Source organism: Streptomyces nidicola (genome assembly GCF_050106155.1).
GTDB lineage: Bacteria > Actinomycetota > Actinomycetes > Streptomycetales > Streptomycetaceae > Streptomyces.
In genome coordinates this window covers 2,714,142-3,175,514 of the sequence record NZ_JBNBPI010000001.1, presented here as the reverse complement: position 1 = coordinate 3,175,514, position 461,373 = coordinate 2,714,142, and the positions used below count along the sequence as shown (strand labels likewise).

General features: G+C 69.9%; 395 protein-coding genes, 1 tRNA gene, 3 rRNA genes, 8 pseudogenes and 1 riboswitch (2 of these 408 running past the window's edge). Of the genes and pseudogenes, 256 read left to right on the top strand and 151 right to left on the bottom strand.

Going from position 1 to position 461,373, the window contains the following annotated elements; genetic code table 11:
* From lepB (ACOKM3_RS14375) to ACOKM3_RS14345, 7 genes and pseudogenes are all read left to right on the top strand, one after another.
* Positions 1-245, top strand: partial view of a signal peptidase I gene (gene lepB / locus ACOKM3_RS14375; RefSeq protein ID WP_426900531.1) — the final stretch only. Its footprint begins 730 nt before the window's first position; the window shows 245 of its 975 coding nt (coding positions 731-975); its start codon lies beyond the left edge, outside the window; its stop codon occupies positions 243-245.
* A 93-nt stretch (positions 246-338) separates the two neighbouring features.
* On the top strand, positions 339-1,076 hold the full coding sequence (gene lepB, locus ACOKM3_RS14370) for a signal peptidase I (RefSeq protein ID WP_426900529.1): 738 nt from the start codon (positions 339-341) through the stop codon (positions 1,074-1,076).
* Positions 1,069-1,581 (top strand): NUDIX hydrolase, encoded by a 513-nt coding sequence (locus ACOKM3_RS14365; RefSeq protein WP_426900527.1) that lies wholly within the window; start codon positions 1,069-1,071, stop codon positions 1,579-1,581. Before lepB (ACOKM3_RS14370) ends, ACOKM3_RS14365 begins: the two co-directional genes overlap by 8 nt.
* 55 nt (positions 1,582-1,636) lie before the next feature.
* A complete protein-coding gene (locus tag ACOKM3_RS14360) occupies positions 1,637-1,945 on the top strand; it encodes a DUF2469 domain-containing protein (protein ID WP_008737534.1) in 309 nt (102 codons plus the stop codon).
* 115 nt (positions 1,946-2,060) lie between these two features.
* Complete coding sequence (locus ACOKM3_RS14355) at positions 2,061-2,438, top strand: YraN family protein (protein WP_266714634.1); 378 nt, start codon at positions 2,061-2,063, stop codon at positions 2,436-2,438.
* A pseudogene (locus ACOKM3_RS14350) lies at positions 2,438-2,689 on the top strand (magnesium chelatase domain-containing protein); the annotation flags it as partial. The gene ACOKM3_RS14355 and the pseudogene ACOKM3_RS14350, both read left to right, overlap by 1 nt.
* A gap of 39 nt (positions 2,690-2,728) precedes the next feature.
* Positions 2,729-4,267: a recombinase family protein gene (locus tag ACOKM3_RS14345; protein WP_426900525.1), complete on the top strand. Its 1,539-nt coding sequence runs from the start codon at positions 2,729-2,731 to the stop codon at positions 4,265-4,267.
* 97 nt (positions 4,268-4,364) lie between these two features.
* Here the strand turns inward: ACOKM3_RS14345 and ACOKM3_RS14340 are convergent, their stop codons facing one another.
* Positions 4,365-4,877 (bottom strand): helix-turn-helix domain-containing protein, encoded by a 513-nt coding sequence (locus tag ACOKM3_RS14340; RefSeq protein ID WP_426900523.1) that lies wholly within the window; start codon positions 4,875-4,877, stop codon positions 4,365-4,367.
* A 121-nt stretch (positions 4,878-4,998) separates the two neighbouring features.
* Here ACOKM3_RS14340 and ACOKM3_RS14335 point away from each other — a divergent pair, with 121 nt between their 5' ends.
* The 8 genes and pseudogenes from ACOKM3_RS14335 to ACOKM3_RS14300 all read left to right on the top strand — a co-directional run bounded on the left by ACOKM3_RS14335 (position 4,999) and on the right by ACOKM3_RS14300 (position 10,309).
* A complete protein-coding gene (locus tag ACOKM3_RS14335) occupies positions 4,999-5,223 on the top strand; it encodes a helix-turn-helix domain-containing protein (RefSeq protein WP_426900521.1) in 225 nt (74 codons plus the stop codon).
* Complete coding sequence (locus tag ACOKM3_RS14330; protein ID WP_426900519.1) at positions 5,220-5,390, top strand: hypothetical protein; 171 nt, start codon at positions 5,220-5,222, stop codon at positions 5,388-5,390. The genes ACOKM3_RS14335 and ACOKM3_RS14330 overlap by 4 nt, the downstream gene beginning before the upstream one ends.
* A gap of 275 nt (positions 5,391-5,665) precedes the next feature.
* The gene (locus ACOKM3_RS14325) at positions 5,666-6,751 is read left to right on the top strand and encodes a hypothetical protein (protein ID WP_426900517.1); all 1,086 of its coding nucleotides are present in this window, start codon (positions 5,666-5,668) and stop codon (positions 6,749-6,751) included.
* 95 nt (positions 6,752-6,846) lie between these two features.
* A pseudogene (gene dnaB, locus ACOKM3_RS14320) lies at positions 6,847-8,163 on the top strand (replicative DNA helicase); the annotation flags it as partial.
* A 65-nt stretch (positions 8,164-8,228) separates the two neighbouring features.
* Positions 8,229-8,660 (top strand): DUF4326 domain-containing protein, encoded by a 432-nt coding sequence (locus ACOKM3_RS14315; RefSeq protein ID WP_426900515.1) that lies wholly within the window; start codon positions 8,229-8,231, stop codon positions 8,658-8,660.
* Positions 8,661-8,722: 62 nt separating this feature from the next.
* The gene (locus tag ACOKM3_RS14310; RefSeq protein WP_426900513.1) at positions 8,723-9,073 is read left to right on the top strand and encodes a hypothetical protein; all 351 of its coding nucleotides are present in this window, start codon (positions 8,723-8,725) and stop codon (positions 9,071-9,073) included.
* 140 nt (positions 9,074-9,213) lie between these two features.
* Positions 9,214-9,936 carry a hypothetical protein gene (locus ACOKM3_RS14305; RefSeq protein WP_426900512.1) on the top strand — a complete coding sequence of 241 codons (723 nt, stop codon included), beginning with the start codon at positions 9,214-9,216 and terminating at the stop codon, positions 9,934-9,936.
* 190 nt (positions 9,937-10,126) lie between these two features.
* Complete coding sequence (locus ACOKM3_RS14300; RefSeq protein ID WP_426900510.1) at positions 10,127-10,309, top strand: hypothetical protein; 183 nt, start codon at positions 10,127-10,129, stop codon at positions 10,307-10,309.
* 317 nt (positions 10,310-10,626) lie between these two features.
* Here ACOKM3_RS14300 and ACOKM3_RS14295 read toward each other — a convergent pair whose 3' ends face one another.
* The gene (locus tag ACOKM3_RS14295) at positions 10,627-11,415 is read right to left on the bottom strand and encodes a ribonuclease HI (protein WP_426900508.1); all 789 of its coding nucleotides are present in this window, start codon (positions 11,413-11,415) and stop codon (positions 10,627-10,629) included.
* Positions 11,416-12,164: 749 nt separating this feature from the next.
* Entirely contained in the window at positions 12,165-13,289 is a 1,125-nt protein-coding gene (locus ACOKM3_RS14290; protein ID WP_426900506.1) for a tyrosine-type recombinase/integrase, read from the bottom strand.
* 141 nt (positions 13,290-13,430) lie between these two features.
* Between ACOKM3_RS14290 and ACOKM3_RS14285 the strand changes: the two genes are divergently transcribed.
* From ACOKM3_RS14285 to ACOKM3_RS14265, 5 genes are all read left to right on the top strand, one after another.
* A complete protein-coding gene (locus tag ACOKM3_RS14285) occupies positions 13,431-13,643 on the top strand; it encodes a helix-turn-helix domain-containing protein (RefSeq protein WP_426900504.1) in 213 nt (70 codons plus the stop codon).
* Positions 13,640-14,338: a BRO-N domain-containing protein gene (locus ACOKM3_RS14280; RefSeq protein WP_426900502.1), complete on the top strand. Its 699-nt coding sequence runs from the start codon at positions 13,640-13,642 to the stop codon at positions 14,336-14,338. Before ACOKM3_RS14285 ends, ACOKM3_RS14280 begins: the two co-directional genes overlap by 4 nt.
* Positions 14,335-14,760, top strand: a complete 426-nt coding sequence (locus ACOKM3_RS14275) for a hypothetical protein (protein ID WP_426900500.1) — start codon at positions 14,335-14,337, stop codon at positions 14,758-14,760. Before ACOKM3_RS14280 ends, ACOKM3_RS14275 begins: the two co-directional genes overlap by 4 nt.
* Positions 14,761-15,028: 268 nt before the next feature.
* Positions 15,029-16,027, top strand: coding sequence for a hypothetical protein (locus ACOKM3_RS14270; RefSeq protein ID WP_426900498.1), 999 nt, complete (start codon positions 15,029-15,031; stop codon positions 16,025-16,027).
* A gap of 16 nt (positions 16,028-16,043) precedes the next feature.
* Positions 16,044-16,283, top strand: coding sequence for a hypothetical protein (locus ACOKM3_RS14265; RefSeq protein ID WP_426900496.1), 240 nt, complete (start codon positions 16,044-16,046; stop codon positions 16,281-16,283).
* On the opposite strand, the gene ACOKM3_RS14260 is transcribed toward ACOKM3_RS14265, so the two are convergent.
* From ACOKM3_RS14260 to ACOKM3_RS14250, 3 genes are all read right to left on the bottom strand, one after another.
* On the bottom strand, positions 16,252-16,485 hold the full coding sequence (locus tag ACOKM3_RS14260; RefSeq protein ID WP_426900494.1) for a hypothetical protein: 234 nt from the start codon (positions 16,483-16,485) through the stop codon (positions 16,252-16,254). The genes ACOKM3_RS14265 and ACOKM3_RS14260 overlap by 32 nt on opposite strands.
* A complete protein-coding gene (locus ACOKM3_RS14255) occupies positions 16,482-16,724 on the bottom strand; it encodes a helix-turn-helix domain-containing protein (RefSeq protein ID WP_426900492.1) in 243 nt (80 codons plus the stop codon). Before ACOKM3_RS14255 ends, ACOKM3_RS14260 begins: the two co-directional genes overlap by 4 nt.
* A 338-nt stretch (positions 16,725-17,062) precedes the next feature.
* Positions 17,063-17,899, bottom strand: a complete 837-nt coding sequence (locus ACOKM3_RS14250; protein WP_426900490.1) for a hypothetical protein — start codon at positions 17,897-17,899, stop codon at positions 17,063-17,065.
* A 1,244-nt stretch (positions 17,900-19,143) separates the two neighbouring features.
* Between ACOKM3_RS14250 and ACOKM3_RS14245 the strand changes: the two genes are divergently transcribed.
* The 5 genes from ACOKM3_RS14245 (at position 19,144) to ACOKM3_RS14225 (ending at position 23,811) form a co-directional block, all read left to right on the top strand.
* Entirely contained in the window at positions 19,144-19,617 is a 474-nt protein-coding gene (locus tag ACOKM3_RS14245; protein ID WP_426900488.1) for a hypothetical protein, read from the top strand.
* A gap of 104 nt (positions 19,618-19,721) precedes the next feature.
* Positions 19,722-22,493, top strand: a complete 2,772-nt coding sequence (locus ACOKM3_RS14240; RefSeq protein ID WP_426900486.1) for a tetratricopeptide repeat protein — start codon at positions 19,722-19,724, stop codon at positions 22,491-22,493.
* Positions 22,483-23,289, top strand: a complete 807-nt coding sequence (locus tag ACOKM3_RS14235) for an ATP-dependent DNA ligase (protein WP_426900484.1) — start codon at positions 22,483-22,485, stop codon at positions 23,287-23,289. The genes ACOKM3_RS14240 and ACOKM3_RS14235 overlap by 11 nt, the downstream gene beginning before the upstream one ends.
* A 43-nt stretch (positions 23,290-23,332) precedes the next feature.
* A complete protein-coding gene (locus ACOKM3_RS14230; RefSeq protein WP_426900482.1) occupies positions 23,333-23,545 on the top strand; it encodes a hypothetical protein in 213 nt (70 codons plus the stop codon).
* Entirely contained in the window at positions 23,542-23,811 is a 270-nt protein-coding gene (locus ACOKM3_RS14225) for a hypothetical protein (RefSeq protein WP_426900480.1), read from the top strand. The genes ACOKM3_RS14230 and ACOKM3_RS14225 overlap by 4 nt, the downstream gene beginning before the upstream one ends.
* 7 nt (positions 23,812-23,818) lie before the next feature.
* Here ACOKM3_RS14225 and ACOKM3_RS14220 read toward each other — a convergent pair whose 3' ends face one another.
* From ACOKM3_RS14220 to ACOKM3_RS14110, 23 genes are all read right to left on the bottom strand, one after another.
* A complete protein-coding gene (locus ACOKM3_RS14220; protein ID WP_426900478.1) occupies positions 23,819-24,004 on the bottom strand; it encodes a hypothetical protein in 186 nt (61 codons plus the stop codon).
* Positions 24,005-24,247: 243 nt separating this feature from the next.
* Positions 24,248-24,997: a DUF3800 domain-containing protein gene (locus ACOKM3_RS14215; protein WP_426900476.1), complete on the bottom strand. Its 750-nt coding sequence runs from the start codon at positions 24,995-24,997 to the stop codon at positions 24,248-24,250.
* A 664-nt stretch (positions 24,998-25,661) separates the two neighbouring features.
* Positions 25,662-26,009 (bottom strand): hypothetical protein, encoded by a 348-nt coding sequence (locus ACOKM3_RS14210; RefSeq protein ID WP_426900474.1) that lies wholly within the window; start codon positions 26,007-26,009, stop codon positions 25,662-25,664.
* The gene (locus tag ACOKM3_RS14205) at positions 26,002-26,229 is read right to left on the bottom strand and encodes a hypothetical protein (RefSeq protein ID WP_426900472.1); all 228 of its coding nucleotides are present in this window, start codon (positions 26,227-26,229) and stop codon (positions 26,002-26,004) included. The genes ACOKM3_RS14210 and ACOKM3_RS14205 overlap by 8 nt, the downstream gene beginning before the upstream one ends.
* The gene (locus tag ACOKM3_RS14200) at positions 26,226-26,576 is read right to left on the bottom strand and encodes a hypothetical protein (RefSeq protein WP_426900470.1); all 351 of its coding nucleotides are present in this window, start codon (positions 26,574-26,576) and stop codon (positions 26,226-26,228) included. The genes ACOKM3_RS14205 and ACOKM3_RS14200 overlap by 4 nt, the downstream gene beginning before the upstream one ends.
* A gap of 799 nt (positions 26,577-27,375) precedes the next feature.
* Positions 27,376-27,861, bottom strand: a complete 486-nt coding sequence (locus ACOKM3_RS14195) for a hypothetical protein (protein ID WP_426900468.1) — start codon at positions 27,859-27,861, stop codon at positions 27,376-27,378.
* Positions 27,858-28,082 carry a hypothetical protein gene (locus tag ACOKM3_RS14190; RefSeq protein WP_426900466.1) on the bottom strand — a complete coding sequence of 75 codons (225 nt, stop codon included), beginning with the start codon at positions 28,080-28,082 and terminating at the stop codon, positions 27,858-27,860. Before ACOKM3_RS14190 ends, ACOKM3_RS14195 begins: the two co-directional genes overlap by 4 nt.
* Positions 28,083-28,159: 77 nt before the next feature.
* Positions 28,160-29,164, bottom strand: a complete 1,005-nt coding sequence (locus ACOKM3_RS14185; protein WP_426900464.1) for a hypothetical protein — start codon at positions 29,162-29,164, stop codon at positions 28,160-28,162.
* A 69-nt stretch (positions 29,165-29,233) separates the two neighbouring features.
* Entirely contained in the window at positions 29,234-29,626 is a 393-nt protein-coding gene (locus tag ACOKM3_RS14180; protein WP_426900462.1) for a hypothetical protein, read from the bottom strand.
* Positions 29,627-29,835: 209 nt separating this feature from the next.
* Positions 29,836-32,172: a hypothetical protein gene (locus ACOKM3_RS14175; protein WP_426900460.1), complete on the bottom strand. Its 2,337-nt coding sequence runs from the start codon at positions 32,170-32,172 to the stop codon at positions 29,836-29,838.
* A 132-nt stretch (positions 32,173-32,304) separates the two neighbouring features.
* Entirely contained in the window at positions 32,305-32,634 is a 330-nt protein-coding gene (locus tag ACOKM3_RS14170) for a hypothetical protein (RefSeq protein WP_426900459.1), read from the bottom strand.
* A complete protein-coding gene (locus ACOKM3_RS14165) occupies positions 32,631-33,830 on the bottom strand; it encodes a DUF2637 domain-containing protein (protein WP_426900457.1) in 1,200 nt (399 codons plus the stop codon). Before ACOKM3_RS14165 ends, ACOKM3_RS14170 begins: the two co-directional genes overlap by 4 nt.
* Positions 33,827-33,991, bottom strand: coding sequence for a hypothetical protein (locus tag ACOKM3_RS14160; protein ID WP_426900455.1), 165 nt, complete (start codon positions 33,989-33,991; stop codon positions 33,827-33,829). Before ACOKM3_RS14160 ends, ACOKM3_RS14165 begins: the two co-directional genes overlap by 4 nt.
* A complete protein-coding gene (locus ACOKM3_RS14155) occupies positions 33,991-34,362 on the bottom strand; it encodes a hypothetical protein (protein ID WP_426900454.1) in 372 nt (123 codons plus the stop codon). The genes ACOKM3_RS14160 and ACOKM3_RS14155 overlap by 1 nt, the downstream gene beginning before the upstream one ends.
* A complete protein-coding gene (locus ACOKM3_RS14150) occupies positions 34,359-34,631 on the bottom strand; it encodes a hypothetical protein (protein WP_426900452.1) in 273 nt (90 codons plus the stop codon). Before ACOKM3_RS14150 ends, ACOKM3_RS14155 begins: the two co-directional genes overlap by 4 nt.
* Complete coding sequence (locus ACOKM3_RS14145) at positions 34,628-34,804, bottom strand: hypothetical protein (RefSeq protein WP_426900450.1); 177 nt, start codon at positions 34,802-34,804, stop codon at positions 34,628-34,630. The genes ACOKM3_RS14150 and ACOKM3_RS14145 overlap by 4 nt, the downstream gene beginning before the upstream one ends.
* 78 nt (positions 34,805-34,882) lie before the next feature.
* The gene (locus tag ACOKM3_RS14140; protein ID WP_426900448.1) at positions 34,883-35,113 is read right to left on the bottom strand and encodes a hypothetical protein; all 231 of its coding nucleotides are present in this window, start codon (positions 35,111-35,113) and stop codon (positions 34,883-34,885) included.
* A gap of 9 nt (positions 35,114-35,122) precedes the next feature.
* The gene (locus tag ACOKM3_RS14135; RefSeq protein WP_426900446.1) at positions 35,123-35,320 is read right to left on the bottom strand and encodes a hypothetical protein; all 198 of its coding nucleotides are present in this window, start codon (positions 35,318-35,320) and stop codon (positions 35,123-35,125) included.
* A 75-nt stretch (positions 35,321-35,395) separates the two neighbouring features.
* A complete protein-coding gene (locus tag ACOKM3_RS14130) occupies positions 35,396-35,602 on the bottom strand; it encodes a hypothetical protein (RefSeq protein WP_426900444.1) in 207 nt (68 codons plus the stop codon).
* Positions 35,599-35,766 carry a hypothetical protein gene (locus ACOKM3_RS14125; RefSeq protein ID WP_426900442.1) on the bottom strand — a complete coding sequence of 56 codons (168 nt, stop codon included), beginning with the start codon at positions 35,764-35,766 and terminating at the stop codon, positions 35,599-35,601. Before ACOKM3_RS14125 ends, ACOKM3_RS14130 begins: the two co-directional genes overlap by 4 nt.
* Complete coding sequence (locus ACOKM3_RS14120) at positions 35,763-36,131, bottom strand: hypothetical protein (RefSeq protein ID WP_426900440.1); 369 nt, start codon at positions 36,129-36,131, stop codon at positions 35,763-35,765. The genes ACOKM3_RS14125 and ACOKM3_RS14120 overlap by 4 nt, the downstream gene beginning before the upstream one ends.
* 138 nt (positions 36,132-36,269) lie before the next feature.
* Positions 36,270-36,476: a hypothetical protein gene (locus ACOKM3_RS14115; protein WP_426900438.1), complete on the bottom strand. Its 207-nt coding sequence runs from the start codon at positions 36,474-36,476 to the stop codon at positions 36,270-36,272.
* Positions 36,477-36,512: 36 nt separating this feature from the next.
* The gene (locus tag ACOKM3_RS14110) at positions 36,513-36,695 is read right to left on the bottom strand and encodes a hypothetical protein (protein ID WP_426900436.1); all 183 of its coding nucleotides are present in this window, start codon (positions 36,693-36,695) and stop codon (positions 36,513-36,515) included.
* A 432-nt stretch (positions 36,696-37,127) separates the two neighbouring features.
* On the opposite strand from ACOKM3_RS14110, the gene ACOKM3_RS14105 reads away from it, so the two are divergent.
* From ACOKM3_RS14105 to ACOKM3_RS14070, 8 genes and pseudogenes are all read left to right on the top strand, one after another.
* Positions 37,128-37,400 (top strand): hypothetical protein, encoded by a 273-nt coding sequence (locus tag ACOKM3_RS14105; RefSeq protein WP_426900434.1) that lies wholly within the window; start codon positions 37,128-37,130, stop codon positions 37,398-37,400.
* A 113-nt stretch (positions 37,401-37,513) separates the two neighbouring features.
* On the top strand, positions 37,514-38,992 hold the full coding sequence (locus ACOKM3_RS14100) for a peptide deformylase (RefSeq protein ID WP_426900432.1): 1,479 nt from the start codon (positions 37,514-37,516) through the stop codon (positions 38,990-38,992).
* A 63-nt stretch (positions 38,993-39,055) separates the two neighbouring features.
* Positions 39,056-39,679 carry a GIY-YIG nuclease family protein gene (locus tag ACOKM3_RS14095; RefSeq protein ID WP_426900430.1) on the top strand — a complete coding sequence of 208 codons (624 nt, stop codon included), beginning with the start codon at positions 39,056-39,058 and terminating at the stop codon, positions 39,677-39,679.
* 392 nt (positions 39,680-40,071) lie between these two features.
* Positions 40,072-41,808: an ATP-binding protein gene (locus ACOKM3_RS14090; RefSeq protein ID WP_426900428.1), complete on the top strand. Its 1,737-nt coding sequence runs from the start codon at positions 40,072-40,074 to the stop codon at positions 41,806-41,808.
* A 162-nt stretch (positions 41,809-41,970) separates the two neighbouring features.
* Positions 41,971-43,362, top strand: a pseudogene (locus ACOKM3_RS14085) (YifB family Mg chelatase-like AAA ATPase); the annotation flags it as partial.
* A gap of 85 nt (positions 43,363-43,447) precedes the next feature.
* Positions 43,448-44,614, top strand: coding sequence for a DNA-processing protein DprA (dprA, locus tag ACOKM3_RS14080; RefSeq protein WP_426900426.1), 1,167 nt, complete (start codon positions 43,448-43,450; stop codon positions 44,612-44,614).
* 351 nt (positions 44,615-44,965) lie between these two features.
* Positions 44,966-45,808, top strand: coding sequence for an RNA polymerase sigma factor WhiG (gene whiG / locus ACOKM3_RS14075; protein WP_267069066.1), 843 nt, complete (start codon positions 44,966-44,968; stop codon positions 45,806-45,808).
* A 140-nt stretch (positions 45,809-45,948) separates the two neighbouring features.
* On the top strand, positions 45,949-46,506 hold the full coding sequence (locus ACOKM3_RS14070; RefSeq protein WP_266718911.1) for a TetR/AcrR family transcriptional regulator: 558 nt from the start codon (positions 45,949-45,951) through the stop codon (positions 46,504-46,506).
* Positions 46,507-46,556: 50 nt separating this feature from the next.
* Here ACOKM3_RS14070 and ACOKM3_RS14065 read toward each other — a convergent pair whose 3' ends face one another.
* The gene (locus tag ACOKM3_RS14065) at positions 46,557-47,102 is read right to left on the bottom strand and encodes a M23 family metallopeptidase (protein WP_426900424.1); all 546 of its coding nucleotides are present in this window, start codon (positions 47,100-47,102) and stop codon (positions 46,557-46,559) included.
* Between the two features lie 289 nt (positions 47,103-47,391).
* Between ACOKM3_RS14065 and rpsB the strand changes: the two genes are divergently transcribed.
* The 6 genes from rpsB to ACOKM3_RS14035 all read left to right on the top strand — a co-directional run bounded on the left by rpsB (position 47,392) and on the right by ACOKM3_RS14035 (position 53,052).
* Complete coding sequence (gene rpsB / locus ACOKM3_RS14060; protein ID WP_426900422.1) at positions 47,392-48,303, top strand: 30S ribosomal protein S2; 912 nt, start codon at positions 47,392-47,394, stop codon at positions 48,301-48,303.
* A 121-nt stretch (positions 48,304-48,424) separates the two neighbouring features.
* The gene (gene tsf, locus ACOKM3_RS14055; RefSeq protein ID WP_426900420.1) at positions 48,425-49,261 is read left to right on the top strand and encodes a translation elongation factor Ts; all 837 of its coding nucleotides are present in this window, start codon (positions 48,425-48,427) and stop codon (positions 49,259-49,261) included.
* A gap of 171 nt (positions 49,262-49,432) precedes the next feature.
* Positions 49,433-50,203, top strand: a complete 771-nt coding sequence (pyrH, locus tag ACOKM3_RS14050) for a UMP kinase (RefSeq protein WP_426900418.1) — start codon at positions 49,433-49,435, stop codon at positions 50,201-50,203.
* A gap of 156 nt (positions 50,204-50,359) precedes the next feature.
* Positions 50,360-50,917 (top strand): ribosome recycling factor, encoded by a 558-nt coding sequence (gene frr, locus ACOKM3_RS14045; RefSeq protein WP_266714650.1) that lies wholly within the window; start codon positions 50,360-50,362, stop codon positions 50,915-50,917.
* A 32-nt stretch (positions 50,918-50,949) separates the two neighbouring features.
* Complete coding sequence (locus ACOKM3_RS14040) at positions 50,950-52,221, top strand: phosphatidate cytidylyltransferase (protein WP_426900415.1); 1,272 nt, start codon at positions 50,950-50,952, stop codon at positions 52,219-52,221.
* Between the two features lie 174 nt (positions 52,222-52,395).
* Positions 52,396-53,052, top strand: a complete 657-nt coding sequence (locus ACOKM3_RS14035; RefSeq protein WP_426900413.1) for a YceI family protein — start codon at positions 52,396-52,398, stop codon at positions 53,050-53,052.
* A 33-nt stretch (positions 53,053-53,085) separates the two neighbouring features.
* On the opposite strand, the pseudogene ACOKM3_RS14030 reads toward ACOKM3_RS14035, so the two are convergent.
* Positions 53,086-53,184, bottom strand: a pseudogene (locus ACOKM3_RS14030) (threonine/serine dehydratase); the annotation flags it as partial.
* 51 nt (positions 53,185-53,235) lie between these two features.
* Positions 53,236-53,613: a VOC family protein gene (locus ACOKM3_RS14025; RefSeq protein ID WP_426900411.1), complete on the bottom strand. Its 378-nt coding sequence runs from the start codon at positions 53,611-53,613 to the stop codon at positions 53,236-53,238.
* 266 nt (positions 53,614-53,879) lie between these two features.
* Between ACOKM3_RS14025 and ACOKM3_RS14020 the strand changes: the two genes are divergently transcribed.
* The gene (locus ACOKM3_RS14020) at positions 53,880-54,095 is read left to right on the top strand and encodes a DUF6243 family protein (protein ID WP_426900409.1); all 216 of its coding nucleotides are present in this window, start codon (positions 53,880-53,882) and stop codon (positions 54,093-54,095) included.
* A gap of 591 nt (positions 54,096-54,686) precedes the next feature.
* Here the strand turns inward: ACOKM3_RS14020 and ACOKM3_RS14015 are convergent.
* A pseudogene (locus ACOKM3_RS14015) lies at positions 54,687-55,052 on the bottom strand (tyrosine-type recombinase/integrase); the annotation flags it as partial.
* Between ACOKM3_RS14015 and ACOKM3_RS14010 the strand changes: the two are divergent.
* The 10 genes and pseudogenes from ACOKM3_RS14010 to ACOKM3_RS13965 form a co-directional block, all read left to right on the top strand.
* Positions 55,051-55,224: pseudogene (locus ACOKM3_RS14010) on the top strand (NUDIX hydrolase); the annotation flags it as partial. The pseudogenes ACOKM3_RS14015 and ACOKM3_RS14010 sit on opposite strands and share 2 nt — an antisense overlap.
* A 463-nt stretch (positions 55,225-55,687) precedes the next feature.
* A complete protein-coding gene (locus ACOKM3_RS14005) occupies positions 55,688-55,912 on the top strand; it encodes a hypothetical protein (RefSeq protein WP_426900405.1) in 225 nt (74 codons plus the stop codon).
* A gap of 895 nt (positions 55,913-56,807) precedes the next feature.
* Complete coding sequence (locus ACOKM3_RS14000) at positions 56,808-57,437, top strand: hypothetical protein (protein WP_426900403.1); 630 nt, start codon at positions 56,808-56,810, stop codon at positions 57,435-57,437.
* A 24-nt stretch (positions 57,438-57,461) separates the two neighbouring features.
* A complete protein-coding gene (locus ACOKM3_RS13995; protein WP_426900401.1) occupies positions 57,462-57,764 on the top strand; it encodes a hypothetical protein in 303 nt (100 codons plus the stop codon).
* Complete coding sequence (locus ACOKM3_RS13990) at positions 57,761-59,062, top strand: hypothetical protein (RefSeq protein WP_426900399.1); 1,302 nt, start codon at positions 57,761-57,763, stop codon at positions 59,060-59,062. The genes ACOKM3_RS13995 and ACOKM3_RS13990 overlap by 4 nt, the downstream gene beginning before the upstream one ends.
* The gene (locus ACOKM3_RS13985; protein ID WP_426900397.1) at positions 59,062-59,754 is read left to right on the top strand and encodes a hypothetical protein; all 693 of its coding nucleotides are present in this window, start codon (positions 59,062-59,064) and stop codon (positions 59,752-59,754) included. The genes ACOKM3_RS13990 and ACOKM3_RS13985 overlap by 1 nt, the downstream gene beginning before the upstream one ends.
* A 213-nt stretch (positions 59,755-59,967) precedes the next feature.
* Positions 59,968-61,074 (top strand): dual-specificity RNA methyltransferase RlmN, encoded by a 1,107-nt coding sequence (gene rlmN, locus ACOKM3_RS13980; RefSeq protein WP_426900395.1) that lies wholly within the window; start codon positions 59,968-59,970, stop codon positions 61,072-61,074.
* Between the two features lie 233 nt (positions 61,075-61,307).
* Positions 61,308-62,414 carry a thiamine ABC transporter substrate-binding protein gene (locus ACOKM3_RS13975; protein WP_426900393.1) on the top strand — a complete coding sequence of 369 codons (1,107 nt, stop codon included), beginning with the start codon at positions 61,308-61,310 and terminating at the stop codon, positions 62,412-62,414.
* Complete coding sequence (locus ACOKM3_RS13970; protein WP_426900391.1) at positions 62,390-64,078, top strand: ABC transporter permease; 1,689 nt, start codon at positions 62,390-62,392, stop codon at positions 64,076-64,078. Before ACOKM3_RS13975 ends, ACOKM3_RS13970 begins: the two co-directional genes overlap by 25 nt.
* A 6-nt stretch (positions 64,079-64,084) precedes the next feature.
* The gene (locus tag ACOKM3_RS13965; protein ID WP_426900389.1) at positions 64,085-65,116 is read left to right on the top strand and encodes an ABC transporter ATP-binding protein; all 1,032 of its coding nucleotides are present in this window, start codon (positions 64,085-64,087) and stop codon (positions 65,114-65,116) included.
* A gap of 753 nt (positions 65,117-65,869) precedes the next feature.
* Here ACOKM3_RS13965 and ACOKM3_RS13960 read toward each other — a convergent pair.
* From ACOKM3_RS13960 to ACOKM3_RS13930, 7 genes are all read right to left on the bottom strand, one after another.
* Entirely contained in the window at positions 65,870-66,538 is a 669-nt protein-coding gene (locus ACOKM3_RS13960; RefSeq protein WP_426900387.1) for an LAETG motif-containing sortase-dependent surface protein, read from the bottom strand.
* 136 nt (positions 66,539-66,674) lie between these two features.
* The gene (locus tag ACOKM3_RS13955) at positions 66,675-67,844 is read right to left on the bottom strand and encodes an LOG family protein (protein ID WP_426900385.1); all 1,170 of its coding nucleotides are present in this window, start codon (positions 67,842-67,844) and stop codon (positions 66,675-66,677) included.
* Positions 67,845-67,882: 38 nt separating this feature from the next.
* Positions 67,883-68,296: a VOC family protein gene (locus ACOKM3_RS13950; protein WP_426900383.1), complete on the bottom strand. Its 414-nt coding sequence runs from the start codon at positions 68,294-68,296 to the stop codon at positions 67,883-67,885.
* A 77-nt stretch (positions 68,297-68,373) separates the two neighbouring features.
* Entirely contained in the window at positions 68,374-69,543 is a 1,170-nt protein-coding gene (locus ACOKM3_RS13945; RefSeq protein ID WP_426900381.1) for a hypothetical protein, read from the bottom strand.
* On the bottom strand, positions 69,525-70,277 hold the full coding sequence (locus ACOKM3_RS13940) for an ABC transporter ATP-binding protein (protein WP_426900379.1): 753 nt from the start codon (positions 70,275-70,277) through the stop codon (positions 69,525-69,527). The genes ACOKM3_RS13945 and ACOKM3_RS13940 overlap by 19 nt, the downstream gene beginning before the upstream one ends.
* A gap of 228 nt (positions 70,278-70,505) precedes the next feature.
* Positions 70,506-71,885, bottom strand: a complete 1,380-nt coding sequence (locus tag ACOKM3_RS13935; RefSeq protein WP_426900377.1) for an aspartate aminotransferase family protein — start codon at positions 71,883-71,885, stop codon at positions 70,506-70,508.
* Entirely contained in the window at positions 71,870-72,385 is a 516-nt protein-coding gene (locus ACOKM3_RS13930) for an Lrp/AsnC family transcriptional regulator (RefSeq protein WP_266714722.1), read from the bottom strand. Before ACOKM3_RS13930 ends, ACOKM3_RS13935 begins: the two co-directional genes overlap by 16 nt.
* Positions 72,386-72,551: 166 nt before the next feature.
* Between ACOKM3_RS13930 and ACOKM3_RS13925 the strand changes: the two genes are divergently transcribed.
* The 4 genes from ACOKM3_RS13925 to ACOKM3_RS13910 all read left to right on the top strand — a co-directional run bounded on the left by ACOKM3_RS13925 (position 72,552) and on the right by ACOKM3_RS13910 (position 76,467).
* Complete coding sequence (locus tag ACOKM3_RS13925; RefSeq protein ID WP_426900375.1) at positions 72,552-73,994, top strand: gamma-aminobutyraldehyde dehydrogenase; 1,443 nt, start codon at positions 72,552-72,554, stop codon at positions 73,992-73,994.
* A gap of 11 nt (positions 73,995-74,005) precedes the next feature.
* Positions 74,006-74,494: a DUF1990 family protein gene (locus ACOKM3_RS13920; RefSeq protein WP_426900374.1), complete on the top strand. Its 489-nt coding sequence runs from the start codon at positions 74,006-74,008 to the stop codon at positions 74,492-74,494.
* A 130-nt stretch (positions 74,495-74,624) separates the two neighbouring features.
* Positions 74,625-75,827, top strand: a complete 1,203-nt coding sequence (locus ACOKM3_RS13915) for a polyamine ABC transporter substrate-binding protein (protein WP_426900372.1) — start codon at positions 74,625-74,627, stop codon at positions 75,825-75,827.
* A 64-nt stretch (positions 75,828-75,891) separates the two neighbouring features.
* Positions 75,892-76,467 carry an HXXEE domain-containing protein gene (locus ACOKM3_RS13910; protein ID WP_426900370.1) on the top strand — a complete coding sequence of 192 codons (576 nt, stop codon included), beginning with the start codon at positions 75,892-75,894 and terminating at the stop codon, positions 76,465-76,467.
* On the opposite strand, the gene ACOKM3_RS13905 is transcribed toward ACOKM3_RS13910, so the two are convergent.
* The gene (locus ACOKM3_RS13905; protein ID WP_426900369.1) at positions 76,418-77,101 is read right to left on the bottom strand and encodes a glycerophosphodiester phosphodiesterase; all 684 of its coding nucleotides are present in this window, start codon (positions 77,099-77,101) and stop codon (positions 76,418-76,420) included. The genes ACOKM3_RS13910 and ACOKM3_RS13905 overlap by 50 nt on opposite strands.
* 98 nt (positions 77,102-77,199) lie before the next feature.
* Positions 77,200-78,255: an adenosine deaminase gene (locus ACOKM3_RS13900; protein WP_426900367.1), complete on the bottom strand. Its 1,056-nt coding sequence runs from the start codon at positions 78,253-78,255 to the stop codon at positions 77,200-77,202.
* Positions 78,256-78,353: 98 nt separating this feature from the next.
* Here ACOKM3_RS13900 and ACOKM3_RS13895 point away from each other — a divergent pair, with 98 nt between their 5' ends.
* Positions 78,354-78,770: a DUF4190 domain-containing protein gene (locus ACOKM3_RS13895; RefSeq protein WP_426900365.1), complete on the top strand. Its 417-nt coding sequence runs from the start codon at positions 78,354-78,356 to the stop codon at positions 78,768-78,770.
* Between the two features lie 48 nt (positions 78,771-78,818).
* Here ACOKM3_RS13895 and ACOKM3_RS13890 read toward each other — a convergent pair whose 3' ends face one another.
* The gene (locus ACOKM3_RS13890; RefSeq protein WP_426900363.1) at positions 78,819-79,397 is read right to left on the bottom strand and encodes an NADAR family protein; all 579 of its coding nucleotides are present in this window, start codon (positions 79,395-79,397) and stop codon (positions 78,819-78,821) included.
* 199 nt (positions 79,398-79,596) lie between these two features.
* On the opposite strand from ACOKM3_RS13890, the gene ACOKM3_RS13885 reads away from it, so the two are divergent.
* Genes ACOKM3_RS13885 through ACOKM3_RS13860 form a run of 6 tightly spaced genes read left to right on the top strand, consistent with a single transcriptional unit; the run spans position 79,597 to position 86,881 of the window.
* Positions 79,597-81,147 (top strand): gamma-aminobutyraldehyde dehydrogenase, encoded by a 1,551-nt coding sequence (locus ACOKM3_RS13885; RefSeq protein ID WP_426900361.1) that lies wholly within the window; start codon positions 79,597-79,599, stop codon positions 81,145-81,147.
* A gap of 58 nt (positions 81,148-81,205) precedes the next feature.
* Entirely contained in the window at positions 81,206-82,468 is a 1,263-nt protein-coding gene (locus ACOKM3_RS13880; protein ID WP_426900359.1) for a polyamine ABC transporter substrate-binding protein, read from the top strand.
* A gap of 52 nt (positions 82,469-82,520) precedes the next feature.
* Positions 82,521-83,693 (top strand): ABC transporter ATP-binding protein, encoded by a 1,173-nt coding sequence (locus ACOKM3_RS13875; RefSeq protein ID WP_426900358.1) that lies wholly within the window; start codon positions 82,521-82,523, stop codon positions 83,691-83,693.
* Positions 83,690-84,622 carry an ABC transporter permease gene (locus ACOKM3_RS13870; protein ID WP_426900356.1) on the top strand — a complete coding sequence of 311 codons (933 nt, stop codon included), beginning with the start codon at positions 83,690-83,692 and terminating at the stop codon, positions 84,620-84,622. The genes ACOKM3_RS13875 and ACOKM3_RS13870 overlap by 4 nt, the downstream gene beginning before the upstream one ends.
* A gap of 11 nt (positions 84,623-84,633) precedes the next feature.
* Positions 84,634-85,422, top strand: coding sequence for an ABC transporter permease (locus ACOKM3_RS13865; RefSeq protein ID WP_426906789.1), 789 nt, complete (start codon positions 84,634-84,636; stop codon positions 85,420-85,422).
* A 40-nt stretch (positions 85,423-85,462) separates the two neighbouring features.
* On the top strand, positions 85,463-86,881 hold the full coding sequence (locus tag ACOKM3_RS13860) for an NAD(P)/FAD-dependent oxidoreductase (protein WP_426900354.1): 1,419 nt from the start codon (positions 85,463-85,465) through the stop codon (positions 86,879-86,881).
* Positions 86,882-86,893: 12 nt separating this feature from the next.
* Here ACOKM3_RS13860 and ACOKM3_RS13855 read toward each other — a convergent pair whose 3' ends face one another.
* Entirely contained in the window at positions 86,894-87,205 is a 312-nt protein-coding gene (locus tag ACOKM3_RS13855) for a nuclear transport factor 2 family protein (RefSeq protein ID WP_426900352.1), read from the bottom strand.
* A 237-nt stretch (positions 87,206-87,442) separates the two neighbouring features.
* Here ACOKM3_RS13855 and ACOKM3_RS13850 point away from each other — a divergent pair, with 237 nt between their 5' ends.
* A complete protein-coding gene (locus ACOKM3_RS13850) occupies positions 87,443-87,901 on the top strand; it encodes a bifunctional DNA primase/polymerase (RefSeq protein ID WP_426900350.1) in 459 nt (152 codons plus the stop codon).
* Between the two features lie 92 nt (positions 87,902-87,993).
* A pseudogene (locus tag ACOKM3_RS13845) lies at positions 87,994-89,841 on the top strand (chitinase).
* On the opposite strand, the gene ACOKM3_RS13840 reads toward ACOKM3_RS13845, so the two are convergent.
* Both ACOKM3_RS13840 and gabT read right to left on the bottom strand, forming a co-directional pair.
* Positions 89,795-90,226, bottom strand: coding sequence for a phosphatase PAP2 family protein (locus ACOKM3_RS13840; protein ID WP_426900348.1), 432 nt, complete (start codon positions 90,224-90,226; stop codon positions 89,795-89,797). The pseudogene ACOKM3_RS13845 and the gene ACOKM3_RS13840 sit on opposite strands and share 47 nt — an antisense overlap.
* A gap of 558 nt (positions 90,227-90,784) precedes the next feature.
* Positions 90,785-92,119 carry a 4-aminobutyrate--2-oxoglutarate transaminase gene (gene gabT / locus ACOKM3_RS13835; RefSeq protein WP_426900346.1) on the bottom strand — a complete coding sequence of 445 codons (1,335 nt, stop codon included), beginning with the start codon at positions 92,117-92,119 and terminating at the stop codon, positions 90,785-90,787.
* Positions 92,120-92,438: 319 nt separating this feature from the next.
* Between gabT and ACOKM3_RS13830 the strand changes: the two genes are divergently transcribed.
* The 18 genes from ACOKM3_RS13830 to ACOKM3_RS13745 all read left to right on the top strand — a co-directional run bounded on the left by ACOKM3_RS13830 (position 92,439) and on the right by ACOKM3_RS13745 (position 116,614).
* Positions 92,439-94,799, top strand: coding sequence for an ATP/GTP-binding protein (locus ACOKM3_RS13830; protein WP_426900345.1), 2,361 nt, complete (start codon positions 92,439-92,441; stop codon positions 94,797-94,799).
* A 177-nt stretch (positions 94,800-94,976) separates the two neighbouring features.
* Positions 94,977-96,632, top strand: a complete 1,656-nt coding sequence (locus tag ACOKM3_RS13825) for a PucR family transcriptional regulator (RefSeq protein WP_426900343.1) — start codon at positions 94,977-94,979, stop codon at positions 96,630-96,632.
* A 221-nt stretch (positions 96,633-96,853) separates the two neighbouring features.
* Positions 96,854-98,296, top strand: coding sequence for an aldehyde dehydrogenase family protein (locus ACOKM3_RS13820; protein WP_327661321.1), 1,443 nt, complete (start codon positions 96,854-96,856; stop codon positions 98,294-98,296).
* 183 nt (positions 98,297-98,479) lie between these two features.
* Complete coding sequence (locus ACOKM3_RS13815; RefSeq protein WP_426900340.1) at positions 98,480-99,298, top strand: GH12 family glycosyl hydrolase domain-containing protein; 819 nt, start codon at positions 98,480-98,482, stop codon at positions 99,296-99,298.
* A 92-nt stretch (positions 99,299-99,390) separates the two neighbouring features.
* Positions 99,391-101,328: an acyl-CoA dehydrogenase family protein gene (locus ACOKM3_RS13810; RefSeq protein WP_426900338.1), complete on the top strand. Its 1,938-nt coding sequence runs from the start codon at positions 99,391-99,393 to the stop codon at positions 101,326-101,328.
* Between the two features lie 76 nt (positions 101,329-101,404).
* Positions 101,405-102,673 carry a 1-deoxy-D-xylulose-5-phosphate reductoisomerase gene (dxr, locus tag ACOKM3_RS13805; protein WP_426900336.1) on the top strand — a complete coding sequence of 423 codons (1,269 nt, stop codon included), beginning with the start codon at positions 101,405-101,407 and terminating at the stop codon, positions 102,671-102,673.
* 8 nt (positions 102,674-102,681) lie between these two features.
* A complete protein-coding gene (locus ACOKM3_RS13800) occupies positions 102,682-103,971 on the top strand; it encodes a M50 family metallopeptidase (protein ID WP_426906788.1) in 1,290 nt (429 codons plus the stop codon).
* A 172-nt stretch (positions 103,972-104,143) separates the two neighbouring features.
* Positions 104,144-105,301 carry a flavodoxin-dependent (E)-4-hydroxy-3-methylbut-2-enyl-diphosphate synthase gene (gene ispG / locus ACOKM3_RS13795; protein WP_426900335.1) on the top strand — a complete coding sequence of 386 codons (1,158 nt, stop codon included), beginning with the start codon at positions 104,144-104,146 and terminating at the stop codon, positions 105,299-105,301.
* Positions 105,302-105,576: 275 nt separating this feature from the next.
* Positions 105,577-106,425, top strand: coding sequence for a GNAT family N-acetyltransferase (locus tag ACOKM3_RS13790; RefSeq protein ID WP_426900333.1), 849 nt, complete (start codon positions 105,577-105,579; stop codon positions 106,423-106,425).
* Positions 106,426-106,556: 131 nt separating this feature from the next.
* Positions 106,557-107,285 (top strand): DUF1684 domain-containing protein, encoded by a 729-nt coding sequence (locus tag ACOKM3_RS13785; protein ID WP_426900331.1) that lies wholly within the window; start codon positions 106,557-106,559, stop codon positions 107,283-107,285.
* Positions 107,286-107,319: 34 nt separating this feature from the next.
* Positions 107,320-108,837: an ABC transporter substrate-binding protein gene (locus tag ACOKM3_RS13780; protein WP_426900329.1), complete on the top strand. Its 1,518-nt coding sequence runs from the start codon at positions 107,320-107,322 to the stop codon at positions 108,835-108,837.
* A 10-nt stretch (positions 108,838-108,847) separates the two neighbouring features.
* On the top strand, positions 108,848-109,816 hold the full coding sequence (locus ACOKM3_RS13775) for an ABC transporter permease (RefSeq protein ID WP_426900327.1): 969 nt from the start codon (positions 108,848-108,850) through the stop codon (positions 109,814-109,816).
* Entirely contained in the window at positions 109,813-110,640 is an 828-nt protein-coding gene (locus tag ACOKM3_RS13770; RefSeq protein WP_426900325.1) for an ABC transporter permease, read from the top strand. Before ACOKM3_RS13775 ends, ACOKM3_RS13770 begins: the two co-directional genes overlap by 4 nt.
* Positions 110,637-111,461 carry an ATP-binding cassette domain-containing protein gene (locus ACOKM3_RS13765; RefSeq protein WP_426900324.1) on the top strand — a complete coding sequence of 275 codons (825 nt, stop codon included), beginning with the start codon at positions 110,637-110,639 and terminating at the stop codon, positions 111,459-111,461. The genes ACOKM3_RS13770 and ACOKM3_RS13765 overlap by 4 nt, the downstream gene beginning before the upstream one ends.
* Positions 111,458-112,243, top strand: coding sequence for an ABC transporter ATP-binding protein (locus ACOKM3_RS13760; RefSeq protein ID WP_426900322.1), 786 nt, complete (start codon positions 111,458-111,460; stop codon positions 112,241-112,243). Before ACOKM3_RS13765 ends, ACOKM3_RS13760 begins: the two co-directional genes overlap by 4 nt.
* Before the next feature lie 840 nt (positions 112,244-113,083).
* Positions 113,084-113,647, top strand: a complete 564-nt coding sequence (locus ACOKM3_RS13755; protein WP_426900320.1) for a GNAT family N-acetyltransferase — start codon at positions 113,084-113,086, stop codon at positions 113,645-113,647.
* A gap of 74 nt (positions 113,648-113,721) precedes the next feature.
* Positions 113,722-115,422: a proline--tRNA ligase gene (locus ACOKM3_RS13750; RefSeq protein WP_426900319.1), complete on the top strand. Its 1,701-nt coding sequence runs from the start codon at positions 113,722-113,724 to the stop codon at positions 115,420-115,422.
* 694 nt (positions 115,423-116,116) lie between these two features.
* A complete protein-coding gene (locus tag ACOKM3_RS13745) occupies positions 116,117-116,614 on the top strand; it encodes a GNAT family N-acetyltransferase (RefSeq protein WP_426900317.1) in 498 nt (165 codons plus the stop codon).
* A gap of 501 nt (positions 116,615-117,115) precedes the next feature.
* Here ACOKM3_RS13745 and ACOKM3_RS13740 read toward each other — a convergent pair.
* The 3 genes from ACOKM3_RS13740 to ACOKM3_RS13730 are packed head-to-tail and all read right to left on the bottom strand — an operon-like array spanning position 117,116 to position 119,044.
* Entirely contained in the window at positions 117,116-118,018 is a 903-nt protein-coding gene (locus tag ACOKM3_RS13740) for an aminoglycoside phosphotransferase family protein (RefSeq protein WP_426906787.1), read from the bottom strand.
* Between the two features lie 42 nt (positions 118,019-118,060).
* Positions 118,061-118,531 carry a ferritin-like domain-containing protein gene (locus tag ACOKM3_RS13735; protein WP_426900315.1) on the bottom strand — a complete coding sequence of 157 codons (471 nt, stop codon included), beginning with the start codon at positions 118,529-118,531 and terminating at the stop codon, positions 118,061-118,063.
* 9 nt (positions 118,532-118,540) lie between these two features.
* Positions 118,541-119,044: a hypothetical protein gene (locus tag ACOKM3_RS13730; RefSeq protein WP_426900314.1), complete on the bottom strand. Its 504-nt coding sequence runs from the start codon at positions 119,042-119,044 to the stop codon at positions 118,541-118,543.
* A 238-nt stretch (positions 119,045-119,282) separates the two neighbouring features.
* Here ACOKM3_RS13730 and rimP point away from each other — a divergent pair, with 238 nt between their 5' ends.
* The 10 genes from rimP to ACOKM3_RS13680 all read left to right on the top strand — a co-directional run bounded on the left by rimP (position 119,283) and on the right by ACOKM3_RS13680 (position 132,161).
* Positions 119,283-119,795, top strand: a complete 513-nt coding sequence (rimP, locus tag ACOKM3_RS13725; protein WP_426900312.1) for a ribosome maturation factor RimP — start codon at positions 119,283-119,285, stop codon at positions 119,793-119,795.
* A 2-nt stretch (positions 119,796-119,797) separates the two neighbouring features.
* Positions 119,798-120,808 (top strand): transcription termination factor NusA, encoded by a 1,011-nt coding sequence (gene nusA / locus ACOKM3_RS13720; RefSeq protein WP_426900310.1) that lies wholly within the window; start codon positions 119,798-119,800, stop codon positions 120,806-120,808.
* Positions 120,809-120,909: 101 nt separating this feature from the next.
* A complete protein-coding gene (locus ACOKM3_RS13715; protein ID WP_426900308.1) occupies positions 120,910-121,188 on the top strand; it encodes a YlxR family protein in 279 nt (92 codons plus the stop codon).
* Positions 121,189-121,334: 146 nt separating this feature from the next.
* On the top strand, positions 121,335-124,433 hold the full coding sequence (gene infB / locus ACOKM3_RS13710) for a translation initiation factor IF-2 (protein WP_426900306.1): 3,099 nt from the start codon (positions 121,335-121,337) through the stop codon (positions 124,431-124,433).
* A gap of 136 nt (positions 124,434-124,569) precedes the next feature.
* Positions 124,570-124,863, top strand: a complete 294-nt coding sequence (locus ACOKM3_RS13705) for a DUF503 domain-containing protein (protein ID WP_426900304.1) — start codon at positions 124,570-124,572, stop codon at positions 124,861-124,863.
* Positions 124,864-124,911: 48 nt separating this feature from the next.
* A complete protein-coding gene (gene rbfA / locus ACOKM3_RS13700; protein ID WP_426900303.1) occupies positions 124,912-125,382 on the top strand; it encodes a 30S ribosome-binding factor RbfA in 471 nt (156 codons plus the stop codon).
* 2 nt (positions 125,383-125,384) lie between these two features.
* The gene (gene truB, locus ACOKM3_RS13695; RefSeq protein WP_426900301.1) at positions 125,385-126,290 is read left to right on the top strand and encodes a tRNA pseudouridine(55) synthase TruB; all 906 of its coding nucleotides are present in this window, start codon (positions 125,385-125,387) and stop codon (positions 126,288-126,290) included.
* Positions 126,291-126,528: 238 nt separating this feature from the next.
* Positions 126,529-130,512, top strand: a complete 3,984-nt coding sequence (locus tag ACOKM3_RS13690; RefSeq protein WP_426900299.1) for a serine protease — start codon at positions 126,529-126,531, stop codon at positions 130,510-130,512.
* A 120-nt stretch (positions 130,513-130,632) separates the two neighbouring features.
* Positions 130,633-131,583 carry a bifunctional riboflavin kinase/FAD synthetase gene (locus tag ACOKM3_RS13685; RefSeq protein WP_426900298.1) on the top strand — a complete coding sequence of 317 codons (951 nt, stop codon included), beginning with the start codon at positions 130,633-130,635 and terminating at the stop codon, positions 131,581-131,583.
* Positions 131,584-131,690: 107 nt separating this feature from the next.
* On the top strand, positions 131,691-132,161 hold the full coding sequence (locus tag ACOKM3_RS13680; RefSeq protein ID WP_426900296.1) for a carboxymuconolactone decarboxylase family protein: 471 nt from the start codon (positions 131,691-131,693) through the stop codon (positions 132,159-132,161).
* A 77-nt stretch (positions 132,162-132,238) separates the two neighbouring features.
* Here ACOKM3_RS13680 and ACOKM3_RS13675 read toward each other — a convergent pair whose 3' ends face one another.
* The 6 genes from ACOKM3_RS13675 to ACOKM3_RS13650 all read right to left on the bottom strand — a co-directional run bounded on the left by ACOKM3_RS13675 (position 132,239) and on the right by ACOKM3_RS13650 (position 141,461).
* On the bottom strand, positions 132,239-133,255 hold the full coding sequence (locus ACOKM3_RS13675) for an ABC transporter ATP-binding protein (RefSeq protein ID WP_426900294.1): 1,017 nt from the start codon (positions 133,253-133,255) through the stop codon (positions 132,239-132,241).
* Positions 133,252-134,247, bottom strand: a complete 996-nt coding sequence (locus tag ACOKM3_RS13670; RefSeq protein WP_426900292.1) for an ABC transporter ATP-binding protein — start codon at positions 134,245-134,247, stop codon at positions 133,252-133,254. The genes ACOKM3_RS13675 and ACOKM3_RS13670 overlap by 4 nt, the downstream gene beginning before the upstream one ends.
* Positions 134,244-135,191, bottom strand: a complete 948-nt coding sequence (locus ACOKM3_RS13665; protein WP_426900291.1) for an ABC transporter permease — start codon at positions 135,189-135,191, stop codon at positions 134,244-134,246. The genes ACOKM3_RS13670 and ACOKM3_RS13665 overlap by 4 nt, the downstream gene beginning before the upstream one ends.
* Positions 135,188-136,273 (bottom strand): ABC transporter permease, encoded by a 1,086-nt coding sequence (locus ACOKM3_RS13660; RefSeq protein ID WP_426900289.1) that lies wholly within the window; start codon positions 136,271-136,273, stop codon positions 135,188-135,190. Before ACOKM3_RS13660 ends, ACOKM3_RS13665 begins: the two co-directional genes overlap by 4 nt.
* A gap of 38 nt (positions 136,274-136,311) precedes the next feature.
* Entirely contained in the window at positions 136,312-138,201 is a 1,890-nt protein-coding gene (locus ACOKM3_RS13655; RefSeq protein ID WP_426900287.1) for an ABC transporter substrate-binding protein, read from the bottom strand.
* 335 nt (positions 138,202-138,536) lie between these two features.
* Positions 138,537-141,461 (bottom strand): SCO5717 family growth-regulating ATPase, encoded by a 2,925-nt coding sequence (locus ACOKM3_RS13650; protein ID WP_426900285.1) that lies wholly within the window; start codon positions 141,459-141,461, stop codon positions 138,537-138,539.
* Between the two features lie 300 nt (positions 141,462-141,761).
* Here ACOKM3_RS13650 and ACOKM3_RS13645 point away from each other — a divergent pair, with 300 nt between their 5' ends.
* The 3 genes from ACOKM3_RS13645 to ACOKM3_RS13635 all read left to right on the top strand — a co-directional run bounded on the left by ACOKM3_RS13645 (position 141,762) and on the right by ACOKM3_RS13635 (position 147,158).
* Positions 141,762-143,963, top strand: coding sequence for a protein kinase domain-containing protein (locus ACOKM3_RS13645; RefSeq protein ID WP_426900283.1), 2,202 nt, complete (start codon positions 141,762-141,764; stop codon positions 143,961-143,963).
* Positions 143,964-144,052: 89 nt separating this feature from the next.
* Entirely contained in the window at positions 144,053-146,149 is a 2,097-nt protein-coding gene (locus ACOKM3_RS13640) for a protein kinase domain-containing protein (RefSeq protein WP_426900281.1), read from the top strand.
* A 79-nt stretch (positions 146,150-146,228) separates the two neighbouring features.
* Positions 146,229-147,158, top strand: a complete 930-nt coding sequence (locus ACOKM3_RS13635; protein WP_426900279.1) for a protein kinase family protein — start codon at positions 146,229-146,231, stop codon at positions 147,156-147,158.
* Here ACOKM3_RS13635 and ACOKM3_RS13630 read toward each other — a convergent pair.
* Positions 147,155-147,454: a DUF397 domain-containing protein gene (locus ACOKM3_RS13630; RefSeq protein WP_426900277.1), complete on the bottom strand. Its 300-nt coding sequence runs from the start codon at positions 147,452-147,454 to the stop codon at positions 147,155-147,157. The genes ACOKM3_RS13635 and ACOKM3_RS13630 overlap by 4 nt on opposite strands.
* A 397-nt stretch (positions 147,455-147,851) precedes the next feature.
* Entirely contained in the window at positions 147,852-148,691 is an 840-nt protein-coding gene (locus ACOKM3_RS13625; RefSeq protein WP_426900275.1) for an immunity 49 family protein, read from the bottom strand.
* Between the two features lie 325 nt (positions 148,692-149,016).
* On the opposite strand from ACOKM3_RS13625, the gene ACOKM3_RS13620 reads away from it, so the two are divergent.
* Positions 149,017-149,922, top strand: coding sequence for a hypothetical protein (locus ACOKM3_RS13620; RefSeq protein ID WP_426900273.1), 906 nt, complete (start codon positions 149,017-149,019; stop codon positions 149,920-149,922).
* Between the two features lie 72 nt (positions 149,923-149,994).
* Here the strand turns inward: ACOKM3_RS13620 and ACOKM3_RS13615 are convergent, their stop codons facing one another.
* The 6 genes from ACOKM3_RS13615 to eccB form a co-directional block, all read right to left on the bottom strand.
* The gene (locus ACOKM3_RS13615; protein WP_426900271.1) at positions 149,995-151,374 is read right to left on the bottom strand and encodes a S8 family serine peptidase; all 1,380 of its coding nucleotides are present in this window, start codon (positions 151,372-151,374) and stop codon (positions 149,995-149,997) included.
* A 211-nt stretch (positions 151,375-151,585) separates the two neighbouring features.
* Positions 151,586-152,956: a S8 family serine peptidase gene (locus tag ACOKM3_RS13610; protein ID WP_426900269.1), complete on the bottom strand. Its 1,371-nt coding sequence runs from the start codon at positions 152,954-152,956 to the stop codon at positions 151,586-151,588.
* Positions 152,957-153,043: 87 nt separating this feature from the next.
* A complete protein-coding gene (locus tag ACOKM3_RS13605; protein ID WP_426900267.1) occupies positions 153,044-154,633 on the bottom strand; it encodes a WXG100 family type VII secretion target in 1,590 nt (529 codons plus the stop codon).
* 13 nt (positions 154,634-154,646) lie between these two features.
* Positions 154,647-154,991: a hypothetical protein gene (locus ACOKM3_RS13600; RefSeq protein WP_426900266.1), complete on the bottom strand. Its 345-nt coding sequence runs from the start codon at positions 154,989-154,991 to the stop codon at positions 154,647-154,649.
* 129 nt (positions 154,992-155,120) lie between these two features.
* Positions 155,121-156,353, bottom strand: a complete 1,233-nt coding sequence (mycP, locus tag ACOKM3_RS13595) for a type VII secretion-associated serine protease mycosin (protein WP_426900264.1) — start codon at positions 156,351-156,353, stop codon at positions 155,121-155,123.
* Between the two features lie 54 nt (positions 156,354-156,407).
* Positions 156,408-157,910, bottom strand: a complete 1,503-nt coding sequence (gene eccB, locus ACOKM3_RS13590; RefSeq protein WP_426900262.1) for a type VII secretion protein EccB — start codon at positions 157,908-157,910, stop codon at positions 156,408-156,410.
* Between the two features lie 257 nt (positions 157,911-158,167).
* On the opposite strand from eccB, the gene eccE reads away from it, so the two are divergent.
* From eccE to ACOKM3_RS13575, 3 genes are all read left to right on the top strand, one after another.
* Positions 158,168-159,571: a type VII secretion protein EccE gene (gene eccE, locus ACOKM3_RS13585; RefSeq protein WP_426900260.1), complete on the top strand. Its 1,404-nt coding sequence runs from the start codon at positions 158,168-158,170 to the stop codon at positions 159,569-159,571.
* Entirely contained in the window at positions 159,571-161,265 is a 1,695-nt protein-coding gene (locus ACOKM3_RS13580; protein WP_426900258.1) for a hypothetical protein, read from the top strand. The genes eccE and ACOKM3_RS13580 overlap by 1 nt, the downstream gene beginning before the upstream one ends.
* 389 nt (positions 161,266-161,654) lie before the next feature.
* Positions 161,655-164,252 carry an AAA family ATPase gene (locus ACOKM3_RS13575; RefSeq protein WP_426900256.1) on the top strand — a complete coding sequence of 866 codons (2,598 nt, stop codon included), beginning with the start codon at positions 161,655-161,657 and terminating at the stop codon, positions 164,250-164,252.
* Positions 164,253-164,335: 83 nt separating this feature from the next.
* Here the strand turns inward: ACOKM3_RS13575 and ACOKM3_RS13570 are convergent, their stop codons facing one another.
* A complete protein-coding gene (locus ACOKM3_RS13570) occupies positions 164,336-165,079 on the bottom strand; it encodes a sporulation protein (protein ID WP_426900254.1) in 744 nt (247 codons plus the stop codon).
* A gap of 148 nt (positions 165,080-165,227) precedes the next feature.
* Positions 165,228-165,848 carry a hypothetical protein gene (locus ACOKM3_RS13565; protein ID WP_426900252.1) on the bottom strand — a complete coding sequence of 207 codons (621 nt, stop codon included), beginning with the start codon at positions 165,846-165,848 and terminating at the stop codon, positions 165,228-165,230.
* A 320-nt stretch (positions 165,849-166,168) separates the two neighbouring features.
* On the opposite strand from ACOKM3_RS13565, the gene ACOKM3_RS13560 reads away from it, so the two are divergent.
* The 4 genes from ACOKM3_RS13560 to ACOKM3_RS13545 all read left to right on the top strand — a co-directional run bounded on the left by ACOKM3_RS13560 (position 166,169) and on the right by ACOKM3_RS13545 (position 168,920).
* On the top strand, positions 166,169-166,507 hold the full coding sequence (locus ACOKM3_RS13560) for a WXG100 family type VII secretion target (protein WP_426900250.1): 339 nt from the start codon (positions 166,169-166,171) through the stop codon (positions 166,505-166,507).
* Positions 166,508-166,609: 102 nt separating this feature from the next.
* The gene (locus ACOKM3_RS13555) at positions 166,610-167,881 is read left to right on the top strand and encodes a WXG100-like domain-containing protein (RefSeq protein WP_461856544.1); all 1,272 of its coding nucleotides are present in this window, start codon (positions 166,610-166,612) and stop codon (positions 167,879-167,881) included.
* 50 nt (positions 167,882-167,931) lie between these two features.
* Positions 167,932-168,282: a hypothetical protein gene (locus ACOKM3_RS13550; RefSeq protein ID WP_426900246.1), complete on the top strand. Its 351-nt coding sequence runs from the start codon at positions 167,932-167,934 to the stop codon at positions 168,280-168,282.
* Positions 168,283-168,284: 2 nt separating this feature from the next.
* Positions 168,285-168,920, top strand: a complete 636-nt coding sequence (locus tag ACOKM3_RS13545) for a hypothetical protein (protein ID WP_426900244.1) — start codon at positions 168,285-168,287, stop codon at positions 168,918-168,920.
* 76 nt (positions 168,921-168,996) lie between these two features.
* Here ACOKM3_RS13545 and ACOKM3_RS13540 read toward each other — a convergent pair whose 3' ends face one another.
* Entirely contained in the window at positions 168,997-169,605 is a 609-nt protein-coding gene (locus ACOKM3_RS13540) for a hypothetical protein (RefSeq protein WP_426900242.1), read from the bottom strand.
* Positions 169,606-169,859: 254 nt separating this feature from the next.
* Between ACOKM3_RS13540 and ACOKM3_RS13535 the strand changes: the two genes are divergently transcribed.
* Complete coding sequence (locus ACOKM3_RS13535; protein WP_426900240.1) at positions 169,860-170,213, top strand: hypothetical protein; 354 nt, start codon at positions 169,860-169,862, stop codon at positions 170,211-170,213.
* 15 nt (positions 170,214-170,228) lie between these two features.
* Positions 170,229-170,873, top strand: coding sequence for a hypothetical protein (locus ACOKM3_RS13530; protein WP_426900238.1), 645 nt, complete (start codon positions 170,229-170,231; stop codon positions 170,871-170,873).
* An 85-nt stretch (positions 170,874-170,958) separates the two neighbouring features.
* Here ACOKM3_RS13530 and ACOKM3_RS13525 read toward each other — a convergent pair whose 3' ends face one another.
* Positions 170,959-171,582, bottom strand: coding sequence for a hypothetical protein (locus ACOKM3_RS13525; RefSeq protein WP_426900237.1), 624 nt, complete (start codon positions 171,580-171,582; stop codon positions 170,959-170,961).
* 290 nt (positions 171,583-171,872) lie between these two features.
* On the opposite strand from ACOKM3_RS13525, the gene ACOKM3_RS13520 reads away from it, so the two are divergent.
* The 5 genes from ACOKM3_RS13520 (at position 171,873) to ACOKM3_RS13500 (ending at position 175,350) form a co-directional block, all read left to right on the top strand.
* Positions 171,873-172,226 carry a WXG100 family type VII secretion target gene (locus ACOKM3_RS13520; protein WP_426900235.1) on the top strand — a complete coding sequence of 118 codons (354 nt, stop codon included), beginning with the start codon at positions 171,873-171,875 and terminating at the stop codon, positions 172,224-172,226.
* Positions 172,227-172,365: 139 nt separating this feature from the next.
* Positions 172,366-173,517 (top strand): WXG100-like domain-containing protein, encoded by a 1,152-nt coding sequence (locus ACOKM3_RS13515; RefSeq protein ID WP_426900233.1) that lies wholly within the window; start codon positions 172,366-172,368, stop codon positions 173,515-173,517.
* Positions 173,518-173,846: 329 nt separating this feature from the next.
* On the top strand, positions 173,847-174,173 hold the full coding sequence (locus tag ACOKM3_RS13510) for a WXG100 family type VII secretion target (protein ID WP_426900231.1): 327 nt from the start codon (positions 173,847-173,849) through the stop codon (positions 174,171-174,173).
* A 106-nt stretch (positions 174,174-174,279) separates the two neighbouring features.
* Positions 174,280-174,570, top strand: coding sequence for a WXG100 family type VII secretion target (locus tag ACOKM3_RS13505; RefSeq protein WP_425828831.1), 291 nt, complete (start codon positions 174,280-174,282; stop codon positions 174,568-174,570).
* 357 nt (positions 174,571-174,927) lie between these two features.
* Positions 174,928-175,350, top strand: a complete 423-nt coding sequence (locus ACOKM3_RS13500; protein WP_426900229.1) for a hypothetical protein — start codon at positions 174,928-174,930, stop codon at positions 175,348-175,350.
* A 51-nt stretch (positions 175,351-175,401) separates the two neighbouring features.
* Here ACOKM3_RS13500 and ACOKM3_RS13495 read toward each other — a convergent pair whose 3' ends face one another.
* The 4 genes from ACOKM3_RS13495 to ACOKM3_RS13480 form a co-directional block, all read right to left on the bottom strand.
* Positions 175,402-175,686 (bottom strand): hypothetical protein, encoded by a 285-nt coding sequence (locus ACOKM3_RS13495; RefSeq protein ID WP_426900227.1) that lies wholly within the window; start codon positions 175,684-175,686, stop codon positions 175,402-175,404.
* Positions 175,687-175,689: 3 nt separating this feature from the next.
* Positions 175,690-176,811 carry a WXG100-like domain-containing protein gene (locus tag ACOKM3_RS13490; protein WP_426900225.1) on the bottom strand — a complete coding sequence of 374 codons (1,122 nt, stop codon included), beginning with the start codon at positions 176,809-176,811 and terminating at the stop codon, positions 175,690-175,692.
* Positions 176,812-176,884: 73 nt separating this feature from the next.
* The gene (locus ACOKM3_RS13485; RefSeq protein ID WP_426900223.1) at positions 176,885-177,268 is read right to left on the bottom strand and encodes a hypothetical protein; all 384 of its coding nucleotides are present in this window, start codon (positions 177,266-177,268) and stop codon (positions 176,885-176,887) included.
* 266 nt (positions 177,269-177,534) lie between these two features.
* Positions 177,535-177,891, bottom strand: a complete 357-nt coding sequence (locus ACOKM3_RS13480; protein WP_426900221.1) for a hypothetical protein — start codon at positions 177,889-177,891, stop codon at positions 177,535-177,537.
* A 68-nt stretch (positions 177,892-177,959) separates the two neighbouring features.
* Here ACOKM3_RS13480 and ACOKM3_RS13475 point away from each other — a divergent pair, with 68 nt between their 5' ends.
* The 7 genes from ACOKM3_RS13475 (at position 177,960) to ACOKM3_RS13445 (ending at position 183,581) form a co-directional block, all read left to right on the top strand.
* Positions 177,960-178,622, top strand: a complete 663-nt coding sequence (locus ACOKM3_RS13475) for a hypothetical protein (RefSeq protein WP_426900219.1) — start codon at positions 177,960-177,962, stop codon at positions 178,620-178,622.
* Positions 178,623-178,803: 181 nt separating this feature from the next.
* Positions 178,804-179,136, top strand: a complete 333-nt coding sequence (locus ACOKM3_RS13470; RefSeq protein WP_426900217.1) for a type VII secretion target — start codon at positions 178,804-178,806, stop codon at positions 179,134-179,136.
* Positions 179,137-179,138: 2 nt separating this feature from the next.
* A complete protein-coding gene (locus ACOKM3_RS13465) occupies positions 179,139-180,389 on the top strand; it encodes an amidase domain-containing protein (protein ID WP_426900215.1) in 1,251 nt (416 codons plus the stop codon).
* Positions 180,390-180,600: 211 nt separating this feature from the next.
* Entirely contained in the window at positions 180,601-181,335 is a 735-nt protein-coding gene (locus ACOKM3_RS13460; RefSeq protein WP_426900213.1) for a WXG100-like domain-containing protein, read from the top strand.
* Positions 181,332-181,985, top strand: coding sequence for a NucA/NucB deoxyribonuclease domain-containing protein (locus ACOKM3_RS13455; RefSeq protein ID WP_426900211.1), 654 nt, complete (start codon positions 181,332-181,334; stop codon positions 181,983-181,985). Before ACOKM3_RS13460 ends, ACOKM3_RS13455 begins: the two co-directional genes overlap by 4 nt.
* A 78-nt stretch (positions 181,986-182,063) precedes the next feature.
* Positions 182,064-182,873, top strand: a complete 810-nt coding sequence (locus ACOKM3_RS13450; protein WP_426900209.1) for a hypothetical protein — start codon at positions 182,064-182,066, stop codon at positions 182,871-182,873.
* 51 nt (positions 182,874-182,924) lie between these two features.
* The gene (locus ACOKM3_RS13445) at positions 182,925-183,581 is read left to right on the top strand and encodes an SMI1/KNR4 family protein (RefSeq protein ID WP_426900207.1); all 657 of its coding nucleotides are present in this window, start codon (positions 182,925-182,927) and stop codon (positions 183,579-183,581) included.
* 67 nt (positions 183,582-183,648) lie between these two features.
* Here ACOKM3_RS13445 and ACOKM3_RS13440 read toward each other — a convergent pair whose 3' ends face one another.
* Positions 183,649-184,290, bottom strand: coding sequence for a hypothetical protein (locus ACOKM3_RS13440; protein ID WP_426900205.1), 642 nt, complete (start codon positions 184,288-184,290; stop codon positions 183,649-183,651).
* A gap of 943 nt (positions 184,291-185,233) precedes the next feature.
* Here ACOKM3_RS13440 and ACOKM3_RS13435 point away from each other — a divergent pair.
* From ACOKM3_RS13435 to ACOKM3_RS13405, 7 genes are all read left to right on the top strand, one after another.
* Positions 185,234-185,524 carry a WXG100 family type VII secretion target gene (locus tag ACOKM3_RS13435; protein WP_426900203.1) on the top strand — a complete coding sequence of 97 codons (291 nt, stop codon included), beginning with the start codon at positions 185,234-185,236 and terminating at the stop codon, positions 185,522-185,524.
* 237 nt (positions 185,525-185,761) lie between these two features.
* Positions 185,762-186,814 carry a hypothetical protein gene (locus tag ACOKM3_RS13430; protein ID WP_426900202.1) on the top strand — a complete coding sequence of 351 codons (1,053 nt, stop codon included), beginning with the start codon at positions 185,762-185,764 and terminating at the stop codon, positions 186,812-186,814.
* A 115-nt stretch (positions 186,815-186,929) separates the two neighbouring features.
* Positions 186,930-187,619: a hypothetical protein gene (locus ACOKM3_RS13425; RefSeq protein ID WP_426900200.1), complete on the top strand. Its 690-nt coding sequence runs from the start codon at positions 186,930-186,932 to the stop codon at positions 187,617-187,619.
* 57 nt (positions 187,620-187,676) lie between these two features.
* On the top strand, positions 187,677-188,339 hold the full coding sequence (locus tag ACOKM3_RS13420) for a hypothetical protein (protein ID WP_426900199.1): 663 nt from the start codon (positions 187,677-187,679) through the stop codon (positions 188,337-188,339).
* A gap of 1,518 nt (positions 188,340-189,857) precedes the next feature.
* On the top strand, positions 189,858-190,250 hold the full coding sequence (locus ACOKM3_RS13415; RefSeq protein ID WP_426900197.1) for a hypothetical protein: 393 nt from the start codon (positions 189,858-189,860) through the stop codon (positions 190,248-190,250).
* A 68-nt stretch (positions 190,251-190,318) separates the two neighbouring features.
* Positions 190,319-191,719 (top strand): WXG100 family type VII secretion target, encoded by a 1,401-nt coding sequence (locus tag ACOKM3_RS13410; RefSeq protein ID WP_426900195.1) that lies wholly within the window; start codon positions 190,319-190,321, stop codon positions 191,717-191,719.
* Between the two features lie 91 nt (positions 191,720-191,810).
* Positions 191,811-193,160 (top strand): S8 family serine peptidase, encoded by a 1,350-nt coding sequence (locus ACOKM3_RS13405; RefSeq protein WP_426900193.1) that lies wholly within the window; start codon positions 191,811-191,813, stop codon positions 193,158-193,160.
* A gap of 301 nt (positions 193,161-193,461) precedes the next feature.
* Here the strand turns inward: ACOKM3_RS13405 and ACOKM3_RS13400 are convergent, their stop codons facing one another.
* The 3 genes from ACOKM3_RS13400 to ACOKM3_RS13390 all read right to left on the bottom strand — a co-directional run bounded on the left by ACOKM3_RS13400 (position 193,462) and on the right by ACOKM3_RS13390 (position 199,706).
* Positions 193,462-194,991 (bottom strand): outer membrane protein assembly factor BamB family protein, encoded by a 1,530-nt coding sequence (locus ACOKM3_RS13400; protein ID WP_426900191.1) that lies wholly within the window; start codon positions 194,989-194,991, stop codon positions 193,462-193,464.
* Complete coding sequence (locus ACOKM3_RS13395; RefSeq protein WP_426900189.1) at positions 194,988-196,349, bottom strand: hypothetical protein; 1,362 nt, start codon at positions 196,347-196,349, stop codon at positions 194,988-194,990. Before ACOKM3_RS13395 ends, ACOKM3_RS13400 begins: the two co-directional genes overlap by 4 nt.
* A 558-nt stretch (positions 196,350-196,907) precedes the next feature.
* A complete protein-coding gene (locus ACOKM3_RS13390; protein ID WP_426900187.1) occupies positions 196,908-199,706 on the bottom strand; it encodes an SUKH-4 family immunity protein in 2,799 nt (932 codons plus the stop codon).
* A 103-nt stretch (positions 199,707-199,809) separates the two neighbouring features.
* Here ACOKM3_RS13390 and ACOKM3_RS13385 point away from each other — a divergent pair, with 103 nt between their 5' ends.
* From ACOKM3_RS13385 to ACOKM3_RS13350, 8 genes are all read left to right on the top strand, one after another.
* Positions 199,810-204,606, top strand: a complete 4,797-nt coding sequence (locus tag ACOKM3_RS13385) for a toxin glutamine deamidase domain-containing protein (protein WP_426900185.1) — start codon at positions 199,810-199,812, stop codon at positions 204,604-204,606.
* Positions 204,607-204,705: 99 nt separating this feature from the next.
* The gene (locus ACOKM3_RS13380) at positions 204,706-206,913 is read left to right on the top strand and encodes an SUKH-4 family immunity protein (protein ID WP_426900183.1); all 2,208 of its coding nucleotides are present in this window, start codon (positions 204,706-204,708) and stop codon (positions 206,911-206,913) included.
* A 64-nt stretch (positions 206,914-206,977) separates the two neighbouring features.
* On the top strand, positions 206,978-207,550 hold the full coding sequence (locus ACOKM3_RS13375) for a hypothetical protein (RefSeq protein WP_426900181.1): 573 nt from the start codon (positions 206,978-206,980) through the stop codon (positions 207,548-207,550).
* A gap of 391 nt (positions 207,551-207,941) precedes the next feature.
* Complete coding sequence (locus ACOKM3_RS13370; RefSeq protein ID WP_426900179.1) at positions 207,942-210,218, top strand: SUKH-4 family immunity protein; 2,277 nt, start codon at positions 207,942-207,944, stop codon at positions 210,216-210,218.
* A 281-nt stretch (positions 210,219-210,499) separates the two neighbouring features.
* A complete protein-coding gene (locus ACOKM3_RS13365) occupies positions 210,500-210,907 on the top strand; it encodes a hypothetical protein (protein ID WP_426900177.1) in 408 nt (135 codons plus the stop codon).
* A complete protein-coding gene (locus ACOKM3_RS13360; RefSeq protein WP_426900175.1) occupies positions 210,904-212,007 on the top strand; it encodes an SUKH-4 family immunity protein in 1,104 nt (367 codons plus the stop codon). Before ACOKM3_RS13365 ends, ACOKM3_RS13360 begins: the two co-directional genes overlap by 4 nt.
* A 268-nt stretch (positions 212,008-212,275) precedes the next feature.
* The gene (locus ACOKM3_RS13355) at positions 212,276-212,767 is read left to right on the top strand and encodes a hypothetical protein (RefSeq protein WP_426900174.1); all 492 of its coding nucleotides are present in this window, start codon (positions 212,276-212,278) and stop codon (positions 212,765-212,767) included.
* Positions 212,768-212,981: 214 nt separating this feature from the next.
* Positions 212,982-213,353, top strand: coding sequence for a hypothetical protein (locus ACOKM3_RS13350; protein ID WP_426900172.1), 372 nt, complete (start codon positions 212,982-212,984; stop codon positions 213,351-213,353).
* Positions 213,354-213,395: 42 nt separating this feature from the next.
* Here ACOKM3_RS13350 and ACOKM3_RS13345 read toward each other — a convergent pair whose 3' ends face one another.
* From ACOKM3_RS13345 to eccCa, 4 genes are all read right to left on the bottom strand, one after another.
* The gene (locus ACOKM3_RS13345; protein WP_426900170.1) at positions 213,396-213,872 is read right to left on the bottom strand and encodes a hypothetical protein; all 477 of its coding nucleotides are present in this window, start codon (positions 213,870-213,872) and stop codon (positions 213,396-213,398) included.
* 53 nt (positions 213,873-213,925) lie between these two features.
* Positions 213,926-214,948: an SUKH-4 family immunity protein gene (locus tag ACOKM3_RS13340; RefSeq protein ID WP_426900168.1), complete on the bottom strand. Its 1,023-nt coding sequence runs from the start codon at positions 214,946-214,948 to the stop codon at positions 213,926-213,928.
* Positions 214,949-215,098: 150 nt separating this feature from the next.
* Positions 215,099-215,371, bottom strand: a complete 273-nt coding sequence (locus ACOKM3_RS13335) for a hypothetical protein (RefSeq protein WP_426900166.1) — start codon at positions 215,369-215,371, stop codon at positions 215,099-215,101.
* A gap of 102 nt (positions 215,372-215,473) precedes the next feature.
* Entirely contained in the window at positions 215,474-219,415 is a 3,942-nt protein-coding gene (gene eccCa, locus ACOKM3_RS13330) for a type VII secretion protein EccCa (RefSeq protein ID WP_426900165.1), read from the bottom strand.
* Positions 219,416-219,699: 284 nt separating this feature from the next.
* Between eccCa and eccD the strand changes: the two genes are divergently transcribed.
* The 6 genes from eccD to ACOKM3_RS13300 all read left to right on the top strand — a co-directional run bounded on the left by eccD (position 219,700) and on the right by ACOKM3_RS13300 (position 226,788).
* Complete coding sequence (gene eccD / locus ACOKM3_RS13325; protein ID WP_426900163.1) at positions 219,700-221,169, top strand: type VII secretion integral membrane protein EccD; 1,470 nt, start codon at positions 219,700-219,702, stop codon at positions 221,167-221,169.
* Between the two features lie 202 nt (positions 221,170-221,371).
* Positions 221,372-221,659, top strand: a complete 288-nt coding sequence (gene rpsO, locus ACOKM3_RS13320) for a 30S ribosomal protein S15 (RefSeq protein WP_266714890.1) — start codon at positions 221,372-221,374, stop codon at positions 221,657-221,659.
* A gap of 293 nt (positions 221,660-221,952) precedes the next feature.
* Positions 221,953-224,169: a polyribonucleotide nucleotidyltransferase gene (locus tag ACOKM3_RS13315; RefSeq protein ID WP_426900161.1), complete on the top strand. Its 2,217-nt coding sequence runs from the start codon at positions 221,953-221,955 to the stop codon at positions 224,167-224,169.
* Complete coding sequence (locus ACOKM3_RS13310; RefSeq protein ID WP_426900159.1) at positions 224,166-225,542, top strand: M16 family metallopeptidase; 1,377 nt, start codon at positions 224,166-224,168, stop codon at positions 225,540-225,542. Before ACOKM3_RS13315 ends, ACOKM3_RS13310 begins: the two co-directional genes overlap by 4 nt.
* A gap of 28 nt (positions 225,543-225,570) precedes the next feature.
* A complete protein-coding gene (gene dapB, locus ACOKM3_RS13305) occupies positions 225,571-226,326 on the top strand; it encodes a 4-hydroxy-tetrahydrodipicolinate reductase (RefSeq protein ID WP_327661220.1) in 756 nt (251 codons plus the stop codon).
* 9 nt (positions 226,327-226,335) lie between these two features.
* Positions 226,336-226,788 (top strand): hypothetical protein, encoded by a 453-nt coding sequence (locus tag ACOKM3_RS13300; protein WP_426900157.1) that lies wholly within the window; start codon positions 226,336-226,338, stop codon positions 226,786-226,788.
* 18 nt (positions 226,789-226,806) lie between these two features.
* Here ACOKM3_RS13300 and ACOKM3_RS13295 read toward each other — a convergent pair whose 3' ends face one another.
* Together ACOKM3_RS13295 and ACOKM3_RS13290 are read right to left on the bottom strand one after the other, a co-directional pair.
* Positions 226,807-227,361 carry a hypothetical protein gene (locus ACOKM3_RS13295; RefSeq protein ID WP_426900155.1) on the bottom strand — a complete coding sequence of 185 codons (555 nt, stop codon included), beginning with the start codon at positions 227,359-227,361 and terminating at the stop codon, positions 226,807-226,809.
* 116 nt (positions 227,362-227,477) lie between these two features.
* Complete coding sequence (locus ACOKM3_RS13290) at positions 227,478-227,717, bottom strand: hypothetical protein (RefSeq protein WP_426900153.1); 240 nt, start codon at positions 227,715-227,717, stop codon at positions 227,478-227,480.
* Between the two features lie 220 nt (positions 227,718-227,937).
* Here ACOKM3_RS13290 and thyX point away from each other — a divergent pair, with 220 nt between their 5' ends.
* From thyX to ACOKM3_RS13250, 8 genes are all read left to right on the top strand, one after another.
* On the top strand, positions 227,938-228,678 hold the full coding sequence (gene thyX, locus ACOKM3_RS13285; protein ID WP_399228509.1) for an FAD-dependent thymidylate synthase: 741 nt from the start codon (positions 227,938-227,940) through the stop codon (positions 228,676-228,678).
* Between the two features lie 219 nt (positions 228,679-228,897).
* Positions 228,898-229,797 carry a 4-hydroxy-tetrahydrodipicolinate synthase gene (gene dapA, locus ACOKM3_RS13280; protein ID WP_426900151.1) on the top strand — a complete coding sequence of 300 codons (900 nt, stop codon included), beginning with the start codon at positions 228,898-228,900 and terminating at the stop codon, positions 229,795-229,797.
* A 148-nt stretch (positions 229,798-229,945) separates the two neighbouring features.
* A complete protein-coding gene (locus ACOKM3_RS13275) occupies positions 229,946-231,631 on the top strand; it encodes a ribonuclease J (protein WP_426900149.1) in 1,686 nt (561 codons plus the stop codon).
* A gap of 511 nt (positions 231,632-232,142) precedes the next feature.
* Positions 232,143-233,668 (top strand): 16S ribosomal RNA (locus ACOKM3_RS13270).
* 308 nt (positions 233,669-233,976) lie between these two features.
* Positions 233,977-237,099, top strand: a 23S ribosomal RNA gene (locus ACOKM3_RS13265).
* An 89-nt stretch (positions 237,100-237,188) separates the two neighbouring features.
* Positions 237,189-237,305, top strand: a 5S ribosomal RNA gene (gene rrf, locus ACOKM3_RS13260).
* Together the 16S, 23S and 5S rRNA genes form the textbook arrangement of a ribosomal RNA operon.
* A gap of 118 nt (positions 237,306-237,423) precedes the next feature.
* Positions 237,424-238,089 carry a DegT/DnrJ/EryC1/StrS family aminotransferase gene (locus ACOKM3_RS13255; RefSeq protein ID WP_327675678.1) on the top strand — a complete coding sequence of 222 codons (666 nt, stop codon included), beginning with the start codon at positions 237,424-237,426 and terminating at the stop codon, positions 238,087-238,089.
* An 85-nt stretch (positions 238,090-238,174) separates the two neighbouring features.
* Positions 238,175-238,247 (top strand) — tRNA-Thr (locus ACOKM3_RS13250).
* Between the two features lie 64 nt (positions 238,248-238,311).
* Here ACOKM3_RS13250 and ACOKM3_RS13245 read toward each other — a convergent pair.
* Positions 238,312-240,933 (bottom strand): SpoIIE family protein phosphatase, encoded by a 2,622-nt coding sequence (locus ACOKM3_RS13245; protein WP_426900147.1) that lies wholly within the window; start codon positions 240,931-240,933, stop codon positions 238,312-238,314.
* A gap of 379 nt (positions 240,934-241,312) precedes the next feature.
* On the opposite strand from ACOKM3_RS13245, the gene ACOKM3_RS13240 reads away from it, so the two are divergent.
* The 10 genes from ACOKM3_RS13240 to ACOKM3_RS13195 all read left to right on the top strand — a co-directional run bounded on the left by ACOKM3_RS13240 (position 241,313) and on the right by ACOKM3_RS13195 (position 256,209).
* On the top strand, positions 241,313-246,880 hold the full coding sequence (locus ACOKM3_RS13240) for a HAMP domain-containing protein (RefSeq protein WP_426900145.1): 5,568 nt from the start codon (positions 241,313-241,315) through the stop codon (positions 246,878-246,880).
* A gap of 274 nt (positions 246,881-247,154) precedes the next feature.
* Entirely contained in the window at positions 247,155-247,835 is a 681-nt protein-coding gene (locus tag ACOKM3_RS13235) for a response regulator (RefSeq protein WP_356378009.1), read from the top strand.
* Between the two features lie 157 nt (positions 247,836-247,992).
* Positions 247,993-250,755 (top strand): DNA translocase FtsK, encoded by a 2,763-nt coding sequence (locus tag ACOKM3_RS13230; RefSeq protein ID WP_426900144.1) that lies wholly within the window; start codon positions 247,993-247,995, stop codon positions 250,753-250,755.
* Between the two features lie 217 nt (positions 250,756-250,972).
* Positions 250,973-251,827, top strand: coding sequence for a helix-turn-helix domain-containing protein (locus tag ACOKM3_RS13225; RefSeq protein ID WP_426900143.1), 855 nt, complete (start codon positions 250,973-250,975; stop codon positions 251,825-251,827).
* Between the two features lie 65 nt (positions 251,828-251,892).
* A complete protein-coding gene (gene rimO, locus ACOKM3_RS13220) occupies positions 251,893-253,353 on the top strand; it encodes a 30S ribosomal protein S12 methylthiotransferase RimO (protein WP_426900142.1) in 1,461 nt (486 codons plus the stop codon).
* A complete protein-coding gene (gene pgsA / locus ACOKM3_RS13215; protein WP_426900141.1) occupies positions 253,350-254,030 on the top strand; it encodes a CDP-diacylglycerol--glycerol-3-phosphate 3-phosphatidyltransferase in 681 nt (226 codons plus the stop codon). The genes rimO and pgsA overlap by 4 nt, the downstream gene beginning before the upstream one ends.
* A complete protein-coding gene (locus tag ACOKM3_RS13210) occupies positions 254,027-254,596 on the top strand; it encodes a CinA family protein (protein ID WP_426900139.1) in 570 nt (189 codons plus the stop codon). Before pgsA ends, ACOKM3_RS13210 begins: the two co-directional genes overlap by 4 nt.
* A gap of 109 nt (positions 254,597-254,705) precedes the next feature.
* The gene (locus tag ACOKM3_RS13205) at positions 254,706-255,086 is read left to right on the top strand and encodes a helix-turn-helix domain-containing protein (RefSeq protein ID WP_188336490.1); all 381 of its coding nucleotides are present in this window, start codon (positions 254,706-254,708) and stop codon (positions 255,084-255,086) included.
* A gap of 197 nt (positions 255,087-255,283) precedes the next feature.
* Positions 255,284-255,757: a Dps family protein gene (locus ACOKM3_RS13200; RefSeq protein WP_426900137.1), complete on the top strand. Its 474-nt coding sequence runs from the start codon at positions 255,284-255,286 to the stop codon at positions 255,755-255,757.
* 116 nt (positions 255,758-255,873) lie between these two features.
* The gene (locus tag ACOKM3_RS13195; protein WP_426900135.1) at positions 255,874-256,209 is read left to right on the top strand and encodes a hypothetical protein; all 336 of its coding nucleotides are present in this window, start codon (positions 255,874-255,876) and stop codon (positions 256,207-256,209) included.
* Here ACOKM3_RS13195 and ACOKM3_RS13190 read toward each other — a convergent pair.
* The 3 genes from ACOKM3_RS13190 to ACOKM3_RS13180 all read right to left on the bottom strand — a co-directional run bounded on the left by ACOKM3_RS13190 (position 256,157) and on the right by ACOKM3_RS13180 (position 262,853).
* Entirely contained in the window at positions 256,157-256,933 is a 777-nt protein-coding gene (locus ACOKM3_RS13190; protein ID WP_426900133.1) for an SDR family NAD(P)-dependent oxidoreductase, read from the bottom strand. The genes ACOKM3_RS13195 and ACOKM3_RS13190 overlap by 53 nt on opposite strands.
* 88 nt (positions 256,934-257,021) lie before the next feature.
* Positions 257,022-257,828, bottom strand: a complete 807-nt coding sequence (locus ACOKM3_RS13185) for an Fpg/Nei family DNA glycosylase (RefSeq protein ID WP_426900131.1) — start codon at positions 257,826-257,828, stop codon at positions 257,022-257,024.
* 192 nt (positions 257,829-258,020) lie between these two features.
* Positions 258,021-262,853 carry an ATP-dependent helicase gene (locus ACOKM3_RS13180; RefSeq protein WP_426900129.1) on the bottom strand — a complete coding sequence of 1,611 codons (4,833 nt, stop codon included), beginning with the start codon at positions 262,851-262,853 and terminating at the stop codon, positions 258,021-258,023.
* A gap of 109 nt (positions 262,854-262,962) precedes the next feature.
* Here ACOKM3_RS13180 and ACOKM3_RS13175 point away from each other — a divergent pair, with 109 nt between their 5' ends.
* The 3 genes from ACOKM3_RS13175 to ACOKM3_RS13165 are packed head-to-tail and all read left to right on the top strand — an operon-like array spanning position 262,963 to position 264,919.
* Entirely contained in the window at positions 262,963-263,967 is a 1,005-nt protein-coding gene (locus ACOKM3_RS13175; protein ID WP_426900127.1) for an AraC family ligand binding domain-containing protein, read from the top strand.
* The gene (locus ACOKM3_RS13170) at positions 263,862-264,614 is read left to right on the top strand and encodes an AzlC family ABC transporter permease (protein WP_426906786.1); all 753 of its coding nucleotides are present in this window, start codon (positions 263,862-263,864) and stop codon (positions 264,612-264,614) included. Before ACOKM3_RS13175 ends, ACOKM3_RS13170 begins: the two co-directional genes overlap by 106 nt.
* A complete protein-coding gene (locus tag ACOKM3_RS13165) occupies positions 264,611-264,919 on the top strand; it encodes an AzlD domain-containing protein (protein WP_426900125.1) in 309 nt (102 codons plus the stop codon). Before ACOKM3_RS13170 ends, ACOKM3_RS13165 begins: the two co-directional genes overlap by 4 nt.
* On the opposite strand, the gene ACOKM3_RS13160 is transcribed toward ACOKM3_RS13165, so the two are convergent.
* Both ACOKM3_RS13160 and ACOKM3_RS13155 read right to left on the bottom strand, forming a co-directional pair.
* Entirely contained in the window at positions 264,909-266,198 is a 1,290-nt protein-coding gene (locus tag ACOKM3_RS13160) for an MFS transporter (RefSeq protein WP_426900123.1), read from the bottom strand. The genes ACOKM3_RS13165 and ACOKM3_RS13160 overlap by 11 nt on opposite strands.
* A complete protein-coding gene (locus tag ACOKM3_RS13155; protein WP_426900121.1) occupies positions 266,198-267,616 on the bottom strand; it encodes an alkyl sulfatase dimerization domain-containing protein in 1,419 nt (472 codons plus the stop codon). The genes ACOKM3_RS13160 and ACOKM3_RS13155 overlap by 1 nt, the downstream gene beginning before the upstream one ends.
* Positions 267,617-267,773: 157 nt before the next feature.
* Here ACOKM3_RS13155 and ACOKM3_RS13150 point away from each other — a divergent pair, with 157 nt between their 5' ends.
* Complete coding sequence (locus tag ACOKM3_RS13150; RefSeq protein ID WP_426900119.1) at positions 267,774-268,952, top strand: PucR family transcriptional regulator; 1,179 nt, start codon at positions 267,774-267,776, stop codon at positions 268,950-268,952.
* Between the two features lie 46 nt (positions 268,953-268,998).
* Here ACOKM3_RS13150 and ACOKM3_RS13145 read toward each other — a convergent pair whose 3' ends face one another.
* Positions 268,999-269,949 (bottom strand): hypothetical protein, encoded by a 951-nt coding sequence (locus tag ACOKM3_RS13145; protein ID WP_426900118.1) that lies wholly within the window; start codon positions 269,947-269,949, stop codon positions 268,999-269,001.
* Between the two features lie 79 nt (positions 269,950-270,028).
* Between ACOKM3_RS13145 and ACOKM3_RS13140 the strand changes: the two genes are divergently transcribed.
* Positions 270,029-270,223 (top strand): DUF3046 domain-containing protein, encoded by a 195-nt coding sequence (locus tag ACOKM3_RS13140; RefSeq protein ID WP_327661199.1) that lies wholly within the window; start codon positions 270,029-270,031, stop codon positions 270,221-270,223.
* Positions 270,224-270,310: 87 nt separating this feature from the next.
* On the top strand, positions 270,311-271,513 hold the full coding sequence (locus tag ACOKM3_RS13135; protein ID WP_426906785.1) for an AI-2E family transporter: 1,203 nt from the start codon (positions 270,311-270,313) through the stop codon (positions 271,511-271,513).
* Positions 271,514-271,519: 6 nt separating this feature from the next.
* Here ACOKM3_RS13135 and ACOKM3_RS13130 read toward each other — a convergent pair whose 3' ends face one another.
* Positions 271,520-272,437 carry an aminoglycoside phosphotransferase family protein gene (locus tag ACOKM3_RS13130; protein WP_426900116.1) on the bottom strand — a complete coding sequence of 306 codons (918 nt, stop codon included), beginning with the start codon at positions 272,435-272,437 and terminating at the stop codon, positions 271,520-271,522.
* A 243-nt stretch (positions 272,438-272,680) separates the two neighbouring features.
* Between ACOKM3_RS13130 and recA the strand changes: the two genes are divergently transcribed.
* Positions 272,681-273,802 carry a recombinase RecA gene (gene recA / locus ACOKM3_RS13125; RefSeq protein WP_426900114.1) on the top strand — a complete coding sequence of 374 codons (1,122 nt, stop codon included), beginning with the start codon at positions 272,681-272,683 and terminating at the stop codon, positions 273,800-273,802.
* 6 nt (positions 273,803-273,808) lie between these two features.
* A complete protein-coding gene (recX, locus tag ACOKM3_RS13120; RefSeq protein ID WP_426900112.1) occupies positions 273,809-274,591 on the top strand; it encodes a recombination regulator RecX in 783 nt (260 codons plus the stop codon).
* A gap of 150 nt (positions 274,592-274,741) precedes the next feature.
* Here the strand turns inward: recX and ACOKM3_RS13115 are convergent, their stop codons facing one another.
* From ACOKM3_RS13115 to ACOKM3_RS13080, 8 genes are all read right to left on the bottom strand, one after another.
* Entirely contained in the window at positions 274,742-275,140 is a 399-nt protein-coding gene (locus ACOKM3_RS13115; RefSeq protein WP_426900110.1) for a rhodanese-like domain-containing protein, read from the bottom strand.
* On the bottom strand, positions 275,137-275,703 hold the full coding sequence (locus ACOKM3_RS13110) for a cupin domain-containing protein (RefSeq protein WP_426900108.1): 567 nt from the start codon (positions 275,701-275,703) through the stop codon (positions 275,137-275,139). The genes ACOKM3_RS13115 and ACOKM3_RS13110 overlap by 4 nt, the downstream gene beginning before the upstream one ends.
* 80 nt (positions 275,704-275,783) lie before the next feature.
* Positions 275,784-275,873 carry a putative leader peptide gene (locus ACOKM3_RS13105; protein WP_323187227.1) on the bottom strand — a complete coding sequence of 30 codons (90 nt, stop codon included), beginning with the start codon at positions 275,871-275,873 and terminating at the stop codon, positions 275,784-275,786.
* A gap of 59 nt (positions 275,874-275,932) precedes the next feature.
* Positions 275,933-277,618 carry an FAD-dependent monooxygenase gene (locus ACOKM3_RS13100; RefSeq protein ID WP_426900106.1) on the bottom strand — a complete coding sequence of 562 codons (1,686 nt, stop codon included), beginning with the start codon at positions 277,616-277,618 and terminating at the stop codon, positions 275,933-275,935.
* 212 nt (positions 277,619-277,830) lie between these two features.
* Positions 277,831-278,826: an amino acid ABC transporter permease gene (locus ACOKM3_RS13095; protein ID WP_426900104.1), complete on the bottom strand. Its 996-nt coding sequence runs from the start codon at positions 278,824-278,826 to the stop codon at positions 277,831-277,833.
* Positions 278,823-279,470, bottom strand: coding sequence for an amino acid ABC transporter permease (locus ACOKM3_RS13090; protein WP_426900102.1), 648 nt, complete (start codon positions 279,468-279,470; stop codon positions 278,823-278,825). The genes ACOKM3_RS13095 and ACOKM3_RS13090 overlap by 4 nt, the downstream gene beginning before the upstream one ends.
* A 154-nt stretch (positions 279,471-279,624) precedes the next feature.
* Positions 279,625-280,545 (bottom strand): glutamate ABC transporter substrate-binding protein, encoded by a 921-nt coding sequence (locus ACOKM3_RS13085; RefSeq protein ID WP_426900100.1) that lies wholly within the window; start codon positions 280,543-280,545, stop codon positions 279,625-279,627.
* Between the two features lie 94 nt (positions 280,546-280,639).
* On the bottom strand, positions 280,640-281,419 hold the full coding sequence (locus ACOKM3_RS13080; protein ID WP_426900098.1) for an amino acid ABC transporter ATP-binding protein: 780 nt from the start codon (positions 281,417-281,419) through the stop codon (positions 280,640-280,642).
* A 247-nt stretch (positions 281,420-281,666) separates the two neighbouring features.
* Here ACOKM3_RS13080 and ACOKM3_RS13075 point away from each other — a divergent pair, with 247 nt between their 5' ends.
* Positions 281,667-282,353, top strand: a complete 687-nt coding sequence (locus tag ACOKM3_RS13075) for a response regulator transcription factor (protein ID WP_426900096.1) — start codon at positions 281,667-281,669, stop codon at positions 282,351-282,353.
* A 21-nt stretch (positions 282,354-282,374) separates the two neighbouring features.
* Positions 282,375-283,889 carry a sensor histidine kinase gene (locus ACOKM3_RS13070; RefSeq protein ID WP_426900094.1) on the top strand — a complete coding sequence of 505 codons (1,515 nt, stop codon included), beginning with the start codon at positions 282,375-282,377 and terminating at the stop codon, positions 283,887-283,889.
* Here ACOKM3_RS13070 and ACOKM3_RS13065 read toward each other — a convergent pair.
* Positions 283,868-284,863, bottom strand: a complete 996-nt coding sequence (locus ACOKM3_RS13065; RefSeq protein ID WP_426900092.1) for a TAXI family TRAP transporter solute-binding subunit — start codon at positions 284,861-284,863, stop codon at positions 283,868-283,870. The genes ACOKM3_RS13070 and ACOKM3_RS13065 overlap by 22 nt on opposite strands.
* A gap of 145 nt (positions 284,864-285,008) precedes the next feature.
* On the opposite strand from ACOKM3_RS13065, the gene miaB reads away from it, so the two are divergent.
* Entirely contained in the window at positions 285,009-286,541 is a 1,533-nt protein-coding gene (gene miaB, locus ACOKM3_RS13060) for a tRNA (N6-isopentenyl adenosine(37)-C2)-methylthiotransferase MiaB (protein ID WP_426900090.1), read from the top strand.
* Between the two features lie 90 nt (positions 286,542-286,631).
* Complete coding sequence (locus tag ACOKM3_RS13055; RefSeq protein ID WP_426900088.1) at positions 286,632-287,348, top strand: class III extradiol dioxygenase subunit B-like domain-containing protein; 717 nt, start codon at positions 286,632-286,634, stop codon at positions 287,346-287,348.
* Positions 287,349-287,427: 79 nt separating this feature from the next.
* Here the strand turns inward: ACOKM3_RS13055 and ACOKM3_RS13050 are convergent, their stop codons facing one another.
* Both ACOKM3_RS13050 and ACOKM3_RS13045 read right to left on the bottom strand, forming a co-directional pair.
* Positions 287,428-287,712: an antitoxin gene (locus tag ACOKM3_RS13050; protein ID WP_426900086.1), complete on the bottom strand. Its 285-nt coding sequence runs from the start codon at positions 287,710-287,712 to the stop codon at positions 287,428-287,430.
* A gap of 33 nt (positions 287,713-287,745) precedes the next feature.
* Positions 287,746-288,024, bottom strand: a complete 279-nt coding sequence (locus ACOKM3_RS13045) for a hypothetical protein (RefSeq protein ID WP_426900084.1) — start codon at positions 288,022-288,024, stop codon at positions 287,746-287,748.
* A 182-nt stretch (positions 288,025-288,206) separates the two neighbouring features.
* Here ACOKM3_RS13045 and miaA point away from each other — a divergent pair, with 182 nt between their 5' ends.
* The 6 genes from miaA to hflX all read left to right on the top strand — a co-directional run bounded on the left by miaA (position 288,207) and on the right by hflX (position 296,137).
* Positions 288,207-289,145 (top strand): tRNA (adenosine(37)-N6)-dimethylallyltransferase MiaA, encoded by a 939-nt coding sequence (gene miaA, locus ACOKM3_RS13040; protein WP_426900082.1) that lies wholly within the window; start codon positions 288,207-288,209, stop codon positions 289,143-289,145.
* A 107-nt stretch (positions 289,146-289,252) separates the two neighbouring features.
* A complete protein-coding gene (locus ACOKM3_RS13035) occupies positions 289,253-289,720 on the top strand; it encodes a hypothetical protein (RefSeq protein WP_426906784.1) in 468 nt (155 codons plus the stop codon).
* Between the two features lie 67 nt (positions 289,721-289,787).
* The gene (gene dapF, locus ACOKM3_RS13030) at positions 289,788-290,657 is read left to right on the top strand and encodes a diaminopimelate epimerase (RefSeq protein WP_426900080.1); all 870 of its coding nucleotides are present in this window, start codon (positions 289,788-289,790) and stop codon (positions 290,655-290,657) included.
* A 139-nt stretch (positions 290,658-290,796) separates the two neighbouring features.
* A complete protein-coding gene (locus tag ACOKM3_RS13025; protein WP_426900078.1) occupies positions 290,797-292,920 on the top strand; it encodes a RelA/SpoT family protein in 2,124 nt (707 codons plus the stop codon).
* Between the two features lie 78 nt (positions 292,921-292,998).
* Entirely contained in the window at positions 292,999-294,453 is a 1,455-nt protein-coding gene (locus tag ACOKM3_RS13020; RefSeq protein WP_426900076.1) for a M1 family metallopeptidase, read from the top strand.
* A 175-nt stretch (positions 294,454-294,628) separates the two neighbouring features.
* Entirely contained in the window at positions 294,629-296,137 is a 1,509-nt protein-coding gene (gene hflX / locus ACOKM3_RS13015; RefSeq protein ID WP_426900074.1) for a GTPase HflX, read from the top strand.
* A gap of 96 nt (positions 296,138-296,233) precedes the next feature.
* Here hflX and ACOKM3_RS13010 read toward each other — a convergent pair whose 3' ends face one another.
* Complete coding sequence (locus ACOKM3_RS13010; protein WP_426900072.1) at positions 296,234-297,457, bottom strand: trypsin-like serine peptidase; 1,224 nt, start codon at positions 297,455-297,457, stop codon at positions 296,234-296,236.
* 461 nt (positions 297,458-297,918) lie between these two features.
* Here ACOKM3_RS13010 and ACOKM3_RS13005 point away from each other — a divergent pair, with 461 nt between their 5' ends.
* The 5 genes from ACOKM3_RS13005 to ACOKM3_RS12985 all read left to right on the top strand — a co-directional run bounded on the left by ACOKM3_RS13005 (position 297,919) and on the right by ACOKM3_RS12985 (position 306,453).
* Positions 297,919-299,334 (top strand): diaminobutyrate--2-oxoglutarate transaminase family protein, encoded by a 1,416-nt coding sequence (locus ACOKM3_RS13005; RefSeq protein ID WP_426906783.1) that lies wholly within the window; start codon positions 297,919-297,921, stop codon positions 299,332-299,334.
* Positions 299,335-299,433: 99 nt separating this feature from the next.
* Entirely contained in the window at positions 299,434-301,395 is a 1,962-nt protein-coding gene (locus ACOKM3_RS13000) for an IucA/IucC family protein (protein WP_426900070.1), read from the top strand.
* A gap of 13 nt (positions 301,396-301,408) precedes the next feature.
* Positions 301,409-302,281: a GNAT family N-acetyltransferase gene (locus ACOKM3_RS12995; protein ID WP_426900068.1), complete on the top strand. Its 873-nt coding sequence runs from the start codon at positions 301,409-301,411 to the stop codon at positions 302,279-302,281.
* Between the two features lie 40 nt (positions 302,282-302,321).
* On the top strand, positions 302,322-304,379 hold the full coding sequence (locus tag ACOKM3_RS12990) for an IucA/IucC family protein (RefSeq protein ID WP_426900066.1): 2,058 nt from the start codon (positions 302,322-302,324) through the stop codon (positions 304,377-304,379).
* A 40-nt stretch (positions 304,380-304,419) separates the two neighbouring features.
* Complete coding sequence (locus ACOKM3_RS12985) at positions 304,420-306,453, top strand: ATP-dependent DNA helicase (RefSeq protein WP_426900064.1); 2,034 nt, start codon at positions 304,420-304,422, stop codon at positions 306,451-306,453.
* 80 nt (positions 306,454-306,533) lie between these two features.
* Here ACOKM3_RS12985 and lexA read toward each other — a convergent pair whose 3' ends face one another.
* Positions 306,534-307,319 carry a transcriptional repressor LexA gene (gene lexA / locus ACOKM3_RS12980; protein WP_426900062.1) on the bottom strand — a complete coding sequence of 262 codons (786 nt, stop codon included), beginning with the start codon at positions 307,317-307,319 and terminating at the stop codon, positions 306,534-306,536.
* Between the two features lie 529 nt (positions 307,320-307,848).
* On the opposite strand from lexA, the gene nrdR reads away from it, so the two are divergent.
* Both nrdR and ACOKM3_RS12970 read left to right on the top strand, forming a co-directional pair.
* On the top strand, positions 307,849-308,394 hold the full coding sequence (gene nrdR / locus ACOKM3_RS12975) for a transcriptional regulator NrdR (RefSeq protein ID WP_426906782.1): 546 nt from the start codon (positions 307,849-307,851) through the stop codon (positions 308,392-308,394).
* Between the two features lie 139 nt (positions 308,395-308,533).
* A complete protein-coding gene (locus ACOKM3_RS12970; RefSeq protein ID WP_426900060.1) occupies positions 308,534-311,428 on the top strand; it encodes a vitamin B12-dependent ribonucleotide reductase in 2,895 nt (964 codons plus the stop codon).
* A gap of 116 nt (positions 311,429-311,544) precedes the next feature.
* On the opposite strand, the gene ACOKM3_RS12965 is transcribed toward ACOKM3_RS12970, so the two are convergent.
* Entirely contained in the window at positions 311,545-312,084 is a 540-nt protein-coding gene (locus ACOKM3_RS12965) for a TerD family protein (RefSeq protein ID WP_426900058.1), read from the bottom strand.
* 147 nt (positions 312,085-312,231) lie between these two features.
* Here ACOKM3_RS12965 and ACOKM3_RS12960 point away from each other — a divergent pair, with 147 nt between their 5' ends.
* From ACOKM3_RS12960 to ACOKM3_RS12950, 3 genes are all read left to right on the top strand, one after another.
* Complete coding sequence (locus ACOKM3_RS12960) at positions 312,232-312,837, top strand: YdbC family protein (RefSeq protein WP_426900056.1); 606 nt, start codon at positions 312,232-312,234, stop codon at positions 312,835-312,837.
* A gap of 110 nt (positions 312,838-312,947) precedes the next feature.
* A complete protein-coding gene (locus tag ACOKM3_RS12955) occupies positions 312,948-313,607 on the top strand; it encodes a histidine phosphatase family protein (protein ID WP_426900055.1) in 660 nt (219 codons plus the stop codon).
* 12 nt (positions 313,608-313,619) lie between these two features.
* Positions 313,620-314,522 carry an ADP-ribosylglycohydrolase family protein gene (locus ACOKM3_RS12950; RefSeq protein WP_426900053.1) on the top strand — a complete coding sequence of 301 codons (903 nt, stop codon included), beginning with the start codon at positions 313,620-313,622 and terminating at the stop codon, positions 314,520-314,522.
* A 29-nt stretch (positions 314,523-314,551) separates the two neighbouring features.
* Here ACOKM3_RS12950 and ACOKM3_RS12945 read toward each other — a convergent pair whose 3' ends face one another.
* Positions 314,552-316,108: an MFS transporter gene (locus tag ACOKM3_RS12945; RefSeq protein WP_426900051.1), complete on the bottom strand. Its 1,557-nt coding sequence runs from the start codon at positions 316,106-316,108 to the stop codon at positions 314,552-314,554.
* A 256-nt stretch (positions 316,109-316,364) separates the two neighbouring features.
* Here ACOKM3_RS12945 and ACOKM3_RS12940 point away from each other — a divergent pair, with 256 nt between their 5' ends.
* The 3 genes from ACOKM3_RS12940 to ACOKM3_RS12930 all read left to right on the top strand — a co-directional run bounded on the left by ACOKM3_RS12940 (position 316,365) and on the right by ACOKM3_RS12930 (position 318,449).
* Complete coding sequence (locus ACOKM3_RS12940; protein ID WP_426906781.1) at positions 316,365-316,991, top strand: TetR/AcrR family transcriptional regulator; 627 nt, start codon at positions 316,365-316,367, stop codon at positions 316,989-316,991.
* Positions 316,992-317,043: 52 nt separating this feature from the next.
* On the top strand, positions 317,044-317,745 hold the full coding sequence (locus ACOKM3_RS12935) for a ribonuclease HII (RefSeq protein ID WP_426900049.1): 702 nt from the start codon (positions 317,044-317,046) through the stop codon (positions 317,743-317,745).
* A gap of 68 nt (positions 317,746-317,813) precedes the next feature.
* Entirely contained in the window at positions 317,814-318,449 is a 636-nt protein-coding gene (locus ACOKM3_RS12930; RefSeq protein ID WP_426900047.1) for a hypothetical protein, read from the top strand.
* An 81-nt stretch (positions 318,450-318,530) separates the two neighbouring features.
* Here the strand turns inward: ACOKM3_RS12930 and ACOKM3_RS12925 are convergent, their stop codons facing one another.
* Both ACOKM3_RS12925 and ACOKM3_RS12920 read right to left on the bottom strand, forming a co-directional pair.
* Positions 318,531-319,169: a hypothetical protein gene (locus ACOKM3_RS12925; protein ID WP_426900046.1), complete on the bottom strand. Its 639-nt coding sequence runs from the start codon at positions 319,167-319,169 to the stop codon at positions 318,531-318,533.
* Positions 319,170-319,392: 223 nt separating this feature from the next.
* Positions 319,393-321,555: a RecQ family ATP-dependent DNA helicase gene (locus ACOKM3_RS12920; RefSeq protein ID WP_426900044.1), complete on the bottom strand. Its 2,163-nt coding sequence runs from the start codon at positions 321,553-321,555 to the stop codon at positions 319,393-319,395.
* A 132-nt stretch (positions 321,556-321,687) separates the two neighbouring features.
* Here ACOKM3_RS12920 and ACOKM3_RS12915 point away from each other — a divergent pair, with 132 nt between their 5' ends.
* From ACOKM3_RS12915 to ACOKM3_RS12885, 7 genes are all read left to right on the top strand, one after another.
* Complete coding sequence (locus tag ACOKM3_RS12915) at positions 321,688-323,145, top strand: DUF4192 domain-containing protein (protein WP_426900042.1); 1,458 nt, start codon at positions 321,688-321,690, stop codon at positions 323,143-323,145.
* A 263-nt stretch (positions 323,146-323,408) separates the two neighbouring features.
* Entirely contained in the window at positions 323,409-325,496 is a 2,088-nt protein-coding gene (locus ACOKM3_RS12910; RefSeq protein WP_426906780.1) for a glycogen debranching N-terminal domain-containing protein, read from the top strand.
* A gap of 107 nt (positions 325,497-325,603) precedes the next feature.
* Positions 325,604-326,365 carry an NUDIX hydrolase gene (locus ACOKM3_RS12905; RefSeq protein WP_426900040.1) on the top strand — a complete coding sequence of 254 codons (762 nt, stop codon included), beginning with the start codon at positions 325,604-325,606 and terminating at the stop codon, positions 326,363-326,365.
* A 234-nt stretch (positions 326,366-326,599) separates the two neighbouring features.
* Positions 326,600-328,615 carry an ABC transporter ATP-binding protein gene (locus ACOKM3_RS12900; RefSeq protein ID WP_426900038.1) on the top strand — a complete coding sequence of 672 codons (2,016 nt, stop codon included), beginning with the start codon at positions 326,600-326,602 and terminating at the stop codon, positions 328,613-328,615.
* 163 nt (positions 328,616-328,778) lie between these two features.
* The gene (locus tag ACOKM3_RS12895) at positions 328,779-329,663 is read left to right on the top strand and encodes a FadR/GntR family transcriptional regulator (protein WP_426900036.1); all 885 of its coding nucleotides are present in this window, start codon (positions 328,779-328,781) and stop codon (positions 329,661-329,663) included.
* Between the two features lie 473 nt (positions 329,664-330,136).
* On the top strand, positions 330,137-331,684 hold the full coding sequence (locus tag ACOKM3_RS12890) for an RNA polymerase sigma factor (protein ID WP_426900034.1): 1,548 nt from the start codon (positions 330,137-330,139) through the stop codon (positions 331,682-331,684).
* A 162-nt stretch (positions 331,685-331,846) separates the two neighbouring features.
* Positions 331,847-332,680 carry a S1 family peptidase gene (locus ACOKM3_RS12885; RefSeq protein ID WP_426900032.1) on the top strand — a complete coding sequence of 278 codons (834 nt, stop codon included), beginning with the start codon at positions 331,847-331,849 and terminating at the stop codon, positions 332,678-332,680.
* Positions 332,681-332,782: 102 nt separating this feature from the next.
* Here the strand turns inward: ACOKM3_RS12885 and ACOKM3_RS12880 are convergent, their stop codons facing one another.
* Entirely contained in the window at positions 332,783-333,013 is a 231-nt protein-coding gene (locus ACOKM3_RS12880; RefSeq protein WP_266714963.1) for a DUF7455 domain-containing protein, read from the bottom strand.
* A gap of 440 nt (positions 333,014-333,453) precedes the next feature.
* Here ACOKM3_RS12880 and ACOKM3_RS12875 point away from each other — a divergent pair, with 440 nt between their 5' ends.
* The 6 genes from ACOKM3_RS12875 (at position 333,454) to ACOKM3_RS12850 (ending at position 340,358) form a co-directional block, all read left to right on the top strand.
* Positions 333,454-335,577: a DNA gyrase/topoisomerase IV subunit B gene (locus ACOKM3_RS12875; RefSeq protein ID WP_426900030.1), complete on the top strand. Its 2,124-nt coding sequence runs from the start codon at positions 333,454-333,456 to the stop codon at positions 335,575-335,577.
* Between the two features lie 182 nt (positions 335,578-335,759).
* Complete coding sequence (locus tag ACOKM3_RS12870) at positions 335,760-336,266, top strand: DUF1453 domain-containing protein (protein WP_426900028.1); 507 nt, start codon at positions 335,760-335,762, stop codon at positions 336,264-336,266.
* On the top strand, positions 336,263-337,420 hold the full coding sequence (locus tag ACOKM3_RS12865) for a sensor histidine kinase (RefSeq protein WP_426900026.1): 1,158 nt from the start codon (positions 336,263-336,265) through the stop codon (positions 337,418-337,420). Before ACOKM3_RS12870 ends, ACOKM3_RS12865 begins: the two co-directional genes overlap by 4 nt.
* A complete protein-coding gene (locus ACOKM3_RS12860) occupies positions 337,417-338,124 on the top strand; it encodes a response regulator (RefSeq protein WP_426900024.1) in 708 nt (235 codons plus the stop codon). The genes ACOKM3_RS12865 and ACOKM3_RS12860 overlap by 4 nt, the downstream gene beginning before the upstream one ends.
* A gap of 93 nt (positions 338,125-338,217) precedes the next feature.
* Positions 338,218-338,751, top strand: coding sequence for a DUF485 domain-containing protein (locus tag ACOKM3_RS12855; protein ID WP_426900022.1), 534 nt, complete (start codon positions 338,218-338,220; stop codon positions 338,749-338,751).
* Positions 338,748-340,358: a solute symporter family protein gene (locus ACOKM3_RS12850; RefSeq protein ID WP_426900020.1), complete on the top strand. Its 1,611-nt coding sequence runs from the start codon at positions 338,748-338,750 to the stop codon at positions 340,356-340,358. Before ACOKM3_RS12855 ends, ACOKM3_RS12850 begins: the two co-directional genes overlap by 4 nt.
* A 59-nt stretch (positions 340,359-340,417) precedes the next feature.
* On the opposite strand, the gene ACOKM3_RS12845 is transcribed toward ACOKM3_RS12850, so the two are convergent.
* The 4 genes from ACOKM3_RS12845 to ACOKM3_RS12830 all read right to left on the bottom strand — a co-directional run bounded on the left by ACOKM3_RS12845 (position 340,418) and on the right by ACOKM3_RS12830 (position 345,266).
* Positions 340,418-341,095 carry a response regulator gene (locus ACOKM3_RS12845; protein WP_266714969.1) on the bottom strand — a complete coding sequence of 226 codons (678 nt, stop codon included), beginning with the start codon at positions 341,093-341,095 and terminating at the stop codon, positions 340,418-340,420.
* Positions 341,092-342,744, bottom strand: coding sequence for a sensor histidine kinase (locus ACOKM3_RS12840; RefSeq protein ID WP_426900018.1), 1,653 nt, complete (start codon positions 342,742-342,744; stop codon positions 341,092-341,094). Before ACOKM3_RS12840 ends, ACOKM3_RS12845 begins: the two co-directional genes overlap by 4 nt.
* Positions 342,745-342,830: 86 nt before the next feature.
* A complete protein-coding gene (locus ACOKM3_RS12835; protein ID WP_426900016.1) occupies positions 342,831-343,787 on the bottom strand; it encodes a sucrase ferredoxin in 957 nt (318 codons plus the stop codon).
* Between the two features lie 210 nt (positions 343,788-343,997).
* The gene (locus ACOKM3_RS12830) at positions 343,998-345,266 is read right to left on the bottom strand and encodes a citrate synthase family protein (RefSeq protein WP_426900014.1); all 1,269 of its coding nucleotides are present in this window, start codon (positions 345,264-345,266) and stop codon (positions 343,998-344,000) included.
* A 97-nt stretch (positions 345,267-345,363) separates the two neighbouring features.
* Here ACOKM3_RS12830 and ACOKM3_RS12825 point away from each other — a divergent pair, with 97 nt between their 5' ends.
* Entirely contained in the window at positions 345,364-346,533 is a 1,170-nt protein-coding gene (locus ACOKM3_RS12825; protein ID WP_426900012.1) for a citrate synthase/methylcitrate synthase, read from the top strand.
* A gap of 308 nt (positions 346,534-346,841) precedes the next feature.
* Here ACOKM3_RS12825 and ACOKM3_RS12820 read toward each other — a convergent pair whose 3' ends face one another.
* Together ACOKM3_RS12820 and ACOKM3_RS12815 are read right to left on the bottom strand one after the other, a co-directional pair.
* Positions 346,842-347,078, bottom strand: a complete 237-nt coding sequence (locus ACOKM3_RS12820) for a hypothetical protein (protein WP_426900010.1) — start codon at positions 347,076-347,078, stop codon at positions 346,842-346,844.
* A 143-nt stretch (positions 347,079-347,221) separates the two neighbouring features.
* On the bottom strand, positions 347,222-347,743 hold the full coding sequence (locus ACOKM3_RS12815; protein WP_426900008.1) for a DUF6082 family protein: 522 nt from the start codon (positions 347,741-347,743) through the stop codon (positions 347,222-347,224).
* 341 nt (positions 347,744-348,084) lie between these two features.
* Here ACOKM3_RS12815 and ACOKM3_RS12810 point away from each other — a divergent pair, with 341 nt between their 5' ends.
* Positions 348,085-349,254 (top strand): CobW family GTP-binding protein, encoded by a 1,170-nt coding sequence (locus ACOKM3_RS12810; RefSeq protein ID WP_426900006.1) that lies wholly within the window; start codon positions 348,085-348,087, stop codon positions 349,252-349,254.
* Here the strand turns inward: ACOKM3_RS12810 and ACOKM3_RS12805 are convergent.
* The gene (locus ACOKM3_RS12805) at positions 349,251-351,707 is read right to left on the bottom strand and encodes a DNA gyrase/topoisomerase IV subunit A (RefSeq protein ID WP_426900004.1); all 2,457 of its coding nucleotides are present in this window, start codon (positions 351,705-351,707) and stop codon (positions 349,251-349,253) included. The genes ACOKM3_RS12810 and ACOKM3_RS12805 overlap by 4 nt on opposite strands.
* A gap of 320 nt (positions 351,708-352,027) precedes the next feature.
* On the opposite strand from ACOKM3_RS12805, the gene ACOKM3_RS12800 reads away from it, so the two are divergent.
* The 4 genes from ACOKM3_RS12800 to ACOKM3_RS12785 all read left to right on the top strand — a co-directional run bounded on the left by ACOKM3_RS12800 (position 352,028) and on the right by ACOKM3_RS12785 (position 356,881).
* Positions 352,028-353,371 carry a M16 family metallopeptidase gene (locus tag ACOKM3_RS12800; RefSeq protein WP_327666094.1) on the top strand — a complete coding sequence of 448 codons (1,344 nt, stop codon included), beginning with the start codon at positions 352,028-352,030 and terminating at the stop codon, positions 353,369-353,371.
* Between the two features lie 17 nt (positions 353,372-353,388).
* Entirely contained in the window at positions 353,389-354,756 is a 1,368-nt protein-coding gene (locus ACOKM3_RS12795; RefSeq protein ID WP_426906779.1) for a M16 family metallopeptidase, read from the top strand.
* Between the two features lie 240 nt (positions 354,757-354,996).
* A riboswitch (cyclic di-AMP (ydaO/yuaA leader) is annotated at positions 354,997-355,160 on the top strand.
* Positions 355,161-355,172: 12 nt separating this feature from the next.
* Positions 355,173-355,973, top strand: coding sequence for a M23 family metallopeptidase (locus tag ACOKM3_RS12790; protein ID WP_426900002.1), 801 nt, complete (start codon positions 355,173-355,175; stop codon positions 355,971-355,973).
* Between the two features lie 221 nt (positions 355,974-356,194).
* On the top strand, positions 356,195-356,881 hold the full coding sequence (locus tag ACOKM3_RS12785) for a GntR family transcriptional regulator (RefSeq protein ID WP_266714979.1): 687 nt from the start codon (positions 356,195-356,197) through the stop codon (positions 356,879-356,881).
* Between the two features lie 214 nt (positions 356,882-357,095).
* Here the strand turns inward: ACOKM3_RS12785 and ACOKM3_RS12780 are convergent, their stop codons facing one another.
* On the bottom strand, positions 357,096-357,377 hold the full coding sequence (locus tag ACOKM3_RS12780) for an HPr family phosphocarrier protein (protein WP_030021209.1): 282 nt from the start codon (positions 357,375-357,377) through the stop codon (positions 357,096-357,098).
* Between the two features lie 188 nt (positions 357,378-357,565).
* Here ACOKM3_RS12780 and ACOKM3_RS12775 point away from each other — a divergent pair, with 188 nt between their 5' ends.
* The 4 genes from ACOKM3_RS12775 (at position 357,566) to ACOKM3_RS12760 (ending at position 363,006) form a co-directional block, all read left to right on the top strand.
* Positions 357,566-360,436, top strand: a complete 2,871-nt coding sequence (locus ACOKM3_RS12775) for a bifunctional acetate--CoA ligase family protein/GNAT family N-acetyltransferase (protein WP_426900000.1) — start codon at positions 357,566-357,568, stop codon at positions 360,434-360,436.
* Positions 360,437-360,515: 79 nt separating this feature from the next.
* A complete protein-coding gene (locus tag ACOKM3_RS12770) occupies positions 360,516-361,106 on the top strand; it encodes a DUF5998 family protein (RefSeq protein WP_389274413.1) in 591 nt (196 codons plus the stop codon).
* Positions 361,103-362,290, top strand: a complete 1,188-nt coding sequence (locus ACOKM3_RS12765) for an alkaline phosphatase family protein (RefSeq protein WP_426899998.1) — start codon at positions 361,103-361,105, stop codon at positions 362,288-362,290. The genes ACOKM3_RS12770 and ACOKM3_RS12765 overlap by 4 nt, the downstream gene beginning before the upstream one ends.
* 65 nt (positions 362,291-362,355) lie before the next feature.
* Entirely contained in the window at positions 362,356-363,006 is a 651-nt protein-coding gene (locus ACOKM3_RS12760; RefSeq protein ID WP_426899996.1) for a thymidine kinase, read from the top strand.
* A gap of 29 nt (positions 363,007-363,035) precedes the next feature.
* Here ACOKM3_RS12760 and ACOKM3_RS12755 read toward each other — a convergent pair whose 3' ends face one another.
* A complete protein-coding gene (locus ACOKM3_RS12755; RefSeq protein WP_426899995.1) occupies positions 363,036-363,812 on the bottom strand; it encodes a VOC family protein in 777 nt (258 codons plus the stop codon).
* A gap of 275 nt (positions 363,813-364,087) precedes the next feature.
* Between ACOKM3_RS12755 and ACOKM3_RS12750 the strand changes: the two genes are divergently transcribed.
* Complete coding sequence (locus ACOKM3_RS12750; RefSeq protein WP_426899994.1) at positions 364,088-364,945, top strand: sulfurtransferase; 858 nt, start codon at positions 364,088-364,090, stop codon at positions 364,943-364,945.
* A 103-nt stretch (positions 364,946-365,048) separates the two neighbouring features.
* On the opposite strand, the gene sepH is transcribed toward ACOKM3_RS12750, so the two are convergent.
* Positions 365,049-366,140 (bottom strand): septation protein SepH, encoded by a 1,092-nt coding sequence (sepH, locus tag ACOKM3_RS12745; protein WP_426899992.1) that lies wholly within the window; start codon positions 366,138-366,140, stop codon positions 365,049-365,051.
* 518 nt (positions 366,141-366,658) lie between these two features.
* On the opposite strand from sepH, the gene ACOKM3_RS12740 reads away from it, so the two are divergent.
* Positions 366,659-368,005 (top strand): hypothetical protein, encoded by a 1,347-nt coding sequence (locus tag ACOKM3_RS12740; RefSeq protein WP_426899990.1) that lies wholly within the window; start codon positions 366,659-366,661, stop codon positions 368,003-368,005.
* A gap of 30 nt (positions 368,006-368,035) precedes the next feature.
* Here ACOKM3_RS12740 and ACOKM3_RS12735 read toward each other — a convergent pair whose 3' ends face one another.
* Both ACOKM3_RS12735 and ACOKM3_RS12730 read right to left on the bottom strand, forming a co-directional pair.
* Complete coding sequence (locus ACOKM3_RS12735) at positions 368,036-369,394, bottom strand: D-arabinono-1,4-lactone oxidase (RefSeq protein ID WP_426899988.1); 1,359 nt, start codon at positions 369,392-369,394, stop codon at positions 368,036-368,038.
* Positions 369,315-370,598, bottom strand: coding sequence for an MFS transporter (locus ACOKM3_RS12730; RefSeq protein ID WP_426899986.1), 1,284 nt, complete (start codon positions 370,596-370,598; stop codon positions 369,315-369,317). Before ACOKM3_RS12730 ends, ACOKM3_RS12735 begins: the two co-directional genes overlap by 80 nt.
* 105 nt (positions 370,599-370,703) lie before the next feature.
* Here ACOKM3_RS12730 and ACOKM3_RS12725 point away from each other — a divergent pair, with 105 nt between their 5' ends.
* Together ACOKM3_RS12725 and ACOKM3_RS12720 are read left to right on the top strand one after the other, a co-directional pair.
* Positions 370,704-371,843, top strand: coding sequence for a ferrochelatase (locus tag ACOKM3_RS12725; protein WP_426899984.1), 1,140 nt, complete (start codon positions 370,704-370,706; stop codon positions 371,841-371,843).
* 85 nt (positions 371,844-371,928) lie between these two features.
* Complete coding sequence (locus ACOKM3_RS12720) at positions 371,929-372,705, top strand: inositol monophosphatase family protein (protein WP_426906778.1); 777 nt, start codon at positions 371,929-371,931, stop codon at positions 372,703-372,705.
* Between the two features lie 121 nt (positions 372,706-372,826).
* Here the strand turns inward: ACOKM3_RS12720 and ACOKM3_RS12715 are convergent, their stop codons facing one another.
* Entirely contained in the window at positions 372,827-373,000 is a 174-nt protein-coding gene (locus ACOKM3_RS12715; RefSeq protein WP_356378267.1) for a hypothetical protein, read from the bottom strand.
* A gap of 340 nt (positions 373,001-373,340) precedes the next feature.
* On the opposite strand from ACOKM3_RS12715, the gene ACOKM3_RS12710 reads away from it, so the two are divergent.
* The 4 genes from ACOKM3_RS12710 to ACOKM3_RS12695 all read left to right on the top strand — a co-directional run bounded on the left by ACOKM3_RS12710 (position 373,341) and on the right by ACOKM3_RS12695 (position 376,916).
* Positions 373,341-373,994 (top strand): response regulator transcription factor, encoded by a 654-nt coding sequence (locus ACOKM3_RS12710; RefSeq protein WP_266714992.1) that lies wholly within the window; start codon positions 373,341-373,343, stop codon positions 373,992-373,994.
* Between the two features lie 7 nt (positions 373,995-374,001).
* Positions 374,002-375,243, top strand: coding sequence for a sensor histidine kinase (locus tag ACOKM3_RS12705; protein ID WP_426899982.1), 1,242 nt, complete (start codon positions 374,002-374,004; stop codon positions 375,241-375,243).
* Between the two features lie 427 nt (positions 375,244-375,670).
* On the top strand, positions 375,671-375,967 hold the full coding sequence (locus tag ACOKM3_RS12700; protein ID WP_018535993.1) for a DUF4193 domain-containing protein: 297 nt from the start codon (positions 375,671-375,673) through the stop codon (positions 375,965-375,967).
* A gap of 13 nt (positions 375,968-375,980) precedes the next feature.
* Positions 375,981-376,916, top strand: coding sequence for a hypothetical protein (locus tag ACOKM3_RS12695; RefSeq protein WP_426899980.1), 936 nt, complete (start codon positions 375,981-375,983; stop codon positions 376,914-376,916).
* A gap of 30 nt (positions 376,917-376,946) precedes the next feature.
* Here the strand turns inward: ACOKM3_RS12695 and ACOKM3_RS12690 are convergent, their stop codons facing one another.
* A complete protein-coding gene (locus ACOKM3_RS12690) occupies positions 376,947-377,396 on the bottom strand; it encodes a DUF3093 domain-containing protein (RefSeq protein WP_426899978.1) in 450 nt (149 codons plus the stop codon).
* A gap of 58 nt (positions 377,397-377,454) precedes the next feature.
* Between ACOKM3_RS12690 and ACOKM3_RS12685 the strand changes: the two genes are divergently transcribed.
* From ACOKM3_RS12685 to ACOKM3_RS12655, 7 genes are all read left to right on the top strand, one after another.
* Entirely contained in the window at positions 377,455-378,039 is a 585-nt protein-coding gene (locus tag ACOKM3_RS12685) for a PaaI family thioesterase (RefSeq protein ID WP_266714996.1), read from the top strand.
* The gene (gene dut, locus ACOKM3_RS12680) at positions 378,036-378,599 is read left to right on the top strand and encodes a dUTP diphosphatase (protein ID WP_426899976.1); all 564 of its coding nucleotides are present in this window, start codon (positions 378,036-378,038) and stop codon (positions 378,597-378,599) included. The genes ACOKM3_RS12685 and dut overlap by 4 nt, the downstream gene beginning before the upstream one ends.
* A gap of 1 nt (position 378,600) precedes the next feature.
* Complete coding sequence (locus tag ACOKM3_RS12675; RefSeq protein WP_426899974.1) at positions 378,601-379,365, top strand: DUF3710 domain-containing protein; 765 nt, start codon at positions 378,601-378,603, stop codon at positions 379,363-379,365.
* A 178-nt stretch (positions 379,366-379,543) separates the two neighbouring features.
* Positions 379,544-382,159, top strand: a complete 2,616-nt coding sequence (locus tag ACOKM3_RS12670) for an ATP-binding protein (RefSeq protein ID WP_426899972.1) — start codon at positions 379,544-379,546, stop codon at positions 382,157-382,159.
* Entirely contained in the window at positions 382,156-382,839 is a 684-nt protein-coding gene (locus tag ACOKM3_RS12665) for a response regulator (RefSeq protein ID WP_267068905.1), read from the top strand. Before ACOKM3_RS12670 ends, ACOKM3_RS12665 begins: the two co-directional genes overlap by 4 nt.
* Positions 382,840-382,903: 64 nt before the next feature.
* Positions 382,904-383,314 carry an OB-fold nucleic acid binding domain-containing protein gene (locus tag ACOKM3_RS12660; RefSeq protein WP_426899970.1) on the top strand — a complete coding sequence of 137 codons (411 nt, stop codon included), beginning with the start codon at positions 382,904-382,906 and terminating at the stop codon, positions 383,312-383,314.
* A 3-nt stretch (positions 383,315-383,317) separates the two neighbouring features.
* A complete protein-coding gene (locus tag ACOKM3_RS12655) occupies positions 383,318-384,088 on the top strand; it encodes a DUF3159 domain-containing protein (protein WP_426899968.1) in 771 nt (256 codons plus the stop codon).
* 108 nt (positions 384,089-384,196) lie between these two features.
* Here ACOKM3_RS12655 and ACOKM3_RS12650 read toward each other — a convergent pair whose 3' ends face one another.
* A complete protein-coding gene (locus ACOKM3_RS12650; RefSeq protein ID WP_266715002.1) occupies positions 384,197-384,868 on the bottom strand; it encodes a potassium channel family protein in 672 nt (223 codons plus the stop codon).
* A complete protein-coding gene (locus ACOKM3_RS12645) occupies positions 384,868-385,536 on the bottom strand; it encodes a potassium channel family protein (RefSeq protein WP_306318136.1) in 669 nt (222 codons plus the stop codon). The genes ACOKM3_RS12650 and ACOKM3_RS12645 overlap by 1 nt, the downstream gene beginning before the upstream one ends.
* 281 nt (positions 385,537-385,817) lie before the next feature.
* Here ACOKM3_RS12645 and ACOKM3_RS12640 point away from each other — a divergent pair, with 281 nt between their 5' ends.
* Entirely contained in the window at positions 385,818-387,863 is a 2,046-nt protein-coding gene (locus ACOKM3_RS12640) for an APC family permease (protein ID WP_426899966.1), read from the top strand.
* Positions 387,864-387,985: 122 nt separating this feature from the next.
* The gene (locus ACOKM3_RS12635) at positions 387,986-389,317 is read left to right on the top strand and encodes a class I SAM-dependent RNA methyltransferase (protein ID WP_426899964.1); all 1,332 of its coding nucleotides are present in this window, start codon (positions 387,986-387,988) and stop codon (positions 389,315-389,317) included.
* 13 nt (positions 389,318-389,330) lie between these two features.
* Here the strand turns inward: ACOKM3_RS12635 and ACOKM3_RS12630 are convergent, their stop codons facing one another.
* On the bottom strand, positions 389,331-390,362 hold the full coding sequence (locus ACOKM3_RS12630) for a helix-turn-helix transcriptional regulator (RefSeq protein WP_426899962.1): 1,032 nt from the start codon (positions 390,360-390,362) through the stop codon (positions 389,331-389,333).
* A 391-nt stretch (positions 390,363-390,753) separates the two neighbouring features.
* Here ACOKM3_RS12630 and ACOKM3_RS12625 point away from each other — a divergent pair, with 391 nt between their 5' ends.
* A complete protein-coding gene (locus tag ACOKM3_RS12625; RefSeq protein WP_426899960.1) occupies positions 390,754-391,995 on the top strand; it encodes an ATP-grasp domain-containing protein in 1,242 nt (413 codons plus the stop codon).
* Positions 391,996-392,047: 52 nt separating this feature from the next.
* A complete protein-coding gene (locus ACOKM3_RS12620; protein ID WP_426899958.1) occupies positions 392,048-394,111 on the top strand; it encodes a hypothetical protein in 2,064 nt (687 codons plus the stop codon).
* Here the strand turns inward: ACOKM3_RS12620 and ACOKM3_RS12615 are convergent.
* Positions 394,074-395,102: a LacI family DNA-binding transcriptional regulator gene (locus tag ACOKM3_RS12615; protein WP_426899956.1), complete on the bottom strand. Its 1,029-nt coding sequence runs from the start codon at positions 395,100-395,102 to the stop codon at positions 394,074-394,076. The two genes, ACOKM3_RS12620 and ACOKM3_RS12615, sit on opposite strands and share 38 nt — an antisense overlap.
* On the bottom strand, positions 395,099-397,501 hold the full coding sequence (locus ACOKM3_RS12610) for a glycoside hydrolase family 2 protein (protein WP_426899954.1): 2,403 nt from the start codon (positions 397,499-397,501) through the stop codon (positions 395,099-395,101). Before ACOKM3_RS12610 ends, ACOKM3_RS12615 begins: the two co-directional genes overlap by 4 nt.
* A gap of 225 nt (positions 397,502-397,726) precedes the next feature.
* Between ACOKM3_RS12610 and ACOKM3_RS12605 the strand changes: the two genes are divergently transcribed.
* From ACOKM3_RS12605 to ACOKM3_RS12590, 4 genes are all read left to right on the top strand, one after another.
* Positions 397,727-399,049 carry an ABC transporter substrate-binding protein gene (locus ACOKM3_RS12605; protein WP_426906777.1) on the top strand — a complete coding sequence of 441 codons (1,323 nt, stop codon included), beginning with the start codon at positions 397,727-397,729 and terminating at the stop codon, positions 399,047-399,049.
* A gap of 99 nt (positions 399,050-399,148) precedes the next feature.
* Positions 399,149-400,063: a carbohydrate ABC transporter permease gene (locus ACOKM3_RS12600; protein WP_426899952.1), complete on the top strand. Its 915-nt coding sequence runs from the start codon at positions 399,149-399,151 to the stop codon at positions 400,061-400,063.
* Positions 400,060-400,929: a carbohydrate ABC transporter permease gene (locus tag ACOKM3_RS12595; protein WP_426899950.1), complete on the top strand. Its 870-nt coding sequence runs from the start codon at positions 400,060-400,062 to the stop codon at positions 400,927-400,929. Before ACOKM3_RS12600 ends, ACOKM3_RS12595 begins: the two co-directional genes overlap by 4 nt.
* A complete protein-coding gene (locus ACOKM3_RS12590; protein ID WP_426899948.1) occupies positions 400,926-401,990 on the top strand; it encodes a LacI family DNA-binding transcriptional regulator in 1,065 nt (354 codons plus the stop codon). Before ACOKM3_RS12595 ends, ACOKM3_RS12590 begins: the two co-directional genes overlap by 4 nt.
* Here the strand turns inward: ACOKM3_RS12590 and ACOKM3_RS12585 are convergent.
* From ACOKM3_RS12585 to ACOKM3_RS12550, 8 genes are all read right to left on the bottom strand, one after another.
* On the bottom strand, positions 401,980-402,984 hold the full coding sequence (locus ACOKM3_RS12585) for a glycosyl hydrolase (protein ID WP_426899946.1): 1,005 nt from the start codon (positions 402,982-402,984) through the stop codon (positions 401,980-401,982). The genes ACOKM3_RS12590 and ACOKM3_RS12585 overlap by 11 nt on opposite strands.
* 139 nt (positions 402,985-403,123) lie before the next feature.
* Positions 403,124-403,549 carry a DUF3237 domain-containing protein gene (locus ACOKM3_RS12580; RefSeq protein ID WP_426899944.1) on the bottom strand — a complete coding sequence of 142 codons (426 nt, stop codon included), beginning with the start codon at positions 403,547-403,549 and terminating at the stop codon, positions 403,124-403,126.
* A gap of 12 nt (positions 403,550-403,561) precedes the next feature.
* Positions 403,562-404,389 (bottom strand): ABC transporter ATP-binding protein, encoded by an 828-nt coding sequence (locus tag ACOKM3_RS12575; protein WP_426899942.1) that lies wholly within the window; start codon positions 404,387-404,389, stop codon positions 403,562-403,564.
* Entirely contained in the window at positions 404,373-405,347 is a 975-nt protein-coding gene (locus ACOKM3_RS12570; RefSeq protein ID WP_426899940.1) for an ABC transporter ATP-binding protein, read from the bottom strand. Before ACOKM3_RS12570 ends, ACOKM3_RS12575 begins: the two co-directional genes overlap by 17 nt.
* The gene (locus ACOKM3_RS12565; protein ID WP_426899938.1) at positions 405,344-406,213 is read right to left on the bottom strand and encodes an ABC transporter permease; all 870 of its coding nucleotides are present in this window, start codon (positions 406,211-406,213) and stop codon (positions 405,344-405,346) included. The genes ACOKM3_RS12570 and ACOKM3_RS12565 overlap by 4 nt, the downstream gene beginning before the upstream one ends.
* Positions 406,210-407,160, bottom strand: a complete 951-nt coding sequence (locus ACOKM3_RS12560) for an ABC transporter permease (RefSeq protein ID WP_426899936.1) — start codon at positions 407,158-407,160, stop codon at positions 406,210-406,212. Before ACOKM3_RS12560 ends, ACOKM3_RS12565 begins: the two co-directional genes overlap by 4 nt.
* Positions 407,157-408,821, bottom strand: a complete 1,665-nt coding sequence (locus ACOKM3_RS12555) for an ABC transporter substrate-binding protein (RefSeq protein ID WP_426899934.1) — start codon at positions 408,819-408,821, stop codon at positions 407,157-407,159. Before ACOKM3_RS12555 ends, ACOKM3_RS12560 begins: the two co-directional genes overlap by 4 nt.
* Complete coding sequence (locus ACOKM3_RS12550; protein ID WP_426899932.1) at positions 408,797-410,551, bottom strand: CocE/NonD family hydrolase; 1,755 nt, start codon at positions 410,549-410,551, stop codon at positions 408,797-408,799. Before ACOKM3_RS12550 ends, ACOKM3_RS12555 begins: the two co-directional genes overlap by 25 nt.
* A gap of 111 nt (positions 410,552-410,662) precedes the next feature.
* On the opposite strand from ACOKM3_RS12550, the gene ACOKM3_RS12545 reads away from it, so the two are divergent.
* On the top strand, positions 410,663-411,238 hold the full coding sequence (locus tag ACOKM3_RS12545) for a TetR/AcrR family transcriptional regulator (protein ID WP_426899930.1): 576 nt from the start codon (positions 410,663-410,665) through the stop codon (positions 411,236-411,238).
* A gap of 117 nt (positions 411,239-411,355) precedes the next feature.
* Positions 411,356-412,834: an amidase gene (locus tag ACOKM3_RS12540; protein ID WP_426899928.1), complete on the top strand. Its 1,479-nt coding sequence runs from the start codon at positions 411,356-411,358 to the stop codon at positions 412,832-412,834.
* 23 nt (positions 412,835-412,857) lie between these two features.
* Here the strand turns inward: ACOKM3_RS12540 and ACOKM3_RS12535 are convergent, their stop codons facing one another.
* From ACOKM3_RS12535 to ACOKM3_RS12515, 5 genes are all read right to left on the bottom strand, one after another.
* Positions 412,858-414,414 (bottom strand): AbgT family transporter, encoded by a 1,557-nt coding sequence (locus tag ACOKM3_RS12535; RefSeq protein WP_426899926.1) that lies wholly within the window; start codon positions 414,412-414,414, stop codon positions 412,858-412,860.
* Between the two features lie 14 nt (positions 414,415-414,428).
* Entirely contained in the window at positions 414,429-415,385 is a 957-nt protein-coding gene (locus ACOKM3_RS12530; protein ID WP_426899925.1) for a CE1 family esterase, read from the bottom strand.
* 42 nt (positions 415,386-415,427) lie between these two features.
* Complete coding sequence (locus tag ACOKM3_RS12525) at positions 415,428-416,204, bottom strand: creatininase family protein (protein ID WP_426899923.1); 777 nt, start codon at positions 416,202-416,204, stop codon at positions 415,428-415,430.
* Positions 416,201-416,899 carry a FadR/GntR family transcriptional regulator gene (locus ACOKM3_RS12520; RefSeq protein WP_426899921.1) on the bottom strand — a complete coding sequence of 233 codons (699 nt, stop codon included), beginning with the start codon at positions 416,897-416,899 and terminating at the stop codon, positions 416,201-416,203. The genes ACOKM3_RS12525 and ACOKM3_RS12520 overlap by 4 nt, the downstream gene beginning before the upstream one ends.
* Positions 416,900-417,004: 105 nt before the next feature.
* Positions 417,005-417,853, bottom strand: coding sequence for a LysR substrate-binding domain-containing protein (locus ACOKM3_RS12515; protein WP_426899919.1), 849 nt, complete (start codon positions 417,851-417,853; stop codon positions 417,005-417,007).
* A gap of 74 nt (positions 417,854-417,927) precedes the next feature.
* Between ACOKM3_RS12515 and ACOKM3_RS12510 the strand changes: the two genes are divergently transcribed.
* The 6 genes from ACOKM3_RS12510 to ACOKM3_RS12485 all read left to right on the top strand — a co-directional run bounded on the left by ACOKM3_RS12510 (position 417,928) and on the right by ACOKM3_RS12485 (position 422,547).
* On the top strand, positions 417,928-418,707 hold the full coding sequence (locus ACOKM3_RS12510) for a class I SAM-dependent methyltransferase (RefSeq protein WP_426899917.1): 780 nt from the start codon (positions 417,928-417,930) through the stop codon (positions 418,705-418,707).
* Positions 418,708-418,751: 44 nt separating this feature from the next.
* Positions 418,752-419,510 carry an ABC transporter ATP-binding protein gene (locus tag ACOKM3_RS12505; RefSeq protein ID WP_426906775.1) on the top strand — a complete coding sequence of 253 codons (759 nt, stop codon included), beginning with the start codon at positions 418,752-418,754 and terminating at the stop codon, positions 419,508-419,510.
* 106 nt (positions 419,511-419,616) lie between these two features.
* Entirely contained in the window at positions 419,617-419,997 is a 381-nt protein-coding gene (locus ACOKM3_RS12500) for a cell division protein SepF (RefSeq protein ID WP_266718951.1), read from the top strand.
* 257 nt (positions 419,998-420,254) lie between these two features.
* The gene (locus tag ACOKM3_RS12495; RefSeq protein WP_426899915.1) at positions 420,255-421,421 is read left to right on the top strand and encodes an AAA family ATPase; all 1,167 of its coding nucleotides are present in this window, start codon (positions 420,255-420,257) and stop codon (positions 421,419-421,421) included.
* On the top strand, positions 421,418-421,834 hold the full coding sequence (locus ACOKM3_RS12490) for a nucleotide pyrophosphohydrolase (RefSeq protein WP_426899913.1): 417 nt from the start codon (positions 421,418-421,420) through the stop codon (positions 421,832-421,834). Before ACOKM3_RS12495 ends, ACOKM3_RS12490 begins: the two co-directional genes overlap by 4 nt.
* Positions 421,835-422,043: 209 nt before the next feature.
* Positions 422,044-422,547 carry a DUF6099 family protein gene (locus ACOKM3_RS12485; protein WP_426899911.1) on the top strand — a complete coding sequence of 168 codons (504 nt, stop codon included), beginning with the start codon at positions 422,044-422,046 and terminating at the stop codon, positions 422,545-422,547.
* 109 nt (positions 422,548-422,656) lie between these two features.
* Here the strand turns inward: ACOKM3_RS12485 and ACOKM3_RS12480 are convergent, their stop codons facing one another.
* Positions 422,657-422,866 carry a hypothetical protein gene (locus tag ACOKM3_RS12480; protein ID WP_426899909.1) on the bottom strand — a complete coding sequence of 70 codons (210 nt, stop codon included), beginning with the start codon at positions 422,864-422,866 and terminating at the stop codon, positions 422,657-422,659.
* A 217-nt stretch (positions 422,867-423,083) separates the two neighbouring features.
* Positions 423,084-424,007, bottom strand: a complete 924-nt coding sequence (locus tag ACOKM3_RS12475) for an LLM class F420-dependent oxidoreductase (RefSeq protein ID WP_327672127.1) — start codon at positions 424,005-424,007, stop codon at positions 423,084-423,086.
* A 105-nt stretch (positions 424,008-424,112) separates the two neighbouring features.
* Here ACOKM3_RS12475 and ACOKM3_RS12470 point away from each other — a divergent pair, with 105 nt between their 5' ends.
* From ACOKM3_RS12470 to ACOKM3_RS12440, 7 genes are all read left to right on the top strand, one after another.
* Positions 424,113-425,651, top strand: a complete 1,539-nt coding sequence (locus tag ACOKM3_RS12470) for a 3' terminal RNA ribose 2'-O-methyltransferase Hen1 (protein ID WP_426899907.1) — start codon at positions 424,113-424,115, stop codon at positions 425,649-425,651.
* Positions 425,648-428,206, top strand: a complete 2,559-nt coding sequence (locus tag ACOKM3_RS12465; protein WP_426899905.1) for a polynucleotide kinase-phosphatase — start codon at positions 425,648-425,650, stop codon at positions 428,204-428,206. The genes ACOKM3_RS12470 and ACOKM3_RS12465 overlap by 4 nt, the downstream gene beginning before the upstream one ends.
* Before the next feature lie 106 nt (positions 428,207-428,312).
* On the top strand, positions 428,313-429,551 hold the full coding sequence (locus ACOKM3_RS12460; protein WP_426899903.1) for an arginine deiminase: 1,239 nt from the start codon (positions 428,313-428,315) through the stop codon (positions 429,549-429,551).
* Between the two features lie 16 nt (positions 429,552-429,567).
* Positions 429,568-431,052, top strand: coding sequence for an APC family permease (locus tag ACOKM3_RS12455; protein WP_426899902.1), 1,485 nt, complete (start codon positions 429,568-429,570; stop codon positions 431,050-431,052).
* Positions 431,053-431,121: 69 nt separating this feature from the next.
* On the top strand, positions 431,122-432,732 hold the full coding sequence (locus tag ACOKM3_RS12450; protein ID WP_426899900.1) for an amidohydrolase: 1,611 nt from the start codon (positions 431,122-431,124) through the stop codon (positions 432,730-432,732).
* 73 nt (positions 432,733-432,805) lie between these two features.
* Positions 432,806-433,801, top strand: a complete 996-nt coding sequence (gene argF / locus ACOKM3_RS12445) for an ornithine carbamoyltransferase (RefSeq protein WP_426899898.1) — start codon at positions 432,806-432,808, stop codon at positions 433,799-433,801.
* A gap of 119 nt (positions 433,802-433,920) precedes the next feature.
* Positions 433,921-435,399 (top strand): amino acid permease, encoded by a 1,479-nt coding sequence (locus ACOKM3_RS12440; protein ID WP_426899896.1) that lies wholly within the window; start codon positions 433,921-433,923, stop codon positions 435,397-435,399.
* Here ACOKM3_RS12440 and ACOKM3_RS12435 read toward each other — a convergent pair.
* The gene (locus ACOKM3_RS12435; protein ID WP_426899894.1) at positions 435,359-435,817 is read right to left on the bottom strand and encodes an ATP-binding protein; all 459 of its coding nucleotides are present in this window, start codon (positions 435,815-435,817) and stop codon (positions 435,359-435,361) included. The two genes, ACOKM3_RS12440 and ACOKM3_RS12435, sit on opposite strands and share 41 nt — an antisense overlap.
* A 287-nt stretch (positions 435,818-436,104) precedes the next feature.
* Between ACOKM3_RS12435 and ACOKM3_RS12430 the strand changes: the two genes are divergently transcribed.
* On the top strand, positions 436,105-436,935 hold the full coding sequence (locus tag ACOKM3_RS12430) for an enoyl-CoA hydratase family protein (RefSeq protein ID WP_426899892.1): 831 nt from the start codon (positions 436,105-436,107) through the stop codon (positions 436,933-436,935).
* A 7-nt stretch (positions 436,936-436,942) separates the two neighbouring features.
* A complete protein-coding gene (locus ACOKM3_RS12425) occupies positions 436,943-439,231 on the top strand; it encodes a bifunctional salicylyl-CoA 5-hydroxylase/oxidoreductase (RefSeq protein ID WP_426899890.1) in 2,289 nt (762 codons plus the stop codon).
* Between the two features lie 79 nt (positions 439,232-439,310).
* On the opposite strand, the pseudogene ACOKM3_RS12420 reads toward ACOKM3_RS12425, so the two are convergent.
* The 8 genes and pseudogenes from ACOKM3_RS12420 to ACOKM3_RS12385 all read right to left on the bottom strand — a co-directional run.
* Positions 439,311-440,501 (bottom strand): annotated as a pseudogene (locus tag ACOKM3_RS12420) (sulfate adenylyltransferase subunit 1); the annotation flags it as partial.
* A 2-nt stretch (positions 440,502-440,503) separates the two neighbouring features.
* A complete protein-coding gene (gene cysD / locus ACOKM3_RS12415; protein ID WP_426899888.1) occupies positions 440,504-441,412 on the bottom strand; it encodes a sulfate adenylyltransferase subunit CysD in 909 nt (302 codons plus the stop codon).
* Positions 441,409-441,969, bottom strand: a complete 561-nt coding sequence (gene cysC, locus ACOKM3_RS12410; protein ID WP_426899886.1) for an adenylyl-sulfate kinase — start codon at positions 441,967-441,969, stop codon at positions 441,409-441,411. Before cysC ends, cysD begins: the two co-directional genes overlap by 4 nt.
* Positions 441,966-443,189, bottom strand: a complete 1,224-nt coding sequence (locus tag ACOKM3_RS12405; RefSeq protein WP_426899884.1) for a glycosyltransferase family 4 protein — start codon at positions 443,187-443,189, stop codon at positions 441,966-441,968. The genes cysC and ACOKM3_RS12405 overlap by 4 nt, the downstream gene beginning before the upstream one ends.
* Entirely contained in the window at positions 443,186-443,611 is a 426-nt protein-coding gene (locus ACOKM3_RS12400; protein WP_426899882.1) for a hypothetical protein, read from the bottom strand. Before ACOKM3_RS12400 ends, ACOKM3_RS12405 begins: the two co-directional genes overlap by 4 nt.
* Positions 443,608-444,489, bottom strand: coding sequence for a sulfotransferase family protein (locus tag ACOKM3_RS12395; RefSeq protein WP_426899880.1), 882 nt, complete (start codon positions 444,487-444,489; stop codon positions 443,608-443,610). The genes ACOKM3_RS12400 and ACOKM3_RS12395 overlap by 4 nt, the downstream gene beginning before the upstream one ends.
* 82 nt (positions 444,490-444,571) lie before the next feature.
* Entirely contained in the window at positions 444,572-445,390 is an 819-nt protein-coding gene (locus tag ACOKM3_RS12390) for a PaaX family transcriptional regulator (RefSeq protein ID WP_426899879.1), read from the bottom strand.
* A gap of 4 nt (positions 445,391-445,394) precedes the next feature.
* The gene (locus tag ACOKM3_RS12385) at positions 445,395-447,026 is read right to left on the bottom strand and encodes an AMP-binding protein (protein WP_426899877.1); all 1,632 of its coding nucleotides are present in this window, start codon (positions 447,024-447,026) and stop codon (positions 445,395-445,397) included.
* A 205-nt stretch (positions 447,027-447,231) separates the two neighbouring features.
* On the opposite strand from ACOKM3_RS12385, the gene ACOKM3_RS12380 reads away from it, so the two are divergent.
* From ACOKM3_RS12380 to ACOKM3_RS12370, 3 genes are read left to right on the top strand one after another with little or no spacing between them, the layout of a single operon-like run.
* Positions 447,232-448,362: an acyl-CoA dehydrogenase family protein gene (locus ACOKM3_RS12380; protein ID WP_426899876.1), complete on the top strand. Its 1,131-nt coding sequence runs from the start codon at positions 447,232-447,234 to the stop codon at positions 448,360-448,362.
* Positions 448,359-448,763 (top strand): RidA family protein, encoded by a 405-nt coding sequence (locus ACOKM3_RS12375; protein ID WP_426899874.1) that lies wholly within the window; start codon positions 448,359-448,361, stop codon positions 448,761-448,763. The genes ACOKM3_RS12380 and ACOKM3_RS12375 overlap by 4 nt, the downstream gene beginning before the upstream one ends.
* 26 nt (positions 448,764-448,789) lie before the next feature.
* Positions 448,790-449,671, top strand: a complete 882-nt coding sequence (locus tag ACOKM3_RS12370; protein WP_426899872.1) for an alpha/beta fold hydrolase — start codon at positions 448,790-448,792, stop codon at positions 449,669-449,671.
* 62 nt (positions 449,672-449,733) lie between these two features.
* On the opposite strand, the gene ACOKM3_RS12365 is transcribed toward ACOKM3_RS12370, so the two are convergent.
* Complete coding sequence (locus ACOKM3_RS12365; RefSeq protein WP_426899871.1) at positions 449,734-451,263, bottom strand: UDP-N-acetylglucosamine 1-carboxyvinyltransferase; 1,530 nt, start codon at positions 451,261-451,263, stop codon at positions 449,734-449,736.
* Between the two features lie 405 nt (positions 451,264-451,668).
* On the opposite strand from ACOKM3_RS12365, the gene acnA reads away from it, so the two are divergent.
* From acnA to ACOKM3_RS12345, 4 genes are all read left to right on the top strand, one after another.
* Positions 451,669-454,383 (top strand): aconitate hydratase AcnA, encoded by a 2,715-nt coding sequence (gene acnA / locus ACOKM3_RS12360; protein WP_426899869.1) that lies wholly within the window; start codon positions 451,669-451,671, stop codon positions 454,381-454,383.
* 110 nt (positions 454,384-454,493) lie between these two features.
* Positions 454,494-457,727 carry an NACHT domain-containing protein gene (locus tag ACOKM3_RS12355; protein WP_426899867.1) on the top strand — a complete coding sequence of 1,078 codons (3,234 nt, stop codon included), beginning with the start codon at positions 454,494-454,496 and terminating at the stop codon, positions 457,725-457,727.
* Between the two features lie 107 nt (positions 457,728-457,834).
* On the top strand, positions 457,835-459,994 hold the full coding sequence (locus tag ACOKM3_RS12350) for an ATP-binding protein (RefSeq protein ID WP_426899865.1): 2,160 nt from the start codon (positions 457,835-457,837) through the stop codon (positions 459,992-459,994).
* On the top strand, positions 459,994-461,373 hold the 5' portion of the coding sequence (locus tag ACOKM3_RS12345) for an ABC transporter substrate-binding protein (RefSeq protein ID WP_426899863.1). It continues 147 nt past the right edge of the window; only the first 1,380 of its 1,527 coding nucleotides appear in the window; it begins with the start codon at positions 459,994-459,996; its stop codon lies off the right edge, out of view. Before ACOKM3_RS12350 ends, ACOKM3_RS12345 begins: the two co-directional genes overlap by 1 nt.

Genomic DNA, 461,373 nt, shown 5'->3' with positions numbered 1-461,373 from the left:
GCTTCGTCCCCGTGGACAACGTCGTGGGCCGCGCCATCGTCGTAGCCTGGCCGCCCACGCACTGGTCGACGCTGCCGGTGCCGGACACCTTCGACCAGTCGGGCATCAACGCCGTGGCGAACGTGGCTCCGGGCGCGCTCGGGCTCGCGGGTGCGGCGCCGCTGGTGCTGTGGCGCAGGCGCAAGATCAATCAGCGCGTTACCGAGGGGAACACCAGGGTTTCTGCGGCTGGTGGCGCCCGGTAGGGTGCCGTCCCAGATCGCCGATCTTCCGTGGTCCGCACCGTTCCGGGGCTGGTTCGACGAGATCGACTTCTCCGAACCGCGGGAGCAACTGGGATGAGCAGGACGCGTCGTACGAATGAGGGTCACGGCAAGGTCGGCAGCGCGCTGTCCGGCATAGCCGTGGCCCTCGGCTGTGTGTTGTTCCTGGGTGGGTTCGTCTGGGGCGCCATCCTGTACCAGCCGTACACCGTGCCCACCGACTCCATGGACCCGACGATCAAGGCGGGCGACCGGGTGCTCGCGGAGCGGATCGACGGCAGCGAGGTCAAGCGCGGCGATGTCGTCGTCTTCCAGGAGTCGTCCTGGGGAAACGTTCCGATGGTCAAGCGCGTGGTCGGTGTCGGCGGCGACAAGATCTCCTGCTGCACGGAGAACAAGCTGACCGTGAACGGCAAGCAGATCGACGAGCCCTACCTCCCGAAGGGCGAGAGCGCCTCGCTCACCGGCATCAAGACCACGACCGTCCCGAAGGGCCGGCTCTTCCTGCTCGGTGACCACCGCTCGGACTCCCTGGACTCCAGCGCGCACATCGGCGACAGCGAGAACGGCTCGGTGGAGCGCGGCGCCGTGCAGGGCCGGGTGGACGCCCTGGCGTGGCCCATGGCGTCGATGCAGAAGCCCACCGGGTTCGAGGCGCTGCCGGGCGGCCTCTCGCAGCCGGGGCCGGTGAAGACGGTGCTGGCGGCCATCGTGGCGGGCGCGGTGCTGGTGCTCGGCGGAGCGGCGTACGGGCCGATCGCGAAGCGCTCACGGCGCTCGCGCGGCGTGTCCCCGGAGCCGGCCCGTGTCTGAACCCGGCCGCGAACTGCGCAGGGTCGCCCGTGTCGTGCTGCTCGACCCGGAGGGGCGCATCCTGCTCCTGCACGGGCACGAGCCGGGCGACACGGCGGACGACTGGTGGTTCACGCCGGGCGGTGGCCTGGAGGGCGACGAGACGCGTGAAGAGGCCGCCCTGCGGGAACTGGCAGAGGAGACCGGCATCACCGACGTCGAACTGGGGCCTGTGCTGTGGCAGCGGATCTGCTCCTTCCCCTTCGACGGTCGGCGCTGGGATCAGGACGAGTGGTACTTCCTGGCCCGTACGAGGACTGCCTCGGCGGAGCTTGGAGAGCTCAAGGGGACGGGCCTGACCGACCTGGAGCGCCGCAGTGTCGCGGGAGCACGCTGGTGGACGTGCCGGGAACTGGCCGAGGCGCATGAGACGGTGTATCCGACCAGACTCGCCGGGCTGCTGAAGCGGCTGCTCGACGAAGGTCCCCCGAGCCGGCCCGAGATCCTCGACACGGAAATCGTCTAGAGGCGCACGAGGCTGGCGCACAATAGGGGGACGCACGGCTGAAGGGGAACATGCCATGAGCGCCGAGGACCTCGAGAAGTACGAGACCGAGATGGAGCTGAAGCTCTACCGGGAGTACCGCGACGTCGTCGGTCTGTTCAAATACGTGATCGAGACCGAACGGCGCTTCTACCTCACCAATGACTACGAGATGCAGGTGCACTCGGTCCAGGGCGAGGTGTTTTTCGAGGTGTCGATGGCGGATGCCTGGGTCTGGGACATGTACAGGCCCGCTCGATTCGTGAAGCAGGTCCGGGTGCTCACGTTCAAGGACGTGAACATCGAGGAGCTGAACAAGACCGATCTGGAGCTTCCCGGCAGCTGATCCGGCCGTGGGGTGCGCGGTGGGTGACGGAGTTTTCCACAACCCGTAAGTAGTTCACCAAGATCCACTTCTTTCCGGCCCCGGCGTCAGCGTGGGTGCCGGAGGTGGTGCCGACGTGAACGCACGGGGAGCACTGGGGAAGTACGGCGAGGATCTGGCCGCGAGGCGGCTGACCGAGGCCGGGATGACGGTGCTCGCGCGCAACTGGCGCGCGGGCAGGTCAGGCGAGATCGACATCGTGGCGCGGGACGGCGACGCGATCGTCGTGTGCGAGGTCAAGACCCGCAGCGGACAGAGCGGCGAGGCCGGGGCCTTCGAGCACCCGATGGCCGCGATCACACCGGTCAAGGCGGCGCGGCTGCGCGATCTCGCCGAGCGCTGGGTGCAGGAGCACGGGGGAGCGCCGCCCGGCGGCGTCCGCATCGATCTCATCGGCGTGCTGCTGCCGGAGCGCGGAGCGCCCTGCGTCGAGCATGCGCGAGGGGTGTCCTGATGGGCTTCGCGCGTACGTGTTCCGTGGCCCTCGTGGGAGTCGAGGGCGTCGTCGTCGAGGTGCAGGCGGACCTGGAGCCGGGCATCGCCGCGTTCACGCTGGTGGGGCTGCCGGACAAGAGCCTCACGGAGAGCCGCGACCGGGTCAGGGCGGCGGTGGTCAACTCCGGGGGCGACTGGCCGCAGAAGAAACTCACGGTGGGGCTGAGCCCGGCGTCCGTGCCCAAGGGTGGTTCGGGCTTCGATCTGGCAAACCCGGTTTGCGCACACTTTTAAAGCTACGCTGACCGCATGCCCAGTGAGCAGCACGCATGCTACGCCGTCATCTACTGCCGCATCTCCCGAGACCGGGAAGGTCGAGCGACGGGTACAGCGAGGCAGGAGCGCCAGTGCCGCGACCTCGCCGAGAAGCGCGGCTACGAGGTCGTGAAGGTCTTCGTCGACGACGACACATCCGCCACCACCGGCAAGGCGAGGCCGGGGTACGAGGAGATGCTCACCTGCCTCCGCGACGGGCGTGCAACCGTCGCGCTGGCGCTCGCGCCGACCCGCTTCTACCGGTCCCTCCGGGACGGCCTGAGCTTCTTCCAGCTCATCACCGAAAAGCGGCTCCACGTCGAGACCGTGAAGCAGGGCCGATACGACCTCAGCACCGCGGACGGGCGGCGGGATGCGCTCCGGGCCGCCGTGGATGCCCAGTACGAAGCCGAGTTGATCGGTGAGCGCGTGAGGGACGCGAAGGCGGACAACGCGGCGGCAGGCGAGTACCGGGGCGGCCCGCGGCCCTTCGGGTACGAGGCGGACGGCGTCACGATCCGCGAGAGCGAGGCCCAGTGGATTCGGGCGGCGGCCGAAAGGGTCCTCGCGGGGGACTCGTTGCGCTCGATCGCGCGAGACTGGAAAGAGGCCGGCATCCGCACCGCGGCCCGCGCCAGGCGCCTCCCGGACGGGACGCGCAGCGAACCCGTGGACAAGCCGTGGACGGGCGAGGAACTGCGCGACATGCTGCTCCGGGCCCGGAATGCGGGCCTGGTCGAGCAGATCGACCGAGGGGCGTCCGGCCCTCGGCGGGGCGCGAAGGCCCGGAAGGTGCTGGGCCCCGCACAGTGGCCCGCGATCGTCCCCGAGGACGAGTGGAGGCAGGTGCGCGCCGTGCTTCAAGACCCCCGCAGGAAGACCACCACGAACAACGCCCGGAAGTGGCTGGGGTCCGGCCTGTTTCGCTGTGGCGCGGACGGCTGTGACCAGACTGCGCGAGTGACCTCCACGACTCGCGGGACGGGCGAGAAGAAGCGCCGGACCATGGCGTACCGCTGCCGGTCGGGGAAGCACGTCACGCGCATCGCTGAACCGCTGGACGCGATGGTCGAGGCGGCGGCCGTGGCTCGTCTCGCGCGACCGGACGCGGCGCAGCTCCTGCTACCGGCTGTGGACCACCAGGAGCGGCAAGAGGCGGAGGCCCGCGTGTGGGAGCTGCGTGAGCGTCTCGACACGTTCGCCGCCGACTACGCGGACGGCCTGATCAGTCGATCGCAGATGCTGGCGGGCACGGAGCGTACGCGCGCGCATCTCGCGGACGCGGAGGACCGGTTGGAGGCCCTGTCGTCGGTGTCGGTACTGGCCTCGTTGCCGCTCGGTACGGACCAGGTCGAGACGAAATGGGACGGCCTCGACCTGTCGCGGAAGCGAGCCATCGTGGACGCGCTCATGACGGTGACCCTTCTCCCGGCGAAGCGAGGCCGGCCGAAGGGGTACGACGCGTCGCAGGAGGCGGGCACGTACTTCGATCCGGAGTCGGTGCGGATTGACTGGAAGCATTCGGCGCACTAGACGCCCCGTGGAACGACGAACGCCCGGCGGGTGGGGTTCTCCCCCCCTCCGTCGGGCGTTCTCGCGCTCAGGGCCGCTTTGTGGATCACGGGCATGGCTACTCGCCGCGGAGGCGGCGGGCCATTTCTTCCATCTGTTCGGCGAGGGCCTGGTTCTGACGCTTCACCTCCTCGTCGGGGAGCAGGTAGCCGCGCTCAGGATTCACTCGGCGCTGCAAGTCCTGCACTGATACCTCGTGCCGATACGCCTGCTCGTCCATGCCCGGGAGCGGCTGCCTGCCACGCACCCAGTCCCGTACGTCGTTGGCGGGCTCGGTGCGGGTGGGCGTCACCGCGTAGGGACTGTTGTCCGTCGGGAGGAGCAGGCTCAGCGGTGAGCAGTCCAGGGCGAGCGCGAAGCCGAGGAGTTCAGCCACAGAGATGTTCTCGCGGCGCCCGTTCTCGATCTTGACGAGGACGGCGCGGTTCATGGGGACGCCGAGGTCGGCAACGCGGTCGGCGAGCTGCTGTGCGGTCAAGTCCCGCCGTTTGCGGACCTCGCGTAGGCGGCGGGCCACGGTGCCCGTCGGCGAGGCTGTCGCGACATCAGGGGGCGTCTGATCACGGTCCATGAGGTCACCGTAATGGGATGTTGCGTCTCACGAAACACGAGGGTACGTTGAATCTCATCAAGGGGACGTCAGGGATCTTTTAGGGGATCTCTGGTTCCCCATGCCTAGATCAGGAGATGCCATGTCACCCATGCGTGCGGCACGGCAAGCCGCCGGACTGACTGTGCGGGACATCCGCGACCTCACCGGGATCACGCTCGGGCAACTGTCCCGCTTTGAGCAGGGCACGGAGCGACTGAGTACCGATCGCCTGCTCGCCTACGCGAGGGCCGTCGGGATGACCGGCTTGGTCCGTGAGCTGGAACCGGTCGTGAAGGCCTACAGGGGCACGGGGGTTGCGGCGTGAGCCTCCCTCCCGGCCAGTTGGCCGCGATTCGCGCACACGCGCAGAAGCTCGCCGACGACGCGCCGCCACTCACCGAGGAAGCGCAGCGCACGATCCGCCGGGCCTTCGCCGAGCCTCGGAAGCAGGCGGCCAAGCCGCGCCCTGCTTCCCGCCCTGCGGCTGCGTAGCCCGCGCATGAAGCGGGCCCCCGCCAGAGGTGAGGGCCCTACCGCCGACCGGCGCCCTACATCCCGTCAAGAACCTGGGCGCCGATCCTCCGAAGAGGAATCGACTTGCACCACACAGTACCGCGGCCACCACTCCGCGAGTCACCCCGAACTATCCCTGACGAGACACACGCCGCTGGTGTTAGGCCGGGCGCCATGTACCCCACTGGGGTACCTAGCAATGGAGTCAGTATGCCCGACTTCACCGCCAACGAGGCGCCGAAGGGCGGTGCCCTGTGAGGAAGCGCGCTTCCAAGCCCGCGCGGTTCGAGATGGTGGACCGCGAAGCGATCAGGGACATCCCCTCGATCCTCTCGACCGGCGTCCTTAACCACCTGATCGCGGCCCGCGACGGCGACGACGTCACGGTGGCCGGCCTCGTGTCCCGGTATGCCGAGGGGGAACGCGTCCTCGAAAAGGCGATGCGCGTCCTCGTCGACGACGGCAGGGTCGTGAAGTTCAAGATCCAGCACGCCCAAACCGCCACCGTGTACGACCGGAAGACCGGCAAGGAGACCTCGAAGCGCGGCGGCTCTTGGCGCACGGAGTTCAGTGTCGATGCGCACGGCTCCCGGTTCACGCGCGAGGACGTCGCCGCCATGTACGACGAGATCCTCACCGAAGGCAACGTGAGGGCTGTCCGGATCGAACCCGAGTACCTGGACCCGAGGAAGAACGGCTTGCGACCGACCCCCCAAAAGTGCGGTGTCGGTCCGACCAGCAATGATGCCGCAAATCCGCATGTGGGACCGGAACCGCGGTTTGCGGGGGCCGGTCGACCGGGGGCCGGTAACCGCGGGGCTCTTAATAGGAAGGAAACTGTTTCTCGAGACTCTTCTCTCCCGGGCTCCACGGATGATCCTGCGGCCGAGGCCCTGGCCCAGACCGAGGAGGAGGAAGCGGCGGCAACGACAACGACGGAGCCGAACACCGAGGTCGCCGCATTCGTAGCTGTCCTTCCCGGCGCGATCCGCCTCACCCGAGGCCAGCGCGACAAGCTCGCGGCCCTCGCAACCGCCCGGCTCGCCGAGGGCTGGACCACCGCCCAGCTTGCCGAGGTCTGCGCCTGGCGCACCTCCGAGGGCCCGCAGGCCCCGTACGCCGTCTACAGCGCCCGCCTCGCCGACCTCCCGGCCCCGCCCGCGACGCCTGCGCCCCGGCGAAAGTGCGTGAACCACCCGCGCGCCGCCGCCGAGATCGGTGACCTGTGCGTCACGTGCCACACCGAGAAGCAGGCCGCAACGGACTCCGTCGACGTCGACCACGACCTCATCGCCGCGTTCCGTAAGCAGCGCCGAAACCGCGTCCGCGTCGGCGCCTAACCCTCCGAAACAAGCCGCGGCGGCCCGCATCCGCCAAGACACCGGGCCGCCGCTCAACCTCCGAAAGAGGCACCACCATCATGGCTGACGCCCCCACCTTCGATCGAATTCCCCCGCAGGACCTCGACGCCGAACAGTCCGTACTCGGCGGCATGCTCCTGTCCAAGGACGCCATCGCCGACGTGGCCAGCATCGGGCTCAAGGGCCGCCACTTCTACAAGCCCGCCCACGAGACCGTGTTCCGCGCGATCCTCGACGTTCACGAGTCCGGGGACCCCGCCGACCCCATCACCGTGGCCGCCCGCCTCACTAAGACCGGCGAGATCAACCGCGTCGGTGGCCCCGGCTACCTTCACGAACTCGTGCAGACCGTTCCGACCGCTGCGAACGCCGAGTACTACGCCGAGATCGTCCGCGGCAAGGCGCTGTGGCGGGCCCTCGTCGAGATCGGAACCCAGATCACGCAAGCTGGGTACGCGCAGGAGGGCGACATCGACGAGGCTCGCGATCACGCTGAGGCGCTCCTTCACGGCCTCGGACGGTCCGCGACTGCCGAGGCCCCGTACAAGTCGCTCGGCGACCTCATCGAGATCGCCCTCGACGACCTCGAATCCGACGTCGAGGGGGTCCCCACCGGCCTGCGTGACCTCGACAGCCTCACCGGCGGACTCCAGGGCGGGCAGCTCATCGTCATCGGGGCCCGCCCCGCCGTCGGCAAGTCCGCCTTCGCTCAAGGGCTAGTCCTCCACCCGTCGATCAAGCACGACACTCCTACCGGGTTCTTCTCCCTCGAAATGGGCGACGTGGAACTCGGGCAGCGTGCACTCGCCAGCCAGGCCAAGGTGCCGCTTCACCACATGAGGAACAAGCAGGTCACCGAAGACGACTGGGCGAAGCTCGCCCGAAAGGTGCCGGAGCTGAGCGAGGCGCCCGCCTACTTCGACACCAACCCGAACGTGTCCGCCGCACAGATCTGCTCCAACGCGCGCCGCATGCACCGCGAGAAGGGAATCCGGCTGGTCGTCGTCGACTACCTCCAGCTCGCGGGCAGCGACGGCGACGGCCGCTCCGACAGGAGCCGCCAGCAAGAGGTCTCGGACATGTCCCGCCGCTTCAAGCTCCTCGCCAAGGAACTCGACATCCCCGTCATCCTGCTGTCACAGCTCAACCGCGGTCCCGAGCAGCGGCAGGACAAGAAGCCGCAGGTTGCCGACCTCCGAGAGTCCGGCGCCATCGAGCAGGACGCCGACGTCGTGATGCTGCTGCACCGCGAGGACGTCTACGAGAAGGAGACCCCGCGCGCCGGGGAGATCGACGTCATCGTCGGCAAGCACCGCAACGGGGCAACCGCCACGATCACCGCCGCCTTCCAGGGCTATCTCTCGCGCGTCGTCGACATGGCGCAGACCTGACCCCCACCCGCCGCGGGCGCCTCACGCCGGGGCGCCCGCCCCAAGCCGCCGAAGGAGCACCGCCCATGACCGTCCCCGCTCGCATCCAGCGCCGCCGCACGAAGGGCTGGCGCCTCCCCGTCAACGCGGTGATCGTCAGCCGCCCGTCACGATGGGGCAACCTCTGCAAGGTCGCCCTCATGGAGGAGATGGGCTACGACGACCCGCACGCCGCAGCGGCAGACAACTTCCGTCTCTGGCTCGCGGGTTCACGATCAGACGCCCCGAACGACGAAGCCGACCAGCGCCGCGAACGCATCCTCACCGACCTCCACCTACTCCGCGGCAAAGACCTCGCCTGCACCTGCCCGCCCGGACGGGCCTGCCACGGCGACTACCTGATCTACCGGGCCAACATGCCGGCCGCCGAACTCGACGCGTGGATCGCCACCGTCCGCGAACGCGTCAATCGGCAGCGCATCGCAGCACACGACAAGCCCCTCTACGCGCCCGCCTGACGGACAATCCCCATACAACCGGCCCTCCAGGTACGGAAGTTCCAGCGCCGAAGGAGCAGCACATGCCCACCGCCATCACCCAAGAAGCCCTCGACGCCGTCCTCGACGCCCACCCCAAGCTCAACGACAACGGATACGGCGCCGCCCGCGGCTACGACTACGACACCGAAGCCGGACACCAGCGCCTCCGCGGCCTCCTAGGCGAAGTGCAACAGTGCGCCGACTGGCTGCACGCGCAGCCCTGGCAGAGCCGACTCACGTCACGCTCGATCACCAGCTACGGCGCAAAGCACGCCGTGGAACGCGCAGGAGCCGACTACGTGTGCAACGGTGCCCTCATCGCCGCCGCCCTCATCCTCGACATGCCCATCAAACTCGAAGGCCTCAACCCGAGGATCGGCATCGCCGGGTAACCGCCCGCAGCCCACCGCGCCCCCGCTGGTTCCGACCGGTGGGGGCTTCTTCTTGGCGAGGCGGAACGGGCGGAAGCCCCCCACAACTCCCGCCCACCCGGCCAGAATCGACCACGACCACCGACCCGAAGGAGCCCCGCTTGCCTACCGACGCCCAGATCCTCGAAGCCGCACACGCCGCCGCCAAGGCCGCCGAACACCTCGCCAACGCCTGGACCGCGGCCGAGACCGGCAACGGGGGCGAAGCACTCAAGCTCGCCGACGAGGCACAAGCCGAGTTGCGCAAGGCCCTCCGCCGCCTCCCCAAGGGCAGGGAAGCCCTGGGGGCCCGAGCCGTCACCGCACTGCCCGTATCGACGGGAGAGTCACCGCGACACAGGACCGAACGCGAGCTGCTGAAGGTCGCAATCCAGCACCCCGGGCTGATGTCCCCGCACTTCCGCACCCTCACCCCCGACGAGTTCACGCACCAGGGGTACGCCCGCCTCCGGGCCGCGATCACCGCGGAGCGATCCGAAGATGCCGAGGACGCCCCCACGTGGGTATCCGCGTGTGACGAGGCCGCCGACGGCGACACCCGCGCCCTGTACGCCGAACTCGCCGCAGAGGAAATCCGCCGGCGCCCTGGGGTAGATCGGCAGTTCGCGGACGAGCAGCTCGTAACCGTTCGGGGGAGGGCCCTGGAGACGGCGGTGAAGGAAGTGCAGGACGGACTGACCAGCGACCCCAGCGAGGAGGCGCAACGGAACCTCTGGAGCATGCAGCAGTACCGCATGGCGCTGCGCGAGCAGGGGGCGGCTGCTCTCGGGGAACACCCGGAAGCCCTGGTCTGCTTGCACGACCAACTCGGATCGCCTGCCTGACCGGCCGCACCACGGCGCCCGCCCCGCAGCAACCAGGGCGGGCGCTCGCGCGTTCCAGGGTGGTGCACCCGACGCAGCCGCGGGGAATGTTCGAGATGGCCGGGGCGTCAGCGGGACCAACGGGAAGCGGCCCCGGCCGCCACCAAGCACCCCAATGCGACGCGACGCGACCGCGATCGTTGTACCGGGCATGAGCGCCAGCACCACTACCCGCACCGTCACCATCGACGAACTCACCGAGATCCTCGAAGACGCCATCCGGCAGGGCATCCCGCACCACGACCCGCAAGAGGCTCACACGGCCGCAGTCGAGGCAGCCAAAGAGATCGTCGCCGCAGCCATCGTCCGCTCGGCGCTAACCGCCGCCACCTGACGCGAACCGGCCTCACGCGCGACGCACGGGCCCTACCGTCGAAAGCAGAGCCCCCGGCCTTCATCCCCCCCCCCCACGGCCCGGGGGCTCTCTCGCGCCCGGAGCGGGGGCGGGTAGCCGAGAGGTAGAAGCGCCGGTAGACGCTGCGGGTAGTCGGGGAGGGGCGCCGAGCGACCCAAAGCGTGATCCAGAACCCGCCTACGGCCGCCTCACGGCCCCACAGGGGCCCGGACGGGCAAATCACCCACGCGCGGGCCTGAACGTCGCCACAGGGCCCGCTACGGCCGCCAATTGGCGATCAAGGGACCCTAGAAGGGTCAACAGTCAGCGTGTACCCAGCCCTCGGTCTGGCTCACGATCGATGTCCCGGCGGGGAAGGACTGCTTGCAGCGCGGACAGTACCCACCACGCCGAGCGGTGATCATGGTGCCTGTCGCCCGGTACGAACCCTGCTCCTTCGCCGCCTTCTTCGCGACGCTCTCCTTCTTCTTCGCCAGCCCCAGGGCGCGTCCCCGCGCGGAGGGAGACGGCTCCTGCCCCTGAGCCTTCTTCTTGGGTTTGGCCTTGGGCGGCTTCGTGCCGTGCGAGACGACGCGCTCAGGACCAGAGGAGATGCGGCCACAGCCGCAGGCGAATATCCCGTCATCGCTCAAGACTTCGCGGCCACAGTCGGGGCAGGGCATGCGCCGTGTCTGCTCGTTCGCCTCCTTCGCCGCCAGATTCGCCGCCTCATCGGCCGCCTCGGTGAGCGGCAGCTGAGGGTTTCTCTGGTCGGGATACACATGCTCGACGGCGACGCTGCGCCCCTCGGCCAGGGCCCATATCTCTTCGAGCAGGTCGAGGTTCTTCTTGGCCTTGTTCGACTTGGTCACCGCTCCGCGCACGTAGGTGGAGCGAGTGCGGATCAGGATCGGCCCCGTCGTATCCCGGAGCAGTTCGCGGACTGCAACCAGTTCGGCGCGCGGGACGGTGTCCCATCCCGGGGTGCCGGTCACTGGCACCCCGGGGCGGAAGTCGGCATCAGCCAGTACATAAGCCCAGGCAGCATGTCCGGGGTTACTGGGGGCGGAAGATCCGGCAACGGCGGCAATGGTGATCTCAGGCATGAGCGGCACCCTAGACACGGGGTCCGCAGCCCGTGCGGGCCGGGGGAGCGCGCCTGTGCGACGAGCCGCACTGTAGGGCCCGCCACCGACAACGCGACGGGCCCGAACGGAACGTGCCAACAAACGTGACAACACATAAGACGTGACAACACGGCCGCCCCACCCGGTGCTGACCTGCGGTTTCCTGGCGCGGTTGTCACGTTCCCGCAGGAACGCAGCCCCGACTGCGGACTTGTGGCGCGACCTGCGGTTTTGCACCTCAGAGCCCTCGCGCCGACGCGGACGCCCCCGGAATGCTGGAACAGCCCCCGACAACACGCGACGGAGCACCTAGGACGCAGGCAAGGGCAGTTGGCCGGCCTCCGCGCCCGCGGACACCTCGACCTCGAACGGGAGCTGCACCGGCTCCTCCTCCACGAGCGACACCGTCTCCAAGCTCCCGAGACACGACACCTTCGCAGGAGCCCACAACGGCTTCTCCGCCGGGGAATCGTGCCTGCTCAACCGGCCCCGGCCGATCGCATCCGGCAGAGGGCGAGCAGCTATCGAGCGGCCACAGCGAGGGCACGGACGGCGCGGGAACCGGTGACGACGAGGCGAGCGCATGCCCAGAGCATGCCCACGCCCACGGGGGAACCGTCCACAAACGTTGGAACCCATAAGACGCTGGAAACGTGAACCCACAAGGAATGTGAAACGGCGCCTGCTCCGGAGGCCGGGGCGGGCGCCGTGGTGCCGTGGGCGGCCGGTTAGGTGGCCTGCTCCTGGGCGGTCTGCCCGAACCCGTCCGGAAGACCCTTCACGGCGGCGTGGCACGCGTTGTCGTCGAACTCGTCGGCGATCCGGATGTACCGCAGGACCTCCGCGGAGCCGGGCGCCCACCCGCCTTGGGTGCAGATCTGCCGAAGGTCGGCGCCCCCAGCGCGGGCCGAGGTGGCGAAGCTGGCCCGGAGGGTGTGACCGGTCCACCCGGGGTGCTCGGCACGCTCCCCGATGCGGCCGACGATGTCCGACGCGGCCTCGGGCGTCACACGGCCTCGGGGGCAGTCGTGCCGGTCGACCGCGGGAAAGGCCGGCGCGGTCAGACCGCCCGCCCGGTCGGGGCGCTCACGCTGAAGGCGACGGCGGAACTCGCCCCACGCGCGGGCCGCGCACAGTTCGAGCTGCGGGGCGCGCGGAACAGCGATGTCCCGGGCCGAGTACTTCGTCTTAGCGGTCTTCACAGAGACCCGCAGCCCGCGCGGCGCGGGGACGATGTCGGCGACGAGGAGCCCGGCCAACTCGGAGGAGCGGGCCGCGATGTGGAAGCCGACGAGGAGTAGGGCGCGGTCTCGCCATCCGGCGAGGGTGTCGGGGCACGCGAGGTAGGCGACGGCCAACTCCTCGGCGGTGGCGTACTCGGCCTGCCCCCGGCCGCGGCGTTCCTCCTTCTCGATCTGCCTGTGAGTGGCCTCCAGGGTCGAATACCCGGGCGCGGTGTCGTCGCGCGTGAGCGGGCATCCCGTGTCGCGGAGGTAGTTGATGGCGCCGGACATGTGCGTACGGGCGGCGGACAAGGCGTAGCCGGTGCCGTTGGCCTTCCCACGCTCCAGGAGCCACCCGGCGTACAGGGACAGCACCCCGCCGTCGGCGTAGTCGGCGGGGAGCCCGGCACTCACGCAGAAGCGTTCCCAGACGACGGCGGACTTGGCGTAGGTGCGCTGAGTGTTGGCGGGGGCCGCGGCGCGTCGGATGGCGTGTCCGGCCGCGCGGGCGTCGGTGATGCGGCGGGCGGTCTCGGGGCCGTACTTGTCGACGAGGGGCGCGGGGAGGGGAGTGCCGTCCGCGGCGAGCAGCTCGACGGCGTTTGAGGTGGCAGCGAGAGGGGTTCCCATGCCCCAAATCTTAACTCCGGATACCTAGGGTTATCCGGAGTTGATGTTGATTTTAGTAGCGATTCGTCGTTGCTCTTCGCGTCGCCGTACGATCGCTCCCGCTGGTTGTGGGCCGGTCGCCTCCACAGAGAGGGGCCCGCCATGCAGGCATCGGCCACCCCAACCCGCTGGATCACAGCGAGCGAACTTGCCGCCCTCGCCGGGCTGCATCACCAGACCGTCACAAAGTGGGCCCGCGAGGGCCGCATCCCCGGTCATCACGTCGGCCGACGGTGGCGCTTCGAGCACCCGGACGTGCTCCTGTTCCTCTCCGACGAGGTCCCCACATCCGCTGCCTCGGGCGGCGGCCGGTGAGCGTCGTCGAGGTCTTCGAGTGTCCCGTCTGCCCCGAGGCCGGGGCGAGGATTCGTAGCCTGCTCATCAAAGGGGAGCCCTGGTTCGTCGCAGTCGACGCCTGCCGCGCGCTCGGCATCGGCAACACCGGCATGGCGATCCGCCGACTGGACGCCGATGCTGTCAGTTCGGCTGACACCATCGACCGACTCGGCCGCGCTCGCCGCGTCCGGATCGTCGACGAGGCGGGCCTGTACGCACTCGCCTTCCAGTCGCGGAAGCCGGAGGCGCAGGCGTTCACGCGCTGGGTCACGCGCGAGGTGCTGCCGCAGATTCGCCGTACGGGCGCGTACGTGGTGCCGGGCCGGACGTCGTGGTCGGGCTTGCGTGACGTCGAGTCCGGCGCGTCGGTGCCGTGGGAACAGGCGGAGGGCATCGCGCGCGCCAACGGGCTTCCGCTCGGTCACGGGACGCTGCGGGAGCTGCTGACGACCGCAGGGTTCCTCACGTTGACCGGGCGCCCACACAAGACGCACGAGTACCTGTTCCGGCTGATGCCGAGCGGCACGCGCACGGAGGTGTGGGCCGCGACGTTGGAGACGGTGCTCCTGATCGCCCACAACGAGATCCAGCGGCGCCTCGCCCTCGCGGGTGTCGAGCAGCTCGAACTGCCGGTGGACGGCCGCCGCCTGGTGCTCGTAGAGGAGTCCGCGTGACCGCCCTCGTAGGCGGCAGCTCGCTCGTTCCGCGCGGTGAGGCCGTGCGCCGCCTGGTGTCGCTCATGTCGTCCGGGAGCGTCTGTGTGTGGACCGTGGCCCCGGCCGCGAAGCGCATCGTCGTCGGGGCGGGACACCTCTTCGTCGACCGGTCCTGGTGCGGGTTCGTTGACCTGCCCGGCGAGTTCAGCGTGCACGTCACTGCGGCGCACGAGGGCCACGTACGAGCCGGACTTGTCGGGGCTGCCCGTCACCACGGCCGCGCACCTTCCCGGTCCTATCGCCGAGGCCGTCGAAGGCCGCCTGTCGATGCGGCCCTCGGTCTCGACGCCACGTTGGCCACTGTGCAGAGGGCGGCCCTGAAGCACGGCGTACGAGCCGCCGTCGGCGAGCTGGCCGCTGCACGCGGCGTCGGCGAGTGAGGTACCCCGCGGACGCGGCGGCGAGGGCGCGGCGCTGGCGTGAGGATCGGCGGGCGGTTGTGCTGGAGCTGCGGGCGCAAGAGTCGCCGGTGTCGTATCGCAAGATCGCTGCTGCGCTCGGGGTGTCTCTGTGGACAGTGCAGGACATCGAGGCCGGCTACTCGGGGTCGGGTAAGAACCGGCCGCGAGTTGGCGGGTCAGTCGAGGGGATGGAGTAGTTCGGTGAACTGGTAGACGAATCTGGTGGCGTTGGCGATGCTGATCGGTCGTGAGCGATCCATCAATGAGAGAGCCGGAACGTTCGGCTGGTGCCCTCGGTTTCCTTCGGTCGACCGGCTTCCGGATCACGGCTGTCGTCGTCTTGATTGCCGTGCTTCTGGTGATCGTTGCGTTCGACGGGGTCACAGGAACGGACAAGTCGTCTCCAGCCCTCGCTGTCGGCGGCATCCTGGTGACCCTGCTCGCGATCCTCCTCACGCCCAGGCGAGGCGATGAAGAACGGCGTGTGACGCAAAGCCGTGAGCGTGTGCGTGCCGCGGAGCAAGGGGTAGAAGATGCCCTGCGGGTCCCGTCTCGGGTCGGCTCGGTGGCTGCTCTGGTTCGGGAGTGGGCATCCGAATCGAACGAGGGCTCCAGCGGTGCCCAGGGTGACGGTGAGCTGCTCGACCGCGTTGCCGCTGCCCGTTGGGCACACCTTCGGCGGCGACTGGCAGAGCTGGAGGCTGGGGCGGGAGAGGCTGCCCAGGCGGACGACGAGCCTGGTGAGTCTGACCCTAGTCTTTCCCTCTCTTCGCGGCTTGCGTTGCCCGAGCTCTGGGCGCTCACGCACAGCCGTTTGGATCTCTATCACGAGATCGCCACGGGACAGGCGTCGCGGTCGTTTCGTAATGCTCAAGTCGCCATGGTGCTCGGCTTCGTTCTGCTCGTCGCCTTCGTGGTCGTGGCCCTCCAGGCCAGTACGACTGCTGGTGCGGTTGTCGCAGGTGGGCTGGGGGCGGTCGCGGCGGGGCTGGCCGGGTATGTGAGCCGCACGTTCGTGCGCTCGCAGGAAGCGGCGGCGGGGCATCTGCGCGCATACTTCGATCAACCGTTGGAGTTCTCGCGCTACCTCGCGGCCGAGCGTCTCGTCGCCGACTCAAACCTCACTGAGGAGCAGCGCGCCGAGGTCGTGACGGAACTCGCGAAGGCCATGATCGCCGGGCCTGGTGGTCCGAACGCGGACGCCGGGAACGGCTCGAACGGTGATACGGGGAACACGCGACTGTAGGTCTTAAGATCCGGCCGTGGCGATCGAACTTCCGGATGACCTGATCAAGCTTCAGCGCGCAGCCGACGACGAGGGCAAGAAGCTGGAGCACCTCGACGACGGCGAGCGCGAGAAGCAGCGCGAGGTGTGGTTCGAGGCGGCGGCGCGTGCTCAGGCCGCGGTCACCGCGTACGCCGAGGGGCAGGGCCTCAGCCGGTTCGACGTCGAGAAGCAGCTCCGGCAGGTCACCCGACACCCGCAGTCGTCGCAGGAGTAGGCGGCCACTCGCGCAGCGGCCACTCCCGCCCGTCGTCCCACTCGGTGAGGTGGAGGCGCGTTCCCGCGTACTCCTCGTGCTGCGCCTGGAGCCCGTCGAACTTCCGGTCGGCGGTGTCGGGGTCGTCCCACCAGCCGTCCAGGATCCGCGCCCCGTCGCGCTCCAGGGCGACGTGATAGCGGCCGGGCGGGGAGTAGGTCACAGGTCGCCACCGCAGTGCGGGCACTGGCGACGCCGCCTCCAGCCGCGCGTACGGATGTCGACGCCGCGGGCCCTCATCAACTTGAGCTGCAAGGAGATCGTGGAGGGGGAGACGCCGACCGCGTCGGCCAGCTCGCGCACGGACGGTTCGCCGTCGAGCTTCAGCATCAGCTCGCGGTGGGCGTGCTCGATGCTGGCCTGCCGCATGTGGGCGGGCTGCGAGTGGATAGTGCGGGACATGGTGTCACCCCCGGTCTCGGCGATCACTTCCCATTTATTAGGCCACGTGTTCGATTTTCTGAGCAACGTAACCCCTCACCCTCGCCTGTAGGCCTGTGGCTGAGTGCCGCAGTTGTCCGCCGAGTGCTTCGGTTGGCCACTTCGGCACTCAGGCGCCGGCATCCCGCGGGCCGGCGGCCAGAGGGGTGAGGAGGCTCTCATGTGAATCCACTCGGCCTCGCTGCTCGAAGCGGAACTGTGAGCAGGTAGGCGCGAAGGCAGCGCCGAGCCGAGGCCGGAGGAGCCGACCGTATCGGTATGGCCCTCTGGACGGGCCAGTTCAGCTCGAAGGGGGTACTTCAGCACACCCTCCGGCGCTGCCGGAGGGTGTGCTGCCGCAGGATGAGCTCCTTGTGGCACCTCTCCGCTGCATCCTGGCCGAGGCCTTCATCGGTCACCTGGTAGCGATCGGGCTCATGGACGTCGGGGCGGGTCGGCTGACTGAAGCTCATAAGGAACCGCTGGGCCTCGGCCTTCGGGTCCCACCCTGCAGGTTTCTCGGAGCTCGCGCGGGTAGCGAAGTCCGCTCGCGCGTACTGGATCAGTCCGAAGTCGAGCAGCCGGTTACAGGCGTCCTCGTAGGAGTCCCGGCGAAGCCGGAAATTGCCCAGGCGGGCGTTCGCGTACAGATAGACCCCGGACTCGTCGTGCCGGTTGGGGAAGGTTTGGGACAGCCACTGCAAGATCATCCACGTAGCTACTTCGGATGGCTGCAGGACCTGGACCCAGCCCTGAAAGAAGAACTCTGCGGGCACGGTGAAAGTGGAGTGCCACCTGGCGGGCGGGACGGTATAGAGAGCGGGCGTCGGAGCGTCACCACGCCCTGCCTCCTGCATGAGTAGGAACGCCGCATAATCGCGGCCGCCGCCCTTCGCCTTCCCGGGTACCTCGACCAGGGCCTGATCACCGTCGATGCCGAGACTCTCCAGTGTCCTCAGCGCCCCGTGAATCTGCTGCCGACGCAGCGTGTGCAGGTCGCGGTCCCCGCGGGTGGCTGGCATGTAGTTGTTGCTTGGCTCGTCGTAGGCGCCATCGATCGCGATGAAGTCGATCCAGGAGTCCGAGCCCCTGAGCGGCGGACTGCCCCTGCGGGACCACTCTCTCCCCACGCCGAGACGGCACTGCGCCTCGAACACGGCCAGTAGGTAGAACCGCAGCGCGACCCCACGAGGGCGGAGCAACTGCGTGAGCGGGGGCGCGGAGTCCCTTGGCTCGGACATCAGCAACTCCCTGCGCAGCGTGATCTGCGTCGGTCGGTGCTGCCCTGCGGCCCACACTCGCTTAAGGACGCGGCTCGCGCCATACACGGAGTCGCTCTGCCTCAGCCGCTCCAAGCGGCGGACCCGACGTTCGACAACCTCGAGTTCCCCGGACATATCCGATCCGATCAAGGGTTTGATCCAAGCGTTTTATCCCGCATATAAGAAGCTACTCCTTTACGCATCTCAGTGCGGTTCAAAACGTTGATCAACTCTCGGAGGACCCTCTTCTGAAGGCCCGAAGATTGAGCTAGGAGCCGCCCGGCAGGGGGTTCAGCGGTACGCCGTTCGTCGAAAACGCGAACGGCCCCGGGGGCAACCGGGGCCGCTACACAGCGAGAGATTGGTCTACATCAATGTCCACGATACGACGAGGTCCAACCTCCGGAAACACCCCGCCCGACCCGGAAAGGCTTCCGCAGCGGTGGGCGATCATCCTAATCGCCTCCGCCGGTGCGGCGGGCCTGACGTTCCTCGTAGCGGGCCCGCTCCTGGCACTCGGCGCGTTCGCTACAGCCGTGGGCCTTCTCCATACCGTCATCGCGTAGATCAGCCCGGCTGCTGCCGCTGCCCTGCGGCAGCAGTCTGCTGATCAATGGCATCGACTTTCGTGAGTCGGTCAAGCGCGAAGTGCTCGCGCGCCTCGACGGCGGCCAGCTATGACGCTCAGCTTGGCCAATTGCGGCACTCGGTCACAAGGCCGCCCGTTGCAGCCCGACGCGCGCGGGCCCGAGCTCCACCGCAGGCTGAACGCGTGGAGTACCCGGTCAAAGTTGCCCTCGCCGAAGCCGTCGCCGAGCTGCCCACCGGCCCCGGCTGGTGGTACGAGCCCAAGTTCGACGGTTCTCCAGACACCTGAAGCAGGCCCAGACCCGCAACAGAAAACTGCGCTGTGCCGGTGTGGTGACGCATCTCTGTCGCCGCCTGGACATGGACAAGCGGCTCGACCTGGTGCCGGCTGCCGCCGTGCCTCGCTCCCGCACTTCGGCCGAGGGCGCTTCCTTGGCGGAATCAAGGACAACTGCGGCACGTATCTGATGAGGTGACGTGCTGGGGCACCGGTGTCGGTGATCTCCCAGACCGATCTCTCGGGGGAAAGGGCGAGGATGTTGTCGGAGGCAATGGCCGCGCTGGCCGCGGCGGGAGGCACTGCCGTGGTGCAGGCCGCAGGCACTGACGCCTGGACAGGGTTTCGCCAGCGGACGGCCCTGTGGTTCAGTCGGGGAATCCCGCAACGCGAGAACGCCGAACTGGAGCGCCTCGACCGAACCGCAGATGGCCTGGAGTCCGCCGGGCCAGCCGAGCTGGAGCAGGTACGCATCCGCCAGCAGGCGGCGTGGCAGGCCCGCATCGAGGTCTTCCTGGAGAGCCTCGATGGCACCGAGCGTGACCAGGCCGCCGAGCAGCTGAACGCCCTGCTTGAACAGTGCATCCCCCAAGGCGGAGTGTCAGCTGGCCAGGGCGGGCAAGCCGTCGGCGGGAACGTTGACATCCGGGCCGACCACGGGGCCGTGGCCGCCTGGAGCATCAGGGACGTGACCCTGGGGACCGGGAGTGACGAAAACCCTCCGCCGCCGGGAGCTCCCCAGGGCTGAGCGACCCCGGCGCTTCACCTACCGCGAGCCCCGACGAGTCCCGGTCGATCCAGGCCAGGGACGGCGGCATCGCCGTCGGCACGATCCATCAGCTCAACCAGCACGTGCACCAGCCGCGGCCCGTCCCGGTCGACCGCCCGCGGCCGATCGAGGAGTGGACCGCGCAACAACTCGGCGTCCACCCCGCCATCCACGGCACCACCACGCCGGAGCCCGACAACGGAGCCTTTGTGCTCCCGGCCTACCTCGAACGCGACCACGACCATCAACTGCGCGACCGCCTGAATACGGCCTCCTCCGGCCGGCGGGCGGCGTTGGTGGTGGTGCGCGGTCTGTCGTGCACGGGCAAGACCCGCACCGCCTACGAGGCCGTCCGCGCCTGCCTGGCCGACTGGCAGCTGGTCTTCCCCAAGAACGCCAGCCGGCTCCTCGCCCTGCTCGACGCCGGCGCCCTCCCCCAGCGCACCGTGCTGTGGCTCAACGAGACCCAGGACTTCCTTAGCGGCCCCACGGGGGAGGAGGCAGCCGCCGCGCTGCGCAGCCGCCTGGACGAGCCCGGGCCGCTGGTGGTCTTGGGCACGCTGTGGCCCGAATACCACCGCATCCTGACTATGGTGCCGCAGCCCGGCCAGGTCGACGCCCACCGCGGAGCCCGCGCCCTGCTCGCCCAGGCCCAACCCGTCGACGTCCCCGCATCCTTCCCCGACCAGGCATTGAAGGGACCCCGGGCCCAACACGACCGCTCGTTGGCCGCAGCCCTACGCACCGACAGCGGGGGAAAGGTCACCCAGATCCTCGCGGCCGGCCCCCAACTGGCCGATCACTTCAACCAGGCGACCCCGCCCCACGGCCCCTATGGCCACGCCGTCATCACCGCGGCCATGGACGCCCGCCGCCTCGGTCACACCTCCCCCCTGCCCGCCGCACTCCTCAAGGCCGCAGCCCCCGACTACCTGACCCCGCAACAGCGCGCCGAGGCGCCCGTCGACTGGTTCACCCACGCCCTCGACTACGCGCGAGAGAAGATCAGGGACGTGGCCGCGGCCCTGGAACCCGTTGCCAACCCCGAAGGCATGGGCGCCCTCCCCGGCCTCTACCGCCTCAACGACTACCTCGACCAGCACGCCCGCACCACCCGCCACTACACCGTCCCCCCGGAAACCTTCTGGACCGCGATCCACGACCACACGGCAAGCACCGCGGAACTCACCCAGCTAGCAGGCCAGGCCAAAGATCGCCTCCGATACCGCATCGCCGTGCGCTTGTACCGGCGGGCCGCCGACGCTGGCAACCCGGACGCCCTAAGGGAGCTGTCGTATCAGCGGGAGCGGGCTGGGGATGCCGCGGGCGCTAAGCGCCTGTACCAGCAGGCCGCCGACGCCGGCGACCGGCACGCCCTGGCGTGGTTCGCAGCGGTGCGGTGGGAGGCTGGGGATGACGCGGGCGCGGAACGACTCGCCCAACGGGCCGCCGACGCCGGCAACCCGGACGCCCTGAACCGGCTCGCAGAGATGCGGGAGCAGGCTGGGGATGCCGCGGGCGCGGAACGACTCGCCCAATGGGCCGCCGACGCCGGCAACCCGTTCGTCCTGGACCTGCTCGCAAAGATGCGGGAGCAGGCTGGGGATGCCGCGGGCGCGGAACGACTCGCCCAACAGGCTACCGACTCCGGACACCCGACGACCCTGCAGCGGCTCGCAGAGATGCGGGAGTGGGCCGGGGATGCCGCGGGCGCGGAACGACTCGCCCAACGGGCCGCCGACAGCGGATGGCCGAGCGCCCTGGACTGGCTCGCAAGCAAGTGGGAGCAGGCTGGGGATGCCGCGGGCGCGGAACGACTCGCCCAACGGGCCGCCGACAGCGGACACCCGAGCCCCTTGCACTTGCTCGCAATGAAGTGGGAGCGGGCTGGGGATGCCGCGGGCGCTGAGCGCCTGTACCAGCAGGCGGCCGACGCCGGACACATGGACGCCCTGCAGCGGCTCGCAGAGATGCGGGAGTGGGCCGGGGATGCCGCGGGCGCGGAACGACTCGCCCAACGGGCCGCCGACAGCGGATGGCCGAGCGCCCTGCAGCGGCTCGCGGCGATGCGGGAGGAGGCCGGGGATGACGCGGGCGCGGAGCGCCTGTACCAGCAGGCCGTCGACGCCGGAGACTCGGTAGCCCTGAGCGTACTGGCGTGGCGGCGGGAGCGGGCTGGGGATGCCGCGGGTGCGGAACGACTCGCCCAACGGGCCGCTGACACCGGATTCCCCTACAGCCCCTACATGCTCGCAAAGACGCGGTGGGAGGCCGGGGATGCCGCGGGCGCTGAGCGCCTGTTCCAGCAGGCCGCCGACGCCGGATACATGGACGCCCTGACGTGGCTCGCAGAGATGCGAGAGGAGGCCGGGGATACCGCGGGCGCGGAACAACTCGCTATACGGGCCGCCGACGCTGGCGACCGGGACACCCTGACGTGGCTCGCAGAGATGCGAGAGGAGGCCGGGGATACCGCGGGCGCGGAACAACTCGTCCTACGGGCCGCCGACGCTGGACACAGGGACGCCCTGGCGTGGCTGTCGTTGCAGCGGGAGTGGGCTGGGGATGCCGCGGGCGCGGAACGACTCGCTCAACGGGCCGCCAGTACCGGAGACTTGGGCAGCATCCTGGACCTGCTCGCAAAGATGCGGGAGCGGGCCGGGGAGCACGAGGACGCTGAGCGCCTATACCAGCGGGCCGCCGACGCCGGCTACTCGTACGCTCTGAACCGGCTCGCAGAGATGCGGGAGCGGGCCGGGGATACTGCGGGCGCGGTACTCCTACGGCTATTCGGGCTGGAGACAGACGGTTCACCGGCTCAGCCTTGGACTGAGAACGTAAACGATGTCTCATGAGACACACCAAAGTCTGGTGAACGACGGCGACCGGGCCGTGCTGTGGCGCCGCGAGACCGTGCGCATCCAGACCCGCGCAGGCCGCGATGCCACCGGGCAATGGATCGACATCGCGACTCCCGCGATGGCCTTGCCGCCCGACACCGTGCTCGACGGCGAGATCGTCGTGTGGCGGGACGGCGCGATCGACTTCGGTGCTGTTCGCTCCCGCGCCTCGGCCCGCGGCCGTCGTCTGGCTGATCTGACCAGCCGGTATCCGGCGTCGTATGCCGTGTGGGACTGTCTTGCCGTGGCTGGCCAGGACCTGCGCGGGCGCCCGTGGGTGGACAGGCGCGCGGCCCTGCTCGACGTCCTCGCCGACGTGGGCCCGCCGATTCAGGCAGTCCCGGCGACGGACGACGTCGAGGTCGCCGTCGTCTGGTTCGAGCAGCTCCAAGCACAGGGCATCGAGGGCGTGGTCGCCAAGCGCGCGTCGAGCCCGTACAGGGCGGCCCGGATCTGGAAGAAGGTCCGGCACAGCGAGACCGTGGACGCTGAGGTGATCGGCTACGTGGGCCCGCCGTCTCGGCCGCGCCGGGCGGCCGTGCGGCTCCCGGACGGGCGCCGTGCGCTGTCCAGGCCGTTCACCGCGCCGATCGCCGCCGCCGTGGCGAGGTGGATAGCCGAGGCCGGGCCCGGCCCACGGGCAAGCACCGACGACGGCGAGGAGTACGTGAGCCTCCCGGGCGGGCCTCTGGTCGAGGTCGCCGCGGAAACCACGAGGCACGCGACGGTGACGGTGATGCGGGTCCGCTGAGGGCCGACCTGCGCCCCGTCGAGCGGCGGCGCACCCTGGAGGTATGGCGAGCGCTCCGATAGTCGTGCACCCGCCGCTTGGTACGGGCGGCCGGCGGGTCACGGCGCGCGGGGAGATCCTCGGTCTGGCTCACTCCGATCACGACGTCGTGGAGTTCCTGCGGCGGGCCGGGCTGGAGGACGCGGAACGGCTGCTCGATGACCCGTCGTGGGTGAAGTGGCGGGGCGGACGCGCGCACCACTACGAGGCGGCATGATGGGCACGCCAGCGGCCGGATACGTCTACGTGTGGAAGCCCTCGCTGTTCCTCGTCTCGTCAGACGAGGTGCTGCGGGACGACCGCTGGCTTCGCATCAAGAGGCTCACGATCCGACGACACGGCGTGGTGATCAAGTTCTCGGACGGTGTGAAGGTCGAGGCAGCCCAGGGGGACCGCTGGTATACGCGCAGGCCTGCGCAATGGATCGCGCCGAACCACACGGGGACGATGCCTGGGATGCCGCCGGGGGCGGGCCGCCCGTAAGGCTGGGTTACTCGCGGGACGGCACCCTCGCCGAGAGGTTCCCGAGCAGGTAGCGCGCCAGCTCTGCGTCCGGCGTGCGTCCGTCGCGGACGTCGGCGAGCAGTCCCATCAGCTCGTGCGCGTCGTCGAGGGCGAGCACGGGGAGCAGTACGGCCGGCGGGCCTTCGGCTGTGGCGTCGTCATCAAGGTTCACGCCTCGACAACGCAATTCGGGCTCGTGCGTCACACTGCCTAGGCGCCGCCAACGAGTGAAATCACCAATCGTGATTGACCGGGATGCACGATCTAGGGGCGTACGGGGTAGTGTCGATGTAGACGCAGCAGGGTTGCGGAGCCCCTTGGAGGGTTGCCGGGATCAGGTCGGAACCAGGCAACTGGATCCTCCGCCGAAAGGCGGCAGTGGCCCCCGGAGCCCCCCAAGGGGCTTTGCTGTGCTTTAGGGCACCCGCATCTTGCGCCACCAGCACCTGCCTGTCATGAACGTCTTGTCGCCCATGACCTTGACCCCGTAGCCGAGTAGAGAGCCTCCACGTCGATACAGCTGGTGCTTACAGAGCAGGAGGTTCTCGGCGCACCGTTCATCGTCCATGGCGCCGCGCAGGGCCGCGTTGAGCAAGCCGGCATGGATATCGGCGAGTTGGATTCCGTCCCAGTCCGTTCCGGTCCAAGTGGGTGGCCACTTGATGTGCTCCCATGGGACGCCCCAGGTCTCAACGAACCCCTGACGGACGAAGTTCAGGTACGCCTCGGTATCTGAGTGGTTCATGCCCTTCACAGAGCCGAGTCGCACCACTGCGAACCTCGGCCCGCCGTCCCATGCCTTCGCAGCGTGCGCGACCCGTTCTAGTAGGAGCCGGGTTGTGTAGTTGTAGAAGCGGACGCCATCGGACATCCCGGCGAAGTTCCGGGCGGACCTCTTTGGGACGACAACGTGGATGACTTTGGCCGAGGGCATCAGCGCGAGCGACCGGGCGGCCCGCAGTCTTCGGTCTGCATGCTTGGCCTTGAAGTGATCAACCCAGTGGAGTGGGGTGTTCGTGTCTGGCCGACTGGTGTGGATGAGTGCCCGAAGGCCCCCAGCCGTCGTGCGCACGTTCCAGTCGTCCTCACTGGGCACCATGAGTGCGGTCATGGCGAAGAAGTCCGACGCGTTGGGTCCGACGCCCCGGTCCCCGGTCTCGTCCACATAGACGCTAAGTCGAGGTAGGGCGCCCATGCCTTGGGGGGTGGGCGAAGCTGAGGTCACGACCGGAACCGCCCATCGAATGCGGGCGCGTGCGCGCTACTGTTGCAAGGCACCACGGGAGGCAGGATCTCCTCTGGTCTTGCCCCTGCCGGAGTCCAGTCTGGCGGGGGCATTTTGCGGTTGTTGACCGTCCGTCAGACCCCAGCGGCACGTCCGGTAACGCAACGTTACACCCGATAGTCGACATACCTCGTCCCTCTTTTGGCCTCACCGGCAGCTCCATCGCCTTCATGCGGCGAGCAACCCGGACTCTGTCCAGATCCGTCCGCAGCCCTCGCGGTGCGCGACCGGGGCGCGGCCTTCGCTGCCGTGCATGGTGATCTCCCCGCCACACGAGTGCCGTTGGGTAATCACCCGCTGCTGCGCCGCGATGCAGAGGGTGTGCTCGACGGGCTCGTCGGCGCCGCTCGGTGTGCGGCCATCGCTTCGGGGCGACCAAGTCGGTTTGGGCGAGCGCGGCCTGACGTTGGCGGTCCTGGTGCACGCGGTGTGCGCGGCCTCGACGGGCGCATCGTGCCGAGGATCAGATGTTTGCCACCGGCCCGAAACGCAGAAAGGCCCCGCACCCGAGTTGGGTGCGGGGCCTCAGTTCCTGCATGCCCGCTCAGGGGCATTGGTCGACGTCGCGGCGCTCCGAGCACGTGATCGGCGTACGGCAGTCGGCACAGGCCCGCCACGCGCGCTCCGAGGGGCATGGCGCGAGCGTGGCCGCGGGCTCGTGGGGGCGGCGCTGCCGCCATACCGCCTCGCTGCCGGGGGCGAGGGCCATGTCCCGGCCGTGCTCGCCCTGGACGATGATGCGGACCCGGTCGAAGTCGAGCGCGCACCAGTCGACGACGGGACGGGGCTCGCCCCAGTAGTCCACGCGGTCGCCGATGGCGAGGGCGTCGAATTGGGTCCTCACCGTGCACGACGGGTCGAACGGCTTCTTCGCGTAAGGGGATTCAGGCACCTGCGTTCCTCTCGTACTCCTCGACGTCGCCGCCCGGGTCGTCGGGGTCCCAGCCGGACGCGTCCGCGCCGGACTGCTCGACCTCGAACGTCATGGCCTGCTGCTCGCGGCGCTCCTCGGCGCGCGCGGCGAGGTAGGTCTTGAACTCCTCGACGACCGCGCGGTCCCCGTCGGTCATCTGGTGGTGCGGGTTGCTGCCGCACGGCGGGCCGACGCTCATCGGGCGGTCTCCTCGTCGTCGAGCTGCGCGCCCATCGGTGACGTCGCGTTGTGCATGCGCTGCACGGCGTCGGTGAGCGCGGAGGCCGCGGCGAGGGCGTCGTCGCGTGCGGCGACGAGCTGCGCGAGCTTCCAGTCGGGGTCTCCGCCGCCGTCGATGCGGAGTCGGCCGGCCTCGTGGGTGTGCACCACGGGCCGCATCGTCTGGCGGAGCGCCTGGTCGAGCATCCCGACCATGCGCGACAGGCTCCCGAGCGCGTCGTAGGCGTCGGACGGGAACTCCCAACCTTCGCCGATCGGGCGGGAGTAGTGGTTGAACACGCGGACGCTGTCGGCTGCGTCAGCCATGCGCTTCGCCGGGGCGGTCATTGGGTCGTCTCCTCGGTCGAGGGGTGAAGGTGAGAGCAGTAGATGCAGTGGTCTCCGGCCCGTGTCGGGATCATCCGGCCCGAGCAGCGCGCGCATTCGCCGCGCTCGTCGACGGGGTGCCCTAACCGGCAGGCGGGGCAGGTGTGGCCGGGGCCAGGGGCATGGGCCTCGAAGCCGGAAGCCCAGCCGAGGCCGCTGATGTAGTCCTCGAACTCGACGCCCTCGGGGAGGTCGTCAGGCTCCAGTGCTACGGCGAGACAGGGCGCGCGGTCGCAGGTAACGGCAGTGCGAATCAATGGGGGCTCTCCTCGACGGTGGGTCAGGGGCAGGTGAGTACAAGTGAGTTCAGGTACAGCCCCTGTTGCGGCCCCTGCACGGGCAGTTCACGCACTGCGCGCAGTCCTCGTTCCACTTCAGGTGGCGGTGCGCCTTCCGGTCGTGGGCGTGGTTCCAGCACCGCGGGCACTCGCCGCTGGGCGGCCGGTTCGGGTCGGGCATGGCTCCTCCGTTTCACGCGGTTGAGGGTTTCGGCCGGCGTCCGGGAGCAGGCGGTGGGCCCGGACGCGGCAGGGACGAGGTCAAGGCAGGTGCACGAGGAGAACTCGGCGGGCCAGCGCTCGCGTATTCGGCAGGGACCGCGGGCACGAGGGCGACGACGGCACGGTGATGGTGCCGCCGCTCGGCCCTGTCACGCGGTGGTGCCCGGATCTGGAGCGTCGGACCGTGCAGCCTGCGCGCTCCAACCGCTTCAGCAGGGCCCGAACGTCGCTGCGGCTGCTCATGAGTTGCCCGACTTCCACGCGATGCCGCGGATCGTCTTGCGGGTGACCGAGGCGCCGCGCAGGTCCGTCACGTTCGTGACCCGCTTGGGGCCCTGCTTGGCGCGGAACTTGGACACCAGGGCGACCGACGCCCCGGCGGCCACGATGCAGACCGCCGCTGTCGGTGTCGCCGACTGCATGGCGGCGCCCACGCCCTCGCCGATCATCCACACACCGCCGCCGACGGGCAGCGAGGCGAGCGCGATCCCCTTGGCGACCGCGGGCATCGGCTCGGACGGCCGCGCGACCGGCGCCGGTTCACAGTGCGGGTCGAACTGTGTGGACTGGTACTCGCGCAGGCGGCGCGCGTCCTCAGCGTGCCGGGCGAGCAGCGCCTCGACGGCGGGTGTCGCGGACGGCTTCGCGGCGGGGACGGGTACGCGGTCGTCGGCGTAGGCGGACTCGATCAGGCGGCGGGCTTCACTGGTGTCGCTGCTGCTCACTTGGAGACTCCGTTCACGATGCCGGACGCGGCCTGGGTGGTGCTGGTGAGGGCGCCTTGCAGAAGGTCGATGAGGTCGCTGCCCCATGGGGTTGCGGCGAGAGCGACCCAGAACAGGGAGACGGCCGCGAAATGGACGAGCTTGAATGCGGCCGACCTCCAGATCCAGAGGGCGACGAACGCCGCGGTGAGGAGGAACACGGCGGTACTGGTGAGGGTCATGGCGGGGGTTCCTTCGAGCTGGTGCGGGCATGGGGGAGGGCCGCCCCGGGAGTGGGGGCGGCCCTCGGAGGAGGCGTTCAGTCCCGGCGCTGGGCGCTGCGGGTGTTGTCGACGTCCTGGATGGAGCCGTTGTTTCGCCCGTGGACGTGGACGTTTGACCCCGAGCCCGTACGGCCGGGCGTCATGGACTCGCGTGCCTCGCGAACCGTGGTGGCGACCATCGCCGTCACCGCGGCCTGCTCCTTGGCGGACAGTCCGGTGACGGACACGTGCGAGGTCCCGCCGCCGGACACGGACTGCGTGACGTTCGTGATGCCGGATCCCTGCACGTTTTGCAGGCCGGTCGTCACCTTGGACGGGCGCGGGAAGTGGTCCGGGGCCGCCTTGCGGTACTCGCGCAGCGGCGGCGTCTTGGGGGCGGCCTTTGCCTGCACCGCGGCATCGCGCGCGGCCCCGGACTGGCGCTCCGGCGGCGCGGCAGGCACGCCGCCCGCCTGCATCGTCCACGCGGTCCGCACTCCGGCGGCGACTGGACGGTACGCCTGGTTCTTGGCGGCCTTCACGGCCTTTCGGCCAGCCTCGCGGGTGGGCGCCTTGATGCGGGTCTCGACCTGCCGTTTTAGCGGCTTTGTCACCTTGGCGCGTACCTGCGCCTTGACCCGCTTCCTCGCCTCGCTCTTGGCACGCTTGCCGAGGTACTTCCCGGCCTCGGTGAGTTCCTTCACGTGGTCGATCGGGGGCGGGGCCTCCTCGCCGAAGCCGCGGTCGACGAGCTGTTGCCCGTCCGGGTCCGTCTGCCCGGCGCGGTGGCGGCAATAGTGCTCCCAGTCGAGGGCCGCGATCCGGGCCTCGACCCAGACGGCGCCGCAGGGGCATTCGATCTCGGGCATGAAGTCGGCGCCGACCTGGAAGGCGATGCGCATGCCCGTGTCTCCGCCGCAGACTGGGCAGGCGAGCACGGTTAAGACGGGCGGCCGGTCGGGGTTCTGTTCGTCCTCGACGAGGAGGCGGAAGCGGCGCTCGCACTGGACGTTGAGGGCTCCGGTGTCGGGGGACAGCCCTCGCCATTCGCTGAGAGGCATTGCAGCTCCTTCGGGCATGGGAAAGGGCCGCCCCGAGCGGTACGGGACGGCCCTTCGGTGGTGTGGCGGTCAGGCGCGAATGCCGCCCGGAACGGTCGGATCGAAACGGCCGGCGCGCATCGCCTCGATGTAGAGGAGCACTGTCGAGAACGTGGCCGCGCCGTACGTGATGAGCCAGGACGGGGACGGGTCTTCGTCGGCGGGCTTGTCAGGGAACGTGCTCACGATCAACTGGTAAAGGTCGGCGTGCCTTTGCTTGGCGTCGCCCGCTTCCTTCGGGTGGGCGTCGGCCCATGCCGTGATGAGATCGAAGGCGAACTCGTTGGCGCAGGTGAGCCCGTACACGTTCCATCCCTCGATGCTGTCGCCGGGGTTGTAGCCGACGGCTTCGCGGACCCCGTCAAGGCATTCGTTGTAGAGGTGGTCGAGGCGGTCGTGGAACTTGTCCAGCTTGGTGGGCACGGTTCTCCTCGCGGTGATCGTTTTGAGTTGGTTTGTCGTTGTGGTCGGCGATGCGGGCCGATGCGTATGCGCAGGTCAGGCGATGCGGGGTTGATGCGGGACGGGGCCCGGGTGATGCGGGAAACTCGCATCACCCGGCAGTGCTCCCACATGGCGCTCGCATCGCCTGACCTGCGGTTCCGCATCGCTCCGCATCACCTCCGCATCGGCTATTCCGGGGCAAACCCCGCAGCTTCGCGGACGTCGGCGAGACGGTAGCCACGCCCTCGAACGGAACCGGTGGAGCCGTTGCCCTCGACGCGGGACAGCGTGCGGCCGGTGCCGTCGAGGGCTTCGCTCACTGCCTCCCCAAGGCGGCGCCCGCCGACACGACCGAGGTTGGCGGTGTTGCCCTCCTCGACGTTCAGTGCCGCGTACGACCACTGGTCGGGGTCGAGGACAGCGAGGACGTTGAGGATCTCGGCGGTGTGCAGGTGCTCGGGGTTCCCGTACTTGGCGAACGCGTCAAGGATCAGCGCGAGGATGCCGTCGACCGCGGGCTCGTCCGCGCCGTTCGCGGGGCTGGGACGGCCGAAGCCTCCCTCACCGCCCGCCACCGACGTAAGGCCGGTCGTCTGGGTAAGAAGCTCCTCGATCTCGTCCTTGAACTGGCCCGGCGCGCGCCCCAGTTCGGAGCGGAGTTCGTATCCGGCCTGGATGATCGGCTCGGCCCCGTCGTACTTGTCGTCCTCGATGAAGCACGAGCGGATGATGTCGCCGTCGTGTCCGTCGATGTCGACGATCGCGCCGCCCTTGATGCTTTTCGGGATCTCGTGCGCGACCATGCCCGCGCCGGTGGCTCCTTCCTTCAGGATCGCGTTCGTCTGCGTCGGCGACGTGGTGCGTGTCGCCACGCGGGCCCCGGTGTTGGACTTGAAGCCGCGGGGCACCGTGTTCGCGTCCGGGTCCTGAGTCGAGACCAGGATCGAGATGTTGAGCGCGGCCACGAACCCGGCGAGTGCATCGAGCAGGTCACCGATCCGCTTACCGGCCTTCATCATCTTGGGCTTTGCCGGGTCGTCGGACTCGGGGTCGACAACCAGGATGTTGGAGGCCGCGTACTGCTTGTACTCGTCGATGATGACGACCTCCAGCGGGAACTCATCGAGGTCACGCTCGGAGGCCTTGGCCTTCTTGCGGTCGGTGAGGATGTCCTCGCGGCGCTGCCCCTCCGCGTAGAGGATTTCCAGGAACTCGATCAGGCGCAGCGGGTCGCGGCCGAAGAACGTCGAGCAGACGGGCGCGTACCCGGCGTGCTCGCCCGGCTTCGCCCCGGCGATGAGGCGGATGTTGACGTGCGGGTCCAGGGCGAGGCCGCAGATCAGGTTCCGCAGCAACATGCCCTTGCCCGTACGGGAGGCACCGCCGAGGAGCGCGAGGACGTGCCCGAGCTTGAGGTAGACGGGCTCACCGCGCCGGTTGTAGCCGACGAGGATGCCCCGGCCGAACGCGTCGGTCTGCACCGGCTTGTTGACGAGCGGGGACACGAACAGCTTCCCGAACGGGTCGATCGTCGACACCCACAGCGTGAACTCGTCACCGCGGCCGGTGTCGGAGTCGATGACGTCGACCTGGTAGACCGGGACGCCGAACGCGGACGCGAGGTCATCGAGCTTGGCGCGCACCGTCTTGACGTTCGGGCCTCCCTTGAGGCGCACCGGCATGACCCACGCGTTGCTGTCGAGCGCCGGGGGAAGCCGTAGTTCGATCTGCTGCTCGCCCTTGAGGATGCCGGCCTCGCGGAACGCCTTGTCGAGTACATCGGCGTTCGGCGTGATGCCGTCGCCGAGCTTGCCGTCGCCGGTCGGGTTGTAGGTCTCGCCCGCGTCGGTCTTGCGTCCGATCAGGGCGAGGCCGCCGAGGGTGAGCGCGGTCGCGGCCAGGCCGCCCGGCATGCCGGATGTGATCAGGCCCGCGGACTCGATGCCCGCGACGGGTGCGAGGACGCTCGCGGCGCGGGCTACGCGCTTCTTGCGGCCCTTGCCGCGCACCTTGTCGTACGCGGTCTGCATGATCTGCTGTTCTTGCCACGCCTTCTTGGCCGCGGCTTCGGCCTGCGCGCGGGTCTCCTTGCGCTGGAACGTCTTCTTGGCCTGCTTGGAGGCGGCTTCGTGGGCAGCGAGGCTTTTCTCGAACTCCTTCTTCGCGGCGATGACCGCGGCGCCGTCCGTGCCACGCACCCATGTGTGGACGCGGGCGATGCCGCGCCCGATCTGCCGGTGGTGACCGTGCTCGGTCTTCTGGCGGCGCGCCCAGCGGCGGAACGAACGGACGCGGTTGATCCCGGCGACCTTGCCGCGGGCCTTCCATCCGCCCGTGGTCTTGACCCAGGCGGGGGTGAGCGGGGTTGCGCCGTGGAGGTCGTCGGCAACGGCAGGCATGTCCGGGGTGGGCTCGACGACGGTGCCGGTGATGGTGCGGGCCGGGGTGGGCGCCGGGGCAGCCGCACCGGGGAAGAGCTGGTGGACGGTGGCGAGGTCGCCGTGGTTCACGGGCTGCTCGGACATGATGGGTGGCGTCCCTTTCTGGGCATGGGGAAGGGCCCCCGGAGTCGTGCTCGTTCCGGGGGCCCTGCGGGGTGTGGGAGTCTTGGCGTGAGACCCCGGCGTTACGACCGCCGGGGTCTCACCTGTTGGGGGTCACAGCTCGAAGAGCGCGGACTCGGCGGCCTGCTCGGCTCGCTGCTTTTCCCGCTCCTGCTTGTGGGTCTTGGTGCGGCGGGTGGCGCACGCTCGGCACAGGGCGACCAGGTCGTCCGGGCCGAGCGTCACGGCCTCGTGCGCGGGGGTGTCGGGGTCGCGGGGGAGGGCGATCAACGGTTTCCGGTACTCGGCCGAGGTGTCGCAGCAGCCGTAGGCGTGGCGTCCACCGCACGTGATGCTCCCGCCGCACTGGCAGGACCATCCGGCGCGGCGCATCACCTCGGCGTAGGCGCCGTTCGGGTCGGCGATGGGCGGCCGGTGGTTCATGACGTGCCCTCCTGCTCGATGACCGCGTCGCGGACGCGCTTCGCGTACGCGGCGCTCTTGCCGAGGAGCTTGCGGACGGCCGGGGTGGAGAACTGCGTGGGGCTCGCGGTGTACAGCTTCCGCGCGGCCTTCAGGTCGCTCGTGTCGAGCGGCTCTGTGTCACCCTTGTGGGCCCTGTCGCGAACCGGCTCCTTCTCAATACCCGCAAGGGCTGTAGCGCCCTCGGAGGGGCCACCAGAGGGCTTCCTCGGAGCGACCTTCGCGGACCCTCCGGAGCCCTCGTCGAGGACCTCGTCGAGCCAGTCGTCGACGCCCGCCCGGAAGTCCCGGCGAAGGCTCACCGCCGACAGCGACTCGGCGACCGCCTCGGCCTTCTGGAAGCGCTCGACGACGTCCGCTGTGCGGGCGATCGGCATCGCGTGCTCGTCGAGCCACGCCTCCTTCCACGCCTCCTCCTCGGTGATGGTGCCGAGGGGATACGCGGCGAGGATCGCGTCACAGCGCTTGGCGACCTTGGGGAACTTCTTCCGGCGCGCCTTGCAATGCTTCGCGCGCTCCTTCTCGGCAGCGCGCTCCGCCTTCGTCTTCCGGGTGCGGTTGGCGGTGGCGACCACCCACCACAGGCCGACGCCGACGAGCGAACCGACGGCGAACAGCACGGCGCGGACCCCCGCGCCGGGTGTGGCCTCGCTGATGTGCCCGAACGCGTTGATCCCGGCCGCGAGGAGCGCCGACACCCACGTGAACGCCATCAGGCGACCGGACGGCTTCCCGGCCGTCATGGCGCGAGTGGTGAGGATCATCAACGCGAGCGTCAGACCCTCGGCCATGACCGGCACGAGCGGACTGTAGGCGCCCATACCCATGGCGGCGGCAGCATCCATCTGCCCGCCCCACGCGAGGATCATCGACGCGATGACGGGGAGGGCGCCGGGCACGGTCGTGTGAGCGGTGACCGTGCCGATGAGGCGCTTGCGGGCGGCCTTCCGCTCGGCCTTGCGCTGCTCCTTGCGGCGCCGCTCGTCGGCGGCCTGCTTGTCCGCGCGCTTCCGGTCGGCTTCCTGCTGCTCCCGCCGCTGCTTGTCCTTCAGCTCGGCCGCCTTCAGCTTGTACTCGCGGTCGGCGTTCCGGTCCTCGCGGGCGATGTCGGCGTTGAGGCGCTTGTTCTCGCGAGCCTGCTCCTGCCAGGTGCTCACTTGCCGTTCTCCTTCTCGGTCTTGGCCTCGCTCCAGCAGGGGGAGCAGAGACGTTCCGGCTTGGTCGTCCGCCCGGCCTGGTCAACGGCGGGGTGGGTGTAGGTCCAGGTGGCGTGCCCGCACCGGGTGCATCGGTCGTGGTGCTCGGTGTACTCGTGCATCAGCCGCTCTCCCCGTCGGTGCGGTGGGGCTGCTGGGGGATTCGCCCGGTGACGAGCTCTTCCAGGGAATCGGCGAGCTTGTGGGCCAGCTCGGTGTCCGCCTTGTCGGGGACGGCGTCGGCGAGTTGCGCGGTCAGCGCCTCGGTCTTGGCTTCGGCGTGGTCGGCGCGTGCGGACTCGATCTCGATGAGGAGCTCGGCCGCAGCGATTCGGCCGGCCGCGACGTCGTAGGCGACGCGGGCGGCGTCGGCGCGCTTGCCCTCGGCCTCGTACCGGGCGTGCCAGTCCTCGGCCTCGGCGGCGTAGGTGAGGGCGGCGGTCTCGGCCTCGGCGAGGCGGGCGCGGGTGACGAACGGCAGGCGGAACATCATGCGGGAACCCCGATCTTGGCGTGGCGCTGGTTGGAGTAGGCGACGGCCGCGACGATCACGCGCCGGGCGAGGAGCGCGACTGCGGCCACGGTGGCGATCGAGGCGACGGCGGTCGCGATGATGACGACGGCGAGGGCGGTCGCGCCGATGACGACGGCGAGCAGCACCACCACGGGGACGATCACAGCGGGGTGTAAGCCGTCGAGGCGTTGCAGGAACTCGCCCACGTAGGTGCGGGCGCGGGCGAGGAAGGCGTCGAGGCGGTTCACTGGTCGCCCTCCTTGGTGCGGTCGGCGAGGCCCGCGTACAGGAGGTCGAGCGGGCATCCGGTGGTCTCGGAGTACTCAACGAGCGCGAGGCGGTCAGCCTCGCTGATCGCCTCGGCGAGTTCGCGGCGGGCCTGCTCGGCGGTGGGGGTGGGGGATGATGTCTGCACGTCCATGGATGGGTCTCCTTCGGGAGATGCCGAAGGGCCGCCCCGTCGGTGGGGGCGGCCCTTCTTTCTTCGGCGGTGTTGGCGCTAGGCGGCCGTGGGGGCGTCGCTGCGGGCGCGCAGGGCGTCGAGGACGGCCGGTGCGTCGGAGTGCTGCCAGATGGTCGTGTGCGCCGTCTGCTCGTGGACCGTCTCCAGGAGGCGGCGGGCGGCGCGTACGTCGTCAGCGACGTCCTGCTCTATCGCCCACTCGGCGGCCTCTAAGGCGAGGGTGAGCACGTGGTCGAGGTCGTCGGCGTCGAGGCGGAGAGCCAGCATCAGGCGCCCCTACGCGTTGGCGGTGATGAAGCGGACCTGGGCGGTGGGGATGTTGACGGTGTCGCCGCCCGCGAAGTGGACGTGTACCCAGTCGCCGTCGGCGACGTACGACGTCACGGGCGTCTCGGGAAGGTGGTTGGTGTGGAAGCAGACCTCGCCCTCTCGGAAGACGGCGAACGTGGTGACGATGGCGAACTCGGAGGTCATGGCGGGTCGTTCCTCTCGCTGGTCGGGTGGGCCCCTGCGCCGCGGCTGGTGACGCAGGGGCCCGGCATGTGGGGGTTAGCGGCGCTGCTGGTGGCGCTTGAACTTCTGGGCCGCGGACGCGTAGGTGACGGCCGACAGCGCGAAGCCGAGGCCGACGTAGGCGAGCCAGTCGACGTCGAGGGCCAGGGAGCCGACGAACGCTAGGAGCGCGGCCGTGGCGGTGAACTTCAGGTCGCTCGCGAAGATGTTCTTCGCCGGGGCGGGGGCGGGCTGCTGGTTCATCGGGTGGTCCCTTCGAAGAGGCGGCGGCGTCGAGCGCGCGCGGCCAGTACGGCCTGATGAATGGCGTCCGGGTCGAGCGGACGGCGTATGCCGTCGGGCTCGATGCGGTACAGGGCGACGGGGCGCCCGGCCTTGATGCGGCCGGACGCGAACGCGCGGGTCACGCGGCGAGCCCGATTGCGTGGTTGCGGTGCGCGCCGACGAGCGCGTTGCGGGCCTCCGCGTACCGCGGCTTGCGCGGCTTGTAGAGGGCGGCGGCTCGGGCGACCTCAGCCCGGCTGTAGCGGGTGCAGGCGCGGGCCTTGGCCTTCCCGGCGTACGAGACGCCCGGCATGCCGTCGCAGGCGGCCTTGGCGGCGTTGCGGCGGAGCGAACTGGCGACGGTGCGGGCCTCGCGGATCGGGAGGCCGGCCGCGACCGCGTGTGTGGCCATGCTCGCGACGCCGCGGCGGCGGATCCTCGCGGCGGCACGGTGGGTGCGGGTGCGGTCCCGGACGATGCGGCGGGCCTTGGTCGTGCGATCCTTCATCTGCTTCTCTCCTGCTGATCTCAGGTGGGAATGCGAAGGCCCCGGCCGGTGTGTGAGAGCCCGGTCGGGGCCGTTTCGTGCGCCGAGCGGCACAAGACCCTCGCCGCACGGTGTCGGCGGGGATGTTGCGGGCTCGGATCAGCGGGGCGTGAACGTGTACCGGTAGTCCCAGCCGTCCGCGCGCTCGTTGAAGGTGGCGCCAGTGCGGGCGGCGGAAGGGTCGGTGCGGCGAGCCTCGACCCAAGCGAGTTCGCTGGCGGCGAGAGCACTGGTCTTAGCCGCGGCGTGGACGGTGACGGTGAAGCTGCCGTCGTTGTGGTGCTCGGTGGTGGTGTGGGTGCGCACGGGCGGTCCTTCCGGGCGGGGATGTTGCGGGCTCGGTCAGCGGTCGCGGCGAGCGGCCACGGTGGCCGAGATCGCGAACCAGATGACGGCGGCAGCTCCGGAAAAGGCGCCCCGCACCGCGTTGCCGTGGGTGAAGGCGATGGTGGAGGCGATCGCCGACATGATCGCGGCGGCGATGTAGAGAACGTGGTTGAACTTGCGGCGGTTGTCGTTGGCCATGGCGGGCTCCCTTGGTGGTCGGTGGGGTGGTGCGTGAGTGCCCGCGCCTGCTGTCGAGGCGTACGCCCGGGTTCGGCGTGGCGGGGGCGGTGCAGGAGCCATCCCGTACGGCGGCTCCTTGAGTGGTTCTGTCTTGCGTCTGCGTTCTCGGCGGCTCGTGGTTAGCGCAGTTGGGCGGGTTTCCCCTGTAGGTGCGCGGCCTTCGGACCTTCCGTCTCCCTGGTCCTGCCGTGAGGCTCATCGCTCGGCTTTCGCCTTCGGCCCCGTCCTCTGTGGAGTTGTGTCGTGCTCCGGCTTCGTCGCTCTGTCAGGCGGGCGGGCCGGTGCGCCGTTGGGGACCTGGGCCTTTCGGCCCGCTCCTCTTGGCGATGCCTTGAGTGTTGCACAAGATTCGAGTCTTGCGCAACACTGGGGTCTAGATACAGTTCTCCCATGTCGAAAGAGACTGCTGAGATGCCTAAGACCGAGAATCTGACCGCCGCTGAAGTCCGGAAGCAGCTCCCAGGACTTGCCGCGCGTGTGCAACACGTCGGGCACCACATCCGCTTCTGGCGCTACCGCGATCCGCAGGGCGTGATGGTCCCCGAGGACTGGTACGAGCGCGCATGCGCGGCGCTCGGCGAGGATGCGCGCATCAACCTGGAAGCGCCGGGGGCTGCGTACAAGGGCTTTGCGCGTAAGAGCGAGGGCGACGGCGAGGCATGAGAACCGCGCTCCTTCCGGTCGGTCGGGTGATCGCGACGACCAAACCGCGGCGCGCGGCTGTGACGGAATCATGAATCCTGATCACTCACGGATCACAGGGGGAGGGACCCGCGATGGACAGCGAGCAGGCTGAAGCGTTCGTGGCTGAGCTGAAGCGGTGGCGGGATGTGCGGGGCTTCTCGCAGTCCGCGCTTGCCGCTCGGGTCGGCTACACGCCGTCGTACGTATCGAAGGTGGAGGGCGGCCAGTTGGTGCCGTCGGCCTCGTTCGCGAAGCAGGCAGACGAGGTGCTGCGTACCGGGGGCGCGATCCTCCGAGCGCACCGCGACTTGGAGAGTGCCGGCCGAATCGACGCCGTGCCGCACCAGGCGGCCGAGGAGCTCCACGCGGCGAGCCTCCTCGTCGAGCACGAGGACACGACCCTTCACTTCGACGGGAGCGTCTACCGGGCCACGCAGCGCCGCAAGCTCCGCAACGACAGCCCGGACCCGGTGACCCGCTACTTGATCCGGATCAGCGTCGACCGCTACCCGGGCAACCCGGAGCGCTCCAACGCGCACTACCGGCAGAATCCGTTGACGTGGGACGAGATCGGCCTGAGCGCCAACCTCGACGGCGAGCCCCTCCAGTGGCGCGTGAAGCACGACCGCGACGCGTTCAAAGAACTGTGGCTGCTATTCGAGAACGACGACGGTCAATACCCGCTGTACCCGGGCGAGTCGGCGTGGCTGGAGTATGAGTACACGGTCGGCGAGGACAAGTGGGGGAGCTGGTTCCAGCGGGCCGTGCGCCTGCCCACGCGCCGCCTCGGCGTCCGCCTCGACTTCCCGGCCGACCTGAAGCCCACGGTGTGGGGAACTGAGACGACGATGACGGCCGAGGCGATGCCGTTCCGGACCGCGATCCGCCGCAGCGAGGGAGAAGGTCGACGCATCTACACGTGGTCAACGGACGATCCGCCGTTGCACGCCCGCTACCGACTTGAGTGGAAGTTCCGCGCCCGCACGGGCGACGAGGAGGCCCCGCACGTCATGCAATCCGCGAGCGACCGAATGCAGGCTGTCGGCATCGTCCAGGAGGGCGATCCGATCCTGACGAAGGCGTCCCGGCCGTTCAGGTTCCCCGACGAGGCTGAGGACGCGCGCCGTGTCGTCGCCGAGCTGGTGTCGCACGCCGAGCGCGCCGCGACGGTCCACGTGTTCGGCAAGGGCATGGGAATTGCCGCGCCCCAGGTCGGTATTGACCGGGCGGCGGCGATCGTCCGCTCGACTGAGGGAGAGTTGGTCACGCTGTTCAACCCGCGGATCGTCGAGGAGTCCCCGGAGTCCGACGAGCAGTACGAGGGGTGCCTGTCGTTCTTCGACGTGCGAGGGAAGGTGCCCCGGCCGCTCGCGATCAGCGTCGAGCACCAGGACGTCGACGGCACCGAGCGCATCACCATCTTCGAGCGCGGCATGGCCCGACTCGTCGCGCACGAGGTCGACCACCTGCACGGGGTGCTGTACCGGTCGCGGATGCGTGAGGGAGTGACCCCGATCCCGGTGGCGGAGTACCGCGGCACCGGCAGCGGCTGGAACTACGAGGGTCGTTGACCCGCTCACGCGGCCCCGGCCTCGACGGGGCCGCGCGCTGTTTCTACCTTCGGAGGAAGCGCAATGACCCTGCCCAGCCAGCCCGCGGACTCCAACGCTGCCGCGACGTCGAGTCAGAAACGGCCGGCCGAAGTCGTCTACCTGGTGGGCGCTGAGGGCCTGGACCTTGTAAAGATCGGCACCACAACAGACGTCGACAGGCGGATACGTGCGATGCAGACCGGTCTACCCCTGACGCTGTCGGTGCTGTGGACGTGCGAAGGCGGGCGCGAGCTCGAACGGGCCCTTCACGGCGAGTTCCGGGCGCAGAACCGGCGAGGCGAATGGTTTGACCTCGTCAGCCTCGGTGATCCAGTCGCGGTTGTGAGCGAGGCAGTCCGGAGGCTTGCGCCGTCTCTAGGGCTCCCCGTCCCGCCGCCGTACGCCTCACCGGACCTGACTCAAAAGCCGGTAGCTCCCATGATCCCGGGGTGCGTTCGCCTTGAGCGTGAGCTGTCAGCCCGGACCCTGACTTGGTACGAATGCGAGGACTTTGGGCTTCCGTCCGCCGCGATCAAGCCGGTGACGGTGTACCGCACTATCCAGTACGGCGCCGGAGGTGAAGTCCTGGCCGTGACGCAGACGCTCGTAGGTGAGAAGCACGAGCAGCCCGAGGGCTTTGAGTTCCCGGTGAGGCCGAGCGACTGATCGTGGCCAGCCAGCCTCCGCCCAGGCGAATTGGGTGGGGCGCTGTTCGTAGGAGCTTCGGTGGCTCAAGCGCGACGAAACTCCCACGCTGGTCGTGCGGTGGCGTCACGCTACTTTCGCGGCCTGAACTGGGCGAGCAGGGCTACCACCGTTGCGGCTCCGGATATAGCGGCCCCCACTTTGGGTGCCTGGAGCGACAGGACGGCGACGAGGACTCCGATCGTCAGGAGGGCTGCGAGGCGTCGGTTGATCTGGTCCATCAGAACCTTCTCTCTGTGAGGCCAACGGGTTCGTGAACCAGCGTGGGATCGGCACGGAAGCGCCTGACAGATCCAGGACAAGGCGTGACGGCACCCGGACAGGGGAAGCCAGGACGGAACAGTGTCTGACACGTGCTGACGGCCAAGAGTGCGGATCTAGAAGCGAGTTGCTGGACCCCTTTTGACAGCACGTCGCTGAGGGGGGAAGTGATGGCAGTTGCCCAACCTTGGAAGAAGCCTGGGCTCGATGGGTATCCGCACCTGAAGAAGCTGAACGACGAGCTCCACTCCATGAGGTTCGAGGCCGGGCTTCCCTCGGCGCGAACGATACGAAATCACATCGGACGGGACGCACAGGAGTACTGGATCGTGAACCATCAGGCGATCCTCAATGCCTTTCAGCAGCCTGACCTCCCCGACCTTGGTCGTCTTGAGCTCATCGTTGCCGCTCTGGCCGAAGTCGCCCGATGCGACGATGTCCCCAGCGAACTCAATCGGTTCAAGAGCCTGTGGAAGCGAGCCGTGACGGAGACGGTTTCTCAAGCTTCGGTGGACCCACAGTCGGATGCTGAGACCGACTCTGGCAGTGGCACAGAGGGCAAACCCGTCCAGGATGTACCGGAGCAAGCTACGGAATCCAACGGTGAGAAGGAACAGGGAGAGTCGGGTGCGAAGGGGGTACGTGCTGACGAGGATCAAGCCGCGGAATTCAACTACGCGCAAGAGTCACTGAAGGGCTTGATCATCAACGCATCTCAGGCGCTTTGGGATGACAAGGATGCGTTGAGGGTCTTCCTGGGAGTCGTTCGCCGCAGCTCTGGCTTCTCCAGATTGGCCGATGCTGCGGAGGAGCGTCGGCCGGCCAATGCCACGTTCTACGGTGTGAAGAGCAGAGAGTTCGAGAACGAGCGTTCACCGGCAGGGCTCGAACTCGTCACGCTGCATCGGCGCCTCGACGAGCACCGGGTGAAGCGCAAATGGTCCTTCACGGATCTGGAGAACCAGACAGGTGTTTCGGCAGGTGATTGGATCCGCTGGTACACCCATGATGAGCTGCCCAGCCGCGAGGCAGTCGTAGCGTTCTCTCACGCGATTCATCTGATGCTGGAAGAGCACGTGTTGTTGCTCGGGCTCTGGGAAGCGGCTCACGATGCGCTGGAGGTCGAGGCTCGCTGCGAGGACTTGCCCGATCAGGTCACCTTCGATGACGCATGGGCGCTCCGTGACGCGGCAGCTTCCAAGCTGTGGGTGCTTGCTGGGGTCGGAGGCGACCCACTGAGCGTGTACGGGCCAGACCTATCTGGAGGGACCGTTCCGGCATTCACCGTCGCCGGTCCGGCTGGCTCGGGGCGTTCCACAGCGCTGGTGACCATTGCGTGCTCGCTTCTCGCAGCAGGAACGAGGGTCGTCCTGGTCGCGCCGAAGCCTTCTCCGCTACGGGACTTGGCCAGCCGTGGGGGCGTCCTCGCTTGCTTTGAGCAGGACGACTTGGGGCATGACGAGCTGGAGGAGTTGCTCGCGCAAGCTTCCCGCGCAGAACCGGTCGTTGTCGTGATGGACGATGCGGAGTGCTTGGAGAAGTGCGACGCCAGTCGCCTGCTGGAAGCGCTGCTTCAACAGGGGGCCGCGGACGGGACTGCATTGGTTCTTGGCGGGGATGAGAAGGAACTCGGGAGCGGCTTCCGCTGGTCACGCCGAGCTAGGAAGGCTCATCGTGGACTGCTTCTGTCGCCGCGAGAGTGGCATGCGGGTGACCTGATCGGCGTCAAGATCAGTGGCTCTATCGCGGGGAGACCCCTCACGCCCGGCACAGGATGGCTCCACCTTGGCGACGGGAAACTGGTGCCTGTGACCGTGCCTCGGTGCTGAGTGGCCAGAAGTGCGAGCGGCCCGAGGGAGCCGAGTCTCGACCGTGCAGGGTGACTGATCTAGGCCAGCCAGCAGAGCCCCCGCCCGGGGAATTGGGCGGGGGCTTTGTCTGTCTGCCCCTGGCCGGGTGGAGGGCAGTGGAGGGCCGCTCTTTAAAAGAGTGCGAACTTTGGATTGGACCTCGCCGTCGCCTGTGCCGTGCTCGGCGCCGCCGAGCGGATCGACCCGAAGGCCCTCGCCGACATCGTGATGATCGGGGAGCTGGGTCTTGACGGGCGGGTGCGGCCGGTGCGGGGCGTGCTCCCGGCCGTGCTCGCGGCGGCCGACGCCGGCTACGAGCAGGTGGTGGTCCCCGAGAGCACGGCGGGCGAGGCGTCCCTCGTGCCGGGCGTATCGGTGCTCGGCGTGCGCAGCCTGCGTCAGCTCATCGCCGTGCTCACGGACGAACCGGTGCCGCAGGAGGAGGCGGACGAGCCGGGGCGCCCCGATCCACTGCTCGCCGGCCTGAGCATGCCCGGCAGCGGTGTCGGCACGGGCCTCGGCGGCTCCGCGCACGACGGACCTGGACTCGATCTCTCGGAGGTCGTCGGGCAGCTGTCCGCCCGTACGGCGATCGAGGTCGCGGCGGCGGGCGGACACCACGTGATGCTGTCCGGGCCGCCGGGCGCGGGCAAGACGATGCTCGCCGAGCGGCTGCCCGCCATCCTGCCGCCTCTCACCCGTGAGGAGGCCCTGGAGGTCACGGCGATCCACTCGGTCGCGGGAATGCTGCCGCCGGGCAAATCGATGATCGACACCGCGCCGTACTGCGCCCCGCACCACTCGGCGACCATGCAGTCCCTCGTCGGGGGCGGGCCGGGGATGGCCAGGCCGGGCGCGGTGTCGCTGTCGCACCGGGGCGTCCTGTTCCTCGACGAGGCCCCCGAGTTCAGCGGCAAGGCGCTCGACGCCCTGCGCCAGCCGCTCGAGGCGGGGCATGTGGTGATCGCGCGCAGCGCCGGGGTGGTGCGGCTGCCCGCGCGGTTCCTGATGGCGCTCGCCGCGAACCCCTGCCCCTGCGGGCAGTACCGGGCGTTGGGCGGCGAGTGCGACTGCCCGCCGGCCACGGTCCGCCGCTACCAGGCCAGGCTCTCGGGGCCGCTGCTCGACCGGGTCGACCTCCGTGTGGAGGTGGACGCCGTCACGCGCGACGCGCTGGTGGGGTACGGGCCGCGGGGCGAGAGCACCAAGGTCGTCGCGGACCGGGTGCGGGAGGCCAGGCAGCGGGCGGCGGCCCGGTTCGCGGACACCCCGTGGCGGACCAACAGCGAAGTGCCGGGCCACGCCCTGCGCACCCGCTGGCCGGCCGCGCCCGGCGCCCTCGACGAGGCGGAGCTCGACCTGGAGCGCGGCTTCCTCACCGCGCGCGGCCTCGACCGGGTGCTGCGGGTGGCCTGGACCGTGGCCGACCTTGCCGGGCGGGACCGCCCGTTCGCCCAGGACGTGGCCCTCGCGCTCCAATTGCGGACCGGGATCTCACGCGGGGTGCCGATGACGATCGGGGCGGGGTCGTGAGAGGGGGCGGGGCTGCGGTGTCCGAGTCGCCGGCCCGCTCCCTGGCTCCGCGTGGGGCGTCGGCGTTGAGGGAGGGCGGGGCGTGATGGGGGTGGAAGCGGGTGACGACGTGCGGCTCGCGCGGGTGCGGCTGACGCGGATCGTGGAGCCGGGCTGGGAGGCGGCCGGGCAGTGGCTGCGGGAGTTCGGGGCTGTGGAGACGGTGCGGCGCATCGAGGCGGGCGAGACGGGTGAGCCCTTGCCCCGGGTGCGGTCCGGGCGCTGGGCGGGCCTTGTCGCACGGGCAGCGGACGCGCCGCCCGCCGAGCGGGATCTGGCGCGGGCCGCGGCGGCCGGGGCGCGGTTCGTGTGTCCCGGGGACGCCGAGTGGCCGGGGCAGTTGGACGACCTGGGGGACGGGCGGCCGATCGGGCTCTGGGTGCGGGGCGGGCCGAGCCTGCGGATGTGGGCGCTGCGTTCGGTGGCCGTGGTGGGCGCGCGGGCCTGCACGGACTACGGGGTGCGGATGGGCGCGAGCCTCGGGGCCGGGCTCGCCGAGCGGGGCTGGGTGGTGGTCTCGGGCGGGGCCTACGGGGTCGACGCCGCCGCGCACCGTGGGGCGCTAGGGGCGACCGGGGCGACGGTGGCCGTGCTCGCCTGCGGCATCGACCGGATCTATCCGCGGGGGCACGCCCAGTTGATCGACCGGGTCGCGGAACAGGGACTCGTGATCGGGGAGTTGCCGCCCGGGGACCATCCGACGCCCAGCCGGTTCATCCTGCGGAACAGGGTGATCGCCGCGCTCACCAGAGGCACCGTCGTGGTGGAGGCGGCCTATCGCAGCGGAGCGCTGGGCACGGTCCGTTGGGCGCAGCGCCTCGGGCGGCACGCGATGGGCGTTCCGGGGCCCGTGACCAGCAGCGTCTCCGCGGGAGTGCATGAACTGCTGCGCAAGGAGGCGGTGCTGGTGACCGATGCGGCGGAAGTCGTGGAGCTGGTCGGGGAGATGGGCGAGCTCGCGCCCGAGCGCCGTGGGCCGGTGCTGCCGCGCGATCTGCTGCCACCCGGTGCGGCAAGGGTGCTCGCCGCGCTGCCCGCGCGCGGGGTGTGCAGCGTCGCCGAGGCCGGCCGCGGGGCGGGGACGAGTCGGGACGAGACGATCGGGAGGTTGTACGAACTGCGCTCTTTGGGGTTCGTCGAACGACACGGCGAGGGCTGGCAGTTGACACGCCAGGCGATCGAATCGGTCTTTCCCGGAGGGGAGCTGTTCTGACGCCGTGCGTTGCGCCGTCCGGATGACACCCCGATGACCTTGGCAATTCCGGCAGTTGACGCTCCGTCGCGATCGGCCGGGGCGACGGAACCGGCCACGCGAGTCGACGAAGGGAACGTATCTGCGCAACGACGATCTCCTACCCTTCGCACACTGCGACGCTCCAGTCACGCTACGCTCACCAGGATCCGGGTTTCGTCCCCTCCATCCGGAATCAGGTGGGTAGCTCGGTACCAGTCATCACCAGACGGGCAACACGGCATCTTCACAGGCAGAGCGATCACAGCGACCAGTACGTCAAGCACCCTCGGTTTCCTGGGTACGCAGCAGCAGAACGGCACAAGGCGGCGCATGCCACAACACACCTCAGGGTCCGACCGGGCGGCGGTACCCCCCGCCGCGCGCGGCTCCAGCGTGCGGCCTCCGGCTCCCTCCTCCCTCGAGGAGCTGTGGAGGTCGTACAAGGCGACGGGCGACGAGCGGCTGCGGGAGCAGCTGATCCTGCACTACTCGCCGCTGGTGAAATATGTGGCGGGCCGGGTCAGCGTGGGGCTGCCGCCCAATGTGGAGCAGGCGGACTTCGTCTCGTCCGGGGTCTTCGGGCTCATCGACGCGATCGAGAAGTTCGACATCGAGCGGGAGATCAAGTTCGAGACGTACGCGATCACCCGGATCCGCGGCGCGATGATCGACGAACTGCGCGCGCTCGACTGGATTCCCCGGTCCGTGCGGCAGAAGGCGCGCAACGTGGAGCGCGCCTACGCCACCCTCGAGGCCCAGCTGCGGCGCACTCCTTCGGAGAGCGAGGTGGCCGCGGAGATGGGGGTCGCGCTCGAGGAACTGCACGCGGTTTTCAGTCAGTTGTCGCTGGCGAACGTGGTGGCGCTGGAGGAGCTGCTGCACGTCGGCAGTGAGGGCGGCAGCGACCGGCTCAGCGTCCTGGACACGCTCGAGGACCACGCCGCGGACAATCCGGTGGAGGTCGCGGAGGACCGGGAGCTGCGGCGCTTCCTGGCGCGGGCGATCAATACGCTGCCGGAGCGCGAGAAGACCGTCGTCACGCTCTACTACTACGAGGGCCTGACGCTGGCGGAGATCGGCAATGTGCTCGGCGTCACGGAGAGCCGGGTCAGCCAGATCCACACGAAGTCCGTGCTGCAGCTGCGGGCGAAGCTGGCGAGTTTCGGGCGCTGAGAGCGGTGCGACCCTGCGGTGCGGCGAATCGTGCCTGCCGTGTGCCTGCCTCCGGTCGGGGGTCCGTGAAGCCCCACCGACTCCCGTCGCGGGCCGCATCTTCGTAAAGTGGAGACGTGCCTAGGATTCGAGCGGCCTCCGTGGCCGAGCACCGGTCGATGCAGCGCGGCGCCCTTCTGGACGCGGCGCGTTCCCTGCTGTCCGAGGGCGGGACGGACGCGCTGACGTTTCCCGCGCTTGCGGAGCGGACGGGGCTCGCGCGCTCGTCCGTCTATGAGTACTTCAAGTCGCGCGCGGCCGTGGTCGAGGAGCTGTGCGAGGTCGACTTTCCGGTGTGGGCCGCGGAGGTCGAGGCCGGGATGGCGCGGGCCGAGGCGCCCGAGGGCAAGGTCGAGGCGTATGTGCGGGAGCAGTTGGCGCTGGTGGGGGACCGGCGGCACCGTGCGGTCGTCGCCATCTCCGCGAGTGAGCTGGACGCCGGGGCGCGGGAGAAGATCCGGGCCGCGCACGGCGGGCTCGTCGCGATGATCGTCGAGGCGCTCGAGCAGATGGGGCACGCGCAGCCCCGGCTCGCCGCGATGCTGGTCCAGGGTGTGGTGGACGCGGCCGTGCGCAGGATCGAACTGGGAGCCGCGGAGGAGCCCGGCGTGATCGTGGACGCGGCCGTGGGGATGGCACTGCGCGGCGTCCGCGGCTGAGTGTCCGGCTCGGCCGACGAGTCCCCCCCCCCCCCGGTTGCGCGCCCGGCTCAGCCGAAGAGCGCGCCCGGCCACTTCCACCCCCACACCGGCAGCAGCCTCGAAGGCCTCCCGCGGATCAGTGACGGGTCCAGGAGTGTCAGGGGGTTCAGGTACGTGTCGCCGCGGAGTAGGCCCCAGTGCAGGCAGGAGGGGGAGACGGGTGGGCAGTGGCCCGTGGGGAGTTGGAGGGTGCCCACCACCTCGCCGGCCGTGACCTCCTCGCCCTTGCGGACCGCCGGCGTCACCGGTTCGTACGTCGTGCGCAGCGGCGGGTCGCCGGTGTCCGGGAGCTCCAGGGACACCACGCCCCTGCCCGCGATCTCGCCCGCGAAGAAGACCCGGCCGTCGGTCACCGCGCGTACGGGGGCATCGATGGGGGCCGCCAGGTCGACGCCGCGGTGGCCGGGACCGTAGGGCGTCGCCGGAGGCGCCCAGGAGCGGACCACCGTGGGCCGCTCGCCCACCGGCCACAGGCGGGCGTCCCCCGCTCGTGCCGAGGAGGGGAGGGCCAGCAGCACGAGCAGCGCGACCGTCACCGTGAGTAGTTTTCGCATGGTGCTCAGGTTCCACCGCGGAGCGGCCCCGCGGGGATCATGGCCGGGAAACGTGGACTACCGAACGGTTGTGGACAGCGGCGTCACCCGGTACCTCGCGGGTCCCGTACACTTCATGTGGCGATCCGGCCCACCGGATCGACTTCGCACGCCCCGACACCGGGCCTCACAGGCTTCGTGTCAGTGGCCTATCGGTCCCGTACGACCGCCTCGCAAGAGCGCGAGCGTACGCGGCAGGCACACGCAGTGGGCGTCAGGAAACAACCGAGAAAACACAAGGAGTACGGCCATGGCCGTCGTCACGATGCGGGAGCTGCTGGAAAGCGGCGTCCACTTCGGTCACCAGACCCGTCGTTGGAACCCGAAGATGAAGCGCTTCATCTTCACGGAGCGCAACGGCATCTACATCATCGACCTTCTCCAGTCGCTGTCGTACATCGACCGCGCCTACGAGTTCGTCAAGGAGACCGTTGCCCACGGCGGCACGGTCATGTTCGTCGGTACGAAGAAGCAGGCGCAGGAAGCGATCGCCGAGCAGGCGACCCGCGTCGGCATGCCCTACGTGAACCAGCGCTGGCTGGGCGGCATGCTCACCAACTTCTCGACCGTCTACAAGCGTCTGCAGCGCCTCAAGGAGCTCGAGCAGATCGACTTCGAGGACGTCGCCGCGTCCGGTCTCACCAAGAAGGAGCTTCTCGTGCTCTCGCGCGAGAAGGCCAAGCTGGAGAAGACCCTCGGCGGTATCCGCGAGATGTCCAAGGTTCCCAGCGCCGTCTGGATCGTGGACACCAAGAAGGAGCACATCGCTGTCGGCGAGGCCCGGAAGCTCAACATCCCGGTCGTCGCGATCCTCGACACGAACTGTGACCCCGACGAGGTCGACTACAAGATCCCGGGCAACGACGACGCGATCCGCTCCGTCACCCTGCTCACCCGCGTGATCGCCGACGCCGTCGCCGAGGGCCTCATCGCCCGCTCCGGCGTCGCCACGGGCGACCAGAAGCCGGGCGAGAAGGCCGCCGGCGAGCCCCTCGCCGAGTGGGAGCGCGACCTGCTCGAGGGCGAGAAGAAGGCCGACGACAAGGCCGAGGCCAAGCCCGCCGAGGACGCCGACAAGGCCGAGGAGAAGGCTCCGGAGGCTCCGGCCGCCGAGGCTGCCGCCCCCGCCGAGGCCCCGGCCGCGGACGCCGAGCAGGCCTGACCCGTACGGGATTCGGTTTCATGAGGTGACGGCGGGGGTCGATTACGACCCCCGCCTTCACCCGTGACCGTCACCTTCGTTCTCACACTGCTTCAGACTTCGTAGAGAGAAAACCAGGATCATGGCGAACTACACCGCCGCTGACGTCAAGAAGCTCCGCGAGCTCACGGGCGCCGGCATGATGGACTGCAAGAAGGCGCTCGACGAGGCCGACGGCAGCGTCGACAAGGCCGTCGAGGCCCTGCGCATCAAGGGCCAGAAGGGCGTCGCCAAGCGCGAGGGCCGTTCCGCCGAGAACGGCGCGGTCGTCTCCCTCATCGCCGACGACAACACCTCCGGTGTCATCGTCGAGCTGAAGTGCGAGACGGACTTCGTCGCCAAGAGCCCGAAGTTCCAGGCCGTCGCCGACCAGCTGGTCGCCCACGTCGCCAAGACGTCCCCGGCCGACCTCGAGGCGCTGCTCGCGTCCGAGATCGAGGCCGGCAAGACCGTCCAGGCCTTCGTCGACGAGGCCAACGCCAACCTCGGCGAGAAGATCGTCCTGGACCGCTTCGCGCAGTTCTCGGGCGCGTACGTCTCCGCCTACATGCACCGCACCATGCCCGACCTGCCCCCGCAGATCGGTGTTCTGGTCGAGCTGGACAAGGCCGACGCCGAGCTGGCCAAGGGCATCGCGCAGCACATCGCCGCCTTCGCGCCGAAGTACCTCACCCGTGAGGACGTTCCGGCCGAGATCGTCGAGTCCGAGCGCCGCGTCGCCGAGGAGACCACGCGCGCCGAGGGCAAGCCGGAGGCCGCGCTCCCGAAGATCGTCGAGGGTCGCGTCAACGGCTTCTTCAAGGAGGCCACGCTGCTCGGTCAGCCGTACGCCCTCGACAACAAGAAGTCCGTCGAGAAGGTCCTCCAGGAGGCCGGTGTCACCCTGAAGCGCTTCTCGCGCATCAAGGTCGGCATCTGAGTCCGTACCGCGCCAGACGCGAGACCCCGCTAGGGTCGACAGCAGTCGTTCGGGAACGCGCCGGACGACCGCAGTTGTGACGAGGAGGCCATTGCCGCGCATGGGATGCGAACCACCCCACCGGCAATGGCCTTCTTCGTATGTGTGCCAAGCAAAAGAGGCGAGAATCCCATGACCACCACCCAGGCCGACAACGGTGACAAGAGCGACGAAGGCAAAGGCGCGGGGCGCTTTCTGCTGAAGCTTTCCGGCGAGGCGTTCGCCGGGGGCGGGGGTCTGGGCGTCGACCCCGACGTGGTGCACGCCATTGCCCGTGAGATCGCGGCCGTCGTACGCGAGGGCTGGCAGCTCGCCGTCGTCATCGGCGGCGGCAACTTCTTCCGCGGCGCCGAACTGCAGCAGCGCGGCATGGACCGCGCCCGCAGCGACTACATGGGCATGCTCGGCACGGTCATGAACTGCCTGGCCCTCCAGGACTTCCTGGAGAAGGAGGGCATCGACTGCCGCGTGCAGACCGCCATCACCATGGGGCAGGTCGCCGAGCCGTACATCCCGCTGCGCGCCGTACGCCACCTGGAGAAGGGCCGCGTCGTGATCTTCGGCGCCGGTATGGGCATGCCGTACTTCTCCACCGACACCACCGCCGCGCAGCGCGCCCTGGAGATCGACGCCCAGGCGCTGCTCATGGGCAAGAACGGTGTCGACGGCGTCTACGACTCGGACCCGAAGACCAACCCCGAGGCCGTGAAGTTCGACGGGCTCAGCTATGGCGAGGTCATCACGCGCGACCTGAAGGTCGCCGACATGACCGCGATCACCCTGTGCCGCGACAACAAGCTGCCGATCCTCGTCTTCGAGCTCATCACGTCGGGCAATATCGCCCGTGCGGTCAAGGGTGAGAAGATCGGGACCCTTGTGGGCGAGCAGGGCACCCGCGCCTGACACCCTCCCGTCCCCCTGGGAACCCCGTGTCCTCGAAGGTTCCCTGAGGGATGGACAATGTCCTGCCGGTCGGACACCGTGCAGGAAAGACACGCGACGCAGCCGACCGCGCCCCCGTGCCGGCCGGGCCTCACTCAAGACACGCAGGAGCAAGTGGTGATCGAAGAGACCCTCCTCGAGGCCGAGGAGAAGATGGAGAAGGCCGTCGTCGTCGCCAAGGAGGACTTCGCCGCGATCCGCACAGGCCGTGCGCACCCGGCGATGTTCAACAAGATCGTGGCTGACTACTACGGCGCCCTTACGCCGATCAATCAGCTGGCCTCGTTCTCGGTGCCCGAGCCGCGGATGGCCGTGGTGACCCCGTTCGACAAGAGCGCGCTGCGCAACATCGAGCAGGCGATCCGCGACTCCGACCTCGGCGTCAACCCGAGCAACGACGGCAGCATCATTCGTGTGACGTTCCCCGAGCTGACCGAGGAGCGCCGCAAGGAGTACATCAAGGTCGCCAAGGCCAAGGCCGAGGACGCCAAGGTCTCCATCCGCTCCGTGCGCCGCAAGGCCAAGGACACGATCGACAAGGCGATCAAGGACGGCGACATCGGCGAGGACGAGGGCCGTCGCGGCGAGAAGGAACTGGACGACACCACCACGAAGTACGTGGCCCAGGTCGACGAGCTGCTCAAGCACAAGGAAGCCGAGCTGCTCGAAGTCTGAGCGAGCGCGGAAGATCGAGGTTCGAGGAATCCGTGAACGACTCTTCCTGGGGTGCGCCGACCGGGCCCGGACACCGTGGCCCGACGCCCGGACATCGGGGCCCGAGCGACGGCCAAGGGTCCGCCCCTGGTCAGGGGCCCGCGTACGGGCAGGTGCCGGCGTACGGCCAAGGGCCGTCGTACAACCAAGGACCGTCGTACGACCACGGGCGCGCTCCGGCGGGTCCCGCGTACGAACGGCACGCGGTCGATGAGACTCGGCCCATGCCCATCGTGCCCGATATGCCTGATACGCCTTCTGGTGACGGAAGGGGCGACGACCAGGACGACCGGGGGGCCGCTCGGCTGAGTGGTCCCTTGTTCCGCGACGAGGCGCCGGACCGGCCGGAGTCGGCCGGGCGGCACTCGGGGCCCGCGGAGCCCGCCCGGTCCGGGGAGCCTTCGGGGGCCGCGGAGCCTTCGGGGTCCTCGCAGCCCGAACCGCCCAAGAAGAAGAGTGCGGGCCGGGACCTCGGGGCCGCCATAGGTGTCGGCGTCGGGCTCGGCGCGGTGATCATCGCTTCGCTCTTCATCGTCAAGGCCGTGTTCGTCGGCGTGATAGCGGTCGCCGTCGTCGTGGGCCTGTGGGAGCTGACCTCGCGGCTCGAGGAGCGCAAGGGCATCAGGGCGCCGCTCGTGCCGCTCGCCGTCGGCGGCGCGGCCATGGTGGTGGCCGGGTACGTACGGGGCGCCGAGGGCGCCTGGGTGGCGATGGCGCTGACCGCGCTCGCGGTCCTCGTGTGGCGGATGACGGAGCCGCCCGAGGGGTACCTGAAGGACGTCACGGCGGGGGTCTTCGCGGCCTTCTACGTGCCGTTCCTCGCGACCTTCGTGGCGATGATGCTCACCGCGGACGACGGGGCGTGGCGGGTGCTCACGTTCCTCATCCTGACGGTCGTCAGCGACACCGGGGCGTACGCGGTCGGCTGGCGCTTCGGCAAGCACAAGCTCGCGCCGCGCATCAGCCCCGGCAAGACCCGCGAGGGCCTGGTGGGCGCCGTGTCGTTCGCCATGGTGGCGGGCGTGCTGTGCATGCAGTTCCTGGTGGACGACGGCACGTGGTGGCAGGGCCTCGTCATGGGCGCCCTCGTCGCGGCCAGCGCGACCCTCGGTGACCTCGGCGAGTCCATGATCAAGCGGGACCTCGGGATCAAGGACATGGGAACGCTGCTGCCGGGCCACGGCGGGATCATGGACCGGCTCGACTCGCTGCTGCCGACGGCCCCGGTCGTCTGGCTGCTCCTGGTCCTGTTCGTCGGTTCCTAGGGCACGCCCCTTCGTAAGACCCCGCGAAAGCCCCGTGAGAGCCCCCGTCCGTAACCGGACGGGGGCTCTCCGTATGTGCTTGGACGAGACTTGTGAAGACCTGTTCGCGAAGGTGGGCGGGTTCGTTGAGGGGGGCTTGCGGGTGTTCTTTACGCTCAAGTAACAACATGCCTCATGAACATTTTCGGTCGCAGCTTCTCATCCCGGCGCGCAGAGGGATCCGCTGCTCCGGGGGCCGCCGGCACCGCGGTACTGCCCGACCCGGCCGGTCACGACCCCTCCATGGCGGCGCTCACCGGCAGCTGGATGGTCGACCCCGCGCACAGCAGGATCGGGTTCTCCGTCCGGCACGCCATGGTGACGACCGTGCGCGGCGCCTTCGCGGAGTACCAGAGCCGCCTCTACTTCGACGGTGCCGACCCGTCCCGCTCCTCCGCCGAGCTCGTCCTCGCCACGGCGAGTGTCGACACCGGGGTCGAGCAGCGGGACGCCCACGTGGTGGGCCGTGACTTCCTGAACGCCTCCCAGTACCCGCGGATGACCTTCAAGAGCACCGCCGTGGAACTGGTGGGCGACGACGTCTACCGGATGCACGGCGACCTCACCATCAAGGACATCGCCCGCCCCGTCGTCCTCGAACTCACCTACATCGGCTTCGTCACGGACGCCTTCGGCGACGAACGCGTCGGCTTCGACGGCACCACCACGATCAACCGCACCGACTGGGGCCTGACGTACAACGCCCGCCTCGCCCAGGGCGGCAACATGGTCAGCGAAAAGGTCCGCCTCCAGTTCGACATCGCGGCCATCCGTACGCCGTCGGGGCGCTGAGGCGGCCGTCCTCGCCGGCGCGTGCCAGCACGTGGCGGGCAGCAGGCACCCGGCGGCGGGCTCGGCCCAGCCCTTCGCGTGGTCGGCCAGGTCGAGGGTGCCCTGGACCGCTTCGGTATCGGTCGCCGTGAGGTCATGCGAGGACCTCTCATCCTCTCCACCGCGTTCCGGCCGGCGTCGTCGCTACGTCGCGGGGCCGGTACTCGGTGGTGGAACGAAGACACAGAACTCGTTACCTTCCGGGTCGGCGACGACGACCCAGCGGAATCCGTGTTCGCTCTGTTCTTCAGAGATCTTTTGGGCGCCGACCTGTTTCAGGCGATCGACCTCGGCGTCCAGGTCTTCGGTGCCGAAGTCGAGGTCGAGATGCATCCGGTTCTTGCCCTGCTTCGGTTCCGGGACCTGCTGCAGGAGAAGCGTCGGTGCCGACGCGGGACCGACCAAGCTCAGATAGGGGAACCCGTCGAAACCGCGCCGATAGTCCAGCGGGGCGAGCGCGGCGAGCCAGAACTCCGCCTGCGCCTCGATGTCAAGACAGTCCAGTGTCACGACGATCTGCATGGCGAAACGCTAGGGGACCGGGTCCGCCTTGACGATCCGATTTCGGCAGCAGACGTAAGGGGGGCTCCCGGGGGCCTGGTCGGCGTCGGTGGACCGAAAAGGCTGGTGCGCGGGGGCGGCGGAACCGGGTAACGTCCTTGTCATGTTCTTCCAGACGCCGATTTACGAGTGAGAGCGTGACGGGCCTCTGCCGACGTCCTTCGACATCGCCGCCCGTCCCCCACCGATGAATCCGTAGATACTTCACATCACCGCCGGGAGAACCCGTGACCGACAGCAAGAACATCAACAACCCCGTGGGCCAGGGCGGCGGCCAGCGCAAGAAGCAGTCCCGCGCCGAACGCCAGAACAACGGTCCGCACCGCAACCTCGACCGCCGGCGCGCAGCCGACCAGAAGGCGGAGCTGGTGCGCAAGATGCGCGAGAAGACAGGCGCAGCCGAGGGCACCGGGCAGGCGGGCGACGACACCGCACAGAGCTGACGCACCACCGGCACCGCATGAGGCAGGGCCCGGACCGCGACACATGGTCCGGGCCCTGCCCCTGACGGCCCCAGGTCACCCCGATTCGTCTGCGACACTAGAAGCGCTATGCCTAAGCCCGGAGAACTGATGGTCCCCGGGTACTGAAAAGCCCCCTACCAGCGATTTTGTCGCCGATAGGGGGCTGCGTTCATTGTGCTGGGCCGTCTGTGGGCCGTGGCCAGGCGAGTCCTGGCTCCGTCTGGACACTGTCACTGGACGGGCGCTCGGACTCGGTCGCTCTCAGGTGACGGCGCCATACGTACCTTTGATTGATCAGCGACATGACCCAGACCAGCACTGGGGCTGACGAGGTCACGATCTGCCCCGCCTGGGCCCCATCGATGATGTCCCAAGCCAGAAGCACGGTGGACAGGAAGAGCATCGGCCAGAGAAGCCGGGGGGAGCGCTGGATGACCCAGGCCGCATATGGTGGGAGAACATGAGTTGAGGCCTTCGCGCCTCGGCGCATGTCACTCACCGCTTTCCCTGCCGTCGTGGCTGCTCGAACATCGTGCGGCTGGCGACCGTACATGAGTGGACCATCAGGCGCTAACGGTGATGGAACACCCGGTCCACGGCGGTCCGAGTGCGCTCCTGGCTCGACGGCATCAGGTGCGCGTACACGCGGAGCGTCAGTGCCGGGTCGGTGTGGCCGAGGTACTGGCTCACGGCCTTGATGCTCTCTCCGGCGTCCAGGAGTACGGACGCGTAGAAGTGCCTCAGCGCGTGCATGCCGTGCTCGCGAGCCGACACGTACCTCCCGTCGAGTCCGGCGTCCGGGATGAGGCCAGCGAGCGCCAGAGCGGGCTTCCAGACATGGGTGTTGAAGTTGCTGCGCCACACGATCCCGTTCGCCTCGTTCGTGAACAGGAGATGGGCCGTCACCTTCTGGCCGTCCGGCTTCCGCCATGGCAGTGGCGGCGAGGAGCGCACGTCGAGCGAGTCCACGGCCGTGGAGTGGCTGACGCCCGACGAGGTCAGCGAGTACATGTCCGAGGCCTACTCGGTCCGGCTCCTGGATGCCCTGGACGGGGCAGGCCCGCACGTCCGAAGCCATGACGGCAAGTGGCTGACACCAGCGCGATAGAACTTTCTCTACTTCATCAAGTCCCGGCTGCGCTCCGCTCCGCCGGGCGGGCTCCCGGCTCCGTTGCCCTTCGCGCTCATGCCTTCGGCCCGCGCTACGGGCGCTGCGCCGACGCGCGCCCCCAGGTGGTTAGGCCGGGATCATGAGTCGAGCACCCGACGCACCCCCGGCCACGGTCAAAGACGATGCCTCCGGCGGGGGATCGGCCGGCACCGGGGCCGGGGGGCAGTACTGCCGGGTGCGGATCCGAGGGTGGTTGCGAGGAGCTCCCATCCCGTCCACCGTCGACCCAGGCAAAGCCGAGCAGACATGGCCCCTGGTGTCCAGGTCGTTCGTACAGTGGCGCGCTCCACCTGGACACCAGGGGCCATGCCCGCTCCACTGCGTGTGGGTCGACGGCGGACGGGATGGGAGCTTGGCTTGGGTAGTGGGTTGAGTCGGTATGAGGAGTAACGTCGTTGACGTGACCCTTCAAGGGCAAGTAGGTAAGAGGCTCGAAGCGATGCAACGAGCTATTGCCGCCGAGCAGTACGCGGACCGCTGCCTGGCTCAATCCGCCGATCACCTAGCCGCCGCAGAAGTCGGCAACTTCGACTTCAATTCACGCATGAGCGTCGTGTATCTCGGCATGGCCGGGGTGCATCAATCTGCCGCCATCAAGCAGCGTCACGCAGCAACCATCCTCTAAGCGGCTCTGTCAAGAGCGCCTGCACCGGCTGACATCAGCGGCTGACACCAACAAGCGCGAACGACGCCGATCAACGCCGAACCTCAGCGGCAGGCGAACCGGGGTGCAGGGGACGTTCATTGAGGTCGAGAGGGCCCCTCGATCGACCTGATAAGGATGAGGCCACAGGTTCAGATCCTGTTAGCCCCACCAGTGCAAAGACCCTCACCGATCATGGTGGGGGGCTTTTACGTCTACGGCTGACATCAGCCGATGAGTGGATCTTCCAGCAGCTCCGCGAGCATCGCGACCGTTTCACGAGTCGATCGAAGGTCCGCGAGAAGCCCACCGGATCGAGCACACCGCCATGCTCAGACGAGAGAAAGATCAGGTTTTGGTCGGGAGTTGGGTTGAGTGGTGGGCTGAGTCAGCGGCTTGTCGATCGAGCAGCACGGACGATCACGGGAACACTTCGACGGCAGCAAGCGGCGGGGCGGCCACTCCAGTAGACGGCCCCACGTGCCGCGAAGGCCTTCCGGTCGCGGGATGAACGACAGTCCCGACCGCGGGCATCGGCCTCGCCAGGAGTGACCATGCACAGAAGCTCATACGCCATCGCCTTCGTACTGTTCGCCCTGACCGCCAGCCAAGCCGCGCCAGCCGTCGCCGACTCACCAACTGCCCACGAACGACAGCAGGAGTACCGCCCCGAGGAAGGAAAGGAGAGGAAGCTCGGGGCCGTCGTGCCGGTCCAGGCGGACCCGCGGATGCCGCGCTGCAGAGGCCATCTTGCAATCTGAATCCCAGTAGCAACGTCCCATGCAGAGAAGGGGGGGGGCTCCTCAGTGAGTCCCCCTCTCTGCAGATTCGTTACGATGCCTGAACTCTGCCGTCATCGCTCGGAGACCACATCCCGATGCATATAGCCGATAGCCCTTACGCCGCGCCGTCCGGGGGCGATATCGACCCGGACTTCCTCTGGTGGGTCGCGCTGGGAGTGGGCGTGCTGCTTCTCCTGAACCTCTTGATCGCGGTGGCGACGCGCCTGAAGCGCAAGAAGGTGCCGGCCGAGCAGCTCCGTGAGGAGCTGCGCAGGGAAATCCAGAGCGGAGTGCCCAACGTACGTGGCCACATTCGCGCCGATCCGTCCCGGTACCCGGGAATCTCCGCTGCGGAGGCCGAAGCTATCGCAGACGCGGAGGGGTTCGTCAGGCAGACCCACGGGGCCAAGGGGAGGTGGCTCTTCCTTCGTAGAGACCGGAAATCCGAACCTGCGGCAGATCTTCCCTCTTGGGAACGAGCGCCAGTCGACGACGTCCAAGCGCGGCGCGAGAAGCTCTTGGTACGTGGCACTCTCTGCGCAGTTCCGGGAGTTCCTATCGCTATCTGGCTCACGCTGACATGGCTCAGCGGAGGCCCCTCGGTGAAATCATCAGCAGATGTGTGCTTTTACGTCGTTGCGCATGTCGTGGGTCTGATTTTTCTTACAGGAACCTTTGTTTCGTTCAAACGGTATTTCAAGGCACCTCAGTACCGCCGTCGCTAGACATTAAAAGAAACGGAGGTAGGCGTGGCCGACTTCACGGTTAGTCTCGATGAATTGCGCAAGCTGAAGAGGAAGCTTGAGGACAGCGAAACTCAACTCGACGAAGCGATGCGCCGGATGGAAGAGACGGGGCCGAAGAATCTGGGTAAGCGGGTTCTGGACAAGGCCTGTGAGGACTTCGAGGAGAGCTGGGAGCACGGTCTGAGCGAGACGAGAAAGCGAATCAAGGTGCTCAACGAGGCTCTGCCCGCCATCATTAAGTCGTACGAGCATACCGAACATGAGATCAAGGGTGCATTCGACAAAACTGGAAAGGGTGCGAAGTGAGCGACGACTGGAGCGGTCTCGGCTGGAACCCGACTCCTGGCCACCCTCACTTGGCAACCAACCTGTCGAGCAATCTGCTACATACTGCTGAAACTCTTCAGGCTACCTACGAACTGCTGGATTCCCTTTCCAAAGAGGGTTCCTGGTGGACGGGGGAGGCTGCCAAGGCGTTCGCCGAGAAGGTGACAGACCTTCCTGACTACCTCATGCGGGCGCACGAATCTCTGAAGGCAGCGGGCAGCGACATATCCAAGTGGAGTGACAGCCTTCACGACTTGAAGGTCAAAGCTCGTCACTACGAGGCGGATGCCGAAGAGGAGCGAAAGAATGTCGCGCGGGCGGAGCGCGACTACGAGGCAGCCCGGAACGACCCGGCCTTGGACCTGGTTGGCAGGACGTTTGCGGACCAGGGTGAACTCGACGAAGCTCAGGCTCGGTTGGACGCTGCCAGCAGTCGGTTGGAGAGTGCCAGCAAGACCTTGGACGGCGCACGGAGCCGACTCCAGAGCTTGATTGACGATGCCAAGGTGCTGGAGAACCAGCACGGGGATCGAGCGCAGGAGTACGCCGACGCGATCCGTAAGCACGCGAGCGATCACGCTCCCGAAGGCGGGGCCTGGGAGAAGTTCAAGGACTGGTGGGATGCGCACGGCGGTGATCTGCTGACCATCGCGGCCACGGTCGTCGGTATCGCCGCGATCTTCTGCCCTGTACTTGCCCCCATCGCCATCGGCCTCAGTCTTGCTGCGGCGGCCCAGCACGCCAACCAGTACATCAAGAGCGGCAAGGACATGTGGCCGCCGACGTCGAAGAACATGAGCGAGTGGGCCACACTCGGCGGTGACCTGCTGGGCGCTGTCCCGGGCGTGGGCCCGGCCGTCAAGGGAACTAAGGCAGCCATCAGCGCGGGCAAGGCCTCCTTCGGCGCGGCGCGTGGCGCCGGAGCGTTGGCCCGGACCGGAACGACCGTGTCGCAGGCGGTCAAGAGCGGTGGAGAGGCCTTCAACTGGGCAGCGAAAGCGGCAGACCCGTCCAACCCGATCATCGCCAAGCCCGTCGAGTGGGCCGCTGGAAAGCTCGGTTCGTCGCAGGCTGCCGGGGTGATGGCCGCCGACGTGGCACAGTCGGTCGTGACCGCGGGCCTTGCCGTGCCCACGGCCATTACCCTGCACCCCGACTACAGCGACCAATGGGCGACGCCTGCCACGAACGGAACCATTGCGAATGACGGCGTCGTAGCAGGCGGAACGGCGGTTGACCCCGTCAAGAAGATCTTCTCCGTGGTCAAGGCCCTGTGATGGCCCAAGCAACGGAATCGATCGACACTGATGAACTGCTGCCGCTCTGGTACACGCTGCCGGAGGGTTTCTATCCGGTCGACCTCTCGGCCGATGCCGAAGAGCGTCTGGAGTCCAACTACGCCACGATGGCCGAGCTCTGCCCCGAAGCCGCGACCGAACAGTTGGTCGCCAGCGTCCTCAGCTTCGAGGCGGCCCTGGGCAAGCTGGTCGAGGACGGGCTGGTTCACTTCAGTTCCTTCGCCCTGCGGACGGATGACGACCTGCTGCTTACAGGAATCTGCCAGATTTCCGTGACCGACCGCCCTGCTGGAGACCCCAATCTCTACCCGCGCAGCGCACTGCGGTCACACCCGGACCAACCGGATACGTACAAGGCTGTCGTCCCGCTACCGGTGGGGCTCGCTGCGGCAGTAGTGGCGGATCAGGCCATTTCAGTGCCGGGAGTGTTCTTCGGCGTCGAAGGGGAGAGCACGTCAGCGGTCCGAACGGTCACGTTCTACATAGCCTTTCCTCAGATTCCGCAGGCGGTGGTGGTCTCCCTCTCCACAGAGGACTTCGAGGCGGAGGAGGAGTTCCTGGAACTGGCCACGTTGGTGGCTGCCGGCATCTCCTTCACACCTCCGAAGCGGGACCTTGCCCCGGAGACGGGCAGAGAGGGCACTGCCCTTGAAAGGAGCCCCTTCGGATAATCGAAGGGGTGACCGCGCCCCCGAGGAACACGTACTTGGCGGCGGACATGATTGAAGCGGAAGTAGGTCGTGAGCAGGGGAAACAGGCCAGTCGCCGGGCCGTCTGTGGGCCGTCCGAGGGCGCTCGACAGCGACCGGCAGTGACCGACGATGACAGGAGCCCCGAGCTTCAGGCCCAGGTCACCCCGCCGCATCTGCGACACTGGATACGCTATGCCTAAGCCCGGAGAACTCACGTTCGTCGCCCCCCGCGGAGCCAAGAAGCCGCCGCGGCACCTTGCTGATCTTTCGCCTGCTGAGCGGAAGGAAGCTGTTGCTGCGATCGGTGAGAAGCCGTTTCGCGCCAAGCAGCTCTCGCAGCACTACTTCGCGCGGTACGCGCACGATCCCGCGGAGTGGACCGACATCCCCGCGGGGTCGCGCGAGAAGCTGCGGGAGGCGTTGCTGCCGGAGCTGATGACCGTCGTGCGGCATCTGTCGACCGACAACGACACGACGCGCAAGACGTTGTGGAAGTTGTTCGACGGGACGCTCGTCGAGTCCGTGCTGATGCGGTATCCCGACCGCGTGACGATGTGTATCTCGTCGCAGGCCGGGTGCGGGATGAACTGCCCGTTCTGCGCCACCGGGCAGGCCGGGCTCGACCGGAATCTGTCGACCGGTGAGATCGTGCATCAGATTGTTGATGGGATGCGTGCTCTCAGGGACGGGGAGATTCCTGGTGGCCCTGCGCGGCTCAGCAACATCGTGTTCATGGGCATGGGCGAGCCGCTCGCCAACTACAAGCGCGTCATCCAGGCCATCCGCGCGCTCACCGACCCGGAGCCGGACGGCGTCGGGCTCAGCCAGCGCGGGATCACCGTGTCGACGGTCGGGCTCGTGCCCGCCATCAACCGGTTCACCGACGAGGGGCTGAAGTGCCGGCTCGCGATCTCGCTGCACGCTCCTGACGACGAGCTGCGCGACACCCTCGTACCCGTCAACACGCGGTGGAACGTGCGCGAGGTGCTCGACGCCGGGTTCGAGTACTCCGCCAAGTCCGGGCGCCGGCTGTCCATCGAGTACGCGCTCATCCGGGACATCAATGACCAGGCGTGGCGCGGCGACCGGCTCGGGCGGATGCTCAAGGGGAAGCCGGTGCATGTGAATTTGATTCCCCTCAACCCGACTCCGGGCTCGAAGTGGACCGCCTCGCGGCCCGAGGACGAGAAGGCCTTCGTCGACGCCATCGCCGCGCACGGCGTCCCGGTCACCATCCGGGACACCCGTGGCCAGGAGATCGACGGAGCCTGTGGACAGCTGGCGGCCACCGAGCGGTAGCCTGGCTACCGTAAGTACGACAACTACATCTGCATTTCCGACAGGGGAGCGCCACAGCGCTGAGAGTGCGGCAACCGGCCGCAGACCCTCTGGACCTTGCCCGGGTCATTCCGGGTAGGAAGTTCGGACACCACTCAAGCTGTTGCGCCCTGCCCGGAGCTCTGGCCGTTGTTGCCGGAAGGCTCCGGGCAGGGCCGCGTCTTCTCCTGGTCACCTCCAGGAGGAATGAAGTAGTGAGTAAGAGGAAGTCCGCCGGTAAGTCGGCCACCAGCGCGTACGTCGCCGTGGTCGTCGGGGTCGGGCTCGTCGCGCTGTCCGCGTGCGGGGCCTCGGGCGGCGGCTCGGGTGCCGCGGCCGATTCGAAGACCGTGACCCTCGTGAGTCACGATTCGTGGGCCGTATCGAAGGGCGTACTGAAGGACTTCGAGAAGAGCTCCGGCTACAAGGTCAAGGTCCTCAAGGACGGGGACGCCGGCGAGGCCGTCAACAAGGCGATCCTGTCCAAGGACAATCCGCAGGGCGACGTCTTCTTCGGCGTCGACAACACCCTGCTCTCGCGGGCCCTCGACAACGGGATCTTCTCCTCGTACAAGGCCAAGGGGCTGAGCGAGGTGGAGGGGCGGTACCGGCTCGACAAGGGGAAGGACCGGGTTACTCCTGTTGATACCGGGTCTCTCTGCGTCAATTACGACAAGGCTTATTTCGAGAAGCACGATCTCGCGCCGCCGGCGTCCTTCGCCGATCTCACCAAGCCGGCCTACAAGAACCTGCTGGTCACGGAGAACGCGTCCACGTCGTCGCCCGGTCTCGGCTTTCTGCTCGGGTCCGCCGCCAAGTACGGAGACGACGGCTGGCAGGCGTACTGGAAGAAGCTGAAGGCCAATGGCGTGAAGGTGGTCGACGGCTGGGACCAGGCCTACAACGAGGAGTTCAGCGGGAGCGCCGGCGGGAAGAAGGCCGGCGGCGACCGGCCGCTCGTCGTGTCGTACGCGTCCTCGCCGCCGGCCGAGGCCGTGTACGCCGACCCGCAGCCGAAGACCTCGCCGGTCGGGGTCGCCAAGGGGACCTGCTTCCAGCAGGTCGAGTTCGCGGGGCTGCTCAACGGGGCGCAGAACGAGAAGGGCGGCAAGGCGCTGCTCGACTTCCTGGTCTCCAAGAAGTTCCAGGAGGACATGCCGCTCAACATGTTCGTCGACCCCGTGACGAAGAACGCCACCGCGCCGGCCGACTACACCAAGTACGCGGTGAAGATCGACGATCCCGAGACGATGGGCCCGCGCAAGATCGCGGACAATCGGGACGACTGGGTGAAGTCGTGGACGTCGCTCGTACTGAAGTAGTCACCAAAGCGCCTGAGGCGCCCAAGAGGAACGCGGCGCGGCTTGGGCTCATGGCTCTGCCCGTCGTGTTCTTCGGGCTGTTCTTCGCCTATCCGGTCGTCGCGATCGTCGAGCGCGGGCTGCATGTCGACGGGGTCTGGCAGTTCGGGCGGATCCTGGACGTGCTCGGGCAGTCCGACATCCGGCACGTCCTGTGGTTCACGGTGTGGCAGGCGCTCGCTTCGACCGCGCTGACGCTGCTGATCGCGCTGCCGGGGGCGTATGTCTTCGCCCGGTTCGAGTTCCCCGGCAAGCAGGTGCTGCGGGCTGTGGTGACGGTGCCGTTCGTGTTGCCGACGGTCGTCGTGGGCACTGCTTTTCTCGCGCTCGTCGGGAAGGGCGGGTTGATTGACGAATTGTGGGGTGCCCGGCTCGACACCACCGTGTGGGCGATTCTGCTCGCGCATGTCTTCTTCAATTACGCGGTGGTGGTGCGGACCGTCGGTGGGCTGTGGGCGCAGCTCGATCCGCGGCAGGAGGAGGCCGCGCGGATGCTCGGCGCCTCGCGGTTCGCGGCGTGGCGGAAGGTGACGCTGCCGGCGCTCGGGCCCGCTGTCGCCGCCGCCTCGTTGATGGTGTTCCTGTTTACGTTCACGTCTTTTGGTGTCGTGCAGATTCTGGGTGGGCCGGGGTTCTCGACTCTTGAGGTCGAGATCTATCGGCAGACGGCGCAGATCTTTGATCTCTCGACCGCCGCTGTGCTGACCATCGTGCAGTTCGTGGCCGTCGGGCTGATTCTCGGTGTGCACGCGTGGACCGTGCGGCGGCGGGAGAGCGCGCTGAGGCTCGTCGACGCCGCGCATACGTCGCGCAGGCCGCGCGGGGCCGGGCAATGGGCGCTGCTGGGCGGGGTGTTGGCGTCCGTTGTGGTGTTGATCGTGTTGCCGCTGGGCGTGCTGGTGGAGCGCTCGCTCGACGCGCCGGGCGGGTACGGGTTCGGGTACTACCGGGCGCTCACCGACGCCGACGGCGGGACCTTCCTCGTGCCGCCGATCGATGCGATCTGGAACTCGCTGGAGTACGCGCTTGCCGCCACTGCCATCGCAGTGGTGATCGGGGGGCTGGCGGCGGCTGCTTTGACCCGTCGTGCGGGGCGGCTCGTGCGCGGGTTCGACGCGTTGTTGATGCTGCCGCTGGGGGTGTCGGCGGTGACGGTCGGGTTCGGGTTCCTGATCACGCTCGACGAGCCGCCGCTCGACCTGCGGTCCATGTGGATCCTGGTGCCGCTCGCGCAGGCGCTGGTCGGGGTGCCGTTCGTGGTGCGGACGATGCTGCCGGTGCTGCGGGCCGTCGACGGGCGGCTCCGGGAGGCCGCCGCCGTGCTCGGGGCCTCGCCGCTGCGGGCCTGGCGGGAGGTCGATCTGCCGATGGTGCGGCGGGCGCTGCTGGTCGCGGCCGGGTTCGCGTTCGCCGTGTCGCTCGGTGAGTTCGGGGCGACCGTGTTCATCGCGCGGCCCGACAATCCGACGCTGCCGGTCGCCGTGGCCCGGCTGCTCGGGCGGGCCGGTGACCTCAACTACGGGCAGGCGATGGCCCTTTCGACGGTGCTGATGGTCGTGTGCGCGGCCTCGTTGCTCGTCCTTGAACGCATTCGGCCAGCCAAGGCCTCGACCGGGGAGTTCTGAGTTCTGATGTCGCTGCTGGAGTTGGACGACGCGACCGTACGGTTCGGTGGGCGCGCCGTGCTCGACGACGTGGACCTGGAGGTCGCCGAGCACGAGATCGTGTGCGTGCTCGGGCCGAGCGGCAGCGGCAAGTCGACGCTGCTGCGGGCCGTCGCCGGGCTGCAACCCCTCGACGGCGGGCGGGTGTTGCTCGGTGGCGCCGACCAGGCGGGGGTGCCCGCGCACAAGCGGGGCGTCGGCCTGATGTTCCAGGACCACCAGCTGTTCCCGCAGCGTGACGTGGGGCGGAACGTTGCGTTCGGGCTGCGGATGCACGGGGTGGGTCGTGACCAACAGGATGGGCGCGTACGGGAGTTGCTGGGGCTTGTCGGGTTGCCCGGTGCCGAGCGGCGGCCGGTCGGGGCGCTGTCCGGTGGGGAGCAGCAACGGGTCGCTCTCGCCCGGGCGCTCGCGCCGCAGCCGCGGTTGCTGATGCTGGACGAGCCGCTGGGACAGCTCGACCGTTCGTTGCGTGAGCGGCTTGTCGTCGAACTGCGGGAACTTTTCGGCGAGTTGGGGACGACCGTGCTCGCCGTCACGCACGACCAGGGTGAGGCCTTCGCGCTCGCCGACCGGGTCGTGGTGATGCGGGACGGGCGGATCGCCCAGACCGGTACGCCTCTTGAGGTGTGGCAGCAGCCGGCGGACGAGTTCGTGGCGCGGTTCCTCGGGTTCGACAACGTGGTGGAGGCGACGGTGACGGGGGCGGTCGCGGACACGCCCTGGGGGAAGGTTCCGGTGCCGGAGGGGGCGGAGCAGGGGGCCTGCCGGCTCCTCGTGCGGCCTGCGGGTGTACGTCTCGTCCCTGCCGCCGAAGCGCAGTTGGCGTGCGCCGTCACCGGGCGGACCTTCCGGGGGACGCATGTCGCGCTGCATCTGCAGCCGGGGGATGCGCCGCGCCTGGAGGCGGCTTGCGCGTTGCGGGAGGCGCCGGAGCCGGGGGATGTGGTCGGGGTCGCGTTCGACGCGGCGGAGATTGTGGTGCTGGGGGGGTTCTGACGGGGGCGGGGGCTTGGGGCTGGGCCCGGGGTTGGCGCCTGAGGTTCTTGTTGCGCGGCACCGGGGTTTGGGGGCTGGGCCGGGGTGGCGCCTTGCGTTCTTGTTGCGCGGCACTGGGGGCCGTGGCCGACGCCGTCCCCGCCATTACGCGGCACCGGGTGCCGGGGTCGGCGCCTCCCGCCCTGGTTGCGCTGCACCGGGGTGCCGCCTTGCCCACCCTGCCGCCCCAGGCGGCAGATTGCCCAAGGCGGCGGGCGTCGGCCGCGGTGGGTGGGGAGCCGTGCTTGCGGCGGGTTGCCCGAGGCGGTGGCGGCAGCCCGTCGGGTCGACGCCCCCGGAGGGGGCGGGTGGTGGGAGATGGGCGGGAGGCGGGCCGTTGCGTTGCCTGCGGGTGGGCGGTTCAAGCCCCGCTTTGGGGTGGGAGCCTGCGGGGGCCGGGGCGGCGTCGACCTCGATGGGTGGGGAGCCGTGGCTGGCGGGGGGGCCCAAGGCGGGGCGGCGGTCACGGCGGCCGTGGTGGGCGACGGATCGCCCAAGGCCGTGGCGGCACCCCGTCGGGCCGACGTCCCCGGAGGGGGCGGGTGGGTGGGAGGTGAGCGGAGAAACGGGCCGACGTGCCGAGGTGGGGTGTCCGGCAGGCCGGGCCACGTCGCCCTCGACGCAGCGGGCCACCCCGCCGTCCACGTAGCCCACCCGCAGGCCACTGCCGAGCGCGAAGGTGGGCGTCGACCATGGGCGACGCCCACCCGGCGGCTACTTCTGGGCGGAGCCCTTGCGGCGGAGGGCGAAGACCACGCCGCCGCCCGCGACGACGAGGAGCGCCGCGATGGCGGCGATCATCGGGGTGTTGCTGCTGGAGCCGGTCTCGGCGAGGTTGGAATCACCGGCCGGGGAGGCCGAGTTGCTCGGGGCGGGGGCCGCCGCCGGGGCGCTCGTGGAGGGGGCCGGCTTCTCGGCCGGGGCCGAGGTGTTCGGCGCCGCGGACGTCGGAGGCGTCGACGGCTTCTCGGTGGCGCACGCCGTCGCCGGGGCGGTGACGCCGCCCTTGATGTCGTTGTCGACGTTGAAGCGGTCGGTCTTCACGTGGACGCGGTACGTCGCGCCCGCCTTCCAGGCCTCCTTGAAGGTGATCGTGGCGCCCTCCTTGGAACCCTTCACGACCTGGGAGCCGACCTGCTCCTCGGAACCGCCGGACGTGCGGAAGACGGTGACGGTCGCCGGGGTGCCGGAGGCGTCGACGTCGGTGACGGTGATGACGCCCTGCTGGCCGTCGCAAGCGGCCTTGGCGGTGAACTCGCTGATGTCGCACGCCGAAGCGGTGCCTGCGACGCCGAGCGTCAGGACCGTCGCGGCGGCGGCCACGCCGGCGTAGCGGGCCGCTCTGGAGGAGATGCGCTGAGATATGCGGGGGGCTACGGACACAGCTGTCCTTCACATGTGCTGGGAAGAGGAGGGGCGCGGCACGGTGCGAACGCACCTCGAAGCTCAACACCCCCACGGTCACCGATGGTTTATCGGTGACCGTGACGCAGCGTCAATGCCCTGGGGTCATCACCTGTCACTCTTGACCCGCGCTTGACCCTGCGTTCCGGCCGAGGCGTTCGATCGTCTCGCCCGCCTCGTCGGCCGTGTCCACCAGTGCGATGCGGTCCTCCATGGACCGCTCGCGGGCGAGCGCCTGCAACAGCGGCCAGGTGGGAAGCCGTTCGGTCCAGTGGGCGCGGTCGACCAGGACCATCGGGGTCGGTTCGCCGCGCGACTCGTAGTAGTTGGGCGTCGCGTTGTCGAAGATCTCCTGCACCGTGCCCGCCGCGCCCGGCAGGAAGATCACGCCCGCGTTGGAGCGCGCCAACAGGCCGTCCTCGCGGGTGGCGTTGGCGAAGTACTTGGCGATGTGCTCCGCGAACGCGTTCGGCGGCTCGTGCCCGTAGAACCACGTGGGGATGCCCACGGAGGGGCCGCCGCCCGGCCAGCGCTCCCGTACGGCGAAGGCCGCGTCCGCCCAGTCGGTGATCGACGGGGTGAACGACGGTGACTTGGCGAGGAGTTGGAGCGCGTCGTCGAGCATCGCGTCGGCGAACGGCGCCGCGTACGCGCCCAGGTTCGCGGCCTCCATCGCGCCGGGACCGCCGCCCGTCGCCACCGTGAGGCCCGCGCGGGCCAGCGTCCGGCCGAGCCGGGCGGCGCCCGCGTACGCCTCCGTGCCGCGCGCCATCGCGTGACCGCCCATGACGCCCACCACCCGCGCCCCGACGAGGAGTTCGTCGAGCGCGTCGGACACCGAGTCGTCGTGCACGGCGCGCAGCATCGACGCGAACACGTCGCCGTCGGCCTTGGTGCGCTGGAACCATTCGTACGCGCGGGCGTCGGGAGTGGCCGCGTAACCGCCCTCGGAGGTAAGGCCCTCGAAGAGCTCGGCGGGGGCGTAGAGGCGACCGCGGTACGGGGCGAAGGGGAGGCCGGGGACAGGCGGGAAGACCAGCGCGCCGCGCGCCCTGACCTCGGCCGCGGCCCGCTCGTCCATCGGGCAGCCGAGGAATATGGCGCCCGCGACATCGGTGGCGAGGAGCCGCGACGTACGGTCCGTCAGGTCGACGGCCTGTACGCGGTGCCCGGCCAGCGAGTCGCGCGCGGCCACCACCTCGTCGAACTCCGCGAGCGTCTCGATCTCGCGGTCGGAGGTGGTGGCAGGCACGGACGGTTCGGGGGAATGCTCTGGAGTCGGCACCCGCCCATGCTAAACACGGGCGGGCGCCCGGGCGTTGGTCAGCCCTCGACGACCGACGGGTCCATCCACATGACCTCGAAGGTGTGCCCGTCGAGGTCGTCGAAGGCCCGGCCGTACATGAAGCCGTGGTCCTGCTTCTCGCCGGTCTCGGTGCCGCCCGCGGCGATCGCCCGGTCCACGAGCTCGTCGACCTTCTCGCGGCTCTCGGCGCTCAGCGCGAGGAGCACCTCGCTGTTGCTCGTCGAGTCGATGATCGTCTTCTTGGTGAAGCCCGCGTACTTCTCCCTGGTGAGCAGCATGACCACGATGTGCTCGCTGATCACGATGGAGCTGGTGGAGTCGTCCGAGAACTGGGCGTTGCGCTCGTACCCCAGCTCCGTGAAGAACTTGGTGGACGCCGCCACGTCGTTCACGGCCAGGTTCACGAAGATCATCTGCTGGTACTCGCTCATGATGTGTCCGTCGCCTTCTCGGAGAAGTGAAGTGGTGTGGTGCGTACGAACAGGTAGACGGCCAGTGTCGCCAAAACTCATCGAGCCGTCAGCGGTGCTGCCGAAAGTTCCGCGACGAGCCAGGTCAGCGGCCCGAACACGACCAGCAGGGCGCAGGCCCTGAGCGCCACCGCCCCGCGCAGCGCGGTCGCGGGCGCCCCGATCCGAAGCAGCGCCTGCGTCGTGTGCCGCCGCGCCTGGCGGGCCTCGAAGGACGCGGTGACCAGCGTCGCCACGGCGCAGCCGACGACCAGCACCGCGCCGAGCGTCGCCAGCGGCCCGACGCCCGCCGCCGCACCCTCGCGCTCGCCGTACACGGTCGCCGCCGCGAACGCCCCCGACGCCACCGCGCAGACGACGCCGAGCGGCCGGCCGACGCGCCGCGCCTCCTCCTGGAGCACCCGGCCCGCGAGCAGCCGCACCGCCGAGGGGCGTACGGACTGCAGCGCGCGCCCGCACAGATACGTGAGCCCGGGACCGGCGAGCGCCAGGCCGAGCGCGGTCAGCGTCCACCCGGCGAGCACGCCCGTGGGGCTGCCGGTGAGGCCGCCGGGCAGCCGGGAGCCCGCGGCGCCGCGCGCGCTCGCCGCGTACGTCTCCACGGCGAGGCCCGCGGCGAGCAGCGCGAAGCCCCACGGCAGTCCGGTCGGAGCGGCCGCGGGCTCCTGGGGTTCCTCGGTGTCCCTGACGGGCCGGGCGAGCTGCGGGCGCAGCGCGAGGGCGCTCGCCGCGGACGCCGCGAGCGGCACCCAGGTCAGCAGGGTGAGCGTGGCGGCGAGTGGCAGGGGCCGGTCGGCGGCGAGCAGTCCGCTGGCCGCGCCGTCGAACGGGAGGCCCGAGAGATCGCCCCGCAGGTGAAGGAAGAACAGCAGCGCCAGCATCGAGCCGAGCGTGCAGGCGATCGCCGTGGAGATCGCGGCGAGCAGGGTGAGGCGGGCCGGGCCGAGGCCCACGGCGTTCAGCCCCGCGCGCGGCTGCGTACCGGGGTCGGAGCGCGCCACGGCGACCGCGAAGTACACCGTCGCGGCGATCGGCAGCGCGCACCAGGCGAGGCGCAGCAGGGAGTTGGCCGCGGCGTCCGGGTGCCCGAGCGCGTGGCCGAGCGTGCACAGGAGCAGAAAGCCGGTGCCGGCCGATGCGGCGGCGACCAGGAGCCTGCGCAGCTGGACCAGGGGGTGCGCGCCGCGCGCTAGACGGAGAGCGAGCACGCGGCGCGGCCTTCCCCTTCGGGGGCCTTCTCGGGCAGCGGCACGGTGTGCACGCGGCGCCCGTCGAGCAGCGACTCCGTGCGGTCGGCGAGCGCGCCCACCGCGGAGTCGTGGGTGGCGAGGACGACCGTGATGTCGTGCGAGCGGGCCGCGGCGGTGAGGGTGCGCATGATGTGGGCGCTGTCGGCGCGGTGCAGGGTCGCGGTCGGCTCGTCGGCGAACACCACGTGCGGGGCGTGCGCGAGGGCGCGGGCGATGGCGACGCGCTGGCGCTCGGCGACGGACAGGGCGTGCGGGCGCTTGCGGGCGAGGCGGCCGACGTCGAGCCGGTCGAGCCACTCGTGGGCGGCGGTCTTGGCGGGGCGCCGGGGGGTGCCGCGCAGCATCAGCGGCAGGGCGGCGTTCTCCCACACGTTCAGCTCGGGCACGAGGACCGGCTCGGGGTCGATCCAGCCGAACCGGTCGCGGCGCAGCCGTTCGCGGACCAGCGGACCCATCGTGTGCACGGGCGTGCTGTTGAACCACACCTCGCCCTGCTGCGGCAGGAGCTGACCGGAGAGGCAGCGCAGCAGCGTCGTCTTCCCGCTGCCGCGCGGGCCGGTGACGGCGAGGATCTCGCCCTCGCGGACACCGAGCGAGACACCGGTGAGCGCGGGGGATCCGCTGTCCGATCCGCTGTGCGCAAAGTGCAGGGCACGCGCCCACAGCACGTCGTTGTCCGGCGGGGCCACCATCGCGTACACCTCGGTTCAGATCAGTTGCCTTCGCTCGTACGGGGGAACGAAGGCGCGGCCGATCGGTCACTGGGCACGGTAGGTACGCACGGGCGGGGGCCGGAGAAAAGACGCGGCCCGGCCGCTCCCATCTCACTCGGATGGGTGCAACCGGGCCGCGTATCAAGCCAGTTGGCGTTCCGTGGCCGCCCTGGCTCAGACCGTGGATCGGAGCTGGTCCGGATCCGGTCAGATCTTCGTCCAGGCCTCCGTGAGCACCTGGCGGATGATCCCCTCGATCTCGTCGAAGGTGGACTGGTCGGAGACCAGCGGCGGGGAGAGCTGGATGACCGGGTCGCCACGGTCGTCGGCGCGGCAGTACAGGCCGTACTCGAAGAGCTTCTTCGAGACGTAGCCGTACAGGATCCGCTCGGACTCCTCGTCCGTGAAGGTCTCCTTGGTGGCCTTGTCCTTCACGAGCTCGATGCCGTAGAAGAAGCCGTTGCCGCGGACGTCGCCGACGATCGGCAGGTCGTTCAGCTTCTGCAGCGTGTTGAGGAAGTTCGCCTCGTTGTCCAGCACGTGCTGGTTGAGGCCCTCGCGCTCGAAGATGTCCAGGTTCGCGAGACCCACGGCGGCGGAGACCGGGTGGCCACCGAACGTGTAGCCGTGCAGGAACGTGTTGTCGCCCTTGTAGAACGGCTCGGCGATCCGGTCGGAGACGATGGCCGCACCGATCGGGGAGTAGCCGGACGTCATGCCCTTGGCGCAGGTGATGATGTCCGGGATGTAGCCGAACTTGTCACAGGCGAACATCGTGCCGAGGCGGCCGAAGGCGCAGATGACCTCGTCGGAGACGAGCAGCACGTCGTACTTGTCGCAGATCTCGCGCACGCGCTGGAAGTAGCCGGGCGGCGGCGGGAAGCAGCCACCGGCGTTCTGCACCGGCTCCAGGAAGACGGCCGCGACCGTCTCCGGGCCCTCGAACAGGATCTCCTGCTCGATCTGGTCGGCGGCCCAGCGGCCGAAGGCCTCCGGGTCGTCGCCGTGGATCGGGGCGCGGTAGATGTTCGTGTTCGGCACCTTGTGCGCGCCCGGGACGAGCGGCTCGAAGGGGGCCTTGAGGGCCGGCAGACCCGTGATGGACAGGGCGCCCTGCGGGGTGCCGTGGTAGGCGACCGCGCGCGAGATGACCTTGTACTTCGTGTGGTTGCCGTTGAGCTTGTGGTACTGCTTCGCCAGCTTCCACGCGGTCTCGACGGCCTCGCCGCCACCGGTGGTGAAGAAGACCTTGTTGAGGTCGCCCGGCGCGTAGTGGGCGAGGCGCTCGGCCAGCTCCACGGCCTTGGGGTGGGCGTACGACCAGATCGGGAAGAACGCCAGCTCGGCCGCCTGCTTGGCGGCGACCTCGGCGAGCTCCTGTCGACCGTGACCTGCCTGGACCACGAACAGGCCGGAGAGGCCGTCCAGGTACTTCTGGCCCTTGTCGTCGTAGATGTAGGTGCCCTCGCCACGCACGATGGTGGGAACGGGCGCGTTCTCGTACGACGACATGCGGGTGAAGTGCATCCACAGGTGGTCGTACGCGGTTCGGCTGAGGTCCTTGCTCACGGCTATCGGGTTCCCCACATATAGGTCTGCTTCTTGAGCTTCAGGTAAACGAAGCTCTCGGTGGAGCGCACTCCGGGGAGGGCCCGGATGCGTCGGTTGATGACCTCCAGAAGGTGGTCGTCGTCCTCGCAGACGATCTCCACCATCAGGTCGAACGAGCCCGCGGTCATCACGACGTACTCGCACTCCGGCATGTCGGTGAGCGCGTCCGCCACGGGATCCAGGTCGCCCTCGACGTTGATGCCGACCATCGCCTGCCGCCTGAAGCCCACGGTGAGCGGGTCGGTGACGGCGACGATCTGCATCACGCCCTGATCGAGCAGCTTCTGGACGCGCTGGCGCACTGCCGCCTCGGACAGGCCCACGGCCTTTCCGATGGCGGCGTACGGACGCCTGCCGTCTTCTTGGAGCTGTTCGATGATGGCGAGGGAGACGGAGTCGAGCGGCGGATTGCTGCCGTTCCTCGAACTGGGTCCCTTGGGGTCTGCGCTACGACTGGCCACGGCCTCACTGTGCACGAGGACTCATCTGTTTCGCAAGCCCGGATCGATGAAATTCGTTGTCTACGAGGTTCAAGCTCACGAATTCCGTAGTTCAACAGGGGTGGGGGGTGTCGAAAACGTCCGTCCACCGTCTAGGGTGGGCGTCTCAATCTTTGGACAGCGAACAGTCAGGAGGCCGGCAGTGAGCACCAGTGAGCTGCGTCGTCTGCGTAACTACATCGACGGTGAGTTCAAGGACGCCGCCGACGGACGGACCACCGAGGTGGTCAACCCCGCCACGGGCGAGGCGTACGCGACCGCGCCGCTGTCCGGGCAGGCCGACGTCGACGCCGCGATGGCCGCCGCCGAGGCCGCGTTCCCGGCCTGGCGCGACCTGGTCCCGGGGGAGCGGCAGAAGTACCTCCTGAAGATCGCGGACGCGTTCGAGGAGCGCGCCGAGGAGCTCATCGCCGTCGAGTCGGAGAACTGTGGGAAGCCGCTCGGGCTCACCCGCAGCGAAGAGATCCCGATGATGCTCGACCAGATCCGCTTCTTCGCGGGCGCCGCGCGCATGCTCGAGGGCCGCTCCGGCGGTGAGTACATGGAGGGCCTGACGTCCTTCGTGCGCCGCGAGCCGATCGGCGTCTGCGCGCAGGTCGCGCCGTGGAACTACCCGATGATGATGGGCGTGTGGAAGTTCGCCCCGGCGCTCGCCGCGGGCAACACGGTCGTCCTCAAGCCGTCCGACACCACCCCGGCCTCCACGGCCCTGATGGCCGAGATCATCGGCTCGATCGTGCCCAAGGGCGTCTTCAACGTGGTGTGCGGCGACCGCGACACCGGCCGCCTCATGGTCGAGCACAAGACCCCGGCGATGGCCTCCATCACCGGCTCCGTGCGCGCCGGCATGCAGGTCGCCGAGTCCGCCGCGAAGGACCTCAAGCGGGTCCACCTGGAGCTCGGCGGCAAGGCCCCGGTCGTCGTCTTCGAGGACGCCGACCTCCAGAAGGCCGCCGAGGGCATCGCCGAGGCCGGTTACTTCAACGCGGGCCAGGACTGCACCGCCGCCACCCGCGTGCTCGTCCACGAGTCGGTGCACGACGAGTTCGTCACCGCGCTCGCCAAGATCGCCGCCGAGACGAAGACCGGCGCGGCCGACGACGAGGACGTCCTCTACGGCCCGCTGAACAACGCCAACCAGCTGAAGCAGGTCACCGGCTTCATCGAGCGGCTCCCGGCGCACGCCAAGGTCGAGGCCGGTGGCCACCGGGTCGGCGAGCAGGGCTACTTCTACGCCCCGACCGTCGTCTCGGGCCTCAAGCAGGACGACGAGATCATCCAGAACGAGGTCTTCGGCCCGGTCATCACCGTCCAGTCCTTCACGGACGAGGATCAGGCGGTGTCCTACGCCAACGGCGTCGAGTACGCGCTGGCCTCCTCGGTCTGGACGAAGGACCACGGCCGCGCGATGCGGATGTCCAAGGTCCTCGACTTCGGCTGCGTGTGGATCAACACCCACATCCCGCTCGTCGCCGAGATGCCGCACGGCGGCTTCAAGAAGTCGGGCTACGGCAAGGACCTGTCGGCGTACGGCTTCGACGACTACACGCGCATCAAGCACGTGATGACGTCGCTGGACGCGTGAGTCCCACCTGCGTGAGTCTCACCTATACGGAGATCGGCGCGACCCTGGCGGACGGTGAACTGCCGCCGGGGTACGCCCACTTGGACCGCCGTGTCCGGATCGGCTCGGGGCAGGAGTGCTTCGAGCGGGCCGGCGCGGCGGTCCTCGCGTGGCGCGCGCAGCGCGGGGCCGGGCTCCGGGTGACACCGGGCGGCGAGGTCGGGGAGGGCGCGGACGTGGTGCTGCGGGCGCCGTTCCTGCGGATTCCCTGCCGGGTCGTACGGGTCGTGCGCGCTCCGGAACGGATCGGGTTCGCCTACGGGACGCTGCCGGGGCATCCGGAGTGCGGCGAGGAGGCGTTCCTCGTCGAGTGGGCGGCGGACGGGGCCGTGTGGTTCCGGATCCGGGCGTTCTCGCGGCCGGGGCGGTGGTACGCGCGGCTCGGCGGGCCGGTGGCGAGGGGCGTGCAGAAGTGGGTGACCGGGCGGTATCTGCGGGCCGTCGCGGACGCGGTCGGGTGAGCGGGGACGGGTGCGCGTGCCCGGTGCGCGTGATCGGGTGCGCGCGGATCGACAAGGTGTCGGCCCCGGCCTCCGGCGCTCGACGCAGCGTCCATTGTGGGGCCAAGTCCCCGGGCGGGAGGCTGGGTTCGTGCGAGCGAACCCGATAACCCACCAGGTCAACCGTCGTTCCCTGCTGCGCGCCCTGGGCGGTGGTGCCGCGGCCGCGGCGGTCGGCGGCCTCGCCACCGGCTGCGGCGTGCCCGCCGCGTACGTCTCGCCGGGGGAGCGGGCGGGCCACGATCTGTCCGCCGACGAGAAGCGGCTCACCTGGGCCAACTGGCCGCTCTACATCGACGTCGACGACGACAACCCGTCGAAGCGGCCCACCCTCGACGCGTTCGAGAAGCGGACCGGGATCCAGGTCAAGTACACCGAAGAGATCAACGACAACGACGAGTTCTTCGGCAAGATCAGCCCGTCGCTGATGAACCACCAGAAGACCGACCGCGACCTCATCGTCATCTCCGACTGGATGTGCTCGCGTTTCGTGCGCCTCGGCTGGGTCCAGGAGATGGACCGGGCCCGGCAGCCGCACGTCACCAAGTACCTCGACCCGCTGCTGCGTTCGCCGGCCTTCGACCCGGGCCGCAAGTTCACCGTGCCGTGGCAGTCCGGCATCACCGGCATCGCGTACGACAGGCGCAGGCTGGGCCGCGAGATCAAGCACGTCTCGGACCTCTGGGCGGACGACCTGAAGGGGCGCGTCACCCTCCTCTCCGGCCTCGACGAGTCCTTCGCCCTCCTCATGCAGGGCAACGGCGTCGACATCGCCAAGTGGACCGGCGCCGACTTCGACAAGGTCTGCGACCAGGTCGAGAAGCTCGTGAAGGCGAAGCACATCCGCCGCTTCACCGGCAACGACTACATCAAGGACCTCTCCAGCGGCGACGTCCTCGCCTGCCAGGCGTACAGCGGCGACATCATCCAGCTCCAGGCCGACAACCCGAACATCGAGTTCGTGGTGCCCGAGGAGGGCGCCGAGCTCTGGGCCGAGTCCCTGATGATCCCCAACCTCGCCGACCACAAGGCCAACGCCGAGCGCCTGATCGACTACTACTACCGACCGGAGGTCGCGGCGGAGCTGGCCGCGTGGGTCAACTACGTCTGCCCGGTCCCGGCGGCCCGCGACGTTCTCGCCTCGTCCAAGGACAAGGAGACCGCCGAACTCGCCGAGGACCCGCTGATCTTCCCCGACGACCGGATGCGCTCCCGGCTCGCGATCGCCCGTGACATCAAGCCGGCGGAGCGTACCGAGTTCTCGAAGCGGTGGAACAGGATCGCGGGGCTGTGAGACGCGACGCGTGCCACAACGAAGCCTCCACAGCGGCGAGTTGAGGCAGTCATAAGCTGTGGCCATGACCGCTGATCACCAGTCGCACGTCGGGGCCGCGGTGACCCTGGGGCTCTTCGCCGCCTGGGCGCTGCACGACACCGAAGAGGTGCTCACCGCTCCGCGCTGGATCCGGGAGAGCGTGCCGCGGCTGCGCGAGCGGTGGCCGGGGGTGCCCGAGCGGGTGTGGCGGGGCATGGAGGGTGTCGACGAGCGGGAGTTCACGGCCGCCGTCGGTGTCATGGCCGGGATCGTCGGCGCGGGGGCCGTCGCAGGCTGGGCGAGCGGCGGCCGCAGCGCCACGTACCAGGCCATGCTGAACGGGTTCGGCGCGCACGGCCTGCTGCACATCGGCCAGGCCGTCGCCGTACGCGGTTACACCCCGGGCGTCGCGACCTCGCCGGTGCTCGTCGTGCCGTTCGCCCTGTGGGCGCGGGGGCGGCTGAAGAAGGCCGGGGTGCTGCGGCCGGGCCGCGCCCGGGACGTCGCCGCCGGGGTCGCCTGGGCGGCCGCGGCGACGGCCGTGTCGCACGGGGTGGCACGCCGGGTCGTCAGGCCTCGCCGCGCAGCGACGTCAGGACGTCGACGCGGTTCGTCGTGATGGAGTCCACGCCGATGTCGAGCAGGCGGCGCATCGAGCGCCTCGTGTCCGGGGTCCACGCCGACAGCAGGTAGCCGTCGTGGTGGACGCGGGCCGCCAGGTCCCGGGTCACCAGCGGGAAGCGGTAGTTGAGCCAGCGGGGCGTGAGGGCCGCGAGGAGGGCCGGGCGGGGTGGGGCCAGTGAGGTCCAGGTGAGTGCGATCTCGGCGGAGGGCGAGGCGGCGCGCACCTTGAGCATCGTCTGGGCGCCCGCGCAGTAGTAGACCCGGTCCTCCGCGCCGCAGTCGCGGACGGCGGCGACGATCGCCCGGACCGAACGCGCGTCCGCGCCCGGCAGGTCGATCATGACGCGGGCGTCCCGGCACGCCTCCAGGGCGTCCGCCAGCGTGGGCACGCCGTCCTTCGTCAGGCCGCGCACCTCGTCGGAGGAGAGCGCGGACAGCGGGCGCTCGTGGCCCCACAGGCGCTCCAGCGTGGAGTCGTGGAGCAGGACCGGGACGGCGTCCCGCGTCAGTCGTACGTCGATCTCCACCGCGTCCGCTCCCCGTTCCAGCGCGGAGCGCAGGGAGGGGAGGGTGTTCTCGCGGACGCGGTAGGGGTCGCCTCGGTGGGCCACGGCAGTCACGGTGCGCATGGCCACCATTGTGGCCTTGAGCGGGAGTGGGTGGGCGTCACCCGGCGATCGGCCGCGGGGCTCCGCCCCGGACCCCGCGCCTCAAACGCCGGCGGGGCTCAATTTGGCCAGTTCTCCGTGTAGGTGTCGATTTCCGTGATGATGCGGGCCTTGCCCGCCTCGTCGAGGAATGACTCCCGCACCGCGTTCTTGGCGAGCTCCGCCACTCCTCGCTCGTCGAGGTCGAGGAGGCGGGCCGCCACCGCGTACTCGGTGTTGAGGTCCGTGGAGAACATCGGCGGGTCGTCCGAGTTGATGGTGACCGTCACGCCCGCGTCCACGAACTGCTTGAGCGGGTGCTCGTCGAGGGTGCGGACCGCGCGCGTCGCGATGTTCGACGTCGGGCACACCTCCAGCGGGATGCCGTGCTCGGCGAGGTGCGCGAGGAGCTTCGGGTCCTGGGCCGACGACGTGCCGTGTCCGATGCGTTCGGCGCCCAGGTACGTGAGTGCGTCCCATACCGTCTCGGGGCCCGTCGTCTCGCCCGCGTGCGGCACCGAGCGCAGGCCCGCCGCGCGCGCCCGGTCGAAGTAGGGCTTGAACTGCGGTCGCGGCACGCCGACTTCGGGCCCGCCGAGCCCGAACGACACCAGGCCCTCCGGCCGCAGCGCGTCGTCCGTGGCGAGCCGCGCCGTCTCCTCCGCCGACTCCAGGCCCGCCTCGCCGGGGATGTCGAAGCACCAGCGCAGCACCGTGCCGAACTCGGCCTCCGCCGACTTGCGCGCGTCCTCGATCGCCTCCATGAAGCCGCGGGCGTCGATGCCGCGGCGCGTGGAGGAGAAGGGGGTGAGGGTGAGCTCCGCGTACCGCACGTTCTGCCGGGCCATGTCGCGGGCGATCTCGTACGTGAGGAGGCGGACGTCCTCCGGCGTGCGGATCAGGTCGACCACCGACAGGTACACCTGGATGAAGTGCGCGAAGTCCGTGAACGTGAAGAACTTCGCCAGCGCCTCGGGGTCGGCCGGAACCTTTGAGTCGGGGTGCCGGGCGGCCAGCTCCGAGACGATCCTGGGGGAGGCGGAGCCCACGTGGTGGACGTGCAGTTCCGCCTTCGGCAGTCCGGTGATGAAGGCTTGCAGGGACTGGCTCCGGCTGTCACTCGGGCTCTGGCTCACGGTTTCCTCCCCAGGAACTTGGGTGATCGGCTGATCGGGGTCCTCGTCATCGTATGCGGGGAGATCCGCGCCACGACGCGGGTCCCTAGCATGGGCGGATGAGCGAGTACGACCCGTGGCGCACGCCGCCGGCGCCCTCCTCGTACGGATACGCCAACCCGTACGCGGCGCCGGACGAGCCCGTCCCGCCACCGCCCGTCGGTCCCGAGGGCCCGACGCCGTTCCCGTACCAGGCGTACTGGTACGCGTACGGCCACGGGCTCCCGGGGTCCGTGCCGCCCCGCAACGGGCCCGGTGTCGCGGCCCTGGTGCTCGGCGTCGTCACCGCGGTCGGCTTCGTGGTGTGGCCGGTCGCGATCGTGACGGGCGTGCTGGCGGTGATCTTCGGCGTGGTCGGCAGACGGCGGGCCGGGCGCGGGGCCGCGACCAACGGCGGGCAGGCGCTGGGCGGGCTCATCTGCGGCGTCGGCGGGCTGCTGTCGGCGGTCGGGATCGCGATCGCCGTCCTGGCCTGAGCCCCCGGGGCCGGTTTCCGGGACGAGCCCCCCGGGGCCGCCCCCGGATCAGCGCAGCCGCTCTCTCGCCGCCATCAGCGCGAACCCCAGCAGATTCAGCCCCCGCCACGCCTCCGGATCCGCCGCCCCCGCGTCGTCCGCCGCCAGCCCGATGCCCCACACCTGATCCATCGGACTCGCCTCCACCAGCACCCGCTCGCCCGTGCTCACGAGGAATTCCCGCAGCCCCGGATCCGCCGCGAACTTGTGAACGCTGCCCTCGACGACCACGCCGAAGCGCTCCCGCTCCCACACCTCGCCGTCGAAGCCGCGCACCAGGCGCCCCGCCTTCTTGGCCTCCGCCGGATGCCCGGCGGCGATCGCGCGGCGCTCCGCCTCCGGGTCCCCGAACAGGCGCGCCTTCTGAGCCATCATCCAGTGCTCCGCCGTCGCGTACTCCACGCCCGCCACCGTGAACGGCGAGGGCCACCACTGGCTGAGGCAACCCGCCCCGATCGAACCGTCCTTACGCGGTGTGTGCCCCCAGAAGTGCAGGTACTTCACGCTTGTCCCCGCCGCCAGAGCTTTGACCAGCGATTCCCTGCTGTCGATCTCCATACACGCGAGTCTGGCACGCACCACTGACATTCCGTCCTGCGTTTTGCAGGCGGACTCGACACCCGGTCGACAGATTCCGTCGCGTAACCAAAAGGCAACAACGGAATCACTTGTTGGCACTGTGGTCCTCTGCCAGGATCGTCACTCACATCGAGCTGGAGCTACGGCTGGAGCTACGTCGGCGCCCTCGGGACGAGGGCCGACGCAGGAGAAGCGAGAGCGAGCACTCATGCACCACCCCACCTCGGATCACCCCGCCTCGGCCGAGAACGTGGCCGCACTGGCGCAGGAACTCTTCGCGGACGGCGCGAACTTCGTCGCGGGCCGCCTCGTCAAGGGCACGTCCGGCCGCACCCACGCCGTCGTCGACCCGGCCACGGGCGCGGAGGTCTACACGTACGAACTGGCGGGCACCGCCGACGTGGACGCCGCCGTCGCCGCCGCCCGCGCGGCCTTCCCCGGCTGGGCGGGGGCCACGCCCGGCGAGCGGTCCGACGCCATGCACCGGTTCGCCGCCGTGCTCGACGAGAAGGCGGAGGAGTTCGCGCGCCTCGAGTCGTTGCAGTGCGGCAAGCCGCTCAAGCTGAGCCGCGAGTTCGACGTGCCCGGATCGATCGACAACGCCGCCTTCTTCGCCGGCGCCGCCCGGCACCTCCAGGGCCAGTCCGCGGGCGAGTACAGCGGCGACCACACCTCGTACGTACGCCGCGAGCCCATCGGTGTCGTCGGCTCCATCGCGCCGTGGAACTACCCGCTGCAGATGGCCGCCTGGAAGGTCCTTCCGGCGATCGCCGCGGGCAACACGATCGTCCTCAAGCCCGCCGAGCTCACCCCGTTCACCTCGCTCCTCTTCGCGCAGGCCGCCACCGAGGCGGGCCTCCCGGACGGCGTCGTCAACGTCATCAGCGGCGCGGGCCGCGACGCCGGCGAGCACCTCGTCGGTCACCCGGACGTCGCCATGACCTCCTTCACCGGCTCCACGGGCGTCGGCAAGCGGGTCGCCGAGATCGCCACGGCCACCGTGAAGCGGATCCACCTGGAGCTCGGCGGCAAGGCGCCGTTCGTCGTGTTCGACGACGCCGATCTCGAGGCCGCCGTGCACGGCGCGGTCGCCGGCGCGCTCATCAACACCGGCCAGGACTGCACCGCCGCCACGCGCGCGTACGTGCAGCGTCCCCTCTACGAAGCCTTCGTGGAGCAGACGGCCGCTCTGATGGAGACCGTCAGGCTCGGCGACCCGTTCGCCGACGGCACCGACCTCGGACCGCTCATCTCGCACGCCCAACGGGACCGCGTCGCCGCCTTCGTGGACCGGGCGCGCGGCTACGCGCGCGTGGTGACCGGTGGCGAGGCCCCCGGCGGCGAGCTCGCGGACGGCGCGTACTACCTGCCCACCCTCATCGCCGACGCCGCGCAGGACAGCGAGGCCGTGCAGTCGGAGATCTTCGGCCCTGTGCTGGTCGTGCTGCCCTTCGACAGCGACGACGAGGGCATCCGGCTCGCCAACGACACCCCCTACGGGCTCGCCGCCTCCGCCTGGTCCACCAATGTGTTCCGCGCGAACCGTGCCACCCGCGAGATCAAGGCGGGCTGCGTGTGGGTCAACGACCACATCCCGATCCTCAGCGAGATGCCGCACGGCGGCTACAAGGCGTCCGGCTACGGCAAGGACATGTCCGCCTACTCCTTCGACGAGTACACGCAGATCAAGCACGTCATGTTCGACAACACCGCGGTGGTGCGCAAGGACTGGCACCGCACGGTCTTCGGGGACCGATAGTCACTGTCAGGCCGACCGACCACCGGCCGCCACTCCTCCCGAAAGGGCAACCACGCGCATGGAGCAGTACGAGCCCGACAGCCTGACGCCTCTCAGTCGGCCCCAACTGGCCGCCATGCACCGCAGCTTCAGGAACGGCCGGGCAGCGATGTCCCGCCGCTCCCTGATGCGGGCCTCGGCAGGCGGCGCGCTCGCCGTCGGCGGGCTCGGCGCCCTCACGGGCTGCGGCATCCCCGCGGCGAGCAAGTCCTCGGGCGGCATCTCGTCCGAGGACCACTCGGCCAAGGAGAAGGTCATCAACTTCTCCAACTGGACCGAGTACATCGACATGAGCGACGACGAGAAGCACCGCCCGTCCCTCGAGGCCTTCACCAAACGCACCGGGATCAAGGTCAAGTACACCGAGGACATCAACGACAACGTCGAGTTCTTCGGGAAGATCAAGCCGCAGCTCGCGGCGGGCCAGGACACCGGGCGCGACATCATCGTCCTCACCGACTGGCTCGCCGCGCGCCTCATCCGCTACGGCTGGGTGCAGAAGCTCGACCCGGCCAACCTGCCGCACGCGTACACCAACCTGGCCACCCAGTTCCGCAACCCCGACTGGGACCCGGGCCGCGCGTACTCCTACCCCTGGCAGGGCATCGCGACGGTCATCGCGTACAACACCAAGGCCACCGGCGGAAAAGAGATCACCTCGGTCTCCCAGCTGCTCGACGACCCGAAGCTCAAGGGCAAGGTCGGACTGCTCTCCGAGATGCGCGACACGATCGGCATGACGCTGATCGACATGGGCAAGGACCCGCGCACCTTCAAGGCCGACGACTTCGACGCGGCGATCGCGCGCGTGCAGAAGGCCGTCGACAACAAGCAGGTGCGCCGCTTCACCGGCAACGACTACATCTCCGACCTCAGCAAGGGCGACCTCGCGGCCTGCCTCGCCTGGGCAGGGGACGTCGTCCAGCTCCAGGCGGACAACCCGCACGTCAAGTTCGCGATCCCGGACGCCGGTTACATCTCGTCGACCGACAACATGCTGGTCCCGAACAAGGCACGTCACAAGACGAACGCCGAGAAGCTCATGGACTACTACTACGAGCCGGCGGTCGGCGCGGAGCTGGCGGCGTGGATCAACTACGTCTCGCCGCTGGAGACCGGCATCGTCAAGCCGGAACTCGCCAAGATCGACAAGGATGTCGCGAACGACCCGCTGATCGTCCCCGACAAGGAGATGTCGGCGAAGGCGCACAACTTCCGCTCCCTGACGGCCAAGGAAGACACGGCGTTCGAGCAGAAGTTCGCCCAGCTCACCGGCGGCTGAGCCGATCCCGCTCGCCCAGCAACCCTGCCCTCACCGACTCCTTGGACTCACCATGACGACCCTTACGACGTCGGAGACCGGCGGAGACGTCCGTCTCTCCGGGATCAGCAAGACGTACGACAACGGCTTCACCGCCGTCCGGCCGCTCGACCTCACCGTGCCCCAGGGCTCGTTCTTCGCGCTGCTCGGCGCCTCCGGCTGCGGGAAGACCACGACGCTCCGCATGATCGCCGGACTCGAGGACCCGACCACGGGCACCGTGCACCTCGGCGACCAGGACGTGACGTCCCTGCCCCCGTACAAGCGCCCGGTGAACACCGTCTTCCAGTCGTACGCGCTCTTCCCGCACCTCGACATCTACGAGAACGTCGCCTTCGGCCTGCGCCGGCGCGGCATCAAGTCCGTGAAGAAGCAGGTCGAGGAGATGCTCGACCTGGTGCAGCTGGGCGAGCACATCCGCAAGAAGCCGCAGCAGCTCTCCGGCGGCCAGCAGCAGCGCGTCGCGGTGGCCCGCGCGCTCATCAACCACCCCAAGGTGCTGCTGCTCGACGAGCCGCTCGGCGCCCTCGACCTCAAGCTGCGCCGCCAGATGCAGCTGGAGCTCAAGCGCATCCAGACCGAGGTCGGCATCACGTTCGTGCACGTCACGCACGACCAGGAGGAGGCCATGACGATGGCCGACACCGTGGCCGTGATGAACGCGGGCACCGTCGAACAACTCGGCGCCCCCACCGACCTGTACGAGAACCCGGGCTCGACGTTCGTCGCGAACTTCCTCGGCACCTCGAACTTCATCGAGGCCGAGATCGCGGGCAGCTCCGGCGACGACCTCACCCTCAAGGCGGGCGGCGGCAAGCTCGTCCTGCCCACCGCCCGCAACTCGTCGAGCACCACCGAGACCGGCGACAAGCTGCTCCTCGGTGTGCGGCCCGAGAAGATCACGCTCACGCACGCCGACGACGCGGGCGAGATCCCCGACGGCCGCAACCGCATCACGGGGAAGATCGCCGACTCCAGCTTCATCGGCGTCTCCACCCAGTACGTCATCGACAGCCCGCTGTGCGACTCCTTCGAGGTCTACGCGCAGAACATCGAGCGCGACAGCCGCCTCGCCCCCGGCGCGGAGGTCGTCCTGCACTGGAACCCCGCGCACACCTTCGGCCTCGACGCCGCGCAGGATGTCGAGGCGGGCGCGGCCAAGGTCTCGGAGGACGCCGGCGCATGAGCACGACACTCTCCGACGCGCCCCCGGCGGCGCCCACGCCGACGGAAGAGCCGCGCAAGCCCCGCAAGCGCGGCCGCCTCGTCCCGTACTGGCTGCTGCTGCCCGGCATCCTCTGGCTGGTCGTCTTCTTCGCGCTGCCGATGGTCTACCAGGCCTCGACCTCCGTGCAGCAAGGCTCACTCGAGGACGGCTTCAAGGTCACCTGGCACTTCGCGACGTACTGGGACGCGCTGTCCGAGTACTGGCCGCAGTTCCTGCGCTCCGTGCTGTACGCGGGCCTCGCCACGATCCTGTGTCTGCTGCTCGGCTACCCGCTCGCGTATCTCATCGCGTTCCGCGCGGGCCGCTGGCGCAACTTCATCATGATCCTGGTGATCGCCCCGTTCTTCACCAGCTTCCTGATCCGTACGCTCGCGTGGAAGACCATCCTCGCGGACGGCGGCCCGGTCGTCGGCGCGCTCAACTCGCTGCACGTCCTCGACGTCACGAGCTGGCTCGGCATGACCGACGGCAGCCGGGTCCTCGCCACACCGCTCGCGGTGGTGTGCGGACTCACGTACAACTTCCTGCCGTTCATGATCCTGCCGCTGTACACCTCCCTGGAGCGGATCGACGGCCGGCTGCACGAGGCGGCGGGCGACCTGTACGCGCACCCGTTCACCACCTTCCGCAAGGTGACGTTCCCGCTGTCGATGCCGGGCGTGGTCTCCGGAACGCTGCTGACCTTCATCCCGGCGACCGGCGACTACGTGAACGCGGACCTGCTCGGCTCCACCGACACCCGCATGATCGGAAACGTCATCCAGACGCAGTTCCTGCGGATTCTCGACTATCCGACGGCGGCGGCGCTCTCCTTCATTCTCATGGCGGCCATTCTCTTCATGGTCACCTTCTACATCCGGCGTTCCGGGACGGAGGACCTCGTCTGATGTCGATGCTGATGCGCTGGCTTCGAAAGAATCTCGTGGTGATCGCGGGCCTGATCACGCTCGGCTATCTCCTGCTTCCGAACCTCGTCGTGACGGTCTTCTCCTTCAACAAGCCGAAGGGCCGCTTCAATTACGAATGGCAGGCGTTCTCGACGGATGCCTGGAAGAACCCGTGCGGCGTCGCCGACATGTGCGGCTCGCTCTCGCTGAGCCTCCAGATCGCCTTCTGGGCGACGATCGGCGCGACGGCCCTCGGCACGATGATCGCCTTCGCGCTCGTCCGCTACCGGTTCAGGGCGCGCGGCGCGATCAACTCGCTGATCTTCCTGCCGATGGCGATGCCGGAGGTCGTGATGGCGGCCTCGCTGCTCACGCTCTTCCTCAACATGGGCGCCCAGCTGGGCTTCTGGACGATCCTGATCGCCCACATCATGTTCTGCCTCAGCTTCGTGGTGACGGCGGTGAAGGCGCGCGTGATGTCGATGGACCCGCGCCTTGAGCAGGCGGCGCAGGACCTGTACGCGGGTCCGGCGCAGACGTTCCTGCGGGTGACGCTGCCGATCGCGGCGCCCGGTATCGCGGCGGGCGCGCTCCTCGCCTTCGCGCTGTCCTTCGACGATTTCATCATCACCAATTTCAACGCGGGCTCGACCGTCACGTTCCCCATGTTCGTCTGGGGTTCGGCGCAGCGCGGAACGCCCGTTCAGATCAATGTCATCGGTACGGCCATGTTCCTGGTCGCCGTACTGTGTGTGCTGGCTGCAATGACCATCGGTAAACGCAAGAACAAAACCGCTTGATCTACTCGCATTTCTGAGCATTTCTGAGGGAGTTGGAATCATGGCCGCACGCGCCATGAATCGCTGGACGAATTCACTCGCCGACGCCAAGCCGGTCGCCTACTGGCTCGACGACCCCGGCAGGCCCGAGGCCCGCCCGGCCCTGACCGGCGACGAGACGTGCGACCTCCTGGTCGTCGGCGGCGGCTACAGCGGACTGTGGACCGCGCTCATCGCCAAGGAGCGCGACCCGGGCCGGGACGTGGTGCTCGTCGAGGGCCGCGAGATCGGCTGGGCCGCCTCCGGGCGCAACGGTGGATTCTGCGCCGCCTCCCTCACGCACGGCACGGCCAACGGGCTCGCCCGCTGGCCGAAGGAGATCAAGAAGCTGGAGGAGCTGGGCGCCGCCAACCTCGACGCCATCGAGGCGGCGGTCGCCCGCTACTCCATCGACTGCGACTTCGAGCGCACCGGCGAGCTGGACGTGGCGACGCAGCCGCACCAGGTCGCCGAACTGCGAGAGTTCCACGCGGAGTTGACCGAGGCCGGTCTCGCCGACGGCGTCGAACTCCTGGACGCGGACGAGACCCGTGAACAGGTCGCGTCACCCACGTTCCTCGGCTCCATGTACGACCGGCACGGCGTCGCGATGCTGCACCCCGCGAAGCTCGCGTGGGGCCTGAAGCGGGCCTGCCTCGACCTGGGCGTCCGCGTCTACGAGAACACCCCGGCCACCGAACTCGCCTCCAGTGGCGCCGGAGTGGCGATCCGCACCCCGTACGGCCGGGTCTTCGCCCGGCACACCGCGCTCGCCACGAACGTCTTCCCGTCCCTGGTGAAGCGCACGCGCGCGTACACGGTCCCGGTCTACGACTACGCGCTGATGACGGAGCCGCTGAGCGCGGACCAACTGGCGGCGGTCGGCTGGAAGAACCGCCAGGGTCTCGGCGACAGCGCCAACCAGTTCCACTACTTCCGGCTGTCGGCCGACAACCGGATCCTGTGGGGCGGCTACGACGCGATCTACCCGTACGGCGGCCGGGTGCGGGCCGAGCACGACCACCGCCCGGAGACGTACGCGAAGCTGGCGGGCCACTTCTTCACGTGCTTCCCGCAGTTGGAGGGCCTGCGCTTCACGCACGCCTGGGGCGGCGCGATCGACACCTGCTCCCGCTTCTCGGCGTTCTTCGGCACGGCGCACGCGGGTCGGGTGGCGTACGCCGCCGGGTACACGGGTCTCGGCGTGGGCGCGACGCGGTTCGGCGCGGACGTGATGCTGGACCTGCTCGCCGGCGAGCGCACGGACCGTACGGAGCTGGAGATGGTGCGCAAGAAGCCGCTCCCGTTCCCGCCCGAGCCGTTCGCGGCCACGGGCATCGCGCTCACCAAGTGGTCCCTCGCCCGCGCCGACGCCAACGGCGGCCGCCGCAACCTGTGGCTGAAGGCGATGGACACGGTGGGCCTCGGCTTCGACAGCTGAGCGCCCCGCAGGTCAGGCGCTCTCGTCCGACGTGAGCGTCCCCTGATGGAAGTACAGCCGCCACCCGGCCTCCGGGTGGCGGCGCCACACCGAACTCCGGTGCGCGCGGCGGCCGTTGTCGTCGGTGTGGAACGTCAGATGGACGACACCGGGCGCGAGCAGCGTCCCCCGCATCCCCGTGCCCCGCACCGGCCGCCCTGTTTCCTCGGGAGCCGATCCGGTCACCTCCAGGATCGACTCCCGGCCCCACCGCCGCCCGGACGCGCCGAACTCCACGAACTCCGGGTCGAGCAGCGCCGTCACGTCCGCGTCGGACGCCCGCACGCCGGGTTCGAGCAGTTGCAGTTCCCCGTCGATCGCCGCCTGTACCTGCGTCTTCTCGTCCTCTTCTATGGCCGGAGGCTACTCGTGCGCCCGCTGTTGACCACCCGGCGTACGCCCCGGCCGCACCCGGTTCCGAAAATTCACTACCTTCAGGTAACCGAAGTCGCGTAATGCCCGGGCCACTTCCTCCTCTCGTTCGTGACCATCAGCGTCGATGTGAACGAGGAGGGCCCCGTCATGACTGGCTCGGGGGACAAGGCCGCGGTCGAGTGGCTGGTGTCCGTGGCACCGGATCCGGACGCCTGCCGCTGGGAGTGGGAACGCAATCCGCACGGGGTGGCGCTGCTGCCCGCGGGCGAGCGGTGGGACGTGCTGATCCTGCCGGGGGAGCTCGGCTATCCGACGCTCGACGTGCTGCGCCGGGTGATCGACAGGCCGGGCCCCGTGATCGGGGACTTCGGCGCCGCCCGCATGGGCTTCTTCGTGCCCGCGGGCACGGCCGCCCGCTGGCTCGGCACGGGGGTGCGCGCGGTGGGGCGCGGCAGCTGGATCGTGGCGCCCTACCCCGGCCGGCTCGCGGGCGGCGTGCGCTGGCTGGTGCCGCCGGACGGCTCGGGCACGCTCACGGACCCGGCGCTCCTGGAACTCGCGATGCACGAGGCGGCGGCCCAACTGGCGCGGGATGTCGAGAGGTAGAGGCGTATTGAACCCTTGACAACTCAATTGGTCTGGACCAAGTTGGGCGCGCTCCACCGTGCTCGTTTCCCCCGCCACGCCCGGAGGCAGCCATGGCCCGCTCCAGATCCGACCGACCCCGCGGATCCCGCAGATCTCACAGGTCCCGCAGACTCGTCACGAGCCTCACCGCCGCCGCGCTCGCCGCGACCGGCCTCACCACCCTGTCCACCACCGCGAGCGCCGCCGATGTCGACCTCGCCCGCAACGGCGGATTCGAGTCCGGCATGGACGGCTGGACCTGCTCGTCCAACACGGGCAGAAACGTCAACTCGCCTGCTCGCAGCGGCAGTTCGGCGCTCCAGGCCACACCGTCCGGCGCCGACAACGCCCAGTGCTCGCAGACCGTCACGGTCAAGCCCGACTCCACGTACACGCTGTCCGGATACGTCCGCGGCAGCTACGTCTACCTCGGTGCGAGCGGCACCGGCACCACGGACGCGTCGACCTGGACCCCGTCGGCCTCCGACTGGCAGCAGTTGAGGACCACCTTCCGCACCGGCCCCGCCACCACCAAGGTCACGATCTACACGCACGGCTGGTACGGCAGCCCCGCCTACACCGCCGACGACCTCACCCTGCTCGGCCCCGGCACCGAGACCCCGGCGCCGCCCGCCGCGCCCACGGGCCTCAAGACCTCGGCCGTCACCGCGACGAGCGTCGGCCTGTCCTGGTCGGCGGTCCCCGGCGCGACGAGCTACGCGGTGTACCGCAACGGCACGAAGTCCCAGACGGTGAACGGCACTTCGGCCACCGTCACCGGCCTCACGCCCGCCACCGCCCACAGCTTCCAGGTCGCCGCCGTGAACGACGCGGGCGAGTCCGCGAAGTCGGACACCGTCACCGCGACCACGACCCAGGGCCCCGGCGACTCCGGATCCTCGGACCTCCCGGCGCACGCCCTCGTCGGCTACCTCCACGCGAGCTTCGCCAACGGCGCCGGCTACACCCGCCTCGCCGACGTCCCCGACAGCTGGGACGTCATCGACCTCGCCTTCGGCGAACCCACCTCGACGACCTCCGGCGACATCCGCTTCGACCGCTGCCCGGCCACGGAGTGTCCGGGAGTCGAGCCGGACGCCGACTTCAAGGCCGCGATCAAGGCCAAGCAGGCGGCGGGCAAGAAGGTCCTGATCTCCATCGGCGGCCAGAACGGCCAGGTCCAACTCACCACGGCCGCCGCCCGCGACACCTTCGTCACGTCCGTCTCGAAGATCATCGACGAGTACGGTCTCGACGGCCTCGACATCGACTTCGAGGGCCACTCCCTCTCCCTGAACGCCGACGACACCGACTTCAAGAACCCCAAGACCCCGGTGATCGTGAACCTGATCTCGGCCGTGAAGTCCCTGAAGGCCAAGTACGGCGACAAGTTCACGCTGACCATGGCCCCGGAAACGTTCTTCGTCCAACTCGGTTACCAGTACTACGGCACCGGAAAATGGGGCGGCCAGGACCCGCGCGCGGGAGCGTATCTCCCGGTCATCCACGCCCTGCGCGACGACCTGACGCTCCTCCACGTCCAGGACTACAACTCCGGCTCGATCATGGGCCTCGACAACTAGTACCACTCCATGGGCGGCGCCGACTTTCACATCGCGATGACCGACATGCTGCTCACCGGCTTCCCGGTGGCGGGCGACGCGGCCAACGTCTTCCCGCCGCTGCGCCCCGACCAGGTCGCGATCGGCATGCCGGCCTCCACCCAGGCGGGCAACGGCTACGTGTCGTCGGCGGAGACCAACAAGGTCCTCGGCTGCCTCACCAAGAAGACCGACTGCGGCTCTTACACGACCCACGGAACCTGGCCGGCGCTGCGCGGACTGATGACGTGGTCGATCAACTGGGACCGCTTCAGCAACTGGGAGTTCCAGAAGAACTTCGACGGCTTCTTCGGCTGACCGCATACGCCGCCGCGTACAGCAGCACCACCGCCAGACACCAGCTGCCGACCACATCGGCCGGCCAGTGATACCCCTGCCGTACGAGTCCCAGGCCTACGGCCGCGTTCAACACGACGCAGCCGTAGGCCAGCCGGCGTGAACGGAGCAGCAGTACGCACAGCCCGTACGCCACCGCTGCGGTCGCCGCGTGGCCCGACGGGTAGAAGCCGGTCTCCGGCGCCATGGGCGGTGGTCCCGGGCGGGCGATGAGCGACTGGAGCGGGGCCACGAGGGCCGGGACCAGGGCCATCGTCACGAGCGCGACGAGCGCCGCGAGCCAGGTGCGGGTGCGCCACACGACGTACGCGAGGGTGACCGCGAGGACGGGGAGCGCGACGCTCATGTTGCCGAGGTCGGCGAAGAACTCGGCGGGGGCGGAAGGGATCGCGCTCGTGCGGATCGCGTTGCCGAGGCGCTCGTCGTACGCGAGGAGGGGGCCGTCGGATGCGGCCTGCCAGGTGAGTGCGGCGAAGAGGAGGGCCGCGAAGAGGGGGAGAAAAGTGGTCGGCCGGTTCGGAACAGGGGGGGTAGTTCCGAACCGGCCGAACTGGCCGGCGTATCGCGCGCCCCGGGGGGTTTGGGGCGGGCGACCGTCCGACCGGTGAGGAGTTCCGGAGCCGGAAGCTCCGGGTGTGTGCGCGAGGGCACGACCAGGGCGAAGCTGGGGAGGCCTCGACCCGGGTTCGCCCGCAGTCGCCTGCGAGCGGGGTGTTTCTCTCATCTGCAGAAACCGTACGGCAGGGGCTGGGGGTGCGACAGCCGGTTGCGCAACATCCCATCGGCCTCGCACACCTTCTTCACACGGCCCGACCGTCGTCGCAGGTCACGGAAGCGTCGCGGCGTGCGCCGTCACGATCGGGGCGTGTGGCTCCTGTTACCGGAGCGGCGTCCTGGGGGCTGCTCAGAGCGCGGCGAACGCGTTCTCGATGATGTCGAGGCCCTCGTTCAGGAGGTCCTGGCCGATGACGAGCGGCGGCAGGAAACGCAGCACGTTGCCGTAGGTGCCACAGGTGAGGACGAGCAGGCCCTCGGCGTGGCAGGCCTTGGCGAGGGCGGCGGTGGCCTCCGGGTTCGGCTCCTTGGTCGCTGGGTCCTTGACGAGCTCGACGGCGATCATGCCGCCGCGGCCGCGGATGTCGCCGATGACAGGGAACTTCTCCTGCATCGCCGACAGGCGCGACTTCATCGTCGTCTCGATCTCCTTCGCCTTGGCGTTGAGGTCGAGTTCCTTCATCGTCTCGATGGCGCCGAGCGCACCGGCGCAGGCCACCGGGTTGCCGCCGTAGGTGCCGCCGAGGCCGCCCGCGTGCGCGGCGTCCATGATCTCGGCCTTGCCGGTCACGGCGGCGAGCGGGAGGCCGCCCGCGATGCCCTTGGCGGTCGTGATCAGGTCCGGGACGATGCCCTCGTCCTCGCACGCGAACCACTGGCCGGTGCGGCAGAAGCCGGACTGGATCTCGTCCGCGACGAAGACGATGCCGTTGTCGGCGGCGAACTGGCGGATCGCCGGGAGGAAGCCCTTGGCCGGCTCGATGAAGCCGCCCTCGCCGAGCACCGGCTCGATGATGATCGCGGCGACGTTGTCCGCGCCGACCTGCTTGGAGATCTGGTCGATGGCCTGCTTGGCGGCCTCGGGTCCGGCGTTCTCCTCGCCGGTCGGCCAGCGGTAGCCGTAGGCCAGCGGGGCGCGGTAGACCTCGGGGGCGAACGGGCCGAAGCCGTGCTTGTACGGCATGTTCTTCGCGGTGAGCGCCATCGTCAGGTTCGTACGGCCGTGGTAGCCGTGGTCGAAGACGACGACCGCCTGGCGCTTGGTGTAGGCGCGGGCGATCTTGACGGCGTTCTCGACCGCCTCGGCGCCGGAGTTGAAGAGGGCCGACTTCTTCTCGTGGTCGCCCGGCGTCAGCTCGGCGAGCGCCTCGGCGACCGCGACGTAGCTCTCGTACGGCGTGACCATGAAGCAGGTGTGGGTGAAGTCCTGCAGCTGGGCGGAGGCGCGGCGGACCACGGCCTCGGCGGAGGCGCCGACGGAGGTCACGGCGATGCCGGAACCGAAGTCGATGAGGCGGTTGCCGTCGACGTCCTCGATGATGCCGCGGTCGACCTTGGCGGTGAACACCGGCAGCGTGGAGCCCACGCCCGCGGCGACGACCGCGGTGCGGCGGGCCTGCAGCTCCTGCGACTTCGGGCCGGGGATGGCGGTGACGACGCGGCGCTCCTGCGGGATGTCGCTCATGCGGGGCTCCTGGTTCTGGAATCCGGTCCCGGGTTGTATCGGTCTCGACGTCGCCGGGGCTGCTTTCGGGGGGTTTCTCGCAGGTTAGGGGCGGGGGAGCGGGGCGGTCATGCTCCATACGGGCGGGGTCGGTGGTGCGTGTTGTCCGTCTTGGACAGGTGTGGATCCGGTGCGGCCCCCGGACGGGTCGGGTGCGCGCGTCGCGACGGGCCCGGTCCATGGGGCGCGTATGCGGTGAACTCCCCTGGTACGGGCATTAGATTGAGGCGCGATCGACGCACACGGCACGGACCGACCGGGCAGCTCAGGGGGCTAGGCCATGGACAGCGAAAGCGGCATGCAGGGCACGCAGGGTGCGGGGGGCGGTGAGCGGCAGGCGTCCGCGCCCGTGCCGCGTCCCGCGCGGCCGCCCCGCCCGGCCGCCCCGCCGATGCCCCGGCAGGCGCCCCCGGCGGCGCGCGGCTCGGTGGCCGAGTGGCTCGCCGCGCGCCGCCCCAAGACCCAGCCGGGTGTGTGGCGGTACGAGTACGAGCCCCGGCCCCCCGAGCGGGACACGTCGGCGATCGGGCGCAAGCTGCTGGTGTGGATGGGGCTGTCGTTCCTGGTCGGCGTCCTGCTGTGGAGCCTGTGGCGGCGCGGCACGCTGCCGTACCAGTGGGCCCCGCTCAAGATCTTCACGCCGGACAGCTGGTGGTGGCCGGGCACGACCTCGCCCCGCGACCAGAAGGCGTACGACGCACTCGTCGTCTACGAAGGCGTGGCTTTCGCTCTGCTCGTCTTCTTGGTGGGGCGATTCGGGGCCTGGGGGGAGGGCATCCGGCACTTCGTCGTCCGCAGGCCCCAGCCGGCCCGCGCCGTCATCGCCTCGGTCGCCGCCGTGGGCGTGCTGATCTTCGTGTGGCCGGACGCGCTCGGCCTCTCCTGGCGGCCGCTGCCGATCGCCGACCCGGTCCTCTCCCTCGTCGTCCTCGTCACCGGCGGCTACGGCTTCTTCCAGGTCCCGGTCCTCGCCTATCTCCTGTACGCGCTGATCACGGCGGCGGTCCTGTGGCCGTTCGCCCGGATCGGCGGCTGGCTCGACCTCTGGTCCGCGCGCCGCAAGAAGGAAGCGCCGCCCCGTCCCACCGCACCACCCGCGCGCGAGGCCTGGTCGCAGCTGCGCGAGGCGGGCCAGGACCAGGCCGCCGACGTGCTCACCGCCGAGGTGGCGGGCGGCCGCATGAACGACGTCGACTGCGCGCGCGTCACCCACGCCTGGCGGCACACCGCCGACCCGGCCGCCTTCACCAAGACCGTGCTCAAGCAGGGCGCGGGCGCCTGGGCGCACCCTTCGGGGCAGCGCGACCTGCCGGCCCGCGCGGCGGCGCACGACCTGCTCGTCGGCCAGGTGCGGATCGGCTCCTTCGCGCGCGACGAGCGCAATCCGTACGCGCTGCGGGGCGCGGGCGCGGCCCTCGACCCGAACCTGCTCGGCACCTCGCTCCTCGCCGTGGGCCCGCCGGGCGCGGGCAAGACGGCGGGGGTCGTACGCCCCGTGGTCGAGTCCCTGGCGCTCCAGGCGCTCACCGGGCAGTGCGCCGTGCTCGCGGTCTGCGCGCAGGGCACCCCGCTCGGCCCCGACGACGCGTACGACGTGGTGGTCAGGCCGGGCGACCGGTCGTCGGTGCACGACCTCGACCTGTACGCGGACGCCACCGACGCGGACGAGGCGGCGGGCTTCCTCGCCGAGGGCCTGGTCGGCGACCTGGACACGGTCGACACCCGGCGCGCCGCCACCGCGCTCGCCCAGCTCCTCGGCCCCTACAAGGAGGCGCACGGCACGTTCCCGGCCGTGCCGGTGCTGCGCGAACTCCTCGAAGGCGATCCGGAGGCCTTCGCCGACCTGAAGGGACGCCTGTCGGTGGACTCCGCGATGCGCCGCGAACTCGACGCCCGGCAGCGGCAGTTCGGCACCGCGAGCGATCCGGGCCCGCTGCTCGCCGACCGCCTCGCCCTCCTGGACCGACCGATCTTCTCCGGCTTCTTCGACCCGGCGGCCGCCCGCCCGTTCTCCGTACGGGCCCTCGCGCACCACCCGCTGCGGGTCCGCGTCGACCTGCCCGAGCAGGGCCACGAAGAGGCGTCACGGCTGCTCGCCCGGCTGCTGCTCGCCCAGTTCACCTCCGTCGTACGAGGCCGGGGCGGGCGCTCCCACTTCGCCTGCCTGGTCCTCGACGACGCGGCGCGCACCGTCACCGCGGAGACCGTCCGCGGCATCCAGCGACTGCGGTCCGCGCACGCCGGAGTGGTGCTCGGCCTGCGCACCATCGGCGAGGTCGCCGAGCCGCTGCAAGGCCCGCTGTACGCGGCGGTCGGCTGCCGCATGGCGTTCTCCGGGGTCACCACCTGGGACGGCAGGCGCTTCGCGGAGGCCTGGGGCACCGAGTGGGTGGAGACCGAGGAGGTCGCGCAGCACGCGGTGTTCGCGCAGCAGCCGCTGACCCGCGCGCTGCACAAGGCGCGTCAGATGGTGACCGGGAAGGCCGTCACCACGGACGCCGTCACCGTCCGCAAGGTGGAGCGCGAGCGCTGGTCGGCCTCCGATCTGGCGCACGCGGTGCCGCCGGGGCACGCGGTGCTCTCGCTCACCACTGTGCGCGGTGAGCACGCTCCGCCGCTGCTCGTGGACCTGCGCGGCTGAAAAGCGTGTGAAAACGTCTGAAGGTTGACTGAGCTTTCAGGGGGCGGGGGCCCCAGTGGTACGTACGGTGAGGCAGAATCGACACTGGTCGTTCATACGCACCGGCCAAAAGCTTCACAGGATCCACGTGTACGCCCTGCCCCCGTGTACGCCCCCGCTCACCCGAAGGCCTGGCCTATGCCGCCCACGCTCGCCTCGCTCGTCCACCACTCGGCGCTCAAGCTCGGCGTGCGCGCGGGCGAGCAGCACCTGGACACCCCGGTCCGCTGGGCGCACGTGAGCGAGCTCGCCGACCCCGTCCCGTACATGGAGGGCGGCGAGCTCCTCCTGATGACCGCGCTCAAGCTGGACGCCGAGGACCCCGAGGCGATGAGCCGCTACGTGAAGCGGCTCGTCGAGGCGGGCGTCGTCGGCCTCGGCTTCGCCGTCGGCGTCAACTACGACGACGTCCCCGAGGCCCTGGTGAAGGCGGCGAAGGACGAGGGCCTTCCGCTGCTCGCGGTGCCGCCGCGCACGCCGTTCATCGCCATCAGCAAGGCGGTCTCCGCCGCGATCGCCGCAGAGCAGTACAAGGCCGTCACCTCCGGGTTCGCCGCCCAGCGCGAACTCACCAAGCAGGCCCTGGGCGGCGGGCCCGAAGGGGTGCTCGGCGTGCTCGCCGCGCAGGTCGACGGGTGGGCGGCGCTGTACGACGCGTCGGGCGCCGTCGTCGCCACCGCCCCGGACTGGGCGGGTCGCCGCGCCGCCCGCCTGACCGGCGAGGTGGAGCGGCTGCGGGACCGGCCCGCGCCGGCCAGCGCGGTGGTGGAGAGCGGCTCCGACGACCGGGTCGAACTGCACTCCATCGGCACCGGGCGGCGGCCCCGCGCGGCGCTCGCGGTGGGCACGGCGGCGGCCCTCGGCACGGCCGAGCGGTACGCGCTGCACTCGGCGATCGCGCTGCTCACCCTCACCACCGAACGCTCCCGGGCGCTGTACGCGGCCGAGCAGCGGATCGGCGCGGCCGTCCTGCGGATGCTGCTCGCGGGGGAGCCCGACCACGCGCGGGCCGTCGCGGGCGACCTGTACGGGGCGCTGCTCGACGCGCCGTTCCGGATGGTGATCGCGGACGCCGCGGCGCCGCCGAAGAACGGGACGGCGCGGCCGGCCGCGGCGCCGTCGAGCGGGACGGCGGCGTTGCTGGCGGAGGCGGTGACCGGGTCCCGGGAGCAGGGCGCCGGACCTGCGGGGCCGCTCCCCGTCCTCGCCGACGTCGTGGAGTCCGCGGCGGCGCGCTCCGGCGAGGCGCTGCTCGTGGTCCCCGACGGCGAGCGGCTCGTGCTGCTGGCCGTCGACGGCGGGGCGGCGGCGGAGGCCTGCCTCCAGTACGCGGAGGCCCTGGAGTCGACGCGCGGGGAGGGCTCGTCCGAGGACGAACTGGTCGTCGGCTTCTCGGCGCCGGCCGGGCCGATCGCGGCGGTGTCCGCGTACAAGCAGGCCGAACAGGCGCTGTCCGTCGCGCGCAGACGGGGCCGGATCCTCGTCGAGCACGAGGACGTCGCGGCGGGCTCGGTGCTGCCGCTGCTGGGTGACGATGCGGTCCGGGCGTTCGCGGACGGCCTCCTGCGGGCGCTGCGCGACCATGACGCGACGGGGCGGGGCGACCTGGTGGCCTCGCTGCGGGCGTGGCTCTCCCGCCATGGCCAGTGGGACGCGGCGGCGGCGGACCTGGGCGTCCACCGCCATACGCTCCGCTATCGGATGCGGCGGGTCGAGGAGATCCTGGGCCGCTCCCTGGACGACCCGGACGTCCGTATGGAGCTGTGGCTGGCGTTGAAGGCGACGGGTACGTAGGGGTTGGTTACGGCCTCGGGGCTCCGCCCCGGACCCCGCTGCTCAATCGCCGCAGGGGCTTGATTTGCCCAGCCCCGAGAGCGCAACCGCGGTGCCGCGCGCCAATCCGGCGAAGTCGCACCCACGACTACGCCGCATCGTCCAAACCGCCACCCCGCACCCCCGCCCTACCGTGGTCACACGCACCCCCACCCACCACGGAGAGGCCGGTACACGCACCCATGACCACCCACGCCTTCTGGCTCGCCGGCCGCCAGGCCACCGGTGACACGACGTTCGACGTCCACAACTCCTACGACGGCCGCCTCGTCGGCACCGTCGCCGAGCCCACCGAGGCCCAGGTGGAGGAGGCCGTCGCCGCCGCCCACGCCGTGGTCGACGAGTTCGCCGCGACCCCCGCCCACGTACGGGCCAAGGCCCTGAACCACGTGGCCGACCGCCTGATCGAGCGCACCGAGGAGATCGCCCAGCTGATCTCCGCGGAGAACGGCAAGCCGATCAAGTGGGCCCGCGGCGAGGTCGGCCGCGCCGTCTCCGTGTTCCGCTTCTCCGCCGAGGAGGCCCGCCGCTGGAACAGCGGTGAGGCCCAGCGCCTCGACACCGACGCGGGCGGGACGGGCCGCATGGCGATCACCCGCCGCGTCCCGAAGGGCGTCGTCCTCGGCATCGCCCCGTTCAACTTCCCGCTGAACCTGAGCGCCCACAAGGTCGCCCCGGCCATCGCGGTGGGCGCGCCCATCATCCTCAAGCCGGCCCCGGCCACCCCGATCTCCTCGCTGATCCTCGGCGAGCTGCTCGCGGAGACGGACCTCCCGGCCGGTTCCTGGTCGGTGCTGACGGTCCCCAACGACCGCATGCCCGCCCTGGTCCAGGACGAGCGCCTCCCGGTCATCTCCTTCACCGGCTCGGGCCCGGTCGGCTACGCGATCATGGACAGCGTGCCGCGCAAGCACTGCACCCTGGAGCTCGGCGGCAACGGCGCGGCCGTCGTTCTCGCCGACTACGCCTCCGAGGCCGACCTGGACTGGGCGGCGAGCCGCATCGCCACCTTCTCCAACTACCAGGGCGGCCAGTCCTGCATCTCGGTGCAGCGCGTCATCGCCGACGCCACCGTCTACGACCGGCTGCTGCCGAAGATCGTCGCGGCCGTCGAGGCCCAGGTCACCGGCGACCCGGCCGACGACGCCACCGACGTCGGCCCGCTGGTCAGCGAGGACGCCGCGAAGCGCGTGGAGTCGTGGGTGACCGAGGCCGTCGACGCGGGCGCCTCCCTCCTCGCCGGCGGCAAGCGCGACGGCGCCACTTACGCGCCCACCGTCCTCGCCGACGTCCCGGCCGACGTCACGATCTCCTGCGAGGAGGTCTTCGGCCCGGTCCTCACGGTCAAGAAGGTGGACGGCGAGGCCGAGGCCTTCGCCGCCGTCAACGACTCCAAGTACGGCCTCCAGGCAGGCGTGTTCACGCACGACCTCCAGACCGCGTTCCGCGCCCACCGCGCCCTTGAGGTCGGCGGCGTGGTCATCGGCGACGCCCCGTCCTACCGCGCCGACCAGATGCCGTACGGCGGCGCCAAGCAGTCCGGCGTGGGCCGCGAGGGCGTCAAGTTCGCCATGGACGACTACACGTACGAGCGCGTCCTCGTCCTGACGGGCCTCGCGCTGTAGTCACTCCGCGAGGAGAACACCGAAGACCCCCGGCGCGCGCCTGATCCGCGCGCCGGACCACGACGGCCGGAGCCCACTGTGCGGGGGCTCCGGCCGTCGGCCTTTCACTCGAAGGCAACTTCCCCGCGCGCGGCGGCCACTTGAGGGACGTAGTCCAACGCCCCCGACGGAAGGACGTCCCCCATGGCCGCCAGCCGGCACCGCCGCCCCCGCCTCTCCCGCCGCCTGAAGATCGCCACGGCGGCGGCCACCGCACTCGCGGCCGGCGCCACCGTCAGCGTCGCCATGGCCGACGAGTCGGCGAAACTCTGCGACGCCTACGCCACCGTGACGATGGGCAAGTACTACGTCAACAACAACCTGTGGGGTCAGGACAAGGCCACCGGATCGCAGTGCATGTGGTCCAACTCCCAGTCGGGCGACACCATTTCGTGGGCCACCGAGTACGACTGGGCCAACAACTCGGCGGGACACGACTACGACGTGAAGTCCTACGTCTCCAGTGTCCTGGGCTGGCACTGGGGCTGGAAGGTCGACAAGTCGGCCACCGGCCTCCCCACCCGCGTCGGCGACAAGAAGGACATCAGGTCGACGTGGAAGTTCGGGCTCAACGCCGACCCGGGCACCATGAACGTCGCCTACGACCTGTGGTTCCACGCCAAGGACGACGCCGACTGGCAGGACGGCCCCACCGACGAGGTCATGATCTGGCTCAACCGGCAGGGCGGCGCGGGCCCCCTCGGCACCAAGGAGGCCACCGTCAGCCTGGGTGGCACCACCTGGGACCTCTACAAGGGCAACGTCGGCTGGAACGTCTACTCGTTCGTCCGCACCGCCAACACCACCTCCGCCACCCTCGACCTCGACGACTTCAACCAGGCGCTCGTGGCGCGCGGGCTGATGAGCGGCGACAAGTACCTCTCCGGCATCGAGGCGGGCACCGAGGTCTTCAAGGGGAAGGGGACGCTCGACACGGAGGCGTATTCGGTGCGCGTCGGGTAGTCGACATGCCCGTTATCGGGTACATACGATCGAGTAGCACCGGTCGGTAACGAGCCGGGCCGGTGGACCCGACGCGCGGCGAGGTGAACCTCATGTCCGCAACATCCCAGCCCAAGGTTACTGAGCGGGAAGCCAGGCAGGTCGCCGAGGCGGCCCGCGAACAGGACTGGCGCAAGCCCAGCTTCGCCAAGGAACTGTTCCTCGGCCGGTTCAGGCTCGACCTCATCCACCCGCACCCGCTGCCCGCCGACGAGGACGCGCAGCGCGGCGAGGAATTCCTCGCCAAGCTGCGCGACTTCTGCGAGACGAAGATCGACTCGGCCCGCATCGAGCGCGAGTCGCGGATCCCCGACGAGACGATCAACGGGCTCAAGGAGCTCGGCGCGCTCGGCATGAAGATCGACACGAAGTACGGCGGCCTCGGGCTCACGCAGGTCTACTACAACAAGTCGCTCGCCCTGGTCGGTTCGGCCTCGCCCGCCATCGGCGCGCTGCTCTCCGCGCACCAGTCCATCGGCGTGCCCCAGCCCTTGAAGCAGTTCGGCACGCAGGAGCAGAAGGACACGTTCCTGCCGCGCTGCGCCCGCACCGACATCTCGGCCTTCCTGCTCACCGAGCCCGACGTCGGCTCCGACCCGGCCCGGCTCGCCACCACCGCCGTCCCCGACGGCGACGGTACGTACGTCCTCGACGGCGTGAAGCTGTGGACGACGAACGGCGTCGTCGCCGACCTGCTCGTCGTCATGGCCCGCGTACCGAAGTCGGAGGGCCACAAGGGCGGCATCACGGCGTTCGTCGTCGAGGCGGGCTCCGAGGGCGTCACCGTCGAGAACCGCAACGCCTTCATGGGCCTGCGCGGCATCGAGAACGGCGTCACCCGCTTCCACCGGGTCCGGGTCCCCGAGGCGAACCGGATCGGCCCCGAGGGCGCGGGCCTCAAGATCGCGCTGACCACCCTCAACACAGGCCGCCTCTCGCTGCCCGCCATGTGCGTCGGCGCGGGCAAGTGGTGTCTGAAGATCGCCCGCGAGTGGTCGACGGAGCGCGAGCAGTGGGGCAGGCCGGTCGCGTTCCACGAGGCCGTCGGCTCGAAGATCTCCTTCATCGCGGCGACCTCCTTCGCCCTGGAGGCCGTCCTCGACCTCTCCTCGCAGATGGCGGACGAGGATCGCAACGACATCCGTATCGAGGCAGCCCTCGCCAAGCTGTACGGCTCCGAGATGTCCTGCCTGATGGCCGACGAGCTCGTCCAGATCCGCGGCGGCCGCGGCTTCGAGACGGCCGAGTCGCTGGCCGCGCGCGGCGAACGCGCCGTCCCCGCCGAACAAGTGCTGCGCGATCTGCGCATCAACCGGATCTTCGAGGGCTCGACCGAGATCATGCACCTGCTGATCGCGCGCGAGGCCGTGGACGCCCACCTGTCGGTCGCGGGCGACCTCATCGATCCCGAGAAGTCCCTGTCGGACAAGGCGAAGGCGGGCGCGAAGGCCGGCGGCTTCTACGCCCGCTGGCTCCCGAAACTGGTCGCGGGCCCGGGCCAACTCCCGCGTACGTACCCCGAGTTCCACCCTTCAGGCCATCCGGACCTCTCCACCCACCTCCGCTACGTGGAGCGTTCGGCCCGCAAACTCGCCCGCTCCACCTTCTACGCCATGTCCCGCTGGCAGGGCCGCATGGAGACGAAGCAGGGCTTCCTCGGCCGGATCGTCGACATCGGCGCCGAACTCTTCGCCATGAGCGCGGCCTGCGTACGCGCCGAACTCCTGCGCACCACCGAGGCGTACGGACGCGAGGCCTACCAGCTCGCGGACACCTTCTGCCGCCAGTCCCGCATCCGCGTCGACGAACTCTTCGACCGCCTGTGGACCAACACCGACGACCTCGACCGCAAGGTCGTCCAGGGCGTCATCAGCGGTACGTACACGTGGCTGGAGCAGGGCGTCGTCGACCCCAGCGGCGACGGCCCCTGGATCGCCGACGCGACGCCCGGACCGAGCAAGCGCGAGAACGTGCACCGGCCGATCCGCTGACGCTCCACGTCCGATCCTTTGCGTCCTTCTGCCATCCCGTGTCGGACGCACAGGGAGTTCACGCAAGAATGGGGGGATGAGCGACAGCCCATCCCCCCTCGCGGACCCGCACCTCGTCTTCGACCCGGCCCCGGCCGACGCCCCTCGGGACGTCGTCGTCCTGGGTTCCACGGGCTCCATCGGCACGCAGGCCGTCGACCTCGTCCTGCGCAATCCCGACCGGTTCCGCGTCACCGCGCTCAGCGCCGCGGGCGGCCGCGTCGAACTGCTCGCCGAGCAGGCGCACCGGCTGCGCGTACGCACCGTGGCCGTGGCCCGCGAGGACGCCGTGCCCGCGCTGCGCGAGGCGCTGAGCAGCCAGTACGGGCCGGGGGAGCGGCTGCCCGAGATCCTCGCGGGCCCCGACGCCGCCACCGAGATCGCCGGGCGCGGCGACTGCCACACCGTGCTCAACGGCATCACCGGCTCCATCGGCCTGGCCCCGACGCTCGCCGCGCTCCAGGCGGGCCGCACCCTCGCCCTCGCCAACAAGGAGTCGCTGATCGTCGGCGGCCCGCTGGTGAAGGGCATCGCCAAGCCCGGCCAGATCATCCCGGTCGACTCCGAGCACGCCGCGCTCTTCCAGGCCCTCGCCGGCGGCACCCGCGCCGACGTCCGCAAGCTCGTCGTCACCGCGTCCGGCGGCCCGTTCCGCGGCCGCACGAAGGCGGACCTCGCGAACGTCACCGTGGACGACGCCCTCGCGCACCCCACCTGGGCGATGGGCCCGGTCATCACGATCAACTCCTCGACCCTGGTCAACAAGGGCCTGGAGGTCATCGAGGCGCACCTGCTGTACGACATCCCCTTCGACCGCATCGAAGTCGTCGTGCACCCGCAGTCCTACGTGCACTCCATGGTCGAGTTCGTCGACGGCTCCACGCTCGCCCAGGCGACCCCGCCCGACATGCGCGGTCCGATCGCGGTCGGTATCGGCTGGCCCGAGCGGATCCCCGGCGCGGCCCCCGCGTTCGACTGGACGAAGGCCTCCAGCTGGGAGTTCTTCCCGCTCGACAACGAGGCGTTCCCGGCCGTGGGGCTCGCCCGTCACGTGGGGGAGCTCGCGGGCACGGCCCCGGCGGTGTTCAATGCCGCAAACGAGGAGTGCGTGGACGCGTTCTTGAAGGGCGCCCTGCCGTACAACGGCATCATGGAGACCGTGACAAAGGTGGTCGAGGAGCACGGCACACCGGGATCGGGAACTTCCCTCACCGTCGCGGACGTCCTCGAAGCGGAGACCTGGGCGCGCGCCCGGGCCCGTGAACTGACCGCAACGGACAAGGCAGCCGCGGAGGCTCGTGCATGACGACCTTGATGATGATCCTCGGCGTAGTCATCTTCGCGGTGGGCCTGCTCTTCTCCATCGCCTGGCACGAGCTGGGCCACCTGTCGACGGCGAAGCTCTTCGGCATCCGCGTACCGCAGTACATGGTCGGCTTCGGGCCGACGATCTTCTCGCGGAAGAAGGGCGACACCGAGTACGGCGTCAAGGCCATCCCGCTCGGCGGCTACATCCGCATGATCGGCATGTTCCCGCCGGGCGCCGACGGCAAGATCGAGTCCCGCTCGACCTCGCCGTTCCGCTCCATGGTGGAGGACGCGCGCGCCGCGGCCTTCGAGGAACTCCAGCCCGGTGACGAGACCCGGCTCTTCTACACGCGCAAGCCGTGGAAGCGCGTCATCGTCATGTTCGCCGGTCCTTTCATGAACCTGATCCTCGCGATCGGCCTGTTCCTCACGGTCCTGATGGGCTTCGGCGTCACCCAGCAGACGAACGTCGTCTCCTCGGTCTCGTCCTGCGTCATCCAGGCCAGCGCCAACCGCGACGACTGCCGGGCCTCCGACCCGGAGTCCCCGGCGAAGGCCGCGGGACTCCAGCCGAAGGACAAGATCGTGTCCTTCAACGGGGTGACGACGGACGAGTGGAACGCGCTGTCCGACGAGATCCGCGAGAGCGCCGGAAAGACCGTGCCGATCGTCGTCGAGCGCGAGGGGCAGCAGCAGACGCTGACCGCGAAGATCGCCACGAACCAGGTCGCGAAGAAGGACGCCAGCGGCCAGATCACCGACGGCTACGTCAACGCGGGCTTCCTCGGCTTCACCGCCGCCACCGGCGTCGTACGCCAGGACTTCGGCGACTCCGTGAGCTGGATGACCGACCGGGTCGGTGACGCGGTCGACTCCATCGTCGCGCTGCCCGCCAAGATCCCCGCCCTGTGGGACGCGGCGTTCGGCGACGGCCCGCGCGAGCAGGACTCGCCGATGGGCGTGGTCGGCGCGGCCCGGGTCGGCGGCGAGATCTTCACCCTCGACATCCCGCCGACGCAGCAGCTGGCCATGGCATTGATGCTGGTCGCGGGCTTCAACCTGTCCCTCTTCCTCTTCAACATGCTGCCGCTGCTGCCGCTCGACGGCGGGCACATCGCCGGCGCCCTGTGGGAGGCGCTGCGCAGGAACGTGGCGAAGGTCTTCCGGCGCCCCGACCCGGGCCCGTTCGACGTGGCGAAGCTCATGCCGGTGGCGTACGTGGTGGCCGGTGTCTTCGTCTGTTTCACCATCCTGGTGCTGATCGCGGACGTGGTGAACCCGGTGAAAATCTCCTGATCAGACGCCGGACACGCGCCGGTCGTCCGATGTTCGGGACTGCCCGGCACCCTGGGTGCCGGGCAGTCCCTCTTTATGAGGGTTTGAGGGGGCGCGATGTGCTCGGGCACGCGCCGGTGACGTAATCTCGGAAGCCTCTGGACTCGATCCACACCTTGGGGTTGCACAGCAGATGACTGCGATTTCTCTCGGCATTCCGTCGGTACCGACCAAGCTCGCCGAGCGGCGCAAGAGCCGCCAGATTCAGGTCGGCACCGTGGCGGTCGGCGGAGACGCGCCCGTGTCGGTGCAGTCCATGACCACGACGCGCACCTCCGACATCGGCGCGACGCTGCAGCAGATCGCCGAGCTGACGGCGTCCGGCTGCCAGATCGTCCGCGTCGCCTGCCCCACGCAGGACGACGCCGACGCGCTGCCCGTCATCGCCCGGAAGTCGCAGATCCCCGTGATCGCGGACATCCACTTCCAGCCGAAGTACGTCTTCGCGGCCATCGAGGCCGGCTGCGCGGCGGTCCGGGTGAACCCGGGCAACATCAAGCAGTTCGACGACAAGGTCAAGGAGATCGCCCAGGCGGCGAAGGACCACGGCACGCCGATCCGGATCGGTGTGAACGCGGGCTCCCTCGACAAGCGGCTCCTCCAGAAGTACGGCAAGGCGACCCCCGAGGCGCTCGCCGAGTCCGCGCTCTGGGAGGCGGGCCTCTTCGAGGAGCACGGCTTCCGCGACATCAAGATCTCCGTGAAGCACAACGACCCGGTGGTCATGGTCAACGCGTACCGGCAGCTCGCCGCGCAGTGCGACTACCCGCTGCACCTCGGTGTGACCGAGGCGGGCCCGGCGTTCCAGGGCACGATCAAGTCGGCGGTCGCCTTCGGCGCGCTGCTCTCCGAGGGCATCGGCGACACGATCCGGGTCTCCCTCTCCGCCCCGCCGGTCGAGGAGATCAAGGTCGGTAACGCGATCCTGGAGTCCCTCAACCTCAAGCCCCGCCGCCTGGAGATCGTCTCCTGCCCGTCCTGCGGCCGCGCCCAGGTCGACGTCTACAAGCTCGCCGAGGAGGTCACGGCCGGCCTCGAAGGCATGGAGGTCCCGCTGCGCGTGGCCGTCATGGGCTGCGTCGTGAACGGGCCGGGCGAGGCGCGCGAGGCCGACCTCGGCGTCGCCTCCGGCAATGGCAAGGGCCAGATCTTCGTCAAGGGCGAGGTCATCAAGACGGTCCCCGAGTCGAAGATCGTCGAGACGCTGATCGACGAGGCGATGAAGATCGCCGAGCAGATGGAGAAGGACGGCATCCCTTCCGGGGAGCCGTCGGTATCCATCGCGGGCTGACCCGTTTTCGCGCTCAGGAGAGCACAGGGCGCTTCCCGTCGGCGGGTGCGGTTCGCCTGTGGTCCCGTTCGCGCAGTTCCCCGCGCCCCTGAAAGGGGCGCGGGGAACTGCGCAAACCACAGCGGGACCGGCAGCCGCCGACGCAACGGCACAACGCACACACCCCACGCGGGAGGCGCCCACGGAACGGGGGCCGAAACGCCGACCCGCCACACCCGCGGAGCGCCAGGTACAGTGCGGAGATCAGTAGCCCATCTGGTGAGGCCCCTCCGCACGTGTTGACTCAGACCACCACTCGGGTGCTCGAACCGAGTGACCTCGACGCCGCGCTCGCCGTCCTCGACCGCGAGCCCGTCGCGAACGCCTTCGTCACGGCCCGGGTCCGGGCCGCGGGCCTCGACCCGTGGCGGCTCGGCGGCGAGATGTGGGGCTGGTACGAGGACGGGATGCTGGAGTCCCTGTGCTACGCGGGCGCCAACCTCGTCCCGATCTGCGCGACCGACCGCGCCGTCCGCGGCTTCGCCGACCGCGCCCGGCGGGCCGGCCGCCGCTGCTCCTCCATCGTCGGCCCGGCGGAGCCCACCGCCCTCCTGTGGCAGCTGCTCGAACCGGGCTGGGGCCCGGCCCGCGAGATCCGCGCCCAGCAGCCGCTGATGGTGACCGACCGGATGCCCACGGACGTCACCCCCGACCCGTACGTCCGCCGCGTCCGCAAGGACGAGATGGACACGATCATGCCGGCGTGCGTGGCGATGTTCACCGAGGAGGTCGGCGTCTCCCCGCTGGCCGGTGACGGCGGCCTGCTGTACCAGGCGCGGGTGGCCGAACTGGTCGGCATGGGCCGCTCGTTCGCCCGCCTCGACGAGCACGGCAAGGTCGCCTTCAAGGCGGAGATCGGTGCCGCGACCGACCAGGTCTGCCAGATCCAGGGCGTGTGGGTGGCGCCCGAGTACCGGGGCATGGGCCTCGCCGCCCCCGGCATGGCGGCGGTCCTGCGCTACGCCCTCGCCGACGTCGCCCCCGTGGTCAGCCTCTACGTCAACGACTTCAACACCCCGGCCCGCGCCGCGTACCGGCGCGTGGGATTCGAAGAGGTCGGGGCGTTCATGAGCGTGCTGTTCTAGACAGTGCTGTTCTGGACACCCTGTGTTGCCCGTCTCATCTCTTTCGTGCGCATTGACATTAGTAAGTCTTATGGACCATAAAGGTACTGCTTTGCTTTGGTTCAAGCTTCACTGACTGTAGGTGCCTCACGATGTCTGCTCCCGGTTCCGGCATGGCCGCCTGGCAGGAATGGCGTGCCGACCGGCGCCGCTCCCTCACCGCCCCCACGGGCAACCTCGCCCTCGTCGAGACCCGCTGGCTCCCGGCCGGCGAGACCCCCGACCTCGACGCCGCCCGCGCGGGGCAGCCCGGCACCGTCACGGTGACGGCCCTGGAGCGCACCGACATGGTCACCGGCGCCCCCGAGCACGGCCTGCGGTTCTGGGACGCGAACTCCCCGGCGATCCAGGACTTCGAGGACGTCGACGCCTTCCCGTACGACCCGTCCTGGGTCCTCGACGCCACGTACACGCCCGTCGAGGGCGCCCGCACCGTCGCCTTCGAGCACCTGCGGGACAACGGCGGCACCCGCGAGAAGGTCGTCCCCGGCGACATCGCCCTGACCGTCGACGGCACCGACTACACGCTCTCCGCGTTCGACGACGACGGCACCCTCCTCCTCGTCTTCGGCGACCCCACCAACGGTGACAGCACCTACGGGGCGGGCCGCTTCCTCTTCGTGGAGCACACGGACTCCGTGGAGCACACCGGCGAGGGCCGTGTGCGCCTCGACTTCAACCGGGCCTTCGTACCCCCGTGCGGCTTCTCCGATCAGTACAACTGTCCGATGCCGCCGCGGCAGAACCGGCTCCACCTGCCCGTCGAGGCGGGCGAGAAGCTCCCGGTCTTCCGCGACGGCGCCGCCGGCACCGCTCACTGATCGCCCCCCGCACCCCTTCACGTAAGGCCCCCTCATGCGCATCCCCAAGAGACCCCTGTCCGCCGGCGTGCTCACCGTCGCCCTCGCCGTCACGCTCGCGGCCTGCGGCGGTGGCTCGAACTCGACGTCCGGCAGCGGCGCGTACGACAAGGACGCCACGGTCAACATCGGCTCCCTCTACGAGCCGCAGAACCTCGACAACACCGCGGGCGGCGGCCAGGGCGTCACCGAGGCCCTCAACGGCAACGTCTACGAGGGCCTGTTCAAGCTCACCGACAAGGGCAAGGTCGAGAAGCTCCTCGCCGAGGACTACAAGGTCTCCGGCGACGGCCTCACCTACACCTTCACCCTTCGCGACGGCGTGAAGTTCCACAGCGGCAAGAAGCTGACCAGCGAGGACGTCAAGTACAGCCTGGAGAAGGTGATCGCGAAGGACTCGCAGTCCGCGCGGAAGTCGAACCTCGAGGTCATCAAGGACGTCGCCACTCCGGACGCGAAGACCGTCAAGGTCACGCTGTCGAAGAAGTCGATCTCCTTCGTCTACAACCTGTCGTACGTCTGGATCATCAACGCCGACGCCAAGAACCTGAAGATCACGGAAGACGGCACAGGACCGTACCAGCTGAAGAAGTGGACGCGCGGCTCCGCGCTCAGCCTCGACCGGTTCGCCGGCTACTGGGGCACGGCCGCCAGGAACAAGCAGGCCGTCTTCCACTACTACAAGGACGCGACCGCCCTCAACAACGCGCTCCAGACCAACGCCGTCGACGTCGTCACCAGCGAGCAGTCGCCGGACGCCCTCGACCAGTTCAAGTCGGACCAGAACTACAAGGTCAACGACGGCAACTCGACCACCAAGCTGCTGCTCGCCTTCAACGACAAGGCGAAGCCGTTCACCGACGTCAAGGTGCGCCAGGCCGTCTCGGCCGCCATCGACGACAAGAAGCTCCTCGAATCCGTCTGGGGCGGCTACGGCAAGCAGATCGGGTCGATGGTGCCTCCCACCGACCCCTGGTACGAGGACCTGACCGACGTCAACGCGCACGACGTCGCGAAGGCCAAGAAGCTGCTCAAGGAGTCGGGCCACGCCAAGGGGTTCAGCTTCACGCTCGACACCCCGAACTACGACCCGCACCCCACGGCCGCGACCTTCATCAAGTCGCAGCTCGCCAAGGTCGGCATCACCGTCAAGATCAACACGATCACGCCCGACGAGTGGTACACGAAGGTCTACAAGAACCACGACTTCACGGCGACGCTCCAGGAGCACGTCAACGACCGTGACCTCGTCTGGTACGGCGACCCCGACTTCTACTGGGGTTACGACGACAAGCAGGTCCAGGACTGGGTCGAGAAGGCCGAGGCGTCCTCCACGACCAAGGAGCAGTCCGAGCTGCTCAAGAAGGTCAACCGCAAGACCGCCGAGGACGCGGCCAGCGACTGGCTCTACCTGTATCCGCAGATCGTCGTCGCGAACACGAAGCTGTCGGGCTACCCGCTGAACGGCCTGAACTCGCAGTTCTTCGCGTACGACATCAAGAAGAGCAGCTGACCGACCGGCCATGCTGAGATACCTCCTGCGGAGACTGGTGTTCCTGCTGGTCTCCCTCGTCCTCGCGTCCGTCGTGCTGTTCGTGCTGCTGCGGATGCTGCCCGGCGACCCGGCGAACGCGCTCACCTCGGTGGGCGCCTCGCCGGAGCAGATCGCCGCGGCCCGGCACTCCATCGGCTCCGACAAGCCGCTGCCCGAGCAGTTCACGCACTGGATCGGCCAGCTGGCGAGCGGTGACCTCGGCACGTCCTTCGTGTCGTCGCTGCCGGTCGGACCGGAGGTGTCGCAGCGCCTGAACGTGACGGTGCCGCTGACGCTCTCCGCGTTCGTGCTCGCCGTGCTCGTCGCCGTACCGGCGGGCTTCGTGGCCGCGTACAAGCGACGGACCTGGTACGGGTCGCTGCTCAGCGGCGTCTCCCAACTCGGCATCGCCGTCCCGGTGTTCTGGCTCGGCATGATCCTCATCGCGGTGTTCGCGCTGAACGCGGGCTGGCTGCCGTCCGGTGGCTTCCCGCAGGACGGCTGGTCCGCGCCAGGACCGGCCGTGCAGTCACTGGTGCTGCCGGTGGTGACGGTGGCGCTCGTGATGTCGGCGTCCCTCATCCGCTACGTACGCTCCGCGACGCTCGACGTCCTCGACAGCGAATACCTGCGCACGGCGCGGGCGCTCGGCTCGTCGTTCGGACGGGCCATGTGGCGGCACGGGCTGCGCAACGCGTCCGTGCCCGTCATCTCGATCCTCGGCATCGAGCTGGCGTCCACCCTGCTCGGCGCGGTCGTCGTCGAGTCCGTGTTCGCGCTGCCGGGGCTCGGCTCCATGCTCGCCACCGGGATCGCGCAGCACGACTACCCGGTGATCCAGGGTGTGCTGTTCGTGTCGACGTTCGGGGTGCTGATCATAGGGTTCGTGGCGGACCTCGTGCAGCGGCTTGTGGACCCGCGCCTTCGCGGGCGGCTCTCCGGGGGTGGGGCGCGATGAAGCGCAGATCATCGGTCACCTTGTGGACGGGGGCCGTCTTCGCGGGCCTCGTCGTGCTGCTCGCGCTCGTCTCCCTGTTCTGGCTGCCGTACGACAGTGAGGACACGTCCGGCGGCCGTCTCGCCGGTCCTGGAGGCGGGCATCTGCTCGGCACCGACAAGCTGGGGCGCGACCTGTTCACGCAGCTCATGACGGGTTCGCGGATCGCGCTCCAGGCCGGGCTCGGCTCGGTCGCCGTCGCGGCGCTGCTCGGCGTGACGCTGGGGTTGTTGGCCGCGTTCGCGCAGGGCTGGTTCGACGACACGCTCTCCGCGCTGCTCGACATCCTCATCGCGTTCCCGACGCTGCTGCTCGCGATGCTGATCGTCGCGGCGAGGTCGGCGACGCTCGGCTCCGCGATCCTCGCGATCGGCCTCGCGCAGAGCGCGGTCGTGGCGCGGCTGACCCGGATCCTGGTCAAGCGGGTGCTGGCGCAGGACTACATCACGGCGTCCCGCACCTCCGGCACCTCGTGGCCGCGGATCGTCGCGGGCCACGTCCTGCCCAACATCTGGCCGACGCTCGCGGTGAACCTGGCGCTCCAGTTCGGCCTTGCCGTCCTCGCGGAGGCGGGGCTGTCCTACCTCGGCCTCGGGGCGCCGCCGCCGAACGCCTCGTGGGGCCGGATGCTCCAGGAGGCGCAGGCGACGTTCACGACGGCGCCCGCGGGCGCGCTCGCGCCGGGCGTGCTGCTCGTGCTGCTGGTGATCGGCGTCAACCTGGTCGCGGACGGGCTGCGGGACGTTCTCGACCCGACGGCGCGGAAGGAGAGGGCGGCGGCATGAGTGAACCGTTGCTTTCCAGCGAACCTCTGCTGTCCGTGGACGGACTCACGGTCCGTACGGGAGACGGGCGCGAGCTCGTCTCCGGCCTCGGCTTCGAGGTCGCGCGCGGCGAACGACTGGGCCTGATCGGCGAATCCGGCTCGGGCAAGTCCCTGACGACCCTCGCCGTCCTCGGGCTGCTGCCCGCGGGCATGACGGTGACGGGGCGTGTGGAACTGGCCGGCACGCAGATCGTCGGCGCGAGCGAGAAGACCCTCGTGGACGTACGCGGCCGGAGCGCGGCCGTCGTCTTCCAGGAGCCGCTCACGGCGCTCGACCCGCTGATGCGGGTCGGCAAGCAGATCGCCGAACCCCTGCGCAGGCGGCGCCAGTTGAAGGGCACCGCGCTGAAGACGGCGGTGACGGACCTCCTCGAACAGGTACGGCTTCCCGACCCGGCGCGCATCGCCCGCGCCTTCCCGCACGAGATCTCCGGCGGCCAGCGCCAGCGTGTGGCCCTCGCCATGGCGCTCGCCTGCGACCCGGCGCTGCTCATCGCCGACGAGCCGACGACGGCGCTGGACGTGACCGTGCAGGCGGAGATGCTGGAGCTGATCGACGGGCTGGTGCGCGAGCGCGGTATGGCGGTGCTGTTCGTCAGCCATGACCTGGCGGTCGTGTCGAAGGTGACGGATCGCGTCCTGGTGATGAAGGACGGGCGCGCGGTCGAGTCGGGCGCGGTGGCCGACGTCGTACGGGCCCCGCGCGAGGCGTACACGCGGGCGCTGGTGGACAGCGCGCGGCAGTTGGAGTCCGCGCTCGACCTGGGAGGTGTGCGATGAGCACCCCTGAGCTACGACCTGTGCTGGAACTGGACGGGGTCTCGTACGCGTACCGGGGCGCCGCCGCGCCTGTCGTCACGGACGTGTCGGTGGCGGTGGAGACGGGGCGGAGCCTGGCGCTCGTCGGTGAGTCCGGTGCGGGCAAGACGACGCTGCTGCGCATGCTGCTCGGGCTGGCCCGGCCCACGTCCGGGGCGGTCCGCTTCGACGGGGACGAGCTGCGGCCGCGGGACCGTACGCAGATGAAGGCGTTCCGGCGCAGCGTGCAGTGCGTCTTCCAGGACCCGTACGCCTCGTTGGACCCGCGGCAGCGGGTGCGGCGGATCGTGGCGGAGCCGCTGCGTTCGCTCGGCGTCGCGACGGGGGAGGAGGCGGACCGCAAGGTCGCGCACGCCCTCGAACGGGTGGGGCTTCCGGCCGATGCGGGGGAGCGGTACCCGCACGAGTTCTCCGGCGGGCAGCGGCAGCGCATCGCCATCGCGCGGGCCACGGTGTGCGACCCGCGGGTCCTCCTCGCCGACGAACCGGTCTCGGCGCTCGACGTCACGACGCGGGTCAAGGTCGTGGACCTGCTGGCCGAGCTGAAGGAGACGGCGGGGCTGACGATCGTGATGGTCTCCCACGACCTGTCGGTGGTGGCGGCGTTGTGCGAACGCACTGCCGTGCTGGAACGGGGCCGGGTGGTCGAGTCGGGCCCCACGCCGTCCGTCCTGGGCTCCCCGGACCACGCCTACACGCGCCGCCTGCTGTCGAGCGTCCCCAGGCTCCCCACGGCGAGCTGAGGGCCACCGACCCCCTACGCCACGGGCTTGGCCCCCGGGGGCCCGGCCGTTCCCACGCCACGGGGCTCCGCCCGGGGGCCTGGCCGTTCCTACGCCACGGGGCTCCGCCCGGGGGCCTGGCCGTTCCTACGCCACGGGGCTCCGCCCCGGACCCCGCTGCTCAAACGCCGCAGGGGCTTGATTTACCGGAACCGGCGCCACGCTCCGCGCAGGCCGTCGCCGACATCGGCCCTGCCCCTTCCCTCCCGCCTATCTCCCACCCACCCGCCCCCTCCAGGGGCGTCGGCCCGACGGGGTACCGCACGTGCCTTCGGGTATCTGCCGCCAGCGCCGGCCCCACCCGAGAAGGCACGGGCCACCCCGCCTCGGGCAACCTCCGGCACCCCCGGTTCCCCTCCCGTTGCGGTCGACCGCACGCGCCTTGGGCAATCTGCCGCAAGCACGGCTCCCCACCCGAGACGGTCGGCGCCACCCCGCCTTGGGCAATCTCCGGCACCCCCGGTTCCCCTCCCGTTGCGGTCGACCGCACGCGCCTTGGGCAATCTGCCGCAAGCACGGCTCCCCACCCGAGACGGTCGACGCCCGCCGCCTTGGGCAATCTGCCGCCTTGGGCGGCAGGGTGGGCAAGGCGGCACCCCGGTGCCGCGCAACCAGGGTGGGAGGCGCCGACCCCGGCACCCGGTGCCGCGTAATGGCGGGGCGGCGGCGGCCACGGCCCCCGGTGCCGCGCAACGGTGGGACGGGCCCCGGCCACGGCAAGCCCCGGTGCCGCCCCGCGATACGGAGGGCCCCGCCCCGGCCACCCGCACAGCCACCCCCCGCACCGGGTACCCTCCGGGCATGCCGCACCGGAACCGCACGGACGACCGCGCCGTCACCATCGGCCCCCTGGATCTGCGCACCCGTGTCGACGAGGCGCTCGCCGTGCAGGCGTACGCGTTCGGGCTCAGCGACGACGAGATCGCCGTACGCCGCCAGATCGTGCTGCGGCACATCACGTACCCGGGCGCCCGCTCCCTCGGCGCGACGACCGAAACCGGCCGCCTCGTCGGCTTCGTCTACGGGATGCCGAACGACCGCACCCACTGGTGGTCCACCGTCGTCGAGCCGTACCTCCGCGCCCGCGACGAGGACCACTGGCTCGACGACTCCTTCGTGATCACGGAGTTGCACGTGCACCCCGGCTACCAGAACCGCGGCATCGGCCGCGCACTCATCACGGCGATCACCGACGGCGCCGCCGAGCCCCGCTCGATCCTCTCCGCGATCGACATCGACAGCCCGGCCCGCGGCCTCTACCACTCGCTCGGCTACGAGGATCTGGCCCGCCAGGTGCTGTTCCCGAGCGCCCCGCGCCCGTACGCCGTGATGGGCGCGCCGCTGCCGCTCAGGCGCATGCCCTGAGAACCGATTTCCGGCCGCGCCCACGCCCCGGCTAACCTCCTGACATCAGCCTTTCGTCGCAGGAGTCAAGAATCATGGCCAAGGTCCAGGTCCAGCGCATGTCCCGATTGATGGTCAAGACTCTGCGCGACGACCCGGCGGACGCCGAAGTCCTCAGCCACAAGCTGCTGGTCCGCGCCGGTTTCGTGCGCCGCACCGCCGCCGGTGTCTGGTCCTGGCTGCCGCTCGGCCGACGGGTCTACGCGAACGTCGAGCGCGTCATCCGCGAGGAGATGGACGCCATCGGCGGCCAGGAGGTCCTGCTGCCCGCCCTGCTGCCCAAGGAGCCGTACGAGGCGACCGGGCGCTGGGAGGAGTACGGCGCGGAGCTGTTCCGCCTCCAGGACCGCAAGGGCGGCGACTACCTGCTCGGCCCGACCCACGAGGAGATCTTCACCCAGCTGGTCAAGGACCAGTGCACGTCCTACAAGGACCTGCCGGTGATCCTCTACCAGATCCAGACCAAGTACCGCGACGAGGCCCGCCCCCGCGCCGGCATCCTGCGCGGCCGCGAGTTCCAGATGAAGGACTCGTACTCCTTCGACCTCTCCGACGAGGGCCTCGCCGAGTCCTACGGCCTGCACCGCGCCGCGTACCAGCGCATCTTCGAGCGCCTCGGCCTCGACTACCGGATCTGCGCCGCGACCGCGGGCGCCATGGGCGGTTCGAAGTCGGAGGAGTTCCTGGCCCCGGCCGCGGCCGGCGAGGACACCTTCGCGGACTGCCCGCACTGCGACTACGCCGCGAACACCGAGGCGGTCGGCTTCGCCGTGAAGCCGGTCGACGGGGAGAACGCGCCCGCCCTCGAAGAGGTCCCCACCCCGGACACCCCCACGATCGAGACGCTCGCCGCGTACATGCAGGTCCCGGCCTCGGCGACCCTCAAGAACCTCCTCGTGAAGATCGACGGCGAGATCGTGGCCGTCGGTGTCCCCGGTGACCGCGAGGTCGACATGGACAAGGTCGAGGCGCACTTCGCGCCGGCCGCGGTGGAGCTGGTCACGGCCGAGGACTTCGAGGGCCGCGACGACCTCGTCCGTGGCTACGTCGGGCCGCAGGGCCTGGAGAAGGTCACGTACATCGCCGACCCGCGCGTGGCCCCCGGCACGGCGTGGATCACCGGCGCCAACAAGGACGGCGTCCACGCGAAGAACGTCGTCGCGGGCCGCGACTTCGAGGTCTCCGAGTACGTCGACGTGGTCGTGGTCCAGGAGGGCGACCCGTGCCCCAAGTGCGGCACCGGCCTCAAGCTGGACCGTGCCATCGAGATCGGCCACATCTTCCAGCTCGGCCGCAAGTACGCGGACGCGTTCCAGCTCGACGTCCTCGGCCAGAACGGCAAGCCGGTCCGCGTGACCATGGGCTCGTACGGCATCGGCGTCTCGCGCGCGGTGGCGGCGCTCGCCGAGCAGCACGCCGACGACAAGGGCCTGATCTGGCCGGAGGAGATCGCCCCCGCCGACGTGCACGTGGTGGCGGCGGGCAAGGCCCTCCAGACCGAACTGGCGCTGGAGGTCTCCGACAAGCTGGCGGCGGCGGGCGTACGCGTCCTCGTCGACGACCGCCCCGGCATCTCGCCCGGCGTGAAGTTCACCGACTCCGAGCTGATCGGCGTCCCGAAGATCCTGGTCGCGGGCCGCCGCAGCGCCGACGGCGTCGTCGAACTCAAGGACCGCCGCACCGGCGAACGCGAGGAACTGACGGTCGCCGAGGCGGTCGCCCGCCTCACGGCATAACCACCCCCGGCCCCCGGAGCCCCCCGGCCCCCGGAGCCCCACGGCTCCGGGGCCCTGTCCCCGCTACGGTGCCCCTGCACGGCCCCTGCACGGCCCCGCACGCCCCGGCCACCGCGCCACGGCCGGCGCCCCTGGCTCACGGTGCCGCGGTTGGCGCCCCGCCCCACCGTGCCGCGGTCGGCGCCCCGCCCTTCCCACGCCGCCCCCGGGCAGACACCCGACCTCCCGGCCACGCCCCTCACGCCCCGCATGCATCGGGTGCCGCCGCCCATCTCCCACCGCCCGCCCCCTCCGGGGGCATCGGCCCCCGGGCCTGGCTCCTGCCGGGCTGGGTCTTACCGGCTCGGGCATGCGGGGCCGTGGCCGTGGCCGTGGCCGTGGAGCGGTGACGGGGCCGAGGCCCGCAGTGTTCGTGGCGTCGGCCCGTCGGCCCGTCGGCCCGTAGCGTCCACGCCCCTGTACGCCGCGCCGCCACGCGGGGTGACCAGCCCATCCCCCCGCCCCCTCCGGGGGCTCCGGCCCGGAGGGGCGAGGCCGACCGCGCCGGGTGGGCAAATTCAGCCCCGCCGGCCTTTGAGGCGCGGGGTCCGGGGCGGAGCCCCGTGGCGTGGGGACGGTCGGCCGTCACGAGTGGCCTGCGGCGAGTATCGCGCCCGGCCGATCGCCGGAGACCGGCCGCGGCTACCGTGACGCCATGCCGGATCTCCAACGTCTGAGCCCCGCCCACGCATCCGCGCTCCTCGCCTTCGAAACGGAGAACCGCACCTTCTTCGCGGCCACCGTCCCCGACCGCGGCGACGACCACTTCACGCACTTCGCCGACCGGCACACCGCGCTGCTCGCCGAACAGGCCACCGGCGCCATCCACATGCACGTCCTGGTCGCCGACGACGGCGAGATCCTCGGCCGCTTCAACCTGGTCGACGTGGCCGACGGCACCGCGGACCTCGGCTACCGTCTCGCGCGCGACGCCACCGGCAGGGGCCTGGCCACGGCGACGGTCCGCGAACTCCTCACCGTCGCCGCCACCGACTACGCCCTCAAGCGCGTCACGGCCTCCGCCGCGGAGGACAACCACGCCTCCCGCACGGTCCTGACCCGCAACGGCTTCGTCCCTACCGGCACGTGCACGCTGCGCGTCGGCCACGAGGGCATCACCTACGCCCGCGACCTGACCGACCTCGCCGACTGAGGCGCCGGTTCGCCCTGGCGGAGCGGTGGTGGACGGCCGCGAGCGGGGCCACGCCCTCCGGGCTGCTGCTCTCCGGGCCGCCCCTCTCCGGGCTGCTGCTCTCCGGGCTGCCCCTCTCCGGGCTGCCCCTCCGGGCCGGAGCCCCCGGAGGGGGCGGGTGGGTGGGAGCTGAGCGGGGACTCGGCCCAAGCGGGCGCCTGTCTCAGGAAGGCGGCCCGGGCAGGCACGGTCGAGCCCTGCTCCGGTACGGGAGCCCGCTGGGCCGGGGCATGGTCGAGCCCCGCTCCGGTACGGGAGCCCGCTGGGCCCGGGTTGGAGCCCCGATCCTTCAAGCCCCGCGGCGGGTGGGCAAATTCAGCCCCGCCGGCGTTTGAGGCGCGGGGTCCGGGGCGGAGCCCCGTGGCGTGGGAACGGGGGCCGGCTACCCCAGCCAACGCTCGGAAGCGGCCCGGCCCCACGTCACACGCCCCCGCCGAACCCCACACCCGCCCCGACCGGAGGTCACAGCCAGCCCGCGAACTCCAACAAGTTCTCGCCGTCCTGGTGCCGCCCCACGCGCAGTGCCCGCGCACCCGATTCCACCGCGCGGAAGAGGGTCCAGCCCCGCAGCCGCTCCTGGTCGACCTCCAGGGACTCCGCCAGCTTCTTCACCCGGCGGCGGGTGATGGCGGGGCCCGAGGGGGAGCCGATGAGGTCCTCCACGCGGTCGCGGACCAGCCGCGCCAGGTCGAACGCGGTCTCGCCGACGACCGGGTCGGGGCCTACCGCCAGCCACGGCATCCGCTCCCCGGACAGCACCTTGGACTGCCGGAACGTACCGTGCAGCAGCCGGAGTTCGGGCGGCGAGGACACCAGCTCGTCCCGCGTTTCGAGGGCCGCGTCGATCAGGGGCGCCACGTCGGGGAACGACTCCACCGTCGCCCGCATCCCGACCGCCTGCCGGCCCGTCCGCTCCGGAACGGTCTCGCAGTTGCGCCCCTCGGGCGGGTCCACCCACAGGCGGCGCAGCGTGCCCGCCGCCTCCAGGAGCGCCTTCGCCTCCGGCAGCGTACGCACGGAGACCTCCGGGTGGAGGCGCTCGAGGAGCAGCGCGCCGTCGTTCACGCCCGGGTCAAGCAGCCGCACCGCGCCGAAGCCGTCCCAGTGTGTGAGCGCCGCACGCTCGGCCTCCGGGCGGAACCGCTCGGGCGCCAGCTTGAGGATCGCCGGTGCGCCGTCCGCCCTGCGGACGTGGGCGACCAGGCTGCTGCGGCCCCCGGGCACATGCACCCGCTCCACCGTCACATCGCGCCGCTCCGCCGCCTCGCCGAGCAGCGTGCCGACCCGGTCGAGCCACGCCGACGCCCCGTCGTCACGCACCTCGCCGAGCGCGTTCACAAGACGCGAAGGCGGTTCGAATGCCATGCGCGGGGATGCCATGCGCGGGGATTTCCTTCCCAAGTCTGCCTATGTGCTGGGGTCCTCCGGCGGGGACGACGACGCGGACGGCGCCGCGGCCCGTTCGGAGAGCCCAGGGAAGGCTACGCTGCCGCCGCCCCAGCGCACGGCACGGACCGCCGCCTCACGGAGCGCGTCGGCCGCGCCCCGGCGCCGCTCGCCGCTCGCCGCCCGTACGAGATCCGAGTACACGCCCGCGACCCTGCTCTCGATGTCCGCGGCGAGCCGCGCCGCCGCCGACGAGTCGGGCACCGGGAACGGCAGCGCGTACGCCCCCGCGGACTCCTCGGGATTTCCGCCCAGGTCGCGCACCGTGCGCCGCAGTTCGTCGCGGCGGGCCCGATGCGCGTCGTACGCGTCCCTGGCCCGGCCCCTGCGGTCCTCGCCGATCCGGCCGCCGACCACCCCGTAGCCGTACACCGCCGCGTGCTCGGCGCGCAGCGCCGCCTGCACCGCGGCAAGAAGTGCGTTCTCGCTCATGTCGCCTCGTCAGTCCTTCGCCAGCAGATACGCGTGCCCCGCCCCGGCCGCCGCCACCGACGCGAGCAGCCGTGCCAGCTCGCCGGGGGCGTCCACGAGCGCGGACATCCGGCGGTCGGAGAGCCGCTGCTCGGCCACCGAGAGCGCCTTGAGGATGTCCTTCTCGGAGGCCGGCGCGGCCGGCTTCCTGCCCGGGGGCGCCGCTGCGCCCGAAGGCCGGTGCGCCCCGCCGAACGCCTTCACGTGCCGCTCGACCTCGGCCCGCAGCGGGTTCAGCCGCTCCGCGAGCGCCGGACGGGCCGACACCGCCCGGTCGTACTGGCCGAGGAGGTCCGCGCTCTCCCGCGCCGCCTGCGTCCGCAGCCGCTTCTCCTGTGCGGCGGCGGGCGCCCCGCTGCCTCCGTCGGCGCCGTCGTCGGCGTCCGAGCAGCCGGTCAGCAGCGCGGCCCCGGCCAGCGAGGCGAGCAGAGTCCTACGACGTGGCCCGGAGCGGGCGAGAGGGGGCAGCGGCACGGCAGGCGTCCTCAGGAGGCGAAGAGGCGGGGAGGAGAGAGTGCTTTCAGGATTCAAGGGGGAGGCGGCTCCCTGATCGGAACTGATCAGGTTCGATCGAAGGGGAGTGGCCGTGATCACCGTACCGTCGCCCTTGCACGGGTGGACGGCAACACCCCCCTGGACCGGATACCCTTTGACCTGACGCGCAAGGAAAGTCAGTAACCACAACAGCACACGCGGCCGAGGAGTCACCCGGATGAGCACCACCCAGAACGAGAGGCTGCGGGAACTACTGGAACCGCTCGTCACCTCACAGGGGCTCGAACTCGAAGAGATCGAAGTGGCCTCGGTCGGACGCAAGCGTGTGCTGCGCGTCGTCGTCGACTCCGACGAGGGCGCCGATCTGGACGTGATCGCCGATGTGAGCCGCGCGCTCTCGGCGAAGCTCGACGAAACAGACGCCATGGGCGAGGGCGAGTACGAACTCGAGGTCGGAACGCCCGGCGCCGAGCGCCCCCTCACCGAGCACCGTCACTACATCCGCGCGACGGACCGCCTCGTGAAGTTCCAGCTGAACGACGAATCCGAGCTGGTCGCGCGCATCCTCAAGGTCGACGACGACGGCCTCGACCTGGAAGTACCGGGAGTGAAGGGGCGCAAGCCGACCTCCCGAAGGCTCGACTTCGCCGACATCGCCAAGGCGCGTGTCCAGGTCGAGTTCAACCGCAAGAACAAGAACGACGACAACGACAACGAAGAGGAGGCGTAGCCGTGGACATCGACATGAGTGCCCTGCGTGGGCTGGTCCGGGAGAAGGAGATCTCCTTCGATCTGCTGGTCGAAGCGATCGAGTCGGCTCTCCTCATCGCCTACCACCGCACCGACGGAAGCTTCCGCCACGCGCGCGTACGGCTCGACCGCGACAGCGGCCACGTCACGGTCTGGGCGAAGGAGGACCCGTCGGACCTCGAAGAGGGCCAGGAGCCCAAGGAGTTCGACGACACCCCCTCCGACTTCGGCCGGATCGCCGCCACGACCGCGAAGCAGGTCATCCTGCAGCGGCTGCGCGACGCCGAGGACGACGCGACGCTCGGCGAGTACGCGGGCCGCGAGGGCGACATCGTGATGGGCCAGGTCCAGCAGGGCCGCGACCCGAAGAACGTGCTGGTCGACATCGGCAAGCTGGAAGCCATCCTGCCGGTGCAGGAGCAGGTCCCCGGCGAGGAGTACCCGCACGGCCTGCGCCTGCGCTCGTACGTCGTGCGCGTCGCCAAGGGCGTCCGAGGCCCCTCCGTGACCCTGTCCCGTACGCACCCGAACCTCGTGAAGAAGCTCTTCTCGCTCGAGGTCCCGGAGATCGCCGACGGCAGCGTCGAGATCTGCGCCATCGCCCGCGAGGCCGGCCACCGTACGAAGATCGCCGTGCGCTCCACCCGGAGCGGGCTCAACGCCAAGGGCGCCTGCATCGGCCCGATGGGCGGCCGTGTGCGCAATGTCATGGGCGAGCTCAACGGCGAGAAGATCGACATCGTCGACTGGTCCGAGGACCCGGCCGAGATGGTGGCCAACGCGCTGTCCCCGGCCCGTGTCTCGAAGGTCGAGATCGTGGACCTCGCGGCCCGCTCGGCCCGCGTGACCGTGCCCGACTACCAGCTCTCCCTCGCCATCGGCAAGGAGGGGCAGAACGCCCGGCTCGCGGCCCGGCTCACCGGCTGGCGCATCGACATCCGCCCGGACACCGAGCAGGCCGACGCCCCCGAGGGTGCTCCCGAAGGGGAATAAATCCGAGCGCTCGGCGCTTGGATCACGACAGTATGTGACGAGCCAACCGTTCGATCTTTGCCCCAAAGGGGTGAGGTCGGTACGGGGAGGTAGACTTAACCGTGTCTGGTCGGACGCATGCCCGCGCATGCCCTGAGCGAACCTGCGTGGGATGCCGGGAGCGAGCGGCCAAGAGCGAACTGCTGCGGATCGTGGTGATCGAGGGACAGTGCGTCCCCGATGATCGCGGTACGCTGCCCGGCCGGGGTGCTTACGTGCATCCCGCCCTGGCCTGTCTTGACCTGGCGGTCCGCCGCCGGGCGTTTCAGAGGGCTTATCGGGCCCCTGGACCGTTCGACACGGAGGCCCTGCGTCACCGCGTCGAGCAGGCGACACCGTAAGAAGCGCCGTGCGGAACCCCCGTGCGGCCCTGGTACCCCGCGAGTTGGAAGTAGGTCGAGATTGCGATGAGCACTCGATGAGCACGCGATGAGTACGCCCATGAAGTAGCGACGGTCCGGCGTAACCCGGACCTAAAAGGAGCGAAGTGGCTAAGGTCCGGGTATACGAACTCGCCAAGGAGTTCGGCGTAGAGAGCAAGGTCGTCATGGCCAAGCTCCAAGAACTCGGTGAATTCGTACGTTCGGCGTCCTCGACCATCGAGGCGCCGGTTGTACGCAAGTTGACTGACGCCCTGAATCAGGGCACCAACGGCGCGGCCAAGAAGCCCGCCGCCAAGAAGGACGCGCCCGCGAAGCCCGCGGCGCCGCGTCCCACCCCCTCTCCCGCGCAGGCCGCCAAGCCTGCCGCCCCGCGTCCGGGCCCGGCTGCGCCGAAGCCCGCCGCCGCGGAGAAGCCCGCTGCGGAGAAGCCCGCCGCCCCGGCCGCTCCGGCGACCCCGGGTCCGCGGCCGACGCCCGGCCCGAAGCCGGCCCCGAAGCCCGCTTCCCCGGCGCCCAGCACGCCGGAGTTCCAGGCTCCCGCCGCTTCGCAGGCCCCCGCGGCCCCGAAGCCCGGCGGCCAGTCCGCTCCGCGTCCCGGCGCCCCGAAGCCCGGTGGCCGTCCGGCCCCCGGTCAGGACCGTGGCCAGGGCCAGGGTGGCCAGCGCGGTGACCGTGGCGACCGTCAGGGCGCCCCGCGTCCCGGCGGCCAGGGTCAGCGTCCCGGTGGCGCCCGTCCCTCGGGCCCGCGTCCGGGCAACAACCCCTTCACCTCTGGTGGCTCCACCGGCATGGCGCGCCCGCAGGCGCCCCGTCCGGGTGGCGCCCCGCGTCCCGGCGGCCAGGGTGCCCCGGGCGGTCCGCGCCCGCAGGGTGGCGGCCAGGGTGGCCCCCGTCCGCAGGGTCAGGGCGGCAACCGTCCGAGCCCGGGCAACATGCCCCGTCCGCAGGCCGGCGGCGCCGGTGCGGCCGGTCCGCGTCCCGGTGGCGGCGGCGGTAACCGTCCGAACCCCGGCATGATGCCGCAGCGTCCCGCCGCGGGCCCGCGTCCGGGTCCCGGTGGCGGCGGCGGTCGCGGTGGTCCCGGCGGCGGTCGTCCGGGCGGCGGCGGTGGCGGTCGTCCCGGCTTCGCCGGTCGTCCCGGCGGTCCCGGTGGCGGTGGCGGCGGCTTCGCCGGTCGTCCCGGTGGTCCGGGTGGCGGCGGTGGCGGTCGTCCTGGCGGCTTCGGTGGCCGTCCCGGTTTCGGTGGCCGTCCCGGTGGTCCGGGTGCCCGTGGTGGCACGCAGGGCGCCTTCGGCCGTCCCGGCGGTCCCGCGCGTCGCGGTCGCAAGTCGAAGCGGCAGAGGCGCCAGGAGTACGAGGCCATGCAGGCCCCGTCGGTCGGCGGTGTGATGCTGCCTCGCGGCAACGGCGCCACGGTGCGTCTGTCGCGCGGTGCCTCGCTCACCGACTTCGCGGAGAAGATCAACGCCAACCCGGCGTCGCTCGTCGCGGTCATGCTGAACCTCGGCGAGATGGTCACGGCCACGCAGTCCGTCTCCGACGAGACGCTGCAGCTTCTCGGCGACGAGATGAACTACTCGGTCGAGATCGTCTCCCCCGAGGAGGAGGACCGCGAGCTGCTCGAGTCCTTCGACATCGAGTTCGGTGAGGACGAGGGCGGCGAAGAGGCCCTCATGGCGCGTCCGCCGGTCGTGACCGTCATGGGTCACGTCGACCACGGTAAGACGCGACTGCTCGACGCGATCCGCAAGACCAACGTCATCGCGGGCGAGGCCGGCGGCATCACCCAGCACATCGGCGCCTACCAGGTGGGCACCGAGGTCAACGGTGAAGAGCGCGCGATCACCTTCATCGACACCCCGGGTCACGAGGCGTTCACCGCCATGCGTGCCCGTGGTGCGAAGTCGACCGACATCGCGATCCTCGTGGTCGCGGCCAACGACGGCGTGATGCCCCAGACGATCGAGGCGCTCAACCACGCCAAGGCCGCCGAGGTCCCGATCGTCGTCGCGGTCAACAAGATCGACGTCGAGGGTGCCGACCCGACCAAGGTGCGCGGTCAGCTGACCGAGTACGGCCTGGTGGCCGAGGAGTACGGCGGCGACACCATGTTCGTCGACATCTCCGCCAAGCAGGGCGAGAACATCGACTCCCTGCTCGAGGCCGTGGTCCTGACCGCGGACGCCTCGCTCGACCTGCGGGCCAACCCCGACCAGGACGCGCAGGGTATTGCGATCGAGGCCCACCTCGACAAGGGCCGCGGTGCCGTCGCGACCGTCCTCGTCCAGCGAGGCACGCTCCGTGTCGGCGACACGCTGGTCGCGGGCGACGCCTACGGCCGTGTCCGTGCCCTGCTCGACGACAAGGGCGAGAACGTGCAGGAGGCCGGTCCCTCGACCCCGGTCCTCGTGCTCGGTCTCACCAACGTCCCGGGCGCCGGCGACAACTTCCTGGTGGTGGACGAGGACCGTACGGCCCGTCAGATCGCCGAGAAGCGTGCCGCCCGCGAGCGGAACGCGGCCTTCGCCAAGCGCGTGCGCCGTGTCTCCCTCGAGGACCTGGACAAGGTGCTCAAGGCCGGCGAGGTCCAGCAGCTCAACCTCATCATCAAGGGTGACGCTTCTGGTTCCGTCGAGGCTCTCGAGTCCTCCCTGCTCCAGCTGGACGTCGGCGAAGAGGTCGACATCCGCGTCCTGCACCGCGGTGTCGGTGCGGTCACGGAGTCGGACATCGACCTGGCCATGGGCTCGGACGCCATCGTCATCGGCTTCAACGTCCGTGCGGCCGGTCGTGCCGCGCAGATGGCCGAGCGCGAGGGTGTCGACGTCCGGTACTACTCGGTGATCTACCAGGCCATCGAGGAGATCGAGGCGGCCCTCAAGGGCATGCTCAAGCCGGAGTACGAGGAGGTCGAGCTCGGCACGGCGGAGATCCGCGAGGTCTTCAAGTCGTCCAAGCTGGGCAACATCGCGGGTGTTCTCATCCGCTCCGGCGAGGTCAAGCGCAACACGAAGGCCCGGCTCGTCCGCGACGGCAAGGTCATCGCGGAGGACCTCAACATCCAGGGCCTGCGTCGCTTCAAGGACGACGTCACCGAGATCCGCGAAGGGTTCGAGGGCGGTATCAACCTCGGCAACTTCAACGACATCAAGGTCGACGACGTCATCGCGACGTACGAGATGCGCGAGAAGCCGCGCGTCTGAGCTTGATACGCGACTGGGGCCGGTCGACGGGACTTATTTCCGTCGATCGGCCCCGGCCGTTGCGTGTACCGTTCCCGTATCGGTGGCCGGAAGCGGTCGCCATACGACCCCGGACCGGCGGGACATCCGGACACACATGTATGTGGGGACTCTGTCCTTCGACCTGCTCCTCGGCGACGTCCACTCGCTGAAGGAGAAGCGCTCCCTCGTCCGTCCGATCGTGGCCGAGCTGCACCGCAAGTACGCGGTGAGCGTCGCGGAGACGGGCAACCAGAACCTCCACCGCAGGGCCGAGATCGGGCTCGCGGTGGTTTCCGGGGACACCGGCCACCTGACCGACGTACTGGACCGCTGTGAGCGGCTCGTCGCCGGACGGCCCGAGGTGGAACTGCTCTCGGTTCGGCGCAGGCTCCATGGCAGCGACGACTGACGCAGACTGAAGCAACAAGCACGTAAGCACTTAAAAGGAGACGGACCAGTGGCCGACAACGCGCGCGCCAAGAGGCTGGCGGACCTCATTCGAGAGGTGGTGGCCCAGAAGCTGCAGCGTGGGATCAAGGACCCGCGGCTCGGCTCCCACATCACCATCACGGACACCCGTGTGACGGGCGACCTCCGGGAAGCCACCGTCTTCTACACGGTGTACGGGGGCGACGAGGAGCGGGCCGAGGCGGCCGCCGGTCTGGAGAGCGCCAAGGGCATCCTGCGTTCGGCGGTCGGTCAGGCGGCCGGTGTGAAGTTCACGCCGACCCTGGCCTTCGTCGCGGACGCCCTGCCGGAGAACGCCCGCACCATCGAGGACCTCCTCGACCGGGCCCGGCAGTCCGACGAGAAGGTGCGCGAGGCCTCCGCCGGCGCCGATTTCGCCGGTGGCGCGGACCCGTACCGGAAGCCCGAGGACGGCGACGAGGACACGGCCGACGCCTCCGAGAAGGACGGCGAAGCCTGAGAATGTCCGACCGCACCCCTCCGCCCGACGGCCTTGTCATTGTCGACAAGCCGTCGGGCTTCACTTCGCACGACGTCGTGGCCAAGATGCGCGGGATCGCCAAGACCCGCAAGGTCGGCCACGCGGGCACCCTCGACCCGATGGCGACGGGTGTGCTCGTGCTCGGCGTCGAGCGCGCCACCAAGCTCCTCGGCCACCTCGCGCTGACCGAGAAGGAGTACCTGGGCACGATCAGGCTCGGGCAGAACACGCTCACGGACGACGCGGAGGGCGAGCTCACCTCGTCCACCGACGCGTCCGGGGTCAAGCGCGAGGACATCGACGCGGGCATCGCCGAGCTGAGCGGCGACATCATGCAGGTGCCGTCGAAGGTCAGCGCCATCAAGATCAACGGTGTCCGCAGCTACAAGCGGGCCCGAGAGGGCGAGGAGTTCGAGATCCCGGCGCGCCCGGTCAAGATCTCGTCCTTCGCCGTGTACGACGTCCGGGACGCGGTCGCCGAGGACGGCACGCCGGTCCTCGACCTGGTCGTGTCGGTCGTCTGCTCGTCCGGTACGTACATCAGGGCGCTCGCCCGTGACCTGGGCGCCGGGCTCGGTGTCGGCGGGCATCTGACGGCGCTGCGGCGCACGCGCGTCGGCCCGTACAAGCTCGACTCGGCGCGCACCCTGGACCAGCTCCAGGAGTCGCTGACCGTGATGCCGGTGGCCGAGGCGGCCGCCGCCGCGTTCCCGCGCTGGGACGTCGACGGGCGCCGCGGGAAGCTGCTGCTCAACGGTGTGCGCCTGGAAGTGCCCGAGGAGTACGCGGGCGCGGGTCCCGTCGCCGTGTTCGGGCCCGACGGTCAGTTCCTCGCTCTGGTCGAGGAGTCCAAGGGGAAGGCGAAGAGCCTCGCCGTGTTCGGCTGAGCTCACGCCATGAATGTCGGTGGAGCGGCGGGTTCCGGTCTCTGGGTGGCCGCCGCTCCACGTCCCCCTCTCCAGGGTGTATCCAGCGCGCCCGTTCACTTCACCCTTTCGGGCGGGCGCTCGGAGTGAAGAGGGGGAGCGCAAGGGGGCGCGTTCGCCTGTGACGCTGTTCTGCTGATCACCGCGCGCCTACCGTCGAGGCACGGGGAGTGGCGGAGAACGGCGGGAGGGTCGCGTCATGGTGGACCCGCCGCTGGTACGGATCACCGATCTGGCCGGGCGGCCGCGCGGTGCGGGCTTCGCTGCGGACGACCGGGGGACGGTCGTCACGGGCCACGAGGTGGTGGGCGGGCTCGGGCGGCTGTTGGTGCACGGGCCCGGCGGTGCGACCTGTGTGGTGGAACCCGGGTCGATCGTCGAACTGCCCGAGGCGAACCTGGCGTTGCTGCGCACGGAGGGGCTCTCCGTGGTGCCGCTGCCGATCGCGGCGTCCGGAGCGCCGACGGCCGGGGCGTACGTCCGGATTCCCGCGGGCGGCTGGCGCGAGGCGCGCGTGCTGGGGCGCTCGCCGGTCGCGTACGTGGCCGGGGGCCGCAGTCACCTGTTGGACGGGGTCCTGGAGCTTGCCGTCGGTACGGACGGGGCGGATGCGTTGCGCGTCGGCGGTGGGGCCGCGGGCGGTCCTGTGCTCGACGCGCGTACCGGGGCGGTGGTCGCGGTGCTCGGTACGGCGCTGCGGGCCGGGCACCGGGCGGCCGGGTTCGCGGTGCCGCTGCGGGAGGTGGCCGCGGGCGCGGGCGGGCGGGGGCCGCTGGCCGAGCTGCTCGCGCGCAATGCCGCGACCGTGCCCGCGTACGGGGACGATCTGAATCTCGGTGGAGTGCTTCAGCTGGCCGGGATCTCGGTGGGCAGTGACGGGCCGGGGACGGACGGGCCCGAGCCGGTCGAACGGCCGGATGTGACACGGGAGTTGGAGGCCTTCACCTCGGGTGCGGGTGGCGAGGCGCGGGTGCTGGCCCTGGTCGGGGAGCCGGGGAGCGGGCGGACCACGGAACTCGCCGCGTTCGCCGGGCGCCGGGCCAAGGGGGACGGCGCCGCGCCCACGGTGTGGCTGCGGGGCGCGGACCTGAGCGAGGACGACGCGTCGGTCGCGCAGGCGGTGGGGCGGACGCTCGCGCGGGCGGGCCGGATCGTGGCGGCGTCGCGGGAGGAGGCGGTCGCGAGGGGCGTGGGGGACGTGGGGGATGTGTCCGCCGAGCGGATCGCCGAGGTCGCCCGGGAGGCCGGAAGGCCGCTCGTGCTGTTGCTCGACGGGCCGGAGGAGATGCCGCCCGTGCTCGCGCACCGGCTGAGCGCCTGGTCGCGGGGGACCGAGCGGTGGCTCGCGGCGTGCGGGGTGCGGTTGGTGGTGGCGTGCCGTGCCGAGTACTGGGAGCAGGCGGGCGCGCTCTTCGGCGGGGACGTGCTGTACGGGCCGGCGGCCGTGGGGCCGTCCGGGCTGCCTCCGTGCGTACGGATCGGGGACCTTTTGGGGGAGGCGGCTCGGCGGGCGCGGGAGCGGCTCGGCGTGCCGGAGGGGGCGCTCGCGGAGCGGGATGCCGGGCATCCGCTGTCGTTGCGGCTGCTGAGCGAGGTGCGGGCGGCGCTGCCCGGGAGTGTGGCCGGGTGCCCCGACCGGGACGAGATCTTCGGGGCGTATCTGGACCTGATGTGCCTGCGCGTGGCGGTCCGGCTTGCCGCGCCCTCCGGGGTACGGGGGAGTGGGGTGCGCAGGCTGGCGGCGCGGGTGGCCGGGCAGGTGCACGAGGCTGCGCGGCGCAGCCTTGGGCCGGGGCAGGGGGAGTTGGACCGGGAGTCGTTCGAGGAGCTGTTTCCGTGGGGGGCGCGGGACGGGGTGTCCGGGTGGGCGTCGGCGGTGCTCACGGAGGGGGTGCTGGTGCCGGCGGGGGGTGGGTTCCGGTTCGCGCACGAGGAGGTCGCGGACTGGATCCAGGGGATGCATTTGGATGTGGACGGGGCGTTGGAGGCGCTGGTGTTCCGGCGGCGGGGGGACGGGTTTCCTGTGCCGCGGCATCGGGCGGGGCCCGTGGTGCGGGCGTTGCTCTTGATCGAGCGGCAACAGGGGTGTGCGGAACTGGACCTTCGGTTGCGGGAGTTGTTGCGGTGGGTGGGGGCGGGTTGCGCCGGGGGGCGGGTGGCTGGGACGGGGTCGGGCCTTGACGCGGGTGCGGCCTGCGCCGGGGAGGGTTTTGCTGCGACGGGGTCGGCGCCTGAGGTGGGTGCGGCCTGCACCGGGGAGTGGGTGGCTGCGACGGGGTCGGGCCCTGACGCGGGTGCGGCCTGCGCCGGGGAGGGTTTTGCTGCGACGGGGTCGGCCCCTGACGTGAGTGCGGCCCGCACCGGGGGCCGCCTTGCCCACCCTGCCGCCCAAGGCGGCAGATTGCCCAAGTCGGTGGCGGCCGACCGCAATGGGTGGGGAGCCGGGGTTGGTGGCGGGCCCGAGGCGGGTGGCGTTGATCGTTCTGGGTGGGGAGTCGGGGTTGGTGGTGAGGTGCTCGAGGCAGGGCGTGGAAGCTCGGAGGGCCGGAGCCCCCGGAGGGGGCGGGCGGGTGGGAGATGGGCGGGGGAGCCCGAGGCGGAGCAGGGGCGTCCCTCGTGGGTGGGGGACGTCGAGCCACGGGGGCGGGGTGGCCGGGCAAATCAAGCCCCTGCGGCGATTGAGCAGCGGGGTCCGGGGCGGAGCCCCGGGGCGTGGGAGGAAGGTGGGCAGGGTGGCCCCGGGGGCCGGGGCTGCGACGGGGTGTCCGCGGAGGCGGAGTGGTGGGGGAGGGAGTTGGTGGGGGAGGTGTTGGGGCGGGTGGTGGATGCGGGGGCGTACCCAAGGGTGCTTGAGGCGCTCGCTGAGGGAGGCCGGTTCGGTGGGGCGTTCTGGATGCGGGTCGCCGTGGACGACGACACCCGGTTCGAGCTCCTGCGGCGGGCCGTCGTGCATGACGGGGGTGAGGTCGGAGGGCGGTGTCTGGATGTCGTCGCCGAGGCGCTCGTCGGCGAGCCGTGGCGTGTGCAGCGGAGGTTGACGCGGTGGTTCGATGATGAGCGGGCGTTGCCCGCTCTGCCCGATGCCACCGTCGCCGACGCCGCTCAGGCCCTGCTCCACACCCACCGCCACCGCGACCCCGACGGCCTGGTCGAGGCCCTCGTCGAGTGCGCTCACCCGCGCGCCGACGAACTGCTGGCCATCCTGGTCGAGGAGGAGCCGTCCGCCCTGTGCCGGGCGGTCGAGCGGTGGGCCCATGAGGAGCAGCCCGATCGGCGCGCCGCTGCCGCCGTGTACGGCGTGCGGGTCGCGCCGCGGGTAGGCGATGCCGCGGACCGCGAGCTGCTGCGCGATGCCGCGCTCGCGTTGCTTGAGGGACCCGACCGCGCGCTGCACGGCGCCGCGCTCCACCTCCTCGTACGGGACCCGGACTCCCGTCCTGCGTACCTGGCGCGCGCGCTCGAGCGTTTCGTGGCGGGCGACGCGCAGCCGCCCGCCGAGGCGCTCGCCCTGGCCGTGGACACCCACCCGGAACCCGTGCTCGCGGCGTTCCAGGCGCGGCTGCGGGAGCCGGGACCCGGTCTCGGCGACATCGTGCGGACCCTCGCCGAGCTGACCGAACCCGCCCACGCCCGCCGCGCCGCCGCCCTCGTGAGGGAACTCGCGGAGGACTGGCCGGATGCCGCGGCCGGCCACGTGGCGACGTTCGTCGACCGGTGCCTCGAGCACGGGGACGGCACACGGGCCGTGATGTACCCGCTGGTCGTGGGCCTCGTGTCGGAGCGGCCCCCGGTCGTGCGCAGCGCCCTGACGCGGGTGCTCGCCGCGCCCGGCACGACCGCGTCGCGCGCACTGCGGGCCGAGCTGCTCGACGTACTGCTGGAAGAGGAGCGGGACCCCGTCGTGCTCGACGCGCTGCTGTGCGCCGCCGCGCGGGACGCGGCACGGCGCGGGCCGGCCAGGACGCGGGACCTGGTGCACCGGACGGGCATGCTGCTGGTGCGTACACCGGAAGGCGCGGCCCGCTTCGACCGGCTGCTCGTGGAGCTCGCGCGGTCCGTGCCCGGCTTCGCGGGCCTGGTGGCGCGATGGCTCGCACAGGCGCCCCGGGAGTGGGCGGCGCTCGTCGGCCCGAGCTCCCGGCGCATGATCGAGAACGTGGCCGGGGTGCGGGTGCCGGCATAGCGCCGCGGCCCGCCCGATGCGAAGCGCGGGCGGGCGGCATGGCACTCTTAGACCTGCGTATCCGGTAGAGAGACGCAAGGTTCCAAACGGTCGGACACAGGTTTGCGAGGGGCAATCACCGTGCAGCGCTGGCGTGGCTTGGAGGACATCCCCCAGGACTGGGGGCGCAGCGTCGTCACCATCGGCTCCTACGACGGGGTGCATCGCGGGCACCAGTTGATCATCGGGCGGGCCGTGGAGCGGGCGCGTGAGCTCGGCATCCCGGCCGTCGTGGTCACCTTCGACCCGCACCCCAGCGAGGTCGTGCGCCCGGGCTCGCACCCGCCGCTGCTCGCCCCGCACCACCGGCGCGCCGAACTGATGGCCGAGCTGGGTGTGGACGCGGTGCTGATCCTGCCGTTCACCACCGAGTTCTCGAAGCTGTCGCCCGCCGACTTCGTGGCGAAGGTGCTCGTCGACAAGCTGCACGCGCGCGTGGTCGTCGAGGGCCCCAACTTCCGCTTCGGCCACAAGGCCGCGGGCAATGTCGACTTCCTGGCCGAGCAGGGACAGACGTACGACTTTGAAGTCGAGGTCGTGGATCTGTACGTCAGCGGGTCTGCCGGGGGCGGTCAGCCGTTCTCGTCCACGCTGACCCGGCGGCTCGTCGCCGAGGGCGATGTGGTGGGCGCCGCCGAGATCCTCGGCCGTCCGCACCGCGTCGAGGGCGTCGTCGTGCGCGGCGCGCAGCGCGGGCGTGAGCTGGGCTTCCCGACCGCCAACGTGGAGACGCTCCCGCACACCGCGATCCCGGCCGACGGGGTCTACGCGGGGTGGCTGTACGTGAACGACGAGGCGATGCCCGCGGCGATCTCCGTGGGCACGAACCCGCAGTTCGACGGGACGGAGCGGACGGTCGAGGCGTACGCCATCGACCGCGTCGGCCTCGATCTGTACGGGCTGCACGTGGCCGTGGAGTTCGTGGCGTTCGTGCGCGGCATGGCCAAGTTCGAGTCGCTGGACGAGCTCGTCGCCGCGATCGCGGACGACGTGAAGCGCTCGCGTGAGCTCGTCGAGGCGTCCAAGGCCTGACCCGCCCCCCCCGCGTGGCGCGGGTCACATTCGGGTGTGTCACATCGGGGCGGGGCGCTCCGTCGTAGTGGTGTCACCACTTATGACGGAGCGCGAAGGAGCCCCTCATGGAACCGCGACTCGACCTCTTCACCAACCCGGTCATCGGCAAGATGCTCAAGCACGTCATCGCGGCGGGCCGGGCCGCCGAGGGCTCGGGCGTCCCGACGTCGACGCTGAACCTGGTCATGATCAGGGCCAGCCAGATCAACGGCTGCTCGGGCTGTCTGGACATGCACGTCAAGGACGCCGCCGAGGCCGGTGAGACGGCGGTCCGGCTCGCCCTGGTCGCCGCCTGGCGCGAGGCCAAGGTCTTCAACGAGGCCGAGAAGGCCGCCCTGGAGCTGGCCGAGGCGGGCACCCGCATCGCGGACAGCGCCGGCGTCTCCGACGAGGTGTGGGAGAAGGCCGCCAAGCACTACGACGAGGCGCAGCTCGGCGCGCTGGTCGGCTGCATCGCCATGATCAACACGTTCAACCGGCTCAACGTGATGACCCAGCAGCCGGCGGGCGACTACGTGCCGGGCATGTACGGCTGAGGCTGACCCGTCGCGCGACACGCGTGAGGGCCCGGCTCCCTCTCCATGGAGCCGGGCCCTCACGTTTCCAGGCCGTACTACTCGGCCGCGGCCTTCGCCGCCGCCCAGTGGCACGCCACCTGCGATGTGGCCGCGCCCGTGAGCACCGGCAGATCCACCGTCCGGCAGGAGTCCGCGACCCCCGCCTCCTCCGCCCGGCCGTCCGCCAGGACCTGGCAGCGCGCGTGGAAGCGGCAGCCGCCCGGGATGCGGGACGGGTCCGGGGGCTCGCCCGTGAGGACCACCGGTTCGCCCGGTGCCTCCGGCAGGACCGACAACAGGGCCTGCGTGTACGGGTGTTGGGGCGAGGTCAGGACGTCCTCCACCTTGCCCGTCTCCACGATGCGGCCCAGGTACATCACCGCCACCCGGTCCGCGATGTTCCACGCGAGCCCGAGGTCGTGCGTGACCACGAGCGCCGACAGGCCCAACTCGTCCCGCAGGCGCAGCAGCAGGGCAAGGATCTCACCCCGTACGGACGCGTCCAGGGACGCCACCGGCTCGTCCGCGACGATCAGTTCCGGGTCGAGGACGAGCGCGCCCGCGATGACCACGCGCTGGCGCTGGCCGCCCGACAGCTCGTGCGGATAGCGCAGGAAGAAGCGCTCCGGAGGGCGAAGTCCCGCGCGGGACAGGGCGTTCGTGACCGCCTCGCGCTCGTCGCCCGCGTAGCCGTGGATGCGCAGGCCCTCGGCCACCGCGTCGTACACCGTGTGCCGCGGGTTCAGGGAGCCGCTCGGGTCCTGGAGGACCAACTGGACCCGCTTGCGGTACGACTTGAGCGCCTTCGAGGCGTACTCCAGCGGCTTGCCCGCGAACGTGACCTTGCCCGTCGTCGGCCTCTCCAGGCCGAGCAGGGTGCGCGCCAGGCTCGTCTTTCCGCAGCCGGACTCGCCGACGAGCGCCACGATCTCGCCCGGCGCGATGTCCAGGTCGACGCCGTCCACGGCCCGCGCCTCTGCGGCGCCGCGCCGGCCGGGGAACGTGACGTGCAACTGGTCGGCGCTGAGGAGGGTCTGCACAGAGCCGTCCGGCTTCTGCAGCGTTTCTGTCATGCCGTGGTGCTCCTTGCTTCGACTTCCGTCGCGGCGACCTCGTCGGATCCCACGTGGACGCACGCCGCCCGCCGCTCCGGGCCCGCGATCCGCAGCACCTGGTCCTCGCCCGCACACACGTCGAGCGCCACCGGGCAGCGCGGGTGGAACGTGCAGCCGGACGGCAGCGCCGACGGGTCCGGCGGGTCGCCGGGCAGGCCGCGCGGCGCGAACCGGGAGGCCGGGTCGCCGATGGTGGGGAACGCCGCGGACAGCGCCTTCGCGTAGGGGTGCACGGCCTCTTCGTAGACCTGGAGTGCCGGGCCCTCCTCGACGACGCGGCCCGCGTACATCACGGCGAGCCGGTCGCAGGTGTCGGAGAGGACCGCCAGGTCGTGGCTGATCATGATGAGGCCGAGGTTCTCCTCGGTCACCAACTGCTCGATCAGGCGCAGGATCTGGGCCTGGATCATCACGTCGAGGGCCGTCGTCGGCTCGTCGGCGATGATCAGTTCCGGCTCGCAGGCGAGCGCCATCGCGATCATCACGCGCTGGCGCTGGCCGCCGGAGAGCTCGTGCGGATAGGCGTTGGCGCGCGAGGCGGGGAGCCCCACGTGTTCGAGGAGTTCGCCGACCTTCTTCTTCGCGCCCTCCTGCGTCGCCTTCTTGTGCAGGAGGATCGGCTCGGCGATCTGGTCGCCGATGCGGTGCACCGCGTTGAGCGAGTGCATCGCGCCCTGGAAGACGATCGAGGCGCCCGCCCAGCGGACGGCCCTGACCTGGCCCCACTTCATGGTGAGGATGTCCTCGCCGTTCAGCAGGATCTCGCCGGTGACCTCGGCGTCCTTCGGGAGCAGCCGAAGGAGCGCGAGCGCCAGTGTGGACTTTCCGCAGCCGGACTCGCCCGCGATGCCGAGCTTCTGGCCCGCCTGAACGGACAGGTTCACGCCGCGGACGGCCTGCGCCCCGCCGGCGTACGTGACGGTGAGGTCCCTTACCTCGAGAAGGGTCATGAGCGCACCCCCAGCTTCGGGTTGAGGACGGATTCGACCGCGCGGCCGCACAGGGTGAAGGAGAGCGCGACGATCGCGATGGCGATGCCGGGTGGGGCCAGGTACCACCAGTCGCCGGCGCTGACCGCGCCGGCCTCACGCGCGTCCTGGAGCATGCCGCCCCAGGAGGTGACCGTCGGGTCGGACAGGCCGAGGAACGCGAGGGTCGCCTCGGTCAGGATCGCCGAGGAGATGATCATCGTGGTCTGGGCGAGGACCAGCGGCATCACGTTCGGCAGCACGTGCCGTGTCATGACGTGGCTGTGGCTGCCGCCGAGGGCCCGCGCGCGTTCGATGTACGGGCGCGCCTCGACCGAGAGGGTCTGGGCGCGCACCAGGCGTGCGGTCGTCGGCCAGGTCGTCACGCCGATCGCGATGATCACGGTCCACATCGAGCGGTCCATGACGGTCGCGAGCGCGATGGCCAGGACCAGCGTCGGCATCACCAGGAACCAGTCCGTGATCCGCATCAGAACGGTCGAGAACCAGCCGCGGAAGTGGCCAGCGACGATGCCGATGACGGTGCCGATCGCCACGCACAGGAACGCCGCGAGCAGACCCACGGTGAGCGAGACCCGCGCCCCGTACACGAGGAGGGCGAGCACGCTGCGGCCGAACTGGTCGGTGCCCAGCGGGAATTCGCCGCTCGGCCCCTCCAGCGGGCCGCCGGGCGCGTCGGTCACGCTCTGCGAGTCCGCGCCGACCAGGACCGGCGCGAGGATCGCGATGAGCGCGATGAGGATCAGCAGGCCGAGGCCCCACAGGCCGCTGCGGTGCGCGCGGTAGGACCGCCAGAAGCGGGCCAGGGACTGGCGCTTGCGGGCGCGCGCGAGGGAGCGCGCGCTGGGCGCCTTCGGTGTCTTCGGTTCCTTGGCAGGCGCGGTTTCGGTATCGGTCGTCGTCATCGGCCCACCCTCGGGTCGAGCAGCGGATAGAGGATGTCGGCGAGGGTGTTCGCGAGGATCACCGCGGTGGCGAAGACGAAGAACAGGCCCTGGACGAGCGGGAGATCGGGCACGGAAAGCGCCTGGTAGAAGAGGCCGCCGAGGCCCGGCCAGGAGAAGACCGTCTCGACGAGGATCTGCCCGGCGACCACGTGCCCGAGGTTCACGAACATCAGGGTGAACGTCGGCAGCATCGCGTTCGGCACCGCGTGCTTGCGGCGCACGAGGTCGTCCCGAAGTCCCTTGGCGCGCGCGGTCGTCAGATAGTCGCTGCCCATCTCGTCGAGCAGCGAGGAGCGCATGACGAGGAGCGTCTGCGCGTAGCCGACCGCGACCAGGGTGATCACCGGGAGGATCAGATGGTGCGCGACATCGAGGATGTACGCGAACCCGGTCTCGCCGCCCGATTCGAGGCCGCCCGTCGGGAACATGCCGGGGATCGGCCCGATGCCGACGGCGAAGACGATGATGAGGAGCAGGCCCAGCCAGAACGACGGGACCGAGTAGAGCGTCAGCGCGAAGGCCGTGTTGAAGCGGTCGCTGCGCGACCCGTTGCGCCACGCCGTGCGCGTGCCGAGCCAGATGCCGAGCGCCGAGTACAGGACGTACGCCGTGCCCGTGAGCAGCAGCGTGGCCGGGAGCGCGTCGACGATCTTGTCGATGACCGGGGTGTGGAACTGGAACGAGATCCCGAAGTCACCGGTGAGCGCGTCCCCGATGTACGACGTGAACTGCTTCCACATCGGCTGGTCGAGGCCGTACTGGTGGCGCAGGTTCTCGAGCTGCTCCGTGGAGACCTTGCGGCCGCCGGTCATCTGCTTGACCGGGTCGGACGGGATCAGCCGGAACAGGAAGAAGCTCGTGACGAGGACGGCGAAGAGCGAGACGATCGCGCCGCCGATCTTCGCAGCCGCGTACTGGACGTACGCCTTGGTGTTGCGGGCCCGGGGGCCGCGGGCGGCCGGCGGCGCCCCGGCCGAAGCCGGGTCGCCGTCCGTGCCGTCCGCGGGCTGCACGAGCGCCGGAGTGCTGTCAGCTGTCATGGTTCACATGTCTTCTTACTCGCGTAGCTGTGCGTCGCCTACTCGCGCTCGTCCGCCGTCGTGCGCCGCCGCCGCGCGAAGAGGACTCCGCCGCCGATGACGACGAGTGCCGCGACCACGATGCCGATCACGATGCCGGTGGAGCTGGACGAACTGCTGTCCTCGCTGTCGGACGCCGCTGCGGGCACGGCCGACCACCAGCTCCAATACCCGTCCTGGCCGTAGATGTTGCCTGCCGCCGTGGGCATCGTCTCGATCGACTTGATCTGGTCGGTGCGGTAGGCCTCGACCGCGTTCGGGTACGCCATGACGTTCATGTAGCCGGAGTCGTAGAGCCAGGACTCCATCTTCTTCACGGTGTCCGCGCGCTTGGCCGGGTCGTACTCCGCGAGTTGCTGGTTGTAGAGCTTGTCGTAGGTCTTGTCGCAGATGCCGTTGTCGGTCTGCGCGACCTCCTTCGGCTTGCTCGGCAGGGCGGCGCAGGTGTGGATGCCCAGCACGAAGTCCGGGTCCGGGTTCACCGACCAGCCGTCGAAGGCGAGGTCGTACTCACCCGCGTACCAGGGCACGGAGACATCGTCGACGCAGTTCAGCTTCAGGCCGATGCCGATCTTGCCCCACCACTCCTTGAGGTACTTGCCGACCGCCTTGTCGTTGGGGTCGGTGGCGTGGCACAGCATGCGCAGGTTGATCGGCTTGCCGTCCTTGCCGACGCGCTTGCCGTCCTTCATCTTGTAGCCCGCGTCGTCGAGCATCTTGCCCGCGGCCTGCGCGTCGTAGCCCAGCTTCTGGTCGGCCGATGGCTGCCAGTAGTAGTCCTGGAAGCGTGGCGGGATGTAGCCCTGGCCCTGCACGGCGTGGCTCTGGAAGACCTTGTCGACGATCGTCTTGGTGTCGACGGCCTTGAACAGCGCCTGGCGCACCTTCTTGTCGAGCAGCGCCGGGTTGCCGTCACCGAACTTCTTGCCGCTCTTGGTCTTCCAGCCGGGGTTGACCGCGATCGCGTAGAAGCGGCGGCCGGGCCCCTCGTTGACCTTGATGTTGTCCTCGCCCTTGAGGGACGCCGCCTGGGCGGGCGTCAGGGCGGGGGAGCCGGCGACGAAGGAGACCTCGCCCTTGCGCAGGGCGGCGACCGCGGCGTCCTGGTCCTTGTACGTCTTGAAGACGATGTTGTCGAACTGCGGCGTCTTCGTCTTGCGCCAGAAGTCCGGGTTGCGCTTCAGCTTTACGTACTGGTCGGTCTTGTAGCCGGTGACGACGTACGGACCGTTGCCGACGATCGGGAACTTGTCGTCGTTGTTGAACTTCGAGTAGTCCTTGACGTCCTTCCAGACGTGCTCGGGCACGATCGGAATGTCGAGGGCCGTCATCGTGGCCTGCGGCTTCTTCAGCTCGACGACGAGCTTGGTGTCGCTGGGCGCCGTGACCTTCTTGAAGTTGCCGACGAACGAGCCGTTGGCGGTCGCCGCGCCGTCGTCCGTCATCATCTTGTTGAAGGTGAAGGCGGCGTCGTGGGCGGTGGCCTTCTGACCGTCGGACCACTTCGAGTTGGAGCGGATGGTGTACGTCCACGTCAGCTTGTCGGCCGAGGGCTTCCAGTCGGTGGCGAACCCCGGGACGACGTGGTTGTCCTTAGGGTCGTAATTGGTCAGGTACTCGTACATCAGACGGTGGATGCTCGTACTGACCAGGCGGGTCGCCAGGAACGGGCTCAGCGAGTCGACGCTCTGCGCGACGGCCACGGTGAGGGTCTTGTTCTTGCCGCTGTCGGCCTTGGCCGCGGCGTTGCCGCTCGCCTTCGCCTCGGCCTGCTGCGGCGCCGGGTTGAGAGGCGTGGCGAGGCCTGCCGTCAGGGTGAACGCCGCGGCGCCCGCCGCGAGGAGTATCCGCACTCCGCGCCGTGGGGGACGGGCCGTTCTGTGGTCCATGTCTTGCTGAGCTGGTGTGTCCATCGGCGGTGACCTCGCGCATCGCTCGCACAGCTGGGTTTGATCTGAGTTTTCAGGTCGATTGAAGTGTTGGTTTATCAGCGGCAGTTGAGGAACGTCAACGGTGGGTGAACCCCATGTGGCCTGCGGAAATAACGAGTTGACCTGCATTTCACGCACATTGGTCGAGACCTCTGATGCTTTGCAGGCCAGGGGATGGCACCCGTATGGGTGCAGGACACGCAAAAGGCCCGCACCGGCGTTCGAGTGGTGCGGGCCCTTGGCGGGAGCGGGTGGGTGGGCGTGTGGTTCCGGGGGCGTGCGGGGCGTGGGGGCTAGTACTGCGGTGGCGGTGGTGCTGCCGGGTGGGTGTGGTGGCCGAAGCCGCCGAAGCCCTCGGCCACCATCGCCGAGAGCTCGAAGTACGCCTCACGCGTCTTCGGGCGCATCATGTCGAGGTCGACCTCGGCGCCGGCCGCCAGGTGCTCGTCGAAGGGGATGACGAGCACGCCGCGGCAGCGGGTCCGGAAGTGGCTGACGATGTCGTCCACCTTGATCATCTTGCCGGTGTCGCGGACGCCGGAGATGACCGTGAGGGAGCGCCGGACGAGTTCGGTGTAGCCGTGCGCGGACAGCCAGTCGAGGGTGGTGCTCGCGCTGGACGCGCCGTCGACGGACGGGGTCGAGATGATGATCAACTGGTCGGCGAGGTCGAGGACGCCGCGCATCGCGGAGTACAGCAGGCCGGTTCCGGAGTCGGTCAGGACGATCGGGTAGTGCCGGCCGACCACGTCGATGGCGCGGCGGTAGTCGGCGTCGTCGAACGTCGAGGAGACCTCCGGCTCCACGTCGTTGGCGATGATCTCCAGGCCGGAGGGGGTCTGGGAGGTGTACTGCCGGATGTCCGCGTACGAGTGCAGGTGCGGGATGTTCTGGACCAGGTCGCGGATGGTGGCGCCGGTCTCGCGGCGGACGCGTCGGCCGAGCGTGCCGGCGTCCGGGTTGGCGTCGATCGCGAGGATCTTGTCCTGGCGTTCCGAGGCGAGGGTGGAGCCGAGGGCCGTCGTCGTGGTCGTCTTGCCGACGCCGCCCTTGAGGCTGATCACGGCGATCCGGTAGCAGGACGAGACCGGGGTGCGGATGAGGTCCAGCTTCCGCTGCCGCTCCGTCTCCTCCTTCTTCCCCCCGAACTTGAACCGCCCGCCACCCGCACTGGGCGCCTTGCTCCGCTGCTTCTGCCGCTTGCTGTTGACGAGCCGATCAGCGGACAGCTCGACGGCGGCGGTGTAGCCGAGGGGGGCATTGGAGCCGTGGGAGGGGGCGTGCGGGGGGTTCGGGTAGGGGGGTTGGTACGGGGCGTGGGTGTTGGGTGCGGGGGCGGGCGCGGGCGTGGGGAGCGGTTGGGCGGGGGCGGGTGGTTGACCGGCCGCCTGGCCGACGGCCTGGCCGGCTGCCTGGCCGGGCGGGGGGCCGAAGCCGGGGTGGGGTTGGGCCTGGGCCGGGGCCGGGGCCGGGGCCTGGGCCGGGGGTTGGGCGGCGGGGAGCGGTTGGGCGGGGGTGCTCGGTTGGGTCGGTTGGGCGGGCGGTGCCGGTTGGGCCGGTTGGGCGGGCGGTGCCGGTTGGACCGGTTGGGCAGGTGAGGGCGGGAAGCCGTAACCGGGCTGTGGCGTGGAGGGGTTGGGTGCGGGTGCGGGTGCGGGTGCGGGTGCGGGTGCGGGTGCGGGTGTGGCGGGGTGGTCCTGGGTTGGGTGCGCCGGGGGCAGCGGTTGGCCCGGCGGGGGGAAGCCGTAACCGGCGGGAGTGGTGGGGGCGTTGGGCGCCTGACCCTGGGTTGGGTGTGCGGGCTGGGCCGGGGGCTGGGGGAAGCCGTAGCCGGGCTGTGGGGCGGGGGTGTTGGGTGCGGGTTGGGCTGAGGGCGGGGGGAAGCCGTAACCGGGTTGTGGTGCGGGGGTGCTGGGGGCCGGTTGGGCTGGGGGCTGGGGGAAGCCGTAGGCAGTCGGTGGTGCGGGGGTGTTGGGTGACTGCTCGCCGGAGGTCGGTGGTGCCGGTTGGGCTGGAGGTTGCGGGGGGCCGTAACCGGGCTGCGGTGCGGGGACGTTGGAGGCGGGAAGGCCCGGCGGGGTGGGCTGCGGGAAGCCGTAGCCGGGCGGCGCGGGCTGGCTACGGTGAGGTGGCTGCGGGGGGCCGTATTCACCCTGTGGTGGCATGGGTTGGCCGTCGGCCGGTGGTGCCTGCGGGAAGCCGTATGCGCCGTGGGGCTGTGTGGGCGGGGTGTTCGGGGCGGCCAGAGGCGGCTGGCCGGGCGTGGGGTCGGTCCACTGCGGGGCCGGGGGCGGCGCGGCCGGCTGGAACGACGGCGGCAACGGCGGTACCCCGCCTGCCGGAGGGGGCGGGGGAGCCCAGCCCGCTGGGGCGTTGGGTGCGTCGCCGGTGGCCGGAGCATCGCCGGGATCCGGAGTTGGCGGTGCCGTGGGGGCAGCCGCTGCCGTGGAGGCGGTGGCGGGTGTTGTCGGTTCCGGCGTGGTCGCGGGGGAAGTTGGTGCGGTTGGTGCGGCCGGAGTGTCGGAGGCGTGGCCGAGGGCCGGGCCTGCGGGTGCCGGCTCCGGCGCGGTCACGGTGGGCGCCGGGGCTGCAGGTGCGGCCGACGCCGAGGCGTCGGCCGTGGAATCGGGTGCGGGCAGCGCGGGATCCGTGGCGGTTTCCGTGGTCCCGGCGGCGGACGTGGGCGACGCGCCGGTCTCCTCGACGCCAGGTGCCGCGAGGGGGAAGTCGGTGTCCGTCGGGACGACATCGGCCTCCTTCGCGCGGGCGCTCTCCGTGTCGAAGTCGACGTGCACCCGGTGGGCGTCGACCCACGCGCGGGCCCTCTCCTCGGGGCTCTGGTCCTGCGAAGGCGCGGGCGCGGGCGGCTCCCCGAGCGCCGCGAGCTCCTCGAAGTTCCGCTTCAGCGAGGGCGCGGAGAACCGCAGGGTGGCCCCGCTCTCCAGATCCCCGCTGCCCAGGCTTTCGCTCCCCGGACCTAGGTCCCCCGACTCCCGGTCCACCCCACCGCTCCGCGAACTCGCCTGCTCGTACCAGGGCGGCGGCGCGTAGTCGATCGTGAACTCGCCCGTCTGCCCGGCACCGGACCCCGTCTGCTCGGCACCGAACCCCGTCTGCTCGGCACCGAACCCCGTCTGCTCGACACCGGACCCCGCGCCGGACGGGTCACCGGCGGGTGACCCGCCGCCCCCGCGGACATCGTCCCGATCGCTGCTCACAATGCCTCCTGGTGTGGTCGAGCACCGGCGTGCCTCCCCCGCCCCCCTGTGACGTACGCGCGGGAACACAGGACACGTCCTGTCCCAGCCTAATCACCAAAACCGCCCGCACGGCAGGCCCGCCCACACCCCGTCGACTAGACTCGCCGCGCCGTGACCGGGGAGGTCGTGGCGCGGACGGCAGCGGGGGGAGGGCGTGGCGTGCGGAATCGGATCCGGATGAGGGGCGGTGCCCCGCCGGTGCGCGCGACGCACCCCAACTGACCCGCCCCGCACCCGACCACGGCGAGAACCCACCTCATGCCTACCGCGCTCACCCACGACGACCCCGTACACCTCGGCCCGTTCCGCCTCGTCGGACGCCTCGGCAGCGGCGGCATGGGGACGGTGTACGTCGCACGGACCGCCGGCGGTCGAACCGTCGCCGTGAAGACGATGCACGCGGGACTCGCCGCCGACCAGGCCGGACGGACCCGGTTCCGCCTCGAGATCGACGCCGCGCGCGTCATCGGCGGGCAGTTCGGGGCGAAGGTCGTGGACGCGGACCCGCTGGCCGAGACGCCGTGGCTGGCCACCGAGTACGTACTCGGACCACCGCTCGATGAGGCCGTCGAGCAGGGCGGCCCGATGCCCGAGACGACCGTACGCGCGCTGGGAGCCGCCCTGTGCGGGGCACTTGGGCAGCTGCACCGCAGCGACGTCGTGCACCGCGACCTCAAGCCGTCCAACATCCTCGTCACGGCGTACGGCCCGAAGGTCATCGACTTCGGTATCGCCCGCGCCATCGGCGACGACCGCCTCACCCGCACCGGATCCGCCGTCGGCACTCCCGCGTTCATGTCACCCGAGCAGGCCACCGGCCAGGAACACGGCCCGGCCGGAGACGTGTTCGCGCTCGCCGGAGTGCTGGTGTTCGCGGCCCGCGGCAGCGGCCCGTTCGGGAACGGGCAGGCCGCCGACCTGCTGTACCGCGTGCGGTACGGCGAGCCGGACCTGACCGGGGTGCCCGCCGCCCTCGTCCCCGTACTGGCACGCTGCCTCGACAAGGACCCGGTGCGCCGCCCCACCACGTACGACCTGTCGGCCCAACTGCACACAGGAGCGGGCGAGTTCGCCGACCATCTGTCCGAGGCGCTGCTCGGCGACATCGGGCGCCGCGCCACCGACGTATGGCAGCCCGTCCCGCAGCGGCTGCCCGCCCCCGTGACCCACACGCTCCCGGGGACCACCGCTGTGGCCCCCGTCGCGAGCGCCCCCGTGTCGCGGCGCCGCTTCCTCGCCGTCGGAGGAGTGCTCGGCGTCGGCGCGGTCGCGGCCACGGGCGCCTGGTGGTGGACCGGCCGCTCCTCGGAGGCGAAGAAGGTCGCGGACCCCAAGGCCCCGGACACCAGCGACCGGCGCAACCTCGACCCCCTCTGGAAGGACGAGGGCTACTTCGAGAGCAGTGTCGTCGACGGCGTAAAGGGGATGATCCCGGCCATCGTCGACGGGGTGGCCGTCGCGATGCGCGGGTACGCCCGCGGCTTCGACGTGTCCGACGGCGCGAAGAAGTGGGACGACCACATCGGCAGCGGATGGCAGTGGACCGCCGCGAACGGCAGGCTCTACCACCTGTCCTACAACGTGTACCAGGACGACCGCGCCGGAGCGCCCGTCACCGTCGACACGATCGCCCCGCGCACCGGCAAGAAGGTCAAGACGCTCGCCCGTCTCGCCGACACCAACGACCACCTGGAGGGGAACCAATTCCTCTGCATCGAAGGCGACATCGCCTACGTGGCGGTGGGCAAGGGCAAGGGCGGCACGCTCGGCTACGCGGCCACGCAGAAGTGGACGCTGCGCGCCGTGAACTGCGCGACCGGCAAGACGCTGTGGTCGCGGCCGCTGCCCAAGCGGGCCGAGCTCGACCAGTCCATGCACATCCTCGCCGCGAAGGTGGCCGGCGGGCGCCTGGTGACGTTCCAGCAGATGAAGGAGGACGAGGTCCACATCGTCGTACGGGACCTGAAGACCGGTGGCATCCTGTGGAACGTCCCGTACCGCGTCGATGACGTCGCCACCCTGTGGGCCGCGATCGCGGCCGACGACACGCACCTCTACATCGGCGGCTCCCGGCTCCGCGCGGTGCGCCTCAAGGACGGCAAGGCGCAGTGGCAGACGCCGGAGGGCCGCCCGTTCGGGCCGCCGACCCTGCACGGCGGTGTCGTGTACGCCGTGGGTGAGGGCGTCGGGCTCGCCGCGTACAAGGCGAGCGGCGGCGGGCGGCTGTGGGTGGAGAAGGACGGCAGCGCCGACGAACAGTCCAGGGCGTGGCGCCCGCTCATCGGCAAGCAGTGCGCGTACTACCGCAACGGCGCGCAGTTGCGTGGCGTCGACCTCAAGAGCCACGAGGTCGCGTGGACGTACAAGACGGACGGCGACCGCTTCTACGCGAACCCGGAGCGCACGCGCATCCTCTCCCTGAGCGACACCGCCAAGCTCGCCGCGTACCCCATGAAGTGACCCGAATGACGTGCCCCACGCACACGCACACACCCCTCCCACGCACACACGTATAGGTTCCACGACCGCCTCCCGGCAGAAGGCCCCACATGAAACCCCTCGGCATCGGCGACCCCCTCCGCCTCGGTCCCTACCGCGTCCTCGGCGTGCTCGGCGAGGGCGGCATGGGGAAGGTGTACGTCGGTCAGGACGGCGCCGGGACGCTCGCCGCGGTCAAGGTGCTCAAGCCCGAACTCGCCCACGACACGAACCTCGCCCAGCGGTTCGTGCGCGAGGCGCAGGCCGCACAAGCCGTACGCAGCAGGGGAGTTGCGAACGTCCTCGGCGCGTGGACCGAGGGCGGCCGCCCGTGGATGGCCACCGAGTTCCTGGCGGGCCTCACCCTCGACCAGGCCGTCGAGGCGCACGGACCGCTCGCCGAACCCGCCCTGCGCGCCCTCGCCGCCTCGCTCGCACACACCCTCGCCGACATCCACGCGGCGGGCTTCATCCACCGCGACCTCAAGCCGCCGAACATCGTGCTGACGTCGACGGGCCCGCGCATCATCGACTTCGGCATCGCCCGCCCCGAGCACGGACTGACCCTCACCACGACGGGCGAAGTGCCGGTCACCCCCGGGTACGGGGCCCCCGAGCAGGTGCTCGGCCGCCGTGTCACCCCGGCCGCCGACATCTTCTCGCTGGGCGCGGTGCTCGTGTATGCGGCCAGTGGACGGCGCGCGTTCGACGGCGGGCATGTGGCGGCCGTGCAGTACGAGGTGGTGCACGGTGAGCCCCAACTCCACGGAATCAACCCGGAGTTGCTTGCGCTCATCGCCCCCTGCCTCGCCAAGGACCCGACCCACCGCCCCACCCCCGCCCAGATCGCCGGGGCGATGCGGCCGCCCAAGGGCGCCGAGAAGGCCTGGCGGCGCGGCTCCATCGCCGACGCGATCACCGAGCGGGAGACCGGGGCGCGGCACCTGGCGACCACCATCGTGGGCGGGGCGCAGCAGCCGCAGCAGCCCGCCATGTCACGAAGACGCCTGCTGACGACGCTCGGCGTCGGCGGCGCCGTCGCCGCGGTGGGCGGCGGCACGGCCGCGTGGTGGTACGGCTCGCGCCCCGACAGCGCCCTCTTCGACATCCCGGCCGCGGTCGGGACCCCCGTACAAGCGCTGAAGTCCAAGCCCGCCGACGACTACTCCGAGAACGGCGGGTCCATGAAGCTGTGGTCCGTCACCACCGCGGACGCCACTTCACCCGAACTGCTGCCCGTGCGCGACGTGTTGGTCTTCGCGCTCGGCTCCGGCGGCATCGGGGCGTACGGCGTCAAGAACGGCAAGCGGCGCTGGTCCGCCGCCGGCCTGCGGGCCAGGGCCGGGTACGTGTCGCTGGCCGACCGGCTCGTCGTCGGCGCGGACGAACAGGGAACGCTGCACACCTTCGTGCCCTCCACCGGAGCCGCGAAGTGGACGTGCGAGCGGGCCGAGGCGGAGACGCTGCTCGCCGCCGGCGCCGACGCGGTCTACATGATCACGAAGGACGACCGGCTGCGCTGCGTCAACAGCGAGGACGCCGAGGTGCGGTGGACGGTCACCGTGCCCGCGAAGTTCCGGGGGAAGCTGCACGGCCCGGCCGCCGTCGGTGGGGGCGTCCTCGTCGTCCCGTCCACCGACGGCACGGTGCTCGCGGTGCGCACCAGCGACGGCCGTACGGCGTGGCGGCAGTCGGCGGAGTCCGAGTCGGTCGTCCGCCCCGCCATCGCCGACGGCATGGTCTACCTCAACAACAAGACCCTGGAGGCCTACCGGCTCCGCGACGGAAACCGGGAGTGGAGCACGTTCCAGCTCGGCGGCGCCGACTCCGTGTACAGCAAGTGGGGCCCGCCCGAGGTGCACGGTAATCGGGTGTACGCCAACGCCGTCGACGTCACCCGATGCCACAACCGGGCCAACGGCGAACAGGAGTGGTTCGCGGTCGGCCCGTCCACGACCAGCCGTGTGCTGACGCAGGGCACGAGCGTCTGGTCCGTCGACGACGGCGACGGAATCGGCGAACTCCAGTTGAAGGGCTTCCCGCAGAAGGACGGCAAGAACGCCTGGACGACGCGCTACCCGCGGCCCCACTACACGCAGCTCGCCGCCGGTGGAAACCGGGTCTTCCTGCTGATGGACAGCACGGTGCAGGCGCTGTCGGTGTTCTGAGCGGCGGTAGGGTCGGCGGTAGGGCAGGGGCCTTATCCGTATCGGTTCGTATCGGTTCGTATTGGGGAGTGGGGGACACGTGCACAGCACCACCGGCGGGGTACAGGTACAGCAGGCAGGCCCGTACCTCCTGCTGACCTCCATCGACGCCATCGACCAGCAGGCCAGGACGCCCGCCGCCCGCCACATCGCGCGAACCGCCGACGGCGACCGCACGGTCCTGCTCAGCACCCCGGCCCCCGGCGTCGACCCGAACCGCTTCATGGCCGAGGCGGACGCGGCGCGCTACCTGCTGGGCAGCTGGACGCTGCCCACCGCCGAACTGGCGCCGCCCGGCGGGCCACCCTGGCACGCACGCCCGTACATCCCCGTACTGCCCCTGCCGACCGCGCTCGCCCTCCACGGCGGCCCGCTGCCCGAGCGCACGGTCCGCGCCCTGGGCGTCGCACTCGCCGAGACCCTGTCCGTCATCCACGGCCAGAGCCTCGTCCACGCCGGTCTCTCCCCGGCGGCGGTACTGCTCTCCTTCGACGGCCCCCGCCTCGACTGCTTCGGCGCGGTACGCGCGGCGACACCCGACGGAGCGGCGCGACGCGACCTGCCGGGCATCGACGGCACGGCCCTCGCCCCGGAACAACTGGCGGGCGGCCAACCGCGCCCGCTCGGCGACGTGTACGCGCTGGGCGCGACGCTCGCGTACGCCGCGACGGGCCACACGGTGCCCGAACGGGACGAACTCCCGGCGTCACTACGCTCACTGGTGAGCCGATGCCTGTCCCGCGACCCGGTACAGCGCCCCCAACTGGCGGACGTAGTAGCCGAGTTGACGCAAGATTCTATGCGGCAGCCGGTCGGCTTCGGCGCCACCGACCACGCCTCGACGCTCCTCACGCCCGGCTGGCTGCCGGCCCGCCTGGTCGCGGCGCTGGCACACCAGGCGGCGTCGGTGCTGGACGCGGACATGCCGGTGCCGTCGTCGACGACGGCACCGGGTACGTACGCCTACTAGGCCTGTGCGCCACCATCACGCGGAGCCGACTCCAGGTCGAACTCCCCGTCCCTGGCGCCGAGTACGAACGCCGTCCACTCCGCCTCGGTGTACCGCAGCACCGTCTCCGGCTCCAGCGACGAACGCATCGCCACGGCGCCGTCCGGAAGCTTGGCGATCTCGACGCGCTCCTCGTCCTGCTCGGTACCGGGCGCGCTCTCCCACGTGACGCCGGAGATGTCGAGCGCGTACAACTCGTTCTTCTCGCGCTCCTTACGGGCCTCGATCTCCTCCGGCGTCTCGCCTGTGGTCCCCACGCCGCATCAGCCCTTTCCGTCACTTTGTGCCAAACAACTCCAGCTTAGCGAGAGTCGACCGACGGCATTCACGAATCCGTGATGACCGGAGGGGGCATCACGTGACGCTTCCCGGCCGGTAGAACCGCCTGTAAGTGGAAATGGCGGTTTCGACAGGGTAGTTGGGGACATCGGTGATCTCGCCATTGAGTTTGGAGATCACGATGTTGCTGCCGCCCGGTTCCGGGGGAGCCGCTCGGCCAGACGGTGGGGTACTGAGTACGGCCGATCTCCAGCGCCTCTTCGGCGTTGGTCGGGATCGGGCGTGCGCTTCCGCTGGGGGTGGTCACGCGTGGGCTCCTGATTCACTGCTTCATGACAGGGACGGCGAGCGGGCACTGCGAATCCATCAGATCCATCATGTGGGGAACTGCCCGACCCATGTTCGTTCCAGGAGATGCCTCGGCAGATACTCGGACTCGACGTCGACAGGAATACCTGCGTCAAAGGCCATGCAGGCGATGGCCAACGGCCCCTGGGCCACCAAGCCCTCGCTGCTCGTGTTCCGCGAGTCCTCGGACCAGTACTCGCGATGCCAGGTGACGGCGTCGGCCAGCGCGGAATTGAACGGTTCCGGCTCCTGGCGCTGATAGCGATGGAAGACTTCGAGCGGCGGGTAGAGGACCTTGAGCATCAGTTCGGCACTGGCGATATGGGGAGCCGCGGGATCTGTACCGTCGATGGCGGTGACCAGGGTGTCCCATGTCTCCTGGCGACCGAACCAGGCGTTCTGCAGCGTTTCCACCCATGCGTAGATGTATTCGTCGAACTCCACTCCGGAGGCACGCAAGAACGGGACGGGTACGCGGGCGAGTTGATCGAGCCGCTCGTTCTCGCGGCAGATCGCGGCCAGGTAGTACGAGGTCAGCCAGTTTCCCGCGTGCAGGTACTCCTGGGGCCCGGTCGCGGGAAGGCTCTTGGTCTCGCCCTTGGTCCCAATACGGCAGGGCACGGGCCCTTCCGCGGCACTGCCGGAGAGGAACAGGCCGGAACCGACCTGCATGGCGATGACCCACGCCTCCCACGTCCGGAACTCCGCCGCGGCGGGATCCTCGCGACAGGCCCACTTGGCGACGCTCAGGGAAAGGTCCAGTGCGTCATACCGGTCGAACTCCGACGTCTCGAGTTCAGCGAGAGCGTCTTTCGCGCTCTCGACGACTGGTGCCATGGCGTCGCCTGCGTTGTCCGCGTTGCCCATGGGAAGACCATGACGGGGAACCCGGATTACCACGTGCCCCCCTCTCGCTCTTCCTCGATCTGCATGTCCTCCATGAGAGAGCCAGCATAAGGAGTGACATGTTCGGCTCCTGCGCTTGGACCAGGACGTACCTCAACTTCCCTGCCTTCAGGGCGTTTCGGAATTCCCTCGCTGTCCGGGGAGTCGGAGACGGCGTGAAAGTTGACTGCGACCACGGTGAGCCGCTGGAACGGGACTCTTTGGTGGAGGAAGCGGTCCGATGGGCACATGGGCCCCGTGCGTCCGGGAGGATGTCCTGACGCTTCAGCACGGGAGGACTCCAGCAGTGAGCAGCAACCATCCGGGCCCGTACGCCGGCCGACCCCAACAACCGGGGCCGTACGGCGCGCAGTCGGCACCGTACGGGCAGCCGGCCCCGCCGTACGGACAGCCAGGGCAACCTGGACCGTACGGACAGCTGCAGTACGGCGGTTACGGGTTCCCGCAGCAGCCGGGTGGTTACCCGCCGCCGCCACGCCGTGGCGGTCTGGCGAAGACTTTGGTGTTCGTCGCGTGCGGGGCGGCGCTGATGACGCTGATCGGCTTCGGTCTGTTCTGGATCCGCGACGCGCAGGGCCCGGACGACGACGGCCCGCACAAGCTGACCGCGCCGTCGACGATGTCCTTCGCCACGTACTACCGCGCCGGCGACGAGTCGGACCCGCACCTCTCGTCGGAAGACCCCAAGGTGTTGAAGTGGCACGAGATGGAGAAGCCCACGGAGATCGCCGTCAGCTACTCCGACGAGCTCCTCGACAACGTCGACACCTCCGATCCGGACGCGGCCCAGGACACGTTGCAGCGTGCGCAGAACGGCAAGCGGTTCTCGGTTACGGGCGCCTACGGCAGGTTCGACAAACCCGAGCTGGCCTTGGCCTACTACTTCGACCTCGTGAAGGACAAGCTCTACGAGACCACGGACAAGGCCCCCGGCCACGTCGTCTCGTCGCTGGACGTGCCGGAGGACACGGAGGCGGACTCGCTCGAAGGCGGCGCGGTGATGAGGTGCGCGGACTTGAAGGTGGACAGCTGGGACGACGACAACCCGGCCACTGAGACGACGGTGTGCGGTTGGGCCGACTACTCGACGGTCGGAGTGGTCACCCCGTACGACGGGACTCTCCCGGTGTCGAAGGAGGACTCGGCGGAGCTCACGGGACACATCCGCACCGAAATGCGCGTCGAGAACTAGCCGCGGCAGCGCAGGCGCAGACGTGAGGCCCGTGACCAGGTGGCTGGTCACGGGCCTCGGTGCGTCAGGCGCTTACTGGCGCGGGGGACCCCACTGCGGAGGCTGCTGCTGACCGTAGGGGCCGGGCTGCTGGGGCGGGGGCGCGTAGCCGCCTTGCTGGTAGGCGTGCGGGGGCATGGTGCCGGGGGCGCCGGGCCCGCCCGGTCCGCCGCGATTGTTCTTGTTGCGGGAGACGACGACGATGACGACCACCACCACGATGACGACGAGTGCGGCGATGCCGATGCCGACGTAGAGCAGCGTGTTGGAGCTGTCATCGTCCGAGGAAGAGGTGCTGGGGGCGGAGTCGTTGCCGGCCGCCTTACCGCTGTCGCTGCCGGAGGCCTGGGGGAGGGATGACAGGTCCCAGGGGCCGTTCGCGCCGCCCTTGGGGATGTTGGCGGTGAGGGCCTTGCGGGGGCTCAGGTCGCCGTAGCCGTGGTAGGTGTCGGGGAGCTTCGATTTGTCGACGCCCTTGGCGATGTACGTGGACTTGATGATGCGGTTGACCAACTGGCCGGGTGTGTAGTCCGGGTACCTCTGCTTCAGCAGGGCGAAGGCGCCGGAGGCGATGGCAGCGGACATCGAGGTGCCATCGGTGGTGAGGTAGTCGCTCTTGTGGGAATTGCCGTCGGCGTCCTCGAAGTCGCCGTTCGCGGTGGCCATGATGAGGCTCTTCGCGGGGGCGGTGAACATCAGGGACTTGGAATAGTTCGAGGCGCCGTTGTCGTCGTCCCAGCGATTGCCGTCTTGCGTGGAGCCGCCGACTTGGACGACTCCGGGGACGGAGCCGAGGCCCCGCTTCTCTTCGGCGCCGTCGTTTCCTGAGCCCTGGACGACAACCACGTTGTGGTCGAGGGCGTAAGCGACGGCTTCCTTGTCCACCTCGTCCGCATAGTCCTGGCCGACGGAGATGTTGATGACGTCCGCGCCCTGGTCGACGGCGTACTTGATTGCCTCGTCCCATTCGCAGGCATGCGGATTGTCGGCGCCCACAGGGCCGCCTTCGTTCTCGAAGATGTCGATGGGGAGGATCTTGGCGTCCGGGGCGAGACCGAGAACACCCTGGCCGTTTCCGGCCCCATGACCGTGACCCGCGATGAGCGAGGCCATCGCGGTGCCGTGATCGTCGAGTGTTTCCTTATTGGCCGGCTGGCCATCCTTGCAGCGCTTCCCAGGAAGGACACTGCCGGTGAGGTCTGGGTGGGTGCCGTCCACTCCGTCGTCGAGCACGGCGACGGTGACGCCCTTGCCCGTGGCGATGTTGTGCACGTCACCGAGGTTGAACGCCTTGTTCTGCCACTGGTCATCTCTGGTCGCGTCTGCCGAGGCGGCCGATGCGGTGCCGAGCACCAGGGCTCCCACCATGGCCGCGCCGCCGATCGCGCGTAGAGTCCTGTGCGCGAAACGCATGCTCTGGCACCTTTCTGGATTGGTTCCGAGCTTGTAAGTCGTGTGGCCCCTGCATTGGGAATGGTCGGGCGCGCGCTGCTTTCCTGCGCCTGTAACGCCCGTGTCAGCGCAGCGGTTGCGGCCGTGTCCTCATGCGTGAGGCCCGTGACCGCGGGGTGGGCGGTCACGGGCCTCACGGTGTTAGGGCATGCAGCGTGCGGTCAGTCAGTGCTCACTGGCGCGGGGGTCCCCACTGTGGCGGCTGCTGCTGGCCGTAGGGGCCGGGCTGTTGAGGCTGGGGCGGGTAGCCGCCCTGCTGGTAGGCGTGCGGGGGCATGGTGCCGGGGACGCCGGGTCCGCCCGGGCCGCCGCGGTTGTTCTTGTTGCGGGTGACGACGACGATGACGAGGACCACCACGATGACTACGAGCGCGGCGATGCCGATGCCGACGTAGAGGAGCACGTTGGAGCTGTCGTCGTCCTTCGAGGCGCTGGAGGCGTCATCGGTTGCCGGCGAGGAGGCCCCACCGGCCTTGTCACCCGAAGCCTTCGGGAGCGCGGACAGGTCCCACGGGCCGTCCGCACCGCCCTTGGGGATGTTCGCGGTGAGGGCCTTGAGCGGGCTCAGGTCTCCGTAGCCGTGGTAGGCGTCCGGCAGCTTCGACTTGTCGACGCCCTTGGCGATGTACGTGGACTTGATGACACGGTTGACCAGCTGGCCGGGGGTGTAGTCCGGGTACTTCTGCTTGAGCAGGGCGAAGGTGCCGGAGGCGATGGCCGTCGACATGGAGGTGCCATCGCCCGTGACGTAGTCACCCTTGATGAACTGGCCGTCATCGGTTTCGTATCCGCCGTCGCTGGTGGCGACAATGATGTCCTTGGCCGGGGCCGTGAACATGAGTTGCTTGGAGTAGCTCTCGTCTTCCCACGCGGTTCCGTTCTGGACGGAACCGCCGACCTGGGTGACGCCGGGAACGGAACCGAGACCGGACTTCTCGTCGGTGCCGTCGTTGCCGGATCCTTGGACAACCACAACGTTGTGGGCCAGGGCGTAGGCGATGGCCTCCTTGGCCACGTCGTCAGCGTATGTCTGCGAGATGGAAATACTGATGATGTCAGCGCCTTGGTCGACGGCGTAGCGGATCGACTCGTCCCACTCGCAGGCAAACTTGTCGTTGCTACCGATGGCGCCGCCTTCATCGGCGAAGACGTCTACGGGCAGGATCTTCGCATCCGGGGCGATTCCCAGCACGCCTTCGCTGTTCCCCGGACCGTGACCGTGGCCAGCGATGAGAGAGGCCATACCTGAGCCGTGATCGTCCTGCTTCTCTTCATTGGCAGGCCTGCCGTCCGAACAGCGCTTTCCGGGCAGGACGTTGCCCGTGATGTCGGGGTGTTTGCCGTCCACTCCGTCGTCGAGTACGGCGACGGTGACGCCCTTGCCCGTGGCGACCTTGTGGACGGCGTCGATGTCGAACGCCTTGTTCTGCCACTGGTCGTCTCTGGTCGCGTCCGCCGAGGCGGCCGATGCGGTGCCGAGCACCAGGGCTCCCACCATGGCCGCGCCGCCGATCGCGCGTAGCGTCCTGTGCGCGAAGCGCATGCTCTGACACCTTTCGTGGTGAATTTCGTGCTGAAGTGCGAGGGGCCCGCGACCGGAATGGTCGTGGGCCCCACGAACGGTATCTGGTTACTCGATGACGGGCGGGTTGGCCTTGCGGTCCTTCGGCTTCCAGGTGCTCTCGTCCTCGACGAGGTAGTCAGGGAGGCGGCTGCTGTTGCCACCCTCGCCGCGCTGCTTTCCGGCACCGCGCCCGCCGGCGGCTCCGGCGGGGCCGAAGCCACTGCGGCCGTTCTGGCCCTTGCCGCCGGCGCCGGTACCGCCTGCGCCGGCGCCACGATTGCGGAGCCCCGAACCGCCAGGGGTGAATGCCCCGCCGGTCTTGCCCTTCGCTCCGCCGACGACGCCGCCCTTCAGGCGGGCCCCTGCTCCGGACTTGCCGCCGAGGCCCTTGCCGGCCGCACCGCCGCCGGCGCCTGCGCCGCCGCCCATGCCGCCCATACCGCGACCGGCCGCGCCCGTGCCACGACCGGCGCCGCCGGCCATGCCACGACCAGCTGCGCCTCGGCCGGCCGCGCCGCCGCCTGCCCCACGGGCAAGGCCCGCCGCACCTCCGGCCATACCACCGGCGAGGCCACCGGCCATGCCGCCTCCGATGCCGCCGCCCGCACCGGCTCCTGCGCCGCCGCCGATGCCGCCACCAGCCCCCATGCCGCCGCCACTCACCCCGGGGCCGGCGCCCGGGCCGGTACCGATGCTGGGGGCGGCGCTGTCGAGACCCGTACCGATCTGGGACGCATCCGGAATGCCGCTACCGGAAGCGGTCGGCGACTTCAGGCCGTTGCTGTCGAAGTGCGGGATGCCCTTGCCCGACGGGCCCGTACCGATACCGGAACCACCAGGAATGTTTGGGCCGGCTCCGCCGGCACCCGGGACGTCCACATTGCCTGGGCCACCACCGGTGTCCGGGGTGTGTGGCTTGAAGATGGTGCTGCCATCACCCCCATTGTCAAACTGCGTCGACGTCGACGTGTAGGACGCCGCCAACCCCTCCAGCTTCGAAGCGGCCTGCAGCGACGCCTCCCGCTTGGCGCTCATGCTGCCACTCCACGTTTTGATGACCTGGGAGGTTTCCATCCCGGAGGCGATGTCCGCGTCGATGCTGCTCTGGGCTGCATCGGCCGCTTTCATTTTATTGAGGAAGGAAACCGCGGCGGTAGCGCCGTAGGTGCTGGGGGCAGCCAGCACCGCGGCTACATCCGAGGAGTTCATGCTGCCGAAGTAGTCGCTGACGGAGTCCTTCGCCTCGTCCCACCAGCTGACGTCGAGGTCGTCAACCGCGGTCTTGACCTCGTCAAGTTTGTCCGCGGCGTCGAACATGCCGTCCGAGGTGAGCTTCGCGGAGTTGCCGCCCTTCGAGATCTCCTGGCTGATCCTGCCGGCTTCCTCCGCGAACTTGTCGGCGGAGCCACCCTTCCAGCTCTCCAGGACCTTCTTCACGGCCTTGTTGAACTGGTCCAGGACGCCGCCGTCCCCGTCGGGGCCGACAAGGTCGTCGTGGACTTCCTTCCAGGCCTGCGAAACCTCCCTGAGGAGCCCAGGGTTGGTGTTGGCCACCATGGCCTTCAGGCTGTCGAGATCTTTCGTGTTGAACGGAGTGTCGAAGCCCCTGCCCGAGGCGCCCTCACCCCGGCCGCCCGTTGGTGCGCTTGCCACCATCTCGCTGCCCCCTTCAGGCGTTGCGGTTGGCGACGTCCGAGTCGCCGCCGCCCGTTTCCTTGACCGAGTTGTCGGCCTCGGCGTCCTGGTACTTGCCGTGAGCCTTACGCGTCTTCTGGCCGAACTTGTCGATCAGACCCTCGATCTTCTCGATCATGTCTTTCTCGATGCGGGTCTTCATGGCATCGTGCGCGGTGGCCAACTTCCGCGCCTCATCGAAGTCCCCCAGCGCCGCACTCGGAACGTACGTCGAGTACGTCGCCTTCCGCTTCGGGCCACCCATGTCCGCCAGGACCTGGTTCAGTTCCTTGACCACCTGGTCAAGGGCGTCGAGATCGACCTCGTACCCGTCAGCCATCGCAGGCCGCCTTCCCCGTTTTCTTCTGTAACTCTGAAGTTCTGTTGTGCAGCGTGCAGTTGGACGCGCAGTGATTACCTCAAGAATCGCCTGAGACGCGCCGAACTCACAAGTTCAACACAGGTTCCCTCACAGAACGTCCTCGCCCCGCCGCCGCAACCAGTCCCGCCGCGCCATCGCGCCCGCCGCGATCACCGCGAGGCCGAGGCCGCCGCCGATCACCAGGTATGCCCCGTAGCGCGAATGGCGCTCCGCCGGGGTTTCGCCCAGGGTCAGTTTCGCGGCGGTGATCTTCTCGGCGCTGCCGGAGCCCTTGCCGGTCGCGCCCTGGAGGTCCTCGTTGGTGATCTGCTGGTCCGGCGGGGTCTCGTCCTTGACGGCGGCCACCGGGTCGATGACGCCCCAGCCGATGTGGTTGTCGCGGTACGGGTGCGAGCGGGACGCGGTGTCCTCGAGGTGCCAGATGATCTGCTCGGGCGTCCACTTGGGGTGCTTCTGCTTGAGCAGGGCCGCCACTCCCGCCGCGTACGGGGCGGCGAACGACGTTCCCTGGTCGACGCATTGGCCGCCCTGGGGCACGGTCGAGACCATGTCGACGCCCGGGGCCGCGATGTCCACGTGCTTGTTCGGCGTGGAGAACGGGGCGCGTTCGTTGTTCCGGTCGGAGGCCGCGACGGACAGGATGTTGGGGTTCTTGAGGGCCGCCGGGTAGGTGTCCGACTCCTTGCCGGACGCACCGCTGTTGCCGGCGGAAGCGACGATGAGGGCGCCCTTGTCCTCGGCGTTGTTCACCGCGGCCTGCAAGGGGCCGAGCTTGGACACGTTCGCCGTCGTGCCCTGCGAGATGTTGATGATCTTGGCGCCGGCGGAGACGGCGGCGTTGATGGCGTCGATCATCGTTGCCAGGTTGCCGCCCTCCTCCGCCGTGCTCGTCTGGAGCGGCAGGATCTTGGCGTGCGGCGCCAGGCCGTGGAAGCCCGAGCCCTTGATCGGGGAGGCCGCGATGATGCCGGCCACCTTCGTGCCGTGGCCGACGCCGTCGGTCGTGGGCTTGCCCTTGGCGAACGACTTGCCGCCGAGGACCTTCCCCGCCAGCTGCGGGTTCTTCGTGTCGACGCCGGTGTCGATGACGGCGACGGTCACGTTGTCACCCTTGAGGGACTTGCCCTCCCAAAGCTGCTCCGGGATGACGCGCTGGAGCGACCACGGCGTGCCCTTGATGACGTTTCCGCCGAACTGGCAGTCGGTGGAGGCCAGTTGGGTGCCGTCGTCGGCGACCGCGGGGGTCGCGGTCAGACAGGCGAGTGCGGCCGTCGCCGCGAGCGCCGCCGCCGTGCGGCGCGCGACAGCAGTGGATGCCACGGTGGGTGCCACGGTCTCTGTTCCCCCTAGGAGTTCTGCGCCACGTGTCCGGCGTCAGGAGTTCTGCGTCTGCTCGGCGGCCTTGGTCGACAGTTCGGGCCCGGACGGCAGGAGCTTGGACCACTGGGCGGGGACCGACACCTTGCGCGTCTTCTCGTAGCCGAGCCGGATCTGCGCCTTGCCGACCTCTTCCTTGTCCGAGCCCGACCCGTCCTTGCCGGAGTCGTTGTTGAAGGGGAGGTAGTAGCGCAGGCCAGTGTCGGTGACCAGGTAGTTGAAGCCCGTGGCGGACTTGCCCTCCTCCTCCTGGTAGAGCAGGCCGCTGCCCGGGCTCACGTACGAGGACGCGCTCGACGCGACCGACGTGATGGGCAGGGAGGAGCCGGCCCAGGTGGACAGGTTGGTCGACTTGCCGCCGTTGTACACGGAGCAGGAGGTGTCGTTCGAGCCGCCGTTGGCGAGCGAGACGGCCCGGGTGGGCCAGGTGTCGGCGCCCGTCAGGCTTCCCTTGCCCAGAGTCAATTCGCCTTGCGTGATCGTTGCAATCCGGGCGTTGCCGCCAAGCGTTTCCCTGAGTAGAGCCGTCTGGAAGTCGGTGACGGAAATGACGCGGTTCTGCTCGACCAGGTAGTGCTGGCCACTGTTGGTTTGCAGGAGCGTGCCTGTGGTGCGGTACTTGGGCGGTACGCCGCTTGCGCTGGAGGGGTCGCCGGCGCCCGGCACGGACGGCGCCGAGATCGGCTCTGGGCTTTGGGTGAGAGTGCCGAGCCAATCGTCCGTGACGGTGCGCGGCTTGGCGTGGTCGCCGAAGAGTGTGCGGACGAGTTGGTCGAGGCTGAGGGCGGGGCTACCCGCGAGCTTGTACGCGACGCCCTTGTTGCTCACCAGATACGGCGTCCTGGCCTCATCCTGGACGTACAGGGCCTTGCCGGAGTCCAGCTTGCCGGAGCCCTTTGCCGAGACCTTCTTCGCGTCGTCCTTGTCGAGTACGAACACGGTCTGCTGCGTGGACGTGGACATTGCGTCGGCACCGCCGATCGCCTGCTGGCACAGGGCCCACACCTTGGCCGTGCCCGCGTCCTTGTCGTCCGGCATTCGGTCGGGTGCGTAAGGAATTCCGACCATCGAACCCTGGGCGATATTCGATTCGTCGAGGAACTTCTCCTTGACGGTCTTCACGGAACCCTCACCGCTGTTTTTCGGGTTCAACAGAAGTTTTGCGGACGCGAGGTTGAGGACGGGGTGCAGGACGGGCTTGTCCTTGCCGTTCTTGTCCTTCTTGTCCGAGTTGAGTACGACGTAGCGCGTGGCCGACGGATCCGTGACGATGATCCCGGCCTCGGGCTTGTCCCAACCCTCCGGCGCCACCGGGCTGATCATGCCGCAGGCGCCGAAGCCCGCCAGTACGACCACGGCCATGACGATGCCCGGGACCGCGTGCTTGAGCGGCCGCGGGGCGCTGTCCACCGATCCATTGGGGAGTGGTTTGAGAAAAGCGGCAACGGTCCGCTTGCGTGCGAAATTGTAGGCATTCAGCTCATCACGACGTGATGCCATCGTTACGTTTTCTCCCCGTCCTCGCTGGACCGTGCTGGACTATTGCTGCGGGTCCACTTCTCGACCACCCCCGGCGCATGCGCCGCACGGGCCTCTACTATGCCGTGTGGTGATCGGGCCGTAGCGTACGGGTACGGTTTTTCCACGCGCCAGCCGACGTTGGGTCCCGATGGCCCGGGGCGGTCCGATTCCGACCGATTCAACCCAGCCGGCCATCACGAATCATCACAGCAGCGAGCGAAGGAGCAGGGCGGGGGATGTCCAGCGCCAGCAGGACCCGACAGCGCGGCAATCAGGGGCGACCGGCCCCGAACGGGCGCCGCGGAGGGGGCCGTTCCGGCGGCCGCCCCACCGGGCGACCCGGCGGGCAGGGCGGACGCGGCGGGCGGGGCAGCCGTACCGCGCAGGTCGCTCCGCCGCCGCAGCAGCAGGCCGCAGGTCCGGCGAGGCCGAAGCTGCCTCGCAAGATCGGCAGCTTCGGACCGATCAGCACGCACCACTTGATCATCATCGAGATCGCGCTGGCGCTCGTCGTGGCGGCCGCCGCGATCAAGGCGGTGCTGATGCTGCCCGCCGCTGTCATCGGCGGGCTGCTCGTCTTCCTTCAGCTCGGCCGGCGCCGCCGCCACCCGCTTCCCGAGTGGATGGCGATCGGCCGCGCCCTCAAGCGCCGCCGCCGCGCCTTCAACGGGCCGCCGCCAGCCGACATCGACAGCGGTTTCGCGCCCCTCCTCGAGGCGGACCCCAGCCTGCGCACGTACGAGTACGAGGCGCGCGACCGGCGCCTCGTCGGCTTCGTCGGCGACGGTACGTTCCTGACGGCACTCGTTCAGGTGGACTCCGCGCCCGGCCCGCTGCGCCCGCAGGGTGACGCGCGGCCGCTGCCCGTCGAACTGCTCGCCGAGACCCTCGATGTCGAGGACATTCACCTCGAATCGGTGCAGTTGGTGCAGTACACCCAGCCCGCGCCCGCCCCGCACCTGCCGCCGCAGGCCCTCGCCGCGCAGGCGTACGCCGCGCTTCAGGCGCAGGCCGGAACGCCCGCCGTACGCATGACGTGGGTGGCGCTCAAGCTCGACCCCGAGCTGTGCCCCGAGGCCGTGGAGGCGCGCGGCGGTGACCTGCGCGGCGCCCAGCGTGCCCTGCTGCGCGCCGCCGACCAGCTGATCAGCCGGCTCAACGGCCAGGGCTTCGTCGCCGAGGTCCTCGACGAGAACGCCGTCCTCTCCGCGCTCTCCGTCGCGACCTGCGTCAACCCGCGCGCCAACCTCAACGCCCAGTCCCAGCAGGGTCGTTCGGGCCCGCGCACCGAGGAGAGCGTGCGCGCCTGGCGGTGCGACGACCGGTGGCACGCCTCGTACTGGATCGGCACGTGGCCGCAGCTCGGTCGCGGTGGCACGCCGCTCGGCGCGCTCGCGTCCGGCCTGTCCACGACCCGTACGCTCGCGACGACGTTCAGTGTCGCCCTCGCGCGCGCGGGTCGTGAGGACGTAGCGGTGAGTGGGCACGTACGCCTCTCCGCGCGCAGCGAGAACGAACTCGGTCAGGCCAAGCGCGAACTCGAGCGCGCCGCCTCCGGCCTCAAGGCCGGCCTCGTCCGACTCGACCGGGAACAGCTCCCCGGCCTCCTCGCCACCCTTCCCCTCGGAGGCACGCGCTGATGAGCACCCCCGGCAACCAGGACCCCCGCCAGCAGATGACGCCCGAGCAGCACGCAGAGCAGGAGCGCCGTGCCGCGGAGGCGGCCGAGCGGCGCAGGCAGTGGGAGGCGCAGCAGGCCGCCGCCCAGCAGCAGGGCGGGTACGGCTACCCGCAACAGGAACAGCAGCAGCAACAACAGCAGCAGTTGACGCCCGAGCAGCACGCGGAGAACGAGCGACGGGCCGCGGAGGCGGCGGAGCGGCGCAGGCAGTGGGAGGCGCAGCAGGCCGCCGCCCAGCAGCAGCCGACGCCGGAGGCCGGCGGGTACGGCTACCCGCAGCAGCAGCCGGCGCCCGAGGCGGGTGGCTACGGCTATCCGCAACAGCAGCAGCCCACCCCCGAGGCCGGCGGCTACGGCTACCCCCAGCAACAACAGCAGCAGCCGGTCCCGGACCAGAGCGGCTACGGCTACCCGCAGCCCACGCCCGAGCAGGCGGCGCAGCAACAGGCCGCGCAGCAGCAAGCCGCCCAGCAGCAGGCAGCCGCCGAACAGGCCGCGCAGCAGCAGGCCGCCGCTCAGCAGCAGCAAGCGGCCCAGCAGCAAGCCGCCCAGCAGCAGGCCGCCGCGGCCCAACACGCCGAAGAGCAGCGGCAGTTGCGCCTCCGTTACCAGGAGGAGCAGCGTCGCGCCGAGGAGGCCGAGGCGCGCCGCCGCGAGTGGGAGGACCAGCAGCGGCAGCAGCAACTGGCGCAGCAGCAACAGCTCGCGGCCCAGCAGCAGGCCGCCGCCCAGCAGCAGTACGCGGGGGCGCAGCCGGACCAGCAGCCGCAGGACCCGTCCCAGGGCGTCGTCGGCGGCATCGCCCAGGTGCCGCAGCAGGCGGCGGCCCCCGCGGCCACCGGCACCACCATGACGTACGCGCCCGCGCCGGAGGTCGGCTCGGGCCGGCCCACGCACCGGGCGCTCCCCGAGGAACCCGAGGACGACGACTTCGCGGAGTTCGAGGACGAGTTCTCCACACCCGGTTACGGGCTGCGCGGCCCGCGCCGCCGCCGGCACGTCATGTCGAAGAAGTCGCTCGGCTCGCTCGGCGTGAGCGTCGGTGACGACGGCGTCGTCATCGGCGTCGACCCGCAGGGCAACCCCGCCGTCCTCGACGTGCTGCGGCCGAAGCCCCGCGAGATCGTCGTCGTCGGCTCGATGTGGACCGCGCAGATCATCGCGCTGCGCACCGCGGCCATCGGCGCCCGGATCGCCGTCGAGTCCGTGCGGCCCGCCGCGTGGGCGCCGATGGCGCAGGCCGCGGGCGGCGGACTGCAGTGCGTCTCGGTGTACGAGCCGCGTCAGATGGCCGCGCAGGGCGCGTCGGTGGCGAGCCCGGTCCTCGTCGTACGGGACCTGGGCGCGCAGCCCGGACGTTCCCAGATCGCGCCGACGCCCTGGCAGTCGACGCTCACCGTCGTGCCGTTCCTCGGCCCGCGCGCGCCGCGACTGCTCGCCCGCGCCGACGTCATCGGACTGCAGAACCTCTCCCCGCAGGAGGCCGAGGCCATCGGTCGGGTGCTGCGTCTTCCCGAGCAGCTCACCCAGACGCTGCCGACGCTCAGCGACGCGACGATGCTGTGGATCGCGGGCGACAAGCGCCAGTTCGTGATGGTGCAGCCGACGGAACCGGAGACCGGGCTGCTCGGCGGCCCGCGCCGGATGGACTGACGCCCGGCGGAGTTCGGCGTGTGACGTCCGGCGGGCCCCGGCTTGCTCGCGGTGTCCGGTGGAGTCCGGCGTGCGACGCCCGTCGGGCCCCGGCGTGCAACGCCCGCCGGACTCAGGCGTGCAACGCCCGTAGGACTCCCGCCCGCGGCGGGTGGTCCCGAAGAGGCGTGGGGTGGCCCCGTGGAGAGCGGGTACGCGACGTGTACCGACGGGTACGTGACAAGTACCGCCTTTACGGAGGCCGCCCCGAACCGTTTACGCTGTCCGGACGAACGGCTGAGACGCAAGTGACGCGGGGCCGCCGCGACGGTCGGGGGCGACGACGAGCGACCCACCAGGTCCCGCCGGAAACCGGTCGTTCAGGTGCACAGCAGAGACCAGGAGGCACAGTGACCAGTGACCGGGACCAGCGGAACCCGGAACCCGGCGACGGTTCGATCGAGACGGAGCTGACGGGAGAGTTCCGGCTCGATTTCGACGCGCCGTCCTGGTACGCGCAGCCAAGCGACTCGTCGAGTACGACGCCGCCGTCCGGTACGCCCGCGCCCCCCTCGTCCGACACGTCAGGGGGGAGCGCGACTCCGCCTCCGCCCGCGCCGGGTCCCCCGTCCGAGGGGTCCGCGCCGCCGCCGGCCGCTCCCGGGTTCCCGACCTTCGGGGCTCCGACGGGTACGGGTGCCGGGGAGGCGGCTCCGGCCGCGCCCGCACCCGCCGCTCCGCCGGCCGCACCTCCGGCGGCTCCTCCCGCCGCCGACGCCGATCCCGCCGCGTCGAGCCGCCGCTCCGGTGCCGTCGACCCCACGGGTGACCTGTGGGGGGACGACGAGGACGATGACGACGACGCCGTTGACGGAGCGGACTCCGGGACGGCGACGTCCGAGACCGCGACCGCCGAAGCCGCGGCGTCCGGGGACGCGAGCGACGTCAACCAGGCGGCCGCGCCTGCCGGTTCGGCCGCGCCTGGTGCTCCGCCGGCCGCGGACGGTGCCGCTCCGGCGACGCCCCCCGCTCCGGCCGCGCCCCAGCCGCCCGCCGCCGGTGGTTACGGCTACCCGCAGCCCGCGCCGCAGCAGCCGGCCCCCGGTCAGCCGGCCCCGGCCGCTCCGCAGCCGCCCACCGCCGACGGTTACGGCTACCCGCAGCCCATGCCGCAGCAGCAGCCCGCTCCCGGTCAGCCGACACCCGCCGCGCCGCAGCCGCCCACCGCCGGTTACGGCTACCCGCCGCCGCCGGCCCCGGGTTACGGCTACCCGCCGCAGCAGCAGCCGGGCCAGCCGCAGCCTCCGGTGCAGGCCCAGCCCCAGCCGCAGGCGCAGCCCGCTCCCGGCCAGCCGGGTCAGCCGATGCCTCCGCAGCAGCCGGGTCCGTACGGCCAGCCCGCTCCCCAACAGCCGGGCCCGTACGGCCAGCCCGCCGCCCCGCAGCAGCCGGGTCCCTACGGTCAGCCTGCGCAGCAGCAGCCCGCTCCCGGTCAGCCGCAGCCGCCCGCCGCCGGTGGGTACGGCTACCCGCAGCCGCCGGCTCCGGGTTACGGCTACCCGCCGCAGCAGCCGGGCCAGCAGCAGCCGCAGCCCCCGGCGCAGCCGCAGCCCGCTCCGGGTCAGGAGCCGGGCCAGGCGCCGCCCGCGCCGCAGGGCCCGTACGGCCAGCCGCCCCAGCAGGGCCAGCCGGCTCCGGGCCAGCCGGCCCCCGGTCAGCCGGCTCCGGGTCAGCAGGCCGCTCCCGGGGCCCCCGCCCCGAACGCGTACCCGCAGCCGGCAGTCGACCCGCGCGCGGGATGGGACCCGAGCGCCGGGCAGCAGCGTTCGGCGCCGGGCGCGCCGCTCGGCTACAACGCGCAGGTCGAGCTCAGCTCGGACCGTCTCCTGCGCAACCAGCCGAAGCGCAAGAACAACAACAAGGGCCCCAGCAAGTTCAAGTTGGGCGCCAAGGCGGCGGAGGCCGAGCGGCAGCGCAAGCTCCAGATGATGCGTACGCCGGTCATGTCCTGCTACCGCATCGCCGTGATCAGCCTCAAGGGCGGCGTCGGCAAGACGACCACGACGATGTCGATCGGCGCGACCCTCGCCTCGGAACGCCAGGACAAGATCCTGGCGATCGACGCCAACCCGGACGCCGGCACCCTCGGCCGCCGCGTACGCCGCGAGACCGGCGCGACCATCCGCGACCTGGTGCAGAACATCCCGCACCTGCACTCGTACATGGACATCCGCCGGTTCACCTCGCAGGCCCCCTCCGGCCTGGAGATCATCGCCAACGACGTGGACCCGGCCGTCTCGACGTCCTTCAACGACGCCGACTACCGCTCCGCGCTCGACGTCCTCGGCAAGCAGTACCCGATCATCCTCACGGACTCGGGTACGGGTCTCCTCTACTCCGCGATGCGTGGAGTCCTGGACCTGGCCGACCAGTTGGTCATCATCTCGACCCCGTCCGTCGACGGCGCGTCCAGCGCGAGCACGACGCTCGACTGGCTGTCGGCGCACGGGTACGCGGACCTCGTCCAGCGCTCCCTCACGGTCATCTCCGGGGTCCGCGAGACCGGCAAGATGATCAAGGTGGACGACATCGTCAGCCACTTCGAGACGCGCTGCCGCGGCGTGGTCGTCGTCCCGTTCGACGAGCACCTGGCGGCGGGCGCCGAGGTCGACCTCGACATGATGCGCCCGAAGACGCGTGAGGCGTACTTCGAGATCGCGGCGCTGATCGCCGAGGACTTCGCGCAGCGCGCCGAGGCCCAGATGCAGGCGGGCGGCATGTACGGCGGCCAGCAGCAGCCGGGCATGCCCCTGGCCGGCTTCCCGCCGCAGCAGCAGGGCTACGGTCAGCAGCCGCCTGCGGCCCCGCAGCCGGGCCAGCAGGGCTACGGCTACCCGCAGCAGCAACAGCCGCCCCAGGCCCCCCAGCAGCCGCAGCAACAGCCGCCGCAGCAGCCGGGCGGCGGCGGTCTGCCGTCGGGCTGGACGACGCAGCAGCCGCCGCAGTAGGCGCCAGCAGTACAAGTACGAGGGAGGGGCCACGTCCGATACGGACGCGGCCCCTCCCTCGTACGGGTTACGAGCTCACGGGCTCACCGCTGGAAGGTGGCCCGCAGATGCTGATCGAGCCAGGCGGTCCACGCAGGCAGATCGATGTTGCTGTACGAGAAGGGGTACGGCCCGTGCGGGCCGGTGATCAGGTCGAGCGAGTCGTGGCGCGCCACGAACACCGTCTCCAACTGCCCACCCGGACGCCGGTAGTCCGAGGGGAACCACATCTCGATCTCCTGCCAGAAATCCGTCTGCGAGTTCCTGCCGCCGCTCGGGGTCCCCTTCTTCACCTCCGCCTCGTCGAAGCGGAAACCGAGGTTGGCGTACGCCTGCAGCAGCGTGTCCTGCGCCGGCAGCGCGTGCACCTGGATCTCGTCGAAGTCGCCGCGGTCCACGGCGTTGTCGACGGTCAGCTCGGTACGCACCGCGACCCGCGCCCCCTTGAGCGGCCGCCCACCGAGGACGTGCGTCAACGGGGTCTCCCACGGCACCTCGAACGAGACCTGCCCGTCCTTCGTCTCCCCGGCCTTGAGCTCGAACTTCTCACCGAGCACGAGGGACTTGACGACACCCGGGTTGCTCCACAGGGTCTCGGTCTCCTCCCGGTCCTCGAACCGGGTGACGATCTCGATCCGGACCCGCTCCACCTCGATATCCACGGAGCCACCCTTCAGCCGCACATTGCAGTGCAACTGATCCCCGGGCCGTACGGCGCTCGCACTGAGCGTGGTCTCGACCTCGGGCGCACCGACACCGAGCGAACTGAGGAACTTCCGAAAAGCCACGAATACCCACTCCCCGGGCCACCGGCTCCACCACCCGGACCCTCCAGGCACCCGCCCCGACCCGCCGGGGAACCCTAACGTGGCGGTGCGGGCCGCGACTTGGGTCCGGAAGGATCTGCCCGGCCGAAGGCGGGCTCACCCGATTTCGCTACCAGAGCACGATCCGGAAGATGATCGAGCCCAGCAGGCCGAGCCCGCCGATGACCCACAGCCACTCCTCCGTTGCCTTCACGGGCCTCGGCAGCAGCTGCTCCGCCTCGCGACGGCTGGGTCCTACCCCCTTCTTGGGGAACGAGCCGGCGACCGCGCACGTCAGGCCGTAGCCGAGAACCGTCACGAAGAAGAAGCCGACGCACAGGTAGTTGGCGACGGACACGAGGCTGGTGACGGACAGCTCGCCGTCGCTCGCACGGTTGACCTCGAGGTCGGCCGCCTTTTCCCGGACGACCCGATTGATCGCGTCGTCGTCGGCCCTGCCGGACAAGGTGATCTCCGCGTTCCTGTCCACGACGTTGCCGTCCGACGAACGGAAACTCCCGGTGCACTTCGCACCCTTGAGGACCTTGGATCCGCTGTGCACGCCACCCCCGGCACTACCCTTTCCGTACTTGGGGACGCACTTGTCGACGGTGAGCTTGCCCTGTGTGCCGAAGAGGCCGGTGGCAGCGGCGGCACCGGAGAATGTGATGACCGCGACGATGATGGACGCCACCACCAGCACGATGCCGAACGCGCGCCCGACGGGGGATGGCGGCGCAACCGCGGGCATGGGCTGCGAATTCCCCGCGAGGCTTTTGGCCGGCGGCTGCGGCAGGTGCGCTGATGACATTGGGTGCCCCCCCAGGCGGTCGCCACTTATGGAGCGGGCGACCACTTGAAATTGATCTTTGTCGGTTGGCTGAATCGGGCTGTTGTGCATTGCCGCGATAACGGTCGAATGGCAGCAGAACCGTAGCGGACCACGGTGACTGAGGTGCGTATGACGTGTGAAGATGCCGGTTGTCCGGCTCTGGTCGATGTGGCCGTCGACTAACCTGGTGGCCGGGATTCGACTGTGGTCCCGACGGTGACAGGTAGCAGGGGGAAGACATGGCGGGCCCGCAGTTCGATGTCGATCCGGACGTCCTGAAGGCGCAGGCTCGGAGCTTTGACCGGATGGCGAGCGAGTTCGCCTCCAAGTCGAAGGCATTCGAGGAACGGATCAAGGCGCTCGAGAAGGGTTGGGGCGAGGACGACGTCAAGGTCGTCAGCGCGCTTCTCGATGTGTACGGGCCGGTGAGCGGAGGCATCCTCGGCGCCCTCGATCACCTCGGTGAGGCCCTGAAGGGCGTGGGCGAAAAGCTCGACTCCACCGCTCGCAGCTACGAGCAGACGGAAGAGGATCACTTCCACGCGCTGAAGCAGGCGGCTCAGCAGCGTCACGGCTGAGCCTGCTGCGCGCGCGGCCGCCGAGCCGCCCGTCCGAGTCCAATCCGTCTGCGCCGATTCGGCGGCGCAATCTGTGTCCTGAGGGGAAAACCCGTGTCCATCATGTTGCCCGGGGAACTCGACTGGGTTCTCGATCTGCTGGGCTTTGAGTGGCCGAATATCGACGAGGACCTGCTCTACCAGGCAGCTCAGGAATGGCGTGACTTCGGTCAGGCCGTTTCCGAGTACCAGGAGCAGGGCAACGCGGCGGCGAGCCTCGTCATGAGCGCGCACGTCGGTGACGCCGCGGACGCCTTCATGAAGGAATGGGGCAAGTTCGCCGACAACGGCCTCGGTATCGGCGGGCACGGCATCGGCTACCTGGACGGTCTGGCCGGAGCCGGTGAAGTACTGGCGCTGATGCTCGAGATGTGCGCGATCGCCGTCATCGCTCTGAAGATCTTCGTCATCGTCCAACTCATCGACCTGGCCATCGAGTTCGCCATCGCCCAGGCCTCCGCACCGGTCACGCTCGGCGCGTCCGAGGCCGCGCTCGCCGGTCGCGTCGTCATGATCCGGATGCTGGTCAAGCGTGCCCTGACGGAAGCGGCGCAGAAGGTCGAAGAGGCGGTCATCAAGGCCGTCAAGGAGCGCGTCGTCGTCAAGGCCAAGGACATGGCCATCGACCTGGCGAAGGACGTCGGCAAGAAGGTGGCCGGCGAGCTGGCCTCCCAGGGCATCAAGGCGTCGTTCGGTGCGGGCGGCAGCTGGGGCGAGAGCCTGACGTCGCTCGGTGTCGCCGCCGCCAACCCTGTGCTGGGCAAGGTCGCCGGAGAGATCAAGGAAGACGACGACGGTTCCGGCTACCACTTCGAGACGAAGGCGGGCGGCAAGGTCGTCGAGGGCGCGATCGACACGGCACAGGGCGACTCGGGCGGCCTGTCGAAGATGGCGCAGGGTTCCGGCGAGCTCTTCAACAACTTCACGGAGAAGAAGGGTGAGGAGTCGGGCAGCGGCACGACGTCCGAATCCGGAGGCGGTTCTGGTGAGGGATCCGGTGGCGGCACGACGTCGTCGGGGTCGGGCGGTGGCACGACGTCCGAATCCGGAGGCGGTACGGCGTCCGAGTCGGGTGGTGGCACCACGTCGGATTCGGGCGGTGGCGCCACGTCCGAGTCGGGTGGCGGTACGACGTCGGAGTCCGCTGGTGGCACCACGTCGGAGTCCGGTGGCGGTACGTCCGAGGGGTCCGGAGAAGGCACCTCGCAGGAGTCTGGTGGCAGCAATTCGCAGGAGGCCGGCGCGGCACAGGCGCCACCGGAGCCCAGGCAGGGCGGTGCGTCGAGCGCTGAGGGCGTCCCCGAGAGTGACCGCGTCCGCACCGTATTCGGCTGACCGGCCACGCCGACACCGCGCCGCACCCCCGACGAGGAGATCACCACATCATGAGCACCGGAAACCGCTTCGACCCGCAGGGCGAGCGTGAATACCCGATCGAGGACAAGAACCTCACCGAGGAGCAGAACGAGCATTTGACCGCGTCGCTGCGCAAGGTCCGTGACATGAAGGACGCGCCGCCCGCGTTGCAGGACCTCGCGCGTCAACTTCTCGGTGGGCGTATGGAGTTGAAGGACGTACTGGACTCGCCGTCCGGTCACCGTGCCCTGGGTGAGGGGCTGGCCGGGATGCGGGAGCAGTGGCGGAACATGTCGCCGCAGGAGCGGCAGCAGGTCCGGGACTACGACCCGGACGAGGACCCGAAGAACGCGCCCGGCCGCGACGGCAGGATCCGGTAACTGTGGCTACCGACAGTGAGGCGTGGCAGCGCCATCGGGACCGCCGCTCGTTCGTGTACCGGCGGGGCACGGGCTGGATCATCGGCGCCGTGTTCGTCGTGTTCGCCATCAAGATCCTGATCTCCGCGGGCAGTTGGGTCGGCTGGCATGTCACTCCTCAGGACGGCGACGGTGCGCCCGGCATGTTCAAGTTCTCCGCGTGTGCGCCCGCCGGCGACGACTATCGGTGCACGGGCGCCTTCCGGGAGGACGGCGGAGATCAGCGGACGTTCGACGACGCCGTCTTCATGGCCCACTCCGACCAGTTCAAGGGCAGCCTCGCGTCCGTGTACCGGGCACCCGACGGCGGCTACTCGTACGAGAACCCCGGCGAGGTCACCACGGGGATGCTGGGTGGGGCGTCCATGGCGGTCGGCGCGGCCGCATTGATGGTCGGCGCCGGCATCTTCTTCCTGGCGACCGGATACACGCCGCGTCCTCCGCGGCTGGGCGGCTGGTCCCGGTGGGGGCGTGTCTCCTTCGGGGAGGCGTGGCAGATCGTGCGCTCTCGCGCGCTGTTCCTCTGGTCGACTGTCGGCTTCTGTGCCCTGGGGCTTGTGCTGCTGGTGACGGGACCGCTCGTGGTGTCCCTCGCGTAACGCGCGGGTGCGGCAACGCCGTGGGCCCCGAGTCGTACTCGACTCGGGGCCCACGGCGTGTGACCGCAGTCGCGCGTCAGATGAAGATCTTCGCCGCGATGATGCCGATCACGGCGGCCGACGCCACCGTGATCACCACGCCCCGCGTCCCGGGGCCGACGCTCTCACGCCAGGCGACCTTGAGCGGGACGCTCCCGCCGCCGCCTCGCGGCCAGTCGGCCCTGAGGCAGAAGATCCCGGCCGCGAGGAAGAAGAGGCCGCCCAGCGCCATGAATGCGGACCGCTGCGTCTTCTCCGTATTCGACGTGTTGAATTCGCCGAGGAAGTTCCCGAGGACGGAGTCGGGGTCCAGCCGGGCGGTGTGCAGCTCCGTGCCCTTGCCCCCGGTGTTCATCAGCTCGCGCAGGTAGGCGTCGCCGTCCGAGACCGGGGCGTCCCCGGGCTGCAGCGTCATGCGGACGGATGTGGCGGCCGAGGTGCCGCCGTCGGGGCGGAACGTGCCGTCGCACGTCACCTGCAGTTCGTGCGAGGAGCCGTTCTTGTGGGAGCTACCGCCGGGCGTCCTCCCGAAGGTCTCTTCGCACGAACTCGCCGTGAACTTCCCGCCAGTTCCGATATTTCCGCTGGAGTAGACGGCCTGGAACGAGAACCAGGCCGCCAGCACCACGAAGACCGCAACGAACATGAATCCGAGAATGCCGCGATCCCGCAAGCGGGCCTTCGACTGCGGCTCCAGGGACTGACTCACGAAAAATACCGACCTTCAGTGTGTGGGAAGTGGGGGGGAGGGGGCTACGGTCGCGAGCCCGAACGCCCGGTCCGTTAGGGTACGGGACGCGATGCGCCGCGCCTGAGCTCGCGCCCGAGCAGGGCAACGGAAGCCGTCGCCGAGGGCGCTTCGCCACGTACACATGACACACAGCTAGGGGGCACCACGCCATGAGCAGTGGTGGAAACGGATACGGCCCGCAGGGCGAGCGCGAGTACCCGATCGAGGACAAGAACCTCACCGAGGAGCAGAACGAGCACCTGACGGCGTCGCTGCGCAAGGTCCGTGACATGAAGGACGCGCCGCCCGCGTTGCAGGACCTCGCGCGTCAACTTCTCGGTGGGCGTATGGAGTTGAAGGACGTACTGGACTCGCCGTCCGGTCACCGTGCCCTGGGTGAGGGGCTGGCCGGGATGCGGGAGCAGTGGCGGAACATGTCGCCGCAGGAGCGGCAGCAGGTCCGGGACTACGACCCGGACGAGGACCCGAAGAACGCGCCCGGGCGCGACGGCAGGATTCGTTGAGGACTTGGTGCTGACGTGACATCTACGGGGGCTGCCGACCAGTACGTGGCTCGGCGCAATTACATCTTCCGGCGCATGTTCGGCTGGATGGTCGGCCTCGCCATCGTGGTCATCGGTGGTGCGACGGCCTGGGCGGGCGTCGGGTACCTCGACGGCCACGTGACGGTCTCGGCGCGGCCGGGATCCGTCGTGGTGCAGTCGTGCGAGCCCGCCGACCCTGGCTACACCTGCACCGGTACCTTCGAGGACGACAAGAGCGGTGCGAAGACGCGGGGCGCCACACTGGAGTGGGACCGCGAAGCCGTCCATGGCGCCGCGCTCCCTGCCTTGAAGACGGACGACGGCTACACGTACTCGGACGAAGGCGAACTCACCACGGGCAAGCTGGCCAGGGCCCTGTTCTGGTTCGGCGTCACGTCCGCGCTGTGGGTGCTCGGCGCCTTCTTCCTGCTGACCGGCTACCAGCCGCGCCCGGCCCTGCACTACGGCCCGGTGTTCGGCGTCTGGCGCGAACGCGAACGACGCTTCGGCCGGGTCACGTTGGAGGAGGGCTGGCATGTGGTGCGGCACGAGCGCGGTCCGGCCCTGCCGATCCTCGTCGTCGTGGCGGTGTTGTGTCCTGTGCTGTTCGTCGGGAGCTGGCTGGCTGGGGGCGCGTGACGTGAGCTCTTCTTCGGGCTCGCCGGGCCGGTGTTCTCGACGGGCATGACCGTCTCGGCACACCCCGGCACGTGACGAGCATGGGTTACAGCACAAGCCCCAAGAGCAGCGACACCACCACACCCAGCACCCCGACCGCCGCCAGGCCGAAGAGGATCGGCCGGGTCGCTCCGCCCGCCGTGGACCGCCACGCGGCGCCGTACGACACCCTGCTGCGCCTGCCGGTGTGGCCGGTCACCGCCATGAAGGCGCCCAGCGCGGTACCGATCAGCCAGGCGAAGGCGAACGCGAACATCAGCCCGCCGTTCCAGGCGTCGGCCTCGACGTACGAGAACCGACGGCTGTCCACCGTCGAGGCGGAGTCCGACTGCGTCACCGAGATCCTCGTGCCCGCGGAGTGGGTGGACGACGGCTCGAGGTAGGCGTGGGGATCGCTGCCCTTGCCGCCGTCCGCGCTGAACGACCCGTGACACTTCACCTCTTCACGGGTGCGGTGCTTGCCGTGCGAGCGGTAGCTGACGGTCTGCGTCGAGCACTGGGAGACCGTGAACTCACCGTGCGTTCCGCGCAGCCCGGCGGCGTACATGGCCTGCCAGGCGAAGATGCCGCCGGCGATGAGCGTGACGATCATGACGCCGACGCCGATCAGCCGCGCCCTGAACGGGACCTGGTGCCCACCCGGGCCGGGCTGCTGCTGGTAGTGGGACATCTTTCGGGTGGTTCCCCCTGTGCCGAACGGAACGCGGTACGGCTCTCCCCGCACCCTGCGGATGCGGTTGTGGACAGTCGCGGAACGCTACCGCGGGTACATGGCAATCATGCGAGGAGGGGGTGAAGACCGGCGCTGCGGGGCGAGTCCTGTGTGTCGGGATCACTAAGGTCGTTGTCGGACAGCTACGTCCGTGGGTCCGGTCTGCGGTACGCACATCAACTACGCGCCACCGGACCCTGCTTGAGCGACATGCACACGCATACGCACGCACATTCATGGGGGAGCACATGGCAGGTTTCGGCTCAGGCAGCTTCGACGTCGACCCGGCGGTGCTCAAGGAACAGGGAACCGCCTTCGGCGAGTTGGGCAAGTCCTTCAAGACCGCCGCCAAGGAGCTGAAGTCCGCCCTCGAGAGCGCCGAGGGCGACTGGGGCGAGGACATCATCGGGACCTTCAACGACATCTACGAGCCGGTGCGCGAAGGCATGATGACGTCGATGGAGCACCTCGCCGACGAACTCGACAAGATCGGCGGCAACTTGAAGGTCATGGGCACCCAGTACGAGGTGACCGAGGACGACCAGGCCCAGATCATGATCGGGCAGCAGTCGAGCCGCCCGGGCCTGGGCATGCAGTTCTGACTGTCGGGCGCACCCGCGCACCGCACTCACGCACCGCATCCACGCACCGCACCCGCGCACCGCATTCACGCGTTGCGCTGACACACGTACCACCAACACACGTACCACCAACACACGCACCACGGGGGAGTGACACGGCATGGCATTGACCCTGCCCGACGAGGTCGCATGGGTCCTCGACCTGCTCGGCTACAGCTGGCCCGACGCCGACGAGGACAAGATCCACGAAGCGGCCGAGGCGTGGCGACAGTTCGCCACAGCGGTGCGGGACACCCAGAGTGGCGGCGGCAGCGCCGCGAGCGCCGTACTGAGCGCCAACTCCGGTGACGCGTCCGAGGGTTTTGAGGAGGCGTGGAAGAAGTTCTCGAACGGCGGAGGCGGTTACCTCGATGACGCCGCGATGGCCGCCGAGATCCTCGCCTTCGCGCTCGACGCGGTCGCCGTCATCGTCGTAGCCAGCAAGATCGCGGTCATCGCGCAGCTCATCGCGCTGGCCTTCGAGATCGCGGCGGCGCAGGCGGCGGCGCCGGTGACGTTCGGGCTCTCGGAGATCGGCGCGGCCGGCGCGACCCAGGCGACCCGGCTCATCGTGCGCCGCATCCTCGACGAGCTGAAGCAGAAGCTCATCCAGCAGGTCACCCAGGCCGTCGAGCAGCAAGCGGTGCAGTCGGTCAAGGAGATCGTCCTCGACGTGGTGAAGGAAGCGGCCGTCGAGGCGGGCAAGGCGGCCGGGCAGAACCTCGTCCAGCAGGGTGTGCAGAACCACTTCGGCGCGCAGGACGGCATGAAGTGGGGCGAGGCGGCCGTGGTCGGCGCGGGCACCTTCGCCTCGGAGACCGTGAACGGCGCGGCGGGCGCCATCGGCGAGGCCTCGGGGCGGCTCGGCCCTGCCGGCCGGGTGCTCGGAGGGGCCGCGAGCGAGGGGCTCGGCGCGGTCGGCGAGGGCATCGGCGAAGGTGTCCACGCGACGGGTGAGGGCGTGGGCCAGGGTGCCGGGGCGGCGGCCCAGGGCATCCTGGACAGCACCGCCGAGAGCCTGCCGAAGGCGGGCGACGCCGTTACGGATGCGTTGGACCCGAGCTCGATGATCTCGTCGCCGGGCGAGAGCGCCCAAGGCGCGGTGGACGGAGCGGTGGAGGGCGCGACCGGGGCGCTCGGTGACGCGGCTCAGAGCGGGGTCGGCCGCCTCAGAGGGGAGCAGCCGGCAGCGGCGGCGGACGAACCGGGTGGCGGCGACTCCGGCCGGACGAGGACCGCGGAGGACGCTCGCGCCAGATCGGTCTTCGGCTGAAGCGGCCGACGTTTCCGACGTACCCCACGTATGCAACGTATCCGCGTATTCAGGAAATCCACGTACGCGACGTATCCGATGTAACCGACGTAACTGATGTAACGGACGCATGGGGCCTGTGTGAGCCCTGTGACCCCGTGTCGATCCGTGACATTGTGTGGATCCTGTCACGGCACGGCCGGTCACCTGGGAACCGCCTTGGGTGACCGTGTCAGTTGTGGCTAAAGTACTGTCGCGGCACTATCGAGAAGTGCCACCCGCGCCCCAGTTCCCTTCGGGAGTCGAGCGGCGCGGGGACCGATGTCGAATTCTCATGGGGGCAAGTGGCCATGGCCGGTCAATTTAATGTGACGCACGAGGAGATGGTCGCGTTCAGCGGCCGTATCTCCCAGGTGAACGAGTCCATCCAGGGTGAGATCCAGCGACTGCAGACGGTGGTCGACTCGATCACGTCCGGCTGGAAGGGCCAGGCGGCCACTGCGTACAACAACCTGCAGAACCAGGTGAACGAGGACGCCACCGCCCTCAACCGCGTTCTCAATGAGATCAAGGAAGCGATCGACTCGACGGCGCAGAACTACCAGACGTCCGAGGACGAGCAGGCCGCGTCGATCTCGCACGTCTCGTCGGGCGCCGAGGCCTCTCCCTTCGGATGAGCCTCCCCGGCCGCTGATCCTGCGCCGCAACTGACCGGCAGCGGGCAGCGCGCCACCGTCGTCATCCTTCATCACCTTCCGTCCAACATCCCCCGGGGGAGACATCATGTCCGGTCAGGTTCTGGTCAATTTCCAGACCATTTCCCAGGCTTCGCAGGACGTCAAGTCCACGGCCAGCAACGTCCGCCAGCAGCTCGACGACCTCGAGGCCGGCGTCAAGCGCATCGCTTCGACCTGGGAAGGTTCGGCCCAGGAGGGCTACCAGGCCAAGCAGCAGGAGTGGGACCGTCGCGCCGCGTCCCTCCACCAGACGCTCGAGTCGATCGCCCGCGCGCTCGACACGGCCGCCCAGAACTACCAGGCGACCGAGAGCCGGAACACCAGCGTCTGGTCGTAACGCGTCGGCGCGCGGGTAGCGCGGACAGCGTCCAGCGCGCGTAGCGAGACGTGACCGGGGGCGGCAGGTGCGCATGCATCTGCCGCCCCCGGTGGCATGTCCGGAGAGGGATGAGAAGTACGGGGACGGACGCACTCGATGAAGCCGGAGTATCGCAGCCACGTCGAACCACACATGCAGCCGGGCGAGGAGTTGACCGCCGCCTGCGAGTGCGATCTGGCACCGGGCACGCCGAGCCGACCGCTGTGGCTACGAAAGCCGCCGCCGCACTCAGACCTGGAGCGTCGGATCAGGTCCCGCCTGCCGGGACCCGTGCGGAACTTTCTGCGGCCGAGTGAGCCGAAGCCCATGGGGGCCATGGATCGCTTCGAAAATGCCATGGAGGCGTCCGAGCGGGCGATCGACAACGGCCTGCTGCGGGCCGCACACGGCAAGGCCCTGCACGGCGGCTGGGACGGCCAGGCCGGGCAATTCCTGGTGGCGCACTACAGCGCGGCGTACGTGCCCGCCGTGACACTCATGCTCGCCGTGACCGACCGCCGGGTCCTGGTACTCGCCGACCGCGCGAAGCTGTGGCAGTTCAAGCGGGTGTACGTACACCAATGGGAGGCCCCCCGAGCCTCCGTCACCGAAATCCGCGCAACCCCCAAGGGCCTCGTCCAACGCGGCCGCTTCGAACTCGCCTTCACCGACGGTTCATGGATTGCGCTGACGGCATCCGTGCCCACGCATGCGGCGCCTTTTGCCGCGCGGGTGGGGCTGCGAGAGGGCGGACCGTGAGAAGGCGACGCCGACGCGCAGACCCGTGCCGTACGTAGCCGGAGACGTGCTTCAGCGGCCCTCGAGCCACACCAGGGACATGGTCAACAACGGGGTGGCAATACTCAGGGCCAGCGCCCCGGCCATCACGCCCGGGCGTACCTCCCGATAGCCGCGGAGCCCCAAGTAGGCGACGAGCAGCGGCAGAACGAGGCCGAGTACCAGGCCGAAGCGCCACCCCTCCTCTACGAACAGGAAGATGGTCAGGGCCCACCAGGCGGGCACCGACACCAGGGCGAACATGCGCCCCCGGGACAGGAACAGATCGAGGAACTCACCCTCGCCGAAAAGGCTCATGTTTCACGCTGCCCGGTTGTCATAGCTGGAGTTTCCGACCTCGGGGAAACCGTCCGCCGCCGAGAAGCCGTTGATCGTCGTGGAGAGTGTGAGGGCGATCGCGCTCAGAGCCGTGGCGAATGTGTCGAACGCCTTGGCCGCCTCCGCCCACAAGCCCATGATGCGGATGGCCTGCGCCGCGGCCAGTGCGAACATCGCGACCGAGGCGGCCTGCCCGCCCACAGGGATCGCGTTCACAGCCGCGGCCGCTGCCATGTTGACCATCCAGATGACCAACAGATCGCAGAACATGACGAGGAACGACTTCAGGAACTCCGCGAATTGGAAGGCCATCTGAGCCGCCCGCGTGTAGCAGTCCTGCAGCGACTCGAGGGTTTCCTTGATCTGATCGAGTTTCTTGGCGAACTCGTCGAAGTACACCGTTGCGGTGGCAGCCGCATTGCCGTCCCAGGAGAGCGCGAGATTGCGGTTGCCCTTGCGGAGATTGGCGGCCATGGTGTCGCAGCACGAGGCGAGGCTGCCCCATGCGTCGGCGCAGTCGTTGTAGCCGTTCCAATCGCCGAAGACCCAGTTGGTCACGATGGCGAAGGGGTCGAAACCGAAGAGCAGCTTGGACGCCTCCACGGCCATGGCGGAGGGGCTGCCGAAGTCGAGGGCGGTGCCCAGACTCTTCTGCACCGGGCTCATCGCGAACTCGTCCGCGTGGCCCGACCCGTACTCGACGAGTGGGTTGTTGCTCCCGCCACCCGGCTTCTTCAGTGCAGCCGCCGCGTCGTCAGCGTCGGTGAAGTCTTGCGGGTTGCCGTCTGAACCGAGGGACGGCGCCTTCGACCCCGGAGAGCCGGCGTCGAAGCGTGCCGCCGCCTCCTGGTCCGTTTCCCTGTAGTACGTGGCGGATCGTGCCAGTTCGTCCGCGGAGGACTCCAGCACGCTCTTGACCTTCTCCAGGGCCTTCTTGGCCTCGCTCACGTAGCGGTCGTGATCACCTGCGACCAGATCCCAGGCTTCGCCGCCCAGAGTCTCGTCGATCTTCACGTACTTGCCCACGTACGACACAGCCTCCGAGCCGCCGTCCGCCGCGCGCCCCACCAGCTTGCCGAAGCCGTCGACTGCGTCCGCGTCCACACGAAAGCTCATGGGTTCCCTTGCCTGACGTGCCAGGAGTGTCGGCTTTGATGGGTGGGCGGTCGTTCTTCGGTCAGTACAGGGACCAGCCGCTGCCGTCGTGGCGCGCCTGCCGCGTCGAGGTTCGCTGCGGCTGCGCAGTGTGCCGCTCTTCGTCCGCCGACCGCTGTTCCTCTGCGGTCTTGCGCTCTCCCTCTGCCGCGAGCGCTTCTCGCTCGGCATCGGACATCTCTGACCACTTCTGGGTGAGCGGTGCCGACTGCTCCAGGGCTTGCTCGGTGTACGCCGAGACATCAGCCGCTTCACGTAGCCCCATGCGGCCGGAGAGGACCTCCTGAGCCATCTCCTTGAGCGCGCCACCGCCCAGTCCCGAGGCGAGATGCTCGAGAGACTGCCGCAGGATCTTGGCCTGGGCCGGGTCCTGTCCGGTCATCTCCAGGAACTCGGAGTCGTCCACCGGCTTGTCCTCCGGCTTGTCAATCGGGTTCCTCAAGGGGTGCCTCGGCGGGTCGGTTCGGCATCAGGGAGCACGCAACTTAGCAATGCTTTGGTAAATTCCACAATGCCGACCTGGCGGCCGAGCCGCCGTTCGCTCGGTGCCGCGGCGGGGATGTGGCCGCAGTACCCCTGTCGCCGTCGGGCGCCGGCAAGCCGGCGGTGCAGGCGATCGTCGTCAGCGGCTCGCGCAACGACGCCACCGCCAAGCAGCCCGCTAAGGGAAACTCACACGAACATCGGCCCATCCCCCACCATCGCAACCCCCGCCCCCACACAAATCGCCGCGAACGCCCACCGCGTCCGGCCGAACCGGGCCAGCACAACCCCGCACCCACTCACCACACCGCCCGCGAGGTAGAGCGCCGTCCACACCCCGGCCTCGCTGCCCTGGCCGAGGCGGACGCCCGTGAGGGCGATGGCGACGAGGGCGACCAGCGCGGAGATCCCCGCGGACACCCGGCGCGCCTGCCGCGCCGCGCGCCGACGGTCCATCACCAGCCCCTGCTGCCCCTGGCCCTGGAACCGCGCCTTCAGCGTCCTGGTCGCCTTCAGCTGTTCGTCGGATTCCGAGCCATAAGTCATGTCCCGGAGCCTAGACGTCAACGCACCCGCGGGCGGCCGACGGGACAGGTTCCCTACACTCCCTGCCCATGTCGACACCTCACGGCCACGGCCCTGCACTCACCGCCACCGCGACCGTCATACGTACTGGTCAGCGCAACGCGGCCAAGGCACTGCCCCTCGGCATCGTGCTGACGGCGGTGGGACTGCTCGTGCTGTTCGGCGGAGTGGTGATCGCCGCCGGCCTCGGTGAGGACGACCCCAGCCCCAAGGGCGTCGTCGGCATCGTCATGGGCCTGCTCATCCTCTTCGTCGGCGTCACCAGCCTCATCTCCGCCTGGGCGTCGCGCAGTTCGACGGTGAGCGTCGACCCGACCGGCCTCTGGATCGGCGACGGCAAGGTGCGAGGCGTCGTCCCCTGGAACTCGCTCGCCGGCGTCGGCCTGCACTGGAGCAAGCTCGGCCGTACGAAGATCTACTCGATCGAGCTGTGCCCCTCGGGCCCTATCGACCGCGACGACCCCGTCCTGTGGCCACTGGTCCGCGACGAGGCGCCCCTCCGCCCCGACCTGCCCCGGCTGCGCTACCGCGTCCCTGTCCCGCCGGGCTCGCGCGACGCCGTCGTCGCGGCGATCCAGTCGTACGTGCCCCAACTGTGGCTGGGCGAAGCGGAACGGGAGTCCGGACACATGGGCAAGCCGGACCGGAAGGGACACCGGGAGCGGACCCGGCTGCGAGACCGGGCGAGCTGATCGGGGGGCGTATTCCGGGCCCCGTACGATGATCGCCGGATTCGAACCGGCGACAGCGGTTCACAACGCGGTACACACCGGGTTCACAACGCGGTACACACCGCGTTCGCACCGCGATTCACAACGCGGTGCGTATCGCGATTCATACCGGGGTTCACAACGGGGGAGTTGTCCAACGCCCATGGCAGACATCGACATCAACGCCGCACGCGTACGCGCCACGGCCCACGACACCGAGTCTCTGGCCCGCCAGACGGCCAAGCGCCTCGACCACGCACTCGACACCAGCGACGAGGTGCCCGCCTCCCACCACGGCCACGGCTGGCAGAGCCCGGCCGAGCTCAAGGCCTGCGCGCGCAAGTGGGAGGAGCACATGGTGTCCCTCGCCAAGCGGATGGGCGAGCTGAGCGACAAGTTGCGGGATTCCGCAGGCAGTTACGACCGCGCGGACGCCGAGGCCGAGTCCCGCCTGCACGCAGGACTGACCGGCCTGGCCGACCTCGGGAGGGCCTGACCATGGTCTCGTACGAGGGTGTGAACACCGCCCAGTCGAAGACCTGGGCCACCGCGGCCGACGAATGGCACGCCCTCGCCAAGCACGCCCTGGGCGCGGCGAAGGACCTGCGCGAGTACGGCGCCAAGCCGCTCGCCGACAACTGGACGGACGAGGTGGGCGCGACGGCGGCCGCCGAGTTCGAGAAGCTCGCGAACCAGCTCGAGTCGGCGTACGACATCCTCCTCGCGGTCAACATGGTCGCCGACGGCATGACGACCACGATCGAGACCGCGCAGAGCACCCTGCACGCCGCGATGGACCTCGCGGCCCGCCATGGCCTGGAGATCGCGGCCGACGGCACGATCTCCGGCCCCCGTGCGGAGGACGCGGAGACGGAGTCGTACCGGGCCGAGGTGCAGGACCTCATCGACCAGGCGACCGAACAGGTCACCACCGCCGACGAGTTGGCCGCGGCCGAGTTCGCCGAGCTCGCCGCCCAGACCGGGCTCACCGACCCGGACAAGGCGCTGGGCGACGTCCAAGAGCACGCCTCTCACGTCCAGTTGAGGATGCTCGCCGCCGACATCCCGGTCGGCGAGGACAGTGCGACGGCCCGCCGCTGGTGGAACGGCCTCACGCCCGAGCAGCGCAAGGACATGATGCTGGCCCAGCCGGTGGCCCTCGCCAATCTGGACGGCATCCCCGCCGACGTACGGCGGGAACTGCGCGGCACCGACGGCAAGTTCGACCGCGTGAAGATGGTCGAGTACGCCCTCGCCAACTGGAACAAGGCCGACCCCACCGACTTCGGCAACAACTGCGCCAACTTCGTCTCCAACGCCCTGCTGCACTCGGGCATGAAGGAGAAGACGAGCTTCTGGGGCCCGGCCGACGACGACAACTGGATGGCCGGCCCGCGCACCGGCGTCGACGCGATCGACAAGCGGATCGCCTACTCCGACACCTGGGCCGCCGCCGAGAACCAGCAGAACTTCATGCTGGCGCACGGCGGTTCGGAGGTCCCGCAGTCGGAGGCGAAGCCGGGCGACATCATTTACTACGAACAGGCCGACGTGGGCGACACCGCCGAGAAGGGCAACACACACCACGCGGCGATCGTCACCGCGGTGATGCCGGACGGCGAGATCAAGTACACCCAGCACAACAACGAGTACCGGAACGTCAGCCTGGAGGGCCGCCTCCCCTCCACCGAGAAGAACCAGGGCGACCAGAACCTGCGCTTCGTACGCCCCAGTCCGGACTGGTACTGATGCCGCTGTCGTCCGTGCGGCGCTTGCCGGCCGGACTGTTGTACGTGCTCGCACCGCGGGTGGGCAGGCCTGTTCGGGGCTGACAATCACCCGCGTTACGGCCTGACACGCCTCACGTTGGCGTGATGGGGAAGCGCCACTTCCGGGCAACTATCCTTCGAACAACTGTCACAGGTGCGGCAGTTGCGCCACGGGGGAACAGGGGGAGCGCATGGCCATCGAGTTACCGGACGAGCTTGTCTGGGTCATGGATCTGATGGGTCTGAACTGGCCCCAAGTGAACGAGGACGCGGTCCACGAGTTCGCCGGACACGTCCGCACCTTCGCGGGCGACATCGCCGCGTCGCAGGAGCAGGCCTCCGAGACCATCAATGCCATGGCGGCCTGCTACGAGGGATCGTCGTACGACCGGCTCGCCGAGACCTGGAGCCGGCTGGCGACCAGCCACATGACCGAGCTGATCCAGGGATGCGAGATGGCGGCGGTCGCCCTGGAGGTCGCGGCGGCCATCATCGTCGCGGCCAAGATAGCCGTCATCGCCCAACTCATATTCATAGCCGCCCAGTTGGCGGTGGCGGCCGCGACGGCAATCGTCACTCTCGGGGCAGCCGCAGCGGCCGAGGCGGCACTGATACAGGTCACCAAGAAGGTGGTGAACGAACTCCTCGAACGCGCCCTGGAAGAGGTGATCGCACACCTCGCGACCCAGGCCGTCGAACCGCTCGAGGAGATCGTGGGACGCGCGCTGAAGGGCCTGGTCCTCAAGGGCGTCGAGTCCGCCAGTGAAGCGATCGCCGGACCCGCCGACGCGGGCGGTGGCACCGGCTTCTCCATCCACCCGGACGAACTACTCAAGCACGCCGACGACTTCAAGAAGCACTCCGAGGCCGTCGCCGGACACGCCGTCAAGTTCAGCAACGCGGCGTCGGGAGTGTCGTTCGGATGAGCCACCCGATAGCCAAGGCCCTCGAAGACGCCGCACAGCGCATGGGCAGGAAACTCGGCAAAGACGCCGCCAAGGCCGTCGGCGACATGTACAGCCAGGTCGGGGACGGCACCAAGAAGGTCGTCAAGAACATCCAGGACGCGGACGGCCAGCACGCCCACGAGCTCATCAACCTCGCGAACAAGGTGGCCAAGAACGGCGGCGAGACCGGTAAGGGCTCGCGACGCAGAATGCGGGAACAGGCGGCCGCGCGAGGGGAATTCAATCAGCGCACCGGCGGACAGACCGAATACGACGCGGAACTGGTCCTCGACAGGAACAAGTACCCCGAGTCCGCCCAGCACATCGAGGACGCCCAGAACGGCACCATCTGGCGTGGCGACGACAATGAGATCGACACGCCAAAACCCGACGTCCTCACCATCGACAGAAACGGGGCGGACGACAACCGGGCCGACTCGCTCCGCGGAATTCCGACCGACAGCCCGCGCGACCGGGACGAATACCCTCCGGCCATGTACAAGGAGGGAGGGACGGGCGCGAGTGTCCAATACATATCGGCAAAGGACAACCAAGGGTCGGGGTCGGCCATGGGAAGCGCTGTACGCGGCTTACCGGACGGCACCAGAGTCAAAATCTCGGTGCGCTGAAGGAGAACGACCAGGGGGAGCCGACGCACCACGTAACGGAAAACCCCCGTTCCAGGGGCCAAAGGAGAGGATGACCTCATGAACTCTTCCGAGAAGCTGATCTCACACGCCCGTGAGGGGCACTTCCAGGAGGCACTGCCTCAACTGCTCGAGATCGCTCGGAGGCCCGGTGGCGCGCGTGGCCCTGTCTGGGAAGCGGCGGCCGCGTCGATCCAGATCCTGGAGTGGCTGGACCGCCCCGGTGAGGCCGCGGATCTGGCCGAGTTCCTGATCCGGACGGACGGGCCGAGCGGCGGCGAGCTGTGTGACCAGGACATGCCGTTCGATCAGGCGTTCCTGGCCGCACCGAACGTCTCGCCGGATGCCATCGCGGACCGCCTTGCCGAGGTGGCGGAGACAGTGCCGACCGGACGCGTACTGCACAAACGGCTGTCCTGGCTTTCCGGGCAGCTGGCTCAGCGCCCTTTGACGGAACTGCTGCCGGGGTTCAGGCCCTGGGGCGTACCGCTTCCGCCGTCGGGCGCCAAACACCGTTCTCCACTCGTGGAGCGTGACTTCGAATCGCTCACCGCCGACGAGCAGCACGTCGTCTGGATGTCGCTCAGGACCGCAAACGACTTCCCGCGCGCACACGATCTCGTCGTACAGGGCGGGCACACCCCGCCGCGCTACGCCGAGTGCTCCTGGATGGCAGGATGGTACGCGGTCGAAGGAGACATCGAGCGCGGCGAAGCCATGATGCTCGCCGCACACAGCCGATGGCACCCGTACAAGAAATGGGATGCCATCCCGACGGCTCCCGTCCTTCAGCCCACTCTCCGCCTGGTCACCACGGACCGAGTGCGAGAGCACTATCTGACACGACCCATCGGCCCGGAAGCGAAGTGATTCGGAATGTCCGACGACGCCACGCCTGACGGCGCAACGCCCAAGGACTCAATGCCCGACGGTGCGACGTCTGCCGACGCACTGGAACAACTGCTGAGCCGGGCCCGCGGCCCCATGGGCCCGGCCATCGACCTCGACTTCGGCTGGGAATCGGGCCCCCTCGCCGAACTCGGCACGGTCATCTCCACGATGAACGGCTTCTTCCTCTTCAACGCCGGCGTCCAGGTATTCCGCGCGGGCGACGAGGGCCTCGGCCCCGACCTCCTTTCCTGGAATGCCGAGGACACGTGGAAAGACACCTACGACGATCTCGCCGACGACATCTTCTGTTTCGGCCAGGACCTCTTCGGTACGCAATTCGGCATCATCGACGGCACGAAGGTCGTCACGCTCAACCCGGAATCCGCGGAGCTCACTGAACTCGGCACCAGCCTGAACGACTGGGCGGCCTGGCTTCTCGACGACCCCGACGTCAACGGCACGGCGAGCTTCGCGTACGCCTACCAGAAGGCGAACGGCGCGCTGGACCCGGCCGAGCGCCTGATCCCCCGCCGCTTCTTCGTCGCGGGTGGCGGTTACGACTTCGACAACTTCAAGGTCGTGGACGCGGCGACCGCGATGCGGATCCGGGGCCCGATCGCGCAGCAGGTGTTCGACCTTCCGGACGGGGCGACGCTACGACTGCCGAGCCCGAACCCCTTCGGGTGAGCTGTGGGCCCGGCGATGGACGGTACGTTGCCCGTGGTGCCGCAGCGGCTCGCTCAGGGGCATGCTCCTAGGAGAACCTCGGCTCGGGCCACTTGCCCTTGTCCACCCTCGCCCGCCGGGCCAACTCCGCACGCTCCGACCCCAGTTCCCTCCGCCGCAGCTCCAACTTGCCCCAGTCGTCCGGCTTGACGAAGAGCATGGCGGCGGACGTGGGGGAGATGACGACACCGCCGTACGGGAGGTCGCCGGCCACCCAGCCGCCCTCGTCGAACCCTGCCGGCCACCGCGTACTTCCCGCCGCATCGACCCCACGCATCAGCGGAGCACCGTGCTGCCCCCGAATCGACACACGCAGCGCGAACACGGTCCCGTAAACCTTCCTCCGCTCCTCCTTCTTGGCGACCCGCGAGTAGTAGGTAAGCGGGTAGTGACGCAAGACCCGCTTGCAGGCGAAGAGTCTGGTTGCGAACCTGAGGCGGAGCACGGTGTAGATCAGAACGAACAGACCGGGGGCAACCGGCAGCACGGTGAGCGTGGATTCCGGCACGACGCCCAGTTCGATGCAGGCGACCGGCCCGAGCATCAGCGTCACGATCAGACACAGGCGGAATACGAGGAACCTCGCGAGGGCCCGGAAGTTGTGCGACAGCACCCGCTCCACGTCGGGCACCGCGGGAACCGTGGCGGGACTTGAAATTTCTGCGCTCATGGTGAGTTCGTGAGTTCCTTTACGCTCGGGCCGTGCGGGCGGCTTGACGTTTCCTAACCTCCATGAGGTTCACGCCGCCGGGGAGCGCCAGCACTCCTGGCCCCCAGTTGTCGCCCGCGTGCCACGCGCCGTGCTCCATGGCCTCGGGCCACCGGGGCTTACGGGGCACACCGCTGGCGGACATGAGGTGACTCCACCAGTTGCGCGCACCTTCGGCCCCGATCCGCAGCCGCACGGGCACCCCGCTCGGGTCGGTGATCTGCTGCTGTCTGCGTACAGCGGAGACGACCCGCCAGGGGTGCCGCTCGAGCACTCGTCGTATGCGCTTCAGTGACAGACCACATTAGGAATCAGTGAGGGAAAACACCCAGCAAGGCTAGACCTTGTCTCATCATGATCGTCTTACGAGCTCTTACGGCGGCCTGGCCGATGACCTGTTCTGCTTCGGGCGGGACCTTTTCGACGCCCAGTTCGCCATTGTCGGTGACGAGGAAGTTGTTCGGTTCGATCCGGAAACCGCTGATGTGGAGCCCATCGGTACCAGCCTTGAGGATTGGACAGCGTGGCTGCAGTCGGATCCCGACGTCAATGGGGTCAACTCGTTCTCGTACGCCTTCCAGGAGGAGAACGGTGCCTTGAAGCCCGGGGAACGTTTGATTCCGCGTCAATTCTTCGTCGGGGGCGGAGCTTCGTTCGCGGGGTCGGTCGCCGGAAAGGGGGGGCGACCGTCCAAGTCGTCTGCCCGGTCGTTGAGTTGCAAAGGGGCCGGCGATCGATCCTGCAGGCCCGGCCGGGGGACGTGGCTCGTTCCTTTGGTCAGCCCTTTGTGGTAGCGGCACTCCGCCGATGGTTTCATAGAGAACCGAGATAGCGTTGAGCGCCTATTGGGCGGATGGCGCATACAGGGGCGCGTGAGCTATGAGGGCACGGGGGGGGCACCAGCATGTCAACGGGGTACGAGTTCGATCAGGACAAGGCGACGCGGGCCTTCAACCGGCTCAGCGAGGTCGCCGAGCGGATGCAGGCAGCTCGCAAGAGACTCAAGACGGTCGGCCCCAAGACGTTGGGCACCGACGGACTCGACGACGCCTGTGACACCTTCCAGGACGAGTGGGAGGACGGCATCACCCGTATTGAGCGCGCCTCTTCGGAGATTGCCGACAAGCTCAAGACCACGATGGACGGCTACCGGACGAACGAGAACGAGACTGCGCAGGGCTTCGGAGCTCGTTGAGCACGTAGGCATGAGGCCGGGCAGCAGACGTTCGTAGACATGGGGAGGCAAGGGGCATGTCCTGGCGGAGCATGTTCATCGAGGACGACGGGGGCTGGCCGGGGGGCGGCTTCAACCCTGCAAAGGGGGACACCGAGGCGGTCGACCACCTGGCCAGGGACGTGGCTGCCGTCGGGCGTGAACTCGAGGAACTCGAGGAGCTGTTGACCTCCGTCGGCAAAGACGACGGCTGGTGGCGTGGCGACGCGGGCCAACAAGTTCCGGGAGAAGCTGGGGAGCCTGCCCAAGTACCTGCAGCAGGGCAGCGACTCCATGCAGGCGTGTTCGAGCGCGCTGCACCGCTACCACGGATACCTGACCGAGATGCAGTCGCACGCGCAGAGCGTGGAGGCGGAGGCGATACCGGCACGCAAGGACGCGGACGCCAAGCGCCGGCGCCGCGTGGACCTCGCCGACCAGTACGCGGGCCGTGTCTTCGAGGTGGACGAGCTCGAACGCATCCAGCGGACGCTCGATGGCGCCGCCGCCGCGGAGAGTGCCGCCACCGACAAACTCAACAGCCTGATCCGTGAGGCCGAGGACATCCACGCCAAGTGGGAGGACCGTGCGGGCGAGGCCGAGCGCGCCATTCTGAAGGCCTCTGAGAATCATCCGCCGGATTTGTCGGTGTGGAGTCGTGTGGCCGATGGCCTCAAGGAGGCCTGGGGGGACTTCAAGGACTTCCTCGTCGACCACGCGGATCTGCTGTCGACCATTTCTGCGGGGCTCGCCGTAGCCGCGTTGGCGGTGAATGTCGTCCCGGTCGCCGGGCAGGTGGCTTCAGGCCTGTTGGGCGGAGCCTCCGCAGTCTGCGCGGCGGGCGCGATGGCCGGGCACTGGATGGGCAACGCTCGGGGCAATGGCACCCCGGCATGGAAGATCGGGTTGGACGCGTTGGGGGTCATCCCCGGGGTGGGCGGCGCAGTCAAGGGTGCGATTGCCGGAGCCAAGGCGGTGAGAGGAGCAGGGCTGGTAGACAAGGCCGGGGCCGCCGGAGGGGGGATCGTCAGTCGCGCGGCGGCCATGGGGATTCGCGAAGGCTTGGAGAATCCGCTGAGCATGAAGGGGATCAACGCTGCACTGGGGAAGGTCGCGGGGAAGACGCTGCCTCAGCAACCCACACAGCTGGTGATCAAGGGAGTTTCGGCGGTCAAGGGAACCTGGCACGAGCTCACCACCAACGACGACACCACTGTCCAGGCACCCGCTGCTCCGGACAGCTCCAAGTACCGCAAGGCGCTGGCGGCGTGATGGGCGGGTGTCCGATTGTCGTGCGGTCTGCTTCCGACGACCGCGTATCCGATGCGAGCCTCGATCGCGAAGGAGACGCTGAATGAGTACTCCTGGGCCGCCGACGGCCGTTGAGATGAGTGAACTGCGGGTCGGGTGGATCATGCCGCCCTTCGTGCATGAACTCCCTTTGGACGCCGTGTCCGACGACGAAGCCGGGCAGGAACTGTACGAACTGTCGCAGGATCTCCTGCCGGGCAGCAGCCAGGATGACCAGCTCGCGCTTGCTCAACTGCTGGGTGCGCAGCTCATCGAGTTGAAGAGTGCGGATGGGATCTACGCCGGGATGTGCTTCCTGGAGGTGGAGGGCATTGACACCCTGTCCACCGTCCTGGTCACGCAATTCGCACACGACTTGGATGAGGAAGACAGCGCGGAACAGCTCCTTCGTACGGTGGAGACCGCGTACCCGCATGACGAGGTCTTCCCGGTCAAGCTTCCCTGTGGCCCCGCTGTGACGAGGGTTGCGCAAGTTCCGGTATCCGTGCGAGATGCCGACGACGGCGGAACCGCTGACCTGCCACGCGGCCTCCTGCAGACGTACGTTCCGTTGCCCGGCACAGCGGAGTTGCTCCTTTTCGAGCTGAGTGTCTTCACCCCACAGGGCTGGGAAACACACTCGGAACTCTTCGCCGAGATTCTGCGAACCATTGACTGGGCGACGGACATGGAGATCGCCCAGTACACGAGTGCCCACCAGCCGGCGGTTGGGGTCGTGCCCCAGCAGCGAGTTGAGACCGGCCCTGCAACAACTCCGTTCGGATAATCGAGCGCACCGTGGTCCGCCACCCCCTCCGCCCAGCTCACCCCAGGAGCCATGCTCATGATCGACAGTGTCCGTGCAGCCGAGTTCGCCGAGGTAATGCGCCCGCGCGTTGCCGAACTGCTTGAAGCGCGGACGTCCGTCGTCGCACTCTGCTTTATCGAACGTCTCCCCTTGTGGAAGGAGGCGGAACCAGCCACCCCCACGGAGATGCGCCCTGAGGTGTTCAGCAATCTCCGCCGGTCCGGAAACGTGTTCAGCAAGGTTTGGGCGGCTTCATACCAGTTGTTCCTGGGAGGCGACAACAAACCGCCGGCGGGCCCGAAATTCAGCGGCGATCCGGACAAGCGGGAGAAGTACAAGCAGAGCAATCGCGCCTTCTGGGGCGGTTGGAACAGCCTGGCCGGGCAGTTGGAGGCCGCCACCCAGCCGCGTTCAGGTTGGCTGTGCATCCATTCCTTCCTGGTCCTCACGCCGGAGCACCTGCAGATCTTCTACGCCCCGAGCGCTCAGGCAACCGAGTACGAGGTCGGTGAAGGTGCCCAGGCCGGCTGGCAGATTCCACGCTCGCGTTTGAGCTGGATCCGGAAGCACCACAAGAAGGAAGGCTGCTTCGAGTTCGGCTTCGACGACGGTTCCTGGTGCACGCTCTACTTGCCGGCCCACGAGGAGGCCATGCCGCAGATTCCTGGGATTCTGGCGGCGGGGGCGCCTACGCCGTGAACGTGTGGAGGTCGTGAGTCAGTAATCCGTCCTGTGTTCACGGTCCGCTGAAGCAGTGACCAGGTAGGTAACAGGTACACGAAGAGGTACTCCGAGGAGTACAAGCGGGACGCGATCGAGCTCGTACGCTCGTATGGCCGTACGGTAGCCGACGTCGCGTGCGGGTTTGGGGTCAGGAACAGGCGGCGCTCGGTCGAGCTTTTCGAGTTCGGCTTCGCCGGCGGACCCTGGGCCGCCCCTCAATCTCCCCGATCTCGAGGCGTTCCGCACGCAGGTTTCGGGCCTCCTCCCGGCTGGCGCGTCCAGGCCGTAGAGGAGGAGAGCGACGCTTCCCGCGTGCCGGCGCCCACCGGAAAGAGCTGGCGATGACCTGCGACCTCGAACCCATTCCCGCCGACCACTTGGGCCAGGAAACGTGAGTACCGATTTCAGCGTTCACTATCCGACCGCACAAGAGAGGGCAGCGGCCAACTTCCAACTCCTCATCAAGGTACGAGGTGGGAACGCGGTCTACGTCCGAGGGGCGTTTCCGAGCGAGGGCACAGCGGACGGCGGGGGCCGGCGTTTCACCCTCTTCGCGGACCAGGCAGGGAGTGCGCCCTTGTGTTCGGTGGCCCGGCGAACGGCCCGTCCGCATGCGGGCTCCGACCTGGTTGTGACGGGGCCTGACGGGGTGGAGCTGGGTGTGCTGCGACTGCCGACTCCAGGCGGAGGCGGACGTCCCCGATACGAGATGCAACTGCCGGACGGCACAAGCCTGGTCGGCCGTCGCGGAACCGTCGGTGCGTGGATTCTGTACGTGCTGCTCTCGCCGCTGCTGCTGGTCTACAACGTGGCGGGCCTCGTCGGCGGATACGGCCGCCCCGACTGGCATCTGCCGTCGCGGACGGCGTGGCGCGCCAACGGTGGGCTGGGCCGCGCCCCCCCTGAAGTTCTACGGGATGCCCGACAAGTACAAGGTGCGGACGGCCCGTTTGGACATGCGGGTCGTCTATGCGCAGGCCGTACTGCGTGAATGGGACGGCTGAGCCCGGCCGTTCGGAGTTCGGCATGCATGGGGCGTGACGTTTCCGTGGCGGGTGGGGCATCGGGACGTTCGGCCGGGGGACGGGACGTGGCGGCCGACGCGTCTGTCGAGACATCTGTAGGGGCTCCTCCAGCGCGGCCGCTTCGAGCTCCTTTTCGCGGACGGGTCGTGGATCGCTCTGGTCGCATGGCCCTCGACTCATGCGGGGCCGTTCGTCGAGCGCGTGGGTCACTGAAAGGGGCACCCCGAAGCATCCGATTGAGTGCCTTGAAGTGGTGTAGCCGCCGGGACACGTGCCTGAGGTAATTGCTCCGCTTATGCCCCATGAGGCAGCCTGTCCGCCGCACTTGTCGCGCAGTTGTGACGGGCAGCACCGGGCGAGGTGTGGGTGCCGTTCGATAGGCTAAGGACAGGCTTGTGACAGGGGACCGGACTTATCGCCCCCAACGGGAAGAACGGGACTAGCGGGATGAACGGGGAGGGCCAAGCGCATGGCCGGTGACGGGTACAAGGTCGATCTGAGCGCGCTCGACAACGTCATCAAGAAGCTGAACGCGGTTATTGGTGACCTTGGTAAGGCGAACGCGGACACCGAGCACAGGACGTACCTACCGGCCGGTGCGCTGGGTAGGAGTGTCGGTGGGCACCGCTTCGAGGAGGCGGAAGAGCTCTCCAAGGCGCACTCCGAGATGAGGGAGTACCTCAAGGAGGTCGTCCGTCATCTGGAGTCGGTGATGGACGACTTCGGAGCCAAGACCAAGAAGGCGCACGGGGCGTACCAGGACGCCGAGGCGGACACGGCGGGCGGGATGCACGGGGCGGAGTCGGCTTCGGCGCCGTCCTCACCGCCCGCGGCCTCCACGGGGTCGATGTCCGGTGTGTAGCAGGAGAAGCGCACGCGGTAGCGGGTATGCAGGACGTGAAGTGAGAGACGAAGGGGGCCTCGGTCGCAATGAGTGACGCGGGTGCGAGCTACACCTACAGTGCGCCGACCCAGTGCTACGTCGGTGACAACACGACCGACTTCAAGAACCTGGACATGGACACCATGAAGGCCATGGTCCAGGACGCCAAGCCGGACAACGTGCACGACGCCGCCCGGGGCTGGAAAGGTGTCCACGAGCAGCTCGTGGGGATCAAGGAAGCCTACGAGCACGCCGTGGCCGAGGTGTTGGAGCACTGGGAGGGCACATCGGCCGACCAGTTCCAGGCCCGGTCGAAGGTGATCTCCAAGAAGATCCATGACACGTCCACGTACGCCTCGCATGTCTCCACTGCCATGACGAGTGCGGCGAACGTGCTGGGCGACATCCAGCCCATCGTCAGGGATATGGAGAAGCCGAGCGGTGCCAGCAGCCTCGGGGACAAGCTCACCGACGGCGGACGTGACGAGGACGGTCTCAACCGGGATCTCGCCAATAAGAACGTCTCTGCGCAGCAGATTGCCGACGGTCGCGAAGGCGACATGTCGGAGGGGCGTGAGGCGCAGATGAAGATGGCCGTGAAGATGGAGGAGCTGGGGGCGGGCTATAACGCGCAGAGTAGGTCGATGGGGTCGTGGAGGAAGGGGATCGACGACGGCAGGGAGGACTTTCCGGGTGAGCCTGGTGGAGTTGCTCCTGTACCGATCCCCGCTGGGTCCGCAACCGGCCCGTCTGGCGGCGCTGGCACCGGCAAACTCGGCCGCTCCACCGGCTCAGGCGCGCCGATCACGAATGTGAAGTCGCCAAAAACGAGCGGTATCAGCGGGGGAATCGGCTCGCAGAAGCCGACGGCAGGCTCGCAGATCGGTGCCGGCAACCTCAGCTTCAATGGTGGCTCAGGAGCCGGAGGCAGCGGCATCGGTGCGGGTGCAGGTGCAGGCGGCGTCGGTGGTGGAATGGCTGGTTCCGGAGCCGGAGCCGGAGCCGGTGCTGGTGGTACGGGTGGTGCAGGAATCGGCGGCGGGATCGGTGCCGGTGCAGGCCTCGGTGCGGGTGCCGCCGGCCGTGGCGGCGCAGGCGCCATGGGACGTGGCGGCCTCGGCGGTGGTGCGGGTGCCGGAGCTGCCGGGAAGGACGCGTCGAAGGGGCTGAAGGGCAACTCGCTCGCCCGTACGAAGGGCGGCGAGATCGGCAAGTCCGTCGTCAAGCCGGGATCCGGACAGCAGGGCGGTTCCGCTCTGCGTCAGAAGCCGAAGACTGCGACGGGCGGCGCTGGTACTGCTGGGCGCGGTGGCCTTGCCGGGCACGGTGCTCAGACGGGCAAGGGCAAGGACAAGAAGGGGCGCGACAACGCCCGTCCGGATTACCTCGTCGAGGACGAGGAGACCTGGGCAAGCAACCGCACCGTTAACCCCAAGGTCGTGGAATAGTCAGGCCTGCTGGTTAATATGCGGTGAAGACGAGACGGGGCCCGCAGCCTTCAGGCTGTGGGCCCCGCCCTGCGAGGGAAGGTGTTACGGCATGAGCTTCACGCGAGCGCTGCGCGCGGTCGGCGCTGCAGCGGCGGCGGGAGCGCTGCTTTTCGCGGCCGCGCCCACGGCGTCGGCGGACCAAGTCAGAGATGCCCAGTGGCCCTTGTCGGCCTTCTCGGCGGACAAGATTTGGAACGTCGCGACCGGTAAGGGTGTCACGGTCGCCGTGATTGATGACGGCGTCGACGCGAACCACCCTGACCTCAAGGGCAGTGTGCTGGCAGGCAAGGACTTTATGTCCGGGGACGACGACGCCTCGCCCGAAGGCAGCGACGATCACGGAACGCACATGGCTGGAATTATTGCGGCGCACGGCCATGGTGCGGCGGGGGCGGCAGGAGCTAAGGGTTTGGCCCCAGAAGCCAAGATCCTCCCCATTCGTGACGGTAACCAAGGGTGCTTCGCGCGGTCGATTCGTTATGCAGTCGATCAGGGCGCCCAGGTCATCAACATTTCACAAGAAGTCAGCCGGTGCGGAGACCTCCGTGCAGAGCAGGAGGCGATCTCCTACGCCCTCGACAAGGGCGTCCCGATCGTCGCTGGCTCTGGAAACGATGGAGCGAGCGCGGATCACAAGTTCCCGAGCAGCTACCCGGGTGTTCTCTCGGTAGGGGCAGTGACGAGCAGTGGGAAGATTTGGGGCAAGTCGAACTACGGCAAAACCGTACTCTTGGCTGCTCCTGGTGTAGGGATTGTTAATACGGCTGGAGGGTCTACGGGGTACAGCAAGACTAACGGCACCTCTGACTCCACCGCCTTCACCTCGGCCGCCCTAGCGCTCCTCCAGGAGAAGTTCCCCGACCTCTCCGCAGGTCAACTGGTCAACCGCCTCGTCAAGACCGCCGGCCTCCCCGCTTCCGAGAAGGGCGCATCGCTCCCCGACGAGCACTACGGCTACGGCTTCATCCAACCGCTGGCCGCCCTCACCAAGGACGTCCCGGCCGGGTCCAAGAACGGGCCGCTCAAGATCGACGAGCTGAACGCCGCCATCGGCAAAACCAGCAGTGGCGACGCCTCGGCCCCGTCCTCCTCCTCGTCGCCCGACGCCGCCTCCGACTCCTCGGACTCCGGCGGGATGAGCACCGGCCTGATCGTCGGCATCGCCGCTGGCGTCCTCGTCGTCCTGGTGATCGTCGTCATCGTGATCGTGCGCAGCAAGAAGAACAACGGCGGCGGTCCGCCCCCACCCCCCGGTGGTGGCTGGGGTGGCGGTGGTGGCCAGGCGCCGTACCCGGGGCAGCAGCAGTATCCGGCGCAGCAGCCGAATCCGTACCAGCAGGCGCCCGCGCCGGGTTCCTACCCGACGCCTCCCTCGCAACCGCCGTACGGCCAGCAGTAGTTCCCCACGCTGAGCGCCACCGTGCCCCGTGTCCGATCCGGACGCGGGGCGCGGTGCTGTTTGTAGGCGCCCGCCTCGCGCAGAAGACAAGGAGGGCGTGCGTGATGCCGACGGACGGTCGTGAGACCGGAGTCCTGCCCGTCGTTGGCATAGGTTCACAGTGGTCACGCAGACAGAGGGCGCGCGTAGCGCGGGCCTTCTCGGGCGGGCTACAGCTGCTTGAACGGCCCGCGGCCCCACCCGGGCCCGCTTCCGTCGACCGGGGGCGGGCGACCTGCACAGAGGTCGCCCGCCCACGCCATCAGCTGCCCATTTTGATGAGTGAGGACTCGTGCGCCTCGTACACGCCGTTGTTCTCGCCGGTGTTGGACACCGAGGCGAGGAACAGTGAGCCGTCATGCATGTAGGGCATGGCCCAGGTGTCCAGGCCGAGCGCCCCGTCCAGGTGCCCGTAGTACTGCTCTTGTGCTTCTGCACCGGTCTTGGGGTCGAGGCTGACGAGGTACATGGGGTACCCATCGCTGCCGAAGGTGTCCTCGCGCCAGCTGTTGTCGTCGTGTTTGACGGCCAAGAGTTCGTTCCCGGAGCCCTGGACGAGGGCGTACTGCACGTCGGTCCGGATTCCGGTGGACCAGACGCGCCTGCCACTGTCGAGGTCGTATGCGTCGATCGCCGACCACAGCGATGAGCTCTCGTGCGTCTCGGCGATGTACAGGGTGTTGTCGATGACCTTCATCGCGGCCTCAGGGTCACCTGCCGTCGCACCCTCACGCTGAGCGAAGGAACTCTCAGCAGGCCGGGAGCTGTCGCTCGGTCCCAGGACCAGGTTGCTTCTGACCTTGCCGTCATCCTGCAAGACGGTGAACCCGTTCTTTTTTACGTCCCAGGGAACACCGACGATGACCGGAGAGGTCGACACGACCGTCGCGTCGTCTCCGTAGCCCCAGTCACCCTTACCCATGCTGTAGGTCCACTTGGCCTTGCCCGTTGCAGGGTCGACGCCGGCCGCCGTCGAGCTCTGTTCCTTCGGAACGACTCCCACCCAGCGGGTCGTGCAGCGCTGCACTCGCACCAACTGCTTGCCACCGACGTACCCCTGGCCCTTGCAGGCCTTGCCGCCGTACGTCCCGTTCTTGCTGTCTTTCCAGAGCTCCTTTCCGGTACGCAGGTCGTACGCGGTCTTGTCGTTGACCACGACCGTGCCGCCGCTCACTGCCGTGCTGGGGCCGTCGTCACGCTTTGAGATCGTGCGTTGCCACAGCTTCTTCCCGGTCTTGAGGTCGAGGGCGAAGAGGCTGTTGCAGTCATGGACGGCACCAACTGCGAGGACGGCGATGTTCTTGCTCGATACGGAGGAGGCGTGGCAGATCGTTGAGGCGCCCTTGCCCGGAGCGGCCATCCCCCACTGAAGGTCTCCGCTGTCGGTGTCGAGCGCACTGATGCCATCGGTCTGGGCGCGGACGACGGTGTCCCCCGTGAACCAGGTGCCGAGGTAATTCTGGGTGTCGGTCTGGCCTCCGTAATAGGGAAGGCTCCACTCGACAGATGCTTTGGTCGGGTCCAGGAGCAGCCAGGCCACCGAGCCGAAGACGCCCGACATGATGACGCTGAGCACCAGGAGGAAGATCATCAGGCCCTTGCCCCGCTTCTTTCCAGGGGCGGAGGACGGTGGATGTACTGGCGTGAACTGCGGTGGTGCGAAGCCCTGTTGGGGCTGCTGCGGCGGGTAGGGCTGCTGGGGTGCGTAGCCCTGTTGGGGCGGATACGACGAGTTGTAGGGCTGCTGTCCCGATACGGGCGGCATGCCGTTGGAGTAGCCGGGCGTCGTCATGAGATCTGCTTCCTCACGTAGTCGGCCCAGGCGTCCTGGAACTCGTCCGTACCCATACCGGTGGCCTTCGTCAGCTGCGCGTCCATCCCCTTGGGGTTTTTGTACTGCTCGGCCACGAAGGTGAGGGCCTTGTCCTCGCCGTACTTCTCGGCGATGAAACGGATGCCCAGCCAACCCAGCGTGTAGTGCGCGCTGTTCTCCTCATCGATCGTGCTGTGGAAGTTCTCGCTGGTGGGGAGCTTGCCGTCGAAGGGGTCGACGAAGCGGCCCCCGTAGTACGCCTTCAGGGTTCGCACTTCCCTGGCTGCCGCCGCCGAGTCGTTCCGCATCGCCATGTACTCGGCGAAGCCCTCCACCACCCACAGCTGCGCCTGACCGTCGGGGCCTGTCAGCGGCTCCACCAGAGTGTGCGCGAGTTCGTGGTGGCTGATCTCGAGGACGCCCGAGGCGTAGTCGGGGCGGGTGAACCGGCTTTCCGCGGTGTCCATGACGATGCGAGCGCCACCGTTTTGGACGTCCACCTTGGCCTTGCTGCCTCCTGCTGGAACCGCCGGCATCTGGACGGACACGCCCGCTTCGGAGATCGACTCGTCGTCCTCGTCGCCGGTGCCTGCTCGATACATGTTCTTGTAAACCTTGCGGTTCTTCTCGAGCGTGACGACGAAGCCGGGCATCGTTCTGCCGTCCTTGGGGCCATGGGCCTGCCAGCGTTCGAGGTTGTCCTTCGCAGCCTTCTCGATGTACGGGGCGTAGCGGCGTGCATCAGCCGCCTGCGAGGCATCCGACAAGATCACCGTGTGCGGCTTGGCGGTGACGGCCATGGAGTCGTACGCGTCCCAAGGCGCCGGGTAGTTGGTCATCTTGCCGAATCCGGCGAGCTTCGGAGTGGCCGGCCCTACCGCGGTGACCTTCAGGTCCGAGTCCTCGGTCTTCTTCTCGACCGTCCAGCGGTACCACTCGGCGACGGGGGTGGCGTCGGCCCCCTTCACCTGGTGTACGAACGCCACGTCGACAGAGGCTGACGCGCCGGCGCCATAGTGGTCGACGGCCCGGCCGTCGATGTTGAGGAACTGGTACTCCGACACCGCGAACGGGACCTTGCGCAGGTTCGCGAACAGCGAGGCCTGCTTGGTCTTCAGGGCCGACGAACCGCCGTCGAACGGCGCGAGATAGGTGCCCTTGTCGCCGCCCGTGAGCGCCTTGGAGTGCTGCTTCAGAAGGTTCGACATTTCGGCCTGGGTGATCGCGGTCGCCTCACCCCCCTTACCCGCTACTGGCAGCTTGTCGTCGCTGACCGCCCGAACGATGCCGAACACCATCAGGCCGAGCGCGAGGACAGCGATTCCGCCGAAGGCCACGGTCACCCACTTGAGGACCGGGTTCCCGGTGCGCGGCGCATCGCTCTGCGGCGTGATCGGGGGTCTCGGGGGCGCAGGCGGCGGAGACGGCGGCCTGGGTGGCTGTTGCGGGGGATACGACTGCCCGTATCCCTGCGGCGGTTGAAACGACATGGATCCCTCGTTATTGGGGGGACACACGTCCGTCCCCCGTGACGACGCTTGTCATGCATCCGACTCAGGGGACGCGATCCTCATTTTTATCAGATGCTTATATCGGCAACACCGTTAACTCCCGTAACCCTGGGGGCGCTCGCCGTGAGCTGGGTGGTCAGCTAGCCGTTACCGCCCTCACCGCCGTTACTGCCGTCGGCGTCGTCTCGGCGCCTTCGGTACGCTGCGTCGCGCATCGCGAGGGCGCGGCGGGCGGGGATCAGGCGCCTTCGGATCCGGCGGCCGGTGCGTGTACATGGGTGACCAGAGGGTGTGTGAGCGGAGTGCCGACGGACCCTAGGGGCGCAGACGGTGGACGGGCTTCGCCGGTCGGTATGTGGCTCACGACCAGCTGACGCCCCGTCCTCAGAACAACCCGTGCCACATCTGCTCGATGATCAAGGACCACCAATTGTCCGGCTGCGACAGGGCGTTGGGGTCGATGGCCAGGAGGCGGGTCTGGAGGTCGGCGACGATGGTGCCTGCCGTGTGTGGGGTCGCGTCGACCATGTGGCCGCGCGTCGCGTACAGGGTCGCGAGGGAGTACGAGAAGGCGGCGACCGAGGAGTTCACGTACTGGAGGCTGCCGTCCAGGGGCATGGCCGCCCAGACCTGGCCGCTGTCGCGCTGCACCGTGATCACGAACATGCCGTCCGTGCCGATGCGGGTGTGTGTGGCGAGGGTGTCGGCCGCGGCAGGGGGCAACTGGGCACCGGTGCCGATGAGGTGGGTACGCGCGTCCGCGAACATGCCGCCCATGACGGGTGGGACGCCGGGAGCATCGGTGTCCGCCAGGAAGAAGAGGGGGACGTCGGCTGGAAGGCCGGCGACGCTCAGTGTTGCGCGGGCCGCGTCGGGGAGCGGCGCGTTGGACAGGAGTTGGGGAGCGTAGCGGCGGACCTTTTGCTCGCCGAAGACCTGTGTGAGAAGCGGGCCGAGCTCCGCGTCAGGGAGGACGTGTGTGGGTGGTGCGGGGTGGGGGAGCGGTGCGCGAGACGGTTGTGGCGGCGCCTGCTGGCCCGCGAGCTGGGACATCATCTGCGCGTGGGACGTGAGCGCGGCGATGCCCTCGGTGCGGGAGGCCTGGTCCCGGCCGTACGGGTGCGCGTGCGAGTGGGAGGCGTTCGGGAACGTGGACAGCAGGACGTTCGCCGTGTAGCCGCCGGGGAAGTAGCCGGGGCACAGGTCCGTGTGGATCGCGACCACGTTCTCCACGGGCACCCTCAACTCGCCCAGCTGCGCCATGCCCTGGTACTCGGCCGGCGGCTTGCCGGGCGCCGAGGTGGCGGTGACGTAGGCCTCCTGGCCGGTGCGCGGGTCGACGTAGGTGAAGACCGCGGTGTTCCCCGGGCCGGTGGCCGGGCGGCCCGGTGGCGGGCCCGCGGGGGTGGGAGCGGGTGCCGACTGGTGCGGTTGATGGGGTGGCGCGGGCGCCGCCATCGGCTCGGGCGGGGCCAGCGGGTAGTCCACCACGGTGGGTGTCCGTTGCGGGGATGTGGTGGGCGGAACCGGAACCGGTGCCGGTGCCGGGATCGGTTCCGGTGCCGTCGACTGTGGAGCCGTACGTTGTGGGACCACTGGAGCCGTGGGACCGGAGGCAGCAGGGCCGCCGGCCTCGCCCCTGCCGGCGGAGCCCAATGCCGCCGCGTACTCCGTGAGTCCGTCCTCCTCGAACGCCCCCGCCAGCATCCGCGCGCGCTGCGCCGGTCCCGCCTGCGTACGCGTCAGCAGTGGGGCGATCCGTAGGTACGTACGTCCCGGAGCGGGGAGCGATTCGCGCGCCCGGGTATCCGTCGTGATCTCGTCCAGCGCGGCCCGCAGCACCACGGGGTCCGTGTGCGCCAGGAGCCACGGGTCCTTGAGCAGGCGGGGCAGTTGGCCCGCGCCCAGGAGGTGGCCGACGATGCCGTTCCGTACGTAGGGGTCGGCGTGTGACCAGCCGTCGTCGGGGACCCGCTCAAGCAGCTCCATCGCGAGGCACAGGTGCGCGGCGCGTACGTCGGGCAGCGTGGCGCGGAGCGCTTCGCCGAGGGCCGGGTGTGCGAGGGCGATCAGGGTGGGTCCGGCTGCGTCCTCGTCGTTCACCGTGGTGACGAACGGGCCGGCGAGCGGCATTCCGTTGGCGATGTCCGGCGCCAGGTCGCGGCCGGCCAGCGCCGAGGCCAGTGGTGCCCACAAGGGCAGGGGGAGCCCCTCGCCCTCGGCGAGGGCCAGTGGAGCGAGCATCGCAGGCAGGAGGGTCGGGTCAGTGCCGAGGCGCTGGGCGTGCATGGCGACGGCGTCGGCGGGGCCGGCGGGGAAGAGGGCGGCGTTGGGCGGCGGCTCTGGTGCCAACAGGTGGGCGTTGACCGCCAGTTGGGCGGTCAGACGGCTGCCGCCCGGGCCCGTGGCCGTGCGTGACGCGATGCCCTGCGCGAGCCAGAGCCGCATCTGCGGGTCGTCGGTGAACGGCAGCCGGGGCGCCCCGAAAGCCGGATCGAGTGCGATCTGGGTCTGCAGGGTGAGGCCGTGGAGGTCGGCGTGCTCGGGTGCGTCGAGATCGATGACCTGTGCCGTCCCGGCGGGGAGCGCGGCGGCGATCTCGGCGGCCACCGCGCGCGGGACCTCGGCGAGGAGTCGTACGGAAGGGAGCCCCGCGAGCGGCAGCAGCAGCTCGCGCGCCATCCGCTCGGGCCCGCGCCCGGCCCGTACGGGACCCGCCTCGTCCACATCCGGCACCACGATCACGCGCTCACCCGCGCCCAGGGCCTCGTACACCTCCGCATCGCGCGCGACGTCGATCCCGTAGTGGTCGGCGAGCACCCACAGCAGCTGGGCCGGTGTGAGCCCGGCGGCGCTCGGCACCGCGGGCGCGGGCAGCGGCGGCGGGACCGTCCACGGATCGAGGCGCGAGAGGTCGATGCGCTCGCGGTGGCCGGGGTCGCACAGCATCAGGAAGCCGGTCAGCAGGCGCGAACTGCCGCACCCCGGCGAGCCGGTGAGGAGCGCGACGCGCGGCACGCCGGGCGCGGCGGCCCGCCAGGCGGCGAGCGCGCGCAGGGCGGAGGCGCGGCCGCCGATGAACGGATGCGGCTCGAAGGCGACCTGCTGCGCCGCTGCCATGGGGTGCTGCGGCGCAGCCATGGGCTGCTGGGGCGCTCCCATGGGGCTGTTCTGCCAGCTCACGACTCTCCCTGGTTCCCCGTAAACACGTGCATGCCCACCTTAAGGGCGGCCTCTGACAACGGGACACGCGTGGCCGGTGGGGGTGCCCAGGTGCCCGAGTGGCTTGGTAAACTCCGCGCAAAATTACGTCTGTTGGGCCTGTTGTGGCACGCGGGGTCCTGCGGATGTACGGCGACACGGGGGAGATGCCGCCATGGCGATGATGCTGCCGGACGAGTTGGCGTGGCTGTTGGAGATGTTGGGCTTCGACTGGCCCACCGCCAACGAGGACCACATGATGCAGGCCGCGCAGACGTGGCGCGATTTCGGGGCGCAGGTCGGGGACATCCAGTCGGATGCGATGCGGTCGGCCGGGAATGTCACGTCGGACAACTACGGCGAGTCGATCGACGCGTTCGTCGAGAAGTGGGACAAGTTCGCGGGCGGGTCGGGGTATCTGGACGATGCCCGGCAGGCGGCCGAGGTGATCGCGTCGGTCTTCGATGTCGCGGCGATGCTGATCATCGGGATGAAGATCGCGGTGATCGTTCAGCTGATCGTGCTGGCGGTCCAGATCGCGGTGGCGGCGGCGACGGCGGTGGTCACGTTCGGGATATCGGCGGCGGCGTCGGCGGCGATGACGCAGGTGACCCGGATCGCGGTGCGCAAGATTTTGAAGGAGGCCGCGCAGGCGCTGCTGGAGGCGGCGCTGGAGGCGGTGAAGGAGCCGTTCGTCTCCGCGCTGGAGGAGATGAGCAAGGATCTCGTCGCGCAGACGGTGAACCAGAACTTCGGTGCGCAGGACGGGTACAACCTGGGGCGGACCGCTGAGGCGGGCAAGACGGCCGTCAAGGACGGGTTCGACAACTTCGGCCAGACATTGGGTGAGTCGCTGCGGGACGGGGCCGGGGGCCGGGCGGGGTCGCATGCGCGGGGTGGGCTGGACAGTGCGGCGGGGAACTCGTCGTCGTCGGGTGGGGCGGATGGGGATGCGGGGGCTGGGGCGGGTTCTTCGGGTGCCGGGTCCGACTCTGGGGCTGGTGCCGGGTCCGGTTCCGGTTCCGGTGGGGACGGGGCTGGAGGTACGTCGGCGGGTGCCGGGGTGGGAGCTGGTGCCGGTGGAGCGGCGTCCGGTGGATCCGGGGCCGGTTCGGGCGGTTCCGGTTCCGGTGGATCAGGGGCTGGCTCCGGGGCATCCGGGTCCGGCGACGGAGGCGGTACGGCTGGCGCTTCGGCTTCCGGCGACCCTGGCGGCACGAGTTCAACAGGTAGTGGCAGTACTGGAGTTGGTTCGCAGGCGACCTCGAACGGTGACGCCGGATCGACACCGACACCGACACCGACACCGACACCGACGCCGACTCCTTCCCCGGCGCCGTCGTCCGACCGGCCGCTGACCCCGTTCGACGCGGGCTACCACGAGCAGCAGCCGGCGCCCGGATCCTCCACGTCGTCCGATGCCGGCGGCTCCACGGGCCCGTCGAGCACACCGGATTCCTCACCCGGTTCGACCGGTTCGCAGAGCACGCCGGACGTGTCGACGGGTACGGACGCGCAGCGCAACGGCAGCGAGACGGCCACACCCGCGCCCGCCGCACAGACGGACCCGTCCTCCTCGGTGCCGCACGCGCGCGTGGACGTGGACACGAACACGCCGTCGCCCGCGCCGACCCCCATACCGGATTCGGCGCCGCCGACCGGCCAGCCCGATCCGTCCCACAGCATCAACACGGCCTCGGAGAGCGCCGCCCCGACGCAGGAGTCCAACGGCGCCGCCGCACAGATCCCTTCGCCTGACCGCGGTAACGATCCGTCGACCGCGACCGACCCACGTACGCAGGTCCAACAACCCACGACGACGGCGACGCCGGCGGGCACCCCCACGCCCACCGACACCTCGTCACCCGCCCCCACCTCCACCTCCACGACCCCGGGGTCCATACCCAGCGCGGGTACGGGCGCCCACACGGGTTCCGACTCGCCCTCACGTACGTCGTCCAGCCCCACGTTCCACTCCCAAAGCGCCACGGCCACCGAGGCCCACCCCTCGACCCGCCCCGCACCCACGGCGAACCCGACGCCCACCGGCGACCCCAACGCCACAACACCGACCCCGAACGTCGCACCGACCGCGACCGCGACCGCAACCCCGGGCCCGGTCACGAACACCCCCACCACGCCGACCCAGGGCCCGTCGCGCCAGCCCAACTCAACGGCCACGCAGCCCCGTACGGACACCCCCCGTACCGAGGCCCCCCACCGCACGACCCCCACACCGACCCGCCCCGAGTCGACAACCCCCTCGACGCCCCGCCCCAACACCCCCAGCAACAACAGGTCCGGCACGGCCAACCCCAACCCCAACACCCCGAATCAGCCCGGCATCTCCGCCACACCCACCCCGAACCAGACGCCCAACCAGGCCCCGAATCCGGCTCCGAGCCAGACGCCGAACCAACCTACGAACCAGACGCCCAACCCGGCCCCGAATCAGGCGCCGACCCAGGTCCCGGTCCAGGTCCAGGTCCCGATTCAGACCCCGAACAACACCCCCGGCGCCCAACAGCCCAGTTCGAACGGCCACCCCGCGCATGAGTCCTCCGACACCACGCCCCCCAAGCAGGACCAGCCGGCCCCCCTCTCCCAGGGCCAGAGCCTCCAGCAGATCCGCGACAGCCTCAACCACGCCCCCTACGGCCTGCTGACGCCGGACCCCGCCCACCAGCAGGCCCTCCAGGACGCCGTCCCCCGCAACCCGGACGGCACGCCCCAACGCCACCCCGACCCCAACGGTGAATGGGCCCAACTCCAGAACGACGGCGGCCTCCAGCAGCCCGGACGTTCCAACAACTGCCTCGACAACGCCCGCGCCGGCCTGTCCACCTGGTTCGGCGACCCCCAGGTCTCCGCACCCCGCACCCCGGACAAGAACCACGACGGCACACTCGACACGATGTCGCCCGAGCGCGACTCGTACAACAACCTCGACGCCTGGGCAGGCCGCCCCCAGATCTGGGCCGGCGCCGACCACCCCAGCCCCTACGCACGAATAGCCCACCACCTCCAGGAGGCCGGCCCCGGCTCCGCCGCCATCGTCGGCGTCCAATGGCCCGGCGGCGGCGGACACGCCTTCAACGTCTACAACCACAACGGCCAGATCATCTGGGTCGACCACCAGACCGGCGAGGTCAGCCCCAACCCCATCCACACCGGCGCCGCCGGCGTCCGCTACGTCCCGTTCGACTCCAACGGGCAGACCATGGACGCCCCATGGGAGAAGAAGCAGGACACGGAATCCGAGGCATCGGACGCATCTGAATCGTCTGACTCCGACTCATCCAACTCGTCCAATACGTCTGAATCGACCAATGCATCCGACTCCGACTCGTCCCAGTCGGCGGATTCGTCACAGTCGTCCGAGTCACCTCAGCCCGATCAGGAGCAGGGTGGGTACGGTTCGGACTCCACGGCCTCCTATGGCGCGGCCCCTGAGCAGCCCAACCAGGATCAGCAGCAAGGGCAGCAGGAACAGGGGCAGCAACAAGAAGAGGGGCAATCCAGGCGGGACTTGGATCCCACGCGCGCCAATCGGAACGGCGGCCTCGTTGCTGAGAATTCGGGCGACCTTCAGCAAGGGGTGGCTCCTGACCCGATTCAGGCTTCTCTGCGAGAGTCCCACAGCGTGTATCGGACCGACCTGGATGCCGTGCACCAGACCATGCGGGACTGGGTCGATCCGGAGAAGCACCCTGAAGCTCCCCTTTCTGGGCTCCTGGAGCAGGCGGCTGAGCGTCGGAAGGCCTATGAGAAGGCGATGGAGCCGGTCGAGACGCCTCGGAGGGCCTTGCAGGCTGCTCTCATCGAGGAACGCGCGATCGAAAAACAGGTCAAGGAGCACGAGAAGAACGGCGAGACGGACCAGGCGACCGCACTGAAGGACGGAGAGCTGGCCGAAGCCGCGGAGCGCAGGGCGGAGGCTCAGCAAGTCCATGACGAGGCCGTAGAGAACCACCGTGGCACCAAAGTCCCGCCAACTGCCTTTACCGACGCCGAGTTGAGAGACGCTCTCGGTGAGAAGTTCGCCACGATGAACGACGGTGAGAAGTACGCCGTGATCGCGGCGATCGCGCGCATGAGCAACTCCTTCCACGCGGACAACGCGGTCGGAAACAGCCCGGAGCGCCCCCCGGACAGTCACAGTCCCTACGAAGGCACCACCAAGGGCAGCGGTAACAACCAGGTGCCCAATCCTGCCCAGAGCGACCACGAGTCCTCAGCGGCGAGGCGACGCAACGAAGCGGCGGCGGACCTGCCTCCGAAGTACCGCTCGGACACCGAGTCGAAGAAGGCGTTCGCCAATCTACGGTCCGTCTTCAACGAATCCGTGGCCGAGGACCTGTCGTCCGTGAAGCGACGGAAGATCCAGGACCTTCTCGAGTCCGCGCTCGAATCCGGTACCGGGCCCGATCTGTCAGGCAAGAACTATGCGGTTGTCGAGCTGGTCGACGCCAAGGGCAACAGTACCTACGTCGTCGATTCCTCCGTCCCCGCCGGCTTGGACGCGGTCAGCCCCCTGCACTCCGAATCGCATATTCTGAACTGGATCGATACCGTCAATGGCGCCACTGAGCCCGGGGTCGACCCGAAGTACACGATTGCCGGCCTGTACACCGAACGTGAACCTTGTGGTTCGAGGGAGCTCAACTCTGGTTACGCCGAATGTTCCCGAACCATCGCGCAGCACGAGTCCATGAACGGTGTTCCGGTGTACTACAGCACGACGTACCGGCACTCGGACAAGGAGTCGAAGAACAGGATGGACGAGGAGTTGGCAGATCACCTCGCTGTCGTCGCGGAGGCCTGGATCCACGTGAGAACACAGATGGTCGGGGCGAATGGTCAAGGGGACCCTGCCGCGTAGGAGCTGGAATTCCTCCCTGCGAATTGGCCAACCGGCGCCGGGGCAATTGTCGGGCTCTGAGACTGGGTTCAAGCAGTAACTTCGGGTTGGGATGTGAAAGTGAGCAGCACGCGCAACGGGTCACAAGGGTCGGCGCATTTCGAGGAGTTGTCCCCTGAGGCGGCGATCGACCGCATCGCCGATGGCTGGCAGAAGCGCACGGGCTGGGGCGTCAACTGCGTCGTCGATCGGTCGGGCCGCCGTGGCGAGGAAGTCCTGCACGCCGTGCGGGAACGGGTGCCCGACAGCGTCCTCGTCGACGTGGCCGGCCGCACCGCGGACGAAGCGCTCACCAAGGTGCTGGACGCTCTCGGGGCGCGGGCCAAGGCACCCAGATCCTGGACCCGGCAGGTGCCGAAGAAGCCGGCTCGGCTGGTTCTCGTCTCCCACCTGGAACTGGTGGGCCACACCCGGACCAGTGGCGAACCGCAGCGCCTGCTGCGCGCCTTGGGCAGGATCGGTGGCAAGGGCCACGCCGTGGTCGTGGTCACCCGGGACGCCGACCTCCTCGGCACCGGCGACCGCCCGCTCCAGCTGTCGGTACAGGCCGAGGCGCCGCGCGAAGCGCCCGTAGAGGTACAAGCGTTGGCGCAGGCGGAGGCGCGTACGGTGCCGTACGGCGTCTGGCAGGAATTGGTCATGGGCGTGACCGGCCGGCCCGTCGAGGTCGACCACTTGATGCGGGTGGTTGAGCAGCACGGAGAACTTCTGGTCGCCGAGGGCGACGGCCAGGTGGTCTCCTTCCGGGACGAGTCCGTTGCGCGAGAACTGCGCGGGCAGCTCCCGGCCGAAGACCGGGCACGAACCCACCGCCATCTCTACAGCCACCTCGCGGAGTTGAGTGCGCAGTGGGCGAATCCGGAGGGCCGCGCCGACACCGACCCACTGGCCCGCTACGCCGCGACCGCGCTCGCCGCCCATGGCGCGGTCGCTGACTCCGTCACCGGGGAAACGGACTTCCCCCTGTTCACCGCGCTGCTGCGCGACACCCGCCTCATCGCCCACGTCCCGCCAACAGCCTTGCTGGAGGCGGCCGAAGGCGCAGGTATGAAGGAAGCGCCTGCCTGCTCGGTGCTCGCCGACGCGGTGCTGGCCCGGGACTACGCCATCCTGCCGTGCGCCCAGCCGACCTGGGTGGCCTGGCTGCACCTGCAGGCGACGGTTCGGGGCGATACGGAGCTGGCGGAGGGCCTGGAGCGCAGTGGTGTCCGGTTGCCGTGGCGGGTGCGGTGGTCGCGGTGGCGGCCGCCGGCGGGCCTGCATGTGTCGTACCTCGGCTTCTCCGATGTCTACGACCTGATGGAGATGCGCTTGCACGACCGCCCGGTGGCGGCAGCGTTGGCCTATCAGGGCCGGGAACGCCATGTGACCCTGCACGACCCGCGGAGCGGCGACGTGCTGGCCACTGGAGCCTGGGTGCGCAACCAGCCTCCCGAGGAGGCGGTGCCGGGCCTGCGCTGGCCGACCCCGGGAGGCGAGGACGACCGCCCAGAGGTGGATCCGGCGAGCCGTTATCTCCTGGAAGCAGGACCGGTGACGATCGACAACATCGTCGTAGTCGGCGGCTGGGGAGGCCTGTTCGGCATCGAGCCCGCGTCGGACGCGACGCCCTTCGCCGGTCTCAGCCTGCGCCACCGCTCCGAGGCGCTGTGCCCGTCCGTGCTCACCGCTCCGGCGACCGTCCCGGCCCACGGCCCCGCGCCTCGCCCCGAGGACCTCGACACGATCTTCGCGGCCGAATCCGGCACGCTGTACCGGGTGCAGGAGCCCCTGCTGCCCGAGGGCCTCACCGATCCGGCCACCCGTGAGTTCCTCGTCACGCAGGGACTGCCGTCCTTCCGCGACGTACACGGCCTCGGCTTCTTCGGCCTGGAACCGGACGACCGCAACCTTCTGCGGGAGGTGTCCTGGCCCGCCGATGTCCCGCGCGCCGACTACCAGCACGAACCGATCACCCTCACCGGTCCCTACTACGCCATCGGGCTCTGGATGGGCGACGACGTGGTGATCGACGGCCCGACCGGGCGGATCCTCCATCTTCCCGGCGGGAACCGCGAGGACTCCAACAGGGCGGAGATCGTGGGGCGGAACCTGCACGACTTCCTCGCGATGGTCTCCGCCTGGCTCCTCGGCGTCCAGGTGTTCACGACCTCGGGCGACGAGACCGAGACGCGCGACGTCGAGCCCCGGGTGAAGGGCCTGCAGACCGCGATCGACCCGATCGGCGCGGCGGCAGGAATCTGGGGAGTGGCGTTGATGGACCACTAGGTACGGCCGGCCGGCGGATCTCCGTGGATGATTTGCTGCTGACATATCTGAGGAGGGCGAGGTCTTGACGCATCTCGAACTGTTTTCCCAGAAACTCATCGACGACGAATCCATCGCCGTCACGGAGATCACCGATCGCGTCGCCGCGTGGCTGTCCCAACGGGATGGCCGAGGGGTCGATGAGGCAGTGGCGTGTCTGCTGACGACGCGTGATGAGCGGGTCGCGACGTTCGCTGCCCAGTATCTGTCCCTGTTGCCCGGGCTCCATGTGGAAAAGAATCGCGTTGCTGAGCGGCTCCGCGGTGTCGAGGGTATGGCCCCTGCCGTTTCCCGGCTGGTCCCATGGCTGTCGGCCCGGCTCCTCGAAGAGGTGGTGAACGACTATCTCGAGGCCGGCGACACGTACGGGCCATGGTTCGACGTCGTTTATGAAGTGAGTCTTTATCAACCTGAGCTTTTGCGCCCGCAGTTGAGTCGAATCGAGGATCCCGATGTTCGGTTCGGCATGTTGTCCGGTGGGCCGGATTCCTATGTGCCGGGACTCGGACGAAGGCTCGGGGTACGAGCCTGCCTACATGGGGTCAGTGGTCGACCGCGGCCAGAGTCCGCACATCATGGGCGGGACGTACGCCGGTGACATGCCGCTCTGCCCTGTCTGCGACCGGCCCGCAGGGCTCGTGTTGACGCTCGGGGCGGCAGCCTTGCCCTTCCCGCTGAGCACCGATCCCTCCTTCTTGTGGTACACCTGCCACTGCTACGCGCTGGACTTCGTGACGGTGAAACTCGTACCGGACGGGCTCGAGGTCTTCTACGGCCCGCAGGGGCCCGGAGTTGACGGCGGTCACGTTGTGCCGGGCGAGCGGGCCCTGGCGCTTGAGCCTCACCCGAACCAGTTGGGAATCAGCGTGGACGCCACGGGCGGCAACTCCCGTCACCAGGTGGGCGGGCGCCCCAGGTGGATCACAACAGCGTCGCACCCACGCTGTCGACTACGTGGTTTCCGGCGAGAGGGACGGGGGCCCATAGCCATGTACGAGAGCGTCACCGCGGACGCGGCGATCGAGCGGATCGTCGACCGGCAGCGGCGCGGCGAACCGTACGTCGTCGAGCTGATGGGTTCGGCAGGCTCGGGGCGCACGCAGATCCTCCGGAGTTCGGAGGCGCTGCTGCCGCGGTCCGTATGGGTCGACGCCACGGGGCTCGAAGCGCAGGAGCTGCTGGGGCAGGTACGTGACGGGCTGGATCAGGTGCCGCCCGGTGACGGGCCGGTGGTGGTGCTCGTCGCGCAGGGGCAGAGGATGGCCCGTGCGGGGGCAGCGGGTTACCCGAACGCCGCCCTGAGTCTCCTGAACCGTGAAATCGTCCGGCCGGCCGGCGCGCTGGTCGTCGTCGAAGTCGACTGGCATGACCGGTGGTTGGCGACGCGGACGCGCCTGGAGGTCGAGGTGCCGCGGCGGCAGCCCGATGAGAGTCGTTCGCAGGAAGAGCGGCGCGAGTGGGCCTTGCAGGCACTCGCTCTCGCACAGTCGCCCTCGCCTCCTGTCGAGGTCTGGCGCCAACTCTCCCGTCTGCTCAATGGCGCCGAGCTGGAACTGCCCCTGGACGCACCGGAGATCTCGGTCGCCGGGGACGGCCGTGTGTGGTTCGACAACTGGTCGCGTCGAGACGAACTGAGGGCCGCGGTGGACCTGGGCCACGCCCGCCGCGTCCACGCCGAGATGACCCAGTGGCTGCGCGACCGGTTCGACGAAACGGCGAACGGCGTGGGGCGCTACGCCGTCTTCGCGTTGGCCAGGCACGCGGCGCGCGGAGGAAGGTACGGCGAGTCCTTCCACGAACTGGCAGGCGATGAGCGCCTGTTGGCAAAGCTTTCGCCGCACAGTCTCATCGAGGCCGATGAGATGGTGCGCGCCAAGCTGGACGCCGTACGGATGAACCCCGCCCTCCGTGACCGTTACGCCGCCTGGTCGGCCCCCACGCCGGCCAGCCGTGCGCGCGACCTGGAGACGGCAGGTCTGCGCACCTTCGAGTTCGACGAGTGGGCGTCCTGGCTGGCCCTGGCAGCGCGGGCGCAGGGTGACGAGGCGACGGAGGAGGCCGTGGCCGATGCGCACCCGGACCGTCCGTGGACGGTGCGCTGGGCGCACTGGCGTCCGCCGGGCGTCGTCGACCCGCGGCGGGTGTTTCCCGGTCCGGTGACCGGCTTGGAGCTCGCGCCCGAGGGCTGGGATCCGGAGGGGCGGACGGCGGTCGTCGCGCGGGACGACACTCCGTCGAAGCCGCGCTACTGGGTGTTCGACGCGGCCACGGGCGAGGTGCTGGCCGGCCCGTGGACGGGTTCCGTGCCTGCCTTCGGGCAGCGTGAGCCGTTGTGGCAGGGCGGAGGCGGCCGCCTGCGGGCGTGGGCCGCATTCGACCCGTTCCCCAAGGAGCCGGGGCTCGTGCGGGACCGGTTGACGGTCGGGGACCTGGTCGTGGTGGCGTCGACCGGCGGAATCTTCGCGGCCGAGGCCATGGATCCCGAGCGGTTCGCCGACGGGTTCCCGGGCCCGCAGACGGTTGACGAGGACGACGAGTTCGACGATGACGATGACGAGGACTGGGCCGACGACCTCGACGCCGAGGCTGGTGGGGGCGCCCCCTTTGGCGCCGCCATGCAGTCCTCCCCGAACGCGGCCACGCTGATCGACGTGCGACCTTGCCATATCGCCCCGGGACAGGCGGACTTCGCGTCGTCCCCGGAGTCGGTGTTCGGTACGCAGTCCATGACCCGCCTCTCCGAATCACAGCTCCCAGCGGACATCACCGACCCCCGCGCCCGCCACACTCTGACGGTGGCCGGACTGCTGGCCTTGGCGGCGGCCGAGATCCATCTGGGCTTCGACCCGGAGGCCGAGGCCCCGCTGCCGCGCGTCCGTGCCCTGCCCTTGTACGTGCTGGGCGACTGGAACGGCGGCCCCATCGCCGTACACGCACGCACCGGCCGGATCTACCGCTTGCCCCGCCACGACAACTGGACCGAGACGGACCTCCCCGACGACACCCCACCCGGCGACGACTGGGACCCCGACTGGGACTCGGGGAGGTGGAACGTCGACTACGAGGCCCCTCACCTCATGGCCGAGAACCTGGACGTCTTCGTACGCCTCGTCACTACGTGGGCCGTACTCCGCGGCCACTTCCCAATGGCCTACACCCAGGGCGAACTCTTCGGCCTGCGAGACGAATTGGAGGATCGCCTGCGCGCCATCAGCCCACACGCCGCGCACAGCTGGTGGACCGAGGGGTTGCAGGAAATCATCTGACAAGCCCTGAAGGCTCCATGAGCTCCGAACGAGGAGGATCGATCTCCGGTGGTGCCCGGTGATTGGCCGTTCTTCGACCTCGTGGAACACATCGGCCAGGCGGCTCCGTTGCCCCCGGACGTCGGCGAGGGCCTCAAGTCGTTCCTGGGCTCCCTCATTGCGTCGAGTCCAGTCAAACGGACTCTCCGAGGCGCAATCCACTTCGCGGCGACGGGTGCGTCAGGTCCGCGCACCGGGCCAACAGGCCCGATCTCCTCTCGCCGTACGAGCCGCTGCTTGTCATGTACGAACGCGGAGGAGGGTTCTCGGTCAACCAGCAGCAGATCGACCTCAATGGGGTGAGCCTTCCCCTGTGGAACGCGGACGCGCCCATCACGTTCCCTCCTCTGACGGCCTTTGGGGCGACTGCCCTCGATGCTCTGGACGCCGGGGCGCGGGGGCACAACACCTACTTCGCAAAGATCCGGGACGGTTACCCGCGCGATCGGCCATCGGGGATTCTGCGCCGACGAGTTGTGGGCAGGGGCCGGCGGACGTTCGACGAAGCCTTCACCAGGAATCTCGAATGGCAGCCCAGCGAGTACGCGCGGCTGCATGAACTCGGCCACAACGACGTTGAGCACGCGGAGATCTCCGAGGCCGAGGCGGTCGCCTTCATCGACTGGCACTCAGGCAGGATCACAGGGTGAGCGTGGACCTTGATGCTGTACTCGGAGTCCTGGCAGCCGAGCCGGGGATGCCGTGGCGCACGCGGTGGGCCTGGTGGCGGCCGGCCGGCTGGTTCGTTGCCCAACCCAGCCTGAACGGTGACTACTTCGAGGTGCATTGCCGGCGCCAGGGGGCGGGCCTCGTCGAGGTGGTGGACCATCGGGGGTTGATCCGCCTCGACGCGGAGTCGGGACGCAGGGTGCCGGTGCCGCCGTTGGGCCGTGAAGGTGGGACGGGCGAGTCGGCGGTGCCTTTGGACGAGCTCGGCCCGGCAGAGCTGTACCGATGGGATCTGACCGCACCGGAGAGCTGGCAGGCCGCCGTCGCGTGGTCTGACGAGGAGGGGCGGGCGTGCCACCTCGTAGTGGACCCGCACGGCATCGCGATGCTCGAGACGGATGCGGAGGTGCTCCGGAACTGGCCACAAAGCGCGGGTATCGACACCTCTTCGTCCACGTCGTTCGAGTCTTCCCGGAGTCTGCCGCTCGGCGCCGCCCTGCGGCGAAAGCGGCTCATGGGGCCGTTGACCGCCGCCCGAATCGACGACGCGTTCGGAGCGGGTAACGTGCTGCGCGTACCCGACAGTGCGCTTCCCGAGGCCCTTGAGTACCCGGAAAGCAGACGGCACTTGCGGGATGTGGGCATCCCCGCGCGGTGGGCGTGCCATGGGGTCGGGTTCACGGCGTACGCCCTCGACGAGCCGCGGCCTGCGACCGCCGCCGATGATCTGCCACCGGACCTGACCGGCTTCGGGACGTGCGACTACGGCGACCTGTACGTACACGGTCGCGACGGCTCCGTACACATCCAGAGCCGACTGGAAGGACCGACGAACGGCACGCTCGTGCACCTGGCGCCGGATCTCGACGTTTTCACGCGTGTTCTGGAGGCGGTGTACCGCTACTCCAACGCCTGTTGGCACCCCTATCCGGTGGAGGGGGACCAGGAGACCGTGGCGCAGGAGTTCCTGGACGAACTGGAGGCGCTGGCACCGGGGTTCTTCGCCCCGCAGGCGCCCAGCGGTGTGCTGTGGAGCTGGTTCTGGGCGGGCATCACCGAACTTGATGTGGACGGCTTCTGAATTCAGAGCCGGTCGACCAGGTCGATCTGGACGTACCGCCGGGGGCCCCTGCGGTACGTGCGGGGCAGGCCTGATCTGTACGTGTTGGGGACCTGGAGCGGTGGTGTCATCGTCGACGGGGCGACCGGAAGGGTCTACCGCCTGCCCGAGCGCGACGACTGGGACATGGCGGACCTGCTGAACGATGACGCTGTGCCCCACGGTGAACGGTTTCCGGACCGGGACGCGAGCGAGCGGAACGTCAACTACGAGCATCCGCACGCACGTCATGGCGGAGAATCTGACGACCTTCGTCCGCCTCGTCACCGCGTGGGCAGCACTGCGCCTGCACTTCCCGATGGTGTTGGTGGACCGAGGACCTTCGGAGTCCGTAGGAATGGAGCTTTCCTTGTCCCTCGCGATCCTGAACGACCCCACCCCCGACGCCGTCGTCGCTCGGCTCCGCACCCCGTCCCAGGAGTGGGTGGAAGCGTGCACGGGTGAGCCCGGGACGTTCTTCCCCGTGATCGACATTGACAGCGGTGGCTACCAAGGGAAGGGCGGTGCTGTCGGTTGGAGTCCCGAGCCCGCCGAGATCTTCGCCGGTCACTACGGCAAGGACGACGTGATCCCCGCCTCCTGCAACTGCATCGGCGTCTGCGGCAGCGAGTACCACCTCATGGAGATGCCCACCGGCGAGATCTCGGTCTACGACCCCAACGGTTGGGACAGCGCCTCCGGCATGGCCTCCGCGCACGAGTTCGCCTCGGCCGCCCGATGACCTTGAGGGCGAAGACGTAGACGAAGACGCACGCGAGGAGGCCCTGGAAGCCGCCCTCCAGGAGTTCGGCGACTTCGTCGAGGCGCTCCCGCGGGACCTCGGTGGCGCCCACTTCTGGGAGGCGGCGACGCAGAGTCTCGTCGACCACTACGAGCCGTAGCCCGGGTCGGCCTCGGGATGAGCCACGTACCCCTGGTCGGCTAGGGTCGCGGGCATGACACGAACGGGTGGAGACGGCACCGGCCTGCAGTGGGAGGCGGACTTCTCGCGGAAGTGGGAGACCGAGCTTCCGCCGGAGGAGCGCGCGCTCGCCGAGGAGAAGGCGCGGGTCGCCGAGGTGGTGCGGCGCGAGCGGCTGCGGGGGATCGTGTGCGCGGCCGTCTTCCTCGCGGCGGCCGTCGCCGCGCTCGTCGGCCAGGCCGTGGGGAGCGCCGGCGCGGTCGCGATCGGCGCCAACGCCCTTGGTGTGGCGGGCGGTTGCTACGCGCTGTGGCTCGCCGTGCGGGGAACGGGCGGCATGGGACGTACGGGCCTGTGGGTCATGGTCGGCGCGCTGCTGGTCATCGGAGTGGGCCAGGCGATCTGACCCGCCCCAGCCCATTCCGGCCAGCCCTACCCGGCCCGTCCCTCACGTCATCTTGCTCATGCTGGAGATCGTGCCTCCGCTGCCCGCCGCGAAGTCGACATCGTTCTGTTCCTGGCGGATCAGCTGCTCGTTGAAGGACTCGTTCTCGTCGTGGTTCTTGGCCATCGCGCTGAGCGCGCCGCCGATGTTCGTCAGCTCCTGGGCCAGGTGCTGCATCGACTCGAACATGCCGGTCTGCAGACCCTCGTAGGCGATGCCGAACTTCTCGCCGATCTCGTCGTCGCCCCACGGCGGCATGTCCGCCTTGTCGGCGAAGCTGGTCAGGCCCTGGACGAAGCCCTCCACCTGGCCCTTCTCGGGGGCGGGGGCCTCGCCGCTGGTGGGGGCGCAGGCGTTCACGGAGGCGAGGCCGTTCTGCAGGGAGGCCGCCGCCCTGGCGAACGCGGCGCCCAGGTCCTGGAAGTTCGTGCCTTCGTCGGACAGGGACGTCGTATCGGTACGGAATCCTTCGCGGGGCATGAGGGTCCTCTCAGGCTGCGGACGGGCGGACGGGCGGACGGGCGGACAGTGGGTCAGAACAGGCCGTGCCACATCTGCTCGATGATCACCGACCACCAGTTGCCGGCGTCGTCGAAGCACGTGGGGTCGAGCGCGATCAGGCGGGCCTGGAGGTCGGCGACCGTCGACCCCGCCTCGTACGGGTTCATGCCCACCATGAGCTCGCGCGTGGTGGCGAGCGTGGCGAGGCAGTGCGCGAAGGCGGCGACCGACGCGTTGACGTAACGGCCGCTGCCCGTCGTCGGATTCGCCGCCCATACGCTGCCGGCCTCCTGCTGCACCGTGATGACGTACTGGCCGTCCGTGCCGACGCGGGTGTGCGCAGAGAGGATGTCGGCGGCGGCGGGGGACAGCTCCGCCCCGAACTCCCGCAAGTGCGTCGCCGCGTCCACGAACAGGCCGCCGCGCGGCGGGGCTTCGGGCCGGTCGGCGGTGAAGAAGAAGCGGACGTCGGCAGGGAGCCCGGGGCTCGCGAGGGCGGCGCGCGCGGCGTCGGGGAGCGCGGCCGAAGCGAGCAGTTCCGTCCCGTAGCGCTGCACGGGAAGCTTCCCCGGGAGCTCGGCCGGCAGCGTCGGCGCCGAGGCCGTCGGCGCGGGCAGCGGCACGCGGTGCGGGCGCGGCGGCGGCGCCTGGCCCGTGAGCTGCGCCATCGACGCCACCCGCTCGGTCAGCGCGGCGACGCCCTCCGCGCGCTCGGCCGGGTCCCCGCCGTACGGGTGGCCGGAGGAGAGTGCCGCGCTCGGGAAACCGGCCCTGAGCGCGTCGAGCGTGTAGCCGCCCGGCAGGGAGCTGGGGCTGAGGTCGGTGTGCACCGCCACCACATTGCCCGCGGGTACGTCCGCGGCGCGCAGGTCCGACCACGCCTGGTACTCGACGTGCGGCAGGCCCGGGCCCGATACACGGGTCAGGTACGTCTCCTCGCCGGTGCGCGGGTCGACGTACGTGAACACCGCGGTGTTGCCGGGGCCGGTGGCGGCGGGGGAGCCGTCGCCGGCCGGCGACGCGGCTTGCCGTTCGTCCTGGTCGTGCGTGGTCACGGCTGGGGTCTCCCTCGGACGGGGGCGGTAGGACGGGCGCGGTAAACGGTCAAGGTAGGCGGCGCGTTGACCGCAAAGTCTAGTGCCGCCCGGTGACAGTGGGCCGGGAGAGTGCCCAGGGCCCGCGTCGACGGAGTCCCGGGGCCCGCGTCAGCCCCGCCCCACCTGCCGCCGGTACAGGCTGATCGCCGACTCCGGCGGAAAGTTCGGGACGTACATCGTCGAGCCGTCCGCCTTCGAGATGACCAGGTGGCTGCCCCCGTACGAGGGCGGCTCGGTCGGCGGGAAGGTCGCGTAGACCAGGAAGCCCAGGTCGAACTCCTGGACGTTGAGCGTCGCCGGGGTCCCGTCCGCGCACAGCGGCTGGAACGTCGTCCGGGCGATCGCCAGGGCCTCGTCGGCGGTGCGCGGTGCGGTGGTCAACTTCCGTCTCCTCAGGTCTCGTTGCGCGTACGGCGCCGGGGATCGGATTCAACCGGTCCCCGGCGCCGTACCGTAGCTCGCCGACTAATTGCCGCGCATCGGCTAGTTGCTGCGCATCGGCATCCAAGCCGTCTGCACCAGCTGCGCCCCACCCTTGCGGGTGACGAGCATGCCTCGGCCCGGCGGCAGCTTCTGCGGCTTGAGCGGGCCGAAGATCTGGCCCTCGGCCGGGTCGCCGGAGAGCACGAGACCCGTCGCGCCGAGCTCCTTCATGCGCTGCATGACCGGCTCGAAGGACGACCGCGCCGCACCGGAGGAGCTGCGCGCGATGATGATGCGCAGGCCCAGGTCGCGGGCGAACGGCAGGTACTCGAGCAGCGACTGGAGCGGGTTGCCGGAGCTGGTGGCCACCAGGTCGTAGTCGTCGACGATGATGAACGCGTCCGGCAGGTCGTACCAGGAGCGGTTGCGCAGCTGCTCCGGCGTGACGTCCGGACCCGGCATACGGCGGCCCATGGAACCGGCGAGGCTCGTGACGACCTCCTGGAGCTGCGGTCCCGAGGCGCAGTACTTGTAGAGGTGCGACTCGGGCAGCTCGCTCAGGTGCGCGCGCCGGTAGTCACCGGCGACGATGAGCGCCTTGTCGGTCGCGTACCGCTCGGAGATCTGCTTGGCGATCATCCGCAGGAACGCGGACTTGCCGGACTCGGACTCTCCGTAGACCACCATCAGCGGGTCGGTCTCGAAGTCGATGAACGACGGCGACAGCGTGGTCTCGTCGACACCGATCGCGACGCCCCGCTCGGGGAAGTCGTTGCCCTTGGGGACCTCGCTGATGTGCAGCTTGGTCGGCAGCATCCGCACCGGCGGGGCCGGCGGGCCCTGCCAGTGCTCGGAGACCGTCGTCACCATGTGCTCGATGGCCTGGCCGAGGGACTCCACGTCGGAGGAGGCGTCGATCCGCGGCAGCGCGCCGAGCGAGCTGAGCTTGTCCGGGGTCAGACCGCGGCCGGGCATGCCGAGCGGCACGGCCTCCATCTTCTTGCGGTCGAACTCGGACTCCATCGGGTCACCGAGCTTGAGCTCCACGCGGTTGAGGAGCTGGTCGCGCAGGGCGGGCCGGACCTCGGTGTAGCGGCCGGAGCCGATGATCAGGTGGACGCCGAAGCCGAGGCCGCGCGAGGCCAGGTCGAGGATGACCGGGTCGAGCTGCTCGTAGTCGGTCTTGAAGGCGGCCCAGCCGTCGATGATGAGGAAGACGTCGCCCCACCGCTGGTCCGGGTACTGCCCGGCGGCGCGCCGGGAGCGGAACGTACCGATGGAGTCGATGTTGTTGGCGCGGAAGAACTCCTCGCGCTCGTTGAGGATCCCGCGCACCTCGGCGACCGTACGGCGCACCTTCTCGGAGTCGAGGCGCGAGGCGGCCCCGCCGACGTGCGGCAGGCCCTCCATCGAGAGCATGCCGCCGCCACCGAAGTCCAGGCAGTAGAACTGCACTTCGGACGGGGTGTGGGTGAGCGCGAACGAGGTCATGATCGACCGGATCAGGGTCGACTTGCCGGACTGCGGACCACCGACGACGAGACCGTGACCGGCCGAACCGGAGAAGTCCAGGTACTGGATGTCGCGCCGCTGTTCGAACGGCTTGTCCACCAGGGCCATCGGCACGACGAGCTTGCCGAGCGCCGGGTAGTCGGCGGCGTGCAGGCCGCGCTCCGGGGTCGTCGACAGCGGCGGGAGCAGCGAGTCCACCGAAGGGGACTCCTCCAGCGGCGGCAGCCACACCTGGTGGGCGGGCGGACCCTGGCCGACCATGCGGGCCACGATCACGTCGAGGACGGTGTCCGCGAGCGCGTCGTCGACCTGGTCGGGAACGACCTCGGGCTCCGGCTCGTGGATGATCTGCTCGGCGACCGGAGCGGCCGTGAAGAGCACCGGCTGCCGGTGGGTGCGCGAGCCACCGCCACCGGAGCCGCCGGCGCGGTACACGCCACCGACGTAAGCGGCCTTGAACTGGATCATCGTCTCGGTGTCGTACTTGAGGATGCCCGAGCCGGGGACGTTCGGCAGGTGGTACGCGTCGGGGACACCGATCGCGGTACGGGACTCGGCGGCCGAGAACGTACGCAGACCGATGCGGTACGACAGGAAGGTGTCGAGGCCGCGGAGCTTGCCCTCCTCCAGGCGCTGCGAGGCGAGCAGCATGTGCACACCCATGGATCGGCCGATGCGGCCGATCTGGATGAACATGTCGATGAAGTCGGGCCGGGCCGTGAGGAGTTCGGAGAACTCGTCGAGCACCATGACGAGGGACGGCAGCGGGTCCAGCGGGGCGCCGGCCGCGCGGGCCTTCTCGTAGTCGGTGATGTTCGCGTAGTTGCCCGCCGAGCGGAGCAGCTCCTGGCGGCGCTGGAGCTCACCGGTGATCGAGTCGCGCATGCGGTCGATCAGGGTGAGGTCGTCGGCCAGGTTGGTGATCACGGCGGCGACGTGCGGGAGTTCGGACATGCCCGCGAAGGTCGCGCCGCCCTTGAAGTCGGCGAGGATGAAGTTCAGCGTCTCCGAGGAGTGCGTCACCGAGAGCGCGAGCACGAGGGTGCGAAGCACCTCGGACTTACCGGAACCGGTGGCGCCGACGCACAGGCCGTGCGGGCCCATGCCCTCCTGGGAGGCCTCCTTGATGTCGAGCATGACCGGCTGCCCGTCGCGGTCCACACCGAGCGGCACACGCAGCCGCTCGTGCAGCGTGCGGGGCCGCCAGGTGCGCCCGACGTCCACCGAACCGGCGTCGCCGATGCCCATCAGCTCGGTGAAGTCCAGGTTGGCGAGGAGCGGTTCGTCGCCGTCCGCCGAACCGGCGCGCAGCGGCGCGAGCTGGCGCGCCAGCGCCTCGGCCTCGGTGAGCGACAGGGTGTCGCAAGTGCCGGTGTACTGGGTGCCGCCCTGCGACTCGAGCAGCAGCTCGCCCGGCTGGACCTGCACGGACAGCGAGCCGCGCAGCTCCTCGACGATGCCGGGGACCACCTCGATGATGGTGACGCCCTGCAGCCCCTCGGCGCCCGCGATCAGCGAGTCGTCGGGGATGTCGCCGCCGTCCATGACGACGACGAGGTGCGGCTGGTCGACGACCGGTGGGCCCTGCGGGTTGAACCGGCCGCGGCCCTCCAGCTCGTCGGCGAGCATGTCCTCGACCTCACCGAGGTCGCCCACGATCACGCGCTGGGAGCCCGCACCGTCGGTGCCGCTGTGCTGCACGTGCGGCAGCCACTTCGTCCACTCCCACTCGGCCATCGCACCGGGCGAGGCCACCACGGCGACGCGCAGGTCCTCGGGCGAGTGCAGGGTGCACAGTTGGGCGATCATCGCCCGGGCCGCCCCGTACGTGGTGTCCGGATCACCGGAGACGCTCACGTGGTAGAAGGAGCGCAGCGACACGGCCAACGGCAGTGCGTCCAGGGTGCCGTGGGTCTCCAGGAACGACTTCATCGCGTGCGCGGTGAGCGGTTCCAGCTCGTCGAGCGGCGCGGTCTCCGGCGCCATCAGGGGAGTTGCCAGCTGCTGCGGGCCGAGCCCGAGACGCACCTGCGTGAAGTCCGAGTCGCTGCCGCGCCGTTCCCACACCCGGCGGCCCTCGGCGACCAGCGCCCACAGCTGCTCGGGGTTGGGGTGCAGGAAGTACTGCCCGTCCCGCTGCATGCGCGCGGTGGTCCGCACATCACGCCGGACCTGGGTCAGGTACTTGAGGTAGTCCTGGCGTTCCTGGGCCATCTCGGCCCCGCCGCCCTGCCGTGCCTTGACCAGCTGCGTCAGCGCCATGGCCAGGGTGGAGACGATCATGACGCCACCCATGATCTTCATGATCGACTGACCCGAGGTGAAGAAGAACGCCGAGGATGTGCCCATGCCCAGCATGGGCAGCAGGCTCATCATGAGGTTCTGGTCCTCGGCCCGCGCCAGCTCCGGCGGCGGCTCGAGACGCACCTCGTCCGTCGGTACGTCGGGTGGCAACACCCGAGGCGGTCGCTTGACGATGACCACGCTCACCGAAGCACCAGTCCTTAAATCTTCAGTCGTCGATCAGTTCAGCGCGCACGGATGTCGTGCACGTCGGGACATGTCGGACCGCCCCCGTTACTGGCGGTTCCCCCAGGCCGAAGGCAAAGAGCTCCGGCGTGCCCGGTGATCCTACTGACTCTCGTCAAGTGCCGGGGCCTGTGGGGTGAGATGGGCTCAGGACGCTACGCTGTCGCACCGCGCGTGACGCCGTCCGGACGCCGCGCCGCCGCACCGATGCCACACCAAGTCATGACATTAGGGGGAACCGCGAGGTGAGCACCACAGCTCTTGCCGGGGGCGGAACCGGCTTCTGCCGGGTCACCGTCGCCGCACCGGACGCACGTATCGATGTGGCCCTGCCCGAGGACGCCGCTCTGGCCGACATCTACCCGGAGATCCTCCAGCTCTCCGGGCAGAGCCAGGCCGAGGGCGACCCCACCGGGTACCACCTGGTCCGCCGGGACGGCACCGTCCTCGACGCCGGCCGCTCGCTCGCGGACCAGCGGGTCCTCGACGGCGACGTGCTGCTGCTGCGCCCGTTCGCCGAGTCGCTGCCCGCCGCGGTGTTCGACGACGTGTCCGACGCGGTCGCCTCCGCCGTGCGCCGCGACCGGCGCCGCTGGACCGACGACCTGATGAGCGTCGTCGGTCTCGGCGCGGGCGTCCTGCTGCTGACGCTGATGGCGTTCGCGCTCTGGTTCTCGAACCCGATCAAGCGCGACATGCACAGCCTGCCCGGCATCATCGCCGGTGTCGTCGGCGTGCTGCTCGTGGCCCTCTCCGTGGTCCGCGCGCGGGTGTACGACGACCGTGCCGCGTCCACCTCGCTGGGTCTCGCCGCCCTGCCGCACCTGCTGATCGCGGGCTCGGGGATCTTCCCGACCGAGGCCGACTCGGGCCCGGGCCGGCTGCAGCTGCTGTCCGGCTGCGTCGTGGTGCTGATCGCCTCCGCGCTGCTCGTGGTGCTGCTGCCGCACGGCGACGCCGTCTTCGTCGCCGCGGCCCTCGGATCGGCCGTCGGCGCCCTGGCCACGTTCGGCGCGCTGATGACCGAGGCCTCGCCGAGCGAGGTCGCCGGCGTCACCGCGGTCGTCGCGATCATCGCGCTGGCCTGGCTGCCCGGCATGTCCGCCCGCTCCGCCCGGCTGCCCATCGGCTACCGCTCGCCGGACCAGATCTCCCAGGGCCGCGACTACGGGCGTGACGAGGAAGAGCACATCGACTTCGACCGCATCGGTGCCCAGGTCCGCCGCGCCCACGAGCTGCTCCTCGGCCTCGTCATCGGCTGCGCGGCCCTCGCCGTCGCCTCGGCCGGTGTGGTCCTCGGCTTCTCCGACGACGTCTGGGCGCAGCTGCTCGCCCTGGCCGCCGGCATCGCCCTCATGCTGCGCGCCCGTCTGTTCGACTACACCGCGCAGGTCGCGTCCCTCGTCGTGGGCGGCCTGGTGATTCTCGGTCTGCTGATCCTCGGCGTGACCCTGAACACCCCGCACGCCCTCCTGCAGAGCTTCATCCAGGGCGACAGCGCCCCGCTCAACATCCACATCCTGTGGTTCGCCGCCGCGATCGGCGGGGGAGCGGCCCTGCTCGTGATCGTCGGCCTGTCCGTGCCGCGCAAGGGCGTCTCCCCGTTCTGGGGTCGCATGCTCGACCTGTTCGACGGCTTCGTGCTGCTGACCCTCGTACCGCTGTGCCTCGCGGTGCTCGGCCTCTACACGCAGGTGCGCAGCATGGTCAGCTGATCAGGGGCCCGGTCGGCCGCCGTCGGGTCGGCCGCCGGGCTGCTGGTACGCTGTGTGACGGCCGTTTGTGTACGCGCCCCCGGCATTGCAGGACATTCCTGGGGGCAGCGCCCAGCGGATCCCCGCCTCCCGAGTTACGGAAGCTCTCCTGAGATGTAGACCAGGGGCACTCGGCGGCAATCAGACTCTACGAGGAGTAAGCGTGGCTCTCGACACCGCTACGAAGAAGCAGATCATGACCGAGTTCGGCACCAAGGAGGGCGACACCGGCTCCCCCGAGGTCCAGGTCGCCATGCTCTCCCGCCGCATCTCGGACCTGACCGAGCACCTCAAGACGCACAAGCACGACCACCACTCGCGTCGTGGCCTGCTCATCCTGGTCGGCCAGCGTCGCCGCCTGCTGCAGTACCTGGCCAAGAAGGACATCCAGCGCTTCCGTGTGCTGGTCGAGCGCCTCGGTATCCGCCGCGGTGCGGCCGGCGCCCGATAAGACGCTGTGAGAGGGGGCGGTTCCCGATTGTGGGGGCCGCTCCCTTTGCCGTACGTGCGCACTGTCACCGAGGCTTTGTAGTCTGGTGACGTACGACTACGCATATGAGGAGAAGCGCCACCTCGCCGCCGCCGGTCCTCGGTAGTGGCCCCCGGGGACGCAAGAGGATCCCCGGGAGCTTCGATCGAAGACCGGCCCGCACTCAAAGGCACGCTTCTCCGTTCGTCCCTCGGCCACACGGGCCGTGCCGGACAAAAGACGCATTCAGACGAAAGTAAACGGAGATATCGCTAGTGGAGAACGAGACCCACTACGCCGAGGCCGTCATTGACAACGGCTCCTTCGGCACCCGCACCATCCGCTTCGAGACGGGCCGACTCGCCCGCCAGGCCGCCGGCTCCGCCGTCGCCTACCTCGACGACGACACCATGGTGCTCTCGGCCACCTCGGCCTCGAAGAACCCCAAGGACAACCTCGACTTCTTCCCCCTCACGGTGGACGTCGAGGAGCGGCAGTACGCGGCCGGCAAGATCCCCGGCAGCTTCTTCCGCCGCGAGGGCCGGCCCTCCGAGGACGCCATCCTCACCTGTCGCCTCATCGACCGCCCGCTGCGCCCGTCCTTCAAGAAGGGCCTGCGCAACGAGATCCAGGTCGTCGCCACGATCATGGCGCTCAACCCCGACCACCTGTACGACGTCGTGGCGATCAACGCCGCGTCCGCGTCCACGCAGCTGGCCGGCCTGCCCTTCTCCGGTCCGGTCGGCGGCGTCCGCGTCGCGCTGATCAACGGCCAGTGGGTCGCGTTCCCGACGCACACCGAGCTCGAGGACGCCGTCTTCGACATGGTCGTCGCCGGTCGCGTCCTCGAGGACGGCGACGTCGCGATCATGATGGTCGAGGCCGAGGCCACCGAGAAGACCATCCAGCTGGTCAAGGGCGGCGCCGAGGCGCCGACCGAGGAGGTCGTCGCGGCCGGTCTCGACGCCGCGAAGCCCTTCATCAAGGTCCTCTGCAAGGCCCAGTCGGACCTCGCCGCGAAGGCCGCCAAGCCGACCGCCGAGTTCCCGATCTTCCTGGACTACCAGGACGACGTGCTCGAGGCCCTGACCTCCGCGGTCAAGACCGAGCTCTCCGCCGCCCTCACCATCGCGGGCAAGCAGGAGCGCGAGGCCGAGCTGGACCGCGTCAAGGGTCTGGCCGCCGAGAAGCTCCTCCCGGAGTTCGAGGGCCGCGAGAAGGAGATCTCCGCCGCGTACCGCTCGCTGACCAAGTCCCTGGTCCGTGAGCGCGTCATCAAGGAGAAGAAGCGCATCGACGGCCGCGGTGTCACCGACATCCGCACCCTGGCCGCCGAGGTCGAGGCCATCCCGCGCGTGCACGGCTCGGCCCTGTTCGAGCGTGGCGAGACCCAGATCCTGGGCGTCACCACGCTGAACATGCTGCGCATGGAGCAGCAGCTGGACACCCTTTCGCCGGTGACCCGCAAGCGCTACATGCACAACTACAACTTCCCGCCGTACTCCGTCGGTGAGACGGGCCGCGTGGGCTCCCCGAAGCGCCGCGAGATCGGCCACGGCGCGCTCGCCGAGCGCGCGATCGTGCCGGTCCTGCCGACGCGCGAGGAGTTCCCCTACGCGATCCGCCAGGTCTCCGAGGCGCTGGGCTCCAACGGCTCGACGTCGATGGGCTCCGTCTGCGCCTCCACCATGTCGCTGCTGAACGCCGGTGTGCCGCTGAAGGCCCCCGTCGCCGGTATCGCCATGGGCCTGATCTCGCAGGAGATCAAGGGCGAGACGTACTACGTCGCCCTGACCGACATCCTCGGTGCCGAGGACGCCTTCGGCGACATGGACTTCAAGGTCGCCGGCACCAAGGAGTTCGTGACCGCGCTCCAGCTGGACACGAAGCTCGACGGCATCCCGGCCTCCGTCCTGGCCGCCGCCCTCAAGCAGGCCCGTGACGCCCGCCTCCACATCCTCGACGTGATGATGGAAGCGATCGACGTCCCGGACGAGATGTCCCCGAACGCCCCGCGGATCATCACGGTCAAGATCCCCGTGGACAAGATCGGTGAGGTCATCGGCCCGAAGGGCAAGATGATCAACCAGATCCAGGAGGACACCGGCGCCGACATCACGATCGAGGACGACGGCACCATCTACATCGGTGCCGCTCAGGGCTCGCAGGCCGAGGCCGCCCGCGCCACGATCAACGGCATCGCCAACCCGACCATGCCGGAGGTCGGCGAGCGCTACCTGGGCACCGTCGTGAAGACGACGACCTTCGGCGCGTTCGTCTCGCTCATGCCGGGCAAGGACGGTCTGCTGCACATCTCGCAGATCCGCAAGCTCGCCGGCGGCAAGCGCGTGGAGAACGTCGAGGACGTCGTCGGCGTGGGCCAGAAGGTCCAGGTCGAGATCGCCGAGATCGACTCCCGCGGCAAGCTTTCTCTGATCCCCGTCATCGAGGGCGAAGAGGGCGACGAGGCGAAGGACGACACCGACAAGTGACGTCCCGTAGCACCCAGGCGACGGCCCGCACCTCTTCGGAGGGGCGGGCCGTCGCCCGTACCCAAACCCTCATCAAGGGCACCAGCGGCATCGGCACGGTCCGCAAGACGACGCTGCCGAACGGCCTGCGCATCGTCACCGAGACCCTGCCGTCCGTCCGCTCGGCCACCTTCGGCATCTGGGCGCACGTGGGCTCCCGCGACGAGACGCCGACGCTGAACGGTGCGACGCACTACCTGGAGCACCTGCTCTTCAAGGGCACCAAGAAGCGCAGCGCACTCGACATCTCGGCCGCGATAGACGCGGTCGGCGGCGAGATGAACGCCTTCACCGCGAAGGAGTTCACGTGCTACTACGCGCGCGTGCTCGACACCGACCTGCCGCTCGCCATCGATGTCGTCTGCGACATGCTGACCGGCTCGCTCATCGAGGAGGAGGACGTCGACGCGGAGCGCGGCGTGATCCTCGAAGAGATCGCGATGACCGAGGACGACGCGGGCGACGTCGTGCACGACCTGTTCGCGCACACGATGCTCGGCGACACCCCGCTCGGCCGCCCGGTCCTCGGCTCGATCGACACGGTCAACGCGCTCAGCCGCGGCCAGATCACCCGCTTCTACAAGAAGCACTACGACCCGACGCACTTGGTCGTGGCCGCGGCGGGCAACGTCGACCACAACAAGGTCGTACGCCAGGTCCGTGCCGCCTTCGACAAGGCGGGTGCCCCGCAGGGCCTCGCCGCGCCGGTCGCCCCGCGCGCCGGCCGCAAGACCCTGCGCGCCGCCGGACGCATGGAACTCCTCGGCCGCAAGACCGAGCAGGCCCACGTCATCCTCGGCATGCCGGGCCTCTCCCGCACCGACGACCGCCGCTGGGCCATGGGCGTGCTCAACACGGCGCTCGGCGGTGGCATGTCGTCCCGCCTGTTCCAGGAGGTCCGGGAGAAGCGCGGGCTGGCGTACAGCGTGTACTCGTACACGTCGGGCTTCGCCGACTGCGGCCTCTTCGGCGTCTACGCGGGCTGCCGGCCCAGCCAGGTGCACGACGTGCTGAAGATCTGCCGCGACGAGCTGGACCACGTCGCGCAGCACGGGATCAGTGACGACGAGATCGGCCGTGCCATCGGCCAGCTCCGCGGTTCCACGGTCCTCGGCCTGGAGGACACCGGTGCGCTCATGCACCGCATCGGCAAGAGCGAGCTGTGCTGGGGCGAGCAGATGTCGGTCGACGCGATGCTGGAGCGCATCTCGGCGGTGACCCCGGACGAGGTGCGCGCGGTCGCACGCGACATCCTGGGACAGCGCCCGTCCCTGTCGGTCATCGGCCCGCTCAAGGACAAGCAGGCGGCGCGCCTGCACGAAGCGGTCGCGTAACCGCCCTCACGTAAGGATCACGGAGAATATGAGCAAGCTGCGCGTGGCGGTCATCGGAGCCAAGGGCCGCATCGGCTCCGAGGCCGTACGGGCCGTCGAGGCGGCCGAGGACATGGAGCTGGTCGCGGCCCTCGGCCGTGGCGACAAGCTGGACGTCCTCGTCGAGTCCGGCGCCCAGGTCGCGGTCGAACTGACCACGCCCGACTCGGTGATGGAGAACCTGGAGTTCTGCGTACGCCACGGAATCCACGCCGTCGTCGGCACCACGGGCTGGACCGACGAGCGCCTCGCGCAGCTGAACCAGTGGCTGGCGGACTCCCCGGAGACGGGCGTGCTCATCGCCCCGAACTTCTCCATCGGCGCGGTCCTGACCATGAAGTTCGCGGAGGCGGCGGCGCCGTACTTCGAGTCCGTCGAGGTCATCGAGCTGCACCACCCGAAGAAGGTCGACGCCCCGTCCGGCACGGCCGCCCGCACCGCCCAGCTGATCGCCGCGGCGCGGGAGAAGGCCGGCAGCGCCCCCGCGCCCGACGCCACGGCCACAGCGCTCGACGGAGCGCGCGGCGCGGACGTCGACGGCGTCCCGGTCCACTCGGTCCGCCTGCGCGGCCTCCTGGCGCACCAGGAGGTCCTCCTGGGCGCCGAGGGCGAGACGCTGACGGTCCGCCACGACTCGCTGCACCACAGCAGCTTCATGCCGGGCATCCTGCTCGGCGCCCGCAAGGTCGTATCGACCCCCGGCCTCACCTTCGGCCTGGAACACTTCCTCGATCTGAACGGCTGACCTGCTGCGATGCGCGCGAAAATCACCTACGCCGTCACGGCCCTCGTCCTGGTCTTCTACTTCGTCCTGGCCGGCGACCGCGGCATCATGCTCATCCAGCAGGGCACGCTGCTGACGATCGCCTTCGGTGTCGCGGTGCTGATCCTGCCGGTGATCGGCGTGTGGTTCCTGTGGGCGAACACCCGGTTCGTCACCAAGGCCAACCGCCTCGGTGAACTCCTGGAGGCGGAGGGCGGGTTGCCCGTCGACGAGCTCCGCCGCGACCAGTACGGCCGCATCGACCGTGACTCGGCCGACGAGGTCTTCGCCAGGCGGAAGGCCGAGACGGAGGACGAACCGGGGGACTGGCGCTGCTGGTTCCGGCTCGCCGTCGCCTACCGGGACGCACGGGACACACCGCGCGCGCGGAAGGCGATGCAGCGCGCGATCGCCCTCCATGAGGGCCGCTCCGTAGGAGTCTGACGTGTACGCGCGCGTGCGTCAGCGTCGCGCGCGGTACTCCTCGGACCAGACCTCGATGGTGTCGGCGGCCCGGTCGAACGCCGTGCTCCGCCCGAGGAAGTCCGCGTTGTGACTGGTGAGCAGCGTCGTCTGCTCCCCCTGCTGATCCCGCTGTACGAGGATCAGCGCCTGCCCCTGCACGGTGCGGGGCAGCCCGAGCCAGCGCACGGGCTGCTGCACCGTACGAGCGGTGGCGACCCGGTCCCACGGCGCCGTGCGGGTGACGAAGAATCCGACGTGCCGCAGCCCGCGCGCGCTCACCCAGGTGCCCATGCGGAGCAGCCGCAGCGCCGCCGCGATGATCAGCACCGCGAGAACTCCGCAGATCGTCGCGGCGGACGTGTCACCCGCGACGGCGATGATCACCGAGGCGAACAGCACGTACGACGCCAGGAGCAGCAACAGCGCGGCCGCGCCCACCCGGTAGGGGCCGGGCCGGTACGGGCGGCGCCATTGGTCGCGGTCGTCGAAGGGCAGCGGGATGTCCGCGGCCTCGTCCAAAGCACGGTCGGCCGTCAGGAAGGGCAGGGGCACGACTGGTCCTCACTCGGTCCACGCGGTATGGGGGCTGTGCCCGGTGAGGCTATCCGGGGTCGCACCGGCCTTCCACCCCAGGGGGGCCGGAGGTGGACAGGGCCGCCCGGCGACCGTCAGCGACTGTCGGACGCCTCCGACTGCTGTACGTGCTGCGTGGTCTGATCGATCGACAGGGCCGGCATCCCGATCAACAGGGCGCCGACGATGCCGGCCACGACAGTGAGGCCGACGAGCGCGCGTCCGGCGCGCTGCCCGGCGGAGGGACGCTCGCGCGGGGGCGGTTCGACGTTGCTACGGAACTTGTCGGCTTCGGCTATGAAGGCGAACGGTACGGGCTCGCGCCGACGGAACATGGGGCTGCTTCTCCTCGAGAGACTCAAGATGCTCGAACAAAGTGTGTTCATCTACACAGACGAGCGATCGCTTCAAAGGGTGCCCTGTTTCACCAAATTCACCAAACTTCGCTCCTCTTCGCCGGAGATCGTCGTGAGAAGCGAGCGAATGACCGGTTGTCAGTGGCGGCCCGTAGAGTGGGCGCCGCCCTTGCGAAGTGATGGGAAGGACCCCGGCAGCATGACCGAAACCCCAGCTGAAGACCTCAAGCCGACGTTCCGCGGCGATGTCACCGTCGAGCTGGTGAAGCACACCGCGAGCGACACGGACGTGCTGTTCGCGGCCCGCGTCTCGACGCTCGGCGAGCAGTCGATCGACGAGCTGTCGAAGGACCCCGAGCGCTCCAAGGGCCTGATCAACTACCTGATGCGGGACCGGCACGGCAGCCCCTTCGAGCACAACTCGATGACGTTCCTGATCAGCGCCCCGATCTTCGTCTTCCGCGAGTTCATGCGACACCGCGTGGGCTGGTCGTACAACGAAGAGTCGGGCCGCTACAGGGAGCTCCAGCCGACGTTCTACGTCCCGGACGCCGAGCGCAAGCTGGTCCAGGAGGGCCGCCCGGGCAAGTACCAGTTCGTGGAGGGCACGCAGGCGCAGCAGGAGCTGACGGGCCGCGTGATGGAGGACTCGTACCGCCAGGCGTACGAGGCGTACCAGGAGATGCTGGCCGCGGGCGTCGCCCGCGAGGTGGCCCGCGCGGTGCTCCCGGTAGGCCTGTTCTCTTCGATGTACGCGACGTGCAACGCGCGCTCGCTGATGCACTTCCTCGGCCTGCGCACGCAGCACGAGCTCGCCAAGGTGCCGTCCTTCCCGCAGCGGGAGATCGAGATGGTCGGCGAGAAGATGGAGGCGGAGTGGGCAGCGCTCATGCCGCTCACCTACGCGGCGTTCAATGCCAACGGGCGTGTGGCGCCGTAGTCCGGGCATCGGCACAGATGTACGGGCACCCGACCGAAGTGTCCGTATTGCGGCTTTTCGGAAAGTTCATCTAGCCTGATCAAACGGACCCGGCACTGCTTGAACCCCCGAGCAGGCAGTGCCGGGCTCCACCTTTGTCAGGCTTGTCGGCGACTCGTCCCGACTTGTCGCATCCCCCGAGGGGGGACCCGGTACTGAGCAGCGAGTAGCGTGTTACCCATGGCTCCGACCTCCACTCCGCAGACCCCCTTCGGGAGGGTCCTCACCGCCATGGTCACGCCCTTCGCGGCGGACGGCGCACTCGACCTCGACGGCGCGCAGCGGCTCGCCGCCCACCTGGTGGACGCAGGCAATGACGGCCTGGTCGTCAACGGCACCACCGGCGAGTCCCCGACCACCAGCGACGCGGAGAAATCGGATCTCGTACGGGCCGTCGTCGAGGCGGTCGGTGACCGCGCCCACGTCGTCGCAGGCGTCGGCACCAACGACACCCGCCACAGCATCGAGCTCGCCCGCCAGGCCCAGCAGGCCGGCGCGCACGGCCTGCTCACGGTGACGCCGTACTACAACAAGCCCCCGCAAGAGGGCCTGCTCCGCCACTTCACGGCGATCGCCGACGCGACCGAACTCCCCGTGATGCTCTACGACATCCCGGGCCGCAGCGGCGTTCCGATCAACACCGACACGATCGTCCGTCTCGCCGAGCACCCGCGCATCGTGGCCAACAAGGACGCCAAGGGCGACCTCGGCCGCGCCTCCTGGGCCCTCGCCCGCTCGGGCCTCGCCTGGTACTCCGGCGACGACATGCTCAACCTGCCGCTGCTGTCGGTCGGCGCGTGCGGCTTCGTCTCGGTCGTCGGCCACGTCGTCGCGCCCGAGCTGCGCGCCATGCTCGACGCCTTCACGACCGGCGACGTGCACAAGGCGACGGAGATCCACCAGAAGCTGCTCCCGGTCTTCACCGGCATGTTCCGCACGCAGGGTGTCATCACGACGAAGGCGGCCCTCGGCCTCCAGGGCGTCCCCGCGGGACCACTGCGGCTGCCGCTCGTGGAACTCACCCCGGAAGAAACGGCCCAGCTCAAGATCGATCTTGCCGCCGGCGGGGTACAACTCTGATCACAGACTTGGCAAAGCTTCACAACTGAATGAACAGAATCACCAACTGAACAGCAAGACCCCAGGAACCACCACAACTGCTATTGCACGAACGTCATGCGCGCCACGTGCCTACAGGTACGTGGCGCGCGTGGTTGAGGAGAGTCTTTTGAGTCATCCGCATCCTGAACTCGGCGCCCCGCCGAAGCTTCCGAAGGGCGGCCTGCGGGTCACCCCGCTCGGCGGCCTCGGTGAGATCGGGCGCAACATGACCGTCTTCGAGTACGAAGGCCGTCTGCTGATCGTCGACTGCGGAGTGCTCTTCCCCGAGGAGGAGCAGCCCGGAATCGACCTGATCCTGCCGGACTTCACGTCCATCAGGGACCGCCTCGACGACATCGAGGGCATCGTCCTGACGCACGGCCACGAGGACCACATCGGCGCCGTCCCGTATCTCCTCCGCGAGAAGCCGGACATCCCGCTGATCGGCTCCAAGCTGACCCTCGCTCTCATCGAGGCGAAGCTCCAGGAGCACCGCATCCGCCCTTACACGCTCGAGGTCTCCGAGGGCGAGCGCGAGCGGCTCGGCCCGTTCGACTGCGAGTTCATCGCGGTCAACCACTCCATCCCGGACGCGCTGGCCGTCGCCATCCGCACCCCGGCCGGCATGGCGGTCCACACCGGCGACTTCAAGATGGACCAGCTCCCGCTGGACCGTCGCCTGACCGACCTCCCGACCTTCGCCAGGCTCGGCGAGGAGGGCATCGACCTCCTCCTCACCGACTCGACGAACGCCGAGGTCCCGGGCTTCGTCCCGCCTGAGCGCGACATCTCGAACGTGATCCGCGGCGTCTTCGCGAGCGCCCAGAAGCGCATCATCGTGGCCTCGTTCGCCAGCCACGTGCACCGCATCCAGCAGATCCTGGACGCCGCGCACGAGTACGGCCGCCGGGTCGCCTTCGTCGGCCGCTCGATGGTCCGCAACATGGGCATCGCCCGGGACCTCGGCTACCTGAAGGTCCCCGCGGGCCTGGTGGTGGACGTCAAGACGCTCGACGACCTGCCCGACAGCGAGGTCGTCCTGGTCTGCACGGGCTCCCAGGGCGAGCCGATGGCGGCCCTGTCCCGCATGGCCAACCGCGACCACCAGATCCGGATCGTCTCCGGTGACACGGTGATCCTGGCGTCGTCGCTGATCCCCGGCAACGAGAACGCGGTCTACCGCGTGATCAACGGCCTGACCCGCTGGGGCGCGAACGTGGTCCACAAGGGCAACGCCAAGGTGCACGTCTCGGGCCACGCGTCCGCGGGCGAGCTCCTGTACTTCTACAACATCTGCAAGCCCAAGAACCTGATGCCGGTCCACGGCGAATGGCGCCACCTGCGCGCCAACGCCGAGCTCGGCGCCCTCACCGGCGTCCCGCACGACCGCATCGTCATCGCCGAGGACGGCGTCGTCGTCGACCTCGTCGACGGCAAGGCGAAGATCTCCGGCAAGGTCCAGGCCGGCTACGTCTACGTGGACGGCCTCTCCGTCGGCGACATCGGCGAGCCCGCGCTCAAGGACCGCAAGATCCTCGGGGACGAGGGCATCATCTCGGTCTTCGTGGTCGTGGACTCCAGCACCGGCAAGATCACCAGCGGCCCGAACATCCAGGCCCGTGGTTCCGGTATCGAGGATTCGGCGTTCCACGCTGTCCTCCCGAGGATCCAGGACGTACTGGAGAAGTCGGCTCAGGACGGCGTCGTCGAGCCCCACCAGCTGCAGCAGCTCATCCGCCGCACGCTGGGCAAGTGGGTCTCGGACACGTACCGCCGACGCCCGATGATCCTCCCGGTCGTCGTCGAGGTCTGAGGCACGTAAGGAGCGGGGCGCCTCGATTTGCATCGGGGCGCCCCGCTCCAGTACGTTTACGGCTCCGCTCAAGGGGAACCCGGCGCACCAACGTGCTCGGACAAGTCCCCGACAGGGGCGGGAAATTCCGACTCAGAATCTCTGATAAAGTCGGCACCGCCGAAAGGCAAAGGCCCTCCAACGGCCACCGGAAATGAAATCCGAACCGGAAACGGAACGGAAAACGGATCTGGTAAGGTTGGAAACACGAAATACCGAAGGGAAGCGCCCGGAGGAAAGCCCGAGAGGGTGAGTACAAAGGAAGCGTCCGTTCCTTGAGAACTCAACAGCGTGCCAAAAATCAACGCCAGATATGTTGATACCCCGTCTCCAGCATCTGCTGGGGCGAGGTTCCTTTGAAAAGTCCTGCAGGCCACTGGCCGGCAGGCACACAGCGAGGACGCTGTGAACGGTCGGATTATTCCTCCGACTGTTCCGCTCTCGTGTGTGTCACCCCGATGACGGGGAAACATTCACGGAGAGTTTGATCCTGGCTCAGGACGAACGCTGGCGGCGTGCTTAACACATGCAAGTCGAACGATGAAGCCCTTCGGGGTGGATTAGTGGCGAACGGGTGAGTAACACGTGGGCAATCTGCCCTTCACTCTGGGACAAGCCTTGGAAACGAGGTCTAATACCGGATAACACTCCCATTCTCCTGGATGGGGGTTAAAAGCTCCGGCGGTGAAGGATGAGCCCGCGGCCTATCAGCTTGTTGGTGAGGTAATGGCTCACCAAGGCGACGACGGGTAGCCGGCCTGAGAGGGCGACCGGCCACACTGGGACTGAGACACGGCCCAGACTCCTACGGGAGGCAGCAGTGGGGAATATTGCACAATGGGCGAAAGCCTGATGCAGCGACGCCGCGTGAGGGATGACGGCCTTCGGGTTGTAAACCTCTTTCAGCAGGGAAGAAGCGAAAGTGACGGTACCTGCAGAAGAAGCGCCGGCTAACTACGTGCCAGCAGCCGCGGTAATACGTAGGGCGCAAGCGTTGTCCGGAATTATTGGGCGTAAAGAGCTCGTAGGCGGCTTGTCACGTCGATTGTGAAAGCTCGGGGCTTAACCCCGAGTCTGCAGTCGATACGGGCTAGCTAGAGTGTGGTAGGGGAGATCGGAATTCCTGGTGTAGCGGTGAAATGCGCAGATATCAGGAGGAACACCGGTGGCGAAGGCGGATCTCTGGGCCATTACTGACGCTGAGGAGCGAAAGCGTGGGGAGCGAACAGGATTAGATACCCTGGTAGTCCACGCCGTAAACGGTGGGCACTAGGTGTGGGCAACATTCCACGTTGTCCGCGCCGCAGCTAACGCATTAAGTGCCCCGCCTGGGGAGTACGGCCGCAAGGCTAAAACTCAAAGGAATTGACGGGGGCCCGCACAAGCAGCGGAGCATGTGGCTTAATTCGACGCAACGCGAAGAACCTTACCAAGGCTTGACATACACCGGAAACGTCCAGAGATGGGCGCCCCCTTGTGGTCGGTGTACAGGTGGTGCATGGCTGTCGTCAGCTCGTGTCGTGAGATGTTGGGTTAAGTCCCGCAACGAGCGCAACCCTTGTTCTGTGTTGCCAGCATGCCCTTCGGGGTGATGGGGACTCACAGGAGACCGCCGGGGTCAACTCGGAGGAAGGTGGGGACGACGTCAAGTCATCATGCCCCTTATGTCTTGGGCTGCACACGTGCTACAATGGCCGATACAATGAGCTGCGATACCGCAAGGTGGAGCGAATCTCAAAAAGTCGGTCTCAGTTCGGATTGGGGTCTGCAACTCGACCCCATGAAGTTGGAGTTGCTAGTAATCGCAGATCAGCATTGCTGCGGTGAATACGTTCCCGGGCCTTGTACACACCGCCCGTCACGTCACGAAAGTCGGTAACACCCGAAGCCGGTGGCCCAACCCCTTGTGGGAGGGAGCTGTCGAAGGTGGGACTGGCGATTGGGACGAAGTCGTAACAAGGTAGCCGTACCGGAAGGTGCGGCTGGATCACCTCCTTTCTAAGGAGCACTTCTTACCGAGTCCTTCGGGACACGGTCAGAGGCCACTACGTCGGCAAACGTTCGACGGTGGTTGCTCATGGGTGGAACGTTGATTATTCGGCACGATCAGGATGAGGACTGTTAGTACTGCTTCGGCGTGGAACACAGAGCTTCAACTGAACGTGTCGGGCACGCTGTTGGGTATCTGAAGGTACGGCCGTGATGGTCGCCTTCAGTGCCGGCCCCAGTGCACTCGAACCGAAGGGTTCGGGGTGATGGGTGGTTGGTCGTTGTTTGAGAACTGCACAGTGGACGCGAGCATCTGTGGCCAAGTTTTTAAGGGCGCACGGTGGATGCCTTGGCACCAGGAACCGATGAAGGACGTGGGAGGCCACGATAGTCCCCGGGGAGTCGTCAACCAGGCTTTGATCCGGGGGTTTCCGAATGGGGAAACCCGGCAGTCGTCATGGGCTGTCACCCGCTGCTGAATATATAGGCAGTGTGGAGGGAACGCGGGGAAGTGAAACATCTCAGTACCCGCAGGAAGAGAAAACAACCGTGATTCCGGGAGTAGTGGCGAGCGAAACTGGATGAGGCTAAACCGTATACGTGTGAGACCCGGCAGGGGTTGCGTGTACGGGGTTGTGGGATCTCTCTTTTACGGTCTGCCGGCCGTAAGACGAGTAAGAAACCGTTGATGTAGGCGAAGGACATGCGAAAGGTCCGGCGTAGAGGGTAAGACCCCCGTAGTCGAAACATTAGCGGCTCGTTTGAGAGACACCCAAGTAGCACGGGGCCCGAGAAATCCTGTGTGAATCTGGCGGGACCACCCGTTAAGCCTAAATATTCCCTGGTGACCGATAGCGGATAGTACCGTGAGGGAATGGTGAAAAGTACCGCGGGAGCGGAGTGAAATAGTACCTGAAACCGTGTGCCTACAAGCCGTGGGAGCGTCGCTGTATGTGCTTGCACATACAGTCGTGACTGCGTGCCTTTTGAAGAATGAGCCTGCGAGTTTGCGGTGTGTTGCGAGGTTAACCCGTGTGGGGAAGCCGTAGCGAAAGCGAGTCCGAATAGGGCGACATAGTAGCGCGCTCAAGACCCGAAGCGGAGTGATCTAGCCATGGGCAGGTTGAAGCGGAGGTAAGACTTCGTGGAGGACCGAACCCACCAGGGTTGAAAACCTGGGGGATGACCTGTGGTTAGGGGTGAAAGGCCAATCAAACTCCGTGATAGCTGGTTCTCCCCGAAATGCATTTAGGTGCAGCGTCGTGTGTTTCTTGCCGGAGGTAGAGCACTGGATAGGCGATGGGCCCTACCGGGTTACTGACCTTAGCCAAACTCCGAATGCCGGTAAGTGAGAGCACGGCAGTGAGACTGTGGGGGATAAGCTCCATGGTCGAGAGGGAAACAGCCCAGAGCATCGACTAAGGCCCCTAAGCGTACGCTAAGTGGGAAAGGATGTGGAGTCGCAGAGACAACCAGGAGGTTGGCTTAGAAGCAGCCACCCTTGAAAGAGTGCGTAATAGCTCACTGGTCAAGTGATTCCGCGCCGACAATGTAGCGGGGCTCAAGCGTACCGCCGAAGTCGTGTCATTCATACAACAGGGCCAACGCCCGTATGGATGGGTAGGGGAGCGTCGTGTGCCGGGTGAAGCAGCCGCGGAAGCGAGTTGTGGACGGTTCGCGAGTGAGAATGCAGGCATGAGTAGCGATACACACGTGAGAAACGTGTGCGCCGATTGACTAAGGGTTCCTGGGTCAAGCTGATCTGCCCAGGGTAAGTCGGGACCTAAGGCGAGGCCGACAGGCGTAGTCGATGGATAACCGGTTGATATTCCGGTACCCGCTGTGACGCGAAAGACATCGAATCCAGTGATGCTAAGGCCGTGAAGCCGTTCCGGACCCTTCGGGGAATGGAAAGTGGTGGAGCCGCCGGCCCAAGCTGGTAGTAGGTGAGCGATGGGGTGACGCAGGAAGGTAGTCCAGCCCGGGCGATGGTAGTCCCGGGGTAAGGGTGTAGGCCGTGCGGTAGGTAAATCCGTCGCACACAAGGCTGAGACCTGATGCCGAGCCGATTGTGGTGAAGTGGATGATCCTATGCTGTCGAGAAAAGCCTCTAGCGAGTTTCATGGCGGCCCGTACCCTAAACCGACTCAGGTGGTCAGGTAGAGAATACCGAGGCGTTCGGGTGAACTATGGTTAAGGAACTCGGCAAAATGCCCCCGTAACTTCGGGAGAAGGGGGGCCATTCCTGGTGATTGGACTTGCTCCATGAGCTGGGGGTGGCCGCAGAGACCAGCGAGAAGCGACTGTTTACTAAAAACACAGGTCCGTGCGAAGCCGTAAGGCGATGTATACGGACTGACGCCTGCCCGGTGCTGGAACGTTAAGGGGACCGGTTAGTCACATTTCGGTGTGGCGAAGCTGAGAACTTAAGCGCCAGTAAACGGCGGTGGTAACTATAACCATCCTAAGGTAGCGAAATTCCTTGTCGGGTAAGTTCCGACCTGCACGAATGGCGTAACGACTTCTCGACTGTCTCAACCATAGGCCCGGTGAAATTGCACTACGAGTAAAGATGCTCGTTTCGCGCAGAAGGACGGAAAGACCCCGGGACCTTTACTACAGTTTGATATTGGTGTTCGGTTCGGCTTGTGTAGGATAGGTGGGAGACTTTGAAGCGGCCACGCCAGTGGTTGTGGAGTCGTCGTTGAAATACCACTCTGGTCGTGCTGGATGTCTAACCTGGGTCCGTGATCCGGATCAGGGACAGTGTCTGATGGGTAGTTTAACTGGGGCGGTTGCCTCCCAAAGAGTAACGGAGGCGCCCAAAGGTTCCCTCAGCCTGGTTGGTAATCAGGTGTTGAGTGTAAGTGCACAAGGGAGCTTGACTGTGAGACCGACGGGTCGAGCAGGGACGAAAGTCGGGACTAGTGATCCGGCGGTGGCTTGTGGAAGCGCCGTCGCTCAACGGATAAAAGGTACCCCGGGGATAACAGGCTGATCTTCCCCAAGAGTCCATATCGACGGGATGGTTTGGCACCTCGATGTCGGCTCGTCGCATCCTGGGGCTGGAGTCGGTCCCAAGGGTTGGGCTGTTCGCCCATTAAAGCGGTACGCGAGCTGGGTTTAGAACGTCGTGAGACAGTTCGGTCCCTATCCTCTGTGCGCGTAGGAATATTGAGAAGGGCTGTCCCTAGTACGAGAGGACCGGGACGGACGAACCTCTGGTGTGCCAGTTGTCCTGCCAAGGGCATGGCTGGTTGGCTACGTTCGGAAAGGATAACCGCTGAAAGCATCTAAGCGGGAAGCCTGCTTCGAGATGAGTATTCCCACCCCCTTTGAGGGGTTAAGGCTCCCAGTAGACGACTGGGTTGATAGGCCGGATCTGGAAGCACCGTAAGGTGTGGAGGTGACCGGTACTAATAGGCCGAGGGCTTGTCCTCAGTTGCTCGCGTCCACTGTGTTGGTTCTGAAACCATGAACAACCGTCGAAGCCGATTGGCTACGGCTCCGGTTGACAGTTTCATAGTGTTTCGGTGGTCATAGCGTGAGGGAAACGCCCGGTTACATTCCGAACCCGGAAGCTAAGCCTCACAGCGCCGATGGTACTGCAGGGGGGACCCTGTGGGAGAGTAGGACGCCGCCGAACTAATTTTATAAAAGAGCTGGTCCCCGAATCTTTTGGTTCGGGGACCAGCTCTTTTTTGTTGCGCTTCACCCGTCGTTCACGTCGCCTGGGCACGATCCGAGGCATGGGCACAGTTGAAATGCTGCGAGCCGCAGGTGTCGGTACCGGGGATGAAGTCATCGTGCCGGCCTTCGGGAACACCGAGGTGGCCGAGGACGTCGTGCGGGCGGGGGCCGTGCCGGTCTTCGCCGACATTCACCCGGAGACGTACTGCATCGATCCTTCCCACGTGGCCGCAGGGGTGAGTGCACGCACCGCCGCGGTCGTCGCCGTGCACCGCTTTGGGCACCGGGCGGATCTCGCCCGGCTGCGGGAGCTGGGCCGGCGGCACGGTCTGCTCGTGCTGGAGGAGCCGGGCGAGTCCGAGAAGTCGTACGACGAGGTGGCTCAACGCCGCGTGCACGCCGCCTATTTGAGCGCGCGGCTGACTGGCGTACGGACACCTGTCGGGCAGGAAGGGCACACGTATCAGCAGTACGTGGTGCGGGTGCCGGGTAATGGGCGGCCGGATCGGGACGCTTTCGCCCGGGTGTTGCGCGGGAAGGGTGTCGAGTGCCGGGTGCCGGTGAAGACGCCGGTGCACCGGCTGCCGGGTTTCCGGTTCGACATCACGCTGCCGGAAACCGAGCTGGCCGCCGACGAGACGCTCGCTCTGCCGGTCGAAGCCACCATGTCGCGGCGGCAGTTGCAGCGGGTCGTGCAGGCCTGCAACGCATTGGGTGGGTTGCTGCAGCCGGCCTTCTAGAAACGCCCTGGTGGGTGGTTCGGAGAGGTCTCAACATCAGGTAAGCTTTATGTCGTTGCCGAGCGGGAAACCGCGAAAGCGGCAGGCCCCTATAGCTCAGTCGGTAGAGCGTCTCCATGGTAAGGAGAAGGTCAGCGGTTCGATTCCGCTTGGGGGCTCGTTTGATTAAGGCCTCCGCCCAATGGGCGGAGGCCTTTTTCGTTTCGCCCGCCCCCGGGGGCCTCAGTCGTGGTGCAGGCCCGGTACGCGCATCGCGAGGATCGCCATGTCGTCCGACGGGGCGTCCGCGGCGAAGCGCTCCACCGCGCGCATGATGCGGGCGGCAACTGCCCCTGCCGTGAGGCCCGTACAGGTGGAGAGGACGTCGGCCAGGCCGTCGTCGCCGAGCATGCGGCTGCCCTCGCGGCGCTCCGTGATGCCGTCCGTGACGCAGAGCAGGACGTCGCCCGGGTCGAGCGTCAGCGTCTGCTCGTACAGCTCCAGGTCGTCCATCACGCCGAGCAGCGGCTGGGGCTCCGCGTACGGAGCGACGGTGCCGTCCTGGCGCAGGCGCAGCGGGAGGGGGTGACCCGCACAGACCATCTTCAGGATCGCCGAGCCGTCCTCCTGCGGCCACAACTCCCCGTAGAGCAGGGTCAGGAAGCGGCTGCGGGCGCCCTCGTCGAGGATCGCCGCGTTCAGGCGCTCCAGGACCGCGGGGCCGCCGAAGCCCTCGCGGGCGAGCAGGCGCAGCGCGTGGCGGGCCAGGCCGGTGACGGCCGCCGCCTCCGGGCCCGTGCCGCAGACGTCGCCGATGGCGAAGCCGTACGCGCCGTCCCGGATGGGGAACAGGTCGTAGAAGTCGCCGCCCACCTCGTTGCCCTCGCCGGCCGCGCGGTAGATGACCTCCACCTCGACGCCGGGGACGTCGGGGAGCTCCGGGGGCAGGAGGCTGCGCTGGAGGGACTGGCTGATCGCCATGCGCTCCGAGTACAGGCGCGCGTTGTCGAGGGCCAGGGCGGCCCTGCGGCTCAAGTCCTCGGCCAGCTCCAGGATTTCCTGGCGGAAGTGTTCGTCCGTCGGCTTGCCGAGGGTCAGCATGCCGATGACGCGGTTGCGGGCCACCAGGGGGAGTACGACGGTCTCGCCGCCGACCGCGGAGGCCGTCTGGAGCGTCGTGCCGATGCCGGAGCTGACACTGGCCGGTTCGCCGAGTCCCAGGCTCCTCATGGACGTACGCAGAGCCGCCTGATGGGCCGCTTCGGCGGGGGCCGCCCAGACGCGGGCGCCCGGGGTCGGGACCGGGTCCGGTGGGGCGATCTTCGAGAGGAGGGCCTTCAGGCCGTCGATGCGCTCCTCGTCCTCGTGCAGCACATAGGAGAGGTACGGCTCCGAGGCCTGGTCGGCGATCGTGTAGACCGCGCACCACGTGGCGAGGGTCGGGACCGTCATCTGGGCCATGAGCGCCAGGGTTTGGTCCCTGTCGAGCGTGCCCGCCAGGAGGTCGGAGGCCTCGACGAGGAAGCTGAGCGAGCCGCGGCGGAGCTTTTCGAGTTCGCCGAGGCGGGCCGACTCGACGGCCAGCGCGATGCGGTCGGCGGCGAACTGAAGGCGTAGCGCCTCTTCGTTCGAGTAGCGGTCCGGCGCCTCGGCCGCGACGCCCAGGGAGCCCGTGAGGCGGCCCTCTACCTTGAGGGGGACCGTGACGACCGAGCGCATGCCCGTGCCGTTCAAGAGCGGGACCGCGCCGGGGACTTGGGTCAGGTCCTCGTGGACGGCGGGCATCCGGGCCGAGCCGTAGCGGTTGGGGCCGACTTCGACGGGCACGCGCGCGAAACGCTGCCGTGCGGAGGGCAGGCCGGTGGAGGCGCGGACCTCCAGCTCCGTCTCGTCGTCCGTGGCGAGCAGCAGGAACGCGGAGTCGCCGTCGAGCATGTCGCGGGCGCGCTCGACGGTGCGCTGGAGCAGCCCGTCGAGGTCGTCGGGGGCCGGCGAGCCGATGAAGACCTCGAACGGGTCGGAGCCCTGGCTGTCGGAGTGCGTCGCGGGGTCGGGCGAGGGGAGGCGCAGCGGGGTCTGGAGGATGGCCCGCTCGTGATCGCGTACCAGGAGGCACACGGTCGACGGGTCGCCGTCGGTATCGCGGACGCGCAGGTGGGAGGCGTACACGGGCGTCACGCGGCCGTTGACGGTGCGGATGCCGTAGCTGCCTTCCCAACGTGAGAGTTGCAGCGCGTCGACGATGCCCGTGCTGGTGCCGGGCGTGTGCGGCCATGCCGCGAAGTCCGTGAGGGGCTTGCCGGTGACCTGCTCGGCCGCGTACCCGAAGAGCTCTTCCGCGTCCTCGTTCCACCCGGTGATCGCACCTACCCGGTCGATCTGGACGACGGCCACGCGGACCCGCTCGTCCGCGAGCGGGAGGAGGTCGGTGGGGAGGTTGGGGCCCGCGGCGCGGGTGCCCACCGAGCGCTCGGGCAGGTCGAGTTGGAACCAGACCCGCTTGTGGGTGGCCGAATAGTCGACGCCCCAGCGGCCGGCGAGCGCGGCGCAGAGCTGGAGGCCGCGGCCGCCCTCGCGGTCGGGGCTGCCCATGCTCGTGGCGGACGCCTGCAACGGAATCTCGCGCTCCGGGTAGCGGTCGGAGACCTCGATGCGAACGTGATCCTCACTCCGTAGGCACAGAACCTCCGCGGATGTGCCCGCGTGAACCACGGCATTTGTCACGAGTTCGCTGGTCAGAACGACGGCGTCGTCGATGATGTCGGCATGGCCCCACCCTTGGAGGGTGTCGCGTACGAAGGAGCGGGCGGTCGCGACGGATCGCCCGACCGGTTCGAAAGTGGCAGCCGCGCGCGCGGTGATCACAGAACTCCCTGTACGAGTTGTACTCGTTGTCCGAGTGTCGAGGCCCAGGTCTCCCGTACCCATGTCTCGGCCGCCCCTCCGATGCCCGCTCGTTTTCCGCCACCGCCCAGGCCGGGCAGACCGGGGTGGGTGGACAGCCGCATGCAAGGTTACTTACCTTCGCCGTCCATGCGGATGCCGGTCGCCTGTGTTTCCCGCCCGGAGGGTGTGCGGGCGGTGTGCGAAGCTGCCGAACTGTTATGGCCTGGTTCAGCCATGGTGAAACACTGGGCAAGCTTCCATAGAAGAACGCATTGAAGTGCCGATGCGGCGGTAGAAGCGAATCCGAGAAACCCGAGCTACCCGAGCAGTACAGGTCGACCCCTGCGGGAGGGACACAGTGGAGTCTGGCGCAGCGACGCGGAGCAAGAAGACGCGCGCAGAAGACGGACAGTCCCTGGCAAAACAGCGCAAAACGCGCGGTGGCAGTGGCACGACGACGGTGGATACCGCGGCGCTGAACAGGCTGCTCGCAGGGCTTGTCGCGATGAGAGACGGCAATTTCCGCAAGCGCCTGACCGTCAGCGGCGACGGCGTGATGTCGGAGATCGCGGCCGTCTTCAACGAGGTGGCCGACCGAAATCTGCACCTGACGGGTGAGATGTCGCGCGTGCGCCGCATGGTCGGGCGCGAGGGCAAGCTCACCGAGCGGCTCGAGACGGGCGCCTGTGAGGGCTCCTGGGCCACGGCGATCAATGCGTCCAACGCGCTCGTGGACGACCTCGTACGGCCCGTCTCCGAGGTCGGGAGGGTGCTCTCGGCGGTCGCGGACGGCGATCTGTCGCCCCGTATGGAGCTGCGGGCCCAGGTCCCGGAGGGGAAGCCCGAGGGGCACGGGCATCCGCTGCGCGGCGAGTTCCTGAAGGTCGGCCGGACCGTCAACAATCTGGTCGATCAGCTCTCCACGTTCACCGACGAGGTCACGCGCGTGGCCAGTGAGGTGGGTACCGAGGGCAAGCTCGGTGGACAGGCGCGCGTACGCGGAATGTCCGGTTCGTGGAAGGATCTCACGGATTCGGTCAACACGATGGCGTACCGGCTGACCGCACAGGTACGTGACATTGCTCTCGTCACCACTGCCGTGGCCAAGGGTGACTTGTCCCGGAAGGTCACGGTTCACGTCGCGGGCGAGATGCTCGAGCTCAAGAACACCGTGAACACGATGGTGGACCAGCTGTCGTCGTTCTCCTCCGAGGTCACGCGTGTGGCCCGCGAAGTGGGCACGGAGGGTGAGCTCGGCGGCCAGGCGCAGGTGCCCGGTGTGGCCGGAGTGTGGAAGGACCTCACCGATTCGGTGAACCTCATGGCCGGCAACCTGACCGCGCAGGTGCGTGGCATCGCTCAGGTGACGACGGCCGTGGCCAACGGTGATCTGTCGCAGAAGGTCACGGTGTCGGCGCGCGGCGAGGTCGCCCAGCTGGCCGAGACCATCAACCAGATGACGGAGACCCTGCGTACCTTCGCGGACGAGGTCACGCGTGTGGCGAACGAGGTCGGTGCCGAGGGGCAGCTCGGTGGCCAGGCCAATGTGCCGGGAGCCGCGGGCACGTGGAAGGACCTCACCGATTCGGTGAACACGGTTTTCCGGAACCTCACAACTCAGGTGCGGGACATCGCGACCGTCACGACGGCGGTGGCGAACGGTGATCTGTCGCAGAAGGTCACCGTCGACGTCGCGGGCGAGATGCTCGAGCTGAAGAACACCGTGAACACGATGGTGGACCAGCTCTCCGCCTTCGGTTCCGAAGTCACGCGAGTGGCCCGGGAGATCGGTGTCGAGGGTGAGCTCGGCGGTCAGGCCCTCGTGCCGGGCGCTGCCGGTACGTGGAAGGACCTGACCGACTCCGTCAACACCGCGTTCCGGAACCTCACCGGACAGGTGCGCAACATCGCCCAGGTGACGACGGCGGTGGCGAACGGTGATCTGTCGCAGAAGGTCACCGTCGACGTGTCCGGCGAGATGCTCCAGCTGAAGAACACCGTGAACACGATGGTGGACCAGCTGTCGAGCTTCGCCGACCAGGTGACGCGGATGGCACGTGACGTGGGCACGGAGGGCCGCCTCGGCGGTCAGGCCCGCGTGGACGGCGTGAGCGGCACGTGGAAGGAACTGACCGACTCCGTCAACTTCATGGCCGGGAACCTGACTTCACAGGTACGGCAGATCGCTCAGGTCACGACGGCGGTGGCGCGCGGTGACCTGTCGCAGAAGATCGACGTGGACGCGCGCGGCGAGATCCTGGAGCTGAAGAACACCATCAACACGATGGTCGACCAGCTGTCCGCCTTCGCGGACCAGGTGACCCGGGTGGCCCGCGAGGTGGGCACGGAGGGCCGCCTGGGCGGCCAGGCGCAGGTGCCCGGCGTCGCCGGTGTGTGGCGCGATCTGACGGATTCCGTGAACGGCATGGCCGGCAACCTCACGGCCCAGGTGCGCAACATCGCCCAGGTGGCCACGGCGGTGGCGCGGGGTGACCTGTCGCAGAAGATCGACGTGGACGCGCGCGGCGAGATCCTGGAGCTGAAGAACACGCTCAACACGATGGTGGACCAGCTGTCCGCCTTCGCCGAGCAGGTCACGCGGGTCTCCCGCGAGGTGGGTACGGACGGCATCCTCGGCGGCCAGGCCGAGGTGCAGGGTGTGTCGGGTACGTGGAAGGACCTGACGCAGTCCGTGAACGGCATGGCCAACAACCTGACGCTCCAGGTGCGCAACATCGCCGAGGTCACGACGGCTGTGGCGCGCGGTGACCTGTCCAAGAAGATCACCGTCGACGCCAAGGGCGAGATCCTCGAACTCGTCACCACGGTGAACACGATGGTGGACCAGCTGTCGTCGTTCGCGGAGCAGGTGACCCGGGTGGCCCGTGAGGTGGGCACCGAGGGGCAACTGGGCGGTCAGGCAAGGGTTCCCGGTGTCACGGGCATCTGGAAGGACCTGAGCGACAACGTGAACCTCATGGCCAACAACCTGACCATGCAGGTGCGCAACATCTCCCAGGTCGCCAACGCGGTGGCCAATGGTGACCTGACCCGTCAGGTCACCATCGAGGCGCGCGGCGAGGTCGCGCAGCTCGCCGACACGTTCAACACGATGGTGCGGACCCTGAGTTCGTTCGCCGACCAGGTCACCAAGGTGGCCCGCGAGGTGGGTACGGACGGCATCCTCGGCGGCCAGGCCCGCGTACCCGGAGTCTCCGGTACGTGGAAGGACCTGACCGAGTCCGTGAACGGCATGGCGTCGAACCTGACCGGACAGGTGCGCAACATCGCGATGGTCACGACCGCCATCGCCAAGGGCGACCTGACCAAGAAGATCGACATCGACGCGCGCGGCGAGATCCTCGAGCTGAAGACCACGATCAACACGATGGTCGACCAGCTGTCGTCGTTCGCCGAGCAGGTGACCCGGGTGGCCCGTGAGGTGGGCACCGAGGGCCAGCTGGGCGGCCAGGCGCGGGTGCGCGACGTGGACGGCACGTGGCGCGACCTGACCGAGTCGGTGAACGAGATGGCCGGGAACCTGACCCGTCAGGTGCGCGCCATCGCGGCCGTCGCTACCGCGGTGACCCGCGGCGACCTCAACCTCAAGATCGACGTCGATGCCGCGGGCGAGATCCAGGTCCTCCAGGACAACATCAACAAGATGATCTCGAACCTGCGCGACACAACGATCGCCAACGAGGAGCAGGACTGGCTCAAGGGCAACCTGGCCCGCATCTCGGGTCTGATGCAGGGCCGCCGCGACCTCGACGACGTGGCGGGGCTCATCATGAGCGAGCTGACGCCGGTGGTGTCGGCGCAGCACGGCGCGTTCTTCCTGGCGCTGCCGCTGGACGACAGCGCCGACGCGACGGTCGCGGACGAGGACGCGTACGAGCTGCGCATGTGCGGGAGCTACGGCTACTCCATGGGCTCCATGCCGACGGCCTTCCGGCCCGGCGAGACGCTCATCGGGACGGCCGCGCAGGAGCGGCGCACGATCCTTGTGGACAACGCGCCCAGCGGCTACCTGAAGATCGCCTCCGGGCTCGGGGAGGCGCCTCCGGCGCAGGTCATCGTGATCCCCGTGCTGTTCGAGGACACGGTGCTCGGTGTGATCGAGCTGGCGTCGTTCACGCCGTTCACACAGATCCAGAAGGACTTCCTGAACCAGATCGCCGAGATGATCGCGACGAGCGTCAACACGATCTCCGTCAATACGAAGACGGAGGTCCTGCTGAGGCAGTCGCAGGAGTTGACCGAGCAGCTCCGTGAGCGCTCCGCCGAGCTGGAGAACCGGCAGAAGGCCCTCCAGGCGTCCAACGCCGAGCTGGAGGAGAAGGCCGAACTGCTCGCTCAGCAGAACCGCGACATCGAAGTGAAGAACACCGAGATCGAGGACGCGCGGCAGGTCCTGGAGGAGCGTGCGGAGCAGCTCGCCGTCTCGATGCGCTACAAGAGCGAGTTCCTCGCCAACATGTCGCACGAGCTGCGCACGCCGCTCAACTCGCTGCTCATCCTTGCCAAGTTGCTGGCCGACAACGCCGACGCGAACCTCACTCCGAAGCAGGTCGAGTTCGCCGAGACGATCCACGGAGCGGGCTCCGACCTGCTCCAGCTGATCAACGACATCCTGGACCTGTCGAAGGTCGAGGCGGGCAAGATGGACGTCTCGCCGACGCGCATCGCCCTGGTGCAGCTTGTCGACTACGTAGAGGCCACGTTCCGGCCGCTGACCGCGGAGAAGCAACTCGACTTCTCCGTAAGGGTGTCGCCGGAACTGCCCACTACGTTGCACACCGACGAACAGCGGCTCCTTCAGGTGCTGCGCAACCTGCTCTCCAACGCGGTGAAGTTCACCGACTCCGGTGCCGTCGAGCTCGTCATCAGGCCGGCCGGCGGGGACGTGCCGAACGCGATCCGTGAACAGCTGCTGGAAGCGGGCTCGTTGACCGAGGTCGACGGCGATGTGATCGCCTTCTCGGTGACCGACACCGGCATCGGTATCGCGGCCAGCAAGATGCGCGTCATCTTCGAGGCGTTCAAGCAGGCCGACGGCACGACGAGCCGCAAGTACGGAGGTACGGGCCTCGGCCTGTCCATCAGCCGCGAGATCGCCCGCCTCCTGGGCGGCGAGATCCACGCGCAGAGTGAGCCCGGACGCGGCTCGACCTTCACGCTGTACCTGCCGATGCACCCGAGCGAACTGCCGCCCCAGGGGTACGCGCAGCTCGCGCCGACCATCGAACCGGGGGAGCGGCTCGCCCTCGACGCGGCGCCCGAGCCCGAGCCCGCCGAGGTGGAGACCCCGGCCGAGGTGCGGTCCTACCAGGACACCCAGAACGGGCCGGCGGCGCTGTTCCGGCGCCGTCGCAGGTCGACCCCGACGAACTCGACGCCGCCCGAGCGGACGGCGCTCCAGGGGCCGTTGCAGGGCCAGCCGCTGCCCGCTCAGGAGCGCGCGGACGAGCACTGGGACGGCGGCGGCACAGCGGGCGCGGCGGGCGCGGCCGAGCAGAGCGCGCCCACGCCCCGGCACGGGCTGTTGTTCGGCGGCGAGAAGGTGCTCATCGTCGACGACGACATCCGTAACGTGTTCGCGCTCACCAGCGTCCTGGAGCAGCAGGGCCTCTCGGTCCTGTACGCGGAGAACGGGCGCGAGGGCATCGAAGTCCTCGAACAGCACGACGATGTGACAGTTGTGCTGATGGACATCATGATGCCGGAGATGGACGGCTACGCGACGACGACGGCGATCCGTAGGATGCCGCAGTTCGCCGGGCTGCCGATCATCGCGCTCACCGCGAAGGCGATGAAGGGCGACCGGGAGAAGGCCATCGAGTCGGGCGCTTCCGACTACGTTACGAAGCCGGTCGACCCGGATCATCTGCTCTCTGTGATGGAGCGGTGGATGCATGGTGAGTGACCGGAAACCGGAATGTTCAAGATGAGTTGCTGACTGAGTGTGGTCGAAGTCGTGTAGAGGCGCGGGATTCGGGGAACCTTCTGGTCTCCCACCGCGTTTCTGCTACGTGCACGGTGACATCGCGGTGACAGGGTGTGGCGACAGGCGGGGTGCGGCTACCATGACCGGCACAAGGACGGACGACGCAAGGGAGTCGTCCCCTGGGGTGGCGAAAGGAGCCTCCCCGAGTCCTGCGGACAGGGGCGGCCCCATGCCGGGGCGAGGAGGGCGGGCCATGGTGCAGAAGGCCAAGATCCTCCTGGTCGATGACCGGCCGGAGAATCTGCTGGCGCTGGAGGCCATCCTCTCCGCGCTCGATCAGACACTGGTACGGGCATCGTCCGGGGAGGAAGCGCTGAAGGCGCTGCTCACGGACGATTTCGCGGTCATTCTGCTGGACGTTCAGATGCCAGGAATGGACGGGTTCGAAACCGCGGCGCACATCAAGCGCCGCGAGCGGACACGAGACATCCCGATCATCTTCCTCACCGCGATCAACCACGGACCGCATCACACGTTCCGTGGCTACGCGGCGGGGGCGGTCGACTACATCTCCAAGCCGTTCGACCCCTGGGTGCTGCGCGCCAAGGTCTCGGTGTTCGTCGAGCTGTACATGAAGAACTGCCAGCTCCGGGAGCAGGCGGCGCTGCTGCGGCTCCAGCTGGAGGGCGGCGGCAAGGCCATCGGCGACAGCAAGGAGCCGGCGGGGCTGCTCGCCGAGCTGTCGGCGCGGCTCGCCGCGGTCGAGGAGCAGGCCGAGGCACTGTCGAAGCAGCTGGACGACGAGTCCGCGGACGCGGCGGCGGTGGCCACGGCGGCGCACCTGGAGCGCAAGCTCACCGGACTGCGCAGGGCGCTCGACGCCCTGGAGCCCGGGACGGGCAGCGGAGCGCCCTCACTGCCCTCCCAGAACTGAGGCGGTTGTCCCGGAACCGAAGTGGCCGTCCCCGGAATCGGGGGCGGCGCTCGGGCTTTGAGGACACGTCAGTTTTCGCCCCGTCAGTTCGCGACACGATCGGGTGAAGCAGTGGGCACACGTGTCCAAGGTCGGCTCCCCCGGTAACCTCACACCTATGGCCTCACGTCCCGCAGCCAAGAAGTCGCCCGCGAAGAAGACGGCGGCGCCGACCAAGGCTCCGGCGAAGAAGGCCGCTGCCAAAAAAGCCCCCGCGAAGAAGGCCGCGGCCAAGAAGCCGGCACCCAAGAGGGCCCCCGCCAAGAAGGCCGTGGCGAAGAAGCCCGCCCCCAATCCGACCGGGGGCCTGTACAAGCTCGTACGCGCCCTGTGGCTCGGCCTCGCGCACAGCGTGGGGGCGATGTTCCGCGGCATAGGGCGTGGCGCGAAGGGGCTCGACCCGGCGCACCGCAAGGACGGGCTCGCCCTGCTGCTTCTCGGGATCGGACTGATCTGCGCGGCCGGTACCTGGTCCAACCTGCAAGGCCCGGTCGGCGATCTCGTCGACATGCTGGTGACCGGCGCGTTCGGCCGCCTCGACCTGCTGGTGCCGATCCTGCTCGGGGTCATCGCCGTGCGCTTCATCCGGCACCCCGAGAAGCCCGAGGCCAACGGGCGGATCGTGATCGGCCTCTCCGCGCTCGTCATCGGCGTGCTCGGCCAGGTCCACATCGCGTGCGGCTCACCCGCGCGCGGGGACGGCATGCGCGCCATAAGGGACGCGGGCGGCCTCATCGGCTGGGCCGCCGCGACGCCGCTGAGCTTCACCATGACCCAGGTGCTCGCGGTCCCGCTGCTCGTTCTGCTGACCGTGTTCGGGCTGCTCGTGGTGACCGCGACGCCCGTCAACGCCATTCCGCAGCGCCTGCACCAGCTCGGCGTGAAGCTCGGCGTCGTGCACGAGGACGTGGCCCATGCCGAGGCGGCGTCGGACGAGTACGACGACGAATGGCGTGAGGCCACGCCCGTGCGCTCGCGCAAGCGCCCCGCGGCCCCGGAGTCGTACGACCCGGACCGGGCCGAGGAGGAGGCGTTCGCCAAGCGGCGCAAGTCGCGGCGGTCCGTGCAGCCCGCGATGGAGCGGCCGATGGACGCGGTCGACGTGGCCGCGGCGGCGGCCGCCGCGCTCGACGGGGCGGTGCTGCACGGCATGCCGCCTTCGCCGCTCGTCGCTGATCTCACGCAGGGCGTCTCCGGTGACGGCGACGGCGAGAGCAGCGGTGAGACGGCCACAGGGGGCCGTTCGGCACCCGTGCCGGGGGCCAGGGTCAAGAAGACCCCGGCAGGCGCTCAGAAGGAGCCTGAGCCGACGCCCACGTCCCTCGGCGTGCCGGACCTCACCAAGGCCGCGCCCGAGTCGAGGGGGGACCTGCCGCCGCGCGCCGAGCAGCTCCAGCTCGCCGGCGACATCACGTACGCGCTGCCCTCGCTCGACCTGCTCACCCGCGGTGGACCCGGCAAATCGCGCAGCGCCGCCAACGACGCCGTCGTCGAGTCGCTGCAGACCGTCTTCACCGAGTTCAAGGTCGACGCGGGCGTCACCGGCTTCACGCGCGGCCCCACGGTCACGCGGTACGAGATCGAGCTCGGCCCCGCCGTGAAGGTCGAGAAGATCACGGCCCTGGCGAAGAACATCGCGTACGCCGTCGCGTCCCCCGACGTCCGGATCATCTCGCCGATCCCCGGCAAGTCCGCGGTCGGCATCGAGATCCCGAATACGGACCGCGAGATGGTCAACGTCGGCGACGTGCTGCGCCTGGCGGACGCGGCCGAGGACGAGCACCCCATGCTGGTCGCGCTCGGCAAGGACGTCGAGGGCGGCTACGTGATGGCCAACATGGCGAAGATGCCGCACATCCTGGTCGCCGGTGCGACCGGTTCAGGTAAGTCGTCGTGCATCAACTGCCTGATCACGTCGATCATGATGCGGGCGACGCCCGAGGACGTCCGGATGGTGCTTGTCGACCCCAAGCGCGTGGAGCTGACCGCGTACGAGGGGATCCCGCACCTGATCACGCCGATCATCACCAACCCCAAGAAGGCCGCCGAGGCGCTTCAGTGGGTCGTGCGGGAGATGGATCTGCGCTACGACGACCTCGCGGCCTTCGGCTACCGGCACATCGACGACTTCAACCAGGCGGTCAAGGACGGCAAGCTCACCACGCCCGAGGGCAGCGAGCGGGAGCTGAAGGCGTACCCGTATCTGCTGGTGATCGTCGATGAGCTCGCCGACCTGATGATGGTCGCGCCGAGGGACGTCGAGGACTCCATCGTCCGGATCACGCAGCTCGCGCGGGCGGCCGGCATCCACCTGGTGCTCGCCACCCAGCGTCCGTCGGTCGACGTCGTCACCGGCCTCATCAAGGCCAACGTGCCCTCGCGGCTCGCCTTCGCCACCTCCTCGCTCGCCGACAGCCGGGTCATCCTCGACCAGCCGGGCGCCGAGAAGCTCATCGGCAAGGGCGACGGCCTGTTCCTCCCCATGGGGGCGAACAAGCCGACCCGTATGCAGGGCGCTTTCGTCATAGAGGACGAGATCCACGCCATCGTGCAGCACTGCAAGGACCAGATGGCGCCCGTCTTCCGGGACGACGTCACGGTGGGCACCAAGCAGAAGAAGGAGATCGACGAGGACATCGGCGACGACTTGGACCTGCTGTGCGCGGCCGTCGAACTGGTCGTCTCCACGCAGTTCGGCTCGACCTCCATGCTGCAGCGCAAGCTGCGCGTGGGCTTCGCCAAGGCCGGGCGGCTCATGGACTTGATGGAATCGAGGAACATCGTCGGACCAAGTGAAGGTTCGAAGGCTCGAGACGTTCTTGTGAAAGCCGATGAACTGGAGGGAGTGCTCGCGGTGATCCGCGGGGAGGCTCAACCTTAAGGTGATCCCCTCGAACGACGTCACCCGTACGGGCATCGGAGCAACCGTTTCCTCATCGGCTACGTCAAGTTGAGGGGGAGACAGCCGCGTACGTCGCCGACGGGATGGCAGGCCATTCTGATGGCGTACAAAGTCCGACCGCCCGGTTGCCTCACCCATTCACACCCCCCCTACACTGAACCTCCAGCAGGTGGCTACACGCTCGAAAGGCGCCCCCGTGTCCATCGGCAACTCCCCTGAAGACGACGCCCCTTCGGAAGACCGCATCCCGCACGCGGACGACGACCGGCCGTCGATCGGTCGTGCCCTTCAGCAGGCACGCGTCGACGCGGGTCTGACCGTCGACGAGGTAAGCCAGTCGACCCGGGTGCGCATCCCCATCGTGCAGGCCATCGAGCAGGACGATTTCTCGCGTTGCGGCGGTGACGTGTACGCACGTGGCCACATCCGCACGCTCGCGCGTGCCGTGGGCCTCGACCCCGAGCCGCTGCTCGACCAGTACGGCGACGAGCACGGCGGGCGTCCCGCGCCGACGCCGGCCACGCCGCTGTTCGAAACCGAGCGGATCCGCTCCGAGCCGCGCAGGCCGAACTGGACGGCCGCCATGGTCGCGGCGATCGTCGCGGTCGTCGCCTTCGTCGGCTACACCGCCTTCAGCGGCGGCGACAGCGACGGCGGCCAGCAGCAGGCCGCCGAGGGTTCCACCCCGGCGACCAGCAAGCCCACGACCAAGAAGCCGAGCCCCAGCACCAAGAAGCCCACCGACCCGAAGCCGGATCCGACCGACAGCGCGATCGCCGCGGCCCCCGCGGACAAGGTGACCGTCAAGGTCAGCGCGGCGGACGGGCGCAGCTGGATCTCCGCCAAGGACCACAACGGGCGGACCATGTTCGACGGGCTGCTGCAGGACGGCCAGACGAAGACCTTCCAGGACAACCAGAAGATCGACCTCGTGCTCGGTGACGCGGGCAACATCCAGCTGTATGTGAACGGCAAGCAGATCGAGGACGAGTTCAGGGCCGGGCAGGTCGAGCGGCTGTCGTACACGAAGGGTGACCCCGAGGTCGGCTGAGTCGGCGATCTTGCGGTAACCCCTCGTGGGTAGGGCTGTCAGTGGAACGAAGTAGTCTTGTTTCCATGCCCGAACGCCGTACCGTCGCACTTGTCACCCTTGGCTGCGCCCGTAACGAGGTGGACTCGGAGGAGCTCGCAGGCCGCTTGGAGGCGGACGGCTGGGAGCTCGTCGAGGACGCCGACGCAGCCGATGTCGCCGTCGTGAACACCTGTGGCTTCGTGGAGGCCGCGAAGAAGGACTCCGTCGACGCCCTCCTGGAAGCCAATGACCTCAAGGGTCATGGCAGAACGCGGGCGGTGGTCGCGGTCGGCTGCATGGCCGAGCGCTACGGCAAGGAGCTGGCCGAGGCGCTGCCCGAGGCCGACGGCGTGCTCGGGTTCGACGACTACGAGGACATCTCCGGCCGCCTCCAGACGATCCTGTCCGGGGGCAACGTGGAGGCGCACGCCCCGCGTGACCGCCGCAAGCTGCTGCCGATCAGCCCGGCCGAGCGCCAGGAGGCGGGCTCCGGGATCGCGCTGCCGGGGCACGCTCCGGTGGATCTTCCCGACGGGCTCGCGCCCGCGTCCGGGCCGCGTGCGCCGCTGCGGCGCCGGCTCGACGGCAACCCCGTGGCGTCCGTGAAGCTCGCCTCCGGGTGCGACCGACGGTGCTCGTTCTGCGCCATCCCGTCGTTCCGTGGTTCGTTCATCTCGCGCCGCCCCAGCGACGTGCTGAACGAGACGCGCTGGCTCGCCGAGCAGGGCGTCAAGGAGATCATGCTGGTCTCCGAGAACAACACGTCGTACGGCAAGGACCTGGGCGACATCCGGCTCCTGGAGTCGCTGCTGCCCGAGCTGGCCGGGGTCGACGGGATCGAGCGCGTGCGGGTCAGCTACCTGCAGCCCGCCGAGATGCGGCCGGGCCTGATCGACGTACTGACGGGCACCGAGAAGGTCGCCCCGTACTTCGACCTCTCCTTCCAGCACTCGGCGCCCGGCGTGCTGCGCGCGATGCGGCGCTTCGGTGACACGGACCGGTTCCTGGAGCTGCTCGACACCATTCGGGCCAAGGCACCGCAGGCAGGTGTCCGGTCGAACTTCATCGTGGGCTTCCCCGGCGAGAGCGAGGCCGACTACGCGGAGCTGGAGCGCTTCCTGAACGGCGCGCGCCTGGACGCCATCGGTGTCTTCGGCTACTCCGACGAGGAGGGCACGGAAGCGGCGACGTACGAGGACAAGCTCGACGAGGACGTCGTCGCGCAGCGTCTCGCGCGCCTGTCCCGGCTCGCCGAGCAGCTGGTGTCGCAGCGCGCCGAGGAGCGGGTGGGCGAGACCGTGCAGGTGCTCGTCGAGTCCGTCGACGAGGAGGACGGTGTCGTCGGGCGCGGTGCCCATCAGGCACCCGAGACCGACGGGCAGGTGCGCCTCACGAGCGGCGCCGGTCTGACGATCGGCCGTATGGTCGAGGCAAAGGTGGTCGGCACCGAAGGTGTCGACCTCGTGGCCGAGCCGCTGGAGATCGCTGAGGAGGCGGGCAGATGACCGGAGTCCCGGCGTCCGCTACGGGCGGGACCGGCAGGCCGTCGCCCGGAAGCAAGCTGGGGACTGCGGCCGTCAATCAGGCGAGCCTGTGGAACATCGCGAACATCCTGACCATGATCCGGCTCCTTCTGGTGCCGGGTTTCGTGGCGCTCATGCTCGCCGACGGCGGGTACGACCCGGCGTGGCGGGCCTGGGCGTGGGCGGCGTTCGCCGTTGCCATGATCACGGATGTTTTTGACGGGCATCTGGCGCGTTCATACAACTTGGTCACCGACTTCGGAAAGATCGCCGACCCCATCGCCGACAAAGCGATCATGGGCGCCGCGCTGATCTGTCTCTCGTCGCTCGGTGATCTTCCGTGGTGGGTGACCGGTGTCATTCTCGGGCGCGAGCTCGGGATCACGCTGCTGCGATTCATCGTCATTCGCTACGGGGTCATCCCCGCCAGCCGCGGCGGGAAGCTCAAGACGCTCGCGCAGGGCACCGCCGTCGGCATGTACATCCTGGCGCTGACCGGCCCGCTCGCGACGCTGCGCTGGTGGGTGATGGCGGTCGCCGTCGCGCTCACCGTGCTGACCGGGCTCGACTATGTGCGGCAGGCCGTCGTGCTGCGCCGCGCGGGGATCGCCGAGTCGAAGGCGGCGGCGCAGGTGTCCGCGGAGGCTGCCGAGAAGTGACGTACGAGGCGGTCGAGGCGCTGCGCCTGTTGACGGAGCGGGGGGAGACCCTCGCCGTCGCCGAGTCGCTCACCGGCGGCCTGGTGGCCGCGGAGCTCGTGGCGGTGCCGGGGGCATCCAAGGCCTTCCGCGGGTCCGTCACGGCATACGCGACCGAGCTCAAGCACCGGCTGCTCGGCGTCGACGCGGATCTGCTGGCCGCGCACGGACCCGTGCACCCCGAGGTCGCGCTGGCCATGGCGGCCGGGGCGCGGGAGGCGCTGGGCGCGGACTGGGGCGTCGCCACGACCGGCGTAGCGGGGCCGGAGCCGCAGGACGGGCAGCCGGTCGGGACCGTGTACGTGGCCGCGGTGGGGCCTGGAGCTGATCGTTCCGAGGGCGCGGCCGATTTCGCTGGTAGCCACAAAGTGGCCGCACTGCGGTTGAACGGCGATCGGACGGAAATCCGTATGGAGAGTGTACGGAGCGTGCTCGGACTGCTCGTCGAAGAGCTGGTCGGAGCGCATTCCGGCGAACGTTCTGGGAAAGCGCGGGCACAGGATACGGAACAGAACGGGGGGTTTTGATGTTTGCAGCCCTGAGTGAACACGACATCGCTCCCCGCACGGCCGCGGCACGAGGCGGTACGGTGGGGCGTGAAGGATGCGGCTACGCGGTCCGAGGAGGGAGCCACCGATGATTCTGCTCCGTCGCCTGCTGGGTGACGTGCTGCGTCGGCAGCGCCAGCGCCAGGGCCGTACTCTGCGCGAAGTCTCCTCGTCCGCCCGAGTTTCGCTCGGCTATCTCTCCGAGGTGGAGCGGGGGCAGAAGGAGGCTTCCTCCGAGCTGCTCTCCGCGATCTGCGACGCGCTTGACGTACGGATGTCCGAGCTGATGCGGGAGGTGAGCGACGAGCTCGCTCTCGCCGAGCTGGCCGAGTCGGCAGCAGCGGTCCCGTCGGAGCCGGTGCCCGCACCGGTTCGTCCGATGCTCAATTCCGTCTCCGTGGCCGGCGTCCCGCCGGAACGCGTGACGATCAAGGCGCCTGCGGAGGCTGTGGACGTCGTAGCGGCGTAACGCCTGCGCTCAGCGTTCTGAGCCCAGTTTGAATGTGGGAAAGCCCCGGCCAGGAGGATCGGCCGGGGCTTTCTGCTGCGCGTTTTCGGTGTGCGTGAGCTGTGCCTGAGCTGTGCGTGAGCGAGGATCTGGCCCGATGTGTCCGTAATAGTCCGTATGTGCCATTGTTGATGGTGGTTTCGATACGGAGGTGACGTATGGACGTCGTGAAGAGCCCGCTGCCCGATGGCGACCTGAAGACCGTCGGCGAGGCGCTGCAGGGTGCGCTCGTGGATCTGGTGGACCTGTCCCTTGTGGCGAAGCAGGTGCACTGGAACGTGGTCGGTCCTCGGTTCCGCTCGGTGCACCTTCAGCTCGACGAGGTCGTGGACACCGCCCGGCAGCACTCCGACACGGTGGCCGAGCGGGCCTCCACGCTGGGTGTCCCGCCGGACGGTCGCGCGAAGACCGTCGCGGACACCAGTGGCGTGGGAGTGGCCCCTGAGGGCTGGGTGAAGGACACGGACGCGGTGGGGACGCTCGTGGACGCGCTCGGCGCGGTCATCGCGCGGATGCGCGCGCGGGTGGACGCGACCGGTGAGGCGGATCCCGTGAGCCAGGACATCTTCATCGGGATCACGGCCGACCTGGAGAAGCATCACTGGATGTTCCAGGCGGAGAACCGGGGCTGAGAGTCCCGGCACCTCGGTGCCCGCGTGCTCCTGGGCGTGGCGCCGGCGGCTCGGGGCAGATTGGCTGTGGTCGTGGTCCGTGGTCCCGGAGGTCGTCGGGCGGAGGTGAGCGGTCGGTGGCATGGGCTGGTTGGCGGATACTCCGGTGGGCGCCGGCTGTCGCGTGCGGGGCGCTGTGGTGGTGGGGCGCCCTGCGGCTCGCCTTCGCGCCGGGCGCCGGGGTGTTCGAGGGGGCGCTCGTCGCCGGGGGCTGGGGACTGAGCCTGCTGCCGGTGCACGCGCTGCCGAAGGCGCGGGCGGCCGGCGTGGCAGGGGCGCCCGGGCGGCACGGCGCGCGCCGCGTGCGGACACGGGCCGTGCGCGCCGGGCGCGAGGCCGCCGGCGGGGTGTGGCGGGCGGTCACCAGGGCATGGCGACGCCCCCGTTCGGGCGGAGGATCTGGCCCGTCGTGAACGACGCGGCGTCGGAGGCGAGGTGCAGGACCGCGTGTGCGATGTCCTCCGCCTCGCCGACCCGACCGAGCGGTGCCATGCGCACCATCAGGGCCTCGGTGTGGGCCTGCGCGCTCTCGTCGTGGCGGGTCGTCATCGGTGTACGGATCCAGCCCGGCGCCACCGCGTTGACGCGGATGCCGTGCGAGCCGATCTCCGTGGCGAGCGTCTTCGTGAGCTGGACGACGGCGGCCTTCGCGGCGCCGTAGCAGAGCAGCCCCGGGCCGCCGGTGTCGACCGCGCCGGAGGCCATGGTGACGATGCTGCCGCGGGTGCCGGCCGCGATCATGGTGCGGGCCGCTTCCTGGCAGGCGTACAGAACACCCTTGAAGTTGATGGCGAGCACGCGGTCCAGGTCCTCCTCGCGGGTCTCCAGGACCGTGCTGTTGTGCATGACTCCGGCGATGGCGGCCATGATGTCGAGGCCGCCGGAGGTGGTGCTCGCGCTCGCGACGGCTTCCGCGATCTGGGCGTGGTCGGCCACGTCGACGGTGTGAGTGTGGGCCGTGCCGCCGCTCTCCTTGATGCGGGCCGCGGTCTCGTGCAGGCCCTGTGCGTCGCGGTCGGCGCAGTGGACGGTGGCTCCCGCCTGCGCGAGGAGCGTCGCCGACGCGCGGCCGATGCCGCTCGCCGCGCCGGTGACGAATGCGGTGCGTCCGGTGAGGTCGTACGCGGTGAGGGGCATGCAGGGACCGTACGAGGTTTTCTGACGGGTCGTCAATTGCCGTGCGGGGGTTCTGTTTGGTGACCGTGAGGGGGCGTCAGAGGTGGGGCTACGGCGTGGGTGCCGGGCCCTGTTGGCAGTGGGGGCACCAGTACGTGGGGCGTTCGCGGGAGCCGTCGCCCTGGTCGGCCGTGCGGATGGGGGTGCGGCAGCGCAGGCACGGGCGGTGGGAGCGGCCGTAGACGTAGAGGCGTTCGTCGGGGCGGGGGCGGCCCGTGGTGACGCGGGCCGGGCGGTCGCGGTTGGCCTCGAGCAGCTTCTTCGCGAGGAGGGGGAGGCGGTCGGAGGTCTCGGCGGGCAGCTCGCCGACCGGGAGCCACGGGGTGGCGCGCAGGAGGAAGCAGAGCTCGGACTTGTAGATGTTCCCGATGCCCGCGAGGTTGCGCTGGTCGAGGAGGGCCTCGCCGAGGGGGCGGGCGGGGTCGGCGAGGAGGTTGCGCAGCGCGGTGTCCGGGTCCCAGTCCGGGCCGAGGAGGTCCGGGCCCAGGTGGCCGACGGCCTTGGACTCCTCGGTGGTGCGCAGCAGTTCCAGGACCGGGAGCCGGTAGCCGACCGCGGTGCGGGTCTCGGTGCCGAGGATCGCGCGGATCTGGTGGGACGGACCGCCGCGCCAGCGCTCACCCGGCGCGTAGATCTTCCACGAGCCGTCCATCCGCAGGTGCGAGTGGAGGGTGAGGCCGCCCTCGATCCGGGTCAGCAGATGCTTGCCGCGCGGGGTGACGTCCAGGACCGTGCGCCCGGTGAGGTCTGCTGTCGCGTACCGGGGGACACGCAGGTCGGAGCGGGTGAGTACCTGGCCCGCGAGGGCGCTGTGCAGCCGCTTCGCCGCCTGGGCGACCGTGTCTCCTTCGGGCATGGGCTCAGGGTAGGCCGAGGTGGGGCGGTGTGGGTGGGCCGCGGTGCGTGGTGCGCGGTGTGGGGTGTGGAGGACGCCACGGGGCTCTGCCCCGGACCCCGCTGCTCAATCGCCGCAGGGGCTGAAATGTGGGCCCGTGCTGTGCGGTCGTCGCGGGGGGGCTTGGTTGGGGCCGGGGGGCGGGTGTCGGCCTCACGCGCGCAGGCGCAGGCCGCGTGGTGTCGCGTGGAATCCGGCTCCTTCCAGGAGAGGGGCGTACGGGGAGGTGAGCGCGGATTCCGCGTTGACGCGCTCGACCGTGATGGTGCCGAGGGCGCCGGAGCGGGCGGCCTCGGCGAGTGCTTGCGCGGCGGCGGGCATGCGGGGGTCCTCGGCTACCTGGGCGGGGGTGAGGGCGGGGCTCGGGGTGCGCGCTCCGGTCGCGGTGCCGGCCGCTTCGGAAGCCGGGGCGGCGTGGGCCGGGTCGGACGCGGACCACGCCAGGAGGGTCTTGCCGCCGCGCTCCATGTAGAGCGTCAGCTCGCCGTCGACCAGGACCACCAGGGAGCCCGCCTTGCGCCCCGGCTTGTGCCCGGGCTTCTGGCCCGCGCCGGAGGGGGGCTCGGGCCAGGGCAGAGCGGCCCCGTACGCGTTGGCCGGGTCGGCCGCCGCCAGGACGAGGGCGCGGGGCGCGGTGATCCTGCCCCTGCCTGTGAGGGCGTCGACCGGGGCGTACGGATCCGGGGGTGCGGAGCCGCGCTCCTGCGCGTTCGCCGCCGCGCGCAGGCGGTCCACGGCGCCGTCCATCGCGAACTGGGCCGCGCCGAGACCCTCCACCACGTAGCCACGCCGTGCCTGGCCGCTCTCCTCGAAGACGGACAGGACCCGGTACGTCGCCGAGAACCCGCCCTCGACGCCTTCGGCCGCCACCGCTCCCCGGGTGACCACTCCGTGGCGGTCGAGGAGCGTGCGGGCCAGCGTGTGGGCGCGCATGGTCGGGTCGGGCTCCGGGGCGGGCAGTAGCGACCAGCGTCCCGCGACCGTGGGCGGACCGGTGCGTGACGTGGGCCGGGCGCCCGCAGTGAGGCCTCCGTAGCGGCCGCGCGGCACGGCTCTGCGGGCCCGGTGCGCGGTGGAGCCCGCGGTGCGGCCGGAGCCGAGGACGGCGCGCATCGGGGCCAGCGTGTCGTTCGTGAGGCGGCCCGACCAGGCCAGCTCCCAGAGGGCGTCGGCCAGTTGGGGATCGGTGACCTCGAAGGGGGTGCCTCTTCCTTCCTCAAGGCCTTGGGGGAAGGAGGCGGTGCGGACCTGGTCGGCGATCTGGCGGAAGAACAGGCCGTAGCCACCGGAGAGTGCGTCCAGGACCGCCTGGTGGAGTGGCGTGAGCTCCAAGGGGTGCGGGGGCGGGAGGAGCAGCGGGGCCGTGTCGGCGAGGTAGAGGCTGACCCAGCCGTCCTTGCCGGGCAGCGAGCCCGCACCGGCCCACAAGACCTCGCCGGATGCCGTGAGTTCGTCGAGGAGCGCGGGCGCGTAGCCGGAGACGCGCGAGGGCAGGACGAGCTTCTCCAGGGCGGAGGCGGGCACCGAGGCGCCCTGGAGCTGTTCGACCGCCCGGACCAGGCCGTCGACCCCGCGCAGGCCGTGCCCGCCCACGTGCTGCCACTGGGGCAGGAACTGGGCGAGCGCCGCGGGCGGCACCGGCTCCAGCTCATGGCGCAGCGCGGCCAACGAGCGGCGGCGCAGCCTGCGCAGGACCGTGGCATCGCACCACTCCTGGCCGATGCCCGCCGGGTGGAACTCGCCCTGTACGACACGGCCGTTGGCGGCCAGGCGCTGGAGTGCGCCCTCCGTGACCGCGGCGCCGAGGCCGAAGCGGGCCGCCGCCTGCGTGGAGGTGAACGGGCCGTGTGTGCGGGCGTAGCGGGCCAGGAGGTCGCCGAGCGGGTCCTTGACCGGTTCGGTGAAGGCTTCGGGGACGCCGACCGGAAGCGCCGTGCCCAGGGCGTCGCGCAGGCGGCCCGCGTCCTCGATCGCCGCCCAGTGCTCGGTGCTCGCGAGGCGCACGCGGATGGCGCGCCGGGCGCCCGCCAGGCTCTCGGCCCAGCCGGGCTCGGCGCCCCGCTCGGCCAACTCCTCGTCCGTGAGCGGGCCGAGGATGCGCAGCAGGTCCGCGACGCCTTCCTCGTCCTTGATGCGACGGTCCTCAGTGCGCCACTGCAGCTCCTGCTCCAGCTCGGCAAGGACCTCCGCGTCGAGCAGCTCGCGCAGCTCGGCCTGGCCGAGGAGTTCGGCGAGCAGGCGGGAGTCCAGGGACAGCGCGGCCGCGCGGCGCTCGGCCAGCGGGGAGTCGCCCTCGTACAGGAACTGCGCCACGTAACCGAACAGCAGTGAGCGGGCGAAGGGGGAGGCCTCCGGGGTGGTGACCTCGACGAGGCGGACCTTGCGGGACTCGATGTCACCCATCAGCTCGGCGAGGCCCGGTACGTCGAAGACGTCCTGGAGGCACTCGCGGATCGCTTCCAGGACGATGGGGAACGAGCCGAACTCGCTCGCCACCTGGAGCAGTTGGGACGCGCGCTGGCGCTGCTGCCACAGCGGGGTGCGCTTGCCGGGGTTGCGGCGGGGCAGCAGCAGCGCGCGGGCGGCGCACTCGCGAAAGCGCGAGGCGAACAGTGCGGAGCCGCCCACCTGGTCGGTGACGATCTGGTCCACGTCACCCTTGTCGAAGGCGACGTCGGCCGCCCCGATGGGGGCCTGCTCGTCGTCGTACTCCATGCCCGGCTTGGTGGGTTCCTGGTCGAGGAGGTCCAGGCCCATCAGGTCGGCGTCCGGGAGGCGCAGCACGATGCCGTCGTCGGCGTGCATCACCTGGGCGTCCATGCCGTACTTCTCGCTCAGCCGGGCGCCGAGGGCCAGTGCCCACGGAGCGTGCACCTGGGCGCCGAACGGGGAGTGGACGACGACGCGCCAGTCGCCCAGCTCGTCCCGGAACCGCTCGACCACGATCGTGCGGTCGTCGGGGATGTGACCGCAGGCCTCGCGCTGCTCGGCGAGGTACGACAGCACGTTGTTCGCGGCCCACTCGTCGAGTCCGGCCTCCGTGAGGCGCACGCGCGCGTCGTCGGGCTTCTGGGAGCCGACCTCGCGCAGGAACGCGCCCAGCGCACGGCCCAGTTCGAGCGGGCGGCCCAGCTGGTCGCCCTTCCAGAAGGGGAGCCGGCCGGGGACTCCAGGGGCGGGCGAGACGAGGACGCGGTCGCGCGTGATGTCCTCGATGCGCCAGGAGCTGGTGCCGAGAGTGAACACGTCCCCGACCCGGGACTCGTAGACCATCTCCTCGTCGAGCTCGCCGACGCGGCCGCCGCCCTTCTTGGGGTCGGCTCCCGCGAGGAAGACTCCGAAGAGGCCGCGGTCGGGGATCGTGCCCCCGGAAGTGACGGCGAGGCGCTGAGCTCCGGGGCGGCCCTTGACGGTGCCGGCGACGCGGTCCCAGACGACGCGCGGGCGCAGCTCGGCGAAGGCGTCGGAGGGGTAGCGGCCCGCCAGCATGTCGAGCACGCCCGTGAACGCGGACTCGGGCAGTGAGGCGAAGGGGGCGGCGCGGCGGACCAGGGCCAGCAGGTCGTCGACCTGCCAGGTGTCCAGGGCCGTCATCGCGACCAACTGCTGGGCGAGCACATCCAGTGGGTTTGCCGGGAGACGCAGGGACTCGATGGCGCCTGAACGCATGCGCTCGGTCACGACCGCCGACTGCACCAGGTCACCGCGGTACTTCGGGAACACGACGCCGGTGGACACCGCGCCCACCTGGTGGCCCGCACGGCCCACGCGCTGCAGGCCCGACGCCACGGACGGGGGCGACTCCACCTGGACGACGAGGTCGACCGCGCCCATGTCGATGCCCAGCTCCAGGCTCGACGTGGCGACCACGGCGGGAAGCCGGCCCGCCTTCAGGTCCTCCTCGACCAGTGCGCGCTGCTCCTTGGAGACCGAGCCGTGGTGGGCGCGCGCGATGACCGGGGGAGCGCCCTTCGCGGCGCCCGATTCCGCCATCAGCTCGGCCGGGGAGTGGTCCTCGGGAAGGGGCTCGCCGGTGGCGCGCTCGTAGGCGATCTCGTTCAGGCGGTTGCACAAGCGCTCGGCCAGGCGGCGGGAGTTGGCGAACACGATCGTCGAGCGATGGGCCTCGATCAGGTCCGTGATCCGCTCCTCCACGGAGGGCCAGATCGAGGGGCGCTCGGCTCCCTGGTCGGAATCGGCCACCGGGGAGCCGCCGAGCTCGCCGAGATCCTCCACGGGGACGACCACGGACAGGTCGAACTCCTTGCCGGACGGTGGCTGGACGACCTCCACCCGGCGCTGCGGCGAGAGATAGCGCGCCACCTCGTCGACCGGCCGGACCGTGGCGGACAGGCCGATGCGGCGGGCGGGGCGGGGCAGCAGCTCGTCGAGCCGCTCCAGGGAGAGGGCCAGGTGGGCGCCGCGCTTGGTGCCCGCCACCGCGTGCACCTCGTCCAGGATCACCGTGTCGATGCCCGCCAGCGCGTCACGCGTGGCCGATGTCAGCATCAGGAACAGCGACTCAGGCGTCGTGATGAGGATGTCCGGCGGGCGCGTGGCCAGCGCGCGGCGCTCGGCGGGCGGGGTGTCGCCGGAGCGGATGCCGACCTTCACCTCGGGCTCGGGCAGGCCCAGGCGGACGGCCTCCTGGCGGATACCGGTGAGCGGGCTGCGCAGATTGCGCTCCACGTCCACCGCGAGGGCCTTCAGCGGGGACACGTACAGAACCCGGCAGCGCTTCTTCGGGTCGGCCGGAGGGGGTGTCGACGCGAGCTGGTCGAGCGCGGCGAGGAACGCGGCGAGCGTCTTGCCCGAGCCGGTGGGCGCGACGACCAACACGTCCGAACCCTCGCCGATCGCCTTCCACGCCCCCGCCTGTGCGGCTGTGGGCGCGGAAAAGGCCCCCGTGAACCAACCGCGGGTCGCGGGGGAGAAGCCGCTGAGGGCCTGCGAGGCGTTGTGGGCCCCTTGCCTGGACCTGACCATGCCCCCATCCTGCACCCCACCACTGACAATGGCGGTGAGCTGCGGAAACGGGTGGTTCGCCCGGGTGGCCCCGACGCAGACCGGGGTGGTCCTGACGCAGAATGGGGTCATGGCACGGACGGCGGGGAAGGGCGAGTGGGCGCGGCACTGGCGCTATGACCGGCTGCCGGGGCTCGACCTGCTGCGGGCCCGCTACGTCCGGCACACCTTCCCTCGCCACAGTCACGACGGCTTCGTGATCGGCGCGGTCACGCGTGGGGTCGAGGCGGTCGGCCTGGCGGACGGCACCTTGCACGCGGGGCCCGGCAGCGTCGTCCTGCTCAACCCGGAAGTGGCACACACGGCCCGGGCGGGCGGACCTGACGGCTGGGCGTACGCCACGCTCTATCCGTCGGCGGACGTCGTCGCCGAGATCGCAGCCGAGACCGGCACGGTGCGCGGCACCGCGGTCTTCGGTGAACCGATCGTCACCGACCCGGGGGCCTCGCAGATGATCAACGAGGTGCACAGGGCGGCGGAGCAGGGCAACGCGCTGGCCGCCGACAGCCTCCTCAGGGTCGTGCTCGCCCGGCTGCTCCGGGCCCACGGGGCCTCCCTCGCGGCGCGGCCCCGGCGGTCCGCGGGGTCCACGGCCGCGTCCCGCGCGCGTGAAGTCCTCGAAGAGCGTCTGGCGGACCCGCCGTCCCTGGAAGCGCTCGCGGCCGAACTCGGCACCAGCCCCTTCGCGCTGCTGCGGGCCTTTCGCGACGCGTACGGGATGCCGCCGCACACCTGGCTCACCAACGCGCGGGTGCGCGTGGCACGGCGGCTCCTGGAGGCGGGGACGGCGCCCGCCGATGCCGCCGTGGCCCTCGGCTTCACCGACCAGCCGCACCTGAACCGGCACTTCACCCGGATCGTCGGGGTGCCGCCGGGCGCGTACCAGCGCGAGCGCAAGAACGTACAAGAACAGGACTCGTCCCTCCTCGTACCGTGCGAGGCGTGGCAGACAAGACAACATCCACAGACATACGTAGGGCAGAGGCCGCCCCTCCCGACCGGGAGCGCACAGGTGCTGCAAGCAAGCCGGACTCCGCCGTCGTCCGTGACGCGCTCGGGGTCGGAGTCGCCGTAGGCCTTTCCGGGTTCGCGTTCGGAGTGACCTCGGCGGGGAGCGGGCTCAGCGTGCTGCAGACCTGCGCGCTCAGCCTCCTGGTCTTCACGGGGGCGTCGCAGTTCGCGCTCGTCGGGGCGCTCGCGGCGGGCGGCAACCCGCTCACCGCCGCCGCGGGAGCGTTCTTCCTGGGCGTGCGCAACGCGTTCTACGGACTGCGCCTGTCCCAGCTGCTCGCTCTTCCGCGCGCGGTGCGGCCGTTCGCCGCGCACTGGATCATCGACGAGACATCGGCCGTCGCGCTGGCGCAGCCGACGCGGCGCGGCGTGCGGCTCGGTTTCACCGTCACGGGACTGAGCCTGTACGTGCTGTGGAACCTCACCACGCTGGTCGGTGCCCTGGGCGCCGAGGCCATCGGTGACACCGATGCCTGGGGCCTCGACGCGGCCGGGCCCGCGGTGTTCCTGGCGCTGCTCGCGCCGATGCTGAAGTCCACCACGGACCGCGCCGTCGCCGGGCTTGCCGTCGTTCTGATGCTGGGACTGCTGCCCGTGCTGCCGGCCGGGGTGCCCGTGCTCGTGGCCGCGCTCGCTGCCCCGGCCGCGCTCTACGTAGAGGGACGCCGCCGCGCCGCGGCCTCCGACGCACCACAAGGAGAAGACCGTTGAACGTCTGGATCGCCATCGCGGTCACCGCGGTCGGCTGCTACGCCGTGAAACTGATCGGTCTGCTGGTGCCCGCGGGCGCCCTGGAACGGCCCGTGGTGAAGCGTCTTTCGGCGCTGCTCCCCGTCGCCCTGCTGGCTGCCCTCACTGCCCAGCAGACCTTCGCGGACGGGCGCGTGCTGGTCCTCGACGCCAGGGCGGCCGGGCTCGCCGCGGCCGCCGTCGCGCTCGTGCTGCGGGCGCCGTTCCTGGTGGTGGTCGCGGTGGCCGTGGCGGTCACCGCGGGGATGCGGGCCCTTACGGGGTGACCTGGTGCGCGGGGAGGGCGGCCGGGGTCTCCGGGACACCGAGCTGCCCCGCCGTGCGCTCGGGGCGGCAGAAGACGGCCGCGAGGACACCGCCCGTCACCAGGAGCGCCGCGGTCAGCAGCCAGCCGTGCTCATAGCCCGCCGACACGGTGGCGGCGCCGTCCACCAAGCGCCCCAGGACGAGCGGCGAGACGATGCCCCCGAGGGCGTACACGCAGGTCAGTGCGCCCAGGACCGTGCCGCGCTGGACCGGGGGTGCGATCCGGGAGCAGGCCGTCGCCGCGACGGTGAGCATCACCATGGCGAGCGCCATCGGCCCCAGCATCATCGGCACCTTCACGACCTGGGAGTCGGACACGCCGAACAGAGCGGTCGCACAGCCCGAGAGCGCGACAAGGAGGCCCGCACCCGCGCCTACAGGGAAGCGGGGCGGCGTCCCCCTCAGGGCCGAGCGCCGCGCCAGCAGACCGTGCACCAGGAGGACGGCACCATGGGCGACGGCACCCGCGCCGACCATGGTGCTCGCCTGGTGCAGATTCCAGCCCATGACGTTCTCCATGTAGTCCGGCGCCCAGGTGAGCGTCGCACTCATCGACCAGTAGGCGGCGAACGAACCGAAGGCCGCGGTCAGGAACGTGGGTGACAACAGGATGCGGCGCAGCGGCACTGTGAGGCCGTCCTGCGGCGTTCGCTCCGCCTCCTTGCCGACGCTCGGGGCCAGGGGGCCCTCCTTGCCCCACAGGAGCCACCCCGCCGCCCAGACAAGGCCGACCAGACCCACCGCGCCGAACGACCAGCGCCAGCCCCAGTGGGTGATCACCCAGCTCAGCGCGGGCGCGGCCACCGCGACCCCGGCAGCGGCGCCGACGAGCAGCAGCGCGGTCGGCAGCGCCCGCTCGCGCTGCGGAAACCAGCCGTGCACGTGATGCATCGCCACCGGCGACGCCGGCCCCTCAGCGGCGCCCAGAAGGACGCGGGTGGCCACCAGCACGCCGAAGCCCGCCGCGCCCCACAGCATCGGCAGCTGCGCCGCCGACCACAGCAGGGCGAGCCCCAGGAGCAACGGCGTCGTGCGCACCCGCTTCGTGAGGGCCGAGACGCCGAGGGCCGCGACCGAGAACAGCGCGAAGAACGCCGACTGCGCGGTGCCGAACTCCTGGCGGCTGATGTCGAAGTCCGCCCGGATCTCGGGACCCGCGAGCCCCAGGACCGCCTTGTCCGCGAAGTTCACCACCATGAAGGCGAGCAGCAACCATGTGGTGCGCCATGCCCCGCGCATCAGCAGCACCCGTCCTCGTCGCCCGCCATGCCGTCGCCGACCACGCCGACGCTGATCGCGCCCCCGGCCCGCTTGCGGCCCTCGGGGGAGCGCGTCAACTCCGTGGCCACGTCCGTGTCTTCGGCCACCGCGGCGGACTCGGCAGCGGCCCAGGCGTAGACGCCGCGCGCCATGGTCGAGGTCTCCTTGCCCGCCCGCTGCGCGTACACCTCGGCACGCGTGCGTGCCACTTCGGGATCCGTGGGGGCTGCCAGAGCCGCCGTCTCCGCCAGATGCGAGGCGAGGCGTACGTCGCCCGCGGCGAGCAACTCCCGTGCCCGCTCGGCCAGTGCCGCGGCGCCGCCCGCCGCGCGCGCGTACTCGGCAGCGACGGCCGCCTCCGGTGCGGGCTTGAGGTGGGCCGGGTTCTGGTCGTACCAGCCGCCCCACAGGCGCCACAGGTTCCGGACGACGAACTCCGGCTCGTCATAGGCGGGGTGGAGGTACGGGCGGGACAGGAGCTCCTCGGGGACCTTCACCTCGTGGATGACCGTGTCGAGCCGGTGACCCGCGTTCATCAGCTCCCGCGTCTGCTCGCAGAGCGACTCCAGGAAGCGCGCGGTGTCATCCAGGGCGCGGTTCACGCGTTCGACGCCCATGATGGGCACGCCGTGCCCCGGCAGCAGCAGCTCCGCGCCCAGCTCCTGCATGGAGCGCAGGGCCCGCGCCCAGTCCTCGGGGTAGCGCTGCACCTTCTGGGGGTTGCCCGCGTTCGGGGTGTTCCAGATGAACAGATCGCCGGTGCACAGGGCCTTGAGCTCCGGTACCCATACGTAGGTGTGGTCATCGGTCTCCCCGCGCGCGTGGACGAGTTCGAAGGTGAGCTCGCCGCGGTGGAACGTCAGCCGGTCCCGGTAGACGGTGTCGGGGTAGCGGTACGTGGTGGGCCACTCCAGGGAGGGCACGCCGAACTGCCGCCGGTTGATCCACGAGTTGTAGCCGGCCGTCCGGATGTAGCGGTCAAAGCGGGCGGACACGGCCTCGTGCGCCACCACCTCGGGGCGCGCGGTGCCGGTTCGCTCTGCCTCCTTGTCGAAGGGGAACACTCCGAAGACGTGATCCACGTGCCCGTGCGTGTACACCACGGAGTGCACCGGGCCCGCTCCGAACCCCTTGACCGCGGTGTGCAGTTGCGCCGCCGTACGGAAGTCGCCCGAATCGACGAGCACCGCGCCGTCACCGGTGTCAAAGACGGTCACGTTGGCGAAGGCGGGGAAGAAGCCCACCCGCGGGCTCAGCCGCACCAGTTCGTCCCCCGTGTAGGCGCCCGACAGATGCGGAAGCAGCGTCTCAGACCCCTGCCAGACCCGGTCCGCGTAGGCGGCGTAGTCCACCGGTTTCCGCGCGGGCGCCTCCGGTGCTGTGTTGTGCTCGGTCATGGGCGCGGCTCCTCCGGGTAGGGGTGGCTCTTCGGCGTTCCCCGAGTCAAGGCGCACAGGGAGGCCCGGAACAGCGTTTCGCGTCACATCCCGATCGCCGCAGTGCTGTGACGCGTCACAATGGAGCGCTCTGTAGCCGATCTCGGTGGAGGCCGCCGTGCCGTTGTCCCCGGAAGCGCGTTCTCTCGCCGCGCGCTGCGAGCCGCGCGTCAACGAACTGGCGCGACGCATGGCCAGAGAGGCCTTCGAGGAACTCCCCGGCTACGCGGAGCTGCCCGACGACGTGAAGGACCTGGAGATCGCGGCTACCGCGCGGTACGGCGTACGGCTGTTCCTGCGCCACGTGGACGACCCGGACACGCGGCAGCCCGGAAGGCACCGGCTGTTCCGCGAGAGGGCCGCTCAGCGCGCCGAGGAGGGCATGCCGCTGCACCTCCTGCTGCGCACGCACGCGCTCGGCTCCTACGTCCTGTGGCGGGCGCTGCGCGAAGCGGCGGAGCCCGGCGACGAGGCGGCCCTCGTCGAACTCGTCGACCTCCTGCTGCGGGTCCAGCCCGGAGTCGTCGGATCGGTCGCCGAGACGTACCTGGACGAACGGTCCGCCCTCGAGGCCGAACAGCACGCGCAGCGGCGGTCGTTGGTCCGCGGGCTGCTCGACGGGATGGTGCCGCCCGGGCACGTACTCCTCGACCAGCTCCGGCTCACGGGGCCCGCCCACGTACTCGCACTCGGCACGGACGCGGTTCCGTCGGAGGGGCCCGTGGCGGTGCGCCGCCGGCTGCGTCGGCTGCAGAGCGTCCTGGACCGCACCTTCGGTGCCGCCGTGCTCACCCTCCTGGACGGCGACGGGGGACGCGTCGTCGTCCCGGCGGACTGCCCGCCGCCCGACGAGCTGCCGCACCATCTGAGCCGGGCGAGCGGCCTGCCCGTGCGGGTGGCCGCGGTGCGGGCGGAAGGCCCCGAGCTCATACCCGACGCCGCACGCACCGCGACCGAGGTCCTGCGCATCACGCGCGCGTGCGGCCTGCCACCGGGACTGCACCGCCTCGACGACGTCCTGCTCGAGTACCACCTCTCCCGGCGCAACGAGAGCAGCCACCTCATCGCCGCCCTCCTCGACCCTGTCGCCGAGCGGCCGGAGCTCCTGGAGACGCTCCGCACGCATCTGAGCCACCAACAGGACCGCAGGGCCACCGCCGAAGCGCTCGGGCTGCACCCGAACACGGTCGACAACCGGCTGGCGAAGATCGCCGAGTGGACCGGCATCGAACTGTCCTCACCGCGCGGCACGGCTCTGGCCATCGCGGCGCTGCTCCTGCGCGACGCGGATCACTGAGCGGGAACGTGGTACTTCAGAGAGCCCTGGAACGGCAACGGCTGCACTACAAGGGGCGACCGTAGGCGCGCAGCGTACGCAGTGCGTCGATGGTCACCATGGGGCGCGCCTCCATGGCGGTCGTCGGCGCCCACTGTCGCCAATTGATCGGCCACCCGCCGTCCTCCTGCTGCTCGCTCACCAGATGGTCGAGCGAACGGGCCATCTCCTCGTCGGTGAACCAGGACCGGGCCAGCGACTCCGGCGCTTTGGCGAAGTCGTACGGGAAGTGGTGCTCGTCCGGCGCGTAGCCGGGCGCGACCGGGTAGTCCTCCCTGCGCTCCGGATCGAGCACCGCGAGCCGCTGCTCGCGCACGAGGCGGCCGAGCCGGTCGGCGGCGACCCGCGCGCGCGGGCGGTCCGGTGCGCTGTCCAGGAAGGCGACCGCGGCCTGGACCTCGTACGGGTGAGATGTCTTCAGCGACTCGACGGCCGACCAGCAGAAGTCGGTGGCCCGGAACAGCCAGGCGTTCCACACCTCGTTGCGGTGCAGCAGACCGACGACGGGCCCGGTGGCCAGCAGCTCGCTCGGCGGGTCGTCCACCACCGGGACGAACGGGGCGCAGGGATAGCCGCGTTGGCTGGGATGCACCGCCGGAAGCGCGCCTTCCGGGGTGGAGACGGCGGTCAGGTAGCGGCACACCCGCTCCACGCGCTGACCCGAGCACCGCCCGATCGAGTCGAGGACGCGCAGCGCGTGCCCGGTGTGCAGGGGCTGGCTGACGGGGCCGCGCAGGTCCGGTTCGAGGGCGTGCCCGTAGCCCTCGTCCTCGTTGCGGTACGCGGCCAGTGCCGTCTCGACGGCGTCGGCCGCCGTGGGTGAGCCGTCCAAAAAGTGATAGGCGAAGCGGCGCTGTTCAAGGACGCGTGCGGTCAGCCAGATGAATGTCTCGGCACGGGAGAGCGGGGAGCGTGCCGGGGGCGACGGGGGGAGTGGGGAAGCTCCGGTTTCGGCCATGCACCGACCGTAGGACGGAAAGCGTTCTCGGTAAGCCTCCCGAGCACGGCTGCACTCTCAGGGGCGGGATACTGGACGCATGCGGTTGACGGTCTTCTGGCAGCGAATGACGGATCACTTCGGATCCGGCTACTCCGACACGTTCGCGCGTGATCATGTGATGGCGGGGCTCGGCGGGCGAACGGTCCACCAGGCGCTCGACGCGGGCTGGGAGGCCAAGGAAGTCTGGCGTGTCGTGTGCACAGCGATGGACGTACCGGACGAGAAGCGCTGAAGAGTGACGGAACGGGGGCGGCCGCCGATTGTCGGCGGCGTGGGCGAGACTGGCAGCGTGGCAGCACCGACAGACGAAACCTTCCAGGTGGCGGACGACGCCGCGCCGCCCGGCACGACGCCGCCCGAGCGGCCGCCGGGCTCGGCGCCGACTCCGCGCGCGGGGATGCCGCGCTGGCTGCCACGCGCCATGGTGCTCGCCCTGGCCCTCATCGCCTGCTACCAGCTGGGCTACTGGGCCTTCCACCAGCTGATCGGGCTGCTGACCAATGTGCTGATCGCGTTCTTCCTTGCGCTCGCCGTGGAGCCGGCGGTCAGCAGGATGGCGGCGCGGGGGCTGCGCCGGGGCTTCGCGACCTTCCTGGTGTTCCTCGCGGTGACGGCCGTGAGCGCGGGTTTCGTCGTGCTTCTCGGGTCGATGCTCGCGGGCCAGATCGTGGACATGTTCGACGACTTCCCGAAGTACCTCGACCAGCTCATCAGCTGGGTCAACGACACGTTCCACACGGATCTCAACAGGGTCGAGGTGCAGGACAGCCTGCTGCACTCGGACTGGCTCCAGAAGTACGTCCAGAACAGTGCCACCGGTGTCCTGGACGTCTCCACGCAGGTGCTCGGCGGGCTGTTCCAGCTCCTGACGGTGCTGCTGTTCTCGTTCTACTTCGCCGCCGACGGCCCGCGCCTGCGGCGTGCGCTGTGCTCGGTCCTGCCGCCCGCCAAGCAGGCCGAGGTGCTGCGCGCCTGGGAGATCGCCGTCGACAAGACCGGTGGGTATCTCTACTCGCGTGGCCTCATGGCGCTGATCTCCGGGGTCGCGCACTACGTGCTGCTCGCGGCGCTCGGCGTCCCGTACGCGCCCGTGCTCGCCGTGTGGGTGGGGCTCGTCTCGCAGTTCATCCCGACCATCGGCACGTACCTGGCGGGCGCCCTGCCGATGCTGATCGCCTTCACCGTGGATCCCTGGTACGCGCTGTGGGTGTTCGTCTTCGTAGTCGTGTACCAGCAGTTCGAGAACTACGTGCTGCAGCCGAAGCTGACCGCGAGGACGGTGGACATTCACCCGGCGGTCGCCTTCGGCTCGGTCATCGCGGGCACCGCGCTCCTGGGGGCCGTCGGCGCCCTGATCTCGATCCCGGCCGTCGCGACGCTGCAGGCGTTCCTGGGGGCGTACGTGAAGCGCTACGACGTCACCGACGACCCGCGCGTGCACGGGCACCGCAGACGCGGGTCGTCTCTCTGGGTACGGATGCGACGCGTCGTCGTGAAGGAACCGGATTCCGGGGACCGGTAGTTCGCCTCAGGCCCCCGCGGTCGACGCGACGAGGCGGCGGAGCGAGGCGTGTCCGGGTGGCCCCCAGGAGGGCTTGCCGCCGGGGCGGCCCTGGTCGCCTGCGTGCCCGATGAGGATGCAGACCAGGGCCTTCATGACGGCCCAGCCGCGGGCGCGGCGCAGGGTGGCGGCGTCGAGGGCCGGCCGGTAGGCGCTGTGGAAGCGTTCGATGGCGCCGTCCGGCAGCAGCAGCCAGGCGGCGGCGAGGTCCCAGGCGGGATCGCCCACGCAGAGGTCACCGAAGTCGATCACGCCGCAGAATGTGCCGTCCGTGGTGAGGACGTTGGCCGGATGCAGGTCGGCGTGGAGCCACAGCGGCGGGCCCGACCACTCCGGCGCATCGGCGGCGTCCTCCCAGACCGCGCGGACGGCGTCCGGGTCGGGGATCAGGCCGTGCTCGGTGGCCTCGGCGAGTTGCTGGGCGACCCCTTCGGCATGCCCGGCCAGTGGGCCCCCACGGTCGCGGCCGGTCGGTGCCCCCTCGGGGGCCTGCCGGTGCAGAGCGGTCAGGAAGGCGGCCAGGGCGTCGGCCGACTCGGCGGCGGTGGCGGGGGCCCGGTCGGCAGGCGACCCCGGTACCCAGGTGGTGACGATCCAGGGGCGGGGAAACCGCTCGGAGGGCTCACCGAGGCGCTGCGGGACGGGAACGGGCAAGGGGAGATGCGGGGCGAGCGCGGGGAGCCATGTGTGCTCCTTGCGCAGCAGCGCGTCCGCGGACCCGGTGGCCCAGGGCAACCGGACGGCGAGGTCCTCGCCGAGCCGCCACAGCTGGTTGTCCCATCCTCGGGCGCCGAGTCTCACGGGGCGATCAGCCAGGTCGGGGTGCTGTTCGTGGAGCAGTTCCTGGACCAGCTCGGCGGTGATCTCGATCGAGGTGTGGGTCATGCGGAGCCACGGTAGTCGAGGCGCGCCGACCCGCGTGGTGCGCTTGACACCAAAATCGAACATCCATTCTTATGGAGTGTCCAGAGCCACTTTTCCCAGTGTTCCCAAGGGATTCGGGGAAGGTGGCCGGGCGAGGAGCCTCGAGTTATCCACAGGCGAGACAGGCGTCGAGGCCGATTGTCAGTGGCAGGCGTTAGCGTCTTTGGCGTGAAGCGATCGACTCAAGCAAACCGGGTGGAACCCATGGCAGGAACCGACCGCGAGAAGGCGCTCGACGCCGCGCTCGCACAGATTGAACGGCAGTTCGGCAAGGGCGCAGTGATGCGCATGGGCGAGCGGCCGAATGAGCCCATCGAGGTCATCCCCACAGGGTCGACCGCGCTCGACGTCGCGCTCGGCGTCGGTGGCATTCCGCGTGGCCGTGTGGTGGAGGTGTACGGACCGGAGTCCTCCGGTAAGACGACCCTGACCCTGCACGCCGTGGCCAACGCGCAGAAGGCCGGCGGCCAGGTGGCCTTCGTGGACGCCGAGCACGCGCTCGACCCCGAGTACGCGAAGAAGCTCGGCGTCGACATCGACAACCTGATCCTGTCCCAGCCGGACAACGGTGAGCAGGCTCTCGAGATCGTCGACATGCTGGTCCGTTCCGGCGCCCTCGACCTGATCGTCATCGACTCCGTCGCCGCGCTCGTGCCGCGCGCGGAGATCGAGGGCGAGATGGGTGACTCGCACGTGGGTCTGCAGGCCCGCCTGATGAGCCAGGCGCTCCGAAAGATCACCAGCGCGCTCAACCAGTCCAAGACCACCGCGATCTTCATTAACCAGCTGCGCGAGAAGATCGGCGTCATGTTCGGCTCGCCCGAGACCACGACCGGTGGTCGCGCGCTGAAGTTCTACGCCTCGGTGCGTATCGACATCCGTCGTATCGAGACCCTGAAGGACGGCACGGACGCGGTCGGCAACCGCACCCGCGTCAAGGTCGTCAAGAACAAGGTCGCGCCGCCCTTCAAGCAGGCCGAGTTCGACATCCTCTACGGGCAGGGCATCTCCCGCGAGGGCGGCCTGATCGACATGGGCGTGGAGCACGGCTTCGTCCGCAAGGCCGGCGCCTGGTACACGTACGAGGGCGACCAGCTCGGCCAGGGCAAGGAGAACGCGCGCAACTTCCTGAAGGACAACCCCGACCTGGCCAACGAGATCGAGAAGAAGATCAAGGAGAAGCTGGGCGTCGGCGTCCGTCCGGAGGAGCCGAGCAGCGAGCCGGCCGCGGAAGCGGCGGCGGAGGCCGTTCCTGCCGAGGACGCGGCCAAGACGGTGCCCGCACCCAAGGTGGCCAAGTCCAAGGCCGCGGCGGCCAAGAGCTAGTCCGCCGTGACACGACGAACCGACTGGGCCGATGACGACGTACGCTCCGCCGTTCCCGAGGGCCGGGGGAGCGGGGGTGGCGGGGCGTACGACGACATGGCGTACGGCGAGGCCGGGGATGACGTCGAGGCGGAGAGCGGCGCGGCGGAGGGGCCGCGCCGTGGTGGACGCAAGCGGGGCGGAGCCGGGCCGCGTGGGCGTCGGCGCCGGAGCGGATTCGGGGATCCGTCCGGCGCCGCACAGGACGACGGCCCCCCTGACTCGTCGAGGGCCGAGCGGGGGGCGCCGTCAGGAGACCCGGCTGAGCGGGCGCGGAACATCTGTCTGCGTCTGCTCACCGGGACTCCGCGCACGCGCAAGCAGTTGGCCGACGCGCTGCGCAAACGCGAGATCCCCGACGACGTGGCGGACGAGGTGCTCACCCGCTTCGAAGAGGTGGGGCTGATCAACGACAGCGCCTTCGCGGACGCGTGGGTGGAGTCGCGGCACCACGGCCGGGGACTTGCCCGCCGGGCGCTCGCCCGTGAGCTGAGGACCAAGGGCGTGGACTCGACGGTGATCGACGAGGCGGTCGGGCAGCTCGACTCCGAGCGGGAGGAGGAGACTGCGCGCGAACTCGTTGCGCGCAAGCTCCGTTCCACGCGGGGGCTCGAGCGTGACAAGCGGCTGCGCCGGCTCGCGGGGATGCTCGCCCGCAAGGGGTATCCGGAGGGCATGGCGCTGCGGGTGGTGCGGCAGGCGTTGGAGGAAGAGGGGGAGGAGACCGAGGACTTGGGGTTCGGGGAGTAAGGACTCCCCCGGGAGCCGGGAGCCGGGAGCCGGGAGCCGGGAGCCGGGAGCCGGGAGCGCCGTGTTCGCGCGCCCGGTCCACCGCGAACTACCGACGCCCCCGGCCCAGCACGACCTACCGACACTCCCGGCCCTCTACGGCCCGCCCCCTCAGGCCCCCGTCACCGGCAGCCCCGCCGCTCGCCACGCCTGGAAGCCGCCCACCAGGTCCGTCGCGCGGTGCAGGCCCAGTTGGTGCAGGGAGGCTGCGGCGAGGCTCGACGCGTAGCCCTCGTTACAGACGACCACGACGCGCAGATCGTGACCGGTGGCCTCAGGGGCGCGGTGGCTGCCACGGGGGTCGAGGCGCCACTCCAGCTCGTTGCGCTCGACCACAAGGGCCCCGGGGATCAGGCCGTCGCGCTCCCGCAGCGCCGCGTACCGGATGTCGACCAGGAGCGCCTCGCCACGGGACGCCGCGTCGAACGCGTCCCGCGCCTCGACCCGGTCGAGACCGGACCGCACCTGCTCGAGAAGCTCGTCGATGCCCACCGGTGATGAGGTGCTCACTGCCAGTCCTCCGGGCGCTCCACTGACTCCAGACGCAGCGTCGGGCCCGTGCGGCTGTAGCGCCGGATCCGGGGGAGCGGTGGGTAGTAGGCGTGGACCGAGACGGCGTGCTCGGTGGGGGACTCGTTCAGGACCTCGTGCACGTGGTGGCGGCCGAAGGCGCGTCCCTCACCCACCGTCAAGTGCCGTTTCCTGTCGACGTCTTCGGAGAGCTCCAGGGTCTTCCAGCCGTCGGTGGGAAGGCGGGCGGCGAGCGAGTTCTCCGTGAGCGCGCCGCCCGCGGTCAGGAAGGCACCGACGGACTCGGCGTGGTCGTGCCACCCCGTGCCGGTGCCCGGCGGCCAGCCGATGAGCCAGGCCTCGCTGCCGTCGGGGCCTTCGAGCCGCACCCATGTACGGCCCTCCGGATCGAGCGGCAGTGAGGCGATCAGTTCGCGGTCCTGAGCGACGCGACGGACGAATGCGAGGAGGTCGGCCTGCGTGGGCGCGACCGAGGGCGCCGGGGAAGGGGCCGTAGGGGCATGCGCAGCGGAGTGCGCGAGGGATTGCGTGAAACTGGACACCAGTACCGTCCTGGGAGTTCGCGAGAAGCATGCGCCGTCGAAACGCCGGAGGCGGGCGCGTGTAAGGAAGGGATGCGAATTCAGCAGGAGGGGTGACACACGCAGCCCGCGTAGCGGATGAGGTCCATATGGACCCTCCGCCACAGGCGTACATCGGTGTCGACCGTCACGCTCCGGAGTACACCATGGGGGCAGGAGACGGTCAACTCACCGACGGGTCCCGAGCGGATCAGCGGCCGGCGCCGCTCTTCACCGGACCCTTCTCCTCCGCGGGCCTGCCGAGGGCCGAGCGCGCGGCCTCGTAGAGTTCCGCCGGGCGTACGCCGCTCAGCGCCGTGACCAGATGGCCGTCGGGCCGGATCAGCAGCACGGTGTGCGCCGGAGCCTGGGGGTAACGCTCCGCGACAAGTAGCTCGGCCTCGTGCGGGAGCGCCGCGACGGCCGCCGCGAGCCGGGGCATCAGACCCGCCGACATCCAGTGCTTGCGCTCCCACACCCCGGTTCCGGGGGCGACGAGGACGACGAGCAGGGGCCCGCGGCCGAGCCGGTCCCGGAGCCGTACGAACGAGCCGTCGGGCGCCGTCACCTCGACGTCGGTGATTGGCGCGCCGGGCGTCGTGCCGACCTCCACCTGCGACTCGGAGCGCGCGGGCGCGAGCGGCGAGTCGGAGTACGCCCCCGGCGCACCGAGCGGACCGTGCCCCAAGTGACCGTCCGTGAGCAGCGCGTCGTGCCCGCGGGCGGCACCGGGGACGTACGCCCGCAGCCCGCCGCCACCGCGCAGTATCGGCAGCGCCTGGTCCGCCGCGCGCAGCCGTCCGGCCACCACGGCACGACGCTCGGTCTGGTAGCTGTCGAGCAGCGCGTCGGTGGCGGAGTGCGCCCCGTCGTGCCAGGCGAGGGCCAGCTTCCAGGCGAGGTTGTCGGCGTCGCGCAGCCCCTCGTCCAGGCCCTGGGTGCCGAGCGCGCCAAGCAGGTGCGCCGCGTCCCCCGCGAGGAAGACGCGGCCCACGCGCCAACGGCGGGCGAGCCGGTGGTGGACCGTATGCACTCCGGTGTCGAGCAGTTCGTACGGCGGGGTGGAGCCTCCGCACCAGCCCGCGAGGGTCTCCCGGATGCGGGTCACGAGGACATCCGGGGTGACCAGGTCGCTGCGGGGCGGCAGCAGCCAGTCCAGGCGCCAGACGCCGTCGGCGAGGGGGCGGCCGACGACCTCCGAGCCCGAGCGGCCCGAGGTCCGCCACGGAGGGTTCCGATGGAGCAACGCCTCACCGGGCCACGGAAGTTCCGCACGCAGCGCGGCGACCGCGTGTCGTTCCACGGCGGTGCGGCCGGGAAAGCGGATGTCGAGGAGCTTGCGGACCGTGGAGCGCGGACCGTCGCAGCCCACGAGATAACTGCCGCGCCACCACGTGCCCTTGGGGCCGCGGGTGTGTGCGGTCAGGCCCGTCTTCTCCTCCTCGAGCGAGTCGAGGCGGCTGTTGACGGCGACCTTGATGAGCTGCTCGGCGTCGACGGCCCTGCGCAGGGCGTCGGTCAGATCGTGCTGGGCGATGTGCAACGGTGCGGGCAGCGTCGCGCCGGGCGATACCGGCCCACCGGGTGACCCCGGTCCACCGGATGCTCCCGGCTCACCCTGCGTGTTCTGCTCACCGAAGGTGAGCACACCCATCACTTGCTTGCGGCGCATCGAGCGCCATCCGGTCCAGCGGGCGCCGATGCCATCGAACGACGTGCCGGCGAGCCGCTCCGCAAGCGCCGCGGTGTCCTCGCGCAGCACCACCGTGCGGGCGGGCCGCTGTTCGTCCTTGCCGGGGCCCTCGTCCAGGATCACGGACGGTACGCCGTGCCGCGCGAGGGCGAGGGACAGCGCGAGCCCGACGGGACCCGCGCCGACAACGATCACCGGGTCCACGGCGCGGCCCCTCCCGCCCCGAGAGACCCGCCGGGAAGTGTCCCGTGCCAGGGCACGGGCGGCGTACTGGACGTGCAAGGACGGGCAGTTGGAGCGGGGTGCGCGTTCACAGAGCGTATGCAACCCATTGCCGGTGCTTGCGTCAAGTGACGGCGGCAGTGGCGATCACGCCACTGCCGCCGTGCGACTCGGAACCCGCGCCCGAGGTCGGGTCAACTCCTCGGCGAACCGGGTCCTTCGGATCGGTCATCCGTCTCCGGCCGCTCGACGGCCTCGGCGGCGGCCGAGCCGTGGCCCGCCCCGCCGGGCAGGTCCGCGGCGTCCATCAGACCGCCCTCGGCGACGGGTTCGGCGGCCGCGGCCACCTTGATGCCCGTCTTGGCGCGGCGCCCGCGCCGCTCGATCCAGTTGGCGAGCCCGGACAGGGCCAGACACATCAGGACGTAGATCGTGCCGGTCACGATGAGTACCGGAACGTACGGGTATTCGCCTTCGACCAACGTGTTGTTGGCCAGCTTGCGGGCCGCGTACAGGAGCTCCGCGTACGTGATGATGTAGCCGAGCGAGGTGTCCTTGAGGGTGACCACCAGCTGGCTGATAATCGTCGGCAGCATCGAGCGGATCGCCTGCGGCAGCAGCAGCATGGTCATCACTTGATACTTGCGCAGCCCCAGTGCGTAGGCCGCCTCGACCTGGCCGCGTGGCACGGCCTGGAAGCCGGCCCGCAGCACCTCCGCCTGTACACAGCTGTTGTAGACCGTGAGGCCGATCACCAGCGCCCAGAAGGAGTTGTTCTGGCCGACGACGCCCAGGTCGCTCTTGTAGGTGAGGAAAAGAACCCACAGGGCGTAAATGGTGATCAGCAGCGGGATGGCGCGGAACAGCTCGATGAAGCCGGTGGCGAACCAGCGGATCGGCCGGTGCTCCGAGTAACGGGCCACCGCCAGGACGACGCCGAACACCAGCGACAGCGCGCCCGCGGCGGCGAAGACCTTCAGGGTGGTCAGGATGCCGTCACGGATCGCCGCACGAACGTTGGCGTAGTTGAAGATGTCCCACTTGGCCGCGGCGAACTGGTCCTTGGACGCGAGCTGCATGACCACGAAGACGATGAGACCGACGACCGCGAGCGTACCGACGACGGTGTAGATCCGGTTGCGCGTGCGGGCCTTGGGGCCCGGGGCGTCGTAGAGAACGCTGGCACTCATCGGGCGACCTCCAGGGTCCTCTCGAGCACCCGGAACAAGATGCTGATGGCGAAGGTGATGACCAGGTAGCCGAGCGCCACCCACAGGAAGACCCAGGCGATCGGGTACCCCTGGTCGCTCAACAGCTTCTGCCAGCCGAACAGTTCGGTGACGCTGAAGGCGCCCGCGATGGCCGAGTTCTTGGTCAGCGCGATGAAGATGGAGCTCAGCGGCGGCAGTACGGTGCGCACCGCCTGCGGCAGGATGACCAGGCCGAGCGTCTGGAAGAACGACATGCCGATCGAGCGCGCCGCCTCGGCCTGCCCGAGCGGCACGGTGCTGATGCCGGAGCGCACCGCCTCGCAGACGAACGACGAGGTGTAGCAGCTCAGCACGATCAGGGCCTTGACCCACGGGCTGAAGCCGAAGTCGAGGACCTGGGGCACCGCGAACCAGATGACGAGGAACAGCAGCGTCAGCGGGGTGTTGCGGAACAGCGTGACCCAGGCGGTGCCGAAGTACCGCAGGGGCGGTACGGGGGAGACCCGGAAACCGGCGAGGATCGTGCCGAGCAGCATCGCGACGAGGCCACTGGCCAGGGTCAGGCCTATGGTGCCGAGGAATCCCTCGCGGAATTCCGAAAGGTGGTCGAGCAGTACATTCACGGGGAGTTCCTCGTGGGGCGGCAGCGGTCGGGCAGGGGGAGCCGCGCCCTGTACGCCGTCGCGGACGTCGTGCTCGGCGCGACGGCGTACAGGGGTGCGGTCAACTCACTGCCTGCGAGAGACAGGCGGCTGGACGCTCAGGAGCGCTGAACGCTCAGTAGCGCTCCAGGGCCGGCGGCTCCACGTAGTCGGCGCCCGAGAGGCCGAGCGTCGCGTCGTAGGCCTTCTTGTAGTCACCGTTCTTCTCGTGCGCCTCGATGGCGTCCGAGACCGCGTCGCGCAGGGCCTTGTCGTCCTTGGCCATGCCGACGCCGTAGGGCTCCTCGGTGAAGGGCTTGCCGACGACCCTGAGCTTCTTCGGGTTCTGCGCCGCGTAGCCCTTGAGGATGGCGTCGTCGGTGGTGACGGCGTCGACCTCGTTGTTGAGCAGCTGCTGCACGCACTCCGAGTACTTCGCCAGCTCTACGGTCTCGGCGCCGTACTTGGGCTTCTTGATCTCCTGAAGCGGGGTCGAGCCCTTGATGGAGCAGACCTTCTTGCCCTTCAGGGAGGTCGGGCCCGTGATGCCCTTCTCGTCCTGGCGGACCAGGAGGTCGGCGCCGGCCTGCATGTACGGGCCCGCGAAGCCGACCTGCTTCTTGCGCTCGTCGTTGATCGTGTACGTGCCTACGTAGAGGTCGACATCGCCCTTGGAGATGGTGGTCTCGCGGACACCCGAGTCGATCGTCTTGAACGTGATCTGGTCGGCCTTGAAACCGAGGTCGGCCGCGACCATCTTGGCGATCTCGATGTCGAAGCCGGAGCGCTTGCCACTGGAGTCCTGGAAGCCCAGGTACGGCTGGTCGTCCTTGGAACCAATGACGATCTTGCCGGCCTTCTGGGCCTTCTTCAGGGTCGCGGAGTCGACCTTCACATCGCTCTTCACCGCGTACGTGGGCAGCTTGGGCTGGTTCTTGCCACCCGAGGCCCCGGCGGGCTTGTCGCCTGCGTTGCCGGACTCGCCGCCACAGGCGGTGGCGGTGAGCGCGAGCGCGGCGACGGCGGCAGCCGCTGCGGCGGACTTACGGAGCTTCATGGTGAACATCCTTCGTGTCGGCAGATTCGGCAGTAGGGAATAAGGCAACACGCGTGCGCGGGGCCCGAGTTGAGGGCCCGCGCGGGGCGCGTGTCTAGTGGTGCAGGATCTTCGACAGGAAGTCCTTGGCCCGGTCGCTGCGCGGATTGCTGAAGAACTGGTCGGGGACGGCCTCCTCGACGATCCGGCCGTCCGCCATGAAGACGACGCGGTTGGCCGCGGAACGGGCGAAGCCCATCTCGTGCGTGACCACCACCATCGTCATGCCGTCCCGTGCGAGCTGTTGCATCACTTCCAGGACCTCGTTGATCATCTCCGGGTCGAGCGCCGACGTCGGCTCGTCGAAGAGCATCACCTTCGGGTCCATCGCCAACGCCCGTGCGATGGCGACGCGTTGCTGCTGGCCGCCGGAGAGCTGTGCGGGGTACTTGTCGGCCTGTGCGGCGACACCGACCCGGTCGAGGAGCGCACGCGCCTTGTCCTCGGCCGTCTTCTTGTCCGCCTTGCGGACCTTGACCTGCCCCAGCGTCACGTTCTCCAGCACCGTCTTGTGCGCGAAGAGGTTGAAGGACTGGAAGACCATCCCCACATCCGCGCGCAGGCGTGCCAGCTCCTTGCCCTCCTGGGGCAGCGGCTTGCCGTCGATCGCGATGTCGCCGGAATCGACGGTCTCCAGACGGTTGATCGTGCGGCACAGCGTCGACTTGCCGGAGCCAGACGGGCCGATGACGACGACGACCTCACCTCGCGCGATGGTCAGGTCGATGTCCTGGAGCACGTGCAACGCGCCGAAGTGCTTGTTGACTCGGCTCAGTGCGACCAGTGCGTCGCCCGCAGGGGGAGTGGCGTCCTTGGTCACCGAAACTTCGGTCATCGGGGTCTTGCTCCGTCCTCCTCGGTTGGGAGGACAGTAGTAACCCCGTACGACCAGCGTCATTACATCTGAGGGGAAATTGAGCATAACGATCCGGCCGCAACCGGACACTATGCGTGAAGGGGGCGCGGGGCGCTCATACCGGCTGCATAACGGAACACGGCCGTAACCGGAAGGCTCTTGACGTCGTCCTTACTTTTCGGAGTGGATGCCTTGATGAACCGCGCGGTAGAGGTGAGGGGGCGTAATGAGACTGCTTCTCGTCGAGGACGACGACCACGTGGCCGGTGCCCTTTCGGCGGTCCTTTCCCGGCACGGCTTCGAGGTCCGGCACGCGCGCAGCGGTGAGGAGGCCCTGCAGGCGCTGGTGCCCGAGGCGGACGCCTTCGGTGTCGTGCTGCTCGATCTGGGCCTGCCCGACCTGGACGGCTACGAGGTGTGCGGCAGGATCCGCAAGCGCACCACGACGCCCGTGATCATGGTGACCGCGCGCGCGGACGTACGGTCGCGCATCCATGGACTCAACCTCGGTGCGGACGACTACGTAGTGAAGCCGTACGACATAGGGGAGTTGCTCGCCCGCATCCATGCGGTGAGCCGCCGTACGGTGCAGGAGGAACCCGCCGCCACTGTCGACCACGAGGTGCAGTTCGGGGACGTCAGCATCGATCTGCCCACCCGTAAGGTCGCGGTCGCGGGAGAGGTGGTCCAGCTCACCCGCAAGGAGTTCGACCTGCTCGCCCTCCTGGCGCAGCGTCCGGGCGTCGTCTTCCGTAGGGAGCAGATCATCAGCGAGGTGTGGCGGACCAGTTGGGAGGGCACGGGGCGCACCCTGGAGGTGCATGTGGCCTCGCTGCGCTCCAAGTTGCACATGCCCACGCTCATCGAGACCGTGCGGGGAGTCGGTTACCGGCTCGTCGCCCCGGCCGCGTAACAGAAGCCGTAGAGTCCTGGCGTGCGAGCCCGCCTGCTTCCCCTGCTCATCGTCCTCATGGCGGGCGTGCTGCTCGCACTCGGGTTTCCGCTGGCCGTGAGCGTGGCCTCCGCCCAGCAGCAGAAGGTGGTCGTCGACCGCATCGACGACACCGCGCGGTTCGCTTCCCTCGCGCAGTTCGTGACCACGCGCCCGGACAAGGCGGGCAAGGGCGAGAAGCTGGTGAGCGACGAGCGGCAGCAGACGCTGCGCACCGAACTCGCCCGCTACCACGAGGTGTACGGAATCAAGGCGGGCGTCTTCTACCGGGACGAGCAGCCCATGGGGCGCGCGCCCGACGACTTCCGGATGCCGCCGCCCGGCTCCGCCGGTGAGCTGCGCGCCGCGTTCGACGAGGCGCTGTACTCGCGCGGCAGCCACGATCCGCCGCAGGTGTGGCCGTGGCAGCGGGGCCGGCTCGTGGTCGCGTCGCCCGTCATCCGGGACGGTGATGTCGTCGCGGTCGTGGTCACCGAGTCGCCGACCGGCGCGATGCGCAGCGCGACACTGCGCGGCTGGCTGGTCATCGGCGCCGGTGAGGTGGCCGCGATGCTGCTCTCCGTGGGCGCCGCGCTGCGGCTGACCGGCTGGGTGCTGCGGCCCGTACGGGTGCTGGACGCGACGACCCACGACATCGCCACGGGGCGACTTAAGTCGCGGGTCGCGGCGGCCGGCGGACCGCCGGAACTCCGGCGCCTGGCCCGGTCGTTCAACGAGATGGCGGACAACGTCGAGGACGTGCTCGAGCAGCAGCGCGCCTTCGTCGCGGATGCCTCGCACCAGCTGCGCAACCCGCTCGCCGCCCTGATGCTGCGCATCGACGTACTGGCACTCGAACTGCCGGATGGGAACGAGGAGATCGGGTCGGTCAAGGCCGAGGGCAAGCGCCTCGGCCGGGTCCTCGACGACCTGCTCGACCTGGCCCTTGCCGAGCACGCCGCCGCGGACCTTCAGCTCACCGACATCGGCGAGCTGGCCGCCGAGCGGGTGGAGGCCTGGCGCCCGCTGGCGGACGACAAGGGCGTACGGCTCGTGGCCAACTGCCCGGCGGTGACGGGCTGGGCCGATCCGGTCGCGCTGTCCAGCGCCCTGGACGCGGTCGTCGACAACGCCCTGAAGTTCACGCCCGAGGGTGAGCAGGTGACCGTCACGGCCGAGGCCACCGGTGACGCGACGGTGATCGAGGTCGCGGACGGCGGGCCGGGCCTGAGCGAAGAGGAACTCGCCCGGATCGGCGACCGGTTCTGGCGCAGCGGGCGGCACCAGAACATCAAGGGCTCGGGCCTCGGCCTGTCCATCTCGCGGGCGCTGCTGACAGCGGGCGGCGGCTCCCTCGGGTACGCGCGGCGGGAACCGCACGGCCTGGAGGTGACGCTGCGGGTGCCCAGGACGGCACCGGTGCCGGTCCAGGGGGTCGCGGAGACGGGCGACGGGCCCGGCCGCTCGGAGAACGGTTCAGGCCGGGAGGCGGCCGCTCAGGGCTTGACCGAGCGGTAGTAGCGGCGCGCGCCCTCGTGGAGGGTGAGCGGGTTCGTGTAGACGGCCGTTCTGAGGTCGACGAGCTGCGCCGCGTGCACCTGCGCCCCGATGTGGTCGCGGCTGTCGATGACGGTGCGGGTGACCGCCTCGGTCAGCTCAGGGTCCACCCGGTCGGTCGTCACCAGCAGGTTTGCCACCGCCAACGTGTTGACGGGCGCGCCCTGTTGGGCCGCCGGGTAGGCGTCGGCGGGCATCACGGCGGCCCGGTAGTAGCGCGAGTAGCCGCCCATGGCGTGCAGATCGTCGACCAGCGAGCCGAGTTCGACGAGCCGGATCGGGGCGTCCTCGGACAGCTCCCGTACGTGGTTGGTGGGCAGCCCCCCGGACCAGAAGAACGCGTCGATCTCGCCCGACTCCAGGGCGCGCGGCATGGCGTCTATGCCGATGCCCACCTCGGTGACGTCCTTGCGGACGTCGAGCCCCGCCGCCTTCAGGATCCGCTCGGCGATCAGCCGCACCCCCGAACTCCGACCGCCCACCGCCACCTTCATGCCGCGCAGGTCGGCGACCTTGTCCACGGACGAGGACCGCTTCACGACGAGCTGCATGTAGTCGTCGTAGAGGCGGGCGCAGCCGCGCAGCCGGTCCGCTCCGGCCCGGCCCTCCGACTGGTACTTGGCGACCGCGTCCGCCGCGGCGATGGTGAAGTCCGCCTTCCCGGTGGCCACGCGCTGCACGTTCTCCCAGGAGCCCTGGCTGCCGGTGAGGGTGACACCCAGGTCGGGCAGGTCGCGGTCCACGGCACGCTTGAGGAGCTTGCCGTACTTCTCGTAGACGCCCGTGCGCGCGCCGGTGCTGAAGGTCACCTGGCCCCGAGGGGACTGCTCACCGAACGGAAGCAGCCACCACAACAGCAGGCCGAACACCACGAGTCCGGCCACGGAACCCATGAGGGCGCTGCGGCGGGTCACGCGGAGGAGCGGCTGCGGCATGGCGTGATCCTGCCAGCTGGGGGCGCGCGGTGGCCAGGTTCGGAACGTCCCCTTGCGGTCACGTTCGGTGACGTTGTCGGCACGGCGTCGGGAGCACGAGGACGGCGCCACAGAACCACTCCGGGAACCCCATACCCTTGTTGTCATGAGCAGCAGCGACCCGCGTCCGGCCGTGGACGACCGTTCACCCGAGCACCCGAAGACATACGAAGTGCGCACCTACGGGTGCCAGATGAACGTCCACGACTCCGAGCGCTTGTCGGGTCTCCTGGAGGGCGCCGGTTATGTGCGCGCCCCCGAGGGCTCCGACGGCGACGCCGACGTCGTGGTCTTCAACACGTGCGCGGTGCGGGAGAACGCTGACAACAAGCTCTACGGCAACCTCGGACACCTCGCCCCCAAGAAGGCGCAGCGTCCGGGCATGCAGATCGCCGTGGGCGGCTGCCTCGCCCAGAAGGACCGCGACACCATCGTGAAGAAGGCGCCCTGGGTGGACGTCGTCTTCGGTACGCACAACATCGGCAAGCTGCCCGTCCTCCTGGAGCGCGCCCGCGTCCAAGAGGACGCCCAGGTCGAGATCGCCGAGTCCCTGGAGGCGTTCCCCTCCACGCTGCCCACCCGCCGCGAGAGCGCGTACGCGGCCTGGGTGTCGATCTCGGTCGGCTGCAACAACACCTGCACCTTCTGCATCGTCCCGGCGCTGCGCGGCAAGGAGAAGGACCGCAGGACCGGCGACATCCTCGCGGAGATCGAGGCCCTGGTCGGCGAGGGCGTCTCCGAGATCACGCTGCTCGGCCAGAACGTCAACGCCTACGGGAGCGACATCGGCGACCGCGAGGCCTTCAGCAAGCTGCTGCGCGCCTGTGGCGGCATCGAGGGACTGGAGCGCGTGCGCTTCACGTCCCCGCACCCGCGCGACTTCACGGACGACGTGATCGCCGCCATGGCCGAGACCCCGAACGTGATGCCGCAGCTGCACATGCCGCTGCAGTCCGGCTCGGACACGGTCCTGAAGGCGATGCGCCGCTCGTACCGCCAGGAGCGGTTCCTGAACATCATCGAGAAGGTCCGCGAGGCCATGCCGCACGCGGCCATCACGACCGACATCATCGTGGGCTTCCCCGGCGAGACCGAGGAGGACTTCGAGCAGACGATGCACGTCGTGCGCGAGGCCCGCTTCGCGCAGGCCTTCACCTTCCAGTACTCCAAGCGCCCGGGAACCCCGGCCGCCACCATGGAGAACCAGATCCCCAAGGAGGTCGTGCAGGCCCGCTACGAGCGCCTCGTCGCCCTCCAGGAGGAGATCTCCTGGGAGGAGAACAAGAAGCAGATCGGCCGCACCGTGGATCTCATGGTCGCCGAGGGCGAGGGCCGCAAGAACGGCGCCACCCACCGTCTCTCCGGCCGCGCCCCCGACAACCGCCTCGTGCACTTCACCAAGCCCGACGCCGAGGTGCGCCCCGGTGACGTCGTGACCGTCGAGATCACGTACGCAGCCCCGCACCACCTGCTCGCCGAGGGCGACGTCCTGAACGTGCGCCGCACGCGCGCGGGCGACGCGTGGGAAAAGCGCAACCAGGAGGAGCAGGACAAGAAGCAGGGCGTGCTGCTCGGCCTCCCGAAGATCGGCGTTCCCGAGCCGCTGCCCGCGGTCACCGGGGGCTGCGCCGTCGAGTGACCGGCCTCGCCCCCTGGGGGAGTGCGGCCGTTCCTGAGGGAGCGCGGCCGCCTTTTCCGTGCGCGGCGGGCGCGCAGTAGGCTGCCGATCATGCTTGTCGCCGCTGCCGCCTGCCCGTGCCCGCCCCTGCTCGTGCCCGAGGTCGCCGCGGGCGCGGCTCCGGAACTGGACGCCGCGCGCGCGGCGAGCGACGAAGCGATCGCGGCGCTGCTCGCGGCGGAACCCGACCTGGTGTGGGTCATCGGTGAGGGCCCGCGCACGGGCATCCACGAGCCGGGTGCCCGCGGCTCATTCCGCCCCTTCGGCGTCGACCTCGATGTGCACCTGGGAGCGGCGCCGTCCGCGCCCGTCGAGGCGACGCTCCCGCCGTCCCTCTCCGTAGGCGCGTGGCTGCTCACGCGCGCGGGGTGGAGCGGTGCGGTGCGTGGCTACGAGGTGGCGGGCGACGGCCCGTCGTTCGCCCATGCCGACGGCGCGTTCCGCCTCGCCGAGGGCAGGACCGGAGCGGAGCGCGTGGCATTCCTCGTCATGGGCGACGGCACGGCCTGCCGCACGCTGAAGGCCCCCGGCTACCTCGACGAGCGCGCCGAGGGCGTGGACGCGGCCATCGCCGCGGCACTGCGCGACCTCGACGTCGACGGCACGCTCGCGAACCTCGACGCCGACCTCGCCCGCGAACTGAAGATCTCCGGACGCGCCCCGTGGCAGCTCCTCAGCGCCGCCTGGGACAAGCGGGAGGGCGCGGGCCGCCTCCTGTACGAGGATGCTCCCTACGGAGTGGGCTACTTCGTCGCGTCCTGGACGTAGCGCGAAACGCCCCACAGACGGCGACGGCCGCGAACCCTTTGGGTTTCGCGGCCGTCGCCGTCTGTGGGGGCGCGCGGGGTCAGGAAGCAGCGGAAGGGGGCGAGGGCGGGGTGTTCCCGCCGTCGGTGTCCTTGGCGTTCTCGGCGTTCTTGCCCTCTGTCGCGGACATCCGGTCGACAGCGTCCTTGGCCTTGGCCGTGCCCATCTGGATCTTGTCGCTGTACTTGCCCTTGGTCTTCTCGTCGACCATCCTGCCGGCCTTCTCCAAGCCCTGGTCGATCTTGTCCCCGTGCTGCTGCGCGAGGTCCGAGACCTTGCTCTTGGCGGGGCCGAACCTGGCCTTCAACGAGTCGATGATCCCCATCGCTGCACCTTCCGTCGCACCGAAACCCTGGAGCTACTTGCGGGCGGCCTCACCGGCCTCGTTGTCCGCGGCCTGCTCCGCGGACTGCTGCTTCGGGATCTCCAGGCCCTCCGCCACGGCGGTCTCGGCCGGCTCGCCGTCGGCTGCGGTCTCCGTGGCCTCCTGCTCCGCGGTGGGAGCCGCGGCGGCCTCGGTGGACTCCTCGGCGTCCGCCACCTCTGGAGCGGCCGTCAGAGTGGCGGCCTGGGGCTCGGCGGTTGACGCCTCCTCCGCAGCATTGGCCTTCCGGCGAAACCTGGCAAAAACGCCCATGTCAACTCCATACGGTACTCGTGTGGGCGAAATCCCGCCCTACCCGGTGCGTCCCATTGCGGCGACCGGGGCGCCGGCTCTCGAAACCGGCGGCTGGAACCTCGCAACAGGCAACGAACCCGAACCTGTGGCGTCACGTCGCTCATTCGTGAACAGGTGCCCGGGTTTGCGAGACTGGGGCGGTGAGTAGCGCAGCTCCCGCCCCGCGGGTCATCGCCGTCGTCGGGCCGACCGCGGCAGGAAAGTCAGATCTCGGCGTCTTCCTCGCCAAGGAACTCGGCGGCGAGGTGGTCAACGCCGACTCCATGCAGCTGTACCGGGGGATGGACATCGGTACCGCCAAGCTGACGCCCGAGGAGCGCGCCGGGGTGCCGCACCACCTCCTGGACATCTGGGACGTCACGGAGGCCGCCAGCGTCGCCGAGTACCAGCGCCTCGCCCGCGCGGAGATCGACCGGCTGCTCGCGGCGGGCCGCTGGCCCGTGCTCGTCGGCGGATCAGGGCTCTACGTAAGAGGCGCCGTCGACAAGATGGAGTTCCCCGGCACCGACCCCGAGGTCCGCGCCCGCCTGGAGGACGAGCTCCGGCTGCGCGGCTCCGGCGCCCTGCACGCGCGGCTCGCCGCCGCCGACCCGGAGGCCGCCACGGCGATCCTGCCGAGCAACGGCCGACGCATCGTCCGTGCCCTGGAGGTCATCGAGATCACCGGCAAGCCGTTCACCGCCAACCTGCCGGGACACGACTCCGTCTACGACACCGTCCAGATCGGCGTGGACGTGGCGCGTCCCGAGCTCGACGAACGCATCGCCACGCGCGTGGACCGTATGTGGGAGGCGGGCCTCGTCGACGAGGTGCGCACGCTGGAGGCCCAGGGGCTGCGCGAGGGGCGTACGGCGTCGCGTGCGCTCGGCTACCAGCAGGTGCTCGCGGCGCTCGCCGGCGAGTGCACGCTGGACGAGGCGCGCGCGGAGACCGTCCGTGCCACCAAGCGCTTCGCGCGCCGCCAGGACTCGTGGTTCCGGCGCGACCCGCGGGTGCATTGGCTCAGTGGGGCCGTGGCGGAACGCGGGGAACTCCCGGCTCGCGCAATGTCGTTGGTCGAACGACCGGTTACAGCCTGATCACGTGATGGCATCGGGACGCTCCGCCCGTCATCCCGGCCTCTGTGGGCGTGCCATCATCGACCATCGATCGACCAGTGGAGTCCGGAGTGGGAGGGCGCGTGGCGATGGAGGCCGGCCCTCGTGACACCGCACCAGGCGGAGAGCAGCTCAGCACCGACGGTCCTGAGGCGAGCCCCGACGGCGTGATCGCCGACGGCCCGACCGCGGAGGAACTCGCCGCGCAGGACGAGGGCCAAGAGGTCGAGGTCGAGCTGCGCCCGCAGCGCAGGCTCCGCATCTGGCAGCTGGCACCCATCGTGATGCTGGCCGCGATCGGCTCGCTGATGTTCGCGTTCCCGCTGTTCTTCGAGTTCGGCGACGGCGGCGCGGTCGTGGCGATGCTCGGCCTCCTGATCAGCTCCTGCGCCGCGGGCTGGGGCATGATGGCGGCCCGCAGGGTGGGCTACACGCTGCCGGGACTGCCGCCGCGCGGTTCGGGCCGCTGGCCGGACTGGCGGGTCGTGGGCGCGTACGTCGTCGTGGTCGCGGCCGTCGCGGTGCTCGCCGTGTGGCGCGTGGCACGCCTGCGCTGACCGTGCTCGGCGCCCCTGGCAGGACTCCGCCGACCAGGTTGTCGCACCGATCTCGTACGATCGAGAAATGAGCACTTTCCTCAAGGGTCACGGGACCGAGAACGACTTCGTGATCATCCCGGACCCGGAGAACGCCATCGCGCTCTCGCCGACCGCCGTCGCCGCACTGTGCGACCGTCGGGCCGGCATCGGGGGCGACGGCGTGCTCCATGTCGTGCGCAGCGCCGCGCACCCCGAGGCGCGGCACATGGCCGACGAGGCGGAGTGGTTCATGGACTACCGCAATGGCGACGGTTCGGTGGCCGAGATGTGCGGCAACGGAGTGCGGGTCTTCGCCCGCTACCTCCAGCACGCGGGACACGTCGGCGAGGGAGACCTCGCCGTGGCCACCCGGGGCGGCGTCAAGGCAGTCCACATCGACAAGGAAGGCCTGATCACGGTCGGCATGGGCAGGGCGACGCTCCCCGAGGGCGACGTCACCGTCAGCGTCGACGAGCGGACCTGGCCCGCGACGAACGTGAACATGGGGAACCCGCACGCGGTCGCCTTCGTGGCCGACCTCGCGCACGCGGGCACGCTGTACGACCCGCCCCCCTTCGCGCCGGCGAACGCTTACCCGGAGGGTGTGAACGTCGAGTTCGTCGTCGACCGCGGCCCGCGGCACGTGGCCATGCGCGTGCACGAGCGGGGCTCCGGAGAGACCCGCTCCTGCGGCACCGGCGCCTGCGCCGTGGCCGTCGCGACCGCCCGCAGGGACGGCCTGGACCCGGCTGTGACCGGGGCCCCTGTCACGTACGAGATCGATCTGCCCGGAGGCAGGCTGACGATCACCGAGCGTGCGGACGGCGAGATCGAGATGACCGGTCCCGCTGTGATCGTCGCGGAAGGTCGGCTCGACACCGACTGGTTCGCGGCAGTCGAAACCGTAAACCAGTGAACCTTCGCTCGAATGGGTGATCCGTTTCACGCTCGGCGAGAGCGGGACTGCGCCACGTGATGGGCTCGGTAGCATCAAGCACCGGTCCGGACGGGTGCCGCCGCCAGCCCGCCGCCGGTCGACAAAGCCGGAGGTGCTCATGAGTGCGGAGGCGACCAACCCCGCGAACCCGGGACCGATCACGCCCGGAGCGCACCGTCGGCGTGGCCGCCCCCGGATCGACCTGCGACGTCTCGGCCGCGCGGCGCTCCTCGGCCCCACCGCCCGCGGCCGCCTCCCCGACGCGATCGGCCACGTGGCGGAGGCCCACCGGGCCCACTACCCCGACGCCGTCCTGGAGCCCCTGCACCGCGCCTACGTACTGGCCGAGTCCTCGCACCGCGGCCAGATGCGCAAGAGCGGCGAGCCGTACATCACACACCCGCTCGCGGTGACGCTGATCCTGGCCGAGCTGGGCGCGGAGACCACGACGCTGACCGCCTCCCTGCTCCACGACACCGTGGAGGACACCGAGGTCACGCTCGACCAGGTGCGCAAGGAGTTCGGCGAGGAGGTCGCCTATCTCGTCGACGGCGTGACCAAGCTGGAGAAGGTCGACTACGGAGCGGCGGCAGAACCCGAGACCTTCCGCAAAATGCTCGTCGCGACCGGGAACGACGTGCGCGTCATGTCGATCAAGCTCGCCGACCGCCTGCACAACATGCGCACCCTCGGCGTCATGCGCCAGGAGAAGCAGGAACGGATCGCCAGAGTCACCCGCGACGTCCTGATCCCGCTCGCCGAGCGGCTGGGCGTGCAGGCACTGAAGACCGAGCTCGAAGACCTCGTGTTCGCGATCCTGCGCCCCGAGGAGTACGGGCAGACGCGCGAGCTCATGACCTCCTACGCGCAGCGCACCGAGGACTCCCTCGCCGGGTTCGCGACCGAGCTGCGCTCAGTGCTGCGCGAGGCGGGCCTGAGCGCCGAAGTCCTCATCAGGCCGCGGCACTTCGTCTCCGTCCACCGGGTGCGGCGCAAGCGCGGCGAGCTGCGCGGGGCCGACTTCGGACGCCTCCTCGTCCTGGTGAACGAGGACGCGGACTGTTACGGCGTCCTCGGCGAGCTGCACACGTGTTTCACGCCGGTGGTCTCGGAGTTCAAGGACTTCATCGCCGTGCCGAAGTTCAACCTGTACCAGTCGCTGCACACCGCGGTCGCCCGCACGGACGGCGAGGTCGCCGAAGTCCTCATCCGTACGCACCAGATGCACAAGGTGGCCGAGGCGGGCGTCGTGGCGCTCGGCAATCCGTACACGCCCTCCGGCGAGGAGCACCTGGATACCGTGGGCGAGCGCTCCGACCCCACGCGCCCCGGCTGGCTGAACCGGCTGCTCGAATGGCAGCAGTCCGCCCCGGACACCGACACGTTCTGGTCGACGCTGCGCGAGGACCTCGCCCAGGACCGCGAGATCACCGTCTTCCGGCCCGACGGAGGCTCCATCGGCCTTCCCGCGGGCGCCAGTTGCGTCGACGCCGCGTACGCGCAGTACGGAGAGGACGCCCACGCCTGCATCGGCGCGCGGGTCAACGGCCGCCTGGCGACGCTCAGTACGGTCCTCGGCGACGGTGACACCGTCCAGCTGCTCATGGCGGGCGTGGAGGGCAGCGCCGCGTCCGAGCCGTCGGTCGACTGGCTCGACCACGCCCGTACGCCCGCCGCCCGCATCGCCATCCGCCGCTGGCTCGCCACCCACCCGGAGGGGCCGAGCGCACCCCCCTCGGCGCCCCGCGCCCCGTACAGCGGCCCCTCGGCGCGGCCCTCCGCGGCGAACGCCGTGGTCGACCAGCCGGGTGCCACAGTGCGCCTCGCGGGCTGTTGTACGCCCGTACCGCCCGACGAGGTGACCGGGTTCGCCGTGCGCGGCGGCGTCGTCACCGTGCACCGCGTCTCCTGTTCCGGAGTGGCGCGCATGAAGGAAGCGGGGCGTGCGGAGGTCGGCGTGCGCTGGGCGGACGCGGAGGCCGCCGAGTACCGGGTGACCCTGATCGCCGAGTCGTTCAGCCGCCCCCATCTGCTGGCCGACCTGACCGAGGCCATAGCGCTGGAGGGCGTCGCCATCATCTCGGCGACCGTCGACCCGCCCGACCAGGGCCGCGTCCGGCACACGTACACCCTCCAACTCCCGGACGCCGCGCACCTCCAGGGCCTCATGCGGGCGATGCGCAACGTGCCGGGCGTGTACGACGTGGGGCGCACGCGACACGCGGCGGCGGGCGCCCTGTAGGCCCACCCGGAACCCTCGTTCGGGTGGTGCGGCGCGTGCCGCACCGTGCGCCGAGGCGCGCGCTGATAGCCGTAGTTCATGCTGCTCAGCTCCCGAACGTCCCGCGTCGCCGCACTTCTGGCCGCCGGCGCCTCGCTCGCCCTTGTCGCCGCGGCCGCACCCGCCGAGCCGCTCGGCGTCGGCGACCGGCTCTTCCCGCATCTCGGCAATCCCGGCTACGACGTCACCGACTACGACATCTCCTTCACGTACCACGGTGACAACAGCAAGCCCCTCGATGCCGTCACCAAGATCAACGCGCGGGCGACCTCCTGGCTCGACCGGATCAACCTCGACTTCTCGCACGGCACCGTGCGTTCGGTGACGGTCAACGGGGCGCGGGCGCACTACGTCACCAAGGGCGAGGACCTGGTCGTCACACCCGCCGCGGCCGTGGCCCCCGGCCAACCGCTGAACATCACCGTGCAGCACACCAGCGACCCGAGGCCCGGCAAGAAGGAAGTCGGCTGGCTGCGTACCAAGGACGGGCTCGCGATGGCCAACCAGGCCGACGCAGCGCACCGCGTCTTCCCGTCCAACGACCACCCCTCCGACAAGGCCTACTTCACCTTCCGGGTCACCGCACCGAAGGAGTACACGGCGGTCGCCAACGGTCTCCCTGTCGCGAAAACGCGACAAGGAGGAGCCACGAAGTGGGCCTACCGCACCGCCCACCCCATGGCCACGGAGCTGGCCCAGGTCTCCATCGGCCGCTCCACCGTGCTGCACCAGGACGGCCCGGACGGACTGCCCGTACGCGATGTCGTGCCGACAAAGGACGCCAAGGCCCTGAAGCCGTGGCTCAAGAAGACGCCGGCACAGATCTCTTGGATGGAGGGGAAGGTCGGCAACTACCCCTTCGAGAACTACGGCCTGCTGATCGCCCACGCGTCCACCGGCTTCGAACTCGAGACGCAAACGCTCTCTCTCTTCGAGAGAGACCTGTTCACGCGCTCCGAGTACCCGAAGTGGTACGTCGAGTCGATCATGGTCCACGAACTGGCGCATCAGTGGTTCGGCGACAGCGTCAGCCCCCGCTCCTGGTCCGACCTGTGGCTCAACGAGGGCCACGCCACCTGGTACGAGTCCCTGTACGCCCAAGAGAAGGCGGACCGGCCCATGGTGAAGCGGATGCGCGCCGCCTACCGCGCGTCCGACGCGATGCGCGCCGACGGCGGTCCGCCCGCCGCACCCAAGGCGCCCACGAGCGACGGGAAGATCAGCATCTTCCGGCCGGTCGTCTACGACGGCAGCGCCCTGGTCCTCTACGCCCTGCGCCAGGAGATCGGCGCGGACATGTTCCAGCGCCTGGAGCGCGTCTGGCTTGCCACGCACCGTGACTCCACCGCCACGACCGCGGACTTCGTGAAGCTCGCCTCGCAGCTGTCGGGACGGGACTTGAGCGGCTTCTTCCACGCCTGGCTCTACGGCAAGAAGACGCCGCCCATGCCGGGGCACCCGGACTGGAAGACCGACCCGGTGTCGAAGCGCTGACACGGGGCAAAATCCAGATGACGAGACGGCCCGTGCCGTGCGAATATCGTCGACGTCGACGGCGCGGGCCACCGGATCGGCGCTCGCGGGAATCCCCGGGGCAGGCCGAGCGTTGTGACAGATGACGGGTGGGACGCCCGTCGCGTATCCCGAATCCCACAGACGTAAGGACCCAATGACCTCCTCTTCTTCCCCTTCCCAGGACGCGCAGAACATGGTGCAGAACCACACCGAGAGCCTTCGGGCCGATGCCCTGATGGAAGAGGACGTCGCCTGGAGCCACGAGATCGACGGAGAGCGGGACGGCCAGCAGTTCGACCGCTCCGAGCGCGCGGCCCTTCGCCGCGTCGCGGGCCTCTCCACCGAGCTCGAGGACGTCACCGAGGTCGAGTACCGACAGCTCCGCCTGGAGCGCGTGGTACTCGTCGGCGTGTGGACTTCGGGAACGGTTCATGACGCGGAGAACTCCCTCGCGGAGCTCGCCGCCCTCGCCGAGACGGCGGGCGCGCTCGTGCTCGACGGCGTGATCCAGCGCCGCGACAAGCCGGACGCGGCGACGTACATCGGCTCGGGCAAGGCCCAGGAGCTGCGCGACGTCGTGCTCGAGACCGGAGCGGACACCGTCGTGTGCGACGGTGAGCTCAGCCCCGGTCAGCTCATCCACCTCGAGGACGTCGTCAAGGTCAAGGTGGTCGACAGGACCGCACTGATCCTCGACATCTTCGCCCAGCACGCCAAGTCCCGAGAGGGCAAGGCGCAGGTCGCGCTCGCGCAGATGCAGTACATGCTGCCGCGGCTGCGCGGCTGGGGTCAGTCGCTGTCCCGGCAGATGGGTGGCGGTGGCTCCGGTTCCTCAGGCGGCGGTATGGCCACCCGTGGTCCCGGTGAGACCAAGATCGAGACGGACCGGCGTCGGATCCGCGAGAAGATGGCGAAGATGCGCCGTGAGATCGCGGAGATGAAGACCGGCCGAGACATCAAGCGCCAGGAGCGCCGCAGGCACAAGGTGCCTTCGGTGGCCATCGCCGGGTACACCAACGCCGGCAAGTCCTCGCTCCTCAACCGCCTCACGGGCGCGGGCGTCCTGGTGGAGAACTCGCTGTTCGCCACACTGGACCCGACCGTGCGCCGGGCCGAGACCCCGAGCGGTCGGCTGTACACACTGGCCGACACGGTCGGTTTCGTACGGCACCTGCCGCACCACCTCGTCGAGGCGTTCCGCTCGACCATGGAGGAGGTCGGCGACTCCGACCTGATCCTGCACGTGGTCGACGGTTCGCACCCGGCGCCGGAGGAGCAGCTCGCCTCCGTACGTGAGGTCATCCGCGACGTCGGGGCGACGAACGTGCCCGAGATCGTGGTGATCAACAAGGCGGACGCGGCCGACCCGTTGGTGCTGCAGCGGCTGCTGCGCGTGGAGAAGCACGCGATCGCCGTCTCTGCCCGCTCGGGCATGGGCATCGAGGAGCTGCTCGAGCTCATCGACGCCGAACTGCCGCGCCCCGCGGTCGAGATCGAGGTCCTCGTGCCGTACACACACGGCCAGCTGGTCGCGCGGGCGCACGCCGACGGCGAGGTGATCTCCGAGGAGCACACGCCGGAGGGCACGCTCCTGAAGGCACGCGTCCACGAGGAACTCGCGGCGGAACTCGCGCCGTATGTTCCGGCGGTGGTCGCGGGCTGACGGCCCGTCCCGGCGTAACGAACATGGCTGAGCCCCTCTCCGGTCCACCGGAGAGGGGCTCAGCCATGAGATCGGTACTGAACGGCGGCCTACCTACTACTGCCCGGCGAACTTCCTGCTCACCGAGTCGTAGATCCCCTTGGCCTCCTTGCCGAGCCGCGGGCCCGCGAGCCAACCCGCCGTCACCGGGCCGATCGAGGTGTTGGACACCAGGGCCGGCTTGCCGTCGGCGCCCTGGCCGACCCAGCCGCCGCCGGACGAACCGCCCGTCATGGTGCAGCCGATGCGGTACATCGTCGGGTCCGCGTCGCTCAGCGAAAGACGGCCCGGCCTGTCGGCGCACTGGTACAGCTTCTGCCCGTCGAACGGCGCCGCCGCCGGGTAGCCCTTCGCGGTCAGCTGCGAGACCTTCGGCACCGCCGGCGCGTTGAAGTTCACCGGAAGCGCCGAACCCACCGTCTCCTCGAGGGACTTGGTGGTGCCGCCCTTCTCAGGCGTCACATGGATCACCGCGAAGTCGTACGAAGCGCCCGCCCCGCCGCTCGGGCCGCCCTGCGCGATCCACTGGTCGGACGTCAGTGCCGCGTCGCCCCACCACACGCCGTACGGCGCGACCTCGTTCCTTGGCGCGTTCTGCAGCTCCTGCTCGGACTTGCCACTGTCGTTGTACGAGGGCACGAACGCGATGTTGCGGTACCAGCCGCCGTTCTTGCCCGCGTGCACACAATGGCCCGCCGTCCAGAGCATGTTGGACTTGCCGGGGTGCGCGGGGTCGGTGACCACGGTCGCCGAGCAGACCATCGAACCCTTGGGGCCGTCGAAGAACAGCTTGCCCGCGTACGGGGCGTTCGCGTGGTACGGAGTGGACACGCCCGCGGCCGCCACCGGCCTCGGCTCCGGGTCCGTCACACCCTGGTCGCCGGAGAGGTCGTTCTCGTCCACCTCGCCCCCGGGGTTCTTGTCGGCGTCCCGCATCCGGTCCGAGTCCCACAGACCGGCGATGATCGGGTTGACGAAGTCCTGCGCCTCACGCAGCCACTTGTCCTTGTCCCAGTTCTTCCACTCGCCGTCCTTCCACTTGTCCGGATCGATCCCGTGCTCCTTGAGCCGGTCCGTGATGTCGTCCGGGATCTTGAACTTGCCATCGCCCGCGGATGCCGAGGCGGTCGGCTTGTCGTTCGCGTTGTTCTCGCCCGGGCCGCACGCCGTGGCGGTCAGAGCGACCACAGCACCGAGCGCGACCGCCGCCGCCACAGGGGACGTTCTGCTTCGCGCGCCTCGAGTGCGGCGCGCGGCGAACTGCGGGCGTATGGGTCGCATGTCGTGAATCCCCCTGGGCTTCGAAATGGTTGAACTGCCGTGCGTGTGCGGTGGAGCCGAGTCGACACCTCGCCGCCGAACGGCACACCACCCTATGCCGGTGCCGTCGGGGCCGACCGACGGAACAGCAACGGTTCCGTCACGGAGGGATCTTCCGGCCGGTACGGATCGTTAGGGGGCGGCGCGCCTCGGGCCTGCGGTGGGGGAGCGGCGACCGTTGCGGCTCGTCGGCGCCCCGGGTACCTGGCAAAGGTCTGCTCATGAGTCCCGTACGAGCCGTGTTCCTCCGCCCGTCCCGTCGTTGGTACGTACGGGGGAACCGCAGTCGGTGTTCAGCGCGCGCCGACTCGCCCCGCCGATCGGTGAGTCGAGGGGCCTTTTCGGCCGTATATCCAGCGGGAGGACCAACAGCCGTGGCGGTGACCGATCCTGTGCCTGTGACCGATCCTGAGACCGTGGCGGTGCCGGCCCCGTATGGCGGGGGGACACAGCAAACCCCTGTTCGCGACACCGTCGCGCACGAGGGGATCCTGCGCCGTCAGTGCGCGCGGGAGTCCGCGGCGCGCACCTATGCGCGCGCCCTGCCGATCGTGCCGGTACGGGCCCGTGGGCTCACCATCGAGGGCGCCGACGGCCGCCGCTATCTGGACTGCCTGTCCGGCGCGGGGACCCTCGCGCTCGGCCACAATCACCCGGTGGTGCTCGAGGCCATCCGCAAGGTGCTCGACTCTGGTGCGCCGCTGCACGTCCTCGACCTGGCCACCCCGGTCAAGGACGCCTTCACCACCGAGCTGTTCAGCACGCTGCCGCCCGGGCTCGCCGACCGGGCCCGCATCCAGTTCTGCGGCCCCGCGGGCACCGACGCCGTCGAGGCCGCGCTGAAACTGGTCCGCACCGCCACCGGGCGCTCGGGCCTGCTGTCCTTCGCGGGCGCCTATCACGGCATGACCGCGGGGGCGCTCGAAGCCTCCGGCGGGGCGCAGGACGTCCGCGTGACGCGTCTGCCGTATCCGCAGGACTACCGCTGCCCCTTCGGTATCGGGGGGCCGCGCGGCGCCGAACTCGCCGCCCGCTGGACCGAATCGCTCCTCGACGACACCAAGTCCGGGGTGCCGCAGCCGGCGGGCATGATTCTCGAACCGGTGCAGGGGGAGGGCGGAGTCATCCCCGCTCCCGACGCCTGGCTGCGCCGGATGCGAACCGTCACCGAGCAGCGCTCGATCCCGCTGGTCGTCGACGAGGTGCAGACCGGCGTCGGCCGCACCGGCGCCTTCTGGGCCGTGGAGCACAGCGGTGTCGTGCCCGACGTCATGGTCCTCTCCAAGGCCATCGGAGGCAGCCTGCCGCTCGCCGTGGTCGTCTACCGCGACGACCTCGACGTCTGGCCGCCTGGAGCGCACGCCGGCACCTTCCGCGGCAACCAGCTCGCCATGGCCGCGGGCGCCGCCACCCTTTCGTATGTCCGTGAGAACGCCCTCGCCGAGCGAGCCGCCACCCTCGGCGCCCGCATGCTCGGTCAACTCCGCCGGCTTTCCGACGAGTTCGCATGCGTGGGCGAGGTCCGTGGGCGTGGCCTGATGATCGGCGTGGAGCTCGTCGACCCGGAGGGCGCCGTCCCCGCTCCCGGCGCCGAGGAACTCGCCGGTGACCCCCTGCTCGCAGGGCCCGCCCCGCTCCCGGCCGCACCTCAACTCGCCGCCGCCGTGCGCGACGCCTGCCTCCACCGCGGCCTGATCGTCGAACTCGGCGGCCGTCATTCGAGCGTCGTACGCCTGCTTCCTCCCCTCACCATCACCGACGAGCAGGCCGCGGCCATCGTGGACCGGCTCGCGGACGCCCTCGCGTCCGTCGCCCGCACCCGCCGTCACGAGTCGTAGGAGCGCCCGACGACACGCCACCACCAGAGACGGCAGTGACACGCCGGACCGGCCTGACCACCGCCTCATGGAGCCCACCACCCCACGCAAGGAAGCCAGTTGAACGCCACCCCCGCACCCGACGGCCGTTCCCGTCCCACCGCCGGCGGATCCTGTGACACGCAAGCCCCGCGCGCCCAGGAGCGCGACTCGATCCCGCGGCAGCAGGGCGGCGACCAGGAGACCGATCGTCCCCGCACCACCGTCGTCGATCTCCTGGAACACCCGGACCCCGCGACCGCCGCCCAGGCGGCAGCGGTCGAGAACCTGCTGCGCTGCTGGGTGCGCGAGAACAACATCGCTCCTCCTTCCTTCGGTGCGCTCCGCATCCCGCTGCCCGCGAGCGGCACCGTCCTCCTTGTCCCGGTCCGCTACTGGTCCCCCTCCGGCTGGCACCGCTTCGGCCTGCCCTGCCTGGAGGACGCACCCCCGCACGCCCCCGGCGTGGACGCCGTCGCACTCGCCGCCCTCCTGAGCAGGGAGTCGGCCCATGGCGAGGCCGACGCCCCCGACGCCTCAGGTGGCCCTGCCCAGCAAGCGCCCGCCCCCGGCGGCGACAGTGGTGAACTGGTGGTCCGCGTCGCCGACTCGATGCGCCGCACCACCGACTTCATCGCGGACCGCCGCCGCCACCCCGTGGACCAGGCCGACCCCTTCCTCGCCGCAGAGCAAGCACTGCTCCTCGGGCACCCGCTGCACCCGACTCCGAAGAGCCGCGAGGGGCTCTCCGACGCCGAAGCGAGCCGCTACTCACCGGAGTTGCGTGGCTCCTTCCCCCTGCACTGGATCGCCGTGGCCCCGGATGTCCTCGCCCACGACTCGGCCTGGACCGAACAAGACCGCGCCCGCACCGCCGCCGAACTCACCTCCCAACTCGCGGGGCCGGGGCTTCCGCTGCCCGCAGGACACGCCGCGCTGCCCGTGCACCCATGGCAGCTGCGCGAACTGCGTGAACGCCCGGCCACCGCCGCCCTCCTGGACGCCGGCCTGCTGCGCGACCTGGGACCGCACGGCGAGCCCTGGTTCCCCACCTCCTCCGTCCGCACGCTGTACCGGCCCGGTGCGCCGGCCATGCTCAAGCTCTCCCTGGGCCTGCGCATCACCAACTCCCGCCGGGAGAACCTCCGCAAGGAACTCCACCGGGGCGTCGAGGTCCACCGGCTCCTCGGCACCGGTCTCGCAGCGCAGTGGCAGGCCGCGCACCCCGGGTTCGACGTCGTCCGCGACCCGGCCTGGCTCGCCGTCGACGGCCCGGACGGCGAACCGGTGCCGGGCCTGGACGTGATGATCCGCACCAACCCCTTCCGCCCCCACGACGACGCGGCATGCGTCGCCGGCTTCGTCTCACCCAGGCCGACCGCCGACCCGGCCGACCGCACCGGCAACCCGGCCATGAGTTCCCGCCTCGCCGACACGGTGAACCGGCTCGCGACCCGCACCGGGCGCCCCCGTGGAGCCGTGGCCGCCGAGTGGTTCCTGCGGTATCTGGAACACGTCGTACGCCCCGTGCTCTGGCTCGACGGCGAAGCCGGCGTCGCCCTGGAGGCCCACCAGCAGAACACCCTGCTGCTCCTGGACGGCGACGGCTGGCCCGCCGGCGGGCGCTACCGGGACAACCAGGGCTTCTACTTCCGCGAGTCCCGCCGCGCCGAACTCGACCGGCGTCTGCCCGGCATCGGCATGGACAGCGATACCTTCGTCGACGACGACGTCACCGACGAGCGATTCGCCTACTACCTCGCCATCAACAACGTCCTCGGCCTGATCGGAGCCTTCGGTTCCCAACGGCTCGCCGACGAACAGCTGTTGATCGCCGCGTTCCGCCGCTTCCTCGGCGAGGCCGCCACCGGTCCGAACCGGCAGCGCAGCACACTGCCGAGCCTGCTGCTCGACTCGCCCACGCTGCGCTGCAAGGCCAACATGCTCACCCGGCTGCACGGCCTCGACGAACTCGTCGGCCCCGTCGACACCCAGTCCGTCTACGTCACCATCGCCAACCCCTTTCATTCCCGTCGTACCTGAGAGGAGCGTCGCTGTGCCTCCCACGGATGCGAGCACCGACGCCGACACCACTTCCACTGCCGCCTCCCACGCCCCCGCCCCACCCGCGGGGAACGTGGGGAACGCGGAGAACGCGCAGGGCGCTGAGGGTGCTGACAGCGCTGCGAACGCGGAGCACACGCGGAGCGCGGACGGTGCGGACAGCGCCGACTTCCAGGACACCCTGGACCTGCGTCTCCCCGACGAACTACTCGCGCTCATCGCGGAGCAGGCCGGCGGGCACCGACTCGCCCCCGATCCCACGGCCCTGACCGAGCACGACCTGCTGGACGACGTGGGGGAGTGGGGACCGGTCACCACTCCCTCAGGCGTGTTCCAGCTCGTTCCGGTGCGCGTCGAGCGAGACCTGGCACTCCTCAGCCGTTGGATGAACGACCCCGCCGTGGCCGCCTTCTGGGAGCTCGCGGGACCCGACACCGTCACCGCGGACCACCTGAAGCCCCAACTCGACGGCGACGGACGCAGCGTGCCCTGCCTCGGCGTCCTCGACGGCGCGCCCATGAGCTACTGGGAGATCTACCGCGCCGACCTCGACCCGCTGGCCCGCCACTACCCCGCCCGCCCGCACGACACCGGAATCCACCTCCTCATCGGTGGCGTCGCCGACCGCGGACGAGGGCTCGGCACCACGCTGCTCACAGCCGTCGCCGACCTCGTACTCGATCATCGCCCGCGCTGCGCGCGCGTCATCGCGGAACCCGACCTTCGCAACACCCCCTCCGTCTCCGCCTTCCTGGGCGCGGGATTCCGCTTCTTCGCCGAGGTGGACCTCCCCGACAAGCGGGCCGCGCTCATGGTCCGTGACCGCGCCCTGCGCAACGTGCTCCAGGCCAGTCACTCTCTGTAACGAACCTCGACCCGATCCGGTTCCCGTCCGAGGAGTCCCCGTGCCGAATCCGTCCGTCGCCCCGAGTTCCGAAGAGCCGACCGAGCTGTACGACCCGCCCGAGCTGACGTCCGGGAACTGGGCCAGGGCGGGCGCCCGGCTGCTGGCCAAGCTGATCGGCGAATTCGCCTACGAGGACATCCTGCGACCGACGGCTCTCGGCCCGGCCGGCTCCGGATACCGCCCCTACGCCCTGGCTCTCCCTGCGGGACGGCCCGACGGAGCCGGCGGCGGGGAGGCCCCCGCGAGCGGGGTCGGCGGCGAGGGGACCCACGCGAAGGAGGCCGGCGGCACCTTCCATTTCCGCGCCCGCCGCGGCGCGTACGGCAGTTGGCAGGTCGACCCGGCGAGCATGGAATGGGAACGCGGTCTGCCGGGCAAGGACGGGCCGGCAGGCCATGCGGAACACGAACCGGTGGGGACAGCCGGGACAGCCGGGACAGCCGGGACAGCCGGGACGGACGGGCCTGCCGGGGCCGCCGAGCCGGTCGGGACCGCCGGAACCGCCTCGCCCCAAGGCGAACGCGAACCCGTCACCGATCCGCTCACCTTCCTCCTCCGCGCCAAGCACGCTCTCGGCCTCGACGGCAGCACCCTCGGCCACCTCATCCGCGAACTCACCGTCACCCTCGCCGCCGACGCCCGCCTCGACCACACCTCGCTCACCGCACCGCAGCTGGCCGACCTCGGATACGCCGAACTCGAGGGACACCAGACCGGCCACCCCTGGCTCGTACTGAACAAGGGGCGTCTCGGGTTCTCCGCGACCGACACCTCACGCTGGGCGCCGGAATCACGCCGCCCCACCCGCCTCCCGTGGATTGCCGTGCACACCGGCCTCGCCACCTACCGGGGCGTCGCTGGCCTGGAGGACCCCGCCTCCCTTTATGACGGCGAACTCGACGGCCCGACCCGGGAGTTGTTCGCGCAGGCACTCCGGGCGCGCGGCCTCGACCCGGCGGCATACCTCTATCTCCCGGTGCACCCCTGGCAGTGGGACGACATCGTGCTGCCGCTCTTCGCGCCGTCCATCGCCACGAACGACATCGTTCCGCTGCCCACGGACGGTGATCTGCGCCTGCCCCAGCAGTCCATCCGTACGTTCCTGAACACGACGCGTCCCGACCGGCACACAGTGAAGTTGCCGCTCTCCATCTTCAACACCCTTGTATGGCGCGGGCTTCCGACGGAGCGCACCTGGGCCGCGCCTGCCGTCACCACATGGGTGCACGCACTGCGCGATGAAGACTCCTTCTTGAGCGACGAATGCGGCGTCGTCCTGCTGGGCGAGGTCGCATCCGTGACCGTGGAACACCCGCTGTACGACGGGCTCGACGAAGTCCCCTACCAATACAAGGAATTGCTGGGCGCGATCTGGCGCGAGCCCCTCTCCCGGCACCTCGCCCCCGGAGAGCGGGGCCGAACGCTCGCCTCCTTGTTGCACAGTGACACTGAAGGGCGCGCGTTCGTCGCGGAGCTCGTCGCCCGCTCGGGCCTCGACCCGAAGACATGGCTCCGCAGGCTCTTCGCCGCCCTGCTGCCCCCACTGCTGCGTTTTCTCTACCGCTACGGAACGGTCTTCTCTCCTCACGGAGAGAACGCCATCGTCGTCTTCGACGACCAGGACGTGCCCGTGCGGCTCGCGGTCAAGGACTTCGTGGACGACGTCAACATCAATTCGGAGCCGCTGCCCGAGCACGACTCCATGCCCGACGACGTGCGCGAGGTCCTGCTCACCGAGGACCCCGCGTTCCTGACCCAGTTCATCCATTCGGGACTCTTCGTGGGCGTCTTCCGCTACCTGGCGCCGCTGTACGAGGAGCAACTCGGGCTGCCCGAGGACGAGTTCTGGGGTCTGGTGCGCGCCGAGGTCCTGCGCCACCACGCGCGCTTCCCGGAGCTCAAGGAGCGGTACGAGATGTTCGACCTGCTCACCCCGGAGATCGAGCGCCTGTGTCTCAACCGCAACCGGCTGCACCTCGACGGCTACCGCGACCGCGCCGACCGCCCGCACGCGGCCGTGCACGGCACCGTCGCCAATCCGCTGCATCAGCCGTGATCGCCGGATTGTCAGTGGGTCCGTTTAGGGTGGTCGAGCTATGACGAAGCCCTCACTCCCCGAGCTCCTGCACGCCGCCGTCACCGCTGTCGGCGGCACGGAGCGCCCTGGCCAGGTGACCATGGCCGAAACCGTCGCCGAGGCGATCGACGACGGTTCCCATCTGCTCGTCCAGGCGGGCACCGGCACAGGTAAGTCCTTGGGCTACCTCGTGCCGGCTCTGGCTCACGGGGAGCGCGTCGTCGTGGCGACCGCCACTTTGGCGCTGCAGCGCCAGCTCGTGGAGCGGGACCTGCCGCGCACGGTGGAGTCGCTTCACCCGCTCCTGCGGCGCCGCCCCAATTTCGCGATGCTCAAGGGCCGGTCGAACTATCTGTGCCTGCACCGCCTCCACGAGGGCGTACCGCAGGAAGAGGAGGGTGGCCTCTTCGACCAGTTCGAGGCGGCCGCGCCCACCAGCAAGCTGGGCCAGGACCTGCTGCGCATGCGCGACTGGGCGGACGAGACGGAGACGGGCGACCGGGACGATCTCACGCCCGGTGTCTCGGACAAGGCCTGGGCGCAGGTCTCGGTCTCCTCGCGCGAGTGCCTGGGCGCGTCGAAGTGTGCGTACGGCCAGGAGTGCTTCGCCGAGATGTCGCGTGAGCGCGCCAAGCTCGCCGATGTCATCGTGACCAACCACGCGCTGCTGGCGATCGATGCCATCGAGGGCGCGCCGGTGCTGCCACAGCACGAGGTACTGATCGTGGACGAGGCGCACGAACTCGTCTCGCGGGTCACCGGTGTGGCGACGGGGGAGCTGACTCCGGGGCAGGTCAACCGTGCGGTGAAGCGCGCGGCGAAGCTCGTCAACGAGAAGGCGGCGGACCAGCTGCAGACCGCTTCCGAAGGCTTCGAGCGGGTCATGGAGCTGGCCCTGCCCGGCCGCCTCGAGGAAGTCCCCGAGGACCTCGGCTACGCGCTCATGGCCCTGCGTGACGCGGCCCGTACGGTGATCACCGCCATCGGCACCACGCGTGACAAGTCGGTCCAGGACGAGGACGCCGTCCGTAAGCAGGCCCTTGCCGCCGTGGAGAACATCCACGACGTGGCGGAGCGGATCTCGAACGGCTCGGAGTGGGACGTCGTCTGGTACGAGCGCCACGACCGCTTCGGCGCCTCCCTGCGCGTCGCCCCCATGTCGGTGTCCGGTCTCCTGCGGGAGAAGCTCTTCACCGACCGCTCCGTCGTCCTGACCTCGGCGACGTTGAAGCTGGGCGGCGACTTCAACGGGGTGGGCGCCTCCGTGGGGCTCGCCCCCGAAGGCACCGAGGGCGAAGGCCTGCCGGTCTGGAAGGGCGTCGACGTCGGATCGCCGTTCGAGTACCGCAAGCAGGGCATCCTCTACGTAGCCAAGCATCTGGCGAAGCCGACGCGTGACGGTACGCGCACGGACATGACGGATGAGCTCAGCGAGCTGATCCAGGCGGCCGGCGGTCGTACGCTCGGCCTCTTCTCGTCGATGCGCGCTGCCCAGGCGGCGGCCGAGGAGCTGCGTACGCGGATTCCGGAGTTCCCGATCCTGCTGCAGGGCGAGGACACTCTGGGGGAGCTGATCAAGGCCTTCGCGGCGAACCCGGAGACCTGCCTGTTCGGCACCCTGTCGCTATGGCAGGGCGTGGACGTACCTGGGCCGAACTGCCAGCTGGTCGTGATGGACAAGATCCCGTTCCCGCGGCCGGACGACCCGCTGATGAGCGCGCGCCAGAAGGCGGTCGAGGAAGCGGGAGGCAACGGCTTCATGGCCGTGGCCGCGACCCACTCGGCACTGCTCATGGCACAGGGCGCGGGCCGCCTCATCCGGGCGACGGGCGATCGTGGCGTGGTCGCGGTCCTGGACCCCCGCCTGGCGACGGCGCGCTACGGCAGCTATCTGAAGGCCTCGATGCCGGACTTCTGGTTCACGACGGACCGGAACCAGGTGCGGCGCTCGCTCTCCTCGATCGACGCGGCAGCGAAGAAGGCGGAGGCGGAGAAGGCGGACGCGTCGGCCTCGGAGGAGGCGGACGAGGTGAAGGCAGACGCCGGGGAGTAGTACGCGCGGGGCCCGGAGCGGACAGCGCTGGGCCCCGGAACCGGCGCAGTTGGTTCCGGGGCCCGGTCAGGGAGGGAGCGTCACACGCGCCGCAGAACGGCCACCACCTTGCCGAGGATCGTCGCCTCGTCACCGGGAATCGGCTGGTACGCGGAGTTGTGCGGCAGGAGCCAGACATGGCCGTCCTCCCGCTTGAAGCGCTTGACGGTGGCCTCGCCGTCGAGCATCGCGGCGACGATGTCGCCGTTCTCCGCGACGGGCTGGCGGCGGACCGTGACCCAGTCCCCGTCACAGATCGCGGCCTCGATCATCGAGTCGCCGACGACCTTCAGGACGAACAGCTCACCGTCACCGACGAGCTGCCGGGGCAGCGGGAAGACGTCCTCGACCGACTCCTCGGCGAGGATCGGGCCACCGGCGGCGATCCGGCCCACCAGGGGCACATACGAAGCCGCGGGCTTTCCCGCCGTGTCCGTGGGCTGCGCGCTGGGCTGGTCCGAACCACGGACCTCGTACGCGCGCGGGCGGTGCGGGTCCCGGCGCAGGAAGCCCTTGCGCTCGAGTGCCATCAGCTGGTGCGCGACCGACGACGTGCTGGACAGGCCGACCGCCTGGCCGATCTCCCGCATGGACGGCGGGTACCCCCGACGCTGCACGGAGTCCCGGATGACCTCGATCACGCGGCGCTGCCGATCCGTGAGCCCCGAGCTGTCGGCGCGGATGCCTGGGGGCCGGCCCGGCAGGGAGCGCCCCGGCTTGGGGCCCTCCTGGCTCATGGCTGTGTCATTCATGGCATGCACCGGCTCGAGTCGGCCCTGGGCGCGGCCCTGGGCAGTGATGGTGGCACTGTCTGTGGTCGTGGTCACGTCGGTCGGCCCCTCTCGAGAATGTCTCCCTAGCTAGCCAACGGTAGTTCCTTTCGAAAGGTTGCGCCAAACACACGTTCGAGTGAAAAACCGTTGATTGCTTGTCGTGATCATGCACCTGGGTGTATGGCGACCTCGAAGCGGAGTGGCAATTCAGCTCAATCCGGTACGCTTCTTCGCTGGAGTCGAGGTTCGGCCCGTGGGTCCCTCAGTCTGCCACTCGCCTCCCCGTCAATCAGGCACCGCCCTCGTTTTTTGTTGTGGCGTGCCGGTACGGATTCGGGCGCCACGCGATCCCGCCGCGCCCCTGGTGCGATGCGTTCCGCACGCGCGACACGCGCGACACGCGCTTGGGCTCAAATTTCGGCCGAACCCCAGATGTAGTGGTTGGATTGGATCCGCAGCCCAGAAGTTGTGGTCCCCGGTCCAACGCGGCCGTGGTCATCGCCTATGCTTGGGGCTGCTGCGAGAGGCGTGAACCAGCCTCTCGGAGCTATCGAGTCGTGCCGTGAAGGAGGGTTGGGAGTTCATGCACTGCCCCTTCTGCAGGCATCCCGACAGCCGTGTCGTCGACAGCCGCACCACCGACGACGGCACGTCGATCCGCAGGCGCCGTCAGTGTCCGGACTGCTCCCGTCGTTTCACGACGGTGGAGACGTGTTCGCTGATGGTCGTGAAGCGGAGCGGGGTGACCGAACCCTTCAGCCGCACCAAGGTCATCAATGGCGTACGCAAGGCGTGCCAGGGTCGTCCGGTCACCGAGGACGCCCTCGCCCAGCTCGGCCAGCGGGTCGAGGAGGCGGTGCGCGCCACCGGAAGCGCCGAACTGACCACGCACGACGTGGGCCTGGCCATACTCGGCCCGCTTCAGCAGCTGGACCTCGTCGCCTACCTGCGTTTCGCGTCCGTGTATCGGGCGTTCGACTCGCTGGAGGATTTCGAGTCGGCGATCGCGGAACTGAGGGAACAAACGCCCGGCGCCGAAACGGGCGGCGCGGGCGAAGAGCGCACACAGAGCGAGTGCGGGCCCGGAGGGACTGTAGAAGTCCCGGTGCCCGCCCACGCCGCCGACTGACGGCCACGGGCCGGGCGGCGGCGACCCCAAGACCTGTTGCGGGCGGCAAGAGCGGCGGCCGCAACACAAGACAGACACCGTGCGCGGGAAGATCCGGGCACTTTAGGGCGTTTTAGCCCGATATATGGGAGGCGGCAGCATGACAGAGACGGCGAGCGGCCCGGCACGAGGTTCCCGGGCCAAGGGAGCCAAGGCCAACAAGGGTCTGCGTGTCGAGCGCGTCCACACCACCCCTGGAGTGCACCCGTACGACGAGGTGGAATGGGCGCATCGTGACGTCGTCATGACCAACTGGCGCGACGGCTCGGTCAACTTCGAGCAGCGTGGCGTCGAGTTCCCCGAGTTCTGGTCGGTGAACGCGGTCAACATCGTCACCAGCAAGTACTTCCGGGGAGCCGTCGGCACCCCGCAGCGCGAGGTGAGCCTCAAGCAGCTCATCGACCGCATCGTGAAGACGTATCGGAAGGCCGGCGAGGACCACAAGTACTTCGCCTCGCCCGCCGACGCCGAGATCTTCGAGCACGAGCTGGCGTACGCCCTCCTGCACCAGATCTTCAGCTTCAACTCGCCGGTGTGGTTCAACGTGGGCACGCCGCAGCCCCAGCAGGTCTCCGCCTGCTTCATCCTGTCCGTCGACGACTCCATGGAGTCGATCCTCGACTGGTACAAGGAAGAGGGCATGATCTTCAAGGGCGGCTCCGGCGCCGGCCTGAACCTCTCCCGCATCCGCTCCTCCAAGGAGCTGCTGTCCTCCGGCGGCAACGCCTCGGGTCCGGTCTCCTTCATGCGCGGTGCCGACGCCTCTGCAGGAACGATCAAGTCGGGTGGCGCCACGCGCCGCGCGGCCAAGATGGTCATCCTCGACGTCGACCACCCCGACATCGAGGGCTTCATCGAGACCAAGGTGAAGGAAGAGGAGAAGATCCGCGCCCTGCGTGACGCGGGCTTCGACATGGACCTGGGCGGCGACGACATCACGTCCGTCCAGTACCAGAACGCCAACAACTCGGTCCGCGTGAACGACGAGTTCATGAAGGCCGTCGAGTCCGGCTCGAAGTTCGGCCTGCGCAGCCGCATGGACGGCGAGGTCATCGAGGAGGTCGAGGCCAAGTCCCTCTTCCGCAAGATGGCCGAGGCCGCCTGGGCCTGTGCCGACCCCGGCATCCAGTACGACGACACCATCAACCACTGGCACACGTGCCCGGAGTCCGGCCGCATCAACGGCTCGAACCCGTGCAGCGAGTACATGCACCTGGACAACACGTCCTGCAACCTCGCCTCGCTGAACCTGATGAAGTTCCTGAAGGACGACGGCAAGGGCAACCAGTCCTTCGACGTCGAGCGCTTCTCGAAGGTCGTCGAGCTGGTCATCACCGCGATGGACATCTCCATCTGCTTCGCGGACTTCCCGACGCAGAAGATCGGCGAGAACACCCGCGCCTTCCGTCAGCTCGGTATCGGCTACGCGAACCTGGGCGCCCTGCTCATGGCGACCGGCCACGCCTACGACTCGGACGGCGGCCGCGCCCTCGCCGGCGCGATCAGCTCGCTGATGACGGGTACGTCCTACAAGCGCTCGGCCGAGCTCGCCGCGATCGTGGGCCCGTACGAGGGCTACGCGAAGAACGCCACGCCGCACCAGCGCGTCATGAAGCAGCACGCCGACGCCAACACGGCGGCCGTCCGCATCGACGACCTGGACACCCCGATCTGGGCCGCCGCCACGGAGGCCTGGCAGGACGTCGTCCGCCTCGGCGAGAAGAACGGTTTCCGCAACGCCCAGGCGTCCGTCATCGCCCCGACCGGCACCATCGGTCTCGCGATGTCCTGCGACACCACCGGCCTTGAGCCCGACCTCGCCCTGGTCAAGTTCAAGAAGCTGGTCGGCGGCGGCTCGATGCAGATCGTCAACGGCACCGTGCCGCAGGCCCTGCGCCGCATGGGCTACCAGGAGGAGCAGATCGAGGCGATCGTCGCCCACATCGCCGAGCACGGCAATGTGATCGACGCCCCGGGCCTCAAGCCCGAGCACTACGAGGTGTTCGACTGCGCCATGGGCGAGCGTTCCATCTCCGCGATGGGCCACGTCCGCATGATGGCGGCCATCCAGCCGTGGATCTCCGGCGCCCTGTCCAAGACGGTCAACCTGCCGGAGACGGCGACCGTCGAGGACGTCGAGGAGGTCTACTTCGAGGCCTGGAAGATGGGCGTCAAGGCGCTCGCCATCTACCGCGACAACTGCAAGGTCGGCCAGCCCCTCTCCGCCAAGAAGAAGGAGCAGGAGAAGGCCGAGGTCACCGAGAAGACCGAGGCGACGATCCGCGAGGCCGTCGAGAAGGTCATCGAGTACCGCCCGGTCCGCAAGCGCCTCCCGAAGGGCCGTCCCGGCATCACCACCTCCTTCACGGTGGGCGGCGCCGAGGGCTACATGACCGCCAACTCCTACCCGGACGACGGTCTCGGCGAGGTCTTCCTGAAGATGTCGAAGCAGGGCTCCACCCTCGCGGGCATGATGGACGCCTTCTCCATCGCCGTCTCGGTCGGCCTCCAGTACGGCGTGCCGCTGGAGACCTACGTCTCGAAGTTCACCAACATGCGCTTCGAGCCGGCCGGCATGACGGACGACCCGGACGTGCGGATGGCGCAGTCGATCGTCGACTACATCTTCCGCCGCCTGGCGCTCGACTTCCTGCCCTTCGAGACGCGCTCCGCGCTCGGCATCCACTCCGCCGAGGAGCGTCAGCGTCACCTGGAGACGGGTTCCTACGAGCCGAACGAGGACGAGGTCGACGTCGAGTCCCTGGCCCAGTCGGCGCCCCGCGCCCAGGAGCTGAAGGCCGTCGAGACGCCGCAGGCCGAGGGCGCCACCGCGCAGTCCGTGCCGCAGCAGGCGCACACCAGCGCCGAGCTCGTCGAGATGCAGCTGGGCATCCAGGCCGACGCCCCGCTCTGCTTCTCCTGCGGAACGAAGATGCAGCGGGCCGGCTCCTGCTACATCTGCGAGGGCTGCGGTTCGACCAGCGGCTGCAGCTGATCCGACCGATCGGCCGATCCGGCTGAACGCCTGAACTGAGGGGCGGCGGAACCACTACGGTTCCGCCGCCCTTCGGTGTTGACACCCGGGTCCCGCCACGGGCTCGCCGGGTGTGTCTACAGAGCGCCCATCGCGCCGGCGAACGCGTTCAGATCGCCGTCGTCGAAGCCCCGTACCGCCTCGTGGAACACCCACTCCCCGTCGGTGCCCCGGGTGAACTCCGCGACCGTGGTAGCAGAGGCGCCGGAGACCACCGAGAAGTCGTGCAGCGACAGGTCGGTGTAGCCCTCTCTTATACGTACTGCCGTGTTCGGGATGTCGGCGAAGATCTTGGCGCGGCCGGTCGACTGCTCGTCCTGCTGGATGGCCACGCCCACGACCACGCGCGCGTACGAGGGTGCGAGCCGCTCCAGTTCGAGCGTCATGACCTCGTCGAAACCGAAACCCTGCCCGGTCCTGCTGTCCCGGTTGAGCGTGATCGTCCCGTCGGGCGAACGGCTGTCGAAATGGACGATGTACGCGGGGCTGCCGTGCGGATCGTCCTCCGTGTACGCCGCGGCGATCAGGTCCAGGTCGTGGGGAGGCGAACCCATCGGGCTCGGGTCCCACTTCAGGCCGATCTCGATCTTCTCGATTCCCTTGCGGAGACTGCTCACCGAACTCCCCCTCCTCGGTGCGATGTTGAGTGCTACGGATACGCTACGTGGTCCCACTGACAACAACACGCCCATCCCCGCAGAGGCCTCTCGACCGTGGGTTCGGGACCACCGCGGCAGATGGCCGGCGCGCCGTACGATGGCGCGGTGCTGGTCAAGTGGATTCGTTGCACTGTGGTGGACCGTCGGGGTTTCGAGCGGGGACAGCGGAAGTGGGCGGGGCTTCTGGGAGAGCCGGGCTTCCGAGGTCAGGGTGGAGGCTGGAGCAGGCAACGGGCCGATGTGGCCCACGTCTTCGGCTTCTGGGAGAGCCGTGCCTTCTACGACTCCTTCATGGCGCGCTCCCACGACCGGCTCGCGGCCGCGCAGTCGGGGACGTACAAGAACATCCAGGTGAAGCTCTTCGACCATCGCTTCGATGTGAAGACGGGGTTCGAGCCGCGGTTCACGGACGCGGACGTGGTGCGGGTGGCGCACTGCACGGTGCACGCCGATCGGGCGGAGCACTACACGTTGATGCAGCAGAAGGTGTGGAACCCCGCGATGGCCGGCTCGCCCGGCATGGTCCGGGGGCTGTTCGGCGACGCCCCAGGAGACGAGTTTCTGGTCCTCTCCATGTGGCGCTCGGCGGCCGAGCACGGCAAGTACCAGGTCGACCGGGTGGAGCGGCTTTCGGCGCGCGCCCAGACGGATGCCGACATCGCGGCCATCACCGGGGACATCGTGGAACTGGAATCGACCTGGACGGTCTGAACGCATGACCACGCGCGCGTGCACGTCGGGCGACCGCTGTGATCCACGCGATCTCCGCCGCGCAGTCCGCACGGGTGCTCGAACCCGCCCGGCGATCTAGGGTCGTGTGCATGGCACGACCGCGGCGCATCGTTCTTGTCCGGCACGGCGAATCCGAAGGCAACGCCGACGACACCATCTACGAGCGCGAGCCCGATCACGCCCTGACGCTCACCGACAAGGGGTGGCGCCAGGCCGAGACCACCGGCGAGGATCTCCGGCGGCTCTTCGGACGCGAGCGGGTGAGCGTGTACGTCTCGCCGTACCGGCGCACCCATGAGACCTTCCGCGCCTTCCGGCTCGACCCCGATCTCGTACGCATCCGAGAAGAGCCCCGGCTCAGGGAGCAGGACTGGGGAAACTGGCAGGACCGCGAGGACGTACGGCTGCAGAAGGCCTATCGCGACGCCTATGGGCACTTCTTCTACCGGTTCGCCCAGGGTGAGTCGGGAGCGGACGTGTACGACCGGGTGGGCGCGTTCCTGGAGAGCCTGCACCGCAGCTTCGAGGACCCGGACCATCCGCCGAACGTCCTGCTCGTGACGCACGGGCTGACCATGCGGCTGTTCTGCATGCGCTGGTTCCACTGGTCCGTCGCGGAATTCGAGTCGCTGTCGAACCCGGGGAACGCGGAGATGCGGTTGCTCGTTCTCGGGGAGAACGGAAAGTACGAAATGGACCGCCCCTTTGACCGCTGGTGCGAACCGGAATCGTACGGAGTCACCGGATAGAGTGTCGATGCGATGACCGCTGACTCCTCACCCGACGGGCGCTTGAACCGCGCCCTGTCCAGCCTGCGCGGACTCTCCGTGGGAGACGCGCTGGGATCACAATTCTTCGTTCCCGCGAACTATCCGCTGCTCAAGGCCCGCGCGCTGCCGGACGGCACATGGCAGTGGACCGACGACACCGAGATGGCCGCTTCAGTGGTGTCCGTCCTGGCCACTCACGAGCGCGTCGACCAGGACGAGCTGGCGCGATCTTTCGCGGAGCGCCAGGACGTCGACCGGGGGTACGGCCCTGCCGTGAACCGGCTGCTGCAGCAGGTCCGGGAGGGTGAGGACTGGCGGACCCTGGCCTCCGCGCTGTTCAACGGGCGGGGGTCGTGGGGCAACGGCGCGGCGATGCGGATCGCGCCGCTCGGCGCCTATTACGCCGACGACCCCGAGCAGGCCACGCATCAGGCCGAGATCTCCGCCTACCCGACGCATCAGCACCGGGAGGCGGTCGTCGGTTCGATGGCAGTCGCTGCCGCTGCCGCTCTGGTGGCCGATCCCGCGGGGCCTCCCACGCCGCAGGACCTGCTGGACGGCGTGATCTCGCTCGTGCCGCGCAGCGCGGTGGGAGCCGGTCTGCGCCGCGCCAAGGACATGCTCGACTACGGTGACGCGTCCACGGTGGCGGCGGTCCTCGGCTGCGGCCGGAGGACGACCGCGCACGACACCGTGCCGTTCGCCGTCTGGTCGGCGGCGCGAGGCCTCGGCGACTTCGAGGAGGCCTTCTGGAGCACGGCCCAGGTCGGCGGCGACATGGACACGACCTGCGCGATCGTGGGCGGCATCGTCGCCTCCGGCGCGGACGGGGCGCCCTCGGCCGAGTGGCTCGGGCGGACCGAGCCACTGCCGGCCTGGGCGCCGACCGCGTAGGGCACAGCACAGGTCCGGGGGAGTGCCCCTCAGATCGAGGCCCCGGGCTTCCCGCTCAGCGCCTCCAGGTCGCTCTTGCGCACCTGGATGATGAACAAGGCGATGAGCGCCGCGACCACGGCCAGCGAGGCGGCCGCTATGAAGGCGTTGCTGATGCCGTGAGCGAGCACCGAGTCGTTCCACGGAGCGGGCAGCCGGTGGGTCTTGGCGAACTCGGCCTTCTGTTCCGGTGAGCCTTCGGCGAGGAACTTCGGGATCTGCTTCTTGGCCTCGCTCTCGCCGGCGCTGCTGAAGACCGTGGTGAGGACCGACAGGCCGAGGGCGCCGCCGACCTGCTGTGTGGTGTTGAGCATGCCGGACGCCGCACCGGACTCGCTGTCGGCTATGCCGGAGACCGCGGTCAGGGTCAGCGTGACGAAGTTCAGGCCCATGCCGAAGCCGAACAGGAGCATCGGGCCGAGGATGCCGCTGAGGTAGGAGCTGCTGGGGTCGATGAGCGTCAGCCAGCCCATGCCGGTGGCGGTCAGCAGGCAGCCCACGGTCATGAAGGGTTTGGGACCGAGCCGGGGCAGCAGGTTCGTGGCTATCCCTGCGCCGAGCACGATGGCGGCGGTCACCGGGAGGAAGGCGAGTCCGGCCTTGACCGGGCTGTAGTGCAGCACGTTCTGCACGAAGAGCACGATGAAGAAGAACATGCCGAACATCGCTGCGGCGAGGCTCAGCATCATCGCGTAGGTGCCGGAACGGTTGCGGTCCCTGAACAGCTTCAGGGGCGTGATCGGCTGGCTGGTGCGCCTTTCGATGGCGACGAAGGCGGCCAGGAGGACCGCGGCCGCACCGAAGGACGCGATGGCGAGGCTGTCGCTCCAGCCTTCGGAGGCGGCACGGATGAATCCGTACACGAGGGCGGCCATGCCGAGGGTCGAAGTGAAGGCGCCCGGCAGATCGAACCGGCCGGGGTGGCGCTGCGACTCCTTGATGTAGCGAGGGGCGAGGAGGGCGATCAGTACGCCGATGGGTACGTTGACGAAGAGCACCCAACGCCAGTCCAGCCAGTCGGTGAGCATCCCCCCTGCGAGCAGTCCGACGGCGCCGCCACCGGCGGATACGGAGGCGAAGACCCCGAACGCCCGGTTCCGCTCGGGCCCTTCGGGGAACGTGGTGGCGATGAGGGCCAGCGAGGTGGGCGACGCGATCGCGCCGCCGACGCCCTGAAGCGCGCGGGCCGCGAGCAACTGCCAAGGCTCCTGGGCGAATCCGCCTAACAGCGATGCGAGGCTGAACAGGGCGATACCGGTGATGAACATGCGGCGGCGCCCGAGCAGGTCGCCGGCCCGGCCGCCCAGGAGCAGCAGGCCGCCGAAGGTGAGCGCGTAGGCATTGATCACCCAGGTCAGGTTGTTGGTCGAGAAGCCCAACTCCGTCTGGATGTGGGGCAGGGCGATGTTCACGATGGTGGCGTCGAGCACGACCATCAGCTGGCATGCGGCGATCACCGCCAGCGCGATGCCGGGTCGAGGTGGGCGCGCGGTGGCGCGGGGCTTACTGGGTGGAGCCGGTTGTGCCTGGATCTGATCCTGTGTCACGAGCGATCCCCCATGGGCATAATTAGGGAACGGTCACGTTCCCTGTGCGGGATCGTAGCGTCCCCGTCATAGTGAACACAAGCGTTCTTTAAGGGAGTTGCGCGTGTGCCGGAACAACATCGCCGTCGACCCATCGAAAGGAGGGGGTGAAGCCTGAGATGCTCGGTGGTGGCTCCCCATCAGCGCACGTGAGCGTGTGCTGAGCTCGCTGCCGCGCGTCCGAACCGCTCTCGGACGGCTCAACGGAGAGATGATGATGGTTAGTTCACGTCGGTCGGTCGCCCCCGCTCAGGCGGCCGCCGCGCTTCGCAGGCGTGGCCCCGTGCTCGAACGGGCCATTCTGGAAGCTGCGTTGGATCAGCTCAGTACGGTCGGCTGGAACGGCCTCACGATGGAAGGCGTCGCCGCGGGCGCGCAGACCGGCAAGGCCGCGGTGTACCGGCGCTGGCCCTCCAAGGAGGATCTCGTCGTCGACGCGCTCCAGGCGGGACTGCCCGCGCTGGACTCCGCGCCGGAGTGCGGAAGTGTGCGCGAGGACCTGCTGGAGCTGTGTCGCCGCTTGCGGGCGGCCATGTACTCGCGGCCCGGCTATGCGCTGCGCTCGGTGCTTCACGAATGCGACACCCTCACCGCGGAGCGCTTCCACAGTGTGATCACCGAGGGGGTCATCGAACCCAGTGTCGAGCTGATCAAGGAAGTCGTTCGTCGCGGTGTCGAGCGAGGCGAGGTGCGACCGGATGTCGACGAGGCGAGCGTGTGTGACGTGATTCCGGCGCTGATGATGTATCGCTCGAAAGTTTGCGGGAGCGAATGGGGGGAGAGGGATCTGGTGGAGATGATCGACCACGTGATGGTCCCGTTGTTGCGTCGCCAGGCGCCTTGATGGCGAGCCGGGTGTCGCGACGGTACCCGGGCGGCGTACGCTGTTTGCCGCCATGCCGTACGAAGCACCCACCCACACCGTCGAGCGCTCACTGCGCGCCACTACCGGTGCCAAGATCATTGCCGGTGTCGACGAGGTCGGTCGCGGTGCCTGGGCCGGTCCCGTCACCGTCTGCGCCGCCGTCACCGGGCTGCGCCGTCCGCCGGAAGGCCTCACCGACTCCAAGCTGATCAGCCCCAAGCGCCGCGAGACTCTCGCGGTCGAGCTGGAGAGCTGGGTGTCCGGGCACGCCCTCGGGCACGCCTCGCACGAAGAGATCGATGACCTGGGGATGACGGCAGCCCTCCGGCTCGCCGCCGTGCGCGCCCTCGAGGGCCTGCCGGTCCGGCCGGATGCGGTCATCCTCGACGGGAAGCACGACTACCTGGGTGCCCCCTGGCAGGTTCGTACGGTGATCAAGGGGGACCGTTCCTGCATCGCCGTCGCCGCGGCGTCGGTGATCGCCAAGGTCCGCCGCGACAAAATGATGGCCGAACTGGGCATCGACCATGCAGACTTCGGGTTTGCGGCGAACGCCGGATACCCGTCGCCGGTGCATCGCGCCGCGTTGGAGGAACGGGGGCCCACCCCGTACCACCGGCTTTCGTGGGCGTATCTTGATGCGCTGCCCCAGTGGCGGCACCTCAAGAAGGCCCGCAGTTGGGCGGACGTCGGCGTTCCGGAGATCGAGGGCCAGCTCGGCTTCGACTTCTGACCGCCACGCTCGCACTGACGTGCCACCCGTTGACGCGAGCCGCACCTGCGTTTGATAGATATCAGCTCATGCCTCTCAGTCCCGAGGAGCCTCAGATTCCCGAGAGTGCCCAGGGTCCCCGCGCCACGCCCGCCAGCGGCCGTACCGCGTCGACCCCCCGCCCCGTACCCGGCCCGCGTCCCGCGGCGCCACCGCGACCCGGACGTCCGGGTCCCTCCAGGCCCATGCCGCCCGCGCAGCGAACCTCGCGCGAGTCGGCGGGTGCCCACAAGCCGGGGCCGAACGCCCCTGCCGCCACGCCGACTTCGGCCTCGCAGCCGCAGATCCAGCTCATCCCGGCCTCGGCCGATGGCGCGCTGGACGCTGCGGAGGAGGCCCTCGACATGCTGCTCGACTCGGGCCGCGCGCCCGGCGACGTCCTGGTGGTCACCACCGGTGACCCGCACCCGTGGGCGGCTCACGAGCTGTCCTTCGGTGAGGACTCCTACTGGGCGCAGCACGACGCGCGTGACGACGTCTTCTACGCCGATGCCTCCGCCCTGGGCCGCGCCGCGTCCCGTCCGGTGGTTGTCGTCGCCGTGAACGGCGGAGCCGACGAGGTGGCCACCACGGCGCTGCCGATCGCGCTCGGCCGGGCCGGTGCGCTGCTCATCGTGTGCGGCGACCCGGAGCGCATCAACTCGCTGCTGGGCGCCGGGGTCTGACGCGCCGCTTGCCGGCTGCCCGCACCGCGAAGCGGTGTCCGGGGAGTCCGGCAGGCGGGCGCGCGACGGCCGCAGAGCCGTTCAGCGCGCCGCGGCGCGGCGGAGCACCTCTGTCGCGGCGCCGCCTGTGCGCGGCGCCGATGGCTCCCCGGCACCCAGGGCCTCGGCCACGGAGCCCATGCTCGGGCGCCGACCGGCCCTGCCCTCTCCGAGTACCTGCCAGCCGTCCCGCGTCATCGTGATGTACGCGCCGCAGCGCAGGCCGTGCAGCGTGCACGCGTCACGCAGTCCCCACATCCAGGCCCCGTCCTCCTCTGTCCAACGGGTGTCCCCCTCGCGGCAGTACAGCATCACCGCGGTGCGCACCGGCGTACGGCGGCGCAGGTCGTGCGGGATCACCCGGCGCAGCTGGAACAGCAGGGCGTTGCGGAACGTCCAGCCGTCGGTGGTGCTCTCGCGGCGCACGAACGAGGCGCTGGCCCGCAGCCGCTCGTCGGGGTCGAGCACGGCTATGACGACGGTCTGCGGTATCGGTCGGTGGCGGGAGTGCAGCCCGCTGACGACCTCGCGCGGGTTGCGCAGCAGTGGGATGCCGGCTGCTGACCACTCAGCGGGATCGAGCAGCCTTGTCGGTCGGTTGACGGAATCGGCGGACCTCTCGGCGCGCATCAAGGACGCGGACATCGATGCCACCGAGGACGGAGCGAATCCGAAGGTCACGGTCCTCCCTTCGGCTACACGCCCACACTGAGGGCGGGGTCGGACTGGGGAGCGCACCGCGACACAGCTCTACCGTCCACCGGATCACGGGGAGCCGCGCGGGGAGCAGCTCCAATTCTTCCCGTCGTAGTGGCAGACGGCAACGAGCAATTGGGACCGCGTTCCTGTATCTGACGATGCGTCGCCAATATCCCTGCCCAAAGGTTGGATCGCTACGCGTTCCTCAGCCCTGTACCGCCAGGACCAGTGGCAACACGCCCTCGGCGCCCGCCCGGCGCAGCAGCCGGGCGGCCATGGCCAGCGTCCAGCCCGTCTCCGTGAAGTCGTCGACGAGCAGAACCGGGCCACCCGCGTGCGCGAGCGCCTCGGACAGCTCGGCCGGCAGCGTCAACGTGCCGTCGAGGGCGCGCAACCGCTGTGCACTGTTGCTGCGCGGGATGTGCGCGGTGTCGCTGCCGGGCGCGTACGAGATGCTGCCGAGCAGAGGCATGCGGCCGACCTGCGCGATGCCGGCGCCCAAGGACTGGATGAGCTGCGGACGGGTGTGGGACGCCATCGTCACCACGCCCACGGGGCGCGGCGATGCGTCGGCGGAACCGGACGCCCAGCCGCCAGGCCCCTTGGCCCAGTCGGCAAGCACGTCGACGACGGCTCCCGCCACGTCGTCCGGCACCGGTCCGTCCGGGGCCTGCGGCGCGAACATGGGGCGCAGCCGGTTCCCCCAGCCGATGTCCGACAGGCGGCCGAGCGCCCGCCCGGTCCCGGCCTGCTCACCCGCGGGGATGCGGCCCTTGAGGTCGATGCCGACGGCCGCGAGGCCGGTGGGCCACATCTTCCTGGGCTCCACCTCGACGCCAGGGCGCCCGAGTTCACCGCGCGCCGAGTTCAGTGCCTCGGGCGAGACGGCGTCGGAGAATCGCGGTGCCGCGCAGTTGTCGCAGCGGCCGCACGGGGCCGCCTCCTCGTCGTCGAGCTGACGGCGCAGGAACTCCATGCGGCAACCGTCGGTCGTCGCGTAGTCCCGCATTGCCTGCTGCTCGGCCTCGCGCTGCTTGGCCACCCACGCGTAGCGCTCGGTGTCATAGGCCCAGGGCTGCCCCGTGGCGATCCAGCCGCCCTTCACCCGGTGCACCGCGCCGTCCACGTCGAGGACCTTGAGCATGGTCTCCAGGCGTGACCGGCGCAGCTCCACCAGGGGTTCGAGCGCGGGCAGGGAGAGCGGCCTGTCGGACTGCGCGAGCACGTCCAGAGTGCGCCGCACCTGCTCTTCCGGAGGGAAGGCGAGCGAGGCGAAGTAGCGCCAGATCGCCTCGTCCTCCTTGCCGGGGAGGAGCAGCACCTCCGCGTGGTCGACTCCACGCCCGGCGCGACCCACCTGTTGGTAGTAGGCGATCGGTGAGGACGGGGAGCCCAGGTGGACGACGAACCCGAGGTCCGGCTTGTCGAAGCCCATGCCGAGCGCCGACGTGGCGACCAGCGCCTTCACGCGGTTCGCCAGGAGGTCCTCCTCGGCCTGCTGCCGGTCGGCGTTCTCCGTCTTCCCGGTGTATGAGGACACGGTGTGGCCGCACTGACGCAGATAGGCCGTGACCTCCTCGGCCGCGGCGACGGTGAGGGTGTAGATGATCCCGGAGCCCGGAAGGTCGTTCAGATGGTCGGCGAGCCAGGCCAGGCGGTGTGCGGCGTCCGGCAGCCGCAGGACCCCGAGACTTAGGCTCTCGCGGTCGAGCGGGCCGCGCAGGACCAGGGCGTCCGAGCCGGAGCCGGTTCCGAGCTGCTCGGCCACGTCCGCCGTCACGCGCGCGTTGGCGGTCGCCGTCGTCGCCAGGACGGGGACGCCCTGCGGGAGGTCGGCCAGCATCGTGCGCAGGCGGCGGTAGTCGGGTCGGAAGTCGTGCCCCCAGTCCGAGATGCAGTGGGCCTCGTCGACGACCAGCAGGCCTGTGGCCGCGGCGAGTTGGGGCAGCACGTTGTCCCGGAAGTCGGGGTTGTTGAGCCGCTCCGGGCTGACCAGGAGCACATCGACCTCGCCGGCCGCCACGTCGGCCCGCACCGCGTCCCACTCCTCGGTGTTCGACGAGTTGATGGTGCGGGCGCGGATGCCCGCACGCTCCGCCGCCTCCACCTGATTGCGCATGAGCGCGAGCAGCGGCGAGACGATCACGGTCGGGCCGCCACCGCGGTGGCGGATCAGCGCGGTCGCGACGAAGTACACCGCGGACTTGCCCCAGCCGGTGCGCTGCACGACGAGGGCCCGCCGATGGTCGGCGACCAGGGCCTCGATGGCGCGCCACTGGTCCTCGCGCAGTCTGGCCTTGCCGCTCGGATCGCCGACGAGACGGGCCAGAACGGTATCGGCGGCTGTCCGCAGCTCTTCGTTGCTCATGCCTCCATGCAACCCGATCGCACTGACATCACGCGAACGAGCCCGCCGGCTGTGGACAACTCCTGTCGTGTCCCTGATCGGGGTTATCCACAGGCCGAACCGGAGTATCGGGTTCCGGGGCATGGTCGGCGCATGACGAATCACAGCGAGCCGGCCGGGATGACCGGCGAAGCAAAGATCACCCTCCGCACGGCAGGTGAACTCGCCGAAGCGCTCCCGTATTTGCTCGGCTTCCGGCCCGACGACAGCATCGTCCTGGTCGCGCTGCACAAGGGGCGTTTCGGCGGTCGGGTGCGCCTCGGCATTCCCGAGCGCACCGAGGACTGGCAGGCCGTGGCGCGACAGATGGCCCAATGCCTGATCGGCGAATGCGAGCGCAGGGACGGCCACCCCGACAGCGTCGTCGCGTTCCTCTGCCAGGACGCCCCGACCCCGGGCGCCGGCACGGGGCGGCAGGTCATGCAGCGGCTCAGGCCGTTGGCCCAGCTGCTGCGCACCGAGTGTGGTGGCCTCGATGTGCCGGTCACGGAAGCGCTGTGCCTCTCGGAAGGCAGGTATTGGTCCTACTGCTGTGCGCGCGCCGAGTGCTGCCCGGCGGAGGGCAACGTGATCGCCACCGACGGCACCTCGGTCATGGCTGCCACGGCAGCCTTCGCCGGCATTCAGGTGCGGGGGTCGCTGGGGAGGGTGAGGGCGCGCCTGGCCCCCTGGGAGACGGCGCTCGTCACGGAGCAGACGCGCGCTCTCGACGCGGCGGCGATGGAGCTCGTGCCGAGGATCCTCGCCGGCACTCCTCGTAAGGAGGTGGAGACGGAGACGCTGGATCTGGCCCGCCTGGTCATGCGGCGCCTCGCGGACGCGCCGGGAGCGGCCGATGCGCTCACGGCCGACCTCAAGGACGACGAGCTGCTGGCGCACGACGAGGCCGCGTCGCTGATTCTCGGCCTCCAGGACCGGCTGACCAGAGACCGGGCGGCGGAGTGGATGGAGGACGAGGAGGGCGTCCACGCCCTGCGACTGTGGCGGGCGCTGGCGCGCCGATGCGTCGGTTCCTACGGGGAGTACGCCGCCGCGCCGCTGGCACTCGTGGGCTGGGTGGCCTGGTCGCTCGGCGACACCGTCGAGGCGGACCAGGCACTGGAGATGGCCCTCGATGCCGACCCGCGTTACGTGTTCGCCCGCTTGCTCAATGAAGCACGGGCCGATGGGCTCGACCCCGAGCCCGTGCGGCGCATCTTGCGGGCGAAGCGGACGGACCCGGACCTGGACACCGACCTGGACCTGGACCTGGACACGGACCTGGGCCTGGACCCGGGCGCGGCTTCGGACACACCGGCCGGAGTGGCCGAGGGCGAAGCCACGAGCGCCGGCGGAGTCGACGGACCTCGGCCTTCGGCGGTGGCCGTCCCCGGAGGCGCCGCCGATCCAGGTATGTCCCGTGCCGCCCGTGGCCTGGAGGCAGCCCTGCGCCGGCGCGGCGAGCGGCGTCCCGGAGCCGGGACGCGCCCTGCGCGGGCGGGCGCGCGTGCACCCCGGCGGCCGACGGAGTCCCGCCGCCTCAGGCGCCGACGGAGCGGGGGCGACGGATGAGGACCAGCTGCGCCGCGGGCCCCCTTTCTCTCTTCGCGGCCCTGTGGCGTTACTTGGAGTGGGCGCGCCCCGTTCATCTCGGTGAGCGGTGGCGGCGGCCGGGTCGCGCCGCCGTGGTGCAGGGCAGGTCGGCGGCGTGCCGTACCCGCAGTGGAAGAGGAGCGAAGATGACATCCGACGCTTCGCCGCAGTACGCACCTACGGTGCGTGACACAGACCCGCCCTCTGACCGTCTGGCGGTCCGTAAGACGCCGAGGGCGACGATGGCACCTGCCCCGCATCGGACTCCTGGCGCCGTGCCGCCCGATCCTGCGCAGGGACGGTCGCGTACGCCGCCGGGCCACCCTGGTCTCCAGGCGCCTTCGACGGGACCGGTCCGTGCGCTGCGGCGGAGTACGGAACTCGCGCCGGTTCACCAGGCGTTGATCTGTGTCGCCCTGCCTGCCCTCGCGATCTCTTCGAGCCAGGGCCAGTTGACGGGGCAAGGACTCGAGGGCTTCTACCACCGGGGCAGACGCCTGCTGTCGCGCTGCCGGATTCGAGTGGCGGGGCGTGAACCGCTCGCCGTGGACGCGCGCATGATCTCCGCGGACCGGGCCTGCTTCACGGCGACCCTACGGGTGGCCTCGGATGCCGGGCCCGACCCGGACGTCGTCGTCGAGCGGATCCGGCACGCGGAGGGCACGGAGGACATCACGCTGCACAGCTCCGCGCAACGGACGCTGCGGCTGCCCCTCGAAGTTGCCCTGGGTACCGACCTCGCCGACCTCGGCGCCGTGGCGGCCGGTAGCGGCGGGCGTGAACTGCCCGCCATGGTCCATGATTCCGGACTGCGCTGGTCGTCGCCGACAGGCAGTGGGCCGTCGGTCCTGGTCACGGTGACGCCTGCGCCGATGGACGCCCTGGCATCCGCCGGCCTGCTGCGCTGGGAGTTCGAGCTTCCGCCGGGCGGCAGGCACACGGTGCGGCTGCGCGTACGCGCAACCGGCGAGGGTGCCGGCAGAGCGGCGGGGTACAGCGCGATCCGACCGTTCGCCCCGGCCACGGCGCAGGGGGACGACCCGCGCGTGGGCCCGCTGCTGCGCGCCTGCATCGCCGACCTGCAGGCGCTCCTGGTGCGTGATCCCGCGCATCCGTCGGACGCATGCGTGGCCGCGGGTGCTCCGTGGCGCTGCGGTCCGGCTCCCGCCGAGGCGCTGGCGGCCGCCCGGATGGCCTTGCCGCTGGGGACAGGGCTCGCCCTCGGCACCCTACGAGCGCTCGCCCGTACGCAGCTGAGCGAGCCCGGAGCGGCGTACGGAAAGCTGCCGGGCCCGCGGCGGCAAGCGGGCGGACAACTGCCGCCCAGTTGCACGGGGATCGAGGCCACTCTCCTGTTCCCGGCCCTGCTCGCCGAGGCCAGACGCTGGGGTATGGGCGAGTCCGAGGTGGCGGAGCTGCTGCCGACCGCCGAGCGCTGTCTGCAGTGGTTGCGGACCACCGCCCGCGAAGGCCCTTACATCCCGGACCCCGGCCCGGGCGGCCCTCAGCGGTGCGAGACCCAGGCGCATGCCCACCGGGCCGCCCTGCTCGGCGCCGACCTGTTGGACGCCCACGGTAGGCCCGGCGGCGGTGAACTGCGCCAGTGGGCCGAGGAATTGCGGCGGCGCTTCCAGGAGGACTTCTGGGTCGAGGACCGCGGCGGGGGTCGACCGGCGGCCGCGCGCACGGCGGACGGGCGCAGGTCGGCATGGCTGGGCAGCGGTGCCGCCCACCTTCTGGACACCGGGTTGCTCGGCGCGGGTGCGTGGGCGCCGGGCCTGCTGGACAAGGTGCGAACCGAGCACCTCGCGAGACGGTTCGGCGGGCCGGGGCTCGACTCCGGATGGGGGCTCAGAAGTCTGGGCGTGAAGGAGGCGACGTACAACCCGTTCGGGCACCGCTCGGGGGCGGTACGGGTGCACGAGACCGCTGTCGCCGTCGCGGGCCTGTCCGCCGCCGGGTACGAGAAGGAGGCGGCGTCCCTGATCAGAGGCGTCCTCGACGCGGCCGACGCCTTCGACCGCAGACTGCCCGAGATGTACGCGGGGCTGCAGCGGGTCGAGGGAGGCGTTCCGCTGCCACACCCCGCGGCGTGCAGACCCGCTGGCGTGTCGGCCGCTGCCGGAGTGCACCTCCTGGCCACCCTCGCGGGCATCCGCCCCGACGTACCGGCCGGGACGGTGACGCTGTCGCCGATGCGCAGTGCCCCGCTGGGCGGGATCGGGCTGACCGGGCTGCGGGTCGCAGGCCAGGTGTTCTCCGTACGCGTCAGCAGACTCGGCCTCGCCATGGTGGAGGAAGCTGCGGACGAACTGCAGTTGGGGGTGTGAAGGGCGCGGACCTTGGCGGGCCGGGTCCACCGAGCACTGCCCGATACGGGGCGGGGCAGGGGAGCGAAGGGAGTGTTTATCGTCAGGCAGACGACTATGATCGTTCCATGTCGCCCTACGACCCGTCGGCCTTTCCGCCCTTCGCAGTCACCGTCGATCTGGTCGTGCTGACCGTGCGTCGCCACGCACTGTGCGCGCTGGCGGTGCGCCGTGGTGAACCGCCGTTTCAAGGGCGTTGGGCCTTGCCCGGCGGGTTCGTACGGGACGACGAGGATCTGACGGCGGCGGCCGCGCGCGAGCTGATCGAGGAGACGGGGCTGTGCGCCCACGACCCGATGACGCCGGCGCAGGACAACGGCGCACATCTGGAGCAGCTGGCCACATACGGAGATCCGAAGAGGGATCCCAGGATGCGCGTGGTCAGCGTCGCGCACCTCGCGCTCGCCCCGGACCTGCCCGCGCCGCGTCCCGGCGGCGACGCGCACAGCGCGCGGTGGGCCCCGGTGGAGGCGCTGCTGAAGCACGGTGGCTACGGGCGCGAGGACGAGCAGGCCGCACCATTGGCCTTCGACCACGCGCAGATCCTGGCGGACGGTGTGGAGCGGGCGCGCTCCAAGATCGAGTACTCCTCGCTCGCGACGGCGTTCTGCCCGCCCGAGTTCACCGTCGGCGAGCTGCGCCGCGTCTATGAGGCCGTATGGGGCGTCGCCCTCGACCCGCGCAACTTCCACCGCAAGGTGACGGGCACTCCGGGTTTCCTGGTGCCGACCGGCGGCACCACCACCCGCCAGGGCGGTCGGCCGGCCCAGCTCTTCCGTGCCGGTGGGGCCACGCTCCTCAACCCGCCGATGCTGCGACCGGAAGCCTGATCGATTCCTCGGGACTTCGGTGGGGGGAGTCGCCTCACGCGCGGTGCGGGCGGCGCCCGGCGGGTCACGGCGACACCGGAGGAGGCCCGGAATCGTGGGCACTCACGTAAGCACGATGCCCGAAAAGTGCTAAATATCGCGTTATCTTGCTGAAGTACCCGAGGGGTTTGCCCGTCGCCCTGCCGGCGGGCGGATCCCGGCCGCCGAGCGGTCGCCCATCCTGCGAGAGAAGCGATGATCCAGGCCACCGGACTGACGAGTAACGCACGCAAGGGGAGCCCGCCCGCGGTCGACGACGTGTCCTTCGACGCGCGCGCCGGCCGTGTCACCGCCCTGCTCGGCGCACGGCGGTCGGGCAAGACGACAGCTGTACGCCTGATGCTCGAACTCCAACAAGGCCGTGGCGTCACGTACTTCAGAGGCCGCCCGCTGCACCGCATCGCTCATCCCGCGCGGGAAGTCGGCGTACTGCTCGGTGATGTGCCCGGCCATCCGGCCCGAACCGTCCGTGGACACCTGCGCATGCTCTGCTCCGCGGCCGGAGTACCCGTGCGACGCGCTGACGACGTGCTCGAGGTGGTGGGCCTCGTGAGCCTGCGGGAGGAGCGCCTGGGCACCCTGTCGCGCGGCATGGACCGGCGGCTCGGCCTGGCCTGCGCGCTGCTCGCCGACCCGCACACGCTGGTGCTCGACGAGCCCGCGGCCGGCCTCTCAGCCCGGGAGGGCAGGTGGCTGCACGGCGTCCTGAGGGAGTACGCCGCGCTCGGCGGCACGGTCCTCTTCACCACCGACGACGCCAAGGAGGCGGCCCGGGTCGCCGACCGCGTCGTCACGCTCGACGCGGGCAAGGTGGTGGCGGACCAGGATGTCGCCGACTTCGCCCGGACCCGGCTGCGGCCCCGGGTCGTGGTCCGCAGCCCGCACGCCGCGAGGTTCGGCGTTCTCCTGGCGAAGGAGGCGCGCACGGCCAAGCGCTCGGTCGAAGTGGTCACGGAGGACGGCAGCCGGCTGTCGGTGTACGGCAGCACCTGCGCGGACGTGGGGGACATTGCGTTCCGGCACGGCATCCTCGTACACCAACTCGCCGACGAGATCGGGGACGCGGGTCCTTCGGTGGCGGCGTCTGTCGTCACCGAAGACCGGTCGGACAGCGGCGGTGACGGTGCCGACGCGGGCGCCGACGCTCAAACCGGCACCGGGGGCGCTGCCCAGAACGGCACAGGCACCGACGCCCAAACCGGCACAGGCGCCGCCGCCCAATCCGACGCCGGGGTCGCAGGCAGGACGCACCCCCTCACGGCGACCACGCCCCTCAACGCCCTCACCCCCACCAGCACGTTCGTGCCACTCGCCGACGAGGCGTCGCCCCCGGCGGCGCAGCGCCGAACCGCCTCGAACGACCGTGCGCCTGAGGCCGAATCCGCACGCGAGACGTCCGGCGCCCTGCCTACGCTGCCGCCACCGATCACCGTGCGCACCGCCCGAGGACCGCTGCGCCCGGTGCGCTACGAACTGCGGCGCGCGACCGGCATCGCCACCGGTCATGTCACCGTCGCACTCGTTCTCGCCGTCTCCGCGCTCCTCTCCGTGCTGCTCGCACGAGCCGGACACACCCCGCAGCCACGCCTGATCGCCGCCTGGCCGCAGGTGCTTCCCCTGCCGCCGGCCGCCCTGGGCGCCGGGCTGCTCGGCGCCTTCGCCTTCGGTGAGGAATTCCGCCACCCCGTACTCGCCGCCGACCGCGGAACTGTCCCCCGCCGCCTGGGACTTCTCGCCGCGAAGCTGCTCGTCGGCGCGGTGGCGGCCCTCCTCCTGGGCGCTCTCACCGTCGTCGGCGATGCCGCGCTGCTCTACCTCGTATACGGATCGGAGCTCACGCAGGTTCCCGCCGAGTGGCTTTCCCTGAGCGCGAGTTGGCTCGCTCTGGTCGTCGGATGCGCCTGGGCGGGTGTGCTCGCGTCCGGTCTGTTCCGGTCGACGGCTGCCGGGTTGGCCGCTGTGGTGGCTGTGCCGATCGTCATCGTGCCGCTCGTACAGAAGGCCTTGGAGGGACCATCTGTGCGAACGGCGGCGGGACTTCCGGAACGCCTGCGTGATCTTGCTCTGATGGACTGGCCGTTCGGGATCGAGCGGTTCGCCGCCGCCGGAATGCGGATGATCACTCAACCTGTGGGCGGCGCGCTGATGTTGTCGCTGAGTGCTCTGCTCTGCGCATATCTGTTCACAGCGCTGCGTACTCGGGTGCGATGACGACCGGCCGACACCTTCCGGTACCTCGCTGAGCGCAACTCCCCGTAGAACGCCCGCTTCTTTCCGATAAGGCGTCAAGTGCAGCGAGGAGGGAGATCACCCTTTCGTGTGCTTTTCACCAAAGACCTCAAGGGAGTTGGGGACGGCGCCGACAACAGATTCCGTGAGTACCCTTGCGCACACCATGATGACCGCCGCCCGCTCCGCCGACTCCGGCCTCGCAGGACCGGGCGAACTCGACCGCTACCCCTACATGGAGTCGACCGCCGAGCGCGTCGGCGGCCCCGCGTGGGAGAGCCCGGACCCGGATCTCGGCCGGGTGGGCCGACGCGCCGGTGGCAGCCGGGGGCGCGGTCTGCACGGCCAACTCGTCCAGCAGCTCGGGCAGATGATCGTCTCCGGCGACCTCGGCGCCGACCGCCCGCTGGTTCCGGAGGAGATCGGCCAGCGATTCGAGGTCTCCCGCACCGTCGTCCGCGAGTCCCTGCGCGTACTGGAGGCCAAGGGCCTGGTCAGTGCCCGGCCGAACGTCGGCACGCGCGTGCGGCCGGTCAGCGACTGGAACCTGCTGGACCCGGACATCATCGAATGGCGCGCCTTCGGGCCGCAGCGCGACGATCAGCGGCGCGAGCTCAGTGAGCTGCGGTGGACGATCGAGCCGCTCGCCGCGCGGCTCGCCGCGGGCCACGGCAGGGAAGACGTGCAGCAGCGCCTGGCCGACATGGTGGAGATCATGCGGCACGCGCTGGGTCAGGGAGACTCGATCACGTTCTCGCGCGCCGACGCGGAGTTCCACTCGCTGCTCATCCAGCTCGCGGGCAACAGGATGCTCGAGCACCTCTCCGGGATCGTATCCGCCGCCCTGCACGTCTCCGGCGGCCCGATCATCGGCTGCGACCGCCCGAACGAGACGGTCGTCGCGCACCACGGCCGCATCGTCGACGCGCTCGCCGCGGGTGACGGCGCGGGCGCCGAGGCGGCCGTGCGGCAGCTGCTCACCGTCCACCCCGAGGTGGAGCGCGTGGTCCCGGCTCCCCGCGAGCACTGACCGCGCCGGAGGCGCGGCGGGGCGAGGGAGGGCGAACCATGTGTCGCCGGACGGTGCCGCATGTGCGACGTGGAGGACGTGGTCGACGTCGACACGGAGCATGTGCAGGAGGGCGCCATCCGGCGACTCGAGGCGTAGACGGAAGGTCCGTCCTTCTCTAGGGGATCCGTCCCTCGAGGCCGTTGGACGCCCGGACGAGTTCAGCCGCATGACCCTTTCTGTCCGTATCGGTCAGTCTTTGACCGATAACGCGGTGTGACTCGGACCACGCAGATTGGGCGTAACGCTCCTCGGGGTAGCGCGATGACCTAAGAGGTGACAGCCGAGGAGGGAATACAGCAGCCGCTTGTGGCGCTGTCCATCTCCCAGGCTCCTGCCCGCGCCGTCGACCCATCCCCAAGTCGGCGGTCGTCGGCTCCGGTCCACACAGGACGGGGCCGGAAGCCGTTTTCCAACGTTCCGAGAGGTTGTTCGTGTCGGCCAGCACATCCCGTACGCTCCCGCCGGAGATCGCCGAATCCGTCTCTGTCATGGCGCTCATTGAGCGGGGAAAGGCTGATGGCCAGATCGCCGGCGACGACGTGCGCCGTGCGTTCGAAGCCGACCAGATTCCGGCCACTCAGTGGAAGAACGTTCTGCGCAGCCTCAACCAGATCCTCGAGGAAGAGGGTGTGACGCTGATGGTCAGTGCCGCTGAGCCCAAGCGTCCCCGAAAGAGCAGCGTCGCAGCCAAGAGTCCGGTCAAGCGCACCGCGACCAAGACCGTCGCGGCCAAGACGGTTACCGCCAAGAAGGTCGCCGCCACCACCACTCCCGAGCCGCCGGCCGTCGAGGCCGTCGACGAGGAGGCCGAGCCGGCCAAGAAGGCCGTGGCGAAGAAGGCGCCGGCCAAGAAGGCCGCCGCCAAGAAGACGGTCGCCAAGAAGACCGCCGCGAAGAAGACCGCCGCCAAGAAGGACGACGACCTTCTTGAGGACGAGGCGACCGAGGAGACCCCCGCCACCGGCAAGGCCGGCGAGGGTGAGCCCACCGAGGAGAAGGAGGGCCAGGGCTTCGTCCTGTCCGACGACGACGAGGACGACGCGCCGGCCCAGCAGGTCGCCGCCGCCGGCGCCACCGCCGACCCGGTCAAGGACTACCTCAAGCAGATCGGTAAGGTCCCGCTGCTCAACGCCGAGCAGGAGGTCGAGCTCGCCAAGCGCATCGAGGCCGGTCTGTTCGCCGAGGACAAGCTGGCCAACGCCGACAAGCTCGCCCCCAAGCTCAAGCGCGAGCTGGAGATCATCGCCGAGGACGGCCGCCGCGCCAAGAACCACCTCCTGGAGGCCAACCTCCGCCTGGTGGTCTCCCTGGCCAAGCGCTACACCGGCCGCGGCATGCTCTTCCTGGACCTCATCCAGGAGGGCAACCTCGGTCTGATCCGCGCGGTCGAGAAGTTCGACTACACCAAGGGCTACAAGTTCTCGACGTATGCCACGTGGTGGATCCGTCAGGCGATCACCCGCGCGATGGCCGACCAGGCCCGCACCATCCGTATCCCGGTGCACATGGTCGAGGTCATCAACAAGCTCGCGCGCGTGCAGCGCCAGATGCTCCAGGACCTGGGCCGCGAGCCCACTCCGGAGGAGCTGGCCAAGGAACTCGACATGACCCCCGAGAAGGTCATCGAGGTCCAGAAGTACGGCCGTGAGCCCATCTCCCTGCACACCCCGCTGGGCGAGGACGGCGACAGCGAGTTCGGTGACCTCATCGAGGACTCCGAGGCCGTCGTCCCGGCCGACGCCGTCAGCTTCACGCTCCTCCAGGAGCAGCTGCACTCCGTGCTCGACACCCTGTCCGAGCGCGAGGCGGGCGTCGTCTCCATGCGCTTCGGTCTCACCGACGGTCAGCCGAAGACCCTCGACGAGATCGGCAAGGTCTACGGCGTGACGCGTGAGCGCATCCGTCAGATCGAGTCCAAGACGATGTCGAAGCTGCGTCACCCGTCGCGCTCCCAGGTGCTGCGCGACTACCTCGACTAGTCACCGGCGCTGTACGGCCCTCAGGAGGCCCGGCACTGTCCCGTTCACGGGCACGGTGCCGGGCCTTCGTCGTGGGCGCTCGTGGACGGATTCTCGCGGTGCGAGGCGTGTCGCCCTGAATGACTCTGGGTGGGCCGTTGCAACCCTGAGTGAGGAGACCGTATGCGTCGCTCTTTCGCGAGAGTGCTGACCGCTCCACTGGCCGTGCTGGCCGCGGCGGCGGTGCTGCCGTTGGCTTCCCCCCAGTCCGCGGCCGCCGACGAGGGAATCGTCGGGGGCCATAAGGTCGATGCCGCCAACAGCCCCTGGGTGGTGGCGCTCGCGAGCCGTGACCGGTTCGGCGGAGCCCGCGCGGGTCAGTTCTGCGGGGGAGTGGTCGTCGGGCGGTCGACGGTGCTCACGGCGGCGCACTGCCTGGGCGAGGACGTGCTCGGAGTGCCGCGCAATCAGGTGCGGGACCTCAAGGCGATCGTCGGCCGCGGCGATCTCGAGTCGTCCGGCGGTACCGAGGCGTCCGTGCGCAGTGAGTGGATCAACCCGGCGTACGACGGACGGACGAACGCCGGTGATGTGGCGGTCCTCACACTCGACACACGGCTACCCGAGCGAGATGTGCTCCCGATCGCGAACGAGGGGGACCCGGCGTATCGGGCCGGCACCGGTGCGTCCGTCTACGGGTGGGGTGACACGACGGGAGCGGGCGACTACGCGCGTACGTTGCACGCCGCGCGGGTGCGGGTGCTCGCCGACTCCGCGTGCAAGCAGGCGTATCCGCCGGGCGGCAACGACGGGACGTACAAGCCCTCGTCGATGCTCTGCGCGGGCGAGTCCGCCGGTGGCAAGGACGCCTGCCAGGGGGACAGCGGCGGTCCGCTGGTCGCCGGCGGCAAGCTGATCGGTCTCGTGTCGTGGGGGAGCGGCTGTGGGCGCGCCGGTAGCCCCGGCGTCTACACGCGCGCCTCGGAGGCGCTGCGGGTCCTGCGGGACCACGCCTGAGGCGTCCTGCGGATACGAGGACGGGCGGCTGCTCCTGGGGTCAGGGGCAGCCGCCCGATCACCGGCCTGATGCCGGAGCTGGCTCGTCGTATGTTCGAGGCGTCAGCGTTCCTCGGTCTCGGCGCTTGCCGGATCGGCGGTCAGCCGCTCCGTCTCGTCCTGTATCTCAGCGGCGATCTTCTTGAGTTCCGGCTCGAACTTGCGACCGTGGTGGGCGCAGAAGAGCAGTTCACCACCGCTGATCAGAACGACGCGCAGATATGCCTGGGCGCCGCAACGGTCACAGCGGTCAGCGGCCGTCAGGGGGGTCGCGGGGGTCAGAACAGTAGTCACGTCGCCTCTTCTCTAGCTCGACGAGCTGTCGTACCAGGGTCAACATCCAACCAGGCCGAAAACGTTCCCGCTCGCGGCTTTTCCTCGAAAAATTTCTCCGAGGCCGGCTGTCTGTCGCCGGGTGGCGGCGAATGTGCCGTATTGCGTCTCTAACGTCTTACGGGTTCGCGCGTTCTGTCAGGTCGGTCCTCCCCCGGCTGGTTGCCGGTTTGTTCATGAGGACGTGCCCGGAGCCTAAATGGTTCATGCCTGGAAGGGAACGTGATGTGGGCGTCACTCCATCGAGGGATCGAACATGCATGCGATCCTGGACTAGTCTGGGCTGAGGTGAGGGTGGCGTGACAAAGGCTCTACCAGGCCTCGGTACCCTCTGAACGGCGACCGACGCCGGCCCTTCATTCGTGAGGGCCCCATCTGAAATTCAGCGAGGAGCGAACCGCGTGACCGCCGATACGTCCGTGCCGTCCACAGCGCTGCTGACCGGAGCAGACCGGGACGGTTCCAACTACACCGCGCGGCACCTGCTCGTCCTTGAGGGGCTCGAAGCCGTACGCAAGCGTCCGGGCATGTACATCGGCTCGACCGACAGCCGCGGCCTGATGCACTGCCTCTGGGAGATCATCGACAACTCCGTCGACGAGGCCCTCGGTGGCTACTGCGACCGCATCGAGGTGATCCTGCACGACGACGCCTCCGTAGAGGTCCGGGACAACGGCCGCGGCATCCCCGTGGACGTGGAGCCCAAGACCGGCCTCTCCGGGGTCGAGGTCGTCATGACCAAGCTCCACGCGGGCGGCAAGTTCGGAGGCGGCGCGTACGCGGCCTCCGGCGGTCTGCACGGCGTGGGCGCCTCCGTGGTGAACGCGCTGTCGGCACGTCTCGATGTCGAGGTGGACCTGGGCGGGCACACGCACGCCATCAGCTTCCGGCGTGGCGTCCCCGGCGCCTTCGCCAAGCCCGGACCCGATGCGGCGTTCGACCCCTCGGCGCGACTGAGCAAGGTCAAGAAGGTCCCGAAGGCGCGACGGGGTACCCGCGTGCGCTACTGGGCGGACCGCCAGATCTTCCTGAAGGACGCCAAGCTCTCCCTGAACGACCTGCACCAGCGCGCGCGGCAGACCGCGTTCCTGGTGCCGGGCCTGACCATCGTCGTCCGCGACGAGTTCGGCCTCGGCGAGGGCGGCAGCAAGGGCGAGGAATCCTTCCGCTTCGACGGTGGCATCAGCGAGTTCTGCGAGTACCTGGCGCAGGACAAGCCGGTCTGCGACGTCCTCCGCTTCACCGGGCAGGGCACCTTCAAGGAGACCGTCCCCGTGCTCGACGAGCACGGCCAGATGACGCCGACCGAGGTCCAGCGCGAGCTCGGTGTCGACATCGCGCTGCGCTGGGGCACCGGGTACGACACGAGCATCAAGTCGTTCGTGAACATCATCGCCACGCCCAAGGGCGGTACTCATGTGGCGGGCTTCGAGCGCTCGCTCACAAAGACGATGAACGAGGTTCTGCGCGCCCAGAAGGTGCTGCGCGTGGCCGAGGACGACGTCGTCAAGGACGACGCACTGGAGGGCCTCACGGCCGTCGTCACGGTGCGTCTGGCGGAGCCGCAGTTCGAGGGCCAGACCAAGGAGGTCCTCGGTACCTCGGCGGCCAACAGGATCGTCGCGAACGTCGTGGCCAAGGAGCTCAAGGCGTTCCTGTCGTCCACCAAGCGCGACGCCAAGGCGCAGGCCCGCGCCGTCATGGAGAAGGCCGTCGCCGCGGCCCGCACCCGCATCGCCGCGCGTCAGCACAAGGACGCGCAGCGTCGTAAGACGGCCCTGGAGTCCTCGTCGCTCCCCGCCAAGCTCGCGGACTGCCGCAGTGACGACGTGGAGCGCAGCGAGCTGTTCATCGTCGAGGGCGACTCCGCGCTCGGCACCGCCAAGCTCGCCCGGAACTCCGAGTTCCAGGCCCTGCTGCCGATCCGCGGCAAGATCCTCAACGTTCAGAAGTCGTCCGTGACGGACATGCTGAAGAACGTGGAGTGCGGCGCCATCATCCAGGTCATAGGAGCTGGGTCCGGCCGGACCTTCGACATCGACGCGGCGCGCTACGGCAAGATCATCCTGCTCGTCGACGCCGACGTCGACGGCGCGCACATCCGTACGCTGCTGCTGACGCTGTTCCAGCGCTATATGCGCCCGATGATCGAGGCCGGCCGTGTCTTCGCCGCCGTGCCGCCCCTGCACCGCATCGAGCTGGTCCAGCCGAAGAAGGGCCAGGACAAGTACATCTACACGTACTCGGACCGGGAGCTGCGCGAGACGCTGCTCGAGCTCCAGCGCAAGGGTGTGCGGTACAAGGACTCGATCCAGCGGTACAAGGGTCTCGGCGAGATGGACGCCGACCAGCTCGCGGAGACCACGATGGACCCGCGCCACCGCACGCTGCGCCGGATCAACATCGGCGAGCTGGAGGCGGCGGAGCACGTCTTCGACCTGCTGATGGGCAACGACGTGGCGCCGCGCAAGGAGTTCATCAGCAGCTCCGCTTCGACCCTCGACCGGTCGCGCATCGACATGTAGCGACGAGGGCGGGGAGGCGGCGATCGCTCCTCGCCACGCAGGTCACCTCATGCGGCTCCACCCACGGGTGGAGCCGCATGTTCCACCCGTGATCCACCCCGGCTCCGATCTCCTGACCTGCTGATTTCCGTAGCGTCGAAGGCGTTGAACCACTTCGCTCCCGACCGCTCACGGAGGCAGTCATGTCCGGGCTCCCCACCGTCCTGGTGATCGTCGCCGTTGTCGCACTCGTCCTGGTGCGCCAGTTCAAGACGGAGCGCCTGTCCGGCGACCGGAAGTGGTGGCTCCTGCCCGCGGTCCTCGCGGTCCTCGCCGTGAAGGACGGCGCGGTGACGGATCCCCACCATGTGACGGGCTCGGTTGTACTGCTCGCCGTCGAGGTGCTGGTGAGCGTGGGCATAGGCATCGGGTGGGCGTTCACGACCCGCGTCTGGACGGACGAGCGGGGCGACGTATGGACCAAGGGCACCGTCGCGACGGCCGGGGCCTGGCTCGGGGGTATCGCGGCTCGCGCGTCCGTCGCGGGTGTCGGTCTGGCGCTGGGCATCCACCTCGGCAGCTCCGGCCTGATGCTCGGCTTCGCCGTCTCGCTCCTGGTCCGCTCCGGCCTGCTGATGCTGCGGGCCGACCGGGAGCGCTCGGCGTACGTTGGTCCTGTCGCCCAGCCGGCGTGGGAGGACCGTAGGTGATCCGCGGAAACTGGACGGAATGGCCCTCCCGGGAGGCGCTCTCCCGCGTGGGCGTCACACGCGCCCGGCGGATGCTCGCCCGCACGGTGCGGATGGTCGTGGTCGCGGTCCTGGTGTGGACCGCCGTGACACAGCGCGACATCAGTGACCAGGCGCTGATCCTGACCCCCGTACTGCTGCTCGCCTGCGTGGCGGCGGCCTGGGCGTTCTTCCGCACCACTCTCGACCATCGGCTGTGGCCCTCTCTCGGGCTGCTGGCCTTCTTGGTGGCGGTCGCCGTGCTGGCCCAGTGGGCCGGGTTCGTCGGGCCGGCCATCGTGCTGTGGTGCGGCTGCGCGGTCTCCGCGCTCGAGCGACTGCCGCTGGCCGCCTCGGTGCCCGCCACAGCGGTGGCACTCACCGGGTTCGCGCTGGTCAACGACGATGCCTGGCTGACCACCGCCGTCGTCGCCATCGGCCTCTGCCTCTCCGGGTACGTGCTGCGCCTGGACGCCGAGGCGCGGGGGAGTGCGCAGCGGGCCCTGGCGCAGGAACGCGCCGCGCGAGCCGCCGAGGCCGAGTCGGCGGCGCTCGCCGAGCGGTCGCGGATCGCACGGGAGATCCACGACGTCCTCGCGCACAGCCTCTCCGCCCAGCTCGTGCATCTCGAGGCCGCCCGGCTCCTCATCGAGCGCGGGGCGGACCGGGACCAGATCCTCGAGCGCGTCGTGGCGGCGCGCGGCATGGCCCGGGACGGACTCGACGAGACCCGGCAGGCCCTGTCCGCGCTGCGGGGCGAGATGACACCGTTGGAGGACTTCCTGCGGGAGCTGGTCGACTCCTCGGACGGGGCGACGCTCACGGTGGGCGGCGGGCGCCGGCCCCTGCCGGTCGAGGCGTCCCAGACCGTGCGCAGAGTCGCGCAGGAGGCGCTGACGAACGTACGCAAGCACGCGCCGGGCGCGAAGACGGACATCCGGCTGGAGTACGGGCCGGGCGAAGTGGCCCTGGAGGTACGGGACTCGGGGGCGGCCCGGCCTCACGAGGAGCTCACTGTCAGTGGTGGCGGTTACGGTCTGTTGGGGATGAAGGAGCGCGCCGAGTTGTTGGGCGGCACGCTCGAGGTGGGGCCGTACGAGGAGGGTTTCGTGGTCAAGTTGAAGGTTCCCGTATGAGCGGGACCGAGGCGGGGGCGCGCGCGGGGAGGCCACCGGCCCGCGTGGTGGTGGTCGATGACCAGACGGTGGTGCGCGAAGGCATCGTGATGCTGCTCGGACTGCTGCCCGGGATCGAGGTGGTCGGCTCCGGAGGAGACGGTGAGGAGGCGGTCGCTCTCGTGGCCGAACTGGCCCCGGACGTCGTCCTGATGGACCTTCGCATGCCGCGCTGCGACGGAGCGGAGGCGACCAGACGGATCCGGCAGGAGTATCCGGGCACCCAGGTCGTCATCCTGACCACGTACGCGGACGACGAGTCGCTCTTTCCGGCCCTCAGAGCGGGAGCGCGCGGCTATCTCACGAAGGACGCCGATGCGGACGAGATCGTCCGGGCGGTGGAGGGCGTGCTGTCCGGTGACGCGGGCCTCTCGCCGAAGATCCAGCGGCGGCTCCTGGAGAGACTGTCGCAGCCCGAGGCCACCGTGCCGGACCCGACAGAGCCACCCGACGGCCTCACGACGCGGGAGGCCGAGGTTCTGGTGCTGATCTCTGACGGCCTGACGAACCAGGAGATCGCCCGGGCGCTGCATGTCTCCACGGCGACGGTGAAGACCCATATCAACAACCTGTTCGCGAAGGCCGGGCTCAAGGACCGCGCCCAGGCCGTGCGTTACGCGTATCGGCACGGACTCGCGAAGCCACCGGGGACGTCCATCACCTAATGGGGTGAAGGGTCTGCGGAGAGCGTCCGGGATCTTCCCGGTCTGTCCATCCTTGGTCCGCGGCCGCAGTGGGCCGCGGACAAGGAGAGTTCGGTGGACAAGCACGACGGGCGCGCGACCGCGCGGCCCAGGGCCGTTGCCACGAGGGGCGGCGGCGATCCCTGGTACGACGAGCCGGACTCGGATTGGGGTGAGTGGCGCGGCCCGGGTGTGCAAGCGGCTGCGGTGCCGGCCCCGGCCGTGCCGTCCGAGCGGAGCGCGGCGGGGGTCTACCTGGAGGTGCAGCGCAGCGCGGCGTTCCAGGAAGTGCGCAGGCGCTACCGGCGGTTCGTCGTCCCGGCGGTCGTACTCTTCTTCGCCTGGTACGTCGCGTACGTCGTGACCGCCACGACGGCGCCCGGGCTGATGGCCCAACCGGTCGCGGGCGCCGTGAACGTGGCGATGGTGGCGGGCCTCGGGCAGTTCGCCAGTACGTTCCTGCTGACGTGGCTGTATGTGCGCCATGCGCGACTGCGTCGCGATCGTGCCGCGCTCGAACTGCGGTGGGACACACAGGAGATGACGCGCGGACTCGTCGGACACGCGCGAGTGCACGGTACTGCGCACGTCGAGGGCGGCCAGCGGTGACCGGGGCGCATCAGACCCTCGCCCTGGTCCTGTTCAGTGTGTTCGTGGCGGTCACGCTCGCCATCACGACCTGGGCGAGCCGCAAGCGACACGGTTCGGCGGAGGAGTTCTACGCGGGCGGCCGGCTGTTCTCGCCCATGGAGAACGGATTCGCCATCGCGGGTGACTACATGTCGGCCGCGTCCTTCCTCGGTATCTCCGGACTGATCGCCCTGTTCGGCTACGACGGGCTGCTCTACTCGGTCGGCTTCCTCGTGGCCTGGCTCGTGGTCCTCTTCCTCGTGGCCGAACTGGTGCGCAACTGCGGCCGGTTCACGCTCGCCGACGTCGTCGCGGCCCGGATGCGGGAGCGGCCGGTGCGCATCGCCGCGGGAACTTCCTCGGTGACCGTGTCCGTTCTGTATCTGGTGGCGCAGATGGTGGGCGCGGGAAGCCTGGTCGCGCTGCTGCTGGGGGAGGCGAGCGGCGCCGCGCAGGCCTGGACCGTCATCGGCGTGGGCGCGCTCATGGTCATCTATGTGTCGATGGGAGGGATGCGGGCCACCACGTGGATCCAGATCGTGAAGGCCGTCCTGCTCATGGGCGGGGCGATCGCCCTGACGGTGCTCGTCCTGGCGCGCTTCCACGGTGACTTCGACCAGCTGCTGCGCACCGCCGCCGCACGCAGCGGGCACGGCTCGGACTTCCTCGTGCCCGGTCTGAAGTACGGAGGAAGCTGGACCGCGCGCTTCGACTTCATCAGCCTGGGCCTCGCGCTCGTGCTCGGCACGGCGGGCCTTCCGCACATCCTGTCGCGCTTCTACACCGTGCCGACCGCGCGGGCCGCGCGCCGCTCGGTCGTGTGGTCCATCGGGCTCATCGGCAGCTTCTACCTGATGACGATCGTGCTCGGGTTCGGCGCCGCGGCGCTCGTGGGCCCCGATGCCGTACGGGGCTCGAATGCCGCCGGGAACACGGCGGTTCCGCTGCTCGCCCTCGACCTGGGCGGCGGCGAGGACTCCACCGGGGGCACGGTGCTGTTCGCGATCGTCGCCGCGGTCGCCTTCGCCACCATCCTCGCCGTCGTCGCCGGGATCACGCTGGCGTCCTCGGCCTCCGTTGCGCACGACCTGTACGCCTCGCTCCGTAGAGGCGGCCCCGAAGGGAAGCGCGGTGGCAGGCAGTGGAGCGAGGTCGCGGTGGCGCGGGTAGCCGCGGCCGGTGTCGGCGTGCTCGCGATCGGGCTGGGACTGCTGGCGCGGGACCTGAACGTGGCGTTCCTGGTCGGGCTCGCGTTCGCGGTCGCCGCGTCGGCAAATCTGCCCGTGCTGCTCTACTCGCTGTTCTGGCGGGGTTTCACCACGCGGGGCGCCGTGTGGTCGGTGTACGGCGGCCTGGTGCCCGCGCTGGTGCTCGTGGTGCTGTCCCCGGTCGTCTCCGGGAGCCCCACATCGCTGTTCCCCGGAGTGGACTTCCAGTACTTCCCGCTGGAGAACCCCGGACTCGTCTCGATCCCGCTCGGCTTCCTCGCGGGCTGGCTGGGCACCGTGACCTCCCCAGAGGAGCCGGACGAGGCCAAGCACGCGGAGACCGAAGTGCGGGCGCTGACGGGCGCAGGGGCGGTCTGACACGCGTCCTACGGGAGGGGCGGCGCCTCTACGGGCGAGCGGTACGCCCCTGAGGGGAGTCAGCGGCTGGCGGCCCACTCGTAGCGGTGCTCGGGCCGCCCGGTGTCGCCGTATTTGAGGCTCAGCCGCACCCGCCCGGTCCGCTCCAGGAGCTTGAGGTAGCGCTGGGCGGTCTGCCGGCTGAGCCCGGTGACATCGGCCAATTCCTGTGCCGACAGCGGGCCTTCGGCGGTCATCATCGCCCGGCGGACCAGTTCGGCGGTGGTGGGCGAGTGCCCCTTGGGCAGCTCGGGCGCGGGCCCGGCGGAGAGCGCGCCGAAGATCTGGTCGACCTCCGCCTGCTCCGCCTCGCCCCCGCCGTCGAGGGTGCGCCGCAGCGTCGCGTACGCCTCCAACTTGCCCCGCAGGCCCGCGAACGAGAACGGCTTGACCAGGTACTGCAGCGCCCCATGGCGCATCGCGGCCTGTACGGTCCCCACGTCGCGCGCCGCGGTCACCATGATCACGTCGATCTGGTGGCCGCGTTCGCGGACCGTCCGGGCGAGCGCCAGGCCCGTCCGGTCCGGCAGGTAGTGGTCGAGCAGCACCAGGTCGACATGGAGTTCCTCGATCCGGTCGAGTGCTTCCGCCGCGTTGTGCGCGGTCGCCGCGACACGGAAGCCCGGAACCTTCGCCACATAGGCGGCGTTGACGTCGGCCACGCGGATGTCGTCGTCCACGACCAGTACGTCGATCATCGGGCCTCCTCGGTCACGTCCGACACATCCGGTACGTCCACGGTGAGGGCCTCCGGCAGCACGACGACGAATTCGGCGCCTCCGAGGGACGACCGGGTCACCTCGGCGGTGCCGCCCTGCCGCTCGGCGAACCTGCGCACCAGGGCGAGCCCGATGCCGCGCTTGCCGTGGGCCGGTGGCTCCTTCGTGGACCAGCCTTCCACGAAGACGGTCTCCCGCTGCTCGGCGGGTACGCCTGGCCCGGAATCGCGCACCCGTAGGACCGCGCTACGGCCTTCGGCCCGCAGAAGCACCTCCACGCGCGCGTGCTGCCCCGAACCGGCGGCCGCGTCCAGCGCGTTGTCCACCAGGTTGCCGACGATCGTGACGAGGCCGCGCGGATCGACGAGGCGGTCCGGCAGCCAGGTGTCCCCGGAGATCCCGAACTCGACACCGCGCTCCGCGGCGACGGTTGCCTTGCCCACCATCAGGGCCGACAGCAGCGGGTCCTCGATCCGCTCGGTGATCTGCTCCGCGGTCACCCGGCGCGCCCCCGCCACCTCGCCGACGAAGTCCACGGCCTCCTCGTACATCTCCAGCTCCAGAAGGCCCAACAACGTATGCATGCGGTTCGCGTGTTCGTGGTCCTGCGCGCGCAGGGCGTCGATCAGACCGCGCGTGGAGTCGAGTTCGCGGCCCAGCTGCTCCAGTTCGGTGCGGTCGCGCAGGGTGGCGACCGCGCCACCGTCGTCGGTGGGCATCCGGTTGGCGACCAGGACGCGCTGTCCGCGGACGGTGAGCAGATCGGTCCCGGAGACGTGTCCCGCGAGGACGTCCGTCGTACGCCCCGCCCCGAGCGCCTCGTCCAGCGGTCGTCCGATCACCTTCGAATCCACGCCGAGCAGGCGCTGAGCCTCGTCGTTGAGCAGTCGTATCCGCCCGCCGCGGTCCAGCGCCACGACGCCCTCGCGAATGCCGTGCAGCATGGCCTCGCGCTCGGCCAGGAGCGCCGAGATGTCCGAGAAGGCCAGGTCACGGGTCTGCCGCTGGACCCGCCGCGAGATCAGGTACGCGGCGAGCGCCCCGACGGCCAGGGCCCCTCCCGCGTACGCGAACAGGCCCGGGATGGCGTGGATGAGGCGCGCGCGGACGCTGTCGTACTCGATGCCGACCGAGACGGCTCCCACGATGGCCCCGTCCGCGGCCCTCAGCGGCACTTTGCCGCGCGCGGAGCGGCCGAGCGTCCCCTCGTCGATCTCCATGACCGCGCGGCCCGCCAGCGCCGCGCTGGGGTCCGTCGACACGACGTGCCCGATCCGGCCGCGATCGGTGTGCGACCAGCGGACGCCTTCGCGGTTCATGATCACGATGTACTCCGCGCCGCTGGCCCGGCGGATCCGCTCCGCCGCGGCCTGCACGGGGCCGTCCGCGCTCGGCCGTGAGGAACGCAGCTCCTCGGCGATCCGGGGCTCCGCCGCCGTGGTCTGCGCGATGGCCAGGGCCCGGCGCATCGCCTGGTCGTCGAGCTGGTCGCTCAGCGGCGCCAGGAAGAGCCCCGTCGCCAGTACCGCCACCCCTGCGGCGATCGCCACCTGCATCAGCAGGACCTGGGCGAACACTCGTCTGGGGAGGCCGAAGCGCAGCCGGCGGGCAGGGGGAGTGGAGCTCATGGCTCAGAACGGTACGGGCCCGTCGGCGCTGGTCGAAGGCCTTGTGGCGCGGATCTCCCCGCCGCCTCCGACCGGGCGCGCTCCGGTCAGCCGCCCAGGGCGGAAGCCTCACGTACAGCGACGACATCCATACGGGCCGGCGAGCCGAGCGCGGCGCCACAGCTCTCCGGCCGGGGCGGGAGCGAAGCACCGCGGGCGACCACGACGGTCCAGCTGCGGCCGTCCATGTGGGCGATCGTCACGTCCCAGTACGCGTTGTCCACGTGCGCATCAACAGGTGGGTCAGTTGGTGGTTCCATCGATGCCGTGTGTACGACGCTCAGGACACCGGCACGGTGCTCGCCGGTCGCCCGGCGCACGGCGAGCTCGGCGGCCTGCCCGGGACGGTCCCAGGCGGAATTGCCACGGCAGCCAGGGAGCACGATCCGGTCCGAGCGCACCGCATGGAGGACCTCTTTGACGTCGGCGGCCGAGGACCTTCCGTAGGCGTAGCCGTAGGGCAGCACCAGGAGAGTGGGGGAGAAGCGGTGGCCGCCCAGATGTGTGATTTCCCAGACGCCCTCTCCTCCGGAGGAGGCGAGTTCGGAGGCCAGGGGCCGCCCCAGAAGCGCGCAGCACCGGTCGCGCTTCCCGTTCGTGCAGACGAAGGCGAGGGGCTCGCCTTCGTAAGGTGCGCCGAAGCCGCCGTGCCGACCTGCCCCCAAGGCGGCGAAGTCGAGCCCCAGAAGCTCCTCGGGAGCCGCGACTGTGGTGTTGCGCAGCCAGGTGTTTCCCGGGACCGTGTGGGCCACGTACACCTGGTGGCTCTGCGAGGCGTGGTGATCCGCGTGCCGGCCCGGACGGCGGACGAGGGCGACGCGCACCCCCGTGCCGTCCGCCGCCGCCTCCAGGGCGCGGCCCACTTCGGGGTCGAGATGACTGGAGACCAGGGCCTTCGCGCCCCACGGCCCCGGCTGCTCGATCAGCAGCCAGGTGCGCGCGGTGGCCGCCGTCCCGGCCAGAGGTTCCTCAAGATCCCGCGAGGCGGTCGTGCACGTATTCACAGCGGTGACACTAGGGTCCTTCTGACGGATCAGGCTGGACGCGGGAGGCCGTGAATGTTCGGCTCCGCGAGCGGGGTCTGGTGCGTGCAGCTGCAAGGCGGAGGAGGGCGTCAACGCGGAGCGTTGGCAACCGACGACAACGCCGCAGATGTGCGTGCCAGGGCCCGCGACTCCAGCAGGGTCCGTCAGAAGGGCCCTGACCCCGCCCGGTCACTCCGCCGCGGAGACCGACGGCAGGGGCTGGGGCGGGCGGGGGCCTACGTAGTGTCCTGTCGGCCGCATACGGAGAGGGCGTTCGTCGTACTCCTCCAAGGCGTGCGCGATCCAGCCCGTCGTGCGTGCGACCGCGAAGATCGTCTCGCCTGCTTCCGCCGCCATCCCGAACGACGCCGTGAAGGCCGCCAGTGCCAGATCCACATTGGCGTGCAGGTCCGTGTGGCGGGCAGTGGTCGCCACGATGTCGCGGGCTGCCGCCAGCGCGGGGCGCGCCTTCGGGAGTTCCTCCAGCGCCGCGAACAGCGCCTGTGCGCGTGGGTCCTCGCCCTGGTAGAGGCGGTGGCCGAGCCCGGGCACACGGCGGCCCGAACGCAGCTCGTCGGCCACCACGGAGCCCGCGCTGCCCCGGTCGAGGACGTCCAGCAGCATCCGGTGGGCCAGGCCGCTCGCCGCCCCGTGCAACGGCCCCTCCAGGACGCCCAGGCCCGCCGAGACCGCGGCGTAGGTGTGCGCCCGCGCGGACGCGGCGACGCGCACCGCGAGCGTCGAGGCGGCCAGGTCGTGATCGACCAGCAGGGCAAGGGCCATGTCCAGGACGCGCAGTGACGCCTCGTCGGGTTCCGCGTAGGTCAGCCGCCCCCACAGGCGCTGGGCGATCGGCGCGCCGTCCACGTACGTCGTCCGTACGAGGGGCAGCGCGGCCGCGAGGGTGGGGATGAGGGACCGGGCGGCGCCGAGCACGGAGTCCTCGGACAGGTCGTAGCGCAACGGGTCGGCCGTCGCCGCGGCAACGGCCGCCACCCGCAACCGGTCGATGGGGCTGCTGAGTTCGGGCAGGGCGGCCATGGCCTTGCGGGCCGCGGAGAGCGATTCCTTGGGGGCGGTGAACCGGGCACCGGGGCGCAGCCTGCCCGTCCACAGCCACTCCGCGACCTCCTCGTACGAGTGGCGGGCCGCGAGCTGTACCGCGTCGACCCCCCGGAAGAAGTACCGGTCGTCGTCGATGAGGGTGATCCGCGTGCGCACCGACAGCTCGCCCGTGCTCGAACCGGCCGTGGTCTCCCGTCTGTTGCGGCGGGCGAGTGCCTCGACCTCGGCGGCGTCGAAGGTGCTGCCGCGTGTGTTCTCCCCGCGCCTGCTGGTGAGCTGCCCGCGGCTCACATACGCGTACACCGTCTCGGGCTTCACGCCGAGCAGCTCGGCGGTCTCCTTGGTGGTGAGACGGCGGGTTCGCTGCGTCGGTGCAGGTTCTTGATCCCTCATGCGCGTCACCGTATCCGGATCGCCATGCATTGATTCAATCAATATTGACAGTTATCGAGTCAAGCATGGACAGTCGAATCAAGTCCAGGGAGGAAACATGCCGATCAACGGGAGCACGGCCGCCACGGCCGTCGAGGTACCGCGCGGGCTCGCCGGCGTCGTCGTCACCGACACCGAACTCGGGGACGTCAGGGGGCGAGAGGGCTTCTATCACTACCGCCAGTACTCCGCCGTCGAGCTCGCGGAGACCCGTGGTTTCGAAGACGTATGGCACCTGATGCTCCATGGCGAACTGCCCGGCGCCGAGCGGTCCGCGGCCTTCGCGCGGGAGACCGCGGTTCAGCGCGGGCTGCCCGAGGACGTGCGGGCCGCACTGCCGGCGATCGCCCGGGCCGGGGCGGTCTCGGGGCCGCTCGCCGGGCTGCGGACAGCGCTCTCGCTGTTCGGTGCTTCTCGTGGCTTTCGGCCCGTGTACGACATCGACCCGGATCGGCGGCGCGCGGATGCGGTGGCGGCAACGGCTGTGGTCCCCACGATGCTCACCGCGCTGCACCGGCTCGGTGAGGGGCTGGAGCCCGTGGAGCCGCGCGAGGACCTCTCGTACGCGGCCAACTACCTGTACATGTTGACGGGTTCGGAGCCCGACCCCGCGCATGCGCGAGCCATCGAGCAATACCTGATCTCAACCATTGATCACGGATTCAATGCGTCAACGTTCACGGGGCGTGTCATCGCGTCGACCGGGGCCGATGTCGCGGCCTCTCTGGTCGGGGCGGTCGGAGCGTTGTCCGGGCCGTTGCACGGTGGGGCGCCCAGCCGTGCGCTCGACACCCTGGACGCGATCGGCACACCGGACCGTATCGACTCCTGGATCCGGGAGCGGGTGCTCGCGGGTGAGCGGATCATGGGCTTCGGCCACCCCGTCTACCGCACGGAGGACCCGCGCTCGCGCATGCTGCGCGGAATCGCGGAGGGGTTCGGTGGCCCGCTGGTGGAATTCGCGGTCCAGGTCGAGCGCCAGGTGGAGGCGATCCTCGCGGAGCTGAAGCCGGGGCGCGAACTGCACACGAACGTGGAGTTCTACGCGGGCGTGGTCATGGAGCTGTGCGGACTGCCGCGCACCATGTTCACGCCGACGTTCGCGGCGGCCCGGGTCGTCGGCTGGAGCGCCAACATCCTTGAACAGGCGGAGGACTCAAAGATCATCCGCCCTGCGGCACGGTACGTGGGGGCGGAGCCGCCGGTGGCGGTGCCGCTCGTCGCCTGACGGCATGGATGGGGCCCGACAGACGGCTGCTGTCGGGCCCCGGATGCCACCAACGTGGCGTGGGACTCTCTCACGCGCCAGGCGTGGGGTCATTGGGTGGACTGTCGTCACCCGACGGTGAGGTGCGGTCGTTGTCTGAGCGTCTGCGGCGGAGTGCGTCCCAGGCGACGATGAGGGCTGCGACTCCGGCCGCGAAGCCGCCGATGGCTGTCAGGGTTTCGTTGACATCGGACAACGCCATGGCTATCGCATGCACTGTGAACCTCGACATCCTGAAATGGCATGGCGTGTCGACAGGGCTGTAGCCATCACTTGTCCGGGATGTCGCCCTTGGCGCGCACCAGCGTCTCCCGGTTCACGATGACGATGCGTTCGTAGTCAGCGACCCCCGCATCTGGGGGGAGTTCGCCTTTGAGGTCCGCGGTGGCCTCCGTGCCGATCACGGCGAAGTTCCCGTCGCTGAGTTCGAAGACATCGGGGCAGGTGCCGGCAGCCGAGCTGCCGCGAGCGCTCGGAGGTACTCCGATGCGGCGGACGATCTTCAAGGGTTCTGGTCCTTATGAGGGTGGACATCGAGTGGACATCGATACGCCGTCACAGTAATGCGCAGGATGAGGCGAGCGAGTACTGATGGCCGTTCTCATAGAGGGAGTTGGCGGGAACGTTCACCGCAACGGGTGACTGGTCGTCAAGGGGAGGGCTGCCCGACTACCCACCACTCGTCGGTGTCGGCCTCGTCGAGTTCCTGGAACAGGGCTTCGGCGATGCGTCCGATCCGCGCTTCCGAGGATGAGGGGTCCAGGGCTGCCCGGTGGGGGCGGGTGACCTCCCAGTACTCGCGTATGTGCGGGCTCTGGAACAGCTCACGCAAGGGCCCGAGGATTTCCTGCTCGGTCAGCAGGCCGGATTCGTATTGGTGGAACACGCTGATGTACCAGAGGTTGGCGTACATCATCTGCCGACGCGTCTGTGGGGAGAGTTCCACCCCGTAGGTGTCTATGACCATGGCTAGAGCCGGATCGTCCAGCGCCTTGCTCAGCAGCTCCCAGTGCATGCGCTGTTGGTGTGCGCGGGCGCGTCGGCGCTGCGCCGTGGTCAACCGGCGGTCCGGCCCGTATCGATGCCATGCCTGGGCCGCAGCGGCTCCCGTGGCGCCGCTGACGATCACGGCGATTGCGTTACGCCATGACGAGTAACTCATTGTGGTCATGTCAACCCCCGATTCAGGCGACCGTGCGCCGGTCGTCGGGTGAGGGGCGACGGGGACGGAAACCGGCGGCGGTGGGCGGCGCGCTTGCCGACTCCCAGGGTGCCGAGCGGCTCTGATCGGCGGGAGGCGGAGAGGAGGCGCACGGGTGGATGCTCAGTTCGCGAAAACCGGCGCCATGTCCAACGTGTGCCCAGCGGGCGCCGTTAGCAATCGTTCACTTCGCGGCCTTTCCACCCGCTCGTATCCTGGGGCGGCATTCATTCTTCGTACGAGAGCCGGGCCCCGAACCGGCGTGCGCCGCAGCGCACGCCGCGGCGCGATCCGGTGTGAGAGAGGTCGCGTTGAGCAAGGCCAGCCCGCAGCAGATCCCCGTCGTCGTCCTCGCCGGCTTCCTGGGGTCGGGGAAGACGACCTTGCTCAATCATCTGCTGCACCGCAGCGGTGGCACCCGGATCGGGGCGATCGTCAACGACTTCGGGTCGATCGAGATCGACGCCATGGCGGTCGCCGGGCAGCTGGGCGACTCGACGGTCTCGCTGGGCAATGGGTGCCTGTGTTGCGCGGTGGATGCCAGTGAACTCGACGAGTATCTGGAGAAGTTGACCCGTCCCGTCAATGACATGCATGCCATTGATGTCATCGTGATCGAGGCCAGTGGCATCGCTGAGCCTCAAGAACTCGTGCGCATGGTGCTGGCCAGCGACAACCCGAGGATCGTGTACGGAGGGTTGATCGAGGTCGTCGACACCGCCGAGTTCGACGCCACCCGCGAGAAACACCCCGAGGTGGAGCGGCACCTGGGGATCGCGGACCTGGTCGTGGTGAACAAGGGCGATCGCGTCGGCCCGGACGAGCGTGAGCGGGTCCTGGGCGCCGTGCGGGCCGCCGCCGGCCGGGCCGCCGTCGTGTCCGCGTCGTACGGGCGCATCGACCCGGCGCTGCTCTTCGACTGCCGCCCCACCGAGGAGCGGATCGGGCAGCTGTCCTTCGACGATCTGCATCGGCATGACGACGATGGCGGCGATGGCGAGGGGGACCGCCACGGCAGTCGCGCGGCGCATGACACACATCTCCACGCCGCCTACGACAGCGTCGCGTTCACCTCCGACGTGCCCATGGACCCCCGTCGGCTGATCGCGTTCCTCGACAGCAGGCCCGAGGGGCTCTACCGGATCAAGGGATATGTCGATTTCGGCGCGGGCGACACGGGCAACCGGTACGCCGTGCACGCCGTGGGGCGTTTCCTGAGGTTCTATCCGGAGCCGTGGCCGGGCGGCGAGGAGCGCCTCACCCAGCTCGTCCTGATCGGGTCCGGCATCGACGCGGCCGATCTCGGTAAGCAGCTCGACGCCGCCAAGAGCGACGCCCCACACACCGTGGACGAACAGGGCATGTGGGGCGTTCTCCGCTATGTGCAGGACAAGGGCGAGGCGGAGGAGGTCGCGGACTACGTCGACCCCGAGGCGGACCTCGCTCCCGACCCCGTTCCTGACCCGCTTCCGCGTTCCTAGATCGGGCCCGCCGTCGCCGCCACCGTCTTCGGCAGCGACACGCCCGAACCGTCTCGGCGCGGGTCCATCTCGGGCAGCTCGGCCGGCGTGCCGTTCTTCTGCGCCGCACGCGCGGGTGCCGGGCCGGCCCAGGCCAGGCTCAGGCAGTCCTCGCCCTTCAGGAAGCGCTGGCAGCGGACGCCGCCCGTGGCACGACCCTTCCTCGGGTACTGGTCGAACGGCGTGAGCTTGGCCGTCGTCTGCACCGAGTCGTCCAGCGTGCCGCGCGAGCCGGCCACGGTGAACACCACCGCGTCGACCGCCGGGTCGATCGTGGTGAACGAGATGACCTTCGCTCCTGTCGCCAGCTTCACGCCGGACATGCCGCCCGCCGCGCGGCCCTGCGGGCGCACGATGGAGGCCTGGAAGCGCAGCAGCTGTGCGTCGTCCGTGATGAAGACCAGGTCTTCCTCACCGGTGCGCAGCTCCGCGGCGCCGACGATGCGGTCACCGTCCTTGAGGGTGATGACCTCCAGCTCCTCCTTGTGGGACGGATAGTCGGGCACCACGCGCTTCACGATGCCCTGTTCGGTGCCGATCGCCAGGCCGGGCGAGGACTCGTCCAGGGTCATGAGACACACGACCGTCTCGTCCGCCTCCAGGGAGGAGAGGAACTCGGCGACCGGGGCGCCTCCCGAGAGGTTCGGCGCGGAGGCCGAGTCCGGGAGTTGCGGCAGGTCGACCACGTTCAGGCGCAGCAGGCGTCCTGCGGACGTGACGACGCCGATCTCGCCGCGAGCCGTCGCGGGGACCGAGGAGACGATCACGTCGTGCTTCGTGCGCTTGGTGCCTTCACCTTCGGTGAAGGGATCGCCGTTCGCCGTACGGGCGAGCAGCCCGGTCGAGGAGAGCAGCACGCGGCACGGGTCGTCGGCGACCTGGAGCGGAACCGCCGACACCGGGGCGCCCGCCGACTCCAGGAGTACCGTGCGCCGGTCGTCGCCGAACTTCTTCGCCACGGCGGCCAGTTCGGAGGAGACCAGCTTGCGCAGCTCGGAGTCGGAATCGAGGATGCCGGTCAGCTCGTCGATCTCGCCGTTGAGCTTGTCGCGCTCCGCGTCCAGCTCGATGCGGTCGAACTTGGTGAGGCGGCGCAGCGGCGTGTCCAGGATGTACTGCGTCTGGATCTCGCTCAGCGAGAAGCGCTCGATCAGGCGCTCCTTGGCCTGCGCGCTGTTGTCGCTGGAGCGGATGATGCGGATGACCTCGTCGATGTCCACCAGGGCGACGAGGAGGCCCTCCACCAGATGGAGGCGGTCCTGCTTCTTGCTGCGGCGGAACTCGCTGCGGCGGCGCACCACGTCGAAGCGGTGGTCCAGGTAGACCTCGAGGAGCTCCTTGAGGCCGAGGGTGAGCGGCTGACCGTCCACCAGCGCCACGTTGTTGATGCCGAAGGACTCCTCCATGGCCGTCAGCTTGTAGAGCTGCTCCAGGACGGCCTCCGGCACGAAGCCGTTCTTGATCTCGATGACCAGGCGCAGGCCGTGCTCGCGGTCCGTGAGGTCCTTGACGTCGGCGATGCCCTGGAGCTTCTTGGAACCGACCAGTTCCTTGATCTTCGAGATGACCTTCTCGGGGCCGACCGCGAAGGGCAGCTCGGTGACGACGAGGCCCTTGCGGCGCGCCGTCACGTTCTCCACGGAGACCGTCGAGCGGATCTTGAACGTGCCGCGGCCCGTCTCGTACGCGTCCCTGATGCCGGACAGGCCGACGATCCGGCCGCCCGTCGGGAGGTCGGGCCCCGGAACGTACTTCATGAGCGTGTCGAGGTCGGCGCCCGGGTGCCGGATCAAGTGCCGCGCGGCGGCGATCACTTCACCCAGGTTGTGCGGCGCCATGTTCGTCGCCATGCCGACCGCGATGCCCGACGCGCCGTTCACCAGCAGGTTCGGGTACGCCGCCGGGAGGACGATCGGCTCCTGCTCCTGGCCGTCGTAGTTCGCGACGAAGTCGACCGTGTTCTCGTCGATCGACTCGGTCATGAGGGACGCGGCGGCGTCCGGGCGGCACTCGGTGTAACGCATGGCGGCGGGGCGGTCGTCATTGCCCAGGGAGCCGAAGTTCCCGTGCCCGTCCACCAGCGGGACGCGCATGGAGAACGGCTGGGCGAGGCGCACCAGTGCGTCGTAGATCGACGAGTCGCCATGGGGGTGCAACTTACCCATGACCTCGCCGACGACGCGGGCGCACTTCACGAAGCCGCGCTCGGGGCGCAGGCCCATCTCGTTCATCTGGTAGACGATCCGACGGTGGACGGGCTTCATCCCGTCGCGGGCGTCGGGCAGGGCGCGTGAGTAGATGACCGAGTACGCGTACTCCAGGTAGGAGCCCTGCATTTCGTCGACCACGTCGACGTCGAGGATCTTCTCCTCGAAGTCGTCGGGCGGCGGGGTCTTCGTGCTGCGGCGGGCCATCGCTGCTGCGGCTCCTTCACCTACAAGAACGGTTACATGAACGGGAACTGTCGCGGACCATTGTGGACCGCCGCACTGACAACGCCGCTCGCGGCCCTTCAGTACCGGGTGTCGCGCGGCCCCGAGAGGGCCGACTGCTCGCTCACGGCGTAGCCCCGGCGGGAACTTCGCCAGGTGCCAGCACGCTTGCATACAGTGGCAGCACTCGCAGCAGTTCAGTGTTCCAGGACTTGGTTCCATGACCTGGTTCCAGGACCTGCCGCAGTCCAGAGCTCACCGCGAATTCGCGTTGCACCGCGATCGAAGGGACGTACATGCCCATGGGTCACACGGCCACCGCCGAGGCCGGCTCCGGCGGCCTGACAGCGACCGAGCACCGGCTGGCCAACGGCCTGCGCGTGGTGCTCTCCGAGGATCACCTGACCCCGGTCGCGGCGGTCTGCCTCTGGTACGACGTCGGCTCGCGCCACGAGGTCAAGGGCCGTACGGGCCTGGCTCACCTCTTCGAGCACCTGATGTTCCAGGGCTCGAAGCAGGTGCACGGCAACGGGCACTTCGAGTTCGTCCAGGGCGCGGGCGGCTCGCTCAACGGTACGACGAGCTTCGAGCGCACCAACTACTTCGAGACCATGCCCGCCCACCAGCTGGAGCTCGCGCTGTGGCTGGAGGCCGACCGCATGGGCTCGCTCCTCACGGCCCTTGACGACGAGTCGATGGAGAACCAGCGGGACGTCGTGAAGAACGAGCGGCGCCAGCGTTACGACAACGTGCCCTACGGCACGGCGTTCGAGAAGCTGACCGCCCTCATGTACCCCGAGGGGCACCCGTACCACCACACGCCCATCGGCTCCATGGCCGACCTGGACGCGGCCACCCTCGAAGACGCGCGGAACTTCTTCCGCACTTACTACGCGCCCAACAACGCGGTGCTGTCGATCGTCGGCGACATCGACCCGGAGCAGACGCTGGCCTGGGTCGAGCGGTACTTCGGCTCGATCCCCGGCCATGACGGCAAGCCCGCCCCGCGCGACGGTGCCCTCCCGGAGGTCATCGGCGAGCAGCAGCGCGAGGTCGTCGAGGAGGAGGTCCCGGCGCGCGCCCTGATGTCGGCCTACCGGCTCCCGCAGGACGGCACGCGCGCGTGCGACGCCGCCGACCTCGCCCTCACCGTCCTCGGCGGCGGCGAGTCCTCGCGCCTGTACAACCGGCTCGTACGCCGTGACCGCACCGCCGTGGCGGCCGGTTTCGGTCTGCTGCGCCTCGCCGGAGCGCCCTCCCTGGGCTGGCTGGACGTGAAGACCTCCGGAGACGTCGAGGTGCCGGTCATCGAGGCCGCCGTCGACGAGGAGCTCGCCCGGTTCGCCGAGGAGGGCCCGAGCCCCGAGGAAATGGAGCGCGCCCAGGCGCAGTTGGAGCGCGAGTGGCTGGACCGCCTGGGCACGGTCTCGGGGCGCGCCGACGAGCTGTGCCGCTACGCCGTCCTGTTCGGCGACCCGCAGCTCGCCCTGACCGCCGTGGGGCGCGTCCTGGACGTGACCGCCGAGGAGGTCCAGGAGATCGCCAAGGCGCGCCTGCGTCCCGACAACCGCGCGTCCCTCGTGTACGAGCCGACCGCGCCCGCCGACACCGAGAACGCCGAGATCGCCGAGGAGGCGGGCCAGTGACCGAGCAGCTCGCGAACATGGACTTCCACCCGCGGCCGCAGGCGGGGGAGCCCAAGCCCTGGGCGTTCCCGGCCCCGGAGCGCGGCGCGCTCCCCAACGGCCTGACGGTGCTGCGCTGCCACCGGCCGGGACAGCAGGTCATCGCCGTGGAGGTGCACCTGGACGCACCGCTTGACGCGGAACCGAAGGGCCTCGACGGCGTCTCGACGATCATGGCGCGTGCCTTCAACGAAGGCACGGACAAGCACTCCGCCGAGGAGTTCGCCGCCGAGCTGGAGCGCTGCGGCGCCACGATGGACGCGCACGCCGACCACCCCGGCGTCCGTGCCTCCCTCGAAGTGCCGGCCTCCCGCCTCTCCAAGGGCCTCGCCCTCCTGGCCGACGCGCTGCGGGCCCCCGCCTTCGACGACAGCGAGATCGAGCGGCTCGTCCGCAACCGCCTGGACGAGATCCCGCACGAGGCCGCCAACCCGGCCCGGCGCGCCGCCAAGGAGCTCTCCAAGCAGCTCTTCCCTGCCGACGCGCGTATGTCGCGCCCGCGCCAGGGCACCGAGGAGACCGTCTCGGCCATCGACGCGGCGGCCGTGCGCGCCTTCTACGACCGGCACGTACGCCCCGCCACCGCCACGGCCGTCGTCGTGGGTGACCTGAGGGGCATCGACCTGGACGCCCTCCTCGCCGACACGCTCGGCGCCTGGACCGGCGACACCGCCGAGCCGCGCCCCGTGCCGCCGGTCGTCGCCGACGACACCGGCCGCGTGATCATCGTGGACCGTCCCGGTGCCGTGCAGACGCAGTTGCTCATGGGCCGGGTCGGACCGGACAAGCACGACCGTGTGTGGGCCGCGCAGATCCTCGGCACGTACTGCCTGGGCGGCACCCTCACGTCGCGCCTGGACCGCGTCCTGCGCGAGGAGAAGGGCTACACCTACGGAGTGCGCTCCTTCGCCCAGGTGCTGCGCTCCGCGCCCGACGGCAGCGGCGCCGCGATGCTCGCCATCAGCGGCTCGGTGGACACTCCGAACACCGGGCCCGCGCTCGACGACCTGTGGAAGGTCCTGCGCACGCTGGCGGCCGAGGGGCTCACGGATGCCGAACGGGACACCGCCGTACAGAACTTGGTGGGCGTGGCCCCGCTGAAGTTCGAGACCGCGGCGGCTGTCGCGAGCACCCTCGCCGACCAGGTCGAGCAGCACCTGCCGGACGACTTCCAGGCGCAAGTGTACCGGCAACTGGCCGCCACGGGCACCGTGGAGGCCACGGCCGCCGTCGTGAGCGCGTTCCCGGCGGGCCGCCTGGTGACGATCCTGGTGGGTGACGCCGCGCAGATCGAGGAGCCGGTCAAGGCGCTCGGCATCGGCGAGGTCACGGTGGTCGAGAGCTGAGCTCGTCTCCCGCGGCACACCACGAAGCCCCGGCGCCGGCATCGGCGGCCGGGGCTTCGTGGCGTCCGTCACGGTCGTCTTCAATCACCACACGCTCGCAAATGTCCGAATTGATGTGGTGGTTGCCTGTCTGCCCTGTGGCGTGCACTACAAAAGCCGGGTTCTGTTTGTCGATCCAAAGACGCCCCGCTTAGCGTTCCCTCCGGCTGTCCGCCAGACGTACGTCGCGCCCGCGACACCGGACAGTCATCGCCGAGTCCCCATGGTGCGAGCCAGGGGAGCCGGGGACCCACCGAAGTCCCTGGGGTGAATCGGGCGCTCTTCCCGTAAGGGGAGGGGGCCTGTAGGAGACCTTCCTGCTCCGAACCCGTCAGCTAACCCGGTAGGCGAGAAGGAAGGAAAGGACCAGCCACTTCATGGCGTTCACCCGTGCCACCGGGAAGCACCGCCGTCCCAGCCGCCTGACGCGTACCACCGCTCAGGTCGCCGGCGTCGCCGCGATCACCACGACGGGCGTGGTGGGCGGCCTCGCCGCCCCCGCACTCGCCGCCGACACCGCGGTAGCCCCGCACGACGGCCTCACGCAGGCCGTGGCCATCGGCGACTCCCTGGCCGAGCAGATCGACGCGCAGGCCACCGCGCAGCAGAAGGCCGCCGCCAAGGCGAAGGCCGAGGCCGAGGCCAAGAAGAAGGCCGCGGAGGCCAAGCGCAAGGCCGAGGCGGAGGCCAAGAAGCGGGCCGCCGAGAAGGCCGAGAAGGAGCGCGAGGCCAAGGAGCGCGCCGCCCGCGAGGCCGAGCGCAAGCGCCTGAACAGCTTCGTGTCGCCGATCTCCGGCTCGTACGTCTCCACGGCCTACCAGGCCGGCAGCGGACTGTGGTCCTCCGGCAGCCACACCGGCATCGACTTCCACGCCTCCAGCGGCACTTCGGTGCACGCGGTCGGCATGGGCACCGTCGTCGAGGCCGGCTGGGGCGGCGCGTACGGCAACAACGTCGTGATCAAGATGAAGGACGGTACGTACACCCAGTACGGTCACATGTCCTCGATCGGCGTCTCCGTCGGCCAGGACGTCACCCCCGGCCAGCAGATCGGCCTCTCCGGAGCCACCGGCAACGTCACGGGCCCGCACCTCCACTTCGAGGCCCGCACCGGCCCCGACTACGGCTCGGACATCGACCCCGTCGCGTACCTGCGCCAGCACGGTGTGAACGTCTGACCCGTCAGCCACACTCCACGAAAGCCCCGGCTCACCGAGCCGGGGCTTTCGCGTGTGCGGGTCTGCACTGTCCAAAAAATATCCCTGGATTCAGTTCCCTCGTCGGAAATTCAAGCCCGGTGGAATAGAGTCACCGGGTAAACGTTCCGGCCACGTGTCATTCGCGCTTGACCGGGCGTCAATCGGCCGCGTATCGCGGGCATTGAGGCGGAGGTCGAGTCATGCGCATTCCCGCGCAGTCGGTATGCACAGCGATCCGTGACGACATCGTCGCCGGCGTCTACGAGCGCGGCGGCAGGCTCACCGAGGAACTGCTCGCGCGTCGCTACGGGGTCTCGCGCGTGCCCGTCCGTGAGGCGCTGCGCACCCTGGAGGCGGAGGGGTTCGTCGTCACGCGCAGGCACGCGGGCGCGTGCGTGGCCGAACCCACCGAGCGGGAGGCGGCCGACCTCCTGGAGATCCGCATGCTGCTCGAACCCATGGGCGCCGCCCGCGCCGCGCAGCGCCGCACCGAGGCCCACCTCAAGGTGCTGCGTGGCCTGGTCAGGCTGGGTCAGGAGCGCTCCCGACGGGGCCAGAGCGAGGATCTGCGCTCCCTCGGCAGCTGGTTCCACGAGACGCTCGCGCAGGCCTCCGGCAGTCCCGGCCTGATCACCCTGCTCACCCAGCTCCGCCACAAGATCGCCTGGATGTACGCCGTGGAGAGCCCGGCCCGGCCGGCCGAGTCCTGGGCCGAGCACGGCGCCATCGTCGACGCCGTGGCGCGCGGCGACGCGGAGCGTGCCCGCGCCCTGGCCACCCTGCACGCGGAGCGTGCGACGGCCGCCCACAGGCTGCGCGTCCCCCGCGCGGGCGAGCATGTGAGGACTTCGCAACATGCAGTCAACACGGTGGGGCGCCAGGTTTAACAACAGCGCCGTATACAAAGAAGTGCACTATTCGGTGAATGGGTTGAACGGGGTGCGGATGAATTTCCGCTGCCTATTTCCCGCCGCCCAATTCGCGCCGCAATAGCGAACGGGCGTGCCGCAATTGTGAACGAACGTGCCACAATAGCGAACGAAAAAGCCGCGCGTCCCGAAGGGGAACGCGCGGCTCAGCCGTACTGCTTTTGTCTTTGTGTCAGACGGTCTCGGGAAGCTCCTCGAGCCCCTCGGCGACCAGCTTCGCCAGACGGTCGAGCGCGGCGTCCGCACCCTCGGCGTCGGAAGCCAGCACGATCTCCTCGCCGCCCTGCGCGCCCAGGCCGAGCACGGCCAGCATGGAGGCGGCGTTGACGGGGTTGCCGTCGGCCTTGGCGATCGTCACGGGAACGCCGGCGGCCGTGGCAGCGCGGACGAAGATGGAAGCGGGGCGGGCGTGGAGGCCCTCGGCCCAGCCGACGTTGACGCGGCGCTCAGCCATGTGATGCTGCCCTTCAGGTGTCTCACGGTTGTCTAGACCAGTGTTCCATATCGGGAGGCGTGCGTGACGCGGACCCAGGTCCTCACCGGCACGGCCCTTCGGTCCTCCATAGGGTGCCCTCCGTACGCACGGGCCGCGACCCGTACGACCGACCGTCATCTGTCGGTGCCCGGCCCTACCCTTGCGGCATGGAGACCCCGTCGGACCGCCATGCGTACCCCGCCCACTGGGAGGCCGACGTGGTGCTGCGCGACGGCGGCACCGCGCGGATCAGGCCCATCACGACCGCGGACGCCGAGCATCTGACCAGCTTCTACGAGCAGGTCTCGGACGAGTCGAAGTACTACCGCTTCTTCGCGCCCTACCCCCGCCTGTCCGCCAAGGACGTGCACCGCTTCACCCATCACGACTACGTGGACAGGGTCGGTCTCGCGGTCACGGTGGGCGGCGAGTTCATCGCCACGGTGCGCTACGACCGGATCAACGAGCAGGGCATGTCGGCTACCGCGCCCGCCGACGAGGCGGAGGTCGCCTTCCTCGTGCAGGACGCCCACCAGGGCCGGGGCGTCGCCTCCGCCCTCCTGGAGCACATCGCGGCCGTCGCCCGCGAGCGGGGCATCCGCCGGTTCGCCGCCGAGGTGCTGCCCGCCAACAGCAAGATGATCAAGGTGTTCCGGGACGCCGGATACACGCAGAAGCGCAGCTTCGAGGACGGCGTGGTCCGCCTGGAGTTCGACATCGAGCCCACGGAGGCCTCGCTCGCGGTGCAGCACGCGCGCGAGCAGCGCGCCGAGGCCCGCTCGGTGCAGCGCCTGCTCGCTCCCGGCTCCGTCGCCGTGATCGGCGTGGGACGCGCGGCCGGAGGAGTGGGCCGCAGCGTTCTCGACAACCTGAAGGACGCGGGCTTCACCGGCCGCCTGTACGCGGTGAACCAGGCGTTCGGGGATGACGTCACCGAGATCGACGGCGTGCCCGCGCACCGCTCCGTACGCGACATCGACCCGGCGGAGACGGTCGACCTGGCCGTCGTGGCCGTGCCCGCCCCGGACGTCCCCGAGGTCGTCGCCGAGTGCGGCGAGCGCGGCGTGCAGGGCCTCGTCGTGGTCTCCGCCGGCTACGCGGAGAGCGGCGACGAGGGCCGCGAGCGCCAGCGTGCCCTGGTCCGCCAGGCCCGCAGCTACGGAATGCGCATCATCGGGCCGAACGCCTTCGGGGTCGTCAACACGTCACCGGAAGTACGGCTCAACGCCTCGCTCGCCCCCGAGATGCCGCGCCCCGGGCGCATCGGCCTGTTCGCCCAGTCCGGCGCCATCGGCATCGCGCTCCTGTCCCGCCTGCACCGCAGGGGCGGGGGAGTCACCGGGGCCAGCGGCGTCTCCACGTTCGTCTCCGCGGGCAACCGCGCGGACGTGTCCGGGAACGACGTCCTTCAGTACTGGTACGACGACGCGGACACCGACGTCGCCCTCATGTACCTCGAATCGATCGGCAACCCCCGCAAGTTCACCCGCCTCGCCCGCCGCACCGCCGCCGCCAAGCCCCTGGTGGTCGTGCAGGGCGCCCGGCACAGCGGCATCGCGCCCACGGGCCACGCGGTGCGGGCCACCCGCCTCCCGTACGCCACCGTGTCCGCGCTGCTGCGCCAGGCGGGGGTCATCCGGGTCGACACGATCACCGAACTCGTGGACACCGGCCTCCTGTTGGCCCGCCAGCCGCTGCCCGAGGGGCCACGCGTCGCCATCCTGGGCAACTCGGAGTCGCTCGGCCTCCTTACGTACGACGTGTGCCTCTCCGAAGGGCTGCGGCCCAAGCCGCCGCTGGACCTGACGACCGCCGCGTCCGCCGCCGACTTCCGGGCCGCACTGGAGCAGGCCCTGGCCGACGAGAAGACGGACGCCGTCGTGGTCACCGCGATCCCCGCAGTGGGGGAGGGCCCCTCGGAGGACGCGGAACTCGCGGCCGCCCTGAGCGCGGCAGCCGCCACCGGCCCCACGAAGCCGGTGCTCGTCGTCCACGTCGAACTCGGTGGCCTCGCGGAAGCCCTCTCCGCCGCGGCCAGCACGGGGCCCAACGCGCCCGACACCCTGCCCCAGCGCGCCACTTCGGAGGCCTCAGGGACTCCCGGGGCTTCTTCGGATGCGCCCGACGTCGCCGAAGGCACCCCGCTTCCTGTGGACCGCACCAGGCGCCTCATCCCCGCCTACCCGGCGGCCGAGCGCGCCGTCCGCGCGCTCTCCCAGGTGTCCAAGTACGCCCAGTGGCGACGCGACGCCGCCGCGCCCGGCAAGGTGCCCGAGTACGACGCCATCGACGAGCAGGGCGCCGCCGAGCTCATCACGGAACTGCTCGCCAAGGAGGGCGACCCGCGGGGCGCAGACCTCGCCCCGGAGGACGCCCGCGCCCTGCTGTCCCGCTACGGCATCGACGTCCGCAGCACGCTGCCCGCCCCCGGCCCGGACGAGGCCGCGGCGGCGGCGCGCACGCTCGGCTACCCGGTGGCCCTGAAGACGACCGCCCCGCATCTGCGGCACCGCCCCGACCTCGGCGGCGTACGCCTGGACCTGGCCGGCGAGGGAGAGCTGCGGCGCGCCTACGAAGACCTGACCCAGCGGCTCGGCAAGCCTGCCGAACTGCGGCCGGTCGTGCAGTCGATGGCGCCGCGCGGAGTCGACACCGTCGTACGCGCCGTCATAGACCCGGCCGCGGGCGCCGTGCTCTCCTTCGCACTCGCCGGAGCTGCCTCCGAACTGCTCGGTGACACCGCCCACCGGCTGATCCCGGTGACCGACAAGGACGCGCAGGCGATCGTGCGGTCCATCAAGACGTCCCCGATCCTGTTCGGCTGGCGCGGCGCGGCCCCCGTGGACACCCCCGCGCTCGAAGAGCTGCTGCAACGGGTCTCGCGCCTGGTCGACGACCACCCCGAGGTCGTCGGCGTCGCCCTCGAACCGGTCGTCGTGGCCGAGCGCGGGCTGACCGTCCTCGGCGCCTCCGTCCGGCTCGCGCCGCCGCCCGCCCGCGACGACCTCGGCCCGCGCACCCTGCCCGCCGCGTACTGAACCACCTCGTACGGGCCCCTCACGGAGAGTTATCCACAGGGGCATCGGCAGTCTCTTTACGGGCCTTAGGATGGACCACATGGCCAAGACCAGTACGACGACCCAAGGGCTGCGAGCGGCGATCGAGCGCAGCGGTTACTACCCGGCTCTTGTGGCCGAGGCGGTGGAGGCCGCGGTCGGCGGCGAGCCGATCTCGTCGTATCTGGTGCACCAGGAGACCACGTTCGATGCGAACGAGGTGCGTCGGCATGTCACCGTCCTGGTCCTGACCGACAGCCGCTTCATCGTCAGCCACACCGACGAGCAGGCCGCCGACAGCACCTCCCCGACGTCGTACGCGACGACGTCGACGGAGTCCGTGCAGATCGGCCGGATCTCGTCGGTCGTGCTCAGCCGCGTCGTCGCCAATCCGGAGAAGTACGTCCCGGGGTCGCTGCCCCGCGAGGTCGTCCTCACCATCGGCTGGGGCGCCGTGTCCCGCATCGACCTGGAGCCCGCGACCTGCGGCGACCCCAACTGCGAGGCGGACCACGGATACACGGGCAGCACGACCGCGGACGACCTGAGCCTGCGCGTCAGCGAGGCCGGGGACGGCCCGGAGACCGTGCGCCAGGCCCTCACCTTCGCCCAGTCCCTCTCCGAGGCCATCGCGGACGCGGGCCGCCGATGACGCAGGCCGCCTGGGACGACGTAGAGCCGCTCCCCGTCCACTCCGCTCCCGTCCCGGCGTACGGCACCGGATCCCTCGCGGATCTGCTGCCCACCATCGGCGCCCACCTGGGCGTGCCCGGCTGCACCGCCGGCATCTCCGAGCTGCGGCCGGTCGACCGCGCCTGCGTGTTCCTGATCGACGGCCTCGGCTGGGAGCAGCTCAGGGCGCACCCGGACGAGGCACCGTTCCTCAGCTCGCTCATATCGTCTTCGCGCGGCGGTACAGGGCGCCCGATCACCGCGGGCTACCCGGCGACGACCGCGACCTCCCTCGCCTCCGTGGGCACGGGCCTGCCTCCTGGCGCGCACGGCCTGCCCGGCTACACCGTGCGCAACCCGGCCACCGGCGAGCTGATGAACCAGCTCCGCTGGAACCCGTGGACGAAGCCGCGGACCTGGCAGCCGTACCCCACGATCTTCCAGCGCGCCCACGAGGCGGGCATTCACACGGCACAGGTGTCCGCGCCGCACTTCGAGACGACCCCCCTCACCAAGATCGCCCTCAGTGGTGGCACGTTCTACGGCCGCCTCTCCGGCGAGGACCGCATGGACCTGGCCGCCGAGCAGCTGGGCGCGGGGGACCGGTCGCTGGTGTACACGTACTACAGCGAGGTCGACGGCAAGGGTCACCGCTTCGGCGTCGACTCCGACCCGTGGCGCGGCCAGCTCATGTACGTCGACCGCCTCGCACAGCGCCTCGCCGAGCAACTGCCGCCGCGCAGCGCCCTGTACGTCACCGCTGACCACGGCATGGTCGACATCGCCTTCGACGAGCAGTCCCGCATCGACTTCGACGAGGACTGGGAACTGGGCGCGGGCGTCGCCCTGTTGGGCGGCGAGGGCCGTGCCCGCCATGTGTACGCGGTGCCGGGCGCGGCGGGCGACGTGCTCACGGTGTGGCGAGAGGTGCTCGGCGAGCAGTTCTGGGTCGCCTCGCGCGACGAGGCGATCGCGGCCGGCTGGTTCGGTCCACAGGTTGATCAACGTGTGTACGACCGGCTCGGCGACGTCATCGCCGCGGCCCGTGACGACGTGGTCCTCATCGCCTCGCGGAACGAGCCGAAGGAATCCCTGATGGTCGGCAACCACGGCTCGATGACCCCGGCGGAACAGCTCGTACCGCTGCTGGAAGTACGGTCCTGACCCCTCCGGCCACGCCGGCCACTTCGGCAACCCCCTCACGTCACGCGAAAGGTGCTCAACTCCCCATGCCCGAGCTGGTGTTCTTCTCCGGAACGATGGACTGTGGGAAGTCGACCCTCGCTCTGCAGATCGAGCACAACCGCTCGGCGCGCGGCCTCCAGGGCCTGATCTTCACCCGCGACGACCGGGCGGGGGAGGGCAAGCTCTCCTCCCGCCTCGGCCTGGTCACGGACGCCGTGGAGGTCGCGGGCGACCTGGACGTCTACGCGTACGTGGTCGATCACCTCTCGCACGGCGGCCGGGTGGACTACCTGATCGCGGACGAGGCTCAGTTCCTCGCGCCCGAGCAGATCGACCAGCTCGCCCGGGTCGTCGACGAGCTGGAACTCGACGTCTTCGCCTTCGGTATCACGACCGACTTCCGCTCCAAGCTGTTCCCCGGCTCGCAGCGCCTGGTCGAACTCGCCGACCGCGTAGAGGTGTTGCAGGTGGAGGCGCTGTGCTGGTGCGGCGCCCGCGCCACGCACAACGCCCGTACCGTCAACGGCGCGATGGTCGTCGAGGGCGCCCAGGTCGTCGTCGGTGACGTGAACCGGTCGCCGGACGAGATCGGCTACGAGGTGCTGTGCCGGCGGCATCACAGCAGACGGATGACGAGCGCCACGGCACACGCGGCGGCCCTGTCCCCGGACGTGCTGCCGGTCGGCTCGGCCTGAGCGAGACGCAGGCCCGGGAAACGCCCCGCCTACGCGGCCGGAGGCGTCACCAGCGAGAACTCCGCGCCCTCCGGATCCGCCACCGTGGCCACCCGCCCGTGTGCGCCCTCGCGGGCGGCGGACACCACGTGGCCGCCCAGGTCGGCGACGCGTTCCACGGCCTCGTCCACGTCCTTGACCGTGAAGTACGTCATCCAGTGCGGGCCCTGGTCGCGGGGCAGGGCGTGGCCGACGCCGTGCACGGAGGCCACGGGGTGGCCCGCCAGGTGCAGGGTCAGGAAGTCGAAGTTGGCGGAGACGACGGCCTCTTCGGAGTATCCGAAGACCGCCTGGTAGAACTTCGCGACGCTCGCGGTCTCCCGCGTCACCAGCTCGTTCCACGCCATCGCGCCCGGTACCCCGGTCACCGCCGAGCCCACGTGCTCGGCGGCCTGCCAGATCCCGAACACCGCCCCCGCGGGGTCGGAGCCGATGGCCATCCGGCCGGCCTCCCCGGCGTCCAGCGGGCCCACGCCCACGGTGCCGCCGCAGTGCCGCACCGTCTCGGCCGTCGCGTCCACGTCGTCCGATGCGAGGTAGGGGGTCCAGGCGATCGGCAGCTGGCGGTCGGGCGGCAGCTGGCCGATCCCGGCGACCTCCTTGCCGTCGAGGAGCGCCCGCGCGTACGGGCCGAGCTGCTGTGGGCCGGGCTTGAACTCCCAGCCGAACAGCGCACCGTAGAACTCCTGGGTCGCGGCCATGCCGTGCACCATCAGGCTCACCCAGCAAGGTGTGCCGGGTGCGCGCCGGGCTGCTGCCTCGGTCATCGTCACTCTCTCCTCGGAACGGGACCCTCGGGGCCCGCGGCTCGGGATCCCATATGTCAGGTGGCGCCCGTGCCGATGGTGGCACTCGGTGCCGAGCGACGCTCATCGGCCGCGCCGAAACCATCGGACTCCCCGCTGAGGATGCCCGAAACGGTGTTTCGCGTTCGTTTCGGCGCCACGACCCTGCCATGTCCGGTCAATAGACGCTCGGTAGTCGATCGAGCACGCTATACGACCACGAGCGCGCGGGCCAGAGCATGAGCAAGGATGGGCCCATGAATGCCATCATCTCCGCATCCGAACTCGCGAGCGAGTTGACGGGCGAGCGGCCCCCCGTGCTGCTCGACGTCCGCTGGCAGCTCAGCCTCGCCAAGACCGCGGGAGCGCCCGCGTTCGACGGCCGTGCCGAGTACGCGGCGGGCCATGTGCCCGGCGCGGTCTACGTCGATCTCGATACGGAACTCGCTGGTCACGCGGGCCCCGGGGACGGCAGGCACCCCTTGCCCGAGCTGTCCGCGTTCGGCGCGGCGATGCGCGCCGCCGGCGTCTCGGCGGACCGCGACGTCGTCGTATACGACGGTGGCCAGGGCTGGGCCGCGGCACGCGCCTGGTGGCTGTTGCGCTGGACGGGTCACCCGTCCGTGCGAGTTCTCGACGGCGGGCTTGTCGCCTGGGACGGACCCCTGGAGACCACCGCTCCGGCACCGCAGCCGGGCACCTTCGAGCCTGCACCCGGTGCCACCGGCCTGCTCGACGCGGACGCCGCCGCGGCCCTGGCCCGTTCCGGTCTGCTCCTCGACGCCCGCGCCGCCGAGCGCTACCGCGGTGACGTGGAGCCCATCGACCGCGTCGGCGGCCACATCCCCGGCGCGGTGTCCGCTCCGACCACGGAGAACGTCGGCGACGACGGCCGCTTCCGGCCGACCGCCGAGCTCGCGGACCGCTTCAAGTCCCTTGGCGCGAACGGTGATCCGGGCCAGGTCGGCGTCTACTGCGGCTCAGGCGTCTCGGCCGCGCACGAGATCCTGGCGCTCGCTGTGGCAGGCATCGATGCCCAGCTGTACGTCGGCTCCTGGTCCCAGTGGTCCGCCGACGAGGCGCGCCCGGTGGCCACGGGGCCGGATCCGCAGTAGCCGCCGCCACGTAGCCGCCACCACGCAGAGGGGGCCCGCGCCGACTGAACGGCGCGGGCCCCCTCTGCGTACAAAAGGGTGCTACTCGTGGTGCGGGAGTCGGCTACTCCTGCTTCTTGCGGCGCGTGCCGAAGACGATCTCGTCCCAACTCGGCACGGCGGCGCGGCGACCGGGGCGGACGCCGTCGGCCTCCGCCTGGCGGTCGGTCGTGCCGGTGAGGCGGTCACGGTGACCGGCGACGGCGCGTGGCATCAGGATGTCCGCGTACGCCGATCCGGCCCCGGCCGAGGCCGCGGGCGCCGCGGGCTCCTCCACCTCGGCGGCCGCGGGCGGCTCAGGCTCCTCCTGCGGCTCGGGAGCCACTGCGGGACGCTCGGGCACCGCGAGATCGCCGCGGTAGCTGGGCACGGCCTCCAGGAGGCTGGTCAGCGAATCGCGCTCCGGCGGTGCGGACGAGGCGATCGCCGGCAGCTCGGTCTCCTCGGGCTCCGGCTCCGCGGGCGGCGTCGGCCGCTCGAGCTGCCGGTCCAGCGCGCGATCGAGGGGTCGGTCGAGGGGACGGTCCCTGGGGAGCCGGGCGATGCGCGGCACGAACGGGAACGTGGGTTCGGGCGTACCGATGTCGTCGGACTCGCCGATCAGCGAGCGCGCCTCGTCGTCCACGGCCTGGACGAGCCTGCGGGGCGGGTCGTACGTCCAGCTCGCCGAGTGCGGTTCGCCGGCGACCCGGTAGACGAGCAGGACTTCCCAGGTGCCGTCGTCCCGGCGCCAGGAGTCCCACTGGACCGAGTCCTTGTCGGCGCCGCGCAGCACGAGACGCTCCTGCACCGCCTCGCCCAGCTGGGGGCCGGCGTTCTCGCCGGGGCGGCGCACGGGTGTCTTCCTGGCGCGCTCGGCCATGAACGCGCGCTCCGCGAGCACGGGGCCCTCGAAGCGGCGCACCCGGTCGACCGGGATGCCGGCGAACTGCGCGACCTCCTCGGCGGTCGCGCCTGCCCGTATACGCGCCTGAATGTCGCGCGGGCGGAGGTGGCTCTCCACCTCGATCTCGATCTGGCCGAGGCGCGGACGGTCGCCACGTACGGCGGCCCGGAGGCGCTCGTCGATCGGCAGCGTGTACTCCGTGCTGTCCGCAGCCTTCAGCACCAGCCGTGTGCCGTCGTTAGAGACGGCCACGACACGCAGTTCGGGCATGGGGACCTCCCGGGTGGTGCCTGCCGACGTCACGTGCGTCGCTGCTTCCGCTAGTCGAGTGTGGCCTGCCCGGGTGCAGCCTGCCACAACCTTGCCGAGTTGCCCGGCGTGTCGGGCATGGGCCCGGGGTCGCCGTTATGGCACGGTTACCTATTCGCAACGCTAAGTGACGGACTCCGTCACCCTGTGCAGCGAACCCCCTCCCCACGGTCCTGGCAGGACCCGAGCACCCTGGCGGGAGACCGGACCCAGGGCTCGCAACAGTACTCCATTCGGGCCACTTGCGTGGATCGGCACGCTGTCGAAGTTCTCTCGGGGCGCGGGAGTTGGGGCCGCGGTCCCACGATTCCGGCGGGCGATGTGTGGGGCTCGCGTGTTCTGCTTCACGAAATCTCCGGAACCGGAACTGATTCCTCCTCCGATACGTCCTTTCTCTTGTGTCCTAGGGAGTTCGCTTACTCTTGGGGGCTTCGTGGGGCATGGGTGGTTTTGTAGAGAAAGGCAGGCAAGGTCCGAGAATGGGCAAGAAGCCGGAGATCTCCGAGGACATATCCGAGAACGTGGAGGAAGAGCCCAAGGGGAAGCGGTTGGATCTGAGCGTCCCGCAGGTGGCGGGCAGTGCGGTCGCCGCCGTCGTGGCCGCGAAGCTCGCCTCCGGCCTCGGTGTCTACGGGACGATCCTCGGTGCCGGTGTGGTCAGTGCCCTCGCCACGTGTGGCGGCACGCTCTTCCAGCACTTCTTCAGGCGCACCGGTGAGCAGATACGCGACGTCCGAGTGGTGAAACCGAAGACCCGGCAGGTGCCGGTGACGGCGGAGGGCCGGCCCGTGCCCCGCACGTTCCGCTCGGACTCCTCGATGGACGCCACGAAGTCCATGGTCACGGGTGCACAGCCGCCCGCGGCGCGGCCGCCCGTGACGGCGCTGCCGACCACCACGACATGGGGGACGACGAAGACCCCGGCCGCGGACGCCGATGAGGCGACGGCGCTGCCGCAGGTCTCCGCGCTCGAGCAGGCCACCGCCATGGAGCGGATTCCCGACCCGGCCACCGAGGGAACCCAACTGCTCGACACGGGAGCCGTGGCCGACCTGCTGCCGGACGAGGACACCGACAAGACGCAGCTGCTGAGCGCCGCGGGTGCCACTGCCGCGACCGCCGCGGCCGACCCCGAGAAGACCCAGCTGATCAGGCCCGAGGCGATCGACGAAGCCACGCGGGTGCTGCGTGCCCCGGATGTCGATCATGCCGACACCGATCACGTCGACGCCGATCATGCCGACGACGGCGCGGACCTCGACGACGAGTTCACCGAGGGCACCGTGCACCGTTCGCGCATCAAGAGCTGGAAGCGGCCACTGATCGCCGCGGCGGTCGTGTTCGGCGTCACCATGGGCGGCATCACCACGTACGAACTGGTGTCGGGCCACACCTTCGGCGGCGGTGGCAACGGAACCACCATCGGCGACGCCTTCAAGGGGCGGAACTCCTCGTCCGGCGGCGACACCACTTCGGACACCACCCCGACGCCGTCCGACGGCAGCAGCGCCGGCTCGGACACCGGTACGCAGAACGGCGACGGCTCCGGCACCACCGCCCCGGACCCGAGCGATACCCCGACGACGGGTGGCACCGGCAACTCCGACAGTGGCTCGGACTCCGGTTCGGACAGCGGGTCCTCCGACTCGGGTTCGGACTCGGGCTCCGATTCGGGCTCGGACAGCGGTTCGGACAGCGGGTCCTCCGACTCCGGTTCGGACTCGGGCTCCGACAGCGGTTCGGACTCCGGTTCGGACAGCGGCAGCACCACCGACCCGACCACCGCGCCCACGCAGGGCTCGGACGTCCAGCAGCAGTCGGAGTGACCCGAGACGCGTACCTACGGGGCTGCCGGGTCAGTCGCCGAGGACCCGCCGCAGATAGGCATTGCCGAACACGCGGTCCGGGTCCAGGCGGTCGCGCAGCGCCGTGAACTCACCGAAGCGCGGGTACGCGCGCGCGAAGTACTCCGCGTCGCGCGTGTGCATCTTGCCCCAGTGCGGGCGCCCCTCGTGGGCGGTGAGGATCTGCTCGGCCGCGGTGAAGTACCGGTGGTACGGCGTCCCCTTGTACATGTGCACGGCTACGTAGGCGCTTTCGCGGCCGGACGCCGTGGACAGCGCGATGTCGTCGGCCGGGGCGGTGCGGACCTCGACGGGAAAGCTGATCCGCAGGCGTGAGCGGTCGACCATGGACTTCAGCTCGCGCAAGGTGTCCACGAGGGCCGCGCGCGGAACCGCGTACTCCATCTCCACGAAGCGCACGCGGCGCGGTGATGTGAAGACCTTGTAGGGAATGTCCGTGTACGTCCGTGAGGACAGTGCCCGGCTGGAGACCTTGGCGATCGACGGGATCGTGGCGGGCACGGCGCGGCCGATCGAATTGACCACCTGGAACAGGCCGTTGGAGAGCAGTTCGTCCTCGACGAAGCCGCTGAACTTGGAGACGGGGGCCTCCGGGCCCGCGCTGCGGTTGTTGCGCTTGGTGTTGCAGCTGCCCGTGTGCGGGAACCAGTAGAACTCGAAGTGCTCGTTCTCGGCGTGCAGCTCCTCGAAGTCCGTGAGCACCCGGTCGAGGGGCATCGGCTCCTCGCGCGCGGAGAGCAGGAAGATCGGCTCCACGGCGAAGGTGATCGCCGTGACGATGCCGAGGGCGCCGAGGCCGATGCGGGCGGCCGCGAAGACCTCGGGGTTCTCCTTCTCGGAGCAGGTGAGGAGCTCGCCGCTCGCGGTGACCAGCTCAAGTCCCTTGATCTGCGCGGCGATCGATGCGGAGTCGCGGCCCGTGCCGTGCGTGCCGGTGCTGGTGGCGCCGGAGACGGTCTGCTCCATGATGTCGCCCATGTTCGTGAGCGACAGGCCCTCGCGGGCCAGGGCCATGTTGAGTCGCTTGAGCGGAGTACCGGCCTCGACCGTGACGGTCCCGTTCGACCGGTCAATGCTGCGGATTCCGGTCAACAGTTGAGGGCGTATCAATACTCCGTCGGTCGCGGCCGCCGCCGTGAAGGAGTGGCCCGAGCCGACGGCCTTCACCTTCAGGCCGTCCTCCGCGGCGCCGCGCACCGCCGCCGTCAGCTCCTCGACGGATGCGGGCGTCACCTCGCGCACGGGGCGCGCGGTGACATTGCCCGCCCAGTTACGCCAGGCTTCGCTGCTCCTCCTGCTGCCCGTCTGCGTGCCCGGCGCGCCCAGCGTGCCCCTCGGTGGCCTGCTCATCGGTGCTTCCTCCCCGCTGCGGAACCGGCCGCTTCAGCCGGCGATAGCCCAGGAGCCCGACAAGGACCGCGACGGCGCCGGATACCCCCGGCACCGCGTACCCGGCATCCGCCCCGGCGGCGTCGATCACCCAGCCGGCCACGGAGGAGCCGAGCGCGACGCCGACCGAGAGTCCGGTGCTCACCCAGGTCATGCCCTCGGTCAGTTTCGCGCGTGGTACGTGCTGCTCGACGAGGGCCATCGTCGTGATCATCGTCGGTGCGACGGACAGGCCCGCGACGAAGAGCGCCACGGCCAGGAGTGGCAGGTTCCCGACCAGTTGGAGGGGGATCATACTCACGGCCATCGTGACGACACCCAGCAGCCACCTGGGAGCGGGCGCCCCCTTGAAGTGCAGCAGGCCGAACAGCGCGCCCGCGAGGCAGGAGCCGGTCGCGTAGATGGCGAGCACCACGCTCGCCATCGACTTGTGGCCGAGGTCCTCGGCATAGGCCACCGTGACGACGTCGATCGACCCGAAGATCGCTCCCGTCGCGACGAAGGTCGCCACCAGAACCTGCAAGCCACGCGCGCGGAGCGCCGATCCGGGGCTGTGCTGTTCGCGCGGGTGCGGTACCGGTTCCGTGGCGCGCTGCGACGTCAGCCAGAAGACACCGGCCGCGAGGAAACAGCCCGCCAGGAGAGGCCCCGCCTCCGGGAACCACACCGTGGACAGGCCGATCGAGATGATCGGCCCGAAGACGAAGCACACCTCGTCCAGCACCGACTCGAAGGAGTACGCGGTGTGCAGCTGCCGCGGGACGTCTCCGTAGAGGGCCGCCCAGCGTGACCGGATCATGGAGCCGACGCTGGGGACGCAGCCGACGAGCGCCGCGCACGCGAAGAGGGTCCAGTCCGGCGCCGCGTACTTCGCGCACAGCAGGAGACCCGTGACCGCGACGAGCGAGATCACGGTGGCCGGCCGAAGCACCCGGCGCTGCCCGTGCCGGTCGACGAGCCGGGAGATCTGCGGCCCGATCAGGGCGGCCGACAGCGCCACCGTCGCGGACAGGGCGCCCGCGAGCCCGTAGCGCCCGGTCAGCTGGGAGACCATCGTGACGATGCCGATGCCCATCATGGACAGGGGCATCCGGCCGAGGAGCCCGGCAGCGGAGAAGCTCTTGGTTCCGGGCAGGGCGAATATGGCGCGGTAGGGGCTGGGCAACTCGACTCCGGTAAGGCGTAAAAGCGGTGGATACAGCTTACGCGCGCCACGACCGGGACACACGCGGTTTTCCGCCTGTCAGTGCCGGGTGGCAGGATCGAAGTCATGCCAGACGCGCACGCTGCCAGCCCCGATGCCCGCCCCTACGACGCCCTGCTGCTGCTCTCGTTCGGAGGCCCGGAGGGCCCCGACGACGTCGTCCCGTTCCTGGAGAACGTGACGCGCGGCCGGGGCATCCCCAAGGAGCGGCTCAAAGAGGTCGGGCAGCACTACTTCCTGTTCGGCGGGGTCAGCCCGATCAACGACCAGAACAGGGCCCTGCTCGACGCCCTGCGCAAGGACTTCGCCGAGCACGGCCTGGAACTGCCGGTCTACTGGGGCAACCGGAACTGGGCGCCGTACCTGACGGACACGCTGCGCGAGATGGTCACCGACGGCCACCGCCGCATCCTCGTCCTCGCCACCAGCGCCTACGCCTCGTACTCGGGCTGCCGCCAGTACCGCGAGAACCTCGCGGAGTCCCTCGCCGCGCTGGAGGCGGAGGGCCTGGAGCTGCCGAAGATCGACAAGCTGCGGCACTACTTCAACCACCCCGGCTTCGTCCGCCCCATGGTCGAGGGCGTCCTGAAGTCCCTCTCCGACCTCCCCGAGGACGTCCGCGCCGGCGCCCACATCGCCTTCACCACGCACTCCATCCCGACCGCGGCGGCCGACACCTCCGGGCGGACCGAGGAGCACGGCGACGGGGGCGCGTACGTGAAGCAGCACCTAGAAGTCGCGCGGCTCATCGCCGACGCCGTGCGCGAGGAGACCGGCGTCGCCCACCCCTGGCAGCTCGTCTACCAGTCGCGTTCCGGCGCCCCGCACATCCCGTGGCTCGAGCCCGACATCTGCGACCACCTGGAGGAGCGCCACGCGGCGGGCGTCCCGGCCGTCGTCATGGCGCCCATCGGCTTCGTATCCGACCACATGGAGGTCCTCTACGACCTCGACACCGAGGCCGAGGCGAAGGCCGCGGAGCTGGGCCTTCCGGTGCGCCGCTCCGCCACCGTGGGAGCCGACCCGCGCTTCGCCGCCGCCGTACGGGACTTGACCCTGGAGCGGGCCGCGACCGAGAGCGGGCAGAACGTCACGCCGTGCGCTCTGGGAGCGCTCGGCGCCAGCCACAACCTGTGTCCCGTGGGCTGCTGCCCCGCCCGCACCCCCAAGCCGGCCGCGGCCGGTGCCGACAGCCCGCACGCGTAAGGACTCCCACGTGACCGATCCCAAGGCCACCGAGGCCGACCACACCAACGGCACCGCCGACGGCCTCGCGTCGCTCAAGGCGGAACTGCTCGAGATCGCCCTGGAGGCGGCGGCCCGGGCCGGTGTGTTCCTGCGCGACGGCAGGCCCGAGGACCTCGGCGTCGCCGCCACCAAGACGAGCGCCGTCGACGTCGTCACCGAGATGGACATCGCCTCCGAGAAGCTGATCACGGACTACCTGGCCGAGCGCCGCCCAGACGACGGCGTGCTCGGTGAGGAGGGCTCCTCCACGGAGGGCACCAGCGGCATCCAGTGGGTGATCGACCCCATCGACGGCACCGTCAACTACCTGTACGGGCGCCCCGATTGGTCCGTCTCCATCGCGGCCCGCAAGGACGGCGAGACGCTCGTCGGCGTCGTCGCCGCCCCGATGCGCGCCGAGACCTACCGCGCCGTCCTGGGCGGGGGCGCCTTCGTGAACGACCGCCCCGCGCGCGTGCGCGTGGCGCCGCCCCTCGAGCAGGCCCTGGTCGGCACCGGCTTCGGCTACCTGGAGTCGCGCCGCGCCCGCCAGGCCGAGGTGCTCGGGCACCTGGTGCCGCGCGTGCGCGACATCCGGCGCGGGGGCTCGGCCGCCATCGACCTGTGCGACGTGGCGCTCGGCCGCATGGACGCGTACTACGAACGGGGCCTGAACCCCTGGGACTTCGCGGCCGGCGACCTCATCGCGCGCGAGGCGGGCGCCCGCACCGGCGGCCGCCCCGGGGAGCCGCTCTCGCCGGAGCTGACCGTCGCGGCACCTCCCGGCGTCTTCGAGCCGCTTCAGAACTGGCTGGAAGAACTCGGCGCCTGGCACGACTGACCGTCCCGCCTCACGGCACACGGGACACGGCACACGAGCTCGCGGCAGGCAAGCTCGCGGCACGCGAAAGGGCCCCGGCGCCCGCCTGGATCGACCAGGCGCCGGGGCCCTCGTACGTGCGTCAGACGCTCGAGGCGTGAACCTCCACGCCGTGCTCGGCGGCGAGGCGGCGGAGGTCGTCCAGCTCGCCCTGCTCGACCTCGGCAAGGAAGTCGTCACCGGTCTCGCGCGCCCGCGTCAGGTCGGTCTCGGCCGCCCTAATGCGCTGCAGAAGTCCTGCGGTGAATGCGTCCATGGTTGCGCCCCCTCGTCCTGGGTCGTGGGTCGATGGCACGGGGGTGTGCCCTTGGAAGGGGCGATCACGTCCCCGAGCCGTCCCTGGAGGAGAGCGGTCTCGACAGCGGCTCGTGGCATGCCACATACAAAGCGTGATCGCGGATGTACAGCCGTCCTCCCCAGGGTCCCTTCCGGAGAAACCTCGACCCACGCAGAAAATCCCGGATTCCCCGGGCCGCCCGTCCGCCTTACAGCCGGTTTATGGCCGAAAGGGGCAGGATGGTGGCCACAGCCCCACACCTGACCTGCCCGCGCGCCGAGAAGCGCGCAGGTGGGCGACCAGAGGAAGGACAAGCGACGTGCGCGTACTCGTCGTCGAGGACGAGCAACTGCTCGCCGATGCGGTGGCCACCGGACTCCGCCGGGAGGCCATGGCCGTCGACGTCGTGTACGACGGTGCGGCCGCCCTGGAGCGCATCGGCGTCAACGACTACGACGTGGTCGTCCTCGACCGCGATCTCCCGCTCGTGCACGGCGACGACGTCGCCCGCAAGCTCGTCGAGCTGGGCATGCCCACCCGCATCCTCATGCTGACCGCTTCCGGCGACGTCAGCGACCGCGTGGAGGGCCTGGAGATCGGGGCGGACGACTACCTCCCCAAGCCCTTCGCGTTCAGCGAGCTGACGGCCCGTGTGCGGGCCCTCGGGCGGCGTACGAGCATGCCGCTGCCGCCCGTGCTCGAGCGCGCGGGGATCAAGCTCGACCCGAACCGCCGCGAGGTGTTCCGGGACGGCAAGGAGATCCAGCTCGCTCCCAAGGAGTTCGCCGTCCTCGAGGTGCTGCTGCGCAGCGAGGGTGCCGTCGTCTCGGCCGAGCAGCTCCTGGAGAAGGCCTGGGACGAGAACACGGACCCGTTCACGAACGTCGTGCGGGTCACCGTGATGACCCTGCGCCGCAAGCTGGGCGAGCCCGCCGTCATCGTCACCGTGCCCGGCTCGGGCTACCGGATCTGAGCCCTGGATGGCCGCCGCACCCGCGCCACCCTCTCAGGCGCCACCGAAACCGACATGGAAGCCCGGGACGAAGGCGGAACCGCCCTTCCCCTGGCTCCGCCCGACCATCCGGATACGGCTCACGCTGCTGTACGGCGGCATGTTCCTGATCGCGGGCATCCTGCTGCTCTCGATCATCTACCTCCTGGCCGCGCAGGCCCTCGACGTGGGCGGCGATCTGCCCTTCAAGGTCACCGACGGGCACGTCATCAGCACCAGCTGCAACTTCCCGTCGGGGAACATCTCGGCGAGCGAGCTGAACGACCTGATGAACGGCTGCGTCAACAAGCAGCGCCAGCACGCTCTGGACGTACTCCTCAGCCGCTCCCTGATGGCCCTGATGGGCCTCGCCGTCATCGCCTTCGCCTTCGGCTACGCCATGGCGGGCCGCGTCCTGTCCCCGCTCGGCCGGATCACGCGCACCGCGCGCCGGGTCGCCGGCACGGACCTCACGCGCCGCATCGAGCTGGACGGACCGGACGACGAGCTGAAGGAGCTGTCGGACACCTTCGACGAGATGCTGGACCGCCTGGAGCGCGCCTTCACGGCACAGCAGCGCTTCGTCGGCAACGCCTCCCATGAGCTGCGTACACCGCTCGCGATCAACCGCACGCTCCTGGAGGTGCACCTCTCCGATCCGGGCGCCCCTGTGGAGCTCCAGCAGCTCGGCAAGACGCTGCTCGCCACGAACGAGCGCAGTGAGCAGCTCGTGGAGGGCCTGCTGCTGCTCGCCCGCAGCGACAACCAGATCGTCGAGCGCAAGCCCGTGGACCTGGCGGAGGTCGCCTCGCAGGCGATCGACCAGGCCAGGGCCGAGGCCGACGAGAAGAGCGTGGAGATCCGCGGAGAGTGCAAGGAAGCGGTGATCCAGGGCAACGGTGTGCTCCTGGAGCGCATCGCCCTGAACCTCGTGCAGAACGCCGTCCGCTACAACATCCCCGAAGGGGGATGGGTGCAGGTGGACACGGAGGCCCAGCACGGCCAGGCGGTCCTCGTGGTCGCGAACACGGGCCCGGTGGTCCCCGCGTACGAGATCGACAACCTCTTCGAGCCGTTCAGGCGGCTGCGCACCGAGCGCACCGGCAGCGACAAGGGCGTGGGCCTCGGACTCTCCATCGCCCGGTCGGTCGCGCGTGCCCACGGTGGCCGCATCACCGCCGAGCCACGCGAGGGGGGTGGGCTCGTGATGCGGGTCACCCTGCCGATCTAGGCCGGTTCAACGTGCGTGCGGCCGATGGATCTGACATGCTTCCGCCGACGCGCTGGGGGAGTTCGCTTTTGGCTGAATTTTCCGGACCTGCGCCGGAGATCTCCGTGTGTGATCGATCACATGGGCGTTTTTTCGGCCGTCCACTCTCCGTGATCGCAAAAGCCGTGTGAAAGCCGGGAAAGTCCGGGTTTTCGGGCGCCTTGATCACGGGAAGTACACGGGGTGGCGCCCGTGCAGTGCGGCAATCGGACCGTGTACGGTCCCGTTCGCCACCCAAGACGATCACTCGTGAGGGGTCCAGTTGGGTGTCGATTGAGTAACAGACCTTGATGTGAGGCAAAATCTCCGCCTCAGGTCGGGCACAAGTCCGGCCTCTCATGCGTTACGGCGCTTGAGACACCGCAGACACCCAGAGGGGGAGAGCGACATGGCAACGGATTACGACACCCCACGCAAGACCGATGACGACCTCAACGAAGACAGCATTGAGGAACTGAAGTCCCGGCGTAACGACAAGTCGGCTTCGAACGTCGACGTGGACGAGTTCGAGGCGGCGGAGGGCCTGGAGCTTCCGGGCGCCGACCTCTCGAACGAGGAGCTGGCCGTCCGTGTCCTGCCCAAGCAGCAGGACGAGTTCACCTGCATGAGCTGCTTCCTGGTGCACCACCGCAGCCAGCTCGCGCGGGAGAAGAACGGGCAGCCCATCTGCCGCGACTGCGACTGAGGGCGGGTCGGGCATGACCAGCTCGACCCCGCCCTGGAAGCGCCGCTCCCGCAACAAGAAGGTCAGCGGGACGGCTCAAGGCCCGTCAGAGGCCGTGCGTGACGACGAGCGAGGCTCTTTCCCAGGAGCACCCGGTGCAGCACCTGGTGCCCCCGGAGAAGACGCCTCGCTCGAATCGGCGGACGACCACGAGTCGACGGGCGACCTGCCGGTGGCCTCGGCGGCCGGCGGCGACGGTTCGCGCAGAGGCGGCGCCGTCGCGAGAAGCGCCAGAACAGCCAGAACGGGGCTGGCCAAGAGCGGCGCGGCCGCCAAGGCCTCGATCGGCCGTCTCGCCGATCTCATCATCGAGAACGCGCCGCGGGTTCCCGTGCGGGATCTCGCGACCCTCCGCAAGCAGTTCCCGGGTCTCGGCCCCGAACAGCTCGCGGACAAGCTGGTCACGGGCGCGACCGCCGCCACATCCACCGTGGGCGCGGGAGTCGGCGTCGCCGCGATGCTGCCCGTTCCGCCCGCGATGCCGACCGAACTGGCCGCGGAGGTGACCGGTGTGGCCGCGATCGAGCTGAAGCTGATCGCCGAGCTGCACGAGGTCTACGGACTGCGGCCGCCAGGGAACCTGAAGGGCCGCAGCGGCGCCTATCTGACCGCGTGGACGGAAGAGCGCGGCATCGACGTGACGAAGCCGACCACGGTCAACGCGGCGCTCGGCGTACAGATGAAGCGCGAGCTTCGACAGCAGATCATGAAGCGGATGGTGCGGAACCTTCCGAGCCTGACCCCGTTCATGATCGGCGCGGCCGTGGGGGCGTTCATGAACCGGCGCGACACCAGGAAACTGGCCGACCGGGTACGCCAGGACCTGCGGCGGCACCAGGTGCCCTGGGAGGCGCTGACCGAACAGCCGCCCCTGGAGGAGCCGCCCGACGCCCTGGAGATCGGGGCCTGATCCCGCCCTCGTTCAGGCGCGGTTCAGAATTCAGGCGCGGCGCAGAGCCTTTGCCAAAGCTTCAGGTTCGCGCGTCGACAGGTAGACGTACGGCGTCGGGTCCGACGGATCGGTGATCTCCGCCCGCACCGCGGTCGTGACATAGCTGCGCAGCAGCATGAAGGCGCGCGGATCGGCCTTGTACGTGCGCCACGCGCGGGCCTCCTCCGCGTCCAGGACGTGCACCTCGCCGAGGGCGGACAGCGGGATCTTCGCGTCGCCCGCGACCAGCGAGTCGGCGACGACGCGTACCCGGGCCGAGCCGTACGAACTGGTGATCACGGCCGCGATGAGCAGGCCGCCGACGAAGCCGCCGAGCAGCGGCAACGGGCCGAAGGGCAGCAGGATGATGGCCCCGACGACCCCCACCATGAACGTGATCAACCACCATGACCGGGGCGCGGTCAGTCGTTCTTCGTAAGGCGTCGTCGAGAGCTCCATGGGGTCTAGCTTGGCACGATGCGTGCGGTGCGAGGGGGCGCGGGTAAGGTCTGCGGCTGTGAGTGGTACTTCAGCAGCTCTGACGCCCCCTGCCGACGCCATAGCCCCGGTGCGGCACCCTGACGCGCCCGCCCCCGGCGAGCTCCTCGGCGCGCACTACGGACACTGTTTCGGCTGTGGCGGCGAGCAGCCGCACGGGCTGCATCTGGAGGCGCGGGCCGGTGAAGGTGTCACCGTCACCGCCGAGTTCACCGTGCGCCCCGCGCATCAGGGCGCGCCGGGTCTCGCGCACGGCGGGGTCCTCGCGACCGCGCTCGACGAGACGCTCGGCTCCCTGAACTGGCTGCTCCAGGCCATCGCCGTGACCGGCCGCCTGGAGACCGACTTCGTGCGGCCCGTCCCCGTGGACACGGTGCTGTTCCTGTCCGCCGAGGTGACGGCCGTCGCCGGCCGCAAGATCTACTCGACCGCGACCGGCCGGATCGGTGGCCCCGACGGGCCCGTGGCCGTGCGTGCCGACGCCCTCTTCATCGAGGTCAAGGTCGACCACTTCATCGAGAACGGCCGCCCGGAGGAGATCGAGGCGGCCATGAGCGACCCCGACCAGGTCAGGCGCGCCCGCGCCTTCGAGGTGAACCCGTGAGCAATTTCCCTGGCGGTCCCGGCCGCGAACTCGGCGTGCTCGTGCGGCGCGTCGACCCCGATGTGCCGCTGCCTTCGTACGAGCACCCCGGTGACGCCGGAGCCGATCTGCGGACCACCGAGGCGTGTGAACTCGCCCCCGGTGAGCGGGTCGTTCTGCCCACCGGTGTGTCTGTCGCCCTGCCCGAGGGGTACGCGGCCTTCGTGCACCCCAGATCCGGCCTCGCAGCGCGCTGCGGCGTGGCTCTGGTGAATGCCCCAGGGACGGTGGATGCCGGGTACCGTGGGGAGATCAAGGTGATCGTGGTGAATCTCGACCCGCGCGAGAGCGTGCGGTTCGAGCGCTTCGACCGGATTGCCCAACTGGTGGTCCAGCAGGTCGAGAGGGTCCGCTTCCAGGAGGTCGCGGAGCTTCCCGAATCGGTGCGGGCCGAAGGGGGCTTCGGGTCCACCGGCGGGCACGCCGCCGTGGGTGGCCCGGCCGTTGCCGGCAGCGGCACGGACGGTCAAAAGGGTGGGAATCGATACGCTTCGGTCGTATCCGACCGGGAAGGACAGTGACGTGTTCGGACGTCGTAACAAGAACGGCGCCGCCGAGGATGCGGCCGGCGAGGCCGAGCAGGTCGTCGACAGCGTCGGCAGCGTGGACACGGACGAGCAGGAGCCGGACCGCGTCCGGCTCGAGCCCGAGCCCCGTCCCGACGGTCCCTGGGACGCCTCCGAGGTCCGCGAGCCCGGCGAGGGGCGGGTGGACCTGGGCGGAGTCTTCGTCCCCGGCGTGGAGGGCATGGAGCTGCGTGTGGAGGTCGCGGGCGACGCGATCGTCGCGGCGACCGTCGTCCTCCAGGACAGCGCGATCCAGCTGCAGGCCTTCGCCGCCCCCAAGAAGGAGGGCATCTGGGGCGAGGTCCGCGAGGAGATCGCCTCCGGCATCACCCAGCAGGGTGGTGTGATCGACGAGGTCGAGGGTCCGCTCGGCTGGGAGCTGCGGGCCCAGGTGCCGGTGCAGCTGCCGGACGGCACGGGCGGTTTCCAGGTCGTGCGCTTCATCGGCGTCGACGGCCCGCGCTGGTTCCTGCGCGGCGTGATCTCGGGCCAGGGCGCCGTGCAGCCGCAGGCGGCCGGCCTCCTGGAGCAGATCTTCCGCGACACCGTCGTGGTGCGCGGCGAGGGCCCGATGGCCCCGCGCGACCCGATCGTCCTCAAGCTCCCCGACGACGCGCAGATGGTCGCCGAGAGCTCCCAGGGCGAGGGCCAGGAGGCCTCCCGCTTCTCCGGTGGCATGGGCCAGCTCCAGCGGGGCCCGGAGATCACCGAGGTCCGCTGAGGCGCTCACACCGTCGTACGAGGCCGGGGCCGCGCATCCTTCGAGGGTGCGCGGCCCCGGTTTCGTGCATCAGGGTTGCGTCAAGGCCACCCGCCCGGCCGCCATCCGCCCCATTTGCGCAGATCGCAGGCCGTAGGCTCGACGCTGCGTGGAGCAGTCACGGGAAGACAATGAGGCCATGGGACGCGGGACGCGCGGGAAACTACGGATCTACCTCGGCAGTGCACCGGGCGTCGGCAAGACGTACGCGATGCTGTCCGAGGCGCACCGCCGGGTGGAGCGGGGCACGGACTGCGTGGTGGCGTTCGTCGAGCACCACGACCGGCCGCGCACCGAGGTGATGCTGCACGGCCTGGAGCAGATCCCGCGCAAAGAGCTCGCGTACCGGGGGACGGTCTTCCACGAGATGGACGTGGACGCCGTACTGCTGCGTGCCCCATCCGTCGCCCTCGTCGACGAACTGGCCCACACGAACGTGCCGGGCTCGCGCAACGCCAAGCGCTGGCAGGACGTCGAGGAACTGCTCGGTGCGGGCATCGACGTCATATCGACCGTCAACATCCAGCATCTTGAGTCGTTGGGCGATGTGGTTGATTCGATCACTGGTGTACGTCAACGGGAGACGGTCCCCGACGAAGTCGTCCGCCGTGCCGACCAGATCGAACTCGTCGACATGTCGCCCCAGTCGCTGCGCCGCCGCATGGCCCACGGCAACATCTACAAGCCCGACAAGGTCGACGCGGCGCTCTCCAACTACTTCCGCCCCGGAAACCTCACCGCGCTGCGGGAGTTGGCGCTCCTGTGGGTCGCCGACCGGGCCGACGAGTACCTCCAGGAGTACCGGGGCGAGCACAACATCCGCTCCACCTGGCAGGCCCGCGAGCGCATCGTCGTCGGCCTGACCGGAGGCCCCGAGGGCCGTACGTTGATCAGGCGCGCGGCGCGGCTCGCCGAGAAGGGCGCGGGCGGCGAGGTGCTCGCGGTCTACATCGCCCGCAGTGACGGCCTCACCGCCGCCTCGCCCAAGGAGTTGGCCGTCCAGCGCACCCTGGTCGAGGACCTGGGCGGCACGTTCCACCACGTCATCGGCGACGACATCCCCGCCGCCCTCCTGGAGTTCGCCCGCGGCGTCAACGCCACCCAGATCGTCCTCGGCTCCTCGCGGCGCAAGACCTGGCAGTACATGTTCGGCCCCGGCGTCGGCGCGACCGTCGCCCGCGAGTCCGGGCCCGACCTGGACGTGCACATCGTCACGCACGACGAGGTCGCCAAGGGGCGCGGACTGCCCGTCGCCCGCGGCGCCCGGCTCGGCCGGTCCCGGATCGTGTGGGGCTGGCTCACCGGCGTCGGCGGCCCCGCGCTGCTCGCGCTGGTCCTCACGCACGCCCACAGCGACCTCGGCCTCGCCAACGACATGCTGCTGTTCCTGTCGCTGACGGTCGCGGCCGCCCTGGTCGGCGGGCTGCTGCCGGCGCTGGCCTCCGCGGCCTTCGGCTCACTACTGCTCAACTACTTCTTCACGCCGCCTCTGCACCTGTGGACCATTGCCGACCCCACGAACATCGTCGCCATCGTGATCTTCGTAGGGGTCGCGGTGTCCGTCGCCTCGGTCGTCGACACGGCGGCCCGGCGCACCCACCAGGCGGCCCGGCTGCGCGCCGAGTCCGAGATCCTCGCCTTCCTGGCGGGCAGCGTGCTGCGCGGCGACACAAGCCTGGAGGCGCTGCTCGACCGCGTACGGGAGACCTTCGCGATGGAGTCCGTGGCGCTCCTGGAGCGGGAGGGCGACACCGCGCCGTGGACCTGCGCGGCGAGCGTCGGCGCGCAGTCCCTCGGCCGGCCCGAGGACGCCGATGTCGACATGCCGGTCGGGGACCACCTGGCGCTCGCCCTGACCGGGCGCGTGCTGCCCGCGGAGGACCGGCGCGTGCTCGCCGCGTTCGCCGCGCAGGCCGCCGTCGTGCTCGACCGCCAGCGCCTGCAGTCCGAGGCCGACCAGGCACGCACGCTCGCCGAGGGCAACCGCATCCGTACGGCCCTGCTGGCCGCCGTCTCGCACGATCTGCGCACGCCGCTCGCGGGCATCAAGGCATCGGTGTCGTCCCTGCGCTCCGAGGACGTCGACTGGTCGCCCGAGGACCAGGCGGAACTGCTCGCCGGGATCGAGGAGGGCGCCGACCGGCTCGACCACCTCGTCGGGAACCTGCTCGACATGTCGCGCCTCCAGACCGGCACCGTCACCCCGCTCATCCGCGAGATCGACCTCGACGAGGTCGTGCCGATGGCGCTGGTCGGCGTGCCGGACCCGGATCTCAACGTCGACCTGGACGTGCCCGAGACGCTGCCCATGGTCAGCGTCGACAAGGGGCTCCTGGAGCGGGCCGTCGCCAACGTCGTCGAGAACGCGGTCAAGTACAGCCCGCCCGACAAACCCGTCCTCGTCTCCGCGAGCACGCTCGGCGACCGCGTCGAGCTGCGCGTCGTGGACCGCGGGCCCGGAGTCCCGGACGAGGCCAAGGACCGGATTTTCGCGCCATTCCAGCGCTACGGTGACGCTCCGCGCGGCGCCGGTGTGGGCCTCGGGCTCGCCGTGGCGCGCGGCTTCACGGAGGCCATGGGGGGCACGCTCGGCGCGGAGGACACTCCAGGAGGCGGGCTCACCATGGTCCTGACCCTGCGGGCCGCGACCCGCACCACCCCGGACACGGCCCCGGAGGCCGTACGGACAGCCGGACAAGCAGCCGGACAAGCAGCCGGACAGGCAGCTGGACCCCAGAGAGGCAGGCACGCATGACCCGGGTGCTCGTGGTCGACGACGAGCCGCAGATCGTCCGCGCCCTCGTCATCAACCTGAAGGCGCGCAAGTACGAGGTGGATGCCGCCGCGGACGGGGCGCAGGCGCTGCAGCTCGCCGCCGCCCGCCACCCCGACGTGATCGTCCTCGACCTGGGCCTGCCCGACATGGACGGCGTCGAGGTGATCAAGGGGCTGCGCGGCTGGACCCGCGTACCGATCCTCGTGCTGTCAGCGCGGCATTCGTCCGACGAGAAGGTCGAGGCGCTCGACGCGGGCGCCGACGACTACGTGACCAAGCCCTTCGGCATGGACGAGCTCCTCGCCCGGCTGCGGGCGGCCGTGCGGCGGGCGGAACCCACGGGCGGGACCGAGGACGAGGGGATCGTCGAGACCGCGGACTTCACGGTCGACATGGCCGCGAAAAAGGTCAACCGGGGCGGGCACGACGTACGCCTGACGCCCACCGAATGGCATCTCCTGGAGGTCCTGGTGCGCAATACGGGACGCCTGGTCAGCCAGAAGCAGCTGCTGCAGGAGGTGTGGGGGCCCTCGTACGGGACGGAGACCAACTACCTGCGGGTGTACATGGCGCAGTTGCGGCGCAAGTTGGAGACCGATCCCTCGCATCCGCGGCACTTCGTCACGGAACCGGGGATGGGGTACCGATTCGAGCGGTGAGCCCCGCGAAAGCCGGTACACCAGCGGGTACGACCCTGTCACAGGGCCCAGGTACGCTTCGAGTATGAGTGCTGTTCCGCGTTCCGACAGGGAGTCCGAGAAGCCGGCGGGCCGGTTCCGGCGCATGCTCGACAGGCTGTCCAGTTCCCAGGAGGACCTGGAGTCGGAGGAGCTGCGCGAGGACTCGGAGACCACCGGCTGCACGCGCATCGGCGACTGTTCGGACCGACAAATGGTCACCGTTACTGGTACGTTGCGCACGGTAACCCTGCGACCACGCGCCGGAGTTCCCGCGCTGGAGGCGGAGTTGTTCGACGGCTCGGCCGCGGTGGACGTGGTGTGGCTCGGCAGGCGCTCGATCGTCGGGATCGAGCCGGGGCGCAAACTCATAGCTTCGGGACGGATCTCGATGAGTCGGGGCCGTAGGGTGCTGTTCAATCCGAAGTACGAACTCAGACCGCTCGGACGGGAGTAGCCGGTGACGTCCCTCGACAAGCCGACCGACCGCGAATCCACAGGCCAGGACGGAGTCACGGACAAGTCCGTGACCGAGGCCGCGCTCTTCGAGGCCTTCGGCGGCGTGCGGGGCATGGTGGAGACCGTCCTGCCCGGCCTCCTCTTCGTGAGCATCTTCACGGTCAACAAGGACCTGCACATGTCGGCCATCGCGGCCCTCGCGGTGTCCCTGGTCCTCGTTGTCGTGCGCCTCGTCATGAAGGACACCGTCAAGCACGCCTTCAGCGGCGTCTTCGGTGTCGCCTTCGGTGTCGTCTTCGCGATGATGACGGGCAACGCCAAGGACTTCTATCTGCCGGGCATGCTCTACACGTTGGGGCTCGCGCTCGCGTACATCGTGACCACCTTGTGTGGTGTTCCGTTGATCGGGCTCATCCTCGGGCCGGTGTTCAAGGAGAACCTCTCCTGGCGCACCCGCAACCCCGGCCGCAAGAAGGCGTACGCCAAGGCGAGTTGGGCCTGGGGCCTGATCCTCCTGGCCAAGTGCGCGATTCTGTTCCCGCTGTACTGGTGGGGCGACACGACTCAATTCGGCTGGGTGCTCGTCGCGTTGAAGATCCCGCCGTTCCTGCTGGCCGTCTGGCTCACCTGGGTGTTCCTGGCGAAGGCGCCCGCGCCCATCGACGTGTTCGCGGAGATGGAGGAGAAGGAGCGGCAGGAGAAGGCCGAGCGCGAGGAGGCTCAGGCCGCCGGTGCCGAGCACGGGCGGGCGCGGCACCGCCGCGAGGTCTGACCCTCGTACGACCCGAGGACGCCCCGCGAACGATTCGCGAACGACAAGGAGGCGGCCCCGAGCCAAGAGCTCGGGGCCGCCTCCTTGTGGCTTGCCTGAAGCAGAGCGTTACGCGTCCTCGCGCCGCACCGACAGCAGGTCCTCCAGCTGTTCCTCGCGCGCCTGCGCCGCGACGAACAGCAGCTCGTCGCCCGCCTCCAGGGAGTCCTCCGCGCTGGGGGCCAGCACGCGCGTGCCGCGGATGATCGTCACCAGGGACGTGTCCTGCGGCCACTGGACGTCGCCGACCCGCGTGCCGGCCAGGGCCGACTCCTCCGGGAGGGTCAGCTCCACCAGGTTCGCGTCGCCGTGGCTGAAGCGGAGCAGGCGGACGAGATCGCCCACGCTGACCGCCTCTTCGACGAGCGCCGACATGAGGCGCGGCGTCGAGACGGCCACGTCCACGCCCCACGACTCGTTGAACAGCCACTCGTTCTTCGGGTTGTTGACGCGGGCGACGACCCGCGGGACCCCGTACTCGGTCTTCGCGAGCAGCGAGACGACCAGGTTGACCTTGTCGTCGCCGGTGGCCGCGATCACCACGTTGCAGCGCTGGAGCGCCGCCTCGTCCAGGGACGTGATCTCGCAGGCGTCGGCGAGCAGCCACTCCGCCTGCGGGACGCGCTCGACCGAGATGGCGGTCGGGGCCTTGTCGACGAGGAGGACCTCGTGACCGTTCTCCAGGAGCTCACCCGCGATCGAACGACCGACCGCTCCGGCTCCGGCAATGGCGACCCTCATCAGTGACCGCCTTCCTCAGGGCCCTCGGCGAACGCCGCCTCGACCTTCTCGACGTCGTCCGTGCGCATCATCACGTGCACGAGGTCGCCCTCCTGCAGCACCGTCTGCGACGTCGGCAGGATCGCCTCGCCGAGCCGGGTCAGGAACGCGACGCGCACGCCGGTCTCCTCCTGGAGGCGGCTGATCTTCTGGCCGATCCAGGACTCCGAGGCATGCACCTCGGCGAGCTGCACGCCGCCGGTCGGGTCGCGCCACAGCGGCTCGGCGCCGGACGGCAGCAGACGCCGCAGCATCTGGTCGGCGGTCCAGCGGACCGTGGCGACCGTCGGGATGCCCAGGCGCTGGTAGACCTCCGCGCGACGGGGGTCGTAGATGCGCGCCGCCACGTTCTCGATACCGAACATCTCGCGGGCCACGCGGGCGGCGATGATGTTCGAGTTGTCACCACTGGAGACCGCGGCGAAGGCGCCGGCCTCCTCGATGCCCGCTTCGCGCAGGGTGTCCTGGTCGAAACCGACTCCGGTGACCCGACGGCCACCGAAACCCGAACCCAGGCGACGGAACGCCGTCGGGTCCTGATCGACCACGGCGACCGTGTGGCCCTGCTGCTCCAGGGTCTGGGCGAGTTGGGACCCTACTCGGCCACAGCCCATGATCACGATATGCACGGCCCTACCCCGCACTCCTCATAGGCCTTCTGACCTGCGTAAACGTCCTGCTCATGGCTCTCTCTCGCGGGATGGTCCAGCCGGTGCGGCTCGATCTCGGGCACGATGCGGGCTGCTGTGCGGCTCGCGCTCTGGACCACCGTATCGGCTCTGTAAGAGATCTCCCCCTTCGCGTCGGTGGACAGTCCGTGGACACATCCGCGCAGGCGTGGCGCACAGCACGAAGCTGAATGGGGGTGGTGGGTGGGCGGCCCCCCGTTCGAACGCTTACGATCCTCTCCGTGTCCAAACTGACCGACGTGCCCAAACGGATCTTGATCGGGCGCGCACTGCGCAGCGACCGGCTGGGAGAAACGCTCCTGCCGAAGCGCATCGCTCTCCCCGTTTTCGCTTCCGACCCGCTGTCCTCCGTGGCCTATGCGCCCGGCGAGGTCCTGCTGGTCCTCTCCATCGCGGGCGTGTCGGCCTACCACTTCAGCCCCTGGATCGCGGTCGCGGTCGTCGTGCTGATGTTCACGGTCGTCGCCTCCTACCGCCAGAACGTCCACGCCTATCCGAGCGGCGGCGGCGACTACGAGGTGGCGAACACCAACCTCGGGCCGAAGGCCGGCCTCACCGTCGCGAGCGCGCTGCTCGTCGACTACGTCCTGACGGTGGCCGTGTCGATCTCGTCCGGCATCGAGAACCTCGGCTCCGCGATCCCGTTCGTGATCGAGCACAAGGTGCTGTGCGCGGTCGCCGTGATCGTGCTGCTCACCTTGATGAATCTGCGCGGTGTGAAGGAGTCGGGGAAGCTTTTCGCCATTCCCACGTACGTCTTCGTGGCCGGCGTCTTCATCATGATCGCCTGGGGTGCGTTCCGCGGGCTCGTCCTCGGCGATGCCATGCACGCGCCCACCGCCGACTTCCACATCAAGGCGGAGCACCAGGGCCTCGCGGGCATCGCGCTCGTCTTCCTGCTGCTGCGCGCCTTCTCCTCCGGATGTGCGGCGCTCACCGGCGTCGAGGCGATCTCCAACGGTGTCCCGGCCTTCCGCAAGCCCAAGTCGAAGAACGCGGCGAGCACGCTCGCGCTGATGGGCGGCCTCGCCGTCACCATGTTCTGCGGCATCATCGTGCTGGCCCTCGTGACCGACGTGCGGATGGCGGAGAACCCGGCGAAGGACCTGATCCACAACGGTGCCGCGGTCGGCTCCGGCTTCGTTCAGGACCCGGTGATCTCGCAGGTCGCCGAGGCCGTCTTCGGCGGCGGCAGCTTCATGTTCCTGGTCCTCGCGGCCGCCACCGCCCTCGTCCTCTTCCTCGCGGCCAACACCGCGTACAACGGCTTCCCGCTGCTCGGCTCGATCCTCGCCCAGGACCGCTACCTGCCGCGCCAGCTGCACACCCGCGGCGACCGTCTCGCGTTCTCCAACGGCATCGTGCTGCTGGCGGGCGCGGCGGCCCTCCTGGTCGTCATCTACGGGGCCGACTCGACGCGCCTGATCCAGCTGTACATCGTGGGCGTGTTCGTCTCGTTCACGCTCAGCCAGATCGGCATGGTGCGGCACTGGAACCGGCACCTGGCCACGGAGCGGGACCCCGCAAAGCGCCGCCACATGATCCGCTCCCGTGCGATCAACACGTTCGGCGCGTTCCTGACCGGCCTGGTCCTCGTGGTCGTCCTCCTCACGAAGTTCACGCACGGCGCGTGGGTCGCGCTGCTCGGCATGTGCATCTTCTTCGTGACGATGACCGTGATCCGCAAGCACTACGACCGGGTCGCCGAGGAGATCGCCGCGCCGGAGACACCGACGGACGACAGCGTGCGCCCCTCGCGCGTGCACTCCCTCGTCCTCGTGTCGAAGATCCACCGGCCGACGCTGCGGGCGCTCGCGTACGCGAAGTTGATGCGCACGGACACCCTTGAGGCCTTGAGCGTCAATGTTGATCCAGTAGAGACGAAGACGCTGAGGGACGAGTGGGAGCGTCGAGGTATTGACGTGCCGCTCAAGGTTCTTGACTCGCCGTACCGGGAAATCACCCGGCCGATCATCGAGTACGTGAAGAACCTGCGCCGCGAGTCCCCGCGCGACGCGGTCAGCGTGATCATCCCCGAGTACGTCGTGGGCCACTGGTACGAGCACCTGCTGCACAACCAGAGCGCGCTCAGGCTGAAGGGGCGACTGCTCTTCACTCCCGGCATCATGGTGACTTCCGTCCCGTACCAGCTGGAGTCCTCCGAGGCCGCGAAGAAGCGGGCCCGCAGGCGGTCCGAGTGGAGCGCGCCGGGTGCCGTGCGACGCGGTCCGGTCGAGAAGCGCCCGAAGGAGCCCAGCTCCAAGTAAGGAGCGCGTGGTCGTGGTGAGCGGCCGGGCGACAGCCACGTAAACTGGACGGCTGTTGTCCGGCCGCTTTTCCGTGGCCCGCGGCATCGAAGATCTTCCCCCTTACGTACTGGAGCCCCGCCATGCAGGCAGAACCGACGACGTCACTGGTGGGGGAGGAGTACGAGGTCGAGGTCGGCCCCGTCGCGCACGGCGGTCACTGCATCGCGCGCACGGCCGAGGGCCAGGTCCTCTTCGTCCGGCACACGCTGCCCGGCGAGCGGGTCGTGGCACGGGTGACCGAGGGCGAGGAGGGCGCGCGCTTCCTGCGCGCCGACGCCGTCCAGGTCATCGAGGCGTCCAAGGACCGCGTCGAGGCGCCCTGCCCCTACTCGGGCCCCGGCCGCTGCGGCGGCTGCGACTGGCAGCACGCCAAGCCCGGCGCGCAGCGCCGCCTCAAGGGCGAGGTCATCGCCGAGCAGCTGCAGCGCCTCGCGGGCCTCACGCCCGAGGAGGCCGGCTGGGACGGCACGGTCATGCCGGCCGAGGGCGACAAGCTCCCGTCGGGCGAGGTCCCGCAGTGGCGCACGCGCGTCCAGTACGCAATCGACGCCGACGGCAACGCGGGCCTGCGCCGGCACCGCTCGCACGAGGTCGAGCCGATCGAGCACTGCATGATCGCCGCCGAGGGCGTGTCCGAACTCGGCATCGAGAAGCGCGACTGGTCCGGCATGGAGTCGGTCGAGGCGATCGCTGCGAGCGGCTCGCAGGACCGCCAGGTGATCCTCGCCCCGAAGCCGGGCGCCCGCCTGCCGATCGTCGAGCTCGACAAGCCGGTCTCCGTGATGCGGGTCGAGGAGAAGGACGGCGGCGTGCACCGCGTCCACGGCCGCCCCTTCGTGCGCGAGCGCGCCGACGACCGTACGTACCGCGTCGGCAGCGGCGGCTTCTGGCAGGTGCACCCGAAGGCAGCGGACACGCTGATGCGCGCCGTCATGCAGGGCCTGCTGCCGCGCAAGGGCGACATGGCGCTCGACCTGTACTGCGGCGTCGGCCTCTTCGCGGGCGCGCTCGCGGACCGGATCGGCGAGAAGGGCGCGGTGCTCGGCATCGAGTCCGGCAAGCGCGCGGTCGAGGACGCCCGGCGCAACCTGGAGGCCTTCGACCGGGTCCGCATCGAGCAGGGCAAGGTCGAGGCGGTCCTGCCGCGCACCGGCATCTCCGAGGTCGACCTCGTCGTCCTGGACCCGCCGCGCGCGGGCGCCGGCAAGAAGACGGTCTCCCACCTCACGACGCTCGGCGCCCGCCGCATCGCCTACGTGGCCTGCGACCCGGCCGCCCTCGCGCGCGACCTCGCGTACTTCCAGGAGGGCGGGTACCGGGTGCGGACGCTGCGGGCGTTCGACCTGTTCCCGATGACGCACCACGTGGAGTGCGTCGCGATCCTGGAGCCCGCCGAGAAGGGCCGGGCGTAGGCGGATTCGGGCGTCACGTCCTGTGCAGGGTCGTCGAAGGTGATTCGCCGTAGCGTTGGCGGTAGGCGGCGGCGAATCTGCTGCGGTGGGTGAAGCCCCAGCGGTAGGCGACGTCGGTGACGGTCTCCTGGCCCGGTTCCTTCGAGCGCAGCTCTTCGTGGGCCCGGGCCAGCCGAATCCGGCGGAGGTAGTCCGTGGGCGGCATTCCGACGTACTGGCGGAACCCCTGTTGCAGTTGCCGGATGCCGACCCCGGAGATCTCCGCGAGGCCCGCCACGGTGAACGGACGCTCCGGGTGCGCCTCCATGGCGTCGATGGCCCGCTTGACCGGGGTCGGACGGCAGGGGGCGACCGGCCGGGCCAGTTGTTCGCGGTAGGGGTGATCAGCGGCCAGCAGCAGTCCGATCACCAGCGCCTCGCGCAGTCGGTCGGCCAGCAGCTCGTGACGGATGAGCCCCTGGGACGTCTGGGCGTCTTCCGCCGCCGTACGGACCAGCTGGGCCCAGCCGCGCCCGGGGCCGTGCGCGATGTCCATGGCGGGTTTCAGCCGAAGAGGCAACTGGACCGGGGCGTCGAGCAGACGCTCCAACTGGAGTTCCAGTTCGGGGCGTTCGATCTTGACCGCGAGCAGCCGGCAGTCTCCGCTCCACCGGTCCAGCACCGTGTTGTGGCCGGGCTGGAAGACGGCGGCTTCCTGCACGGTGGCCAGGAGGGGATCGAGATGTCCCTGGTGCCACGCCATGGACCCGGACAGCGGCACGTCCACGTGGTACGCCCCCAGTTCGCCGAAGCGCATGCACAGGTCCGCGCCGAACTGCAGGGTGCCGAGCGTCATACCGCGGAGCCTGCCTATCGCGAAGTGCCCGGTGAGCGTGGCTGATGGCTGGAGCAGGTCGATGACGTTGGGGTAGAAGTTGTGACGGATGACCTGGCGGGCCTCGTCCAGGTCAGAGGTGCGGAGCTGGACGGGGCGGGCGAAATCGGCTCGGCGGGCCGACACCCGATGCACGTTCCCGCCGGACTCAGGCACAGAATCGTTCGGCATTTGTGGAATTCTGCCGTCCCATTGATCAAGCTCCTCACCGAGCTCGTCGGCACCGGTCAATCAGCTGCGTTTAGAGGACCGCTGCATGTGCCAACCGGATCATGTCCTCGGGCACCGGTAACTAGCTTTCCATAGAGGCAGTTGCCTGCCCTTCCGCGGTGCCGGACGACCCGTGTCGCCCGTGACGCTGCGGCCGGCGTCCCGGGTTCCAGGACCCTGTGCCCGGGACGTCGCGCTGAAGTGGCGTTGGTGCCTACGGTCCTGACGGGGACTCAGGACCGTAGGCGAGGACGGCCGGACAGGATCAAGGTCGGCGTTTGTGTGTCGGATCGTCGGGAAGGCGTGCCAGCCACACCCCCGATGGGCGCACGCGCCGAAGGAGAAACTGTCTATGCCGCAGCGCGAACCGGTCACCAGGAACCCGGACAAGGGCTACGTAGCTCTTCTTGGCTGGAGTCTCAACGCGGTGGAAGCCCTCGACCGGTTCGATCGGAGATACGTCGTGGTGGCCCCGGAGTGGGCCGAGGAGTACTGCGTCGAGCACGACATCCCGTACGTGCCGTGGAATTTCGAGCGGCTCAACGACCGCTCCGTGGAGATCGCCGAGACGCTGCAGAACGAGGGCGTCGACGTCGCGATCCCGCTGTACGAGGAGACGGTCGAGTGGGCGGGGGCGATCAACTCCGTTCTGTTGGGGAATCCGCGGCTGTACGGGCAGGCGATGCTGCTGCGGGACAAGGCGCTGATGAAGCGCCGCGCCCAACTCGGCGGCATCCGGGTCGGGATCTTCGAGGAGGCGCACGACCGGGACGACGTGATCCGCTTCCTCAAGCGCGTCAATCAGACGCTGCTGAAGCTGGACGGCGACCCGAACGACCCGATCCACCTCAAGGCGTTCGACAAGGCGGGATGCCTCGGGCACCGCGTCATCCGCACCCCGGACGAGATCGACTCGATTCCGGACGAGGAGTTCCCCGTCCTCATGGAATCCCACCTCGACGGCTGGGAGTTCGCGGTCGAGGCGTGGGTGCACAACGGGAAGATCAAGTTCCTCAACATCTCCGAGTACGTCACGCTGGGATACTCGGTGTTCGTGCCGGCGACCCCTGAACTGGAGCGCTACCGCCCGCAGATCACGGCGCAGATCGAGAAGCTCATCAAGACCTTCGACATCGAGTTCGGCTTCGTGCACCCGGAGTACTTCGTCACCAGTGACGGCGAGATGTACTTCGGCGAGGTCGCCTACCGGCCGCCGGGCTTCAAGGTGTTCGAACTCCTCGAGCGGGCATACGGCTTCAACGCGTACCAGGCGCTGGTGCTGGCCTTCGACCCGAAGACGACCGAGGAGGAGATCGACGCCTTCTTCCCGCGCGAGGTCGTCGACGCGTCCGGCGTCGCCGGCTGCTTCGGTGTCTACCCGCGCCGCCGGGTCGTCAGCGAACTGGAGATCCCGGAGGAGACCGAGGACGACGACTACTACGAGTCGCACGACCTCTCGACGCCGCTCGAAGAGACCGTGACCAAAAGGACGGCGTTCGGAACCCACTGGGGCCTGGTGTACTTCTTCGGTGAAGACCCCTACCGAATGCGCGACCTGTTGAAGAAGCAGGAAGAGCTCGACTTCTACGTCTGACGGCCGCCCTGACGACCGTGTGGACGCAGGAGGCCAACCCGAGGGAAACCCTTTGAAACCGACCGCCGACGCCAACGGTGGGGCCACGACGCTGGAGAAGCGCGTGGCCTCACTCGACGACGCCATCCAGGCCATGGCCGAGACCCGTGACTTCGGCAAGCACACGAAGCTGCGGCGGCTCCTGGAAGCACTGCGGCGGGTGCTCGTACAGCCGGGCGGCGCCGCGGCGGTCCAGGCCAGGGCGCAGGCGCTCGAGGAAGCCGGACTCTTCCAGGGGACGGACTGGGCGTCACCGGAGATCCTGATTCCGGCGCTGGTCGGCCCGGGTCTGCACAGCGGGGACGCGGACACCGTCGTCATGGAGGCGACCAGTGAGCTGCGGATGCTCGCCGTCGCCCGCGGCGACTTCGCGCATCCGACGCTGCCCGCCGAGGACGCCCGCCAGTTCCTGTCCCAAGTGCTGGGCGCGAACCTGGAGTCGCTGTTCAACACGCCCACCGAGGCGGAGCGGGTCCAGCAGGGCAGGACCGCACAGCTCGTCCGGGACCTGTTCCGCCACCTCGCGGACGAGATCGGGTACGACACCGTCCTGGACAAGCTGGTGGACGAGATCTGGCGGATCCTGCGCCAGCGTCCGATCCAGGTCGAGGCGGCGCAGTCCCTGATCACCCGGATCTCGATCTACCGCAACGACCCGGACGTCGCTCTCGGCGTGTCGTCGGGGCAGGGCATCGACCGGCTCATCTCCAGCCTGTTCGGGACCACCGAGGCGTGCCGGGAGGACCCGGGTCTCGACGTCTTCCGCTCCCGGCTTGAGGCGATGGACGCCGTCGGCCTGCAGTACGAGGCGACGGGGTTCGCGCGGGCGATGCACGACACCGGCCTGGTGTCGCCGTACCACGCGGAACTGCTCCGGTTCCTGCTGAGCGAGAGCGAGCACCTCTACCTCGTCGGGGAGGCGCTCGGCCTCTCCGACACCGGCCGCAACTGCCTGATGCGCTACAGCCAGTTGGTGCACCGGCTGATCGAGGTGGCCGTGCACCCGGGGACCGCGCAGTGCGTCTACGGCCTCGCGCTGCTGCTCGACCGCGGCATCCTGTACGAGCCGCCGGTGGTGCCCGCGCTCTGGCGCCAACTGGCACTCGAACTCTCCCCGGTCGCCCACGAACGGCTGACGACGGTCTTCGGCGACACGCCGGGGCCGCGGGCGCGCCTGGTCGCGGGGGTGCTCTCGGTCCTCGGCCTGCCGCTCGGCGTCGGCCAGGGCGACAACCCCACCTGCCAGTCGGCCCGCGCGCTGTCGATGTGGGCCTACAACGACCCGGACTACCTGCTGCAAGTGGTGGTCTGGGCGGCCCGCGACGACGAGATCCTCATGCACTTCGAGGGTCAGCCGATCTCGTCGAAGGACAGCGGGGCCGGAGTCGCGAGCACGCTGCCGACGGACCTGGACCCCGTGTCGCTGCTCGTGGTGCCCCATCTGGACCGGATCTACGCCGAGATGGGGCGGCGCTGCGTCGACCGGCCGGGGGACCCGCACCGGTGGGTCAACCCCGAGTTCCACGGCTGGTGGACGGCCCGCGGGTTCCACATCAACGTGGACGTCGCGACCGGGAACCTGGTCGAACTCGACGAGTTCCTGCGGCAGTTCCACGCCGGCTACCACCCGTTCTACAACGGTGAGCAGCCGCTGATCCATCCGCAGCCGGCCGGTGTCGCCGTCACCGACAGCGCGGCCCGCTACGTCGGCTGGCACGCGATCACGATCCTGCGGGTCGCGCCGGACCCGCAGGACGTCATGCGGGTGTACTTCTACAACCCGAACAACGACAGCGGCCAGGACTGGGGCGACGGCGTCGTCGTCTCCACCGCGGGCAACGGCGAGCGGTTCGGCGAGGGTTCACTGCCGTTCGACCAGTTCGCCTCGCGGCTGTACATCTTCCACGCCGACCCGCTCGAGCACGGCGAGCCGGAGCGGGTGCCGGCCGAGGACGTCGCGCGCATCATCGGCTACATCGAGCGCAGCTGGGGCAACGACCGGCTGCCCGCGGGGATGTTGCAGGCCGTCGAAGGGCCCGTCACGCCCGTGGTGGCGCCGTCGACCCCCGAGGTGTGAGCGAAGGCGTCGGTACGGGGCCCGGGTTCGCCGGGTGGCCCGCGATGATGTCGAAGAGGACGCGGGTGACCTGGGCCCCGAAGCTGTGCACGTCGTGGCTCATCGCGGAGAGCGTGGGGTGGGTGAGGCGGCAGAGCTGGGAGTCGTCCCAGGCGAGCAGCGACAGGTCGTCGGGGACCGCCACCCCCATCTCCGCGGCGACCCCGAGCCCGGCCACCGCCATGATGTCGTTGTCGTAGACGATCGCGGTCGGCCGGTCCGGGCGGAGCAGGAGCGAGCGCGTGGCGCGGGCCCCCTCCTCGTCCGCGAAGCCGGTGTTGAGGTGCAGGCCGGTGTCGAGGCCGAGCCCGCGCAGCGTCGACTGGAACGCCTCTTCGCGGATCGCGCTGTGCCCGAGGTCGGCCGGGCCGCCGACGCGGGCGATCCTGCGGTGGCCGAGTGCCGCGAGGTAGCGCACGGCCTCCGTCATCGCGGTGGCGTCGTCGGTCCACACGGAGGGCAGGCCGCCCGTGAGGTCCGGGTGGCCGACCGCGACGGCCGGGAGGCCGAGGCGGGAGAGCGATTCGACGCGCGGGTCGTCCTGGTGGAAGTCGACCAGGACGCTGCCGCCGATCTGGCGTTCGCGCCACCACGTCTGCTGGAGCGCGATCTCCTCGTCGAGGCTGCTGACCAGGCGTAGAAGGAGCGAGCAGGAGTGTTCGGCGAGGACGCTCTCGATGCCGGAGATGAACTCCATGTAGAAGGGTTCGAGGCCGAGCAGCCGGGCCGGGCGGCACAGGGCGAGACCGATCGTGTCCGTGGTGCGCCGGGAGAGGCTGCGCGCCGAGGAGTTCGGCGCCCAGCCCAGCTCCCGAGCCGCGGCGAAGATCCGCTCGCGGGTGGCCTCGGAGAGCCCCGGCTTGTGGTTGAACGCGATGGAGACCGCGCCTTTGGACACCCCGGCGGCGGCCGCGACGTCCTTGATGGTGACGTTGCGGATCGGGGCGGTCATGCCGGTTCCACGCAGAAGAGGGCGGAACGGATCGCGTTGGCTCCCGCGCCGCCGGCGCCGGTGAGGCGGATCCGGGCCTGCTCGCCCGGCAGCAGCGTGACCAGTCCGCGGTCGGCGTGCGCGTGCGGGGAGACGCGGTCGGGCTGGAGCAGCAGGTCGCGTAGGAGGGTCTCGGCGGTCACCACGACGTCGACTGTATCCGGGTCCCCGCCGACGGTCTCGGTCACGACCGTGAAGCGGGGCTCGGGGTAGCCGAACTCCTTGTCCCGTACGGGGAAGTGGAGCGCGCGCGAGCCGTCCGCGTCCGCGACCAGGAACTCCTTGGCCGAACCCGCGGCGGGCACCACGGAGGGCGGAATCGGTATGCGGACCGTCTCGCGCGCGCCCGCGGTCGCCCGCAGCCGGGTCTGACCTGCCATGGTCCCGTCGGCGCGCATCAGGCGCAGGGTGACGGTGGTGTCCCACGGTGCGGCGCCCAGGTTGGACAACACCAACTCGGGTGACGCCACGGCCGGTTGGAGTGTCAGGAGTCGGTCGGCGTACACCCGGCGCAGTTCGTGGTGGAGGGGCTTGAGGCGGCCGTCGCCGTCGACGGCGGACCAGGAGCTGACCGGCCAGCAGTCGTTGAGCTGCCATACGACGGTGCCGGCGCAGCGCGGCCAGTTGGCGCGCCAGTGCTCGATGCCGGTGGCGACGGCGCGGGCCTGCACGACCTGGGTGAGATAGTGCCAGCGGTCGAAGTCCCCTTCGGGCGCGGCGAAGTGGCGTTCCAGGCCGCGCTGGAGCTTGCCGTTGCCGTCCTCCGCCTTCTGGTGGTGCAGCATGCCGGGGGAGTCGGGTGCGAGCTTCTCGCCGGGCAGGGCGCGGCGCAGGGTGGCAAGGGCGGGCGGTGCCTGCCAGCCGAACTCGGCGACGAGGCGCGGGACTTCGGACCGGTACTCGGTGTAGTCGAGCCGGTTCCACACCTCCCAGGAGTGGTACGTGCCGTGGTCGGGGTCGTTGGGGTGGTGGTCCCAGGAGCCGGACCAGGGGCTGCCCGCGGTGTAGGGGCGGGTGGGGTCCAACTCGGCGACTATGCGCGGGAGCAGGCCGAGGTAGTAGCCCTCGCCCCAGGAGTCGCCCGCGAGTTCGTCCTCCCAGCCCCAGTCGCGGAAGCCCCACAGGTTCTCGTTGTTGCCGTTCCACAGGACGAGGCTGGGGTGCGGCATGAGGCGCACCACGTTCTCGCGGGCCTCGGCCTCCACCTCGCCGCGCAGTGGCTGCTCCTCGGGGTAGGCGGAGCAGGCGAAGGGGAAGTCCTGCCAGACCATGAGGCCGAGCTCGTCGCAGGCGTCGTAGAAGGCGTCGTCCTCGTAGATGCCGCCGCCCCAGATGCGTACGAGATCGACGTTGGCGTCGGCGGCCTGGGCGAGGCGGGTGCGGTAGCGCTCGGGGGTGATGCGGGAGGGCAGGACGTCGTCGGGGATCCAGTTGATGCCGCGGGCGAAGACGCGGATTCCGTTGACGACGAAGGTGAAGCCGGTGCCGTGTTCGTCGGCGCTCTGGTCGATCTCGACGGTGCGGAAGCCGATCCGGTGCTGCCAGGTGTCCAGCTCCTCCGTCCCGTCGAGCAGCGTCAACTCGATGTCGTACAGCGGCTGTTCCCCGTATCCGCGGGGCCACCAGAGGTGTACGTCGGGGACGTTCAGGACGAGTGTCGCCGCGTCTCCTTCGAAGGCCGCGTGCGTCTCTATGCCCGCCACCGAGGCCCGTGCTGTCAGTGGACGCCCGGCGCCCTGCGAGGTGCGCTCGACCTCAACCCGCAGCTCGACACGGCCCGTTGAGCCCTCGACCGTCACCAGCGGCCGTACCCGTGCGAGGCGCGCGGTCGACCAGCGCTCGATACGGACCGGGCGCCACAGGCCCGCCGTCACCACGGTGGGCCCCCAGTCCCAGCCGAACGAACAGGCCATCTTGCGGATGTACTGGGACGGCGCCGGATAGACGTTTGGGCGCTCGCCGGTCAACTCCCTTACTGCGTCGGCCTCTTCGTAGGCGGAGGCGAACTCCACCCGCAGTTCGCCGGAGCGGCCGGTGACGTCGAAGCGGTACGAGCGGTGCATGTTGCGGGTGCGGGCGAGCGGCTTTCCGTCGAGGGTGATGCGGGCCGCCGTGTCGATGCCGTCGAAGACCAAGTCCGTTCGATCGTACGGGACTTGCTCGGCGTCGAGCGTGCGGGTGTACGTCCAGGAGCGCCGGCCCACCCACTCGATCTCGTGCTCGTTCGTGCCGAGGAACGGGTCCGGGATCAGGCCCGCGGCCAAGAGGTCGGTGTGCACACAGCCGGGGACGCGGGCGGGGGTCCCGGTCCCGTCGTGGTCGAGGCTCCAGCCCTCGCCGAGCTGGACGGCGTCCTTCATGGTGCGGCTCCCATCGTGCGGTTCCCATCGGGCGTACAGCAGGCCTGAGTTCGCGATCCGCGCCAACCTAACGCCGGTTGAGTGAACCGGTCTAGTCCCCTTCGTGGATGACGATTTGGCGGCCGACTGCTTCAAGGGCCTTTACCGGTTCACAGTTCGCTGCCATAGTGCCGTCAGCCGCTGGGCCGGAGCCGTCAAACCCTCGAAGGAGTGGGGCACATGAGGATGAAGCCGAGCAAGCCGATGGGCGTCGCGCTGCTCACCACCGCGATGCTGGCAGCCGCCGGATGCAGTGGAGGGAGCACGGGGACGGGCGGGGAGGCGAAGGCCCCGACCGACCCCAAGGACGTGTCGGGCACCATCACCGTCCTGACCCACCGCACCGACCTCGTACAGAGCGGGGCGATGAAGAAGTACGCCGCCGAGTTCAACAAGACGTACCCGAAGGTGAAGGTCAAGTTCGAGGGCATCACCGACTACGAGGGCGAGATCAAGATCCGCATGAACACCGAGAACTACGGTGACGTGCTGATGATCCCCGCGGTCATCGGCAAGAACGACTACCCCAAGTTCTTCGCCCCGCTCGGCGACACCGCGGACATGGAGAAGAAGTACCGCTTCACCGACAAGACGGACGTGGGCGGCAAGACGTACGGGGTCGCGAGCTTCGGCACGGCCAACGGGTTCCTCTACAACAAGGCCGTGTGGAAGAAGGCCGGCGTCACTGACTGGCCCACCACGCCGCGGGAGTTCCTCGACGACCTGAAGGCGGTCAAGAGCCGGACCGGCGCGGTGCCGTACTACACGAACTTCAAGGACGGCTGGCCGCTGAGCAGCCCCTGGTCCAACTCCATCGGCTCGGTGAGCTGCGACGTGAAGGCCAACGACAAGCTCGCGAGCGACAAGAAGCCGTGGGCCGCCGGCAGCGACCTCAACGTCATCGACACGCTGCTGTACGACATCGTCCACGACAAGTACGCCGAGCAGGACCCGACCACCACCAACTGGGAGAACTCCAAGAACCTGCTGGCCAAGAGGAAGATATCGAGCATGCTGCTCGGCTCCTGGGCCGTCACGCAGATGCAGGACGCCGCGAAGAAGGCGGGTGAGAACCCCGACGACATCGGGTTCATGCCCTTCCCCGTCCAGAAGGACGGCAAGTTCTGCGCCACCCTGCTCTCCGACTACCAACAGGCCGTGAACGTCCACTCCGAGCACAAGGCCGCCGCCCGCGCCTGGCTCGACTGGTTCACCGAGAAGTCCGGCTACGCGGCCAAGGAGGGCGCCGTCTCCGCGGTGCGCTCCGCGCCGATGCCGGTGACGCTCAAGCCGTACGAGGACAACGATGTCAGGTACATCGAGCGTTCGGAGGCGAAGACCGGGCAGGTCAACGCGATCGACAACGCGGCCGAGATCGGGCTCGGCAAGCAGGACTATCGGCAGAAGCTCGTCGACATCGCGCGTGGGGCGCAGAAGGGGTCGTTGGAGGGGTACTTCGACGAGCTCGACAAGCGGTGGGCCGAGGCGTCTGCGGCTGCGGGTGGGTGAGTGATGGGTTCCGATGCGAAGTTCAGTTCGGCGTCGGCCGGGCCTACGTCGCGGGGCTCTGCCCCGGGCCCCGCTGCTCAATCGCCGCAGGGGCTTGAAATGCCCGCTGCTCAATCGCCGCCGTGGGTTGAAAAGCCTGCTCGAACGCCGCAGGGGCTGAAAGTGGTCACCCCGTGGTTGTTCCTTCTCGTGCCGCTCGCGCTGCTGATCACGTTCACGTACGTCCCGGTCGGCAACATGATCTATTACAGCTTCACGGACTGGGACGGCGTCAGCCCCGAACGGAACTTCACCGGGGTCGACAACTACACCCAACTCTTCACGCGGCCCGAGCTGTTCAGGGTGTTCTTCGTCAGCTTCTACTACCTGGCCGCGTCCGCCGTGCAGATCGTGATCGCGCTCTACTTCGCGACGGTGCTCAGCTTCGATCTGCGCTTCCGGAACCTCTTCAAGGGCATCCTGTTCTTCCCCTACCTGATCAACGGCGTCGCCATCGGCTTCGTCTTCCTGTACTTCTTCCAGGACGGCGGCACCCTCGACTCGGTGCTCTCGTGGTTCGGGGCCGGCGGCGACCACGCGTGGCTCGGTGACGCGGAGTCGGCGAACACCTCGCTCGCGGGGGTGTCCGTGTGGCGGTTCACCGGACTCAACTTCGTGTTGTTCCTCGGCGCGATCCAGTCGATCCCGGGGGAGTTGTACGAGGCCGCGCAGCTCGACGGGGCCTCGCGCTGGCAGCAGTTCCGACACATCATCGCGCCGGGCATCAAGCCGGTGCTCAGCCTCAGCGTGATTCTCGCGATCTCCGGCTCGCTCGCGGTCTTCGAGATCCCGTACATCATGACCAGCGGCGCGACCGGAACGTCGACCTTCGTCGTCCAGACGGTGAAGCTCGCCTTCCAGTTCAACAAGACCGGGCTCGCCTCGGCCTGCGCCGTGGTGCTGCTCCTGATCATCCTGCTGATCACGTGGATCCAGCGACGCCTTGTGCCCGACGAAAAGGTGGACCTCGTATGACCGCTCTACCTGTAGTGGACCGGGCCGCCACCGCCCGCAGGCGGCCGCGCGTCGGCACGGTGCTCACCTATCTCTCCCTGGTCGTCGCCTCCCTCGTGGTCCTCGTCCCGCTCGTCGTCGTACTGCTCACGTCGTTGAAGTCCTCGCACGAACTCACGGAGGGCGGAGGGGCGTTCAGCCTGCCCGACGACTGGCTGAACTTGTCCAACTACGTCACCGCCTTCCGCGACGGCAAGATGCTCATGGCGTTCGGGAACACGGCGTTCATCCTGCTGTTCTCGATCACCGGCACCGTTCTCATCGGCTCGATGACGGCCTACGCGATCGACCGCTTCCAGTTCCGCCTGAAGAAGACGGTCATGGCGCTGTTCCTGTTCGCCACGCTCGTGCCGGGAGTGACGACGCAGGTCGCGACCTTCCAAGTGGTCAACAGCTTCGGCCTGTTCGACTCGCGTTGGGCGCCGATCCTGCTCTACATGGGGACGGACATCGTCTCGATCTACATCTTCCTGCAGTTCATCAGGGGCATTCCGACCTCGCTCGACGAGGCCGCCCGGATCGACGGCGCCAACACCTTCACCATCTACCGGAAGATCATCCTGCCGCTGCTCAAGCCGGCCATCGCCACTGTCGTCATCGTCAAGGGCATCACGACGTACAACGACTTCTACATCCCGTTCCTCTACATGCCCTCCGAGGACAAGGGGACGATCTCCACCGCGCTGTTCCGGTTCAAGGGGCCGTTCGGCGCGCACTGGGAGGACATCTCCGCCGGCGCGATCCTCGTGATCCTGCCGACGCTGCTCGTCTTCCTGTTCCTGCAGCGCTACATCTACAACGGCTTCGCGGCCGGTGCCACGAAATGACCGGCCCGCCGCCCGCACGGCGCGTCACGATCACCGACGTCGCGGCCCGCGCCGGGGTGTCGCGGGGCGCGGTCTCCCTCGCGTACAACAACCGCCCCGGCCTCTCCGACGCCACACGGACCCGCATCATGGCGGCGGTCGACGAACTGGGCTGGTCGCCGCATCGGACACCGAGCAAGCTGTCCGGTGCGGCGACCGGCGCCGCGGACACCGTCGGACTCGTCATCGCGCGATCGGCGCGGCAGCTCCAACTGGAGCCGTTCTACGTGGAGTTCATCTCCGGTGCCGAGTCGGTCCTGGAGGAGCACGGCTGCTCGCTCCTCCTCCACCTGGTGCGCGACACCGCGCGGGAGATCGCCGTGCACCGGCAGTGGTGGCGCTCCCGTCGGATCGCCGGATCCATCCTGGTCGACATCCAGCACGACGACCCCCGGATCGCCGCCCTGCGCGCGATCGGCCTCCCGGCCGTCGCGGTCGGCCATCCGTCACTGACCGGCGGCTACACCTCGGTGTGGACCGACGACGAGACCGCCGTACGGGAGGCGGTGCGCCATCTCGCCGCGCTCGGGCACCGGCGGATCGCCCGGGTCGGCGGCCATCCGGCGTTCGGCCACACCGGCATCCGAACCGCCGCGCTGAACCAGGCCGTCGCGGACCTCGGCCTCGAACCGGCCCGCAACGTCACCACCGACTTCTCCGGCGAGCAGGGCGCCCGTGCGACCCGTCGGCTGCTCGCCTCCGCGCGGCGGCCCACGGCGATCGTCTACGACAACGACATCATGGCGGTCGCGGGTCTCGCGGTCGCCGCCGAACTGGGCCTGAGCGTCCCGGCGGACGTCAGCCTGATCGCCTGGGACGACTCCCGGCTGTGCCGGCTCACCCACCCGGACCTGTCGGCCATGAGCCACGACGTCTTCGCGTTCGGCGCCGATGTCACCCGCCGCCTCTTCGACGTCGTCCACCGCCGCAACCCTTCGTCGGAGCCCGTCGCGCCGCCCGTGCTGGTGCCCCGCGGCAGCAGCGCGCCGCCGCGGGGCGTGGGGGCGAGAGTCACAGGGTGAGTTCACCCTGGTTCAGGACGCGAGGGTGGAAGTACGTCGACTGGATCTCGGCGTTGGTGTTGTTCCCGCGCAGCTGCTCGGACCACAGCATGAACCAGGCCCATTGCGGCTGACTCGTCAGCAGTGCGGCGTTGGGCATCCTGCCCATTTCCGCGATGGCCATCGGCTTCGTTCCGGCGATGCTCCGCATCTGCTGATAGTCGGCGGAACTCGGGTAATTCTTGTACCAGGCGTCGAGGGACACGACATCGACATACTGGCTGCCGGGGTAGTAACTGCTCCAGCCGCCCGCCGGATTGTCCTGCACGTTCCACACCCAGATCAGATTGTCGAGACCCTTGGTGTCGGCCAGGTAGTCGTGCGTGATCTGGTACAGGCGCGCGCTGCCATTCGTGCCCGGACGGTTCCCCCACCAGTTCCACGACTCGTTCATTTCGTGGAGCGGGCGGAAGAGCACGGGGACTCCCGCGTCCTTCAATTGCTTGAGGTAGGGCACCGCCTCGTCGAGGCGCTTCTTCCACGCCGTGTTCAGCGCGCTGCCTTCGGTGACGAGCTGAGAGAACTGCGCGTCCGAGATGTTCGACTTCACGCCACCCTCGAACGCGCAGCTGCTGCCTCCGGTCGGCGGGCAGACGTGCCAGGTCAGGGCCACCAGCGAGCCGTTCTTCCACTCGGTCTTGGCCTGGTCGATCACGCGTTGCCGGTTCGCCACGTCGGTGGCGTTGAACATCAGGTCGCCACCCCACAGGCCGGGGTACTGGCCGGTGACGTCCTTCACCTGTTGCGTGTACGCGCCGGGTGAGGTGGCGGGCTCCTTGTTGTGCTGGCCGGAAATGATGTGATTCCCGGAAACGGACCGTAAGTAATTCAGCACGGTCTGCTTGGAGCTCGGCGGGAATGCCTGCGCGGATTCGGTCGCGGGCCAGGCGGAGAGGCCCGCCGCGATGGCCGCGGACGCCGCCAAGAAGGCGACGCAGTGTTTGATTCTCTTCATGAGGGGGTCCCAGCTCTCGGGAAGGGGCGGAATGCTTGTCGCCAAGACGGTGGCGGGAATTCCGGCGGGCGTCAATGGATTGCGCCGCATCCCGAGAGCTGTCGGCCGCACTATTTACTGAACGTTTTGTAAACGGCGCTCAGTCCACGCTGTAGCAGCGGATCACGATGGCGACCCCGTCCTCCGGATTGCCCTCGTCCCGCGCGTGTCCGACGAAGACCGTCCGCGCGAGCCAGAGGTGGGCGGGCGCGTCGGTGCGGAACGTCGGCGCCGTGCGGAAGTAGCCGGAGTCCTCCACGTAGTAGCCGCGATTGACGATGTCGATGACGGCGCCGTCGTCCGCCCGCAGGAGGTAGCGGGCCTCCAACTCGCAGACGCCGCCTCGGGTGTTCGACCAGTCGCCGCCGCCGGGCAGCACCGTGCCGTTGAGGCGCGGGCCGGTCACGGTGCCGCCGGTGATCGGGGTGAAGTCGGTGCGCTCGCCGGCGCCGTGGCCGATGTGCAGCGGCTCGCTGACCTCGGCGCGGATCTCGAAGGCGAAGGAGAGGGAGGGGGTGTGGGTCACGCGAACTCCTGTTCAGTGGACGGGTGTTGACGCTGTGCTGCGACGCGGCTTCCAGCCCGGGCGCGGCACCGATTCGAGCAGTGTGCGGGTGTACGTGGCCGTGGGCTCGGTCAGGACCTTGCGGGCGGGACCGCGTTCGACGATGCGGCCCCGGTGCATGACGACGATGTCGTCGCACACGTGCTGGACGATGCCGAGGTCGTGGGTGATGAACAGGTAGGCCACCGGGGTCCGTTCGCGGATCTCGCGCAGCAGCGTGAGGATCTGCGCCTGCACGGACACGTCGAGCGCGGCCACCGCCTCGTCGAGGACGAGGATCCGTGGGGCGACCGCCAACGCGCGGGCGATGGCGACGCGTTGGCGCTGGCCGCCGGACAGGGTCCGTGGGAGTGCGGCGGCCTGCCGCTCGTCGAGGCCCACCTGGTCGAGGAGTTCGGCGACGCGTCGGTCGAGGTCCGCGCCGCGCAGGTCCGTGTGGAGCGCGACGACCTCGGCGACGCAGTCGCGCACGCGCTGGCGGCGGTCGAGGGAGGCGTACGGATCCTGGAAGACCATCTGGATCTCGCGGGCGGCGCGGCGTCGTTCGGCCGTCCGGCGGGGTGGGCGGGGGCGTTCGCGACCGGCGAGGCGGACCGTCCCGGCCGTCGGGCGCTCCAGGCCGGAGATCATCCGGGCGGTCGTCGTCTTGCCCGACCCCGACTCGCCCACGACGGCCAGCGAGCCGCCCGGCGCGAGCGTCAGGTCGACGTCGTCGACGGCGACGACCTCGCCGAACTCCTTGCGCAGACCCCTGACTTCGAGCGCGTACGGGTGGGCGGCGGGTTCAGGCGTCGAGGTCATCGGTGGGCTCCGCTGGATAGTGGCAGGCGGCGAGGCCGTCGCCGACGGGGCGCGGCTCGGGGCGCTCGGTGCGGCACCGGGCCCGGGCGGCAGGGCAGCGCGGCGCGAACGCGCAGCCCGCACCGGCCTCGTAGGCGGACAGCGGCCGTCCGGGAATCGCCCGCAGCTCGCGTGCGTCCGCGCCGGGCGCGGGCCGGGAGGCGAGGAGCGCCCGGGTGTAGGGGTGGCGGGCGGACTTGTGGAGCCGGTCGGCGGGGAGTTCCTCGACGATCGAGCCCGCGTACATCATCGCGATCCGGTCGCAGACGGCCGCCGCGAGGGCCAGGTCGTGCGTGATGAACAGCAGGGCGAGCCCGCGCGCGGCCCGGGCCTCGTCGATGATCGCCATGACCTCGGCCTGCGTCGTGACGTCGAGCGCCGTCGTGGGCTCGTCCGCCAGGAGCAGCCGGGGGCCGCCCGCGAGCGCCGCCGCGATCATGACGCGCTGGAGCAGCCCCCCGGACAGCTCCGGCGGTCGCTGCCGCAGCCTGCGTTCCGCGTCGGGGATGCCGACGTCGCGCAGCAGCCCGGTGACCGTGGCCGTGGCCTCGCGGGCCCGGGTGCCGCGCGCGATCAGGCCCTCGGTGAGGAAGTCGCCGACCGTGCGGACCGGGTTGATGTGGGCGCGCGGATCCTGGTGGATCATCGCGACGTCGGCCGACCGCAGGGCGCGCAGGTCGGCGGGGCCCATCGCGGGCACGGACGCGCCGTCGAGGAGGACGTCGCCCTCGACGCGGGCACCCGGAGGCAGCAGCCGCAGCACCGAGCGCGCGGTGAGCGACTTGCCCGAGCCGGACTCGCCGACCAGGCCGAGCGCCGCGCCGGCCGGTACGGAGAGGTCGACCCGGTGGATGACCGCGCGGTCGGTCCCGTCCAGGGAAAGGGTGACGCGGAGTCGCCGGATGTCGAGGAGTGTCATCGGGTGTCGTCTCCCAGGAGCCGTCGGGACAGGCCGTTGCCGAGCAGGGTGCAGGCGATGACGAACACGACGATCACCAGGCCCGCGTACAGGGACTGTTCGGCCCGGCCCGCGAGCACGCCCGACGCGCCCTGCGCGACCATCAGGCCCCATTCGGCCGTCGGCGGCTGCGCGCCGAGGCCGATGAACGAGAACGCGGCGACGTCGAGCAGCGTGTAGCCGAACGACACCGTCACCTGCACCAGGACGAGCGGCAGCAGTGCGGGCGTCAGATGGCGCAGGCAGATTCGCCACCCCGGCAGGCCGAGCATCCGCAGCGCGGACACGTACGGCAGGTGCGCCTCGCGCAGCGCGGCGCCGCGCACGGTCCGGGCGACGTACGGGAGATACGCGACGGACAGCGTCACGACGGCCACCTGGAGGCCCGCGCCGAAGACGGCCGCGCCGACCACGGCGAGGATCAGACCGGGGAAGCCGAACACGACGTTCAGGGCGGACGACACCATGCGGTCGTACCAACCGCCCAGCCACGCACCGGAGATGGCGAGCGCCGAGCCGACGACGCTCGCGACGAGCGTCACCACGGCGGGAGCGAGCAGGCTGAGCCGCGACCCGTACAGGACGCGGGAGAGGATGTCGCGCCCGGTGTCGTCGGTGCCGAGCCAGTGGGCGCCGCTGCTGCCCTGGTAGACGGCCAGCGGGTCGACGGCCTCGGGATCGTACGGTGCGATCAGTGGCGCGCACACAGCGGCGAGGACGACGAGCGCGACGACGGCGCCCGCGCCGATCAGCACGCCGTTGCCGCGCGCCGCACGTCGGCCCCGCCCGAAAACGCCTGCCTTGGCCGCGAGTTGATAGGTCGTCATGCGGAGGCCTCCAGGGGTGTACGCCGGTCGAGCAGCGCCGATACCACGTCGACCACGGTGTTCACGCCGACGAACAGGACGACGCTGATCAGCGCGAGGGCCTGCACCACCGCCAGATCCTGCTTCGCCGCGCTCTGCACGAGCAGCGCCCCGATGCCGTTGATCCCGAAGGCCTGCTCGACGACCGCGCAGCCCGCGATCAGGCCCGCGACGGCGACGCCGGAGACCGAGAAGATGGGCGCGGAAGCGTTGCGCAGCACGTGTTTGCGCACCACGAGACGCTCGGGGATGCCCCGGCCGCGCGCGGTCTGCACATGCTCGGAGGCGAGTTCGGCCCGCACCGCCGAGCGTGTCACCTGCGCGACGTACGCGAGCCAGGTCGCGGCGAGCGCGAGCGCCGGCAGCGTCAGATGCTCCAGGCGCCCGGCGAACCCCGACCCGCTCCCGTACGCCGGGAACAGACCCCAGCGCACGGAGAAGCCCCAGATCAGCAGCACCGACATCACGAAGGTCGGCACCGCCATCAGCGTCGTCGTCACGACGGTCACCGCCGTCTCGCCCCAGCCGCCGCGCAGCGCGGCGAGTGTCCCGAGGGCCACGCCCGCCCCGATGATGAGGACGGCAGCGAAGGCGACGAGGAAGAGCGTGTTGCCGAGCCGGTCGCCGACCAGGTGCGTGACCGAGTCGCGGTAGCTGAGCGACTCGCCGAGGTCGCCGTGGGACAGGGCGGTGAGCCAGCGCCAGTAGCCGCGCAGGAACGGGTCGTCGAGGTGGTACTGGCGGTGGATCTCGGCGAGCAGCCGCTCGCTGGGCGGCTTGCCGCCGCCGACCAGCAGCGTCGCCGGGTCGCCGGGCGAGACGAACAGCGCCCCGTACACGGCGACGCTCGCGACCAGCGCCGTCGCGGCGAGCATGGCGGCCCGCCGGACGACGAAGCGCCAGATCATGAGGACTCCCGCCCGGTGCCGCCGATGCGCGCCGCCCACGGCATGTTGATGTAGGCGAAGGAGGCGGGGACACCGCTGAGCCGCTTGTTCAGGAACAGCCGCTCGTAGGGGCAGGCGATGGGCACGATCGGGAAGTCCTTCGCGTACAGCGCCTGCGCCGCGGTGAACTCGCGCGCGGCCCGCTGCGGATCGGTCGTCGCCTTGGCCGCGCGGATGTGCGAAGTCACCTTGCTGTTGCGGTAGTTGGTCCAGTTCATCGGTGACTTCGGGTCGGTCATCATGTCCGCGTACGACAGCGGGTCGGGGATCTCCACGTAGCCGAGGGCGATGGTGGCGTCGAGGCCCTTGCGCAGCGCCGGGTTGAAGAACAGGCCGGACATCTGGGTCGGCTGGAGCTGCCGGATGACGACCTTGAGGCCGATCTTCTCCGTGGCGGCCTGGAGGAACGTCAGGGTCTGCAGCGACTGCTGGTCGCCGGCAGCAGTGGCGATCGTGAGTGTGCGCCGCTTCGGAGCGGCCTCGTCGACGAGCTTCTTCGCCTTGGCGACATCGGGTCCGGGGACGGCGGGCAGCGCCGCGTACCCCTTGGCGTAGACGTCCTTGGCCTCGCTGTTCTTCCAGACCAGGGACGGGATGAAGGTCTTCTGGCGCTGGGCGGCGCCGTCGAAGACGTTCTTGACGAGGGCGTCGCGGTCGAGGACGAGGGAGAGCGCGTCGGCGATGCGGCGGTCGGCCATCGGCGAGCTGGGGGAGGTCGCCCCGAGGAACACGGTCTGCGCGGAAGGACCGTAGTAGAGCCGCCCCTCCTTCGAGCCGCGCAACGCCTTCGCGGACGTCGAGGGAATCTCGTAACTCCCGTCGATCTGCCCGGACATGAGGGCGCTGGTGAGCGTCCCGTTGTCGGTGATGAACCGGAACGTGAGCTCCTTGACCTTCGGGCGCAGCGAGCGGTCCCAGTACGCGGTGTTGCGCACGGCGGTGATGGAGTCGCCGGAGCGCCACTTGGTCAGCTTGAACGGGCCCGTGCACATCAGGCCGCCGCGCGCGGTGCCGTACGAGGTGCCCGCCTTCTTCATGTACGAGGCCTTGCCGACGGCCCCGAACCCGTTCACGAGGTACTTCAGGAAGAGCGAGTCCGGGGCGCGGAAGCGGACGGTGACCTGGAGGTCCTTCGTCGCCTTGATGGTGGTGACGTTCGCGAGGACCGGGACGTTGACGCTCTGCGTGGCGGGCACGCGCTGCCGCTCCAGGCTCGCGACGACGTCGGCGGCGGTCATCGGGCTGCCGTCCCAGAAGCGGACGCCGTGGCGCAGGTTCAGGACGAGGGTCTTCGGATCGGGCCGTTGCCAGGAGGTGGCGAGGCCGGGGGCCGTCGAGTAGTCCGGCTTCAGGCGGATCAGCGGGTCGCAGAGGTTGGAGGCGACGGTGCTGGGGGAGTAGTCGCCGACCTTCGCGGGGTCGAGCGTGGTCGGCTCGCCCATCGGCAGGTTCCAGGTGACGTGGTCGACGGTGCCCCGGGCGGGAGGGGTGGTGGCCGTGAGCTTGATGGCGGCGGAGGGTCCTGACGTGTCACCGCCGCCGGAGGAACAGGAGGTCAGCGCGAGTACGAGCACGGTGGCCAGCGCGGTGAGAGGGGCTACGGTGAGTCGGGGAGCGTGCATGAGTGTGCTCCTGAGGAGTGGATTGCCGAGACCGTGAGGCGTGAGGGGTGGGCGCCGCCGGTGCGCAGCGTCTGGACCGAGGACTTGGCGGCGGTCGTGGTCCACGGGTTGTCCTCGCTGCCGGACGACGGCAGGAAGAGGGGGTAGTCGCTGGAGGCGAGGAGGACGGCGAGCCGGTGGCCCGCCCGCACCCGGTAGCCGGTGTGCCCGAGGTCGACGCGGACCTCCTGGGGCGCGAGGCCGGTCCGCAGGGAGACCTCACCGCGCGCGATCAGGTGGGCGCGCCCGTCCGGCCCGACGTCCACGAGCTTCACGAAGACGTCGAACGTCGGGGCGGTGCTGGTGACATGGAGGTGCAGGCCGAGCGGCCCCGCCAGGTCGAGCGGATCGGTGAGCGCCGCTCCGGAGAACACGAGCACGTCCTCGCGGTCCGCCGTCCCCGACAGATCCGGGTAACCGTGCAGATACTCGAAGGAGTTGGCGACGTCCGACGGCACGAGGGCCTCCGGGTCGTACGTCCACTCTGCCGAACTCGCCTCCCCTGTAGGGGAGTCGACAAGCGCGCCGCCACCCGTCAGTGACTCCCCGGCGCGCTCGGCGCGAGCCAGCCAGAAGGTGCGCTCGACGGTCTCCGGCGGCGGCCAGGCCGTCGACGTGCGCCAGTCGGCATGCCCCAACTCCCAGCGCACCTTGGGCAGTTCCGAGACCGGCCGGATCCCCTTGAGGAACACGTCGAAGAACGCGAGCGCCGGGTCGACGTACTGCGGCAGCATCCGGTCGAGGGCCGCCCCGCTCCGCCCGTGGTCGGTGTCGGCGGACGCGGGCGCGTCGGCGAGGCGGTAGTTCTCGTGGTCGACGGCGCCCGCCCACAGATACTGGACGGCGTCCCAGCCGGGGCGCGCCGCGAGCGCCAGATAGTCCCGCAGGTGCGGGATCAGGATGTTGTCGAACCAGCCGACGCAGTGCAGCACGGGCACCGGTCGCGCGTCGTAGGGGTGCCGGCCGCGCGCCGGGAACAGGTCGGTGAAGTGCGGCACGAGCGTGTCGAACCAGGCCGAGCGGGCGCCGATCGCCCGGAACGCCTCCTCGTACTGCTCGACGACCGGGCGGATCGAGCGGTCCGGCTCGTACTCGTACAGGCCCTGGTCCACCCAGTAGTGGGCGTAGTACTCGATGCCCTCCAGCCAGACGGGGCGGCCGACGCCCGGCGGGTCGTGCGGACCGCCGCCCTGGGCCGTCGCGTTGAAGTCGACCGTGGTCACGCGCGGCACGACGGCGCGCAGCGCAGGATGCTGGGACGCCACCGCGGCCCACTGCGTGAAGCCGTAGTACGAGTCGCCGAACATGCCCACCAGGCCGTCGGACCAGGCCTGTTGGACGATCCAGTCGATGGTGTCGTAGCCGTCGTCGGCCTCGCGCAGGAACGGCAGCGTCTGGCCCTCGGAGCGGAACTTGCCGCGCACGTCCTGGACGACGACGGCGTAGCCGCGGGCCGTGAAGCGGGCGGCGATCTCGTCGAAGTACACGTAGCGGCTGTTCTTGTCGTACGGCAGCCGTACGAGGACGGTCGGGAACTCGGCGTCGGCCGGGCCTGCGGCCGATCCGCCCGTTGCTTCCTCGGGCAGATGGACGTCCGTGGCGAGCCGGATCCCGTCGCGCATCCGGACCCGGAACTCCTGGGCCCGCGGGGATCCGGGCGCCGGGCCGACACGCGTGAAGGTGAAGGTCATGAGGGTGGTCTCCCGGAGCAGGGATGAACAACGCCGTGATGTAACGGCGTTGTATGACAACATTGCAGCTCCGTGTGAACGCGGTCAACCCATTGCGTTAAGGTCGGCGACATGCCGATCGAGGTAGATGAGGAGAGGCGGCTCGACGAGATCGCGACCGCCACCATTCAGGTCGCCAAGGACCGGGGTGTGCGCTCCGTGACGATCCGGGCTGTGGCCCAGCAACTCGGCGGCTCCACCGCGATGGTGACCAACTACGTCTCCAGCCGCGCCGCCCTGATGATCAACGCGCTGCGCCGCGCGGAGGCCGACTGGACCCGCGAGTTGGAGCGGGCCATCGAAGGCGTCGAGGGCGAGGAGAGGCTGCGCGCCGCCGTCCGCTGGATGTGCACCACCGAGCAGGACGACGAGGTGCTGCGCCGGCTCATGATGGAGATCGCCGGCGCGGGGCCCGGTACCGGGATCGACGAGGCGCGCGTGGCCAGCGCGCGCAGCGACCACAAAGGGCTCGGCGAGCTGGTCGCCGAAGCGGGCCTGCCCGACGCCGAGCTGGGCGGCGACATCCTCCACCTGATCCTGCGCGGCTACTGGCTGGCGACGCTGGAGGACGCCGAGAGCTGGCCCGCGGAGCGCGGTGAGCGGGCCATCCTGGCGGTCGTCGACCGGTTGCGGGAGTCCGGGGCCTGAACTCGGCCTGCCGGGGCGGGGGTTGACATCCCCGCGTACCTGGGATCAGTCTGTGCGCGAAATAAAACGCCGTTGTATCACCGGTAACCGGATTGCGCAGCTGGAAGAGGGTGCTCCATGGGAAGTCCCGGAAGTCCCGGCCAGAACACCGAGTGGTGGCAGCGTTCCGCCGCCGAGATCGCCGATGCCGTACGCGGCGGGGAGGTGTCGTCCTACGAGGTCGTCACGTCCTGTCTCGACCGCATCGAGGAGACGAACCCCAAGGTCAACGCGCTGGTGGAGGTCCGCCGCGACGAGGCGCTCGACGCGGCACGGAGGGCCGACGCGGCCTTCGCGGCGGGCGCCTCGGGCTCCGCGGGCGCCGAACTCGGCCCGCTGCACGGCGTCCCCGTCTCCATCAAGGTCAACACCGAGCAGCGCGGCCACGCCACCACGAACGGCGTGACGGCGCTCGCCGGGAACATCGCCGACGAGGACGCGGCCTGCGTGACCGCACTGCGCCGCGCCGGAGCGATACCGCTGGGGCGCAGCAACGTCCCCGCGTTCTCGCTGCGTTGGTTCTCCGCCAACGACCTGCACGGGCGGACCCTCAACCCGTGGGACGCCGCGCGCACGCCCGGCGGCTCCAGCGGGGGAGCGGCCGCCGGGATCGCGGCAGGGATGACGCCGCTGGCGCAGGGCAACGACATCGGCGGATCGATCCGCTTCCCCGCGGCCTGCTGCGGCGTCGTCGGGGTGCGGCCCACCGTGGGACGGATCTCCGGCTGGGCGCCGCCCGCGTACGCCGACACCCCCGAGGGGCGGGTGCCGCTCGACTTCCCGCCCACCGTGCAGGCCTGCGCGGTGCAGGGGCCGCTCGGCAGGACCGTGGCGGACGCCCGGCTCGCCCTGCACGCCATGAGCGAACCCGACCCGCGCGACCCATACGGCGTCCCGGCGCTGCCGCCCAGGGGCCCCGCCCCCACGCGGGTGACCGTCGTCCGCGGCAACGACGGCGCGAAGAACCACCCGGCTGTCGACACGGCCCTCGACGCCGCGGCCGCCCGACTCGCCGACGCGGGGTACGAGGTCGACGAGATCGCGGCCGAACCGCTGCTCGCCGAGGCCGCCCGACTGTGGCTGCTCCTGCTCACCGAGGACACCCGTCCGCTGCTCCGGGTCGTCGAGCGGATCGGCGACGACGCCATCCGCACCGCGCTCGCGCGGCACTTCGCGGCGTCCGCCGCCGTGTGGGGCGAGCGCCCCGACCTGGAGACGTACATCGACGGCTGGGGCCGACGCGGCACACTCGTCACCCGGCTCCAGCAACTCCTGGGCGCCGACCGCCTGTTGCTCACTCCGGTGTGCGCCGAGCCGGCCTTCGAGCAGGACGCCGACCTCGTGGACGAGGCCCGCGCCCTGGAACTCTTCCCGGCGATGTGGCCGATGACGTCGGTGCCGATCCTCGGCTTCCCGGCCGTCACCGTCCCGGTGGCCGCGCACGACGGGCTGCCGATGGGCGTGCAGTTGGTGGGCGGTCGGTTCACGGAGGACGGGCTGCTGGACGCGGCGCAGGCCGTGGAGGAGCGGTCGCCGGTGCTGCGGGTGTGGGGGTAGACGTCCACGGCCGTTGACGCCGTTCAGCGCACCGGCGCCCCCGGACCCAGCGGGATCCCGATCGCCCACCACGCGAGGAACAGCAGCGTCCACGCCGCCGTCATCGCGATCGCCAGCGGCAGCGTGTATGCGGCGAGGGTGCCGATGCCCGCGTCCTTGCGGTAGCGCTGGAGGAAGCCGAGAGCCATCACGAAGTACGGGCTCATCGGCGTGATCGCGGTCGACCCCGAGTCGGCGATGCGGAACAGGGCCTGCGTCGTCTCGGCCGGCACGTGCGCCAGCATCAGCATCGGTACGAGGACGGGCGCGGCCAGTGCCCACATCGCGGAGCCGCTGGTCACCATCACGTTCACGACGGTCAGCAGGAGCAGGATCAGCAGGAACACCACGACGATCGGCATCCCGCTGTGCTCCAGGAGTTCGGCCGCCCGCACCGCCAGTACGTCACCGATGTGCGTCCAGTCGAAGTAGGCGAGGAACTGGGCGATCGCGAAGAACAGCACCAGCACCGGCGCCATCTGCTTCACGCCCGCCGCCATCAGCTTCGGTACGTCGCCGGGCTTCGCGATCGACCCCGAGCACGCCCCGTACACGATGCCGGTGAGCGCGAACAGGACGGCCACGACCGCCGCGATGCCGTCGATGAACGGCGACTCGACGATGCTGCCGCCGTCCCCGCGCAGCGGAGAGGACGTGGGCGCGAGCGCCGCCACGACCAGCACCAGGCCACCGCCGAGCGCGAGCAACGCCCGGCGCAGCGCGGAGCGTTCGCGCTCGCTGAGGTCCAGCGTGCCCAGGTCCTCGACGTCCGCGTCGGGATCCGGGTCGAGGTCCGGCCGCTTGGCCAGCACCCAGCGGGTGACCAGCGTGATGACGGTTGCAAGAAGAAGCGAGGAGGCGATGTTGAAGAACCAGTTGGACAGCGGTGACACGTACGCGTCGTCGCCGCCCGCGATCTTCGCGGCGGCCGTCGTGATCCCGGCGAAGATCGCGTCGTTCGGCGTGGGAACCGGGCTCGCGTCATAGCCGGAGGCGATCGACGTGTACGCCACGACGATGCCGAGGATCGGGGAGCGGCCCACGGCGCGGAAGGCGAGCCCGCCGAGCGGCACCAGGATGATGTACGCCGCGGCCGACGCGACGTGCGCCACCGTCCCGGCGAACGCGACGGCGAACACCACCCACGACGCGGGCACCCGCGCGACCCCGACCTTCATCGCGGCGGACAGGAAGCCGCTGCGCTCGGCGACGGCGACGCCCATGATGACGACCACGATCGTCGCCATCGGCGGGAACTCGGCGAAGTTCGACACCATCGTCGACACCGCCATGGCGAGCCCGTCGCCGCTGAGCAGGTTCTGCACGGCGACCGTCTTGTGGTCGGCGGGCGAGACCACGGACACGTCGAACCCGGCGAGCACGGCGCTGATGACGGCGAGCACCGCCGACAGGATCCAGAACAGCCAGAACGGGTGCGGCAGTCGGTTCCCCGCGCGTTCGACGACGCCGAGGGCGCGGATGACGAAGGGCAGTCGCCCGGCCGCTTCGGCGTGCGGTGGTGCCTCTCTCTGTACGGTCATGGCTGCGGCTCCAACTAACGCTGATGGGTTGGGAGTTCGTGGTTCCTGAAGAACGCCCACATCACCTTGTGGGCCTGGATCGTCTGCGTGGTGTAGCCGCCGCCGCTGTAGCCGTCGGCGCCCGGCCAGGTGTGTCCGCCGTCGGTGACCGCGACGTGCGCCACCTCCGCGCCGTCCGCGCAGCCGGTCCACCGGGACGTCGTGATGTCGGGCTCGGTCACCTGGTCGGGCGTCCGGGTGCGGCAGCCGTCCCGGTCGGCCCACTCGCGCACCCAGTCCCGGACGGCGGGCAGTCCGCGGTCGGTGTCACCGGCGTACGGGATGGTGGTGTCGCCGGTGCCGTGGAAGTCGAGGACGGGCATCGGGCGCTCCGGGGCGCAGCCGCCCTCGCGGGTACCGGGGTAGAAGGCCCCGGCGACCGGCGCGATCGCCGCGAACCGGTCCGACATCCGGCAGGCCAGCAGGCCGGTGAACCCGGCGCCGTTCGACTTGCCGGTGGCGTACACCCGCCGCTCGTTCACGCACAGCGAGCCTTCGAGGGAGTCGAGGAGATCCCCGGTGAACGCGACGTCGTCCACGCCGGCCGCCGCGTACGGCGCGCCCTGCCAGGCCTGCCGCTCACCGTCGCCGGTGCCGACGACCCCGTTCGGGTAGGCGACGATCGCGGGCAGCGTGGACAGGCGCGAGAACGCCTCCGTCCCGGCGCCGGTGTTCCCGCGCCCGTGGTAGGCGACGATCAGCGGCCAACTGCGGTTCGGCGTATAGCCGTTGGGGAGGTGCAGCTGGTACGTGCGGTCGCGGCCGCCGCTGGTGATGGTGTGCGGGGCGCTGGTGCCGGGTTGTTGCGGGGCGGGGGTGCCGCAGCCGGTGGGGTGGACGGTCGGGGCGGCCGGGGCGGCTTGGGCCGGGGCGAACGGTACGGCGACGAGTGCGGCGGCCAGTACGCAGGCACGCCGAAGTAGACCCTTCATGTGCGGCTCCAAATGAGGGTTGCTGGGGGCAGGGCAGGGGGCTTACAGGTCGAGCCACTTTTCGACGAAGGCGGACACGCGGTCGACGGCGGCGTCCACGATGGCCTGCCCGTCCTCGGCCGTGACCGACGTCGGGTCACCGAGCACTCCGTTGGCGCTCAGCTCGTCGTACGGCAGGGTCAGTGTCGGCTGCGAGAAGGAGCGGGCGAGGCGGGCCTCTTGCTTGAGCCCTTCCAGAGCGACGGACCCCGGCTTCAGCCGGTCCCGGTGAACCAAGTCCGGTGCCAGGTACAGCATTTGGGCGGTCTCGGCCTCCCCGCTGTGCCCGCTGACCTCGCTCACGCCCATCTCCGCGATCACGCCGGACGCGAGCGAAGTCACCGGCGTCCAGGCGAACCGCACGTCGGGGTGGGACACGAGCAGGTCCTGCGCCACGGTGGTGAGCGTCGCGTTGTTGCCGCCGTGCCCGGTCAGTACCAGGAACCGTCGCCAGCCGTGCCGCCGCAGGCTCTCCACGTACTCGCGCACGACCGCGGCGAACGTGGTCGTCGTCAGCGTCACCGTCCCGGCGAACGCCATGTGGTGCGGCGAGACGCCGACCGGGAGCGGCGGGCCGATTACCACGCGTCCGGCGAGCCGGGCCCCGACGAGGTCGGCGATCCGCTCGGCGCGGATGGTGTCCGTGGCGATGGGCATGCCGGGGCCGTGCTGCTCGTAGGCGCCGGCGGGGATGATGACGACGGGGGCGCGGGTGACGGCCTCGGCGGCTTCTTCGGTCGTCAACTCAGCGAGCCGGTACGGCTGTTGGTCGTTGGTCACGCCGGCTCACCCCCGTCGGGGAAGTCGGCGGTGAGGACGGTGTCCCGGATCGCGGTCAGGTGCTCGCGGGTGATCCGCTCGGCCGCCGCGGCGTCACCTTCCCGTACCGCCTCGACGATCTCCAGATGCTCGGCGTGGTCGCGCTCCCGGTCGTTATAGCGGTGCCGGATCTCGACCTGGTCGCGGGCGCGGACCTGGAGCAGCGCCTCGACGGTCTCCTTCAGCAGCGCGTTCCCGCTGGCGGTCGCGAGCGCCACGTGGAAGTGCACGGAGCGGCGCAGGGACTCCTCGGGCGGGAACAGGGCGTTGGCCGCCGCGTGCTCCAACTGCTCGATCCCTTGCGGGAGTCGGATACGGGCGGCCTCGGCCGCGACCGCGGGCTCGACGACGAGGCGCGCCTCGACGAGTTCGAGCACGGACCGCTGCGAGGTGCGCGGCCGGTGCGGATTGGCGAGCAGCCGCCGCTCGACGCCGGGCCCGACGTACGTACCCGAACCGTGCCGGAACTCCACGACCTGCATGGCCTCAAGACGCCGCAGCGCCTCCCGCACGGTCGGCGTCGTCACCTCGAACCGCTTGGCCAGCTCGCGCGAGGAGGCGAGGGCGTCGCCGGGGGAGAGCCGCTCGGTGCGGATGATCTCGACTATGTCGTCCGCGAGGCGCTCGGACAGCGAGGGTTGATCGGCGTAACTCATAAAGTGAATAGATCACTTGGTCAGTGGGGGTGTCAACGGTTGTGCACGACGTTGTGCGCGACGGCTGCGCGCATCGGCTGCGACGTCGAAACCGCGCCCGTCGTGTCAGCCCTCGAAGGCCGCCCAGGCGGCGGCGACCAGTGGCCGGTGCAGATCCGTGCGACGGACGCAGGCGCCGATGGTGAGCTCCTCGGGCGGAGCGGCCACCGGAACGGCGTGGAGGCGTTCCCTCAAGTGGCTCTGTTCCAGTACGAGTTCGGGAACGATTCCGGTTCCGTAGCCGAGTACGACCAGAGTGAGCAGCGCCTCGTGGCCGTCCGCCTCGACGGCGACCGGGGGAGGGCCGCCGCGCCGCCGGAACCACTGGTCGGCCAGCTGTCGCACCCGCCCCTGCCTGGGCAGCACGAACGGCTCCTGGCGGGCATCCTCCGATGCGGGGTGCGGACGTACGAGGACCAGCGGGGTCCGGGTGACCTCGCGGGCCAGCAGTGTGGCCGGTACGCGATCGGGCAGCGCCGCTACGGCGAGATCGGCCTCACCGTCGTCGAGCAGCGCGAGCGCGGCGGCCGCGTCTCCCGTGCGCAGTGAAACGCGTACTCGGGGATGGGCGCTGCGCAGCGGTGCGAGCAGCTCGGGCAGCAGCCCTTGGCAGGCGGTCACTGTCGCGAACAGCCGCAGACAACCGCCGAGTTGGTCCCCTTCGGGGCCGCCGTCGCGGTACCGCTCCCACAGGTCGAGCGCCTCCGTGGCGTATCGCAGAAAACGGCGGCCGTGTCCGGTCAGGGCGACGCCGTGAGGGCTGCGGTCGACGAGTCGATGCCCGGTGGCGGCCTCCAGGCGTTGCACTGCGCGCGACAGCGTGGCCGCACTGACGTGGCAGTCCGCTGCCGTGCGGGTGAAACTCAGCGAGCCGGCCAGGTGAACGAACAGCCGGTACTGGTCGTGGTCCTGCACCTTTCACCTCCTGCAACACCGTGCTGCGGATGTTGCTGTTGCCGGTGGATCAGCGCAGACCCTACAAACGGTCCATGGACCCCGCTTGGCGCTTTCGCGAATACGAACCTGTGGGCATCGACCTCGCCGGCCCCGACGCAGTCGCCGCCTACGACCGCAACCAGGGCACCGACGCCGCCCGCGACGACGCGCTGCTCGACCGCCTCGACGCGACCGCGGGCATGCGCCTGGTCGATCTGGCCTGCGGCACCGGCTCGCTGGTGGTCCGGGCAGCGCTGCGTGGACTCGAGGCGCACGGGGTGGACGTCGCCCCGCACATGCTGGCCTTCGCGAAGGCCAGGGCGGACCGGGCCGGCGCCCGTGCTCACTGGCACCACGCCGGATTCCTCGACCACGAGCACCGTTCGGAGCCCGCCGACATCGTCACCACCAAGGCCGCGCTTCACCAGCTCCCCGACTTCTGGAAGCAGCAGGCGCTCCTCAACGCCGCCTCGATGCTCCGGCCCGGAGGCACCCTCTACCTCTGGGACGTCGTCTTCACGTTCCCGCCCGCCGAGGCCGACCGGCATGTGCAGGGTTGGATCGACACCGCGGGCCGCCCCGAGGGCGTGGGCTTCACCCGCGCCGACTTCGAGACCCACGTGCGTGAGGAGTTCTCCACGTACGGCTGGATCCTGGAGGGCATGCTGGAGCGCGCCGGGTTCGACATCGTGGCGCGCACTGTCGACTCCCCGGTGCACAGCGCGTACGAGTGCCGGCTGGCCCGGCCCGTCCACGAAATGGACGCCCGGCGGGATAAATGCAACATGCAGCTACCCTCCGACTCGTACGCGACGAGGCAGGAGGCACCGTGAACGAGAACCAGGGCCGGGTCGTGGCAGCCCTCGACGGCGTCAGCATGCGCCGCTACACCACCGGCCAGGTCATCCTCGACGGCATCGACTGGACGGTCCGCTCCGGCGAGCACTGGGCGCTGCTCGGCCCGAACGGCGCCGGCAAGACCAGCATCCTGCGGATCGTCGGCGCCACGAACTTCCCCACCACCGGCACCGTCGAGGTCCTCGGCCACCGGCTCGGTCGCGTCGACGTCCGCGAGCTGCGCGCGCTCATCGGGCACGTCTCCACCTCGCAGCGCGTCCCCCCGGACCTGCCGGGGCACACCGTCGTCCTCACCGGCCACAGCGGCACCGTCCAGCCGCTCTGGAAGTCGTACGACGACGAGGTGCGCGAGCGGGCCCACGCGCTGCTCGCCGAACTCCAGATCAAGGAGCTCGCCGACCGTCCGTACGGGGTGTGCTCCGGCGGCCAGCGCGCCCGCCTCCTCATCGCCCGCGCCCTCATGGCGGACCCGGCGCTGCTCCTGCTCGACGAGCCGTTCAACGCGCTCGACCTGCCCTCGCGCGAGGACCTCATCGACACGATGCGTCACATCGCGGAAGGCCGACCCGAGTTGGCGACGGTGACCGTCACCCACCACCTCGAAGAGCTCTCCCCGGCCATCAGCCACGCCCTCCTGCTGCGCGAGGGCCGCGTCCTCGCCCGTGGCGCCGTGGACGAGGTGCTGACCAAGGACCGGATGACCTCCTGCTTCGGCCGCCCCATCGAGGTCACCCGGCACGCCGGGCGCTGGCTGGCGCGCTCCGGTGACCAAGTGTGACCGGACGCACGGGTCCCGGACCGTGTCGGTGTTGGGCCGAACGGGTTACATGACGTAAGAATTGGGCCGTACAGACACGAGTGCGAGCCCAAACGGGGTGGGGGAACTGAACAGCCACGACGTCACCGACGAACAGTGGGAAGGTCTCGCCCAGGTCGTGCCGCTGCGCAGCCGCAACGAGTGGCCGTCAGCCGTCGACCACCGGGCGATGCCGGAAGCGGAGACCGAACCGCGCCGCCGCTTCGTCGTCCTGCGGGTCAACGTCTTCGGTGACGCCCGCGAGGTCGCCGAGACCGTCATGTCCGGCATCCCGGTACTGCTCGACCTCACCGGCGCCGAGACCGAAGTCGCCAAGCGCGTCCTGGACTTCAGCAGCGGCGTCGTCCTCGGCCTCGGCTGCGGCATGCACCGCGTCGACCGCAACGTCTTCCTCCTGGCCCCTCCTGGTACGGAGGTTCAGGGGTTGGTGCAGGGCGCGGTCTCGTAGCCGAGCCACAGTTGATCCCCGCTCTGGGACGAGAGCCCGCGGGGCCCGGGCAGAGCCCCGAGGCCGCAACGCCGGTTCGGCAAAATCTAGCCCCGTCGGCGCTTGAGGCGCGGGGTCCGGGGCAGAGCCCCGAGGCCGTAACCCCGGCTGACCGTAGGGTCATCGGCGGGGCAAGCCCGACGGGCATAGTCCCCCGATCGTAGGAAGGCCGCTCCGCGCAAACGGTTCTGCGCCGAGCGGACCCCTACGTTCAACCCATGACCGTGCCCCGGCGCGACGCACCCCCGCTCCCCGGCGCGTCCCCCGACCGCCCCCGCGTGACCCGGCTCAGGCTCGCCGCCTTCGCCCGGCACCGCGGCACCATCGTCCCCCTCGGCCCGTTCACCACCCTGTACGGACCCAGCGGCAGCGGCAAGACCAGCGCGCTGCGCGCCTTCGCGGCGCTCGCCGGACTCGGCGGCGGCGCACACCTGGCGGACGTGTTCCCCGACCCCCACGCCTACGTTCCCGAGCGCGCGCGACCCGACGCCGAGCGCCGCCGCGGGTTCCACATCGGCTGTACCGTCGAGGGCCCGATGGGACCCGTACGACTCGACCTGGCCGTCCAGGCCGAACCCGAACTCCGCGTCGTCGGTGAACGGTTGACCGGGCCCGACATCACCTACCTGCAGACCGCCCTGCGCGACCCCGGCCGCCGCGACGTCCAGGCCGCCTGGCACACCGCGGGTTCCGTGCCTGTGACCCGCGGACCGCTCCCCGACGACCTGCTCGGCACGGCCATGCTCCCGCTGCGCGTCGCGGGCCGCACCGAAGGGCAGCGCAAGGTGCTCGCCGCGGCCGAACAGGTCGTCGTCGGCCTGCGCTCCACCTTCGCCTGCGACCCCGACCCCACGCGGATGCGCACCCCGGCCCCCGCGGCGGCCGACCGGCTGCACGGCGGCTGCGGCAACCTCGCCGCCGTACTGCGCCGCACCGGAGCCGAGTGCGGGACCCGGCACGCGCTGCTCGTCGCGGCGGCCCGCGCGGGCCTCGTGGGACCGGTGACCGACGTACGCGCCGAGACCGCGGCCAACGGATCCGTGCGCGCCGTCGTGGACCGGGGTGGCGGGGTCACCAGCCCCGTCGAGCGGCTCGGGGACGGCGAGTTGAGGTACCTCGCCCTCGCGCTCGTCCTGCTCACCGGGCCCCGGGTGCTCGCCGTCGACGCGGCGGCCGAGGTCCCGGAGGCGTACCAGAGCCTGACCGTCCTCGCGGACGGCTTCGACCGCGGCCTCGACCGCGCCCAGTGCGCCGAACTCACCGCGCTGGCCGCCCGTATGTGCGCCCGCGGCCACATCCGGCTCGTCGCCGCTGTGGGCGAGGGCTCCGCGGCGGAGAGGGGAGCGCGGGCGGAGGGGGCGGCGATGGTAGACCTGGGGCGATGAACGAGGAACGTGAAGAAACCCGCCGTGCGGATGACCGTGAAGAACCCCGCCGTGCGGGCGACGACCGTGAAGGAACCCGACCGCTCGACGTGGCCACCCTGCAGGCGCGCCTCGCCCGGTTCGCGGTCGCCCGCGACTGGCAGCCCTTCCACACGCCGAAGAACCTGGCGGCCGCGCTGAGCGTCGAGGCCTCCGAACTGGTCGAGATCTTCCAGTGGTTGACCCCCGAGCAGTCGGCCCGCGTGATGGAGGACCCGGAATCGGCCCACCGCGTCGAGGACGAGGTCGCCGACGTCCTCGCGTACCTGCTGCAACTGTGCGAGGTGCTGGGCATCGACGCGCTGGCCGCACTGTCGGCGAAGATCGACCGCAACGAGCGGCGGTTCCCGGCGCGGGGCGAGGGCGCCGGGTAGAGGTGTGGGGCGCGGGCGTCGGGTGGGGCGGATGCCCCGCCCCCGTCAACTGCCCGCCGACGCACCAAATGTCACTCTCCGGAGTCGTCGACTTATCCACATTGAACGTTGTGTCCACAGATTTCGGGCTTCCCCTGGCTTTTCGCCGCTCATGCCTTCACTCTTAGTAGTGGACGAAGGAGTTCGGGCGGGAGACGGACGGGGACGCGATGGATGCGGTGCGGCTCATCGGGGTCGGCCGACGGGCCCTGGCGGAGAGCCAGGACCCGCGGGACATCATGAGGGAGGCGTGGCAGGCACAGGCTTTGGCGCAGGCGATAGGGAGTCGCCTCGCGATGCAGGGGCCGCCGGAGTTACGAGGCGAGGCGCTGGGACTGAGCGAGGCGGGGGCGCGCGGCAGCGGGGGTTCGGCGACGCCGGTCGTGGGGGCCGGCGGGATACGGGCGGCGCAACTGACCGAACTGGGCGATGTGCACCGGGCGTTGATGGATCTCGGCGTACTCCTCGGTGACGTGGGCATCGCGCTCGTCGGGGTGGCGAGCGAGTCGTTCGAGGAGGGGGCCTATTGGCAGTGCATGGAGGCGATCGACGCGGCGGACGAGTCGAGGGACAGAATCCTCGAGATACTGCGGCGGCTCCCGGAGGGCTGCCGCGCGCTGCCCCTCGCCGACCGGGAGCCCGCACCGGAACCGGACTCGGACTCGGCGGCGTGAGACCGACGGGCTAAGAACGGCGCCCCGGGTGGGCCCGGCCCCGGCGCCGACCCCGGCTGACGAGGCGGGCGCCTGACGTGGCATGCGCCTGACGCGGGGAGCGTCCCGCTCAGACGTCCTCGCCGGCCGGTGGCTGTGGCGAAGTCCTGGGCGGCTGTTGGAGGTCGGCGTCGAGCTGCGTCAGGTCGGCGTTGAGCGCGGCCATCAGCTCTTCCATCTGCTGCAGCAGACCCTTGGGTGCGCCTTCCTGCTCCGGCGTGGACGTGTCGTGCGCGGCCTCATCGTGCACGGCCTCATCGGGCGCGGCTTCCTGGGACATGGCGGCCTCCTCGGCCCTCGCCCTCCCGAGCGGGAGGGGAGTTGACGCAATCGTGACGCCCGGCAGCGACCGCCGGCGCGGGTGCCGGGCGGTCCGGCTCCGCCCGAGTCAACGATCACGACCGGGGCCGGGTCACTGGGCGCCCCCGCCACCACGCGCCGGGTTGACGCGATTTCACCCGACCGTGGCGGCGGGGCCGAAGGAGCGGCGCGCCCGCTCAGCTCAGCTGTGTCGCCACCTCGGAGGCGATCAGTTCCAAGTGGTCCAGGTCGTCGAGGTCGAGCATCTGGAGGTACATCCGTTGGGAGCCCACGGACTGGTATGCGGCGAGGCGTTCGACGACCTCGGCGGGGGAGCCGGCGAGGCCGTTGGCCTTGAGTTCGTCGACGTCGCGGCCGATCGCGTCCGCGCGGCGCTTGACCTCGGCGTCGGTGCGGCCGACGCAGGCGATGAGGGCGTTGGAGTAGGTGAGCGCGTCCTGGGCGCGACCGTGCTCGCCGGCCGCGGCCTTCACGCGCTTGAACTGCTGCTCCGTGTCGGCGATCGAGGCGAAGGGGATGTTGAACTCGGTGGCGTACTTCGCGGCGAGCGCCGGGGTCTTCTTGGCGCCGTGGCCGCCGATGAGGATCGGGACGCGCGGCTGGGTGGGCTTGGGCAGGGCGGGGGAGTCCTTCAACTGGTAGAAGGTTCCGTCGTAGTTGAAGCGCTGCCCGACCGGCGTCTCCCACAGGCCCGTCACGATGGCGAGCTGCTCCTCGAGGCGGCCGAACTTCTCCTTCGGGAACGGGATGCCGTACGCGGAGTGCTCCTCCTCGTACCAGCCGGAGCCGAGCCCCAGCTCGACGCGGCCGCCGGACATCTGGTCGACCTGCGCGACCTGGATGGCGAGCACGCCCGGCAGCCGGAAGGTGCCGGCCGTCATCAGCGTGCCGAGCCGGATCCGGCTCGTCTCCCGGGCGAGGCCGGCGAGCGTCGTCCAGGCGTCCGTGGGCCCGGGCAGGCCGTCGACGGGGCCCATGTGGAGGTAGTGGTCCGAGCGAAAAAATGCTCCATAGTTCAAGTCCTCGGCGGCCTTGGCGACGCGGAGCAGCGTCTCGTAGGTCGCACCCTGCTGCGGTTCGGTGAATACGCGAAGATCCATGCACCCATCATGCAGGTCAGGGGTGCGCGCTTCGATGATGCGGACGCCGTCGAGCGGGCGAAAACCCATGGTGGGGAGCGCGGGGTCGGAGCCATACTCGGCCGTGTGCTTCTGACGATCTCGACCACCGGCAATGCCGCGAATCCGGCCACCGACCTGGGCTTTCTGCTGCACAAGCATCCAGCGAACGCCCAGGCCTTCAGCACGGCGCACGGCACCGCGCACGTCCTCTACCCCGAGGCCGGCGACGAGCGGTGCACGGCCGCGCTGCTGCTGGAAGTGGACCCCGTGGCGCTGGCCCGGCGGGGCAGGGGCAAGGGGCGGGGCGGCGCGCCCGACGCGGCGCTCGCGCAGTACGTCAACGACCGGCCGTACGCCGCGTCGTCGCTGCTGGCCGTCGCGTTGAGCAATGTGTTCTCCAGCGCGCTGCGCGGTGCCTGCAAGGCCCGCCCGGAGCGCGCCGAGCAGGCGTTGCCGCTGCGCATCGAGGTGCCCGCGCTGCCGGCGCGGGGCGGGCCCGACCTCGTAAGGAAGCTGTTCGAGCCGCTGGGATGGACGGTCGAGGCGACGGCCGTCCCGCTGGACGAGCAGTTCCCGGAGTGGGGTGACTCGCGTTATGTGCGGCTCGTCCTGGAGGGCGAGTTGCGGCTCGCGCACGCGCTGCGGCACCTGTATGTGCTGCTGCCGGTGCTCGACGACGCCAAGCACTACTGGGTGTCGGCCGACGAGGTCGACAAGCTGTTGCGCGCGGGGGAGGGCTGGCTGCCCGAGCACCCCGAGCAGAAGCTGATCGTCGGCAGGTATCTGTCGCGGCGCTGGTCGCTGACCCGGCAGGCCATGGAGCGACTTGAGCTGGCCAGGCTCGCGGACGCCGACGACACGGACGTCGACGAGATCGACAACGCCGTGGACGAGGAGAGCGACACCGAGGAGCGTCCCGTGCCGCTGGCGGTGCGGCGCCGGGAGGCGATCCTCGCCGCGCTCCGGGAGTCCGGCGCCGCCCGGGTGCTCGATCTGGGCTGTGGGCAGGGCCAGTTGGTGCAGGAGCTGCTGAAGGACGTGCGGTTCACCGAGATCGTGGGCGTCGACGTGTCGATGCGTGCGCTCACCGTCGCGTCCCGGCGGCTCAGGCTGGAGCGGATGGGCGAGCGGCAGGCCTCCCGCGTACAGCTCATGCAGGGCTCGCTCGCGTACACCGACAAGCGGCTCAAGGGGTACGACGCCGCGGTGCTCAGCGAGGTCGTCGAGCACCTCGACCTGCCGCGGCTGCCCGCGCTCGAGTACGCGGTGTTCGGTGCGGCGCGGCCCCGGGCGGTCGTCGTGACCACGCCGAACGTCGAGTACAACGTCCGCTGGGAGTCCCTGCCCGAGGGGCACGCCCGGCACGGGGACCACCGGTTCGAGTGGACGCGGGCCGAGTTCCGCGACTGGGCGGAGCGGGTCGCCACGCGGCACGGATACGCCGTGCGGTACGTGCCGGTGGGGGACGACGACCCGGAGGTGGGGCCGCCCACACAGATGGCGGTGTTCACGACGACCAAGACCGCAGACACCGCAGACACCACACACATCGCAGCCACCGCAGACACCACAGGCACGACAGAGGCCACAGCCAGGAACGAGAAGGGGGCGAAGGCCGTATGAACACCACCGACACCACAGGGCGCGTGCTGCCCGTCACCGACCTCGCCCTCGTCGTGCTGGTCGGCGCGTCCGGCTCGGGCAAGTCCACGTTCGCGCACGCCCACTTCAAGCCGACCGAGGTGATCTCCAGCGACTTCTGCCGCGGCCTGGTGGCCGACGACGAGAACGACCAGGGAGCCAGCCGTGACGCCTTCGACGTGCTGCACTACATCGCGGGCAAGCGGCTCGCGGCCGGGCGCCTGACGGTCGTCGACGCGACCAACGTCCAGCAGGACGCCCGCCGTCAACTGGTCGACCTGGCGCGGAAGTACGACGTGCTGCCCATCGCCATCGTGCTCGATGTACCGGAGGATGTGTGCGCCGCGAGGAACGCCGGGCGGACCGACCGCGCCGACATGCCGCGCCGCGTCATCACCCGGCACACCCGCGAACTGCGGCGCTCCCTCAAGCACTTGGAGCGCGAGGGCTTCCGCAAGGTGCACGTGCTGCGCGGCGTCGAGCAGGTCGAGGGCGCGAGTGTCGTGCGTGAGAAGCGGTTCAACGATCTGACGCACCTCACGGGACCGTTCGACATCATCGGCGACGTCCACGGATGCGCGAGCGAACTCGACACCCTGCTCGGCAAGTTGGGCTATGTGGACGGGGAGCACCCCGAGGGCCGGACCGCCGTGTTCGTCGGCGACCTCGTCGACCGCGGCCCCGACACACCCGGTGTGCTGCGCCGCGTGATGGGCATGGTGAAGGCCGGCACCGCGCTGTGCGTGCCCGGCAACCACGAGAACAAGCTGGGCCGTTGGATGAAGGGGCGCAACGTGCAGCACACGCACGGCCTCGCCGAGACGGTCGAGCAGCTGGGCGGGGAGAGCGAGGAGTTCCGCGCGGAGGTGCGTACGTTCGTCGAGGGCCTGGTCAGCCACTACGTCCTCGACGGCGGGAAGCTCGTCGTGTGTCACGCCGGGCTGCCCGAGAAGTACCACGGCCGCACGTCGGGGCGGGTCCGCTCGCACGCGCTGTACGGGGACACGACCGGCGAGACCGACGAGTTCGGGCTGCCGGTGCGCTACCCGTGGGCGGAGGAGTACCGCGGGAAGGCTGCGGTGGTCTACGGCCACACCCCGGTGCCGACCGCCACGTGGCTCAACAACACGATCTGCCTCGACACCGGCGCCGTGTTCGGCGGGAAGCTCACCGCGCTGCGCTGGCCCGAGCGCGAGCTGGTCGACGTACCGGCCGAGCAGGTCTGGTACGAGCCGACCAGGCCGCTGGCGACCGAGGCGCCGGGCGGGCACGAGGGGCGGCCGCTGGACCTCGCCGATGTGCACGGCCGCCGCAGCGTGGAGACGCGGCACACCGGCCGGGTCACCGTACGCGAGGAGAACGCGGCGGCGGCGCTCGAGGTCATGAGCCGGTTCGCGGTCGACCCGCGGCTGGTGCCGTACCTGCCGCCGACGATGGCGCCGACCGCGACGTCCTCGCAGGACGGCTACCTGGAGCACCCGGCCGAGGCGTTCGCCCAGTACGCGGCCGACGGTGTGGAGCGGGTCGTGTGCGAGGAGAAGCACATGGGTTCGCGGGCCGTGGTGCTGGTGTGCCGGGACGCGGAGGCGGCGCGGGAGCGCTTCGGGGTCTCCGAGGAGAGCGGAGGGCCGGTCACCGGTTCGGTCTACACGCGCACCGGGCGGCCGTTCTTCGACGACACGGAGACCACCGAGGCGGTCATCGGACGGGTGCGGGACGCCGTCACCGCCGCGGGCCTCTGGGCGGAGCTCGACACTGACTGGGTGCTGCTCGACGCCGAGTTGATGCCGTGGTCGCTCAAGGCGTCCGGGCTGCTGCGGGCGCAGTACGCGGCGGTGGGTGCGGCCTCCGGTGCCGTGTTCCCGAGCGCGCTCGGGGCGCTGGAGGCGGCGGCCGCGCGGGGCGTCGACGTGGGCGATCTGCTGGAGCGTCAGCGGGGCCGGGCGGCCGACGCCGCCGCGTTCACGGACGCGTACCGGCGCTACTGCTGGAGCACGGACGGGCTCGACGGGGTGCGGCTCGCGCCGTTCCAGATCCTGGCCGCGCGGGGCCGCTCGCTCGCCGGGCTGCCGCACGACGAGCAGCTCGCGCTCATCGACCGGGTCGTCGCGCACGACAGGACGGGGCTGTTGCAGACGACGCGGCGGCTGTACGTCGACACGGGGGACGCCGAGTCGGTGCGGGCCGGGGTCGACTGGTGGCTGGAGATGACCGGGCGGGGCGGCGAGGGCATGGTCGTCAAGCCGGTCGGGGCGCTGGTGCGGGACGCGAAGGGGCGGCTCGTGCAGCCGGGGGTGAAGTGCCGTGGGCGCGAGTACCTCCGGATCATCTACGGGCCGGAGTACACGCGGCCGGAGAACCTGGCGAAGCTTCGGCAGCGGTTCCTCGGGCACAAGCGGTCGTTGGCGATCCGTGAGTACGGGTTGGGCCTGGAGGCCCTGGACCGGCTCGCGGAGGGGGAGCCGTTGTGGCGGGTGCACGAGGCGGTGTTCGCGGTCCTGGCGCTGGAGTCGGAACCGGTCGATCCTCGGCTCTGACGTCTCCTCCCGTCGCACCGTGGTCGCGCCCTCGGGGCTCTGCCCCGGACCCCGCTGCTCAATCGCCGCAGGGGCTTGAATCGGTGCGGCGGGTAAGGATGGACACATGGGATTCCACGTCGACTCCGAGGCCGGCCGCCTGCGCCGAGTGATTCTGCATCGGCCCGATCTGGAGCTGAAGCGGCTCACGCCCAGCAATAAGGACCAGTTGCTCTTCGACGACGTCCTGTGGGTCCGCCGGGCCCGCCAGGAGCACGACGGGTTCGCCGACGTGCTGCGCGACCGCGGCGTCGACGTGCACCTCTTCGGCGACCTGCTCACCGAGGCCCTGGACGTCGACGCCGCCCGCGCCCTCGTCCTGGACCGGGTCTTCGACGAGAAGGAGTACGGCCCGCTCGCCACGGGCCACCTGCGGGAGGCCTTCGAGACACTGCCGTCCACGGAGCTCGCCGAGGCGCTCATCGGCGGGATGACGAAGCGCGAGTTCCTGGCGGCGCACTCGGAGCCGACCTCCGTGCGCTTCCACGTCATGGAGCTCGACGACTTCCTGCTCGGCCCGCTGCCCAACCACCTGTTCACCCGCGACACCTCGGCCTGGATCTACGACGGGGTGTCCATCAACGCGATGCGCTGGCCGGCCCGGCAGCGCGAGACCGTCCACTTCGAAGCGATCTACCGGCACCACCCGCTGTTCCGGGACGCGCAGGACGGCTTCCACGTCTGGTCCGAGGGGCAGGCGGACTATCCGTCGACCATCGAGGGCGGCGACGTACTCGTCATCGGGCAGGGCGCCGTCCTCATCGGGATGAGCGAGCGGACCACGCCGCAGGCCGTGGAGATGCTCGCGCACAAGCTGTTCGCGGCGGGCTCGGCGCGCACCATCGTCGCCCTCGACATGCCGAAGAGACGCGCCTTTATGCACCTCGACACGGTCATGACGATGGTCGACGGCGATACGTTCACGCAGTACGCGGGGCTCGGCATGCTGCGCTCGTACACCATCGAACCGGGCTCGTCCGGCGCGGAGTTGAAGGTCACCGACCATCCGCCCGAGCACATGCACCGGGCGATCGCCGCCGCGCTCGGGATTCCCGACATCCGGGTGCTGACCGCGACGCAGGACGTGCACGCCGCGGAGCGCGAGCAGTGGGACGACGGCTGCAACGTGCTCGCCGTCGAGCCGGGTGTCGTCGTCGCGTACGAGCGGAACGCCACGACGAACACGTTCCTGCGCAAGCAGGGGATCGAGGTCATCGAGATCCCGGGCAGCGAACTGGGGCGGGGTCGCGGCGGCCCGCGCTGCATGAGCTGCCCGGTCGAGCGGGACCCCGTCAACGTCCCCTAGCCGAAAGGCATTCGTTGTGACGTCGTCCACCGAGACCGAACCGGGCGCGGCCGCCTCCGCCTCCGCCCCCACTCCTGCCCCCACTCTGGAGAAGGGCGCCATCGGCACCGGCGACCTGGTCTTCTTCGTCGTGGCCGCCGCGGCGCCGCTGACCGTCATGGCGGGCGTGGCCCCGCTGGCCATCGGGATGGCGGGCCGCGGCGCGCCGCTCGGCTATCTCGTCTCCGGCCTGCTCCTGATCGTCTTCGCCGCCGGCTTCACCGCGATGAGCCGCTACGTGCGCAACGCCGGCGCCTTCTACGCGTACATCGGCCGGGGCCTCGGCCGCCCCGCCGGTGTCGGTTCCGCGTACGTCGCGCTGCTCGCGTACAACGCGATCGAGGTCGGACTCCTCGCCGCCTTCGGCTGGTTCACCGAGTCGGGCTTCCAGGACCTGACCGGCGTACTGATCCCCTGGTGGGCCTGGGCGCTCGCCGGAATCGTCGCCATCGGTGTGCTCGGGTACCTCAAAGTCACGCTCAGCGCCAAGGTGTTGGGCGTCGCGCTCGTACTCGAAGTGCTCGTCCTGCTGGTGTTCGAGGCGGGCGTGTTCGCGCACGGCGGCGGACCGCACGGCCCGGAGTTCGGCGTCCTGTCGCCCGGCCATCTCGCGAACGGCGGCGTCGGCGGCATGTTCGTCCTCGCCATCGGCGCGTTCGTCGGCTTCGAGGCGACCGCGATCTACGCCGAGGAGGCCCGCGAGCCGGAGCGCACGGTGCCGCGCGCCACCTACATAGCCGTCGCGTTCCTCGCGCTCTTCTATACGTTCACGGTCTGGATGATCATCAACGCGTACGGGGCCGCCGACGCGCAGAGGGTCGCGAACGGGGACGGCGGCGCCGACATGGTGTTCACCGCCACCGAGCGGTTCGCCGGGGCCTGGGCCGCCGACGCCATGCACCTCCTGATCATCACCAGCGCCTTCGCCGCCACCCTCGCCTTCCACAACGGCGCCACCAGGTACTTCTACGCCCTCGGCCGCGAGGGCCTGCTGCCACGCAGCCTCGGCCGGGTCACCGCCCGCACCGGCTCGCCCGCCGTCGCGGTCGTCGTGCAGTCGGCGATCGCCCTGCTCACGGTCGTCGTGACGCTGCTCGCGGGAGTGGACCCGTACAGCGTCACGTTCCTGTGGACCAACGGCACCGGCATCCTCGGCGTGATGCTGATGCAGGCCTGCGCCGCGCTCGCGGTGTACGGGTTCTTCCGCCGCGACCGGCGCGGGCTGCCCGCGTGGCGGGTGGTGCTCGCGCCGCTGCTCTCCTTCGCCGGGCTCGCTGTGCTCATCGGGTTGGCGTGCGTCAACCTCGACCTGCTCACCGGCGCGGCACCGGGCGTCAACGCGGTGCTGCTGGCGCCGCTGCCGGTGCTGTTCGCGCTCGGTGTCGCCGTCGCGCTGCGCGTGCGGCGCCGCGACCCGGCCGCGTACGCCCGACTGACCACCGTCGACGCCGAGCGCGTCTGACCATCGCACCGAGTCGACGCCGAGCGCGTCCGACCACCGCATCGAAAGGACCATGAAAGGACCATGCACGTGCTGGTACTCCGCGGAACCGTCCGCACCGGAAGCGAGGCGTACGGCGATGTCACCGCCCTCGCCGTGCGGGACGGCCGGATCGTCGCCCTGGGGGCGGAGGCCGAGGCGCTGGCCGTCACCGCCGACGAGGTGCTCGACCTCGGCGACGGCGGGCTCCTGATGCCCTCCTTCGGCGACGGCCACGCCCACCCCCTCTTCGGCGGACTGGAGCACTTCGGCCCGCAGATCAAGGAGTTGGGCTCCGTCGAGGAGATAGCCGCCGAGGTCGGGCGGTGGGCCGAGGCGCACCCCGAGGAGGAGTGGATCGTCGGCGCCAGCTACGACCCGACGCTCGTCCCCGACGGCGAGTTCGACGCCCGCTGGCTGGACGCCGCCGTCCCGGACCGCCCCGTCGTGCTGCGCGCGTACGACTACCACACGGTGTGGTGCAACACCGAGGCGCTGCGCCGCGCCGGGGTGGGCACGACGACGCCGGAGCCGCGCCTGGGCTGGATCGTGCGCCGCCCCGACGGCACCCCGATGGGCACCCTGCGCGAGTGGCACGCCTGCGACCTGGTGCTCGACCGGGTGCCGGGCCGTCCCCTGGACGAGCTGGTCGACGCCATCGGCGTGGCCGGGGACGCGTACGCGCGGGCGGGCCTGACGTGGGTCCAGGACGCGTGGGTGGAGCCGGAGATGGTCGACGCCTACCTGGAGGCCGTCCGTCGCGACGCCCTCCGCTTCCGTGTGAACCTCGCCCAGCGCGCCGACCCGGACCGCTGGCGCGAGCAGCGGGCCGGCTTCCGAGAGGCCCGGCAGCGCGTCGAGGCCGAGGGCGGCGACCTGCTCACCGCCCGCACCGTGAAGTTCTTCGGGGACGGCGTCATCGAGGGCGGCACCGCCGCGCTCCTGGAGCCGTACGACGACGCGCCGCACAGCTGCGGGATGCCCGTCTGGGAGCCGTCGGCGCTGGCCGAGGCGGTGCGGGCGTTCGACGCGGACGGCTTCCAGATCCACATCCACGCCATCGGCGACGCCGGAGTGCGCTCCGCGCTCGACGCGATCGAGTCGGCGACGCGGGCCAACGAGGCGTGGGACAGGCGCCCCGTGATCACCCACGTCCAGCTCGTCGACCCCGCCGACCTGCCGCGCTTCGCCGAACTCGGCGTGATCGCCAACTTCGAGCCGCTGTGGGCGCAGCCCGACCCGCTCCAGACCGTGCTGTCCGTCCCGCGCATCGGCGACAAGCGCTCGGCGCTCCAGTACCCGATGGGCGACCTGGAGCGTGGAGGCGCGCGGCTCTCGTTCGGCAGCGACTGGCCGGTCAGCTCGTACGAGCCGCTGGAGGGGATCCAGGTCGCGGTGACCCGGCGGACCTTCGACGGGGAGCCGGAGGGCGGCTGGCTGCCCCATCAGCGGCTGACGGTCGAGGAGGCGCTGGACGCGTACACGGCGGGCTCGGCGCACCAGGCGTTCGCCGACGACCGCGCCGCGCTCGTGCCGGGAGCCCCCGCCGACCTGGTGTGGCTGTCGGCGGACCCGCGAGCCGTGGAGCCCATGCGGCTGCGGGAGATCCGGGTGCTCGGCACCTGGCTGGTGGGGAACAGCACATTCCGCAGCGAACGATGAATAGAAATGTGGAACATCGTATAGACTTCCACTGTCCCGACCCCGTCCCCGAGTCATGCGCAGGAGCCCCCGAATGAACCTCACCGGCCGCCACTTCCTCAAGGAGCTGGATTTCACCGCCGAGGAGTTCCGAGGCCTGGTCGACCTGGCCGCGGAGCTGAAGGCGGCCAAGAAGGCGGGGACCGAGACGCAGCACCTCAAGGGCAGGAACGTGGCGCTGATCTTCGAGAAGGCGTCCACGCGTACGCGCTGCTCCTTCGAGGTCGCGGCCGCCGACCAGGGCGCGTCGACGACGTACATCGACCCGGCCGGCTCGCACATCGGCAAGAAGGAGTCGAGCAAGGACACCGCCCGCGTGCTCGGCCGGATGTTCGACGCCATCGAGTTCCGGGGCGACGAGCAGGCCATCGTGGAGACGCTCGCGGAGTACGCGGGCGTGCCGGTCTACAACGGCCTGACCGACGACTGGCACCCCACGCAGATGCTCGCCGACGTGCTCACGATGACCGAGCACAGCGCCAAGCCGCTCACCGAGATGTCCTTCGCCTACCTCGGCGACGCCCGGTTCAACATGGGCAACTCGTACCTCGTCACCGGCGCCCTGCTCGGCATGGACGTCCGGATCGTCGCGCCGAAGGCCTACTGGCCGGCCGAGGAGATCGTCGCCAAGGCCCGCGAGCTGGCCGCCGCCAGCGGCGCCCGCATCACGCTCACGGAGACCGTCGAGGAGGGCGTCGCCGGCGCCGACTTCGTGGTCACCGACGTATGGGTGTCGATGGGCGAGCCGGAGGAGATCTGGGACGAGCGGATCAAGGCGCTCGCGCCGTACGCGGTGACGATGGACGTGCTCCGGGCCACGGGGAACGCGGACGTGAAGTTCCTGCACTGCCTCCCCGCCTTCCACGACCTGGGCACCAAGGTCGGCCGCGAGATACACGCCAAGTACGGCCTGGAGTCCCTCGAGGTCACCGACGAGGTCTTCGAGTCGGAGCACTCCGTCGTCTTCGACGAGGCGGAGAACCGGATGCACACCATCAAGGCCGTCATGGTCGCGACGCTCGGCCGGTAGCGACAAACCGCGCATTCACTGAGTAACCGTTCAAACTGGTGGGGCCGGAACACCCTCTCCGACCCCACCGGCAAGCGGCACACCCCGCCGCACCGCACACCAGAAAAGAGCACCACCCCATGTCGCCGACCCCGTCCGGCCTGCGCATCAAGTCGCCCGAGTCCCTCATCGCCGAATCGGGCGCCGACCTCGAAGGCCACGGCCTCAAGCGCACCATGGGGCTCTTCCAGCTCGTGTGCTTCGGCGTCGGCGCGATCGTCGGCACCGGCATCTTCGTCGGCCTGTCCGACACGGTCGCCGAGGCCGGCCCGGCCGTCATCCTCTCCTTCGTCCTCGCCGCGATCACCTGCATCTTCACGGCGTTCTCCTTCGCCGAGCTGGGCAGCGCGATCCCGGTCTCCGGATCCTCGTACTCCTTCGCCTACGCGACCCTCGGCGAGCGCGTCGCCTTCCTCGTGGGCTGGTGTCTGCTCCTGGAGTACGGCGTCTCGGTGTCGGCCGTGGCGGTCGGCTGGAGCCAGTATCTGAACGAGCTGCTCGACAGCGTCTTCGGTTGGCAGCTGCCCGAGGCCCTCTCCGCGGGGCCCGCCGACGGTGGGGTGATCAACCTGCCTGCCGTGCTCGTCATGGTGATGGCCGCGACGCTGCTGGTGCGCGGGATCCGGGAGAGCGCGGGGGCGACCGCCGCGATGGCCGTGCTCAAGATCGGCATCCTGATCGTGTTCTGCGCGATCGCCTACTCCGCCTTCGAGGCCGGCAATCTGACCCCGTTCCTGAAGGACGGCATGGCCGGTGTCACCTCCGGTGCCTCGCTCGCCTTCTTCTCGTACATCGGCTTCGACGCGGTCACCACGGCGGGCGAAGAGGTCAAGAACCCGCGGCGCAACATCCCGCTCGCGATCCTGATCTGCATCGGCATCGTCACGCTGCTCTACGTCGCCGTGGCCGTCGCCGCCATCGGCGCGCTCGGCGCGGACGCCGTCGGGGACAAGCCGGCCGCGCTCTCCCTGGTCGTCGACCAGGTCACCGGGTCGAGCGTCGGCGGGGGAGTCATCGCCTTCGGCGCGGTCGTCGCCATCGCCTCGGTCGTGCTCGCGGTGATGTACGGGCAGACCCGGATCCTGATGTCGATGTCCCGGGACGGGCTGATCCCGCGGGTCTTCGAGCGGGTCTCGCCGAAGACGCACACGCCGGTCGCCAACACGTGGATCGTCGCGACCGTCTTCGCGATCCCGGCCGCGTTCTCCTCGCTCGACGCCGTCGTCAACCTGACGACCATCGGCACGCTCGCCACCATGGTCGTCGTGAACATCGCGGTGATCGCGCTGCGCCGCTCGCACCCCGGTCTGAAGCGCTCGTTCCGGGTGCCGCTGTACCCGGTCAGCCCGATCCTGGGCGTCGGCTTCTGCCTCTATCTGATCTGGGGCACGGGCTGGACGACCTGGGTCCAGTTCGCGGTGTTCCTCGTCGTGGGCGCGCTCGTGTACGCGCTGTACGGCCGCCGCAACTCGCGGCTCGGCGACGGCGACGGTGACGGTGACGGTGGCGACGGAGGGGCTACGCCTCGGACGCCGGACGCTGCGCCGGCACCGCGGTAGGAAGTGTGAACCACACCGCCTTGCCGGAATCGGTGGGGCGGTGCCCGCACGACGAGCTGAGCGTGCGGATGAGGAGCAGGCCGCGACCGTGCTCCTGCCAGGGGTCGGGCGGTCCCTCGTCCTCGGGATTGGTGAGGTCGGTGGGCGGCGCCGGGTCCGTGTCGTGCACCTCGACCTGACAGCCGGAGTCGAGCAGCTCCACGACCAGCTCGATCGGCGTCTCCCCGGTCGTGTGCTCCACCGCGTTCGCCACCAGCTCCGCCGTCAGCAGCTCCGCCGTGTCCGCGTCCGCGGCCGGTGAGTCGATGTCGGACAGCGCGGTCCGCACGAGGGCGCGCGCGACCGGCACGGCCGCGGCCGTGTGCGGCAGGGCTATGCGCCACGACGTGGGCGTAGGGGGACCGGAGAAGGGAGTCACGGCGGAATCCTGGGGGCGGAGGGCGCGTATGCGGCTCGGGGGCGGGCTCGGAGGAACGGGCTCAAGGGGGACTGTCCTGCGTTCAACCTTATGAATGGTACGGCGTGGGGCGAAAGAGGCTCTCGTCGGTGCAGCTCGGGACGTCCGACCCTTTCCGGTTATCGCGCACTCGTGACGGCAGTCACGATGCGGTGATACGGTCAACGGGTCCAGGGTCCGGCAGGATCCGCCGCGAGAGCCCTGGCCCCTCCTCGGCACGCCCGCCCGCCACCCGCCGGAGGCACCGCATGAGTCCCTTCACCGGCTCCACCCCCCGCACCGATTCCTGGCAGCACCTGACGTACGCCGTGGACGAGAGCGGCGTCGCCACCGTCACGCTCGCCCGCCCCGAGAAGCTCAACGCGCTCACCTTCGGCGCCTACGCCGACCTGCGCGACCTCCTCGCCGAGCTGTCCCGCGAGAAATCCGTGCGCGCCCTCGTCCTCGCCGGCGAGGGCCGCGGCTTCTGCTCCGGAGGCGACGTCGACGAGATCATCGGCGCCACGCTCTCCATGGACACCGCGCAGATCCTCGACTTCAACCGGATGACCGGACAGGTCGTGCGGGCCGTGCGCGAGGCCCCGTTCCCGGTGATCGCCGCCGTGCACGGGGTCGCGGCAGGCGCGGGCGCGGTCCTGGCGCTCGCCTCCGACTTCCGCGTCGCCGACCCCAGCGCCCGCTTCGCGTTCCTGTTCACGAAGGTCGGCCTGTCCGGCGGCGACATGGGCGCGGCCTATCTGCTGCCCCGCGTCGTCGGCCTCGGTCACGCCACCCGCCTCCTGATGCTCGGCGACGCGGTCCGCGCGCCCGAGGCCGAGCGCATCGGTCTGATCAGCGAGCTGACCGACGAGGGCAGGGCCGACGAGGCCGCGCTCGTCCTCGGCCGGCGCCTCGCCGAGGGGCCCGCGCTCGCGTACGCGCAGACGAAGGCGCTCCTGACGGCGGAGCTGGACATGCCCCTCGCCGGGGCCATCGAGATGGACGCGGCGACGCAGGCGCTGCTCATGCACGGTGAGGACTACGCCGAGTTCCACGCGGCGTTCACCGACAAGCGCCCGCCGAAGTGGCAGGGGCGGTGACCCGCGGATGACCGTACGCGCCCGGCGCATCGCCGTCATCGGAGGAGGTCCCGGCGGCCTGTACGCCGCCGCCCTCCTCAAGCGCCTCGACCCGGACCGGGAGATCACGGTCTGGGAGCGGAACGCCCCGGACGACACGTTCGGCTTCGGTGTCGTCCTGTCCGACGAGACCCTCGGCGGCATCGAGCACGCCGACCCGGTGGTCTACCGGGCACTCCAGGACGAGTTCGTACGCTGGGACGACATCGACATCGTGCACAGGGGGCAGCGCCACACGTCGACCGGCCACGGTTTCGCGGCGCTCGGCCGTCGCCGCCTCCTGGAGATCCTGCACAGCCGCTGCCGCGAGCTCGGCGTGGAGCTGCGCTTCCAGGAGGAGGCGCCGCCGATCGCCGAACTCCGCGAGGCGTACGACCTGGTGATCGCCGCCGACGGTGTGCACAGCAAGACCCGAGACGCGTACGCCGACGCGTTCGGTCCGCACATCGAGGAGCACCGCAACCGATACATCTGGCTCGCCGCCGACTTCGCCTTCGACGCCTTCCGCTTCGACATCGCCGAGACCGAGCACGGCGTGATGCAGCTGCACGGATACCCATTCAGCGAAAGCGGGTCCACGGTCATCGTGGAGATGCGCGAAGAGGTGTGGCGAGCGGCGGGCTTCGCCGGCATGGAGATCCGGGAGTCGATCGAGGCCTGCGCGAAAATCTTCAAGGACGCGCTCGGCGGCCGGGGCCTGAGGTCGAACAACTCCTCGTGGCTCACGTTCCGCACGGTGGTCAACGACCGCTGGTCCTACGGCAATTGCGTGCTCATCGGCGACGCCGCGCACACCGCGCACTTCTCCATCGGCTCCGGTACGAAGCTCGCCGTCGAGGACGCGCTCGCCCTCGCCGCGTGCCTGACCGAGCAGCCCACGACCGACGCGGCGCTGGCCGCGTACGAGGAGGAGCGCAGGCCCGTCGTGGCGTCGACGCAGCGGGCGGCACGGGCCAGCCTCCGGTGGTTCGAGGAACTGGGCCGCTACCTCGGCCAGCCGCCGCTCCAGTTCGCGTTCAACCTGCTCACGCGCTCGCGCCGGGTGACGCACGAGAACCTGCGGCTGCGGGACGCGGGGTTCACGGAGGCGGTGGAGCGGGAGTTCGGCTGCCCCGAGGGCACGCCGCCGATGTTCACGCCGTTCCGGCTCGGTGGCCTGGAGTTGAGGAACCGGGTCGTGGTCTCGCCGATGGACATGTACTCGGCGGTGGACGGGGTGCCGGGCGACTTCCACCTCGTGCACCTGGGGGCGCGGGTGCTCGGCGGGGCGGGCCTGGTGATGACGGAAATGGTGTGCGTGAGCCCGGAGGGCCGCATCACGCCCGGGTGCGCGGGCCTCTACACACCTCAGCAGGCGGCGTCCTGGCGCAGGATCGTGGACTTCGTCCATACGCAGGCACCCGGTACGGCGCTCGGGGTGCAGCTCGGCCACTCGGGCCGCAAGGGTTCCACGCGCCTCATGTGGGAGGGCATGGACGAGCCGCTTCCGGCGGCGGCCGACAACTGGCCGCTGGTCGCGGCGTCCGCGCTCCGCTATCGCCCGGACAGTCAGCTACCGCGTGAGCTGACGGGGGCCGAACTGACGGACGTGCGGGGGCAGTTCATCTCTGCCGCGCGCCGGGCGGCGGACGCGGGCTTCGACCTCCTCGAACTCCACTGCGCACACGGCTACCTGCTGTCCGGCTTCCTCTCTCCGCTGACGAACCGGCGCACGGACGCGTACGGCGGCTCGCTGGAGGGCCGGCTGCGGTTCCCGCTCGAAGTCTTCGACGCCGTACGCGAAGTGTGGCCGGACGAACGCCCGATGACGGTGCGGATCTCCGCCACGGACTGGGCGGAGGGCGGCACCAACGAGGAGGAGGCCGTGGCGATCGCCCGCGCCTTCGCCGCGCACGGAGCCGACGCGATCGACGTGTCCACGGGGCAGGTGGTCTCGGACGAGCGGCCCGCGTTCGGGCGCTCCTACCAGGTGCCGTACGCGGACCGGATCCGGTCGGAGGCCGGTGTCCCGGTCGTCGCGGTCGGCGCGATCTCGTCGTGGGACGACGTCAACTCCCTTGTCCTGGCGGGCCGTACGGACCTGTGCGCACTGGCCCGCCCGCACCTGTACGACCCCAACTGGACGTTGCACGCGGCGGCGGAGCAGGGGTATGCGGGGCCGGGGGTGGTGTGGCCGCGGCAGTACGGTGCGGGGAGCCGGCGGCCCCAGACGGGTCGGCTGGATGCGCCGAAGCCGAGGCTGGTGCTGCCGGGGTGACCGGGCGGGGTGGCCCCGGCCACGGGGCTCCGCCCCGGACCCCGCTGCTCAATCGCCGCAGGGGCTGAAAATACCGCGGCTCCGTCATCCCCGCCGTCAGTGTCGTCCCGTCCGACGGGTCGAGCAGGAGGAACGCTCCCGTTCGCCGGACCTCCGCGTACGGGTCCAGGGTCAATGGCTCCGCCGTGCGCACCACGACCTCGCCCAGGTCGTTCGCGGTCAATTCCTCCGCTCCGCCGAGCGACTTGACGACCCCGCGCACCGTGCGCGTCGTGTGCCGCACCAGGACGCGCTGGCCGACCCGCAACGGCCGGTCCGCCACGTGGCACACCGAACCCCGCACATCCTGCGTCACATTCGGCTCCCGGTCGGTGCTCGGCGCGAGCAAGTCGCCGCGTGCCACGTCGAGTTCGTCCGAGAGGCGCACCGTGAGCGAGGCCCCCGCACGCGCCTCCGCCACCTCCGTGCCCAGTACGTCCAGCCCCGCGATCGTCGACGTACGGCCCGAGGGGTGCACCGTCACCGCGGACCCGACCCGGAGTGTTCCCGACACCAACTGGCCCGCGTAGTAGCGGGATTCGCCGTGCCGGATCACGTACTGGACCGGGAAGCGGGCGGGCGCCGACGGGGATTCGGCCGTAGCCGGGACCGTCTCCAGGTGTTCCAGGATCGTCGGTCCGCCGTACCAGTCCATGTGCTCGGACGGGTCCACCACGTTGTCGCCCGCGAGTGCCGAGATCGGTATCGCGGTCGTCGACGGGATGCCCAACTCGGCTGCATGGGCAGCGAATTCGCAGGCCGTTGACGTGAACGCGGACTCCTCGTACCCGACGAGGTCCATCTTGTTGACGGCGAGGACGACGTGCGGGACCCGCAGCAGCGCGGCGATGGCGGCGTGCCGACGCGTCTGCTCGACGACCCCGTTCCTGGCGTCGACCAGGATGATCGTCAGCTCCGCCGTCGAGGCACCCGTCACCATGTTCCGCGTGTACTGCACGTGGCCCGGCGTGTCCGCCAGGATGAAACGGCGGCGCGGCGTCGCGAAGTAGCGGTAGGCGACGTCGATCGTGATGCCCTGTTCGCGCTCGGCTCGCAGGCCGTCCGTCAGCAGCGCCAGGTCAGGGGTTCCCGTGCGGGAGATCGACTCCAGCTGGTCGGCCAGGACCGACTTGGAGTCGTGCAGCAGGCGGCCGACGAGGGTGGACTTGCCGTCGTCCACCGAACCTGCCGTGGCCAGCCGCAACGTGCCCACTTCAGTAACAACGGACATGTCTAGAAGTACCCTTCGCGCTTGCGGTCTTCCATGGCCGCCTCTGACAGCTTGTCGTCGGCGCGGGTCGCGCCTCGTTCGGTGAGCCGGGAGGCCGCGATCTCCGCGATGACCTGGTCGAGCGTCTCGGCGTCGGAGTCGACGGCGCCGGTGCAGGACATGTCGCCGACCGTTCGGTAGCGGACGAGCCGCTTCTCGACGTGCTCGCCGTCCTTCGGGCCGCCCCACGCACCGGCCGTCAGCCACATGCCGCCCCGGTCGAACACCTCCCGGCGGTGCGCGAAGTAGATCTCCGGTAGTTCGATTCGCTCGCGGGCGATGTACTGCCACACGTCCAGTTCGGTCCAGTTGGAGAGAGGGAAGACACGGACGTGCTCGCCGGGCGCGTGGCGGCCGTTGTACAGCTGCCACAGTTCGGGGCGCTGACGCCGCGGGTCCCACTGCGAGAACTCGTCGCGCAGGGAGAACACCCGCTCCTTCGCCCGCGCCTTCTCCTCGTCGCGGCGGCCGCCGCCGAACACGGCGTCGAAGCGCTCGTCCCGGATGGTCTCCGTCAGCGGCACCGTCTGGAGCGGATTGCGTGTCCCGTCGGGGCGTTCGCGGAGCACACCCCGGTCGATGTAGTCCTGTACGGACGCCACATGGAGTGTCAGCCCATGTGCGGCGACCACTCGGTCCCGGTACGCGATGACCTCGGGGAAGTTGTGCCCCGTGTCGACGTGCAGCAGCGGGAACGGCACCGGCGCGGGCGCGAACGCCTTCAGCGCCAGATGCAGCATCAGGATCGAGTCCTTGCCGCCGGAGAAGAGGATCACCGGCCGCTCGAACTCGCCCGCCACCTCGCGCAGGATGTGCACCGCCTCGGACTCCAGAGCGTCCAAGTGGCTCAGCGCGTAACGGAAGTTGCTCACAGCAAACCCCTCGCCACCAGCACCGCCCGCACCGAACCCGCCGACTGCCGCGGCGTCTGGAACTGCGTCTCCAGAGTCAGGTCCGGGTCGACCGGTTCCTCGTACGGGTCGTCCACCCCGGTCAGCCCCGTCAGCTGTCCCGCCGCCTGCCGCGCGTACAGGCCCTTCACGTCGCGCTCGCTGCACACCTCGACCGGCGTCGCGACATGCACCTCGACGTACGGGGTGTCGCTGGAGGCGTGCCGCTTGCGGACGGCCTCGCGGCTGTCGGCGTACGGAGCGATGACCGGGACGACGGCGAACACCCCGTTGCGGGCGAGGACTTCGGCGACGAGGCCGATGCGCTGCACGTTCGTGTTCCGGTCCTCGCGGCTGAAGCCGAGGCCCGCCGACAGGAAGCGGCGGATCTCGTCGCCGTCGAGCACCTCGACGCGCCGGCCCTCCGCGCGCAGCTGCCCCGCGAGGGCCCGCGCCACGGTCGTCTTGCCTGAACTGGGCAGCCCGGTGAGCCAGATCGTGGCTCCTTGCGGGCGGGCCTTGGGGGTGGCCGTGGTCATACGTGCAGTCCTTCCGCGGCGCCGCGTGCGGCTCGCCGGTCGTCGGGTTCGGTCAGTTCGGTGAAGAGGGCCTCCCACCGCGGGTGCACCGCGTCGGGCCCGTAGGCGGCCGCCGTGAGCAGCGCCGCCGTGCCCATCTCCGCGCGCAGCTCGCGGTCGCCCATGAGCCGGGCGAGCGCGTCGGCGAGGGCATCGGGGTCCTGCTCCGGCACGAGCAGCCCGTCCACGCCGTGCGTGAGCACGTCGGCGGGGCCCGTGGGGCAGTCGAAGGAGACCACCGGGAGGGCGTGCGCCATCGCCTCGATCATCACCATCGGCAGCCCCTCGAAGCGGGAACTCAGCACGTACAGCGAGGACTTGGCGAGCTCGTCGTCGAGCCGGTCGGTGTGGCCCATCAACAGCACGTGGTTGTAGAGGTGGTGCTCCTCGATCAGGGACCGCAGCTGCGCCTTCTTCTCGCCGCTGCCGTAGATGCGCAGTTGCCAGTCGGGGAACTCCCGGACGAGCTTCGCCCAGGCGGGGATCAGCAGGTCGAAGCCCTTCTGCGGGAAGAGCCTGCCGGCCGCGACCGCGATCTTGGAGGCGTGGTTCGCCGGGACCTGGTCGAGGGAGTGCACGGCGTTCGGGATCCGTACGACCCGCGTGGCGGGCAGCAGGCGTGCGTACTCGGCCCGGTCGCGTTCGGTCAGGACGGCGACCGCGTCGAAGACCCCGTACGTCTCGACGATGCGCCGCTGCACGTCGGGCCGGTGCGTGCCGTGGTTCATGTGCTCCTGCGCCACCCGTACCACGCCGTTCGTGGCGTGCGCGGCGGCGAGGAAGTTCAGGGCGGGGCGCGTCGTGACGAGCACGCCGTCGGTGAGCGAGCGCAGGTGGTCGCCGAGGGCGAGTTCGAGGCGCCGGTCGAAGTAGCGGTGGCCGAACTCGCCGCGCGGGATCTCGCGGGCGGGGCGCGCGGCGAGCTTGTCGCGCCGCCGCGCACGCCACCAGCCGCCGAGCCCCGGCTTCCTGGCCTCGGGGGTGGCGCTCTCGCGCAGATCGACGACCGTCGTCACCGGCACCCGCTCGTCCAACGGGAACTGAAGGGCCTCGCGCCGCCGCACGGCGCTGACGATCTCGACGTCCCAGCCGGCGGCGGCAAGGGAGTTGGCCTGGTTGAAGACGGTACGGATGGTGCCGCCGCGCCCGTAGGCGTGCAGAAGGAGATACCTGATCCTCATGCGCGGCACTCCAGCGACAAGTTGTCCTCGACCGTGAAGTACGGCCGTACGTCGAACCTCGCCCCCGGCACCGCCTGCCGCGGATAGACGTAGATCGCCTTCTTGCCGCGGATGTCGTCGAGCCGGCGTCCGACGCGCAACGTCCGCCGCCCGTCCGTCAGATGCAGATCCCACTGGTCGGCGCCGCTGAATCCGTCGTCGTACGCGGCGAGATCGGCCACGTACCAAGCGCAGTTGAACCGTTCGCCGTCCAACTGGACGTCGTACCGCAGTACTTGACTGGCACGTGACCGTCGAGTCACCGTCAACCGCCACGCGCCACCGGCCCCCGCGCCCGGCCCGGTCATCCCGACCAGCCGCCCGACGATCCCGATCCGCCCGTCCCGCGGCCACACTTCCTCGACCTCGGCCCGTGGCTTCACTTGAGGTACCCCCAGGCCTTGCAGATGGGGCGCAGCACCTCGGGGATCTCGTCGTCCTTCGGCAGCTCGCGCCCCGCCTGCACGCTGCCGCTGCGGATCTTGTCCCGCCAGTCGCCGAGCCCCTTCTGGACCTGCGTCTCGTCGCGGGCGCCGTACTCCAGCATCGACGGCTCGAAGTCGACACCGAGGAAGGTGCACAGGGCGCGCATCCTCCCCTCCGGGTCGGCCGTGATCTCTTCGTAGCGCAGGGTGTGGCCGCCGGTGATGCCCTTGCGGGCGTTGTCGACGGCCTTCATGTAGCGCAGCGCGTCCGCGCAGGCCTCGTCGTACGTGCGCTTCTCGGGGTCGCCCTCGTGCCAGGACTGGGCGATGGAGACGGGGTGGCGCAGCAGGAACACGAATCTGGCATCGGGCCAGCAGTCGCGGATCCGTTGGTAGACGAAGGCGTTGCTGGGCGTCTTCTCGACGACGAAGTCCTTGCCGGACCTGGTGAGTTCACGGTGCAGGACGCGGTCCCACAGCAGGTGTTCCAGGTCGCCGCGGCTCAGGTCGAGGGCGTCCATGGCGCGCCGCGACAGCTTGCTGCCGTAGTCGACCTCGAGGCGCCGGATGTGCAGCTCGTGCGGGGCGTGCAGTCGCGTGTGCGCGTCGAGCAGCATCCGCAGCAGGGTCGAGCCCGAGCGCACCGGCGACATGATGAACACGGGCCGCCGCAGCAGCCGGTCGGTCGCCGGATCGTCGGTACATCGGTACTCGGGGGCGGGCCGCTTCACCGGTGTCTTCTTGGCGGGCGGCGCCGGCTGCTCCTTGGGCGCGCGGCGTACCTGTAGGCCGGTGGCGGAGGTCAGCGCCCGGTTCATGTTGCGCATGAGACTCATGCGAACCGACGCTAAGCGGGCATTCTGAGAGGACCTGTGGAGGAACCTGAGGGTTGCCTTAGGGAAGCGTCAGAGCCAGGGGTCAGAGCCCAGGAGCGCGCGCGAACTCCGCCCCCGCCCCCCGCAACCGCTCGTCCAGCGCCCGGAACACCTCCGCCGCCCGCACCCCCGGCCACCCCTCCGGCAGGAGTTCCGCCGGCAGGCCCGGGTCCGCGTACGGGAGGTGGCGCCAGGAGTCGAGGGCCAGGAGGTAGTCGCGGTAGGCCTCGCGCGGCGGCGTGTCCTCGCGGGTCTCCCACGCGCGCAGCACCGGCTCGTGCTCGTCCAGGAACGCCTCGTGGAGCTTGGCGAGGGCGGCGAGGTCCCACCAGCGGGCCACCGCGTCGGCCGTCGCCGCGAAGCCCAGGTGTTCGCCGCGGAACAGCTCCACGTACCCGGCGCAGCCGATCCGCTCCAGTGTGTGCCGGGTCTCCTCGTGGACGGCGAGGGGCGCGAGCCACACGCCGGGCGCCGCCGTGCCGAAGCCGAGGCCGGTGAGCGTGGAGCGCAGCACGTGCCGCTTGGCGCGCTCGGACTCCGGCACGGAGAAGACGGCGAGCACCCAGCCGTCGGCCGGGGAGCCGCCCGCGTAGATGCGCCGGTCGCCGTCGTCGAGGAGCTGGCGGGCGTCGTCGGAGAGCGCGTAGCCGGCCGCGCCGGAGGTGGCGCGGGCGGGGAGCAGCAGGCCGCGGCGCTTCAGGCGGGAGACCGCCGAGCGTACGGACGGGGCGTCGACGCCGACCGCGCCGAGCAGCCGGATCAGCTCGGCGACCGGCAGCGGCCCCGGCAGGTCACGGCCGTAGGCGCCGTACAGGGTGACGATGAGGGAGCGGGGGGTGTGGGAAGTGGGCTGCTCGGACACGCGATCACTCTACGGCCGAGGGCTCGCGGAGCCGGAACCGCTGGAGCTTTCCCGTCGCCGTGCGCGGCAGCGCGTCCAGGAACTCGATGGCGCGCGGGCACTTGTACGGGACGAGCTCCGCCTTCACGAACTCCCGCAGGCCTTCCGCGTCCTGGCGCGCTCCGGCCCGCAGCACCACATACGCGACGGCCACCTGTCCGCGCTCCTCGTCGGGGCGGCCGACCACGGCCGCCTCCGCCACGTCCGGATGGCGCAGCAGCGCGTCCTCCACCTCCGGGCCCGCGATGTTGTAACCGGCGGAAATGATCATGTCGTCGGCGCGGGCCACGTACCGGAAGTAGCCGTCGGCCTCGCGGACGTACGTGTCCCCGGTGACGTTCCAGCCGTGCTGTACGTACACGGTCTGCCGCTCGTCGGCGAGGTAGCGGCAGCCGACGGGGCCGCGCACGGCGAGCAACCCGGCTTCCCCGTCCGGGAGTTGGCGGCCTTCGGTGTCGACGATCCGGGCCTCCCAGCCGGGTACGGGAACGCCCGTCGTCCCCGGCCGGATCGCGTCGTCGGCCGCCGAGATGAAGATGTGCAGGAGTTCGGTCGCGCCGATGCCGTTGATGATGCGCAGGCCGGTCGCCTCCTGCCAGGCGTGCCAGGTCGCGGCGGGCAGATTCTCGCCCGCGGACACGCAGCGGCGCAGCGAGGAGATGTCGTACGACGCGAGGTCGGGGAGCATCGCCCGGTACGCGGTCGGCGCCGTGAACACGACCGACACCCGGTGCTCGGCGATCGCGGGAAGCAGCTTCTGCGGGCCCGCCTGTTCGAGCAGCAGCGCCGAGGCGCCCGCCCGCAGCGGGAAGATCACCAGGCCGCCGAGTCCGAACGTGAAGCCCAGCGGCGGGCTCCCCGCGAACACGTCGTCGGGTTCGGGCCTCAGGACATGCCGCGCGAAGGTGTCCGCGACCGCGAGCACGTCCCGGTGGAAGTGCATGCACCCCTTGGGGCGCCCGGTGGTCCCCGAGGTGAAGGCGATGAGCGCGACGTCGTCGGCGGCGGTCGCGACGGCCTCGTACGCCGCCGGTTTCCCGGCCGCACGGCGGCGCAGGTCGTCGGGCCCGTCCCCGCCGAACGTGGTGATGCGCAGCCCCGGCACCTCGGCCTTGGCCAGGTCGTCGACCGAGCGGATGTCGCACAGAGCGTGCCCGACCCGAGCGATCCCGCACACCGTGGCCAGCTCGCTCGCCCGCGCCCCCGCGAGGACGGTCACGGCGACGGCCCCCGCCTTCATCACGGCGAGCCAGCAGGCCGCGAGATGCCGGGTGGTGGGGCCGCGCAGCAGCACCCGGTTGCCGGGGACGACGCCCAGGTCGTCGGTGAGCACGTGCGCGATCCGGTCCACGGTCGCCTTCAACTCGGCGTAGGACCAGGAGGGTTGGCCGGGGGAGTGGAAGGCCGGGCGGTCCGCGCCGTGCCGTTCCACGGTGGCGTCGAGGAGTTCGGCCCCGCAGTTGAGCCGCTCGGGGTAGCGCAGCTCGGGAAGGCCGAAGCTCAGGCCCGGCCACAGCTCGGCGGGCGGCAGATGGTCGCGGGCGAAGGTGTCGACGTGCCCAGAAGGAAGCAGTGGGCTGAGCGGATGGTGGGTCATGGCCTGGCGCCCCCTCGTGGTGAGTGGCTCGCATGCCGTCGCCGGGTGAGGCGCCGCGCATCGAGCGTATCGTGATGGTGACGACAGTCAACGGGGCGCGATACGGTTCCTGTGTGTGGCCGGTGGGCAGTCGTGGACCGGTAGGCGGTCGTGGGCCGACAGGCGGCCCGTGGACCGGTGGGCGGTCGTGAGAGGAGCACCACGTATGGGGACATTCTCGCTCGAACCGGAGCAGCTCGCGTGGTGTGGCGAGCTACGGGCCCTCGCGGCCGACCGGCTCGCCCCACTCGCCGAGAAGGGCGAGCCGGGCCGCGTCAACCGCCCCCTCGTCGCGGAACTCGGCCAACTCGGGCTCCTTGAGCGCCTGTTCACCTCGGGTGCGCTCGACCTCTGCCTCCTGCGCGAGTCGCTGGCCCGCGTCTGCACGGAGGCCGAGACGGCGCTCGCGCTTCAGGGGCTCGGGGCGCACCCGATCCACGCGTACGGCAGTGCGGCGGTGCGCGAGCGGTGGGTGCCCCGGGTGGGCGCCGGTCGGGCCGTGGCGGCGTTCGCGCTGAGTGAGCCGGGGGCGGGCTCGGACGCGGCGGCGCTGTCCCTGCGCGCGGACCCGGACGGCGACGGCTGGCGGCTGACCGGCGAGAAGTGCTGGATCTCGAACGCCCCCGAGGCGGATGTCTACACCGTCTTCGCCCGCACCATCCCGGGCGCGGGCGCGCGCGGCGTGACGGCCTTCGCGGTCCCCGCCGACCGCCCGGGGCTGACCGGCGAACACCTCGACATGATCTCCCCGCATCCCATCGGCACGCTCGCCTTCGACGGCGTCCAGGTCACCCGCGACGACCTGCTCGGCGAGGTCGACGCGGGGTTCCGCGTCGCGATGAACACCCTCAACCTGTTTCGCCCCAGCGTCGGCGCGTTCGCCGTCGGCATGGCGCAGGCGGCCCTCGACGCGACGGTCGCGCACACCTCCGAGCGGGAGGCGTTCGGCGCCCCGCTGAAGGAACTCCAGACCGTCGCCCACCAGGTCGCCGACATGTCGGTACGGGTCGAGTCCGCGCGCCTGATGGTCCACGCGGCGGCGGCCGCGTATGACGAGGGCGCCCCTGACGTGCCGCGCCGTGCTGCTGCCGCGAAGCTCATCGCCACGGAGGCGGCCCAGCAAGTCGTCGACACGGCAGTGCAGTTGCACGGAGCGCGGGCGCTGCAACGCGGTCACGTCCTGGAGCACCTGTACCGCGAGGTCAGGGCGCCCCGCATCTACGAGGGTGCCTCCGAGGTCCAACGGGCCATCATCGCCCGCGAGTTGTACAAGGGACACGAGAGGGCATCCGCATGAACCGCGACATCCAGCGCATCAACCCGCCCGAACTCTCCCCGCCCACAGGCTTCTCCCACGCCGTCGTCGCGACGGGCGGCCGCCTGGTGATGCTCGCGGGCCAGACGTCCCTGGACGCCGACGGCAAGGTCGTGGGCGACACCCTTCCCGCACAGTTCACCCGCGCCCTGACGAACCTGCTCACGGCCCTGCGCGCGGCCGGCGGCACACCGGAGCAGCTGGCGCGCGTCACGGTCTACGCCACGGACGTGGCGGACTACCGGGAGAACGCCCGCGAACTCGGCCGGATCTGGCGCGAGTTGGCGGGCCGCGACTACCCGGCGATGGCCGTGATCGGCGTCAGCCGCCTGTGGGACGAACAAGCCATGGTGGAAATCGACGGAGTCGCGGTACTTCCCTGACACCGACCCGCGCCTAGGCTCGGCCCATGACGCAGCAGACGGAACTCTCGGTGGACCTCTCCGTGGGCCCGATCGCGTACGAAGACTCTGGAGGCGACGGCACGACCGTCGTCCTCCTCCACGGGCTCGCCCAGGACGGCACGGTGTGGCGGCACGTCGTCGACGAACTCGGCACGTCCGTGCGGTGCGTCGTGCCCCACCTCCCGTACGGGAGTCAGCACACGCCCGTGCGCCCCGGCGCCCGGGTCACGCCGCACTCCGTGGCCCTGCTCATCGGCGAGTTCGCCGACGCGCTCAAGCTGGGCGACGACACGGTGTTCGTCGAGAACGACGCGGGGCGCCTCCAGCAGCTCGCCGCAGAGCGCCCCGACCGGGTGGGGCGCATGGTCATCGCGGGCTGCGAGGCCTTCGACAACTATCCGCCGGGCCCGGCGGGCAAGCTCCTGGACGTCATGTCCCGGGTCCCCGGCGGCATCACGCTGCTCGCGCGCACGCTGTCCGTCCGCCCCCTGCGCCGCATGCCCGGCACGGGCTACGCGGTGATGTCGCAGCGCCCGGTCCCGCACGAGCTGATCGACCACTGGATCGAGCCCTTGCGCAAGGACCCGGCGGCACGCAAGCTCCTCCTCCACTACCTCCGCTCCGGTGTGAAGACGGAAATGATGGAGGCGGCGGACGCCCTGCGCACGTATGACCGCCCGGCCCTGGTGGTGTGGGGCAAACAGGACAAGATGATGCCCCTGTCCCACGGCCGCCGCCTGGCGGACCTGCTCCCACAGGCCCGCCTGATCGAACTGGACGACTGCGGCACGCTGATCCCTTTGGACCAGCCGAAGGCCTTGGCGGCGGCGATCCGCGAGTTCGCTGCACCCAGCCCCGGTTCGGCAAAATCAAGCCCCGCTTTTTGAACGAGAGCCCGCGGCGCCCGGGGCGGAGCCCCGCGACCGCAACCCCGTCGCCGCAGCAGATGCTAGATGTCCCGGAACGTCTCGATCTGCGCACCGACGGAATTGAGCCGCTCCGCCAGGTCCTCGTAACCACGGTTGATCACGTACACGTTGCGCAGCACCGACGTACCCTCGGCCGCCATCATGGCCAGGAGGACCACCACCGCGGGGCGCAGAGCCGGCGGGCACATCATCTCGGCGGCGCGCCACCGCGTCGGCCCCTCGACCAACACCCGGTGCGGGTCGAGGAGTTGGAGGCGCCCGCCGAGCCGGTTCAGGTCCGTCAGATAGATCGCCCGGTTGTCGTAGACCCAGTCGTGGATGAGGGTCTTGCCCTGGGCCGACGCCGCGATCGCCGCGAAGAACGGCACGTTGTCGATGTTCAGACCGGGGAACGGCATCGGGTGGATCTTGTCGATCGGCGCCTCGAGCTTCGACGGCCGGACCGTGAGGTCGATGAGCCGCGTGCGCCCGTTGTCCGCCGGGTACTCCGCCGAGCGGTCGTGGTCGAGGCCCATCTCCTCCAGGACCGCCAGCTCGATCTCCAGGAACTCGACCGGCACCCGCTTGACCGTGAGTTCGGACTGCGTGACGACGGCCGCGGTCAGCAGGCTCATCGCCTCGACCGGGTCCTCGGACGGCGAGTAGTCCACGTCGACGTCGATGTGCGGCACGCCGTGCACGGTGAGCGTCGTCGTGCCGACGCCCTCGACCTGGACGCCCAGCGCCTCAAGGAAGAAGCACAGGTCCTGGACCATGTAGTTGGACGAGGCGTTGCGGATGATCGTCGTGCCGTCGGCGCGCGCCGCGGCCAGCAGCGCGTTCTCCGTCACGGTGTCGCCGCGCTCGGTCAGCACGATGGGGCGGTCCGGCGCGACGTCCGGGTGGACCTCCGCGTGGTAGAGCCCCTCCGTCGCCGTGATGTCGAGGCCGAAGCGGCGCAGCGCGATCATGTGCGGCTCGATCGTGCGGGTGCCGAGGTCGCAGCCGCCCGCGTACGGGAGCTTGAAGCGGTCCATGCGGTGCAGCAGCGGGCCGAGGAACATGATGATCGAGCGGGTGCGGCGCGCGGCCTCCGCGTCGATGGCGTTCATGTCGAGCTCGGCGGGCGGCACGATCTCCAGGTCCGCGCCGTCGTTGATCCAGCGGGTGCGTACGCCGATCGAGCCGAGTACCTCCAGAAGGCGGTACACCTCCTCGATGCGGGCGACCCGGCGCAGCACGGTGCGGCCCTTGTTGAGCAGCGACGCGCACAGCAGCGCCACGCACGCGTTCTTGCTCGTCTTGACCTCGATCGAACCCGACAGCCGGCGTCCGCCGACCACGCGCAGGTGCATCGGTCCCGCGTACCCGAGGGAGACGATTTCACTGTCGAGAGCTTCGCCAATTCGAGCGATCATCTCAAGGCTGATGTTTTGGTTCCCGCGCTCGATGCGGTTCACCGCGCTCTGGCTGGTGTTTAGCGCCTCCGCAAGTTGCGACTGCGTCCAGCCCCGGTGCTGGCGGGCGTCGCGGATGAGCTTGCCGATGCGTTCGAGGTAGTCGTCTGCCATAGCGGCAGGTTATCTCAGATATGAGATGTTGCATGCCGGTGGGGCCATGTGGAGGAGTGTCCTCCGTGGGGCACCGGTGGCTCGGTGGCCGGGTACCCGTGCCTGCTGGGATCAGTCGCCGGGTCAGTCGCCGGATCGGGCGCCGCATCCACTGGCCCGCATTCGGTCCGCGTACGACCATGGGGGGAGCGCGCACAGGTATGTGCACGGTGGCGCTTGATGGCACCGCCGAGTGATGTATTAGAGTTATCTCGACATCGAGATATCTACCGAGGCGCACCGTGGCCGCACGGTTTCGAGGGTCGGACGGTAAGGGTTACCTAACTTAGCCTTACCTTAGCGGATCGTCGAGTCGGCGTGGCGGCAGGATGCGGTGGAACGCGCACATATATGAAGGAGACTGTCGTGTCGGCGAACAGCTTCGACGCCCGCAGCACGCTGCGCGTGGGCGACGAGTCGTACGAGATCTTCAAGCTGGACAAGGTTGAGGGCTCGGCCCGCCTTCCGTACAGCCTGAAGGTCCTTCTGGAGAACCTGCTCCGCACCGAGGACGGCGCGAACATCACCGCCGACCACATCCGTGCGCTCGGCAACTGGGACTCCCAGGCTCAGCCCGCGCAGGAGATCCAGTTCACGCCGGCCCGCGTGATCATGCAGGACTTCACCGGCGTCCCCTGCGTCGTGGACCTCGCCACGATGCGTGAGGCCGTGAAGGACCTCGGCGGCGACCCGGCGAAGATCAACCCGCTGTCCCCGGCCGAGCTGGTCATCGACCACTCCGTCATCGCCGACAAGTTCGGTACGAAGGACGCCTTCGGCCAGAACGTCGAGCTGGAGTACGGCCGCAACAAGGAGCGCTACCAGTTCCTGCGCTGGGGCCAGACCGCGTTCGACGACTTCAAGGTCGTCCCCCCGGGCACCGGCATCGTGCACCAGGTCAACATCGAGAAGCTGGCCCGCACGGTCATGGTCCGGGGTGGCCAGGCGTACCCCGACACCCTGGTCGGCACCGACTCGCACACCACGATGGTCAACGGCCTGGGCGTCCTGGGCTGGGGCGTCGGCGGCATCGAGGCCGAGGCCGCGATGCTCGGCCAGCCGGTCTCGATGCTCATCCCGCGCGTCGTCGGCTTCAAGCTGACCGGCGAGCTGCCGGCCGGCACGACCGCCACCGACCTCGTGCTCACGATCACCGAGATGCTGCGCAAGCACGGCGTCGTCGGCAAGTTCGTCGAGTTCTACGGCGAGGGTGTGGCCGCCACGTCGCTGGCCAACCGCGCCACCATCGGCAACATGTCGCCGGAGTTCGGCTCCACCGCCGCGATCTTCCCGATCGACGACGAGACGCTGAACTACCTGCGTCTGACCGGCCGTGACGCCCAGCAGGTCGCCCTCGTCGAGGCCTACGCCAAGGAGCAGGGCCTCTGGCTGGACCCGGCCGCCGAGCCCGACTTCTCCGAGAAGCTGGAGCTCGACCTCTCCACGGTCGTCCCCTCGATCGCCGGTCCGAAGCGCCCGCAGGACCGCATCGTCCTCGCGAACGCCGCCGAGCAGTTCAAGCAGGACGTGCGCAACTACGTCTCGGACGACTCCGAGGCGGGCAAGGAGTCCTTCCCGGCCTCCGACGCCCCGGCCGTCTCCAACGGCGTCCCGTCGAACCCGGTCACCGTGACCGCCCCCGACGGCTCGACGTACGAGCTGGACCACGGCGCCGTCACCGTCGCCGCGATCACCTCCTGCACCAACACCTCGAACCCGTACGTGATGGTGGCCGCGGCCCTCGTCGCGAAGAAGGCCGTCGAGAAGGGCCTGACCCGCAAGCCGTGGGTCAAGACCACCCTCGCCCCGGGCTCGAAGGTCGTCACCGACTACTTCGACAAGGCGGGTCTCACCCCGTACCTCGACAAGGTCGGCTTCAACCTCGTCGGCTACGGCTGCACCACCTGCATCGGCAACTCGGGCCCGCTGCCCGAGGAGGTCTCGAAGGCCGTCAACGACCACGACCTGGCCGTGACGTCCGTCCTCTCCGGCAACCGGAACTTCGAGGGCCGCATCAACCCCGACGTCAAGATGAACTACCTGGCGTCCCCGCCGCTGGTCGTCGCGTACGCCCTCGCCGGTTCGATGAAGGTCAACATCACCAAGGACGCCCTCGGCGTCGACCAGGACGGCAAGCCCGTCCACCTGGCCGACATCTGGCCGACGGAGGCCGAGGTCAACGACGTCGTCGCCAACTCCATCGGCGAGGACATGTTCAACAAGTCCTACGAGGACGTGTTCGCGGGCGACGCCCAGTGGCAGGCCCTCTCGGTGCCGACCGGCAACACCTTCGAGTGGGACAGCGAGTCGACCTACGTCCGCAAGCCCCCGTACTTCGAGGGCATGGAGATGCAGCCGGCCCCGGTCCAGGACATCGCGGGCGCCCGCGTCCTGGCCAAGCTCGGCGACTCGGTCACCACCGACCACATCTCCCCGGCCGGTGCGATCAAGGCCGACACCCCGGCCGGCAAGTACCTGTCGGAGCACGGCGTCGAGCGTCGTGACTTCAACTCGTACGGTTCGCGTCGCGGCAACCACGAGATCATGATCCGTGGCACGTTCGCCAACATCCGCCTGCGCAACCAGATCGCGCCGGGCACCGAGGGCGGCTACACCCGCGACTTCACCCAGGCCGACGCGCCGGTGTCGTTCATCTACGACGCCTCGCAGAACTACCAGGCGCAGGGCACCCCGCTCGTCATCCTGGGCGGCAAGGAGTACGGCTCCGGTTCGTCCCGCGACTGGGCAGCCAAGGGCACCGCGCTCCTCGGCGTCAAGGCCGTCATCACCGAGTCGTACGAGCGCATCCACCGCTCGAACCTCATCGGCATGGGCGTCCTGCCGCTGCAGTTCCCGGAGGGCCAGTCGGCCGACTCCCTCGGCCTGACCGGCGAGGAGGCCTTCTCGATCTCCGGCGTGACCGAGCTCAACAACGGCACGACGCCGTCCACGGTGAAGGTCACCACCGACACCGGTGTCGAGTTCGACGCGGTCGTCCGCATCGACACCCCCGGTGAGGCGGACTACTACCGCAACGGCGGCATCCTTCAGTACGTGCTGCGCAGCCTGATCAGCGAGTAAGCGATCAGCTAGCCCAGCGGGCCGCGCCTCCCCGGAGGCGCGGCCTTCGGCGTTTTCAAGCCCCGCGACAGCACCCCCGAACCACGCCCGCCCCCCTTACCCTGGAGACAGTGGCAGGCGAGGAATTCCGGGGGGAGCAGCACGTGGACTTCGGCGCGACAGGCCTCAAGGTCGCCTCTTCGGTGGTGGTGCCCCTGCTCAAGCGCTTCGTCCTGCCCCCGCAGAAGGCCCCCGGCGCCGAATACCCCGACGAAAAACCCATCCGCGTAAGGGCGTTGCTCTCCTTCGCCGGAGACCACCCGACCCTCAGCCGCGACGACATGCACCGCCTGTCGAGAGAGCTGGTACGCCGCGCCGTCCGCGCCGTGCCCCCGCACGAGAACAGGCTCCCCGAAGACGAGCACGACGCGGTGGGCCAGGCACTGACCCGTACGCTCTTCGCCCTGGGCCGGCTCGACATGAACGACATCGACGTGGTGCTGCTCGGCCCGGAGGAGCTCGCCGCCACCCTCAACAAGGCGGCGAAGAAGGACGTCAGGGGACTGCTCACCGCGGACGCCACCCGCTTCCACGACGCGCTGCTCGTCACCGCCTGCGTGCACCTCGTCCGGTTCTTCACCGAGCGCCCCGGCTTCGAGGCCCGCGCCCAACTGGCGAATTTCCGCCAACTTCGGGAACAGCAGGATCTGTTGGAGCGCGTGCTGCGGGCCGTGTCCGGCGAGGACCACCACGCCGCCGACATCCGCTTCGAGGAGGAGTACGCCAAGTACGTCGTCGAGCGGCACGGCCGCCTCACCATCTACGGCGTCGACCTGCGCGACCCCGCGGGCCCCGAATGGCCCCTGGACGACGCCTACTTGAGCCTCACCGCGGTGCCCGTGGCCGCAGCGGAGGCGGACGGCGACTACGAGACCGTGCACGAGGAGAGCGTCGAGACCGCGCTCGCCGGGCGCGGCAAGGTCCTCCTGCACGGCCTCGCGGGCACCGGCAAGACGACGCTCGTGCAGTGGCTCGCCCTGACCACCGCGCGCCAGGAGGCCGTGCCCGTCACGCTTCCGCAGCTGATCGGGCGGGTCCCGTTCGTGCTCCAGCTGCGCACCCTCGCCCGCCAGGGGCCCGAACTCCCGCTGCCCGAGGAGTTCCTGAAGTGGATGCGCTGCGGTCTGTCCGGCAGCGAACCCGACGGCTGGGCCGTCCGTGTCCTGCGCAGCGGCCGCGCGGTGCTGCTCGTCGACGGTCTCGACGAGATCCCCAAGGCCGACCGGCGGCGCGTGCGCGACTGGCTGGTCCGTCTGGTGCGCCAGTTCCCCGGAAACCTCTGGCTGTGCACCACCCGGCCCTCCGCGCTCGGCCCCGGCTGGCTGGACAGCGAGGGCTTCTACGAGCTGAGCCTCAACCCGCTCGGCCCCGACGGCCTGCGCCGCTTCATCGCGCGGTGGCACATCGCAGCCGAGGCGCCCGCAGAGTTCGCCGACGAACTCGTCCAATCCCTGCGTACCAACCCCGAGCTGAGCCGCCTCGCCACCAACCCGCTGATGTGCAGCCTGATCTGCGCCCTGCACCGCGAGCGCCGGGGCTTTCTGCCGCACGGACGGGCCTCGCTCTACAAGGCAGCCCTGTCCATGCTGCTCGAGCGGCGCGACATGGAGAAGGACCTGTTCAGCAAGGGCGACGACCGCCCACGGCTCGACGAGGACTCCGCGACCGAGCCGCTCAAGCGGCTCGCGTACCGGCTGATCCGCAACGACGACACGCAGATGGAGCGCGCCGACGCCGTCCATGAGCTGTCCCGGCTCCAGCCGCAGGTCCCGAGCCTTCAGCGGCTCGGCGAGCCCGAGGAGGCGCTGGAGTATCTTCTGGAACGATCAGGGCTGCTGCGCGTGCCCGCGCCCGGAGCGATCGACTTCATTCATCGGACGTTTCAGGACTACCTGGGCGCCAAGGCTGTTCTTGAGGACCGTGACTTCGGCATGCTGGTGAAACACGCTCACATGGACCAGTGGGAGGACGTGGTGCAGATGGCCGTCGCGCAAGCTGACCACAATGGACGAGCCGATCTGCTCATGCGACTCAGCGACCGCGGCAAGCGCGAGAAGGACGTGACCGTCCAGGCCCGGATCCGCCTGCTGGCCCTCGCCTCCCTCGAACAGGCCACGCGGCTCGAACCGGTCGTGCGCCAGACCATCGAGGCCGAGGCCGCCAGCATGCTCCCGCCGCGCAGCCTGCGCCAGGCCCGGGTGCTCGCGCGCACCGGACCGCTGCTGCTCGGCCTGCTCCCCAGGGCCGAGGAGCTGGACGGGGACGCCGAGCTGGCGACCGCGCACGCCATCTGTCAGATCGGCGGCGACGCCGCGATCCCGCGGCTGCGCGAGTTCCTCACCACGTCGCAGTCCACCGTGCGCGCCCAACTCCTCGGCCACTGGGACCGGTTCGACACCGAGACGTACGCCCGCGAGATCATCGCCCCGCTGCTCGAGACCCACCCCGGAGAGCCCGTCACCGTACGCTCACGGGCCGAGCTCGACGCCCTGGCGCGGCTGTCCGGTTGTGAACGCGTGGGAATTCACGGGGACTTCGACCCCGCAGCCGTACGGGCGGCGCTGTCCTCGAAGCACCTGAAGGAGCTGCGGCTGCGCGGCGCGCTGCACATCGACGACCTCTCCCTGCTCCACGACTTCCAGTATCTGGAGAGCCTCACCCTCCAGGGCTGCCGCAACGTCAAGGACCCGGAACCGCTCACCCGGCTCCCGCAGTTGCGCAGCCTCACCCTGGAGAACATCCCGCAGTTCGAGCCGCTGGAGCAGCTCGACCAGTGCGAGCACCTCGAAGCCCTGCACATCGGCCAGGGCGTTCCCTGGCGCGGCCTGGCCGAGCTGCCGAGGCCCGGCCGGCTCAAGGTGCTCTCGGTGCCGCCCGGAACCTCCGACCTCTCCGAGATCACCCGGTGCGTCGCGCTGGAGGAGCTGCGTCTCCAGGAGGCGAGCAGCCGGCTGCTGCCCGACGGCTGGGGCGGACTGCTCGGCCGCCTGCCCGAGCTGCGCACGCTCTCGCTGTCCGCCGAGCAGCTCAGCACCCTCCTCTTCAACCCGACCAGCCAGATCCCGCAGCTGACCAAGCTCTTCGTGTACGCGCAGCACGGCACCCCGCTCCAGCTGCGGCGCGTGTCCCGGCGCCTTCAGGGTCTTGAGGAGCTGCATGTCACGCAGGGCGGCGACATCGACCTCTCCCCGCTGAAGGGGATCACGTCGCTGCGGCGGGTGCGGATCGCGTACCCGGGCGGGTTCGTCCAGGGGGCCGAGGAGCTGCCCGAAGGGGCCGAGCTGGAGATATACCCGAAACCGTGAGGCTTCGTGGCGGACCTGCGCATTGTCTGGCAAGAGATCGGCGCCGCCGGTAGGTTCTGTTGCTCACCCAGAAGCCGTCGATCCCCAGGGAAGCAGGACCGCGCACGATGGCCAGGCTCAAGGCGCCCTTTCTGTACGGGCGTGAACCCCTGGTGGGCTCGCTCGTCCCCTCGCTCACGGGGCTCGCCTTCCACGAACGTGCCCGCGTCAAGCGGGAGTTCGGCTCCGATGTGCCCGTCGTGCTGCTCACCGGCGAGCACGGCACGGGACGCAGCACCCTCCTCGACGTGCTCGCCCGCGGCTACCGCGACCGCCTTCCGCTCGCCCATGTGCGCGCCGTCGTGCCGGGTGCTCCCGACGCGGCGGGTATCGCCGAAGAGGTGCCCGAGGGCAGTGTGCCGCCGCAGCCCGCCGCGTCGCACGCCGAGATACTGGAGCGCCTGGTGTGCGCGCTCACACCCACGTACGGGATCTTCCGGGAGCTGATGCCCGCCCTGTTCGCCGTCTCCGGATGGCACTTGGGGGAGACGGACGAGCGGGACGCCGTCTGCCGGCGGCACGCCCGGATGCTCGTGGCGAGCGGTCTGGCGCGCGGCACCGAGCGCGAGGTCGCCCGCGACTGGGCCACCGAGGTCGAGACCTCGATCAGCGAGGCCGCCGCCCGGGACAGCGATCCGGACGACCCGGACGGGACGCAGCCCGTCACCGCCGCCGTCCTGCGCCAGCTGGGCGTCAGGACCTCCCTCGGCGCCTCCCGCGCCTGGTTCCGGGACCGGCACACCACTCCCGACGGCACCATCGCGGAGGAGGACCCGCTGTGGCTGCTCTCGCGCCGCTTCCACCGCGGCGGCGACTATCTGCACGCGGCGGAACAGGCCCTGACGGCGGTCTTCCTGGGGGAGACGGCCCGCTCCCACGGACTGCTGCGCCGGCTCAACCGTGAGCCCTGGCCGCTGATCCTGCTCGACGACGCACACCTGCCCGCGGGCGCCCGCTTCCTGGAACTCCTGCTGGAACAAAGGGCGTTGGGGGGTCGCAAGTACCGCGACCGCACCGTCGTCGTCGCCACCCGGCTCGGCGACCTGCCGCACGAGGACGCGCCGCACGCCGTACGCCGGGAACTGGTCGACCTGCTGCCGCCCGGCGGGGTCAGACGCCCCGGACACGCCGCCACCCTGTGGAAGCGGACGGGACACGAGCCGTCCGAAGGTCTCCTCGTCCTCCCGCTCACCCCGCTGACCAGGGACGACATCCTCTCCATGCTCGACCGGGCGTCCTCGCGCCTGCTCCACCCGCACCTCGCCTCCGCGCTGCACGCGCTCACCGGCGGCCACCCCTCGGCCAGCACGGTCCTCGCCGACGCCGCCGTCGAGACCGCGAAGCAGAACCGCGCCGTCGTCCCGCGTGACCTGCTCGACCTGCGCGTCAAGGGCGGCCGTCCGGTGACCGAGGTGCTCCTGCGGGACCTGCTGCCCGACCGCAGGCAGCGCGACCGTCTCGTCAGGCTCTGCCTCGCCAAGGACTCCGAGGCCGCCGAGAAGCTCGCCCAGAACCTCGGCCTGGTCGGTCCCGAGCAGCTGCCCGCGACGGCGGCGGCGCAGTACCTGGTCGAGCGACAGTGGCAGCAACTCCCGGAGGCCGAGCACCCGTTGGTCACCAGTGAGTTGCTGCGCACCCTGCTGGTCCACGAGGCGCGGCGCACGCTGCCTCCGGGCGACGAACCGCACAGCTGGCGCTCCATCCACGCCTTCCTCCATCTGCACCACGTCCAGCGCGCCAAGACCGAGGAGGCCGACGCCCTGCGCCACAGCCTGGCCGCCGGGAAACCGCGGGACGTCGTCGTGATGCTCGCCGACGAGTTCGTCGCGGAGGAGGCCGAACTGAGTGTCGAGCACTGGCTGGTGTGCCTGAAGCGCTGCGCGAGCGCGCCCGTGCCGCCCGTCGACGAGAGCTGGTGCGACCAGCGCGTCGAGATAGCCGACGGCGAGCACGCCGCCCGCTATGCGGACCTGGACCCTTCGGGGCGCAGCATCAACCGCCTGCTGCACGCCCTGTGGTACCTGTCCGAGCCGTACGCCGACGCCGCCCTGGACGCGGACGCCGCCCGGATGTGCAAGGCGGTGGGGGAGGAGCTGGGGTTTCTCGCGCGCCGCCATCCCACGTGGTACGCGGCCCTCGGGCAGGCGGCCCGTGACTGGCCGACAGCGGCTCGAAAGGGGCAGGAGCTACCCGTGCCCCCAGGCAACAACTCGGGGGAGACGGGCTGATGTTCGGCAGCAGGATCAGGGAGTGGGGGCCGCTCGACTGGTGCGTCGCGCTGGTCGTCGTGCTCGCGCTCGTGGCCGGCGGGATCCTCGGCGCCAGGAAGCTCATGCAGAAGTGCGACGGCGGGCTGCACGAGGTCGCGGGCGAATGCGTCGGCGTCACCTCGGAAAGCTTCGACGCGGACCCCGGTATCGAGTCACTGCTCCAGGCGGTCGCCGACGAGAACTCCCGGGTGGCGGACGAGGGCGGTGACACGCCGTACGTCCGGCTCGCCTTGATGATGCCCTTCACCTCCGACGGCAACAGCGCCATGACACCGGACATGATCCGCCGGGCCCTCGCGGGCGCGCTCGCGGGTCTCCAGGAGGCCAACTCGGGTCAGGGCGGACCCCAGTTCCAACTGCTGCTCGCCCCCGACGGCCGCAATCTCGGCCAATGGAAGCCAGTGGTCGATGACTTGGTCAAGAAGCAGGGGGACGACAACGCCCCGCTCGTCGGCGTCACGGGCATTCCCAGCAGCCAGACGGAGACGCAGGCGGCACTCGACGAACTGAGCGAGCGTCACATCCCCGCGGTCGGGCCGGTCATCACCGCCTCGTCGATGAACTACCCGTACTTCTTCAAGACGTCGCCCAACAACAAGGAGTTCGCGAAGGCCCTCGCCGGCTACCTCAAGCGCTACCCGCAGAAGAAGAACGGCCTCCTCCTGTGGGACCGGCGCCAGGGCGACGTCTACTCCGACGACCTGCGGCACGCGCTGCTGGGCCGCTTCGGCAAGGAGTACGGCTTCAAGGCGCACAACTCCAGCTTCACCGGCTCCTCCGGCAACGACCAGGGAGTCCCGCAGCTCTTCTACGACGCGGTCAACAAGATCTGCCGCGACAAGTCCGACACGGTCTTCTTCGCGGGCCGCGACCAGGACCTGCCGGCGTTCATCAACGCCCTCGCGGGAGACAGCAGTTGCGACCGCAAGACCCCCGTCCGCATCCTGAAGATCGGCATAGGCCTGGAGCCGACGCTCACCACGGAGCAGACGGAGCGCGACCTGCGCACGGCCAACGCGACGATCGTCGACTCCTCGTCCTTCGACCCGGCCTGGGAGAAGCAGGGGGCCCGCGGGCGCCCCACCGGCATCGACGACTTCCTCGACCGCTTCGACACCCTCAAGACCGCGCACACGCTCGGCGACAAGCCCCTGGACGACGGCTACGCGGCCTCGTACTACGACGGCGTGCGCCTGCTCACCCAGGCGACGGGCCGCTCGTTCAGCCAGATCAACGCGGGCAAGACCACGAAGCGGCTGCCGACCGCGAAGGACGTCTACAACAACCTGTCGCAGTCCACGAGCGGCGGCACGACGTGCGCCGGCTGCCTCCAGGGG

Coding starts and splice junctions, on each gene's coding strand:
- ACOKM3_RS12585 (WP_426899946.1), bottom strand. CDS start 402,984: ATGAAGAGAATCAAACACTGCGTCGCCTTCTTGGCGGCGTCCGCGGCC.
- ACOKM3_RS13735 (WP_426900315.1), bottom strand. CDS start 118,531: ATGAGCGAGAACGCACTTCTTGCCGCGGTGCAGGCGGCGCTGCGCGCC.
- ACOKM3_RS12490 (WP_426899913.1), top strand. CDS start 421,418: ATGAACGAGGAACGTGAAGAAACCCGCCGTGCGGATGACCGTGAAGAA.
- rimP (WP_426900312.1), top strand. CDS start 119,283: ATGAGCACCACCCAGAACGAGAGGCTGCGGGAACTACTGGAACCGCTC.
- ACOKM3_RS12350 (WP_426899865.1), top strand. CDS start 457,835: ATGGCCAGGCTCAAGGCGCCCTTTCTGTACGGGCGTGAACCCCTGGTG.
- ACOKM3_RS12790 (WP_426900002.1), top strand. CDS start 355,173: ATGGCGTTCACCCGTGCCACCGGGAAGCACCGCCGTCCCAGCCGCCTG.
- dapB (WP_327661220.1), top strand. CDS start 225,571: ATGAGCAAGCTGCGCGTGGCGGTCATCGGAGCCAAGGGCCGCATCGGC.
- ACOKM3_RS13095 (WP_426900104.1), bottom strand. CDS start 278,826: ATGAGTGCCAGCGTTCTCTACGACGCCCCGGGCCCCAAGGCCCGCACG.
- ACOKM3_RS13860 (WP_426900354.1), top strand. CDS start 85,463: ATGGCCGCACGCGCCATGAATCGCTGGACGAATTCACTCGCCGACGCC.
- ACOKM3_RS13505 (WP_425828831.1), top strand. CDS start 174,280: ATGTCCGGTCAGGTTCTGGTCAATTTCCAGACCATTTCCCAGGCTTCG.
- ACOKM3_RS13535 (WP_426900240.1), top strand. CDS start 169,860: ATGAGCAGTGGTGGAAACGGATACGGCCCGCAGGGCGAGCGCGAGTAC.
- ACOKM3_RS12950 (WP_426900053.1), top strand. CDS start 313,620: ATGACCGCTGACTCCTCACCCGACGGGCGCTTGAACCGCGCCCTGTCC.
- ACOKM3_RS13455 (WP_426900211.1), top strand. CDS start 181,332: ATGAGCCACCCGATAGCCAAGGCCCTCGAAGACGCCGCACAGCGCATG.
- ACOKM3_RS12755 (WP_426899995.1), bottom strand. CDS start 363,812: ATGACCGAGGCAGCAGCCCGGCGCGCACCCGGCACACCTTGCTGGGTG.
- ACOKM3_RS13290 (WP_426900153.1), bottom strand. CDS start 227,717: ATGTTCCGTCGGCGCGAGCCCGTACCGTTCGCCTTCATAGCCGAAGCC.
- ACOKM3_RS12735 (WP_426899988.1), bottom strand. CDS start 369,394: ATGAGCAGGCCACCGAGGGGCACGCTGGGCGCGCCGGGCACGCAGACG.
- ACOKM3_RS12595 (WP_426899950.1), top strand. CDS start 400,060: ATGACCGCTCTACCTGTAGTGGACCGGGCCGCCACCGCCCGCAGGCGG.
- ACOKM3_RS13910 (WP_426900370.1), top strand. CDS start 75,892: ATGACCGCTGATCACCAGTCGCACGTCGGGGCCGCGGTGACCCTGGGG.
- ACOKM3_RS13840 (WP_426900348.1), bottom strand. CDS start 90,226: ATGAGCGTCGCGCTCCCCGTCCTCGCGGTCACCCTCGCGTACGTCGTG.
- ACOKM3_RS13465 (WP_426900215.1), top strand. CDS start 179,139: ATGGTCTCGTACGAGGGTGTGAACACCGCCCAGTCGAAGACCTGGGCC.
- ACOKM3_RS14145 (WP_426900450.1), bottom strand. CDS start 34,804: ATGGACGTGCAGACATCATCCCCCACCCCCACCGCCGAGCAGGCCCGC.
- ACOKM3_RS13615 (WP_426900271.1), bottom strand. CDS start 151,374: ATGCGTTTCGCGCACAGGACTCTACGCGCGATCGGCGGCGCGGCCATG.
- ACOKM3_RS13205 (WP_188336490.1), top strand. CDS start 254,706: ATGATTCTGCTCCGTCGCCTGCTGGGTGACGTGCTGCGTCGGCAGCGC.
- ACOKM3_RS12815 (WP_426900008.1), bottom strand. CDS start 347,743: ATGACCACAATGAGTTACTCGTCATGGCGTAACGCAATCGCCGTGATC.
- ACOKM3_RS14255 (WP_426900492.1), bottom strand. CDS start 16,724: ATGTCCCGCACTATCCACTCGCAGCCCGCCCACATGCGGCAGGCCAGC.
- ACOKM3_RS12375 (WP_426899874.1), top strand. CDS start 448,359: ATGAACCGCGACATCCAGCGCATCAACCCGCCCGAACTCTCCCCGCCC.
- ACOKM3_RS14245 (WP_426900488.1), top strand. CDS start 19,144: ATGGCCGCGCTGGCCGCGGCGGGAGGCACTGCCGTGGTGCAGGCCGCA.
- ACOKM3_RS13660 (WP_426900289.1), bottom strand. CDS start 136,273: ATGACAGCTGACAGCACTCCGGCGCTCGTGCAGCCCGCGGACGGCACG.
- ACOKM3_RS12385 (WP_426899877.1), bottom strand. CDS start 447,026: ATGACCCACCATCCGCTCAGCCCACTGCTTCCTTCTGGGCACGTCGAC.
- ACOKM3_RS14300 (WP_426900510.1), top strand. CDS start 10,127: ATGAGCGCCAGCACCACTACCCGCACCGTCACCATCGACGAACTCACC.
- ACOKM3_RS14340 (WP_426900523.1), bottom strand. CDS start 4,877: ATGGACCGTGATCAGACGCCCCCTGATGTCGCGACAGCCTCGCCGACG.
- ACOKM3_RS12825 (WP_426900012.1), top strand. CDS start 345,364: ATGCCGATCAACGGGAGCACGGCCGCCACGGCCGTCGAGGTACCGCGC.
- ACOKM3_RS12560 (WP_426899936.1), bottom strand. CDS start 407,160: ATGATCTGGCGCTTCGTCGTCCGGCGGGCCGCCATGCTCGCCGCGACG.
- ACOKM3_RS13075 (WP_426900096.1), top strand. CDS start 281,667: ATGAGACTGCTTCTCGTCGAGGACGACGACCACGTGGCCGGTGCCCTT.
- ACOKM3_RS13425 (WP_426900200.1), top strand. CDS start 186,930: ATGAGTGAACTGCGGGTCGGGTGGATCATGCCGCCCTTCGTGCATGAA.
- rimO (WP_426900142.1), top strand. CDS start 251,893: ATGCCCGAACGCCGTACCGTCGCACTTGTCACCCTTGGCTGCGCCCGT.
- ACOKM3_RS12910 (WP_426906780.1), top strand. CDS start 323,409: ATGGCACCTGCCCCGCATCGGACTCCTGGCGCCGTGCCGCCCGATCCT.
- ACOKM3_RS13515 (WP_426900233.1), top strand. CDS start 172,366: ATGGCATTGACCCTGCCCGACGAGGTCGCATGGGTCCTCGACCTGCTC.
- ACOKM3_RS12605 (WP_426906777.1), top strand. CDS start 397,727: ATGAAGCCGAGCAAGCCGATGGGCGTCGCGCTGCTCACCACCGCGATG.
- ACOKM3_RS14360 (WP_008737534.1), top strand. CDS start 1,637: ATGAGCGCCGAGGACCTCGAGAAGTACGAGACCGAGATGGAGCTGAAG.
- ACOKM3_RS14140 (WP_426900448.1), bottom strand. CDS start 35,113: ATGCTGGCTCTCCGCCTCGACGCCGACGACCTCGACCACGTGCTCACC.
- ACOKM3_RS14135 (WP_426900446.1), bottom strand. CDS start 35,320: ATGACCTCCGAGTTCGCCATCGTCACCACGTTCGCCGTCTTCCGAGAG.
- ACOKM3_RS12660 (WP_426899970.1), top strand. CDS start 382,904: ATGAGTGCTGTTCCGCGTTCCGACAGGGAGTCCGAGAAGCCGGCGGGC.
- ACOKM3_RS12900 (WP_426900038.1), top strand. CDS start 326,600: ATGATCCAGGCCACCGGACTGACGAGTAACGCACGCAAGGGGAGCCCG.
- pgsA (WP_426900141.1), top strand. CDS start 253,350: ATGACCGGAGTCCCGGCGTCCGCTACGGGCGGGACCGGCAGGCCGTCG.
- ACOKM3_RS12800 (WP_327666094.1), top strand. CDS start 352,028: ATGGGTCACACGGCCACCGCCGAGGCCGGCTCCGGCGGCCTGACAGCG.
- ACOKM3_RS13610 (WP_426900269.1), bottom strand. CDS start 152,956: ATGCGCTTCGCGCACAGGACGCTACGCGCGATCGGCGGCGCGGCCATG.
- ACOKM3_RS12690 (WP_426899978.1), bottom strand. CDS start 377,396: ATGGAGCTCTCGACGACGCCTTACGAAGAACGACTGACCGCGCCCCGG.
- eccB (WP_426900262.1), bottom strand. CDS start 157,910: ATGGCATCACGTCGTGATGAGCTGAATGCCTACAATTTCGCACGCAAG.
- ACOKM3_RS13550 (WP_426900246.1), top strand. CDS start 167,932: ATGAGCACCGGAAACCGCTTCGACCCGCAGGGCGAGCGTGAATACCCG.
- ACOKM3_RS12520 (WP_426899921.1), bottom strand. CDS start 416,899: ATGAGTTACGCCGATCAACCCTCGCTGTCCGAGCGCCTCGCGGACGAC.
- ACOKM3_RS12570 (WP_426899940.1), bottom strand. CDS start 405,347: ATGACACTCCTCGACATCCGGCGACTCCGCGTCACCCTTTCCCTGGAC.
- ACOKM3_RS13830 (WP_426900345.1), top strand. CDS start 92,439: ATGGACAGCGAAAGCGGCATGCAGGGCACGCAGGGTGCGGGGGGCGGT.
- ACOKM3_RS13370 (WP_426900179.1), top strand. CDS start 207,942: ATGTACGAGAGCGTCACCGCGGACGCGGCGATCGAGCGGATCGTCGAC.
- ACOKM3_RS12370 (WP_426899872.1), top strand. CDS start 448,790: ATGACGCAGCAGACGGAACTCTCGGTGGACCTCTCCGTGGGCCCGATC.
- ACOKM3_RS13355 (WP_426900174.1), top strand. CDS start 212,276: ATGGCGGAGAATCTGACGACCTTCGTCCGCCTCGTCACCGCGTGGGCA.
- ACOKM3_RS12955 (WP_426900055.1), top strand. CDS start 312,948: ATGGCACGACCGCGGCGCATCGTTCTTGTCCGGCACGGCGAATCCGAA.
- cysC (WP_426899886.1), bottom strand. CDS start 441,969: ATGACCACGGCCACCCCCAAGGCCCGCCCGCAAGGAGCCACGATCTGG.
- ACOKM3_RS13640 (WP_426900281.1), top strand. CDS start 144,053: ATGAAACCCCTCGGCATCGGCGACCCCCTCCGCCTCGGTCCCTACCGC.
- ACOKM3_RS14000 (WP_426900403.1), top strand. CDS start 56,808: ATGCATATAGCCGATAGCCCTTACGCCGCGCCGTCCGGGGGCGATATC.
- ACOKM3_RS14235 (WP_426900484.1), top strand. CDS start 22,483: ATGTCTCATGAGACACACCAAAGTCTGGTGAACGACGGCGACCGGGCC.
- ACOKM3_RS13820 (WP_327661321.1), top strand. CDS start 96,854: ATGACCACCCACGCCTTCTGGCTCGCCGGCCGCCAGGCCACCGGTGAC.
- ACOKM3_RS14295 (WP_426900508.1), bottom strand. CDS start 11,415: ATGCCTGAGATCACCATTGCCGCCGTTGCCGGATCTTCCGCCCCCAGT.
- ACOKM3_RS12665 (WP_267068905.1), top strand. CDS start 382,156: ATGACCCGGGTGCTCGTGGTCGACGACGAGCCGCAGATCGTCCGCGCC.
- ACOKM3_RS13085 (WP_426900100.1), bottom strand. CDS start 280,545: ATGAAGCTCCGTAAGTCCGCCGCAGCGGCTGCCGCCGTCGCCGCGCTC.
- ACOKM3_RS13450 (WP_426900209.1), top strand. CDS start 182,064: ATGAACTCTTCCGAGAAGCTGATCTCACACGCCCGTGAGGGGCACTTC.
- ACOKM3_RS12805 (WP_426900004.1), bottom strand. CDS start 351,707: ATGGCCCGCCGCAGCACGAAGACCCCGCCGCCCGACGACTTCGAGGAG.
- ACOKM3_RS12625 (WP_426899960.1), top strand. CDS start 390,754: ATGCCGCAGCGCGAACCGGTCACCAGGAACCCGGACAAGGGCTACGTA.
- thyX (WP_399228509.1), top strand. CDS start 227,938: ATGACCGAAACCCCAGCTGAAGACCTCAAGCCGACGTTCCGCGGCGAT.
- nrdR (WP_426906782.1), top strand. CDS start 307,849: ATGCACTGCCCCTTCTGCAGGCATCCCGACAGCCGTGTCGTCGACAGC.
- ACOKM3_RS14225 (WP_426900480.1), top strand. CDS start 23,542: ATGATGGGCACGCCAGCGGCCGGATACGTCTACGTGTGGAAGCCCTCG.
- ACOKM3_RS13050 (WP_426900086.1), bottom strand. CDS start 287,712: ATGGGGATCATCGACTCGTTGAAGGCCAGGTTCGGCCCCGCCAAGAGC.
- ACOKM3_RS12485 (WP_426899911.1), top strand. CDS start 422,044: ATGGATGCGGTGCGGCTCATCGGGGTCGGCCGACGGGCCCTGGCGGAG.
- ACOKM3_RS14345 (WP_426900525.1), top strand. CDS start 2,729: ATGCCCAGTGAGCAGCACGCATGCTACGCCGTCATCTACTGCCGCATC.
- ACOKM3_RS12940 (WP_426906781.1), top strand. CDS start 316,365: ATGGTTAGTTCACGTCGGTCGGTCGCCCCCGCTCAGGCGGCCGCCGCG.
- ACOKM3_RS12920 (WP_426900044.1), bottom strand. CDS start 321,555: ATGAGCAACGAAGAGCTGCGGACAGCCGCCGATACCGTTCTGGCCCGT.
- ACOKM3_RS12765 (WP_426899998.1), top strand. CDS start 361,103: ATGACGCAGGCCGCCTGGGACGACGTAGAGCCGCTCCCCGTCCACTCC.
- ACOKM3_RS13865 (WP_426906789.1), top strand. CDS start 84,634: ATGCGCTGGCTTCGAAAGAATCTCGTGGTGATCGCGGGCCTGATCACG.
- ACOKM3_RS13625 (WP_426900275.1), bottom strand. CDS start 148,691: ATGGGCAACGCGGACAACGCAGGCGACGCCATGGCACCAGTCGTCGAG.
- argF (WP_426899898.1), top strand. CDS start 432,806: ATGAACCTCACCGGCCGCCACTTCCTCAAGGAGCTGGATTTCACCGCC.
- rpsB (WP_426900422.1), top strand. CDS start 47,392: ATGGCCGTCGTCACGATGCGGGAGCTGCTGGAAAGCGGCGTCCACTTC.
- ACOKM3_RS13365 (WP_426900177.1), top strand. CDS start 210,500: ATGTACGAACGCGGAGGAGGGTTCTCGGTCAACCAGCAGCAGATCGAC.
- ACOKM3_RS13880 (WP_426900359.1), top strand. CDS start 81,206: ATGGAGCAGTACGAGCCCGACAGCCTGACGCCTCTCAGTCGGCCCCAA.
- ACOKM3_RS13665 (WP_426900291.1), bottom strand. CDS start 135,191: ATGACGACGACCGATACCGAAACCGCGCCTGCCAAGGAACCGAAGACA.
- ACOKM3_RS13670 (WP_426900292.1), bottom strand. CDS start 134,247: ATGACCCTTCTCGAGGTAAGGGACCTCACCGTCACGTACGCCGGCGGG.
- ACOKM3_RS13645 (WP_426900283.1), top strand. CDS start 141,762: ATGCCTACCGCGCTCACCCACGACGACCCCGTACACCTCGGCCCGTTC.
- ACOKM3_RS13810 (WP_426900338.1), top strand. CDS start 99,391: ATGTCCGCAACATCCCAGCCCAAGGTTACTGAGCGGGAAGCCAGGCAG.
- ACOKM3_RS13025 (WP_426900078.1), top strand. CDS start 290,797: ATGAGTGCGGAGGCGACCAACCCCGCGAACCCGGGACCGATCACGCCC.
- ACOKM3_RS13800 (WP_426906788.1), top strand. CDS start 102,682: ATGATGATCCTCGGCGTAGTCATCTTCGCGGTGGGCCTGCTCTTCTCC.
- ACOKM3_RS12760 (WP_426899996.1), top strand. CDS start 362,356: ATGCCCGAGCTGGTGTTCTTCTCCGGAACGATGGACTGTGGGAAGTCG.
- truB (WP_426900301.1), top strand. CDS start 125,385: ATGTCCGACCGCACCCCTCCGCCCGACGGCCTTGTCATTGTCGACAAG.
- whiG (WP_267069066.1), top strand. CDS start 44,966: ATGCCACAACACACCTCAGGGTCCGACCGGGCGGCGGTACCCCCCGCC.
- ACOKM3_RS12705 (WP_426899982.1), top strand. CDS start 374,002: ATGGCCGCCGCACCCGCGCCACCCTCTCAGGCGCCACCGAAACCGACA.
- ACOKM3_RS12610 (WP_426899954.1), bottom strand. CDS start 397,501: ATGAAGGACGCCGTCCAGCTCGGCGAGGGCTGGAGCCTCGACCACGAC.
- ACOKM3_RS12740 (WP_426899990.1), top strand. CDS start 366,659: ATGGGCAAGAAGCCGGAGATCTCCGAGGACATATCCGAGAACGTGGAG.
- ACOKM3_RS12845 (WP_266714969.1), bottom strand. CDS start 341,095: ATGATCGACGTACTGGTCGTGGACGACGACATCCGCGTGGCCGACGTC.
- ACOKM3_RS13415 (WP_426900197.1), top strand. CDS start 189,858: ATGGCCGGTGACGGGTACAAGGTCGATCTGAGCGCGCTCGACAACGTC.
- ACOKM3_RS13470 (WP_426900217.1), top strand. CDS start 178,804: ATGGCAGACATCGACATCAACGCCGCACGCGTACGCGCCACGGCCCAC.
- ACOKM3_RS12750 (WP_426899994.1), top strand. CDS start 364,088: ATGAATGCCATCATCTCCGCATCCGAACTCGCGAGCGAGTTGACGGGC.
- miaB (WP_426900090.1), top strand. CDS start 285,009: ATGAGCAGCAGCGACCCGCGTCCGGCCGTGGACGACCGTTCACCCGAG.
- ACOKM3_RS13185 (WP_426900131.1), bottom strand. CDS start 257,828: ATGCCCGAAGGAGACACGGTCGCCCAGGCGGCGAAGCGGCTGCACAGC.
- ACOKM3_RS13190 (WP_426900133.1), bottom strand. CDS start 256,933: ATGCCCCTCACCGCGTACGACCTCACCGGACGCACCGCATTCGTCACC.
- ACOKM3_RS12785 (WP_266714979.1), top strand. CDS start 356,195: ATGCGCATTCCCGCGCAGTCGGTATGCACAGCGATCCGTGACGACATC.
- tsf (WP_426900420.1), top strand. CDS start 48,425: ATGGCGAACTACACCGCCGCTGACGTCAAGAAGCTCCGCGAGCTCACG.
- ACOKM3_RS12985 (WP_426900064.1), top strand. CDS start 304,420: ATGACGAAGCCCTCACTCCCCGAGCTCCTGCACGCCGCCGTCACCGCT.
- ACOKM3_RS12380 (WP_426899876.1), top strand. CDS start 447,232: ATGGGGACATTCTCGCTCGAACCGGAGCAGCTCGCGTGGTGTGGCGAG.
- ACOKM3_RS14315 (WP_426900515.1), top strand. CDS start 8,229: ATGACCGTCCCCGCTCGCATCCAGCGCCGCCGCACGAAGGGCTGGCGC.
- ACOKM3_RS12935 (WP_426900049.1), top strand. CDS start 317,044: ATGCCGTACGAAGCACCCACCCACACCGTCGAGCGCTCACTGCGCGCC.
- ACOKM3_RS13035 (WP_426906784.1), top strand. CDS start 289,253: ATGGAGGCCGGCCCTCGTGACACCGCACCAGGCGGAGAGCAGCTCAGC.
- ACOKM3_RS13200 (WP_426900137.1), top strand. CDS start 255,284: ATGGACGTCGTGAAGAGCCCGCTGCCCGATGGCGACCTGAAGACCGTC.
- ACOKM3_RS12590 (WP_426899948.1), top strand. CDS start 400,926: ATGACCGGCCCGCCGCCCGCACGGCGCGTCACGATCACCGACGTCGCG.
- ACOKM3_RS14105 (WP_426900434.1), top strand. CDS start 37,128: ATGTCGAAAGAGACTGCTGAGATGCCTAAGACCGAGAATCTGACCGCC.
- ACOKM3_RS12695 (WP_426899980.1), top strand. CDS start 375,981: ATGACCAGCTCGACCCCGCCCTGGAAGCGCCGCTCCCGCAACAAGAAG.
- ACOKM3_RS13755 (WP_426900320.1), top strand. CDS start 113,084: ATGCCGCACCGGAACCGCACGGACGACCGCGCCGTCACCATCGGCCCC.
- ACOKM3_RS13785 (WP_426900331.1), top strand. CDS start 106,557: ATGTCTGCTCCCGGTTCCGGCATGGCCGCCTGGCAGGAATGGCGTGCC.
- ACOKM3_RS13520 (WP_426900235.1), top strand. CDS start 171,873: ATGGCAGGTTTCGGCTCAGGCAGCTTCGACGTCGACCCGGCGGTGCTC.
- lepB (WP_426900529.1), top strand. CDS start 339: ATGAGCAGGACGCGTCGTACGAATGAGGGTCACGGCAAGGTCGGCAGC.
- ACOKM3_RS13400 (WP_426900191.1), bottom strand. CDS start 194,991: ATGACGACGCCCGGCTACTCCAACGGCATGCCGCCCGTATCGGGACAG.
- ACOKM3_RS13350 (WP_426900172.1), top strand. CDS start 212,982: ATGACACGAACGGGTGGAGACGGCACCGGCCTGCAGTGGGAGGCGGAC.
- ACOKM3_RS12600 (WP_426899952.1), top strand. CDS start 399,149: ATGCCCGCTGCTCAATCGCCGCCGTGGGTTGAAAAGCCTGCTCGAACG.
- ACOKM3_RS14185 (WP_426900464.1), bottom strand. CDS start 29,164: ATGCCTCTCAGCGAATGGCGAGGGCTGTCCCCCGACACCGGAGCCCTC.
- ACOKM3_RS14095 (WP_426900430.1), top strand. CDS start 39,056: ATGACCCTGCCCAGCCAGCCCGCGGACTCCAACGCTGCCGCGACGTCG.
- ACOKM3_RS13180 (WP_426900129.1), bottom strand. CDS start 262,853: ATGGTCAGGTCCAGGCAAGGGGCCCACAACGCCTCGCAGGCCCTCAGC.
- ACOKM3_RS14310 (WP_426900513.1), top strand. CDS start 8,723: ATGCCCACCGCCATCACCCAAGAAGCCCTCGACGCCGTCCTCGACGCC.
- ACOKM3_RS13155 (WP_426900121.1), bottom strand. CDS start 267,616: ATGACCGAGCACAACACAGCACCGGAGGCGCCCGCGCGGAAACCGGTG.
- ACOKM3_RS12715 (WP_356378267.1), bottom strand. CDS start 373,000: ATGGACGCATTCACCGCAGGACTTCTGCAGCGCATTAGGGCGGCCGAG.
- ACOKM3_RS13055 (WP_426900088.1), top strand. CDS start 286,632: ATGCTTGTCGCCGCTGCCGCCTGCCCGTGCCCGCCCCTGCTCGTGCCC.
- ACOKM3_RS12670 (WP_426899972.1), top strand. CDS start 379,544: ATGGGACGCGGGACGCGCGGGAAACTACGGATCTACCTCGGCAGTGCA.
- eccE (WP_426900260.1), top strand. CDS start 158,168: ATGTCCAGCGCCAGCAGGACCCGACAGCGCGGCAATCAGGGGCGACCG.
- ACOKM3_RS13705 (WP_426900304.1), top strand. CDS start 124,570: ATGTATGTGGGGACTCTGTCCTTCGACCTGCTCCTCGGCGACGTCCAC.
- rlmN (WP_426900395.1), top strand. CDS start 59,968: ATGCCTAAGCCCGGAGAACTCACGTTCGTCGCCCCCCGCGGAGCCAAG.
- ACOKM3_RS13510 (WP_426900231.1), top strand. CDS start 173,847: ATGGCCGGTCAATTTAATGTGACGCACGAGGAGATGGTCGCGTTCAGC.
- ACOKM3_RS13985 (WP_426900397.1), top strand. CDS start 59,062: ATGGCCCAAGCAACGGAATCGATCGACACTGATGAACTGCTGCCGCTC.
- ACOKM3_RS13300 (WP_426900157.1), top strand. CDS start 226,336: ATGCGCGCGAAAATCACCTACGCCGTCACGGCCCTCGTCCTGGTCTTC.
- ACOKM3_RS13760 (WP_426900322.1), top strand. CDS start 111,458: ATGAGCACCCCTGAGCTACGACCTGTGCTGGAACTGGACGGGGTCTCG.
- ACOKM3_RS12440 (WP_426899896.1), top strand. CDS start 433,921: ATGTCGCCGACCCCGTCCGGCCTGCGCATCAAGTCGCCCGAGTCCCTC.
- ACOKM3_RS12905 (WP_426900040.1), top strand. CDS start 325,604: ATGTCGCCCTACGACCCGTCGGCCTTTCCGCCCTTCGCAGTCACCGTC.
- ACOKM3_RS13745 (WP_426900317.1), top strand. CDS start 116,117: ATGCCGGATCTCCAACGTCTGAGCCCCGCCCACGCATCCGCGCTCCTC.
- ACOKM3_RS13950 (WP_426900383.1), bottom strand. CDS start 68,296: ATGAGCGAGTACCAGCAGATGATCTTCGTGAACCTGGCCGTGAACGAC.
- ACOKM3_RS12480 (WP_426899909.1), bottom strand. CDS start 422,866: ATGTCCCAGGAAGCCGCGCCCGATGAGGCCGTGCACGATGAGGCCGCG.
- ACOKM3_RS13675 (WP_426900294.1), bottom strand. CDS start 133,255: ATGACAGAAACGCTGCAGAAGCCGGACGGCTCTGTGCAGACCCTCCTC.
- ACOKM3_RS12615 (WP_426899956.1), bottom strand. CDS start 395,102: ATGACCGCCCCGATCCGCAACGTCACCATCAAGGACGTCGCGGCCGCC.
- ACOKM3_RS13890 (WP_426900363.1), bottom strand. CDS start 79,397: ATGTCAGTGGTGCGTGCCAGACTCGCGTGTATGGAGATCGACAGCAGG.
- ACOKM3_RS13605 (WP_426900267.1), bottom strand. CDS start 154,633: ATGGTGGCAAGCGCACCAACGGGCGGCCGGGGTGAGGGCGCCTCGGGC.
- ACOKM3_RS12550 (WP_426899932.1), bottom strand. CDS start 410,551: ATGACCTTCACCTTCACGCGTGTCGGCCCGGCGCCCGGATCCCCGCGG.
- ACOKM3_RS12430 (WP_426899892.1), top strand. CDS start 436,105: ATGAGTCCCTTCACCGGCTCCACCCCCCGCACCGATTCCTGGCAGCAC.
- ACOKM3_RS12425 (WP_426899890.1), top strand. CDS start 436,943: ATGACCGTACGCGCCCGGCGCATCGCCGTCATCGGAGGAGGTCCCGGC.
- ACOKM3_RS12635 (WP_426899964.1), top strand. CDS start 387,986: ATGCAGGCAGAACCGACGACGTCACTGGTGGGGGAGGAGTACGAGGTC.
- ACOKM3_RS12505 (WP_426906775.1), top strand. CDS start 418,752: ATGCGCCGCTACACCACCGGCCAGGTCATCCTCGACGGCATCGACTGG.
- ACOKM3_RS12465 (WP_426899905.1), top strand. CDS start 425,648: ATGAACACCACCGACACCACAGGGCGCGTGCTGCCCGTCACCGACCTC.
- dxr (WP_426900336.1), top strand. CDS start 101,405: ATGAGCGACAGCCCATCCCCCCTCGCGGACCCGCACCTCGTCTTCGAC.
- ACOKM3_RS14190 (WP_426900466.1), bottom strand. CDS start 28,082: ATGACCCTCACCAGTACCGCCGTGTTCCTCCTCACCGCGGCGTTCGTC.
- ACOKM3_RS14100 (WP_426900432.1), top strand. CDS start 37,514: ATGGACAGCGAGCAGGCTGAAGCGTTCGTGGCTGAGCTGAAGCGGTGG.
- ACOKM3_RS13765 (WP_426900324.1), top strand. CDS start 110,637: ATGAGTGAACCGTTGCTTTCCAGCGAACCTCTGCTGTCCGTGGACGGA.
- ACOKM3_RS12770 (WP_389274413.1), top strand. CDS start 360,516: ATGGCCAAGACCAGTACGACGACCCAAGGGCTGCGAGCGGCGATCGAG.
- ACOKM3_RS13555 (WP_461856544.1), top strand. CDS start 166,610: ATGTTGCCCGGGGAACTCGACTGGGTTCTCGATCTGCTGGGCTTTGAG.
- ACOKM3_RS13500 (WP_426900229.1), top strand. CDS start 174,928: ATGGATCGCTTCGAAAATGCCATGGAGGCGTCCGAGCGGGCGATCGAC.
- ACOKM3_RS13825 (WP_426900343.1), top strand. CDS start 94,977: ATGCCGCCCACGCTCGCCTCGCTCGTCCACCACTCGGCGCTCAAGCTC.
- ACOKM3_RS13010 (WP_426900072.1), bottom strand. CDS start 297,457: ATGCGACCCATACGCCCGCAGTTCGCCGCGCGCCGCACTCGAGGCGCG.
- ACOKM3_RS12795 (WP_426906779.1), top strand. CDS start 353,389: ATGGACTTCCACCCGCGGCCGCAGGCGGGGGAGCCCAAGCCCTGGGCG.
- ACOKM3_RS12915 (WP_426900042.1), top strand. CDS start 321,688: ATGACGAATCACAGCGAGCCGGCCGGGATGACCGGCGAAGCAAAGATC.
- ACOKM3_RS14120 (WP_426900440.1), bottom strand. CDS start 36,131: ATGAAGGATCGCACGACCAAGGCCCGCCGCATCGTCCGGGACCGCACC.
- ACOKM3_RS12495 (WP_426899915.1), top strand. CDS start 420,255: ATGACCGTGCCCCGGCGCGACGCACCCCCGCTCCCCGGCGCGTCCCCC.
- ACOKM3_RS14065 (WP_426900424.1), bottom strand. CDS start 47,102: ATGCGAAAACTACTCACGGTGACGGTCGCGCTGCTCGTGCTGCTGGCC.
- ACOKM3_RS13230 (WP_426900144.1), top strand. CDS start 247,993: ATGGCCTCACGTCCCGCAGCCAAGAAGTCGCCCGCGAAGAAGACGGCG.
- ACOKM3_RS12630 (WP_426899962.1), bottom strand. CDS start 390,362: ATGCCGAACGATTCTGTGCCTGAGTCCGGCGGGAACGTGCATCGGGTG.
- ACOKM3_RS13255 (WP_327675678.1), top strand. CDS start 237,424: ATGCTGCGAGCCGCAGGTGTCGGTACCGGGGATGAAGTCATCGTGCCG.
- ACOKM3_RS13850 (WP_426900350.1), top strand. CDS start 87,443: ATGACTGGCTCGGGGGACAAGGCCGCGGTCGAGTGGCTGGTGTCCGTG.
- ACOKM3_RS12700 (WP_018535993.1), top strand. CDS start 375,671: ATGGCAACGGATTACGACACCCCACGCAAGACCGATGACGACCTCAAC.
- ACOKM3_RS13160 (WP_426900123.1), bottom strand. CDS start 266,198: ATGCGCGGGGCATGGCGCACCACATGGTTGCTGCTCGCCTTCATGGTG.
- ACOKM3_RS13420 (WP_426900199.1), top strand. CDS start 187,677: ATGATCGACAGTGTCCGTGCAGCCGAGTTCGCCGAGGTAATGCGCCCG.
- ACOKM3_RS14155 (WP_426900454.1), bottom strand. CDS start 34,362: ATGATGTTCCGCCTGCCGTTCGTCACCCGCGCCCGCCTCGCCGAGGCC.
- ACOKM3_RS12535 (WP_426899926.1), bottom strand. CDS start 414,414: ATGACCGTACAGAGAGAGGCACCACCGCACGCCGAAGCGGCCGGGCGA.
- ACOKM3_RS12775 (WP_426900000.1), top strand. CDS start 357,566: ATGGAGACCCCGTCGGACCGCCATGCGTACCCCGCCCACTGGGAGGCC.
- ACOKM3_RS14160 (WP_426900455.1), bottom strand. CDS start 33,991: ATGCACGAGTACACCGAGCACCACGACCGATGCACCCGGTGCGGGCAC.
- ACOKM3_RS13480 (WP_426900221.1), bottom strand. CDS start 177,891: ATGACTTATGGCTCGGAATCCGACGAACAGCTGAAGGCGACCAGGACG.
- ACOKM3_RS13600 (WP_426900266.1), bottom strand. CDS start 154,991: ATGGCTGACGGGTACGAGGTCGATCTCGACGCCCTTGACCAGGTGGTC.
- ACOKM3_RS13345 (WP_426900170.1), bottom strand. CDS start 213,872: ATGCCCCGCGAAGGATTCCGTACCGATACGACGTCCCTGTCCGACGAA.
- ACOKM3_RS13140 (WP_327661199.1), top strand. CDS start 270,029: ATGCGGTTGACGGTCTTCTGGCAGCGAATGACGGATCACTTCGGATCC.
- ACOKM3_RS14230 (WP_426900482.1), top strand. CDS start 23,333: ATGGCGAGCGCTCCGATAGTCGTGCACCCGCCGCTTGGTACGGGCGGC.
- ACOKM3_RS12475 (WP_327672127.1), bottom strand. CDS start 424,007: ATGGATCTTCGCGTATTCACCGAACCGCAGCAGGGTGCGACCTACGAG.
- ACOKM3_RS13445 (WP_426900207.1), top strand. CDS start 182,925: ATGCCCGACGGTGCGACGTCTGCCGACGCACTGGAACAACTGCTGAGC.
- ACOKM3_RS13875 (WP_426900358.1), top strand. CDS start 82,521: ATGACGACCCTTACGACGTCGGAGACCGGCGGAGACGTCCGTCTCTCC.
- ACOKM3_RS13775 (WP_426900327.1), top strand. CDS start 108,848: ATGCTGAGATACCTCCTGCGGAGACTGGTGTTCCTGCTGGTCTCCCTC.
- ACOKM3_RS13495 (WP_426900227.1), bottom strand. CDS start 175,686: ATGAGCCTTTTCGGCGAGGGTGAGTTCCTCGATCTGTTCCTGTCCCGG.
- ACOKM3_RS13540 (WP_426900242.1), bottom strand. CDS start 169,605: ATGTTCGTTGCGGTCTTCGTGGTGCTGGCGGCCTGGTTCTCGTTCCAG.
- ACOKM3_RS12460 (WP_426899903.1), top strand. CDS start 428,313: ATGGGATTCCACGTCGACTCCGAGGCCGGCCGCCTGCGCCGAGTGATT.
- ACOKM3_RS12555 (WP_426899934.1), bottom strand. CDS start 408,821: ATGCACGCTCCCCGACTCACCGTAGCCCCTCTCACCGCGCTGGCCACC.
- ACOKM3_RS13235 (WP_356378009.1), top strand. CDS start 247,155: ATGGTGCAGAAGGCCAAGATCCTCCTGGTCGATGACCGGCCGGAGAAT.
- ACOKM3_RS12930 (WP_426900047.1), top strand. CDS start 317,814: ATGCCTCTCAGTCCCGAGGAGCCTCAGATTCCCGAGAGTGCCCAGGGT.
- ACOKM3_RS14170 (WP_426900459.1), bottom strand. CDS start 32,634: ATGAACCACCGGCCGCCCATCGCCGACCCGAACGGCGCCTACGCCGAG.
- ACOKM3_RS13175 (WP_426900127.1), top strand. CDS start 262,963: ATGGCACGGACGGCGGGGAAGGGCGAGTGGGCGCGGCACTGGCGCTAT.
- ACOKM3_RS13440 (WP_426900205.1), bottom strand. CDS start 184,290: ATGAGCGCAGAAATTTCAAGTCCCGCCACGGTTCCCGCGGTGCCCGAC.
- ACOKM3_RS12970 (WP_426900060.1), top strand. CDS start 308,534: ATGACAGAGACGGCGAGCGGCCCGGCACGAGGTTCCCGGGCCAAGGGA.
- ACOKM3_RS13460 (WP_426900213.1), top strand. CDS start 180,601: ATGGCCATCGAGTTACCGGACGAGCTTGTCTGGGTCATGGATCTGATG.
- ACOKM3_RS14290 (WP_426900506.1), bottom strand. CDS start 13,289: ATGGGAACCCCTCTCGCTGCCACCTCAAACGCCGTCGAGCTGCTCGCC.
- ACOKM3_RS12365 (WP_426899871.1), bottom strand. CDS start 451,263: ATGGCAGACGACTACCTCGAACGCATCGGCAAGCTCATCCGCGACGCC.
- ACOKM3_RS12510 (WP_426899917.1), top strand. CDS start 417,928: ATGGACCCCGCTTGGCGCTTTCGCGAATACGAACCTGTGGGCATCGAC.
- ACOKM3_RS13560 (WP_426900250.1), top strand. CDS start 166,169: ATGGCGGGCCCGCAGTTCGATGTCGATCCGGACGTCCTGAAGGCGCAG.
- ACOKM3_RS13525 (WP_426900237.1), bottom strand. CDS start 171,582: ATGTCCCACTACCAGCAGCAGCCCGGCCCGGGTGGGCACCAGGTCCCG.
- ACOKM3_RS12395 (WP_426899880.1), bottom strand. CDS start 444,489: ATGAGTCTCATGCGCAACATGAACCGGGCGCTGACCTCCGCCACCGGC.
- ACOKM3_RS14175 (WP_426900460.1), bottom strand. CDS start 32,172: ATGTCCGAGCAGCCCGTGAACCACGGCGACCTCGCCACCGTCCACCAG.
- ACOKM3_RS13080 (WP_426900098.1), bottom strand. CDS start 281,419: ATGACCGAAGTTTCGGTGACCAAGGACGCCACTCCCCCTGCGGGCGAC.
- ACOKM3_RS13885 (WP_426900361.1), top strand. CDS start 79,597: ATGCACCACCCCACCTCGGATCACCCCGCCTCGGCCGAGAACGTGGCC.
- ACOKM3_RS14335 (WP_426900521.1), top strand. CDS start 4,999: ATGTCACCCATGCGTGCGGCACGGCAAGCCGCCGGACTGACTGTGCGG.
- ACOKM3_RS12545 (WP_426899930.1), top strand. CDS start 410,663: ATGCCGATCGAGGTAGATGAGGAGAGGCGGCTCGACGAGATCGCGACC.
- ACOKM3_RS13770 (WP_426900325.1), top strand. CDS start 109,813: ATGAAGCGCAGATCATCGGTCACCTTGTGGACGGGGGCCGTCTTCGCG.
- ACOKM3_RS14285 (WP_426900504.1), top strand. CDS start 13,431: ATGCAGGCATCGGCCACCCCAACCCGCTGGATCACAGCGAGCGAACTT.
- ACOKM3_RS13940 (WP_426900379.1), bottom strand. CDS start 70,277: ATGGTGGCCCCGCCGGACAACGACGTGCTGTGGGCGCGTGCCCTGCAC.
- ACOKM3_RS12860 (WP_426900024.1), top strand. CDS start 337,417: ATGAGCGGGACCGAGGCGGGGGCGCGCGCGGGGAGGCCACCGGCCCGC.
- ACOKM3_RS13680 (WP_426900296.1), top strand. CDS start 131,691: ATGGAACCGCGACTCGACCTCTTCACCAACCCGGTCATCGGCAAGATG.
- ACOKM3_RS12725 (WP_426899984.1), top strand. CDS start 370,704: ATGCCAGACGCGCACGCTGCCAGCCCCGATGCCCGCCCCTACGACGCC.
- ACOKM3_RS13145 (WP_426900118.1), bottom strand. CDS start 269,949: ATGGCCGAAACCGGAGCTTCCCCACTCCCCCCGTCGCCCCCGGCACGC.
- ACOKM3_RS13815 (WP_426900340.1), top strand. CDS start 98,480: ATGGCCGCCAGCCGGCACCGCCGCCCCCGCCTCTCCCGCCGCCTGAAG.
- ACOKM3_RS13870 (WP_426900356.1), top strand. CDS start 83,690: ATGAGCACGACACTCTCCGACGCGCCCCCGGCGGCGCCCACGCCGACG.
- ACOKM3_RS12870 (WP_426900028.1), top strand. CDS start 335,760: ATGTCCGGGCTCCCCACCGTCCTGGTGATCGTCGCCGTTGTCGCACTC.
- ACOKM3_RS13905 (WP_426900369.1), bottom strand. CDS start 77,101: ATGCGCACCGTGACTGCCGTGGCCCACCGAGGCGACCCCTACCGCGTC.
- ACOKM3_RS12780 (WP_030021209.1), bottom strand. CDS start 357,377: ATGGCTGAGCGCCGCGTCAACGTCGGCTGGGCCGAGGGCCTCCACGCC.
- ACOKM3_RS13740 (WP_426906787.1), bottom strand. CDS start 118,018: ATGGCATTCGAACCGCCTTCGCGTCTTGTGAACGCGCTCGGCGAGGTG.
- pyrH (WP_426900418.1), top strand. CDS start 49,433: ATGACCACCACCCAGGCCGACAACGGTGACAAGAGCGACGAAGGCAAA.
- ACOKM3_RS14130 (WP_426900444.1), bottom strand. CDS start 35,602: ATGAACCAGCAGCCCGCCCCCGCCCCGGCGAAGAACATCTTCGCGAGC.
- ACOKM3_RS13435 (WP_426900203.1), top strand. CDS start 185,234: ATGTCAACGGGGTACGAGTTCGATCAGGACAAGGCGACGCGGGCCTTC.
- ACOKM3_RS13655 (WP_426900287.1), bottom strand. CDS start 138,201: ATGGACCACAGAACGGCCCGTCCCCCACGGCGCGGAGTGCGGATACTC.
- dapF (WP_426900080.1), top strand. CDS start 289,788: ATGAGCACTTTCCTCAAGGGTCACGGGACCGAGAACGACTTCGTGATC.
- ACOKM3_RS12405 (WP_426899884.1), bottom strand. CDS start 443,189: ATGAGGATCAGGTATCTCCTTCTGCACGCCTACGGGCGCGGCGGCACC.
- ACOKM3_RS13750 (WP_426900319.1), top strand. CDS start 113,722: ATGGCCAAGGTCCAGGTCCAGCGCATGTCCCGATTGATGGTCAAGACT.
- ACOKM3_RS13780 (WP_426900329.1), top strand. CDS start 107,320: ATGCGCATCCCCAAGAGACCCCTGTCCGCCGGCGTGCTCACCGTCGCC.
- recA (WP_426900114.1), top strand. CDS start 272,681: ATGGCAGGAACCGACCGCGAGAAGGCGCTCGACGCCGCGCTCGCACAG.
- ACOKM3_RS12830 (WP_426900014.1), bottom strand. CDS start 345,266: ATGAGGGATCAAGAACCTGCACCGACGCAGCGAACCCGCCGTCTCACC.
- ACOKM3_RS14110 (WP_426900436.1), bottom strand. CDS start 36,695: ATGGCCAACGACAACCGCCGCAAGTTCAACCACGTTCTCTACATCGCC.
- ACOKM3_RS13475 (WP_426900219.1), top strand. CDS start 177,960: ATGTCGACACCTCACGGCCACGGCCCTGCACTCACCGCCACCGCGACC.
- ACOKM3_RS13065 (WP_426900092.1), bottom strand. CDS start 284,863: ATGCCGCAGCCGCTCCTCCGCGTGACCCGCCGCAGCGCCCTCATGGGT.
- ACOKM3_RS14025 (WP_426900411.1), bottom strand. CDS start 53,613: ATGCAGATCGTCGTGACACTGGACTGTCTTGACATCGAGGCGCAGGCG.
- ACOKM3_RS13565 (WP_426900252.1), bottom strand. CDS start 165,848: ATGCCCGCGGTTGCGCCGCCATCCCCCGTCGGGCGCGCGTTCGGCATC.
- ACOKM3_RS14200 (WP_426900470.1), bottom strand. CDS start 26,576: ATGGCTGACGCAGCCGACAGCGTCCGCGTGTTCAACCACTACTCCCGC.
- ACOKM3_RS14205 (WP_426900472.1), bottom strand. CDS start 26,229: ATGAGCGTCGGCCCGCCGTGCGGCAGCAACCCGCACCACCAGATGACC.
- ACOKM3_RS12565 (WP_426899938.1), bottom strand. CDS start 406,213: ATGACGACCTATCAACTCGCGGCCAAGGCAGGCGTTTTCGGGCGGGGC.
- ACOKM3_RS13020 (WP_426900076.1), top strand. CDS start 292,999: ATGCTGCTCAGCTCCCGAACGTCCCGCGTCGCCGCACTTCTGGCCGCC.
- hflX (WP_426900074.1), top strand. CDS start 294,629: ATGACCTCCTCTTCTTCCCCTTCCCAGGACGCGCAGAACATGGTGCAG.
- ACOKM3_RS12840 (WP_426900018.1), bottom strand. CDS start 342,744: ATGAGCTCCACTCCCCCTGCCCGCCGGCTGCGCTTCGGCCTCCCCAGA.
- ispG (WP_426900335.1), top strand. CDS start 104,144: ATGACTGCGATTTCTCTCGGCATTCCGTCGGTACCGACCAAGCTCGCC.
- ACOKM3_RS13965 (WP_426900389.1), top strand. CDS start 64,085: ATGTCGCTGCTGGAGTTGGACGACGCGACCGTACGGTTCGGTGGGCGC.
- ACOKM3_RS13045 (WP_426900084.1), bottom strand. CDS start 288,024: ATGGGCGTTTTTGCCAGGTTTCGCCGGAAGGCCAATGCTGCGGAGGAG.
- dapA (WP_426900151.1), top strand. CDS start 228,898: ATGGCTCCGACCTCCACTCCGCAGACCCCCTTCGGGAGGGTCCTCACC.
- ACOKM3_RS14035 (WP_426900413.1), top strand. CDS start 52,396: ATGAACATTTTCGGTCGCAGCTTCTCATCCCGGCGCGCAGAGGGATCC.
- ACOKM3_RS12650 (WP_266715002.1), bottom strand. CDS start 384,868: ATGAGGGTCGCCATTGCCGGAGCCGGAGCGGTCGGTCGTTCGATCGCG.
- ACOKM3_RS12575 (WP_426899942.1), bottom strand. CDS start 404,389: ATGACCTCGACGCCTGAACCCGCCGCCCACCCGTACGCGCTCGAAGTC.
- ACOKM3_RS13410 (WP_426900195.1), top strand. CDS start 190,319: ATGAGTGACGCGGGTGCGAGCTACACCTACAGTGCGCCGACCCAGTGC.
- ACOKM3_RS12885 (WP_426900032.1), top strand. CDS start 331,847: ATGCGTCGCTCTTTCGCGAGAGTGCTGACCGCTCCACTGGCCGTGCTG.
- ACOKM3_RS13895 (WP_426900365.1), top strand. CDS start 78,354: ATGAGCGAGTACGACCCGTGGCGCACGCCGCCGGCGCCCTCCTCGTAC.
- ACOKM3_RS13580 (WP_426900258.1), top strand. CDS start 159,571: ATGAGCACCCCCGGCAACCAGGACCCCCGCCAGCAGATGACGCCCGAG.
- ACOKM3_RS12530 (WP_426899925.1), bottom strand. CDS start 415,385: ATGAAGGGTCTACTTCGGCGTGCCTGCGTACTGGCCGCCGCACTCGTC.
- ACOKM3_RS13405 (WP_426900193.1), top strand. CDS start 191,811: ATGAGCTTCACGCGAGCGCTGCGCGCGGTCGGCGCTGCAGCGGCGGCG.
- ACOKM3_RS12540 (WP_426899928.1), top strand. CDS start 411,356: ATGGGAAGTCCCGGAAGTCCCGGCCAGAACACCGAGTGGTGGCAGCGT.
- ACOKM3_RS13690 (WP_426900299.1), top strand. CDS start 126,529: ATGGTGGACCCGCCGCTGGTACGGATCACCGATCTGGCCGGGCGGCCG.
- sepH (WP_426899992.1), bottom strand. CDS start 366,140: ATGCCCGAACTGCGTGTCGTGGCCGTCTCTAACGACGGCACACGGCTG.
- gabT (WP_426900346.1), bottom strand. CDS start 92,119: ATGAGCGACATCCCGCAGGAGCGCCGCGTCGTCACCGCCATCCCCGGC.
- dprA (WP_426900426.1), top strand. CDS start 43,448: ATGGGGGTGGAAGCGGGTGACGACGTGCGGCTCGCGCGGGTGCGGCTG.
- ACOKM3_RS13130 (WP_426900116.1), bottom strand. CDS start 272,437: ATGACCCACACCTCGATCGAGATCACCGCCGAGCTGGTCCAGGAACTG.